The organism is Cryobacterium soli (assembly GCF_003611035.1).
GTDB lineage: Bacteria > Actinomycetota > Actinomycetes > Actinomycetales > Microbacteriaceae > Cryobacterium > Cryobacterium soli.
In genome coordinates, this window is the sequence record NZ_CP030033.1 from 798,699 (window position 1) to 1,260,071 (window position 461,373).

At 67.3% G+C, this 461,373-nt stretch carries 395 protein-coding genes, 1 tRNA gene, 4 rRNA genes, 1 pseudogene and 1 riboswitch (2 of these 402 running past the window's edge); of the genes and pseudogenes, 151 read left to right on the forward strand and 250 right to left on the reverse strand.

Annotated features, from left to right (window positions below; all coding sequences use genetic code 11):
* From DOE79_RS03705 to DOE79_RS03715, 3 genes are all read left to right on the forward strand, one after another.
* Nucleotides 1–88, forward strand: partial view of a DNA alkylation repair protein gene (locus DOE79_RS03705; RefSeq protein ID WP_120337338.1) — the 3' end only. 608 nt of this gene lie to the left of the window's left edge; only the last 88 of its 696 coding nucleotides appear in the window; its start codon lies beyond the left edge, outside the window; the stop codon is at nucleotides 86–88.
* Nucleotides 89–162: 74 nt separating this feature from the next.
* Entirely contained in the window at nucleotides 163–540 is a 378-nt protein-coding gene (locus DOE79_RS03710; protein WP_120337339.1) for a hypothetical protein, read from the forward strand.
* Between the two features lie 12 nt (nucleotides 541–552).
* Entirely contained in the window at nucleotides 553–936 is a 384-nt protein-coding gene (locus DOE79_RS03715) for a DUF4342 domain-containing protein (protein WP_120337340.1), read from the forward strand.
* Nucleotides 937–975: 39 nt separating this feature from the next.
* Here DOE79_RS03715 and DOE79_RS03720 read toward each other — a convergent pair whose 3' ends face one another.
* Both DOE79_RS03720 and DOE79_RS03725 read right to left on the reverse strand, forming a co-directional pair.
* On the reverse strand, nucleotides 976–2,688 hold the full coding sequence (locus DOE79_RS03720; protein WP_120337341.1) for an ABC1 kinase family protein: 1,713 nt from the start codon (nucleotides 2,686–2,688) through the stop codon (nucleotides 976–978).
* Nucleotides 2,689–2,691: 3 nt separating this feature from the next.
* Nucleotides 2,692–3,237, reverse strand: coding sequence for a PadR family transcriptional regulator (locus DOE79_RS03725; protein WP_120337342.1), 546 nt, complete (start codon nucleotides 3,235–3,237; stop codon nucleotides 2,692–2,694).
* Nucleotides 3,238–3,368: 131 nt separating this feature from the next.
* Between DOE79_RS03725 and DOE79_RS03730 the strand changes: the two genes are divergently transcribed.
* Nucleotides 3,369–3,992: a LysE family transporter gene (locus DOE79_RS03730; RefSeq protein ID WP_120337343.1), complete on the forward strand. Its 624-nt coding sequence runs from the start codon at nucleotides 3,369–3,371 to the stop codon at nucleotides 3,990–3,992.
* Between the two features lie 192 nt (nucleotides 3,993–4,184).
* On the opposite strand, the gene DOE79_RS03735 is transcribed toward DOE79_RS03730, so the two are convergent.
* From DOE79_RS03735 to DOE79_RS03760, 6 genes are all read right to left on the reverse strand, one after another.
* Nucleotides 4,185–7,223, reverse strand: coding sequence for an alpha-mannosidase (locus DOE79_RS03735; protein WP_120337344.1), 3,039 nt, complete (start codon nucleotides 7,221–7,223; stop codon nucleotides 4,185–4,187).
* A 24-nt stretch (nucleotides 7,224–7,247) separates the two neighbouring features.
* Entirely contained in the window at nucleotides 7,248–8,084 is an 837-nt protein-coding gene (locus DOE79_RS03740) for a carbohydrate ABC transporter permease (protein WP_120337345.1), read from the reverse strand.
* Nucleotide 8,085: 1 nt separating this feature from the next.
* A complete protein-coding gene (locus tag DOE79_RS03745; RefSeq protein ID WP_120340137.1) occupies nucleotides 8,086–9,018 on the reverse strand; it encodes a carbohydrate ABC transporter permease in 933 nt (310 codons plus the stop codon).
* A gap of 17 nt (nucleotides 9,019–9,035) precedes the next feature.
* Nucleotides 9,036–10,391 (reverse strand): extracellular solute-binding protein, encoded by a 1,356-nt coding sequence (locus DOE79_RS03750; RefSeq protein ID WP_120337346.1) that lies wholly within the window; start codon nucleotides 10,389–10,391, stop codon nucleotides 9,036–9,038.
* 151 nt (nucleotides 10,392–10,542) lie between these two features.
* Nucleotides 10,543–11,772, reverse strand: coding sequence for an ROK family transcriptional regulator (locus DOE79_RS03755; RefSeq protein WP_120337347.1), 1,230 nt, complete (start codon nucleotides 11,770–11,772; stop codon nucleotides 10,543–10,545).
* 151 nt (nucleotides 11,773–11,923) lie between these two features.
* Nucleotides 11,924–12,274, reverse strand: coding sequence for a VOC family protein (locus tag DOE79_RS03760; protein ID WP_120337348.1), 351 nt, complete (start codon nucleotides 12,272–12,274; stop codon nucleotides 11,924–11,926).
* A gap of 141 nt (nucleotides 12,275–12,415) precedes the next feature.
* Here DOE79_RS03760 and DOE79_RS03765 point away from each other — a divergent pair, with 141 nt between their 5' ends.
* Together DOE79_RS03765 and DOE79_RS03770 are read left to right on the forward strand one after the other, a co-directional pair.
* On the forward strand, nucleotides 12,416–13,309 hold the full coding sequence (locus DOE79_RS03765) for a DUF808 domain-containing protein (RefSeq protein WP_120337349.1): 894 nt from the start codon (nucleotides 12,416–12,418) through the stop codon (nucleotides 13,307–13,309).
* A gap of 305 nt (nucleotides 13,310–13,614) precedes the next feature.
* Complete coding sequence (locus tag DOE79_RS03770; RefSeq protein WP_120337350.1) at nucleotides 13,615–14,664, forward strand: LacI family DNA-binding transcriptional regulator; 1,050 nt, start codon at nucleotides 13,615–13,617, stop codon at nucleotides 14,662–14,664.
* Nucleotides 14,665–14,666: 2 nt separating this feature from the next.
* On the opposite strand, the gene DOE79_RS03775 is transcribed toward DOE79_RS03770, so the two are convergent.
* The 10 genes from DOE79_RS03775 to DOE79_RS03820 all read right to left on the reverse strand — a co-directional run bounded on the left by DOE79_RS03775 (nucleotide 14,667) and on the right by DOE79_RS03820 (nucleotide 28,851).
* Nucleotides 14,667–16,346 (reverse strand): glycoside hydrolase family 32 protein, encoded by a 1,680-nt coding sequence (locus tag DOE79_RS03775; RefSeq protein ID WP_245977100.1) that lies wholly within the window; start codon nucleotides 16,344–16,346, stop codon nucleotides 14,667–14,669.
* A gap of 118 nt (nucleotides 16,347–16,464) precedes the next feature.
* Nucleotides 16,465–18,057 carry a glycoside hydrolase family 68 protein gene (locus DOE79_RS03780; RefSeq protein ID WP_120337351.1) on the reverse strand — a complete coding sequence of 531 codons (1,593 nt, stop codon included), beginning with the start codon at nucleotides 18,055–18,057 and terminating at the stop codon, nucleotides 16,465–16,467.
* Nucleotides 18,058–18,216: 159 nt separating this feature from the next.
* The gene (locus DOE79_RS03785; RefSeq protein ID WP_120337352.1) at nucleotides 18,217–19,140 is read right to left on the reverse strand and encodes a patatin-like phospholipase family protein; all 924 of its coding nucleotides are present in this window, start codon (nucleotides 19,138–19,140) and stop codon (nucleotides 18,217–18,219) included.
* Between the two features lie 18 nt (nucleotides 19,141–19,158).
* Nucleotides 19,159–19,800: a dihydrofolate reductase family protein gene (locus DOE79_RS03790; protein ID WP_120337353.1), complete on the reverse strand. Its 642-nt coding sequence runs from the start codon at nucleotides 19,798–19,800 to the stop codon at nucleotides 19,159–19,161.
* Nucleotides 19,801–19,980: 180 nt separating this feature from the next.
* Nucleotides 19,981–22,818 (reverse strand): discoidin domain-containing protein, encoded by a 2,838-nt coding sequence (locus tag DOE79_RS03795; protein WP_220094275.1) that lies wholly within the window; start codon nucleotides 22,816–22,818, stop codon nucleotides 19,981–19,983.
* A 160-nt stretch (nucleotides 22,819–22,978) separates the two neighbouring features.
* Nucleotides 22,979–24,160, reverse strand: a complete 1,182-nt coding sequence (locus tag DOE79_RS03800) for an ROK family transcriptional regulator (protein WP_245977101.1) — start codon at nucleotides 24,158–24,160, stop codon at nucleotides 22,979–22,981.
* 65 nt (nucleotides 24,161–24,225) lie between these two features.
* The gene (locus DOE79_RS03805; protein ID WP_120337355.1) at nucleotides 24,226–25,779 is read right to left on the reverse strand and encodes a glycoside hydrolase family 5 protein; all 1,554 of its coding nucleotides are present in this window, start codon (nucleotides 25,777–25,779) and stop codon (nucleotides 24,226–24,228) included.
* Between the two features lie 3 nt (nucleotides 25,780–25,782).
* Nucleotides 25,783–26,658 carry a carbohydrate ABC transporter permease gene (locus DOE79_RS03810; protein ID WP_120337356.1) on the reverse strand — a complete coding sequence of 292 codons (876 nt, stop codon included), beginning with the start codon at nucleotides 26,656–26,658 and terminating at the stop codon, nucleotides 25,783–25,785.
* Nucleotides 26,648–27,526 carry a carbohydrate ABC transporter permease gene (locus DOE79_RS03815; RefSeq protein WP_120337357.1) on the reverse strand — a complete coding sequence of 293 codons (879 nt, stop codon included), beginning with the start codon at nucleotides 27,524–27,526 and terminating at the stop codon, nucleotides 26,648–26,650. Before DOE79_RS03815 ends, DOE79_RS03810 begins: the two co-directional genes overlap by 11 nt.
* Nucleotides 27,527–27,603: 77 nt before the next feature.
* The gene (locus DOE79_RS03820) at nucleotides 27,604–28,851 is read right to left on the reverse strand and encodes an extracellular solute-binding protein (RefSeq protein WP_120337358.1); all 1,248 of its coding nucleotides are present in this window, start codon (nucleotides 28,849–28,851) and stop codon (nucleotides 27,604–27,606) included.
* 266 nt (nucleotides 28,852–29,117) lie between these two features.
* On the opposite strand from DOE79_RS03820, the gene DOE79_RS03825 reads away from it, so the two are divergent.
* From DOE79_RS03825 to DOE79_RS03845, 5 genes are all read left to right on the forward strand, one after another.
* On the forward strand, nucleotides 29,118–30,533 hold the full coding sequence (locus DOE79_RS03825) for an MFS transporter (RefSeq protein ID WP_120337359.1): 1,416 nt from the start codon (nucleotides 29,118–29,120) through the stop codon (nucleotides 30,531–30,533).
* A gap of 251 nt (nucleotides 30,534–30,784) precedes the next feature.
* A complete protein-coding gene (locus DOE79_RS03830) occupies nucleotides 30,785–33,874 on the forward strand; it encodes an FtsX-like permease family protein (protein WP_120337360.1) in 3,090 nt (1,029 codons plus the stop codon).
* The gene (locus tag DOE79_RS03835) at nucleotides 33,871–36,597 is read left to right on the forward strand and encodes an FtsX-like permease family protein (RefSeq protein WP_120337361.1); all 2,727 of its coding nucleotides are present in this window, start codon (nucleotides 33,871–33,873) and stop codon (nucleotides 36,595–36,597) included. The genes DOE79_RS03830 and DOE79_RS03835 overlap by 4 nt, the downstream gene beginning before the upstream one ends.
* Complete coding sequence (locus tag DOE79_RS03840) at nucleotides 36,594–37,535, forward strand: ABC transporter ATP-binding protein (protein WP_120337362.1); 942 nt, start codon at nucleotides 36,594–36,596, stop codon at nucleotides 37,533–37,535. Before DOE79_RS03835 ends, DOE79_RS03840 begins: the two co-directional genes overlap by 4 nt.
* Nucleotides 37,532–38,224, forward strand: coding sequence for an ABC transporter ATP-binding protein (locus DOE79_RS03845; RefSeq protein ID WP_220094276.1), 693 nt, complete (start codon nucleotides 37,532–37,534; stop codon nucleotides 38,222–38,224). The genes DOE79_RS03840 and DOE79_RS03845 overlap by 4 nt, the downstream gene beginning before the upstream one ends.
* Before the next feature lie 35 nt (nucleotides 38,225–38,259).
* Here DOE79_RS03845 and DOE79_RS03850 read toward each other — a convergent pair whose 3' ends face one another.
* The 10 genes from DOE79_RS03850 to DOE79_RS03895 all read right to left on the reverse strand — a co-directional run bounded on the left by DOE79_RS03850 (nucleotide 38,260) and on the right by DOE79_RS03895 (nucleotide 48,054).
* Nucleotides 38,260–38,865: a helix-turn-helix domain-containing protein gene (locus tag DOE79_RS03850; RefSeq protein WP_120337364.1), complete on the reverse strand. Its 606-nt coding sequence runs from the start codon at nucleotides 38,863–38,865 to the stop codon at nucleotides 38,260–38,262.
* Between the two features lie 91 nt (nucleotides 38,866–38,956).
* On the reverse strand, nucleotides 38,957–39,295 hold the full coding sequence (fdxA, locus tag DOE79_RS03855) for a ferredoxin (protein WP_120337365.1): 339 nt from the start codon (nucleotides 39,293–39,295) through the stop codon (nucleotides 38,957–38,959).
* Nucleotides 39,296–39,304: 9 nt separating this feature from the next.
* Nucleotides 39,305–40,738: an aldehyde dehydrogenase family protein gene (locus DOE79_RS03860; protein ID WP_120337366.1), complete on the reverse strand. Its 1,434-nt coding sequence runs from the start codon at nucleotides 40,736–40,738 to the stop codon at nucleotides 39,305–39,307.
* A gap of 24 nt (nucleotides 40,739–40,762) precedes the next feature.
* On the reverse strand, nucleotides 40,763–41,536 hold the full coding sequence (locus DOE79_RS03865; protein ID WP_120337367.1) for an SDR family oxidoreductase: 774 nt from the start codon (nucleotides 41,534–41,536) through the stop codon (nucleotides 40,763–40,765).
* Nucleotides 41,536–42,462 carry a dihydrodipicolinate synthase family protein gene (locus DOE79_RS03870; RefSeq protein WP_245977102.1) on the reverse strand — a complete coding sequence of 309 codons (927 nt, stop codon included), beginning with the start codon at nucleotides 42,460–42,462 and terminating at the stop codon, nucleotides 41,536–41,538. Before DOE79_RS03870 ends, DOE79_RS03865 begins: the two co-directional genes overlap by 1 nt.
* On the reverse strand, nucleotides 42,459–43,256 hold the full coding sequence (locus DOE79_RS03875; RefSeq protein WP_120337368.1) for an enoyl-CoA hydratase-related protein: 798 nt from the start codon (nucleotides 43,254–43,256) through the stop codon (nucleotides 42,459–42,461). The genes DOE79_RS03870 and DOE79_RS03875 overlap by 4 nt, the downstream gene beginning before the upstream one ends.
* Nucleotides 43,253–44,446: a CaiB/BaiF CoA transferase family protein gene (locus DOE79_RS03880; RefSeq protein ID WP_120337369.1), complete on the reverse strand. Its 1,194-nt coding sequence runs from the start codon at nucleotides 44,444–44,446 to the stop codon at nucleotides 43,253–43,255. The genes DOE79_RS03875 and DOE79_RS03880 overlap by 4 nt, the downstream gene beginning before the upstream one ends.
* Entirely contained in the window at nucleotides 44,443–45,807 is a 1,365-nt protein-coding gene (locus DOE79_RS03885) for an FAD-dependent oxidoreductase (protein WP_120337370.1), read from the reverse strand. Before DOE79_RS03885 ends, DOE79_RS03880 begins: the two co-directional genes overlap by 4 nt.
* Before the next feature lie 10 nt (nucleotides 45,808–45,817).
* Nucleotides 45,818–47,116 carry an MFS transporter gene (locus tag DOE79_RS03890; protein ID WP_120337371.1) on the reverse strand — a complete coding sequence of 433 codons (1,299 nt, stop codon included), beginning with the start codon at nucleotides 47,114–47,116 and terminating at the stop codon, nucleotides 45,818–45,820.
* 383 nt (nucleotides 47,117–47,499) lie between these two features.
* Nucleotides 47,500–48,054: a TetR/AcrR family transcriptional regulator gene (locus tag DOE79_RS03895; RefSeq protein ID WP_120337372.1), complete on the reverse strand. Its 555-nt coding sequence runs from the start codon at nucleotides 48,052–48,054 to the stop codon at nucleotides 47,500–47,502.
* A gap of 97 nt (nucleotides 48,055–48,151) precedes the next feature.
* On the opposite strand from DOE79_RS03895, the gene DOE79_RS03900 reads away from it, so the two are divergent.
* The gene (locus DOE79_RS03900) at nucleotides 48,152–49,111 is read left to right on the forward strand and encodes a quinone oxidoreductase family protein (protein WP_120337373.1); all 960 of its coding nucleotides are present in this window, start codon (nucleotides 48,152–48,154) and stop codon (nucleotides 49,109–49,111) included.
* 25 nt (nucleotides 49,112–49,136) lie between these two features.
* Here the strand turns inward: DOE79_RS03900 and DOE79_RS03905 are convergent, their stop codons facing one another.
* On the reverse strand, nucleotides 49,137–50,117 hold the full coding sequence (locus DOE79_RS03905) for an SRPBCC family protein (RefSeq protein WP_120337374.1): 981 nt from the start codon (nucleotides 50,115–50,117) through the stop codon (nucleotides 49,137–49,139).
* A gap of 22 nt (nucleotides 50,118–50,139) precedes the next feature.
* A complete protein-coding gene (locus tag DOE79_RS03910; protein WP_120337375.1) occupies nucleotides 50,140–50,496 on the reverse strand; it encodes an ArsR/SmtB family transcription factor in 357 nt (118 codons plus the stop codon).
* Between the two features lie 82 nt (nucleotides 50,497–50,578).
* Here DOE79_RS03910 and pdxY point away from each other — a divergent pair, with 82 nt between their 5' ends.
* The gene (gene pdxY / locus DOE79_RS03915; RefSeq protein ID WP_120337376.1) at nucleotides 50,579–51,430 is read left to right on the forward strand and encodes a pyridoxal kinase PdxY; all 852 of its coding nucleotides are present in this window, start codon (nucleotides 50,579–50,581) and stop codon (nucleotides 51,428–51,430) included.
* Between the two features lie 47 nt (nucleotides 51,431–51,477).
* Here pdxY and DOE79_RS20845 read toward each other — a convergent pair whose 3' ends face one another.
* Entirely contained in the window at nucleotides 51,478–52,518 is a 1,041-nt protein-coding gene (locus DOE79_RS20845) for an alpha/beta fold hydrolase (RefSeq protein WP_120337377.1), read from the reverse strand.
* Nucleotides 52,519–52,684: 166 nt separating this feature from the next.
* Between DOE79_RS20845 and DOE79_RS03925 the strand changes: the two genes are divergently transcribed.
* Nucleotides 52,685–53,479, forward strand: coding sequence for a hypothetical protein (locus tag DOE79_RS03925; RefSeq protein WP_120337378.1), 795 nt, complete (start codon nucleotides 52,685–52,687; stop codon nucleotides 53,477–53,479).
* Between the two features lie 155 nt (nucleotides 53,480–53,634).
* Here DOE79_RS03925 and DOE79_RS03930 read toward each other — a convergent pair whose 3' ends face one another.
* Together DOE79_RS03930 and DOE79_RS03935 are read right to left on the reverse strand one after the other, a co-directional pair.
* The gene (locus DOE79_RS03930; RefSeq protein ID WP_120337379.1) at nucleotides 53,635–54,291 is read right to left on the reverse strand and encodes a response regulator; all 657 of its coding nucleotides are present in this window, start codon (nucleotides 54,289–54,291) and stop codon (nucleotides 53,635–53,637) included.
* Nucleotides 54,288–55,961 carry a sensor histidine kinase gene (locus DOE79_RS03935; protein ID WP_181445855.1) on the reverse strand — a complete coding sequence of 558 codons (1,674 nt, stop codon included), beginning with the start codon at nucleotides 55,959–55,961 and terminating at the stop codon, nucleotides 54,288–54,290. Before DOE79_RS03935 ends, DOE79_RS03930 begins: the two co-directional genes overlap by 4 nt.
* A gap of 233 nt (nucleotides 55,962–56,194) precedes the next feature.
* Here DOE79_RS03935 and DOE79_RS03940 point away from each other — a divergent pair, with 233 nt between their 5' ends.
* From DOE79_RS03940 to DOE79_RS03975, 8 genes are all read left to right on the forward strand, one after another.
* Nucleotides 56,195–57,673, forward strand: coding sequence for a CitMHS family transporter (locus tag DOE79_RS03940; protein ID WP_245977284.1), 1,479 nt, complete (start codon nucleotides 56,195–56,197; stop codon nucleotides 57,671–57,673).
* A gap of 179 nt (nucleotides 57,674–57,852) precedes the next feature.
* Entirely contained in the window at nucleotides 57,853–58,542 is a 690-nt protein-coding gene (locus DOE79_RS03945) for a GntR family transcriptional regulator (RefSeq protein ID WP_220094277.1), read from the forward strand.
* 166 nt (nucleotides 58,543–58,708) lie between these two features.
* A complete protein-coding gene (locus tag DOE79_RS03950) occupies nucleotides 58,709–59,689 on the forward strand; it encodes a phosphoglycerate dehydrogenase (RefSeq protein WP_120337381.1) in 981 nt (326 codons plus the stop codon).
* 107 nt (nucleotides 59,690–59,796) lie between these two features.
* A complete protein-coding gene (locus DOE79_RS03955; protein ID WP_120337382.1) occupies nucleotides 59,797–61,098 on the forward strand; it encodes an ABC transporter substrate-binding protein in 1,302 nt (433 codons plus the stop codon).
* Nucleotides 61,099–61,198: 100 nt separating this feature from the next.
* A complete protein-coding gene (locus tag DOE79_RS03960; RefSeq protein ID WP_120337383.1) occupies nucleotides 61,199–62,140 on the forward strand; it encodes a carbohydrate ABC transporter permease in 942 nt (313 codons plus the stop codon).
* Entirely contained in the window at nucleotides 62,137–63,042 is a 906-nt protein-coding gene (locus DOE79_RS03965) for a carbohydrate ABC transporter permease (RefSeq protein ID WP_120337384.1), read from the forward strand. The genes DOE79_RS03960 and DOE79_RS03965 overlap by 4 nt, the downstream gene beginning before the upstream one ends.
* 2 nt (nucleotides 63,043–63,044) lie before the next feature.
* A complete protein-coding gene (locus tag DOE79_RS03970; RefSeq protein ID WP_245977103.1) occupies nucleotides 63,045–63,854 on the forward strand; it encodes an SDR family oxidoreductase in 810 nt (269 codons plus the stop codon).
* Nucleotides 63,855–63,858: 4 nt separating this feature from the next.
* A complete protein-coding gene (locus DOE79_RS03975) occupies nucleotides 63,859–64,728 on the forward strand; it encodes a dihydrodipicolinate synthase family protein (protein ID WP_120337386.1) in 870 nt (289 codons plus the stop codon).
* Between the two features lie 37 nt (nucleotides 64,729–64,765).
* On the opposite strand, the gene DOE79_RS03980 is transcribed toward DOE79_RS03975, so the two are convergent.
* The 3 genes from DOE79_RS03980 to DOE79_RS03990 all read right to left on the reverse strand — a co-directional run bounded on the left by DOE79_RS03980 (nucleotide 64,766) and on the right by DOE79_RS03990 (nucleotide 67,816).
* Nucleotides 64,766–65,821, reverse strand: a complete 1,056-nt coding sequence (locus DOE79_RS03980; RefSeq protein ID WP_120337387.1) for a DNA polymerase IV — start codon at nucleotides 65,819–65,821, stop codon at nucleotides 64,766–64,768.
* A 129-nt stretch (nucleotides 65,822–65,950) separates the two neighbouring features.
* Entirely contained in the window at nucleotides 65,951–67,027 is a 1,077-nt protein-coding gene (locus DOE79_RS03985) for an SGNH/GDSL hydrolase family protein (RefSeq protein ID WP_245977104.1), read from the reverse strand.
* Between the two features lie 135 nt (nucleotides 67,028–67,162).
* Entirely contained in the window at nucleotides 67,163–67,816 is a 654-nt protein-coding gene (locus DOE79_RS03990; RefSeq protein ID WP_120337389.1) for an isochorismatase family protein, read from the reverse strand.
* Between the two features lie 128 nt (nucleotides 67,817–67,944).
* Here DOE79_RS03990 and DOE79_RS03995 point away from each other — a divergent pair, with 128 nt between their 5' ends.
* Complete coding sequence (locus tag DOE79_RS03995) at nucleotides 67,945–68,892, forward strand: GlxA family transcriptional regulator (protein WP_181445856.1); 948 nt, start codon at nucleotides 67,945–67,947, stop codon at nucleotides 68,890–68,892.
* An 18-nt stretch (nucleotides 68,893–68,910) separates the two neighbouring features.
* Here the strand turns inward: DOE79_RS03995 and DOE79_RS04000 are convergent, their stop codons facing one another.
* A complete protein-coding gene (locus tag DOE79_RS04000) occupies nucleotides 68,911–69,573 on the reverse strand; it encodes a response regulator (protein ID WP_120337391.1) in 663 nt (220 codons plus the stop codon).
* Nucleotides 69,564–70,889: a sensor histidine kinase gene (locus DOE79_RS04005; protein WP_245977105.1), complete on the reverse strand. Its 1,326-nt coding sequence runs from the start codon at nucleotides 70,887–70,889 to the stop codon at nucleotides 69,564–69,566. Before DOE79_RS04005 ends, DOE79_RS04000 begins: the two co-directional genes overlap by 10 nt.
* Nucleotides 70,890–71,018: 129 nt before the next feature.
* Here DOE79_RS04005 and DOE79_RS04010 point away from each other — a divergent pair, with 129 nt between their 5' ends.
* Both DOE79_RS04010 and DOE79_RS04015 read left to right on the forward strand, forming a co-directional pair.
* Complete coding sequence (locus tag DOE79_RS04010) at nucleotides 71,019–71,915, forward strand: ABC transporter ATP-binding protein (protein WP_181445857.1); 897 nt, start codon at nucleotides 71,019–71,021, stop codon at nucleotides 71,913–71,915.
* Nucleotides 71,912–72,736, forward strand: coding sequence for an ABC transporter permease (locus DOE79_RS04015; RefSeq protein ID WP_120337393.1), 825 nt, complete (start codon nucleotides 71,912–71,914; stop codon nucleotides 72,734–72,736). The genes DOE79_RS04010 and DOE79_RS04015 overlap by 4 nt, the downstream gene beginning before the upstream one ends.
* Nucleotides 72,737–72,824: 88 nt before the next feature.
* On the opposite strand, the gene DOE79_RS04020 is transcribed toward DOE79_RS04015, so the two are convergent.
* Nucleotides 72,825–73,733, reverse strand: a complete 909-nt coding sequence (locus DOE79_RS04020; protein ID WP_120337394.1) for a hypothetical protein — start codon at nucleotides 73,731–73,733, stop codon at nucleotides 72,825–72,827.
* Between the two features lie 207 nt (nucleotides 73,734–73,940).
* Between DOE79_RS04020 and DOE79_RS04025 the strand changes: the two genes are divergently transcribed.
* Nucleotides 73,941–74,741: a GNAT family N-acetyltransferase gene (locus tag DOE79_RS04025; protein WP_120337395.1), complete on the forward strand. Its 801-nt coding sequence runs from the start codon at nucleotides 73,941–73,943 to the stop codon at nucleotides 74,739–74,741.
* A 257-nt stretch (nucleotides 74,742–74,998) separates the two neighbouring features.
* On the forward strand, nucleotides 74,999–75,589 hold the full coding sequence (locus DOE79_RS04030) for a hypothetical protein (protein WP_120337396.1): 591 nt from the start codon (nucleotides 74,999–75,001) through the stop codon (nucleotides 75,587–75,589).
* A gap of 63 nt (nucleotides 75,590–75,652) precedes the next feature.
* On the opposite strand, the gene DOE79_RS04035 is transcribed toward DOE79_RS04030, so the two are convergent.
* Nucleotides 75,653–76,309: a histidine phosphatase family protein gene (locus tag DOE79_RS04035; protein ID WP_120337397.1), complete on the reverse strand. Its 657-nt coding sequence runs from the start codon at nucleotides 76,307–76,309 to the stop codon at nucleotides 75,653–75,655.
* Nucleotides 76,310–76,403: 94 nt separating this feature from the next.
* A complete protein-coding gene (locus DOE79_RS04040; RefSeq protein ID WP_120337398.1) occupies nucleotides 76,404–77,351 on the reverse strand; it encodes a hypothetical protein in 948 nt (315 codons plus the stop codon).
* A 169-nt stretch (nucleotides 77,352–77,520) separates the two neighbouring features.
* On the opposite strand from DOE79_RS04040, the gene DOE79_RS04045 reads away from it, so the two are divergent.
* Nucleotides 77,521–79,185 (forward strand): serine hydrolase, encoded by a 1,665-nt coding sequence (locus DOE79_RS04045; RefSeq protein WP_245977106.1) that lies wholly within the window; start codon nucleotides 77,521–77,523, stop codon nucleotides 79,183–79,185.
* Nucleotides 79,186–79,217: 32 nt separating this feature from the next.
* On the opposite strand, the gene DOE79_RS04050 is transcribed toward DOE79_RS04045, so the two are convergent.
* Nucleotides 79,218–79,775, reverse strand: coding sequence for a TetR family transcriptional regulator (locus DOE79_RS04050; protein ID WP_162942592.1), 558 nt, complete (start codon nucleotides 79,773–79,775; stop codon nucleotides 79,218–79,220).
* A gap of 280 nt (nucleotides 79,776–80,055) precedes the next feature.
* Between DOE79_RS04050 and DOE79_RS04055 the strand changes: the two genes are divergently transcribed.
* The 7 genes from DOE79_RS04055 to DOE79_RS04085 all read left to right on the forward strand — a co-directional run bounded on the left by DOE79_RS04055 (nucleotide 80,056) and on the right by DOE79_RS04085 (nucleotide 83,878).
* A complete protein-coding gene (locus DOE79_RS04055; protein ID WP_245977107.1) occupies nucleotides 80,056–80,997 on the forward strand; it encodes a zinc-binding alcohol dehydrogenase family protein in 942 nt (313 codons plus the stop codon).
* On the forward strand, nucleotides 80,994–81,641 hold the full coding sequence (locus DOE79_RS04060) for an NAD(P)-dependent oxidoreductase (RefSeq protein ID WP_120337402.1): 648 nt from the start codon (nucleotides 80,994–80,996) through the stop codon (nucleotides 81,639–81,641). The genes DOE79_RS04055 and DOE79_RS04060 overlap by 4 nt, the downstream gene beginning before the upstream one ends.
* A 94-nt stretch (nucleotides 81,642–81,735) precedes the next feature.
* Nucleotides 81,736–82,026, forward strand: a complete 291-nt coding sequence (locus DOE79_RS04065) for an HAD family hydrolase (RefSeq protein ID WP_120337403.1) — start codon at nucleotides 81,736–81,738, stop codon at nucleotides 82,024–82,026.
* A gap of 12 nt (nucleotides 82,027–82,038) precedes the next feature.
* Entirely contained in the window at nucleotides 82,039–82,332 is a 294-nt protein-coding gene (locus tag DOE79_RS04070) for a hypothetical protein (protein ID WP_120337404.1), read from the forward strand.
* Entirely contained in the window at nucleotides 82,332–82,547 is a 216-nt protein-coding gene (locus tag DOE79_RS04075; protein WP_120337405.1) for a hypothetical protein, read from the forward strand. The genes DOE79_RS04070 and DOE79_RS04075 overlap by 1 nt, the downstream gene beginning before the upstream one ends.
* Entirely contained in the window at nucleotides 82,528–83,328 is an 801-nt protein-coding gene (locus tag DOE79_RS04080; RefSeq protein WP_120337406.1) for a hypothetical protein, read from the forward strand. The genes DOE79_RS04075 and DOE79_RS04080 overlap by 20 nt, the downstream gene beginning before the upstream one ends.
* A 196-nt stretch (nucleotides 83,329–83,524) precedes the next feature.
* Nucleotides 83,525–83,878, forward strand: coding sequence for an ArsR/SmtB family transcription factor (locus DOE79_RS04085; RefSeq protein WP_120337407.1), 354 nt, complete (start codon nucleotides 83,525–83,527; stop codon nucleotides 83,876–83,878).
* Nucleotides 83,879–83,975: 97 nt separating this feature from the next.
* On the opposite strand, the gene DOE79_RS04090 is transcribed toward DOE79_RS04085, so the two are convergent.
* The 4 genes from DOE79_RS04090 to DOE79_RS04105 are packed head-to-tail and all read right to left on the reverse strand — an operon-like array spanning nucleotide 83,976 to nucleotide 89,067.
* Nucleotides 83,976–85,934: a glycoside hydrolase family 127 protein gene (locus DOE79_RS04090; protein ID WP_425455679.1), complete on the reverse strand. Its 1,959-nt coding sequence runs from the start codon at nucleotides 85,932–85,934 to the stop codon at nucleotides 83,976–83,978.
* Nucleotides 85,931–86,812 (reverse strand): carbohydrate ABC transporter permease, encoded by an 882-nt coding sequence (locus tag DOE79_RS04095; protein ID WP_120337409.1) that lies wholly within the window; start codon nucleotides 86,810–86,812, stop codon nucleotides 85,931–85,933. The genes DOE79_RS04090 and DOE79_RS04095 overlap by 4 nt, the downstream gene beginning before the upstream one ends.
* Nucleotides 86,809–87,759: a carbohydrate ABC transporter permease gene (locus tag DOE79_RS04100; RefSeq protein WP_120337410.1), complete on the reverse strand. Its 951-nt coding sequence runs from the start codon at nucleotides 87,757–87,759 to the stop codon at nucleotides 86,809–86,811. The genes DOE79_RS04095 and DOE79_RS04100 overlap by 4 nt, the downstream gene beginning before the upstream one ends.
* 33 nt (nucleotides 87,760–87,792) lie before the next feature.
* Complete coding sequence (locus DOE79_RS04105) at nucleotides 87,793–89,067, reverse strand: sugar ABC transporter substrate-binding protein (RefSeq protein ID WP_120337411.1); 1,275 nt, start codon at nucleotides 89,065–89,067, stop codon at nucleotides 87,793–87,795.
* A 230-nt stretch (nucleotides 89,068–89,297) separates the two neighbouring features.
* Here DOE79_RS04105 and DOE79_RS04110 point away from each other — a divergent pair, with 230 nt between their 5' ends.
* The gene (locus tag DOE79_RS04110) at nucleotides 89,298–90,308 is read left to right on the forward strand and encodes a LacI family DNA-binding transcriptional regulator (protein ID WP_120337412.1); all 1,011 of its coding nucleotides are present in this window, start codon (nucleotides 89,298–89,300) and stop codon (nucleotides 90,306–90,308) included.
* Between the two features lie 230 nt (nucleotides 90,309–90,538).
* Here DOE79_RS04110 and DOE79_RS04115 read toward each other — a convergent pair whose 3' ends face one another.
* Both DOE79_RS04115 and DOE79_RS04120 read right to left on the reverse strand, forming a co-directional pair.
* A complete protein-coding gene (locus DOE79_RS04115; RefSeq protein ID WP_120337413.1) occupies nucleotides 90,539–92,110 on the reverse strand; it encodes a glucoamylase family protein in 1,572 nt (523 codons plus the stop codon).
* A 239-nt stretch (nucleotides 92,111–92,349) separates the two neighbouring features.
* Nucleotides 92,350–94,305 carry a leucine-rich repeat protein gene (locus DOE79_RS04120; RefSeq protein WP_162942593.1) on the reverse strand — a complete coding sequence of 652 codons (1,956 nt, stop codon included), beginning with the start codon at nucleotides 94,303–94,305 and terminating at the stop codon, nucleotides 92,350–92,352.
* Nucleotides 94,306–94,478: 173 nt separating this feature from the next.
* On the opposite strand from DOE79_RS04120, the gene DOE79_RS04125 reads away from it, so the two are divergent.
* Nucleotides 94,479–96,278, forward strand: coding sequence for a hypothetical protein (locus DOE79_RS04125; protein ID WP_120337415.1), 1,800 nt, complete (start codon nucleotides 94,479–94,481; stop codon nucleotides 96,276–96,278).
* A 338-nt stretch (nucleotides 96,279–96,616) separates the two neighbouring features.
* Here DOE79_RS04125 and DOE79_RS04130 read toward each other — a convergent pair whose 3' ends face one another.
* A complete protein-coding gene (locus DOE79_RS04130) occupies nucleotides 96,617–98,482 on the reverse strand; it encodes a glycoside hydrolase family 2 protein (RefSeq protein WP_120337416.1) in 1,866 nt (621 codons plus the stop codon).
* Between the two features lie 52 nt (nucleotides 98,483–98,534).
* On the opposite strand from DOE79_RS04130, the gene DOE79_RS04135 reads away from it, so the two are divergent.
* Nucleotides 98,535–99,590, forward strand: coding sequence for a LacI family DNA-binding transcriptional regulator (locus tag DOE79_RS04135; protein WP_120337417.1), 1,056 nt, complete (start codon nucleotides 98,535–98,537; stop codon nucleotides 99,588–99,590).
* Here DOE79_RS04135 and DOE79_RS04140 read toward each other — a convergent pair.
* From DOE79_RS04140 to DOE79_RS04155, 4 genes are all read right to left on the reverse strand, one after another.
* Nucleotides 99,540–101,393 (reverse strand): glycoside hydrolase family 31 protein, encoded by a 1,854-nt coding sequence (locus tag DOE79_RS04140; RefSeq protein WP_425455712.1) that lies wholly within the window; start codon nucleotides 101,391–101,393, stop codon nucleotides 99,540–99,542. The two genes, DOE79_RS04135 and DOE79_RS04140, sit on opposite strands and share 51 nt — an antisense overlap.
* A 663-nt stretch (nucleotides 101,394–102,056) precedes the next feature.
* Nucleotides 102,057–102,917, reverse strand: a complete 861-nt coding sequence (locus DOE79_RS04145) for a carbohydrate ABC transporter permease (protein WP_162942874.1) — start codon at nucleotides 102,915–102,917, stop codon at nucleotides 102,057–102,059.
* Between the two features lie 56 nt (nucleotides 102,918–102,973).
* Nucleotides 102,974–103,912 carry a carbohydrate ABC transporter permease gene (locus DOE79_RS04150; protein WP_120337419.1) on the reverse strand — a complete coding sequence of 313 codons (939 nt, stop codon included), beginning with the start codon at nucleotides 103,910–103,912 and terminating at the stop codon, nucleotides 102,974–102,976.
* Nucleotides 103,913–103,949: 37 nt separating this feature from the next.
* On the reverse strand, nucleotides 103,950–105,242 hold the full coding sequence (locus DOE79_RS04155) for an ABC transporter substrate-binding protein (RefSeq protein ID WP_245977108.1): 1,293 nt from the start codon (nucleotides 105,240–105,242) through the stop codon (nucleotides 103,950–103,952).
* Between the two features lie 234 nt (nucleotides 105,243–105,476).
* Between DOE79_RS04155 and DOE79_RS04160 the strand changes: the two genes are divergently transcribed.
* The 3 genes from DOE79_RS04160 (at nucleotide 105,477) to DOE79_RS04170 (ending at nucleotide 108,345) form a co-directional block, all read left to right on the forward strand.
* A complete protein-coding gene (locus DOE79_RS04160; RefSeq protein WP_120337420.1) occupies nucleotides 105,477–107,378 on the forward strand; it encodes an ABC transporter ATP-binding protein in 1,902 nt (633 codons plus the stop codon).
* A 141-nt stretch (nucleotides 107,379–107,519) separates the two neighbouring features.
* Nucleotides 107,520–107,960 (forward strand): helix-turn-helix transcriptional regulator, encoded by a 441-nt coding sequence (locus DOE79_RS21110; RefSeq protein WP_425455680.1) that lies wholly within the window; start codon nucleotides 107,520–107,522, stop codon nucleotides 107,958–107,960.
* A 4-nt stretch (nucleotides 107,961–107,964) separates the two neighbouring features.
* The gene (locus DOE79_RS04170; protein ID WP_120337421.1) at nucleotides 107,965–108,345 is read left to right on the forward strand and encodes a hypothetical protein; all 381 of its coding nucleotides are present in this window, start codon (nucleotides 107,965–107,967) and stop codon (nucleotides 108,343–108,345) included.
* Between the two features lie 182 nt (nucleotides 108,346–108,527).
* On the opposite strand, the gene DOE79_RS04175 is transcribed toward DOE79_RS04170, so the two are convergent.
* A complete protein-coding gene (locus DOE79_RS04175) occupies nucleotides 108,528–109,250 on the reverse strand; it encodes a GntR family transcriptional regulator (protein ID WP_120337422.1) in 723 nt (240 codons plus the stop codon).
* Between the two features lie 123 nt (nucleotides 109,251–109,373).
* On the opposite strand from DOE79_RS04175, the gene DOE79_RS04180 reads away from it, so the two are divergent.
* Nucleotides 109,374–110,939, forward strand: a complete 1,566-nt coding sequence (locus tag DOE79_RS04180; protein ID WP_220094278.1) for an MFS transporter — start codon at nucleotides 109,374–109,376, stop codon at nucleotides 110,937–110,939.
* Nucleotides 110,940–111,225: 286 nt separating this feature from the next.
* The gene (locus DOE79_RS04185) at nucleotides 111,226–111,489 is read left to right on the forward strand and encodes a hypothetical protein (protein ID WP_120337423.1); all 264 of its coding nucleotides are present in this window, start codon (nucleotides 111,226–111,228) and stop codon (nucleotides 111,487–111,489) included.
* Nucleotides 111,490–111,563: 74 nt separating this feature from the next.
* Here the strand turns inward: DOE79_RS04185 and uxuA are convergent, their stop codons facing one another.
* Together uxuA and DOE79_RS04195 are read right to left on the reverse strand one after the other, a co-directional pair.
* Complete coding sequence (uxuA, locus tag DOE79_RS04190) at nucleotides 111,564–112,646, reverse strand: mannonate dehydratase (RefSeq protein WP_120337424.1); 1,083 nt, start codon at nucleotides 112,644–112,646, stop codon at nucleotides 111,564–111,566.
* Complete coding sequence (locus tag DOE79_RS04195; protein ID WP_181445858.1) at nucleotides 112,637–114,268, reverse strand: mannitol dehydrogenase family protein; 1,632 nt, start codon at nucleotides 114,266–114,268, stop codon at nucleotides 112,637–112,639. Before DOE79_RS04195 ends, uxuA begins: the two co-directional genes overlap by 10 nt.
* Before the next feature lie 263 nt (nucleotides 114,269–114,531).
* Between DOE79_RS04195 and DOE79_RS04200 the strand changes: the two genes are divergently transcribed.
* The 3 genes and pseudogenes from DOE79_RS04200 to DOE79_RS20850 form a co-directional block, all read left to right on the forward strand.
* On the forward strand, nucleotides 114,532–115,173 hold the full coding sequence (locus tag DOE79_RS04200; RefSeq protein WP_120337425.1) for an NADPH-dependent F420 reductase: 642 nt from the start codon (nucleotides 114,532–114,534) through the stop codon (nucleotides 115,171–115,173).
* A 408-nt stretch (nucleotides 115,174–115,581) separates the two neighbouring features.
* Nucleotides 115,582–116,025: a hypothetical protein gene (locus DOE79_RS04205; protein ID WP_120337426.1), complete on the forward strand. Its 444-nt coding sequence runs from the start codon at nucleotides 115,582–115,584 to the stop codon at nucleotides 116,023–116,025.
* Between the two features lie 1,011 nt (nucleotides 116,026–117,036).
* Nucleotides 117,037–117,249 (forward strand): annotated as a pseudogene (locus DOE79_RS20850) (helix-turn-helix domain-containing protein); the annotation flags it as partial.
* 164 nt (nucleotides 117,250–117,413) lie between these two features.
* Here the strand turns inward: DOE79_RS20850 and DOE79_RS04215 are convergent.
* The 11 genes from DOE79_RS04215 to DOE79_RS04265 form a co-directional block, all read right to left on the reverse strand.
* Entirely contained in the window at nucleotides 117,414–119,072 is a 1,659-nt protein-coding gene (locus DOE79_RS04215) for an FAD-dependent oxidoreductase (RefSeq protein WP_120337427.1), read from the reverse strand.
* Entirely contained in the window at nucleotides 119,050–119,328 is a 279-nt protein-coding gene (locus DOE79_RS04220; protein WP_084020781.1) for a UBP-type zinc finger domain-containing protein, read from the reverse strand. Before DOE79_RS04220 ends, DOE79_RS04215 begins: the two co-directional genes overlap by 23 nt.
* Nucleotides 119,325–119,825: a thioredoxin gene (gene trxA, locus DOE79_RS04225; RefSeq protein ID WP_245977109.1), complete on the reverse strand. Its 501-nt coding sequence runs from the start codon at nucleotides 119,823–119,825 to the stop codon at nucleotides 119,325–119,327. Before trxA ends, DOE79_RS04220 begins: the two co-directional genes overlap by 4 nt.
* Nucleotides 119,822–122,458 carry an ATP-dependent chaperone ClpB gene (gene clpB / locus DOE79_RS04230; protein ID WP_120337428.1) on the reverse strand — a complete coding sequence of 879 codons (2,637 nt, stop codon included), beginning with the start codon at nucleotides 122,456–122,458 and terminating at the stop codon, nucleotides 119,822–119,824. Before clpB ends, trxA begins: the two co-directional genes overlap by 4 nt.
* A 9-nt stretch (nucleotides 122,459–122,467) precedes the next feature.
* Nucleotides 122,468–122,782 carry a chaperone modulator CbpM gene (locus DOE79_RS04235; RefSeq protein ID WP_120337429.1) on the reverse strand — a complete coding sequence of 105 codons (315 nt, stop codon included), beginning with the start codon at nucleotides 122,780–122,782 and terminating at the stop codon, nucleotides 122,468–122,470.
* A complete protein-coding gene (locus tag DOE79_RS04240) occupies nucleotides 122,779–123,744 on the reverse strand; it encodes a DnaJ C-terminal domain-containing protein (RefSeq protein WP_120337430.1) in 966 nt (321 codons plus the stop codon). Before DOE79_RS04240 ends, DOE79_RS04235 begins: the two co-directional genes overlap by 4 nt.
* The gene (locus DOE79_RS04245) at nucleotides 123,744–124,247 is read right to left on the reverse strand and encodes a nucleotide exchange factor GrpE (RefSeq protein ID WP_084020779.1); all 504 of its coding nucleotides are present in this window, start codon (nucleotides 124,245–124,247) and stop codon (nucleotides 123,744–123,746) included. Before DOE79_RS04245 ends, DOE79_RS04240 begins: the two co-directional genes overlap by 1 nt.
* Before the next feature lie 11 nt (nucleotides 124,248–124,258).
* Nucleotides 124,259–126,163 (reverse strand): molecular chaperone DnaK, encoded by a 1,905-nt coding sequence (gene dnaK / locus DOE79_RS04250; RefSeq protein ID WP_120337431.1) that lies wholly within the window; start codon nucleotides 126,161–126,163, stop codon nucleotides 124,259–124,261.
* 129 nt (nucleotides 126,164–126,292) lie between these two features.
* A complete protein-coding gene (locus DOE79_RS20775; protein ID WP_220094279.1) occupies nucleotides 126,293–127,150 on the reverse strand; it encodes an MEDS domain-containing protein in 858 nt (285 codons plus the stop codon).
* A 132-nt stretch (nucleotides 127,151–127,282) separates the two neighbouring features.
* Entirely contained in the window at nucleotides 127,283–128,281 is a 999-nt protein-coding gene (locus tag DOE79_RS04260; RefSeq protein WP_120337432.1) for a hypothetical protein, read from the reverse strand.
* A gap of 282 nt (nucleotides 128,282–128,563) precedes the next feature.
* Nucleotides 128,564–129,787: an ROK family transcriptional regulator gene (locus tag DOE79_RS04265; RefSeq protein WP_162942594.1), complete on the reverse strand. Its 1,224-nt coding sequence runs from the start codon at nucleotides 129,785–129,787 to the stop codon at nucleotides 128,564–128,566.
* Between the two features lie 277 nt (nucleotides 129,788–130,064).
* On the opposite strand from DOE79_RS04265, the gene DOE79_RS04270 reads away from it, so the two are divergent.
* The 7 genes from DOE79_RS04270 to DOE79_RS04300 all read left to right on the forward strand — a co-directional run bounded on the left by DOE79_RS04270 (nucleotide 130,065) and on the right by DOE79_RS04300 (nucleotide 137,426).
* A complete protein-coding gene (locus tag DOE79_RS04270; protein WP_120337434.1) occupies nucleotides 130,065–131,183 on the forward strand; it encodes a substrate-binding domain-containing protein in 1,119 nt (372 codons plus the stop codon).
* Nucleotides 131,184–131,350: 167 nt separating this feature from the next.
* Entirely contained in the window at nucleotides 131,351–132,274 is a 924-nt protein-coding gene (locus DOE79_RS04275; RefSeq protein WP_162942595.1) for an ROK family protein, read from the forward strand.
* Entirely contained in the window at nucleotides 132,271–133,248 is a 978-nt protein-coding gene (locus DOE79_RS04280; RefSeq protein WP_120337436.1) for an ABC transporter permease, read from the forward strand. Before DOE79_RS04275 ends, DOE79_RS04280 begins: the two co-directional genes overlap by 4 nt.
* Before the next feature lie 13 nt (nucleotides 133,249–133,261).
* Nucleotides 133,262–134,485 (forward strand): alanine racemase, encoded by a 1,224-nt coding sequence (locus DOE79_RS04285; protein ID WP_120337437.1) that lies wholly within the window; start codon nucleotides 133,262–133,264, stop codon nucleotides 134,483–134,485.
* Between the two features lie 95 nt (nucleotides 134,486–134,580).
* Entirely contained in the window at nucleotides 134,581–135,294 is a 714-nt protein-coding gene (locus DOE79_RS04290; protein WP_220094280.1) for an ATP-binding cassette domain-containing protein, read from the forward strand.
* Nucleotides 135,291–136,391 (forward strand): SIS domain-containing protein, encoded by a 1,101-nt coding sequence (locus tag DOE79_RS04295; protein ID WP_120337439.1) that lies wholly within the window; start codon nucleotides 135,291–135,293, stop codon nucleotides 136,389–136,391. The genes DOE79_RS04290 and DOE79_RS04295 overlap by 4 nt, the downstream gene beginning before the upstream one ends.
* Complete coding sequence (locus tag DOE79_RS04300; RefSeq protein ID WP_120337440.1) at nucleotides 136,392–137,426, forward strand: phosphotriesterase family protein; 1,035 nt, start codon at nucleotides 136,392–136,394, stop codon at nucleotides 137,424–137,426.
* A gap of 65 nt (nucleotides 137,427–137,491) precedes the next feature.
* On the opposite strand, the gene DOE79_RS04305 is transcribed toward DOE79_RS04300, so the two are convergent.
* Nucleotides 137,492–138,730, reverse strand: a complete 1,239-nt coding sequence (locus DOE79_RS04305) for a substrate-binding domain-containing protein (protein ID WP_120337441.1) — start codon at nucleotides 138,728–138,730, stop codon at nucleotides 137,492–137,494.
* Nucleotides 138,731–138,863: 133 nt separating this feature from the next.
* Nucleotides 138,864–139,916, reverse strand: a complete 1,053-nt coding sequence (locus DOE79_RS04310; protein WP_120340151.1) for an aldo/keto reductase — start codon at nucleotides 139,914–139,916, stop codon at nucleotides 138,864–138,866.
* A 193-nt stretch (nucleotides 139,917–140,109) separates the two neighbouring features.
* On the opposite strand from DOE79_RS04310, the gene DOE79_RS04315 reads away from it, so the two are divergent.
* From DOE79_RS04315 to DOE79_RS04325, 3 genes are all read left to right on the forward strand, one after another.
* Nucleotides 140,110–140,682: a TetR/AcrR family transcriptional regulator gene (locus DOE79_RS04315; RefSeq protein ID WP_245977110.1), complete on the forward strand. Its 573-nt coding sequence runs from the start codon at nucleotides 140,110–140,112 to the stop codon at nucleotides 140,680–140,682.
* 85 nt (nucleotides 140,683–140,767) lie between these two features.
* Nucleotides 140,768–141,778 carry a saccharopine dehydrogenase family protein gene (locus tag DOE79_RS04320; RefSeq protein WP_120337443.1) on the forward strand — a complete coding sequence of 337 codons (1,011 nt, stop codon included), beginning with the start codon at nucleotides 140,768–140,770 and terminating at the stop codon, nucleotides 141,776–141,778.
* Nucleotides 141,779–141,917: 139 nt separating this feature from the next.
* Nucleotides 141,918–142,313 carry a nuclear transport factor 2 family protein gene (locus DOE79_RS04325; RefSeq protein ID WP_120337444.1) on the forward strand — a complete coding sequence of 132 codons (396 nt, stop codon included), beginning with the start codon at nucleotides 141,918–141,920 and terminating at the stop codon, nucleotides 142,311–142,313.
* Between the two features lie 15 nt (nucleotides 142,314–142,328).
* On the opposite strand, the gene DOE79_RS04330 is transcribed toward DOE79_RS04325, so the two are convergent.
* Nucleotides 142,329–143,189, reverse strand: a complete 861-nt coding sequence (locus DOE79_RS04330; protein WP_120337445.1) for a helix-turn-helix transcriptional regulator — start codon at nucleotides 143,187–143,189, stop codon at nucleotides 142,329–142,331.
* 127 nt (nucleotides 143,190–143,316) lie between these two features.
* On the opposite strand from DOE79_RS04330, the gene DOE79_RS04335 reads away from it, so the two are divergent.
* The 6 genes from DOE79_RS04335 (at nucleotide 143,317) to DOE79_RS04360 (ending at nucleotide 147,924) form a co-directional block, all read left to right on the forward strand.
* Nucleotides 143,317–144,456: a DNA alkylation repair protein gene (locus tag DOE79_RS04335; protein WP_120337446.1), complete on the forward strand. Its 1,140-nt coding sequence runs from the start codon at nucleotides 143,317–143,319 to the stop codon at nucleotides 144,454–144,456.
* Nucleotides 144,457–144,538: 82 nt separating this feature from the next.
* Nucleotides 144,539–144,847, forward strand: a complete 309-nt coding sequence (locus DOE79_RS04340) for a hypothetical protein (protein WP_120337447.1) — start codon at nucleotides 144,539–144,541, stop codon at nucleotides 144,845–144,847.
* Entirely contained in the window at nucleotides 144,847–145,899 is a 1,053-nt protein-coding gene (locus DOE79_RS04345) for a low temperature requirement protein A (protein ID WP_120337448.1), read from the forward strand. The genes DOE79_RS04340 and DOE79_RS04345 overlap by 1 nt, the downstream gene beginning before the upstream one ends.
* Nucleotides 145,900–146,107: 208 nt before the next feature.
* Nucleotides 146,108–146,452 (forward strand): nucleoside triphosphate pyrophosphohydrolase family protein, encoded by a 345-nt coding sequence (locus DOE79_RS04350; RefSeq protein WP_245977111.1) that lies wholly within the window; start codon nucleotides 146,108–146,110, stop codon nucleotides 146,450–146,452.
* Nucleotides 146,453–146,749: 297 nt separating this feature from the next.
* The gene (locus tag DOE79_RS04355) at nucleotides 146,750–147,049 is read left to right on the forward strand and encodes a putative quinol monooxygenase (protein WP_066594469.1); all 300 of its coding nucleotides are present in this window, start codon (nucleotides 146,750–146,752) and stop codon (nucleotides 147,047–147,049) included.
* 26 nt (nucleotides 147,050–147,075) lie between these two features.
* A complete protein-coding gene (locus tag DOE79_RS04360) occupies nucleotides 147,076–147,924 on the forward strand; it encodes an aldo/keto reductase (RefSeq protein ID WP_120337450.1) in 849 nt (282 codons plus the stop codon).
* 450 nt (nucleotides 147,925–148,374) lie between these two features.
* On the opposite strand, the gene DOE79_RS04365 is transcribed toward DOE79_RS04360, so the two are convergent.
* The 5 genes from DOE79_RS04365 to DOE79_RS04385 form a co-directional block, all read right to left on the reverse strand.
* The gene (locus DOE79_RS04365; protein ID WP_120337451.1) at nucleotides 148,375–149,538 is read right to left on the reverse strand and encodes a low temperature requirement protein A; all 1,164 of its coding nucleotides are present in this window, start codon (nucleotides 149,536–149,538) and stop codon (nucleotides 148,375–148,377) included.
* A 78-nt stretch (nucleotides 149,539–149,616) separates the two neighbouring features.
* The gene (locus tag DOE79_RS04370) at nucleotides 149,617–149,853 is read right to left on the reverse strand and encodes a hypothetical protein (protein WP_120337452.1); all 237 of its coding nucleotides are present in this window, start codon (nucleotides 149,851–149,853) and stop codon (nucleotides 149,617–149,619) included.
* Between the two features lie 108 nt (nucleotides 149,854–149,961).
* Nucleotides 149,962–150,504 (reverse strand): tyrosine-type recombinase/integrase, encoded by a 543-nt coding sequence (locus tag DOE79_RS04375; protein WP_120337453.1) that lies wholly within the window; start codon nucleotides 150,502–150,504, stop codon nucleotides 149,962–149,964.
* Between the two features lie 6 nt (nucleotides 150,505–150,510).
* Nucleotides 150,511–150,765: a helix-turn-helix transcriptional regulator gene (locus DOE79_RS04380; RefSeq protein ID WP_245977112.1), complete on the reverse strand. Its 255-nt coding sequence runs from the start codon at nucleotides 150,763–150,765 to the stop codon at nucleotides 150,511–150,513.
* A 479-nt stretch (nucleotides 150,766–151,244) separates the two neighbouring features.
* Nucleotides 151,245–152,459, reverse strand: a complete 1,215-nt coding sequence (locus tag DOE79_RS04385) for an ROK family transcriptional regulator (protein ID WP_120337454.1) — start codon at nucleotides 152,457–152,459, stop codon at nucleotides 151,245–151,247.
* Nucleotides 152,460–152,656: 197 nt separating this feature from the next.
* On the opposite strand from DOE79_RS04385, the gene DOE79_RS04390 reads away from it, so the two are divergent.
* From DOE79_RS04390 to DOE79_RS04420, 7 genes are all read left to right on the forward strand, one after another.
* Nucleotides 152,657–153,478 carry a sugar phosphate isomerase/epimerase family protein gene (locus tag DOE79_RS04390; protein WP_120337455.1) on the forward strand — a complete coding sequence of 274 codons (822 nt, stop codon included), beginning with the start codon at nucleotides 152,657–152,659 and terminating at the stop codon, nucleotides 153,476–153,478.
* Nucleotides 153,479–153,530: 52 nt separating this feature from the next.
* Nucleotides 153,531–154,688 carry a substrate-binding domain-containing protein gene (locus DOE79_RS04395; RefSeq protein WP_120337456.1) on the forward strand — a complete coding sequence of 386 codons (1,158 nt, stop codon included), beginning with the start codon at nucleotides 153,531–153,533 and terminating at the stop codon, nucleotides 154,686–154,688.
* Between the two features lie 134 nt (nucleotides 154,689–154,822).
* On the forward strand, nucleotides 154,823–156,013 hold the full coding sequence (locus tag DOE79_RS04400) for a levoglucosan dehydrogenase (protein ID WP_120337457.1): 1,191 nt from the start codon (nucleotides 154,823–154,825) through the stop codon (nucleotides 156,011–156,013).
* Between the two features lie 5 nt (nucleotides 156,014–156,018).
* Entirely contained in the window at nucleotides 156,019–157,527 is a 1,509-nt protein-coding gene (locus DOE79_RS04405) for a sugar ABC transporter ATP-binding protein (protein WP_220094281.1), read from the forward strand.
* Nucleotides 157,528–158,502 carry an ABC transporter permease gene (locus tag DOE79_RS04410; RefSeq protein ID WP_120337458.1) on the forward strand — a complete coding sequence of 325 codons (975 nt, stop codon included), beginning with the start codon at nucleotides 157,528–157,530 and terminating at the stop codon, nucleotides 158,500–158,502.
* Nucleotides 158,502–159,641, forward strand: coding sequence for a Gfo/Idh/MocA family protein (locus tag DOE79_RS04415; RefSeq protein WP_120337459.1), 1,140 nt, complete (start codon nucleotides 158,502–158,504; stop codon nucleotides 159,639–159,641). Before DOE79_RS04410 ends, DOE79_RS04415 begins: the two co-directional genes overlap by 1 nt.
* 28 nt (nucleotides 159,642–159,669) lie before the next feature.
* On the forward strand, nucleotides 159,670–160,677 hold the full coding sequence (locus DOE79_RS04420) for a sugar phosphate isomerase/epimerase family protein (protein WP_120337460.1): 1,008 nt from the start codon (nucleotides 159,670–159,672) through the stop codon (nucleotides 160,675–160,677).
* Nucleotides 160,678–161,477: 800 nt separating this feature from the next.
* Here DOE79_RS04420 and DOE79_RS04425 read toward each other — a convergent pair.
* Nucleotides 161,478–162,983: an AAA-type ATPase lid domain-containing protein gene (locus tag DOE79_RS04425; protein ID WP_120337461.1), complete on the reverse strand. Its 1,506-nt coding sequence runs from the start codon at nucleotides 162,981–162,983 to the stop codon at nucleotides 161,478–161,480.
* Between the two features lie 162 nt (nucleotides 162,984–163,145).
* Here DOE79_RS04425 and DOE79_RS04430 point away from each other — a divergent pair, with 162 nt between their 5' ends.
* From DOE79_RS04430 to DOE79_RS20720, 6 genes are all read left to right on the forward strand, one after another.
* Nucleotides 163,146–164,192, forward strand: coding sequence for an amidohydrolase family protein (locus DOE79_RS04430; RefSeq protein WP_120337462.1), 1,047 nt, complete (start codon nucleotides 163,146–163,148; stop codon nucleotides 164,190–164,192).
* On the forward strand, nucleotides 164,189–165,007 hold the full coding sequence (locus DOE79_RS04435) for a metal-sulfur cluster assembly factor (protein WP_120337463.1): 819 nt from the start codon (nucleotides 164,189–164,191) through the stop codon (nucleotides 165,005–165,007). The genes DOE79_RS04430 and DOE79_RS04435 overlap by 4 nt, the downstream gene beginning before the upstream one ends.
* Nucleotides 165,004–166,038, forward strand: coding sequence for an NAD(P)-dependent alcohol dehydrogenase (locus DOE79_RS04440; RefSeq protein WP_220094282.1), 1,035 nt, complete (start codon nucleotides 165,004–165,006; stop codon nucleotides 166,036–166,038). Before DOE79_RS04435 ends, DOE79_RS04440 begins: the two co-directional genes overlap by 4 nt.
* Nucleotides 166,039–166,647: 609 nt before the next feature.
* Nucleotides 166,648–167,217, forward strand: coding sequence for a dihydrofolate reductase family protein (locus DOE79_RS04445; protein ID WP_120337464.1), 570 nt, complete (start codon nucleotides 166,648–166,650; stop codon nucleotides 167,215–167,217).
* 819 nt (nucleotides 167,218–168,036) lie between these two features.
* Nucleotides 168,037–169,329 carry a hypothetical protein gene (locus tag DOE79_RS04450; RefSeq protein ID WP_162942596.1) on the forward strand — a complete coding sequence of 431 codons (1,293 nt, stop codon included), beginning with the start codon at nucleotides 168,037–168,039 and terminating at the stop codon, nucleotides 169,327–169,329.
* 610 nt (nucleotides 169,330–169,939) lie between these two features.
* The gene (locus tag DOE79_RS20720) at nucleotides 169,940–170,677 is read left to right on the forward strand and encodes a hypothetical protein (protein WP_181445859.1); all 738 of its coding nucleotides are present in this window, start codon (nucleotides 169,940–169,942) and stop codon (nucleotides 170,675–170,677) included.
* Between the two features lie 120 nt (nucleotides 170,678–170,797).
* Here DOE79_RS20720 and DOE79_RS04465 read toward each other — a convergent pair whose 3' ends face one another.
* Nucleotides 170,798–172,018, reverse strand: coding sequence for a helix-turn-helix domain-containing protein (locus tag DOE79_RS04465; protein WP_120337466.1), 1,221 nt, complete (start codon nucleotides 172,016–172,018; stop codon nucleotides 170,798–170,800).
* A 695-nt stretch (nucleotides 172,019–172,713) separates the two neighbouring features.
* The gene (locus tag DOE79_RS21115) at nucleotides 172,714–173,085 is read right to left on the reverse strand and encodes a restriction endonuclease subunit S (RefSeq protein WP_162942597.1); all 372 of its coding nucleotides are present in this window, start codon (nucleotides 173,083–173,085) and stop codon (nucleotides 172,714–172,716) included.
* A gap of 31 nt (nucleotides 173,086–173,116) precedes the next feature.
* Between DOE79_RS21115 and DOE79_RS20855 the strand changes: the two genes are divergently transcribed.
* From DOE79_RS20855 to DOE79_RS04490, 4 genes are all read left to right on the forward strand, one after another.
* A complete protein-coding gene (locus DOE79_RS20855) occupies nucleotides 173,117–173,560 on the forward strand; it encodes a DNA-processing protein DprA (protein ID WP_425455713.1) in 444 nt (147 codons plus the stop codon).
* Between the two features lie 28 nt (nucleotides 173,561–173,588).
* On the forward strand, nucleotides 173,589–175,397 hold the full coding sequence (locus tag DOE79_RS04480) for a type IV secretory system conjugative DNA transfer family protein (protein WP_120337469.1): 1,809 nt from the start codon (nucleotides 173,589–173,591) through the stop codon (nucleotides 175,395–175,397).
* Nucleotides 175,398–175,542: 145 nt separating this feature from the next.
* Nucleotides 175,543–175,998 carry a single-stranded DNA-binding protein gene (locus tag DOE79_RS04485; protein WP_120337470.1) on the forward strand — a complete coding sequence of 152 codons (456 nt, stop codon included), beginning with the start codon at nucleotides 175,543–175,545 and terminating at the stop codon, nucleotides 175,996–175,998.
* An 8-nt stretch (nucleotides 175,999–176,006) separates the two neighbouring features.
* Nucleotides 176,007–176,594: a hypothetical protein gene (locus DOE79_RS04490; protein WP_120337471.1), complete on the forward strand. Its 588-nt coding sequence runs from the start codon at nucleotides 176,007–176,009 to the stop codon at nucleotides 176,592–176,594.
* A 535-nt stretch (nucleotides 176,595–177,129) separates the two neighbouring features.
* Here the strand turns inward: DOE79_RS04490 and DOE79_RS04495 are convergent.
* From DOE79_RS04495 to DOE79_RS04525, 7 genes are all read right to left on the reverse strand, one after another.
* Nucleotides 177,130–179,070 (reverse strand): UvrD-helicase domain-containing protein, encoded by a 1,941-nt coding sequence (locus DOE79_RS04495; RefSeq protein ID WP_120337472.1) that lies wholly within the window; start codon nucleotides 179,068–179,070, stop codon nucleotides 177,130–177,132.
* On the reverse strand, nucleotides 179,070–181,376 hold the full coding sequence (locus DOE79_RS04500) for an ATP-dependent nuclease (protein ID WP_245977113.1): 2,307 nt from the start codon (nucleotides 181,374–181,376) through the stop codon (nucleotides 179,070–179,072). Before DOE79_RS04500 ends, DOE79_RS04495 begins: the two co-directional genes overlap by 1 nt.
* A gap of 356 nt (nucleotides 181,377–181,732) precedes the next feature.
* Nucleotides 181,733–185,302, reverse strand: coding sequence for a tetratricopeptide repeat protein (locus DOE79_RS20420; protein ID WP_162942599.1), 3,570 nt, complete (start codon nucleotides 185,300–185,302; stop codon nucleotides 181,733–181,735).
* A gap of 47 nt (nucleotides 185,303–185,349) precedes the next feature.
* Nucleotides 185,350–185,595, reverse strand: a complete 246-nt coding sequence (locus tag DOE79_RS20425; protein ID WP_162942600.1) for a hypothetical protein — start codon at nucleotides 185,593–185,595, stop codon at nucleotides 185,350–185,352.
* A 53-nt stretch (nucleotides 185,596–185,648) separates the two neighbouring features.
* Nucleotides 185,649–186,782, reverse strand: coding sequence for a tyrosine-type recombinase/integrase (locus DOE79_RS04515; protein WP_120337476.1), 1,134 nt, complete (start codon nucleotides 186,780–186,782; stop codon nucleotides 185,649–185,651).
* 61 nt (nucleotides 186,783–186,843) lie between these two features.
* Nucleotides 186,844–187,101: a helix-turn-helix domain-containing protein gene (locus tag DOE79_RS04520; RefSeq protein ID WP_245977114.1), complete on the reverse strand. Its 258-nt coding sequence runs from the start codon at nucleotides 187,099–187,101 to the stop codon at nucleotides 186,844–186,846.
* Nucleotides 187,102–187,279: 178 nt separating this feature from the next.
* A tRNA-Pro gene (locus DOE79_RS04525) sits at nucleotides 187,280–187,356 on the reverse strand.
* A 395-nt stretch (nucleotides 187,357–187,751) separates the two neighbouring features.
* Here DOE79_RS04525 and DOE79_RS04530 point away from each other — a divergent pair.
* Nucleotides 187,752–188,288 (forward strand): hypothetical protein, encoded by a 537-nt coding sequence (locus DOE79_RS04530; RefSeq protein ID WP_120337477.1) that lies wholly within the window; start codon nucleotides 187,752–187,754, stop codon nucleotides 188,286–188,288.
* A gap of 114 nt (nucleotides 188,289–188,402) precedes the next feature.
* Here the strand turns inward: DOE79_RS04530 and DOE79_RS04535 are convergent, their stop codons facing one another.
* The 24 genes from DOE79_RS04535 to tyrS all read right to left on the reverse strand — a co-directional run bounded on the left by DOE79_RS04535 (nucleotide 188,403) and on the right by tyrS (nucleotide 219,579).
* A complete protein-coding gene (locus DOE79_RS04535) occupies nucleotides 188,403–190,016 on the reverse strand; it encodes a chitinase (protein WP_220094283.1) in 1,614 nt (537 codons plus the stop codon).
* Entirely contained in the window at nucleotides 190,013–192,343 is a 2,331-nt protein-coding gene (locus tag DOE79_RS04540) for a glycosyltransferase family 2 protein (protein ID WP_120337478.1), read from the reverse strand. The genes DOE79_RS04535 and DOE79_RS04540 overlap by 4 nt, the downstream gene beginning before the upstream one ends.
* 756 nt (nucleotides 192,344–193,099) lie before the next feature.
* Nucleotides 193,100–194,620, reverse strand: a complete 1,521-nt coding sequence (gene der, locus DOE79_RS04545) for a ribosome biogenesis GTPase Der (RefSeq protein WP_120337479.1) — start codon at nucleotides 194,618–194,620, stop codon at nucleotides 193,100–193,102.
* On the reverse strand, nucleotides 194,617–195,300 hold the full coding sequence (gene cmk, locus DOE79_RS04550; protein ID WP_120337480.1) for a (d)CMP kinase: 684 nt from the start codon (nucleotides 195,298–195,300) through the stop codon (nucleotides 194,617–194,619). Before cmk ends, der begins: the two co-directional genes overlap by 4 nt.
* Nucleotides 195,301–195,304: 4 nt before the next feature.
* Nucleotides 195,305–196,387: a prephenate dehydrogenase gene (locus tag DOE79_RS04555; RefSeq protein WP_245977115.1), complete on the reverse strand. Its 1,083-nt coding sequence runs from the start codon at nucleotides 196,385–196,387 to the stop codon at nucleotides 195,305–195,307.
* Between the two features lie 66 nt (nucleotides 196,388–196,453).
* The gene (locus tag DOE79_RS04560) at nucleotides 196,454–197,272 is read right to left on the reverse strand and encodes a pseudouridine synthase (protein WP_120337481.1); all 819 of its coding nucleotides are present in this window, start codon (nucleotides 197,270–197,272) and stop codon (nucleotides 196,454–196,456) included.
* Nucleotides 197,269–197,997, reverse strand: a complete 729-nt coding sequence (gene scpB, locus DOE79_RS04565) for an SMC-Scp complex subunit ScpB (protein ID WP_120337482.1) — start codon at nucleotides 197,995–197,997, stop codon at nucleotides 197,269–197,271. Before scpB ends, DOE79_RS04560 begins: the two co-directional genes overlap by 4 nt.
* Entirely contained in the window at nucleotides 197,987–198,775 is a 789-nt protein-coding gene (locus tag DOE79_RS04570) for a segregation and condensation protein A (RefSeq protein WP_120340158.1), read from the reverse strand. Before DOE79_RS04570 ends, scpB begins: the two co-directional genes overlap by 11 nt.
* 88 nt (nucleotides 198,776–198,863) lie before the next feature.
* Nucleotides 198,864–199,751, reverse strand: coding sequence for a ParA family protein (locus tag DOE79_RS04575; RefSeq protein ID WP_120337483.1), 888 nt, complete (start codon nucleotides 199,749–199,751; stop codon nucleotides 198,864–198,866).
* 263 nt (nucleotides 199,752–200,014) lie between these two features.
* Nucleotides 200,015–201,256, reverse strand: a complete 1,242-nt coding sequence (locus tag DOE79_RS04580; RefSeq protein WP_220094284.1) for a low temperature requirement protein A — start codon at nucleotides 201,254–201,256, stop codon at nucleotides 200,015–200,017.
* 56 nt (nucleotides 201,257–201,312) lie between these two features.
* Nucleotides 201,313–202,230 (reverse strand): site-specific tyrosine recombinase XerD, encoded by a 918-nt coding sequence (gene xerD, locus DOE79_RS04585; protein WP_245977117.1) that lies wholly within the window; start codon nucleotides 202,228–202,230, stop codon nucleotides 201,313–201,315.
* Complete coding sequence (locus DOE79_RS04590; RefSeq protein WP_120340161.1) at nucleotides 202,227–202,802, reverse strand: NUDIX domain-containing protein; 576 nt, start codon at nucleotides 202,800–202,802, stop codon at nucleotides 202,227–202,229. Before DOE79_RS04590 ends, xerD begins: the two co-directional genes overlap by 4 nt.
* Before the next feature lie 121 nt (nucleotides 202,803–202,923).
* Entirely contained in the window at nucleotides 202,924–204,615 is a 1,692-nt protein-coding gene (locus DOE79_RS04595) for a CTP synthase (protein ID WP_425455681.1), read from the reverse strand.
* A 14-nt stretch (nucleotides 204,616–204,629) separates the two neighbouring features.
* Nucleotides 204,630–206,351, reverse strand: coding sequence for a DNA repair protein RecN (gene recN / locus DOE79_RS04600; RefSeq protein WP_120337484.1), 1,722 nt, complete (start codon nucleotides 206,349–206,351; stop codon nucleotides 204,630–204,632).
* A 9-nt stretch (nucleotides 206,352–206,360) separates the two neighbouring features.
* Nucleotides 206,361–207,281, reverse strand: a complete 921-nt coding sequence (locus DOE79_RS04605) for an NAD kinase (RefSeq protein WP_120340163.1) — start codon at nucleotides 207,279–207,281, stop codon at nucleotides 206,361–206,363.
* 5 nt (nucleotides 207,282–207,286) lie between these two features.
* A complete protein-coding gene (locus tag DOE79_RS04610; protein ID WP_120337485.1) occupies nucleotides 207,287–208,228 on the reverse strand; it encodes a TlyA family RNA methyltransferase in 942 nt (313 codons plus the stop codon).
* Nucleotides 208,225–208,488, reverse strand: coding sequence for a hypothetical protein (locus DOE79_RS04615; RefSeq protein WP_120337486.1), 264 nt, complete (start codon nucleotides 208,486–208,488; stop codon nucleotides 208,225–208,227). The genes DOE79_RS04610 and DOE79_RS04615 overlap by 4 nt, the downstream gene beginning before the upstream one ends.
* Nucleotides 208,489–208,498: 10 nt before the next feature.
* Nucleotides 208,499–209,524, reverse strand: coding sequence for an HAD-IIA family hydrolase (locus tag DOE79_RS04620; protein ID WP_245977119.1), 1,026 nt, complete (start codon nucleotides 209,522–209,524; stop codon nucleotides 208,499–208,501).
* Entirely contained in the window at nucleotides 209,517–211,832 is a 2,316-nt protein-coding gene (locus tag DOE79_RS20725) for a primosomal protein (protein WP_181445860.1), read from the reverse strand. The genes DOE79_RS04620 and DOE79_RS20725 overlap by 8 nt, the downstream gene beginning before the upstream one ends.
* 101 nt (nucleotides 211,833–211,933) lie before the next feature.
* Nucleotides 211,934–212,050 (reverse strand): 5S ribosomal RNA (gene rrf, locus DOE79_RS04630).
* Nucleotides 212,051–212,369: 319 nt separating this feature from the next.
* A 5S ribosomal RNA gene (gene rrf, locus DOE79_RS04635) occupies nucleotides 212,370–212,486 on the reverse strand.
* Nucleotides 212,487–212,607: 121 nt separating this feature from the next.
* Nucleotides 212,608–215,736, reverse strand: a 23S ribosomal RNA gene (locus DOE79_RS04640).
* 460 nt (nucleotides 215,737–216,196) lie between these two features.
* Nucleotides 216,197–217,717, reverse strand: a 16S ribosomal RNA gene (locus DOE79_RS04645).
* The 16S, 23S and 5S rRNA genes sit together here, the layout of an rRNA operon.
* 560 nt (nucleotides 217,718–218,277) lie before the next feature.
* Nucleotides 218,278–219,579, reverse strand: a complete 1,302-nt coding sequence (gene tyrS, locus DOE79_RS04650; protein ID WP_120337488.1) for a tyrosine--tRNA ligase — start codon at nucleotides 219,577–219,579, stop codon at nucleotides 218,278–218,280.
* Nucleotides 219,580–219,720: 141 nt separating this feature from the next.
* Here tyrS and DOE79_RS04655 point away from each other — a divergent pair, with 141 nt between their 5' ends.
* Nucleotides 219,721–220,386 carry a DNA-binding protein gene (locus tag DOE79_RS04655; protein WP_120337489.1) on the forward strand — a complete coding sequence of 222 codons (666 nt, stop codon included), beginning with the start codon at nucleotides 219,721–219,723 and terminating at the stop codon, nucleotides 220,384–220,386.
* Between the two features lie 11 nt (nucleotides 220,387–220,397).
* Nucleotides 220,398–221,027 carry a hypothetical protein gene (locus tag DOE79_RS04660; protein ID WP_120337490.1) on the forward strand — a complete coding sequence of 210 codons (630 nt, stop codon included), beginning with the start codon at nucleotides 220,398–220,400 and terminating at the stop codon, nucleotides 221,025–221,027.
* Nucleotides 221,028–221,117: 90 nt separating this feature from the next.
* Here DOE79_RS04660 and DOE79_RS04665 read toward each other — a convergent pair whose 3' ends face one another.
* The 21 genes from DOE79_RS04665 to infC form a co-directional block, all read right to left on the reverse strand.
* Nucleotides 221,118–221,561 carry an OsmC family peroxiredoxin gene (locus DOE79_RS04665; RefSeq protein ID WP_066594425.1) on the reverse strand — a complete coding sequence of 148 codons (444 nt, stop codon included), beginning with the start codon at nucleotides 221,559–221,561 and terminating at the stop codon, nucleotides 221,118–221,120.
* Nucleotides 221,562–221,620: 59 nt separating this feature from the next.
* A complete protein-coding gene (locus DOE79_RS04670) occupies nucleotides 221,621–222,061 on the reverse strand; it encodes a MarR family winged helix-turn-helix transcriptional regulator (RefSeq protein WP_120337491.1) in 441 nt (146 codons plus the stop codon).
* A 44-nt stretch (nucleotides 222,062–222,105) separates the two neighbouring features.
* Complete coding sequence (locus tag DOE79_RS04675) at nucleotides 222,106–222,726, reverse strand: DNA-3-methyladenine glycosylase (protein WP_120337492.1); 621 nt, start codon at nucleotides 222,724–222,726, stop codon at nucleotides 222,106–222,108.
* Between the two features lie 28 nt (nucleotides 222,727–222,754).
* Nucleotides 222,755–224,191, reverse strand: a complete 1,437-nt coding sequence (argH, locus tag DOE79_RS04680) for an argininosuccinate lyase (protein ID WP_120337493.1) — start codon at nucleotides 224,189–224,191, stop codon at nucleotides 222,755–222,757.
* An 8-nt stretch (nucleotides 224,192–224,199) separates the two neighbouring features.
* On the reverse strand, nucleotides 224,200–225,399 hold the full coding sequence (locus tag DOE79_RS04685) for an argininosuccinate synthase (RefSeq protein WP_066594420.1): 1,200 nt from the start codon (nucleotides 225,397–225,399) through the stop codon (nucleotides 224,200–224,202).
* A 62-nt stretch (nucleotides 225,400–225,461) separates the two neighbouring features.
* Complete coding sequence (gene argF, locus DOE79_RS04690; protein WP_120337494.1) at nucleotides 225,462–226,391, reverse strand: ornithine carbamoyltransferase; 930 nt, start codon at nucleotides 226,389–226,391, stop codon at nucleotides 225,462–225,464.
* Between the two features lie 48 nt (nucleotides 226,392–226,439).
* Nucleotides 226,440–227,645, reverse strand: coding sequence for an acetylornithine transaminase (locus DOE79_RS04695; RefSeq protein WP_120337495.1), 1,206 nt, complete (start codon nucleotides 227,643–227,645; stop codon nucleotides 226,440–226,442).
* Complete coding sequence (gene argB, locus DOE79_RS04700; protein ID WP_120337496.1) at nucleotides 227,642–228,592, reverse strand: acetylglutamate kinase; 951 nt, start codon at nucleotides 228,590–228,592, stop codon at nucleotides 227,642–227,644. Before argB ends, DOE79_RS04695 begins: the two co-directional genes overlap by 4 nt.
* A complete protein-coding gene (gene argJ, locus DOE79_RS04705; RefSeq protein ID WP_120337497.1) occupies nucleotides 228,592–229,776 on the reverse strand; it encodes a bifunctional glutamate N-acetyltransferase/amino-acid acetyltransferase ArgJ in 1,185 nt (394 codons plus the stop codon). The genes argB and argJ overlap by 1 nt, the downstream gene beginning before the upstream one ends.
* Entirely contained in the window at nucleotides 229,773–230,816 is a 1,044-nt protein-coding gene (argC, locus tag DOE79_RS04710) for an N-acetyl-gamma-glutamyl-phosphate reductase (protein ID WP_120337498.1), read from the reverse strand. The genes argJ and argC overlap by 4 nt, the downstream gene beginning before the upstream one ends.
* A gap of 120 nt (nucleotides 230,817–230,936) precedes the next feature.
* Complete coding sequence (gene pheT / locus DOE79_RS04715; protein ID WP_120337499.1) at nucleotides 230,937–233,471, reverse strand: phenylalanine--tRNA ligase subunit beta; 2,535 nt, start codon at nucleotides 233,469–233,471, stop codon at nucleotides 230,937–230,939.
* Nucleotides 233,471–234,511 carry a phenylalanine--tRNA ligase subunit alpha gene (pheS, locus tag DOE79_RS04720; protein WP_120340164.1) on the reverse strand — a complete coding sequence of 347 codons (1,041 nt, stop codon included), beginning with the start codon at nucleotides 234,509–234,511 and terminating at the stop codon, nucleotides 233,471–233,473. The genes pheT and pheS overlap by 1 nt, the downstream gene beginning before the upstream one ends.
* A 101-nt stretch (nucleotides 234,512–234,612) precedes the next feature.
* Nucleotides 234,613–234,996 (reverse strand): hypothetical protein, encoded by a 384-nt coding sequence (locus DOE79_RS20430; RefSeq protein ID WP_162942601.1) that lies wholly within the window; start codon nucleotides 234,994–234,996, stop codon nucleotides 234,613–234,615.
* 830 nt (nucleotides 234,997–235,826) lie between these two features.
* Nucleotides 235,827–236,765 carry an amino acid ABC transporter permease gene (locus tag DOE79_RS04730; protein WP_120337501.1) on the reverse strand — a complete coding sequence of 313 codons (939 nt, stop codon included), beginning with the start codon at nucleotides 236,763–236,765 and terminating at the stop codon, nucleotides 235,827–235,829.
* Complete coding sequence (locus tag DOE79_RS04735; protein WP_120337502.1) at nucleotides 236,762–237,409, reverse strand: amino acid ABC transporter permease; 648 nt, start codon at nucleotides 237,407–237,409, stop codon at nucleotides 236,762–236,764. Before DOE79_RS04735 ends, DOE79_RS04730 begins: the two co-directional genes overlap by 4 nt.
* A 118-nt stretch (nucleotides 237,410–237,527) precedes the next feature.
* Nucleotides 237,528–238,397, reverse strand: coding sequence for a glutamate ABC transporter substrate-binding protein (locus tag DOE79_RS04740; protein WP_120337503.1), 870 nt, complete (start codon nucleotides 238,395–238,397; stop codon nucleotides 237,528–237,530).
* 36 nt (nucleotides 238,398–238,433) lie between these two features.
* Complete coding sequence (locus DOE79_RS04745) at nucleotides 238,434–239,222, reverse strand: amino acid ABC transporter ATP-binding protein (RefSeq protein WP_120337504.1); 789 nt, start codon at nucleotides 239,220–239,222, stop codon at nucleotides 238,434–238,436.
* A gap of 89 nt (nucleotides 239,223–239,311) precedes the next feature.
* Nucleotides 239,312–240,112, reverse strand: a complete 801-nt coding sequence (locus tag DOE79_RS04750) for a TrmH family RNA methyltransferase (RefSeq protein ID WP_120337505.1) — start codon at nucleotides 240,110–240,112, stop codon at nucleotides 239,312–239,314.
* A 108-nt stretch (nucleotides 240,113–240,220) separates the two neighbouring features.
* Nucleotides 240,221–240,607, reverse strand: coding sequence for a 50S ribosomal protein L20 (gene rplT, locus DOE79_RS04755; RefSeq protein ID WP_066594394.1), 387 nt, complete (start codon nucleotides 240,605–240,607; stop codon nucleotides 240,221–240,223).
* A 27-nt stretch (nucleotides 240,608–240,634) separates the two neighbouring features.
* Nucleotides 240,635–240,829 (reverse strand): 50S ribosomal protein L35, encoded by a 195-nt coding sequence (gene rpmI, locus DOE79_RS04760; RefSeq protein ID WP_066594389.1) that lies wholly within the window; start codon nucleotides 240,827–240,829, stop codon nucleotides 240,635–240,637.
* Nucleotides 240,822–241,406, reverse strand: a complete 585-nt coding sequence (infC, locus tag DOE79_RS04765) for a translation initiation factor IF-3 (protein WP_084020755.1) — start codon at nucleotides 241,404–241,406, stop codon at nucleotides 240,822–240,824. The genes rpmI and infC overlap by 8 nt, the downstream gene beginning before the upstream one ends.
* 294 nt (nucleotides 241,407–241,700) lie before the next feature.
* Between infC and DOE79_RS04770 the strand changes: the two genes are divergently transcribed.
* Nucleotides 241,701–242,051, forward strand: a complete 351-nt coding sequence (locus DOE79_RS04770) for a DUF1844 domain-containing protein (RefSeq protein WP_120337506.1) — start codon at nucleotides 241,701–241,703, stop codon at nucleotides 242,049–242,051.
* Nucleotides 242,052–242,144: 93 nt separating this feature from the next.
* Here DOE79_RS04770 and DOE79_RS04775 read toward each other — a convergent pair whose 3' ends face one another.
* The 8 genes from DOE79_RS04775 to DOE79_RS04810 form a co-directional block, all read right to left on the reverse strand.
* Nucleotides 242,145–243,026: a DNA-formamidopyrimidine glycosylase family protein gene (locus DOE79_RS04775; protein WP_120337507.1), complete on the reverse strand. Its 882-nt coding sequence runs from the start codon at nucleotides 243,024–243,026 to the stop codon at nucleotides 242,145–242,147.
* Nucleotides 243,019–248,088, reverse strand: coding sequence for an Lhr family ATP-dependent helicase (locus tag DOE79_RS04780; RefSeq protein WP_120337508.1), 5,070 nt, complete (start codon nucleotides 248,086–248,088; stop codon nucleotides 243,019–243,021). The genes DOE79_RS04775 and DOE79_RS04780 overlap by 8 nt, the downstream gene beginning before the upstream one ends.
* Nucleotides 248,089–248,262: 174 nt before the next feature.
* Nucleotides 248,263–249,072 (reverse strand): SseB family protein, encoded by an 810-nt coding sequence (locus DOE79_RS04785; protein WP_120337509.1) that lies wholly within the window; start codon nucleotides 249,070–249,072, stop codon nucleotides 248,263–248,265.
* Nucleotides 249,056–249,802 (reverse strand): bifunctional 1-(5-phosphoribosyl)-5-((5-phosphoribosylamino)methylideneamino)imidazole-4-carboxamide isomerase/phosphoribosylanthranilate isomerase PriA, encoded by a 747-nt coding sequence (priA, locus tag DOE79_RS04790; RefSeq protein WP_120337510.1) that lies wholly within the window; start codon nucleotides 249,800–249,802, stop codon nucleotides 249,056–249,058. Before priA ends, DOE79_RS04785 begins: the two co-directional genes overlap by 17 nt.
* A 57-nt stretch (nucleotides 249,803–249,859) precedes the next feature.
* A complete protein-coding gene (gene hisH / locus DOE79_RS04795; protein ID WP_120337511.1) occupies nucleotides 249,860–250,492 on the reverse strand; it encodes an imidazole glycerol phosphate synthase subunit HisH in 633 nt (210 codons plus the stop codon).
* On the reverse strand, nucleotides 250,489–251,106 hold the full coding sequence (gene hisB, locus DOE79_RS04800) for an imidazoleglycerol-phosphate dehydratase HisB (protein WP_120337512.1): 618 nt from the start codon (nucleotides 251,104–251,106) through the stop codon (nucleotides 250,489–250,491). The genes hisH and hisB overlap by 4 nt, the downstream gene beginning before the upstream one ends.
* Before the next feature lie 9 nt (nucleotides 251,107–251,115).
* Nucleotides 251,116–252,201 carry a histidinol-phosphate transaminase gene (locus DOE79_RS04805; RefSeq protein WP_120337513.1) on the reverse strand — a complete coding sequence of 362 codons (1,086 nt, stop codon included), beginning with the start codon at nucleotides 252,199–252,201 and terminating at the stop codon, nucleotides 251,116–251,118.
* Nucleotides 252,202–252,262: 61 nt separating this feature from the next.
* Entirely contained in the window at nucleotides 252,263–252,703 is a 441-nt protein-coding gene (locus DOE79_RS04810; protein WP_120337514.1) for a LysM peptidoglycan-binding domain-containing protein, read from the reverse strand.
* A 433-nt stretch (nucleotides 252,704–253,136) separates the two neighbouring features.
* Between DOE79_RS04810 and lexA the strand changes: the two genes are divergently transcribed.
* Entirely contained in the window at nucleotides 253,137–253,760 is a 624-nt protein-coding gene (gene lexA / locus DOE79_RS04815) for a transcriptional repressor LexA (RefSeq protein WP_236900901.1), read from the forward strand.
* Nucleotides 253,761–253,845: 85 nt separating this feature from the next.
* On the opposite strand, the gene metE is transcribed toward lexA, so the two are convergent.
* The 3 genes from metE to hflX all read right to left on the reverse strand — a co-directional run bounded on the left by metE (nucleotide 253,846) and on the right by hflX (nucleotide 259,061).
* Nucleotides 253,846–256,167 (reverse strand): 5-methyltetrahydropteroyltriglutamate--homocysteine S-methyltransferase, encoded by a 2,322-nt coding sequence (gene metE / locus DOE79_RS04820; protein WP_120337516.1) that lies wholly within the window; start codon nucleotides 256,165–256,167, stop codon nucleotides 253,846–253,848.
* Nucleotides 256,167–257,228 carry a methylenetetrahydrofolate reductase gene (locus DOE79_RS04825; protein WP_120337517.1) on the reverse strand — a complete coding sequence of 354 codons (1,062 nt, stop codon included), beginning with the start codon at nucleotides 257,226–257,228 and terminating at the stop codon, nucleotides 256,167–256,169. The genes metE and DOE79_RS04825 overlap by 1 nt, the downstream gene beginning before the upstream one ends.
* Nucleotides 257,229–257,519: 291 nt before the next feature.
* Nucleotides 257,520–259,061, reverse strand: coding sequence for a GTPase HflX (hflX, locus tag DOE79_RS04830; RefSeq protein ID WP_066594369.1), 1,542 nt, complete (start codon nucleotides 259,059–259,061; stop codon nucleotides 257,520–257,522).
* 41 nt (nucleotides 259,062–259,102) lie between these two features.
* Between hflX and DOE79_RS04835 the strand changes: the two genes are divergently transcribed.
* Complete coding sequence (locus DOE79_RS04835) at nucleotides 259,103–259,714, forward strand: class I SAM-dependent methyltransferase (RefSeq protein ID WP_120337518.1); 612 nt, start codon at nucleotides 259,103–259,105, stop codon at nucleotides 259,712–259,714.
* A 106-nt stretch (nucleotides 259,715–259,820) separates the two neighbouring features.
* Here DOE79_RS04835 and dapF read toward each other — a convergent pair whose 3' ends face one another.
* From dapF to dapA, 15 genes are all read right to left on the reverse strand, one after another.
* The gene (dapF, locus tag DOE79_RS04840) at nucleotides 259,821–260,702 is read right to left on the reverse strand and encodes a diaminopimelate epimerase (protein WP_120337519.1); all 882 of its coding nucleotides are present in this window, start codon (nucleotides 260,700–260,702) and stop codon (nucleotides 259,821–259,823) included.
* 34 nt (nucleotides 260,703–260,736) lie between these two features.
* A complete protein-coding gene (miaA, locus tag DOE79_RS04845; RefSeq protein WP_220094372.1) occupies nucleotides 260,737–261,660 on the reverse strand; it encodes a tRNA (adenosine(37)-N6)-dimethylallyltransferase MiaA in 924 nt (307 codons plus the stop codon).
* Nucleotides 261,657–263,330: a tRNA (N6-isopentenyl adenosine(37)-C2)-methylthiotransferase MiaB gene (gene miaB / locus DOE79_RS04850; protein ID WP_120337521.1), complete on the reverse strand. Its 1,674-nt coding sequence runs from the start codon at nucleotides 263,328–263,330 to the stop codon at nucleotides 261,657–261,659. The genes miaA and miaB overlap by 4 nt, the downstream gene beginning before the upstream one ends.
* Before the next feature lie 37 nt (nucleotides 263,331–263,367).
* The gene (locus tag DOE79_RS04855; RefSeq protein ID WP_120337522.1) at nucleotides 263,368–263,994 is read right to left on the reverse strand and encodes a regulatory protein RecX; all 627 of its coding nucleotides are present in this window, start codon (nucleotides 263,992–263,994) and stop codon (nucleotides 263,368–263,370) included.
* A gap of 5 nt (nucleotides 263,995–263,999) precedes the next feature.
* Nucleotides 264,000–265,142 (reverse strand): recombinase RecA, encoded by a 1,143-nt coding sequence (gene recA, locus DOE79_RS04860; protein WP_120337523.1) that lies wholly within the window; start codon nucleotides 265,140–265,142, stop codon nucleotides 264,000–264,002.
* A 399-nt stretch (nucleotides 265,143–265,541) separates the two neighbouring features.
* Entirely contained in the window at nucleotides 265,542–265,763 is a 222-nt protein-coding gene (locus DOE79_RS04865; RefSeq protein ID WP_120337524.1) for a DUF3046 domain-containing protein, read from the reverse strand.
* A gap of 59 nt (nucleotides 265,764–265,822) precedes the next feature.
* Nucleotides 265,823–266,131, reverse strand: a complete 309-nt coding sequence (locus tag DOE79_RS04870) for a helix-turn-helix domain-containing protein (protein WP_066594354.1) — start codon at nucleotides 266,129–266,131, stop codon at nucleotides 265,823–265,825.
* 166 nt (nucleotides 266,132–266,297) lie between these two features.
* Complete coding sequence (locus tag DOE79_RS04875) at nucleotides 266,298–266,807, reverse strand: CinA family protein (protein WP_120340165.1); 510 nt, start codon at nucleotides 266,805–266,807, stop codon at nucleotides 266,298–266,300.
* An 81-nt stretch (nucleotides 266,808–266,888) separates the two neighbouring features.
* Nucleotides 266,889–267,482 (reverse strand): CDP-diacylglycerol--glycerol-3-phosphate 3-phosphatidyltransferase, encoded by a 594-nt coding sequence (gene pgsA / locus DOE79_RS04880; RefSeq protein ID WP_120337525.1) that lies wholly within the window; start codon nucleotides 267,480–267,482, stop codon nucleotides 266,889–266,891.
* 2 nt (nucleotides 267,483–267,484) lie between these two features.
* Complete coding sequence (locus DOE79_RS04885) at nucleotides 267,485–270,388, reverse strand: FtsK/SpoIIIE family DNA translocase (protein ID WP_120337526.1); 2,904 nt, start codon at nucleotides 270,386–270,388, stop codon at nucleotides 267,485–267,487.
* 168 nt (nucleotides 270,389–270,556) lie between these two features.
* Complete coding sequence (locus DOE79_RS04890; RefSeq protein WP_120337527.1) at nucleotides 270,557–271,783, reverse strand: ABC transporter permease; 1,227 nt, start codon at nucleotides 271,781–271,783, stop codon at nucleotides 270,557–270,559.
* Entirely contained in the window at nucleotides 271,780–272,529 is a 750-nt protein-coding gene (locus tag DOE79_RS04895; RefSeq protein WP_120337528.1) for an ABC transporter ATP-binding protein, read from the reverse strand. Before DOE79_RS04895 ends, DOE79_RS04890 begins: the two co-directional genes overlap by 4 nt.
* The gene (locus tag DOE79_RS04900; RefSeq protein WP_181445861.1) at nucleotides 272,526–273,581 is read right to left on the reverse strand and encodes an efflux RND transporter periplasmic adaptor subunit; all 1,056 of its coding nucleotides are present in this window, start codon (nucleotides 273,579–273,581) and stop codon (nucleotides 272,526–272,528) included. Before DOE79_RS04900 ends, DOE79_RS04895 begins: the two co-directional genes overlap by 4 nt.
* Before the next feature lie 210 nt (nucleotides 273,582–273,791).
* Entirely contained in the window at nucleotides 273,792–275,468 is a 1,677-nt protein-coding gene (locus DOE79_RS04905; RefSeq protein WP_120337529.1) for a ribonuclease J, read from the reverse strand.
* Nucleotides 275,469–275,526: 58 nt separating this feature from the next.
* Nucleotides 275,527–276,504: a 4-hydroxy-tetrahydrodipicolinate synthase gene (gene dapA / locus DOE79_RS04910; RefSeq protein WP_120337530.1), complete on the reverse strand. Its 978-nt coding sequence runs from the start codon at nucleotides 276,502–276,504 to the stop codon at nucleotides 275,527–275,529.
* A gap of 180 nt (nucleotides 276,505–276,684) precedes the next feature.
* Between dapA and DOE79_RS04915 the strand changes: the two genes are divergently transcribed.
* The 5 genes from DOE79_RS04915 (at nucleotide 276,685) to DOE79_RS04935 (ending at nucleotide 280,550) form a co-directional block, all read left to right on the forward strand.
* A complete protein-coding gene (locus tag DOE79_RS04915; RefSeq protein ID WP_120337531.1) occupies nucleotides 276,685–277,170 on the forward strand; it encodes a TlpA family protein disulfide reductase in 486 nt (161 codons plus the stop codon).
* A 117-nt stretch (nucleotides 277,171–277,287) separates the two neighbouring features.
* Entirely contained in the window at nucleotides 277,288–277,773 is a 486-nt protein-coding gene (locus DOE79_RS04920; protein ID WP_120337532.1) for a DUF4395 domain-containing protein, read from the forward strand.
* Nucleotides 277,774–277,901: 128 nt separating this feature from the next.
* Nucleotides 277,902–278,327: an OsmC family peroxiredoxin gene (locus DOE79_RS04925; RefSeq protein ID WP_066594342.1), complete on the forward strand. Its 426-nt coding sequence runs from the start codon at nucleotides 277,902–277,904 to the stop codon at nucleotides 278,325–278,327.
* A 19-nt stretch (nucleotides 278,328–278,346) separates the two neighbouring features.
* Entirely contained in the window at nucleotides 278,347–279,231 is an 885-nt protein-coding gene (locus DOE79_RS04930) for a TIGR01777 family oxidoreductase (protein WP_120337533.1), read from the forward strand.
* Nucleotides 279,232–279,569: 338 nt separating this feature from the next.
* A complete protein-coding gene (locus tag DOE79_RS04935) occupies nucleotides 279,570–280,550 on the forward strand; it encodes a hypothetical protein (protein ID WP_120337534.1) in 981 nt (326 codons plus the stop codon).
* Nucleotides 280,551–280,763: 213 nt separating this feature from the next.
* Here DOE79_RS04935 and DOE79_RS04940 read toward each other — a convergent pair whose 3' ends face one another.
* Together DOE79_RS04940 and dapB are read right to left on the reverse strand one after the other, a co-directional pair.
* Nucleotides 280,764–281,207: a hypothetical protein gene (locus tag DOE79_RS04940; protein WP_120337535.1), complete on the reverse strand. Its 444-nt coding sequence runs from the start codon at nucleotides 281,205–281,207 to the stop codon at nucleotides 280,764–280,766.
* Nucleotides 281,204–282,019: a 4-hydroxy-tetrahydrodipicolinate reductase gene (dapB, locus tag DOE79_RS04945; protein WP_120337536.1), complete on the reverse strand. Its 816-nt coding sequence runs from the start codon at nucleotides 282,017–282,019 to the stop codon at nucleotides 281,204–281,206. The genes DOE79_RS04940 and dapB overlap by 4 nt, the downstream gene beginning before the upstream one ends.
* 59 nt (nucleotides 282,020–282,078) lie before the next feature.
* Between dapB and DOE79_RS04950 the strand changes: the two genes are divergently transcribed.
* Nucleotides 282,079–282,561 (forward strand): GNAT family N-acetyltransferase, encoded by a 483-nt coding sequence (locus DOE79_RS04950; protein WP_120337537.1) that lies wholly within the window; start codon nucleotides 282,079–282,081, stop codon nucleotides 282,559–282,561.
* A gap of 156 nt (nucleotides 282,562–282,717) precedes the next feature.
* Nucleotides 282,718–283,143, forward strand: coding sequence for a hypothetical protein (locus DOE79_RS04955; protein ID WP_120337538.1), 426 nt, complete (start codon nucleotides 282,718–282,720; stop codon nucleotides 283,141–283,143).
* Between the two features lie 33 nt (nucleotides 283,144–283,176).
* On the opposite strand, the gene DOE79_RS04960 is transcribed toward DOE79_RS04955, so the two are convergent.
* The 3 genes from DOE79_RS04960 to DOE79_RS04970 all read right to left on the reverse strand — a co-directional run bounded on the left by DOE79_RS04960 (nucleotide 283,177) and on the right by DOE79_RS04970 (nucleotide 286,389).
* A complete protein-coding gene (locus tag DOE79_RS04960) occupies nucleotides 283,177–283,779 on the reverse strand; it encodes a histidine phosphatase family protein (RefSeq protein ID WP_066599206.1) in 603 nt (200 codons plus the stop codon).
* A gap of 79 nt (nucleotides 283,780–283,858) precedes the next feature.
* Nucleotides 283,859–285,226 (reverse strand): M16 family metallopeptidase, encoded by a 1,368-nt coding sequence (locus DOE79_RS04965; RefSeq protein ID WP_120337539.1) that lies wholly within the window; start codon nucleotides 285,224–285,226, stop codon nucleotides 283,859–283,861.
* Between the two features lie 107 nt (nucleotides 285,227–285,333).
* Entirely contained in the window at nucleotides 285,334–286,389 is a 1,056-nt protein-coding gene (locus DOE79_RS04970; RefSeq protein ID WP_120337540.1) for an aldo/keto reductase, read from the reverse strand.
* Between the two features lie 223 nt (nucleotides 286,390–286,612).
* Here DOE79_RS04970 and DOE79_RS04975 point away from each other — a divergent pair, with 223 nt between their 5' ends.
* Complete coding sequence (locus DOE79_RS04975; RefSeq protein ID WP_120337541.1) at nucleotides 286,613–287,116, forward strand: glutathione peroxidase; 504 nt, start codon at nucleotides 286,613–286,615, stop codon at nucleotides 287,114–287,116.
* A 4-nt stretch (nucleotides 287,117–287,120) separates the two neighbouring features.
* Here the strand turns inward: DOE79_RS04975 and DOE79_RS04980 are convergent, their stop codons facing one another.
* The gene (locus DOE79_RS04980) at nucleotides 287,121–287,783 is read right to left on the reverse strand and encodes a VOC family protein (RefSeq protein WP_120337542.1); all 663 of its coding nucleotides are present in this window, start codon (nucleotides 287,781–287,783) and stop codon (nucleotides 287,121–287,123) included.
* A 155-nt stretch (nucleotides 287,784–287,938) separates the two neighbouring features.
* On the opposite strand from DOE79_RS04980, the gene DOE79_RS04985 reads away from it, so the two are divergent.
* The gene (locus tag DOE79_RS04985; RefSeq protein WP_120337543.1) at nucleotides 287,939–288,418 is read left to right on the forward strand and encodes an Lrp/AsnC family transcriptional regulator; all 480 of its coding nucleotides are present in this window, start codon (nucleotides 287,939–287,941) and stop codon (nucleotides 288,416–288,418) included.
* A 92-nt stretch (nucleotides 288,419–288,510) separates the two neighbouring features.
* Here the strand turns inward: DOE79_RS04985 and DOE79_RS04990 are convergent, their stop codons facing one another.
* From DOE79_RS04990 to DOE79_RS05015, 6 genes are all read right to left on the reverse strand, one after another.
* Complete coding sequence (locus DOE79_RS04990) at nucleotides 288,511–290,799, reverse strand: polyribonucleotide nucleotidyltransferase (RefSeq protein ID WP_120337544.1); 2,289 nt, start codon at nucleotides 290,797–290,799, stop codon at nucleotides 288,511–288,513.
* A gap of 277 nt (nucleotides 290,800–291,076) precedes the next feature.
* Entirely contained in the window at nucleotides 291,077–292,129 is a 1,053-nt protein-coding gene (locus DOE79_RS04995; protein ID WP_220094285.1) for an iron-sulfur cluster-binding protein, read from the reverse strand.
* On the reverse strand, nucleotides 292,126–293,109 hold the full coding sequence (locus DOE79_RS05000; protein ID WP_120337545.1) for a dihydroorotate dehydrogenase: 984 nt from the start codon (nucleotides 293,107–293,109) through the stop codon (nucleotides 292,126–292,128). The genes DOE79_RS04995 and DOE79_RS05000 overlap by 4 nt, the downstream gene beginning before the upstream one ends.
* Nucleotides 293,110–293,443: 334 nt before the next feature.
* The gene (locus DOE79_RS05005; protein WP_120337546.1) at nucleotides 293,444–294,088 is read right to left on the reverse strand and encodes an FMN reductase; all 645 of its coding nucleotides are present in this window, start codon (nucleotides 294,086–294,088) and stop codon (nucleotides 293,444–293,446) included.
* Nucleotides 294,089–294,090: 2 nt separating this feature from the next.
* Nucleotides 294,091–295,293, reverse strand: a complete 1,203-nt coding sequence (locus tag DOE79_RS05010) for an LLM class flavin-dependent oxidoreductase (protein WP_120337547.1) — start codon at nucleotides 295,291–295,293, stop codon at nucleotides 294,091–294,093.
* Nucleotides 295,294–295,354: 61 nt separating this feature from the next.
* A complete protein-coding gene (locus DOE79_RS05015) occupies nucleotides 295,355–296,563 on the reverse strand; it encodes an ROK family transcriptional regulator (RefSeq protein WP_120337548.1) in 1,209 nt (402 codons plus the stop codon).
* A gap of 293 nt (nucleotides 296,564–296,856) precedes the next feature.
* Between DOE79_RS05015 and DOE79_RS05020 the strand changes: the two genes are divergently transcribed.
* Nucleotides 296,857–298,572: a glycoside hydrolase family 13 protein gene (locus DOE79_RS05020; RefSeq protein WP_120337549.1), complete on the forward strand. Its 1,716-nt coding sequence runs from the start codon at nucleotides 296,857–296,859 to the stop codon at nucleotides 298,570–298,572.
* Nucleotides 298,573–298,656: 84 nt separating this feature from the next.
* Here the strand turns inward: DOE79_RS05020 and DOE79_RS05025 are convergent, their stop codons facing one another.
* On the reverse strand, nucleotides 298,657–300,195 hold the full coding sequence (locus tag DOE79_RS05025) for an amino acid permease (protein ID WP_120337550.1): 1,539 nt from the start codon (nucleotides 300,193–300,195) through the stop codon (nucleotides 298,657–298,659).
* Between the two features lie 263 nt (nucleotides 300,196–300,458).
* Between DOE79_RS05025 and DOE79_RS05030 the strand changes: the two genes are divergently transcribed.
* On the forward strand, nucleotides 300,459–301,013 hold the full coding sequence (locus DOE79_RS05030) for a type 1 glutamine amidotransferase domain-containing protein (RefSeq protein WP_120337551.1): 555 nt from the start codon (nucleotides 300,459–300,461) through the stop codon (nucleotides 301,011–301,013).
* A 25-nt stretch (nucleotides 301,014–301,038) separates the two neighbouring features.
* Here DOE79_RS05030 and DOE79_RS05035 read toward each other — a convergent pair whose 3' ends face one another.
* From DOE79_RS05035 to DOE79_RS05055, 5 genes are all read right to left on the reverse strand, one after another.
* Nucleotides 301,039–301,842 (reverse strand): fructosamine kinase family protein, encoded by an 804-nt coding sequence (locus tag DOE79_RS05035; protein ID WP_120337552.1) that lies wholly within the window; start codon nucleotides 301,840–301,842, stop codon nucleotides 301,039–301,041.
* 103 nt (nucleotides 301,843–301,945) lie between these two features.
* Nucleotides 301,946–302,227, reverse strand: coding sequence for a ferredoxin (locus DOE79_RS05040; protein WP_245977121.1), 282 nt, complete (start codon nucleotides 302,225–302,227; stop codon nucleotides 301,946–301,948).
* A complete protein-coding gene (locus DOE79_RS05045) occupies nucleotides 302,224–303,603 on the reverse strand; it encodes an NADH-ubiquinone oxidoreductase-F iron-sulfur binding region domain-containing protein (protein ID WP_120337553.1) in 1,380 nt (459 codons plus the stop codon). The genes DOE79_RS05040 and DOE79_RS05045 overlap by 4 nt, the downstream gene beginning before the upstream one ends.
* Entirely contained in the window at nucleotides 303,600–304,409 is an 810-nt protein-coding gene (locus tag DOE79_RS05050) for a ferric reductase-like transmembrane domain-containing protein (protein ID WP_120337554.1), read from the reverse strand. Before DOE79_RS05050 ends, DOE79_RS05045 begins: the two co-directional genes overlap by 4 nt.
* Entirely contained in the window at nucleotides 304,409–305,515 is a 1,107-nt protein-coding gene (locus DOE79_RS05055; RefSeq protein WP_120337555.1) for an FAD:protein FMN transferase, read from the reverse strand. The genes DOE79_RS05050 and DOE79_RS05055 overlap by 1 nt, the downstream gene beginning before the upstream one ends.
* Before the next feature lie 38 nt (nucleotides 305,516–305,553).
* Here DOE79_RS05055 and DOE79_RS05060 point away from each other — a divergent pair, with 38 nt between their 5' ends.
* The 3 genes from DOE79_RS05060 to DOE79_RS05070 all read left to right on the forward strand — a co-directional run bounded on the left by DOE79_RS05060 (nucleotide 305,554) and on the right by DOE79_RS05070 (nucleotide 307,022).
* Complete coding sequence (locus tag DOE79_RS05060) at nucleotides 305,554–306,000, forward strand: hypothetical protein (protein ID WP_162942602.1); 447 nt, start codon at nucleotides 305,554–305,556, stop codon at nucleotides 305,998–306,000.
* A 114-nt stretch (nucleotides 306,001–306,114) separates the two neighbouring features.
* Complete coding sequence (locus DOE79_RS05065; protein ID WP_120337557.1) at nucleotides 306,115–306,414, forward strand: hypothetical protein; 300 nt, start codon at nucleotides 306,115–306,117, stop codon at nucleotides 306,412–306,414.
* Complete coding sequence (locus DOE79_RS05070) at nucleotides 306,414–307,022, forward strand: hypothetical protein (protein WP_120337558.1); 609 nt, start codon at nucleotides 306,414–306,416, stop codon at nucleotides 307,020–307,022. The genes DOE79_RS05065 and DOE79_RS05070 overlap by 1 nt, the downstream gene beginning before the upstream one ends.
* Nucleotides 307,023–307,132: 110 nt before the next feature.
* Here DOE79_RS05070 and rpsO read toward each other — a convergent pair whose 3' ends face one another.
* Entirely contained in the window at nucleotides 307,133–307,402 is a 270-nt protein-coding gene (rpsO, locus tag DOE79_RS05075) for a 30S ribosomal protein S15 (RefSeq protein ID WP_066594293.1), read from the reverse strand.
* Between the two features lie 211 nt (nucleotides 307,403–307,613).
* On the opposite strand from rpsO, the gene DOE79_RS05080 reads away from it, so the two are divergent.
* Entirely contained in the window at nucleotides 307,614–313,139 is a 5,526-nt protein-coding gene (locus DOE79_RS05080; protein WP_120337559.1) for a DUF4011 domain-containing protein, read from the forward strand.
* A 169-nt stretch (nucleotides 313,140–313,308) separates the two neighbouring features.
* Here the strand turns inward: DOE79_RS05080 and DOE79_RS05085 are convergent, their stop codons facing one another.
* The 5 genes from DOE79_RS05085 to DOE79_RS05105 all read right to left on the reverse strand — a co-directional run bounded on the left by DOE79_RS05085 (nucleotide 313,309) and on the right by DOE79_RS05105 (nucleotide 317,557).
* Nucleotides 313,309–313,986, reverse strand: a complete 678-nt coding sequence (locus tag DOE79_RS05085; protein ID WP_120337560.1) for a maleylpyruvate isomerase N-terminal domain-containing protein — start codon at nucleotides 313,984–313,986, stop codon at nucleotides 313,309–313,311.
* A 33-nt stretch (nucleotides 313,987–314,019) separates the two neighbouring features.
* On the reverse strand, nucleotides 314,020–315,015 hold the full coding sequence (gene dhaK, locus DOE79_RS05090) for a dihydroxyacetone kinase subunit DhaK (protein ID WP_120337561.1): 996 nt from the start codon (nucleotides 315,013–315,015) through the stop codon (nucleotides 314,020–314,022).
* Nucleotides 315,016–315,169: 154 nt separating this feature from the next.
* Nucleotides 315,170–315,886 (reverse strand): dihydroxyacetone kinase subunit DhaL, encoded by a 717-nt coding sequence (gene dhaL / locus DOE79_RS05095; protein WP_120337562.1) that lies wholly within the window; start codon nucleotides 315,884–315,886, stop codon nucleotides 315,170–315,172.
* Entirely contained in the window at nucleotides 315,883–316,698 is an 816-nt protein-coding gene (locus tag DOE79_RS05100) for an HAD-IA family hydrolase (protein ID WP_120337563.1), read from the reverse strand. Before DOE79_RS05100 ends, dhaL begins: the two co-directional genes overlap by 4 nt.
* Before the next feature lies 1 nt (nucleotide 316,699).
* On the reverse strand, nucleotides 316,700–317,557 hold the full coding sequence (locus tag DOE79_RS05105; RefSeq protein ID WP_120337564.1) for a class II fructose-bisphosphate aldolase: 858 nt from the start codon (nucleotides 317,555–317,557) through the stop codon (nucleotides 316,700–316,702).
* Between the two features lie 125 nt (nucleotides 317,558–317,682).
* Between DOE79_RS05105 and DOE79_RS05110 the strand changes: the two genes are divergently transcribed.
* On the forward strand, nucleotides 317,683–319,263 hold the full coding sequence (locus DOE79_RS05110) for a Na+/H+ antiporter (RefSeq protein ID WP_245977122.1): 1,581 nt from the start codon (nucleotides 317,683–317,685) through the stop codon (nucleotides 319,261–319,263).
* 212 nt (nucleotides 319,264–319,475) lie between these two features.
* Here the strand turns inward: DOE79_RS05110 and DOE79_RS05115 are convergent, their stop codons facing one another.
* Nucleotides 319,476–320,600, reverse strand: coding sequence for an AI-2E family transporter (locus DOE79_RS05115; RefSeq protein WP_120337565.1), 1,125 nt, complete (start codon nucleotides 320,598–320,600; stop codon nucleotides 319,476–319,478).
* A 277-nt stretch (nucleotides 320,601–320,877) separates the two neighbouring features.
* Here DOE79_RS05115 and fdhA point away from each other — a divergent pair, with 277 nt between their 5' ends.
* The 3 genes from fdhA (at nucleotide 320,878) to DOE79_RS05130 (ending at nucleotide 324,407) form a co-directional block, all read left to right on the forward strand.
* Entirely contained in the window at nucleotides 320,878–322,095 is a 1,218-nt protein-coding gene (fdhA, locus tag DOE79_RS05120) for a formaldehyde dehydrogenase, glutathione-independent (protein WP_066594272.1), read from the forward strand.
* Between the two features lie 279 nt (nucleotides 322,096–322,374).
* Nucleotides 322,375–323,064: a molybdenum cofactor guanylyltransferase gene (gene mobA, locus DOE79_RS05125; RefSeq protein WP_120337566.1), complete on the forward strand. Its 690-nt coding sequence runs from the start codon at nucleotides 322,375–322,377 to the stop codon at nucleotides 323,062–323,064.
* A gap of 152 nt (nucleotides 323,065–323,216) precedes the next feature.
* Nucleotides 323,217–324,407 (forward strand): molybdopterin molybdotransferase MoeA, encoded by a 1,191-nt coding sequence (locus tag DOE79_RS05130; protein WP_120337567.1) that lies wholly within the window; start codon nucleotides 323,217–323,219, stop codon nucleotides 324,405–324,407.
* Between the two features lie 71 nt (nucleotides 324,408–324,478).
* Here DOE79_RS05130 and DOE79_RS05135 read toward each other — a convergent pair whose 3' ends face one another.
* Entirely contained in the window at nucleotides 324,479–325,027 is a 549-nt protein-coding gene (locus DOE79_RS05135) for a 2'-5' RNA ligase family protein (protein WP_120337568.1), read from the reverse strand.
* A 213-nt stretch (nucleotides 325,028–325,240) separates the two neighbouring features.
* Here DOE79_RS05135 and DOE79_RS05140 point away from each other — a divergent pair, with 213 nt between their 5' ends.
* A complete protein-coding gene (locus DOE79_RS05140) occupies nucleotides 325,241–325,555 on the forward strand; it encodes a DUF6457 domain-containing protein (RefSeq protein WP_120337569.1) in 315 nt (104 codons plus the stop codon).
* 60 nt (nucleotides 325,556–325,615) lie between these two features.
* Here DOE79_RS05140 and DOE79_RS05145 read toward each other — a convergent pair whose 3' ends face one another.
* From DOE79_RS05145 to DOE79_RS05195, 11 genes are all read right to left on the reverse strand, one after another.
* Entirely contained in the window at nucleotides 325,616–327,979 is a 2,364-nt protein-coding gene (locus DOE79_RS05145) for an FdhF/YdeP family oxidoreductase (protein WP_120337570.1), read from the reverse strand.
* A 279-nt stretch (nucleotides 327,980–328,258) separates the two neighbouring features.
* Entirely contained in the window at nucleotides 328,259–329,998 is a 1,740-nt protein-coding gene (locus DOE79_RS05150; RefSeq protein ID WP_120337571.1) for an FAD-dependent oxidoreductase, read from the reverse strand.
* Nucleotides 329,991–332,150, reverse strand: a complete 2,160-nt coding sequence (locus DOE79_RS05155) for a molybdopterin oxidoreductase family protein (protein WP_245977288.1) — start codon at nucleotides 332,148–332,150, stop codon at nucleotides 329,991–329,993. The genes DOE79_RS05150 and DOE79_RS05155 overlap by 8 nt, the downstream gene beginning before the upstream one ends.
* A 163-nt stretch (nucleotides 332,151–332,313) precedes the next feature.
* On the reverse strand, nucleotides 332,314–333,723 hold the full coding sequence (locus DOE79_RS05160) for an MFS transporter (protein ID WP_120337572.1): 1,410 nt from the start codon (nucleotides 333,721–333,723) through the stop codon (nucleotides 332,314–332,316).
* A 261-nt stretch (nucleotides 333,724–333,984) separates the two neighbouring features.
* The gene (locus tag DOE79_RS05165) at nucleotides 333,985–335,499 is read right to left on the reverse strand and encodes an aldehyde dehydrogenase (NADP(+)) (protein WP_120337573.1); all 1,515 of its coding nucleotides are present in this window, start codon (nucleotides 335,497–335,499) and stop codon (nucleotides 333,985–333,987) included.
* Between the two features lie 91 nt (nucleotides 335,500–335,590).
* Nucleotides 335,591–336,784, reverse strand: a complete 1,194-nt coding sequence (locus DOE79_RS05170) for a fumarylacetoacetate hydrolase family protein (RefSeq protein WP_120337574.1) — start codon at nucleotides 336,782–336,784, stop codon at nucleotides 335,591–335,593.
* A 60-nt stretch (nucleotides 336,785–336,844) separates the two neighbouring features.
* Nucleotides 336,845–337,627, reverse strand: coding sequence for an enoyl-CoA hydratase/isomerase family protein (locus tag DOE79_RS05175; protein WP_120337575.1), 783 nt, complete (start codon nucleotides 337,625–337,627; stop codon nucleotides 336,845–336,847).
* Nucleotides 337,624–338,955 (reverse strand): CaiB/BaiF CoA transferase family protein, encoded by a 1,332-nt coding sequence (locus DOE79_RS05180; protein WP_120337576.1) that lies wholly within the window; start codon nucleotides 338,953–338,955, stop codon nucleotides 337,624–337,626. Before DOE79_RS05180 ends, DOE79_RS05175 begins: the two co-directional genes overlap by 4 nt.
* A complete protein-coding gene (locus DOE79_RS05185) occupies nucleotides 338,952–340,076 on the reverse strand; it encodes a Gfo/Idh/MocA family protein (RefSeq protein WP_162942603.1) in 1,125 nt (374 codons plus the stop codon). The genes DOE79_RS05180 and DOE79_RS05185 overlap by 4 nt, the downstream gene beginning before the upstream one ends.
* A 113-nt stretch (nucleotides 340,077–340,189) precedes the next feature.
* Nucleotides 340,190–341,158: an MBL fold metallo-hydrolase gene (locus DOE79_RS05190; protein ID WP_162942604.1), complete on the reverse strand. Its 969-nt coding sequence runs from the start codon at nucleotides 341,156–341,158 to the stop codon at nucleotides 340,190–340,192.
* A gap of 7 nt (nucleotides 341,159–341,165) precedes the next feature.
* Entirely contained in the window at nucleotides 341,166–342,317 is a 1,152-nt protein-coding gene (locus tag DOE79_RS05195) for a mandelate racemase/muconate lactonizing enzyme family protein (protein ID WP_120337579.1), read from the reverse strand.
* A 109-nt stretch (nucleotides 342,318–342,426) separates the two neighbouring features.
* Here DOE79_RS05195 and DOE79_RS05200 point away from each other — a divergent pair, with 109 nt between their 5' ends.
* The gene (locus DOE79_RS05200) at nucleotides 342,427–343,200 is read left to right on the forward strand and encodes a FadR/GntR family transcriptional regulator (RefSeq protein WP_120337580.1); all 774 of its coding nucleotides are present in this window, start codon (nucleotides 342,427–342,429) and stop codon (nucleotides 343,198–343,200) included.
* Between the two features lie 15 nt (nucleotides 343,201–343,215).
* Here DOE79_RS05200 and DOE79_RS05205 read toward each other — a convergent pair whose 3' ends face one another.
* From DOE79_RS05205 to nirD, 6 genes are all read right to left on the reverse strand, one after another.
* Nucleotides 343,216–343,539 carry an L-rhamnose mutarotase gene (locus DOE79_RS05205; RefSeq protein ID WP_120337581.1) on the reverse strand — a complete coding sequence of 108 codons (324 nt, stop codon included), beginning with the start codon at nucleotides 343,537–343,539 and terminating at the stop codon, nucleotides 343,216–343,218.
* Nucleotides 343,540–343,544: 5 nt separating this feature from the next.
* Nucleotides 343,545–344,501 carry a carbohydrate ABC transporter permease gene (locus tag DOE79_RS05210; protein WP_245977125.1) on the reverse strand — a complete coding sequence of 319 codons (957 nt, stop codon included), beginning with the start codon at nucleotides 344,499–344,501 and terminating at the stop codon, nucleotides 343,545–343,547.
* Nucleotides 344,494–345,441, reverse strand: coding sequence for a carbohydrate ABC transporter permease (locus tag DOE79_RS05215; protein WP_245977127.1), 948 nt, complete (start codon nucleotides 345,439–345,441; stop codon nucleotides 344,494–344,496). Before DOE79_RS05215 ends, DOE79_RS05210 begins: the two co-directional genes overlap by 8 nt.
* Nucleotide 345,442: 1 nt before the next feature.
* Nucleotides 345,443–346,804, reverse strand: a complete 1,362-nt coding sequence (locus tag DOE79_RS05220; RefSeq protein ID WP_120337582.1) for an ABC transporter substrate-binding protein — start codon at nucleotides 346,802–346,804, stop codon at nucleotides 345,443–345,445.
* 217 nt (nucleotides 346,805–347,021) lie between these two features.
* Nucleotides 347,022–347,909: a sirohydrochlorin chelatase gene (locus tag DOE79_RS05225; protein WP_245977128.1), complete on the reverse strand. Its 888-nt coding sequence runs from the start codon at nucleotides 347,907–347,909 to the stop codon at nucleotides 347,022–347,024.
* The gene (gene nirD, locus DOE79_RS05230) at nucleotides 347,906–348,328 is read right to left on the reverse strand and encodes a nitrite reductase small subunit NirD (RefSeq protein WP_120337584.1); all 423 of its coding nucleotides are present in this window, start codon (nucleotides 348,326–348,328) and stop codon (nucleotides 347,906–347,908) included. The genes DOE79_RS05225 and nirD overlap by 4 nt, the downstream gene beginning before the upstream one ends.
* A gap of 245 nt (nucleotides 348,329–348,573) precedes the next feature.
* On the opposite strand from nirD, the gene nirB reads away from it, so the two are divergent.
* Genes nirB through DOE79_RS05245 form a run of 3 tightly spaced genes read left to right on the forward strand, consistent with a single transcriptional unit; the run spans nucleotide 348,574 to nucleotide 353,621 of the window.
* A complete protein-coding gene (gene nirB / locus DOE79_RS05235; protein ID WP_120337585.1) occupies nucleotides 348,574–351,354 on the forward strand; it encodes a nitrite reductase large subunit NirB in 2,781 nt (926 codons plus the stop codon).
* Nucleotides 351,355–351,370: 16 nt separating this feature from the next.
* Nucleotides 351,371–352,456: a uroporphyrinogen-III C-methyltransferase gene (gene cobA, locus DOE79_RS05240; RefSeq protein WP_120340172.1), complete on the forward strand. Its 1,086-nt coding sequence runs from the start codon at nucleotides 351,371–351,373 to the stop codon at nucleotides 352,454–352,456.
* On the forward strand, nucleotides 352,413–353,621 hold the full coding sequence (locus DOE79_RS05245) for a uroporphyrinogen-III synthase (RefSeq protein WP_425455684.1): 1,209 nt from the start codon (nucleotides 352,413–352,415) through the stop codon (nucleotides 353,619–353,621). Before cobA ends, DOE79_RS05245 begins: the two co-directional genes overlap by 44 nt.
* A gap of 165 nt (nucleotides 353,622–353,786) precedes the next feature.
* Here DOE79_RS05245 and DOE79_RS05250 read toward each other — a convergent pair whose 3' ends face one another.
* A complete protein-coding gene (locus DOE79_RS05250) occupies nucleotides 353,787–354,665 on the reverse strand; it encodes an LLM class flavin-dependent oxidoreductase (protein ID WP_120337586.1) in 879 nt (292 codons plus the stop codon).
* A gap of 163 nt (nucleotides 354,666–354,828) precedes the next feature.
* Here DOE79_RS05250 and DOE79_RS05255 point away from each other — a divergent pair, with 163 nt between their 5' ends.
* The 5 genes from DOE79_RS05255 to DOE79_RS05275 all read left to right on the forward strand — a co-directional run bounded on the left by DOE79_RS05255 (nucleotide 354,829) and on the right by DOE79_RS05275 (nucleotide 358,953).
* The gene (locus DOE79_RS05255; protein WP_120337587.1) at nucleotides 354,829–355,590 is read left to right on the forward strand and encodes an SDR family NAD(P)-dependent oxidoreductase; all 762 of its coding nucleotides are present in this window, start codon (nucleotides 354,829–354,831) and stop codon (nucleotides 355,588–355,590) included.
* 55 nt (nucleotides 355,591–355,645) lie between these two features.
* Entirely contained in the window at nucleotides 355,646–356,764 is a 1,119-nt protein-coding gene (locus DOE79_RS05260; protein WP_120337588.1) for a M4 family metallopeptidase, read from the forward strand.
* Between the two features lie 122 nt (nucleotides 356,765–356,886).
* The gene (locus tag DOE79_RS05265) at nucleotides 356,887–357,153 is read left to right on the forward strand and encodes a protealysin inhibitor emfourin (RefSeq protein ID WP_120337589.1); all 267 of its coding nucleotides are present in this window, start codon (nucleotides 356,887–356,889) and stop codon (nucleotides 357,151–357,153) included.
* A gap of 167 nt (nucleotides 357,154–357,320) precedes the next feature.
* Nucleotides 357,321–358,463, forward strand: a complete 1,143-nt coding sequence (locus DOE79_RS05270; protein ID WP_120337590.1) for a hypothetical protein — start codon at nucleotides 357,321–357,323, stop codon at nucleotides 358,461–358,463.
* Between the two features lie 64 nt (nucleotides 358,464–358,527).
* Nucleotides 358,528–358,953, forward strand: a complete 426-nt coding sequence (locus tag DOE79_RS05275) for a pyridoxamine 5'-phosphate oxidase family protein (protein ID WP_120337591.1) — start codon at nucleotides 358,528–358,530, stop codon at nucleotides 358,951–358,953.
* 11 nt (nucleotides 358,954–358,964) lie between these two features.
* Here the strand turns inward: DOE79_RS05275 and DOE79_RS05280 are convergent, their stop codons facing one another.
* Nucleotides 358,965–359,426, reverse strand: coding sequence for a hypothetical protein (locus DOE79_RS05280; RefSeq protein WP_120337592.1), 462 nt, complete (start codon nucleotides 359,424–359,426; stop codon nucleotides 358,965–358,967).
* Nucleotides 359,427–359,512: 86 nt separating this feature from the next.
* On the opposite strand from DOE79_RS05280, the gene DOE79_RS05285 reads away from it, so the two are divergent.
* Nucleotides 359,513–359,761 (forward strand): DUF167 domain-containing protein, encoded by a 249-nt coding sequence (locus DOE79_RS05285; RefSeq protein WP_120337593.1) that lies wholly within the window; start codon nucleotides 359,513–359,515, stop codon nucleotides 359,759–359,761.
* On the opposite strand, the gene DOE79_RS05290 is transcribed toward DOE79_RS05285, so the two are convergent.
* Both DOE79_RS05290 and DOE79_RS05295 read right to left on the reverse strand, forming a co-directional pair.
* The gene (locus DOE79_RS05290; RefSeq protein ID WP_066594231.1) at nucleotides 359,758–360,129 is read right to left on the reverse strand and encodes an FKBP-type peptidyl-prolyl cis-trans isomerase; all 372 of its coding nucleotides are present in this window, start codon (nucleotides 360,127–360,129) and stop codon (nucleotides 359,758–359,760) included. The two genes, DOE79_RS05285 and DOE79_RS05290, sit on opposite strands and share 4 nt — an antisense overlap.
* Nucleotides 360,130–360,302: 173 nt before the next feature.
* Nucleotides 360,303–361,565 carry a PrsW family intramembrane metalloprotease gene (locus tag DOE79_RS05295; protein ID WP_120337594.1) on the reverse strand — a complete coding sequence of 421 codons (1,263 nt, stop codon included), beginning with the start codon at nucleotides 361,563–361,565 and terminating at the stop codon, nucleotides 360,303–360,305.
* A gap of 199 nt (nucleotides 361,566–361,764) precedes the next feature.
* Here DOE79_RS05295 and DOE79_RS05300 point away from each other — a divergent pair, with 199 nt between their 5' ends.
* The 3 genes from DOE79_RS05300 to DOE79_RS05310 are packed head-to-tail and all read left to right on the forward strand — an operon-like array spanning nucleotide 361,765 to nucleotide 365,117.
* Nucleotides 361,765–363,447, forward strand: coding sequence for a DNA-3-methyladenine glycosylase 2 family protein (locus DOE79_RS05300; RefSeq protein ID WP_181445880.1), 1,683 nt, complete (start codon nucleotides 361,765–361,767; stop codon nucleotides 363,445–363,447).
* Between the two features lie 4 nt (nucleotides 363,448–363,451).
* Entirely contained in the window at nucleotides 363,452–364,327 is an 876-nt protein-coding gene (locus tag DOE79_RS05305) for a fumarylacetoacetate hydrolase family protein (protein ID WP_120337596.1), read from the forward strand.
* Nucleotides 364,317–365,117 (forward strand): glycosyltransferase family 2 protein, encoded by an 801-nt coding sequence (locus DOE79_RS05310; RefSeq protein WP_220094286.1) that lies wholly within the window; start codon nucleotides 364,317–364,319, stop codon nucleotides 365,115–365,117. Before DOE79_RS05305 ends, DOE79_RS05310 begins: the two co-directional genes overlap by 11 nt.
* Here DOE79_RS05310 and DOE79_RS05315 read toward each other — a convergent pair.
* From DOE79_RS05315 to DOE79_RS05330, 4 genes are all read right to left on the reverse strand, one after another.
* A complete protein-coding gene (locus DOE79_RS05315) occupies nucleotides 365,099–366,013 on the reverse strand; it encodes an alpha/beta fold hydrolase (protein ID WP_245977130.1) in 915 nt (304 codons plus the stop codon). The two genes, DOE79_RS05310 and DOE79_RS05315, sit on opposite strands and share 19 nt — an antisense overlap.
* Before the next feature lie 55 nt (nucleotides 366,014–366,068).
* On the reverse strand, nucleotides 366,069–367,736 hold the full coding sequence (locus DOE79_RS05320) for an aspartate ammonia-lyase (RefSeq protein WP_245977131.1): 1,668 nt from the start codon (nucleotides 367,734–367,736) through the stop codon (nucleotides 366,069–366,071).
* A gap of 126 nt (nucleotides 367,737–367,862) precedes the next feature.
* Nucleotides 367,863–369,290: an NCS2 family permease gene (locus tag DOE79_RS05325; protein ID WP_162942605.1), complete on the reverse strand. Its 1,428-nt coding sequence runs from the start codon at nucleotides 369,288–369,290 to the stop codon at nucleotides 367,863–367,865.
* Nucleotides 369,291–369,501: 211 nt separating this feature from the next.
* The gene (locus tag DOE79_RS05330) at nucleotides 369,502–371,136 is read right to left on the reverse strand and encodes a carboxylesterase/lipase family protein (protein WP_120337597.1); all 1,635 of its coding nucleotides are present in this window, start codon (nucleotides 371,134–371,136) and stop codon (nucleotides 369,502–369,504) included.
* 122 nt (nucleotides 371,137–371,258) lie between these two features.
* On the opposite strand from DOE79_RS05330, the gene DOE79_RS05335 reads away from it, so the two are divergent.
* A complete protein-coding gene (locus DOE79_RS05335; protein WP_120337598.1) occupies nucleotides 371,259–372,533 on the forward strand; it encodes a uracil-xanthine permease family protein in 1,275 nt (424 codons plus the stop codon).
* Nucleotides 372,534–372,625: 92 nt separating this feature from the next.
* Here the strand turns inward: DOE79_RS05335 and DOE79_RS05340 are convergent, their stop codons facing one another.
* From DOE79_RS05340 to DOE79_RS05350, 3 genes are all read right to left on the reverse strand, one after another.
* Nucleotides 372,626–372,958: a peptidase gene (locus DOE79_RS05340; protein WP_120337599.1), complete on the reverse strand. Its 333-nt coding sequence runs from the start codon at nucleotides 372,956–372,958 to the stop codon at nucleotides 372,626–372,628.
* Complete coding sequence (locus tag DOE79_RS05345) at nucleotides 372,955–374,145, reverse strand: inorganic phosphate transporter (protein ID WP_120337600.1); 1,191 nt, start codon at nucleotides 374,143–374,145, stop codon at nucleotides 372,955–372,957. The genes DOE79_RS05340 and DOE79_RS05345 overlap by 4 nt, the downstream gene beginning before the upstream one ends.
* 167 nt (nucleotides 374,146–374,312) lie before the next feature.
* The gene (locus DOE79_RS05350; RefSeq protein ID WP_120337601.1) at nucleotides 374,313–374,789 is read right to left on the reverse strand and encodes an 8-oxo-dGTP diphosphatase; all 477 of its coding nucleotides are present in this window, start codon (nucleotides 374,787–374,789) and stop codon (nucleotides 374,313–374,315) included.
* 75 nt (nucleotides 374,790–374,864) lie between these two features.
* On the opposite strand from DOE79_RS05350, the gene DOE79_RS05355 reads away from it, so the two are divergent.
* Nucleotides 374,865–375,128 carry a mycoredoxin gene (locus tag DOE79_RS05355; protein ID WP_066594211.1) on the forward strand — a complete coding sequence of 88 codons (264 nt, stop codon included), beginning with the start codon at nucleotides 374,865–374,867 and terminating at the stop codon, nucleotides 375,126–375,128.
* A 104-nt stretch (nucleotides 375,129–375,232) separates the two neighbouring features.
* Here the strand turns inward: DOE79_RS05355 and DOE79_RS05360 are convergent, their stop codons facing one another.
* The 7 genes from DOE79_RS05360 to DOE79_RS05390 all read right to left on the reverse strand — a co-directional run bounded on the left by DOE79_RS05360 (nucleotide 375,233) and on the right by DOE79_RS05390 (nucleotide 385,921).
* The gene (locus DOE79_RS05360) at nucleotides 375,233–376,261 is read right to left on the reverse strand and encodes a 6-phosphofructokinase (RefSeq protein ID WP_066594209.1); all 1,029 of its coding nucleotides are present in this window, start codon (nucleotides 376,259–376,261) and stop codon (nucleotides 375,233–375,235) included.
* A 130-nt stretch (nucleotides 376,262–376,391) separates the two neighbouring features.
* Nucleotides 376,392–378,566, reverse strand: coding sequence for a DEAD/DEAH box helicase (locus tag DOE79_RS05365; RefSeq protein ID WP_120337602.1), 2,175 nt, complete (start codon nucleotides 378,564–378,566; stop codon nucleotides 376,392–376,394).
* A gap of 209 nt (nucleotides 378,567–378,775) precedes the next feature.
* Complete coding sequence (locus DOE79_RS05370) at nucleotides 378,776–379,114, reverse strand: DUF6804 family protein (protein ID WP_066594205.1); 339 nt, start codon at nucleotides 379,112–379,114, stop codon at nucleotides 378,776–378,778.
* Nucleotides 379,114–381,051: a DUF2207 family protein gene (locus DOE79_RS05375; RefSeq protein WP_120337603.1), complete on the reverse strand. Its 1,938-nt coding sequence runs from the start codon at nucleotides 381,049–381,051 to the stop codon at nucleotides 379,114–379,116. The genes DOE79_RS05370 and DOE79_RS05375 overlap by 1 nt, the downstream gene beginning before the upstream one ends.
* A 63-nt stretch (nucleotides 381,052–381,114) precedes the next feature.
* Nucleotides 381,115–381,672, reverse strand: a complete 558-nt coding sequence (locus DOE79_RS05380) for a GDSL-type esterase/lipase family protein (RefSeq protein ID WP_162942606.1) — start codon at nucleotides 381,670–381,672, stop codon at nucleotides 381,115–381,117.
* Between the two features lie 228 nt (nucleotides 381,673–381,900).
* Nucleotides 381,901–384,024: an HNH endonuclease signature motif containing protein gene (locus DOE79_RS05385; RefSeq protein WP_162942607.1), complete on the reverse strand. Its 2,124-nt coding sequence runs from the start codon at nucleotides 384,022–384,024 to the stop codon at nucleotides 381,901–381,903.
* 307 nt (nucleotides 384,025–384,331) lie between these two features.
* Complete coding sequence (locus DOE79_RS05390) at nucleotides 384,332–385,921, reverse strand: SDR family oxidoreductase (RefSeq protein ID WP_120337606.1); 1,590 nt, start codon at nucleotides 385,919–385,921, stop codon at nucleotides 384,332–384,334.
* Nucleotides 385,922–386,083: 162 nt separating this feature from the next.
* On the opposite strand from DOE79_RS05390, the gene DOE79_RS05395 reads away from it, so the two are divergent.
* Nucleotides 386,084–387,118 (forward strand): TOMM precursor leader peptide-binding protein, encoded by a 1,035-nt coding sequence (locus DOE79_RS05395; RefSeq protein ID WP_162942608.1) that lies wholly within the window; start codon nucleotides 386,084–386,086, stop codon nucleotides 387,116–387,118.
* On the opposite strand, the gene DOE79_RS05400 is transcribed toward DOE79_RS05395, so the two are convergent.
* A complete protein-coding gene (locus DOE79_RS05400; protein WP_245977133.1) occupies nucleotides 387,009–388,730 on the reverse strand; it encodes an ATP-dependent helicase in 1,722 nt (573 codons plus the stop codon). The genes DOE79_RS05395 and DOE79_RS05400 overlap by 110 nt on opposite strands.
* Nucleotides 388,723–389,691 (reverse strand): NAD(+) diphosphatase, encoded by a 969-nt coding sequence (gene nudC, locus DOE79_RS05405; protein WP_120337609.1) that lies wholly within the window; start codon nucleotides 389,689–389,691, stop codon nucleotides 388,723–388,725. The genes DOE79_RS05400 and nudC overlap by 8 nt, the downstream gene beginning before the upstream one ends.
* 95 nt (nucleotides 389,692–389,786) lie before the next feature.
* Between nudC and DOE79_RS05410 the strand changes: the two genes are divergently transcribed.
* Nucleotides 389,787–391,004: a phosphotransferase gene (locus DOE79_RS05410; protein WP_120337610.1), complete on the forward strand. Its 1,218-nt coding sequence runs from the start codon at nucleotides 389,787–389,789 to the stop codon at nucleotides 391,002–391,004.
* On the opposite strand, the gene DOE79_RS05415 is transcribed toward DOE79_RS05410, so the two are convergent.
* On the reverse strand, nucleotides 390,914–394,348 hold the full coding sequence (locus tag DOE79_RS05415; RefSeq protein WP_245977135.1) for an ATP-dependent DNA helicase: 3,435 nt from the start codon (nucleotides 394,346–394,348) through the stop codon (nucleotides 390,914–390,916). The two genes, DOE79_RS05410 and DOE79_RS05415, sit on opposite strands and share 91 nt — an antisense overlap.
* Entirely contained in the window at nucleotides 394,345–397,791 is a 3,447-nt protein-coding gene (locus DOE79_RS05420) for an ATP-dependent helicase (RefSeq protein ID WP_245977136.1), read from the reverse strand. The genes DOE79_RS05415 and DOE79_RS05420 overlap by 4 nt, the downstream gene beginning before the upstream one ends.
* A gap of 39 nt (nucleotides 397,792–397,830) precedes the next feature.
* Between DOE79_RS05420 and DOE79_RS05425 the strand changes: the two genes are divergently transcribed.
* Both DOE79_RS05425 and DOE79_RS05430 read left to right on the forward strand, forming a co-directional pair.
* Nucleotides 397,831–398,055: a DUF3107 domain-containing protein gene (locus tag DOE79_RS05425; protein ID WP_066594181.1), complete on the forward strand. Its 225-nt coding sequence runs from the start codon at nucleotides 397,831–397,833 to the stop codon at nucleotides 398,053–398,055.
* A gap of 6 nt (nucleotides 398,056–398,061) precedes the next feature.
* Entirely contained in the window at nucleotides 398,062–398,364 is a 303-nt protein-coding gene (locus tag DOE79_RS05430; protein WP_120337612.1) for a hypothetical protein, read from the forward strand.
* Between the two features lie 108 nt (nucleotides 398,365–398,472).
* On the opposite strand, the gene DOE79_RS05435 is transcribed toward DOE79_RS05430, so the two are convergent.
* Together DOE79_RS05435 and DOE79_RS05440 are read right to left on the reverse strand one after the other, a co-directional pair.
* Nucleotides 398,473–399,441, reverse strand: a complete 969-nt coding sequence (locus DOE79_RS05435; RefSeq protein ID WP_120337613.1) for a DUF2971 domain-containing protein — start codon at nucleotides 399,439–399,441, stop codon at nucleotides 398,473–398,475.
* A 309-nt stretch (nucleotides 399,442–399,750) separates the two neighbouring features.
* Nucleotides 399,751–400,452 carry a ferritin-like fold-containing protein gene (locus tag DOE79_RS05440; RefSeq protein ID WP_120337614.1) on the reverse strand — a complete coding sequence of 234 codons (702 nt, stop codon included), beginning with the start codon at nucleotides 400,450–400,452 and terminating at the stop codon, nucleotides 399,751–399,753.
* A gap of 274 nt (nucleotides 400,453–400,726) precedes the next feature.
* Between DOE79_RS05440 and DOE79_RS05445 the strand changes: the two genes are divergently transcribed.
* The 12 genes from DOE79_RS05445 (at nucleotide 400,727) to DOE79_RS05500 (ending at nucleotide 414,674) form a co-directional block, all read left to right on the forward strand.
* On the forward strand, nucleotides 400,727–401,875 hold the full coding sequence (locus DOE79_RS05445) for a sugar ABC transporter substrate-binding protein (protein WP_120337615.1): 1,149 nt from the start codon (nucleotides 400,727–400,729) through the stop codon (nucleotides 401,873–401,875).
* 117 nt (nucleotides 401,876–401,992) lie between these two features.
* Nucleotides 401,993–403,021, forward strand: coding sequence for an ABC transporter permease (locus DOE79_RS05450; protein WP_120337616.1), 1,029 nt, complete (start codon nucleotides 401,993–401,995; stop codon nucleotides 403,019–403,021).
* The gene (locus tag DOE79_RS05455) at nucleotides 403,018–404,577 is read left to right on the forward strand and encodes a sugar ABC transporter ATP-binding protein (RefSeq protein WP_120337617.1); all 1,560 of its coding nucleotides are present in this window, start codon (nucleotides 403,018–403,020) and stop codon (nucleotides 404,575–404,577) included. The genes DOE79_RS05450 and DOE79_RS05455 overlap by 4 nt, the downstream gene beginning before the upstream one ends.
* 54 nt (nucleotides 404,578–404,631) lie before the next feature.
* Nucleotides 404,632–405,942 (forward strand): NtaA/DmoA family FMN-dependent monooxygenase, encoded by a 1,311-nt coding sequence (locus DOE79_RS05460; RefSeq protein ID WP_120337618.1) that lies wholly within the window; start codon nucleotides 404,632–404,634, stop codon nucleotides 405,940–405,942.
* Nucleotides 405,942–406,817, forward strand: coding sequence for an alpha/beta fold hydrolase (locus DOE79_RS05465; RefSeq protein ID WP_120337619.1), 876 nt, complete (start codon nucleotides 405,942–405,944; stop codon nucleotides 406,815–406,817). Before DOE79_RS05460 ends, DOE79_RS05465 begins: the two co-directional genes overlap by 1 nt.
* A complete protein-coding gene (locus DOE79_RS05470; RefSeq protein WP_120337620.1) occupies nucleotides 406,804–407,787 on the forward strand; it encodes an LLM class flavin-dependent oxidoreductase in 984 nt (327 codons plus the stop codon). The genes DOE79_RS05465 and DOE79_RS05470 overlap by 14 nt, the downstream gene beginning before the upstream one ends.
* Nucleotides 407,784–409,076 carry an LLM class flavin-dependent oxidoreductase gene (locus DOE79_RS05475; RefSeq protein ID WP_220094287.1) on the forward strand — a complete coding sequence of 431 codons (1,293 nt, stop codon included), beginning with the start codon at nucleotides 407,784–407,786 and terminating at the stop codon, nucleotides 409,074–409,076. The genes DOE79_RS05470 and DOE79_RS05475 overlap by 4 nt, the downstream gene beginning before the upstream one ends.
* A gap of 50 nt (nucleotides 409,077–409,126) precedes the next feature.
* Nucleotides 409,127–410,461 (forward strand): NtaA/DmoA family FMN-dependent monooxygenase, encoded by a 1,335-nt coding sequence (locus tag DOE79_RS05480; protein ID WP_120337621.1) that lies wholly within the window; start codon nucleotides 409,127–409,129, stop codon nucleotides 410,459–410,461.
* A gap of 1 nt (nucleotide 410,462) precedes the next feature.
* The gene (locus DOE79_RS05485; RefSeq protein WP_120337622.1) at nucleotides 410,463–411,569 is read left to right on the forward strand and encodes an LLM class flavin-dependent oxidoreductase; all 1,107 of its coding nucleotides are present in this window, start codon (nucleotides 410,463–410,465) and stop codon (nucleotides 411,567–411,569) included.
* A gap of 119 nt (nucleotides 411,570–411,688) precedes the next feature.
* Nucleotides 411,689–412,447: a GntR family transcriptional regulator gene (locus DOE79_RS05490; protein ID WP_120337623.1), complete on the forward strand. Its 759-nt coding sequence runs from the start codon at nucleotides 411,689–411,691 to the stop codon at nucleotides 412,445–412,447.
* 150 nt (nucleotides 412,448–412,597) lie between these two features.
* Nucleotides 412,598–414,088, forward strand: coding sequence for a DEAD/DEAH box helicase (locus DOE79_RS05495; protein ID WP_120337624.1), 1,491 nt, complete (start codon nucleotides 412,598–412,600; stop codon nucleotides 414,086–414,088).
* 196 nt (nucleotides 414,089–414,284) lie between these two features.
* Nucleotides 414,285–414,674, forward strand: a complete 390-nt coding sequence (locus DOE79_RS05500; RefSeq protein ID WP_120337625.1) for a hypothetical protein — start codon at nucleotides 414,285–414,287, stop codon at nucleotides 414,672–414,674.
* A 118-nt stretch (nucleotides 414,675–414,792) separates the two neighbouring features.
* Here the strand turns inward: DOE79_RS05500 and DOE79_RS05505 are convergent, their stop codons facing one another.
* Nucleotides 414,793–415,665 carry a PHP domain-containing protein gene (locus DOE79_RS05505; RefSeq protein WP_120337626.1) on the reverse strand — a complete coding sequence of 291 codons (873 nt, stop codon included), beginning with the start codon at nucleotides 415,663–415,665 and terminating at the stop codon, nucleotides 414,793–414,795.
* A gap of 55 nt (nucleotides 415,666–415,720) precedes the next feature.
* Between DOE79_RS05505 and DOE79_RS05510 the strand changes: the two genes are divergently transcribed.
* Nucleotides 415,721–416,812: an endonuclease/exonuclease/phosphatase family protein gene (locus DOE79_RS05510; protein ID WP_120337627.1), complete on the forward strand. Its 1,092-nt coding sequence runs from the start codon at nucleotides 415,721–415,723 to the stop codon at nucleotides 416,810–416,812.
* Nucleotides 416,813–416,878: 66 nt separating this feature from the next.
* Nucleotides 416,879–418,420: an aminopeptidase P family protein gene (locus tag DOE79_RS05515; protein WP_120337628.1), complete on the forward strand. Its 1,542-nt coding sequence runs from the start codon at nucleotides 416,879–416,881 to the stop codon at nucleotides 418,418–418,420.
* Nucleotides 418,421–418,596: 176 nt separating this feature from the next.
* On the opposite strand, the gene DOE79_RS05520 is transcribed toward DOE79_RS05515, so the two are convergent.
* Nucleotides 418,597–419,334: a YflT domain-containing protein gene (locus tag DOE79_RS05520; RefSeq protein ID WP_245977138.1), complete on the reverse strand. Its 738-nt coding sequence runs from the start codon at nucleotides 419,332–419,334 to the stop codon at nucleotides 418,597–418,599.
* A 169-nt stretch (nucleotides 419,335–419,503) separates the two neighbouring features.
* Between DOE79_RS05520 and DOE79_RS05525 the strand changes: the two genes are divergently transcribed.
* The 4 genes from DOE79_RS05525 to DOE79_RS05540 all read left to right on the forward strand — a co-directional run bounded on the left by DOE79_RS05525 (nucleotide 419,504) and on the right by DOE79_RS05540 (nucleotide 424,219).
* Nucleotides 419,504–420,835 carry a magnesium transporter MgtE N-terminal domain-containing protein gene (locus tag DOE79_RS05525; RefSeq protein WP_066594140.1) on the forward strand — a complete coding sequence of 444 codons (1,332 nt, stop codon included), beginning with the start codon at nucleotides 419,504–419,506 and terminating at the stop codon, nucleotides 420,833–420,835.
* Entirely contained in the window at nucleotides 420,822–421,457 is a 636-nt protein-coding gene (locus DOE79_RS05530; protein ID WP_084020718.1) for a DUF1003 domain-containing protein, read from the forward strand. Before DOE79_RS05525 ends, DOE79_RS05530 begins: the two co-directional genes overlap by 14 nt.
* Nucleotides 421,450–422,604 carry a P-loop NTPase gene (locus DOE79_RS05535; RefSeq protein ID WP_245977139.1) on the forward strand — a complete coding sequence of 385 codons (1,155 nt, stop codon included), beginning with the start codon at nucleotides 421,450–421,452 and terminating at the stop codon, nucleotides 422,602–422,604. Before DOE79_RS05530 ends, DOE79_RS05535 begins: the two co-directional genes overlap by 8 nt.
* A gap of 64 nt (nucleotides 422,605–422,668) precedes the next feature.
* Nucleotides 422,669–424,219, forward strand: a complete 1,551-nt coding sequence (locus DOE79_RS05540) for a succinic semialdehyde dehydrogenase (protein WP_120337629.1) — start codon at nucleotides 422,669–422,671, stop codon at nucleotides 424,217–424,219.
* 186 nt (nucleotides 424,220–424,405) lie between these two features.
* Here DOE79_RS05540 and DOE79_RS05545 read toward each other — a convergent pair whose 3' ends face one another.
* Entirely contained in the window at nucleotides 424,406–425,023 is a 618-nt protein-coding gene (locus DOE79_RS05545; RefSeq protein ID WP_162942609.1) for a hypothetical protein, read from the reverse strand.
* 143 nt (nucleotides 425,024–425,166) lie between these two features.
* Entirely contained in the window at nucleotides 425,167–425,550 is a 384-nt protein-coding gene (locus tag DOE79_RS05550; RefSeq protein ID WP_120337631.1) for a twin-arginine translocase TatA/TatE family subunit, read from the reverse strand.
* A gap of 88 nt (nucleotides 425,551–425,638) precedes the next feature.
* Here DOE79_RS05550 and DOE79_RS05555 point away from each other — a divergent pair, with 88 nt between their 5' ends.
* Nucleotides 425,639–426,271 carry an O-methyltransferase gene (locus DOE79_RS05555; protein WP_120337632.1) on the forward strand — a complete coding sequence of 211 codons (633 nt, stop codon included), beginning with the start codon at nucleotides 425,639–425,641 and terminating at the stop codon, nucleotides 426,269–426,271.
* 110 nt (nucleotides 426,272–426,381) lie between these two features.
* Here the strand turns inward: DOE79_RS05555 and DOE79_RS05560 are convergent, their stop codons facing one another.
* From DOE79_RS05560 to dapE, 3 genes are all read right to left on the reverse strand, one after another.
* Nucleotides 426,382–426,558, reverse strand: a complete 177-nt coding sequence (locus DOE79_RS05560; protein ID WP_084021373.1) for a DUF3117 domain-containing protein — start codon at nucleotides 426,556–426,558, stop codon at nucleotides 426,382–426,384.
* Nucleotides 426,559–426,619: 61 nt separating this feature from the next.
* On the reverse strand, nucleotides 426,620–427,861 hold the full coding sequence (locus DOE79_RS05565) for a hypothetical protein (protein ID WP_120337633.1): 1,242 nt from the start codon (nucleotides 427,859–427,861) through the stop codon (nucleotides 426,620–426,622).
* 2 nt (nucleotides 427,862–427,863) lie between these two features.
* On the reverse strand, nucleotides 427,864–428,979 hold the full coding sequence (gene dapE, locus DOE79_RS05570) for a succinyl-diaminopimelate desuccinylase (protein WP_120337634.1): 1,116 nt from the start codon (nucleotides 428,977–428,979) through the stop codon (nucleotides 427,864–427,866).
* Nucleotides 428,980–428,996: 17 nt separating this feature from the next.
* Between dapE and dapD the strand changes: the two genes are divergently transcribed.
* A complete protein-coding gene (dapD, locus tag DOE79_RS05575) occupies nucleotides 428,997–429,995 on the forward strand; it encodes a 2,3,4,5-tetrahydropyridine-2,6-dicarboxylate N-succinyltransferase (RefSeq protein ID WP_120337635.1) in 999 nt (332 codons plus the stop codon).
* Nucleotides 429,996–430,066: 71 nt separating this feature from the next.
* Here the strand turns inward: dapD and DOE79_RS05580 are convergent, their stop codons facing one another.
* The 5 genes from DOE79_RS05580 to DOE79_RS05600 all read right to left on the reverse strand — a co-directional run bounded on the left by DOE79_RS05580 (nucleotide 430,067) and on the right by DOE79_RS05600 (nucleotide 434,593).
* Nucleotides 430,067–431,362 (reverse strand): citrate synthase, encoded by a 1,296-nt coding sequence (locus DOE79_RS05580; protein WP_120340181.1) that lies wholly within the window; start codon nucleotides 431,360–431,362, stop codon nucleotides 430,067–430,069.
* A gap of 302 nt (nucleotides 431,363–431,664) precedes the next feature.
* A complete protein-coding gene (locus DOE79_RS05585) occupies nucleotides 431,665–432,039 on the reverse strand; it encodes a hypothetical protein (protein WP_120337636.1) in 375 nt (124 codons plus the stop codon).
* Nucleotides 432,040–432,155: 116 nt separating this feature from the next.
* Nucleotides 432,156–433,229, reverse strand: a complete 1,074-nt coding sequence (gene dapC, locus DOE79_RS05590) for a succinyldiaminopimelate transaminase (RefSeq protein ID WP_120340182.1) — start codon at nucleotides 433,227–433,229, stop codon at nucleotides 432,156–432,158.
* Nucleotides 433,230–433,267: 38 nt separating this feature from the next.
* Nucleotides 433,268–433,591 carry a ferredoxin gene (gene fdxA, locus DOE79_RS05595; protein ID WP_066594116.1) on the reverse strand — a complete coding sequence of 108 codons (324 nt, stop codon included), beginning with the start codon at nucleotides 433,589–433,591 and terminating at the stop codon, nucleotides 433,268–433,270.
* Between the two features lie 36 nt (nucleotides 433,592–433,627).
* Nucleotides 433,628–434,593: a DUF6113 family protein gene (locus DOE79_RS05600; protein WP_120337637.1), complete on the reverse strand. Its 966-nt coding sequence runs from the start codon at nucleotides 434,591–434,593 to the stop codon at nucleotides 433,628–433,630.
* Between the two features lie 190 nt (nucleotides 434,594–434,783).
* Between DOE79_RS05600 and efeU the strand changes: the two genes are divergently transcribed.
* The 3 genes from efeU to efeB are packed head-to-tail and all read left to right on the forward strand — an operon-like array spanning nucleotide 434,784 to nucleotide 438,173.
* Nucleotides 434,784–435,641: an iron uptake transporter permease EfeU gene (gene efeU / locus DOE79_RS05605; protein ID WP_120337638.1), complete on the forward strand. Its 858-nt coding sequence runs from the start codon at nucleotides 434,784–434,786 to the stop codon at nucleotides 435,639–435,641.
* A gap of 32 nt (nucleotides 435,642–435,673) precedes the next feature.
* Nucleotides 435,674–436,843, forward strand: coding sequence for an iron uptake system protein EfeO (gene efeO, locus DOE79_RS05610; RefSeq protein ID WP_120337639.1), 1,170 nt, complete (start codon nucleotides 435,674–435,676; stop codon nucleotides 436,841–436,843).
* A gap of 13 nt (nucleotides 436,844–436,856) precedes the next feature.
* Complete coding sequence (gene efeB, locus DOE79_RS05615; RefSeq protein ID WP_120337640.1) at nucleotides 436,857–438,173, forward strand: iron uptake transporter deferrochelatase/peroxidase subunit; 1,317 nt, start codon at nucleotides 436,857–436,859, stop codon at nucleotides 438,171–438,173.
* Between the two features lie 7 nt (nucleotides 438,174–438,180).
* On the opposite strand, the gene DOE79_RS05620 is transcribed toward efeB, so the two are convergent.
* From DOE79_RS05620 to DOE79_RS05670, 11 genes are all read right to left on the reverse strand, one after another.
* Complete coding sequence (locus DOE79_RS05620) at nucleotides 438,181–438,522, reverse strand: hypothetical protein (RefSeq protein ID WP_120337641.1); 342 nt, start codon at nucleotides 438,520–438,522, stop codon at nucleotides 438,181–438,183.
* 233 nt (nucleotides 438,523–438,755) lie between these two features.
* Complete coding sequence (gene typA, locus DOE79_RS05625; RefSeq protein ID WP_120337642.1) at nucleotides 438,756–440,666, reverse strand: translational GTPase TypA; 1,911 nt, start codon at nucleotides 440,664–440,666, stop codon at nucleotides 438,756–438,758.
* A gap of 296 nt (nucleotides 440,667–440,962) precedes the next feature.
* On the reverse strand, nucleotides 440,963–442,657 hold the full coding sequence (locus DOE79_RS05630; protein ID WP_120337643.1) for an ABC transporter family substrate-binding protein: 1,695 nt from the start codon (nucleotides 442,655–442,657) through the stop codon (nucleotides 440,963–440,965).
* Nucleotides 442,658–442,731: 74 nt separating this feature from the next.
* Nucleotides 442,732–444,879: an ABC transporter ATP-binding protein gene (locus tag DOE79_RS05635; RefSeq protein ID WP_425455714.1), complete on the reverse strand. Its 2,148-nt coding sequence runs from the start codon at nucleotides 444,877–444,879 to the stop codon at nucleotides 442,732–442,734.
* Nucleotides 444,880–444,958: 79 nt separating this feature from the next.
* Nucleotides 444,959–445,894: an ABC transporter permease gene (locus DOE79_RS05640; protein ID WP_120337644.1), complete on the reverse strand. Its 936-nt coding sequence runs from the start codon at nucleotides 445,892–445,894 to the stop codon at nucleotides 444,959–444,961.
* Between the two features lies 1 nt (nucleotide 445,895).
* Nucleotides 445,896–446,879, reverse strand: coding sequence for an ABC transporter permease (locus tag DOE79_RS05645; protein ID WP_120337645.1), 984 nt, complete (start codon nucleotides 446,877–446,879; stop codon nucleotides 445,896–445,898).
* Nucleotides 446,880–447,194: 315 nt separating this feature from the next.
* Nucleotides 447,195–447,803: a PH domain-containing protein gene (locus tag DOE79_RS05650; RefSeq protein ID WP_120337646.1), complete on the reverse strand. Its 609-nt coding sequence runs from the start codon at nucleotides 447,801–447,803 to the stop codon at nucleotides 447,195–447,197.
* Nucleotides 447,804–447,871: 68 nt separating this feature from the next.
* Complete coding sequence (locus DOE79_RS05655) at nucleotides 447,872–449,620, reverse strand: ABC transporter ATP-binding protein (protein WP_120337647.1); 1,749 nt, start codon at nucleotides 449,618–449,620, stop codon at nucleotides 447,872–447,874.
* Entirely contained in the window at nucleotides 449,617–450,558 is a 942-nt protein-coding gene (locus DOE79_RS05660) for an ABC transporter permease (protein ID WP_120337648.1), read from the reverse strand. Before DOE79_RS05660 ends, DOE79_RS05655 begins: the two co-directional genes overlap by 4 nt.
* Nucleotides 450,548–451,477, reverse strand: coding sequence for an ABC transporter permease (locus DOE79_RS05665; protein WP_120337649.1), 930 nt, complete (start codon nucleotides 451,475–451,477; stop codon nucleotides 450,548–450,550). The genes DOE79_RS05660 and DOE79_RS05665 overlap by 11 nt, the downstream gene beginning before the upstream one ends.
* Before the next feature lie 115 nt (nucleotides 451,478–451,592).
* Nucleotides 451,593–453,212 carry a peptide ABC transporter substrate-binding protein gene (locus tag DOE79_RS05670; protein WP_120337650.1) on the reverse strand — a complete coding sequence of 540 codons (1,620 nt, stop codon included), beginning with the start codon at nucleotides 453,210–453,212 and terminating at the stop codon, nucleotides 451,593–451,595.
* Between the two features lie 332 nt (nucleotides 453,213–453,544).
* On the opposite strand from DOE79_RS05670, the gene DOE79_RS05675 reads away from it, so the two are divergent.
* Together DOE79_RS05675 and DOE79_RS05680 are read left to right on the forward strand one after the other, a co-directional pair.
* Complete coding sequence (locus DOE79_RS05675) at nucleotides 453,545–453,937, forward strand: thiol-disulfide oxidoreductase DCC family protein (RefSeq protein ID WP_120337651.1); 393 nt, start codon at nucleotides 453,545–453,547, stop codon at nucleotides 453,935–453,937.
* Nucleotides 453,913–454,737, forward strand: a complete 825-nt coding sequence (locus DOE79_RS05680) for a CPBP family intramembrane glutamic endopeptidase (RefSeq protein ID WP_425455686.1) — start codon at nucleotides 453,913–453,915, stop codon at nucleotides 454,735–454,737. Before DOE79_RS05675 ends, DOE79_RS05680 begins: the two co-directional genes overlap by 25 nt.
* A gap of 20 nt (nucleotides 454,738–454,757) precedes the next feature.
* Here DOE79_RS05680 and gcvP read toward each other — a convergent pair whose 3' ends face one another.
* The 3 genes from gcvP to gcvT form a co-directional block, all read right to left on the reverse strand.
* Nucleotides 454,758–457,655 carry an aminomethyl-transferring glycine dehydrogenase gene (gcvP, locus tag DOE79_RS05685; protein WP_120337653.1) on the reverse strand — a complete coding sequence of 966 codons (2,898 nt, stop codon included), beginning with the start codon at nucleotides 457,653–457,655 and terminating at the stop codon, nucleotides 454,758–454,760.
* A 77-nt stretch (nucleotides 457,656–457,732) separates the two neighbouring features.
* Complete coding sequence (gene gcvH / locus DOE79_RS05690; protein ID WP_120337654.1) at nucleotides 457,733–458,104, reverse strand: glycine cleavage system protein GcvH; 372 nt, start codon at nucleotides 458,102–458,104, stop codon at nucleotides 457,733–457,735.
* A 116-nt stretch (nucleotides 458,105–458,220) separates the two neighbouring features.
* The gene (gene gcvT / locus DOE79_RS05695) at nucleotides 458,221–459,453 is read right to left on the reverse strand and encodes a glycine cleavage system aminomethyltransferase GcvT (protein WP_120337655.1); all 1,233 of its coding nucleotides are present in this window, start codon (nucleotides 459,451–459,453) and stop codon (nucleotides 458,221–458,223) included.
* A 215-nt stretch (nucleotides 459,454–459,668) separates the two neighbouring features.
* Nucleotides 459,669–459,766: riboswitch (glycine riboswitch) on the reverse strand.
* Nucleotides 459,767–460,262: 496 nt separating this feature from the next.
* On the opposite strand from gcvT, the gene DOE79_RS05700 reads away from it, so the two are divergent.
* Nucleotides 460,263–460,490 carry a hypothetical protein gene (locus DOE79_RS05700; protein ID WP_162942610.1) on the forward strand — a complete coding sequence of 76 codons (228 nt, stop codon included), beginning with the start codon at nucleotides 460,263–460,265 and terminating at the stop codon, nucleotides 460,488–460,490.
* Between the two features lie 60 nt (nucleotides 460,491–460,550).
* On the opposite strand, the gene DOE79_RS05705 is transcribed toward DOE79_RS05700, so the two are convergent.
* A complete protein-coding gene (locus DOE79_RS05705; protein ID WP_120337657.1) occupies nucleotides 460,551–461,033 on the reverse strand; it encodes a GNAT family N-acetyltransferase in 483 nt (160 codons plus the stop codon).
* Between the two features lie 114 nt (nucleotides 461,034–461,147).
* On the opposite strand from DOE79_RS05705, the gene DOE79_RS05710 reads away from it, so the two are divergent.
* Nucleotides 461,148–461,373 carry the 5' portion of a GNAT family acetyltransferase gene (locus tag DOE79_RS05710; protein WP_120337658.1) on the forward strand. The gene runs 230 nt beyond the window's last position, so 226 of the gene's 456 nt are visible here — the first part of the coding sequence; its start codon is at nucleotides 461,148–461,150; its stop codon lies off the right edge, out of view.

The following is a 461,373-nucleotide window of genomic DNA, read 5'->3' on the forward strand; positions in this document are numbered from 1 at the left end:
CAAGGACTACCCGACTCCCCCGGGCTGCACCTCGCCGTACGCGCCCGCCTGGATCACCGAAATGGTCAGCCGGCAGCAGCCCCGGTAGCCTCGTCGCCCGGCGGGGAGCGGATGCCGAATGGCCCGTAGCCAGCCGCGGCGAACGGGCGTACCGTTCGGGCCATGGCGAACCTCATCGAGAAAATGGCGGAATCGGTGCCCTCCTGGGGCGCGAAGCTGGCGTACGGCGAGAAGACCACGGTGGGCGGGCACGATCTGGTGCCCGTCGCGCTGGTCGGTTTCGGTTTTGGCGCCGGCGAGGGCTCCAGCGAAATGCCTGAGGGCGGCATTGGCCCGGCGGGGATGAGCGTCGGCGAGGGCCGGGGCGGCGGAGGCGGCGGCTACGCGGTGCCGATCGGTGCGTATGTCAGCGGACGGAACGGGCTGATGTTCCGGCCCAACCTGATCGCCCTGCTGGTGGTGGCCGTGCCCGTGGTGTCCGCGGGCGGGCTGGCGCTGGCCCAGATCATCCGCGCGTTGCGCGGCGTCACCCCGAGCTGAGACGAGGCCACCATGACCGACAACAAGACGCGCTACGAAGAGTTCAAGATCTCCGGGGACGACCTCCTCACCAAGGTGCGTGAGCTCATCCACGAAGGAAACGTGCGCCGGGTGTTCCTCAAGAACGACAACGGTGAGACCATCCTGGAGATCCCCCTCACCGCCGGCCTGGCCGTCACCGTGATCACGGCCGCGTTCTCGCCCGTTCTGGTCGCCGTCGGCGCTATCGCCGCCCTGCTCGCCCAGGTGACCGTCGGCGTCGAACGTCCCGCGACCGCCACCGACCAGACCGACGCCGAGCCACCGGCCGGCGACGAACCTGCACACGGAGACCCCGCCGTCGGAGACCGTGCCGGCGGAGACGACGGCCGATCGGACATCCCGAACGTCCCGTGACCTCGCTTGGCCGCCACCGGATGCCCGCGCGCCCGCGGGTCAGCGGCCGATGCGCCCCGAGAAGATCGCGTGCACGAGCGGCACGACCGATCCGATCATCAGCACCGCCCCGAGCACCGCGTCGTCGGCGCGGAGCACCGCCCCGGCGATGAGCAGCGCACCGAACAGCAGCGCGGACACCGCGCGGGTGACCGTGCGTTCCAGCCGGGCGACCCGCCGCTCCAGGCCGGGACTTGAGACCGCCACGGTGCCGTCTTCGAACCGGGTGACCAGGCCGTCCAGCCGCTTGGGCAGTCGCCAGGCGATCCCGGCGTTCGCCAGGGCCTGCTTGCCGAAGTCCTGCACCACGTTGCCGCCCTCGTCGCGAATCAGCTGCGACGCGTAGGGTTCCACCGAGTCCCAGAGGTTGAACGCGGGGTTGAGTGAGCTGCAGACCCCGGAGGTGAGGGACATGGCACGGATGATGAGCAGGAAGTTCTCCGGCAGCTGGAACGGTAGCGCCCGTACGACGTCGCCGAACTGAATCGCGAAGTCACGGAACTCCCGCGGGTCCACTTCACGCAGCTCCGCGAAGCCCATGCCACCGAAGCGGGCGAAGAGCTGCTTCATCGCTTTTTCCAGTTCGGTCGTCTCCGCCGAGGGCAATAACACGCCCAGGTCGCGGGCAGCGTTGACCATGCCGCTGCCGTCGCGCGACGCAGCGGCGATGAGCATCTTCCGCAGGCCCGCCCTGGTGGTCGGCGGAACCTCCCCCATCATGCCGAAGTCGATGAACGTGAGTTTCCAGCCGCGCCCGCTCGGGTCATCCGGCACCGGGGTGACGAAGATGTTGCCCGGGTGCGGGTCGGCGTGGAAGAAGCCGCTGCTGAACAGCTGGTCGAACATCACCGCAGCGAAGACCGGTGCCACGTCGTTGGGGTCGATCCCGGCGAGCGCGAGCGCGTCGGTGTCGGTGATCTTGATCGCCGTCACGTCCTCCAGCGTCAGCACCCGACGGGTCGAGCGCTCCCACACCACGGCGGGCACACTCACCCGGTCGTCACCGTCGAATTCCTCTGCGAAACGCACCGAGCTGGCGGCCTCGTGCAGGTAGTCGATCTCCTCGAGGCTGGTCTGGGCGAATTCCTCCACCAGGGCGGGCGCATCCACCCGGTCGGACACGAGCCGCACGTGGCTGAGCCAGCCGCCCACCTTGCGCAACGCCGCCAGGTCCACGTCGACGATGGTGTCGATGCCGGGCCGCTGCACCTTGATCACCACGTCGTGCAGGCCGGTGTCGTCGCTGTCTTGGCGGGCGAGCCGGGCACGGTGGGCCTGACCGAGGGATGCCGCGGCCACGGGGGTTTCGTCCACCCAGGAGAACGCCCGCTCCAGCGGCATGCCGAGTTCGGTCTCGGCGAGAACCCGGATCGCCGCGAACGGTACCGGCGGCACCTCGTCCTGCAGTCCCTCGAGCTCGGAGGTGATCTCCGGCGGCAGGACGTCCAGGCGCGACGACAGGAACTGGCCGACCTTGATCATCAGGCCGCCCAGGTCCACCGCGAGCACGTGGAAGCGCTGGGCGAAGCGGGTCATCCGTTTCGCCCGGGTGCGCTCGGCAACCTTCGCCAGCCCGATCCGCGGCAGAAGAAGTTCGTAGAACCAGGTGACGGCCAGATTCCACCCGGCGAAACGCAGGATGCGGCGATACCGGGCCCGGGTGTCCCCCGCGCCGGGGTTCACGCTCGGTGAATCCCGGCGAACCGATGGCACCCGTCAGTCCTGGGCCAGGATCGAGTAAATCCGCCGACGTGCTTCGTCGATAGCGGCCACGGCCTGCTTGATCTGCTCCGGCGAACCGGTGCGGCCCACCTGCGCGGCCGCCTGGGCCAGCTCGATCCCGGCCTTGGGCAGTGCGGTGAACTTGGCGTCTTCGGTCGCGCTCTCCGGCGCCCACGGCGTCGATCCGGCCGAACCGGCGACCTCCTCCCGGCCCGCGTCGGTGAGGGAGTAGGTCTTGCGACCGTTCGACTCTTCGGCGCTGATGAGCCCTTCGTCGGCCAGCAGCTGCAACGTCGGGTAGACGGAGCCGGCGCTGGGCTTCCAGGTGCCGCCGCTGCGCTCCTCAATCTCGTGGATGATCTGGTAACCGTGCATCGGCTGCTCGGCGAGCAGGCTGAGTACCGCTTCGCGCACGTCGCCGCGTCCCATGCGGGTGCCCACGCGCTTCTCGAACTTGGAGCGCAGCTGCTCCATCGCCTGCCACATGCCATCGGCATTCATGCCGGCGCCGAACCCACTGCTGGGAAAGGAAGTGCCCATGATGATCTCCTTCGTGAATCGCTAACGATACTCAACGATATAGTCTGGCGGGGCCGATCGACAGGGCAAAAGAGGCCCAGGGCCGGACTCTCAGCGAACTCCCGCTATCGCCTGGAAACTAGGATGAGCGGATGCAGTTTTCCCTCTGGGTGGCCCTGGTAGGCGCGGGCACCCTGATCAGTTTCACGCCGGGTGCCGGGGCCATCAACACCATGAGCAACGCCCTCAACGCGGGCTTCCGCCGGTCTATCTGGGGCATCCTCGGCCAGCAGGCCGCATTGCTCATCCACATCGTGATCGTGGCGCTGGGTGTCGGACTGCTCGTGGCCGGTTCGCCGATCGCGTTCAACGTCATCCGCTACGCGGGGGCCGCCTACCTCGTCTATCTGGGTATCCGGCAGTTCCTGGCCACACCCGACCTCGACGCCGAGCAGGTGCGCTCCCTCAGCCATGAGCCGCGCTGGTCGATGTTCCGCCGCGGGCTCTGGGTCAACATGCTCAATCCCAAGGCCATCGTGTTCTTCCTCGCGTTCTTGCCCCAGTTCATCCGGGCCGACCGGCCCCTTCCGGCCCAGTACCTGATCGTGGCCGCCACGGTCGTCGTGATCGACATTCTGGTGATGTGGTTCTTCTTCGCCGGCACGGCGCGCTCCTTCCAGCGCTTCACCCGCGACGCCCGGGGGCAGCAGGTGCTGAACCGGGTCTTCGGAGTGCTCTTCGTGGCCGTCGGCGTGCTGCTCGCGGTCATCCACTAAGCCCCCGGACGTTTCGCACCGCCGCTGGGGTGAGCAGATGGGGTGGGGACCCGTCTTCGTGGCGTCGGCGCTGGCGCTCGCGCACTCCCCACCGAGCCGCGCAGGAATAAGAGGTCGCTCCTGAGAATCTCAGGAGCGACCTCCTTTCGGCCTGACCAGCGCAAGCGGTATTCGCCGCGCCTCCCGGGCCCTCTAGCCCTCGACGCGGCGGGATACCCGCAGGGTGACGATCTGGAACGCCCGGAGGCTCAACTGCACCGCGTCGTCCGCTGACTCCGTGACCGCGACGAATTCGACGGCGCGCTCGAGGAGGTCGGTCTCCACGATGCGCTCCACGGGGAATCCGAACCGCACGGAGCCTGTGGCCCGGGAGCCGCGCGCCTCGTAGAGGCGCACGATCACGTCACCCGACCGGTCCTCGGCCAGCTTCACGGCCTCGATCACGATCGACGCCGCCGTGCTCGTCACCACGGGTGCCACGGCCGCTCCCGAAATCTCCCGGAGAGGCAGATTGACGCGATAGCCCTGCTCGGCAGCACCGATGACATCGGGCGTGATACCGATCGAGGTGCGCAGCACGTGCACCCCCTGGTCGGCGGTGGGGTCGGGGAACGTCGGCGCCCGCAGTAGCGACTCACGCACCGTGGTCGTGGTTCCACCACCGGCACGGGTGCGCCGGCCGATGTCGTGGCCGTAGGTCGAGTCGTTGGCCACGGCTACTCCGAAGCCCGGCTCGCCCACGAACACCCATCGGTGGGCGCAGGTCTCGAAGCGGGCGGCATCCCACGAAGTGTTCACGTGAGTGGGCCGGTAGATGTGGCCGAACTGAATCTCGGATGCTGCCCGGTCGGCATGCACATCCAGGGGGAAGGCCAGCTTGAGCAGCTTCTGCCGCTCGTGCCAATCGACCGTCGTGACGATGTCCAGCGTCGCCTGATCGCCCAGCAGGGTGAGGTCCTGAGAGACCGTCGAGGACCCGAAGCTGCGGGTCACCCGCACAGTCGCACGTCCGTGTTCCTGCGAAGCCAGGACCACCGAGTCGGCCTCGAGCAGTTCCGCGCCGGTGCGCTGGTAGTGCTCGTCGAGGTCCCAGGCGTCCCACTGGGTCGGGGTATCCCGGAACAGCTGCAGAACGTTGCCCGGTTCGCCGGCCGGGACGGCCTCGCGCCCCGTGCTGAGATCCACCAGCGACGTGAGCAGCCCCCGGGCGTCGATGACGACCCGCACGGTCTCGTTTTCGAGCACGAATCCGCCGTCCCGCGCCTCAGCGCGTAGCGGCGCTGGTTCGCTGCGGGGCGCCGCGGAGAGCGCGGGCACCCCCGACACGGCAAACGGCGAGGCGTTGAACACAACTCTTTCCGGTGCACCCGGCCCCGCCAGCGTGGCGAGTGCCTGGGAAATCACGTCTTCGAGCTCCACGCGGACCGCTTCAAAGGACGCCTCGGCGACCTGGTGCACCCAGGCGATGGAGCTGCCCGGCAGGATGTCGTGGAACTGGTTCAGCAGCACGGTCTGCCAGGCTGCCTCGATGCGCTCATAGGGGTAGACCGCGCCGGCGCGAAGAGTCGCTGCGGTCGCCCACAGTTCGGCTTCGCGCAGCAGGTGCTCACTGCGCCGGTTGCCCGACTTGGTTTTTGCCTGCGACGTGTACGTGCCCCGGTGGAACTCGAGGTAGAGCTCACCCGACCAGACCGGCGGCTGGGGGTAAGACGCTTCGGCCTCCTCGAAGAACGCTCGTGGGGAGGCGATACGCACGCTCGGTGAGCCCTCCAACGATTCGGTGCGCTTCGCGGCGGCGAGCATCTCACGTGTTGGTCCTCCCCCGCCATCGCCATACCCGAAGGGCACCAGCGACACGTTCGACGCGCCCTTTTCGGAGTACTGGCGCTGGGCGCGGGCCAATTCCTCGCCCGAAAGCAGGGAGTTGTAGGTATCCACCGGCGGGAAGTGGGTGAACACCCGGGTGCCGTCGATGCCTTCCCAGTTGAAGGTGTGGTGCGGCATGGTGTTGGTTTCGTTCCAACTGATCTTCTGGGTGAGGAAGTACTTGGACCCTGCGGCGGTCACGATCTGAGGGAAGGCGGCCGTGTAGCCGAACGAGTCGGGCAGCCACACCTCGAGGGGTTCCACCCCGAACTCCCGCATGAAGAAGGATTTTCCGGCCACCAGCTGCCGGGCCAGAGCTTCACCGCCGGGCATATTGGTGTCTGATTCCACCCACATCCCACCGACCGGCACGAACCGGCCCTCGATCGCGCGTTCGCGGATGCGCTCGAACAACTGCGGGTAGTGCTCCTTCATCCAGGCGTACTGCTGGGCGGACGAGCAGGCGAAGATGAAGTTCGGGTCTTCGTCCATGAGGTGCAGAACGTTCGAGAACGTTCGGGCGCATTTACGCACGGTTTCCCGCACCGGCCACAGCCAGGCCGAGTCGATGTGCGCGTGGCCCACGGCCACCACACGGTGGGCACTGGCATACGCCGGCAGGGCCAGAATCGGTGCAAGGATGGCGCGGCCCAGGTGCGCGGTTCCGCTCACGTCATCGGGGTCCATCGCATCGGTCACTGCTTCGAGCGCTCGCATGATCTCCGCGGTGCGGGGCAGGTCGGCGCTCAGCTCTTCCATCAGGCCGACAAGAGTCCAGATGTCCCGATCCAGCTGCCAGACCTGACTGTCCAGCAGGGCCACATCCATTCGGCGGAGCCGGTATATCGGATCGGTTCCCGCGGTGGCCTTGTCCCCCACGGCGGTGGGCTGGAAAGTCCAGTCGCTGCCGACGTCGGGGTTGGAGGCGGCCTCGACGTAGACGTCGACGACGCCGCCGGGCCCGACCTGGAGGGGCACGTAGTTGTTGAAGGGCTCCACGGCCTTCACAATGCGCCCCTCAGGGTCGTAGACGAGACCTTCAGCCTGGAATCCGGCCTGGCCAGAGAGGAAACCCAGGTCGACGAGGAGCTCGGTACGGGTGTCCAGGTGGGCGAACCGTGACCAGTCGTCGGGTACGACCCCGGTCACATGGAACCAGGTGGTTCCCCACGGCTTGCCCCACGGTGAACCGATGGCGAACGGGGTGAACTCGTGCTCGACGGCATCGGCGAAAGGCACGGGTTCGTCGGGAACTTCCCAGGCCGTGATCGTGAGCGGGGTGGAGGTGCAGTAGAGCGCGGGGGTGACCCGTTCGCTGACGAATCGACGGATGCGGGCCCGGACGAGAGTGGTGGTGTCGTGCATGGTGGTGCTCCTTGCTTGGCGGGGTCAGCCCTTGATGGCACCGGCCATGGCCGATGAACCACCGAGAACACGCGATACGAAGACGTACAGCGTGATGACCGGAAGGGAATAGAGAAGGGAAAACGCGGCCAGCTGTCCGTAGGCGACCGTGCCGTACTGCCCGAAGAACGAGAAAATGCTCACGGCCGCCGGAAGCTTGTCGGGTGAAAGCAGCAGCACGAAGGGCACGAAGAAATTGCCCCAGGCGCCGATGAACACGAAAATGAACACCACGGCCAGGCCAGGCCGCATGAGCGGAATCACGATCCGGGTCAGGGTGGTCAACATCGACGCACCGTCCATCCAGGCGGCCTCCTCGAGGCTCACCGGCACGCTGTCCATGAAGTTCTTGGTCATGTAGATCGCGATCGGCAGGCTCGTCGCCGCGAGGAACAAGGTCGTTCCGGGCAGCGAGTCGATGAGGTTGAACGCCACGAACAGCGCATAAACGGGAACCATCATGGCCGTGATCGGCAGGCAGGTGCCGAACAGCACGCCATAGAGGAAAGGCTTGTTCACCCGCATCTTGTAACGCGACAGCGGGTACGCAGCCAGCACGGCAACCGTCACCGTGATCACAGCGCAGCCACCGGCGAGGAACAGGCTGTTCAGCAACGGGATGAACGCCGTCTCCGGTGTCATCACATCGGTGAAATTCTGCAACGAGAACGTCTCCGGCAGCTTGATCGACAGGGTCGCCCGGGTATCCACGGAGGCGAGGACCAGCCAGATCAGCGGCAGCGCGAAAGCGAGGGTGACGAGCAACAGAACCCCGTTGGAGGCGGTCCTCATGACACGCCTGCTCGGTGAGGTCATCCCCATATCAATCGACCTCCGGCTTGAGCGCCCGAATGTACGCGACCGAGAAGGCCGCGCCGACAAGCAGCATGATGGTGGCGATCGCCGTTCCGAAACCGAGCTGCCCGAATTGGAAGGCCTCTTGGTAGGCCAGCACCGGCAACGTCGAACTGTTGGTGCCGGGCCCACCGCCGGTCATCACGAAGATCAAAGTGAAGACCGACAGGGTCTGCAGGGTCGTCAGCATGAGGTTGGTGGAGATACTGCGCCGGATCATCGGGATGGTGATGAACACCAGCCGCTGCCAACCGCGCGCACCGTCGACCTCCGCCGATTCGGTGATCTCAGGCGGCACATCCTGCAGCGCCGCCGAGTAGACGAGCATCGAGAAGGCTGTGCCGCGCCAGATGTTGGCGAGGATCACCGACAGCATCGGCAGCGCGTACAGCCAGTTCGGCCCGTCGATGCCGACGGCGGCGAGCAGGTTGTTCAGCGTTCCGGTGTCGTTGAAGAAGGCGTAGGCGGCGAACGAGGCGACGATCTCCGGCAGCACCCAGGCCGTCACCACGAAGGTACCCACGAGGGAGCGGACCAGGCGGTTGGAGGATCGCATCAGAAGGGCCAGCCCCAGGCCGAGAACGTTCTGTCCCACGATCGCCGAGGCGACCAGGAACACCAGGGTGAGCAGCACCGACTTGGGAAAGTCCGGGTCGGCCAAGAGAGCCGCATAGTTGTCGAAGCCCACGAAGGTCGAATCCTGAGCGGATGCCCCTGACAGTGACGCGTTCGTGAAAGAACCGTAGAAGGAGCTGATCACCGGCCCGAGAAGGAAGACCGCGAGGAGCACCACCGCAGGTAACAGCGGGATGCTCCGAACCAGGGAACGGTGGGTCGCGGCCCGCGCCCGGCCCGGCCGAGGGGATGTCCCTCGACCCGGCCGTTCATCAGGTCGCGCCAGAGTCGGCGCGGACACGGCTACTCGGCGCTCTCGGTGTTCTCTTCACCGACGATGCCGACCACCGCTTGGTCGTAGGCCGCCGCCGCGTCTTTGGGGCTCTGCTGCCCCGTCATCACGGCTTCCATGGCCACGGTGATCGCGCTGGAGATCTGGGCGTAGTCGCTGGTGGCTGGGCGGAAGTGCGTGTTCGCCACGATTTCTGAGAAGAATCCGAAGGTGGGGTTCGCGGCCTGGTAGTCCGGGTCCTGGGAGACGTCGTCACGCACGGCGATCTGGCTGGCTGCGATGTCGTAGGCCTGGGAGTTGTCCTTGTTCAGCGCCAGGGAGATGAAGTCCCAGGCGGCATCCTTGTTGGTGGACTTGGACCCCATGGCCAGCGTCCAGCCGCCGGACATGCTCGTGGCTCCAGGTTCAGCGCCGTCCTGGGTGGGCATGGCGGCCTGACCCATCACCGAGTCCCATTCGGCCCAGGGCGCGGTGCCCTCTTCAAGCCAGGTACCGCTCAACCAGGACCCGTCGATGCCCATGGCCAGCTTGCCCTGGGGCAGCCATTCGCCGGAGACGAGGTTGCCCACGTTCTTGTCGAGGGCCTGCTCGGGGGTGGGCCCCAGGTCGCCCTGGTAGACGTCTTCGATGAAGCCGAGCGAGTCGACGAAGCCCTGGGAGCCGGTGACCCATTTCTGGTCGTCAGTGTTGTACAACGTGTCTTCGGTGCCGTAGAGAAGCATCTCGAAGCCCTGCATCGAAGCGGCTTCGCCCTGCGCCTTACCCGAGTAGACGTTCAGCGGAATCACGTCTGGCAGTTCGGCCTTCACCGTCGCGGCGGCGTCGAGCACGTCTTCCCAGGTCTTCGGTTCGAAGGGTACGGGTAGCCCGGCCTCGGCGAAAAGGTCCTTGTTGTACCAAATGGCCCGGGTGTCGGTGCCCATCGGGATGCCGTAGGTCTTGCCGTCGCTGCCGAGACCGGCGTTCTTGGCATTGCCGTAGAAGCTGTCCCAGTCCTCCCACTCCGACGAGTATTCGTCGAGCGGGGCCAGGTAGCCCGCGTCGCTGTCGGACTGCACCCGGAAGGTGTCTTCGTACATGACATCCGGCGCGGTGGCAGCCGACTTGTTCATGAGAGCGAGCTTGGTGGCGTAATCGTTCTCCTGCGCCTCGATAGGCACGAGCTCCACGGTGAGTCCCTTGTTCGCGGCCTCGAAGGCTTCCTTCACGGCCTTCATGTGGTTATCCACCTGCACGAAGGCGCCGAACTTCTGGTACGCCACCTTGATCGTCTGGGATTCAGTGTCGGAGCCTCCCGCCGAACACCCGGACAACGCCAGCGCCGCCACCGCCCCCAACGACACAACCGACAAGAGTGATTTCTTCATTGAATTCTCCTTTGAACCCCTGAGGCGGTTCCCTCCGACACCGTTGCCGACGACACCCCGCCCCATAACTAAAACAAATGGAGTAATTCGTGTCAAGCATTTCGGGTCAGGCATATCGGGGAAGATTCCGACGCCCCCGCCGGCTCGGCAGCTAGTTCGAGATGAACAGAGTCGCCGACCGCGGCGACAGGGTGGCATCGAGGACCAGACAGGCGGCACCCACCGCGGCCACGTCAGCGCCGATCTTCGAGCCTGTCACCGTCACAGGCCGCAATGTCACCAGGGCGGTCGAGGCGTTGATCACTGCGGGCACCCGCTCCAGCAGAAGATCGGCGACCCGCTCCCAGTAGGGGCCGCCGAACACCACCCGATTCAGGTCGAGCAGGTTGACGATGGTCACGATCGCCTCCGCCATATAACGGGCCACCTCGTCGAGCAACTCGATCGCCACCGGGTTTCCGGCGTGGGCCAGCGTCGCCACCTGACTGAAGCCGGCATCGATGGCCGAGGTGTCCGGGGTCTCCCCCGGCAGCTGAATAAGGCCACGCTCAACGGCCGCGTTCACTATGGTGACGGGGCTGATTGCATCGCCAAGGCATCCGCGGCGCCCGCAGCGGCACATCGGCCCGGTGGGATCGACCACAATGTGGCCGGCATCGCCCGCGTTCTTCGTCGGGCCTCGCACCACCTCGCGGCTCAGCACCAGTCCCACGCCAACCCCGGTGCCGTAGTAGAAGAACAGAAAATCGTCGTGGTCGGCGCCGGTGCTCTTCCAGAGCTCGCCGACCGCGGCGGCCGTCACATCCTTCTCGAGGAGAACGAAGAAGCCGGTGGCTCTCTCCAGCTCGTCGCGCAGGGCCACCCCGTGCCAGTTGCTGAGAAGCGGAGGGTCGAGGACCACGCCCAGGTTCATGTCGATGGGGCCGGGTGAGGCGATGCCCACCCCAAGCACCCGTTGACGGTCGATGCCCGCCGAGGCGATGATCGCCTCTACCGAGTCCCGCATCTCGGTGATCACCATGCCGGGATCGGCGGCGGACGGCGTGCGCGTGGTGGTGTGGGCCAGAACGTGGCCCTCGATGTTCAGGAGCACATAGGTGATCACGGCAGGGTCTATGTGCACGCCGATGGCGTAGTGCCCCGACGGGTCCAGTTGCAGGATGGTGCGGGGCTTGCCCACACCGAGGCTGCGGATGCCGGCCTCGCGGATGACCCCGGCGTCGAGCAGCCGCCGGGACACATTCGACACCGTCTGAGCGCTGAGCCCGGTCTGCTCGGCGATTTCGACGCGGCTGAGCCCCGCCGGCGTCCGACGGATGGTGTCGAGCACCACCGTCTGATTGAACCCGCCCAGTGCGTGAAGGTTCGAGCCGCGTCGCATGTTCTCCTTGCAGGGTCGGGCACCAATGACCTCGTTACCAGCAAGTATGCCCGCGAGGATGCTCGGTACCCAACTCATGATCCCGATCGTGCCGCGGTGTTCAGAGGCGACCGCGCCGCGCAGCCAGGCGCGGAAACCGCCGTGGTGCGCCCTACGGCCGGGCCGCGAGAACGCAGAACTCGTTACCCTCGGGGTCGGCGAGCACCACCCACGAAACGTCGGCCTGGCCGATGTCGACCCGGCTGGCGCCTAGGCCGATCAAACGGTCGACCTCGGCGGCCTGGTCGTCGGGCACGAAGTCGAGGTGCAGGCGATTCTTCCCACTCTTCTCCTCGGGCACCGCGCCGAACAACACCGTCGGATGCGCGCCCTGCGACGGCGCGATCTCCAGCTCATCCGCGCTCTCGCCGACCACGACCCAGCCCAGGGCGTCCCGCCACCACAGCCCGAGCGTGCGAGGATCCCGGCTGTCGACCACCACTTCTTCCCACATCAATGCCATGCCGCCACACTACCCAGGCCCGCGCACGATCGGCCGGCGCAACGAGCCGCGAGTGCAGCCATCCGGCCGGTGGGCGCACGTTACTCTGGAACATTGCCGTCGCCGTGTACGAGGACGACGCCCCGAACCGAGGAGAACCCGATGTCGGTCGGTTTGCTTGCCGTTGTTGATGACATTTTGACCGCCGCCCTCAAGGCCAGCGCGAAGACGGCCGGTGTCGTCATCGATGACGCAGCCGTCACCCCGCAGTACGTGCAGGGCCTCACGCCGGCGCGTGAGCTGCACGTCGTGGGGCGCATCGCCCTGGGCAGCCTGTTCAACAAGTTCATCATCATCATCCCGCTCGCCCTGCTGCTCTCCGCGTTCGCCCCAGGGGTGCTGCCGTTCCTGTTGATCCTCGGCGGCGGCTATCTCTGCTTCGAGGGCGCTGAGAAGGTCACCGAGTGGTTCGGTGTGCACCACGCCGCGGCCGAGACCGAGGCACGGGACGAGAAGAAGCTGGTCTTCGGCGCCATCCGCACCGACCTCATCCTGAGCACCGAAATCATGCTCATCGCGCTGGCGAGCCTCGATCCCGACTTCGGTATCTGGATGACACTCGGCGCACTGCTGGTCATCGGCCTGGGTATGACGGTGCTCGTTTACGGCGCGGTCGCCCTGCTGGTGAAGATCGACGACATCGGGCTGTCGATGATGAAGAACTCCGCACGCCAGGTGCGCCGCACCGGCGCCCGCATCGTGGCCGGCATGCCCGCCGTCTTCCGGGTCATCGGCATCGTCGGCACCGTCGCGATGCTGTGGGTGGGCGGCCACCTGGTGATCACGAACCTGGCCGAGACGCTCTGGCACGGCCCCGCCGATGTGCTGCACGCCGTGACCCACGCGATCGACGCGGCCGGACCCGTCGTGATCTGGCTCGCCGACACGGCCATGTCGGCGGTGTTCGGGCTGGTGCTGGGCATGATCATCGTCGGGATCGTTCTCGGTGTCTCGCGGCTGCTCAAGCGCAACCAGCCGGAGAGCGTCACGCACTGAGCCTGAACGGGGGTGTCCATTCCGGCCAATGCCAAGTTCGACATGCAATTCATGCGCTACGAATTCGATCGAGCTGGATGGGACTTGCCGTCTGCCCTCGTTCTGCACCCTCAATGGCAGTCGCCACTACCTGCCGAACTTGGACCGTCGCCGCCTCGCTGACTGCTGCTGGGCCGCTAACGTCCAACTTCACAACGCCCACTCCGCACGTGGCGACGCGCGCGCCACTGCCGGATTGCTTCAGGCGGCTGGGGGCTCGTACTCTAGGCCGCGGTGGTGAGCACCACCGTCGTTAGGCTGGGTGGATGGACAGTGGACGAACGCTGGGCGCCCGACGCGCCCGCCTGAGCGACGTCGCCGCGGCCGCCGGTGTGTCCCCCACCACGGTGTCGCACGCGCTCAGCGGTGCCCGCACGGTGAACGTTGCGACCCGGGAGCGGATCCTGTCGGTCGCACACGACCTCGGCTACGTGCCCGATCGCGTGGCCAGCGGGCTGCGACGTCGACGCACGGGCGTCGTCGGCCTGGTCGGCGACAACATCGCGGCGACACCGTTCGCCGGGCGCATCATCGAGGGCGCCCGCCAGGCCGGCCTCGACCATGACGTTCTGCTCATGGTGGGTGAGAGCGGCGGTGACCCCCAGATCGAAGCCGACCTCATCGCGCTCTTCCTCGCTCAGCGCGTCGACGGGCTCCTCATCGCCCGCATGTACCACCAGCGTGTCCCCCGCCCCTCGGTGCCGGACGACCTGCCGGTCGTTCTTGTCGACGCCGCCCCGGAGCTGGGATGGCAGGTGGATGCTGTCGTACCCAACGAGGCACAGATCGCTGCCGTCGCGTGCGAGCGGCTCACCCGGGCCGGACACCGCGACATCGCTTACGTGGGCACCACGGACGAGAGTCGCGCGGCGCACGGCCGTCTGCTCGGCGTGCGCTCGGCGCTCGGTGATGCCGGCATTCCGCTGGGTGAGCACCGTGTCGCCTTCTGCTCGTCGGACGCCGCCGGTGGCCGACAGGCGGGCGGTCAGCTCCTCGACCAGGACGACCGTCCCACGGCGATCATCTGCTTCAACGATCAGATCGCGATGGGGGTGATGCAGGCCGCGGCACGGCGCGGCATCGCCGTTCCGGACGGGCTGTCGGTGATGGGTATCGATGACCTGCATCCGGTGGCCGACGCCCTCGACCCCGGCCTCACCACCGTGGCGCTGCCGCATACCGAGATGGGCGGGCTGGCCATGACACGCCTCATCGAACGCATCGAGGGTACCCGGCCCGGCGCCGATCACAGCGTGCAGCAACTGACCGGCTGGCTCGTCGAGCGCGGCTCAGTCGCAGCGCCGCCCACCTCGTAGATTCACTCCGCCGCCGATTCGCGCGCGACCGGCGCCACACGCAGCGGCGTCAGCGTCGCATCCGTGAGCTCGACGGTGCCGCGGGGCGCGTCCAGACGCAGTTGACGTGCTCCGGGCGCGCCATAGGTCGCCATGGTCAGGGACGCCTCGCCGTCTCCCGCGAAGACCTCGATCGAGGCCACGTCGACGACGATGTCCAGCCGCACCCGTCCGTCCTCTGAGGCGACGGGTGCCGACCGCACCGCCCGGTACTCCGCGGGCATCTCGGCGGCGATGGCGTCGGCATCCCGTGCGACGAAAGCCAGTTGGTTGTCGAAGTCGTACCCGACGGTAGCGAATCCGCCGTCGGCGTTGAGCACCTGCACGCGGACCTCGCCGGTGCCGTCCGCGGCTCCGACGTCGAGAGTCAGTCGGTACGCATCGGATGCGGGAGCCGGGAGGTCGGTCGTGCTCCCCGCATCCAGGCGCAGGGGCTCGATCTGCTCGGGCTCACCCTCCAGAGTTCGCAGCCCGTCCGCGGGAGACGAGTAGAGCTTGGCCGTGTCGCCGTCCGAACCCAGCCGGATGCTGCGCACGACCGAGTCGGAGCCGCCCTGCCAGTCACTGGTCGGGAAGCGATCCGCGTAGGCCCAGTTGTTCATCCACGCGATGCTGTACCGCGAGGTGAGCCGCTCCTGGGCGCTTTGCCGGGTGTCATCCCACGTGACGGCGGCGTAGTAGTCGGCGCCATGGTCGAGCCATTGGTGCCCGGTTCCATCGGCGGTGAACGTCGTGCCGTCCCAGTCGCCGACCCAGTATGTCGTGCCTGTCGTCATCCCCTCGGCGGTGCCGTTCGCCCCGGCGAGCAGCACCCAACGCACGTCAGTCGGATCGCCATTGACCGCCATCGGAAAGAGGTCGGGGCACTCCAGCACGCCGAGGCCCGTCGTGACGAAGTCGGACGCGTAGGTCCAGTCGCGCAAGTTGGGCGAGGTGTAGAAGCCGATGCGATCGTGCTCGGCGAGGGCCATCACCCAGTGCCCGGCGCTCTCATCCCAGAACACCCGCGGGTCTCGCCAGTCGGTGACGCCGGGATTGTCCAGAACGGGGTTGCCCTCGTAGGACTCGAACGAGTAGCCGCCATCCGTGGAGGCGAAGAGCGACTGACGCTGCACACCATTGACCTGCTGGGTGACGAGGGCGATGACCGCACCCGCCCCGAACCCCGCCGTGTCATCGGAGTCGACAACGGCGGTGCCCGTCCAGATGTCGCCGAGACCGTTGGTGTACTTGTCGATCGCGACGCCCTGGTCTTCCCAATGCACAAGGTCGGTTGAGGTCGAGTGGTACCACGCGGTGCCGTTCCCGTCGGGGTGATCGGCGTTGTAGAGGTAGTAGTAGTGCCACACGCCGTCGAGGAAGAACGGTTTCTGCGGGTCGTTCATCCAGTTTGTCTCGGGGGTCATGTGCACCGCCGGGCGGTTGGCCGACCAGTCGGCCGGGCGCTGGAACGGGCTCGACGGGGCGGGCGCGGACTCGGTGGGGCGCGGGGCTGGACCCGTGGCGTTCCCCCCGAGGACGGAGAGGGTCACTGCCGTGGCGGCGACCATCAGCGCGACCACGACAATGGCGGAGACCACGAGCGTGCGGCGGCGTGGCTTCCGCCGCGGGGCGGCGGGAGCGGAGGCATCCTGATCGGTCACAGAGAAGTCCTTCGGGTAGGTCGGCGCGTGTCCGCGGAAGCGGACGACGTGCCAGGCACGGTGGGTGGGTGCCCCGGACCGGGATCGGAACGGGGCACCCACGGCGGGGCAGGTGGGATCAGCGCAGCGGCTTCACGTGGCCACCCGGGTTGATGTTGATGTTTGCAGGCACGTCGGCCCAGCCACCGAGCCCGCTGTTTCCGTACGAGTAGTCGACGCTCGTGGTGTCGCCCTCGATGTCCATCTTCACTGTGGGGGCGAGCGTGCCGCCCCGCACGAAGTCATCGGGCGAGCCGATGGTGTCGATGAACGACTGCACGAGGCCACCGGGCATCACATAGTGCGAGTAGGCCTGGAACGCGCCCGGGTGCTGGTCGGCATTCGGCGCGAAGGGCTGACCCTGCTGGTAGTTCAGGTTGGTCGGGTTGCCCAGCGCCAGACCGGACCCGTTGAGCGGCTTGAAGTCCGAGCGGATGCCGTCGCCGACGAATCCGTAGACCCCCTCAGGTCCGTCGCTCCCGGCCGCGAACGTGCCACGGTGGGTGATCGTGAACAGGTAGGACTTGCCGTCCTTGAAAACGAACTGCGGGCGCTCGGTCTGATCAGTGACGCAGTTCGCCGACAGGATCGGCGGGAGGAACTCCCACTCGGTCAGGTCGTCGTTGGTCGCTTTAGCGAGACCGATGTTGGCGATCTGGTAGGTCGCGCCGGACGCGTTGACCTCGTCCGCTGTCTCGGCGAACGGGTCGCCGGCCTGGTAGCCCAGGTCCTCGTCGGTGCAATAGGCCTCATCACGGGGCATCGCGGTGTTGCCTTCGAAGACCATGTATGTTTCGCCGGGGTGGGCCGGGTCTTCGAACGTAAACGGGTCGCGGAAGTTGAAGGACGGGTTCTGCTGCCCGGTCTGGTAGTACTCACCGTCGGCCTGCAGCAGCTCCGTAACCTTGTTGAAGCCGGTCAACTTCACGTCCTTTCCGGTGGAGTGCACCTTGCCGACGCTGAGCGTGAGCCGCGGGTCGTAGGGCTTGACGTCCTGGCCCTGCGCGTCGCGGTAGAACGCGACGTCGGTGAAGAACAGCTTCACCTCGCCGCCCTTGAACACCCGCGCTGAACCGGACCACTGGGTTTGGTGGCTGAACGACTTGTCCTCGAAGATCTGATCCGTCACGCCTTCGTCGAAGACGAGTCCGCCGTAGGTCCAGCCGCCGTTCTCGGGCCGCTCGTCGGCAGGCACGCCCGTCTCGCGGTAGAAGTAGCCGATCTTGGCGTACTGGTGGCGCTCGTCGAAGCCGAGGCTGCGGTCGGCGACCAGCGAGAAGATGATCTCCTGGCCCTTCACCGAGTACTGATTGCCGTCTTCGTCGGTGAGGGGCCAGCTGTCCCACACCCACACCTGGTCGTTGGACATGTCGGGGAAGTCCTGCTGCACCTCGGGCATGGTCTGCGATGCCGGCATCGAATTCTCGCGTGGAGGCGTCGTGGGATCGGACACGCGCTGCAGCTGCCGCGCGTCAGCGCGGGTCCACTTGGCGGTGAAGTCGTCTTCAGGGGCGTGGGCCTCCTGGGTGTGTGGGGTCGGCTCGGGGCCGTCATGCAGGGCCGGCAGCGCCGTGGCTGCGGAGGGCAGCCCGAGTAGCGCGGCTGCGGTCAGGGCGACCGTGGTGCCCGCGGCGGCCACGAGGCGCCGGGGGCGCTTCTGGAGAGAATGCATGGCTGAGTACTCCTTGAAATGAAGAATGCAAATCGATTTGCATCAGCCATCCATGGTTGCACAGTCGCCCGGAGAACGCAGGTCGGGCGGCGCGTTCGACGATTCGGGCGGCGCGAGACCAGATCTCGACGCTCTCGCCGGCAGCGAAGGCTGAACCCGTCAGAGCCAGAATGCGGCGAGTCGCAGAGCGATCGCCGCGCCCTGCTCCTGCCCAGCCCGCGCGGCCGTCGGGCGCAGCGCCAGGTCCATCGCGTTGGCGCCGAACAGGTTCTCGGCGGACGTGGAGGGAACGATCGTCGCGACCCTGCTGCCGCCGGCGCGCAAGGTCTCAACCTGGGCGGCGAGGTGCAGGCCCCATGCAGCGGGTGTGCGAGATCGACCGCCCAAGGGTGACAGCACCAGCACCCGCGCGTACCCGGCGGCCACGTCGGCGTTATCGGCGTTGGACCGGTAACCCCCGTCGATGTAGGCGCGATCGCCGATGCCGTATGCGAAACCACTCGCGCAACTCGCAGCCACCGCATCTACCAGGTCCACCCCACTGTGCCGGCCGAACACGACCGATTCACCGGTCTGGGCGTCGACGGCAGTGAAAAGAACGCGCCGCTCGGGCCAGTCTGAGCGGGTAAGTCGGGACGCCACCGTCGCGCGCCACCGCGTCTGAGCAGACTCGCCTGCCATGCCAGCCAGATCGAGCGCGGCAGCGCCCAGTCGACGGCGCATGTCGGCCGCATCCGCGGAGGCGGCGATGATCCGGTTGGTACGCTCCAGGCGCTCGCCTACCGGCCGCATCGGCGCCCGGGCGGTGTCGGATGTTCCAGTTTCAGGTCGGTTCGGGGGCGGGGGCGGCGGCGCTGCCGAGAGGATGTCGTCGAGCAGGTGGGCGGGGCTCCGTCCGCCGATCTGGGCCGCGGCGGTTGCCCCGGCCGAGGTTCCGACGATCAGATCCGCCCGGGTCACATCCAGGCCGGCCTCGGCGAGGCCGGCGATCACGCCGAGCAACCAGGCGTTGCCTGTGGAACCGCCACCGCCCAGGACCAACGCGGTGCGGGTGAGCTGTTCTGGAGGCTGCTGACGGTGCATTGCGTGTCTTCGTCGGGCTCAGCGACGGAAGGTGACGTGCACGACACCGCTCTCCGCGACCTCGGAGGACACCTCGTAGCCGTCTTCGAGACCATGCAGGCCGTCCCAGAGGCGCGCGCCGACGCCGAGGACGATGGGCGTGATCCCGACATGCAGGCGGTCGACGAGGCCCGCGCGGAGGAAGTCCCGTACCACGCTCACTCCCCCGCCGATCCGGATGTCCCCGTCGCCGGCCAGGTCCCGCGCCTCCTCGAGCGCCTCCTGCGGGGTCACGCTGCGGAAGTCGAACCGGGTGCCGTTGGGGAACTCGATCGACGGACGGGGAGAGTGGGCGAGCACGATGACGGGACACGCGAACGGCGGTTCCTCGCCCCACCAACCGCGCCAGTCGGGGTTGTCCGGAAAGGTGTGCAGGCCGAACATCCCTGCACCCATGATCTCGGCGCTGATGCCCTCGAAGTAGGCCTGCGCATAGCGGTCGTCGACCCCGGTGGTTCCCTCGCCGGTGTCGTCGTGCAGCACCCGTTCCCGGAAGGTGCGGGTGGCCACATAGGGGGCGACCAGACGACCCCAGTCCTCGCCGAAGATGTTCTCCGGCGTCTGGTCGGCAGTCGCGCCGATGCCGTCGAGAGAGATGTTGAGGTCAGCGCGAACGACCATGAGTGCTCCTTGGTGGGCGGACGAGGGTAGTCCTATGATTCGCCGGGGTTCCGGCCACTGTCAACTGCCGTGCGGGGCGGCTGGCCGCTGCACGTCGACGGCTGGCCGACGCATCGAGGCCGTGACGCGCACGATCGGGCACACCCCGGTCCAGAACGGGCCGGGGTGTGCTCGGTCGAATCAGTAGGACGAATTCACAGTCACTTCGTCGATCGTCCACCATTGGGGTGCCACGCCGGTCTGGGTGATCCGGAGGTACCGCGCGGTGGTCGGGGTGATGGAGATGGGGCGCTTCCAGCCGTAGGCGATGCCGGTGGCAGCCGTCGTCCAGTTCGTTCCGTCGACGGAGGTTTGCAGATCGAACCCGCGCGGGTAGTCCCACGTCGATCCCGAGGGCGTCTGCACCGTGACCATCGCCACGGTCTTGTTCGAGCCCATGTCGATGCGATACCACTCACCGCCCGCCATCGCCTGCCCGCTGCTCCACGAGGAAGCGTTGACACCGTCGATGCCGCCTGCCGTGGATGTCCCGGTCGCCGTCGACGACGCCGTGGCGGTCCACCCGGAGTGGTTGATCGCCACGGGTGAATAGCTGGCGGATCCCGCCGCGTATTTCGACAGGGTCGCCACAAAACGTGTGTTCTGCGTGAAGTTGGCGGTGCTGAACTTACCCACCTTCGACACGAATGTGGCCGAGTCGTCACTGTTGATGATGGGCACCGGGTTGGGGTTGTTGTAGTACATCCCCCAGTACGCGAACCCGTCGTTGGCGGACCCCTTGACCTTGTAGGTCCACGCTGACCAGGAAACGGACTGCGCGTTCAGTCCGGCCATGAAGCGAGACCACACGTCGTCGTTGTAGTACAGGGAGTACTCCCCGTACAGGATAGGCACTCCCGGGTTCGAGAGCTTGGCCGGCAACCCGGCCAGTTCGTTGCTGACGAGTTGGTTCTGGGCCGTCCAGTCCTTCGAATTGGGCATGTCGTACGGGTGATACTCGTACACGACATTCGTCCAGCCGTACGTGGACGGGGACGCGATCGCGTTGAGCCCGAAGAACGCCCCCAGGAAGATCGTGTGATTCGAGTCGATGGCCCGAACGGCGTCGTACAACCGGTCGTAGTAGTCGCTCTTCTGCGCCACGTCGTCCGCGTCCTCGCCGTAGTCGATGAGGGGCTCGTTGATGAGGTCGTAGCCGGCCACTCCCGCATTGCCGTTGTAACGCGTGGCGATCGCCTTCCAGATGTCCTCGGTCCAGTTCTGGTAGGTAGCGCTGCCCCAGAACCCGTTCGGGTTCGGGCCGATGCGTCCACAACTGCCCCACGGGCATCCCCCGCCGGGCACCGTGTGGAGATCGATGAGCACGTACATGCCGCGAGCCGATGCCTGTTCGATGACCCAGTCGATTTTGGTCCACGGACTGGCCTTCCAGGTGCCATCGAGGTTGAGGAAGTTGTTCCACCCGATGGGCACGCGGATGAAGTTCATCCCGGTCGCGGCGATGTTGTCCAGGTCGCCAGGAGCCAGCCAAGCGTCCTGGTGCGCGTTTATGACAGTCTGCGCTCCGGCTGCGCCGAACCGCGACGTCAGCGAGTTGTTCAATGAGTAGTCGTCGTTGTACAGGCCGGCGGTCAGCTCGCCGATGGACCACCACTGCGCGGCTGTGCCGGTCTGCACGATGCGGAAGTACCGAGCGGCTTGCGCGACGAACGGGATGGTTGTGGCCTTACGCGTGCCTACGCCGGAGGCCACCGTCGACCACGTCGAACCGTTCTTGGACAGTTGCAGGTTGTACCCGCGCGGGTAGTCCTGCTCGTCGGACGAGTTCTTGTCCGTGTCCGTGGTGACGTTGTTCAGGGTGATGAGCGCGCCCATGTCGACACTCAGCGTCTGCCCGTTCGCCTGCGCCACGCCGGTCGTCCACCGAGTGCCGTTCGAGTTGTCGGCGACATTCCCCGGAGAGGCTCCGACAGACGATGTGATTGCCCAGCCGGCGCGGTCGAGATTGTTGCCGGAGGAGATGGCAACCTCGGCGATCGACCACCACTGAGCGGACGTGCCGTTCGAAGCGATCCGCAGGTATCGACCGCCCTTGGAACCTTGGAAGTCGGCCTGGATGACCCGGTTGGTGCCGTATCCGCTCGCCACGTGGGTGAATGCCACATTGTCGTAGGAGGTGTACACGTCCCAGATGCGGGGAAAATCGTTCGCGGTCGCGGCGCCGGAGTCGAACAGGACCTTGTCCATGTCGACGTTGCGGCCGAGATCGATCGTGTAGGTCTGGCCGGGGACTTGGGCAGCCCCGCTCTGCCAGACGGTGGCGACGTCCCCGTCGAGCGCGAGACCGGGGGTGGTGCCGGCCGCTGTGCCCGATGCCGTCGCGGTGTGCGTTGAATTGTTCAGCACCGGGTCGTTGAAGAGGTTGATCTCACCCACCGACCACAGGGCGCCGGCGGTCGCGGTCTGGGACACCCGAACGTACCGCGCCACCTGGGGGCTGAACTTCGCACTCGTCACGCCGTCGGCGCCGGGCTGGTTGCCGACGCTCTTCCACGCGGCGCCATCGCTGGATGTCTCGATGTTGATGTTGCGCGGGTACTGGCCCGCGTTGTTGGAGTTGTCCACGGACAGGCGGTTGAACAGCGTCGGGGCACCGAGGTCGACCCTGATCCACTCCGAGCCGGCCTGGTTGACGCTCGTGGTCCACCGGGTGGTCGACGAGCCGTCCAGGGCGGAGCCCGGGGTGCCCGCAGAGGCGGTGGCCGACCAGCCGGCGCGGTCCGCGGCGAATTCGCCCAGCGGCGACATCCAGTCTTCCTGGGTGAGCCACCCACCGACGTTCGTGCCGCGCAGATTGACCGTGGCGCCGGTACCCGAGCTCTTCTTGAGCACCGCGCCGCTCGCCTTCAAGAAATCGGAGGCACCGATCGCGGCCGCCTCCGCTTTCATCGGTGGGGTGGTGATCGTCGCCACCAACGCCGCTGCGACGAACGCCGCGACTATCATCCTCTTCTTCATGATCCTCCTTGATCACGGCCAACCGCTGTCGGGAGCCGGCTCACGCGGACGCTCGTCCACGGCGATAGCCTCCCAGAGGAAGAACACTTTGTCTACTGTTTAAAATAAGTAGTGCCAAAAGAATGCGGGCGCGCCGAAGAGCGCGACCCGCCAGCGACGACTATGCCGGGAGTTGGGTCGCGCGAGGCTGGTTCAACACCGCGTTCAGCGGCAGAATCGCGGCCCCGAGGGCCACAGTGTCGCCGCCGAATTTGCTCGCCGACAGGGTGAACTGGGAGCCGGGACGATCCAGTGCCTCGGCCCGGATCGCAGCCTCGATGCGCGGCGCGAGCGTCTCCATCAAGCGCAGACCCACCCATCCACCGATAATCACTCGATCGGGATTGGTGAGGTTGACCAGTCCGCCGAGCGAGGAACCGAGAATAGCGACGAGTTCGTCTACGACCGAAGCGGCAATCGGGTCGTCGGCATCCGCCGCAGCGAGCAGGTCTCCCACGGCCCGCCAGCCGCTTCCCTCGAACACTCCCCCGGCTTCGCGCCACGCCGCGAAGATCGAATCGGCACCCAGGTAGGCCTCAACGCACCCGTGTTTGCCACACCGGCAGAGACGTCCGCCGTGCGCAATCTTGACGTGCCCCCACTCCCCGGCACTGCTTCGGGACCCGTGGGCGAGCTGACCGTCGCTGACGATCCCCAGACCGACTCCCCGGCCCATCAGAACCACGAGCGCTTCGGCGACGCCGCGCGCCTCACCGTTCCACATCTCCGCCATGGCCTGGGTTTTTGCGCCGTTCTCGGCGAATATCGGGATATCGTGCGAGACCAGGTCGGTGACCGCGATCGCGGGCCAGCCCTGGCTCTGGGCATAAAGCATCTGCTCACCGGAAGGGCTGGTCTCCACGATCCCTGGCAGCCCGAGCCCCAGGCCGACCATCCTGTCCCAGGCGCCGGGATTGCGAGAGCGAAGCGCATCAAGCGCGTCGTCGAGATCCCGGCCGATGACCTGGATCGGCTCGCCGGAGCGTCCGCCGCGAAACTCCGTGTCGATGCGGTTCATCGACAGGTCGAAGAGCTCCATCGCCACACCGCGTTCACCGACATCCGCGCCCAGCAGGTACGCGCCTGCGGGATTCGGCTCGATGAGAGTCGTCGGCCGACCGCCGCTCGATGCCACCGTGCCTGCCTCCAGGACGAGGCCTTCCGCGATGAGCTCCGTGACCAGGTTCGTCACCGATGCGACAGACAGCCCGGACTCTCGGGCGAGCTCCGCCCGGGTCGTCGACCCGGCAAGGATGATGCTGCGCAGAGCCTGCGACCGGTTACGCTGTCGCACATCGCTCACCGTCGCGGGAGACGAACTCGTCGCGGGGGGTCGGCTGGTCATATGTCCTGAACCTATCAACTTGATCATTCCACTTCCAGTCGTGAGATCGTCGATGCGGCCGTCGCCACGACGCGGATTCCGCGTTCGGTCCGCTCCACGCGTGTGCCGCCTTCCGCTCCGAGCACCCGGACGGTTGCGGGGTCGACGTGGGTGAGTTCGAATTCGAGCCAATCACCCGGCTCCAAATTCACCACCAGTTGCTCCTCGAGCGCATAGGCCCGGCCGTCGGTCTGTTCGAACGGGTTGGCCGGATGCGGGCCCGACGACGCCCAGGCGAAGTTGACGGCGTCGCCCGCACGGATCCCGTCGATCGTGGCACTGGACGCGGACGAATAGGACTCGCCGGGACCCCGAACACCGAATCCCCACGCAGGAATGACGACAGGATGCTCACCGAGGAGGGCCGCGACGATGTCGGGATTCCACCGGGCCGTCTCCACCGACATATTGGCGAGCAACCCGTCGAAGATCAGCGCGGCATCGGCCACGACGAGCGACGGATCCGAGCCGGCCGCGACGACGCACGCCCACCCGTCCGGAGCGGTGATGGACACGGGCGAGGTGGCTGTTTCCAGCTTCTTCCACGGCCAGAAGTTCCAGCCGATGTTGTGCGATTCGTACATCCGGAAGGCCGTGTACAACCACTCGAGCGTGTTCTCACCCCCCTCCCCCATATAGATGGGCAGCCCGAGCCGGTCGCGCACCTCCAAGAACGGCGCAATGCTCGCGGTGTCGGGCGACGACCAGTACTTGTGGAACTGGAGGAGTGAATTCTGGTCCCAGACCTCGGTGAAAATGCTCCAGTTCGTCGCCCAGTGCACGCCCTCATAGACAATCAGGTGGCCGGGATCCTCTTCCCGGATGGCCGCGGTGATGTCTTTGTAGAGCTCCACGAGTTCCGCGGCGTACACGTCCTGCCATTCGTTGGGCAGCGGCTCGTTGAGCAGGTCATAGCCCAACACGACGGTCTCGTCGGCGTAGGTACGGGCAAGGTCTCGCCAGAGACGCACCGTGAGCGCGCGATAGGCCTCGTCCATGAACAACTCGGGTTTGTTATTCGGGGAGTCGTCGATGTTGGTGCCGGTTTGACCGCCCGGCGCGCCGTGCAGATCGAGCAATACCCACAGTTGGTGTTTCCGACACCATTCAATCAACCGGTCGATCATGGCATAGCCCTGTTCAAGCGGTGCACCGTCATCACCTTGGATGAGCCTCGAGTTGATCGGCAGACGCACGTGGTCGAACCCGCTCTCGGCGATCCTCTGAATGTCCGCCTCGGTGATGTACCCCGCATAGAACGAGTCCCAGAACCGACTTGCACCGTCCTCCCCCAACAGACGTTTGGTCAGCGCCTCGATCTCTCGGGGAGATTCGGCGCCTGGCCCGAACTTCCACATATATCCCTCGGGCAGCATCCAATTGCCGAGGCCGACGCCGCGCAGCAACAGCTCGTGACCCGAGCCGTCGTAGAGGCGGGCGTCTCTGGCGTGCACAAGGCCGTCGAACGATGCGGGGCGGCGGCAGAACTCGGTGGGATACGCGATGGGCGAAGCAGGGAACACGATGGGTGACTCCATGGGCTATTTCAATCCGGACAGGGCGAAACCCTGGATAACGAAGCGTTGGAAGATGACGAACACGATGAGTATCGGTACGACCATGACCGACGCGGCGGCCATCTGCAGCGACGGGTTGACCGCCAGCTGCTGGTTGAGGAGGGACAATCCCACCGACAGCGTGTACAGCTTCTGGTCACTCGCGATGATCAGCGGCCACAGGAAACTGTTCCAGCCGGCGATGAACGTGAGCACGATCTGAACGGCGAGGATCGGCTTCGACATGGGCAGCACGATCTGCCAGAACGTGCGCCACTCGGTCGCACCGTCGAGCCTCGCGGCCTCGAGCATCTCGGTGGGAATCGTCGACATGAATTGGCGGAAGAGAAAGATGCTGAATCCACCGACCAAGGTCGGAAGGGCTATGCCGATGAGGGTGTTGGTGAGTTTCATCTGGTTGAGGATCAGGTAGGTCGGGATCATCGTCACCTGGATCGGGACCATCATCGTCGCCAGCACGAGGAAGAACATCCAGCGTTTGCCACGGAACTCGAACTTCGCGAAAGCGTAACCTGCCATCGCCATCAGAAGCAGACCGATCATCCCGATCGCGACGACGGCGAGGGTGTTCACCAGATAGCGTCCGAAGTCCAGTTCCGTGAACAGCACCCGGTAGTACTCGAAGGTCGGCTCCTTCGGGAGCACCGACGGAGGGAAATCGGTGGACTCCCGCTGCGGCTTCACCGAGGCGGTCAGCATCCAGATGAACGGAAAGGCCGTGATGATGGCCCCGATGGCGAGCAGCACTCCGATGACAACGGTGAGCTGGCGTGACCTCCGTGCGGCGGCACGATCGGTCCGCCGCAGACGCAGACGGATTGCGCGGTTCCTAGTAGTCATCGTCGGCCTTTCGCGCGCGGAGCTGGAAAACTGTGATGATGGCGATGATGGCGAAGAGCACGATCGACCCGGCGCTGGCGTAACCGAACTGGTTCATCCGGAACCCCTCCTTATAGAGGAAGATCGACACGCTCGTCGTGGCGCCAAGCGGACCACCGTCGGTCAACACGAACGGCTCGTCGAAGAACTGCCCCCAAGAGATGATCGTGGTGACGGTCACGAAGAAGATGGCGAATCGCAGCAACGGCACGGTGATCGAGAAGGTCTTGCGCCATTCACCGGCCCCGTCGAGGGACGCGGCTTCCAGGTAATCCTTCGGCACGCCCTGGAGCGCCGCGAGGAAGATGATGATATTCAGGCCGGTGCCTCGCCACACTGCCACAAGAGCCACCGAGAACTTGGCGAGCACGGGATCGGACAGCCACTGCACCTGCTCGACGCCCGCGAGCGAGAGCAGGTAGTTCAGAAAGCCGAATTGAGTGTTGTAGAGGTAGCCCCAGATGAGCGAGATCGCGACGATCGCGGTGATAGCGGGAATGAAGTAGAACGAACGCAGCGCCCGGAAGAACGGGTGATCGCTTCGGTTGAGCAGTAGCGCAACGGTGAGAGACAGCACGACGACGGCGGGCACACCGACGAGGGCGAAGATGCCCGTGTTCGCGAGCGCTTGCCAGAAGTCGGCGTCGCCGAACAACGTGACGTAATTGGCGACGCCGACGAACTTGACGTTGCGGATGTTGGCGAACGCAGAGATATTCATGTTGGTGAAGCTGACGGCGAGAGCGACGAAAATCGGGAACACCCCGAACGTCACCAGCAAGAGCATCGCGGGCGAGACAAAAAGATACGGGGAGAGCCGGTTGCGCATGATCGCTCCTTTCACTGTGGGACTGGGCCTGGCGCGCGAGGGCCGCCCCGTCACCGAGACGGCCCTCTAGCGGCGCGTTAGTCGATCGTCAGGTCCGCAGTCTTGGCGAAGAAGCCGGCCAGCGTGTCGTCGCGGTCGGCGCCAGTGAGGGCGATCGCGTTGAGCGCGTTCAGCAGCTCGGTGCCGACGGCACTGTCCCAGTTCGACACGAGCGGCAGCACCTTCGACGACGCGAGTTGTTCGGTGTACACCGCCACGTTCGGGTCGCTGTTGAGGTCCGCGTCATCCAAGGCTGCGCTGACCGTGGGCAGTTCACCGCTGAGCGAGTACCACTCAAGCTGGGTCTCAGGCTGTGCCAGGTATTCCAGGAGCTCCAACGAAGCATCCTGCTGGTCGGTGTTCGCCCACACTCCGAGGTTCGAACCGGCGAACAGCGACGTCGACGAAGTCCCCGCCGGCAGCAGACTCGCCTGCCACTTCCCCGCGAGTTCCGGCGCGCCGTCCGTGATCGCCTTGCCCAGGTATGGGCCGCTCACGAGCATCGGCGCGACGCCGGAGATGAAACCCTGCGTCTGGTCGAAATCGCCGTTGGTCGGCACACTGCCGTCGGCATACAGCCCGGTGTAGATGTCGACCGCGTCTTGGAATTCGGGGGTATCGAAGTCGACATTGCCGTCGGAATCGATGACGTCGCCGCCGAGACTCCACGTCATCTCGACCGGCAGCGGGGCGTCCCACTGCGGGATGTAGTAGCCGTACTGACCGCTTCCCCGACTCGTCAGCGTCTTGGCGTCGGCGCGTAGTTCGTCCCAGGTCGCTGGAGGGGCGTCGATCCCATTCTCCGAGAGGATGTCGGTGCGGGTGAACAGAACGCGCGTGTCGCTGACCCACGGCACGCTGACGACCTGTCCGTTGACGGATGTCGCGTCTCCGCTCACTCCAGACGGAAAGTTCTCGGGAGCGAGCCCGGGATAGTCGGCGACAAGATCGTCCAGGGGCAGCAGGGCACCCGCGTCCGCGAAGCTCCGAAGCTTGGAGAGGCCGATCTGCAGCACATCCGGTCCGGCGCCCGAGGCAACCGAGGTCGTCAGCTTTTCGTCGATGCTGTCCCACGGGATGGCAACGACCTCGATCTCCTGCCCGCTCTCCTTGACGAAGGGGGCGACGAGGGATTCGAAGTTGGCGCCCGAGTCACCCATCACCCACACGGTCAGCGGTCCGTCCGCGGCGGTGGTGGGGCTGGGGTCGGAGGCGCAGCCGCCGAGGCTCAGCGCGAGTCCCGTGATGACCACGGGGGCAAGTGCCTTTGTCAGAATTCTCTTCATTGAGGTTTCCCTTTCTCGGTGCAAGTAGTGCGGTGATTGTGGAAGTGGCCGTCTGCGACGGTCGTCTTGATGCCAGCAGGTGGGCGGGACTTATTACAAGCTTTATAATAACGTGTGTGCAAACCGTGTCAAGCACATCGGGCAAGACAAGGCCGGGGGCGGCTCCGTACACTGATTCAACGGTCTCGGCTCGGCCGAGGCCGTGATTCGAACGGCGCCGTTCGAACTCGCGATGCCACGCGAGCGCACCCGGGGAGGACGACCATATGAGCCGCACGGACGACGCGCCCGCCGCATCCGAGTCTCAGACCGAGCCTCCACCCGGCGGGGCCCGTACCTTCGCGCAGGTACTGGTCAATACGGCTGTCGCCAACGTCACCACGAGTTTTCTCTGGTTCGCGCTCACCTTCTGGGTGTACCTGGAGACCCGCTCGGTGCTCGCCACGGGCATCATCGGCGGCGCGTACATGCTGCTCGTCGCCGTGTTCTCCATGGCGTTCGGCACCATCGTGGATCGGCACCGCAAACATCTCGTGATGGTGTTCGCCGGCGTAGTCACCCTGATCGCGTTCAGCATCGGCGGCGGGCTGTACCTGGTGTTCCCGGAGGCCACCCTGCTCGACCTCGGTGGTCCCTGGTTCTGGCTGTTCAGCGGCATCATCCTCTTCGGCGCGGTGATCGAGAACATGCGCAATATCGCCCTGTCCACGGTCGTCACCCTGCTGATCCCCACCGAACGCCATGCCAACGCGAACGGCCTCGTCGGCACGGTGCAGGGGCTCGCGTTCATGGTCACGAGCGTCTTCAGCGGGCTCGCGATCGGGCTGCTCGGCATGGGGTGGACGCTGCTCATCGCGATCAGCCTGTCGGCGGCGGCCCTGCTACACCTGCTGTTTCTCCGCATCCCCGAGGCTCAACCGCAGCAGGATGGCGAGCGACGTCCGCTCATCGACCTGCGCGGCAGCATCACGGCCGTGCGCGCGGCCACCGGGCTGTTCGCGCTCATCATCTTCTCCACTTTCAACAACTTCATCGGCGGCGTCTACATGGCGTTGATGGATCCGTACGGCCTCGAGCTCTTCCCCGTGGAGGTGTGGGGCATCGTGCTCGGGGTCACCTCGACCGGGTTCATTGTCGGTGGGCTGCTGATCGCGAAATTCGGGCTCGGCCGCAACCCGATCCGCACGATGCTGTTGCTCGTGATCGTGATGGGTGTGCTCGGCGCGCTGTTCACGATCCGGGACTGGTGGTGGCTCTACGCGGCCGGTATCTGGCTCTACATGACCCTCATCCCCGCCGTCGAGGCGGCCGAGCAGACGGTCATCCAGAAGGTGGTGCCGTTCCGGGAGCAGGGCCGCGTGTTCGGGTTCGCGGCTGCGTTCGAGTCGGCCGCGGCACCCGTCACCGCGTTTCTCATCGCGCCGATCGCGGAGTTCATCATCATCCCGTTCATGAACTCGGATGCCGGCCGCGCCGACTTCGGCGCTCTCCTGGGCGATGGCCAGGCGCGCGGTATCGCGCTGGTTTTCCTCATCTCCGGGCTCGTCATGGTGCTCGCGGCCATCGCCGCGTTCTTCACGAAGTCGTACCGCCGAATCTCGGCGCAGTACCTCGACCAGGCCGACTCGGTTCCGATTGAGGGCCCGCCGGATTCGACGGCGGAGGCGCAGCTGCGGCACTGACCGCGTTCCGTCGGCCGGGCAGCGGCGAAGGGAACTCTCGGCCCGGCCCTTCCGGCGCCTAAATACACCGATCAGCGACCTAACTGGAGCCGTAGGTGGCCCATGCTCACCGCTAGAGTCGTCTTGCAGCGCTGCCGCCTGCGTTTCACTGATGGAGGTGAAGGGCCATTTCCCGTTCCGGGTCGCTGCGAGCGTGGCTCATCGTCCTCCTCATTCGGCGGTGGAGAGCCCAGTCCAAACTCTTCGCCCTCGTGCTTGCCGTTTCCGTGATCGCCGGAACCGTCCTCACAGGCTCGCTCCTGCTGGTGCGGTCGGCAGAGGAAGCCGGCGTGCGCGCCAGCCTCGCGTCGATGACCGCGGATCGGGTTGCCGTCACCGTCCGCGTCCTCAACCCCGGAACCCCGGTCACCGGTACCCGGGCCGACATCGACCGGGCGACCGAGCAGGCCTACGGAGCAGGCGTGGATTGGTCGAGCAGTGGGTGGGTGACGAGCGAGTGGGTGACGACTGCCGAGGGCGTCTACGCCTCTCTCGCGGAGCTCGACGACCCGGCCGCCGCGGCCACCCTCGTCGCCGGCGATTGGCCTACCTCTCCGGAGGGCGTGGCCATGCCACAGACCGCGGCCAGCTCCCTCGGGCTCACCATCGGTGACACCTTCAGCGCCGCTGTGGGAGAGCGCCCCATCGCGTTTCGCGTCGACGGGCTCTACCAGGCAGATCCCGACTCAGGCGTGTTCTGGGAGAACGACCCGCTCGCCGCTTCGGGCAACGACCTCAATTTCCCGGAGCCGGACCGGTATATCTTCAACCCGGTTCACGGAATCGGACCGCTGCTGGTGGCCCGGGGCGGCGTGGATGCGTCCGGCATCCGCCCCGCTCAGCTGGAGGTCGTTGAGAACCCGACCTTCACCGCGATCGACGCGGCCGGGCTAGGGCTGCTGCAGGACCGGATCGACGACGCCGAGACGGGCATCGCACGGGGTATCTCCTTTCCCGACGGGACACTCATCATCGACACGGAGATCGCAACGGCACTGGCCGATGTGACCGCGGGACTCAGCGCGACCAGGGAGGTGGCCTTGATCATCGCGCTCATCCTGCTTGTCGTCGCCGCCGCGGCGGCCTCCGCGGTCACGCGCCTGCTCATCGTCTCCCGGGCGGGTGAACTCGAACTCCTCACTGCCCGCGGGGCGTCCAGGCGACAGATCGCGAGCGCTGTCGCACTCGACGCTGCCGTGGTCGCCGTGATCATCGCCGCGGTCAGCCCGTGGGGCGGGGTCCTGCTGCACGCGACCGTGGTGCGAGTCCCGCCGCTGGCCGCTGTGGGACTTGAGCCGTGGGTCGCCCCGGATGCGTGGAGCTGGCTCGTCGCCGCCGTGGTCGCCGTCACCGTGGCGGGTCTGCTGTGCCTTCCGGCGTCGATGCCTCATCGGCTGCGACGCAGCCTGCCGACCGGAACGGTGGCCGTCGCGGCCGGCTCCACCGTCATCGTCCTGTCCGGCCTACTGGTCTGGCGGGCAACAGCGGCAGCACCTCCGCCGGGCGATATTCTCCTCGCCGCGACCCCGGCCGTACTGCTCATCGCGACTGCCCTGATCGGAAGCCGCCTGGCCTCCACGGCGGCGCACCCGGTCGCCGCCCTGGCCGGGCGCAGCCGCGGCGCCGTGGCACCGTTGGTCGGGTGGTTCGCCTCCCGCGCACCAGGTCGTTCCGCAGGCATCACGCTCATCGCGCTCGCTGTTGGCGCGTCCGTCGTGGTCCTCGGCACGGCAGCGACCTGGCAGCAGGCGGTGCGTGACACCAGCGCCGTGGCGGTCGGTGCGCCCACCCGGATCGCTCCGGGCCCAGGCACCTCGACAGACAAGGGTGCGGCACCGGTCATCCGGCGGGACACCCTGCTCAGCAAGTTCTATGCCGATGCGCCGGGTGATTCGCCGGCAGTGGCGGTCCAGGTGCTCGGTCCCGACGCCCGGGCGCGTTCTCTGCTGGATCGCGGTCCGGTTGCTGCAGCCGGAGGGTCCGCGGTCGTTACCGAGCTGGGCCGCACCGACCCGGAGGACTCCGGGCCCGCACTAGAGCCCGGCACCGCCGGGGTGCGGGCCGAGGTCACGTTCTCCGCGCCGGAGAGCGTCGAGGCCGAGGTCTCGATGGTCCTGGCCGACCGGATCGGAGTGTTGACCGTGGTACCGCTCGGCACCGTGAGCGCCGGCATCACCACTGTCGCCTCCACCGACGGGTTCCCCCCGACCGGCGACGGCGCCACTCGCCTGGTGGCGATCACCATGCAGGTGCGCGACGCGGCGGAGCTCCCCGATCCGGTGTCTGTTGAGCTGTCGATGACCGGATGGACGGCCGTTCACCAGGACGGAACACTCGGGGAGCCGGTGCCGGTGACCGACGCCGGCCAGTGGCAGGGTTCGGCCGATGGCGAACTCACGGATCCACCGGTCGTGTCGGTGTCCGATTCCACGATTCGGCTCTCGGCCGCGGCACAGTTGGGCACCGCGCCCATCACCTTCGGGGCCGTCGGGTGGAACCCGCGGGCATCCGTCGCCGCCGTGATACCGGATGCGTTGGCCGACGACCTCGACGTGCTTGACGGCGCCAGGCTCACCGGCTTTTTCAGTGGCGCTACCGTGAATTTCACCGTTGTCGGCAGCGCGGCCACAATGCCCGGAGCAGCGACGGTCGGCGACCTCCGGGCGCTCGAAGCCGGACTGCCATCGCTCGCCCGGAGCACAACAACAATCGTCGTGGACGGCCGCGCCCTCGCCCACCACCTCGTGCAGGGTTCCGCGGCAGGCTCCTTGGTTGACGAGTTCTGGCTGGACGAGGCCGAAGCCGGCGTCTCGGCTCCGGTAGACGCGTCGGTCACCACCTCCGCGGGTGTCGCGCAGAGGATGCTCGAGGCACCCCTGCGTGCCGAGATCCTCGCCGCAACTCTCGTCACGGCGGCGACGAGTGTTCTGCTGGCTCTCGCGGGATTCGGTGCGCGAGCCGCGGCGGTCAGCCGGTCGAGGCGACTGGAGGCAGCCCAACTGCGAGCGGTCGGTCTCTCCCGTCGCGGGATGGTCGGAGTCTCCGCGATCGACAATCTCACAATCGCCGCGGCGGGCATTCTCGTCGGTCTCGCGGGAGGCCTGGCGACTCTGGCGCTCGTCGGCCCTCGTATCGCGTCCGGCGGTGGAGCGACGGCCGCCTCACTCGTCGTTCCCTGGCTCGCGGTGACGCTGCTGCCCCTCGGGCTGTTGGGTGCTTTGGCTGTCATCTCCCTCGGCATCGCCGTGGGGCAGCGGCGGCTGCCCCTCGCCGACCTGTTGCGCACCGGAGCCGACGGATGACCCGGCAACGCGTCCGCTCCGCCGCCGGAACCGGCGGCGACCGGGTCAGACGTGAGATCGGCGCGGTCGGGGCGTCGGCCCTGCTTGTTCTCCGGCGGGTCCGCACCGACCTGGTCGCTGTCGCGGGAATCGCCGGCCTTATCGCCATCACCGCTGTGTTGGCCATGGCGGTCCCGTCACACATCGACACGACACTCGATCGCGCCGCCCGGGAGGCGGTCGCGGCCGCTGGAGCAGACGCGGACCTGCGGCTGCTCGCCACGACCGGAAACGCGGCGGGAGACAATCCGACCACCGCGGAGCGATTGCTCGAATTCTCGACCGAGGTTCCCGACCTGTTGCCGACGACGCTCTCCGAGGTGGTGTCGCAGCTGAGCGTCGGCATCCTCGGTCCCGAAGTGGCCGGGCAGAGCATGGTCGGCACCGCGCGAGTGCGGATCGGTGTTCTCGATCCGGCCGCCACATCTCAGGTCCAGGTGGTCAGCGGCGAACTGCCGCCAGCGGGCACCGACCCCATCCAGACCGTGGATCGCTTGCCGGTCGTCATATCGTCGGCTGCGGCCGACGCGACGGCGTTCGCCGTCGGCGACAGCTTCACCGTCGGCGAGGCATCGTCAGACGAGGACATCCTGCTCACGGTCGTCGCGGTGGTCGATACGGCCGACCCCTCGGCCCAGGCGTGGACCGACCTGCCCGGGCTCTTCGACCCGCAGGCGTTGACCTCCCAGGGGGTGCACACAGGCGAGAGGTTCACCGTTCTCACCGATGCCGCAGGGTTCGACCGGGTCTCGGCGCGTTTCCCCGAAACCGCGGTCGGCACCTTGCGGACGTCGTTCGATGCCTCCCGATTCGATCTTCAACGTTTCGAACGCGTACGAGAGAGCATCGACGCTCTTGAGACGTCGTCGGCGAGCCTCACCGAAGGCTCCCCGGTCAGCGTTGCGGTGTCTAGTGACTATGAGCGGGCGTTGGAGTCGTTCCCGGCAGCCGCCGCGGCCGCGCGGGCCCAACTATCGACGCTCGCGGCGGGCCTGCTCGGTGTGGCGGTTCTGGTCACGGTTCTCGCCAGCACCGCTGTGACGCGCCGCCGGCAGTTCGAGATTGCACTCCTGCGCTCGCGCGGAGCGTCGCTCTCGCTCATCGTGAGTCACGCGGCGGCCGAGTCCATCGCGGTGACGCTGCTCGGCACGGGCCTCGGTGTCGCGGTGGCTGCCATGCTCGGCTTTCACGCCGGCTCCCCGCTGCTGCTGGCTGTCGCCGCCGGCATCTTCGCAGTCACCCCGGTGGCGGGCGCTTGGAGCGACGCTCTCGGCGCACCGTCGGCCCGACGCGCCGGCGCTCTTCGTGTAGCCGGCGTATCGGCGCTGCTCGCCACCGCGGTCACCGCAGTGGTGGCGCTGCGCTCGGGCGCCGGCGGGCTCGGCGGCGACATCGACCCGCTGTCCCTTGCCGCTCCGGTGCTCTGCGCCGGGGTCGTGGCGCTGGCCCTGGCGCCGCTGCCCACGCTGGTGCTGCGGTTCACCTCGGCCCTCACCGCTCGCACGCGCGGACCCGCCACGCTCCTCGCCGGCGCGAGCGCACGGGATGGTCGCGCACTCGTGACGCTCGTCGCCCTGACGCTCGCCGTGAGCGTCGCGGTGACATCGCTCGTGCTCCTGCACACCGTGGCCTCCGGTCAGGAGTCAGCGTCGTGGCGGTCGGTCGGCGCAGACGTTCGCGTCGAGGGGGCGCCGGATCCGGCCGCGCTCGTACGTGAGTTCACCGACGCCGGCGCAACGGCAGCGGCCGTCACCTACCGCCAAGGTGTGCAGTTGAAGGGCCGCACGGCAACAACCAGCGCGACCCTGCTCGCCGTCGACGACGACTATGCCGCCCTGCTCTCCGCGCTGCCCGGTACCCAGCCGAGCACGGACGCCCTGTCGGTGCGGCAGCTGCTGGGCGCGGCCGGCGGCGGGATCCAGGACCCGCTGCCCGTTCTCGCCGACCGGCGTCTGGCCGCTCTGGCCGGCGATGACGGTGCGACTTTCGACATCAACGGCGTTCTCGTGCCGGTGACCGTGATCGGCGCGTTCACCGCGACCGAGCCGACGGCAGTGGTCGACCGAACACGTCTCGACGCGTACCTCGCCGCGAATGTCGACCCCTCGGCGCCCGCCGGGACTTCCACCCAGCCGGTGCCACCGGAAACTGTGCTGGCAATCGGCAGCGGTGCCAGGCCGGCGGCGGGATCGGTCGATGAGGCGGATGAGGTCGTTCTGCGCAGCGACGTGGTCGCCCAGCTCCGCGGCGGCGTGCTCGTCGCCGGCGTCGCCTCGGCCACCACCCTGTCACTCCTCGGCACCGTGCTGCTGGCGCTGCTCGCCCTCCTCACCACCACGGTCATCGGCGTGCGGCGCCGAGGCCGGGTCCTCGCCCTGCTCGGCGCGCTCGGCGTGCCCAAACGCGCGGGCATCGCTCTCGCCATCGGCGAGCTCGCACCGCTCGTGGTGAGCGGTGTGGTGGGCGGATGCCTCGCGTCCGCCGTGGTGCTGACCCTGGCGGGCGGCGCCTTCGGCTCTGACCTCCTGGCCGGCGGTGACGCTCCCCTGACGGTTGCAGCATGGCTGCCGCTCGCGGTGGCGGGGGCCGCGACGGTAGCCCTCGGACTGGCCGTGGCCATCGATACACCACTCTCGCGCCGGGTCAGAACGGCCGACATCCTGCGAACAGGGGAAGACACATGACGCTCACCAGCGCACTCTCTCACGGCAAAGCAGTCGAGTACGGGGCGGGAGCACTCATCGCCTGCGACTCCGTGGTGCGGGTCTTCCGTGGCGGCGGCGTCGAAGTGCAGGCTCTGCAAGGCCTGGACCTTCTCGTGCAGGAGGGTGACATGCTCGCCATCGTCGGCGCGTCAGGGTCGGGCAAATCCACGCTGCTCGGCATCCTGTCCGGGCTCGACGTGCCGACGGCCGGGAGCGCTCGCGTAGCGGGACACGATCTCACCACAATGCGAGGTGAGGAGCTCGTGCGATACCGCCGCTCGACAGTGGGATTCGTGCGGCAGCAGTCGTCACGCAACCTGCTGCCCAACCTCACCGCCAGGGAGAACGTCGCTCTTCCCCTGGCGCTGGCCGGCGCGGGGAAGCGCGAACGCGCGGGGAAAGCCGCCGAACTGCTGGGCGCCATGGGCCTGGCGGACCGAGCCGAACGACGACCGGCGCAGCTGTCCGGGGGCGAGCAGCAGCGCGTGTCGATCGCCGTCGCGCTGGCCGGCTCTCCTCAGGTGCTGCTCGCGGACGAGCCCACCGGCCAGCTCGACGCCCGCACCGGCGACGAGGTCTTCGCTGCCCTCCGCGCCGTCAACGAGGCTTTCGGCTGCACGGTGGTGATCGTCACCCACGACGCCACCGTGGCCGGCCAGGTGAGGCGGGCCGTGGCCATCCGCGACGGCCGGATCTCCTCCGAAACACTGCGGCGAGACGAGCTGGATGCGGAGGGAGTCGCGACCTCGTCGGAGGAAGAGTTCGCGGTGCTCGATCGTGTCGGCCGGTTGCAGATACCGAACGAGTTCCGGCATGCCCTGAGCCTCAACGACCGGGTGCGGCTCACGCTCGAGAGCGACCATGTCGGGGTGTGGCCCCAACACAGTGCCGCCACGGATGCGGAGGAGGGCCGGTGAACGACGTGCTCGTGGTCGAGAACCTCACCCGCACTTTCCGCACGTCGGCCGGGGACGTGACCGCCCTCCGGGACGTGTCCTTCCGCGTCCCACGTGGACAGATTGTCGCGCTGTCGGGTCGGTCCGGATCGGGGAAGACGACCCTGCTGAACTGTGTCAGCGGTCTCGATGTGCCCACTTCCGGCTCCGTGCTTCTCGACGGGCAACCGGTGACCGGGCTCGGCGAGGCGGCCCGCACAGCGATGCGCCGTGACTCGATGGCGTTCGTCTTCCAGACCTTCGGCCTACTCCCCCACCTGTCGATCGCGGAGAACGTGGGGCTGCCGCTGCGGCTGCGGCGCGAGGACCCCGATCGTCGGGAAGAGCGGGTGGCTCATCTGCTCGATCTGGTGGGGCTGGGCGGCCGGGGCCGGTCCAGGCCCGATCAGCTCTCCGGCGGACAGCAACAGCGTGTGGCCATCGCCCGGGCACTGGCCAATTCGCCGCGGCTGCTGATCGCCGATGAACCCACCGGTCAACTCGATGCGCAGACCGGAGTCGCGATCATGGATCTCATTCGGGCCGTGGTGCACGCCGAGTCGGCCACGGCGCTCATCGCCACCCACGACCAGGCCGTGCAGGGCGCGGCTGACCGCATCCTGCACATCACGGACGGCGCGCTCAGCCGCGTCGGCCGCCACACGGCGTAGCCCACTCCGTAGCGAGGCACGTCGTTCACGGAGCCTCAGCGGTCGGGAGGGGTGCTCACCCAGACAGCCACACACGATTCGTCATAGGGGTTGACGTACCAGTGCGGAACTGTGGAGGCGTAGGTGATCGAATCACCGGCCTCCAAGACATGGCGTTCTCCGTCAAGGTAGATGTCGATCATTCCGGAGATGACGAGGCCGAACTCTTCCCCGCCGTGCTGGAACGGCGCGGAACTCGTGTTGTGCCCGGGAGGGCTCACGATCCATTGGGCCTCGAGGAGGCCGCTCCGGTCCGGGGTGAGCAGCTCGTGAATGGCCTCACCGACGGACTCACGGGTGACGCCTTTCAGGTTGCGCCGTGCGGCAGCACGTACAACCGGCGATGACGGTTCGTCATGGCCCATGAAGAAGCGGCCAACCGGGATCTCAAGGCCGTGAGCCAGTTGCGCGAGCGTTGTGAACGACGGGTTCGCCTTGCCCCGTTCGATCTGGCTGACGATGGCGGGACTCAGGCCGGCGGTCTCGGCCAGCTGCGCCAGAGTCAGGCCTTTCTCTTTGCGCAAGGAATGCACCAGGACACCGACAGTCGCCAGGAGTCCGTTCAGAGAAGCTGGTGTCACCCCCGCTTTGACTTCGGACATCGGCCCTCCCGTGTCGGATGAAGAGTGCCAAGGTGTCACTGTCTGCCCGGCCACCCAGATTTTTACCTTCGTGAATTATTTTAGTGCATCGTCACCGTGCGGCTTTTGCTTCGTTCAGCCTGGGAGCCACAGCTGCGATGAGGTGGTGATCCAGGCCGGTGTTGCCCAGCGGGGCGGCGCCCTGCGGAGAGCCCAGTTCGCTGAAGAACTCGACGTTGGCCACCGTATATCCGGCCCATTCATCCGGCACGTCGTCAACGTAGAAGATGGCCTCGACGGGGCAGACCGGATCGCACGCCCCACAATCAACGCATTCCCCCGGGTGGATGTACAGGGACCGCTCCCCCTCGTAGATGCAATCGACCGGACAGGCCTCAATGCAGGCTTTGTCCTTGACGTCCACACAGGGCTGAGCGATCACGAAGGTCATGACGGCGAATCACACTCCGGTGTAGACGGTCTTGCCCCAGGTGAAGAAGTCCAGCGCCGTGCGGCCCTGTTCCCTGAACGTGTTCGTCGAGGAGTCTTTGACTCCGCCGAACGGCACGTTGAGGTCCAGGCCGGCGGTCGGACGGTTGATCTTGATGACGCCGGCCTGCGCACGCTGGGCGAAGTCGGTGGAGCGGGCGAGGCTGTCGGTGCAGATCCCGGCAGTGAGACCGTAACGCGAGTCGTTGATGGCGGCGAGGCCGGATTCGTAGTCCGGAACCTCCAGGGCGGCGATGACCGGGCCGAAGATTTCGTCGCGCACGGCGGGATCATCGTGGGCGATATCCGTGAGCACGGTCGGGGTGAAGTGCAGCCCGTTGTTGGCGGGGGCGCCGTGCAGGGCGGTCGCTCCGCGCCCCAGCGCATCCCGCACGGCACTCTCGTTCTGGTCCAGCTGGCTGTCACTGACCACGACACCCATCGTGGTTGCGGTGTCGAGGCCGTCGCCGGGCGAGTAACCCCCGGCTTGGGCCACGAGCTCTTCCAGGAACGCGGAGCGGATGCCCGGGGTGACGTACACCCGCGACGTGGCCGTGCAGGCCTGCCCCGTGAGCGCGAAGCCGCCGGCGGCGACAACCTGGGCGGCCTTGCGCGGGTCGGCGTCATCCAGAACGAGCACGCCGTTCTTGCCGCCCATTTCGAGCTGCACGCGGGCGCGGCGCTCGCTCATGACCTGGTGCAGGCCAAGGCCGACGGCCGTGGATCCGGTGAAGGACAACCCGGCGACACGCCTGTCGCGGGCCAGCGCCGCACCGATCGTGCGTCCCTTACCGTGCACGATGTTGAGCACGCCGGCGGGCAGGCCAGCGTCTGCCAACGCCCTGGCGAGGTGAGTGGCCGACATCGGCGTCAATTCGGCCGGCTTGAGCACGACGGTGTTGCCGCTGATCAGGGCGGGGGCGGTCTTCCAGGCGGGAATGGCGATCGGGAAGTTCCACGGCGTGATCAGCCCGATCACGCCGAGGGCCTCACGGCGGGTGTAGATCGAGGTGTTCGGCAGCCCGCTGGGCAAGACGTCCCCCGTCGGCGCCCAGCCGAGCGATCCGAAGAAGCGAAGCACGTCGATGGCGCGGGTCACCTCGCCCATGGCCTCGGCGATGGTCTTGCCCTCCTCCCGCACGAGATCCTCGGCAACGGCGCGTTTGCGCTCCTGCAACAGAGTGCCGGCGGTGATCAGGATGGCGCCGCGGGCGGGCAGCGGCATGGCGGCCCAAGCGGTCTGCGCCGATTCGGCGGCGGCGATGGCGTCGTCAAGGTCCTGCAGGGTTCCGCTCGGCGAGACGACCGCGACCTGACCGGGTCGTGCGGGGTTCATTCGGTGAATGTCGCTTCCGCCGAGCCATTCGCCGTTGATCAGGTTCTGGGCAATTGCTGTGCTGTTCATGGTGCTTCCTTCTGGTGTCGATGACTAGAGGCTGCGAATCAGGCCGCCGTCGCAGCGCAGGGCCACGCCGGTGATGTACGAGGCCGGTCCGCTGCAGAGAAACGCTGCCGCGGCGCCGAACTCGGCCGGGTCGCCGTAGCGACGCGCGGGGATGCTGCTGCGTGATTCCTGTTGGATCGCGTCGATGGTGGTGCCGCGCCGTTTGGCCGCGGCGAGATCGAGTTCACCGACACGGTCGGTTTGTATCCGGCCGGGCAGGAGCATGTTCACGGTCACCTCGTCCAGGGCCACTTCGGCCGCGAGAGTCTTGAGGTAGCCGGCGAGCGCCGCCCGGCCGATGTTGGAGACAGCCAGGTTGGGCAGCGGGGCGACGACGCCGCTCGATCCGAGTGCGAGGATGCGCCCCCACCGCCGGGAGCGCATGCCGGGCAGCGCCCGGCTCACCAGGGCGTGTTGCGGCTTGACCAGCAGGTCGAAGGCCGACCCGATATCGTCGCTGCTCAACGCCGCCGCCGCCCCCGGTTTAGGTCCTGGCCCGTTCAGCACCAGGATGTCGATCGGGCCGAAGGCGTTCACCGCCCCGTTGAATGCCGCGTCGATACCTGCCTCTGTGCCGAGGTCGGCTGCGATGCCCACGGCGTGCGGCAGGGTCCCCGCGATGTCCCTGGCGCGGTCCGCACGTCGGCCGGTGATCACGACGTTCGCACCCTCGGCCGCCAGCGCGGTTGCCACGGCGAGGCCGAGGCCGCCGGTGGAGGCGGCGATGAGGGCGGTCTTTCCCGTTAGCTTGAGATCCATCAGTTCCTCCCGGGATATGCGGTGGCGGCTTCGCGCAGGTGAATGAGCATCGACTCGCGCAGGCTCTCCGGATACTCGGCGGCAGGGGGCCGCACACCGGATTCCTTGATCAGCCCGCGCTGGCGAAAGCACTCCTTGCGCAGGGCCAGGGCGATCGTGGGCTGCTGCTCGAAGTTGATCAGCGGCAGGGCCGGCAGCAGAGCGTCGCGCGCCGCCTCGTACCCCGAGTCCGTCCACGCGGTCACACAGGCGATGAGGGCCTCCGGGTAGGAGAATCCCGTCATCGCCCCGGCGGCGCCGGACAGCAGCTCGTCGAGTAGCCCCTGACCGCCCAAACCGCCGAAGACTGGAATGTCCAGAGCCGCGGTGAGGGTGGCGATGGCCACCGGGGTCGGGGGCGCCTCGGCTTTGAGGGCAATCACGAACGGGCAGGACGTGGCCACCGAGATCAGCGCCGGTGTCGGGATGGCCACCCCGCTGGCACGGGGATAGTCCTGCAGGACGATGAAGGCGCCGGTGGCCTCATGGATGGCCTGCAGGTGCCGGGCGACGACTCGAGGGTTCGGGGAATTGACCTGCACCATCACCGCGACGATTCGGTCGCCGGCCGCTGACTGCGCGGCCGCCACCTCCTCGATCGCCGGCTGGGTGGCCAAGGCGGAGATGCCGACGACAAGAGGGAGGGTCGTGGATTCCGTCACGATCTCGAGCACGAGCTCTCGCTCCGCCGCGGCGAGCGCGGCAGCTTCGCCGAAGACTCCGAGCACGGTCAGCCCGGTCGCGCCGATGGCTTCATAGTGCTCGGCCAGCAGAGCGAGACTGTCCACGTCCACGTCGAAGGTGCTGCCCTGCAATGGCGTCGCGAGCACGCCCCAGACGCCGGAGGCGAGGGTGCGGGGCACCGGCGCGACCTGCTGCCCGGTCACTTGCCGGGCCAAACGGGTCGCCGCTTCTCTTGGAACGCCAGAACACCTTCGGCCGAGTCGCTGCTGTCGAGGGCCTCCATCAGGGCGGGCAGCCGAACCCGGCGGGCGTCCTGAGCGGAGAGGTGCATGGTCTGGGTCACCATCTGCTTCACAGCCCGCACAGACGTGGGGGCGCAGGCGAGGATCTGCTGGACCCAACGGTCGACTGCCGCGTCCAGTTCGGCGGCGGGTATCACCTCGTTGACCAGACCCAGCGCCGCCATTTCGGTGGCCGGGGCCCTGCGCCCGGTGAGGAGCAGCCCCATGGCCTGCGTGTAGGGGATTTTGCGCACGAGTTGGCTGATTCCGCCGTCGAGGGCCAGGCGTCCCACCCGCGGTTCGGTCAGGCCGAACTGGGCGGATTCGGCCGCGACGACGATGTCGGCGCCGAGCACCATCTCCATGCCGCCGCCGAGCGCATAACCGTTGACGCGAACGATGACGGGGACATCCAGGGTGGTGCGCAGGCTGAGACCGCCGAAGCCGTTCGGGTCGAGGTCGGCCCAGTACTGCAGGCCGGTCTTGTCCACCGCTGCGGCCGACATGTCGGCACCGACGCAGAAGGCGCGGTCCCCGGCGCCGGTCAACACGACGACGCGGATGTCGCGGTCGTTCTCGATCTGGTCCCAGATCTCGTTCAGCCGGTGCGTGGTGGCCTCGTCGACGGCGTTCATCACCTGCGGGCGGTTGATGGTCACGGTGGCGACGTGGTCAACGATGCTCAGAACCACCTCGTCTTCCAGCACCACGCTCATCGCAGCACGCCCAGCTCCTGCAGGCGGGCGATGGCCGCGGCGTCGTAGCCGTTTTCCAGCAGCACTTCAACGTTGTGCTCGCCGAGGCGCGGGGCGCTGCGGCGGATGGTCGGCGGGGTCGCCGACAGGCGAATGGGGGCGTTGAGCATACGCACGGTTCCCACGGATGGATGCTCCACTTCCACGATCATGTTGTTCGCCGTGGTCTGCTCGTCGTCCAGGGCCTGCTCCAGGGTGTGCACGGGAGCGTTGAGCAGCCCCTCGCTTTCGAGTCGCTCGCTCCAGTACGCCGTGCTGTTGGTGGCGATCTTGTCGCGGAAGATCCCCTGCAGGACCGGCTTGTGTTCGAACTGCTGCTCGAGCGTGGCGAATTCGGACCGCAGGCTCAGGTCCTCGTCGAGTTCGAGGGCCAGCGAAATGTGCCTGAGCGGATCCGGGGTGAAGCCGCCGACCATGGCGATGGCGCCATCCGTGGTCGCGTAGACCCCGCTGAGCGGCATCGCACCCCAGTTGACCTCGTAGCCGCGGTTGAGCTGCATGCACGCCTCCTGCATCTGCATGTGCAGCATGGAGTCGTACATGGTGACCTCGACCTTCTGGCCGACACCGGATTCGTCGCGGGTGCGCAGGGCCAGCAGGATGCCCTGCATCAGGTGCATCCCGGTCGTGTAGTCGCACAGTGTGGTCGGGTACACCGAGAGCGGTGAGTCCGCGGATTCACGCCGCCACATCACACCCGAGTAGGCCTGGGCGATCACGTCCTGGCCGCCCTTGTGTGAGTACGGGCCTTCGGTGCCGAATCCGGTACCGGATGCCCAGATGAGGCCGGGGTTGCTCTCCTTCAGTTCGTCGTAGCCGAAGCCCATCCGCTCCATCACTCCGGCCCGGAAGTTGCTCACGACGACGTCAGCGTCGACCAGGAGTTGGCGCAGGACCTCGCGCCCCTCCTCCTTCCGGGTGTCGATGGAGAGGCTGCGCTTGTTGCGGTTGATCGCCAAGAAGATCGGGTTGTCCTGGCCGTCCTTGTCGGGGAAGGAGTTGCGGGAGATATCGCCCAGGACCGGTCGTTCGACCTTGATGATGTCGGCGCCGTAGTCACCGAGCAGTTGGGTACAGCTCGGCCCCATGTATACCTGGGTGAAGTCGACGATGGTGATGCCGTGCAGCGGCATCGTGGCGGCGGCACTCATACTTGGGCCAGCGCATCCGCGTCGATGCTGGCGTTCGCGGAGGGGATGTCGCCCGGGTCGGCACCGTGCTTGTGCATTTCGCGTTGGATATCGGCGGCCGGCACGTCGCGCACCAGGACGCCCTGGTCCAGGGCGAGTGCCGCGGCGGCACCGACGGCCTGTCCCATGGCCATGCAGGGCGGGATCTCGCGGGACATCTTCTGCGCCTCCGGAGTGGCGGAATAGTGCCGGCCGGCGACGAGCAGCTGGTCGACCTCCTTGGGCAGCAGGGACCGGTAGGGATAGTAGTAGTCGCGACCGCGGGCGACGGAGTCGGCGAAGTGGCGACGCGACGTGACGTCTTCCTTGGTCATGACGTATTCGCCCTGCAGGAGCCGGGTCTGCCGCACGCCCATCTGCTGGGCGACGTCCACGATGTAGGTGTTCTCGAAGCCGGGCAGGTTGGCCCTGACGAAATCGACCGCTTCGGTGATGCGGTCGCGGGCTGCGAATTCGGCCTTCGTCATGTCCTCGGGGTCGACGCCGTCGAACCCGGTCATGTGCGGGGCGTTGCACCACACCACGCCGGGAATGGGCGTCTTCAGCCACCACAGTTCCCACGCGCCGCCAAGCAGGCGTTTCACCTGACGGTTGATTGCGCGCGCTTCTTTGGGGTGTTCCTGTTCGTACAGTTCTGCGGCGACGGTGTCGACGCCGCCGAGCCGGAAGACGAGCGTGGTGAGATAGCTGTCGTGGGCGTAGCTGGCCCCGGCGCGGGAGGCGACGTCGATGTCGCCGGTGGTGTCGATGACGATGTCGGCCATGAACGCCTGCGGGCCGGACTTGGTTTCGCAGATGACGCCCTTCATGACGCCGTTGTCGACGATGGGCCGGGAGAACCAGGAGTGCAAGCGCAGATTCACGCCCGCCTCGCGGACAAGGTCGTTGGAGACCCGTTTCCAGCCGTCAGGGTCGAACGCAGCCGCGTAGCAGATCGGCTTCGGGTTGCTGTGCGAGTGGAAGTCGAAGAGCCCGAATCGGCCCCACTTGTTCCATGTGTCGGTTGAGGCGTGGCGGTCCTCTTCCGGCGGCACCACGGCCAATCCGATGCTCTCCAGACGGTCGACGTACTCGCTGACGATTCCGGTGACGGTGATCTCCGGGCCGTTGATCATGTCGTCCAGTACCAGGACCATTCCGCCGGAGGCGAGACCGCCCAGAGCGGAGTAGCGCTCCAGCAGAGTGACGCTGGCGCCGCTTCGCGCTGCGGTGACGGCCGCGGCAACGCCGGCGGGGCCACCGCCGACCACGAGGATGTCGGAACGGGAGATGACCGGTGCCGTGAGGTCGGCCGTGGTGGTGCGCAGGTCGAGAGTAGTCATGAGATGGTCCTTACTTTCCAACGAACAGGCCGTTGGAGCGGCGAGCGAGCAGGTAGAAAATGATGCTGAGGATCGAGAGCACCGCGACGTAGACCGGGAAGACCCAGTTCAGGTCGACGGACTGCAGCCAGACGAGCAGGTACGAGGCGGTGCCGCCGAACAGGGCGACGCCGATGCCGTAACCGAGCGCAACGCCTGTCCCGCGGCAACTCTTGGGCATGAGGGAAGAAGAGACGACGTTGTAGAGCGTCATGTTGAGGACCAGCACGATCGATCCGCCGAGGAGCACCGCGGCGAAGCCGACGATGCCCGGCTGCACGTACAGCAGCATCAGGAACACAGAGGGGATCGCCAGGATGCGGGTGACCAGGAACCATTTGGACATGGCCTTGCCGTCAACGAGCTTGCCGATGATCCAGCTGCCGATGACCAGGACGACACCGAGCACCGTGGTGAGGGCGAAGACGATGGTGGGGTCTTCCTTGAAATTACCGCGGGCTGTGCTGGGCAGGCCCACGTTCCAGGCGTAGTTGTACGCCTGTGCTGCGCCCACGACGAAGATGATGGCGAGCACGCTGAGCCAGTGCTTGCGCACGTCGGTCCAGACCTTCTTCGGCGTGTTGGACGCGAGTTCATCGGTCGACATCGTCTCGGGGAGGGAGCGGCGCAGATAGACCACGACGAGGCCGAATACCGCGCCGATGACGAACGGCACTCGCCAGCCCCAGTCGGCCATCACTTCGCCGCCGAGCAGCAGGCTGGTGAGGAAGCTGGTGAGTGATGCGAGCAGGATGCCGAGGTTGACGTAGAACGACATCAGCCCGGCGACCAGGCCCTCGCGTCCGACCGGGGCCAGTTCCACCGCGTGAGCCGTGGACAGCGGCGCCTCGATACCGGTGGAGACGCCCTGCACCACGCGGCAGAGCAGCAGGATGATGCCCGCCCAGGAGCCGATCTGATCGTAGGTCGGGGCGACGGCGATGATTGCCGTGGTGGTCGCCATCATGGTGATGGACATGAGCATGACCCGGCGCCGGCCGATCCGGTCCGCGAGCGTGCCGAGAAGGATCCCGCCCAGCGGACGGAACGCGAACCCGACCGCGAAGACGGCGAGGGCGTTCAGGGTGGCCGTCAGCGGATCCTCGGAGGGGAAGAATTTCGGACCGATGAATGCGGAGAGGAGACCGAAGATCATCCAGTCGTACCACTCCAGCGTGTTTCCGAGGCCGAGGCCGAGAAGCCCCCGACGAACGTCCGGAGTGAGCCGCCGGGGCAGGTGCACAGTGTCTGTAACGGTGGTGCTGAGCATGTTGATTCCTTCTTTGACGCCGCCATTGGCGCCTGAGGGTGCTGGCTTGCATCGCCGTGACTGGGCACGGTGACAGAGGCCTATCGGTTGCGGGAACGGCCGCTGGGGCAGGCGTCACCAAGGGAGGGGGTATGAGCCCGACGTGCTACGCATGGCTCTTCGTAGCGGAATTGTTCCAGTGCGGGAGGAAGCGTTCGAGGAAACCACGCCTCCAACTGCGGCACTGCGGATCAGGACGAGTACAGCTTTATTCACTGAGATTGCGAAGTCAAGGCTTTTATTCATTATCGTGAAGAATTTGCCACGAGTATCAACCCAGCGCATGACTCTTTCGCTCAAGATCTATCGCAGACAGTTCGCCTCGCGGCGCTGGGCCGCTACGCTCAGCGCGCAGCAAATGAGCGAAGGAAGTGGCCCACGAGCCGGCGCGCGCCAGCCTCGGGGTCACTCGAGGTCAGACTGGCTGCGCCTGCGTTCGCTTCGATCAGCAGCACCACGTCGTCCCACCTCACGTCCGACGACGCGGCACCCTCCCGCTGCGCCCGTTCGATGATCCGCTCCACCGCCGTTCGAGCGGAATTTCTCTCCGCTTCGAATGTGTTCCCCTGCAGGAACGCGCGCACGACCAACTCGGCGCACGCCCTGTCGTGGGCCTGTTGAACGCAGGATTCTTCGAGGAGGGTGGACAGCGCCTGCCAACCATCCTCTGCCTGCTCGGCCGCCTGGATCGCGCTCAACCACCAGCCCAGCTGGCGCGCGAAGACAGCGTCGACGAGCGCATCCTTTGTCGGAAAACGGCGAGACAGCGTGGCCGCCCCCACCCCCGCGCTCCTCGCGACGTCCGACATCGGGACGGCGATCCCCCGGGTTGCGAACAAAGCTTCGGCAGCGTCGATGATTCGCTCCCGGTTGTCGCGCGCATCCACTCGGAGTTCCATTCCTCCATTCTAACTAAGTGGAACACTTCTTTCATTTAATGCTAGCCTCCGCAAGTGGAAGATATCTTCCATTTCCAGCTCACACCATGGAGGCATCGTGCGCACTGCACAAATCACGCGTTTCGGCGATTGGCGCGCAGTCCAAGTCGCCGAGACGACCGTCCCTGCGGCCGCCGCCGGAGAGGTACTCGTCCGCGTGAGCGCGTCGAGCCTGAACGCCGTCGATGCGGCCCACCGCGCGGGACAGCTCGCTGTTCTGACGGGACGCCGGTTGCCCCAGGGCCTCGGTATTGACGTCGTAGGAACCGTCGACGGCGTCGGCGCGGATGTGAGGGGACTCGAGGTGGGCGATCGCGTGTGGGGCATCCGCGCCGGCGCCTTCAGTATGAAAAACGCGCGCGGGATGACCGCAGAATACGCCGCGGTCGACGCCCGGCATGTGGCCAGAGCTCCCGAGTCTCTCGACGATGTTCAGGCCGCTGCGCTCGTCGTCGGCGGATACACGTCGCTGCGGGCGCTTCGCGATGTTGCGCGCGTACAGCCGGGCGAGCGTGTCCTGGTGCGCGGCGGCACCGGCGGAGTCGGAAGCGCCGCCGTGCAGATCGCCGCCGCTCTCGGCGGCCGGGTGGCCGTATTGGCATCGGCACGAGGCGAAGAACTCGCCCGCAGCCTCGGTGCGCACGAGTTCTTCGATTACGCGACGACCGCGCCGGCCTCAGTGGGTTTCGCCGACGTGATTCTCGACACGGTCGGGACCGACCTGCTGGCGTGGCGCCGCGTGCTCTCCCCCGGCGGACGCATGGTCGGCGTCGCATTCGACTCGCTCGCAGGCCTGGCCACCATCGCGGCCTCGTCAGTCTTCGGGCGAGGTCGCATCCGCACATTTGCCGGCGAGCCACCGGCGGGTTACCTCAACGGCCTGACCAGCTTCGTCGACACTCACTCCATCCGGGCGCTCGTTCACGAGACGTTCCCCCTCGAGCGCGTCCAGGATGCCCACCGGGCTTTCACGGCACCGGGGCTTCGCGGAAAGATCGTAGTCACGACAGCACCGTGAAGCCGCCCGGGGGGGGCATCCAGACCTACGCCCGAGCCGGCTGCAGCAGCCCCTCGAGACGCTGGTAGCTCGTCTCCATGCCGTCGGTCATTCCCGTGGCCAGCACCGCGTCGCGCTGCTCGGCGTTCGCGTAGGTGATGACGAGGGAGAGCAGGGTGCCCCCCTCGACTTCCGTGAGGGTCATCTCGTTGAGTGTGGCCGGGAAGTCCATTCCGATCATCGCCTCGGTCGTGACAGCACGGTGCGGTGCCGCCGACTCCAGCAACTCCCCCGTGAATCCGAAGCGCTCGTCGCCGCCGTCCCGCTGCCATTCGTAGCGATACGTGTCGCCGACCTCGGTGGCGATCTCGCAGACCGGCATCGACCATCCGTCCGGTCCGAGCAGCCACCGCTTCATGAGGTCGGCGTCGTTGTGCGCCCGCCAGACCTGGTCGACGGTGCCGCGGATGACCCGGGCCACGCGCACCTGGGTGTCGGTGAGGATCTCCGCCTGGGCCGCGTGGTCGGTGGCGAAAGCCGCCAGATCGGCCAGGACCTGGTCGATCTGGGCCATCGCCTCGCGGGTGCCCTCGAGCATGCCCATCTCGAGCAGTTGCTGCATCTGCTCGACCGAGTCGAAATACGAGGTGGTCGTGAGACGGCTCCCACCGCTCGTCCCTTCGAAGGCGAAGTTCACCCGGGTGGCCGGGAGGTCGGTGTTCGGCACGCCCGTCTCATCGGCGAACTGGTCGATGACTGCGAAGGAATGGGGGGCGTCTGCTGCGGTCCAGTCCCAGCAGCCATAGTGCACGTCGCCCTCGGGGCCGGTCATCGAATAGACACTCCGGCCGCCGGCGTGGGCGTCATGCCGGAAGAACTTGGCGGGGTAGGTCGGCGGGCCCCAGAATCGCTCGATCTGGCGCGGGTCGGTGTAGGCATCCCAGAGCCGACGGAGGGGCGCCGAGAAGTCGGCGACGATCGTGAGCGTGAGCTGGTCGAGGTCTTTCTCGACAGAGGTGACAGGCATGATTTTCCTTTCGGTGAGTCGGTTAGACGTCGGGTGGAGCGGGTTCGTCGTCTTCGGCAAGTAGAGCGTCCAGCCGGTCGATGCGCGAGCGCCAGAGTTCTTCGAAGCTGTCGAGCAGGCGCTGCGCCTCACGGATGCGATCGGGGTTGCCCCGCACCATCCGCTCACGCCCGCGTGGCTCCTTGGTCACGAGCCTCGCCTCCTCCAACACTGCGATGTGCTTCTGAACTGCCGCGAACGACATCTCGTAGGACTCCGCCAATTGGGACACCGTGACACCCGTGATAAGCGTGCGGCGCACGATATCGCGCCGCGTCGCATCCGCGAGGGCACGGAAGAGGCGGTTGACGTCCTGATCTGAAAGCTCTAATACAACCATTTGATTGTATGTTAGCGACCGGAAACGAGCCGCGCAAGCCTCCCGACGTTTGCGGGCCGAGCGAAGGAGGAAGATTGGTCTCGTGAAGATTCTCTCGATTCAGTCCGCCGTCGCCTACGGCCACGTTGGAAACTCAGCCGCCGTGTTCCCCCTCCAGCGCCTCGGTATCGAAGTGCTGCCGGTCAACACGGTGAACTTCTCCAATCACACCGGCTATGGCGCCTGGCGTGGCTCTCTCATCGCACCCGACGATGTGCACGACGTGGTCCTCGGCATCGAGGAGCGCGGCGTGCTCAGCGAGATCGACGTGGTGCTTTCGGGCTACCAGGGCGGCACCGGCATCGGCGATGTCATTGTCGATGCGGTACAGCGGGTCAAGGCGGCGAACCCCTCGGCGATCTACGCCTGCGATCCGGTGATGGGCAACGCGAAATCGGGGTGCTTCGTGGCCCCGGAGATCCCCGTCCTGCTGCGGGACCGGGTGGTGCCCGTGGCCGACGTCATCACGCCCAACCAGTTCGAGCTGGGCTTCCTGACCGGAACGGACCCATCGACCCTGGAATCGACGCTCGACTCGGTGGATCTCGCCCGCGCGATGGGACCGTCGACCGTGCTCGTGACGAGTGTGGAACGCCCCGATCGCGCGGCCGGCACGATCGAGATGCTTGCCGTTGATGAGGCCGGTGCCTGGATCGTGCAGACGCCCCATCTGCCCTTCAAGGCGAACGGATCGGGCGACGTCACCGCGGCATTGTTCTCGGCGCACTACCGCGCGACCGGCGACGCTGCAGTGGCGCTGGAGCGAACGGCCTCGAGCGTGTTCGACCTGATCGAGCTGACGTACCGGTCGGGTGAGCGCGAGCTCCAGCTCATCGAGGCCCAGGAGTTCTACGCTCACCCCCGGCTGCAGTTCACGGCCGAGCGCGTTCGCTAGACCAGAGCGCACCATCCCGCACCCGGCGACCACGGCCGCCAGGGAGATCAGCGCGGATGGGTCAGCACCCAGGCCGCGGCGGCGGCCCGGGAGGGTACGCCGAGCTTGGTACGCGCGTTGGCGACGTGCCGATGCACCGTGTGGGAGCTGAGGTACAACCGGTCGGCGATTTGAGCGTCAGTCAAGCCTTGGGCCACGAGCGTCAGCACCTCGCGTTCCCGCACCGTGAGCGCAGCCGCGTGGTGCGGCGCTGCCTGCGGGCGCGGCGGCAGGCCGTCGAGGAAGCGTTCGGTCGCATCGACCACGGCGAGGCTGTCGCCCAACCACGGGAAGTGATCGTCGCCGTCCAGTGCGACGAATGTCGCACCGGGAACGGTGTCAGCCACCTCGCGGCCGAGGGCGAACGGGATGGCTCGGTCGTCTCGCCGATGCAGCACCAGGGTCGGCACGCGCAGGCGTGCCAGATAGGCGGCCGAGTCGATCTCGTACACAGCGCGCAGGGCCTTCGAGGCTGTCTCCCGTGAGGCGGATCGTCGCTGGAACCGCGCAAATTCTGCCCGTTCTCCGCCCGTCGCGTTCGGGAGGAACACGTCGGCCAGGACACGCGCGCCGAGGCCCCACTGATGTTCGACGATCGACACCAGCTGCTCCCGCGCAGCCCGCGGGGCGATGTCCGCGCCGCGTGGATAACTGCCGTACAGCACCAGCCTGTCCACACGCTCCGGGTGCTGGGCGGCGTAGGCCGCCGCCACCGCGGATCCCGACGAGGCGCCCATCAGCGACGCTCGCGGAAAGTCGTCGATCGCCCCCAGGAGGCCAGCCAGAGTCGCCACCTCATCGTCGAGGCTCACGGGAGGAGGTCCGTCCCGATCCGACAGACCGGTGCCGGGGCGGTCGTAGCGGATGACGGTGTGCCGCCGGGAGAGCGCCCGCACGAACCTCTTGAACGCCGGATCGTCCCAGTTCACCGCCAGGTGACTGGCCCACCACCCTCCGATCACAAGCGGCGAGCCCGAACCGACGGCGCACCATGCCACGCTGCGGTCTCCGACCCGCGCGTGCCGCACGATCTGCTCATCCGCCGTCATATTCCGGAGTCTAAAAAGCGCACGCAGGTTGTCAAGCATCGGCGCCGCGCCACACGCCTGCCCCGATCCGGGGCTTGTCGCGTCAGTGGCATGGCCCGATCCGGCCAGGCCGAGTTGGCCCGATCCGGCGATGAGGATGGCAGGCCTCCCGATGTTTCCTGGTGGCATGGAAACAACAACAAGAACATTTCAGATCGACGCTCGCCTGAACGGCCCACCCCGCAGCGCCAACGGCGGATTCGCCTGCGGCACGATCGCCCAGGCCCTGGGCGGCACAGCGAGCGTGCGGCTCATCCGGCCGGTACCCCTCGAGACGGCACTGGAAGTCGACGCGGATGCCGGCGGGCTCGGCACCCAGGTGGTCGACCCGCGCCACCGACTCGTCGCCGAGGCTCGACAGGTCGACCATTTCACAATGATCCCTCCGGTCGCGCCCAAGTTCGACGACGCGGAGGCGGCGCGTGCGGCAAGCCCGCTCCACGGCGCCCGCCACCTGTTGTCGAACTGCGTGGTGTGCGGGCCCGAGCGTCGGGACGGCCTACAGGTTACGCCTGGGCCGCTCGCCGCCCGCAGCGACATACTCGCTGCCCCGTTCGTGCCACGTGACCTGGACGCCACCGACGGCGTCGTGCATCCGGCCGCCATCTGGGGTGCTCTGGATTGCCCCAGCTACCCGGCGATGTCCCTGCTCGACGGCCGGATCGGGCTCCTCGGCACCCTTGCCGTCCACCGCAACCGGGAGGTGCTGATCGGTGAACGGCTCGTTGTGGTCGGGTGGACAGTCCAGGCTCACGGCCGATCGACCCAGACCGCCAGCGCACTCCTCGACGAACGCGGCGACGTGGTCGCATCCGCCCGCGCCGTGTGGATCGAGCTCAGGCACCAGGGCTTGGTGCGGTTGGCCGGCAGAGTCCAGCGGTCCTTCACCCGCTCCACCCGCCCGGAGGAAGTCACCCGGTGAGGTCCGTACGGGCCGCTCCCCTCTCGTCGGTCGAGCTTGTCGAGACCCGGTGAGCTGCTTGTGGGCCGCGCCCATCCCATCGGTTTCTCGGTCGCTTGCGGGGCGAGTCCACAGGCCGGCTCGCGGGGTTTCGACAAGCTCGACCAGCGTCAGCGTCAGCGGCGCACGCTGTACCGATGCTCGGGGCGCCCGGTGGAGCCGTAGCGCAGGGTCACGTCCACGTCACCGCGGGTGGCAAGGGCGGCGAGGTGCCGCTGCGCCGTCGCGCGGGACAGACCGGCGCGGTCGGCGATCAGGCTTGCCGACGTCTCGCCGTCCTGGAGCAGCTCGATGAGCAACTTCTCGGTCGTGGACCGCGAGCCGGAAGCCGCTGGGCCATCCCGGCCGTGCAGCACCCGCTGCGCCTTCTCGATCGCATCTTGGTCGAGCTGACGGTCCTCAGCGGCGAGGGTGCGGAATCGGCGATAGGCCTCAAGCCGGTCGCTGAGCCGGACCGGTTCGAACGGCTTGATGAGGTAGTCCAGTGCGCCGGCACGGAGTGCCCGTCGCACCGTGGCGCCGTCCGAGGCCGCACTGATCATGAACGCGTCGACGTCGATCTCGGCGACGAACGCGATGCCGTCGCCGTCGGGCAGGTAGACATCGCAGATGACCAGGTCGGGCCGCAGGTCGCGCACCGCTGCGCGTGCGGCGCGCACTCCCCGAACCGGCTCGAGGGCGGTGTACCCGGGGCACGCGTCGACGATGTCGCGATGCAGACCGCCGACGCGGAAGTCATCGTCGACGACGAGCACGGAAATGGTGTCGGTCATCGTTCTTCTCCTTGTGCTGGATGGTTCGGTGCCCGCATAACCCCGGGCAGACGTGCGCAGAACACGGCTCCACTTCCGCCGGGGCCGCCGGCATCGGCCAGCCACACCTCGCCGCCCAGACGCGCCGCAATGTCGCGCACCAGCGGCAGGCCGATCCCCCGCCCGTGCACCGCATCCGGGTCCACGTCCGGGCGCGGCACGTCGCTGAACACCTGTGTGTCATCGAACACGCCCTGACCGGAGTCGGACACGGTGATGACGAGGGTGTCGCCGTCGTCGAGCAGCTCCACGTCCACCCACCGGGGCTCGGCGCCATAGACGGCCGCGGTCACGGCGTTGTCGACAAGGTTGGCCAGCACAGTAGCCACATCCGCCGGCGCCGACACGACCCCGCGCACCAGCGAGTCGGGCCCCACCGTCAGGGCCACGCCGCGTTCACCGGCCTGCGCGGCCTTGGCCTCCACCAGCGACAGCAGGAACGGCTCGGTCAGATGTTCACCGGCGAACGGGCCGCCGGGGGCGCGGGATGTGTCCAGCACATCGTCAAGGTAGTCCCGGGCGTCGGGCACCCGGCCGGCATCCATCAAACCCGCCGTCACGTGCAACCGATTGGCGAACTCGTGCCGCTGCACCCGTAGCGCCTCGGTCATCGAGGCCACGGTTTCGAGGCGGTCCGTGAGGGTGACGACGTCGGTGCGGTCGCGGATCACCGCGATCACGCCCAGGTTCCGGTTCGCGCGCGACACCGGGTGGGTGTCGATGTAGACGACGTGATCGGCGAGCACGACGGGATCGGCGGTATCCGCTGCCCGCCGCCCCGCCAACGCAGCGCTCGGCTCACCGGCCAGGGCCGCGATCACCGGGCCGGGCAGGACGAGGTCGTGGATGCGGCGGCCGACCAGGTCGGTAATGCCGAGCAGCCGGGCGGCCGTGGTGTTGGCGACGGTCACGACATCGTCCGGGCCGTAGGCGAGCACCCCGTCGCCCACGCCGTCGAGCACCGCCGCCTGGTTCTGCACCAACGTCGAGAGCTCCTCGGGCTGCAGGCCGAGGGTGAGGCGTTCGAGGCGGCGGCGGATGACGAAAGACACGACGGCGCCCAGGGCGAGGGCCACGCCGGCGGCCAGAGCGACGCCGCTCAGCAGGAGGGGAAGCTCCTGGAACACGCTGCTCGGGGCGAACCCGACGCTCACTTCCCCCACCGGCACCGAGGTGTCGGGGTCACGCACGGGTACCTTGGCGCGTGCCGACGCGCCCAGAGTGCCCGATTCCCACGACACCGTCTCGCGCCCGGCCAGGGCCTCGGCGAACTCAGTGCTCACCACAGCGCCGAGCATCGCGGGGTCGGGGTGCGCGAGCCGTACGCCATGGTCGTCGGTGATCACGATGAACAGCGCGCCGGTATTAGCCTCGGCCGCGGCCGCGAGAACGGAGAGCGGCCCGCCCCGCAGGCTCGCGTTCGTCGGCGTGCCGGCGTCGGCCGACGCCTGGGCCACCCCGGCGCGCACATCGGAGTCGGCGGCGACCGTGCGCGCGATCGACAGCGCAGAGGTCTCGGCCTCGGCACGCAGCTGCTGCACGCCGATTCCCACGAACACGCCGGTGCAGATCGCGACGACGGCGGTCACGCAGGCGAGCTGGAGCAGCAGCATCTGCGTTGAGAATCGCATCGTCCGCCTCCTTGCGGCGCATCGAGCAGAATGCGCACAAGTAACGATATGCGCAATACGTGCAGCAAAGCGAGATACCGGCTGCGGCGTGGGCGGCCTGTCTAGGCTTCACACTCATCCGCTTCGGCGGAGACCGCCGAGCGGGATCGCCCGGCTTGGCCGCAGCATCCAGACACACGCACCATCCAGACATAGACAAAGGAGTCGATGTGCTCGTCATACTCGGATTCACCATGATCCTCACCTTCATGGTGCTCATCATGACCAGGCGGCTCACGCCGATGGTCGCCCTCATCCTCGTTCCCACGATCTTCGGCCTCTTCGCCGGCGCCGGCCTGGGTCTCGGCGACATGATCATCGAGTCGATCGGGGACCTCGCCCCAACGGCGGCGCTGCTCATGTTCGCGATCATGTTCTTCGGCATCATGATCGATGTCGGGCTGTTCGATCCGCTCATCCGGCTCATCACCCGCTTCCTCGGCAACGACCCGGCCAAGGTCGTTCTGGGCACGGCGATCCTGGCCGGCGCGGTCTCGCTCGACGGCGACGGGTCCACGACCTTCATCATCACGACCTCCGCGATGCTGCCGATCTACCTGCGCCTGGGCATGAGCCCGGTGGTGCTCACCTGCGTGGCGGGGCTCATGAACGGCACGCTCAACATCGTGCCGTGGGGCGGCCCCACCGTACGTGCCGCGTCGGCGCTCGGCGTCTCACCGACGGACATCTTCGTGCCGATGCTGCCCTCCCTGGCGACGGGCCTCGTCATCGCGCTGACGTTCGCCTGGTTCCTCGGGCTGAGCGAGCGCAAGCGCATCGGCTCGCTCGAGTACTCCCCCGCCGCCCAGGCGGATGCCTCAGAGTCGGCGTCGCAGAGCTTCGGACGCAAGCTATTCGGCGGCAACCGCCTGGTGCGCGGCACGGATGTGCGACCCGGCGCAGCCGCCACCCTCTCCACCACGGGTATCCTCACTGTGCGCCCGGGCCAGCGGACGCCGGCCGGGCAGACCACCCTGGCCGAGCAGCTGGTGCTGGAAGACGAGCGGGACACCGCGATGGCCGACACCATGCTCAGCGCCGACCGGCCGACACTGCGGCCCAAGCTGATCTGGGTGAACCTCGCGTTGACCGTCGCCGTCATGGTGCTGTTGGTGCTGGACATCATGCCGCTGGCCTACATCTTCATGGTCGGCACCGCGCTGGCGCTCGTGATCAACTTCCCGAAGCTCCGCAGCCAGGCCGACGAGATCGTCGCGCACGCGCCCAGCATCGTCGGCGTCGTCTCGATGGTGCTCGCCGCCGGCGTGCTGGTGGGCGTGCTGAACGGCACCGGCATGGTCACGGCCATGGCCGACTGGGTCGTGCAGGTCGTACCGGCCTCGATGGGCGAGTACCTGGCGGTCATCACCGGAGTGCTCTCCATCCCGATGACCTTCTTCATGTCCAATGACGCGTTCTACTTCGGCATCCTCCCCGTGCTGGCCGAGAGCGCGGCGACCTACGGCATCGACCCGGTGGAGATGGCCCGCGCCTCGATCATCGGTCAGCCCATGCACCTGCAGAGCCCGCTGGTACCGGCCATCCTCCTGCTCGTCTCACTCGCCGGCGTCAACCTCGGCGACCACCACAAGAAGGTGCTCTGGCGCGCCTGCGTGGTCTCGCTGGTGATGCTGCTGGTCGGCGTGCTGGTCGGCTCCGTCCCGTTCGGCTAGTACTCCCTGGCTGGATACCCACCTCAAAGGAATCGCTTCTGGGCTAGCTCAGGGGCGATTTCTTGTGTACTCGAGACCCCCGTCCTCACGCGAGAAGCGGTCACGCCGACCGGGCGGGTCTCGACCGCCACCGCCGGGTGAACGGTACAGTGTTGTCAACTGTTTACGAAAGGTGCATCATGTCCGCCGCCTCCCACCCCTCGCGGCCCCTCGGCATGGGCGAGCAGATCTCCCACCGCCTGCGTGTCGACATCATCTCCGGCGCAATCGGCAATGGCACACATCTCGCCGAGGACAGCCTCGCGGCCCGGTTCGACGTCAGCCGCGGCCCGGTGCGCGACGCCCTGCGTCAGCTCGAGAGCGAGGGTCTCGTCGAGAACCGTCGGAAGCGGCTCTACGTGAGCTTCCGGGGACTGCCGGACATCGAAGAGCTGTACTCGCTGCGGGAGAACCTCGAGTCGATGGCGTTGCGTCTGGCCGTCGAGCGGGCCGGCGGAAGCGGGCTGGACGACGTGCAACGATTCGTCGACACCATGGCCACCGCCGCCCGGGAGGGCGACACGGATGCCTTCGATCAGGCCGACATGGAATTTCACACCAGCTTCTACCGTCTGTCCGGGCACCGGCGACTCGCCGAAGCGTGGCGGCCGTACCAACGCACCTTCGAGGTGCTCCTCGAAATGAGCAACACCCCGGACATGCCCGCGGCGGTTGTGGATCATCAGGAGTTCCTCGACATCGTGCGCGGCGGAGACGCCGACGCCGCGGTGCAGCGACTGCACGACCACCTTGTGCGGGCCAAGCAGCACATCCGCGACGTTATCGAGCTGCAACAGGCACCGGCCGCAGCGCAGCCGAAGGCCTCCTAGAGCCCGGCAGCAATAACGCGAACATCCGTCAGAGAAAGTTCTTGACGAAGCTTTGAGTCGCAAGTTAGGTTAACTGTTAACAACTAACAATTACTCAATCAATGACGATGAGCGGCATTCCGGACTCACGGTACGTTGCGGGGCGTCTCAGAAAGCGACCTCAGCAATGACGCACTCCTCCCCCGTCGGACATGGTCACTCGGTCATCGTTGGCCCGGTGCGGTACGCGGAACTCTGCCCCGCCGGCCGTGCCCTCCTGGTCGAGAACGGGTTCACGCTCATCGAGAACGACCAGTCGACGCCGTGGACCGCGGCCGACCTGGCCCCGCTGCTTCCCACGGCATCCGCCTCGGTCTGCGGCGTTGAGGTCTTCGACCGGGACACCCTGGCGGCGGCGCCAGCCCTGAAGATCATCTCCCGGCTCGGCGTGGGCCTCGACAACATCGATCTCACCGAAGCGCGCTCCCGCGGCGTGGATGTTGTCAACGCCCCCGGCGGCAACGCCATCGCTGTCGCCGAACTGGCCCTGGGGCTCCTCCTGTCGGTGTGCCGGCAGATCCCTTCGATGAACCACAACATCCGCGCGGGCACCTGGGACCGGTACGTCGGGTCGGAGGTCGGCGGCAAGTCGATCGGCCTGATCGGCTTTGGCGCTACGTCTCAGGTCTTCGCCCGTCGCCTCCGCGGCTTCGACATGGACATCGTCGCCTACGACCCCTTCGGCGATGCCGCCGTCGCGGACGAGCTCGGAGTGCGACTCGTCACCCTGACCGACGCGGTCTCCGAAGTCGACATCGTCAGCGTCCACGCTCCCCACATCCCCGCGACCCACCATCTCGTGAACGCCGACCTGCTGGCCTCGATGCGCCCCGGAACCGTGCTGATCAACACAAGCCGCGGCGGCCTCATCGACGAGTCAGCGCTGGTCGCCGCGTTGCACAGCGGACACATCGCCGGCGCCGGCCTGGATGTCTTCGAGGTCGAACCGGTCAGCGTGCACAACCCGCTGCTGGCCTTCCCCAACGTCGTGGCCACAACCCACGCCGCGGCCGACAGTCTCGAGGCCTACCACCGCATCGGACTGTCCACCGCCCAGGCAATCGTCGACACCTTCTCCGGCCGCCGGCCTCAGGCCTTGGCGAACTAACCACCCGTCGCTGCCGCACGACCCCTACCACCAACCCCAAAACCCGCACCCGACCCACCCAACCCCCACCTCCCAATCCCGCATGGATGGGAACTTAGGAAGGATCAATGATGATCACTCGCACACGACGAACCCGCTTCGCCCTCGCGGCGCCGCTGGTTCTCGCCCTCGCCGCAAGCATGACAGCGTGCTCCAGCGGCGGCGGCGACTCGGAGGAGGTCACCGACCTCACCCTGATCGCGGCGAACAGCCCCTGGACCGAGGGTCTCAAGACCCTCGCCGCCGAGTACGAGGACGAGACCGATATCAAGGTCAACCTCGAGTTCTACGGCAACGAGCAGTTGAACGACACCCTCAAGGTCAAGCTCAACGCCCAGTCGAGCGACTTCGACATGTACGGCTACCAGGTCCAAGACGTGATGCGCGAGTTCAGCCGCAACGGATGGCTCGCCGACATGACCGAATACGTCGAGAGCGATGCGGAGTGGAACTGGGAGGACTTCCAGCAGTCCGCCCGTGACGCCGTCACCCTCGACGACACCGTCTACGGGGTACCCGTGATGACCGAGCGCCACGTCATGTACTACCGGGCAGACCTGCTCGAGGCCGCCGGAATCGCCGTGCCGACGACGCTCAAGGAACTCGACGCGGCCGCGGCGAAGCTGAACGACCCCGACAACGGTTTCTACGGCATCGCCATGCGCGGCGCCAAGGTGCCGCTGGTCACCCAGTTCTCCTCCTTCCTTTACAGCTACGGCGGTGACTTCCAGGACAAGGACGGCAACGCCACGGTCGACACCCCCGAGGCCAAGGAGGCGTACGCCGCCTACGGCAGCCTGCTGAAGAACTACGGCCCTCCCGGAGCCACCAACATGGGCTGGCCCGAAGCCTCCGCGATCTTCGCGCAGGGAAACGCCGCGTTCTACCTCGACGCCGACAGCCAGGCCTACACCTTCCTCGACCCGGCCAGCAGTGCTGTCGTCGACACCGTCGCGTACGGAGCCTTCCCGGCCGGCCCGGCCGGCTCGCACCCGTACAGCATCGTGCCGCAGACCGTGGGCATCAACGAGTTCTCCACGAAGAAGGATGCCGCCTGGGACTTCATCAAGTGGGTGACCAGCGAGGAGAACAGCAAGGTCCTGCTCTCCGAGGAGACGGTGCCCAGCGCCCGCGACTCGGCGTGGGCCGATGACGCCGCGACCGCCGGGTTCCCGGCCGGACTCGTCGAGATCGTGCGCAACAGCGAGGGCACGGTCGGCCACGACCGCCCGCAACTGGAAAAGGTCGCCCTGGCCCGCGAAATCGTCGGCGGACCGGCGATCACCGCGATCGAAGGCGGCGACGTCGATGCGGTCGCCGATAAGGCGAACACCGACTTCCAAACGCTGCTCGACGGCGAACAGAAGTAGCCCATCCGACCGGCCCCGCCGGTCTCCCACGCCGGGCGGGCTGCGACAGCACCCGCCCGGCGCATCTCCTCGCTTCACCCTGCGACATCGAAAGCAGATCATGACAACCACGAGTCAGACCAGCTACCTGGCGCCCAAGCCCCGCCGGGGCACCGGCCTCACCACCTGGATCGACCGGCACCTCAAGCTGGTGTTCACGGCGCCGGCGATAGCCTTCGTCGCGATCCTGATCGTATTTCCGATCGCCTACACCGTGTTCCTCTCCTTCACCGACTCCGCGAGTTCGGTGACCCGGCCCTTCCGCTTCGTGGGTCTCGACAACTACGCCCGCTGGCTCACCGACTTCGAGCGCTTCTGGCCGGCCACCGGCCGCACGGCCTACTTCACCGTGACCGCCCTCGTGGTCGAACTCGTGCTGGGCCTGGCGATCGCGCTGCTGTTGCGCAAGACGTTCCGCGGCCAGGGCCTCGTGCGCGTGTTCATTCTGCTGCCGCTCGTGGCCACTCCGGTCGCCGTGGGCATGATGTGGCTGCTCATCTTCGAGCCGTCCATCGGCTTCGCGAACGTGTTTATGAAGTCGCTCGGCCTCGGACCCCAGCTCTGGCTCTCGGGCACCGACACCGCGCTCAACACGCTCATCTTCATCGACGTGTGGCAGTGGACGCCCATGGTGGTGCTGATCCTGCTGGCCGGGCTCTCCACCCTGCCGGAAGAACCCGATGAGGCCGCCCGCGTCGACGGGGCGAACGCCTGGCAACGGTTCGTGCACATCACCCTGCCCCTGCTCATGCCGACCATCGCGGCGGCCGCGATCCTGCGCTCCATCGACGCCATGAAGACGTTCGACATCATCTACGCCACCAAGGGACGCACCGGCGGATCCAACAACGAGGCCGAGACGCTCAACATGCTCGCCTACAACGAGAGCTTCGGAAATTCCCAGTACGGCAGCGCCGCCGCCCTGTTGATGCTGTTCCTGCTCTTCATCGTGATCATCCTCACGGCCCTCACCATTCTGCGCACGAAGGGAAACCGGGCATGAATGCCACCACCGAGACCGTCGCACAGCGCACCGCGCCGCCCACGACTCCCTCCTCACCGTCCCACCGGGTCCCGGCGTCGCGCCGGCGCCGCAAGCGTCTTCTCCTGCCGACCCTGCGCACCGTCGCGATCGTCGGCGTGGTTCTCCTCTTCGTGTTGCCGCTGGGCTGGATGCTCATGGCCGCGTTCAAGACGAACCTCGACATCGTCTCACCGGCCCGCACCTTCGACTTCACGCCAACCCTGAACAACTTCAACACCGTGTTCGGCGCGCAGAATTTCGCCCCGTTCATCCTGAACAGCGTCATCGTCGGCATCGGGGCCACGGTGATCGCACTGGTGCTCGGCGTTCCGGCCGCGTACGGCATCGCCCGGTACCGCATCCGCAATGCGACCGCTTTCGTGCTGCTGGCCCGGGTGATCCCTGGGGTGAGCCTCCTCATCCCCTGGTACTTCCTGTTCAGCCAGGTTCAACTCGTCGGAACCTACACCGCGCTCATCCTCACCCACATCTTCGTCACCATGCCATTGGTCGTGGCGATCATGGTCGGCTTCTTCGAAGGCCTGCCTGAAGAGCTCGAGGAAGCCGCCCAGATCGACGGTTCGAGCCGCGTCGGCGCCTTCCTGCGGGTGGTTCTCCCGCTGGCGCTGCCCGGGGTCGCGACCAGCGCCATCCTGGCGTTCATCTTCAGCTGGAACAACTTTCTGTTCGCGCTCGTGCTCTCCAACCAGGACACCCGCACCCTGCCGGTCGCGATCTCGAACTTCACCAGCTACGCCTCGGTGGACTGGGGCGGACTGATGGCGGCCTCCGTCGTCATCACCATCCCGGTCATGCTCGTGGCGCTGTTCGCCCAGAAGTACGTCGTCGCGGGCCTGACCGCCGGCGCGACGAAGGGATGACCGTGGCCACCGGCTCGCGCGTCGCCTGGGTGGTGGGCGGCGGCAGCGGGATCGGCGCCGGCGCGGCTCTCGCGCTGGCGGCATCCGGTCACACCGTGATCGTCTCCGGCCGTCGCGACGCCGAACTGCGTGACGTGGCCGCCGCGGGCGATCGCTCAGCGGGCGGCCGGATCATCGCCCTGCCCGTCGATGTCGCAGCCGCCGACGGGCCGGGCGCCCTCGCCGCCGCCCACGAGCAGATCGCCGCCGAGCACGGACCGGTGACCGCGCTCGTCTACTCGGCCGGCACCAACACGCCCCAGCGCTACTGGGCCGACACCAGCCCGGCGGACTTCGCCCGGGTTCTCGACGTCAACCTCACCGGGGCGATGCGCGCCATCCACACCGTGCTGCCCGGGATGCGCGCCGGCGGGAACGGCCTGGTGATCCTCGTCTCATCGTGGGCCGCGTGGCGTTTCGCGCCCACGGCGGGCGCCGCCTACTCCACCAGCAAGACCGGTCTGGGCGTGCTCACCGAAACGCTCAACGTTCAGGAACGCGACCACGGCATCCGCGCCACCCACCTGTGTCCGGGCGAGGTGCGCACGGAGATCCTCAAGACCAGGCCGGTCGTGCCCACGGATGCCGAACAGGCGCTGATGCTCTCCCCTGACGACATCGGTGATGTCGTGCGTTACCTGGCGGCGTTGCCCGCCCGGGTCTGCGTCAACGAACTCGTTATCACGCCGACCAGCAACACCTCGTACTCGGCCGCCCATGCGGCCGCGCAGCCCGCCACTGAGCCGGCCCCCAGCCCCGCCAACAGAAAGTGAACCCATGACACGCCGCGATATCCTCACCGCAGTGCCCGTTGCCTTCCACGAGGACGGCCGCCTCGACCTGGAAGGCTCCCGGGACATCCTCCGCTACGTCGCCGCCTCCGGCAACGAGGGCGCCTTCGTGCTCGGCACCACCGGCGAGTTCCCCTCCCTCAGCTTCGAGGAACGCGGGCAACTCACCGCCCTCAGCCTGGAGGAGCTGTCGCCGGTGATGCGCGTTGTGGTGCACGTGGGTGCGCCGAGCCTGTACGAGGTGCTGCGGCTCATCGGCCAGGCCCGCGACCTCGGCGCCACCGAGATCGCGGTTCTCACCCCGTATTACTTGCCCTCGACCGACGACGCCCTCCGGGAGTTCTTCACCGCCGTGGACGCGGCATCCGCCGGGCTGGCGGTCTACATCTACGTCTACCAGAAGCGCAGCGGCAACTTCGTGAGCGTTGATCTGATGGCCGAACTCGCCCAGCTGCCCAACATCGTGGGCGCCAAGGTGAGTGAGGAACCCCTCGCACTGATCGCGCAATACCGTGCGGTCGTGCCCGAGGGCTTCCTGCTCTACACCGGCGCCGACGCCGAACTCGCCGCGGCAGCAGACGCCGGCGCGCAGGGGGTCATCTCAGGAATCTCCTCGGTGCTCCCGAAACCGTTCCGCGCGCTGGCCGCGGCCGCCGATTCCGGCGACCCCGCCCGGCTCGCGGCGGCACAGGCGGATGTCGACACCGTGGTCTCAGCCATCGCCGGTGACATGGGCCGAATGAAGGCGGCCTACCGTCTGCTCGGGATCAATGGCGGCACCACCCGCATGGCCATCGCCCCGCCCAGCGCCGACGCGCTCGCGGAGATCGCCCGCGTCACTCCCCTCTTCAAGTAGGGCCGCCGAATCAACGCCGTCCGGAACCGGGGCGCCCTCACCATCCTCCGCGCGTCGGTGTGTGCCCCTGCCGGGCGTCGTCGGGCATCGCCATCTCGGCGCGCAACCCGAGGAGCCGGATGGGACGGCCCGGTTCGATCTCGGCGGCGAGGTCCACGGCCCGGGCGAGGATCTCGGCTCCGTCGGAGGTGGCGGGAATCCTCCGCGCCCGGGTCGTGGTGGCGAACGGCGCGTACCGGATCTTGAGGGTCAACCCGATGACGGGCCGCCCCTCGGCCACGACGTCCTCCAGCACCCGCTTGGTCAGTTCCCGCACGGCGTCGTCGACCTGGGCGGGCTCGGTCAGGTCCTGCTGGAAGGTGATCTCCCGGCTGTGCCCCCGGGCCACCCACGGGGTGTCGTCGACCACGCTAGCGCCGTCCCCGCGGCCGAGTTCGGCGTACCACGGCCCCATCTTGGGCCCGAACTCCGGCACCAGATCCGCCGGGTCGCACGCGGCAAGCTCGGCGACGGTGTGGATGCCCAGTTTGGCCAGCCGGCCCGACACCTTGGCTCCCACGCCCCACAGCTCGCGGGTCGGCCGATCGCCCATGACGTCGAGCCAGTTGTCCGCCGTGAGCCGGAACACTCCGGCCGGTTTGCCGAACCCGGTGGCGACCTTGGCGCGCACCAGGGTGTCGCCGATGCCCACACTGCAGTGCAACCGGGTTCGCTCCAAGACCGCGGCCTGCAGCTGCCGGGCATAGCCTTCCGGATCATCCGTGGTGATGCCGATGAAGGCTTCGTCCCAGCCCAACACCTGCACGGTGGCGCCCGGTTGCCCGCGCAGAGTTCCCATCACGGTCTCCGACGCCGCGAGGTACTCCTCCGCATCGACGGGCAGGATCACCGCGTCGGGCACCTTCCGGGCCGCGATGCGCAGCGGCATGCCGGACCCCACGCCGAACGCCCGGGCCTCGTACGACGCGGTCGACACGACCGCGCGTTCGGTGGGGTCACCCCGCCCGCCGACAATGATCGGCAAGCCGGCCAGCTCCGGGCGCCGCAGAACCTCGACCGCAGCGATGAACTGGTCGAGATCCACGTGCAGCACCCAAGGGATTCCGCTGACGCCACCAGTGTGCCCCGAACCCGACCGGGACGTCTCCGTCGACGCCGGCGGTGGGCGGGCTCAGCGAGCGCGGCCGTGCCGACGTCGAATCCGGCCCGAGGTCGAGCGACCTCACGCGAACGGTCCTGCAGGCGAGAAGGCGAACGCGGCGAAGCGCTCTCCAATGAGCTGGTGGGCCTCGGGCCCCGGGTGCAGGCCGTCGGGAAGCGGGAGGACGGCCGCATCCGTCGCGCCGAACAGCTCGGTGCCGTCGAGATAGTACAGGTTGGGGTCGGCGGAGCGTCGCTCGAGCAGGGTCTGCAGTGCATCCCTGATAACGGTGAGCGTCAGCCGCCCCTGCGACGTGTCATCCGGCGTTCCGGTGGCGACGAATCGGACCTTCCCTTCGGCCAACGCCGCCGGATCGAACGCCCCCGGTCCGGCCGCGTGCTCGTGGATACCGCAGAAGATCGGCGAGATGAGCACGAGTGGGGTCTCCGGATGCCCGTCCCGAATGGTGTCGAGGAAGCCGTGCACGGCGGGCACGAAGGCCCGGAGCCGCATTGCGTCCACATTCACGACGTTGATGCCGAGCTTCACGCTGATCACATCGGCCGGGGTGTCGCGCATGACGCGGGCGAGGAACGGGTCGACCATCGCGCTTCCGCCGAACCCGAGGTTGAGCAGTTCGACGCCACCGGCCCGCGCGGCGACCGCCGGCCAGATCTGGCTGGGCGCGGTCGCGTTCGAGCCGTGGCTGATGGAACTGCCGTGATGCATCCACACCGCGCCCGCCGGTGAGACGGGGAGAAGGGCCACATCGGAGTGGACGTGGATCAGCTCGACCGATTCGTTGTGCGGCAGCCAGACCTCGAACCGTTTTGTGCCCGAAGGCACGCCGCTCAGAGTGGTGGTGTGCGAGGGCCCGGCATGCAGGGCGGTCGCGCCGGTCTGGAGGTCGACCTCGAGGACGTCTCCCCCGGTCAACTCGTCGCTCACTGCTATTTCGCCGTCGATGAAGACATCGATGCGACCCCGCGGCCGGGACACTCCCCGGTATTGCGATCGGGTGGGGTGCACCACGACCTCCATGCGTTCGGCAGCCGAGTCGAAGACGAGGCGCACCCCGGAGGGCTGGCTCTCGACGGACAGCAACTGCGGGTCGGGAAACTGCTCCCGCACCCAGACCGGAAGCCGGTGTGGACGCATGCCCCTCTGTGTCGGTTCCAGTTCAGCGACGCCGTGGACCAACGGCAATGAGATCGGGGTGACGATCATGGCGATACCTCCAGATGAGTTGAGGGTTCGACCTGCAACGCCCGACCGAACACATCAAACTACACCCTATAGGTTTTTCCCAATGGTCTGTAGGCTTGACGCCGCGCCGAGGACGGCAGAGCTTCCGAGGTCTCCCTTCGGCAGCGCGGAGGTGGCAGCGACGGCCTCGGTCCAGGCCTCCGTGGTAGCGACCGCGGCGAAGTTCGAGTGCAACAGCGCCATGAGGGTCATGTGCACGGTCTTCGCATCGGCGAAGCCCGCTTCGTTGGCGATATTGATGGCTCCGGTCGCATCCGCGAGCACCTCGGCGGCGAGCCCGTGGGTCTCCGACTCGGCGGCCGACGCGAGAATGCAGTTATTCGTCATGTAGCCCACGAGGGTGATCGTGTCGATCTCGCGCTCTCGCAGCCAGTCGAGAAGATCTGTGCCGGCGAACACCGTGCCGAATTGCTTCGTCATAGACTTCCACTCGGGGCGCCGGCGGTTCTCGACGTCGGGATGCAACGCGAAGCCGTCCGTCGTCGGGTTGAAGACCGGTGCCGCGTCGCCAGAGCAATGCTGAATGACGGCGATCGGGATCCCCGCAGAGGTAGCCGTGTCGATGGCGGCGGTGATCCGTGGCAACGAGGCGGTGTGGGGCGGGTACTGGATCTCCAGCGGACCGCTGAAGTAGTCCTGCTGCACATCGACAAGAATCAGTGCACGACGGGGGCTGTTCATGGGTGAGTGACTCCTCAGGTTGGGGCTCTAACGGTTGTGCTTCCTCCATCGTCGCGAGCCCGACGAGCGCCCGCCATTGGCGTAAAAGACGCAATACGATGGATTCAGGCCAAACGGGTGGAGTTTTTGTGAAGATCGCCATTTACGCATTCGACGGCGTAACGATGTTCCACCTCTCGACGCCGCAGCTCGTGTTCGATGAAGTCACCCAGCTGGGTATCGCCCAGTGGACCACGGTCCTGTTCTCCGACCGCGCCGGCTCCATCCGCACCGCCGAGGGCTATCGGCTGAGCGGCATCAGCGGCGCGGCGGATGCGACGGACGCCGACGTCGTCGTCGTCCCGTCGTGGGCGGAAGACGGACGCACGCTGGGTCCGGCTCTTCGCACGGTGCTGCACGCCGCGCACGCCAGAGGAGCGGTGATTATCGGGCTCTGCCTGGGAGCGATCGCCGTGGCCGATGCCGGACTCCTCACCGGCCGTTCCGCAGCGACTCACTGGCACGCGGTGGAACGCCTCGCCGCGCGCCACCCCGACCTCACCGTCAACGCCTCGGCACTGTACGTCGACCTCGGTGATGTGCTCACCTCGGCCGGCACCGCCTCCGGCCTGGACGCCTGCCTCCACTTCATTCGCTCACGCCTCGGGGCCGATGCGGCCAACCGGGTGGCGCGCTCGTTGGTCGTTGCGCCTCACCGCGAAGGTGGGCAAGCCCAGTACATCGAACATCCCGTGTCAAACAATGGCACCAGCGATCCGATCGCACGGGCGACCGGGTGGGCGCTGACGCATCTCAACGGCGACCTCGGCGTCGACCGGCTCGCCGCTGCGGCCCACATGAGCCGGCGCACTTTTACTCGGTCATTCCGCGCACAAACCGGAGCCACGCCGGCCGCCTGGGTGCGCTCGCGCCGTTTGGACGAGGCGCGTCGACTGCTCGAAACGACCAGCCTGTCCATCGACCAGGTCTCGGACTCGTGCGGCTTTGGCAACCCGGTCACCCTCCGGCAGAGTTTCCTCGCGGCGTTCGGGTGCACGCCGTCCAACTACCGGCACCGATTCGACGCCCGCCGCTGATGCGCCCTTGACGGCCGCCTACTCCCCCGTCAGCCCCGCGTCGTGGACGGTACGGGCCACCTGCACGCGGTTCGTCACCTCGAGCTTGGCGAACACGTGGCCGACGTGAGTCTTGACCGTCGCCACGCCCATGAACAGTTGCGCGGCGATCTCCGCGTTCGACAGCCCGTGCCCGACCGAGACGGCCACCTCGCGTTCCCGCTCGGTCAGCCGCTCCAGCAGCAGACTCGCGCGCTGCCGCCGCCCGTCGCTGCCGCTGGTCACGGTGGCGATCAGCTGCGCCGTCACGCTCGGCGACAGCGTCGACTCCCCGGCAGCGACCCGGCGCACCGCGTCGACGATGTCGGCCGGCGGGGTGTCTTTCAGCAGGAACCCGACGGCGCCGTGCCGCAGGGCGGTGAGCACCAGCTCGTCGGTGTCGAAGGTCGTCAGCACGATCACCCGAGCGCGGTCGCCGCGCGCCGTCAGTGATCGGGTGGTCTCGAGTCCGTCCAGGCGGGGCATCCGGATGTCCATCAGCACGACGTGCGGGCCGACCCGGGCGATGAGGTCGAGGGCCTCCCGCCCATCGGCGGCTTCGCCGACGATCTCAATCGACGGGTCTCCGCCGAGGATCATGCGCAGGCCCGCCCGCACGAGGGCGTCGTCGTCGACGATCGCGACGCGGATGTTCACTGCCATGGCAGCCTCGCTGTCACGACGAAGCCGCCGTCGCTGTCGGTGCCGTGCGCGAGGCTGCCGCCGGCGAGCTGGGCCCGCTCGCGCAGACCGGTCAACCCCATGCCGCTACTCAGGCCCGGCCCAACCGTGCTGCCGCCGAGCGGGTTCCGCACCACGACGAGCAGCTCGCCGCCGTGCCGGTCGATCTCCAACGTGACGGGGGCGCCGGCCGCATGCTTGCGCGCGTTCGTGAGGGCCTCCTGGATGATGCGATACGCGGCGCGGGAGACCGACTCGGACAGCCCGTCGAACTCAGGCCGGCCACCCGTCGACGGGGAGGCGGCACGCTCACCGCCGCCGACCGGCGCCGCTCCGTCACCGAGACCGCTCGCATCCAGGGACACGCGCATGCCGCCCTCCCGGGAATCGGCCAGCAGAGCGGGCAGTTCGGCCAGAGTGGGCTGCGGAGGCTCGGCGAGGCCGGAACCGGCGGCGCCCTCCTCGTCGTCGCGGCTGCGCAGCACGCCGAGAATCTGCCGCAGTTCGGTCAGCGCCAGCTGGGCGTTGTTCTGGATGATCGTGGCCGCATCGACCGTTTCCTGCCGGGTCAGATCGGTGCGGTAGGTGAGCACGCCGGCGTGCAGGGACAGCAGTGAGATGTGGTGGGCCAGCACGTCGTGCATTTCCCGGGCGATGCGGGTGCGCTCGGACTCCCGCGCCGACTCCTCACGCAACGCCTGCTCGCGTTCGGCGTTCTCGGCCCGGTCGCGCAGCGAGGCGACAAGGTCGCGACGCGCTCCGATGTAGAACCCGGTGCTCGCGCAGATCGCGTAGATCGCGATGGCGAGCCCGCCGGATGCCCAACTGAGAGCGGAATCGACCGTCACACCCGGAATGCTCGATCGAAGCACCAACTCGTAGAACGCCGTGGCGGCGACCCAGACGAAGCCGACCGCCACCACCGGCTTCCAGCGCCGGCGGGTGCTCATCGACACGATGGCCAGGGCTGCCGCTCCTACCGCGAAGACCGACACGGCCGACAGGCTGGCGGTAAGCACCGCGGTCAGCACGGGCCGACGGCGGCGCAGCGACAGCAGGCAGATAGCGATCACGCCGAGCAGCAGGTCGAGGAGCACAAAGCCGCCGATGAGGGCGCTCGCCTCATCCGAGAGGGCGGTGGGATCCTGCCCGAGGAACTCCGCCAGGTTGACGAAGAGCACCAGCACGCCCACCGCTACCACGACGAGGTAGCGCCAGAGGCGCGACCAGAGCCGCAACCGGGGTGCCGGCATCGGCACGGCACGGTCGAGTGGGGTGGTGCTCAGTCGGGCGGTCACGTGTCCAGCGTAAACGGCGCGCTCTCAGCATCCATTCACCCTGTGGCCCTTCCGCCTCCGACTAAAGGTGGAGACGAATGAGACGGGAGCGCGATCCGCGCGGCACGGCCCGCCGCAACCATGGACCACATGATCACCGCAGAACACCTCACCAAGCGTTACCGCTCGCGGGTCGCCGTCGACGACGTGTCGTTCACCGCCTCGCCCGGACGCGTCACCGGGTTCCTCGGCCCCAACGGTGCCGGCAAATCCACCACTATGCGCATGCTGTGCGGCTTGGCCTCCCCCACCGCTGGCAGCAGCACCGTGCTCGGCGTGCCGTTCCGGGCCCTGGAAAATCCCGGCCGGCACGTGGGCGTGCTGCTCGACGCCGCCGCCCAGCACAACGGGCGCACGGGTCGGGAATCGCTCTCGATCTCCGCACAGCTGATGAACCTGCCCGCTCGCCGGGTGGAGGAGGTGCTCGAGCTCGTCGGCCTCACCCCGAGCGAGGGCGGCACCCGCATCCGCGGTTACTCCCTGGGCATGCGGCAACGGCTGGGACTGGCCGCCGCGCTGCTCGGCGACCCGCAGGTGCTCATCCTCGACGAACCCGCCAACGGCCTCGACCCGGCCGGTATCCGCTGGATGCGCGGCCTGCTCACCTCCTTTGCCGCCGCGGGCGGCACCGTGCTGCTGTCCTCCCACCTGCTGCTCGAGGTGGAGGCGGTGGCCGACGACCTTGTCATCATCGGCCAGGGTCACGTGCTCGCCCAGGGCAGCGCCGCCGAGCTGCTCGCGGTGCCGGGCACCCAGGTGCAGAGCCGCGACGACGCCCGCCTCGGCGCGGCCTTGATCGCCGCCGGGTTCGACGTGGCCACCACGGGCGCCGGCATCACCACCTCCGCGACGGTCGACGACGTCGGGCGAATCGCCCTCGGCTCGGCCATCGTCGTGACCGACCTCCGTCCGGCCGCGAACGCCGGGCTTGAGGAACTGTTCTTCACCATGACCGCCCAGCACGGGCGAGAGGATGTCTCCGCATGACCGCGTATCGCAGCACCCACCAAGCCGTAGGTTCCGTCATTGACGCGCCACCCTCGGGGCAGACGGCCGGACTCCGCCCCGCCTCCGGCGGCATCCCGTTTCTGCGGCTGTGCCGGGTGGAGCTGCGCAAACAGCTCGACACCCGGGCGGGTGTGTGGCTCCTCGTGGCGATCGCCCTGGTGAATTGCGGGTTCATCGTACTCACCCTGTTCACCGCGGATGCGGCGGCCCTCACCTGGACGATGCTCAGCCAGTCCGCCTCGCTCGGGCAGTTGCTGCTGCTGCCGCTGATCGGCGTGATGGCCGCCACGAGCGAGTGGTCGGCGCGCACCGCGCTGACGACGTTCACCCTCGAACCCCGGCGCACCCGGGTGAATCTGGCGAAGCTCGCCTCGGCGGGCGCATTGGGCCTCATCGTGATGGCGGTGACCTTCGCGGTCAGTGCCGTGCTCAACCTGGTGGGCATCGTTTGGCAGGGCGGCGACGGGTCGTGGGCGCTCGACTGGGGCGTCGTCGCCGGCAGCGGGCTCGCGCTCGTGTTGCTCGTCTGGCAGGGCGTCGCGTTCGGGCTCGCGTTCCTGAGCACGCCCGTGGCGATCGTGGCCTACCTCGCCCTGCCGACCGTGTGGACGGTGCTGACTCTCACGATCGAATCGCTGCGCGGTCCGGCGGAGTGGCTCGACGTGAATCAGACCCTGAGCGTGCTGATGATGGGCGCGATGACCGCGGATGATTGGCCCCGCCTGGCCGTATCCCTCTTGGTCTGGCTCGCGGTGCCGCTCGCATTCGGGCTATGGCGCACTGCCCGGCGGGAGCCATAGCCCGCGCGCTGCAGACTAGGTCGCTGAGACCGGCCGCGCTCTGGTTCTCAGTCGACCGAGAGGACGGCGCCGATACCGGGTTTTTGCTTCAAGAAACCAGAGGACGGATACTCTGATCACAGTCAAGGCCGGACGCTTCACGTAGGCGCCTCAGGCGGGCTTCATCTTCAACCGTCTTGCGACGGGTCCGGAGCTCGTATCCAAGATCCGAAACGATGCGGCGTGCCTCCGATGATGGATTGCCAGCGAGTTGGATCGCCGCGGTTGCAGCAAGAGCAGCAAGCATGTCTGAATCCGCGGCAGATTCGCTGCCACCCTTCTTAATGACGGAAACAACTTCCGCGTTCAGCTCGACGGCAGGCTCATACGGCAGGTTCGTACGGAAGCTGATCACTAGCTGACTTGCGAGTAGCAGAGGCGCGAGGATTGGCGCCAGGAACAGGAACCCAATCCGAGAGACGAAGTCGGCCACGATCCTCTGCGGAAAGTAATACTGGTACGAGTCGCTCGTACTCCCATTGCGCCTCTGCTTCGTCAGGCCAATTGAGAGGGCAATGCCAGCTGGCAGCGCGGATAGAAGCAGGACCCAGGCCACGGGCTGAACGCTCCCTTCGATCTCGGCCGCAACTGCGACCGACACCAGCGCGAGCGTGCGTAGTCCCGATAGGCGGTGACTCCGGACGGCCGTCACACTCGCAACAACCGCGATCACGATCAGGGGCATCGTCAGCCAGTTCCGGGTGGGGTCCGTGAGCCACCCCACCGTATCCAGGTACCAGCTCGGGGGTGCCACATCGAGTGTTTCCAAAAACTCGTTGATCCCGGTGAGTGGCCCTCTCAACGGTGTCGAAACCCATGACTCGGTCATTGTTGTCCAGAACCAGATGCTCAGCCACGAGATGACACTCCACTCAACCAGGGTGTCCCACCGCACACCGAATAACGCGTTGATCTCATCACGAAGCGAGCTCGCGTCGAGGGAGTGTTGGTTTGACATGTCCGCCCCATATCCGGGCACCCAAGCGGTGCCGCATCACCAAGCTAGGGGGCACCTCTGACAACGAGTCCGCCCACCCCGGTTCTGGGGCCGAGTTGATACCGTCATCATTCCGGTGATCAGCCAAGCTCGGACTATGGAGCTCCCTAGACACGGTGACCTCAAGCCAGGTCGTCCAGGTGGGATGCGACCGGAAGTAGGCACCAGATGTTCCACACCCACTCGCTAGGTTTCCGCACCGATCTCATGCTCTTGGCGCTGCAAGGCAGCACGATCACCCGGCAGGCAGACCATTTGGTCGTCCGCACGCCCGCGAACCCCGACTTTCACTGGGGAAACTTCCTGCTGTTCGACCGCCCGCCCGCTCCCGGTGTGGCCGCTGCCTGGCCTGCACAGTTCGGCCGCATGTTTCAGGGCTCATCGCATCTTTCGATCGGCGTCGACGGCACGGATGGCGCGGCGGGCGACACCGCGGACCTGGCCGCGGCGCACCTCGAGGTCACGAGGTCCGTCGTCCTGACGCTGTCCGAGGAAGCGCCGCTTAGACCGTGCAGGGCCACTCCAGATGCCATTTTCCGCCGGCTCGATGCGAACGACGACGGCGACTGGGCCCAGGCCGGGGCGCTCAGGCAATCCAACGCCGCCGACATCGCCGGGTACGCCGAGTTCACCGAGCAGAGACTCGGCTCGATGCGCGCACTGCAGCGGGCACATCACGGGTCCTGGTTCGGTGCCTTCCTCGATGGAGAAATGGTGTCGGGACTCGGGATCTTCAGCGACGGAAGCGGAACGGCACGCTATCAATCGGTCGATACCCACCCACGTTTCCGTCAGCGGGGATTTGCCGGCACGTTGGTCCACCTCGCCGGCCACTATGCCGTCGACCACCTGGCGGCGACGACCCTCGTCATCGTGGCCGACCCCGACGAGCCGGCCATCCGGCTCTATCGGGCCTTAGGCTTCGCGGACACCGAAATCCAAACCCAGTTGGAGCACGTCGCTCCCTGATAACGCCGACCGGCTGCACGGTGCTCCCGGCTCCGACCGACTGCGCCGCTACTACTCGGTTGGTCACCCCTGTTCTCGAGCCGCTGCCCGTCGCACTGACAGAACTAGGGCGCCTCGCCACCGTGAATCGGGCCCGACAGACACACCTAGCGGCACCGCCTCGGTCTGATGTACGTTCGGGCCATGAACGGGCAGACACGCAAACCGTCTGCATCGGTGTCGTCGTACTACAGACTCCTGGGCGGCGGTGTGCGCTGATGGCCCTCGACCTGCTGCCGGGCGAAGTCCTCCTGGGGACAAGCAAAGCCAACGCAGTGATCGTGCCGACGGACTACGGCCTCTCTGAGTTCGCTACCGGACAGCTCTTGGGGCTGATCGGGATGGCGAACAGGGAAGCCATCGGCGGGCATTTGCACATCACCACGGCTCGGATAGCCTTCCAACCACACTCGTTGAACCGGTTGAAGGGGATCCTGTCGATACCGATTCCCGCCATTGTGTCAGCGACAAAGTACCGCTCTGGCCTTGCTGTGGGAATTCAGGTGGAGACGGCGCGCGCGCGGTTGCAGTTCGTGAACTGGTCGGGCGATAAGGCACTGGCGGCGATCGCGATCGCTCAGCGCGACTACGGACCCTTGGAACGGTCCACATTCTCCGCCGTGTCCAGCGCCCTTGAGGACATGAGCATTCGCCCCAGCGCTGAGGTTGCGAACCTGCTCGTCACACTGGGGATCGTCTTGACGGACGCGGTGCCGACTTGGCTTGAAGCCCTCAGCCTTATCGAGTGGCGTACCGCCGCTGACGTTCCCATTCGACCGGCTAACCCCGACACGAGCGACAGAGCCTAACCGGCCCCATAGGTGACGCGTCGCCGACCACCCTTGCGCCTGGTCACCGGCGTAGGCTGCCCCTCAGGACTCGGACGGCTCCATGGGCAGTTCGGCCCCGTAGTTCCACGACAGGATGGCCGGCTGCTCGCGGTAGTAGCTGAGCACGGAGACCGATCCGGCATCCAGGGTGATTTGAGCGCCGAAGCGCGGGGCCAGCCTCAGGTACACGGCCGTCAGGATACGCAGGAAGTGGCCGTGCGCGATCAGGGCGACATCTCCCTTCTCCATCGCCGGCAGCACCCGGGTGAGCACACGGGATGCGCGGGCGGCGACCTCTTCCACGGTCTCGCCTGGGGTCTCGCCGCGAATCACGCCGTGGGTGAATGCGCTCCAGTTGTAGCCGAGTTCCTTGCGGATCTCACGGGTTGTACGCCCCTCGTACCCGCCGTAGTCCCACTCGACGAGAAACGGATCGACCTCGGCGTCCAGGCCGGCGAGTTCAGCAGTCTGACGCGCGCGCTGCAGCGGCGAGGTCAGCACAAGCGTGAAATCGTAATCGGCCACCAACTTGCCCGCTCCGCGAGCGAGGTCTTCTCCCCTGGCAGTGAGTGGAACATCGGTGAGCCCCGTGTGCTTGCCGCTCTTCGACCACTCCGTCTCCCCGTGACGCAGAAGAATCAGCTTCCCGGAGGGGTTATCCGGGGCGGGGCGGTTGGGCAGCGGATCGTTTGTGAGCATACGGCAACAGTAGTATCGCGCCCCCAATTCGAGGGAGCGTCCAGCGTGGCGAAAATGGCAACGGGCCGTGACCTCGTCGAGTGGACAGCACCGGTCAGCGTGCGGTGGGCTTCCCGTCTGCGGCCCACGCCACGCCCAAGGCGAACAAGGTCGACACACCGTATTGCTCCATCGCCGCCGCGATGCGGCGCCGACCCGTACGCGGATTGATCCCGAGCCTGCGGGATGCCGCGTCGAGGGTGACGCCCTGCTTCATCAGCACCAGAAGCGGTGCCCATGGCTGTTCGACACCGATGATCGGCTCGCCGCGACGCCAGAGCTCGCGGAACAGGCTTCGCCCCAGCTCGGCGAGGGCGGCGCTCCGAACACCGACGACACTGGTCGGCCATCCCTCGCCCCATTCGATCGGTAAGGCCAGCACCTCACCGTCGATCCAGAACCAACTGGGAAGGTCGTCGAGCAGGCGGAACTCCACCCCGACGGCCGCGTAACGCGCGGCTATCGCCACGAGCCGGTCGTCCTCCGCCAACGAACGCGGCACCAGGGCTCGCACCGATCGCATGCCGGCGAATACCTCGGCGAATCGGCCGGCGCGCGCGGGGTCGCTCTGCAAGTAGCGTGCGAGATCGGGAAGCACCGCCCAGGCTGTGTCGCTCTCGTCCCGCGCGATGTCGTACCAGAGGTCTTCTGCCGCCTGCGGCCCGTGGCGCACGAAAATGGGGACGAGATCACCAGATGCCTCGCCCACAGCCCAGTGCCGCAACAGAGGCGGCAGGTCGGCAACGAGCATCTCGATTCTCGAGGCGGCTTCGCTCGCCGTCTGCCGCAGCGCACGCACTTCGCGCTGCACCACGTCGGCCGTCCACAGTGCCGGCGTCGCATACGCGATCGTGCCATCGTGCACCGAGATCGCACCGTCCCGCGCGAGACGCGCAACGGCCTCGGCGACCTCGCCCGCATCCGTGTGCGCCGTGATGGCCAGCGCCGCCACGGTCTCCGGGCGGCTGCGGTAGATCAATTCGAGAAGTGCCCTATCGTCCATGTTCGCCTCCGAGCGCGCGTCAGCACCATGATGGCGCAGGTGACCGCATCCGGACGCCCTCTAGCGGCCATGCCCGCAAGCGGAGGTTGGTTGTCCGCTTGTGTCCATGCACACTGCTCCTTATCGAGACCGAAGTTCACAAACGACGGGAGCCAACAACATGAATGGCATGAGCAGCAGCAAGGGCCGTGTACGCGTTGTCGCCGTGTCAATGGCGGCAGCACTCACGCTGGGAATCACGGCGTGCACCGCGGCTGCGACCGCTGACCCGTCGTCCTCCACCGGTCTCGCTGTCGCGCTCGGCGAGGCGCCCAACCAGGACGTCGTCGATCTCTACACGGATCGCGATACGGCCGTGTCCGCCGCCGTCGATGCGCTCCCCCAGTTCGTCGAGAAGGCGCTCGACCAAACCGGGGTGCCCGGCGCGCAAGTCGCGGTCGTCTCGAACGGACAGGTCGTGTTCGACGAGGGATACGGCGTGCGGGACGTGACGACGCAGGAGCCCGTCGACGTCGACACAGTGTTTCAGATCGCCTCGTTGTCCAAGCCACTCTCGTCGAGCATTGTGGCCAAAGCGATCACCGACGACCCCGATCTGTCCTGGGACGATCCGGTCGTCGCCTACCTCCCCGACTTCACGCTGCGCGACCCGTACGTGACCGAGCACGGCAAGATCGCCGACTTCTTCTCGCACCGCACCGGCATCCCCACCGGTGCCGGCGATGACCTCGAGGACATCGGCTTCGATGCCGACTACATCCTGGCTCACCTCGACCAGGTACCTCTGGCGTCGTTCCGCGACACCTACCAGTACTCCAACTTCGGGCTGACGGTGGGCGGCGAGGCCGTCGCGGCGTCGCGCGGGCAAACGTGGGCGCAGACCGCCCAGGAGCTGCTGTTCGAACCGCTCGGCATGACGTCGACAACCACCCTCCATGAGGACTACCTCGCCGCCGACGATCGCGCGGCCATGCACGCGCGCACCGGCGACGGCCGGTACGAGCAGTTGTTCGACCGTGACGCGGATGCCGAGGCTCCGGCCGGTGGCGTCGCCTCGACCGCCGGCGACATTGCGAAGTGGATGACCATGGTGCTGGCAGACGGCGAGGTCGACGGCGCCCAATTCATCGATCCGCTCGTGCTCGCACAGACCTATTCCGCCCATTCGATCACCGGCGGCGACGCCAAGAACCTGACCTCACGCACCTCGCACTACGGGTTCGGCACGAACGTCGGCGCCACCGTGACCGGCCGCGTCAACATCAACCACTCGGGCGCATTCGGATGGGGTGCCGCCACCAACGCCACGATGATCCCCGACCTGAACCTGGGGATCGTCGTGCTCACCAACGGAGCACCCTCCGGAGTGCCAGAAGCAATCGTCGCGGAGTTCGTCGACCTCGTCCAGTTCGGTGCGGAGACGCGCCCCTGGTTGGACCTGTGGCCGGCCAGGTTCGCAGAATTCTCCGATCCGGCGGGCGACCTCGTCGGCGAGGAGCCACCGACGGATGCCGCGCCGACAGGCCCGGCCGGGGACTACGTCGGCACGTACACGAGCCCTTATTTCGGCGACTTCACCGTGAGCGAGCAGAACGGTATCCTGACCGGCGCCCTCGGCCCCGACGGCGGCTACACGTTCGAGCTCGATCCGTGGGACGGCGACACACTGTCCTTCGTGCCGACCGGTGAGAATGCGCTCCCCGGCTCGCTCTCCTCAGCGGTCTTCGTCCGCGAGGGCGAGCAGATCACCGGCGTCACCCTGACCTACTTCAACACGTTTCCCGCGCCCGACCAGGAGCCGAACGGGCTCGGCGTCTTCACCCGCGTCGGCTGACCTTCAGGCAAGAACCCAGTCGCCGGGGTGGGTCAGGGAGACACCCCGGCGACCATGGTCATGACGTCATCGATGACGCCCGTCATCGATCGGGCTTCGTCGTTGACGGCCCATTGGTCGAGAGCCACCTGGAAGACGAGGATGCCCAGCTCCGCAACGACGGTGGCCCTGAGGGGTGCCTCGCCGCGTGCGATGAAGGCGGCGCGAGCGGCACGGACGAGGTCGTCGCGTTTACGGGCATCACGGTCGCGGAGCGAGTCGTTCGAGTGGATGATTGCGCGCACCATCGCGGTCTGCTTCCGATGCTCCTCGAACTGTTCGGTTGCGACCCGATGCAACACGAGTCGGATGACGTCCATGGGCTCCAGGCCCTCGGGCGCCTCAGCGATCAGCCGGGCGGCGCGGCGCGGGATCTCGTCGCCGCCGAAGATCACTTCTCGTTTGTCGGCGAAATAGCGAAAGAACGTCCTCGTCGTCAGTCCCGCCCGGGCGGTGATCTGGGGAACCGTCGTCGCCGAATAGCCCTGCTCGGAGAACAGCTCAAGCGCCGCTCCTTGGAGACGGCCGCGTGCGTCTGGTGCCCATCGCATAAAACGAGTGTACGTGATGACATGACGTGTAATGACCCATATGATGACACGAGATGTCATTAATCACGAGGAGCCACCCATGTCACCGGTAGACAGTCACCCTACAGATTCCGCGGCAGCCGCCGGCCCTGCGCCCGTGAGTAGAACCAACGCGAGATCAGCGAACGAAGCGCTTTGGCTTCTCGACACGGGAGGACGTTTTGAGGTTCGACCGTCCACCCTCCCCACGCCGGGGCCAGGTGAGGTCGTCGTGCGAGTTCGGGCGGTAGCGGTGAACCCCGTGGACGCGATCACCGGGCCATTCCGTCGCCTCGTTACGCCCTGGGTGCGGCATCCCACCGTCCTGGGCAGCGATGTGGCCGGTGAGATCGCCGCGGTTGGCGGCGGCAGCACACGATTCCGGGTGGGAGAGAGGGTCGTCGGCTACGCGGCCGGGCAAGAGCGGCTGCGCAATAATTCCGAAGAGGGTGGCTTCCAGCGCTACGTCACGGTTCTCGAGCGCGTCTGCGCCGAACTGCCCGACACCGTGACGTTCGAGCAGGCGGCAGTTCTGCCGCTCGGGGTGTCGACCGCGTCCGCAGGCCTGTACGAGAAGGACCAGCTAGCTCTGCCGCTTCCGACCTCCGCGCCGTCGGCTCGTGGAGACGTCGTCCTGGTGTGGGGTGCCTCGACGAGTGTCGGCAGCAACGCCGTGCAGCTCGCGCGAGCCAGCGGCTACACGGTGATCGCCACAGCCGGGCGACGAAACCACGACTTCGTGCGGTCTTTGGGAGCGGAAGCGGTCTTCGACTACCGTGATCCCGAGGTCGACCGGCTGATCGTGGACGCGATCGGGCATCGCCACCTGGCCGGCACGATGGCGATCGGAGGAGGCGCGCTCACCCACGCTTTGCGCATCGCGGGCCGCACCACCGGCACCAAGAACATAGCGTCCGCCTATCCCGACCCGCTCACCCGCTTGCGGTCACTCCTCGCACGTGTGCGCGGCATCCGGGTGACGAGCATCTGGGGAGGCACTCCCGTGCAGTCCCCTGTCGGTCCCGCCATCTTCCGGGACTTCCTTCCGGTCGCACTCCGCAGCGGAGCGTTCCGGCCGGCACCCGCTCCGAAAATCGTCGGGGTCGGCCTCGAGCAGGTGCCGCGAGCGCTGGCGGCTCTCCGCAAGGGCATCTCGGCGACCAAGCTCGTTGTCACCATCCCCGCAGAGGACATCACCCCGTGAGCATCCGACAGACGTTCCTCGTGTTCGGCGCAACCGGACAGACCGGCAAGCACTTCCTGTCGCTGGCCCTGAACGACGGACACCGAGTCCGGGTTCTCGCCCGAAACCCCGCCAAGCTCGACGGCGCCATCCCCAACCTCGAGATCTACCAGGGGTCGATCACCGACTCCCCCGATCTCGACCGGCTCGTCGAGGGCGCCGATGTTGTGGTGTCGCTGCTGGGTGATGCCCAGGCGCAGAGGACCCAGAAGATCAACACAACCTTCGTGCGCGACCTGGTGCCCGCCATGCGCCGCCACGGCGTCAGCCGCTTTCTCTACCAGGCGGGCGGACTCAGCGCACCTCCGAACCGGAAGCTGTCGCCGGCGTTGTGGCTGATCAGAAACACGATCGCGCGCGGGTACAGCGGTCAGCACAAAGACAATGAAGCGGTCATGCGCTATCTGACCGACGAAGCCATGGACATCGAATGGATGGTCCACCGGGCCGGAATCGGCTCGGACGGACCGTCACGAGGCGATCTCGAGCGATCCCGTCGCAGGGTGAGTATCGCGACCTTCCGAGACTGCGCAGCCCACAACTACCGACTCCTGTCGGATCCGACCGCCATTCACACCTGCGACCTCAGCAGCTACCGGAAATAGTCCGGACCCGCGCGGCGCCGGAGATCCTTCCTCGATCGAAATATGAGGTCCATACTGTCGGTATCTCAGCCGCGCGAGAACCGAGGAGGATCCGATGGAGAAGCCAACCGCCCCACTCTCATACGGCGAACTACGCCACTTGGACGGTTTGATCGGTTTGCTGCAGGAACAAGGCCTCACGCTGGGAGACAGCGTCAAAGCCCAGAGCGACGTCTGTTGCTGCGGGGCGATCACCTGCGAGGCAAAGGGGAAGCTGGTGTTCAACGAGCACGACCGCGAGATCATTCGTGAGATCGTCCGTCTGGAGCACGAGCTCGATGCTTCGCCGACACTCGGTGAGCTGATCGAGATCAGAGGGCAGCTTCTACACGAGCGCACTCAATAAAGGTCGAGTCCCGTGTGGGAGAGCATCGTCGCCGCTGTCTTCGTGGCGATTCTGACTGGCAGCGCCCTCAACCAGCTTGACTGGCCGCGCTGGGAGAAGACCGTAGCAAAGTACGACCCCCTGATGTTCCTGCCGTACTGGGGCTTCTTCGCGCCAGACCCGGGCTTTGCGGGCAACCACGTGGTCTACCGGGACCGCGTTGCCGATGACTGGGGAGCCTGGGTGGAGGTTCCCATCCCCCGAGGACACGGCTGGAGTGCATCTGGAACCCCGGTCGCTTCGAGCGAAAGGCCCTGCTCGACCTGATGAACGGATTCGCGAAGACGAAGGATTCGTATCAGGAGGTGGGAGCCGTCCAACTGTCGTTGGCCTACCTGGCGATGCTCACCTGGGTCATGGCGCAGCCACGCGCCGATACGACGGCGACCGCCCGCCAGTTCACGGTTGTCATGACAGAGGGTCACGGCTCGGCACGCGAGCTCACGGTAGCGGTGCTCTCGAATGAGCATCCCCTCGATTAGCGCCGCATTCGCCCTCGATTTCGCGATTCGGATAGCGGCCATCGGTTTCTGCATCTCTGCGGCGGAGCAACTCGCTATCAGGCGCGTCGCATTCGGCGCAGCCGGGCCCTTCTCTGAAGCCCTGGCACGCGTGTACAAGCGAGGCATCGAAAGGCACGTCCTCCTTCGGCGGGCATTTCCCATCGCGTTGTGGACGAACCTGGCCAGCGGGGCGCTCCTCGTACTATTTGGTGCCTACGCCCCCGTCGCGGTTCCAGCACTCCTGGTCGGGCTATCGGGGCAGGCTGTGGTGCGGCAGCGCCGCGTGCTCGCCAGCGACGGGGCTGAACAGATGACCACGTTGGTCCTGTTCGCCGCCCTCGTGGGACTTGTCGCTCCGGACCACGACGTGACCGTGGTGTTCGCGGTCTGGTTCATCGCCGCCCAATCAACCCTCGCCTACACGGCGGCAGGCCTGACCAAGGTTTTCTCACCGGCCTGGCGAAGTGGTCAGGCGATGCCGATCATCATGGGTTCCGAGGCGCACGGTCGCGCCTTCGCATCCCATGTGCTGAATAGGAGTGTCTGGATCGGAAGAGCGGCATCGTGGAGCGTCGTCGCGTTCGAGTGCACCTTCTGGGTCGCCCTTGTCGCCGCGCCCCCAGTCACAATCGCGTATCTGGCGCTGGGGCTGGCCTTCCATGTCGCGTGTGCGTGTGTGATGGGGCTGAACACCTTTGTCTGGGCGTTTCCGGCGGCGTACCTGTGCGTGCTCTACGCCGCTCAGCAGCTGGCGGCGTGAGAGCGCGCCATCACGAACGCCTGGACAGCAACGCCACCGCATCCACTCTCGAGTCGGGTGAGACCACCGTCTTCCGTTTCACCCTCGAATCGGTGGGGGCCGGCACCCAGCTCACGGTCGTCGAATCGTTTCGACGCCCTCCGCGACCCGTCTGCGGGCATGGAGAGCAACCGCGGTGGCTGGGACTTCGAGCTTGATGAACTGGTTGCCTACCTCGAAGGATCAGAGTGACCACACTCTTGTTCCCGTCTTCGCCGCCCTCGGCGATGGCATGCGCTGGAGCATCCTGGCAGCACTCGGCGGGGCGGATGCGTCGGCGTCCGCCCTCGCCGAGATCCTCCCCGTCTCACGCCAGGCGATCGCCAAGCACCTGGCCGTGCTGCAGGACGTCGGACTGGTGGAGCCCGTGCGAGTGGGCCGCGAAGTCCAGTACCGTGTGCTGGGCAGCCAGCTCACGGAGATCGCTCGGCAGCTCGACCTGATCGGGGCGCAGTGGGACCGCCGGCTGGCCACGATCAAGCAGATCGCGGAGGAGCTGCAGGCGCAGTGACGCACTCGCTCACCGGATGCGAAACCGGGCCGCCATCGACGATGACCCACTCTCCCTGTTTCGCCCCGGCTGTCATCAACCCGACGGCTCAGTCCGGCTAGGAGGCCAAGGCGTCCACCTCGACCGGCAACCAGATGCGCATCGACGACGGCCCCCGGTTCGCCCACGAGTGGTACGGAACAAGTGGTACCCGTGCGATCTCCGCCGACAGTTCGGGCGCGTCCACGCCGTAAGGCCAGGCGAGGTCCCGGGCTGCCATGGAACGCAGGCTGACGGTCACCACCCCGTCCACATCGCTGAGTTCCTCCGTGACACGGAGGTCATCCACGCTGCCGTCGAACGGCACATCCGTCGATTCGAGACACAGAACCACCGGGCCGCGCTCGACGGCACGCTGTCCGCGCAGCGCGTCGATCCGTGGGTCCGGCGAGGTCCACCGGGCCACCATCGGCAGGCTGAGCACGATCTCTTCCCCGACGGTGAAGGCCCGGCGCACGGTGGTTGTGCCTGCAGGGACCTCGCTGACCTCTCCGCCTACCCGAAGTTGCGCCCCAGTTTCTGCCCACGCGGGCACGCGCAGGGACAGATCCCATTCGCCGTCCAGGGTCTCGGTCACGACCAGGCGGACTTCACCGTCGGCCGGATAGTTCGTTTCGACGTGCACCGCGACCGTGCCCCCGTCGAGCACCGCAGACACGTCGCCGGTCGAATACTGGTGCACCTGCAGACCGGATGCGGATGAGGTGGCGAAATAGGCCCCCAGGGTGGCCAGGGTGCGGGCGACGTTTGTCGGGCAGCAGGAGACGTCGAACCACGGTGCGCGCAGGCTGGAGGAGGCCCGTGGGCTGGGTTCATCCGGTGACGGAACGGAACCGGGCACCCGCTGGTGGAGGGTGTTCGTGTAGTAGAAAGCCTTACCGTCGGCCGCGGGCGATGTCGCCACCACGTTGTACAGAGTGCGCTCGATCATGTCGGCGTAGGTAACATCGCCGGTTGCCAGCAGCAGCCTGTAGTTCAGCATGATCGAGCCGATCCCCGCGCACGTCTCGGAGTAGGCGCGGTCGCTGGGCAGTTCGTAGTCGGCACCGAACGATTCGCCCTCGTGGTGGGCGCCCATTCCTCCGGTGAGATAGGTGCGCCGGGCGACGGTGCGCGCCAGCTGTCCCGAGACCGCCTGGATGAGCTCGGCGTCGTCGTCCTCCACTCCGAGGTCAACGGCGCCCGCGGCGAGGTACACCGCGCGCACGGCGTGACCGCGCATCACCTCAGCGTCGCGGACGGGCGTCTCGTCCTGGAAGTAGCTCTGGCCCAGCTCGATATCGCCGAGCACACCGTGCCCGCGACGGTCGATGAACAGCCGGGCCTGGTCGATATAGCGGCTCTCCCCCGTGTACCGGCCGAACTCGACCAGGGCCATTTCCACTTCGGGGTGCCCGCAGACCGATTCGATGCCACCGACCCCGAACACCTCGCAGAGATGGTCGGCGGCTCGACGGGCGATGGTGACGAGCTCATCGTCACCTGCAGTGCGACCTCGGGCCACAGCGGCTTGCAGGAGGTGGCCGTAGCAGTACAGTTCATGGCCCCACTGCAGGTCGGAGTAGCGCGGGTCCTGGCCGGTCCGGCCGAACCGGGTATTGAGGTACCCATCCGCTTCTTGGGCGGCGCCGATGCGGCGAACCAGCGCTCGCAGTCGGGTGTCGAGCCGTTCGTTTGGGGCACGGCCGATTTCCCAGGCCATCGCCTCGAGAAGCTTGTACACATCGGAATCGGAAAACTCGCGTCCGCGACGATCAGCCGGCAGACGCCCCTCAACGGCGGCGTCGAAGTTGCCGATCCAGCCCACCTTTTCCATCCAGGTTTCGCAATGGTCGATGATCGCCGATGCGTTGAGTTCCTGCATCTGGGCCCAGAAGCCGCCGTCGATGCGCACCTCCGTCAGCGCGAGCGGGCGGAGCGTTCCGGTCGATGGGTCGACGGGAAACGCTGTGGCTGATGTGTGAGTGTGGGCGAGCATGGTGGTCTCCAGATAGGGGGTCGTCGACAAGGGAGTCATTTGACTGCACCGAGCGTGAGTCCTTCACGCAGCAGGCGGTAGGTGAAAACGAAGAGGATGAGGATGGGCACTGAGGTGATGACGGCCAGCGCCATCAGCCCCGGCCAGTTGATGCCGAAGGCCGACACTTGTTGGGCCAGCAGCGCGCTCAACGGGTAATTGCCGGGCGACAGGAAGAAGTTGACCGCGTAGAGAAACTCGCCCCAGGACATCAAGAAGACGAGCGTGCCGGTGGTGGCAACACCGTTGCGGGCGATCGGGAGCATGACCGACCAGAAGGTACGCATCGTGCTTGCCCCGTCGATGGATGCGGCCTCTTCGAGCGCTTCGGGGACCGAGCGGAAGAACGGCCGCAGGAGCAACACGGCGAAGGGCACCAGCAGGGCGGTGTCGGCAATGATCACGCCGATGTTCTGGTCGAGCAGGCCCCAGGCGCCGAAGATCTGATACAGCGGGATGACGTTGGCCGTCTGGGGAACCATCTGCAGCACGATCAGCAGGCCGAGGCCGATGGTCGTGATGCGCGAGTCGACTCGTGACAGTCCGTAGCCGGCGGGGATGGCCACCAGCAGGGTGAGCGCCGTTGTTCCCGCGGCGATCACCAGCGACTGCTGCATAGCCACGAACAGCCCCTGGTTGGACAGCACGGCCGTGTATGCATCGAGGGTGGGCGTGAACAGGAACGACGACTGCGAGGAGATGACGTCGCGCGCGTCCTTCAAAGAGGTCAGCACGATGAACAGGATCGGGATGGCGTAGACGAGCAGAAGCACCACCCGCAACGGTCCGGCGACGGGTTGGAACCGCCGGCTGCGGCGGCGCGGGCGTCGGGCGGCCGGTGTGGTGGTTGCGCTCCGGGTGGGGATCAGGATGCTCATGAGTTGGCCTCCTCGGCTCGAACGCTGCGGGCATAGATGACGGCGAGCACGATCACGAGCAGCACCGAGATGACTGCGGTCGCGGCGCCCATTCCAAAGTCGAACCGCACGAACGCCTGCAGATAGCTCAGGAATGGCAGCGTGTTGGTGGCAACCCCCGGTCCGCCGTAGGTCATGACGAAGATGAAGTCGAAGGATCGGAAGGCGTACACGATGGTGAGCACAGCGAGCACGAGGGTCGTCGGCCGGACGGCCGGAATGATCATGTGCCAGATCTCTTGCCAGCGGCTGGCACCATCGATGCGGGCGGCCTCGAAGGTCTCAGCGGGGATGCCGAGAATGCCGGCCCGGAAGACGAGAGCGTTGAACGGCACCACCGCCCAGGAGTTCACGATCGCCACGGATAGGAGTGCGAACCTGTCGTCGTAGAGGAATGGAACGGCATCCTGGGAGAGCCCCACTCCGGTGATGACGGAGTTGATCAGGCCGGCATCACCGAGGAGGAACTTCCAGACACTGCCGTTCACCACGGGCGGGAGCGCCCAGATGAACACCATGAGTCCGAGCACGAAGGCAGAAAGCAGATTGCTCGTGCTCAGCAGGATGGCGGCGGCCAGGCCGCCGACCAGTCCGATGACCGTGACGATGAGAACGAACACGACGGTGTTGCCCAGTGCAGGAAAGAGTGATCCCTGAGCTGCGCTGCCCACGAAGTTGTCCGTACCGACAAATTCCCACGGTTGGTTGAGTGTGCGCGACGTCACGTCGCTGACGCTCATGCGCCCCAATTGGGCCAATGGAAAGAAGGAGAAGACGAGGAGGAAGATCCCTGCCGGCACCGCAAAGGCGAGTTTCTTGCGTTTGGTCGCGCTTCGGCGCAGCCCGGACAGGCCGGACGACGCCGGGGTGCGCCGCCCCAGCCCTGAGGTCGTGAGGTCTATTGACATGGAACTTCCTGCCTCGTCTTATCGGGTGTCGGTCTACTGCGCGAGCAGCGGCTCGAGATCGGCGACCAGCTTCGCCGCAGCATCCGCCGGCGTCATCTGGCCACCGATCACGGCGCTCCAGATCTGTCCGACCACAAGCTGCTGGTCGGCGACGGACGCCGCCGGCACGGCCGGTGCCGGGTAGTTCGCACCGTTCTTCTCAAGTGTCTGGGCGAACGCGGCGAGGATCGGGTCCTCGGTCACCTCGGGGGCAGCTGCGGCATCCAGACGGCTCGGGATGCTGCCGACACGGTTCAATGCGATGGCCTGCCCTTCCTCGCTGAAGTAGGTCTGCTCCAGGTAGTCCCAGGCCAGCTCGGGGTTGGTGCTGAACGCTCCGATGCTCTGGCCTTCGCCGCCGAGGTAGACCTGACCGTTGTCGCCGACCGGGAGCGGCACAACGCCGAAGTTGAAGTCAGCGTCGCTGCGGGCGGTGCCGAGCTGCCAGTTGCCGTTCTGGGCGAACGCCACGTTTCCGGCCGCCCAGGTTTGGAACGGAACCGTCTGGTCCCAGGTCACGGCCTCGCGGGTGAGGGCACCGGACTCGGTCCAGGACTGAATCGTCGAGAAGGCCTGTTCGAGCGGCGCGGCCTCGGGCGCGTCGTAGTTGAATCCGAAGCTGGTCAGCCAGGGGTACGCCTGCCACTCCCCCTGCGACTGGGGCAGGCCCGAGAGCGTGATGCCGCCCTTGCCCGCGGCGGTCACAGCGGCCAAGGCCGCGTCGAGCTCGTCCATGGTGGTGGGCGGCTTGATGCCGACCTCATCGAGGATGTCCTGGTTGTACCAGAGCGCGAGCAGGTTGACGTAGCCCTGCACGCCGTAGACATCGCCGTCGAGCGAGTGCACGACTCCCTCGGGGAACTGATCCTTGTCGTCGAACGCGTTCCACTGTTCGCTCATGGGAGCGAGCGCACCGCCCAGAGCGAGCGTCGAGGCATCGGCGCCGTTGTAGACGACCACGTCGGGGCCGGTCTTCGAGCCAACGGCCGTGATCAGCTTCGAGTTCATCTGGTCGTACGGCACGAAGACGTTCTCGACGGTGACCCCTTCGTTGTTCTTCTCGAAGAGTTCTTTGTAGTCGGTCATGACCTTGACCTGGTTCGTGTCGCTGAAGTAGTGCCACACGGTGATTGTGTCGCTGTCGCCGGAGGCCCCTCCTGATGACGACGGCGTACAGCCGGTGAGGGCGAGAGCCGCTGAAACGGCGATTGCGCCGCCGGCGAGAGTGAGTGAGCGGATGCGGCGGGTGCGCGCTGGTTTCGCTGCCATGAGACTTCCTTGTCTGGAATCATCGTTGATTGAGGTGGTGCAGTGCTAACGACCTTCACGAAACTTGCCGAAAAGGTTTTCGGCGAATGTAGCAGCGAACTACAGGTGACGTCAACCATGTATTGTCGACTCAACCGAAATATTCGGTTTTTGCCTTTTCGTGGCACGACGCCGAGATCGGGGGCGGGCCACCGGGGCATCCACTGCACAAAAAGCTAGGGGGCGTCGCCATGGCGACCACAGATACTCCGCAACCGCGCTCCACTCTGCGCGATGTCGCCAGGCTCGCCGGTGTGTCTGTCGCCACAGCCTCGAAAGCGCTGAACGGACGCGACCAGGTGCATCCGGATACTCGCGCCCGTGTCCTCAGTGCGGCCGAGCGGATCTCCTTCACGCCCAACGCGCTCGCCCGCGGGTTACTTGCCGGTCAGACCGGCACCGTCGGCCTGATTACCGGCGACCTCGACGGCCGGTTCTCGCTGCCCATCCTGATGGGTGCCGAGGATGCGTTCGGTAAGGGCAAGATGTCGGTTCTGCTTTGCGATGCACGCGGCGACGCCATCCGGGAGAGGTACCATCTGGACGCTCTGCTGAGTCGCCGCGTCGACGGCCTGATCGTCGTGGGCCCACGCACCGATCCGCGGCCCTCACTCGGGCGCACCCTGCCGGTGCCTGTGGTGTACGCCTACTCCCCCTCGACCGATGAAGACGATCTCTCCCTCGTACCCGACAACGTGCAGGGCGGTGCGGATTCCGTGGACTTCTTGGTGGCGCGCGGCCGGCGACATATCGCCCACATCACCGGCGAAATCGGATACGCGGCGTCGCAGGACCGCGTGAAAGGTATCGAGACCGCCATGCTTCGGCACGGACTGTCGCTCGTCGGCGGGGCTCAGTTCGGGTCGTGGACAGAGCAGTGGGGGCGCAACGCCGCCGCCCAGCTGATCGAACAGCATCCCGAAGTCGACGGCATTCTGTGCGGGAACGACCAGATCGCCCGCGGCGTGCTTGAGGTGGCGAGGGAGGCCGGTTGGGCCGTTCCCGGTCGGGTGTCGGTGATGGGCTACGACAATTGGGAGGTCTTCACGACCGGGTCCCGGCCCCCGCTCACGAGTGTCGACATGAACCTCGAGGCGCTGGGGGCGCTGGCCGCGCGTCGGCTGTTCGACGCGATCAACGGAGACACCCGCTCCGGGGTTGAGTCGCTCCCCTGCCGCATCGTTCCCCGGGAGACCACCTAACCGGGCGGGTGGATCTGTGGGGAGGCTTGTTCCTTCGCGGAAGGCCGCGATGGCCAGGCTTCATGCTTTCACGCAGGGCATCGTGGCGTCGCAACGGATGCGTTCGCAGAGTGCCGACCGCCCCACCGGCCCCACAACCCGCCGCCGCGGTCACACGTTTTGGCTCGCTGGAAATGGTCCCGCCCCGCCTCACCCCACCCGGCGGGGCGGGGCGGGGCGGGGCGGCCCGGTCACTCCAGCTTGGAACCGAAGATCTGCGCTTCGACGAGCGGACGCACGGCCGCCTCAAGATCGTCGTCGACGAAGTAGTCCTTGAGTCGATCGTCGAGCAGGTCGTTGGCGATCGCGGCCATGATCATCGACTGGTCGAGGGAGAGATACCGCTTCGCGATGGTGCCGCTCTGCGTCGCGACGGCGTCGTAGAAGCCGCCGGGGCCGTAGGCGCCCAGGTCGTTCTTGATCCCCGCGAGGTTGCTCAGCACGGCCGGCTTGTCATAGGGAAGGGCGAGGAATGATGCGTGCGGCGTCACGACGCCATCGCCGAACTCGGGGTTCGGGTTGCCGGCCTCGCGGCATCCGTCGTAGCCGGCATCGACATTGGTGCGCTCCCGGTCGGAGGCGTAGCCGTCGGCGCTCATACCCACTCCCTCGACTCCGTACTCGGCATACTCGCCGAAGGGGTCGCTCGCCGGGGAGAAGCCCCAGTAGCCGTAGCCGGCCTCGTCGAGACCGTGCTCGATCTGGGCGCGCACGCTCGCCGGGTGGTTCACGGCCCAGGACTGCGGTCCCCAGTCGGCTTCGGGCACGAGCAGGTCGGGCATGAGCGCCTCGAACATGCTGCCGCCCCAGGCCGGAACGAGCTTCATGCCCCGGTACTCATAGACGCCCTCGTAGACGGGCACCCCGAGGTACTCCCTCGTCTCGCCGGTGGGCTTCTGTTCCTGCCAGGCGAAGTCGCAGCCCTGAGCGGGCATGGTGCGCAGGGTTCCGTAGTAGGCCTCAGCAGGAATCTGTCCGTTGGCGATGCCGAGGTAGTTCACGATGCGCGCTTCGCTCACACTCGTGTCGTAGTGGTGGCAGGTGTAGTAGAGCTCCGAGCCATCGTCGCCGTAGTTGCCGGGAACGCTGCAGCCGGGAGGCGGTGTCACCCAGAAACCGCCGCGATTGAGCCCGGCGCCGTTGACGGCGTTCGCTCCGCCCTCGAGATCGTGGAAGTAGCCGAAGTCCATGCTGGCGTAGAGGGCATCGGCCGATCGGGCGAGGCGGGGTTCCGCCTCGGCGACGATACGGAAGGACGCGGCGAGCCAGCCGTTGTCGACCGAGCTCAGGAACGGGTCGACGGGGTCGTCACTTCCCGGCCAGGTCGTGAGTTTGTGACCGTCCTTCGGCGAGTACCAGTTGTAGAACATGCCACTGGGCTCGTGCCGCTCGATGCGCTCAAGAGTCTTGAGGGTGGATTTCATCCGCTTGAAGGCATCCTGCGTGCTGATGATTCCGAGGTCCCGCGCCGAGACGACCGACCACAGGTAGCCGCCGATATTGGTCGGGCTGGTGTTGTCGCTCGGTTCGGACAGGTCGCCCTGCAGCTTGTCGGCGGGCAGCCCGGTCTTCTTGTCGGTCATGGCGGCGAGGGAGGCCCAGGTGTCGACGGCATAGCCCCTGAGGACCGCGCTGGCTCCGCGCGGATCGCCCGACGTGGGCCCCGTCGAGGTGCCGGGGGCGGCGGTGGCGCTCGGCGCGATGATGAGCGTTCCCGCCACCAGCGCGGCGCACAGCACGGCAATCTTTGGTGTTCGTTTCACAGCGTGTTCCTTCGTGTCGTCATTGACCGCGTCGGCGCCGGGTGACCGATCACCGGATGACCGGGCCCAATCAGGCGCGCTAAGCACGTTCCGAAGAGTGTATGCGCATACATCCCCATGCGCAAGGAATCCTCAGAGACCCCATGCGGCCCTAAGAACCTGCCTGCTGGCACAGATCCGCAGCAGGCGGCCGGCGCCCACGATGACGGAGGCCCAAACAGGCCGACAAACGGATGCCGCTACGAAACACTCCGACGCCGGATCAGCACGAGCGCGCCGCCGGCGAGCAGCGCCAGCAGTGCGGCGAAGCCGAGCGGTGCTCCGTCGAATCCGGTGCGGGCCAGAACCTGCACTTGACCGGCCGGCGGCGAAGCAGGCTCTGCCGCTGGCGGCACAGTCTCCGGCGGCGAGATCGGGTCCACCGGCGTGATCGGGTCTGGTGGCGTGATAGCCCCCGCTGCCAAATAGGAGAGGTACGTCACCGTGCCGTTCGTGTTGACGGTGAGGTAGGCGATCCGCGACAGCGCGGTGCCATCGGCGGCCACGCCCGAGAGCGTCACGGTGTGCGCTCCGGCCGAGAGCCCCGCCGGGAAGACAGCGGTGGCGCTGAACGATCCCGATGCAGCAATGGTCTCCCGCACAAGCTCCACCGGTGTCGGCCGCAGAATCACGGTGACCTCGGATCCCTCACGCAGGCCCGCGCCCGACCCGGTCAGCGTGGCACCGGCGACAGCCTGCCCCACGGCCAAATCCAGGTCGAGCGCGAGGCTCGCAGCAACCGGCTCCTCGGGAATCACGGGCTCGGCCGTCCACTTCGCGTAGGCGGTCACGTCGGCGCTGACGGCGGCGGAGAACACGAACGGTTCGAGTAGGGTCTCGTCGCTGAACCACCCGTCGAAGACCCACCCCGCCGCCACCGGGACGCTGGGAACCGCGGGCGCGGTCGCACTCTCAATGCGCTGCGCTGCCACCGCTTCACCGTGACCGTTCAGTTCGAACGACACGATCACGTCCGCCGCGCTCGCGTAGCCGCGCCAGCTGGGAGAGCTGAATCCTCCGTCGCCGGCGAAACGAGACAGGTAGTGCACGGTCAGGCCGGTGGCTCGGCCAAGCGACGGCACGGACGCGCCATCATCGGCGTAGACCATGTAGGTCATCTGGGCGTCGCCGGCGAATTCCACTCGGGTCAGGCCCGGATTTCCGTCGAAGGCACCCTCGCCGATGACCTCAACCGACGTCGGTATCGACACCGAGGTCAGGTTGTTGTTCTTGAACGCAAAGCCGCTGATGAAGCTCAGCCCCTCGTTCAGGGTGAGCGCGCTGAGCGCATTGTCCGCGAAGGCGTCGTCGCCGAGCGTGACAACCGACCCGGGGATGTCGACGCTGGTCAGCTTGTTCGCTCCGAACGCGTGGCCGGCGATTTCGGTCACAGTGTCGGGGATCGTCACGGATACGAGCTGATTGCCCTCGAAGATGCTCTCGGGAATGGTCGTCATCCAGCTCGGGATCACCACCTGCGTCAGGTCATTGCCGCTGAAAGCGCTGTAGCCCACGTCAATGGCTGAGTCCGAAAGACTGAGGTTCGAGATGTTGTTGGCATCGAAAGCCCAGGATCCGATCGTGCGCACCGATTCCGGTAGCACCAGGGTTTCGAGGCTGTTCTCCGCGAACGCGACGTCGCCGATGGTGGTCACGTTCGCACCGATCGTGACCGACTCGATGCCCGCGCCCAGAAAAACGTAGGCGTCAATGGCCGTGACGTCGTAGCTCGTCGCGCCATTCACCACGATCTCGTCGGGGATGACGACATCGGGGTTGACCCGGTCGTACCCCGTGACCAGCGCGGTGTGCGTTCCCGCGTCGAGGACAAAGGTCAATCCGGCCTCTTTGTATCCGGGTACACCAGCGTGGGCAGCCCCTCCAGTCAGCATGACCGAACCGGCAACAAGTGCCCCCGCGGCAGTTGCCGCCGTCACCCGCGCCAGACGCGTCATCGACAACACAGCAGACACTGATACCCCCGAGCAACTCGCTGCGTCGGCATCGTTGGCACCCGGCTGGGCGGGAAAATGCAGATACATACCGGCGAACGCCAGCGGAAGGAGCTTATAACAGGGGGCACGCATATGGGTCACATGTTCTGGGATGTGCTCGACTTCCAGCCAATTGTCCAGTCGCCCGAAACGCTCTATCAAGACCGCCGGCCACCGCTTGACTCCGCAGGCGTGCGGGAGGATCTGACGTCAAGCTGGCCTGTACCCCAAATAGGCGACCCGCTCCCCCGCACGAACCCACATGGCACCGACGGAAGACATGCACCACCAAGGCAACAATATGAGCAGCCCGAGTTCTCTGGAAGTATCAAGCCATGACGATAGTGACGGCGAGAGCCCTCTGGGAAGAATTAGTTGATGCCGGACTCATTCAGCCAAGGACCTATGACAAGGAACTGGTTGCCGGTCTGGCAGAATCCTTAGGGCTCGACCCGATGCAGGAATTCATCGACGAGTTAACCAAGTCCGCGCTCACTCCCAGAGACCTAGTCAGGGAACTACTGCAAGCTCTTACGCCCATCTCAGAGATGCTCGAAGACCTCTTGCAGCTGTATTCGGAGATCGAGGCCAAACAGGCCGACGATGAAAGTTTGCTCATTCAGTACGAATTTGACGAGGGTCATCCTGTCGACGTCCTCCTTTCGAACTTCAGAAGAGACGTGACTGAGCTCACCGGGGTGGTCCGACAGGTGACCCGGCTTGACGTCAGCCAGGAATCTCTTTGGGAGTTCCCTTACCGGACCGACAGCTGGAAGGTGTCTGACGAGCCGCAGCTTGAGAGGTGGCGCCGAAGCTACGTTGACGATTCTGTCTACGGCGACTTTCCTCGCCAGAGTCCAACCGGGAATCTGGCGCTGGATAACGCGATTCGCAAGGCAGAGTCCATTATTTCCGCCGTATTGAAGGCCACCCGTCGCTACGGCGAGACTCGCGAGGAATTCGGGCGGGGCCATCCTGGTGAGTTCGGTGTGAATGGCTCGGAACGAGGCATTCTCTCCGTACTGCACTCCGACAAATGGGTATCGTCATCTGTTCTCGGGATGGACTCCGTCATCAAGGAACGGTCGTTGTCAGAACAGGAAATTGCCGACGCACTCGCCGATTGGGCAGATCAGTTCCCGCTCGCCGCTGCGACCGAAACGGTGTTGATGTCCGCCGTAGAGTCGCTCCTCTCGCTCCCGATGTGGGGCAAACGTCATGCCCTCTATTCCGCGTGGCTCTTGACTCAGATCGACTTGGCGGTCGACGGAAAGCTGACGTACGTCGTTGTCAACGGCAAGCTCAGCTTTCCTTTCGGCGGCTCACAACTTGCCACGTTGGACACCGTCGACGGGCCGTTAGAGCTGTGGACTGAAATGCGATCCTCCCTGGTCAAACCGAAAGGAACAGGCCGCACGAACGCCATTCAACCCGACTATCGCTTCGTAGCCGATGTCAACGACCGCGTCAATACCACGCACCTTGCAATCGAAGCCAAACAGTATGCGAAGTCAACGAAGGCGGTTCACGCTCATGCACTCGATGACTACACCCGAGGCCTGCCGAACGCGATGGTGATCCTTGCGGCCTACGGACCGGTCAGCCGGAACGTGCTGGATTCGATCCCGCAGGGGCAGTCCGACCGAGCTATCGTCATCCGCCATCTCAGGCCCGCAGCCGTCGATGCAAGAGAGGAATTCGCGCGCCAGGTAAACAAGGCCCTACCAGACCTGAAAGCTCGGCGGCTGACATATCCGCTTGACGTGACCCTAACTTGGGCGAGTCACGTACACGACGTTGATCTTCACGCATTCGCGCCCAAGACCGGTGTGCACGTCTGGTGGGAAAACCAAGCGCACGTGGATGTCAGGCTGAATGGTCACACTTACGATGGAAATCCTCAAGTCCTCGAGGTAACTAGCGTTCCAGAGCACACTCTCGCGATATGGGTGAGCGTGTACGACAGCGACCCAATCAGTGAAGCTCGGCCGGTCATCACAATCAACACCAGCGAGGGCCCCCTGGAAATTCGCCCAACCGCGCCTCCGAGCGGTGTTAGGACTTGGCATGCGCTCAACCTCCTCCCGAACGGAGAGTTGGAGATCATCGACGCACACCCCCCGTTCCCGAGATAACCACCTCGATCCTGGCGTGCATCGTCTCTGTGGTCCACTGAAAGTGAAGCCGTTGCCATATGGCGAGTATGAGACCGACAGATTCACCCTCATGTCGTCCCGCCTCGTCTGGTGTGCGATCACTGCTTGCCACCACGAACGGGGAGTGGTGCGAAGGATACAGTGACGCGAACAACGTGGGCTTCTCCGTCGAGCGATCTCTCATCACGCAGGGCTCAGCGACTCGTCCGGTCGTATCGGTGACGGTGACGTAGAGCCCTTCTCGAGGCTAGTGTGTGGTCGAAAACCAATCGTTTCAAGAGCGGACCGCTTGAGTGTCGAAGACTTCGCACCGGCGGTCAGTCGCGACCGGTGACCGCGCGACGGATGAGCTCCACGGGCACCTTCGGCTCACGATCGGCGGTCAGCAGGCCGTTGGTCTCCTGCATGGTGTCGGTGAACTGCGTGTAGCACGATCCGGCCAGTAGCGTGCTCGCGCGGATGGCGTCGTACAGCGCGCCGATCCTGTCGATCCAATCGTCGCCGTCGCTTGCGGTCGTGTAGCCCCAACCGTCTTCCCGGCGAACGCCGGGCTGAAAGTTCACGCCTCCGAACTCGGTGAGCATGACGGGCTGGCCGACATCAGCGGCACCGTCGACGAGGATGCGCCGGCCGGCCGGTCCCATGCCCGACAGGAGCGCCTGGCGGGACGCAGCGTCGGCGAAGGTACGAGCGAGGACTTCGCCGTCACCTTCATAATCGTGCACGCCGATGATGTCGGAGGAAACGTGCTCCCACCCGTCGTTGGAGATGACCGGGCGTGACGGGTCGAGCGCGCGGGTGACGTCGGCGAGCGATCGGGCATAGGCCTGCTGGGCCGGATCTGAGCTGATGTGCTGCACTCCCCAGCTCTCGTTCACGGGCACCCAGGTGACGATCGACGGATGCGACACATCGCGCTCGACGGCATCCATCCATTCGCGCATGAGGCGCTGCACGGCGGTCGGGGTGAACGCGTAGGCGCCGGGGGCCTCGCCCCACACGAGCAGACCGAGCCGGTCTGCCCAGTAGAGGAACCGAGGATCCTCGATCTTCTGGTGCAGGCGGACGGCCGTGAAGCCGAGCGATTTGATGAGCTCGACTTCTCTACGATGCGCCGCCGCTGACGGCGCCGCGATGTGGGAGTCGGGCCAGTACCCCTGGTTCAGCACGGAACGAACGTCGTAGGGGCGATCGTTCAAGAGGAACGAACCGCGGTCGACCCCGACGGTGCGCAAGCCCAGGTAGGACGCGACGACGTCAAGCTCCGCTCCGCTCGTGTCGATCAACGTGACGGTGGCGTCGATCAGCCGGGGCTTCTCCGGCGTCCACTGCAGCTCGTCTTCGGCCTGGCCGTTGCTCTGCCGCGGCACGGTCAGGACGAGGTCGAGGTGGTCGGTCGCGGTCGGCACGACCATCTCCGTCGTTCCGAGGTCTTCGCCGGCCTCGTCCCAGTGAAGAGCCACCCGCACGCGGCTGCCCGCAGCGGCCTTGTTTCTAAACGAAGCCCGGAACGACACGCGTTCGTGGTCGAGCGGAATCCACCGAAGGGATCGGATCGACGTGTCCGGCACCGCTTCGAGCCACACCGTCTGCCAGATACCGGTCGTGCGCCGGTACCAGATCGCGTGCGCGTCTTCGTGCCAGTCCTGCTTGCCGCGCGGTTGAGTCAGATCGAGCGGGTCGTCTTCGGCACGCACCACGATTGTGTGCTCGTCTGCTCCGGTGAGCGAGGCGGAGACGTCGAACGTGAACGGGGTGTGCCCCCCTTCGTGATCGCCGATGAAGGCGCCGTCGATCCATACCGACGCGCGGTAGTCGACGGCACCGAAGTGCAGCAGAACTCGGGGCGAGCTCTCGGAGCGGCCGGCGCGTTCGAGGTCGTCGCTCGTGACCGTGCGGGAGTACCACACCACCGGGTGAAAACCCGGCTCCCCGATGCCCGACGCCGGTGACTCCGGCGGGAACGGTACGACGATATCCCTCGGCTCCGGGAAGCCGTCGCTCCACCCCGCCGTCACACCGCGATCGGTGTCATCGTGGCGGAACGACCAGATCCCGTCCAGGCTGGCCCAACGCTCACGCAACACCTGCGGGCGAGGATAGCTGCCGTCCTGCCTGCTGGCGCGCGTCGGGCTCGATGGCGTGGTGCTGTGGTCAAGGGCGTGTGAAGTCGGAACAGACATGCGACTAGTTTATAGCGCTATAAATTCTTGTCACCAGCGGTAGCCTGATGACATGAAAAGGGCCACACTGCAGGACGTAGCCGAGCGCGCCGGCGTCTCCGCGGGGACGGTGGCCAACGTCGTGCGCGGGTACCGCCATGTGAGTCCGAAGATGCGCGCCCACGTTCAGGCCGTCATCGATGAACTCGGTTATCGGCCCAACCGCTCCGGACGCACGCTCGCGACCGGGCGCTCCAGCATGATCGGCCTCGCGTTCCCTGACCTCCGTTGGCCCTATTTCGCCGAACTGGCCCATGTGTTCGCCCGAACGGCCGAAGAACGGGGCTACCGCCTCCTTCTGATGGAGACCGGCGGCACGGCGGATGGCGAGCGATCCGTGCTGCAGGATCGCGAGGCCGGCACGGTGGATGGGCTCGTCATGCACCCGCAGACACTGACCGCCGTCGAGCTGAACGAGTTGCGCGGCGGTGTGCCCGTGGTGTTCCTCGGCGAGGGCTCCCAGCCGGTCGGTGCCGACCAGACGGCCATCGACAACGTTCAGGCCGCGCGCGACGCCGTCGCACATCTGATCACCGTGGGGAGGCGGCGCATCGGCTTCCTCGGCCACGAGAGCGGTGCGCTGTCGAACACGTCGGCGCTCCGTCTCGATGGGTACCGACAGGCTCTCGCCGCTGCCGGGCTTCCGTACAATGCAGATCTGCTCGTGCCCCGAGACCAGGGTGATGCACACGGCGCCGAACTCGCGGTGAACGACGCGCTCGACCGCGGGCTGGTCGTGGATGCCCTGCTCTGCCGTGACGACCCGGCGGCGATCGGGGCACTTCGGGCGCTCCAGCGACGGGGTGTCGACGTTCCCGGGCAGGTCGCCGTCGTGGGGTGGGACGCCACCATCATCGGCGAGAGCACGTTGCCGAGCTTGACGTCGGTCGCCCCCGACACGCGTGCTCTCGCCGAACGCTCTCTTGACCTCTTACTCGAGCGGCTCGAGGGGTACGCGGGACCCGGCCGCCACGTGACTGTCGGGCATCGAATCGTCTACCGCGAGAGCGCTCCAGGGTCAGACAGCGTCGTCGAGGCTGACCGCGCCGAGCAGCTCAGCGAGGGCTGAACGGACCGGCTCCGGCAGATCGGCGGCGCCGAGTTCGGTGAGCTGCTCGAGGGGGCTGCGCCCGGTGCTGAGGATCTCCCACGCCGCGAGCTTTTCCGGGTTCCCCATCTGAGCGGTCTCCAGGAGCACGCGCGCCTTCTCGATCGGGTCGCCTCCGACCCGCAGCGGTGCGGTGCCGAAGCGCACGACCGCACCGGCATCCGAGCGCACCTGCACGGTGATGCTCCACCGCCCGGCTTCGCCGGTGACGGCAAGCGGCTCAGGCGCGATGGCGGTCGACGTGACGGCATCCGTCGGTTCGGCCTCGACGGTGACCGCTCCATACGGAAGTGCGGCGAGCATCGTGATCGTCCAGGTGCGCTGTTGCGGCACGACGTCGGTGGCACCGGCAACCGCCCCGATGCGAAACTCGCTGCACTCACGGTCCCACGACAGCGGCGTTCGAGCGACGTCTCCGAGCGCCGTTGCCGGCGGCTGGTCGTCGGTTCGGTCTTCCACGAGCACGAAGTGTCCTGACGCCGCTGGGGCGACGAGCACGTCCAGCTCGGCGGGATTAATCGTGGCGTCGAGCTCGCCGCTCGCATCAAGGGGAAGGATGCCGCCGGCCCGCAGGAGCGCGGGGATCGACGCGATAGTTCGGTGCAACTCGACGGCACGGTTGCCCCGATAGACGGTTCCGGTGAAGATATCGGTCCAGAGCCCAGCCGGAAGCCACGCCCGGACTCTCCCCCGGAGCGACACGGTGCTGGCCGGCTCCGTGATCGGCGCGAGGATGAGCTCACTCCCGAACTCGTACTCGTTGGGCACCGTGTAGGCCTCACGCCGGCGCGGTTCCGCATGGTAGATCGGTCGCACGAGAGGGATGCCTTGTTCAGCGGCGCGGTGGTTCATCGTGTGCAGGTAGGGCACCATCCGATGCCGCAACCGTAACGCGTCGTCCATCGCCGCGCGATGCGCGGGAGGGAACGCCCAGGGCTCTTTGCGGATGAACGGGTTGTTGGCCGAATGGAGCCGCATGATCGGGGAGAACACGCCGAATTGCACCCACCGGGTCGCCAACTCGTCGTCGCGGATTCCCGTAGTGTGCCCGCCGATGTCGTGGCTCCACCAGCAGTAACCGATGTTGGCGGCGGTCGCGGTGAACTCGGGTTGGAACGCGAGCGACGCCCACGAGATGACCGCGTCGCCGGAGAAGCCGACGGCGTAGCGATGGCTCCCGGGCCCCGCGTAACGCGAGAACGTCATGCCGCTACCGCCGTCGCGCGCCGCATCGAGGTGGTGGAAGTGGTTGAGCACCCAGAGCGGATCGACTCCGGCCTGGTTCGAGGTGCGACCCTGCTGCCAATCGATCCACCAGAAGTCGACTCCCTGCCGCTCGAGCGGGTGGTGGAGTTCGCGGAAGTAGGCCTCCAGAAACACCCGGTCGGACGCGTTGAACGGCACGGCCTCACCCGTCGACGAGTCGACGCCGACGGCGCGCGCCATCTCGGGGTAGCGATCCTCGAACGCGCGAACACCGGTGGCGGGATGCAGGTTGAGTGTGGTGCGCATCCCCCGCCGGTGCAACTCGGCGAGGAACGCGGCGGGGTCGGGGAAGAGAGTCGGCTCCCACGAGTAGCCGGTCCAGCCGTTGCCGTGTTCCGGTGGCACGGAGTCCACGCGGTGCCAGTCCATGTCTATCACCGCGACGGAAAATGGCAGACGCTCCGCGCGGAATCGATCCATGAGTGCGAGATAGGACTCGCTGCTGTAACGGTGGTAGCGGCTCCACCAGTTGCCCAGCGCCCAGCGCGGCAAGAGCATGGGATCTCCCGACACGGCGTAGAACGCCTGGATCGTCTCCTGGTAGTCGCGGCCGTAGCCGAAGATGTACAGATCCTCGCGGTCGGCGGCGCGGATGCCGATCCATCCGTCGTCTTCGAAGAGGAACGACGCCGAGTCGTCGACGATCGCGATGCCGTCTGGCGCGACGACCCCGGGCTCCAGCTCGATTCGTCCGTCGACCTCGTCGAGCGTTCTCGCGGTGCCGCCGAGGTCTCTCGTCGGCTCGCCGTAACGCCACGTCTGCGCGTCGGCGCCGAGCGTCTCGACGATGAGTCCGTTGGCCGTGAACGCCGCGCCGTCATAGCGCAGACGAACCCTCGTAGTGGTGATCTCGACGGCATTCCCGGTGCGCAGGGCGGTGAACGGCGCCGCGGGAAGGTCTCGCCGGACCGCGAACGTCGACGCGCGGTCTTCGAAGCCTCCGTGAGTGGATCGTTCGATGCGCAGCAGGCCGTCGGCCAACACGGTGACGCGCCAGCCGTCACCGATCACCTGTTGCCCGGCCCCGGCGTGAGGCGCGTTGCCGGGCAGCGGACGGATGGCCGAACGCTTGAGTGTGCTGGTCGGGGGGTGTGGCATCTGGTTCCTTCGGGAGTGGTGATCGCGCTGTTGCGATCAATGTCGATTCGTCGTGTGTCGCGGTCAGGCCTTCACGGCACCTTGAGTGATCCCGCTGATCACCCAGCGCTGCGCGAAGAGGTACACCACGATCGTCGGTGCCATCGCCATGAGGTAGGACGCGAACGCGACGTTGTAGTTGGTGCCGAACTGGCTCTGGAAGATGTTCTGCACCACCGGCAGTGTTTGCAGGGCCGGGTCTGACGTGATGAGTGACGAGAGCATGAAGTCGTTCCACGACGCCAGGAAGGCGAAGATGCCGACGGTCGCGTTCATCGGCGCCAGGAGCGGCAGTGTGATTCTCCAGAAGATCTGCCAGGTGGTTGCTCCGTCGATGCGGGCGCTCTCTTCGAGCTCGATCGGGATCGACCGGAGATAGGCGGAGTACAACAGCACGCTGAACGACAACTGGAACATGGCGTGCAGGATGCCGACTCCGACCGGGCCGTCCAGGCCCGTCAGCGCCGTCAATTGGATCTGCGGCAACGCGATGACGGGGAACGGCAAGAAGAGCGCGGCGAGGAGGTAGAACAACGACCAGCGGAAGAAGCGACGTTCCCAATTGCGCACGATGGCGTAGGCCGCGAGTGAGCTCAGGAAGAGTGTCAGCGCGACCGCGATCGCGGCGACCAGGATCGAGACGCCGACCGACACCGGGAAGTTGGTGAGCTCCCAGGCCTCCGCGAAGCTGTTCGGGTTGAACGGGAACGGCAGCGAGAACGCGTTGCCGTCAACCGACTGTTCGCTCGTCTTGAAGGCCATCGACACGGTGACATACAAGGGCGCCAGCACGGTCAGAGTGGCCAGGCCGAGCAGGATCGTCAACGGTATGTTGGCGCGGCCCAACCGACGGCGCCGACGTGCGGGCTGCGGGTGAGGCGTCAGCTGGCGCTGCGGACTGGTCGCAGTTTCGTCGTGGACGTCGTGGGTCACATTGATGGTCACAGGCTGACCGGCCTTCCTCGTGTCACACCGAGTTGGATGATGGAGATGATCACGGTGACGATGAAGAAGATGGTCGCGTTCGCCATCTGATACGCATAATCTCCGCCCGTGAACCCGCTGAAGATCGTCATGGCGACGCTGCGGGTTGCGGTACCGGGACCGCCACCCGTGAGACCGACGATGACGTCGTAGGCGCCCAGGTAGCCCTTCACGCCCAGCACTGTATTGATGAGAATGAAGCCGGAAATCAGCGGAAGCGTGATCGAACGGAACTGCTTCCAGCTCGATGCGCCGTCGATGGAGCTGGCCTCATACAGGTCGCCGGGGATCGAGGTCAGACCGGCCGTGTAGACCAGCAGAGCCCCGGGGATCGTTTGCCAGGCCGAGACGATGACGATCGACAGCCAGGCGAGATCTGGATTGCCCAGGATGCTCTGCTCGAGTGGGCCGAATCCGAGCGTCGTGGCGAGCGCCGGCAGCGAATTCGAGAAGAGGAAGTTGAAGACGTATGCCACCACGATGCCCGAGACGACCATGGGAATGACAAAAATGGTTCGGAGGGGCCCGGCGAACCGGATCGTGCGCGATAACCCGACGGCGAAGGCCAGAGCGATGACCTGCGCAACGATGACCGTCACCACGGCGAACCCCAGGGTGAACCCGTACGAACCGATGATGCTCGGATCGGTGAAGAGGGTCGCGTAGTTCTGCAGGCCGAGGAAATGCCATTGGCCGTAGCCGACATAGTCGGTGAAGCTGTAGAAGATGCCGATCACCGCCGGTATGACGATGACGACTGTGAACAGCAGCAGCGCCGGCACGAGGAAGACGTAGAAGATCGGTTCGACGCGCCGCCGGCCGCGGAGGACCGAACGCTGCTGCTGCCGGGACTCGAGGTGCGGTGTCGCTGCGGGAGGAAGCGTGTGTATCGTCATCGTGGCTCCGCTTCAGGGCTGGTCAGGGTCGAGGAAGTCATACGGTGGCGTTCCTTCCGGCGACGCGTCGCCAATCCGCATCCAGCTGGCGCAGCATCCCGTCGAAATTGCCGCTCCTCGTCGCAGACTGCAGGTAGTTGCCCAGCGGGATGGATGTGGGGACGAACGTTCCCGCCCCCTGATAGAACGCAGCATCGTCGATGTACGGCTGGAGTCCGGCCAGGCGCTCGTCGCTCTGCGGCGGAGCGTCCTTCGTGGTGGAGTACGCCAGATTGTCGGCGTTGTAGGCGTCGATGTTCTCGGGCCTCATGAGGAACTCCACGAGTTCTCGGGCCTCGTCCGGATGTCGACTCGATTCGGGGATGTACAGACCGAGGTCGACGTTGACCCTGGCCTGCCGCTCGTCTGGATTCTCCGACACCGGGAGCGCGAAGGTTCCGATCCGGAGGTTCTCGTCGATCAGCGCGATCTGGCTGAGCGCCCACGGGCCCTGCAGGTACATGGCCGCCTGGCCGCGGCCGAAGGCGAGGTTGCCGTCAGCATAGGAGCGCACGGCATGGTCAGGGTTGAAGAACGACGAGATCGTCTTGGCCCGTTCCATGGGAACGGCGAAGGTCTTCTCGAAGGAGACATCCGAATCCGGCCCGACGTCGCTGCCGAGTTCGGTCATGCGGGCGAAGAACGATCCGGTGTCGACCAGGCTACCCACCGAGTAGTCGAAGAGGCCCTGCCACAGCGTCCAGGTGTCCCGATCTGTCGCGTAGATGGGAGTGATGCCGGCCGCGTCGAGCGCTGTGCAGACATCGACGAACTGCGACCACGTTTCAGGCACGGGTAGTCCCTGATCCTCGAAGATCTGGACGTTGTAGATCACGCCGGCGGCCGCCAGGGAGTAGGGAAGCACGCTCGTGCGTCCTGGGTAGACCGCGTACTGCTCGGAGAGACTGCCAATGTCTGGCCGGATGCGACCGGCTGACGGCAGGTCCGAGAGATCGCTCAGCACGCCACGCTTGATGTACCGGGCGAGCTCGAGGTTCGTGTTGAAGCATCCGACGTCGGCCGGGTTGCCCCGCACGAACTGCGGCGCGATGGCGACGGTGGAATCGTGCACGACCGAGACTCCGGGACGACCCTGTTCGAAGCTCCGCAGCAGGTTGTCGAAGTACGCGATCACTTCCTGCTTCTGCTCGTAGAAGCGAAGGCTCGTGGTCGCTCCGGTCGACCCCTGGCCGGTTGCGCACGCGGCGAGTCCGAGCACTGCGAGCGCGCCGGATCCCACGAGGAACGAACGGCGATTGATGAATCCGAGACCTGTGGAACCTTGGCTCATGCGGCATCTCCCTTGATTGCAGCGGCTACGCCAATTTATAGCGCTACAAATTGGGAGTCAAATTAACCATGAGAAGACCAACGTGGGTCGCACCGTGCCGATTGCACATTGACCGTGGCCGGTGCCGGCCGGGCCGTTCCCTCGAACGCCCCCGGCTCGCCAGCGCCGGAGAGGGCGCCGAGGTCGGTCACCTCGCCATCTAAGCTTGACCGTCTGCCCACGGAAGGAACCTCAATGAGCATGGAAGGCGCGGCCTGGAGCTCGCTGTACAAGATCTCGAGCGCCAGGGACGGCAAGCACGGCTTCTCCCGTGAGTCCGTGCGGCGGATCCTGACGTTCGCGGTGCCGTACCGGTCCCAGTTGCTGATCTTCATCACCCTCTCCACCGTGGGGGCTTTTCTCGCGGTCGCGACGCCGGTACTCGCCGGCCAGGTGGTCGACGTGATCGTCGCGCAGGGGGCGGTCAGCACCATCGTGTGGCTCGCCGTCGTCATCGCCCTCGTGGCCGTGGCCGACGCCGGCGTGTCACTCGTGACGCGCTGGTACTCGGCGCGGATCGGCGAAGGCGTTATTCTGGACCTCCGCACCGCCGTCTTCAACCACGTGCAGAAGATGCCGATCGCGTTCTTCACCCGCACGCGCACAGGCGCCCTCGTGAGCCGCCTCAACAACGATGTGATCGGCGCTCAGCAGGCCTTCAGCGGCACGCTCTCCGGCGTGGTCACGAACCTCGTCGCGCTGATCCTCACCCTCATCGTCATGCTCAGCACGTCCTGGCTCGTGACGGTTCTCGCCGTGATCATGCTCCCCATCTTCCTGGTCCCCGCGCGCCGCATGGGCAGCCGCCTCGCCGCGCTGCGCCGCGAGGCCGCCGATCACAATTCCGCCATGAGCACGCAGATGACCGAGCGCTTCTCGGCGCCCGGCGCCACCCTCGTCAAGCTGTTCGGCCGGCCCGACGAGGAGGCCGAGGAGTTCCGCGTCCGCGCCGCCCGTGTGCGCGACATCGGGGTGCGGACCGCAATGCTGCAGTTCGTCTTCTTCACCGCACTGATGCTCGTCTCCGCTCTCGCCCTGGCACTCGTGTACGGGCTCGGCGGCTCCCTCGCCCTCGCCGGCCAGCTGAATACCGGTGATGTGGTGACCCTGGCGCTCCTCCTCACCCGCCTCTACGCGCCGCTGACCAGCCTCGCCAACGCACGAGTGGAGATCATGAGCGCGGTGGTCAGCTTCGAGCGCGTCTTCGAGGTACTCGACCTCGACCCGCTCATCAAGGAGAAGCCCGACGCCGTCGCCGTCCCCGAGGGCCAGGTGTCCGTCGAGTTCGACAATGTCCGCTTCGCCTACCCGTCCGCGGACAAAGTCTCCCTTGCCTCTCTCGAGGAGGTGGCCACGCTGGACACCCGCGGCGGCGAGGAGGTGCTGCACGGCGTGTCCTTCCGGATCGAGCCGGGGCAGACCGTTGCCCTCGTTGGATCGTCCGGTGCGGGCAAGTCCACCATTGCGCAGCTGCTCTCGCGCCTGTACGACGTCGACAGCGGCGCCGTGCGCCTAGCGGGCACGGATGTCCGCGACGTCACGTTCGCCTCCATGCGGCACACCCTGGGCATGGTGACGCAAGACGGCCACCTGTTCCACGAGACCATCCTCTCCAATCTGCGCCTCGCGCGGCCGGAGGCAACCGACGACGAGGTGTGGGACGCCGTGCGCCGTGCGCGGCTCGAGCCGCTCATCCGCTCCCTGCCCGATCAGCTGGACACCATGGTCGGCGAGCGTGGCTACCGGCTCTCCGGCGGTGAGCGCCAGCGGATGACCATCGCGAGGCTCCTGCTCGCCCAGCCGCGCGTCGTCATCCTCGACGAGGCGACGGCGGCCCTGGACTCGACGTCTGAGGCCGCCGTGCAGGCGGCGCTCAGCGAGGCGCTCGAGGGACGCACGGCAATGGTGATCGCCCACCGCCTCTCCACCATCCGCAGCGCGGACCTGATCCTCGTGGTCGAGGACGGCTCGATCGTCGAGCGCGGCACGCACGAGGAACTGCTGGCTGTGGGCGGGCGGTACGAGGAACTGCACCGGACCCAGTTCGCCGTGCAGAAGAATGCTGCGGCCGATAACGAAGCGCTGAGCCGGACCTAGTCGCTGAGCTCGCTGCCTCGCCGGAGATGGAACCCCGAGCGAGACGAGCAACCTGCTGCCGGCGAACGGTGAGCGATGTGGACCGGCTTCCGGGCACGTGGGAGCGGTATCGCTAGCATCGGCCGATGATCGTATGGCTGAATGGCACGCATGGCGTCGGGAATTCGTTTCAGCCACCTCTCCCCCCACGCCGAGGCCTTCCAGTCCTGGTTGAGCAAAGAAGCGCACGTCATCGACACCGCGGAGCTCACACCCGCTCACGCCGCCTCGGAAGACGCCGATACGGTCAACATCTCGTCGCTGAGAAGTGCGCGGCGCGTCATGCACCTCCGTGATGTGACAAGCCTGCTTGACACAACCGAAATAGACAAGCATGCTTGTCATATGGAGTCTGAGGTAAGAGTGAGGCGTCAAGCCGCCGGCCTCTCCCAGGCCGCACTTGGTGAGGCCTTAGGCGTTTCTCGCCAGACCATCAACGCCATCGAGACCGGACGCTACGATCCGTCGCTAATTCTCGCCGTTCGTCTAGCTCGATTCTTCGAGTCCACCGTTGAGGAAGTGTTCTATTTTGAAGACAACTAAGCGCTTGCCCGTCTCGATCGTCAATATCGTCTTGGTCGGCACGCTCCTCGCCGGAGCGATCGCGACCGCTCTCATGCATAACTGGTTCAGCGCGTTTATCCTCGTCGCCGCCGGCGCTGCGGGGCTCGGTGCTGCGCTCTACGCGCGCCGCCCGGACTCTCGCGACATCACCCGCCTCAACGCCATCGAGTACCGAGACGAACGAGACCGCGTCCTGGCCACGGAAGGCTTCGCAGCTGTCGGCGCCGCTGCTTTGATCCTCTCGATCATCGAGGTTGTGCTGGCCACAGTCTTCGATCAGCTGGTCCTACTGGCCTGCGCACAAGTGGTCGTGCTGTGCATCGTGTGGGGCATCGCGAACTCGATTGCCGCGCGCCGGGGTTAGCCCACGCGCGCTGGTCCCGTCGGCACGCAGTGGGTCCTTGGGCCCTCTCACCACGGCGAATTCTCGTGAGAAAGTGCAGTTGCAGCTCTTCACCGTCTGACACGCGCATCTGCGAGAGAAAATCCGTGGCCGTCCCTACCCCCAAGGCATGCTGCTGCCGATGATGACGCGCTGAGCCGGACCTAGTCGCTAAGCTCGCTGCCCTCCGGCGTTTCCCCAAAGAGCTGCGGACTTTCCGCTCTGATAGTTGCGATGTCGTCGTAGATTTTGCGCAAATGCGTGCGTAACGCAGTTTCCGCCGCTTCGCTCTCGCCTTGAGCCAACGAGTCCACGATTTGTTGGTGCTGACTGATGAGAAGACTGACGCTGTGATTGAACGACAGGGATAGCTGTCGCGCGCGGTCAAGGTGCGCCTTGGCCTGCGACACAGATCGCCAGGCCGACCCATGTCCGCTGATTCCCATCAATGCGGAGTGGAATTCTTCGTCGAGCGCGAAGAAATTCGGCAAGGAACCGCGGCTCTCAGCGATACGTTGCGCGTCAATTATTGTGTTCAATTCCGCAATGTCTTTAGGCGTCACGCGGGTGAAGGACTCCTTGAGGGCGGCGAGTTCCAAGGCTTCTCGAACGAACTGGGCTGTCTCCACCTCGGACAACAGGATTGGAGCAACAACAGTTCCAACTTGGGGAACGACAAAAACGAGTCGCTCTTCGGCCAGAAGAATGAGGCTTTCCCGGATAGGCGTACGCGACAGTCCAAGTTGCCCCGCGAGCACATTCTCCGACAGCTGCGCCCCGGGAGCGAGTTCCAAGGTGATTATCTTCTGCCGAATCGTGTCCAACGCAAGAGATCGCGCGTTGCGTCGTGTCGGCACAGGGAAGGATCCGTATATCGCTGTGCTCATGATTCGATTATAAGCACTTGTGTAGTTGTATGGTAGTGTGCAGACGTCTCGGGAACGGACCTGGGACCCTGACACAGAAGGCACAACGACGTGAGTCCCTCAACTGATAAATCCACCCGGCGCGTGTATACGGCCCGACCCATCACGCTCGCCCGGAGCGTGGGCTTCGGTGTCCTGGACCTCATGGGCGGTGGCTGGAACACCATCATCAGCGGCCTGATGCTGTACTTCTTCACGACCTACGGGGACGTCAGCGCCGTCCAAGCCGGCATGATCCTCTTCATCGCCCGCATCGTCGACGCGGTTGCCAGCCTCATCATCGGCCCGCTGACCGACAACTTCTATCGGACCCGCCTAGGCAAAAAGTTCGGCCGCCGCCACTTCTTCCTGCTCATCGGCGCACCCCTGCTCCTCGTGATCTTCCCCCTGCTGTGGATCTCGCACCAGGGCTTCTGGTACTACCTGCTCGTCTACCTGGCCGTCGAGATGATCATGGCGATGATTCTCATCCCGTGGGAGACCCTGCCCACTGAGATGACGGACGACTACACGCTGCGGACCAAGCTCAGCTCGACCCGTATGTTCCTGTCGGCCACGGGCACCTTCCTCGTCTTCTTCATCCCGGCCCAGATCAAGGAGACGAACAACCCGCACGCCTACCTCATCACCGGTCTCATCTTCTCCGTGCTGTTCGCCGGCGCCGTCATCACGACGTACTTCACCACCTGGGAGCGCAAGCTCACCCCGGAGTTCCTCGCGGAGCTCGACGCCCAGCCCAAGGTGCCCGTCGGCAAGCTTGTTACCGACAACCTCAAGGACTTCGGCTCGACGTTCAAGAACTCGAGCTTCCGCAAGCACCTGGCGATCTATCTCTTCTCCTTTACGGGCAAGGACATCTTCGCCACCGCGCTGACGTTCTTCGTCGTGTACGCCGTGAACGGCAGCGAGTCTTTCGGCCTCACCCTCCAGGCGCTGTCCATCATCGGGCTGCCGACCACGGTGCTCGCCGCATTCCTCATGATCCGGAAGGGCCCGCGCTACTTGTTTGCCATGTCCTACTCCGTGATCATCGCCTGCCTGCTCGCCCTCGGCGCGATCTACCTCATCCAGCCGTCCTCGACGATGGTGCTCCTCGTCATCGTCGGCCTCGCGTATCAGGCCGGACGATCCATCCTCGAGTTCACGCCGTGGAACGTCTTCCCGTTCATCCCCGACGTCGACCGGATTATGACCCGCCAGGACCGCGCCGGAATCTACGCCGCGGTGATGACCTTCGGCCGCAAGTCGACAGGCGCGGTCGCGACCCTCATCGTGTCGTGGTTCCTGGACCTGGGTGGCTTCCTCAAGCCCGGCAGCGAGGGCGGCGTGCAGCTTGACACCTCGTGCATCGACTCCTGCCCCCTCGTGCAGAGCGCCGGCACCCAGGACACCATCGCACTTGTCGTCATCGTCGGGCCGCTCCTCCTCATCGCTATCGCGTTCGCCATCTCACGGTTCATGTACCTCGACCCGCAGAGCCACGCAGTCCTGCGCGCCGAGATCGACCGCCTCGAGGCCGGCGGCTCAAAGGACGACGTCACCTCCGAGACCCGTGCGGTCGTCGAGAAGCTGACCGGCCACCCGTACGAGTCGGCCTGGCCCGGAGACGCGATCTCCCCCACCGCCGCGCCCGTCTCCACCGGGGGCTGACCGGCACACGGGCTCGATGCCCCACACCCGTCGAACACCGCACGCACCAGTAGCGCTGAACCGTGACCAACACGGCGAGCACCACTGGTGCGTGCGTGCGTGTGAGCGCCTAGGAACCTGCCGTTTCAGCACCGGTCCGTATCGCCCCTGGCGACTCGGACCGGTGCTGGTTGTGTGCACCTGCCGCACCCGTTGATTCAGCGCGAGAGCGCCCGATCGACCGGAAGATCTACGAGTCTGTCGCGCACCTGCCGATCGTCTGCATGCACCGGCACGTCCCCGTCGAATGGTTCGAGACGACGCGCCGTTCGTCGAGCCGGCCCAGCTCCTCGTCGTCCCCGACCACTACCTCCCGCGCAAGCTGGTCTCCCCGGGTGAGACCCTCCCGCGCCGGATCGACGCCGGATGCCGCACGCGACTCGTGGTCGAGCACCGGCTCGACTTAGACGAGGCCGTCGACACCGCGGCCGACCTCGCCAACCGCGGTGGCGGTGGTCCGGCGAGTTACACACCGCCGGCCTGGACTGGCGCCACCATCAAGCGCTACTAGCCCAAGAGCACGAGTTGCAAAAGCGAGGCGGCCACCGGTGTTTCCACTGGTGGCCGCCTCGCGCTTTGCAATTGTTATGCGGCTTGCTTCGCGTTCTTCACGATCGCTTCCCACAGACCGTTGAGGTAGGTGATGCCGAGTGCTCGGTCGTAGAGACCGTAGCCAGGCCGGCCCTGCTCTCCCCAGATCATTCGCCCGTGGTCGGGGCGCATGTAGCCGTCGAATCCAACGTCGTGGAATGCTTTCAGGATCTCGTAGAGATCGAGCGAGCCCATCTTGGAAAGGTGCGCCGATTCTTCAAAATTGCCGTTGCCGAGCAGTTTGATGTTCCTGACGTGGGCGAAGGGAATGCGATCGCGGCTGCCGAAATACCGGATGAGGGCCGGCACATCGTTTTCAGGATTTTCTCCCAGGCTCCCGGTGCACAACGTGAGCGAGTTGTACGGCGTGTCAACCATCTCAATCACGTTCTTCAGATCCGCGAAGTTCTTGACGATCCTCGGCAGACCGAAAATGCTGCGGGGCGGGTCATCCGGGTGAAGAGCCATCTTGACGTCGTACTTTTCGCACGTGGGCATGATCTGCTCGAGGAAGTACTTGAGGTTCGCCGAGAGTTTTTCCTCGTCGACGTCTTCGTATTTTGCGAAGAGTTCCCGGATACCTTTCATCCGTTCCGGCTCCCAGCCGGGCATGATGAACCCGTTCGAGTCTCCTTCGACGGATTCGATCATGCTCTGCGGATCCAGCTTCTCTGCGGTCAGCTGGTCATAGGCCATGGTCGTTGAGCCATCGGGCAGCTCCCTGGCCAGCTCAGTCCTGAGCCAGTCGAAAACGGGCATGAAGTTGTAGCAGATGACCTTGATTCCCACCGAGGCGAGATTCTTGATCGTTTCCTTGTAGTTCTCAATGAACTGATCGCGCGACGGCAACCCGATCTTGATGTCGTCGTGGATGTTGACGCTCTCGATAACCTGCAGCGACATTCCGGCGCTCTCCACCTGTGCCTTCAACCGTGTGATCTTCTCCATCGGCCAGACCTCTCCGACCGGCACGTCGTAGAGCGCCCCTACTATCCCTTCGACGTTGGGGATCTGCCGAATTTGTTTCAGCGTGATGTTGTCGTCCTCTTCGCCGAACCATCGGAATGTCATTTGCATGATGTGTCTTCTCCACTCAATTTCAGGTATTTCTGCAGGGTGCGTCGCACCGCGTTTGGTCCGGCGACCATCTCTTCGACGAAACCCTCGATCTTCTGGCCCAGGTTCGCTTCATAGAGGTCAACTCCGAAAATGTCGGTGTTGGAAAGTATCGGGCGGAGGTGGCCGGCGACAGTTGTCGGGTCGCCAAAGACGATTTCCGCGACGTATTCGTGGAGAAACTCGTCCATGGGATCCGGACTGAGTTCGAACTCTTCGCCCTGATCATCGACTCCCAGCAGGTAGCGGCACCATCCCGCGATTGCCAGCGGGATGAACTGCAGGTCGCCGGCTTGTCCGCTTTCCTGATAGAGCTTGATGGTTTCGCCAAACCTGATGCCCACTTTTTGCGAGGTGTCAGACGCGATTCTCTGCGGCGTGTCAGGGATTCGCGGGTTGGGAAGGCGCTTGTTCATCACCTCGTCGAGGAATGATTTCGGGTCGATGATCCCCGGATCAGTCACGACCGGGAGGCCTTCGATGTAACCAATTTGCCGAATAAGTCCGGAAATCTCAGGGTCTTGGGTTTCCTCGGCGATCGATTCATACCCCAGCAAACACCCGAAGACGGCCATCGCTGTGTGCAGCGGGTTGAGACAGGTGCACACTTTCATGCGCTCGACTTTATTGACGGTGTCTCGGTCGGTGAAGTACACCCCGGCGTCTTCAAGGGCCGGCCGGCCATTGGGGAAGTCGTCTTCAATGACCAGGTAGTGAACCTCCTCCGTGTTGACGAAGGGCGCCGTGATGGAGTGCTTCTGGGACTTGAGAATGTCGATGTCGCCAAATCCGCTGACCCGCAATTTTTCCGCTACATCAACCGACGGTCCAGGTGTGATGCGATCAATCATGCTCCACGGGAACGAGACCGACTGTGGATCTGAGAGGTAGTCGATGAATCCTTGGTCGACGAAGTTGTTGGTCTTCCATTGCGTTGCGACTTCGCGGATCGCGTCACCGAGTTTTGTGCCGTTCCGGGAGAAGTTATCTGTGCTCACCATGGCGATCGGGTGCGCACCATTTTCGTAGCGTTCGAATAACAGAGCGGCCATCACCGACATGGCGTGCTGCGCCTGGGCGGGACCCTGCTCGATGTCGTGGCGGACGACGGCGGAAAGCGTCCCATCCGGGTTCTTCAGGTTGTATCCCTTTTCGGTGATGGTCACTGTAGCCATTTGCAGTGACGGGTTCGCGAATATCTCGCGCACTCTCACCGTGCTCGCCGGGTCAGGATAGAAGTGGCTCTCGGTGACGCTGGCGATCAGTTCCTTTTCGATCTCGCCATTTGCCTTCATCACGACAGCGAGAGTCAGATTGTTCGTCGAACGGAAGACAGTTTCAATCACCTCGTCGTCATATGTCTCGACGACAACGATGCCCTCGTCGGCCGCGTTCGCGTTGAGCAACTTCTGCTGGAGTGCGGCGTGGAAACACCGAAACAGGTTGCCGGCACCGAAGTGGATCCATACAGGATGTCGGTATGTCTGCTCCGCAACTTTTTCACGATCAAACGCAGGGATGGCAATACCCGCCTCTAAGAGGCTTCCTGGTTCATTAAGGGTGTCGTCATTCAAATAAAGCACTCGGCAGCAACTCCTAGGTCGTCTTTGTCCTTGTGGACTACCATACTATTGTACCAGATGCGGCTTCCAGGCGAGAGTTCCGGCGTTTACGCCGATGACCACGTGCCGCGCGAGGAGCTGCTCCGTCGCCAGCAGTGGCGGGAGCGTTTTCCTCTATCTGGGCCAAACGGGCGATGAGGAGTACTGGAGGGTCCTGAACGCCTTTCCCACGCCGGCCTCCTGGCGTCTGGAACATTTTCGATGCCGGGCCCGTTGTCGTGAGCATGACAACTATCGGAATCATCGGTGCAGGAAACATTGGCAGCCAGGTCGCCCGCAAGGCGATCGAAAGCGGCTACGACGTCGTGATCAGCAATTCCCGCGGCCCCGAGACACTCGCGGCGCTCGTCGCCGAACTCGGCCCGAAGGCTACCGCCGGAACCGCAGCGCAGGCGGCACAGGCTGCCGACATCGCGGTCGTGACCGTGCCGCTCAAGGCCTATGCGGACGTGCCGGTGCAGCCGCTCGCCGGAAAGATCGTCATCGATACCAACAACTACTACTTCGAACGCGACGGCCACATCGAGGCCCTCGACAACGGCGAGGCGACCGTTAGCGGCATGCTGCAGGAGCACCTGCCGACCTCGCGCGTAGCGAAGGGCTTCAACCACATCACGGCCGCCGACATCACTGCTGACTCGTTCCCGACCGGTGACCCGGCACGGCGTGCGCTCGCTACATCGTCCGACTTTACGGATGCCTCCGACTTCGTCACGAAGCTGTACGACGAATTCGGTTTCGACACCGTGAACATCGGCCCACTCGCCGAGAGCTGGCGCGTCGAGCGCGACCGCCCTGCCTATGGCTCGCGACAGAACGTCGCTGAGCTCGAGGCCAACCTGGCGAAGGCACCGCGCACGATCTGATCCAGACCTGCGGCGCGGATCCGAGGACATCCTCGGTTCCGCGCCGTTTCCGTGCCTGGGCCAGTTGTTCGAGGCCGGAGGGGTGAACTCGGGGCCCTGCCCGCGGGCTCAACCGGAATGGATTCGGTCCAGCGGCTACAGCTATTCGATTGCGGGCGAACGGGAGTCCTGACCAGCAGGTGACGGCGACGGCAATTCGTCCACCCTGCAGAGGGCTTGACGCCACCTGGACAGCGGCCGATACTGACGCCGACGGCATAACCGCCCCGACCCCCTGGGCCGGGCTCAGCAAGGGGTGTTCGTATGCACAGAGGGGTCTGGGTAGGAGCGTTCCCGCTTTCCGTTATCCTTGCAGTCCTACTTTCCGGGTGCGCCGGGGGCGCCGGGGGCAAGATCGTTAGCACCGGCGTGGACGATGCTGCCCGAGCTACGGCGAATTTGATTCGCGGCGGCGCGGACGATGGGGAGCGGGCCGCCGCAGACTTCCTACTCGGCGCCACCAAGGACTCAGAAGCATACCGACAGGCGGCGACCACGGCAGCGGAGAGCGCAGTTCAGAATCCGAGATGGACTCTGTTCAAGTCGCAGGTCGCCGCCAAGGTGAGGGTGACGCGCGAAAGCCCGCTCTGTGCGCCGACCATCGATCTGGTCTTCGCGGAGGACTCCGAGGATGTTATCGACGCGCTAAATGGCCTCGCCGAGGAGGCGGATGCCCGAAGCGATGCCCAGGAGCTCTATGACGACACGCTCGCCCTGATCGAGATCTGGGAGGATTACGACCCGGCAGACCCTGACAAGTCGTACTTGGCGGCCGGCACTGCGGTTTTTCAGGATTTCTACTGCGTTGAGTGAGAGCCTCGACCACGGCTCATTCATTTCGGACGGTGTATCACCGGCTCGGCCCCGCGCCCCGCGGGAAACCGCAGTCGTGGTGGCCTGGATGTTGGACCGCGGCGACCCAATCCCGTCAAAACCTGGGGATGGCTATTCGCAATGGGCGAGCTGTTTCACTTGCCAGTTGTTCACACGAGGCAACCAAGCCATCGGGTCGGATGGGCCCACCCGCGGGTCGCCCCATTTGCCGACACGGTCCGGCTGCGCAACCTGAATTGAATCGAGGGGCTTCGCATATAGGGCGCGAAATGCGCTGGGCAGGAGTTTCAAACCTTCTTGCCGCCGTCATCTGGCGTTCGACGATGTCGTCCACGGACTCGAGCTCCACTCCCCTCGTTGAGCACGGCCTGATACGCGCGTGAATTGGTTCCGCAGAAGCTAGCCGCCCTCAGCGCACCGCAGGTGGGTGCGCCTGGACTCGCTGATCGGCTCCGCTTGCTGCGCGATCCAGGCCCGCAGGTCGGGGACAGCGAGCTTGAGGTGCTTGCCAACCGGACACGGCGCGGGGCCTTTGCCGTGCCTTCGGTGTGGACCGCGAAGATCTCGATGAATGTGATGCATCCGCAAAGCCAAGAGAGTCCCAGAAACCCTCAAGTCTCCGGGACATTTGGTCATGCTGACAGGATTTGAACCGGCGACCCCCTGTAAGGTTCTAGCCTTAACTCGAGTTATGCCGAAAATCTCCGAAAACTCGCGGATTCCCTTGTGTTTACAGGGAGCCGGGCGGTTCACTGCCTTCAATCCTACTCGGTCGATTCGGGTCAGATGAAGTTGAATGTGATGACTAAATGATGACCATTTGAACCGCTTTTGGCGGCACTCCGAGGCCTCCAAGAGATTCCCCGTATGCTCTCCGCAGGTAGTCGAGCCTGGCTGCGCCGGCGCTCGATCTGCGGTCTGGTTTGCATCACGCTTGCAAGACCCGCGCCTGCCGCGGGCGTGCTGCCGGTCTCGCACGCGGTCGAACTCATGCGCAACAACCCTGCGCATCCGTGGACCGTGACGGAACTGGCCCCGGAGGTTTCGCTCAGCGTGCGCAGCTTGCAAGAGGGCTTCCGCCGATCCCTGGACACCACTCCGATGGCATACCTGCGACACCTCAGACTCGAGAAGGCGAACGAGGAGCTAACTCTGGCAGCGCCGGGCACCATTAGCGTGACCGAGGTGGCGGCGCGGCGGGGCTTCGTCCATCTCGGGAGGTTTGCGGCGGCCTACCGCAGAGAGTTTTCGAAGCATCCGTCTGGAGAGAAGTGTCATCACGATGCGGGGTGGCCGATCTCGGGAGGCGCTCATGTGGCGAGCCGTGACGCTTTCGGTGACCCTCCACGGACGCGACAGGGAAGCGATTACCGTCGGCCCGTCCTGACGAGGTGCTCGTACACGAGGCGAACGGCGACCGCGCCCTCGCCGACGGCGGACGCCACACGTTTCACCGAGCCACTGCGCACGTCCCCGACCGCAAAAATACCCGGACTCGTGGTCTCGAACATCATCGTGTTTCCATCGCCGGTCACCACGAACCCTCGATCGTCGAGCGTGATCGCGCCCGAGAGCCACCGAGTGTGTGGCTCGGACCCGATCAACACGAAGAGAGCCGTCGCACTGAGCGGTCGGCGCTCATCGGTCCTCAGATCGTGAACCATGACCTCCTCAAGACGAAGGTCGCCTCGTAGCTCGCAGACCTCGCAGTTGCGCCAGACCTGCACTCGGGGGGCCGCAACGATCCGTTCTGCGAGGTAGCGGGACATGTCCCGGTTCAGGTCGTCGTGGCGGATCACGAGGTTCACGGCAGTTGCATTGCGCGCCAGGAACAGGGCCGCCTGCCCGGCGGAGTTCCCGCCACCTACGACCGTGACCGGGTCGCCGCGGCAGAGCCGCGCCTCGAACTCGGTGGCGGCGTAGTAGACGCTGGGCCCCTCGAGCCGGTCCATGCCGGGGATGTCGAGGCGGCGGTAGCGAACACCGGTCGCGAGCACCACGGTATGCGCCTCCACCTGGTCCCCGTCGGTCAGACCCACGACGAAGTGTCCGTCGACGCGCGCAAGTGACTCTGCCTCGCCGGGGATCGTGAAGGTGGCGCCGAACTTGCGGGCCTGGACCACCGCTCGGTCGGCCAGCTCGGCGCCTGAGATGCCCGCCGGGAACCCGAGATAGTTCTCGATCTGGGACGACGTCCCCGCCTGCCCTCCCGTCGCGATCCCGTCGAGCACGATCGTCGAGAGCCCCTCGGAGGCCGCGGTCACCGCAGCAGCAAGACCGGCAGGTCCCGCGCCCACCACCAGAATGTCGTATGCGTAGCGGGGCGGCGTTTCCTCCCGCAGGCCGAGGACCTCGGCAAGCTCGGTGTTGCTGGGGTTGCGCAGGACCGTCCGACCCTTCCAGATCACGACAGGGGTCTGGTCTGGTGGGATGCCGAACGCCCGCAGGGTGAGCTCTGCCTCGGGATCCTCCTCCAGGTCTTCCCAGCGGTACGGAATGCGATTGCGGCTCGCGAAGTCCCTCAGCAGGCGGGTCTCGGCTGAATAGCGGGAACCGATGATCCGGAGGCCGACGCCGAGACCGGCGTGGATGTTGCGGCGAAGGATGAAGGCCCGCAGGATCAGATCCCCCACCGCCTGATTTTGGGCGACCGCCTCTTTGAGCCGGTCGTAGGGAACCTCCAAGACCTCGACGTCGGTCTGGGCGACGGCGGTGACGTAGACGGCCTGGCCAGTCAGCATCGACAGGTCACCCACGAAGCGACCCCGCCCGTGGACGGCGATCACGCGCGGCTCTCCGTCCGGATCTTCCTGGACAACGCGGACCCGGCCGTCAAGCACGACGAACAGACCGCAGTCGCGGTCTCCCTCGCGGAACAGCGTGGAGCCTTCAGCCAGCCGCTTCCTCTCGCCGTATTGAGAGAGCAGCATGACCTGCTCGTCGGTGAGGCGCGGATAGGCGCCGGTGGTGTCGGGGGTCTCTGGCAGATCCGAGGGTTGGAGGTCAGACGAACTGCTCGTCGGCATAACACCACCTCCAGCTCTCCCCCGGCTCGATCGAACGCACGATGACGTGGCCCGTCGTTGCGGCGTGAGCGCGCGCGTGGCGCATCGGGGAGGAGTCGCAGCAACAGATCTGACCGCAGGTGAGGCACTGCCGCAGGTGCACCCAGGGTGTGCCCAGACGCAGGCATTCCTCACAACCGGGCGCTCTGGGCGGCCCTACGGGTCGCACCAGCGGCAGGTGCGCGTCTGGGACCACCCGGCCGAAGACCGTGTTCATTGCCGGTCTTCCCCTCTTGAAGAGTGGCTGTCCCTGGCGGGCGCTACCTCCTCGTTGGGCAAGTGCTCCGTGAGCCACGACCGCAGGGCGCCTGCCGGCGCGGCGCCGATCTGTTTGTCAATCACCTGGCCGTGGTGCATGACGACCAGCGTCGGGATGGCCTGCACTCCGAAGCGACGGCTCACCTCCGGCGCCTCATCCGCGTTCACCTTGACAAGCTTCAGCTTGCCCGCGAGTTCTGTCGCCAGTTGCTCCAGCACCGGGCTGACCATCCGGCAGGGACCACACCAGGGGGCCCAGACGTCCACGAGCACCGGTATGGTCGATTCGTCCGCCACGGTGCTGAAGTCCGCATCGGACGTGTCGACTATCCAGGGAAGCGGGTCGTGGCAATTCCCACAGCGGGGCGCTCCGTCGGCGGCGGCACGCACTCGATTCTTCGTGCCGCAATTCGGACACACCACAACCTTGGCCGGGTGTTTCGCGATCGTGTTCACGCTGCCGCCTTCCTCTCATTGGATGGCTGCATCGGAACAACGGTGAGCTCCTCATCAACGAGATCGACCACGATCGTGGAGCCCTCAGGGAGGTCACCACGCAGGAGCGCGCGCGCCACCCGGGTCTCTACCTCGCGGGAGATGTAACGCCGCAGCGGACGAGCGCCGTATGCCGGGTCGAATCCCTGCTCCGCCATGAACCGTCGGGCGCGTTCTGTGGCCTCGAGCGCAATCCGTTGCTCCCCCAGCCGCTCCCGCAACTCGTCGAGCTGGAGATCGACAATGCGCTCGATCTCGACGAACGTCAACGGCTTGAACAGCACGATCTCGTCGATCCGGTTCAGAAACTCGGGCCGGAAGTGAGATCGCAGCGAACCCATCACCAGGGCGCGCGCCTCTGATTTCACCTCGCCGTCAGGGGTGACTCCCTCGAGCAGGTATTCCGACCCGATGTTGGAGGTCATGATGATGACGGTGTTGCGAAAGTCGACGGTGCGACCATGGGAGTCGGTGAGACGCCCGTCGTCGAGCACCTGAAGCAAAATGTTGAATACGTCGACGTGGGCCTTTTCAATCTCGTCGAGCAGGATCACCGAATAGTGCTTCCGCCGGACCGCCTCGGTCAGCTGCCCACCCTCCTCGAATCCGACGTACCCAGGAGGCGCCCCCACGAGCCGACTCACGGTATGCCGCTCCTGGTACTCGCTCATGTCGATGCGGATGATGTTCTCCTCGCTGTCGAAGAGGGCTTGCGCGAGCGCTTTGGCGAGCTCGGTTTTACCCACGCCCGTCGGGCCGAGGAAGACGAAGGAGCCGATCGGGCGGGTCGGGTTCTTGATGCCGGAGCGGGCCCGGACAACCGCGTCGGTCACCAATTGCACTGCCTCGTCCTGGCCGATCACCCGTTCATGGAGAACCTCATCGAGGCGGAGGATCTTCTCCCGCTCACCCTCCTGGAGGCGGCTCACCGGGATGCCCGTCCACCGGGCCACAATTGAGGCGATCTCGTCGGCCGTGACGATCTCACGGAGCAGACGCCTCCCGCCCTGTTTGGACTGGAGTCGCTCCTCGCCCGCCGCGAGCCGCCGTTCCAATTCGGGCAGCTTTCCGTGGCGCAGGCTCGCCGCCCTGTTCAAGTCGTACTCCCGCTCGGCCCGTTCGCTCTCCAGGCGCACCTGCTCGATCTCCTGCCGCAGCGCCTGGACCTCGCGGAGCGCCTGGCGTTCCGCTTCCCACTGGGCACGCATGGCGTCCGCCTCCGCCTTCAGGTCGGCCAGTTCCTTGCGCAGCTCCTCGAGGCGACGCTGGCTGGCCGGATCCGTCTCGAGGGCCACTGCCGCCTCTTCGATCTCCAGCCGGGTGACCCGGCGGGTGAGTTCGTCGAGTTCCGCCGGCATCGAGTCGATTTCAGTGCGCAGCATCGCACAGGCCTCGTCGACCAGGTCTATGGCCTTATCTGGCAGGAACCGGTCGGAGATATAGCGATGACTCAGGCTGACCGCTGCCACCAACGCGCCGTCGTAGATCTTGACGCCGTGGAAGACCTCGAATCGTTCGCGCAGTCCCCGAAGAATCGACAGGGCGTCCTCGACGGTTGGTTCATCGACCACAACCGGCTGGAATCGACGCTCGAGGGCTGCGTCCTTCTCGATGTGGGTGCGATACTCATCGAGCGTCGTGGCCCCGATCATGTGCAGTTCGCCGCGGGCCAGCATCGGCTTCAGCATCTGGCCGGCGTCCATCGCTCCTTCAGACGCGCCGGCCCCGACGACGGTGTGCAGCTCGTCGACGAACAGCAGGATCTTTCCTTCTGCAGCCAGTACCTCGTTGAGGACGGCCTTCAGCCGTTCCTCGAACTCGCCGCGGTACTTCGCACCAGCAACGAGGGACCCCATGTCCAAAGCGAAAACGATCTTGTCGCGCAGTCCCTCTGGCACGTCGCCATTGTTGATCCGCTGCGCCAGACCCTCGACGATGGCGGTCTTCCCGACCCCGGGCTCACCGATCAGCACCGGGTTGTTCTTGCTCTTTCGGGACAGGATCTGGACGGTGCGACGGATTTCCGAGTCCCGGCCGATGACCGGCTCCAGTCGTCCGGCGGCTGCTTCCGCGACGAGGTCCCGACCATACTTGGCGAGCGCTTCGTAGGTGCCTTCGGGGGTAGCGGATGTGACCCGCTGGGATCCCCTCACCGCGGTCAACATCTGCAGAAACGAGTCGCGCGTCACGCCGTGCTGGGCGAGGATCCGACCTGCTGCCGAGCTGGATCCCTCGTCGAGGAGCGCTACCACCAGGTGCTCGACGGAGACGTAATCGTCCTTGAGCCTGCGGGCTTCCGTGTCGGCCGCCTCGAGGAGACGGTTCAGCCGCTGGGTGACGTACACCTTCCCAGGCTCGGCGCCGGACCCCGTGACGCGAGGGCGTTTCTCGAGCTCGTTCGTCAGGTCTTCTCGCAGCTGGTCCACATCCGCACCCGATCGGGCGAGCAGTGGCAACACCAATCCTTCGCTCTGTTCAAGCAGGGCCAGCAACAGGTGCTCGCCGTCTACCTCCTGGTGGCCGAACCGGAGTGCCTTGGTCTGGGCGTCGTGCAGTGCTTCCTGCGACTTCTGAGTGAGTCTGTTCAGGTCCATGGGAATCCCTTATCTATCTGAGCGCGAGCGGCGTTGTGATCTCTCGAGGGCGGCAATCCGGTCGAGCAGGTCCATCACCAGGCCGAGCGACGCATAAGTCAGGTTCAGCCGCAGGTGCAGCCGCTGGATCCTCGCCATCTCCCGAACCTGGGACGGGGCGAACCAGAGGTTGCCCTCGGCGTCCCGGGTGATCTCGAGCAACCCGAGCGTGACCAGCCGGCGAACCATGTCAGGGTGCACACCGGTGATCCGGGCGTAGCTGTCAAGACTCAGGCGATAGGGGCGCGCCAGAGGCCAGTTCGTCCCGGCGGTCGGTTCGGTCATGGTGAGCTCCTCGGGTCGAATTCGGACACCTTGGCGAGCTTCTCGAACAGTTTGCGTTCCTCAGAGGAGAGCGACTTGGGCACCTTGATCTGGACTTCGGCGAACAGATCCCCCGGGTTTCCTCGTTTGTTCGGCAGCCCGCGGCCCTTCAGCCGCAGCCGCCGGTGACTGGAGGTACCGGCAGGTACCTTGACGGTGGCCGGGCCGCCGGGAGTCTCGACGGGAAGCGACGAACCGAGCGCCGCTTCCCAGGGGGCGAGTGACAGCGTCACGTGCAGGTCACGGCCCTCCAGCCGGTAGCGAGGATGCGCTGCGATCCGGACGATGAGGTAGAGGTCGCCCGCTTCGCCACCACCAGACCCCTGCCCGCCCTGGGCGCGCAGCCTGATCCGCTGACCGTCCACAACCCCCTCGGGAATGACGACGTCGATGGTGCGCGGACCGTCTTCGTCACGGAGCGACAGAGTTCGCCTGGTCCCGGTGTAGGCCTCCTCGACGGTCACCTCCACCTCGGTCTCGTGGTCGGAGCCGGAGACCGGTCCCCATCCGCCGCGACCTCGCCCGCGTGAGCCGAAAATGCCGCCGAGCAGATCCTCCAGATCGACATTGTCGCCGGAACCGGAGTACTGAAAACCACCAGAGGGACCGGCCCCGCCCCAGCCGGCCGACCGCCCGCCGCCGGCACCGGCTCCTGCATAGGCGCGCGCCCGGCGGTAGGCCTCCGGGTCCACGTCGGCACCGACGCGCCGGAAATCTTCTCCGAACGCGTCGTATCGCTTGCGCTGGTCGGGGTCGGAGAGCACGTCATACGCCTCGCTGAGCTCCTTGAACTTGTCTTCGGCGCCGGGATCCTTGTTGACGTCGGGGTGAAGTTTGCGCGCAAGCTTGCGGTAGGCCCGCTGGATCTCCGACTGGTCGGCATCGCGGGGGACGCCAAGGACCTCGTAGGAGTCGCGAGCCATTACTCGCTCCTGGTCGCTACGACCACAGAAGCCGGACGCAGAATCTCGTTGTCAGGCCCGTAGCCGGGCCGGATAACGTGCGCGACGGTACCGGGGACAAGTTCCTCATCGACGAGGGTGCTGACGGCTTCGTGGCGAGCGGGGTCGAAGGCTTTGCCGGTTTCATCGTCGCGCCGGGGGTAGCCCAGGTCGGCGAGGACCGAGAGTGCTTGCTGGTGCACGGCACGCACTCCATCGACGATCTGGTCGGGGTGGGAGGAGGCATGTTCGAGGGCGCGCTCGAGGTTGTCGAGGACGGGCAACCAGCGGGAGGCCACCGACGCTCGTTCCTGCTGACGAGCGCGGACGACATCCTGCGCGCATCGTTTGCGGAGGTTTTCCAGCTCGGCGGCGGTACGGCGCCATGAGTCCTCGAGGTCAGCAATCTGCTTCGCGGTCTCGGCTGAGCTGTCACCAACGCCCTCGTCGGCGACCTGGGGGTCGGGATTCTCTTGTCCGGACATGACGTCGACGCTCAGTGTGCCGTGAACTCGGCGTCGATCACATCGTCGCCGTCGTCCGCTCCAGCCTCGCCGGAGCCGGCCGACGGGCCAGCGGAGCCAGCGGAGCCAGCGCTGCCTTGGCTCCTGACAGCGGAACTCAGGGCCTGCGCCATCTGGTGCAGTTCACCCGTGAGCGACCGCAGACGGTCGATCGGCGCCTGCTCGTCGAGTGCGGTACGCGCGTCATTCGTCAAGATCTCCGCCCGGGCGCGGTCATGCTCAGGGACGGCATCCCCGGCCTCGGTGAGTTCGCGCTGGACCTGGTAGGCCACGGAGTCGAGTTCGTTCCGCGCGTCGACGAGTTCTCGGAGCTGGGCGTCCTCGCTGCGGTGCGTCTCGGCATCCGAGACCATCCGCTCGACCTCGTCCTTGGTCAGCGTCGAGGTCTCACTGATGGTGACCTGTTGCTCGGCGCCGGTGTCCTTGTCCTTCGCGGAGACGTGCAGGATGCCGTTGGCATCGATGTCGAAGGTCAACTCGATCTGTGGTTCACCTCGAGGCGCTGGTCTGATGTTCTCGAGCCGGAATCGGGCGAGTGCGCGGTTGTCGCTGGCGAGTTCCCGTTCGCCCTGGAGGACCACGACGTCCACCGCTTGCTGGTTGTCCTCGGCGGTACTGAAGACCTCGGTGCGACGCGCCGGGATAGTCGTGTTGCGCTCGATGACCTTGGTCATCACGCCGCCCTGCGTTTCCAACCCCAGCGAGAGCGGCGTGACGTCCAGGAGGAGGACGTCCTTCACATCCCCCTTGATGATCGCCGCCTGGACGGCCGCACCGAGCGCGACGACCTCGTCCGGGTTGACGGTCATGTTCGGATCCTTGCCACCGGTCATCCGACGGACCAGGTTCTGTACCGCGGGGATGCGCGTAGAACCGCCGACGAGGATGATCTCGTCGATGTCGTCCGGGGTTGCCTTCCCATCCTCGAGGGCCTGCTTCACCGGACCCATGCAGCGTTCAACGAGATCCGCGGTCAGCTGGTCGAACGTCGAGCGCATGAGGTTGACGTTGAGATGTTTCGGGCCCGAAGCGTCCGCGGTCACAAAGGGAAGGTTCACCGCCGTTTGGGTAACGGACGACAACTCGACTTTGGCCTTCTCGGCCGCCTCGAACAGGCGCTGCAGTGCCTGAGGGTCCTGGCGGAGGTCGATACCGACCTCTTTCTTGAACTCGTCCGCGAGGTAGTCAACGATGCGCCGGTCGAAGTCGTCCCCACCAAGATGGGTGTCGCCCGCCGTGGATCGGACCTCGACAACGCCCTCACCGACGGTGAGGAGGCTGACATCGAAGGTTCCACCGCCGAGGTCGAAGACGAGAATGGTCTCGTTCTCGAGTTTCTCCATCCCGTATGCCAGGGCTGCGGCGGTGGGTTCGTTGATGATCCGGAGAACTTCGAGTCCCGCAATCTTGCCGGCGTCTTTGGTGGCTTGCCGCTGCGCGTCATTGAAGTGCGCCGGCACGGTGATCACAGCTTCTGTGACCCGCTCCCCGAGCGCCTTGCTTGCATCCTCGGCCAGCTTGCGCAGAATCTGCGCCGAGATTTCCTCCGGCGCGTAGAGCTTGCCGTGGACCGAGAACCGGACTGCGCCGTCCGGTCCGGACACGACGTCGTACGAGACGGCGTTGAGCTCGCTCTCCACCTCGTCGTAGTTCCGACCGACGAAACGCTTGGCCGAGTAGATCGTGCCCTTGGGGTTGAGGATCGCCTGTCGCCGGGCCATCTGCCCCACGAGCCGTTCACCGTTTTCGAGGAACGCGACGACGGATGGAGTGGTCCTGTTTCCCTCGGTATTGGCGATGACCTGGGGTTGGCCCCCCTCCATCGCGGCAATCACCGAATTGGTTGTTCCCAGATCGATACCAACAGCCCTACCCATGACGTTTCTCCTTCGCTCGATACCCTCCCTAGTCATGATTTCGCGGCACACGACCGGCGGCATCCCGTAAACAGGTGACATCCGTTCCTGGGCCTGTCTCGGCGGCGAGCGGCACACGGTGCGTCAGGGTCAGGCAGACGGCGACGCGTGGTGGAACGAGAGCACGGCGAGTTCGACTCGCGAGTGAATGCCGAGCTTTTGGTAGATGTGCTTGAGGTGGGCGTCCACGGTGTGGGGCGACACGCTCAGCTGTTGTGCCGTCGCGCGGTTCGACAATCCTGTGCCCACGAGCTGTGCGACCCGGACCTCGGCGCCGCTGAGGGACAGCCAGTCGTCCACCCACGCCTCGTGACCTGGGCCCTTTCGGGCCAAGGGATATCGAACGGCGGCGTCCGCCGCGGGTTCCGGGGTGTCCGGCGGCGCCACGCTGTGCGGGTTGTGGAGCACGGTGCCGTCGAGTAGCACCATGGAGTGGATTTTCAGTACGCTCGCGAGAATGCCCGCCCCGAAGCGCTGCACGTCGTACATACAGAGGAAGACGGTGGGCAACTCGTCGAGGATGTGGATGACGGCAGTCTCGTAAATGGAGACTTCCCTCGCGCCGGACTCATGCGACCCCCGAGACATCTGTCCGGCGGCGCGCAAGAGTGGGAACGCGTCGGTGGGCGAGCCGGAGTTGGCGACGAGGGGTGAAAACGACTGCTGGGGGGAGAACTCGCGGGTCCGAAGGTACGCGTCGGGCGCTGAGTAGACATCAAGGTGTTGACGCCTGTCGCTGAGTCCTGCCGGTGGGTACACCCTCTGTCGGATGCTCGCCGACTCGAGTTCGTCGATGAGGCAGACGCATGAATCGCCGTGACGAAGGCCCTCCTGCATGAACGACACCAGCAGCCGGTCTCTCTCGACGGGTCCCGAGAACAGAGCGCAGACGTGCATCCCCGGATGAATCTCGCCGACCCCAGGGACTCCCATGAGCAGGTCGTTCACCGGGGAACCGCCTTCTCGTGGCCCCATTTTGCTAACCAAACGTCGTCCTTTGCCAACGATACGTCGTCGTTGAGGTCGCGGTCAACGCGGTGGAGGGCCAAGTCGACTACTCGCACGGCATGTTGCGCCTTCTCAGGTCCGCTCTTTCGCGAGCCGGGCGCGGCGCTCTTCCTCACGCTTTGAGTACGCGGCCGCGCGGATCGCGTCGTCTGATTCCAGGCCGGTTCCGAGTGCACCGCCGATGGTCGCCGCAGAGGCGACGAACCAGACAAGCACGAACAGATCGCCGTAATCGAGCGACGTGCCGAGTGAATCGCCCATTACAGCAGGGTCGAGGACAAACAGCGCCCATGCCAGGTTCACGACGTAGAGCGCCACATAACAGATGAGCACCCCGATCGTCAGAGTCAACAGTGTCGAGGTGTTGTAGAGACGGGATCTGTCCCGCGCTTCAGCTGAGTCGTCGGCGGGGTGGTCCCAGAGTTCTCCGTCGATCACAATCCAGCCCACGACGATCGCGATCGAGGCGATGGTCGCGACGCCGAGCCGCCACCCCGACAGGGAGCCGGCAATCAGCCAAACCGTAGAATCGACGGTGGCCACCGCGCCGGTTGCGAGGGCGGCTACGAGCGCGGATTTGAGTCCGGTCGCGAGGAGCCACGGACGGTTAGCGAGGACCATGCCGAACAGCACCCGCCCCCGACCGCTGAGACCGGGGAGGGACACACGCTGCTCATCAGGCGAGGTGGGTTCTGCCATTCCACTGACGAGGCCGCGCACAGCGTGCCGCGCGCGCGCGTTGACACGCAGCCCGCCGAGCGCGGGTAGCGACAGCACGGCGGTGCGTCGCTGCGGGTCGATTGCGGCCAGCAAGTACCGACCGTTGTCGTCGCGAAGGGGAAGCTCGGTTACCCCGATGACGAGGTCCCACTCGCGCTGTTGGGCACGTGCCCGCAGCCGGGACAGTGCGGTCTCGACATCCTCATACCCGAGGGTGAACGGTTCACTCACCACCTCGATTTCCCAGCCATCGGGATCATCGCCATCCAGCGGGCCGAGGTCACTCATCGCGCGCGCCACCTTGGTTGGCGAGGCCGGGTCAGCCACGAGACCCACGCGGATCGGCTTCATCTCCGAAGCCTACACATAGAGCCGAGAACTAGCCCGGTACTCTTTCGATACGCGCGTGGCGGGGGAACCCCTTGCCTTCCCTCGCGACCTGGTCCCAGGGCACTTCAAATTCTCAGTGAACGGGACTTTGCGCCCGACACAGCAGCGATGAGTGCTCTCACGACGATTCGTGCTGTACACGCGCTAGCGGCGAGATCCGGCCGCAATGGGCCACGCTGACCGAGGACAGTCCCGTCCGCAAGGGTGGTCGACTCTGGCGTCTGTCTCGGTGACGCGAGACGGTCAGACCGCGACCCTACCGATGTCGCGGATACTCTCCGGCGACAGAGCGTTCGACTTGGGAAGCGCCGAAAGGGACGACGGCTGAACACCGAGGTCGAGGTACACCGCATGCAGGGCCGAGACCACGCCGCCCGCTGCACCCGAAAAATCGCCGAGCTCGACGCTGGTCAGGGTAGGGGCGATGCGAATGTTCTGTTCCAGAAGCAGCTGGTAGCTCCCCAGGTGGTCGGTAAGCGATTTCGCGATTCCGCCACCCAGCACGATTGTCTCCGGCTCGCTCGAGACCGCAATGGCGGTAAGTACCGCAACCAGGGCATGGTCGAACTTTGCTCGGAGTTGTGCCCTCACTCCGTCTGGTGTGCCGCTCCCGGCACCGGGATTACTCTCGCCACCTCCATCCGCGAAGAGTTCCGCTGGCGACGCCAGCACCATTCCGGCGGCGGCCGCATGGCGGAGCAGACCAGGCCCGGTTGTGAAGCTCTCGAGACGCTCGCCATGAGGACCAATAGGGATCTGGCCGAACTCCCCCACGAGTCCATGTCGGCCTCGAAGGACAACCCCGTCGATGGCGATTCCGACACCGAGACCGGCGCCAAGGCTGAGCAACGCGGCGTAGGGGGTGTGCCTCGCTGCTCCGAAACGCAGTTCGCCGAGCAGGGCGAGGTTGGCATCGTTGTCGACGTGCAAGGGCAGGCCGATCGCGAGTTCGCAAACCTTAAGGAACGTCGGATCTTCCACTTGCCTGAGGTTCGGGGCATTGGACACCGATCGGTCGACCTGACTGACGGCTCCCGGCAGTCCAAGACTGATCGCGGCCACGGCACCCCAGCGCTCTCCCACCGCGAACTTTGCCGTATCGGCGACCCACAGCGCCAATTCTGTGGGACCTAGCTCGGTCGGGGTGGCTATCTCGATCGCCATTATCGGGTTCGCGAGCAGGTCGGTCGCAATCATCCGGGTGTTCGATGCACCGAGGTCGATCCCGAGAACCAGGGAGGCGTCTGCGACGAGGTCGAGCAGGATCGCACGGCGACCGCGGTTCTCGACGACGACTTCGGAGACCTCGCACACGACTCCGTCGAGAATCAACTGATCCACGGCCCGGGTTACGGTAGCTGCGGAGATCCCGGTCGACTCCGCAATCTGTTTGCGCGTGGCCGGACGCTGATTGAGCAGTTCGGTGAGCACTGCGTTTCGGTTCAGTTCTCGAATGTCCTGGCCCACACGCCCTCCTCGGTCGTTGCTCCGGTCGGCCCGAAGCGAAGCCAGCGCTCGCCCCCAGCTGGACGAGATCACTTTTTTTCAATGCACCGTGAATTCTAATGCGCTTGTCTCGGCAAGTCCCACAACAAAAGCACGTGTTTCCGAAATGAAACCGTAACAAACTGGTGCTTGACTTTGTTTGCTACATGAAATCAAAATGTGTTTACTAGGTCAATGGCAACGGTGCCCCACGGGCTCCTCCAGATCTGACTGACGCTCACGTGGATAGGAACCCTCAATGCAATCGACATCTCTGCCCCGCACTCGACTGCTCGCGGTCGGCATCGCCACTGCTCTGGCCCTGACCGGCTGCTCAGGTGCATCCAACTCAGCCGGGTCGGACGCCTCGTCGGCTCCCGCCGCGGACCCCAGCCTCGAGTTCGCCGGACCCAATGGCGAGACCCCCGGCGCGCTCTCCGAACTTTCACTCACCGATGAGGAGACCACCACCGTCAAGGACAGGAAGTTCACTGCCGCGTTCGTGTGGCACAGCTCGTCCGAGTTCGTGTCCGCCGTGGAAGACGGCGCGACGGCAGAGTTCGACAAGCTGGGAATCGACGTGGTGGCGAGCACTCAGGCCGGCTTCGACTCGGCAACCCAGGCAAACAACCTCCAGACCGTTCTTGCGTTGAATCCCGACATCATCGTGACAACGGCAGTTGATGCGGTGTCGGCATCCGCGACCTTCCAGCCCGCCGTCGACGCGGGCGTCAAGCTCGTGATCATGACGACCCCTCCCGCCGGCTACACCGCAGGTGACCAGTTCGTCTCGATCGTCACCGAGGACCTCACTGAGGCTGGCAAGGCCAACGCGGAACTCCTCGGCGATGCTCTCGGTGGGACCGGCAAAATCGCGTACATGTACCACGACGCGGATTTCTGGTTCACGAACCAGCGCGATGAGTCCTTCAAAGCCTGGATGTCGTTCCTCTACCCCGACATCGATATCACGGTGGAGGAGGGCTTCACCGACGAAGCGAAGACCCAGGAGATCGCCGCTGCCCTGATCGCACGCAACCCTGACATCACGGGAATCTATGTGCCGTGGGCTACCGCCGCGCAGGGCGTACTCTCTGCGCTCCGTGACGCAGGCCGCACCGACGTCAAGGTGGTCACCAACGACCTCGATGCCACGCTGGCCGCAGACATGGCCGCTGGCGGACCGGTTGTCGGAATGGTCGGAAACGGTGCCATCGGCATCGGGACCGGTCTGGCCATCGCTGGCGCCTACGGCCTGCTCGACAAGGAGGCCCCCGCGCTCGTTGCGTCCACTCCTATTGCGGTCACCAAGGCAAACCTCGATGAGGGGTGGATGAAGGACTACGGCACGAAAGCCCCAGCCAGCGCGACCAAGTAGCGCACCGCCAACGAATATCGCGACGGCACTGAACATGTGCTCTGGCGTCGACACGCGACGTCGAACATTCCGCCCCGAACGCAACAGAACGGCAACCGACAGGTATGACATCCATGGAATCACGGACTGAACAGCGTGGGCGCGATCCCCACGGGAACAGTTTCGACGTGCCCGACCACGTGATCGGGATCGATCTCGGCGGAACGAAGATCCGGGCGGGCATCGCCACCCTCTTCGGGGAACTCCTGGCCGAAAAACGCACGGACACCAGCAACGACGGGTCCGACGTGATCGAACAGATCCGTTCGCTTGCGCTCGACCTGTGCGACACCATCGGGATCCCCCTCGACCGCGTCGTGGCCACCGCGGTCGGCGGGGCAGGCGTTCCTGACAAGACGGGGACGACCTTCGACCTCGCGCCCAACCTCTCTGCCCTCGGTGACATCCCATTCACCGAACAGCTCAGCGCAGTCCTGGGCCACCTGGTGGTGATCGAGAACGACGTCAACGTCTCGGCCGTCGGCGAGCTTGTCGCCGGCCTTGGTCGGGGGCACTCCGATTTCGTCTTCATCTCGGTTGGCACGGGAATTGGAATGGGGATCGTCGCCAATGGTTCGCTGCTCCGCGGGGCCAAAGGTGCGGCGGGCGAGATCGGCTTCCTGCCGTTCGGTGGCGATCCACTCGACCCCGCGAACCACGTTCGGGGACCGCTCGAGGAGGTGACCGCCGGTGACGCCGTCTCTGGACGTTTTCTGTCCAGTTCGGGATCGGCGTTGTCTCCTGAGGAGATCTTCGCTCTCGCGGCCAGCGGCGACCAGCAAGCGGTCAAGGCCGTCGACGAGGAAGCTCGTTGGTTGGCCGCCGGCATCGTGGCCGTCAACGCCGTGCTCGCCCCGGAATTCGTCGTTCTCGGCGGCGGCATCGGCACCAGAGCCGACCTGCTCCCCCGCATCACCTCCTGGCTGAACTATTTAGGCCAGCCAGACCTCACCATCCGTGTCAGCGAACTCGGTCATTTGGCACCCGTGATCGGTGCCCTGACCATCGCCATCGAAGCCGCTGCCGCGGCGCAGAAAGGGATTTCCCGATGAGCACTGCAACCCAAACCGCCCCGAGTGTCGCCGAGCGGGTGAGAACGGTGAAATGGAGCAACTACGTCGTCTACATCGGTTTCGTGGTGGTCTTCGTCTTCTTCGCCGTGACGCAGACCCAGTACTTCCTCAACGCCACCAACCTCATGAACATCGTGATCCAGGCCGCACCGATCACGATCATGGCCATCGGAATGGTCTTCGTGCTGAGCACCGGCGAGATCGACTTGTCGATCGGTTCGACCGTCGCCCTTTCGGCGCTCACCGCCGCCGTCGCGCTGCAGGCCACTGATCAGTGGTGGATCGCCGCCGTGGCCGGCCTCGCGGTCGGCGCGCTCGTCGGACTCGTGAACGGCATCTTCATCACGTGGGTCCGACTCCCCTCCTTCCTCGTGACACTTGCCACGATGGGACTCGTCGCGGGCCTCGCCCGCCAGCTCACCGACCTGCAGTCCGTGCCTGTCACCGACACGACCTTCGCGTGGCTCTTCGGCGGAGGTAACTTCCTCGGACTGCCGATCATGATCTGGTGGACGATCGCAGCGGTCCTCGTCGGATGGCACCTGCTGCGTCAGCGCCGCTACGGCGCCCACGTGCTTGCCGTGGGAAACAGTGCATCGGCGTCACGGGTCAGCGGCATCAAAGTCAACCGGGTGCGCCTGATGGTCTTCGTGGGCAGCGCAATGACAGCCGCCCTCGCCGGGCTGCTCTACGCAGGTCGCCTGCAAGGTGCCAGGTACACGTTGGGTGAAACGGACCTCATGACGGTGATCGCAGCCGCCATCGTCGGTGGCACCAGCCTCTTCGGCGGCAAGGGAACCGTCATCGGAGCACTCATCGGTAGCCTCCTGATGAGCATGATCAACAATGGCCTCATCCTGTCCGGGCTGAACGTCTCACAGCAGATGATCGTGCGCGGCGCCATAATCCTGATCGCGGTGTCGTTCTCCCTCCGCGGCAAGAAGAACAGCTAGAAGGGCAGAACCGATGTTCCTGAATCTCCTTCGCCGACGCAACCCCGAATTCCTCGAAGCCATCGCGACACTTCATCGTGCCGGTTCCCTGCCCGCGAACACCTACCCGATCGACCTCGACGCGGTCGGCCGCAACGCCACCGAGTACGCCGTCGCGACCAAACGGCTCGGGCTGCAGGCATTCGCCATGACCAAACAGATCGGCCGCAACCCCGACGTGTCGAGGGTGCTGGTGGAATCCGGCATCACCCACGCCGTCGGAGTCGACCTGCAGTGCGCTATCGCTGCAGCATCCGGTGGTCTGAAAGTAGGCCACCTCGGTCACCTGGTCCAGATCCCGCGGCACGAAGCCGACACGGCGGCAGCGCTCGAGCCGTTGTACTGGACCGTGTTCAACGAGACAAAAGCCCGAGAGGCTGGCGCAGCCGCACTGCGCCAGGGTCGTGTGCAGGACGTGCTGCTGCGGGTGGTGCAGGACGGCGACCGTTTCTACACCGGACACGAAGGGGGATTCCCACTCGACGGCATCGTGGCGGCCGCGGACACGATCGACGGCATCCCTGGTGTTCGGTTCGCGGGCATCACGACGTTTCCCGCCACCCTCTTCGACGCGGAGCACGGAGCGGTCAGGGCAACGCCGAACCGGTCGACGCTGGCTGCGGCCGTCGAGTTGTTGACAGCCGCCGGGCGCACGGATATTCAGGTGAACGCCCCCGGCACCACGTCGGTCTCGGTGCTGGAGGCCCTCGCTGAAGCCGGTGCCACCCAAGTGGAGCCTGGTCACGGCCTCACGGGAACCACTCCAGCCCACGCGTTCACCGATCTCGTGGAGGAACCGGCGATCGCCTACGTGAGCGAGGTGTCTCACCTCTGGAACGACCGCGCCTACGTCTTCGGCGGCGGCCTCTACGTGGATCCCGTGCTGGGTGGTGTGGAGACCTCAGCCATCGTCGTGGCCACCGGAGGCTCTGGTCATGCACCCGCACGCATCGCAGATCTCGAGCCACTCGCGGTTGAAATGCCGGCACCAGAGGCGATCGACTACTACGCGACCATCCCGCTGAACGGCCGGACCGACGTCAACGTCGGCGACACGGTAATTTTCGGTTTTCGCCCACAGGTGTTCGTGACACGAGCATCGACCGCAGCCATCTCCGGCATCGGCACGGACACCCACAAAGTGGAGGGGATCTGGGCCGCAGACGGCTCCGCTCCACTCACCTTCCCGAACTCCTGATCGACTCCCCCAGATTGGAAAAGACTATGCCGAGCGAAACAGTGCTCCCCGACCGGACGGACTCCGGGACCCCCGCAGAGACACCACTGCGCCTTGTGGGCATCCACAAGAGCTTCGGTGGCGTCGTTGCCATCAAGAATTTCGACCTGGAAGTGAAAGCCGGCGAGATCGTCGCTCTCGTCGGGGACAACGGTGCGGGCAAGTCGACTCTCATCAAGATAATCTCAGGCCTCTATCAGCCCACCGAAGGCGAGATCTGGCTCGATGGGCATGAGGCGAATATCCGCGACGCCTCGGACGCACGCGCCAAGGGCGTCGAGGTGGTCTACCAGGACCTTGCCCTCGTTGTGGACCAGCCCGTGTACATGAACATGTTCCTGGGCAGGGAGCTCACGACCGGGCCGCTCAAAATCCTCGACCGCAAGCGTATGGCGACCGAGACGCAACAACTCGTGGACGCCCTCGACGTTCGAATCCCGTCGGCCAAAGCCACTCTCAGCGATCTCTCCGGGGGACAGCGCCAGGGCGTCGCGATCTGCCGCGCGACCCATTGGGCGTCGAGCCTCGTTTTGCTCGACGAGCCGACGGCCGCTCTCGGTGTGGCCGAGACCGCAAAGGTTGAGGAACTCATTCTCAAGCTCAAGGCCCGCGGAGCAGCGATCCTGATCGTCAGCCACAACATGGACCAGGTATTCCGGATCGCTGACCGGGTCTCCGTGCTGCGTCGCGGGACCCAGGTGGGCACACGCGCCCTCGCCGATACCACCCACAACGAACTTGTCAAAATGATCACAGGACTCGCCTCATGACCAGCCCCACCACGTCCGTACCCCCGACGATGCCCGGATCACACTTGCGCTCCGAAATCGCGGAGCAACCGGCCCGTTGGCGCGACCTGATCACCCTCCAGCGTGAGACGCTCGATGCGGCGGCCGACCTCATCCGCGACGCGGCGCCAGAGCTGATCGTGTTTGCGGCGCGCGGTTCGAGCGATCACGCGGCCCAGTACGGCCAATACCTCACTCACAACCTGCTGCGGATCCCGGCGATGCTGGCCACACCGGCAACTGCGAGCACGTTCGGAGTGACGTTGAGCTATCCCCGATCGGTGATGCTCGCCGTATCCCAGTCCGGTGAGTCGCCCGACCTGCTGGAGACAGTGAGATCAGCGCAGGACGCAGGTGTCAAGGTCATCGCGTTCACCAACAACGACGCGAGCACCCTCGCGAGCCTGAGCCAGGTGCACGTCCCCCTCACGGCGGGTCCCGAGCTCTCCGTTGCTGCGACCAAGACATACACCGCCGAGCTCCTCGCGCTGTACCTGGTGATCTCCCGCGCCGCAGGCACGGAGTGGGCCGAGCTCGACAGCGACGTGGACGCCGTGGCGGCTGCGGGCGAGAGCACAATCCTGGCGTCGACAACCGCCACCTCCGGACTGGCGAAAACGCTGCGAGACCAACAGCGCATCCTGGTCGTGGGGCGCGGGTACTCGATGTCCTCCGCCAAGGAGGGTGCCCTGAAGCTCATGGAGACCAACGCCATCGCGGCATCGGGTTGGAGTGTGGCGGACGCCACCCATGGCCCCCTCGGTCAGGTCATTGCCGGAACACCCGTGATCGTGCTCGCCGCCAGCCCAGGCGGACTCGAATCAGTCGCCACGTTCAGCGGGGCGGCCGCCGATCTGGGGGCGTACCTCATCGTGATCGGTCAACATCAGCTCGGCGCCCTGTCGACGGCCCCCTCGCGGATTCCGCTTCCCGAACTGGATGCGCTGAACGTTCCGTCCGAACTCGTCCCGCTGATCGAGATCCTGCCCATGCAGCTCCTCGCTCTTGCACTCGCTCTCGAACGAGGACTGAACCCGGATCAGCCTGCGGGGCTTAACAAGGTCACGAGGACACGCTAGATGACTGACGTGTCGAAAAAGAGTGCGGCCGGGTTCGTTCAAACCGTACTCGGCCCCGTACCCGCCGAATCTCTCAAACGAGTGATGGTCCACGAGCACCTTCTGTCGCTCGTACCTGGGCCATGGCTCAGCGGCGGCGCGTCAGATGATCGCATCGAGCTAGCGGTGAACGCGCTGTCATCACTCGCCACTGTCGGTGTCGGCACGGTCGTCGACATCAGTCCCTACGGTGTGGTCGGTCGCAACGACGACGGTTCGAATGCCGCGTTGCTCAAGGAAATCGCCGAGAGAACCGGCTTGAATATCGTGTCCGGGACGGCCGTCTATCTCGAGGCGTACTCGCCGCGCTGGGCATTGGACGCCAGCCTGCCGGAGCTCGCGGCCCGCTTCATCGCCGACGCCACCATCGGTATCGGCGAAACCGGAGTGCTGGCCGGCGTTCTCGGGGAGCAGGCGACGAGCCTCGGAGAAATCACCCCCCACGAAGAGAAATGTCTCAGGGCGAGCGCGCGAGCCGCACGCGAAACCGGCCTCGGGATCATGACCCACACCACACACGGCACAATGGCGCACGAGCAGATCGACATATTGCTCTCGGAGGGAGTCGACCTCAGCACGGTGGTGATCGGGCACATGGACACACAGCTGAGCCTCGACTACGTCCGCTCGGTGAGCGACAGGGGGGCCAACGTGGCTATCGACACCATCGGCAAACAGACCTGGGAGTTCTTCGTGGGGCCGCCAGAGCAGGACCCGGCGGACGGCGAGTTCGTGAAGAACAGCTTCCACCGGGCGGACTCGAAGCGGGCGGATCTGGTCGCCGCCTTGGTGGCCGATGGCCGCAGCGAGACGATCTTCCTTGCCAGCGATCTCACGGGAGCGGAGGTATGGATGAATCCAACCACCCATGGCCAGCAGGGGTACAACTACCTGGTCGGGAATTTCCTGCCCATGCTTCGTGAGCGCGGAGTCACCGAGGAGCAATGCGACCGGATGCTCGTCTCAAACCCTGCGCGCCTGCTGGCTCGTCCCTGAGTCCCGTTCGCTACGTGCATGAATTCTCCGATTTCGGCAGGCGCCGCACCTCACTGCACCCTTCTTCAGTCGTGTTTCGGGGCCTGGTCACCTGTCTGCGAATCACCGGCCCTTTTCGCGAGCGGGGTCCGGGCACTGGTGGAGTCACGCACCATCAATCGGGTGGCGAGTTGGATGTGTCGCGACTCAGGTGTCGCTCCCGAACTCGAGTCCAGGATCAGCCTGACGGCCATGAGCCCCATGTCAGCCAATGGCTGGCGCACCGAAGTCAGTTTCGGTGTGGCCCACTCGGCCTGAGGTGTGTCGTCAAACCCCACAACGGATACGTCGAACGGGACGTCCAAGCCGAGAGATTTTGCGCCCTGGATCGCGCCAATAGCGATCTCATCGTTTGCCGCGACGAAGGCAGTGGGCGGGTCGGCGAGCATCAAAAGCTCCATCGCCGTGCGTCGGCCGTACTCCAAGGTGAACTGACCTTCAGTCTCCACCGTGGCGTCCAGGGGGATCCCTGCTGACTGCAGGGCCGCGCGGTAGCCGTGCAGTCGTTCAATCGACGGACCCGATTCACCGGGGCCCCCGATCCATCCGATCCTGCTATGTCCGAGTTTAAGAAGGTGATCAGTTGCCGCTCGCGCACCCATCCAGTTCGTCGACCCAATGGTCATCCAGCTGTCTTCCTGTGGTTCTGAGGGATCAATGACGACGATGGGAAGGCTGGTGCGGGAGTTGAACAGTCTCAACCCACGCATGCCGAATGTCACCGCGACGAAGCCGATGCAGCCCGCCGGTAGACCGGAATTCTGCGGAGTGCTGGTGCCCGCGCCTTCTGCAAGGTCCCTCAGGTCGAAACGCACGACAACATCTACACCGTGAGCTGCAGCCCCATTGACGATGCCATGAAGGACGGTCGCCGAATACATGGTGTCGATTCCGGCAAGCAGCGCTACGATCACCGGCGCCGGGCTCGGCGACTCGCGGTCGACGGGGCTGCGATACGCCGTTTGCTGGATGGCAGCCAGGACGCGGGACCTGGTTGGTTTCTGTCTTGCCAGCGAGCCTCGTCGCGGTCGTCGGGTGAGTATCCCCGACGCTTGCAAGGTCGAGCCGCCGGCGCGCGCCGAAAAAAACAGCCTTCTATCGGGGCTATCGCGATGAGCTGACAAGATTTGACCCAGCGACCGGCTGAAGGTTCTAGCCTTAACTCGGGTTCTGCCGAAAATCTCCGAAAACTCGCGGATTCCCTTGTGTTTACAGGGAACCGGGCGGTTCACTGCTTCCAATCGTACTCGGTCGATTCGGGTCATCTGAAATTGATTCTGATGACTGAATGATGACCATTTGAACCGCTTTTTGGGCCCAGATGGCGTTCCTCGGCTGGTTGTTGCGGGTCCCGGGGCGGCGTGATTGGTGCCGCCCCGAGCATCGGGTACTGCTGGGTTACGCCACCGGCGTGGTGGGCAGGATGAACTTCGTCGGGTCGCCGTCGAGCATGGCGTTGCGCGTCATCGATTGGATCTCCGGCGAGACGCCGAGGTCTGGGAGGCTGACCTCATCGAGTCGGGCGTACTGGTCTGCGGTCAGCGTGACGTCGAGCGCTCCGAGGTAGTCCTCGAGCTGGGCCATGGTTCGGGGGCCGATGATGGGGACGACGGCGGTGGACGACCGATTGCCCCGCTCGCGGAGCCAGGCCATGGAGACTTGGGCGGCGCTCACGCCCGTCTCTGCGCCGATGTCGAGCACAGCATCGATGGTCGCGGTTCTCTGCGCGGACTCGGGTGACACGAAGCGGCTGGCGTCCGTCTTGCGGCCTTCGCCGCCCTTCCGGTACTTGCCCGTCAGTAGCCCGCCCGCCAGCGGTGACCAAAGGTTCACCGCAAGACCCAAGGCTTCCGCCATGGGCAGGATCTCGTTTTCTGCGCTTCGCTCAGCGAGGCTGTACTCCGTCTGGATGCCCACGATCGGGGACCAGCCGCGGAGGTCGGCTTCCTTGGCGGCAAGCGCGACTCGCCAGGCGGGGAAGTTCGACAGAGCGCCGTGGTGGATTTTGCCGGCTCGGACGAGATCGTCCAGGCCGCGCAGGATCTCGTCGATCGGGGTGAACGCGTCGGGGAAGTGCACCCAGAACACGTCGATGTAGTCCGTCCCGAGTCGCCGAAGACTCGCGTCCACGGAAGCCACCATCGCCTTGCGGGAAGCGCCGTTGTTGGTGCGGTCGCTCTTTTCCGGGTTGCCGAGCCCGTACTTGGACGAGATGACGAATTCGTCCCGCGTAGTGGTCAGCATGTCGCCAAGCATCGACTCGGCCTGCCCGCCCTGGTACATCGCCGCTGTATCGAGGTAGGTCCCTCCCGCGTCAACGAAGCGGTCGAAGAGCGCACGGGCGTCTGTCGTGTCGACACCGCTCTTCCACGCCGTTCCGAAGTTGCCGGTGCCGAGGGCGTACTCGGAAACTCGCAGGCCGGTGCGGCGGCCGAAGCTGGTATAGCGCATGCTGGTCATCATTGCTCTCTTTCTGTAGTAATCACTACGGAAAGCACGAGCCGGCCGACTTTTATTCCCGTACGAACGGATGCACGGAGTCGACGGTCATATCCACCGCGCTCCGCATTCTGCGCCTAGGCTCTCAAGGGTGACGGAAACAACTGCGGCAGGTGTGACGCGGGGGCGCCCACGAGGATTTGACGTGGATGTCGCACTCGACCGCGCCATCGGCGTTTTCTGGCGCGAAGGTTACGACGGGGCAAGTCTGGCGGAGCTCACGGCAGCGATGGAGATCACCGCCACGAGCCTGTACGCGGCCTTCGGCAGCAAACGCCAGCTGTTCGAGCGCGCGTTCACACGCTATCTTGCCGTCGATATGGCCTACGCCGCCCGCGCCCTCGACCAGCCGCGACTGGAGGACGTCTTCCACTCCTACCTCCTCGACGCGGTCGACTCCATGACGCGAGACGATCGGCCGCACGGCTGCATGTCGGTTCAGGTCGGCGGCTCGCGCACCGGCCTGACGCCCACGGGGAATGAAGTGCGCGACTTCGTCGCCACCGCGCGCACTGCGGGCCTGCAGCGCCTCTCCTCCAGGATTGAAGAAGGCCGCGACGTCGAAGGATTCGACCTCAAGGGGGCCACGCCGGCCAATATCGCCGAGTATCTCGCCAGCGTCAGCAACGGCATCGCCGTGCGAGCAGCAGACGGCGTGGGCCGGGCCGAACTGCGGGTCGTCGCGGAGATCGCGCTCCGCGCGCTCCTCTCCCGCTGAATTCCTCTGCCACCATCTCTCGTCAGCCGGGAATAAAAACACCGCCTCGCAGTTTTCTGTAGTGATTACTACAGAAAGAGTGAAGATGTCAAAATTCCTGATCTACGGAGCAACTGGCTACACCGGGCAGCTCATTTCGCGCGAAGCCGTGCGGCGCGGACTCAGCCCCGTGGTGGCAGGCCGCAGTGCCGCCAAGGTGGCGCACCTCGCGGCTGAACTCGGCACCGAAGGCCGTGCCTTCGACCTCGCCGACGCCGAAGCCACCCGCGCAGGGCTTGACGGGGTTTCCGTGGTCTTGAACGTGGCGGGCCCGTTCGCGGTCACCTCAGCGCCCCTGCTCGATGCCGCATTGGCACTGGGCGTGCACTACCTCGACACGACAGCGGAGCTCGGCTCGTTCCTGCAGTCGGAAGCTGCCGACACCGCCGCGAAGACGGCCGGCACGATGGTGATGAGCGGAACGGGATGGGACGTTGTTCCCAGTGACACCCTCGCTGCCTGCACCGCAGCCCGTGTCACAGATCCCGTGTCGCTCGTGCTCGCCCTGAAGATCTTCGTCGGAACGCCGGGTGAGCGGATACCGCTGCTGTTTTCCCAAGGCTCGCTCACCAGCGCCGCCGGGTTTGCAGAATATGCCGGCTCCGTCCGGGTGGACGGCGTCATCACTCAACGCAAGGACACGCCCACTCCGACGATCGATTTCGGGTTCGGGCCCGAGGAGGTATCGCCAGCGCCCATGGGGGACCTCGTCACCGGATGGAAGTCGACGGGCATCCCGAACATCGAGGTTTTCGTGGCAGGCGGGATTCCCGCTCCGTCCGCTACTGACGGCAAGACACTTCCCGCCGGCCCGGATGAGGCCGATCGTGGCATCGGTCGGGCGCGCGTGTACGCCAAGGTGGTCGGCCGTGACGGGTCAATCGCAGAGGGCGTCGTCGACACCCCCACCGGTTATGGCTTTACTCAGATCGCGGCGGTGGAAATCGCCGCCCGCATCCTCGCCGGCGACTTCGCCGTGGGATTCCAAACGCCGGCATCGGCATACGGCCCGGAACTGTTGACGAGCATCGGCGACAGCGCCTTCATCGATCTCTAACCGGCGGAGACCTCTCCGGACGTGCGCGCCCAGTTCGTCCCGCGCACGTCCGGTGCGCCCCACATCGTGCGACCAGTCCTGAGCGCCTAGGAGTACCGCGCCCTGTTTGTCCCGGCGGGCATCACGGATGGTTGTTCTTATGACTTTCCACGCCTCTACCCCGTCCGCTTCAGCATCCGTCACCACCGAGGCCATTACCCACTGGGTAGAGGGCTACCTTCGAGCCTGGGAAAGCAACGTTCCCTCGGACATCGCCGCGCTGTTCACGGACCACGCCGAATACCACGAGTCGCCATTCGAAACCCACTGGGTGGGACGTGACCAGATCATCGCGGGGTGGCGCAGTCGGTGGGATTGGCAGCAGGGCGGGTGGACTTTCGACTGGTCCATCACGGCCGTCGAGGGGATGACCGTTGTCATCACCGGGGTCGGTCAGTACACCGAGCTCGGTGACTTCGACAACGTCTGGATCGTCACATTCGACGAGTCCGGCCTGTGCAGCCGCTTCGAGATGCGCAACACCGAACGCACTTGACGGCGAGCGGGCGGCTCAGACGGAACTCTCCTGAGATTGGGTCGCGCGGAGGCTTCCGAGCAGGGCAAGAGCATCCGCGCTGGCGCTGCCGGGGGCGGCGGTGCCCACGAGCAGTGCCTGCCCCGGGGCATCCTTGACGTCGAACGTCTGATAGGTGAGCTCGATGCGTCCCACCGCGGGGTGCATGAAGATTTTGTACGCCCGGGCCATGCCGCCCACCTTCTGGTCCTCCCACAGAACACGGAAGGCCTCGATCCTGCTGAACTCATCGACAGCCGCCAGGATCGCTGGATTGCCAGGATCGAAGCCGGCGTTCAGGCGAAGAGCATGCACCGTCGCTCGCGTCAACAGGTCCCACTCCAGGAAAACGGACTTTGCCTGCCGGTGCAGGAACAGTACCCGCAGCATATTCAACGGCGCCTCATCCCCGGTCGTCGCAAACGGCGACAGCAGAGCAGCGGCGATCGGGTTGGTTGCCAGGACATCGAATGTCGGCCCGAGCACGTAGGCCGCCGCCGAAGGGAACGAGTCCAGCAGGGAGAGCAAGGCGGGGGCGACGAGGTCACGCGAACTGCCTGCACGGAGGTTCGGGTTCATCCCGGCCAGGCGGTAGAGGTGTCCGCGGGAGTCAGAATCCAGGTGCAGCGCGCGTCCAATCGCATCAAGCACCTGTGCCGACGGACTGCGCTCGCGGCCCTGCTCGAGCCGCGCGTAGTAGTCGGCGCTCACTCCGGCCAGCACAGCAACCTCCTCACGGCGGAGCCCGGCAACCCGGCGTGTGCCGCGGCCACCCACGAGGCCCGCATCATCGGGGTCCAGGCCGGCCCGACTCGCTCGCAGAAAATCGCCCAGGGCGTTGCCAGTGGATAGTTGCATCCATCCAACCTAGTCGCGGCGGCGCGGTGCACCCTAGGTGCGCTGCACCTAGGGAGCACCGCGTCCTTCCAGGAAGTGCGTCGGCAGTCGGACGCTGGATAAACATTCTTCAGAGAAAGAGCCGCCCATGCCCTTCGCCGAAGAACTCATCGGACCACACACCGCAAGCACCCTGATTCGAGCCATCCACGCCGCAGCACCGGAGCGCGCCCTGACCCGGCTCCAGTCCGCCGCGATGAACCTGACCGCGCTTTCGCTGCGAGAGCGCAGCGACCTGCTGCGCGACGCGCTCCTGAACGATCTGCCCGGCAGCTACCACTCGTTCACCACGGTCATCCGCAGCGCCCAGAACGGACCGATGCTCTTCAACGGCTGGCTGATCTGGCCGGTCACCGGAGCCGTCGCCCGGAAGGCCATCGAGGAGAAGACCGACGGGGCCTTCGACGACGCGCTAGCGCTGCTGGCCGAGCTCACCTCGCGTTTGACCTCGGAATTCGCCATCCGCAGCCTTCTGGACCACGACCTCGACCGAGCTCTCGCCGTTATCCAGACCTGGACGGCCTCGCCGGATGTTGACATTCGACGTCTCGCGTCGGAGGGCACCCGTGCGTTCCTGCCGTGGTCAACGCGAGTGAAGGGCCTGCTCGCCCGTCCGCGGGCGACGCTCCCCATCATCACGGCGTTGTACCGAGACCCAAGCGAATACGTCAGGCGCTCCGTCGCAAACCACCTCAACGATCTGAGCCGCCAGGATCCGGAGGTTGTGATCGAGACCGCCCGCGCCTGGCTGGACGAGCCTGACGAGAACAGCGTGCGACTCATCACCCACGGGCTCCGCACGCTCGTCAAACACGGGAACGCGCAGGCGCTCGCGCTGCTCGGTTTCACCCCGGCCGACGACCTCACCGTGGACGGGCCTGCGCTCGACTCTGCTTCCGTGTCCTTCGGCGGGGTTGCGCGCTTCCGCATCGCCGTCACCAACACCGGTAGCACGCCCGCCAGGCTGGCCATCGACTACATCGTTCACCACAGCAAGGCCAACGGCACCCAGACCAGCAAGACGTTTAGGCTGACCACCGCCACACTCGCCCCGGGAGAGCGACTCGAACGCACCCGGGAACACTCGTTCCGCGCCATCACGACGCGGCGCTACTACCCCGGACCCCACGCCATCGAAGTGCAGATCAATGGAGTCGTCAGAGGGAGAGCCGACTTCGAACTGATGCCGGAGATCCCCCTCCGACAGGGTGCCCCGCACCTAGGTTGACTCGTCCTTCTTCGATTCCGCGCCCGCAGGAAGACTCGAGAAGCGGGGAAAACCCTTCCCTCCGACAAGAAAGCTGCACCTGATGACCCAGACACTCGAAGTGACCACCCTCCGTCCTGCTGCCGGCCTGACCACCGCTGACTTCGTCACCGCGAATGCCGACATCGACGAGTACTTGAAGCGCCAGCCCGGATTTGAGTGGCGCCGCATCCTCGAGACCGGCGCCGGCACCATCATCGACATCGTCGCCTACGACAGCATGGAGCACGCCCGGGCAGGCGCTGCCGGCATCAGCGGTGAGATGGCCCACTCCCCCGTGCACGCCACCATCGATCACTCCACCGTCGACTGGAAGCTCACGACAGTGGTGCACGGCGTCGAGGAGAACTGATGTCCACAGCACCACCCACCGTTGTCAGTCACGCCGATTCGACCAGGGCAACACCGCTTGAGCTCTTCTTCGACCTCGTCTACGTGTTCGCATTCACCCAGGTAACGCACCTCATGGCCGAGGGCGAAAACGTGCGGAGCATACTGGGTGGGCTTGCGGTGCTTGGCGTTCTGTGGTGGTCGTGGGCATCCCACGCCTGGCTCGCGAACCAGCAGGCCACAGACCGGGGAGCGGTAAGAGTCGGCATTCTCGTTGCTATCGCTATCGTTCTCGTACTCTCTATCGCGATTCCGGAGGTGTACCCGGACGAGGGCGGAACCGTTTTTGGGACGCTGCTGTTTTCAATCAGCTTCGTCGTGCTTTCCCTCGTTTACACCGCCGCAAATTTGGTGGCCGCCCGGCACGATCCCGCTCTGCGTGGCCAGGTACTTCGCACCATGATCATCACGATCGTTCCCGTCGCCGCGGCGCTGATCGGAGGAGCTCTTCTCGGCGGAACCGCGCAGCTGGCTCTCTGGCTCGCCGCGGTCGCCATCGAGGGGGTGACGGTGTTCGTGACCTCGCAGGGCGGACACTGGCAGTTGCCGTCCGCTGCGCACTACGCGGAGCGCCATGGCCTCGTCGTGATTCTCGCCCTCGGCGAATCGATAATCTCTATCGGCTTGGCAGCCTCTCACGCGCCTCTGTCCGTGGGCGCCGTCCTGGCATCGTTGATGGCCGCCAGCATCGCCCTGGGCATGTGGTGGATCTACTTCGGACGCCTCTCCGAAACCGCTGAACACCACATCGACGCCCTGACGGGGCATCGCCGGATCAGGACCGCGACCATCGGAACGTACCTGCACTTCGGGATTGTTACCGGCATCCTCCTCGCCTCGCTGGGAATGGGCGGCGCCATCGAGCACATCGGCGTCGGGCACCCCCTCAACTCGTTCACATGGGTGGCTTTGGGCACAGGGCTCGCCGTGTTCCTCGCCTCGGCCGCCGCCTACTCCTGCGTCACTCGATCACCACAGCAGAACCTTTCGACCCAACTCAAGGAGCGCTCATGAGCACGACCTCACCAAACACCAGCGGAGTGGTTCTCATCACCGGAGCCAGCAGGCATCCCTCGGGTGTCGACATCAACGAGATCATGTTTCGCCCCGCGCTGCAAAGCTAGAGCGATCGCTCGACGCAGATTCCCACAACCACCTCAACGAGCGCTGCCTGTCCGCCCTCGAAAGAAAGCACTCACTCATGTCTCCTGAACGATCCTCCGTGCACGTCGGTGTAGAAACCGCCGCGAACCGGGCCCGTGAAATCCGAGATCTCTACGAGATTCTCGAACGGCGGATTAATGGCAAGGTCTGGTCACTGCACGAGTTGATGCTCGGGTTTACTAACGACGTTGGCACGGTGGGCCGGCTCATCCTGGCGAATGATGGCACCTGGGATATCGACGGCGATGTGACCGCTCAGCTCGAACACAAGCTCGCCGAATCGATGTGGTGGGTGATGACGATCGCAGATCGGCTCGGCATCGACATCGCGGACGCGTATGCAACCACCATGGATGACATCGCGGACGGTCTCGGCGGGGCGGTTGATTCTTCGGCCAACTAAGCCGAGCCGCCTCCGTAGCTCTGTTCGGCGGCTGGCATGTCGGGCCATGTACCGAGCGGCAGCTAATAACGTTCGAGTGATTGCGTGTCAGGCTGGGACGCCAGAGTCCGGCGACAACACGACTGGGGAGTGGCTTGTGCCACGAGGCACGGGGATCACGATGAGTTCCGATCGGGAGCAGTCGCCAGAAGATACCGGCGCTCAGCACCTCCCTGTTCACGGCTCACTCACGGGAGTACGTTCAGGTGGTGGCTGGTCCTTCCGCGGCCGCACTGATCGCAGTGAAGGAGTCCGTCCATGTTGACCAAAGCCCTCTTGGTGCGTCTCGAGGCCCTGCCGGGCAAGGAGTTAGAACTGTCCGACTTCCTCAAGAATGCACGTGCGATCGTGATGGATGAGCCGGGCACCGTCGCCTGGTTCGCCATCCAGTTCGGCCCGTCGACCTTCGGCGTGTACGACGTCTTCCCCGATGACGAAGCGCGCGATGCCCACCTCGCCGGGGGTGTCGGCCAAGCACTCGGGCCGAACACTGGAGTCCTGTTCTCCGAACCGCAGATCGAGAAGATCGACATTCTCGCTGAGAAGGTCCCGGGCTAGCCGCCCTACCCCGGAGGCACCGGCGCATGAGTACACCAACCATCCGTGCCGTGTCTCTGCCCGACGCAGGCACCGTCCCGGCCCTGGGTCTGGGCACCTGGTACATGGGCGAGCGACCCGACCGGCGCCCGACGGAGTTAGCCGCCCTGCGCACAGGCATCGAGAACGGCTTGACGCTGATCGACACTGCCGAGATGTACGGCGACGGCGCCGCGGAGGAGCTCGTCAGCGAGGCTATCGCGGGACAGCGAGACAGTATCTACCTCGTCAGCAAGGTCGTGCCCAGCCACGCCACACGACGAGGGACGGTGGAAGCCTGCCAGGCCAGTCTGCGGCGGTTGGGCACCGACTACCTCGACATGTACCTGCTGCACTGGCGCGGACGAGTGCCGCTGGCCGAAACGGTGGCGGGGTTCGAAGAACTAGTGCAGGCGGGGCTGATACGCAGCTGGGGCGTCAGCAATTTCGACACCGATGACCTCGACCAACTGGCCTCGGTGCCGGGCGGAGCGCGGGCGCAGACCGATCAGGTGCTCTACAACCTCGCCCGCCGCGGACCTGAGTACGACCTTCTTCCGAGATGCCGCCAGGCTGGGATTCCGTTGATGGCCTACTCCCCGGTCGACCACGGCCGATTGCTCGAACACCCCACGGTCCGCGAAATGGCCGGCGCAAAGGAAGTAACCCCAGCTCAGTTGGCGCTGGCCTGGGTGCTTAGGCTTCCCGAAGTCTTTGCCATCGTGAAAGCCTCCACTCCGGCACGGGTGGCGGAGAATCGCGCTGCGATAGAGATCAGCTTCAGTACCAACGAGCTGAAACAGCTCGACCAGATCTTCCCACCGCCGTCTAGCAAGGAGCCGCTGGAAATGCTCTGACCTCTCTCAAACGCGGGCGCAGGGCAAGGAGAGACGACTCTGCACAGAAGAGCATCCTCGTCAACAGCGACTAGCGACAGCCTGCGTTGGTCCGCGAGAGTGTGCCGTACGCCGATCGTCTAACGACTACTCCCCTTGGGCCCCTAACTCATGGGGCCCATCATCAGGGAGCTCTAACGAAAACCGTGACATCGCTGTTAGTTGAGACGGCCGGTTTATGTGCGGCAGGCCATTGCCTCCACGGACAGCTGTCGGTCAGCCGGCGCGGTCTCGGTCCCCGGGTCGGTTTGGCACGTGTAGGTTTGGCACCTGTACCAGCCGCGGGCTGAAGCTAAAGAGGACGGTCTGGCGCGTCGCCGCGCGTCCCGCGTGTCAGGGGAGGGCCTGGCAGAAGCCTCCTTAGGCTCCCAAAGCAGGCCCAGGGTACCTTCCCTGGCATCCAATAGGCCGTCAGGGGGCTCCCTGTCGCGTTCGGCGGCGGCGGTTCACGGTGTCGGAGACTGCTACGCCTATGAGGGGAAGAACGGCCCCAATAGCGGCAACGAAGGCCGGGAGGAGAAAGCTCAAATTTGCCAGCAGCACCAAGGCTCCGATGCCGGCGAGATCAGATGGTTGGCGTTGGCCCAGTACCTGTCGAATAAAAAAGCCCCGGCCGGCAAGGAAGAGAGCCGGCCCACCAAAAAGAAACAGAACGGTGGCCAGATCGGGGCGGACGGCCGGATCGCTGATCACGAGCTGATCACCAACCGCCACCAGGATCAGGCCTGCCAGTAAAATGACCAAGGTGTTGCCCGCCAAAATGCCGGGCCGGAACTGATCATCGACAGAATCAAGCTTTTCCAGAATTTCCTGTTCGAGGCCATGGAAGTAGCACCACCAGATCGCGACGCTTCCGGCCAAACCTACGGTCCCGGTCAGAAATATCAAGGGGTCCTCCAGATTGCCTGCAATCGCCAGACCGGTTGAAAGGATCGTCTCGCCGAGCGCGATCAGGTAGAACAACCCGAACCGCTCAAAGATCCTCTCTCCCGTGAGCGGGACCCGGCTTCCTTCGGTTTTACGGCCCGGCAACCGGTGGGCCAGCATATGGCCGCTCAGATCGATCGCGGCAGCGACACTCCAGAAGATCAAACGCGGCCCCGGAGCGAAGAAGACGCCGGCAATCCAAAACGGGGCGCTCAAACACCCCCAGATCAGTGTGCGCACGAAATGGTCGTGGGTGGTCCGGTCAAGTCCGACAGTGAGCATCCACGCACCCCGGCCCAGCTGGGCCAGGAGATAGCTCGCAGCAAAGAGCCAGCCGAAGTCACCAAACGCTGAGCCGATTGAGGCGTTCATGAACAGTGTGACAAGCATGACGATCAGCAGCATCCACTGCACCTCAAGCCGCGAAGTGTCCAGCAATGTAGCCGACCAGGTCGTGTACACCCACACCTTATAGACCGCAAGAAGAAGCACAAATGTTTCACCGGCCCCCACCCATGAGGGATACTCCAGCAAATGGTGGGACAGCTGCGATAGCGCGAAGACAAAGACCAGATCGAAGAATAGCTCAAGGCGCGTGACCCGGTCTTCGGAGGTTGCGGAACGCATCAGCGACGTGGCACCGAACATCAGTAGCCTCCAATGGGCTAGGAGCAGACGGATGCCCCCTCCTGTTGTCGGAAAGACTGACGACGGTCAGCAGAGAAGTCAAGGGGAAACTCGCCGGGAGTCCTCGACAATCACCAGTTCCAGCTCGTCGTTCGTATCCTTGAGCCGCTCCTTGACCCCCGGCCGCACGTCGGATGGCGTGTCGGAGCAGACCACATTGGCCTCGATGAACGTGCCCATCCCGGCGCTGCGGTTCTCCCGGTGCGTCACCAAGTCCGAGGCCAGCGCGGCGATCCGCTGACGCGAGGGCTTGAGCTGGTCGAAGACCGGGCCCAATCCCTCGTAGCGCGGGGTTTAGCTAGCCAGTCCAACTTCCGGGGACCAGTTGAATGCACTCTGTCGAAACCCCAGCTTTACGCCGCTGCCACGGTGGCAGCATCGTGCCTAGTGTTTATCCTTAGCGAATGCCCGGTCGAGAAGCGCGGCGGTGGCCGGGTTCACCAGTTCGCTGCGCTGGATGTAGTGCATGATCGTGACTCTCGTGTCGGTGTGGGCGAGCAGTTCTGCGGCGAGTTCGATGCTCGCCAGCTGCTTGATGAACTTGTCGCAGCGGGCCACCCCGATCTCTCGCAGCGCGAGATGGTCGAAGGCGGGTGAGACGAGGGTGCGCATGGTGCGCTCGTAGAGGTTGCGGGTGGTGCGGGAGATCCGGTCCTCTAGGTCGATGTCCTCCAACCAGTAGGTCACCAGGTCGCGGAACAGGCTGTCCGGCGACAAGCTCGTGTCGCCGGGTTGGAACAGGTCCCGGTCGGCGATCTTGGCTTTCAGTGCCCGTTCGGCGGCCTTGGCGGTGGCGCCGCTGGCCTGCACCAGACGCGCGTGGCCGTCCCAGTCGCGGTAGCGGGTGCGTGCTGCGTACCGGCCGGACGGTAGCTTTCGGGTGGTGATGTCGCCGAAGGTGCCGATGGTCAACCGTTGCCGGGGCATCTCGGCTCACCGCCGATCGGGGCGCCTAGGCTCGCTGGTGGGTTCGCGCTGCTGGGCGATCCAGGCCCGCACATCGGAGATGGCGAACTTGAGGTGCTTGCCGAACCGGTACGCGGCGGGGCCTTTGCCGTGCACCCGCCAGTCGTAGACGGTGGAGATTGGGATGCCGAGGTAGGCGGCCAGCTCGTGGACGTCCATCAGGGGCTCCAGACCCCAGTCGTCGGTGGGAAAAGAGGTTGGGTTCTCGTTGTGGATGCTCATACCCAGAAGGTGTGCCGGGCGATCCCGGACGATCGGCAGGAACCGAAACCGACCTCAGCCCCTCGCACGGCAGAGCCGGTACAGCGGTCGAAATGGGCTGAAAGTGATGACGTAGTGATGACACAATCAAATCTCTTAACCAAAAAAGTCCCGGAAACCCTTGAGTTTCCGGGACATTTGGTGGGCTGTTTACGAAACACAGCAGGGCGCGGATCGCACAAGATCGCTGTAGGCGTTTTCCGCCACGATTTCTGGATTTTCCTCCAGTTAACGAAACCTATCTAAGCCGTCGTGGCGCGACGGGGTGTCTTGAGGTGAAGGAGCTCGGTCGTATTCCCGACGGGGCGGTTGGCGGGCCCAGCCAGCGAGGTTAGTTCAGCGGCTGATGGGCGGCGACCGCGAGAGATGCTTCACCGTCCGCTGCTCTCTTCAGAGCGGCAGTGACCACCCCTGGAGAGAACTGCCTGCCGAAATGCCCACTATTTGTTTGCAGACTCCAGCGCGGCAGCCATCGCATCAATGCTCGCGGACGAGAGGGCGTAATCGATTGCCATGACACTGGCGCCGATAATGCCGGCGTCGGCACCGGCCCGAGATTGTGCCACGGTGAGATGTTCCGTGGCCAGCGGCATCGAGCGCGAGTAGACAACTTCGCGAACGCCGGTAAGAAGATGTTCCCCGGCGAATGCGAGGGAACCCCCGATCGAGATGACAGAGGGATTCAGTACGCTGACGCAGGTAGTGAGGACTTCACCGATGTCGCGGCCGGCCTGTCGAACTGCTTGAATAGCGGCCAATTCGCCAGCCTTCGTGGCGGCCACCACGTCGCTGAGGACAGCGATGGATTTGCCGTTGTACTCGACCCCTGCGAGCGCTAGTCGCTGAGCCAATGCTGGTCCAGCGGCCATAGCCTCCAAACAACCGCTATTGCCGCACCGACAGGGCACATTCTGGCCGCGGGCGATTTGCACGTGACCGATATCTCCTGCGATACCTTCGGCGCCCCGTTGAAGGACGCCGCTACTGATAATTCCGGAGCCGATCCCCGTGGACGCCTTCAGGAAGATGAGGTTCTCTATGTCGGGCCAGGCGAACTTCTGCTCGCCGAGCGCCATGATGTTCACGTCGTTATCGACAAGGACGGTGGCTTTGAGATGGTGATTAACGAAGCCAGGTACATCAAAGTCATCCCACCCTGGCATGATCGGTGGGTTCGAAGGGCGGCCGGTAGAGTGCTCGACGGGGCCGGGGAGACCGATCCCGATGGCGATCAGATCTGCTTCTTTGAGGCGGAGAGCTGCCAGTTCTGAGCGAATTGTCCTAACCATCCAGCCGAGGCATGTTTCAGGACCATCCGCAATGATGATTTTTGACGATGTTCGGCCAAGGATCTCGCCTGCAAGATCTGTCAGAGCCAGGCTCGCCTGCGTTGCCCCGAAGGCCACGGCCGCAACCACACGGGCTTTGGGGTTGAGGGCCACTTGGACCGAGGGCCGACCACCGGTAGAGACAGCATCATTGACAGGCGCAATGAGGCCCAGCTCGAGCAAAGTGTCGATGCGGAGCTGGATGGTCGATCGAGCCAAGCCCGTCATTGTCACCAATTCGGCCTTTGTTCGTGGCTGCCCATCTCGTAAGAGCTGAAAAAGGGCTGCGGCACTGAAGCCATTGAATTTGATTTGAATCTCGGCCATACCCAATTTTACTGGTGGGAGATCCGACGATCTCCCACTGATCCGCTTGTTATCGACAGTAGGTGATAACAGATAGGTAACGTAATGTTGATTTTCGACGAAAGACTAGTGTTTACTGTCATTATCGATCTACTCACAGAATCGTCGTGAGATCAATGCCACAGGGCAGTGGAGCTTCACTTATGAAAGGCACATCAATGAAGATTGGCTACTCGGCCATTACATGGGGCGGGGTCGTAGGGCATCCCTCCGGCGTCACGGCTGTGAAAGACCTCTTCTATCGTGCGAATGGCGATACCCTGGAGGCGATCTCTGACATCGCATCCGCTGGTTATCAGGGGACGGAGGTCTTCGATGGAGATCTCGCCGAATATGCGGATCGGCCAGACGTACTGATCGATGCTTTGAAGAAGGCCAAGCTTGAGCTTGTTGCCGTCTACACCGGCGCCAACTTCATTTATGACGACATCCTCGAAGATGAGCTTCACAAAATCTCCCAGTCGGCCAAGCTCGCCTCGGAATTCGGTGCCACCAGGTTGGTCGTGGGTGGGGGCGCCAAGCGCGCACGAGGCGAACAGCCAGACGACATGGCCAAGCTGGGTCGTGCCCTTGACCAGGTTGTGGAGATTGCCGCCTCCTTTGGGCTGGACTGCACCTACCATCCTCACCTCGGAACCATCGTTGAGGGGCCCGACGCCCTCGAACGGCTGATGGGTCTGTCCACAATCAAATTCTGCCCCGATACCGCCCACCTGACTGCCGGCGGTGGAAATCCGGTGGAACTGATCGAGAAATACGGTGAGCGTCTGGCCCACGTGCACCTCAAGGACTACAAATACGCCACCGGTGATTTTCTTCCGCTCGGACAGGGAGACATCGATTTTCCTGGCGTGATTGCAGCAGTTCGATCAGCCGGCTACGACAGCTGGCTCATGGTCGAACTGGATTCATATGACGGCGACCCCACCGATGCCGCCGTCATCAGCAAGCGGTACCTCGATGACCTTCTTGCCCACTAGCAACACGCTTCGAGATTAATCCCCTCTCCCCCACAAGAAGAAAGTTGTTTCAATGAAGAAATCAATTGCAGCGCTTGCCCTCGGCACAGCGTTGGTGCTCAGTCTTGGAGCATGCTCAACAGCAACCACCGGAACCGCGAGCACGGAAAATGCTGATGTGTCGGCACAGGTAGACGCGGCACTGGCTGGAATGTCGGGACAGGTGCTGAGCGTTGGTCCGAACGGCGAAGCGCCCGCGGATTTCGATGCAACGACGCTGACCGATGACGAAGTTGCCAAGGTCAAGGCCGGGAACTTCAAGGTCGCGATTGTTATGCACTACGCCGGAAACGACTGGTCCACCGCACAGGTGCAAGGGCTCGAGTCAGAATTCACTCGCTTGGGCATGGAAGTCGTTGCGGTGACAGACGCCAACTTCAAGCCTGAGCAGCAAGTCTCTGACCTGGAGACCGTGCTCGCGCTGAAACCCGACCTGATCGTGTCTATTCCCACCGACCCGGTGGCAACCGCTTCCGCCTACGCTCAGGCTCGCGACGCCGGCGTGAAGCTCGTCTTCATGGACAATGTTCCTGATGGTTTTGTTGGCGGCAAAGACTACGTTTCCATTGTCTCCGCTGACAACAAAGGCAACGGTGTCGTATCAGCTCACCTTCTGGCCAAAGCTCTCGGCGGCCAGGGTGAGATCGGTCTCGTCTTCCACGACGCGGAGTTCTTCGTGACAGCCCAGCGCTACGAGGGTTTCAAAGAAACGATTGCCCTCTACCCCGACATCACCATTGTTGAAGAAAAGGGTATCGGCGGCCCCGACTTCGCCGGCGACGCGCAGGCAGCTACCACCGCCTTGCTGACCAAGTACCCGAACCTCGCCGGAATCTGGGGAGTTTGGGACGTTCCTGCCGAAGGCATCATGGCTGCTGCCCGTGAATCCGGTCGCCCGGATCTGAAGATTGCAACCGAAGACCTCGGGACCAACGTTGCTATTGCTCTGGCCAAGGACGAACTCATCGTCGGCCTGGGCGCTCAGCGCCCCTACGACCAGGGCGTCGCAGAGGCTCGTCTGGGCGCAGCTTCACTCATCGGCAAGGCGGACATTCCGAACTTCGTCGCCCTCGGCGCCCTCCCGGTGACGCACGAAAACGTCCTCGAATCGTGGAAGACGGTCTACCAGGTCGAAGCACCTGATTCGATCTCGAGCGTCTACAAGAAGTAAAACGCACTTCCGATTGTGGGGCCGGCAGCAGACGTTCCACTTGTTGCTGCCGGCCCCACGCACCTTACGCTTTGCCCACACAGCCCGGTTGCAGCCTTTCCCAGGCTTTCGCCTCAAACGACAAGGAATTCACAATGAAGAAAATCAATGTTGGCCTCATCGGCGGCGGATTCATGGGTAAGGCCCACTCGCTGGCTTACTCTGCTGTCCCCATGTTTTACTGGCCCACCGACATCATGCCGGTCAAGCACAGCATCGCGGAGGCCACCGATGATCTGGCTTCGGACGCTGCGGCGCGCTTCGGTTTTCAGAAGTCCACAAGTGACTGGCGCTCCATCATCGATGATCCCGAGATTGACCTCGTTGACATCGCAACCCCCAATAATCTTCATGCGGAGATCGCCATCGCCGCTCTCGAAGCCGGTAAGCACGTCATCTGCGAGAAGCCTCTGGCCCGCACCGTAGAAGAATCAGCGAGAATGTACGAGGCCTCGCGCGGAAGCGATCGCGTGCACATGGTGGCCTTCAACTACCGCCGAACCCCCGCTGTCGCGCTGGCGAAACGTTATATTGACGAAGGCGCTATTGGGCGCATCCTGAATGTTCGTGCGACGTATCTGCAGGATTGGTCGGCCGACCCCGAGTCGCCCCTGTCGTGGCGTTTCAAGAAGTCAATTGCCGGTTCGGGTGCTGTGGGCGACATCCTGACCCACGTTCTCGACATGGCTCGTTACCTCGCCGGTGAGATCACCGAAGTAAGCAGTCTGACGGCCAACATCATCACGGAACGCCCCTTGCAGCAGGCTGGTGCCGACTCGCTCGGAAATTCCAAAGCTGATGGCGGACCGATGGGACCCGTTGATGTAGAAGACGAGGTCTTGTCGCTGGTGAAGTTCGCCAGCGGAGCCATCGGTTCCGTCGAAGCAACTCGCAATGCCTGGGGTCGCAACAACTTCATCACTCTCGAGATCCATGGTTCAGAGGGGTCCATCGTCTTCAACTATGAGAACCGGGACGAACTTCAGGTCTGTTTCAAGAGCGATGTAAACGACCGCCGCGGATTCCGCACTGTGTACACCGGCCCCAACCACCCCAATGGCGCCAACCTGTGGCCCATCCCGGCGTTGGGTATCGGTTACGGCGAAACGAAGATCATCGAAGCCCACGACCTTTTCACCGCTATTGCCGGTGGTGAACCTGTTCGCCCTGACTTCGGCGATGGCTACCAGGTTGCTTTGGTGGATCACGCCATTCTCACCTCGGCAGCGACCGGACAGTGGGTCAAGGTCCCTCAGCTCAACCGCGAGACCGGGAAGGTCGAATAAACCAGATGTCCACGACTCCTGTGCTCGCAGTTGAGATGTCCGGCATCACCAAATCCTTCAGCGGAGTACCTGTTCTTCGCGAGGTCGATTTTGAACTGGCCGTTGGCGAAGTGCATGCTCTTGCCGGTGAAAATGGTGCGGGCAAGTCCACTCTCATGAAGATCCTGCAGGGCGTTTATCAGCGTGACAGCGGCGAGGTGAAGGTTGCGGGTGAGACAGCCTCTTTGACCGACACTTTCGCTGCGCGGGCAGCAGGCATCGGTATGGTTTTCCAGGAGTTCAGCCTGATCCCCACCCTCACCGTCTGGGAGAACATCTTCCTAACGGCTGAACCCATGGGCAAATTCGGTCTCATCAATGATGCCCTCGCCCGTGAGAAAGCGCGCGCCATTTTCGTGGACATGGGTGTCAGCGTCGACGTCACGAGTCTGCTCGAAAACATGCCCACAGCGCTCTGGCAGCTCACCGAAATCGCCAAAGCCTTGGCCCAGAACGCCCGTGTGCTCATCATGGATGAACCCACGGCATCGCTGGCCAAGCACGAGACGAATGCGCTCTTCGAACTCATCGAGCGACTCCAGGCCCGTGGAATCTCCATCATCTACATTTCACACCGAATGGATGAGGTGTACCGAGTTGCCGATCGCATTACCGTGCTTCGCGACGGCAAGAATGCTTTGACCGCAAAACTCTCCGATGTCTCTCCGGCGCAGATTGTCGCAGCCATTGTTGGACGAGAAATGTCCGGGATCATGGCCTACGAAGACCGCAGCGCAAGAATCAGCACGGATGCCGTGATGACGGTGACCGGTCTGGCTTCCGGCAAACGTCTGTCAGATGTCACTTTCAACCTGCACCGCGGAGAAATTCTCGGTCTGGCGGGTCTCATGGGCAGTGGCCGCACGGAACTGGTGAACACGCTATTCGGAATCGATCGGGCGTCCGCCGGAACGATCACGATCAATGGCCAGACCGTTTCCATTCGCAATCCAGGGCACGCGATCTCCCTCGGGCTCGCACTGATCCCCGAAGATCGCCGAGCTCAGGGCTTGGTGCTGGAGCACTCCGTGCAGGAGAACATCACCCTTCCCCTCCTCGACGAACTCAAGAGCGGGCCACTCCTGCGTTCTTCCACGATAGCCACCCGGGCACAAGAGATCATTGGCAAGTTTTCCATCAAGGTCGCCGACCAAACAATGGATGTCTCAAGGCTCTCGGGTGGAAACCAGCAGAAGGTCGTGATCGGAAAATGGCTCGGCACTGATCCAGACATCCTCATGATGGATGAGCCCACTGCTGGCGTAGACATCGGTACCAAGAAAGAGATCTTGGCCATGGTTCGCCAGATCGCCGACGACGGAAAGGCCGTCATCATCATTTCGTCCGAACTCCCGGAGCTGTTATCGGTGAGCGACCGCATCCTGGTTCTCCGAGATGGCGAAGTGGCTCGCGATCTTTCGCGGGCGGACATCCCATCTGAAGAATTCCTCCAACTCGCTGTACAAGGAGCATAAATGTCCACGCTGACTACGAAAATGAACCGCAGTCTTCACTTTGTTCACCGCTTTGACTGGCGCCAGAACATTATTTACGTCGGTTTTGTGGTGGTGTTTATCCTCTTCGCCGTTCTCTTGGGCGACAACGGTTTCACGAGTACCAACAACCTCCTGAACATTGCACGCCAGACGGCCACCATTTCAATCATGGCCGTGGCCATGACATTCGTGATCGCCACTGCTGAGATCGACCTCAGTATCGGGTCTGTCGCCGGCCTATCCTCCGTGGTTTCTGCCCTGGCAATGTCTTCCTACGGGCTGGTACCGGGCATTCTCGCCGGCCTGCTGGTCGGGCTCGTTGTCGGTGCTGTCAACGGCGGACTTGTCGCATGGCTCAAAGTGCCCTCCTTTCTCGTGACCTTGGGAATGCTCGGCCTCATTGTGGGCGTGGCCCGCTGGATCACGGCTTCTGCACCAGTGCCGATCGCCGATGCCACGTTCATCCAGATCTTCGGTGGCGGCAATGTCGGCCCAATTCCCTCCCTTCTGATTTGGGCCGTGGTCGTTGTGGCCATTGGCGCGGTCGTCATGAACAAGACGAAATTCGGCCGCCAGGTTCGGGCTACGGGTGGGAACACTCAGGCAGCCATGTTTACCGGAGTCAACACCGCCCGGATCAAGTTCTACGTTTTGCTCCTCTCCGGGCTCGTGGCCGCCATCGCAGGCATGCTCTACGCGGGTCGCCTTCAGTCCGGACGCTTCCAATGGGGAACCGGTGATGAACTCTCAGTCATCGCTGCGGTGATTCTGGGCGGAACGTCTCTCTTCGGCGGCCGTGGCGCAATCATCGGATCGCTCTTCGGTGCGCTTTTCATCGGCCTGGTCAACAACGGTTTGATTCTCGCCGGTCTTGAAGTGAGTCAGCAGCAGGTCGTTCGTGGCGCCATCATCATTGTCGCCGTTGCCTTGTCGAGTAAAAAGGCCTCAAGCTGATGCAGCCCCGACTCCGCGCCGGCATCCTCGGCGGTGGTTTCATGGCAGAGGTCCATGCGCGAGCAATCAGGGCAGCCGGCTCCGAGGTTGTGCTGATCGCGAGCTCGTCGCCTGATAGCTCCGCTCGCGCTGCGGCCCGGTTGGGTATCCACGGTATCGCTCAAAGCGCCCGCGCATTGATCGAGTCGGATGCGGTGGACGTCATCCATGTCTGCACGCCGAATGCGTTTCATTCTGAGCAGGCAGGCCTGGCTCTTCTGGCCGGAAAACCTGTCGTGTGCGAGAAGCCGTTGGCGACGCTGGTGTCAGACGCGGAAGAGCTGGTGAGCCGCGCCAGGATGTCCGGAACACCGACTGCGGTTCCGTTCATCTACCGTTATTACCCCGCTGTTCGTGAGATACGATCGCGGATCTCAGACGGTTCGGCCGGGGAGATGCATCTGCTTCACGGCTCGTATCTCCAGGATTGGCTCGCACTGCCCACAGCCACAAACTGGCGGGTCGATGAAACGGTCGGCGGCTCGTCGCGCGCCTTCGCTGACATCGGCGTTCATTGGTGCGACCTGATGGAGTTCGTGACAGGGCACCGCATTACGCGACTCGTCTCAGCGCTCTCGCGATCGCATCCTGAACGCGGGGCGACCGAAGATGCCGCGTCCATCTTGTTTGAGACAGATCGAGGCGCATCGGGCACGCTCATCGCAAGTCAGATCACCCATGGGCGCAAGAACCGGCTCCACTTTTCCTTTGATGGGGAGCTGGAATCTTACCGATGGAACCAGGAGCGCCCGGGAAAGTTCACGGCCTCCAACCAGAGTAGTGAGAGCACAATCTACTCGGGCTCCGCAGAGCTGGCCTCCCTGTCGTCCCAGAGTCTGGCGCATCTTCCTGCCGGGCACCCGAGGGGATATCAAGATGCTTTCAACGCTTTTACAGCGGATGCCTATGCCTCATTTCAGGGCCAAAACGTCGACGGCCTTCCCACCTTTGTGGACGGTTTACGGGCCGCGATCATCACGGATGCAGTGTTGACGTCCGCACAATCCGGCCGGTGGGTCGACGTGGCGAGTCCCACTGCGGTGACTACTGCTGTGACGCACAACAGCCTCACCGTTCTCGATGCAGCCCTAACTCAGTAGATTCATACTGACCACCAAGGAGTAACACATGTCTCGACCCGTCACCCTTTTCACCGGTCAGTGGGCTGACCTGCCGCTTGAGCAGGTCGCGAAGTATGCCAGCGAGTGGGGCTACGACGGCCTGGAAATCGCCTGTTCAGGCGAACACCTCGACGTATGGCGCGCCGCAGAAGATGATGCCTACCTTCAGGACCGCCTCGATATTCTCAAGCGCCACAACCTGAAACTCTTTGCGATTTCGAACCACCTCAAGGGTCAGGCCGTCTGCGATGATCCCATCGATTTTCGCCATCAGGCCATCGTTGGTTCGCGAGTCTGGGGAGACGGGGAAGCCGAGGGTGTTCGCCAGCGCGCCGCCCAGGAGCTCAAACTCACCGGCATCGCTGCTCGCCGGCTGGGCGTCGACACCGTGGTGGGTTTCACGGGCTCAAAAATATGGCCCTATGTTGCAATGTTCCCGCCGGTACCGGAGCATGTCATCGAGGCGGGTTATGAAGATTTCGCTGACCGTTGGAACCCCATTATGGATGTCTTTGATGACAATGGTGTGCGGTTTGCCCTTGAAGTTCACCCCAGCGAAATTGCCTATGACTGGTACACGACGGAGAAGACGCTCGAAGCCATCGGACACCGTCCGGCGTTTGGCCTGAACTGGGACCCTTCACATTTGATGTGGCAGGACATCGACCCTGCGGCGTTCATCCACAACTTCGCCGATCGGATTTATCACGTGGATTGCAAGGACACCATTTTGCTGCCGAAGGACGGCCGTCGGGGGCGGCTTTCCTCGCATTTACCGTGGGGTGACCCAAAACGCTCATGGGACTTCGTCTCGGCGGGTCACGGTAGCGTGGATTGGGAAGCTAGTTTCCGCGCTCTGAACACGATCGGCTATTCCGGTCCCATTTCCGTCGAATGGGAAGATTCCGGCATGGACCGACTTCGCGGTGCCCCGGAAGCGCTTGCTTTCATTCGGACATTGCTCTGGACGCCAGCGTCGACTTCGTTTGACGCGGTGTTCAGCAGCCAGGGCTGATGGGGCAGCCCCACACACAGTCGCTGGTCACTATGACCGTAATCACAGGCCGGGTTGAACCGTCCCCAGTTTCCTGCCAACGCGTTGCTGGCGTAAACAGCTGTCCACTGACTTGTTCATCCGGGGACTCAGCCCCGGCACGTGGGGTGCCCGATGGCCCCACCCTCGCGGGGTGAGCTCGCGAACCCGGCGCACCGACGCGTACGCCCGCGTCATCACATCGTTCCACGCGGCCTCATCACACTCCGCTTCGAGCACTATGAGCAGCCGACGGAGTTCGGGAATCCAGGACAGTAAGTCCACCGCCGCCTGACGCCGGAGAACACCTTGTCTTCGTAGTGTCGGCGCCTGGCGTCCGAGAAGGCGGCAACGAATCCCCTGCTGGCACTCCCGCCGAGTCCCGCTGCCACGTCCGTCATGATCGCCCCGTTTCTGCTTGAGCTCATCTAATCAGATGGGGCAGACATCGGCCGGTACGGTCTGCGCGGCACGTTTCGAACGGAGTGCTTCCGCTCCAGCTCTCCTGCGCTCCTCGGGTCTACTGCCATTCCGGCACGCCGGACTGCATCAGAGTCAATTCGGCGCGCACGAAAACGCCAACCATCCTTTGAAATGTCAGAGAAAGCACCGAATCCCGAAGCAACACCGGGAAGACTGACGCCCACAAACAGAACCTGCGACCCCTTGGGTTATGGGCGGTCAACTAAGTTGCGGTTGCTCACAACGAAGCGTTTCAACGCTTCGGGGTCGACATCCCCTGGGTCAAGGTTCGGAGTTACGAGGAGCGGCGTCGTGGTCTCCTATTTGGGCAGTGTTATTCCGAGCCGTGCCATGCGGCGGTAGATGGTCGCGCGGCCCATCCCCAGCTCTGCTGCTGCGGCAGCAACGGTGATGCCGGGGCGGGACAGGCACCGGACGATCTCATCGCGTTCGACGGACTCGATACGGCTAAGGTGGGGGCCTGGTCGTCCGACCAGGGTGGAGGGCAGGTGCCGCACGTCGATGGTTTCCGCGAGGAGTGCCGCGGCCTGTACAGCGATGAAAAGCTGGTCGATGTTGCCCGGCCAATCATGACTCGTCAGCATGTGTTCAGCGGCGCCGGTGAAGTCGACTTCACGCAGGCGTGTCTGGCGGGCGGCGTACCGGGCCAGTGGCAGAACGTCGGCGGCACGTTCGCGCAATGCGGGGACGGGCACCACGGTGTCCACCAGGGCGGCCAGCGGCGGAGGGACCGCATCGAGCCTTTCTGCGGTGACCGCCCACGTGAGGGTCGGAGGACCTCCTGTGGGGGGCGACGGCAGTGATCGCAGCGCACCGGATACACGGGCGCGTAATTCCTCAGCCGCCCATGCGGGCAGGGAATGGACATTCTCGATGATGACCGCGGTTCCCGGTTTGGACAACTCGGGCGTCCACAAGGACAGCCAGTAGTCGACTTCTTCGGGTGCGGGAACGGACGCGCAGAGGATCCGGCTCCCGGGACAGGCCTGACGCATGGCCTGCCCCAACAAGGTCGTGCGTCCGGACCCTTGCTCCCCGACGGCGGCGACCACCCGGCCGGCGGTCAGCGCCTGCGCCGCCCGATCGAGCGCTTCTGTCCACGCAGGTGACATGGCTCGCAACGTGCCGGACCCCGGTTCCAGCCGTCCACGCTGGACATGGAACACCCCACCTTTCGGCTCGGGTCTGCTCCGGTGTCCCTGCGATCGGGCGAGCATGAGCGCTGATGTGTTGCCCGCGGCGGATTGTGCCAGCGCCAGCAGGAGATCAGGCGAGGACCGGGCCCAGGTGGTGATGTTGACGCTGCCTTCGAGACGGCCTGTTTGAGGATCGAGGACAGGGACGGCGGCACACGTGTACGTGCGCAGGCTGGCACTGTAGTGTTCCTCGGCCCGCACGAGGCTGGGCGTCCGGTCCGCCAGCGCCAGCCCAAGCGCGTTCGTTCCGGCTTCGCGCTCCGAGAACGCGAAGCCGGGCGCCAGATACACCTTGTCAAGCGCCCGCAGCAGCGAGGTGTCCCCGCTGAACCGGTTGAGGACCAGCCCGTCGGCGTCGGTGAGCATCAGGCTCACCGGTTCGTTTGCGAGAGTTCCATGGAGGCCGGCGAGTACCTCTTGTCCACAGTGGAAGAACAGCGAGTCGCTTGCGGCCGGGCCGGCCCACGCCGGGTCGACGATCTCGGCCGAGACACCGTACTCTTCGCTTCGCTGCCACGACGCGAGAAGGCGTCTGGCAGCAGGGGCGATCTGGCCTGCATGCGGCTCGCGGGCCAGCTTGGCGAGCCCTTCGTCCTGGTTCGGCACCATCGCCGTTCTCCTTGCCATCGGTACTTCGAGAGTAACGCCCCAGGCTGTGAGCGACCATTCAAACTGTCTCAAAATGAGACACGCACCACATGTTGGCGCTCTCCCCGGGGACCTAGCCTCGATGGTGTCGGGACTATGGCAGTCCCGAGGAGGAGACCAGACATGTACAGCAAAGATGGCGAAAACTATTTCATCGTTGACGCCCACATCGCACTGTGGGACGCCCGGCCGGAGAACCAGAGCAACATTCACGGCAAGCAGTTCATCGATTGCTTCTACGACTACCACCGCAACCTCGGCCCGGACGAGGAACACTGGTCCTACGAAGAATTCCTTTACCAGGGCGGCGAACGCCTCATGAAGGATCTATTCGAGGACGGCTACGTCGACCACGCGATCTTTCAGCCGGCCTATCTCGGCGAGTTCTACAAGAACGGATTCGCACAGGTAGAGGAGGCGTACGACCTGGCCGCGGCGAATCCGGGCAAGCTCACGTACAACCACTGTTATGACCCCCGCGACGGCGAGGCAGGCCTTGACCGGCTGCGTGCCGATCATGAAAAGATGGGCTTCACAGGAGTGAAGCTTTACACCGGCGAGTGGCACGGCGATTCCCGTGGGTACAAGCTCTCCGACCCCTGGTCCTACCGGTATTTCGAGGAGTGCCGCAAACTCGGCATCAAGAACATCCACGTCCACAAGGGTCCTACTATCCGCCCGCTGGACCGCGACGCTTTCGACGTCGCCGACGTCGATCACGCGGCGTCGGACTTCACTGATCTCAACTTTGTGGTCGAACACGTGGGCCTGCCCCGGCTGGAGGACTTTTGCTGGATCGCCACCCAGGAGCCGAATGTGCATGGCGGCCTGGCCGTCGCAATGCCCTTCATGCACACGCGGCCGCGGTACTTCGCCCAGATCATCGGCGAGCTCATCTATTGGATCGGGGAGGACCGGATCCAGTTCTCCAGTGACTACGCCATCTGGTCACCCCGCTGGCTGATTGAGCGGTTCGTCGACTTCCAGATCCCGGAAGACATGACCGAGTACGGCCCGCTCACCACTGCCCAGAAGAAGAAGATCCTGGGACTCAACGCCGCGAAGATGTATGACATTCCGGTGCCTGCAGAGCTCCGGCTCTCGGATGCCGACGAGACAACAACCGGCCCACGTCAGCCGGAGCGGGCCGATCTGGCGGCCAGCCGATGATCGCCACCCAGATCGAGCGTCCGAGCCGGGCCGACGCCGCGGTTAGCGAAGAGGACATTCGCCGGGCACTCGGCGCAGTTCTCGATCCGGAACTCGACGAGCCGATCACCGATCTTGGATTTGTTCGTTCGGTGGCCGTTTCCGCTGGTCCGGACGGGACGCGGGCAGTTGTTCACCTGCGGCTGCCCACATCGTTTTGTTCGCCAAATTTTGCCTACTTGATGGCGTCCGACTCCAAGGACGTCATTTCAGCGCTGGAAGGAGTGGAGAAGGTGCTCGTCGAGCTGGACGACCACCACGATTCCGACCTCATCAATGCCGGTTTGGCCGCTGATGCCGGCTACCGCGGGACCTTTCGGCACGAGGCCGAAGACAGCCTGGATCAACTGCGGCAGACGTTCCGCCGGAAGGCGCACACGGCCGCTATGGAGCGTTGCCTCACGGACCTCCTGCGAGAGAATCCGGGTCTTTCGGAAACCGACCTGGGAACGGTGCACCTCCAGGACCTTCCGGCGGGGAGGAACACAGATGCTCTGCTGCGCCGACGGGCGGGCCTCGGACTTCCCGGGGACGCGGACTCAATAGTCTTCGTCAACCACGAGGGCCGTCCCTACCCGCCCGGAGACGTCCCCATGGCGTTGCGCCGCGCCCGCGCGACGCGCATATCCATCGACGGAAATGCCCACTTCTGCCGCGGTCTGCTGCGCACACGCTACGAGGGCTCCGGCGACGAACAGGTGGACCGGCCCGAGGGCGCCGAAGCCGCCGACCACCACAACCTGCTTCCGTTTACAGTCAAGGAGATTCACTCATGAACACCATGCGAGCCGTTCAGGTCGTTGGTTACCACCAAGAGCTCACGATGGCCGAAGTGCCCGTTCCCGAGGTGACCGGCCCCTGGGACGTCGTCGTCAGAATTGGCGGAGCCGGAGTATGCAGGACCGACCTGCACATTCTCGAGGGCCAGTGGGCCGAGAAATCCCACGTCCACCTGCCCTACACAATCGGGCACGAAAACGCCGGCTGGGTGCACGCCGTCGGGAGCGCCGTCAGCAACGTGAAGGAAGGAGACAAGGTCATCCTTCACCCACTGATCACCTGTGGCCTGTGCCGTGCCTGCCGCTCCGGCGATGACGTCCACTGCGACGTAAGCAAATTCCCCGGAATCGACACCAACGGCGGGTACGCCGAATACCTCCTGACCTCGGCCCGGTCCGTCGTCAAGATCGACGACTCGCTGGAACCGTCCGATGTCGCTGCTCTGGCCGACGCCGGCCTGACCGCCTATCACGCGGCGGCCAAAGCGGTCACGCGGCTGACAGCCAGGGACACCTGTGTGGTCCTGGGCGCAGGAGGCTTGGGGCACATCGGAATTCAAGTTCTCAAGGCGCTCACCCCGGCCCGCATCGTTGTCGTCGACCGCAGCTCCGCCGCCCTCGACCTCGCGAAAGAGATCGGAGCGGACGCGGGCGTGCTCGCCGACGGGTCCCAGGTCGAGCAGGTACTCCAGCTCACTGGCGGCAAAGGCGCCGAGGCTCTCATCGACTTTGTCGGAGAAGGAGGGGCGACCGCCCAGGGCATCGCAATGCTGCGTCGAGCGGGTAACTACTACGTGGTGGGCTACGGCGAGAACATCAACGTTCCCACCATCGACATTGTCTCTGCCGAAATCAACATCATCGGCAACCTGGTTGGCTCATACAACGATCTGCAGGACCTGATGGCCCTTGCTGCGCGCGGGGCCGTCACCCTTCATACCCAAAAATACGCGCTTGACGACTTCCAAAAAGCGATCAGCGACCTGAATGCAGGCAAGGTCCGCGGCCGGGCCATCCTCGTGCCCTGACGGACAGCTGCAGCAGAGGATCCCATGCCGGATCCGCAGTCAGGCCCGGTGATATGGCCGTCTCGCCTGCGCGGGGCGGGGCGGCCAAACCCGGGTAGCCGGTCAAGACCCAGGAGTGTGAGCAGGGCGTGCGGGTTCACATTTCGGCAAGGCAAAAGGCCCGGAATCTCAACGATTCCGGGCCTTCTTTGTTGCGGGGGCAGTGTCGGGCTGACAGGATTTGAACCTGCGACCCCCTGAAGGTTCTGGCCTTAATTTAGTCGTTACCGAATGTCTCCGAAAACCCTCGGATTCCCTTGTGTTTACAGGGAACCAGGCGATTCGCTGCCTCCGAGTGTAGCCCATCGTTTTGGGTCAAATAGAGATGAATTAGATGGGTAAATGATGGATTTGGGAGGCCGCTTTCAGCGGTCCTATGGCCCTCTCAATCTCTCCCCCATGTGCCGCCGAGCGTGACCGAACACCGCCGGTGATGGCGATCGACCGTGCGCTTGGTCCGCGGTCTGGTTCGTATCACGACGGCGCTATACGCTGAGCGCTAGTGCGTCGATCTGACCGATTGAGAACAGCCAGTCCAACGCGGGGCGCGGATCAAAGGAGAGCAACGAGATGCGACCACTCCGATACTCAATCAACGTCACGCTCGACGGCTGCTGCCATCACGAGGCAGGACTCCCCCCGGACGAGGAGTCGATGCGCTACTGGACCGCTCAAATGGAGCAGGCCGATGCCCTACTCTTCGGCCGGGTGACTTACGAAATGATGGCGTCAGCATGGCAGAAGCCGACAACGGGCGCATGGCCCGACTGGATGGAGGAATGGCAGAAACCGTTCGCCGAGACCATCGACCAGGTGAAGAAGTACGTAATATCGAGCACACTGACCGCGGTCGATTGGAATGCCGAACTGGTGCAGGGCAATCTGGCGCACGCGATTCAGCAGCTCAAGCAGGAGCCAGGCAAGGGCTTGTGGGTGGGTGGCGTGACGCTCCCCCTTGCTCTGGCAAATCTGGGACTGATCGACGAGTACGAGTTCCTTGTACAGCCGGTCCTCGCCGGACACGGCCCAACGTTGCTTGCCGGTCTGCGTGAGCGCATGCAGCTAGATCTCGTGGACCGCCGTGAGCTCCGGTCGGGGGCCGTCGCCGTTCGATACCGGCCCACGCGAGTTGCGACTTGACACGCCCTGTCCCGGCACGTTGGCCGCTCCCGCGGCTCCGGGGTCGGGTTACGGCGCGGGCGGCACCCCGCTGACCGCACGGTCATGGTTCAGGATCGGCTTCGTAGTATTCACCCCAAAGTCTTCAAGCCCGCGCGGACAGCTTGGTCTGCCCATGGTGTTGCAGGGGGGGCCAGTCCCGGGTCGCCCCGGCGTGAACACCGGAGCCGAGTCAATGGTGCCACTCGATCAGCGGTTGCGAGACGGATTAGTCACACCCTAGCGACTAACGAATAGAACGGTCAGAGCTGGCAGGGCGACCACGAGCACAAGAAGGATGGCAAGCCGCGCTGTTCGCGCCCAAGACTCTAGGGCGAACTGAATTGTCCGCCACCCATGCTTGCTGATTTTGTTCATCATGTCTCCTCCAAGTGGGTTGTCAACACCATGGTCACACCACGGTGGCGGAACCATCCCTGAAAGGTTGCGAATCATCATTGGAAAGAACATTCCGTTCGATTCGCAAATGAGACCTATCCTTACGCTATGACTCGGCGCGGTTCAGATGAAGGAAATCGGCTTGCTGCTTCCAGACGGTGGTCCCGGACGCATTCGGAGATCCTTTCTCAATTGGAAGTCCTGGTACTTGAGCGCGAGGCCTCCGGGGCGTCCTCTCTCGGTCTGACTCTGTCGGACCTTTCTTCTCCCAAGGCAGGAGAGTTCCGCGTCGCCGCTCGAAGCACGTTGGGTTTGCACTTTCCAGGCGGGATCACTCAGGCCCTGTCCGAAGTGGCAACTGTGTTGCGAACGCGAGGAGATGAGATTCCGAGAAGTCTGTCCGTGGCTGAGTCGATGCAGCGGGAGTACGATCGAGGACGTTCGCTAGAATCCGCGAACATATTCGAACGCATACGAGTTCTGGACCATGAAAGGGGCGGCAATCCAATTGCCGTCCTCAACGATGCCATTTATCTCAAAGTGGATCCGAAGTACATCTTCAAGATTGTTGAGAAAGCAATTACGCGGCCGACCCGATGGGATTGGTACGACGCAAAACGGGACGATTCCAATAGAATCGCCGACAGCGCTTGCGCCGCGCTGGAGGCGACCCTGCGAGACATGAAACGTCCCCGAACCCTCCTCCAGTCGGACGAGCGTTACGCCGACGTCCTGCCGATTCTGACGGCTCTCTGGGATTCAAGTGGTCGCAAAAAGGAGAAATATCGGCAGGCCAGCGCTGAGAGCCTCCTTGCAACGCTAGGGCGGGTGCACCGCGCTATCGAGCAGTCACTACTTCCATTGCCTGCGGAACTTTGGACAGCAATTCAGTGGACCCGATTGAGGAACCAGTTTCGTGCGGATTATCTCGCATCTCTCGATCAGGATGCTGGTGAACAAGAGGTGTCACGCCTACTCGAGTTGCTTGATAATTACACCCGAGCTGCGTTTGAATCCCTCAGCCCCTCCACCCAGCTCGACAACGAGACAAACCTGGCGCGCGCTCAGCTGGCCCACGAATTGCTTCGCTCCTTAGCAATCAGCGCACTCGCTTATCCCGAAATTCGCCCCGTATCGCGGCGAGAAATGGCTAGGCGTGTCACGGCTTCGGCCATGTTGTGGATTGACTACGACTCGTCGGTGTCAAGCCGGCTTGCTTGGGCGTACGCAGAGTTGCTCGACGGCGACGATCGACCCATCGAAGATCTGAGCGAAATACTCCTCGACGACTTCGGCGAGGGGGTTCTGGCCATGATCGCGTTGCGGTCGAATGCGGACCTTCAAATTGCCGAGCACCTTGCCGACATCGCCCTGAAAGAGAAGTTTTGGTCAAAGATGCCCGGTGCGTTCAGCGCGATTGCAGTTCGGCTCGCGGCCGCATCAACAGACGACGCCTTGAGACCCAGCATCAATCGCGATTCGGATGCCCTTAGATCACTAGTCCGAGCTCACATTCGTAGCGTCGTGTCAGACATGCTTGTCGGCAACCGTCCCGACCTGGTGCAGAATCTCGCGGGAGACGAGTATGAGTCTCGGGTGCTGATGTTCTACGGAGCCGAGCTTCGGGCTGAGATCTCGATCGCGGGGGAACGAGAGGTCGTGCGTAAGCGTCTCAAGGAGGGACCGAGGCCATAGACACCCGCGCCGGCGAAGCCGGGGTGGAACTCGTGCGGCCCGGGACTGGCTTTTCGCTTCGGCGGTCACCCTAGCCCGACTGCATGGAGGACTGGCAGAAGCCTTTCGACGAAACCATCGACCAGGCGAGGAAGCAGGTCGTGTCGAGCACCCTCAGTGGGGTCGATTGGAACACCGAGCTGGTGCATGGCGATTTCGGCGCAATCGATTCAGCCGCTCAAGCAGGAGCCAGGCGAGGGCCTGTGGGTCGGTGGGGTGACGCTCCCCCTGGCGTTGGCAGATCTTGGACTGATCGACGAGTATGAGTTCCTGGTGCAGCCCATCCTCACCGGACACGACCGACATTGCTTACCGGTCTGCGCGAGGATATCCAACTCGAACTCGTGGGACGCCAAGAGTTCCCGTCGGAGCAGTCGCCGTGCGGTATCGGCCCACTCAAGATCCGGCTAGACGTAATTTGTCCTAGCACGCTTGCCGCTCCGTCGCGACGGACCGACGTTCGAGGGTCAGGTCGCCGCACCATGGCCCTGCCCCCCGAAAGCGCGGACATGCGCTCTGAGCGGCAAAGAAGCTGGCGGTGAGTCGCATCGTTTGCCGCCAGAATGATCATGTGACCACCAACCGTGACGATGCGTACATGAACCGTGACGATGCGTACATAGCCGTCGATGATCTTGCAGCTTGGTCTGACTGGGCACCCTTCGCAACTGCGGCACCCATTGCACCGCTGACACCGGGCGTGTATCAGATGCGAACGCGCGACGGGGTCATCGTATACGTCGGCATGGCCGGCGAACGCAAGGGCAAGGGCATTAGGGGCAGGCTTTCGATCTACCGACGCGGAAAAGGCGCGGTGAGCGGGTTTGGCGAGGCGGCCCTCGATCGGGCGCTTGCGGACGCTACGTTCGTCGAGGAACACCTCGATGCCGTGCGCGCCGGGCATCCAACACGGGTTTCAGATTGGGCACAGGACGCAATTCGATGGCTCGATGTCGAGATTCGGTGGGCGGAATGCGCGACCCAAGCCAGCGCACTCGCGCTCGAAAGTGATGCGATCGAAAGACTTAAGGCATATTCGATCTGGAACCGCATCGCGTCCGGTGCGCTGCGCCCACACCGCCCCACTCGAACATTGAACCCCGACGGGCAGGTCGGTGCGTCAGAGGCAAACACAGCGACGGTCTCCCACCTCGCTCAAGAGTTCGGCCTCGACGATAGGGGGGTACGACGTGTACTCCGCGCAGGATTTCCCGACCACGCGAAGGGCAAATCATGGGATCCGCTCACAGCCACTCAGATCGCTCACGTCCGCACGCTGCTCACGGTAGCGACCATCACCTCAACATAGAGGGCTTCCTATCCCCATTGGCCCAGTCGGCAGTCAGCGCTGCCCTCGGGCCCAATGCGCGTCGTCTGTGACGATTATCGGGACACTCTCGAGTGCATTGCATTGGGCCAATTGCTGGTTCTAGACAAGCGCGCGCACTGTGGACTCGGCGTGGTCAAGCGTCGCACCAATTGCATTTGCAAGGCGCTCCAACCCGTCGGATTCGGTCGTCATGAACTGTGGAGCGTCGATTCCGTCTACGGCGAGCTCACAGGCAGCAATGTCGATAAAGCCCCTGTATGACTGCTGCTGGTCGACGGTCAGCGACGTCCAAGTTGTGGGTCGCACTCCAAGACCTCGCTCCCATTTTTCGAGAGCATGGGCTGCGTGGACACCGACGTACTCAAGAATCGCTGTCGCTCTGCCCAGAGTGTCCGCAAGGAGGTCGAACCCATGTTGTGTGGCGTCAAGCGAGGCCTCCGCAACGTCAAGTTGGGCGTTGAGCTTCACTTCTTGCGTCTTGGTCCGCCGATGAGCAAGAAATAGGCCTCCGGCGGCAAGAATAGCGATCGGAGCGGCCACGATGCCGGTGAGAAGGAGCGACCCTGCGGCAATTCCACCGCCTGCCGCGGCAAGCGTCCCACCTCCGAGCACCGCCAGCGTGGCATTGGTCGCGGCGATCCCATAAAGCCCTGATATCGCAGCGCCAGTGGACGCAGTGCCGAACATTGCTGCCCCGGTGAACGCCGCGTACGCGGCGGCGCCTCCAACGGCAGCACCAGTCGCGGCGCCGCCGGCACCACCCACGAGGGCACTGGTGATCTTCTGAGACAAGAAACTCATACCGGCGGCGGTCGCTCGCGCTTCGTTAGCGTCGTCATCGGAGCCCGCCAATTCGTCCTGGGGCGGCATCTTCGGCAGGGGCGCATTCTCGATGCCCTTGGCAATATCCACGAACCGCAGGAAGTAGGCATCGCGAGCTCGATCATGGGCATCGTTGAATGACGCACCCAGCTCCTCAACGCAGTCGGTGCGGAGCTTGGTGCGCTCCTGAATAGTCTTCAAACGGTCTTTGACAGCTTGCGGTCGAACGCGCGCATCGGCCTTCTGACCCGCGTCCTCGCCAACAAGAGCACGAAGCTTCGCCAAGTCCTCGAGCTGCTCCGGTGTGACCTTCAGCGCCAAAGCGATTCCTGCAAGCCGCACCTTGGTGGGTCGGGTTGTCCCAGATTCAATTCTCGAGATCGACACCCCAGCCCCCTTCCCGTAACCCGCTTGCGCACCCAAATCTTCTTGATTCATCTGGCTTAGCTCGCGCAAACGCTTGATCTCGAGGCCTAACGCAATAGCTGTTGTCTCCATGTGACCAACCTAGCCGATTAGTGACACTAAGTGTTGTGTCTATTCACTATTAGCCCTATGGTTCTCAATAGCTCATCGAACCCAAACAGAGGAACTGACCATGGCAAGAATCAACACCGCTGAACTACTCTCCCTGGTGACCGAGTCTGCTTATCGAGCAGACCAAGTCCGCCAGGATCCTGCGGTGGTCATCGCAGCTAAGCGACTGGCGCAGGACGCTCGATCGACGGTGTCATCGGCTGCCCTGCTGGCCACCAGCATCGCAAACTCATGGTCGAGCGTTAGCGAGGGGCGCCCGCCCCTCGCTCCTCGTCCAGCTTAGAAATGCGCACTTCGTTTGAAGGACCGCGGCATGTGCCCCTCGTAGGGAAGCACGTGAACAGCGTCGGGACCCTTCCGGGGCGTCTCAATCGCATGATGGCCGAGTGATGTCTCGTTCTGATGGGCTGTCCGATTCGACGATCGCCCATTGGACCTGATCACCGATCCAAGCCTCGAATACAGAACACCCCTACAGATCGGTCCATGGCACGTCCCTTCAGCAATTCAAGCATCCCAGCCCCACCCTCGAATGGTCGCTAGTTGAGACTATTGAAAGGGAGTCACGAAGGCAGATCGCACCACTTTCGCAAATCGGCCGCAACCAACGGTTCAGCTTGACCAGTGACGTCAAACCGCATCGTGGTGATTCTCAGTCAGACGACAACCAGGTTGTTTTCGTTTACGCCGTTCAACGCCCCGTCTAGTAGCGCAATCAGCAGCCTGGATCGCTCAGTCCGCTTCCGCGCGAGAGTAACCTCCAACTCGTCACAAACGGCCATTAAGTCGTTAACCTTGCTAACGATGCGACGCTGTTCGGCAAGAGGGGGGAGGGCGAAGGTTACAGATCGTACTTGGGACAGGTTGAGGCCGGGCTTTCCTCCATAAATGGAGCTACGCAACTGCCTTCGTCCAGCTGAGGGCGCCATCAAGACGAGTCGCAGCCAAGGCGACACTTCGGGGGAATGCGGCTTGACCAGCGCGACATGTTGACTGACGAACGCCTCGCCAAGGTCGCGGTCCCACATCGCGACGTGTCCCGGGTCCACGGTCGCCGTACTGGCCGGCGGGCTCGACCGGCTCTACCCAGCGGGCCACGAGCAACTCTTTGAGCGCATCGAACAGAGCGGCGGACTGCTCCTGAGCGAGCTTCCGCCCGGCTCCGCCCCGACTCGGTGGCGCTTCCTCCAACGGAATCGGATCCTCGCAGCGCTCTCGGGCGCGACTGTCGTCGTTGAGGCTGGGCACCGATCTGGTTCGTTGAACGTGGCTGCGCAAGCCCATTCCCTGGGTCGACCGGTCGGCGCCGTCCCTGGACCTGTCACCAGCCCGGCGAGCGCAGGGTGCCACCGGCTTATTCAGGAGGGAGTCGCAAGTCTCGTGGTCGACGCACAAGACGTGACGGACCTGCTGGACGCCTCAGCCGGCTTCTCAGGAGACCGAACGTTCACCTACTCCCCCACACGACGATTCAGTCGAACCGATACTGGTCTGCGCCTCTAGACCTTCTCTAGATGAAGGGAGAGCGCCGGTGAGCACACCACGAACTCAGGGCTCGCTCGGCGACGAGCTCGCAAACTTCGGCATCGGACTCCTGATGTGCTCAGCAGTACTTGCGCTCCTCCTCCGGCTGTCGGGAACCATCGCAGCCTGGGCGACAGGTATCGCGCAACCGGCTGGCGGGCCCGAGACCGGACTCTCTGTCCTCCTCGACCCCGGCAACCCAGCAGCCGCCATGCAGGCTCCCGCGCTGCACCCGCTTGCCTACTGGCTGACGGCCAGCATCATGGTCGTTGTCGTTTGCGCGGCCGGGACCTGGCTGTGGCGGAAGCTTCACGATCCGCAACGGGCAGCACGGATCGATCCGTACCGCATCCCCGGAATCGCGACACGGAACGATGTCCTGCGAGCGGCATCCAGCAAAGCGCTCATGCATCGCGCTGCGCATCTCCGCCCAGCCTTATCGAACGCGAAGGCTACGGACGTTGGCTACCGCATCGGACGATCACGAGGTAACGATGTTTGGGCCAGCGTCGAGGACTCCATCCTCGTCATCGGACCACCGCGCTCCGGGAAGGGCGCACACATCGTCATCAACGCCATCCTCGACTCCCCCGGGCCGGTTGTGACCACGTCCACCCGCCCTGACAACCTCACGGCCACACTCCGAGCACGCCAACGGACCGGCCCGGTCGCTGTGTTCGATCCTCAACAACTCGCCCTCGGAGTGCCCGCGGGCCTACGCTGGTCGCCGATCCGCGGCTGCGAAGATCCGCTCACAGCGATGATCCGCGCAACGGGATTGGCAGCCGGCACTGGCCTGGCTGCCGGCGGCGTCGATGGCGGCGGGTTCTGGGAGGCAAAAACACGAACTGCCCTGCAAGCGCTGCTACACGCCGCCGCCCTCGACCACCGCACGCCCGCCGAACTCTTCCGGTGGACCCTTGACCCGGCTGCAGCTCACGACGCGGTCGCCATCCTCCTCAGCACTCCCGCAGCCGCCACAGGATGGGGCGACTCCCTGCAAGCAATGCTGGAAGCCGACCCACGGACACGCGACTCAATCTGGCAGGGCGTTTCCCTCTCGCTCGGCGCCCTCGCCGACCCACGAGTACTGGATGCCGTCTCACCGGGAGAAGGTGAGAGCTTCGACCCCGAGGGTTTTCTGCGCAGCAACAGCACTCTGTACTTGCTCGCAACAGGTGCAGGCTCAAACAACTCCGCCGCGCTTGTCTCAGCCTTCGTCGAGGACCTCGTGGAGACCGCCCGCCGCCTGGCCGCTCGGAGCGCGGGCGCTCGACTCGACCCGCCTCTGCTACTAGCACTCGACGAAATCGGGAATTTGGCACCCCTCCCCTCGCTTCCCAACCTGATGGCGGAAGGCGGCGGCACGGGCATAACAACCATGCCCGTTCTCCAGTCCCTCGCGCAGGCACGAACCAAGTGGAGCGAGAACGCAGCAGGCACGATATGGGATTCGTCGATCGTCAAGGTCGTACTTGGCGGAGCATCCAACTCTCGAGACCTGCACGATCTCTCGACCCTGATCGGCGAGCGCGACGAGTCCACCGACTCAACCACCGTCGGTGACCGGGGTTCACGCTCAGCGCAGCGCTCCGTCCGCCGGGTCCCGGTCATGCCGCCCGACACCATCCGCACCCTCCCTTTCGGGACGGGCCTGATCATGCTCCGCGCGGCCCCGCCCGTCATCGCGAGCTTGCAGATGTGGACCGGGCGTCCTGATGCGAAGACTCTGCTCGTCAACCGGGCGGATATCGAAGCATTGATGCGTAGGCCTCCTGCGGAGTCTGCCGCGCAGCCGTCGGCCAGCCAATCGTAGTGACAGCGTCGCCCCATATCGCGTCGCAACGGCGGGTACTGCGGTTGAGGTGGTTTGCCCGCTCGCCTCCGTCGTGAAGGCGGCGGCACACCTAGTAGTGAGCGCGGATCAACCCGGTCCGCCCAGTAACAGGAGGTTGAGTCCCATGACACTTCACACGCAGCAGTCGCTGTCAGGTTTCATCGCGTCGGAGCCACAACACTCAGTCACGGAGAATGGCGACACTCGCTTCTACGTGCGCGTCGGCCAGCCCCATTTCCGTCGCGAGGAAGGAGGCTTCACCCCACTCGAACCAAGCTTCCACGACCTCGTCGCGTACCGGGCTACCGCCGACCGGGCACTCACACGGTTTGCCAAGGGCGACAGTTTTGTCGCCGAAGGTTACGTACGCACATTCCAAGTAGAGCGCGACGGTGAAGTCATCGACCGGGAGGAGTTCGTCGCGAAGAAGATCGGCCACGACCTCGCTCGCACGAACTATGAGGTGGACCGAGCCCGCCGATCAGCACCCTCCGAGAAGCTGAACGCATCCGCTGTACAGAACGTCATGCGACGAGCACCCCAGCTCGCCCAGGCCCGCTCTGCCGCACTCGGGACGTGAGGGCCACCATGTCATCTCCACTGGACGAGTGGGTCCCGGATGATCGAAATGGCAAGTTCGTCGATGACTCATTCGAAGATCTTGACGGCCCGCTCACTGCAGAGCCTCCACATCCCATCAACTGGAATCTACTCACCGCCGAAGAGGCCGAGGTCGAATGGATCGAGCTCAACCGGTGGGTGAATTGGCTACGTCGGACGTATGGACTCCCAGCCTCCGTCGTGCCGCCTCTCTGGCACCGCCACCCAGAACTTGTCTGGGAGCTCTCTGCGCTGCACTTACATTGGCTCTGCGCCTACGACCCCGATCAACACGGCTCGGCACCATTCGGCTGGCACCGCGACTTCGCCGACGCCCGCCAGCGTCTTCACGACTGGGTGGGGGCATCCGGGACCCGCCTCGAGCGCGACCGTCCTACGCGCCAAATCGCGTGGCCCGGTGAAACCCCTACCAGGGCAGCCGACGACATCATGATCGACGACCGTGACAAAGACTTTGCGTCTTTCGTCATCAAAGATGTCGAAAGACGTCGTGAGGCGGGAGCGGCCTTCTATGCTCGCGACGGTGCTAACCCACCCACAAGAATTGAGACTTAACCCATCGGCTGATCATGAATCACGCCGAGTAACAAGAAGAACCGCTCATAGTTGACGGGACTCACAAATCGCTAACAAGGACCTCTCCCCTTCACCAGTTTCAGGAAGGTGCAATTCCCATGCCGCCCTGTTGTCAAAGTAGATGCGTCGCGCCTCGTTTGAGAGCTTGCAAGTTCGCCGGCCACCCTTGACTGCCTCACGAACAATGAGGTTTTGCTCGCCGAGGCGTTTGGCCCGCCACCCGACAAGTTGCTGTGAGGCATTCAATTCACCAGCTATCTCCCCGGCGTAAATGGGCCGAGCTTCCGAAACCATGCTTCTAAGGATCCCCAGCTCAGTTTCGGGAAGTAGCCGTTCGTTAGCCGCCTGTGCTACGAGGTCCGAATACATCTAACTCAGTTCGAGATTCTCCGCGAGGTCAGTCGAGGCGCCGTTTCCAAGTGAAGCTCATGTCGACGCTCTGGCTTCTGGCTCGTCGAGATCGCGACCGGTCAACGGAAACTCGAGGTGGGCCTGTCCTCCCGTCCTGGTGCCATCAACGAATTTCTAGGTCCTCTAGCGCCAGGACGTCGTCACGCTCGAACATGCCTGAGTTCTTGAGTTCGGCCACAGCGGATGCCGGATCGGCTGTGTAGAGAACTACGGCAAGGTCGCGACGAGCTCGTGAACAGCAGACATACAAGAGCCTTGACGTACGTCCGATGACCGACTCTTTGCCGTCCGCGACATTGCGCAAATCAGTATCCGATAGAGCAGTCAGGCCGAGTAGTTTGTCGTACGAAAACTGATTGTGCGTACCTTCTTCATCATCCAGAACCACAACAACGCGTTCGAACTCCGCGCCCTTGACGCCTTGGTGAGTTGCGTAAGGTGAACGGCGAGCCGTGTATTCGCCATAACCCACTACTTCTATAGCCGCGCAGGAAAAGTAGCGCTCGACGATGCCAGCGACTAATTCCGCGTCCTCAGGATCCGCACCATTTCCTTCTGGGACCTCAGCTTGTCCGGTCGCAGGTATGGATAACGAAACGAGGATCCGTGAATCGAGTGACGTGAGTTTGTTGTCGGCAATCACCTTGAACAGGTCTCGCACAGACGATCCGGACGAGGGCGACAGCATATTGCTAAGTTCCTTGACCGCATGGGCGAGCTGCGCAAAAAGAGCCGCGATGTCGGACCGATTCTCGAGGTTAGCCTGACTGAGTAACTCGCAGTGCGCACGGAGTATTCGCATGACCTCCGACTTGTCCCCCGAATCGCTAGCACCAACTAGAGGGAGAACAAACCTAGTGATCGGGCCCAAAAGCCAACCGTCTCCCTCCTGAAAAGACGTGCCGTACTTGTCCGGAACCTTGTCGTTGAATGCGCTGTACAGAGCAGGGAAACCAAGACGATTTGCGGCCATCCGGTGAACGATTACAAGGATGCGCAACTCCCGGTTTTCGTCGGCACTCTGCCACAGCGGATCCGAGTGTTCAGCCGCAAGCCACTGGCGCACCCGCGCCAGATTCATTTGCCTCTTCCCGTCGGTCGGGAGAACAAATAGTCGCGCCGATCCTTGAACGAGAACGGGTGGAGTGACTGATTTGTCTATGCGTCCACCTGTCTGCACTAAGTCATCCGACCGTGATCGAATGTTGTTGATAACGGCAAGAATGGCCTGCGAGCTGCGGAAGTTTTCAGGTTTGTCGAATTGGACCCACCCCTCCGGAAGATCGATATCGCCAACACCAGTTGCATAGATCTGCTGCATCGGATCGCCGAAGAAACCTAGACAGAAGCGGTCAGAGTGTTCCGCTGCGACCTTACTAAGCGCTTCTACGACGGCGGGCATGGTGTCTTGGCTCTCGTCTACAAAGAAGAACGGATACCTCTGAGCCACGAGCTGCGCCAATAGAGGTTTCGTAGTCAGCAGCTGTGACCCGAGCTTCAAAATGTCGTCGTGACCAAGAGTGCCATTTTGGTAGTTACTCGATATGCCGTAGGTGTACGACACGTTGGCATCGAGCTCCTGAAGTTGGCGCTCGGCTCGGTCGATATCCTCTTGGTTGCGCTGTATGGTCGCCGGTCGGGTTCGCGGCTTGCTCGCGAAACCCGCGCGCAAGTCTTTCAGCTTGTCAATTTTCGTCTGCATCGACAGACTCACCCATACGCCTATATCGGATTTAAACGGTCGACATAGCTCCCAGAGAAAACTGTGGATGGTCGAGACGTGCACGAGCGGGTGCTCCCCGACATCTCGAGAGATTTCCTCTCGCGCGATATCGGTGTACGTAATGCAAACGATCTTCTGCTGGTTTCGCGCAAGAGCTACTCCCTGGCTTTGGATCAGATGCGCGAGGGCCTTAATCAACGAGGTTGTCTTTCCCGAACCGGCTCCGGCTCGGACGATGAATCCGCTGGGGCTCACGCTATCCAGGTGAGCGTGGAGTGCCAGATCGACAGGAGTATTGGGGCTTCCTATACGACTGGTCATCAGGCAACTTTGCCGAGGTCATCCGCTGCCAAAGCGTCCGCGTTCAGTACAGGGACCAGAATCTCATTCGGGGTCAGCTGAGATTCAAGCCATTTCAGTCCCTCATCGATGTAGGTCGGAACAACCCACGCTTCAGGATCAGCTTCGAACACCGCGAGCGCAAATTCAGTTTTCTTGAAACTCTTCGAAGCGACGCGGTGGTGAATTCGTGCCAATACGTTGCTGATGTCAGGAGTCTCTTCGCTGCGCTTTACGACGCTGAGATGCAGATCCTTCTGTCCCGCATCTTGGGTCCATTGCAGATTTTGGTACGCGAACGCCTCTTCCAATGTGCGTCCGGCAAGTTTCACCGTCGTGCCGTTCCAAGTGACATCTGTCACGCCCTGATAGGCCACTCGCACCGAACAAGGGCTCGCCTGTATCTTCAGATCTTCCGAAGCGCTCAGTAGGTCTGGGATTGAGGATCGCCCCGGCAGCCACTGCTTCAACGTTTCGTTCGAGGTTTGCGCACCGGGTACGTTGGTCATCGACACCGACAAAGATTTTGAAGTCTGGCCTGTACTCGGCATTTCGTTCATGGCCGATTCCTCCGCGTAGGACTCTGGCTCACCTGGGGTTGACACTGCAGCCCCTTTGAGAGCCACGCTGTCCAAGTCGGTAATCACCAAAGTGGTAATGCCAAGGAAGTTGACAAGATCACGGAAGCGATGCGCGAACGCCCCACCTACTTCGAGGATGCTCAAATACTGCGCTTTCAATTCCGGAGCAGTTCGTTCGATCATGAGCGGCAACAAGAGCCTCTCGACGTTTCCTTCTACAAGCACCGCCGCATCGGCGAAAAATAGATCACAATGAGTGAGTTTCATGTACCGAATCAGAAAGTCGCGCGTCACTACCTCGTCGATCGCTGCAGCGGCTGGGACGTCAGGTTCGCGCTCAGACGTTACAGCTTCTCCGCTTCCCTCGTCGGATGCAGCGGTGGCCGTTGGCCCGGAGACGACTGACTGCGGCGCCGTAGGTCGCTTGAACGTTGCCAAGTCCAAAACATCTGTGGTCGCCTGGTTGGGGACTCCCGCGGATCGTTTGAAGTAGCGAATCGGCGAGAACCCTGCCTCATAGATGATGTGCGACGAATGTGTTGTGATCACGAGCTGCGTCAAGAAAGAGGCCTCTTCGTCTAGGACCTTACGGATTTGACGGATGAACACCTGTTGCAGCTGCGCGTGCAGGTGGGCCTCAGGCTCTTCTATCATGACCAAGTGGAGAAGCGGACGGACCGGCATGCTCGCCCATCGTTCCTGGAAATCCAACAACTCGATGACCATATAGATCAGGTTCTTGAACCCCAGACCGTTATATCGACCGGGTAGCATCACCGGCGCGACGCCAGGATCGAGCGTGTCAGGATCGTCCAATGAGTAGTGGACGCTGGTGTTCTTGCTAGAGAATATGGACTCTGGATCAACGACGGATCTGATCAACAGATACGGATTTGAAAACCCGGGATACCCAAGCTTGTTAAGGCTGTCCAGGGTCGGTTTGAACACTTGAAGAAGATGGTCGTTCAACCGCCGCTCTGAATCAGCAAGCGCTCGCGTTGCTCCGTGGTTGTCGTCATAGCGTTCAAGGTTGTTCTTGTAAAAGCGGCCAAGACGCCCCGAGAGGTGCTCCCCCTTGCCACTCGCTTCAGAGTCCGAGAGGAAGCGCTGAGCATCCATGAAGTCGACCTTGATTATCGAGTCGAGAATTGTGCGCGCCTGTGTAGAGGTGTCGGCCAAGGCCCGCGGAGGTCGGCTGAGATCCTCATTCCACTCCTCGTCAAAGGACGACCGGTCAAGTGTTGCGATGCTGACTGAATATTCCTCCTGCAACGTGCGTGAAAGGTAGTCACTGAGCGACGTCGGCCATGGGTGGAAGTCAGACGCGTCGTCCGTTGCCTCCTGGGCTTGACTTCGCGCGTGGCGATACCGAGCGAGAAGCTCGTCTGAGTTGTCGGGCTGAAGCGACAACCGTACGCCCAGCGGGCCTGACTCCCAGTCGAGGTTAGGGATCAGCGGGATTGCGCGGTACAGATCCTGCGCATCGATGTCAAACCACAAGTCCAGCGTGATCGACGGAAGCGGGGACTTATCTGACAGGTCATTTCCTGCACTATCCATTTGCGCCCAGCACGCCGAGCTGAAGTCGTGGATGGAAAAGTCCCTGCTACCACGATTGGAAAGGAATAGACGGAACGCGTAAGTCGCAGACGTCTTCCCGCTGTTGTTCGCACCGACGAAAATTGTTGTTTCCGGATCTACCGACACTCGTACGTTTTGCAAGCGGCGAAAGTTCTCCACTCGAAAAGAGCTCAGCCTCATCAATAAACCCATCGATTTGATATCGTCGCGGACCCTCGAAGCCGTTCGAAGTCACCGCATTCTTGGCTTCGTTTCATCAGTTTTCTAACACTCATAGCGGCAATCTCATTTCTGGGGCTGATTACGAAGAAGTCGGTACGAATCGTCAACAGGCGACACTGGTTGGGCAGGGCAAGTGGATTCAGATAGCTTCATTCGGCGCATGCCCGTCTTGATATCGCAGGTCAGGGGGCGCCGCGCGGGCTTCCAGCGGCCACATCCCCCAGAGCGGATCCGCTGTCCGAAAGCGGAAGCTGTGAGTCTCATGGGCGGCTGGACAATATCGATTCAGTGAAGCGCACGCGGTCCTCTTCTTTCAAACTACTCACCAACTGAAAGTAGTATTCAGCGGCTTGGTCGAACTGAGTTGCTCGTGCCAGATATTCAAACCCCAATCGGAGAGCGTCGAAGAGAGCCTGCGACTCAACGCCTCGATGCTCCACTCCTGCACGAAACCCCTCAACGACGAAAGGTAGCGTGTCAGCGGTTAACCAAGGCTCGTTGAGAATCAATTTGCTTAGGTGTCCGAGATTGCTTTCTTGTGCATCTGGGGTGCTGGTCACATTCACCATCCAAGCACTGAGGCAAAATGCCCAGTCTCGGATCGCATCCGGGTTGCCGGACGCAGTAGACATCGCCGCAAGCGCAAAAGTCACCCGCGCGCTTGCTTCGTCCCCTGTCGCGTGCAAGTAGGACGCGGCAACAGAGTGCGCTTTCTGCCCCTGGAGTGTCAGTGATAGCTCGAGCATTGACTTGGAAAAGGGAACAGAAACATAGAAGTTGGCGACTAGGGTCGCGTCGGCGACGTCAACCATCGCTTCGGCGAGCACGTGGTCCTCGCGCAAATACTTAAGCAATTCAAGGGTCCCGAACGATTGGACCCCCATAGAATCCGCAAGCTTTCGCAATGCTGTGTCGTCCGCCCAGAGAATCAAACCGTCCGCCGCCGCGATGTCAACCGCAGATAGCCACACCCCCATGGCGTCGTGGTCCTCAGTCCGAGGGAAAGTCACAAGCTCGGTGTGAGGTAGCCTCACGACAGCCTTGAAGGCATCAACAGTTCGTTGCGCTAGTCGAAGCTGACTAGCTGCGGCGTCGTCGTCGATCAGCTCGAACCGCGGCGCTCTCCCCGCCTGAGCGGGCACGAAAGCGAGTCCGGAAACCCGTTGCAAACTTCTATGGCCTTGTTGGCTGTCCAAATACTGTTCGTTTGTTGCGACCAGGCTGGGGATACTGCCGAATATCATGGCGCCCAAGTCGTCGGGCAGAAGGCTCCGCGTGAAAGCCGCGGTTGTGTCAATGACCACGCGCTGGCCGCCCATTGCGGCTACTAGAGCGCGGCGCTCTGTCGTTGCGTTCCACGCGCTCGCGTAACGGGCTCCAGAAGCGCGCAGAACGATCGTCTCCGCATACGTGCGACCATGAATCTCAGTCGATGCTCCGATCGGGAACTCTCCAGACGCAATCCTGGCATCGAACTCGGAAGTGTCGGGCCGCTCCCCAATTGCCTGGACTATCGAATCGATAGGATTCTCGAGATCGACTTCGATAGGTATGAAGTATCCGGCGTCCGGGAAGTCCTTAAGGTATTCAGCGAGGAAGTTGGACTCAGCCGGCTGGTCAATTTCCTCGTCCTGATCGGTTGGTGCTTGGAAGAGAAGGGCGGTCACGATTCGTCGACGAATTGTTTCTTCAAGAGCCCACTCTGATGCCAGCACCACCAGGTCAGCCTCCGTTCCTACCTGGGCTCCGAATTCGTCAAGGAGGTCGATCCAGACCATCACCTGCCACTCGTCCGTGGGGTGCGGTCGACCGTGCGTATTCCAAGTTTCCAAGGCCTCGGACCTGTCACCAACATGAAACTGGCATATGACAAGTGCCCATATCGCGGACGGATTTCGCGGTTCACGCTCGACAAGGCTCGAAGCTGATCTCGCTGCTGCCTCCCAGTCTTTCAGCGTCGAGTAGCACTCGACCAAGAGCCGATTCGCGCTCTTGTGGCCGCCCCATCCGGAGGTAGCAGCCAACAGCGCCGAGTTAATAGCGTCGATCGCCGATGCCGTCTCACCGGCTTTTTTTGTGTGCCAGGCAAGCTGCATCCAAAGGTCCGCGTCATTCCATCGCTGAGCGCCTTCACGAAGCAATTGGGCCGCGTTCGAGTTGTCGCCATTTTTCTCGAAGTATTGGACCAGGATCATAAGCATGCGGCTTGATGATGCTGCCGAGGACCGAGCTTGCTGAACTGACCCCTGCTCCTTTGAATACAGTGCTGCGATGGTCCTTAGCTCCGATGCCACCTTCTGGTTCTCAACAGCGAGCTCGGCAATGTATGGATCGGAGATGCCTAGGAACGCCAACTGCAAGCAAGCGTCCGCTTTCTCGTTTCCGTTGTCGGTTGAGGCGAGTGCCTTTCTCCAAAGATCGGCAGCCAGATCACTGTCCCCATCCTGCTCCGCGAGCAGGGCGTCAATTCGCGTGCGCTCGTAAGCCGTCGCTGTTGTGTCCTTAAGTAGTGCTTTCGCTTCGTCGACGTCACCTCGATCTGCGGCCATCATGGCAAGTTGGACCCGCACCTCCGGCGCGACTGCCTCAGCCTCCGTCGCTTCTCCGTTTGGCGGAAGTTTTGCCAAACTGGACGCTCCTTCTGGGTCGGAAAGCAGGCGTCTTACATGCATAGCCTTGGCTACTGCCGCGCCGCTGGAGAACCCCCATCGGCGCCGATTGTCTCGAACCGTGAGCAATGTGGCCAACGCCTGAGAGAGATCGTTCGAGCGGAGAGCCGATGCCGAATTCCCGTCACGGAAGACCATAGCTTCTGCTGCGATCATTCCGCCCGAACTCGAGCCGAATGTTTCGAGAGCCTCTCGTCCGAACTGAATCGCGGCATCAAAATCCATGTCTTGGCAGGCCATGCGGGCTTGGATTGTTAACTTGGCAGAAGTCTCCGCGCTCGTTAATGGTCGCCATTCGGCGACAATCCTGACGACTCTGTCTCGATCCTTGTCCAAGTCCGCCAAGGCAGCATCCACCAGCGGATGTGGTGATGCGCCTTCAAGAATTGCTCTCGCGGCTTTCTCATCGTGTGGCTTGATCCACATCTTTCGGACCGTCCAGTAGCCGGCTGACGACACCCCATCGTCTATTGCGTCTTTGTAAAACGTGTCGGCCGCCTCGTCAACGCGCAGGTCTTGTGAGTACTGGCCGAGCCAAGCGTTTACTTCAGGTGGAGCAGATTCCAGGAATCGGGGGGTGGATGTTGCCCAACCGCGGAGAAGCTCGGGGATGCCACCGGATCTGTCCATCCGGCCTATCACCTCTGCCATGCCCGGCCAACTTGCTTGCAGGGACGCCGCCTCCTGCGCTCTGAGTGGATGCAAGTTCTCGAGCCGATGCTCGAACAGGGCGACGTCTGTAGAGCGTTCGTCTAACTGAGCTCCGAGAGCCGCGGTGCTCTGATCGACCGTAGAGATTACTTGGGCATTGGACAATACCAGCGCCGACCCGACAGGCAGTCGGCGAAGATACGACTTCTGAACGAGTCGGAAGACCTGTTCTCCGCGCGCGTCACCCGGTGTGCCCGATGTCACCATTTCGCCGAATGCTCGAAAGGCCTCCGCCTTGGTCGCCGAGGAGTCCGTCTCAATCGCCGAGCGGAATTTGCCACTAACTAGCACCACGCGAAGCTGCTTCTGACTTATGTCGAAATCAAGCGCTTTGAGTGCGCGCTTGACATCTCTGACGACAAAAATCTCTATCGTCAACGTTCGCCACAGCCATCCAAGGGGGCCTTTTAGACCAGCGAGGCCTTTCGCCAACGCAAAGACGTCGATCACCCGTAATCCCCAATCGATCCGCTCTGGTCGAGCTCGCTGCGCTAAGGCTAGTGCTCTCCGTGCTCTCGCTTCAGCGAACGGCAGGCACTGACGCAACTTGGTTGCATGCACGCCGACCCATATCCCTCATCGAGGTCGTCCACGGACTCAAGAGTCGCGCCCTGCACGCGACGATGCTCGCCACTCAGCTTGCGCTTCTCGAAATGGCCCAGCGCTACCTGCGTCTTTTCAGCGTCGAGATAAACTGCGATATCGTTTTCCCGGTCGAGGAGCGCGCTTACGGTCGGGCTCACTGGAGTGAAGTGTGTTCACACTAGACGGTGCCACCACCGCGGCGGCACCGCGTTCAGTCTTCATGTTTCGCGAACGCGCGGTCGAGGAGCGCGGCGGTGGCCGGGTTCACGAGTTCGCTGCGTTGGACGTAGTGCATGACCGTGACCCTCGTGTCCGTATGGCCGAGCAGTTCGGCGGCGAGTTCGATGCTGGCGTTGTTGTTAACGGCGGTGGCGACGGTGCGGCGGAACATGTGCGGGGTTACCCCGTTGATGCCGGCTCCCTCGAGCACCTGGCGCAACTGTCTGCGCACGTTCCCCGTGGTCAGCGGCGTGCCGTCTCGGGATTGGAAGAGCAGGTCATCCAGGCCCATGCTGCCGACTTTGGCGAGCCGCCGGCGGACCGCGTCGGCGGTGAACGTGGGAATAGCGACAACGCGAGTGGACTTGGCGGTTTTGGGGTGGTCCTGCCGGAAGGTCTGCTCGCCCTTGCGGCTGACGATGGTGCCGGCCAGGCGGATGGACGGCACGGGGCTGGTGATGTCGACGTCCCGGCGGCGGATGGCGAGGACTTCGCCGATCCGGGCTGAGGTGCCGAGCATGACCTCGATGATGGCGCCGAGCTGGCCGTCGGGCTTGGGGCCGGAGGTGTGGTTGACGGCGCTTTCCCACTGGGCGATCGCCGCGCGGATCACATTGACCTCGGGGGCCATGAGCGCGGCCGGGACGTGCGGCTCGCGGTGCAGCCGAGCGACGTGGTCCATGGGGTTCCGCGGCAGGACCTCGTGCCGCACCGCCAACTCCAGCGCCAGCCGCAGCACCACCCGGGCCTGTTTGGCGCGGTTGTAGGAGATCTTCGCGAGCTGCTTGATGAACTTGTCGCACCGGGCCACACCGATCTCCCGCAGCGCCAGGTGATCGAAGGCCGGTGAGACGAGAGTGCGCATGTTGCGCTCGTACAGGTTGCGGGTGGTCCGGGAGATTCGATCCTCCAGGTCGATGTCCTCCAACCAGTAGACCACCAGGTCGCGGAACAAGCTGTCCGGCGACAAGCTCGTGTCAGCAGGCTGGAACAGGTCCCGGTCGGCGAGCTTGGCCTTCAGTGCCCGTTCGGCGGCTTTGGCCGTGCCGCCGGTGCCTTGCACCAGGCGTGCGTGGCCGTCCCAGTCCCGGTAGCGAGTTCGTGCCTCGTAGCGTCCGTTCGGCATCTGGCGGGTGCTGATGTCGCCGAAGGTGCCGATGGGTCAATCGCTGCCGGGGCATCTCAGCTCACCGCCGATCGGTGCGCCTCGCCGCGCTGGAGGAGGGGTCCCGCTGTTGGGCAATCCAGGCCCGCACGTCGGAGATGGCGAACTTGAGGTGCTTGCCGAACCGGTAGGCGGTGGGGCCTTTGCCGTGCACCCGCCAGTCGTAGACGGTGGAGATCGGGATGCCCAGGTAGGCGGCCAGCTCGGCAACGTCCATCAGGGGCTCCAAGCCCCAGTCGTCGGTGGGAACAGAGGTTGGGTTCTCGTTGTGAATGCTCATACCCAGAAGGTGCGCACGAGAATCCCGGACGATCGGGAAGGACCGAAACCGACCTCAGCGCCCCGCACGGCAGGGCCGAAAAAGCGGCGGAAAGGGGCTGAAAGTGATGGGGTAGTGATGGGAACATCAAATCTCTTAACCAAAAAAGTCCCGGAAACCCTTGAGTTTCCGGGACATTTGGTCGGGCTGACAGGATTTGAACCTGCGACCCCCTGACCCCCAGTCAGGTGCGCTACCAAGCTGCGCTACAGCCCGCCGTGTTCCGGTGGATTCCCGAGGGGATCTACCGGAGACAACTGGACTAGCTTACCGCGTCGGGAGAGGGGTTGCGTTCACTTTTGGGGGTTGGGGGGAGGTTGACATTGGTGGAGAGGGTTTTAGTGTCTACCGGAGACGGGGTTCCGGATCTCGACAAGCTGGATCAGCGGGTGGCGGCGTTGGGTGTCGAAGGGTGGCGGGGTCTCGACTGGCTCGACCGACGTGTGGGGGCGTTGGGTTCGAAAGGTTGCGGGGTCTCGACAAGCTCGGCCAACGAAGCGGGGACACAGGCCGGGGTGGGGGGATTCCCTGGTGGTACATAGGTTGTCCATAGGAACGGTGCGTAGCGTGACGCGAGGTCGTCACCGGCCGCTCATCAATCGAAGGAAGATATGTCCCAGAACAGCTCACGTCCCCTGTCCAAGTTCAACCTCGTCCTGGCGGTGCTGTGGCTGGTCGACCTGGTTGTGACCGTGGCGGGGTATCTGATCCTCACTTCCTCCAACGCCACCCAGGCCGAGTTCTACACCTCGCAGTCCTCCGACTACGTGGCGTACTTCACCGCTCAGTCGGGCAGCAACCTGGGCGCCAACCTGCTCGCCGCCGGCGTGATCGGCTTCATCATCACCCTCGCTGCCCTCGTGGTGAGCCGGGCGATCACCAAGAGCGCCGCCACCGCTGCACCGGTTGATGCCGCGCACGACGAGCCCGACTTCGACTTCGACGACGACACCGACTTCGACGCCGAGGAGACCGCCCCGGTCAAGGCCCGCGCCGCCGAGACCGGCACCGTCACGGCCAGCGCCACTGACGCTCCCGCCGACCTCACGCCGGCACCGTCCGTGCCCGCCGATGAGGTGGCCGCCGCTCCGGCCGGTGACGCCCCGACCGACGCCCCGTCGGGCGAAGAGCCCAACGCCACGCGCTAGACGCTAAGCTCACCCTCACCACGCGCTTCGGTGCGGATGGGGAATGCCCGGGATGGTGCCCTAACCACCACCCCGGGCATATCTATGTTTGGGCCTCGCCGCCCAAAAACCTGTCTACTTTGGAAGGGCGTCGAGGAGGGTCTTGACCTCGGCGTCGGAGAGCGGCGCCCACGGCGAGCCGTCGGGGTTCGCGGCGGCGGCATCCGGGCTCTCGCCCTGGTTCCACCACTTGCTCTCGTAGGGCACGCCGTCGAAGAGGATCATGTCGTTCTTCTCGTACACGGCGGTGCCTTGCCATTCGGGGTAGGTGCCCGCGGGCAGGGTGGGCTTGGGGATGGGGGTCTCCCCCGGCAGCACCGGGCCGATCAGCACCCACGGCGTCTCCCATTCGTTGAGCACGGGGTTGTCGGGCAGGTCACCGCGGGTCCACCACTTGGTCTGGTAGACGTTCTTGTGCCAGACCACCTTGGTGCCCTCGAGGTAGGAGGCCTCCGCCGCCCAGATCGCGTACGGGCTGGTGGCCGGGTCGTCTTCAATCGAGTCGATCTCGTCGGCCTCGTCGGTGGTGACCGCCGCGGCAGCGGCAACCGGGCGGCCGGTGAAGCCGTCGCCCAGCAGCGCCACGAACTTCTCGTCGCCCTGGTCGATGCCGCTGCAGGAGTCCGAGACCCGTTTGACGTCGGCGTAGTTGGACCCGCAGGTGGTGTCCCGGTTGAGCGACCAGAGGGACATCCGGCCCACCTTCTGCTCCTGGGCGAAGGTGTTGAGCGCCTTCGCGTCGTCGAGGCCGAAGATCTCCCCCGCCACGTCGTTCTGGCCCACCATCGGCGTGATGCCGATCTTCTGCCACACCGTGGCATCCGTCAGCTCGGTGCCAGCCCGGCTGTACAGGGTGCCGATCTGCCGGTGCGCGGCGGTGACCCCGCGGATGGCGGCCTCCGCCATGGTCTCGTCGGCGTCCTTGCTGCTGCCGAAGTCCATGGTCATCAGGTTCACCCCGGCCAGGTCCACCTGGGCGTCGAGCATCGCCGAGACGGCGTTGGTGCCGTCTTCGGTGAGCCCGCCGGTGGCCACGGGCAGGGTCAGCCACACGGCGAGGTCCTCCCCCGCCGCACGCCGGTCTGCCTGCAGTTCGGCGATCGCGGTGGCCCGGCGGGTCGCCGCGGCCGAATCGGTGAGGTTGGCGCCCTCGAGGTCGAGGTCGATGGTGGTCACGTCGTACCGGTCCAGCACGGCGGCGTACGCGGCGATGAGCGCCTTCTTGTCGGTGCAGCCGGTGCCCAGCTCGGTGTTGAGCAGCCCGCCGAACGAGACGACGATCTGGCCGCCGAGCTGCTTCACCCGGGCCAGGCGGCGGTCGAGGTCGAGCTCGTCCGACGCCTCGTCGAGGCTGAAGTGGGTGCCCCAGCTGGGCGCGCAGGCGTCGTCGGTGGCGGCGACGATGAAGGAGAGCACCACGTCGTTGCCGGCCAGGTCGGCCGTGGCCTCGAAGTCGTAGGTGGGGGTGGCCGTCACGTCGACATACCCGGCGAACCAGGGGTCGTAGGCCTCGGCGGCCTGCGCCGACCCCCACCACTGCCAGCCGAGGTAGCCGCCGGTGGAGAGCGCCACGACGAGCACGATGCCCAGGAACACCCGCACCACGGAGAGGCGACGGCGGGGCCGGTCGGACTTGCCGGGCGCGCCGGTCGTCACGGGCGCCATCGCGCCCGGGTTCACGGCGGTCACCGGAGCACGCCCTGCTTGGCGGCGCGCTTGGAGACGACGGGCTTGACGAACGGTCCGGTGACCAGTTCCACGTCGCTGGGCAGTTCGCCCACGACGTGACCGTGGTAGATCACGGCCCGCCAGTCCAGGGTGGGCTCAGCCGGTTGCGGCAGGGCCACCTGGGCGCCCTTGCGGCGCGGGGCCCGTTCGATGAACATCCACTGGGTCAGGCCCAGCCAGACGTCCACGATCGAGTTCCAGATGCCGATGTAGGTGAGGATCGCGGTGCTGGCGAGCAGGGCGTTGAACCCGGCGAACGCGGCGTTGCCCCAGTTCTCGTTGGAGACATCCCGCCACAGGGTGAGGGCGGAGAAGGCGACGATGAGGAACGGCACCACCACGAACAGGAGCGGGGCGGCCGTGCGGTTGCGCACCTTGGGGGTGCGGGCGAACGGGATCTTCTTGCTGGTCACGGCCTGCTGCAGCGACTTGAGCACCCCGGCGAGGTTCACCGGCAGCAGGATGAGGTTGAACCCGTAGATGCGGAAGATGTCGCTGAACTTGTACCCGCAGTAGCGCAGGTCGCTGCCCATGGCCAGGAAGTACGGCAGGGCGGCGAGCACCACGACCGGGCTGAGCAGCCGGCTGTCGTACGGGTAGGCGAGCAGGAAGATCAGGCCGAAGCTGGCCCAGGCGATGCTGGTCATGTAGTTCACCCGCAGCGCCAGTTCGATCAGGCTGATCGGGTGGCCCTGACGGCGGCGTTCGCGCATCTGGCGCCACAGCTTGGGCAGGATGAGCAGACCACCGTTGGCCCAGCGGCGGCGTTGCACGATGAGCGAACCGAAGTCGGGCGGGGTGGCGCTGTAGGAGAGGCGTTCGGGGTAGTTCACCAGCGACCAGCCGTGCGTGCCCAGGTCGATGCTGGACTCGGTGTCCTCGATCACGGTGCGGTCCTGCACGTAGCGGCGCACCTCGAAGCCGCCCACGGTCTCGACCTCGACGATGTCTTCGAGGGCCACCTTGCGGATCACCGCGTTGGCGCCCACCCAGAAGGTGGCGCCGTAGTACGACATGCCCTGGTGCAGAATGTGCTGGATGTCGGTGGTGGCGCCGGCGAGGCGTTCGATGCGGGTGGGGGCGCCGCGGAACGAGGAGTACGGCGTCTGGGTGACGGCAACGCGGGCGTTGTCGGGCTGCTCGAGGAAGTAGACCAGGCGCAGGCAGTAGTCGCGCAGCAGCAGCGAGTCGGCGTCGAGGGTGAGCAGGTACTCGGAGTCGCGCACCACGTAGTCGGCGGGGGCGTCGTCCTCGACCGGGCGGAGGATGGTGCCGTCGGGTCCGTCTTCGCGCTGGAACCGGCGACCCATCAGGCCGATGTAGGCGTTGAGGTTCATGGCCTTGTTGGCCTCGTGCGAGAGCGACGAGAACAGTTTGCGTTCGAAGGTGTCCAGCTCGGCGGAGAACGTCCAGAGCAGCCGGCGGTGCAGCTCGAGCATCCGGGCGGCGGCGGGGGCGGTGCCCTCCTTCGCGGCGGCGGCCAGCGCGGCTCCGGTGAGGGAGAGTTCGGCGGCGAGACCGCCGAGCACCTGCTCGACGAAGAAGGTGTCGACGTGGTCGTCGATGGTCTCGGAGGAGGCCATCGCCTGCAGCCAACGGGCGGCCCACTGGTAGTTGTCGGCCAGGCGCTGCACGGCCCGTTCGGTGGGCTGGTCGTTGCCGGCCAGTTCCAGCTCGCAGATGAGCAGCTCTTCGGTGAACCGGGCCTTGGGTTCGGCCAGGGCCCGTTCGATGTCGCGGGCGATGCTGCGGGAGACCTGCAGCTGCGCGGCCACGGCCGGGTCGGTGGGGTGGGGCGGGTCATCCAGCAGCAGCACGATGCGCAGGTCGGGGTACTCCTGCAACGCCGCCGACCACAGGGTGCCGCGCACCACGCCGGGCTCCTCGCTGTAGGAGGGCACCAGCACCGTGAGCGAGCCGTGGTGGGTGGCGAAGTGGCTGTCCAGCTCGGCGCGGGGCACCCGCACGTGGTCGCGGAAGCGTTGCAGCGCGCCCTGCCGGGCGATGAGGTACATCAGCGCGGAGAAGGTGAGGAAGCTCACCACGACCCAGTACGAGACGGCTTCGGTGGTGAACCGGAAGCTCTCGGTACCGTTGTTGAGGAACTGGCGGAGGATCGTGTAGATGACGTAACCGAACCAGGCCACGACGGTGGCGATGATGGCCAGCCGGCCCCAGGTGATCTTGGAATCGCTGGGGATCTCGTGCACGGTGGGGAGCGGCTGAGTGCTGCGTTCGGCACCGAGCTGGCGTTTGCGGGCAGGCGAAGCTAGGGACTTCGTAGGCACAGTAATTACATCCTTGGGGTAGGGCCAGGGATCTCGTTGGATCGACGGTCGAGAGTTTCGGGTTCTCGGAGAGACCAGGTAGCAACGAAATGCGGGGGACGCGGAAATGTCGGAAGGCTTCGTGGTGCACCCAGTGCCGCTCTAGGAAGCGGGGGGCTGGGGAACTGCGGGAGGGAGAAGCGCACCCTTCGGGTGGTGCGACGGCAATCTGACGCGCGGGCTTCGGGGCCCGGTGGGTGACCGGGCTTCGGGGCCCGGCCGGTGATGCGGATGCTGGGTGCTGCGGGTTGAACCGGGCCGGAGCCCGAAAGGAGTGGAGCACGTCGGGTGGTGCACTTCGGTGTGGATCACGGGCCGGGTTGGGCCCGTTGGCGTGCGGTGGTCGGTGGAGCCGGGTGGACTCTGCCGACATTCAAAACCTAGAACAATCTCGGCGGCGACAGAAGACCCCTCCCCCGGGGGCTCCCCGGATGGGGTCTGGGCCGGGTGCCCGCCCACTTCCGCGCCAGCACTGGCATCCGCGCGCGGAACCCGGGCGCTCTTGCGTCCGGCTTGCGGGGGTCTTGCGGCAATCTTGCGCAAACCTTGCGCTGAAACCACCTGTTTTGGCGCGCCGCTGGCGAGCCGTCCACTAGGGCTGTGCGCCTTAAACGGGGGGTCAGGAGGGTGCCGGGCGGCGCATCCGGCACACAAAAAAAGAACCGCACGCCGTCACCCGAAGGTGGCGGCGTGCGGTTCTTCAGCAGCGCTCTGCGCTTAGCGCTTGCGCTTCTCGCGCACGCGCATGCTGATGTTGATCGGGCTGCCGGCGAAGCCGTAGACCTCGCGCAGGCGACGCTGGATGAACCGGCGGTAGCCCGGGTCGAGGAACCCGGTGGTGAAGATCACGAAGGTCGGCGGGCGGCTGGAAGCCTGGGTGCCGAACAGGATGCGCGGCTGCTTGCCGCTGCGCACGGGGTGCGGGTGCTCCGCGGCCAGCTCGGCGAGGAACGCGTTGAACTTGCCGGTGGCGACGCGGGTGTCCCACGACTCGAGCGCGAGCTCGAGGGCCGGAACCAGCTTCTCCATGTGACGGCCGGTCTTGGCGGAGATGTTCACGCGCGGGGCCCAGGCCACGTGGGCCAGGTCCTGCTCGATCTCCCGCTCGAGGTAGCGGCGGCGGTCGTCGTCGATCTGGTCCCACTTGTTGAAGGCGAGAACCAGGGCACGGCCGGATTCGAGCACCAGGTCGATGACGCGCACGTCCTGCTCGCTGATGACCTCGGTGACGTCGATGAGCACGACGGCCACTTCGGCCTTCTCCAGCGCGGCGCTTGTGCGCAGCGATGCGTAGAAGTCGGCGCCCTGGGACAGGTGCACGCGACGGCGGATGCCGGCGGTGTCGACGAAGCGCCAGACCTTGCCGCCGAGCTCGACCTGCTCGTCGACAGGGTCGCGGGTGGTGCCGGCCAGCGAGTTGACGACAACGCGCTCTTCGCCGACGACCTTGTTCAGCAGGCTGGACTTGCCCACGTTCGGGCGGCCCAGGATCGCGACGCGACGCGGTCCGCCGACTTCCTGCTTGGCGACGTTGGAGATCTCGGGGAGCTCTTCGAGGATCGCGTCGAGCAGGTCGGCCACACCGCGGCCGTGCAGCGCGGAGACCGGCCAGGGCTGGCCGAGGCCGAGCGCCCAGAGGCTGGCCGCTTCGGGCTCCTGGCGGATGTCGTCGACCTTGTTGGCGATGAGGAAGACGGGCTTGCCGCTGCGGCGGAGCAGCTTGACGACGGCCTCGTCGGTGGAGGTGGGGCCCACGTTGGAGTCGACGACGAACATGACGACGTCGCACAGCTCGATGGCCAGTTCGGCCTGCATGGCGACGGACGCGTCGATGCCCTTGGCGTCGGGCTCCCAGCCGCCGGTGTCGACGAGGCTGAAGCGGCGTTCGTGCCATTCGCCCTTGTAGGTGACCCGGTCACGGGTCACGCCGGGGGTGTCCTCCACGACGGCCTCGCGGCGGCCGAGGATGCGGTTCACGAGCGCGGACTTGCCCACGTTGGGGCGGCCGACGATCGCGATGACCGGCAGGGCCGGCAGGTACGTGATGGCGTCGGGGTCGTCGGAGACGTGGTCGAGAACGTCGAAGTCCTCGTCGTCGAGGTCGTACTCGTTCAGACCGGTGCGCAGCGCGGTGGCGCGCTGCGAGATGAGTGCGTCGTCCTCGTCGAGGTCGGTCAGGCGCGATGCGATTTCCGGGTCGAGCTCGGGGATCGTCGTGTCGTCGAATTGATTAGTCATTGCGAGTTCCTCGCGGTATTGATGACCTCTACAACCGCGTCAATGGTCTGGTCGAAGTCGAGATGGGTGGAGTCGACGGTGGTCACACCGTCTGCGGCGCTCATGAATTCCACTACCTGGGAGTCGGCGCGATCCCTCGATCGCAACTGTTCCGCCACGGTGTGGGCCGATTGGGTTGATATTTCCGCAGAGCGCCTAGCCATTCTAGCCTCTTCGGTCGCTGTGAGTAGAATGCGCACCTCAGCTTCCGGTGCCACGACGGTGGTGATGTCGCGGCCTTCGACCACCACACCGGGCTGCGGAACGGCCCGGGCGATCGTGCGGAACAGCTCGGTGAGGTGCGTGCGCACCGCGGGGACCCGGGCGATGGCGCTGACCACGGCCGAGATCTGCGGCTCCCGGATGGCGTCGGTGACGTCGGTCTGACCCACCCGCACGAAGTAGGCATCCGGTTCGGTGCCGATCGTGTAGTCGAAGGTGTCGAGGGCGCCGGCGACGGCATCCGCGTCTTGCGCGTCGATGTTCTGCGCCAGCACGTGCCAGGCGAGGGCCCGGTAGGCCGCACCGGTGTCGAGGTAACCGTAGCCGAGCTTGCGGGCCACGGCACGGCTCACGCTGGACTTGCCGCTGCCGGCGGGCCCGTCAATCGCGACGAACAGGGGGTAGGAGTGCTTGCTCAAACGTCTAACCGACAATCCGCCAGCCGCGGGCGGCCAGCTCAGTGGTGAGGCGGCTGACCGCCTCGGGGAGGATGCTGATCTCGGCGAGCCCGATCTGGGCTCCCGGGGAGTGCTCGAGGCGCAGGTCCTCGAGGTTGACGCCCACCTCGCCGATCTCGTTGAAGAGACGGGCGAGCTGGCCGGGGGTGTCGTCGACCATCACGGTGATGACGGAGTAGCGGCGGTCCTGACCGTGTTTGCCGGGCAGCCGGGCCACGCCGGCGTTGCCGCCGGCGATCTCCTCGGCCACCTGCCGGCGGGCGCCGGGGGCGGCGGGGTCGGCGAGGGCGTCGATGAACCGGTCCAGGTCGTCACGGAGGGCCAGCAGGATCTGCCGCACCGGGGCGGGGTTGGCGCCGAGGATCTGTACCCACAGTTCGGGGTCGCTCGCGGCGACCCGGGTGACGTCGCGCACTCCCCCGCCGGCGAGGTTGAGCGCGGAGCCGGGCGCGTCGGTGAGCCGGCGCGCCATCAGGGTGGACACCACCTGGGGCACGTGAGAGACCAGGGCGACGGCGTTGTCGTGGTCCTCCGGGCTCATCTCCACCAGGGTGGCGCCGAGGTCGAGGATCAGGTCGTCGATGGCGGTGGCGCGCTGGTAGCTGATCGCGTCGTGCGCGGCGACCACCCAGGGGCGGCCGATGAACAGGTCGGCGCGGCCGGCGAGGGGTCCGCCGCGTTCGCGGCCGGCCAGCGGGTGCGAGCCGATGTACCGGGAGACGTCGGCGCCGCGTTCGCGCAGCTCGGTGAGCGGGGCCAGCTTGACGCTGGCCACATCCGTCACGATCGCGTCGGGGAACGCTTCGAGTTCGCGGGCGACGATGTCGGCCGTCACGTCCGGCGGCACGCACACGACGATGAGCTGCGGGGCGTCGCCGGCAGCGGCGGCGCGGCCGGCGCCGTAGTCGATGGCCAGCGACAGGTTGGTCGGCGACGCGTCGGCGAGGATCACGTCGAGGCCGCGGGCGGTGAGGCCCAGGCCGATGCTGGTTCCCAGGAGCCCGGCGCCGACGACTCGCACCGGCCCGATCAGGCGAGACTCGACCACGTTCGGCTCCAAACTTGCGCGGTTGACAGGGGGTGAAACGGATGCTGCGGGGGCTACTTCTGCGCCCTACTTCTGCACTTCGGCGCGGGACACCGTGAGCAGCTGACCGAGTTCCACCTTAGTGAGGTCTCGCACGGCGCCGGCCCGGAGGGTGCCCAGCTGCAGCGGGCCGAACTGACGGCGCACCAGGTCCACGACGGGGTGGCCGACGGCGTCCATCATCCGTCGCACGATGCGGTTGCGGCCGGAGTGCAGGGTGAGCTCGACGAGGGTGAAGCCGTCGCCGGGAGGGCTGGTGAGGATGCGGGCCTTGTCGGCGGCGATGGGGCCGTCCTCGAGCTCGATGCCGCTCTGCAGCTTGCCGATGGTCTGCGCGGAGACGCGGCCTTCGACCTTGGCGATGTAGGTCTTGGCGACGCCGAAGGAGGGGTGCGCGAGCACGTGGGCGAGGTCACCGTCGTTGGTGAGGATGAGCAGGCCGCTGGTGGCGGCGTCGAGGCGGCCCACGTTGAACAGGCGTTCCTCGTAGCCCTCGGTGAACTGGCGGAGGTCCGGGCGGCCGCTCTCGTCCTGCATGGAGGAGACCACGCCGACGGGCTTGTTGAGCATCACGTAGCGGCGGCTGGTGTCCAGCTGCACGGCCACGTTGTCCACGGCGATTTTGTCGGTCTCGGGGTGCACGCGGCGGCCGAGCTCGGTGACGACCTTGCCGTTGACCCGCACGCGGCCGGAGCTGATCATCTCTTCGCTGACCCGGCGGGAGGCGACGCCGGCGGCGGAGAGCACCTTCTGCAGGCGGATGCCGTCGGCGGCGGCCTCGGGGTTCGTCGCGAAGTCCGGGTTGGTGCTGCTGGTGTCGGTGTAGCCGTCGTTGTGGTCGGTCATGGTAGATCCTCGAATCCGTTCGCACCGTCGGCGAGCAACGGCGAAATTAGTGGCAACTCGTCGAGCGAGTTGATTCCCAGCTGCACGAGCAGCAGGTCGGTGGTGGCGTAATTGATCGCGCCGGTCTCGCTATCGGTGAAGGCTTCGGTGATCAATCCGCGCCCCAGGAGGGTGCGCACCACCGAGTCGACGTTAACGGCCCTGATCGAGGCTACCGCGCCGCGGCTGATCGGTTGCTTGTAGGCGATCACGGCGAGGGTCTCCAGGGCGGCCTGGGAGAGCCGGCTGGGGTTCTGGGTGAGCACGAAGTCGGCTACGACGGGGTCGTGTTCGGCGCGCACGTAGATGCGCCAGCCGCCGGCCACCTCGCGCAGTTCGAAGCCGCGGCGCACGGTGCCGTCGACGCCGTCGAAGTCGGCGACGAGCCGCAGGATGGCCTCGCGCACCTCGACGAGCGGACGCCCGACCGCGCTGGCCAGGTGCACCAGGCTCTGCGGCTCATCCGCCACCATCAGAATCGCCTCGAGCCGCCGCTCGATCGGCTGCGCCTCGCCCGCTCCCCCGTCGCCGGTCGCGCCCGTCTCACCCGCCGAGCCTCCTGCGCTGGTCGATCCTGTCGAGACCCCGCGAGCCGACCCCTCGGACACGCCCCCGTCGCTGGTCGAGCTTGTCGGGACCCCGTGAGCCGATGTCTCGACCGCGGCAGTGCTGGCATCAGGCGTCATAGTCGGCTCCGAGATTCGCGAGGTTGTCGTCCGACCAGCCGTCGGCATCCCAGTGCAGACTGAGCTCCCCGAGCGGTTCCAGCTGGTCGTAGGTGAGGGCGCCGTGCCGGTACAGCTCGAGCACGGCGAGAAACCGGGCGATGACCTGCCCCTTCTGCGCGCAGTCCACGATCAGCTCCCGGAACGTGAGGGTCTGATTCGCGCGCAGCATCGCCACGACGATCGCCGCCTGCTCCCGGATGCTCACCAGCGGCGCGTGCAGATGCTCCAGCCCCACAGTGGGCAGCTCGCGCGGCGTGAGGGCCAGCGCGGCCAGCGCGCCGAAATCGGCGAGCGAGAGCGTCCAGACCAGCTCCGGAGTCGTCGTGCGGTACTTCTCTTCGAGCCGCACCGAGCGCACGTGCCGGGTGGCCTCGTGTTCGAGGTTCTCGAGGAACCACGCCGACGCCGTCTTGAACGCGCGGTACTGCAGCAGCCGGGCGAAGAGCAGGTCGCGGGCCTCGAGCAGCGCCACGTCCTCGGCATCCACCAGCTCACCCTGGGGCAGCAGGCCCACCAGCTTGAGGTCGAGCAGGGTGGCCGCCACCACGAGGAACTCGGTGGCCTGGTCGAGCTCCTCGGCCGCGTCGAGGCCGCGCAGGTAGGCGATGAACTCGTCGGTGACCCGGCTCAGCGAAATCTCGGTGATGTCGAGTTCGTGCTTGCCGATCAGCGAGAGCAGCAGGTCGAACGGGCCCTCGAAGTTCTGCAGCGCCACGGAGAAGCCGGGCGTGGGCATCCCGTTGCCGCCGTCGACCAGCGTGCCGGCCGTGCCGGAGGCGGCCGAGGCTGTCGCCGCGGCGGTGGCCGGAACGGCCGAGAGCCGCTTAGGCGACCGCGCCACGCTGGATCAGTTCCCGCGCCGCCTGCTTGTAGGCCTTGGCGGCGGCGTGCTCCGGAGCGAACTCTGTGATCGGCACCCCCGCGACACTGGCATCCGGGAATTTGACGGTGCGCCCGATGACGGTGTCGAGCACCCGGTCGCCGAACGCGTCGACGACCCGCTCCAGCACCTCACGCGAGTGCAGCGTGCGGGCGTCGTACATGGTGGCCAGGATGCCGTCGAGTTCGATGGCCGGGTTGAGCCGGTCGCGCACCTTGTCGATGGTCTCGATGAGCAGGGCAACGCCGCGCAGGGCGAAGAACTCGCACTCGAGCGGGATGAGCACCCCGTGGCTGGCGGTGAGCGCGTTGACCGTGAGGATGCCCAGCGACGGCTGGCAGTCGATGAGGATCACGTCGTAGTCGTTGGAGACCTTGCGAAGCACCCGGGCGAGGATCTGCTCGCGGGCGACCTCGTTGACCAGGTGCACCTCCGCGGCGGAAAGGTCGATGTTGGCCGGGATGATGTCCAGGCCCTCGACAGCGGTGTGCTGGATGGCCTCGTGCGGGTCCTTGGAGCCGCTCAGGAGCAGGTCGTAGATGGTGGTGACGTCGTGGGTGGGCACGCCGAGACCGGCCGACAGGGCGCCCTGCGGGTCGAAGTCGATGGCGAGCACCCGGCGGCCGTAGCCGGCCAGCGCCGCGCCCAGGTTGATGGTGGTCGTCGTCTTGCCGACGCCGCCCTTCTGGTTGCACAGCGACACGATGCGCGCCGGCCCGTGGCTCTTCAGCGGGGCAGGTTCTTCGAACACCTGCACCGGTCGCCCGGTTGCGCCGGTGGGGAGTTCCTCGAGTCCGGGAAGCTGCGTCCGGCTATCCGTCTTACGCGCCACTGGGCTGTCCTCGATCCGTCATGCAATTCACTTGGTCGATTCTACCGAGCCGCCACGCCCGCCCCCGCCAAGATACCCGGTGTGCCGCTACTCGCTGCCGTTCGCGCGACGGTCGAGCCCGCCGAGACCAGGTGAGCCGGTCTGCGGAACGCAACCGTTGCGCTGGTCGAGCTTGCCGAGACCCCGTGCGCCGGTCTCGAGGCACGTCACGAGGTCTCGACGGGCTCGACCAGCGATGGGGCCCGACACACGCGCAGGTCCGGTCAGCCGGCCTTCTTGTCGTCGGTGCCGGCGCGTACCCGCACCACGGTCTCCCAGCCGGCCACGATCACGAGCACCGCGGTGGTCACCGCGCCCAGCTGCAGCGGGTTGAGCGCAAACACAAACGCGGCCGCGAACGCCACCAGCAACGCCCCGATCCCCACCAGGTACGACACGAGCAGCTCGCGCGCCACGACCAGCCGGAACAGCAGCATCCCCGCCACATAGAGCAGCGGACCGCCCACCAGCACCACGGCGGTCGACAGGGTCATGCCGGCGTGCGGGTGCGAGAGCACCTCCTTGTCGGCGACCGAGGTGAGCACGATGCCGGCGATGATCACCGCGTGCACGTAGGTGTAGGCCAGCCGGGCGATGCGGCCCGGCTCGGCCGCGGCGGCGATGGCCTTGGCGCCGGCGCGTTCGCTGTGGTCGAAGTACAGCCACCACATGGCCACACTGGCGCCGAACGCGAGCAGCATGCCCAGGATGCTCTCCGCCGACGATTCCTTGTCGACGAACGCGAACCCGGTGACGAGCAGTGATTCGCCCAGGGCGATGATCACGAACAGGGCACTGCGCTCGGCGATGTGCCCGCCGGAGAGGTCCCACTGGTCGACACCGGAGGCGCCGAGTCCGGGCACCCGGAAGCCCAGCCCGGCGGAGAGGTACTCGATGGCCAGCGCGATCAGCCAGAGCGGCAACCTATATTGCAGCGGCAGCAGCGCGCCGACGATCCAGAACACGCTGGACAGGGCCAGCCAGGCGAGGATCCGCACGAAGGTGCGGCGCAGCTCCGGGTCATGCCGGGCCACGGCGAACAGCATGAAGGCGGTGCGGCCCAGTTGCAGCACCGTGTACGCGAGCGCGAAGACGATGCCGCGGTCACCGAACGACTCGTAGATCGAGACGCTCACCACAAAACCCACGAGCGACAGGCCCAGCACCACGCCGCGCACGGGCAGCTTGGCCGGGTCGAGCCAGTTGGTCACCCAGGTCGTGTACACCCAGAGCCACCACAGGGCGAGCACGAGCATCGCCGACTCGAGAGCACCCTCCCAGGACTGGTTCTCGTAGAGGTAGCGGGAGAGCTGGGTGAGCGCGAAGACGAAGATCAGGTCGAAGAACAGCTCCACGTAGGTGACGCGGTCGGCGGCCTCCGAGTCGTCGGGGCGCAGCAGGTTGCGACGGATGCCGAAGCGGCCGGCCGGCGTCGCTGCCGGCGGGGGCGGGGAGGTGCGGGTCACTCCCCCATTGTCAGGGATGCGGCCTGCGGAACGCACCCATTCCGCTGAACAGGCCGTCAGCGGGCTCGGGGGTGGGCGGTGGTGTACATGTCGCGGAGGGTGTCGATGGTGACGAGCGTGTAGATCTGGGTGGTGGCCACCGACGAGTGGCCGAGCAGTTCCTGCACCACGCGCACGTCGGCGCCGCCGGAGAGCAGGTGGGTGGCGAAGGAGTGCCGCAGCGTGTGCGGCGACACCTCGATGCCCAGCTCGGCCCGTTCGGCGGCGGCGCGGATGATGAGCCACGCGTTCTGCCGGCTCACCCGGTGCCCGCGCACCCCGAGGAACAGCGCCGGGGTGGCTTTGCCGCGAGCGGACAGCACCGGCCGGGCCCGCACCAGGTATGCGTCGATCGCGGTGCGGGCGAAGCTGCCCACCGGCACGATGCGCTGCTTGTTGCCCTTGCCGGTGAGGCGCACCACGTCTTCCTCGAGCACGTCGTCGACGTTGAGGTTGACCACCTCCGACACCCGCGCCCCGGTGGCGTAGAGCAGCTCCAGCAGCGCCTTGTCGCGCAACTGCGGCAGCTCGTCTCCGTCGGTGGCGGCCAGCAGCTGGTTGACTTGCTCGATCGAGATGGCCTTGGGCAGTCTGAGGCCCAGTTTGGGCGGTTTCGTCTCGTGCGCGACGTCCGCGTCCACGAGGGATTCCTCGAGCAGGAACCTGTGGAACCCGCGCACGGTGGAGAGGATCCGCGCCACCGACGACGCCGTCAGCGGCGACTCGGCCCGCCCGCCCAGGAACTGCACGAACGCGCTCACCTGCACGGCGGTGACGGCGCCGAGGTCGGTGACACCGGCATCCGTCAGCCAGCCGGCGTAGATGACCAGGTCGCGGCGATACGCGGCGACCGTGTTGGCCGAGAGCCCGCGTTCAATCGAGACATGCCGCAGATACGAGTGCACGGCCTCCTCGACGAACACGGGGCCGGTCACACCGTGTGGTCCCAGTTCGACGGATGCCGCGGCCACGGCAGGTCCGCCGGGCCCAGGCTCGCCCAGCCGCGCGCGCGGGAGGCCGCAGCGGCCAGCACCCCGACGACCAGCGACGGGTTCTGCACCTTGCGGGCGAGGATCGCGTCGATGCAGTCGTCCAGTGACACCCAGCGGGTGATCATGTCGGCTTCTTCCTCGGTGCGTTCGAACACCTCGGTGGCCGGCGACAGGCCGCGGGCCAGGTAGATGCGGATGACCTCGTTGCTGCCGCCCGGGGACGTGTAGAACTCGGTCAGCACGTTCCACTCGGATGCGACGACGTCGGTTTCCTCGGCCAGTTCACGCTGCGCGCCGATGTAGGCGTGTTCGCCGTCCACGTCGAGCAGCCCGGCGGGCAGTTCCCACTCGCGCATCCGGATCGGGTGCCGGTACTGCTGGATCAGCAGGACCCGGTCCTGGTCGTCGAGAGCGAGCACGGCCACGGCGCCGGGGTGATCGATGTAGTCGCGCACGATCTCGGTGCCGTTGTAGTCGAAGGCGTCCTGGCGCACGTTCCAGACGTAGCCCTCCATGCGCAGTGCGCTGGAGTTCAGCGGCGTCGGCGCCGGCTCGTCCTCGATCGGCGGCAGCAGGCTGTCCGCGTCGGCGCGAGCACCGAGCGGGTTCACTGCTGCCGCGTCAGCGAGAGCGGGATCAGGCATCTTCCTTCACCTCGAACAGGCGGCTGGCCTGCTGGCGGTCCAGCGCCGCACCGATCAGGCCGCGGAACAGCGGGTGGGCGTCGCTCGGGCGTGAGCGCAGCTCGGGGTGAGCCTGGGTGCCCACGTAGAACGGGTGCTCGGCGCGGGGCAGCTCCACGTACTCGACGAGGTGGCCGTCGGGCGAGGTGCCGGAGAACCACAGGCCGGCCTCGGCGATCTGAGCGCGGTAGTTGTTGTTCACCTCGTAGCGGTGGCGGTGACGTTCGGATGCCTCGGAGGCGCCGTACAGTTCGGCGACGAGCGAACCGTCGGCCAGGGTGGCCGGGTACAGGCCCAGGCGCATGGTGCCGCCCAGGTCGCCGCCGGCGATGATCTCGACCTGCTCTTCCATGGTCGCGATCACCGGGAACTCGGTCTCCGGGTCGAACTCGCTGGAGGAGGCGCCCTCGAGGCCGGCCTTGTTGCGGGCGTACTCGATGACCATGCACTGCAGGCCGAGGCAGAGGCCGAGCACGGGGATGGCGTTCTCACGGGCGAACTTGAGGGCGCCGAGCTTACCCTCGATGCCGCGCACACCGAAGCCGCCGGGGACGCAGATGCCGTCGAGCTCGCTGAGCATCGCGGCGGCGCCCTCGGGGGTCTCGCAGGTGTCGGAGGCGATCCACTCGATCTTCACCTTGGTCTGCTGGGCGAAGCCACCGGCGCGCAGCGCCTCGGTCACCGAGAGGTAGGCGTCGGGCAGGTCGATGTACTTGCCGACCAGGCCGATGGTGACCTCGTGCTTGGGCTCGCGCACGGCGTCGAGCACCCGCTGCCAGGCGGTCCAGTCCACGTCCTTGACCGGCAGGCCGAGCGCGTCGGTGATGTACTTGTCCAGACCCTGCTCGTGCAGCACGGCGGGGATCTCGTAGATGCTGGGCACGTCTTTGCAGTTCACGACGGCGTCTTCGTCCACGTCGCACATGAGCGCGATCTTGCGCTTGTTCGACTCGGAGACGGGCCGGTCGCTGCGGAGCACCAGCGCATCCGGCTGGATGCCGAGGGAGCGGAGCGCGGCGACGGAGTGCTGGGTGGGCTTGGTCTTCTGCTCACCGGAGGCGGCCATGAACGGCACCAGGGAGACGTGCACGAAGAAGACGTTCTTACGGCCGAGCTCGTGGCGCACCTGACGTGCGGCCTCGATGAACGGCTGCGACTCGATGTCGCCGACGGTGCCGCCGACCTCCGTGATGATCACGTCGGGGCGGGGCTCGTCGCTGGCCTGCAGCCGCATCCGTCGCTTGATCTCGTCGGTGATGTGCGGGATGACCTGCACGGTGTCGCCGAGGTACTCGCCGCGGCGTTCGCGGGCGATGACCTGCGAGTACACCTGACCGGTGGTCACGTTGGCCGCCTGGGTGAGGTTGATGTCGAGGAAGCGCTCGTAGTGGCCGATGTCGAGGTCGGTTTCGGAGCCGTCGTCGGTGACGAAGACTTCGCCGTGCTGGAACGGGTTCATCGTTCCAGGATCGACGTTGAGGTAGGGGTCGAGCTTCTGCATCACAACGCGTAGTCCGCGAGCAGTGAGCAGGTTGCCGAGGCTTGCCGCCGTCAGGCCTTTACCCAATGAAGAAACGACACCACCGGTCACAAAAATGTGCTTTGTAATGTCGTCTGATTTGTCCGCGTTTATATTGTTCACCACGGGCTTCGATCCTATCACCTAGTGTGGGCCTCTCCGTTGGAGCTGGTTGTATGGGCAAGTTCGATGAGCTCGCGGGCGTGCTCGAGGCCGCTGGCGGAGTCGGGCAGTCCGGAGAGCAGACGCGCCATCTCGGCGGCCCGGTCGTCGCCGGTGAGCTGGCGCACGCTGCTGGCGGTGACGGAGCCGTTGCTGTCTTTCACGACGCTGAGGTGGTTGCCGGCGAACGCGGCGACCTGGGCGAGGTGGGTGACCACGATCACCTGCGCGGTTTCGGCGAGCCGGGCCAGTCGCCGGCCGATCTCGATGGCGGCCGCACCGCCCACTCCGGCGTCGACCTCGTCGAAGACGAAGGTGGGCACCGGGTCGGTGGCGTTGATGACCACTTCGATCGCCAGCATCACACGTGAGAGTTCGCCACCGGATGCGCCGCGCGCCAACGCCCGCGGCTCGGCCCCTGCGTGCGGCTGCAGCATGATCCGCACGAGGTCCAGGCCGGTCACCGAGACCTCGTCGAGCGGTTCGATCTCCACCACCAGGCGGGCGTCGGGCATGGCCAGGGCGGCCAGTTCGCGGGTCACGGCGGCGCCGAGCGCGGCGGCCGCGGTGGTGCGGATGCCCGTGAGCGTCTCGGCGAGGCGCTGCACGAGGTCGCGGTCGGCGGTGGTGTCCGCCTGGAGGGTCTCGATGCGGTCGGAGTCGCTGTCGAGTTCGAGCAGGCGGCTGCTGCCGGTGTCGAGGAAGTCGATGGCCTCGTCGAGGCCGCCGGCGAACTTGCGCGACAGGGCGCTCAGCTCGGCGCGGCGCTCCTGCACCACCTCGAGCTCCCGGGCACCGTCGGCGTCGAGGCCGGCGAGGTAGCTGGAGAGCTGCCCGGCGATGTCGGCGACGGCGAACCCGGCGTTGGCGAGGGCCTCGGCCAGTGGCGGCAGGGTGGGGTCGTGCTCGGCGGCGCGTTCGAGCTGTCGGCGGGCGGAGTCGAGCAGGGCCACCACGTCGGGGGTGTCGTCGCTGGAGTCCTCGGCGGAGAGCAGCTCGCGTGACGAGGCGGCGGCGAGGCGCAGTTCCTCGAGGTTGCCGAGCCGTTCGGCCCGGGCGCTGAGTTCGTCGTCCTCGCCGCGTTGCGGGGCGGCGAGTTCGATCTCGGCGATGGCCAGCCGCAGGTCCTCGGCTTCGCGGGCGCGGCGGTCCTGTTCGGCGATGAGCAGGTCGAGTTCGGCCTGGTTGGCGTGCCAGCGGTGGTAGGCGTGCTGGAAGGCGGTGAGGGCATCCGCGAGTTCGGCGCCGGCGAACCTGTCGAGGGCGCCGCGCTGGGCGGAGGTGGAGCGCAGGCGCACCTGGTCGGACTGACCGTGCACCACGACGAGGTCGCTGCCGAGGTCGCCGAGCACGCCGGCCGGGGCGCTGCGGCCGCCCACGACGGCGCGGCTGCGTCCTTCCGCAGACACCGAGCGGCTGAGCAGCAGTTCGGGGCCGTCGAGGTCTCCCCCGGCGTCGTGCACCCGCTGGGCCACGGGGCCGGCCGGGTCGACCAGCCAGCGGCCTTCCACCCAGCTCTGCGACTGGCCGGCGCGCACGGTGCCCGGGTCGGCGCGTTCGCCGAGCAGCAGGCCGAGCGCGGTCACGACCATGGTCTTACCCGCGCCAGTCTCCCCCGTGATGGCCGTGAAGCCGGGTCCGAGCGGCAGGGTGGCCTCTTTGATCACGCCGAGGTCGCGGATGACGAGTTCTTCGATCATGGCCAGGCCTCACTCACGTCCGACCGGGCCGCGCCAGCCCGTGATCGGCAGATCGAACTTGTTCACGAGCCGGTCGGTGAACGGACCGCTGTGCAGCCGGGCCAGGCGCACCGGCACCGGGGAGCGACGCACGATCACGCGGGCGCCCGGCGGCAGGTCGGAGACCCTCCGGCCGTCGGCGCAGAGCACGGCCGAGCTGTCGCCGCGCGCCAGCACCTCCACCGCCAGCGAGGAATCGGGCCCCACGACCAGCGGGCGGGCGAACAGGGCGTGTGCGCTGAGCGGCACGAGCAGCAGGGCGTCCAGGCTCGGCCACACGATGGGGCCGCCGGCGGAGAACGAGTAGGCGGTGGACCCCGTGGGGGTGGACAGCACCACTCCGTCGCAGCCGAAGGCGGAGAGCGGACGGCCGTCGACCTCGATGATGACCTCGATCATCCGTTGCCGGCTGGCCTTCTCCACGGTGGCCTCGTTGAGCGCCCAGGTTTCGTAGACCACCTCGTGGTCCACCTTCACCCGCACCGACAGGGTCATCCGCTCTTCGACGAGGTAGTCGCGCAGCAGGGCGCGGCGAACGGCTTCGCCGAGGTCGTCACGTTCGCTTTCGGCGAGGAAGCCCACGTGGCCCAGGTTGATGCCGAGCAGCGGGGCGGAGCAGCCGCGCACGATCTCGGCGGCGCGCAGGATGGTGCCGTCGCCGCCGAGCACAATGACGAGCTCCAGGTCGGTGGCCTGCACGGTCTCGCCGAGCACGGCGGTGCTGCCGTTGAGTTGCGGGCAGGAGGCCAGCAGGTCGTTGCGCTCCTCGGCGGCCAGCACGGGCACGGCGCCGGCGGCGATGAGTTGCTCGCACACCGTCGCGGCGGCTTCCAACGAATCCTGCCGGCCGGTGTGGGCCACGACGAGGATGTGCCTGGGCGTTGCGGTCATGCTCGTCACGCTCCCACCAGGACGGTTATCCGATCGATCCATTCTGTCGGATTGCTGCCGGTTCCGGTTCGCATCCACACGAGATACTCGTGGTTGCCCGCAGCTCCCGCGATCGGCGACGCGATGAGGCCGTTGATGCCCAGGCCGAGATCCCAGCCGGCCCAGAGCACGCCGGAGACGGCGTCGGCGCGCAGGCCCGGGTTGTGCACGACACCCTCACGGATACCGCCGCGCCCGACCTCGAATTGCGGCTTGATCAGCAGCACAAAATCGGCGCCCTCGGCGGCGGTGGCCACAAGGGCGGGCAGCACCGTGGTGAGCGAGATGAACGAGAGGTCGCCCACGACGAGGTCGGGCCGGTCGGTGATGCCGGACGCGCCCGCGATGGTCTCCGCGGTGGCGTAGCGCAGGTTGAAGCCCTCCACGAGGGTGACCCGGGGGTCGGCCTTGATGGTGGGCGACAGCTGGCCGTGGCCCACGTCGACGGCGATGATCCGGCCGACGCCGCGTTCGAGGAGCACCTGGCTGAAGCCGCCGGTGGAGGCGCCGGCATCCATTGCGGTGCGGCCGGCGACGGGCAGTTCGAAGGCGTCAAGAGCGGCGACGAGTTTGTGCGCGCCGCGGCTGACGTAGTGGTCGGTGGGGGCGACGGCGATCACCTGGCTGTCGCGCACCTTGGCGGACGCCTTGACGACGGGGCTGCCGTCCACGGTCACAAGTCCCTCGGCGATGAGCCGGGCGGCCACGGTGCGCGATCGCACCAGGCCGCGGTCGAACAGGGCCGAATCCAGGCGCTGCTCCCCCGTGGGCGCCACCGGTTCACTGACGGGGGCCGGAGTGTGGATGGGCACGCTGGTGGGTTGGGGGGCCGGCCGCTGCGGTGCCGGAGTCTGCTCGGAGTCGGTCCCCAGGTCGGGGTCTGGCGCGGTCGGGTTGTGCGTAGTCATTCGGCCTTCGATCGGGGCACGTCTCCACCTTCGAGGTGGTCGCGCAGACTGTCGTGCAGCTCGGAATATGCCGCGGCCCGCTCCGCGAGCGGCAACGCCTCGACGGCCGCGAGGCGGGCGTCGAGGTCACCGTCCAGAACGGGCGGGGCCGGTACGTCGGCGGGTCCGGTGGCTGGGGCAGCCGAAGTGGGGCGCGGCCCCGGGCGGCCCGGGGTCGGTCCGGCCGGCGGTCGTGCCTGGTCTACTCCGTCTGCACTCACGCCTCCTAGGCTACCGTCCGAGATAGAGACTCTCCGGAACGTTGAGCCCGTAGATCGGTCGGCCGGACGCCCAGATCACGGCGCACGCCGCGCGCAGCAGGTTGATTCCGTCGTCACCGACGGCCATGATCTCCACGTCGGCACCGTGGATGCGCACGGATGCGCCGTCGACGGTGGCCTGGGACTTGTCCTTGGAGAACACGGTCACCGGGTAGGGCTCGTGCAGCTGGCGCAGGTCCTCGAGGATGAACGTGGGGCGTTCCTCCGGGCCGGCGGCCAGGGCCTGCTTGGCCTTGTCGATGCCCGTGAGCACCAGCACGGCCGGGATTCCGGCCCGGTTGGCGCCGAGGATGTCGGTGTCGAGCCGGTCGCCGATGAACAGCGGCGCGGTCGCCTCGAAGCGTTTGATGGCCTCGAAGAAGATCGGCGTCTCGGGCTTGCCGGCCACGAGGGGCAGGCGTCCGACGGCGGTGTGCACCGCGGACACCAGGGTGCCGTTGCCCGGAGCGATGCCCCGTGCCTGCGGGATGGTCCAGTCGGTGTTCGTGGCGATCCACGGGATGCCTGAGTAGTCACCGTCGGGGGTGACGCCGGCGTTCAACGCGAAGCAGGCTTCGGCCAGCTGGGTCCAGCCCACGTCGGGCGCGAACCCCTGCACCACGGCGGCCGGGGAATCCTCGGCGGACCGGGTCACCTCGAAACCGTGCTTCTGCAGTTCGTCGACGAGCCCGTCGCCGCCCACGACCAGGATGCGGGAGCCGGCCGGTACCTGCTCCACGAGCAGCCGCATGGCCGCCTGGGGCGAGGTGACGACGTCGGACGGGGCCACCTGGAGACCGAGGTCGGTGAGGTGGCCGGCGACGGAGGCATCCGTGCGCGAGGCGTTGTTGGTGATGTAGCCCACCCGGATGCTCTCGGCGGCCTGGTTGAGGCTGTCGACCGCGAACGGGATGGCGTTGGGTCCGGCGTAGACCACGCCGTCCAGGTCTGCCAGCACCACGTCGATGCCGGCCAGGGGCGTGGCCGGCTCAGTCAACGGGCGTCGTCTCAGGATCTTCGTCCACGCCCTCGGCGTGGTCGGTCGCTGACTCGGACTCGTCGGTTGATTCGTCATCGGGTGCGGCAATGTCCTCGGTGTCGGTGATGGTCAGATCGGCGGTTTCGAGTTCGTCGGGAGTGTCGGCGTTGTCGGCCTCGTCTTCGTCGGGAGTGTCGGCGTTGTCGGCCTCGTCCTCGTCGGACTCCTCGTCGCTGTCGTCCGCGTCCTCGTCCTCGTCGAATTCTTCGTCGTCGAGTTCGACGATCTCGATGGTCTCGTCGACGTCACCGTTCAGGGCGGCGTCGGCGCGCGAGGCGCGTTCGTTCCAGAGGTCGGCTTCGTCGGTGCGGCCGAGTTCTTCGAGCACCTCGGCGTAGGCGGCGAACAGCTCGGAGCTGTAGGAGAACGCCGTCTTGGGGTCGAGCTGGGCGATCTCGAGCTCGCTCAGCGCGGCCTCGGTCTCTCCCAGGTCGAGGCGGGCGCCCGACATCGCGATGGCCAGGGCCACCTGCACGCCGGCCGGCAGGGTGCTGCGGTCGACGGACCGGCCGAGCTCGAGGGCCCGGTCGGGGCGGCCGACGCCGCGTTCGCTGTCCACCATCAGGGGCAGCTGGGCGTTGGAGCCGGAGATGCGACGGTAGGTGCGCAGTTCCCGCAGTGCCAGAGCGAAGTCGCCGGTGGCATAGGCGGTGATGGCGAGGCTCTCGCGCACGACGGCGATGCGGCCGGCCCGACGGGCGGCGCTCATCACGTGGCGGTGGGCCAGCTCGGGGTCTTCGTCGATCACGCGAGCGGCCATGGCCAGGTGGCGACCCACGGCCTCGGCGTTGTCCTTGGTGAGGGTCTTCAGCTCGTTGCGCGCGATGCGGTCGAGGTCGTCGGCCGTGATGTCGTCGGGCAGGTCCGGGTCGTCGTGACGGGGACGCACCGAACGCAGCTCGCGCTGCATGCGCTGCTCTTCGGTCATCTCCTCTTCCACGACGCGGGCGTCGCGGTCGTTACGGGCCGGAGCGCCGTCGCGGGTCCACAGCTTCTTACCGGCGTCGCGGGGCGCACCGGCGCGGGTCGGCGAGCCGCCGCGGGCGCTGTCCTTCAGCCACGGCTTGTTCTCGGTGTCGCGCTGCGGGCGGTCGGAGTTGCCTTTGTATGCCGGGCGGTCGCTGTTGCCCTTGTACGCGGGACGGTCGCCGTCGCGCTGGGGACGGTCACTGTTGCCCTTGTATGCCGGGCGGTCGCTGTTGCCCTTGTACGCGGGACGGTCACCGTCGCGCTGCGGACGGTCGCTGTTGCCCTTGTAGGCAGGGCGATCGGAGTTGTACGCGGGACGGTCGCCATCGCGCTGCGGGCGATCGGAGTTGCCCTTGTAGGCAGGGCGGTCCGTGTTGCCGCGGTAGGGAGGACGCTCGCCGTCGCGCTGCGGACGGTCGGAGTTGCCCTTGTAAGCAGGGCGGTCCGAGTTGTACGCCGGGCGGTCGGAGTTGCCGCGGTACGGAGGACGATCGCCATCGCGCTGCGGGCGATCGGAGTTGCCCTTGTAAGCAGGGCGGTCCGAGTTGTACGCCGGGCGGTCGGAGTTGCCCCGGTACGGTGCACGCTCCCCGCCCTGCGGACGGTCGGAGTTGCCACGGTACGGAGGACGATCCCCATCGCGCTGCGGGCGGTCAGAGTTACCGCGGTACGGAGGACGGTCGCCATCGCGCTGCGGGCGGTCGCTGTTGTACGCCGGACGATCGGAGTTGCCCCGGTACGGCGCACGCTCGCCGCCCTGCGGCCGGTCGGAGTTGCCGCGGTGCGGAGGACGATCGCCATCGCGCTGCGGGCGGTCAGAGTTGCCCTTGTAGGCCGGACGGTCAGAGTTGCCGCGGTACGGCGGACGATCGCCATCGCGCGCCGGACGGTCGCTGTTGTACGCCGGGCGGTCCGAGTTGCCGCGGTACGGCGCACGCTCCCCGCCCTGGGGACGGTCGGAGTTGCCGCGGTACGGCGCACGGTCGCCACCCTGCGGACGATCTGAGTTGCCGCGGTACGGCGCACGGTCGCCACCCTGCGGACGATCTGAGTTGCCGCGGTACGGAGGACGCTCTCCATCGCGCTGCGGGCGGTCGGAGTTGCCGCGGTACGGAGGACGTTCCCCGTCACGCTGCGGACGGTCGTTGCCGGCGCCGGCGTTGCCCTTGTATGGCGGTCGGGCGCCGTCCTGGCGGGGCCGGTCGGATCCTCCGCGACCTCCCTGGTAGCCGCCGGTTCGACGATCGCCGCTTCCGTTATCGCGTGCGTCGTTGCCGTTGCGTTCCGTGGGGGTCACTGTTTATCTCCTGTAGGTGTGGCTTACGTACCGGACTGCATCTCCAGCGTACGTTAACGCAAAATGGCCACCCGAATGGGTGGCCATTTTGACTAAGTTAAGTCCGGCGGTGTCCTACTCTCCCACAGGGTCCCCCCTGCAGTACCATCGGCGCAAAGAGTCTTAGCTTCCGGGTTCGGAATGTGACCGGGCGTTTCCCTCTTGCTATGGCCGCCGAAACAATGTGCGATGCCCCGGCACCAGGTGCCGGTCATCAAGTCGTTTCGAACCATCAAGCTTCGATCCCTCGAGTCTACAGGAGAACGGCCGCCCGCGCCTCCCCCGCGACCTGCGAGAAAAGCCCCACAACCACGCCGATTCCGTTGCTCACCTCGCAGGTCGCGGATGCCGCCGGCCCCGCCCGCGCGCAGAATGTCGCGAACGCGTACACGCCGCGTCCGATCGGTGGTCGAGCGTGTCGAGGCTTCGGGCGGGGTGGGGTTAAACGCAAAATGGCCACCCCGTGTGGGGTGGCCATTTCGTGTGTTTCTAAGTTAAGTCCGGCGGTGTCCTACTCTCCCACAGGGTCCCCCCTGCAGTACCATCGGCGCAAAGAGTCTTAGCTTCCGGGTTCGGAATGTGACCGGGCGTTTCCCTCTTGCTATAGCCGCCGAAACATCTTCCGATGAATCGAATCTATATTTTTAGTTATAGAGCCCCCGCGTGGAGGGCGTTTGTTCTCGACCGTACATCGAGAACCACATAGTGGACGCATAGCAGCTTATTCAAACTGAGTGTTATCAAATTATCGGCTTATTAGTACCGGTCAGCTCCAAGAGTCTTTAGTCCTCTCTTCCACATCCGGCCTATCAACGCAGTAGTCTAGCTGCGAGCCTCTCCCCCTAAGGGATGGAAATCTCATCTCGAAGCCGGCTTCCCGCTTAGATGCTTTCAGCGGTTATCCGTTCCGAACGTAGCTAATCAGCGGTGCTCCTGGCGGAACAACTGACACACCAGAGGTTCGTCCATCCCGGTCCTCTCGTACTAGGGATAGATCTTCTCAAATTTCCTGCGCGCGCAGCGGATAGGGACCGAACTGTCTCACGACGTTCTAAACCCAGCTCGCGTACCGCTTTAATGGGCGAACAGCCCAACCCTTGGGACCTACTCCAGCCCCAGGATGCGACGAGCCGACATCGAGGTGCCAAACCATGCCGTCGATATGGACTCTTGGGCAAGATCAGCCTGTTATCCCCGAGGTACCTTTTATCCGTTGAGCGACAGCGCTTCCACAAGCCACTGCCGGATCACTAGTCCCGACTTTCGTCCCTGCTCGACTTGTCAGTCTTACAGTCAAGCTCCCTTGTGCACTTACACTCGACACCTGATTGCCAACCAGGTTGAGGGAACCTTTGGGCGCCTCCGTTACTTTTTAGGAGGCAACCGCCCCAGTTAAACTACCCACCAGGCACTGTCCCTGAACCGGATCACGGTTCGAAGTTAGGTATCCAATATGACCAGAGTGGTATTTCAACGATGACTCCACCTGAACTAGCGTCCAAGCTTCACAGTCTCCCACCTATCCTACACAAGCCACACCGAACACCAATACCAAGCTGTAGTAAAGGTCACGGGGTCTTTCCGTCCTGCTGCGCGTAACGAGCATCTTTACTCGTAATGCAATTTCGCCGAGTTCGCGGTTGAGACAGCTGGGAAGTCGTTACGCCATTCGTGCAGGTCGGAACTTACCCGACAAGGAATTTCGCTACCTTAGGATGGTTATAGTTACCACCGCCGTTTACTGGGGCTTAAATTCTCAGCTTCGCCTTACGGCTAACCGTTCCTCTTAACCTTCCAGCACCGGGCAGGCGTCAGTCCGTATACATCGTCTTGCGACTTGGCACGGACCTGTGTTTTTAGTAAACAGTCGCTTCCCACTGGTCTCTGCGGCCTTCGAACGCTCCAGGAGTAAATCCCTTCACGCCTCAGGCCCCCCTTCTCCCGAAGTTACGGGGGCATTTTGCCGAGTTCCTTAACCACGATTCTCTCGATCTCCTTAGTATTCTCTACCTGATCACCTGAGTCGGTTTGGGGTACGGGTGACTAAAACCTCGCGTCGATGCTTTTCTTGGCAGCATAGGATCACTGATTTCACCCTTACGGGCTACCCATCGGGTCTCAGCCTTATATGAGAGACGGATTTGCCTATCTCTCGGCCTACATCCTTAGACCGGGACAACCATCGCCCGGCTCAGCTACCTTCCTGCGTCACACCTGTTAATACGCTAACCGCACCAGCATAGGGTCGCACGCTAGGCCTCACGCTTCACCCCGAAGGGATCCATCTAGAGGATTCAGATGCTTAGCATTACTGGATTAGCTTGGACGGTTTTTCATCAGTACGGGAATATAAACCCGTTGTCCATCGACTACGCCTGTCGGCCTCGCCTTAGGTCCCGACTTACCCAGGGCGGATTAGCCTGGCCCTGGAAACCTTGATCTTTCGGAGGACGGGTTTCTCACCCGTCTTTCGCTACTCATGCCTGCATTCTCACTCGTGTAGCCTCCACGGCTGGTTTACACCGCCGCTTCGCTGGCCACACGACGCTCTCCTACCCATCAACACGGCTGAACCAACACCACAAGGGTGCGGCTTACCAAAAATATCAATGCCACAACTTCGGTGGCGTGCTTGAGCCCCGTTACATTGTCGGCGCGGAATCACTTGACCAGTGAGCTATTACGCACTCTTTCAAGGGTGGCTGCTTCTAAGCCAACCTCCTGGTTGTCTATGCAACTCCACATCCTTTCCCACTTAGCACGCGCTTTGGGACCTTAGATGGTGGTCTGGGTTGTTTCCCTCTCGACGATGAAGCTTATCCCCCACCGTCTCACTGCTGCGCTCTCACTTACCGGCATTCGGAGTTTGGCTAACGTCAGTAACCTTTTAGGGCCCATCGGCTATCCAGTAGCTCTACCTCCGGCAAGAAACACGCAACGCTGCACCTAAATGCATTTCGGAGAGAACCAGCTATCACGAAGTTTGATTGGCCTTTCACCCCTATCCACAGCTCATCCCCTCCATTTTCAACTGAAGTGGGTTCGGTCCTCCACGACGTCTTACCGTCGCTTCAACCTGGCCATGGATAGATCACTTCGCTTCGGGTCTAGGACATGCGACTGAATCGCCCTATTCAGACTCGCTTTCGCTACGCATTCCCCTCTCGGGTTAAGCTCGCCACATATCACTAACTCGCAGGCTCATTCTTCAAAAGGCACGCTGTCACACCAACAAAGGGTGCTCCAACGGTTTGTAAGCAAACGGTTTCAGGTACTATTTCACTCCCCTCCCGGGGTACTTTTCACCTTTCCCTCACGGTACTTGTTCACTATCGGTCATGTAGGAGTATTTAGGCTTATCAGGTGGTCCTGACAGATTCACACGGGATTTCTCGGGCCCCGTGCTACTTGGGATACTCTTCGGGCGATTGCTGCATTTCGACTACGGGGTTCGCACCCTCTATGACCAGGCTTTCAATCCTGTTCGTCTATACAACGTTCTAACCCTCACTGTTCGGCAGAAGCAGCAGAAAAGTCCCGCAACCCCGACCATGCAACGCCTGCCGGCTATCACACATGATCGGTTTAGCCTCTTCCGGGTTCGCTCGCCACTACTAACGGAATCACTATTGTTTTCTCTTCCTGTGGGTACTGAGATGTTTCACTTCCCCACGTTCCCTCTACCCGCCCTATATATTCAGGCGGGAGTCACCAGGTCACCTTGCGGGCCTGGCGGGGTTTCCCCATTCGGACATCCTCGGATCACAGTTCGTTTATCAACTCCCCGAGGCTTATCGCAGATTACTACGTCCTTCTTCGGCTCTACATGCCAAGGCATTCACCGTTTGCTCTTAGAAATTTGAAATCACATGAGTTTGAATCGATTAAGTGTCACGAACAAAGTCCGTGACCGAAATTGACCAATGATCACACACTTCGAAAAGTGTGTTGATCTTTGTAATTTGACCCCGAAGGGTTCAAATTTAAGATGCTCGCGTCCACTGTGTAGTTCTCAAAGTACGGGCGGTACCCCTCCAAGCCAGCGACCCCGAAGAGTACGACTGCTGACAAGAAAAGGTCCAGAGGAAAAGTCCAACCAGGTTGCCCCGATCGTTCCGGTCCCTCAGGACCCAACAGCGTGCATATGCGTTTCATGCCGGCGCAAACTTTTCCAACCCCCGAAGGAGCGTACTTGGTTCAGACCATTACTCTGCGCATCAATGTCAATGTTCCACCCATGAGCGCCATCGAAGAACATTCGTCTTCGTATGACTTGGCACCTGTTGATCTCCCTGTATACAGAGGAGAGGTGCTGTGCTCCTTAGAAAGGAGGTGATCCAGCCGCACCTTCCGGTACGGCTACCTTGTTACGACTTAGTCCTAATCACCGATCCCACCTTCGACAGCTCCATCCCTTGCGGGTTTGGCCACTGGCTTCGGGTGTTACCGACTTTCATGACTTGACGGGCGGTGTGTACAAGGCCCGGGAACGTATTCACCGCAGCGTTGCTGATCTGCGATTACTAGCGACTCCGACTTCATGAGGTCGAGTTGCAGACCTCAATCCGAACTGAGACCGGCTTTTTGGGATTCGCTCCACCTTGCGGTATTGCAGCCCTTTGTACCGGCCATTGTAGCATGCGTGAAGCCCAAGACATAAGGGGCATGATGATTTGACGTCATCCCCACCTTCCTCCGAGTTGACCCCGGCAGTATCCCATGAGTTCCCACCATTACGTGCTGGCAACATAGGACGAGGGTTGCGCTCGTTGCGGGACTTAACCCAACATCTCACGACACGAGCTGACGACAACCATGCACCACCTGTATAGAGACCTTGCGGGGCGACTGTTTCCAGCCGTTTCCTCTATATGTCAAGCCTTGGTAAGGTTCTTCGCGTTGCATCGAATTAATCCGCATGCTCCGCCGCTTGTGCGGGCCCCCGTCAATTCCTTTGAGTTTTAGCCTTGCGGCCGTACTCCCCAGGCGGGGAACTTAATGCGTTAGCTGCGACACGGAGACCGTGGAATGGTCCCCACATCTAGTTCCCAACGTTTACGGCATGGACTACCAGGGTATCTAATCCTGTTCGCTCCCCATGCTTTCGCTCCTCAGCGTCAGTTACGGCCCAGAGATCTGCCTTCGCCATTGGTGTTCCTCCTGATATCTGCGCATTCCACCGCTACACCAGGAATTCCAATCTCCCCTACCGCACTCTAGTCTGCCCGTACCCACTGCAGGCCCGAGGTTGAGCCTCGGGTTTTCACAGCAGACGCGACAAACCGCCTACGAGCTCTTTACGCCCAATAATTCCGGACAACGCTTGCACCCTACGTATTACCGCGGCTGCTGGCACGTAGTTAGCCGGTGCTTTTTCTGCAGGTACCGTCACTTTCGCTTCTTCCCTACTAAAAGAGGTTTACAACCCGAAGGCCGTCGTCCCTCACGCGGCGTTGCTGCATCAGGCTTGCGCCCATTGTGCAATATTCCCCACTGCTGCCTCCCGTAGGAGTCTGGGCCGTGTCTCAGTCCCAGTGTGGCCGGTCACCCTCTCAGGCCGGCTACCCGTCGTCGCCTTGGTGAGCCATTACCTCACCAACTAGCTGATAGGCCGCGAGTCCATCCCAAACCGAAATTCTTTCCAACTCCTAGCCATGCGGCTGAAGCTCGTATCCGGTATTAGACACCGTTTCCAGTGCTTATCCCAGAGTTTGGGGCAGGTTACTCACGTGTTACTCACCCGTTCGCCACTGATCCAAGGAGCAAGCTCCTCTTCACCGTTCGACTTGCATGTGTTAAGCACGCCGCCAGCGTTCGTCCTGAGCCAGGATCAAACTCTCCGTAAATGTTTAGCTGACTAACCAGCAAGCTGGCGTCACATCTAGTGCACCGAGCCGCCGGAATAGGCGACAACGATGCAAGTTTGAAACTGACAGAACAAATCATTACTGACTTGCTTTGTTGTTTAAATGTTTTCCAAAGGAATCTCTTCCGCGGTACCCCCTAGAAAGGAGCCCTACGACCGAGGTTTTTGGCATTTGACATTGTGCACGCTGTTGAGTTCTCAAGGATCGGACGCACCCAGCCGCCGGCCATATTGACCTTTGCACTGAGGCACTTCGATGTAATTCTGTTTTCGTGTCGTTACGATCTGCTCCAGAATAGGAGTGAATCAAACGCCATCAAGCACGTTAGTTCGAATGAATTCGCTACCGTTACTTGGAAGTGGTCCCGCTTGAGGCCGGGAAGCTCTTCGGCTTTCCGCACCTGTGGGGTGACAAGAGATGACATTACGCGGGTTCCCAGGACCCCGCAATCCCGGGAGCATCCCGGGCGTGTCGCAAATCGACATCCACCCGCAACGCCCGCGTAACTTCCCGGTCACATAGCGGCCGGGCCCGGGCGGCTACTCGACGAAGACGCCGGCGAGGGTCTTCTTGCCGCGTCGGAGCACGGCCACTCCCCCGGCGAGAACGGATCCCTCAACGGTGGCCGACTCATCCGTCACCTTGACGTTGTTGAGGTAGACGCCGCCCTGGCCGATCGCCCGGCGGGCTTCGCCCAGACTCTTGGTGAGACCGGTGTCCACAAGCACCTGCATCACCTGCGCCTGCGGGAAGGTTGTGGTGTTGGGCAACGCCCGCAGCGCCGCTTCGAGCGTTGCCGGGTCGAGATCGGCGAGCTCCCCCTGGCCGAAGAGAGCCTGGGTGGCCTGGATCGCGGCATCCGTTGCCGTCACACCGTGCACGAGACTCGTGACCTCGAAGGCCAGGGTGCGCTGGGCCTCGCGCTTGAACGGCTCGGTGGCCACCGCCTCCGCGAGCGCCTCGATCTGGGCGCGGCTGAGGAACGTGAAGACCTTGAGCCGGTCGATCACGTCGGCGTCGTCGGTGTTGAGCCAGAACTGGTACATGGCGTACGGACTCGTGAGAGCGGGGTCGAGCCACACGGCGTTGCCCTCGCTCTTGCCGAACTTGGTGCCGTCGGTGTTCGTGATCAGCGGGGTGCCGATGGCGTGCACGCTCGTGCCCTCTGCCCGGTGGATGAGGTCGGTGCCGCTGGTGAGGTTGCCCCACTGGTCACTCCCCCCGGTTTGCAGCACACAGCCGTAGCTGCGGTAGAGCTCGAGGAAGTCCATTCCCTGCAGCACCTGGTAGCTGAACTCGGTGTAGCTGATGCCGGCGTCCGAGTTGAGGCGGGCGCTCACGGCATCCTTCTTGAGCATGGTGCCCACCCGGTAGTACTTGCCGATGTCGCGCAGGAAGTCGATGGCGGACAGCGGCGCCGTCCAGTCCAGGTTGTTCACCAGGGTCACGGCGTTGTCGCCTTCGGCACTCAAGAACCGGGTGACCTGCGCCTGCAGGTAGCCGACCCACTCGTTGACGACCTCCGGGGTGTTCAGCGTGCGCTCGGCGGTGGGCCGCGGGTCTCCGATGAGACCGGTGGATCCGCCGACGAGTCCGAGCGGCCGGTGACCGGCGAGCTGCAGCCGGCGCATGAGCAGCAGCTGCACCAGGTTGCCCAGGTGCAGACTCGCCGCGGTGGGGTCGAAGCCGCAGTAATAGGTGATCGGTGCCCCGGTGAGCAGAGTGCGCAGGGCCTCCTGGTCGGTGGAGACCTGCACGAGGCCGCGCCAGGTGATTTCCTCCCAGACGTCGTCGAAGGTGGGATCGTTGGCTTGCTGGGCAAGGATGCTGGGGTCTGACACGAAGCCAGATTACCAGCGCGGCCGAGCTCACCCGCGTGGCGACGCCCCGGATTTCTCTCCAAAATCAAGCCGTGAGGCTGAATCAGACTGGATTAATGCTTGAACCTTGATTAGGCTGCATTTAGGACGGAGACTTAACCCATGTTTGTGATTACCGCCGATCAAATCGACAGCCGCCACGACCGAGACCGTGCCACCGAGATGATCGCCGAGCTCGTGGGCCGGCACGCCGCGGCCTTCGCACTGCCGCCCGACCAGACCTCCGGCGACGAGATCCAGCTGCTCGTTCCCGTCGCCGCGGACGCCTTCAGCGTGCTGCTCGACCTGCATCGCACCGGGTTCTGGAGCATCGGCGTGGGCATCGGCCGGATCCGCACCCCCCTCCCGGCCAGCACCCGGCAAGCGACGGGCGACGCCTTCATCGCGGCGCGGGCCGCGGTGACCCGGGCCAAACGGTCCGAGGCACGGTTCGCGCTGGAGACCCCGACGGCCACGACGGTCGAGGCCACTCCCCCCGGCCCGGCCGCAAAGGCCGACGGGGACTCCCCCGACAGCTCGACCGCCGCGGAAGTGGAGGCGCTCGTATCGATGCTGCTTCTCCTGCGCCAACGCCGCACCGCTGAGGGATGGGAGGCCGTGGACCTACTCGAGCGCGGTCTGGCACAGACCGCCATCGCCCGTGAACTCGGCATCTCCACCGCGGCGGTCAGCCAGCGGGTGAAGAGCGCGCAATGGAAGGTCGAGCGCGCCGCGCATCCGGCACTCGTTAGGCTGCTACAGAACCTCGACCGCGGCACCAGCGAATAGGAATCGACCGAATGAACATCCTGGACTCCTTCTCCGTCGTGCTCTACCTCTACTGGGTACTCCTGCTCCTGGTGACCATGGCGTCACTGATCCTGGCGGTCCTCGCCTTCCGGCTCGGCAAGCAGCCCTTCGCCATCGCCTCCGCCGGCGCCCTGGCGGCCGCGCTTCTGCTGGCCGCCGTACCCGTTGGTGCAGCCCCGGTGGCGTTCGGCGTGGTCATCGGCCTCGCCGGCCTGATCCTCGCCGTCATCGGCGGCGGGCCGGCCGCCGTGCTCGCCCTGCAGCTGGCCACGAAGAACTCGGTGGCCCCGGGCAGCCACGGCGGCATCCTGGTGGGCACGGATGCGCCGGCCCCGACCGCCGTCGACACCGACGCCTCCGCCGCGGCGGCTCCCCCGGCCCCGGTGCACGAGGTGCTGCGCGGCGGCCTCACGATCGGCGTGCTCGAGAGGCTCGCCGTCGCCGGCGCCATTCTCGCCGGCTTCCCCGAGGCCCTCGCCGTGGTCGTGGCCATCAAGGGTGTCGGCCGGTTCACCGAGCTCGCCTCGTCCGAGGCCCGGGAGCGGTTCATCATCGGCACGTTCGCGAGCCTCATCTGGGCGTGCGCCTGCGCCATTCTGGTCAGCCTCGCCCAGTCCTGACCCACCGCCGGTCCGACACCGGCGCCCACACACGACACAGCCCGGCCGGCAGGATGATCCTGCCGGCCGGGCTGTGTGTTGTGCGGATGCCTACGCTTCGAGCGCCGCATCCAGCGTGATGTCGACGCCGGTGAGCGCCTTGCTGACCGGGCAGTTCAGCTTGGCGGCGTTTGCGGCGGCGAGGAAGGTCTCGCTGTCCATGCCGGTGACCTCACCGCGAACGGTGAGGTGGATGCCGGTGAGGCGGAAGCCGCCCGCCGGGTCGGCGCCCAGGGTCACGTCGGCTGCCACGTCGAGGGCCTCGATGGTGATGTCGCCGGCTGCCGCCAGCTCTGCGGAGAGCTGCATGGAGTAGCAGGCGGAGTGCGCGGCGGCGAGCAGCTCTTCGGGGCTCGTGAAGCCGTTCGCGCTGTCGGCGCTGCGCTTGGGGAAGGAGACGTCGTAGGTGCCGAGGCCTGAGCTGGTCAGCTCGACCTGGCCCTCTCCGGCTTCGAGGGTTCCGGTCCAGCCGGTGCGCGCGGTGCGAGTGGGCATAGGTAATTCCGTTCTGTTGTGGTGGGACTGGCCAGACGGGCTGGCCGGGACGGGAAGGTTCAGGTGAGCGCGCGGACGCGCTGGGCGAGGGCCGCGATCTGGCCCTGCAACTCCATGAGTTCGGCCGGAGGGAGCCCGGTGGCCGCACAGATCTGCTCGGTGATGTGCGGCGCCTGGCTGCGCATCGCATCGCCGGCGGGGGTGAGGGCCACCTCGACGACCCGCTCGTCGCGCCCGGAACGCCCGCGCACGACCAGGCCGAGGGTCTCGAGCCGCTTCAGCAGCGGGGACAGGGTGCCGGAGTCCAGTTCCAGGCGCTCCCCCAGCCGGCTGACCGTGCTGGTGCCGGATTCCCAGAGCACCAGCATGACGAGGTATTGCGGATAGGTGATGCCCAGCGGCGCGAGCAGGGCGCGGTAGCGCCCGGTGAGCGACCGCGACGCCGAGTACAGCGCGAAGCAGATCTGCTGCTCGGGGGGAAGGATCTGCGGGGTGGCCATATCCCCACCGTAGCAGAGTTTTGCACGATTGTGTTGTGCGCAATCTAAATAGCGGGGTCGTGGGCTATGGGGCCCGGGCGCAGGCCGGGGTGCCGTCGGTAGGCCGAGACGGTCGGCTCGTCCGGGATCCAGAACCGCCAGGAGTAGTCCGTTCCTCCGCCGGCACCGGCCACGCCCGTGCGCGGCCCCGTGAGCGCCACGAGCGGTTCCTCGGGCAGGGTGAGCTCGAACGGCTCGGCGAAGAGGTCGGCGCCGTCCTGGTCGAGACGGATGCCGAGGGCCCGGGTCAGCCGCGCCGGCCCGCGGGCCAGGTCCCGGTCGGTCACCGTCGGGCCCCGACGGGTGCGGGCGTCGGCCAGTCCCGCCACGATCTCGCCGGCACGCAGCAGAACGGCGGATGCCTGGCCCTCCGGTGAGCAGACGATGTTTGCGCAGACGTGCATGCCGTAGCTGAAATACGCGTACAGGTGCCCGGACGGGCCGAACATGGTGGCGTTGCGTGCCGTGCGGCGGCGGAAGGCGTGCGAGCCCGGGTCGCTGTCGGCGAGGTACGCCTCGACCTCGGTGATCCGCAGCACCGTGCTGCCGTGGCGGAGCAGCCCCCCGAGCAGCAGCGGGGCGACGCCGACCGCGTCCTGGGCGAACAGGTCACGGTCGACGGTCATCCGCAGGCTTCGGGTGAGGGCGCGGTTCTCAGCGCTCGAGGGCGGTGGCCAGCGAGTGCACGCGGGCCACGAGGGCGGCGCGTTGTTCGGCCACCCGCACCGGGGCGGTTCCGGCCTGGCCGTCGCGCCGGGTGACGGACCCCTGGATGGTGAGCACCTCGCGTACCTCTGGAACCAGGTGCGGGGAGATCTCCGCGAGACCGGCGTCGTCGATCTCGTGCAGGTCGAGACCCTGGGCCTCGGCCACCTTCACCAGGGTTCCGGTGATCTCGTGCGCGTCACGGAAGCTGACGTGCCGTTTGACCAGCCACTCCGCGACATCCGTGGCGAGCGAGAAGCCCTGCGGCGCCAGTTCGGCCATGCGGTCGGTGTGGAAGGTGATGGTGGCGATCATGCCCGTGAACGCCGGCAGCAGGATCTCGAGGGTCTCGATCGAGTCGAAGACCGGTTCCTTGTCCTCCTGCAGGTCGCGGTTGTACGCCAGTGGAAGCCCCTTGAGGGTGGTGAGCAGCCCGGTGAGGTTGCCGATCAGGCGCCCGGACTTGCCGCGCGCGAGCTCGGCGATATCGGGGTTCTTCTTCTGCGGCATGATCGACGAACCCGTGGAGTAGGAGTCGTCGAGGGTGACGAACCCGAACTCGCGGGTGTTCCAGAGGATGATCTCCTCGGCCAGGCGGGACAGGTCGATGCCGATCTGCGCGGTGATGTAGGCGAATTCGGCCACGAGGTCGCGGCTCGCGGTGCCGTCGATGGAGTTCTCTACGACGGCGCCGAAGCCCAGCTCGGTGGCGATCATGCCGGCGTCCAGGCCCAGCGTGTTGCCGGCGAGGGCGCCGGAACCGTACGGGGAGAAGTCGGAGCGCTTGTTCCAGTCGGCGAAGCGCTCCAGGTCGCGCACGAGCGGCCAGCAGTGCGCGAAGAGGTGGTGCGCCAGCAGCACCGGCTGAGCGTGCTGCAGGTGCGTGCGGCCGGGCATGATGGCGGTCTCGTTGGCCTCGGCCTGCGCCGCGAGGGCGTCGATGAGGTCCACCAGCAGCCGGGCGATGACGGCGGCGTGGTCGCGCAGCAGCATCCGCACCAGCGTGGCCACCTGGTCGTTGCGGCTGCGGCCGGCGCGCAGCTTGCCGCCCAGCTCGGTGCCGACGATGTCGATGAGTCCGCGTTCGAGCGCCGAGTGCACGTCTTCGTCGGTCGCGGCCGGCTGGAACAGCCCGTCGGTGACGGCTTCATCGAGGGTGTCGAGGCCCGCGAGCATGCCGGCCAGTTCGTCCTCGGTGAGGTAACCGGCAGCGGCCAGCGCACGCGCGTGGGCGCGCGACCCGCGGATGTCGTACCCGGCCAGCTGCCAGTCGAAATGGGTGGATTTGCTCAGGCGCGCCAGTTCCGGCGACGGTCCGCCGGCGAAGCGGCCGCCCCACAGGGCGCCCGCCTCACCCGCACGGTTCACACTCTTGTCGCCGGTCATACCGTGACCTACTTCGCGGCCTGGTCGCGGCGGGCCGCGATCTTGCTGGGCAGGCTCCACAGTTCGATGAAGCCCTTGGCCATGGACTGGTCGAAAGAGTCGCCGGTGTCGTAGGTGGCCAGGTCGAAGTCGTACAGGCTCTGCTTGCTCTGCCGCCCGGTGACGACGGCGGTGCCGGCGTGCAGCTTGAGGCGGATGTCGCCGGAGACGTACTTCTGGGTGTCCTCGATGAAGGCGTCCAACGACTTCTTCAGGCCGGAGAACCAGAGGCCGTCGTAAACCAGTTCGCTCCACTTGGCTTCGACGCCGCGCTTGTAGCGGGCGACGTCGCGCTCGACGGTGACGTTCTCGAGTTCTTCGTGTGCGGTGATCAGGGCGATACCGGCCGGGGACTCGTAGACCTCACGGCTCTTGATGCCCACGAGGCGGTCCTCGACGATGTCGATGCGGCCGACACCCTGGTCGCCGGCGAGCTTGTTCAGCAGCACAACGGCCTCGAGCGGGGTGACCGGCTTGCCGTCCACGGCCACGGGCACGCCCTGGTCGAAGGTGATGATGATCTCGGTGGCTTCGCGCGGGATCGACGGGTCCTGCGTGTAGGTGTACAGGTCCTCGATCGGAGCGTTCCACGGGTCTTCGAGGAAACCGGTCTCGACGGCGCGACCCCAGACGTTCTGGTCGATGGAGTACGGGCTCTTCTTCGACTGCGCGATCGGCAGATTGTGCACCGCGGCGTATTCGATGGCTTTGTCGCGGGTGAGGGCGAAGTCGCGCACCGGGGCGAGCGAGGTGAGCTCGGGCGCCAGCGCCGTGACGGCGGCTTCGAAGCGCACCTGGTCGTTGCCCTTGCCGGTGCAACCGTGCGCGACGCTGTCCGCGCCGAGGGCGCGGGCTGTGGCGGCGAGGTGCTTGGCGATCAGCGGGCGGCTGATCGCGGAGACCAGCGGGTAGCGCTTCTGGTAGAGCGCGTTGGCCTTGAGCGCCGGAACGATGTAGTCGTTGGCGAACTCGTCCTTGGCGTCGATGACGATGGATTCCACCGCGCCGCAGTCAAGCGCACGCTGACGGATCACATCCATGTCCTCGCCCTCTTGTCCGACGTCGACGGCCAGGGCCACGACCTCCTTGCCGGTGGCGTCCTTCAGCCAGCCGATGCCTACCGAGGTGTCGAGGCCACCCGAATATGCCAGTACAACCCGCTCAGCCATGGTTCTCCTTTATAAAGTGTTCGTGGTTCAAGTTTATTGGTGGTGCGTGTGGGTGGCTGCGGTTATCGCGCGTTGCGCGCGAGCAGCCAGACCAGCAGCGCCTTCTGGGCGTGCAGGCGGTTTTCCGCCTCGTCCCAGATGATGCTCTGCGGGCCGTCGATGACGTCCGCGGTCACTTCGTAACCGCGGTCGGCGGGCAGGCAGTGCATGAAGTGGGCGTCGGCCTTGGCCAGGCCCATCAGGTCGGCGTCGACGCGGTAACCGCCGAGCGAGCCGAGCCGGGTGGCCTTCTCTTCTTCCTTGCCCATCGACACCCAGGTGTCGGTGATGACCACGTCGACGCCGGTCACGGCCTCGGCCGGGTCGGTGAACAGGGCCACAGAGCCGCCGGTGCGGGCGGCGATGGCCTCGGCGTCGGCGACGACCTGCGCGGAGGGCGTGTACCCGGCCGGCGAGGCGATGCGTACGTGCATACCCGCGGTCGCGCCGGCGAGCAGGTACGACTGCGCCATGTTGCAGGCGCCGTCGCCGAGGAAGGTGAGGGTCTGTCCGGCGAGGTCGCCGCGGTGCTCACGGATGGTGAGCAGGTCGGCGAGCAGCTGGCAGGGGTGGAAGTCGTCGGAGAGCGCGTTGACGACGGGAACCGTGGTGCCCAACGCCATTTCCTCGAGTCCGGCCTGGCCGTAGGTGCGCCAGACGATCGCGGCGACCTGGCGTTCAAGCACCCGGGCCGTGTCCGCGGCGGTTTCCTTGCCGCCCAGCTGGCTGCTCGCGGTGCTGATGATCAGCGGGCTGCCGCCGAGGTCGGCGATGCCGACCGCGAACGAGACGCGCGTGCGGGTGGAGGACTTGTCGAAGATCACGGCGACGGTTTTCGGTCCGGCCAGGGGCTGGACCGCGAATCGGTCTCGCTTCAGTTCCAGGGCCAGATCGAGGATCTCGGCCTGTTCGGCCGGTGAGATGTCGTCGTCGCGCAGGAAATGGCGGGTCACGGGGTCACTTTCGCTGGATTCTTCGGTGTCGTGCGGGATTCCTCCACCTTATCTGCTGGTGGAGACGAGCCCTGAACTGGTCACGACCGCCAGGGCGGCCCGGAACCGCTCGTCGAAATCGGCCAGCTCGGCGTCGCCCACGATCAGTGGGGGCGCCATCCGGATGCTGGATTCGTTCGCGGCGTTCACGATGAGGCCTTCGGCGAGGGCCGCGGCGGCCAGCTTGAGCGCCACCGGTTCGGCCAGGCCGATGCCCAGCAGCAGTCCGCGGCCGCGCACTTCGGTGATGAGGGGCGAGTCGATGCGGGCGATGATCTCCCGGATCTGCTCGCCGCGGCGACGGGCGTTGCCGACGAGGTCGTCGCGCTCGATGACACCCAGCACGGCGTTGGCCGTGGCGGTCACGAACGGGTTGCCGCCGAAGGTGGAGCCGTGCTGCCCGCGCAGGAACAGGTCGCTGGTGTCGCCGAAGGTGACCAGCGCCCCGATGGGCACTCCCCCGCCGATGCCCTTGGCGAGCGTCACGGCATCCGGCAGCACATTGGCGTGCTCGTAGGCGAACCATGTGCCCGTGCGGCCGGCCCCGGTCTGCACCTCGTCGATGATCAGGAGCACGCCGTGCTGGGTGCACAGTTCGCGGGCCCGGGCCAGGTAGCCGTCGGGCAGGTCGATGACGCCGGCCTCACCCTTGACGGGTTCGAGGAACAGGGCGGCCACGGTGTCGTCGAGTTCACGTTCGAGCGCCTCGATGGTGCTGTCGATGTGCTCCACACCGCCGGGCACGGGCTGGAACGGGGCGCGCATCAGTGGCTTACCGGTGAGCGCGAGGGCGCCCATGGTGCGGCCGTGGAACGAGTCGTGCAGCGCGAGGATGCGGCTGCGGCGGCCGCCGGCGGTGTTGAGCCGGGCGAGTTTGAATGCCGCCTCGTTGGCCTCGGCGCCGGAGTTGCAGAAGTACACCCTGCCCGCGTCGCCCGCACCGGTGAGGCGCTTGAGGCGCTCGGCCAGTTCGATCTGCGACGGGGACGCGAAGTAGTTGGAGATGTGCGCGAGCGTGCCGATCTGGCTCTGCGCGGCGGCGACCATCTCGGGATGCGCGTGGCCGAGGGAGTTGACCGCGATGCCGGCCAGGAAGTCGAGGTATTTCGTGCCGTGCTCGTCCCAGACGTAGCAGCCCTCACCGCGCACCAGCACGGCCAGCGGGGGCGCCAGGGTCTTCATCATCGCCGAGTCGTAACGTTCGTGCCAGGTCATGCGGGAACCACCTCTGTACCGATACCGCTGCCGGTGAAGATCTCGACGAGGATCGAGTGCGGCACTCGCCCGTCGATGATCGCCGCTTTCGCGACGCCACCCTCGACGGCGTCCAGGCAGGCCGTCATCTTGGGGATCATGCCCGATTCGAGATCGGGAAGCAGGGCGCGGAGGGCATCGACGTCGATGACCGACACAAGGGAGTCACGGTTGGGCCAGTCGCTGTAGAGCCCGGCCACATCGGTGAGGATCACGAGCTTGGCCGCGTTCAGCGACACAGCGAGGGCGGCGGCCGCGGCATCCGCATTGACGTTGAGGGACTGGCCCGGCTGGTCGGTGTCGGGCGCGATGGATGACACGACCGGGATGCGCCCGGCGTTCAACTGCGCGTGCACGGCCTCGGGGTCCACGCCGATGACGTCGCCGACCAGGCCGAGGTCGACCTCTTCACCGTCGATGACCACACCGCGGCGACGTCCGCGGAACAGGCCGGCGTCTTCGCCGCTGAGGCCGGCGGCCAACGGGCCGTGCGCGTTGATGTGGCTGACCAGGTCGCGGTTGATCTGGCCGGTGAGCACCATGCGCACCACGTCCATGGCCTCGGGGGTGGTCACCCGGTAGCCGCCGCGGAACTCGCTCTCGATGCCGAGCCGGGCGAGCATCGCCGAGATCTGCGGGCCGCCGCCGTGCACGACGACGGGGCGGATGCCCGCGTAGCGCAGGTAGACCATGTCCTCGGCGAACGCGCGCTGCAGTTCCTCGCTGACCATGGCGTTGCCGCCGAACTTGACCACGATGATCTCGTCGTGGAACTTCTTGAGCCAGGGCAGCGCCTCGATCAACGTGGCGGCCTTGACCTTGGCCTCGGCCGGCGTGTTGTCGACATCGTCGAGGGTGGGCACCGGCGGGACCGGAGCGGCGGAGGGGGTGGGCAGGTCGGTGCTCATCAGCTCGAGTATGCGCTGTTCTCTTCGACGTAGTCGTGGGTGAGGTCGTTGGTCCAGATTGTGGCGCCGGCGGTGCCCGCGTGCAGGTCGATGACCACGGACACGGCCCGGGGGGTGAGGTCCACGAGTTCGCGTGGCTGGTCGGGCTCGCCGGCCGTGCACACCTGGATGCCGTTGATGGCCACGTCGATGCCGTAGGGGTCGAACGCCGCATCCGCTTCGGGGATGGTGCCCACCGCGGCGAGCACCCGGCCCCAGTTGGGGTCGTTGCCGTAGATCGCGGCCTTGAACAGGTTGCTGCGGGAGACCGCGCGGGCCACCGTGACGGCCTCGGTCTCGGACGCGGAGTTGCGCACCGTGATCGCCACGTCGTGCGAGGCGCCCTCGGCGTCGCCCTGCAGCTGCAGGGTGAGGTCGCGGCAGAGCTCGGTGAGCGCGGCGGCGAACTCGGCCGGGTCGGCGTCGACGCCGCTGGCGCCGGAGGCGAGCAGGCTCACCGTGTCGTTGGTGGACATGCAGCCGTCGGAGTCGAGCCGGTCGAAGGTGACCCGGGTGGCTTCGCGGAGCGCCGCATCCAGCTGCGTCGAGGTGAGGACGGCATCGGTGGTGATCACGACGAGCATGGTGGCCAGGCCGGGCGCGAGCATGCCTGCGCCCTTGGCCATGCCGCCGATGGTCCAGCCGGCCGGGGAGAGGCGGGTGGCCTGCTTGGGCCGGGTGTCGGTGGTCATGATCGCCTGGGCGGCGGCGAGCCCGGCGTCGGCGGAGGACGAGGCGGCGGTGTCGCGGAGCGCGAGGCCGGCGTCGAGTACCCCGGCGGTGAGCTTGCCCAGATCGAGCTGTTCGCCGATCAGCCCGGTGGAGCAGACGAGCACGTCACCGGCGGAGACCTGCAGCTGGTCGGCCACGGCCTCGGCGGTGGCGTGCGTGGTCTGGAAACCGATGGTGCCGGTGTAGCAGTTGGCGCCGCCGGAATTCAGCACGATCGCGCTGACCCGGCCGTCACGCATGACCTGCTGGCTCCAGATGATCGGGTTGGCCTTGCAGCGGTTGCTGGTGAACACCGTGGCGGCGTTGGCGAGCGGGCCGAGGTTCGACACGATGGCCAGGTCGAGGCCACCGGACTTCTTGAGGCCGGCGGTGACGCCGGCGGCGGCGAATCCGGCGGGGGCTGTGACGCTCACGGGGCAACTCCATTCGTGCTGAGGCCGCGGGTTTCCGGCAGCCCCAGGGCAATGTTGGCGGATTGGATGGCGGCGCCGGCGGTGCCCTTGACCAGGTTGTCGACGGCGGTGACCGTGATCACCCGGCCGGCGGCCTCGTCGATCGCGAGGCCGATCAGGGCGGTGTTGGCACCGAGCACGTCTGCGGTGCGCGGGAACTGGCCGCTGGGCAGCAGGTGCACGAATGGCTCGTCGGCGTAGGCCGACTCCCAGGCCGCACGCACGGCGGCAGCGCTGGTTCCCGGCACGAGCCGGGCGGTCGAGGTGGCCAGGATGCCGCGCGACATCGGCACGATCACCGGTGTGAACGACACCGTGGGGGCGATGGCGCCGGCCCAGCGCAGGCTCTGCTGGATCTCGGGGATGTGCCGGTGGGTGCCGCCGACGGCGTAGGGGTTGGCGGAGCCGAGGATCTCGGCGGCCAGGTTGGGCACCTTGAGGCTCTTGCCGGCGCCGGAGGGACCCACGGCGAGCACGGCCACGATGTCGGCGGCCTCGATCACGCCGGCCAGGATGCCCGGCGCCAGGGCGAGGGCCACGGTGCTGGCGTTGCAGCCGGGTGCCGCGATCCGCCGGGCGCCCACCAGGCGGTCGCGCTGGCGGCCGCCGTCCACGGGAAGCTCTGGCACCCCGTAGGCCCAGGCGCCGAAGTAGTCGCCGCCGTAGAACGCGGCCCAGTCGGCCTCGCTCTCCAGCCGGTGGTCCGCGCCGCAGTCCACCACGAGGGTGTCGGCGGGCAGCTCGGCGGTCAAGGCGCCGGAGGCTCCGTGCGGCAGGGCGAGGAAGACGACGTCGTGACCGGACAGGGTCGTGGCATCGGTGTCGCCCAGCACGAGGTGGGAGAGGGATCGCAGGTGCGGTTGCACGTCGACCAGGCGCTGGCCGGAGTTGCTGTGCGCGGTGACCGTGCGCACCTCGAAATCGGGGTGAGCGGCCAGCAGACGCAGCAGCTCACCGCCCGCATACCCGCTTGCGCCGGCTACCGCTACCGAAAAGACCATGGATCAAACTTACCCGGCTGCTCGCGCCCGCCAGAATCGCGAGAACGGCCCCGCAGCCGGCGAGCCGGCCCGCCAGGCGGGACGACGGGCCGGAACGGGGCCGTTCGAGGGCTGCTGCCGCTACTCGCGCAGGTGCGCTCCGTGGCGGGCGGCGGCGAGCTGCACGCCGGCCAGCTTGGCGTCGCTGGCCTCGGCCGCGGTGAGAGTGCGGTCGGGTGCGCGGAAGCGCAGGGCGAAGGTGAGCGACTTCTGGCCCGGCTCGATGCCGGTACCGCGGTAGTCGTCGACCAGTTCGATGCTCTCCAACAGCTCTCCGCTGCCCTCGCGCACGGCGTCCAGCACGGCGCCGGCGGCGACGTGGGCGTCGACGACGAGCGAAAGGTCCTGGGTGGCGGCGGGCTTGGTGCCGATCACGGTGGCCTGCAGCTCACCGGTCACCTGGGCGAACACGGCGGACAGGTCGAGTTCGACGACCGCGACCACTGCGGGCAGGTCGGCGTCTTTGGCCACCGCGGGCAGCAGTTCGCCCGCGTAGCCGACCGAGAGCTCCCCCGCATCCGTGCTCACGAAGAGCTCGGCGGTGCGGCCGGGGTGCATGGCCTTGTGGGTGCCCTGACGAACCTGGATCGGCAGGCCGACGGCCAGGCTGATCTGGTTCACGGCCGTGAGGGCGTCCTGCCAGGACGCGGTGATGGGCGCTTGGCCGGGCTGGTGGCGCACGGTGTTGCCGAGCAGCACGATGCCGGCGGTGAACGGCTGCGGCGGGATGCCGGCGTTCAGCTGGGCCTCGACCTCAATGCTGGGGCGCACGGCGGCCGGCGGCACCACGGCGCTGCCGTAGCCGACGCCCGCGACGGGGCGGAAGACCGAGCCGAGCTCGAAGATGGCCAGGTCGGTGAGGCCGCGCGACAGGTTGCGGTGGGCGATCTGCAGCAGGCCGGGCAGCATCGAGGTGCGCATGAAGGGCGCCTCACCGTCGAGCGGGTTGGCCACCTTGATCTGCGGCACCGTCGTGCTTACCGGGTCACCGAAGAGGTTGTTGGCCTTCTCGGCGACGAACGGGTAGGCCAGTACCTCGGTGTGGCCGGTGGCGGCGAGCACCGTCGCGACCGAGCGCTTGAGCTGCTGGGTGCGGGTGAGGCCACGGCCGGGCGGGGCGACGGGCAGCACCGAGGGGATGCGGTCGTAGCCGACGATACGGGCGACTTCCTCGGCGAGGGTCCACTTGTCGGTCAGGTCCGGGCGCCAGCTCGGCGCGGTCACGGCCAGGCCGTCGGTTGTTTCCGTCATCGAGGCGCCGATCTCGGCCAGCGAGGTGCGCACCTCCTCACGCGTGTACTCCAGGCCGATGAGGCCGGAGACGAAACCGGTGGGCAGGTCGATGGCGGCGCGCTCGGGGGTCGCGTCGTGCAGCGAGCCGAGTCCGTCGGCCACTCCCCCGGCGAGCTCCACGAGCAGCTGCACCACACGGGCGGCCGCGACGGCGGCGACCTCGGGGTCGACGCCGCGTTCGAAACGACGCGAGGCCTCGCTGGGCAGCTTGTGCCGACGGGCGGTGCGCGCGATCGACACCGGGTCGAAGTTCGCGGCCTCGATCAGCACGTTGGTCGTTCCGGTGCCGATCTCTGTGGTCGCTCCGCCCATCACGCCGGCCAGGCCGATGGGGCCGGACCCGTCGGTGATCAGCAGGTCTTCAGGGTTGAGGGTGCGGGTGACGTCGTCGAGGGTGACGAGCTTCTCGCCCGGCTGTGCACGGCGCACAAGGAGTCCGCCGGTGAGCTTGTCGAGGTCGTAGCCGTGGATCGGCTGGCCGAGTTCGATCATCACGTAGTTGGTGATGTCCACGATCAGCGAGATCGAACGGATGCCGGCCAGCTTGAGCCGGGCGATCAGCCAGGCCGGAGTCGGCCGGCTGGGGTCGACGCCGCGCACCACGCGGGTCACGAAGACGCTCGCGCCGATACGGCCGCGGATGGGAGCCGCATCGTCGATCGAGACCGGGAAGACCTCGGTGGAGGCTGTCGCGGTGACTGCGAGGGCCGGGTCGCGGAAGGTCGCACCGGTGGCGTGCGAGTATTCGCGGGCCACGCCGCGGATGGAGAACGCGTAGCCGCGATCGGGGGTGACGTTGATCTCGACGGCGGAGTCGTCCAGGCCCAGCAGGCTGATCGCATCCGTGCCGATTTCAGGGTCGAGACCGAGGTCGCCGAGCACCAGGATGCCGGCGTGCTCGTCGCCGAGGCCGAGCTCCCGGGCCGACGCGATCATGCCGTCGGACACGTGGCCGTAGGTCTTGCGGGGCGCGATCGGGAACGGGCCGGGCAGCACAGCGCCGGGCAGGGTCACGACGACCTTGTCGCCGACGACGAAGTTGTGCGCACCGCAGACAATGCCGTGGATGGCGGGGCCGCCGTCGGCGGCGAGTTCGCCATCCGCTGCCACGCGCACCTGGCACCAGTTGATGGTCTTGCCGTTGGTCTGCTCTTCACCGACGAACTCGAGAACCTGGCCGACCACGATGGGTCCGGTCAACTCGAAGCGGTGGATCTCTTCTTCCTCCAGGCCCACGCTCACGAGCGCCGCGTGGACGTCTTCGGGTGTGGTGCCGGGGGTGAGGTCGACGAATTCGCCGAGCCAGCTCAGAGGAACGCGCATCAGACGGTCATCCCGTACTGCTGGCTGAACCGAACGTCGCCTTCGACCATGTCGTGCATATCCTTCACATCGTTGCGGAACATCAGTGCTCGTTCGACACCCACGCCGAACGCGAATCCGGAGTAGACCTCGGGGTCGATCCCGGCCGAGCGCAGCACATTGGCGTTGACCATGCCGCAGCCACCCCACTCGATCCAGCGGGCACCGTCCTTGAAGGTGGGGTGCCAGAGGTCGAGCTCTGCGCTCGGCTCGGTGAACGGGAAGTAGTTGGGGCGCAGGCGCACCTTGGCCTCCTCGCCGAACAGGGCCTTGACGAAGTGGTCGAGCGTGCCGCGCAGGTGGGCCATGGTGAGGCCCTTGTCCACGGCGATGCCCTCGATCTGGTGGAAGACCGGGGTATGCGTGGCATCGAGCTCGTCGGTGCGATAGACGCGGCCTGGAGAGATGCGGTAGACGGGCGGTTCATTGCCCAGCAGCGCGCGCATCTGCACGGGCGAAGTGTGAGTGCGCAGCACCAGGTGCGCCTCGGGCGGGTCGATGAAGAAGGTGTCCTGCATGGCGCGGGCCGGGTGGTCCTCGTCGAAGTTGAGCGCGTCGAAGTTGAACCATTCGCTCTCGAGCTCTGGGCCTTCGGCGACCTCCCAGCCCATGCCCACGAACACGTCCGAGACGCGTTCCTGCAGCAGGGTGAGCGGGTGCCGGGCGCCGGCCCGCCAGGTGGAGGCGGCGGCGGTGACGTCCACGGTCTCGGCGGCGAGCTGGGCGGTGGCCTCGGCCTCGACGATCTGGGCTTCACGGGCGTTCAGCGCCTGGGTGACCCGGGCGCGGGCCTGGCCGACGAGCTTGCCGGCGGCGGCCTTCTGGTCGCCGGGCACGCTGCGCATGAGGGCGTTCAGGACGGCCAGCGGGGAAGCCTCGCCGACGTGCGCCGAGCGCACGGCCTTGAGGGCGGCGGAGTCAGTCGCGGACTCGATCGCCGCGAGGGCGGCATCGACGGCCGCGGTGACGACGGGTTCGGTGATTTCAGTGGGGGCAGACACGAGACCCAAGTTTAGTGCCAGGCCCCCGTCGGGCCTGAGCTTCGTGTCGGTGGCTGCAGTGCGCGTGGTGGCGAGCGACCTGCGCCCACGCGCGTGATCTTCTACCGAGTCACGCAATTCTTCGACGTCACGTTAGAACTCCCGATGGCTAAAGCCGTCCACACAACATCGGTCGTGATGCAGTACTCCCCTGGGCCGGCATAGGGGATCGACAACCCGGTACCCGCATAGGATCCTGCTGGACTTTCCGTGTAGAGGACGCTCTCAGTCCCTGTCGACGGGCTGAAGGCATATATCGCGAGGGTGAGTGTGGCACCATCGCACACAGCTACAGGGTGGAAATTCAGGTTTCCATTCGCATCGATGTCGTAATTGACCTTGACGGTGCAGGATGCTGCCGCTGCCTGAGCTGGGGCTGCGCCGATCAAGGTGCTCGCGAAGGCGGTCGCGATCGCGACCATAGCTACCAGTGAACGCTTCATCATGGTTGGTCTCCTTTTCCTAGAACGGGCAGTACGTGCCAGTGGACGTCGAGGTGTACTCGTCCGCGCCCATGGTCCTCGCGCCGACCAACGTTCGTGCGCAGTAGCGATCGTCCGAGCTGTTCCAGCTGACTGGCGTACCGGAGCAGGTGCTCAGTGCGCTGCCAACGCATTCGGTGTAGCTGGAACCAACGTTCTCGCCGTCTATGTAGAGGACGACGGTCACGTGGTACCGGTTCCCCTCTTCGATCGCGCAGGTTGCGGCACCGTGCGCGGTGATGACCCCGCCGGACGAGGAAGCACTTGCACTGGGCGTGCACGCAGCTGCCTGCGCCGCTGTCGCCCCGAGACCACCTGCAGCGAGCACGACCCCCAGTGCCACTGCAGAGGGCCAGAGAATTAACTTTCGCATCAGAATCCCCACTTTCATGTTTTGAGTTGGTGGGAACCCTCCTCCCAAGCACAGCGAATGTCAACGCATCCACTACATCCCAGATATGGCATTTACCAGCAAAAACGATCTCTAAAGCCGGAACGCCGGCGACTCTCTCGCCCGCGAAAATGACGCCGGTATGCGATGCCGGGAATACTCCCTGAGAGTGGATCCGGTGACGATCGCCGGCCGACCGGATGCGCTCACGTCCCTGTCGTGCAGGGTCGAACAGGCCTGACGGTCGTCAGCGTGCCCGCTGGTGAACGGGCTGTGCGCTGCCCCGTCGTGAGGTGCTCATGCAACCAGGCGAACCGCCCAGAGGCTCATGCATAGGAGCCATCGCGAGCATCCGAACTGCGGGCCCAAAAAAAGTTCTGGCCGCGCGATGTGCTGCCTGGGATCAGCGGCTGGCGGCGGAGCCGGCGGGACCGCCAGCAGTAGCACTGCCGCCGGCAGTCGTTCCCCCGGCCACCGAGGTGTCCGGAATGGGCTCGGGAGCCAACGGGTCGATCAGTTGTCCGGCTTTGGGCCCGGATCGCCGTGCGATGATTCGCGCGAGCCAGGACAGTGACAGGTTCATCGCCAGGTAGATGGCGAGCACCACGAGGAAGAAGGAGAACTGGTAACGCTGACCGAAGAAGTTGGGCAGGTTATAGACGCCGATACGGAGGAGTTCCTCATAGCCGACGATGAAGGCCAGTGAGGTGTCTTTCAGCAACACGACGAGTTGCGCGATGATGATCGGCAGCATCTGCCGGAAGGCCTGGGGAAACTCGATCCGGAAGCGGGTCGAGATCGGGCTCAGGCCGATGGCGAGCCCGGCTTCGCGCTGCCCGCGCGGCAGGGAGTTGATGCCGGCACGCAGCGCCTCTCCGATGATCGCACCGTTGTACACGGACAGTGCGGCCACACCGGCCCAGAACGACCCGGTGGAGAACACCAGGAGGACGAAGAGCATCATGAGCAGGACGGGCATGCCCCGAACGAATTCGAGAATGATGGTGGACGGTACGCGGAGCAGCTTGTGCTCGGCCGAGCGGGCGAACGAGAACACGACGCCGAGAACCAGCGCGAAGACTGCGGCGACTCCAGCCATCTTCAGGGTGGCCAGCACGCCCAAGCCGATGCGACGCCAGACCTGGACGTCGGTGAAGACATCCCATCGGGTGATGTCCCACATGCCGGGCTGAACGGCACCGTTGGCGCTGGCCTTGGGCGCACCGAGGGCGAGAACGAGCCAGGTCAGCAATCCCAGGATGAGGACGCTGCCGATTATCGACATCAGTCGAGACCGGGCCCGGGCCTTGGGTCCGGGGGCGTCGTACAGAACAGAACTCATCGCAGCACCGCCAGTTTCTTTTCCACTCGCGCAGCTATCTGCCCGAGCGTGATGGTGATGATCAGGTAGAAGAACGCCACGGCGAGAAGAATCGCGATGACGGCGTCACCACGATCGTTGACGACCCGGCGACCGGCCCCGAAGAGTTCGAACACGAAGAAGGCTCCGGCGACCGAGGTGTTCTTGGTGAGGGCGATGAAGACGTTGATCAGGGGCGGGATCACCATGCGCACGGCCTGCGGCATGATGATGTAGCTCAGCGACTGGCCGAAGGTGAGACCGACGCTGCGAGCCGCTTCGGCCTGTCCGACGGGAACACCGTTGATCCCCGAACGCAGAGCTTCAGCGACGAACGGCGATGTGTAGACGGTCAGCCCGATCGCGGCCAAGGTGAAGAAGCCCGGGTTGTACTGCAGGTAGGGCAGGGTGTTCGCGCAGAAGAACAGAACGAGGGTGAGGGGGGTGTTGCGCACCAGCTCGGTGTACCCGGTCGCGAAGGCGCGAAAGGACCCCACGGGCGAGATGCGCAGGGCCGCCACCAGGACGCCCAGTACGAGCGCTCCGCTGCCAGAAATCAACAGCAACCCGAGCGTGTTCTTGAAGCCTTCCAGAAACACCGGCAGGTTTTCGATGACTGCGTCCAAGACTCACCTCCTCTTCTGCGGGTACAAGACCCGGTTAGTGCACGACCGTAATGATTCAGGGTGAAACTGCCGATCGGGGCGGCTGGTGCGGCCGCCCCGATCGGATAGTGCTGTCTTGCTAGTAGCGGTCAACCGCCGGCGGCTTCGGCGTCTCGAGCACGGAGCCCGCGGTGGCCTCCCAGGCTGCAGCCCAGGAACCGTCCTCGTAGGACTCTTCCAGCACGTCGTTGATGAACATGCGGAACTCGGTGTCGTCCTTGGCCAGGCCGATGCCGTAGGGCTCCTTGGTGAACGGGTTGCCCACAACTTCGAACTCACCGGCGTTCTGGTCGGCGAGGCCGGCCAGAATCACGTTGTCGGTCGTGACAGCGTCGACTTCGCCGCTGCGCAGCGGGCCGAGGCAGTTGGAATACTGGTCGGTGGCGATGATGTTGGACGTGTACGCGGCGACGTTCTTCTCCGAGGTGGAGCCGCTGACGGTGCAGACCTTCTTGTCGGCGAGGTCCTCAGGGCCGGTGATCTTCGCGGGGTTGCCCGCGAGCACGAGCAGGTCCTGACCGGCTTCGTAGTACGGGCCGGCGAACGAGACAACTTCCTTGCGGGCGTCGTTGATGGTGTACGTCGCGATAACGAGGTCGACGTCACCGTTCTCGATGAACGGCTCGCGGTTCGCGGAGACGGTCTCGGTCCACTTGATGTTCGACGCCTCGATACCGAGCTTCGCCGCGATGAGCTTGCCGATTTCCACATCGAAGCCGACCGGGTTGTCATCCGGGCCCTTGAGGCCGAACAGGGGCTGGTCGAACTTGGTGCCGATGGTGATGGTGCCGGCCTCGTTCAGGGCGGCCATGGTGGTGCCCTCATCGAAGGTCACCTCTTCCACGGGTGCCGCGGACGGGGCGCCGGCGCCGGAATCGGTGCATCCGCTCAGCGCGAACGCTCCGGCGAGGGCGATGGCTGAGATCATTAGACCCTTGTTGCGTCTCATGGTTTCCTCCTGTGTGCTGTGTGTCTCGCCGACCGGTTAGTGGGCAAGTATTTTGGAGAGGAAATCCTTCGCTCTCGTGCTTTGGGGGTTCGTGAAGAACTTCTCCGGCGTGGTTTCCTCCACGATGTCGCCCTCGGCCATGAAGATGACCCGGTCGGCGGCGCGGCGGGCGAAGCCCATCTCGTGGGTGACCACGATCATGGTCATGCCCTCGTTGGCGAGGTCCACCATGACCTCGAGCACCTCGTTGATCATTTCGGGGTCGAGCGCGCTGGTGGGCTCGTCGAGCAGGATCAGCTTGGGATCCATGGCGAGGGCGCGAGCGATGGCCACACGCTGCTGCTGGCCGCCGGAGAGCTGGGACGGCATCTTCTTGGCCTGATTGGCCACACCGACGCGCTCGAGCAGGGCCATGGCCTTCGTCTCGGCGTCGGCCTTGCTCATGCCGCGTACCTTGATCGGCCCGAGGGTGACATTCTCCAGGACGGTCTTGTGCGCGAACAGGTTGAACGCCTGGAAGACCATGCCGACATCGGCACGCAACTGCGCGAGGGCCTTGCCCTCGGCGGGCAGTTCCTTGCCGTCGATCGTGATCGAGCCGTCGTCGATGGTCTCGAGCCGGTTGATGGCCCGGCACAGGGTGGACTTGCCCGAACCGCTGGGGCCGATGACCACAACCACCTCGCCACGGTTGACCGTGGCGTTGATGTTCTTCAGAACGTGCAGTTCCCCGTAGTGCTTATTAACGTCCGTGATGACGACCAGGGGTTCCCCCCGGCGGACTGTGATGTTGGACGTCGCCGGTGATGTTTCTGTTGGCTCCATACCCCCCAACTTAGGCTAGGGCTGAGGCTGGAGCCACCATTAAGCCGGTCGGTAACCCAAACGTAATAGACGCCCGACCGGCAAAGATGCTAGGCGCGGTGCGAGAAAGCGCTCTCGTAGAGGCACACGGATGCGGCTGTCGCGAGGTTCATCGATTCGGCGTTTCCGTAGATGGGAACGCTAATCGCGCGGTCCGCCATCGCCAGGTCTTCCTCGGTCAGACCGCGGGCCTCGTTGCCGAACAGCCAGGCGGTGGGACCCGCGAGCAGGCCGCTGTTGCGGGCCTCGAGCAGGTCGTCGCCCTTGATGTCGGCGGCGAGGATCTGCATGCCGGCGAACTTCGCCCGCTCGCGCACATCGGCCAGGGTGACGCCCACGGCGACGGGCAGGTGGAAGATCGACCCGGTGGACGAGCGCACCACCTTTGGGTTGTACAGGTCGACGCTGCGGCCGGTGAAGATGACGGCGTCGGCGCCCGCGGCATCCGCGGCCCGGATGATGGTGCCGGCGTTTCCCGGGTCGCGCACCTCTTCGAGGATCGCGATGAGCTTGGGCTCGTTGGCGAAGATCTTCTTGATCGAGGTGGGGAACTGGTGACAGACGGCGATGAAGCCCTGTGGGGTGACCGTGTCGGCCATCGTCTCGAGCACCTGTTCGGTGACGAACTCCACGTCCACGCCGGCGGCGACGGCGGCATCGCCGATCTCGGTGTAGCGCTCGAGCGCCGTCGGGGTGGCGTAGAGCTCCACGACGAGTTCGGGGCGGAAGGTGAGGGCTTCGGAGACGGCCTGCGGGCCTTCGAGCAGGAACAGTCCCGTCTCGGAGCGGGCTGCTCGGTTCGCAAGTTTCGCGACGGCACGCACGCGAGGAGATCGGGGGTTATCTAGCATGCTCCCAGTTTAGGTGCCGCACCCGCCGGCCACAGAATGCCCCGCCGGGCATACAAAACGGGAGCGACCGCCGTTGGCGATCGCTCCCGTTGAGGAAAAGCTGTGTGACTACTTCGCAACCTTGGGTGCGGAGGTGTCAGCGGGCAGTGCTGCCTTGGCGCTGGCAACGATGGCCGCGAAGGTGGCGGGCTCGGTGACGGCGAGGTCGGCGAGGATGCGACGGTCGACCTGGATGCCGGCCAGGGCGAGGCCCTGGATGAGGCGGTTGTAGGTCAGGCCGTTCGCGCGGGACGCGGCGTTGATGCGCTGGATCCACAGGCGACGGAAGTCACCCTTGCGTGCACGACGGTCACGGTAGCTGTAGACGAGGGAGTGAGTGACCTGCTCCTTGGCCTTGCGGTACAGACGTGAACGCTGACCGCGGTAACCCTCGGCGCGCTCAAGAATTACGCGACGCTTCTTGTGGGCGTTGACGGCCCTCTTTACTCTTGCCATTTTCTAATTCCTTTAGGGGTACGGGGCCTAGTGGCCGAGAAGCTTCTTGATGGCCTTGACGTCGGCCTTGGCGAGAACCTGGTCCTGGTTCAGGCGGGACTTGCGCTGCGTGCTCTTGACCTCGAGGTTGTGGCGAAGTCCGGCCTGCTGCTTCATGATCTTGCCGGAGCCAGTGACCTTGAAACGCTTCTTTGTCCCAGAGTGGGTCTTCTGCTTAGGCATTCTTTTCCTCCTGTTTGGCTGCTTTGTCAGCAGCTCTATGTGCATTGGCCTCTGCCTTGGCCTCTGATTTGTTCTTCAGCGGGCCAATCACCATGACCATGTTTCGACCGTCGATGGTCGGGCTCGATTCCACAGAACCGAACTCCGCGACATCCTCGGCAAATCTCTGAAGCAGACGTACACCCTGGTCGGGACGGGACTGTTCACGGCCACGGAACAGAATCATGGCCTTGACCTTGTCGCCGGCCTTCAGGAAGCCTTCGGCGCGCTTGCGCTTGGTCTCGTAGTCGTGCTTATCAATCTTGAGGCGGAAGCGAACCTCTTTGAGGATCGTGTTCGCCTGGTTGCGCCGGGCTTCTTTCGCCTTCTGCGCAGCTTCGTACTTGAACTTGCCGTAATCCATGATCTTCGCGACCGGCGGCTTGGACGTGGGGGCTACTTCGACCAGATCGAGGTCAGCCTCCTGTGCCAGGCGCAGGGCGACATCAATCGCCACGACCCCAACCTGTTCGCCGTTGGGACCAACGAGACGGACTTCGGGGACGCGGATACGGTCATTTGTACGGGGATCGCTGATGCGTCTCTCCTCTACTCAAGCATCGTGGCTACAGCCTGACAACGGATGTCGTCCGGAGACGAAGAGGAGACAATCGCGCGCGCAATTCCTAAGTTCCAGAACATTTCCTTGTTCTGTCACTCATCAACCACGTACGGCACCCTATCTACCGTGCAAGCTGGAAACCAGCGAGCGACGGCGGAGTGCAAACAACCCGGTAACCTTTATGAAGCGGTCAAGCGCGGGTGGGAGATTATCCACTTTCGTACCGAGACTTTCATCTCGGAGCCCGGGTAAGCATAGCAGAGGAAAACAGTGAGCGACAATATCGACCAGGATTCATCCGGCCAGGCCACGCGTGACATCGCGGATGTGGCGGCGGTGGAGATCATCACGACCGCCGCGGTGCACCTGATGAGCGCCTCGGCGGTCAAGGTGGGGCTCGCCGACGACCCCGAGACCCAGATCGACCTCGATGAGGCGCGCAAGCTGATCACCGCCCTGGCCGGCCTGATCACGGCATCCGCCCCGGACATCTCGGACATGCACGCACGGAGCCTGCGCGACGGTCTGCGCTCGTTGCAGCTGGCGTTCCGCGAGGCATCTGCCATCCCCGACCCGATCGGCCAGGGCCCCGGCGAGAAGTTCACCGGCCCGGTCAACTAGCTCCGCAAGACACCCAACTGTTGCCGAATCGGACTTTTGCGCCCGCTACGCCGGGCGCAAAAGTCCGGACGGGCAACAGTTGGGCGGGGCCGGTCAGGTTTGGCAGCGCGGGCACCAGTAGGTGACCCGCTTTTCGAGTTCGCTGCGGCCCAGCTCGCCGCTCTGGATGCGCGTGCCACAACGCCGGCAGGGCTGCCGTTCCCGCCCGTAGACGAACGTGCGCATCCCCCGGCGCAGATTGCCAGTGGTGGTGCGCTCCGAGCGGTCCCGGTTGGCCGTGATCAGCCGGTGCGCCAGCGCGACGAGGCCGTCCAGGTCGGCGACCTCGCTGATCGGCCGGGTCGGCAGCACCCCGCGCAGGAAACAGAGTTCGTTCACGTAGACGTTGCCGAGACCGGCGAGGTTGCGCTGGTCGCCCAGGGCCACGGCCACAGGCTTCTCCCCCACGCTGACGATGGGCGCACCGGCCCCGCCCGCGTTGGTCCCTGCCGCGCTGGCCCCCGCCGCGCTGGGCTCTGCCGGGCTGGCCCCCGCCGCACTGTCGCCGGCCGCACGTAGCCGGCGCACTGCGTCCTCCGCGTCCCAGTCGGGGCCGAGCAGGTCGGGGCCCAGGTAGCCGAGGTGCTGCTCGTCCTCCGCGGTGGGAAAGAGCTCTAGGGTGCCCAGCTCGAACCCCACTGCCACCCAGTCCGCGGTCTCCAGCACGATGCGGGCCTGGAAGGCCGGCCGCTGCCATTTCGTGCCGTGCCGGTAGAGGTGCCAGGTGCCCTCCATCTTCAGGTGCGAGTGGATGCTGGTCTCCCCCACGTGCGCCACCAGGTGTTTGCCACGGCTGATCACCTCGTGCACCGTCTGACCGGACAGGTCGACGGTGGCGAACGCCGGCACCCGGATGTCGCACCGTGTGAGTGTGGCACCGTGCAGGGCCTCGTCGAGGCTGCGGGCACTGCGGTACACGGTGTCGCCCTCAGGCACTGAGCCTCAGCCCCCGCGGTGTCTCGGTGAAACCGGCAGCGCGCAGTGCATCCCCCACCGTGGTGCCGAGCACGAAGTCGGCGTTGACGGTCTCCACCGCGAGCTTGGGCACCCGGCCGGTGGTGACCGTCGCGGCCAGGGACCGTGTGGCCGCCAGCACGGTCTCCGATGGTGCCGCCCGCTGAGCGCCCGTGTGGCCGGATGCCCCAGGCGCCGGCGCCGAGCGTGCCGACGGTGTCCGGGATCCACCGGTGAAATCCGCGCCGGCGTCGTCGGCACCCGTGTCCGGGCCGGAACCGGTGGTGGTGTCGGAGGCGTGCGCAGTGGCGGCGGGATCGAACACGAGCATCGACTTGCCGCCACGCTCCACGTAGAGCACCAAGTGCCCGTCGACGAGTACGACCAGACCGCCGGCCTTGCGGCCCGGCCGGTGTCCGGTGCCCTCGGGCAGCGCGGGCCACGGCAGCACGGCGCCATACGGGTTGGCCGGGTCGGTGGCGGCGAGGGTCACCGCGGTGGGCGCCGAACGGTCCCCGCGCTCGGCGCGCTCACGCTGGTCGACGTAGCCGCGCATCCGGTCGATGGTGCCCGCGGTGGCGAACTGGGAGGCGCCGAGCCCCTCGACGAAGTAGCCCCGGCGGCACCGGCCCATCTCCTCGAAGCCGCTGAGAGTCTTGTACACCAGCGCGAAGCCGCCCAGCACGTTCTCGCCCATCACGGCGCCGCGGGTGACGACGCCGTAGCGTTCGAGCATGGTCTCGCCCAGGGCGTGCGCACGACGGGTGGCGGAGGTGTCGGCGACGGGCACGATCGACCAACGACCGGAGACCGTGGGCGGCCCCTGTCGGCTGGGCATGGTGGCCCGGGGCAGCGCACGACCGCGGTGCAGGCGGGCGCGCGGCGCGGCCCGGCGGGTGGAGTGCGCCGACTTGCCGCCGGAGACCAGCGAGCGCACCGGCGCGAAGGTGTCATTGCTCACCAGGCCGGACCAGACCAGGTCCCAGAGCGCCTCGACGAGCTCGCCGTCGTCCTGGCTGCCGACCGAGTCGGCCAGCTGCCGGAAGAAGTAGCCCCCGCCGCCGCCCAGGGTGGCGAGGATCTCCCGCTGCAGCGGGGTGGTCTCCAGGTCGGTGGGAACGGGCAGGGTGAGCGGCGCGGTGTCGGTCAGGTGCAGGCTCACCCAGCCGTCGTTGCCGGCCAGCGTGCCGGCGCCGGCCCAGAGCACCTCGCCGGCGTTCGTGAGCTCGTCGAGCATGCCCGGGTGGTAGTCGCTCACCCGGGCGGGCAGGATCAGGGTCTCCCAGGCGGAGGCCGGGATGCGGGCGCCCTCGAGCTGTTCGATCACGGAGACCACGCCGTCGACCCCGCGCAGCTTGCCGCCGACGTGCTGCCAGGCCGGAAGGAACCGGCCGAGGGTGGCCTGGTCGACGGGCTCGATCTCGTGCCGCAGCGCCGCGAGCGAGCGCCGGCGCAGCCGCCGCAGCACCTCGGCGTCGCACCACTCGCTGCCGCTGCCGTGCGGACGGAATTCCCCCTCGACGATGCGCCGGGCATCAGCCAGCCGGCGCAGGGCGCCCAGGGCGATGGCGCTGCCGAACCCGAATCGGGTGGCCACGTCGGCCGTGGTGAACGGGCCGTGGGTGCGGGCGTAGCGACTGACGAGGTCGCCGAGCGGGTCCTTCACGCTCTCGGTGAAGGCCTCGGGGATGCCCGGGGCCAGCGGAACGCCGAGGGCGTCGCGCAGCCGGCCGGCGTCCTCGATCACCGCCCAGCGTTCCTCGCCGGCGATACCGACCTTGAGGGCGCGGCGGGCGGCGGTGAGCGCATCGAGGTGGCCACGGGCCTCTGCCTCGGTGGCAGCGGGCGGCTCGGCCGGTGCGGATGCGTCGGGGCCGTCGGTCGCGTCGGCGTCGCCTGGAGCGTCGGGGCCGACTGTGTTGTCGGGCTCCGGCTCCCCCGCATCCGGTGCGACGGCCTCGGGCACACCGGCCGCCTGCAGCCGGGCGGCGACCTCGGCGACGGTGAGCGGGCCGAGGCCGCGGAGCAGGTCGGCGACGCCCTCCAGCCCTCGGGCGCGGCGGTCGGGGGCGAGACGCTGCAGTTCGGCGTCGGTGCGTTCCATCACGACGGGGTCGAGCAGCTCGCGCAGCTCCACCCGGCCGAGCAGTTCGGCCAGCAGGCCGGAGTCGATCGACAGCGCGGTGGCGCGGCGTTCGGCCAGCGGCGAATCGCCCTCGTACATGAACGCGGCGACGTAGCCGAACAGCAGCGCGTTGGCGAACGGGCTGGCCGAGTCGGTGCTGGTCTCCACCAGCCGGATGGCGCGGCTGGCCACCTGCCTGGTCAGCGCCACGAGCGCTGGCAGGTCGTAGACATCCTGCAGGCACTCGCGGATGGTCTCGAGGATGATCGGGAACGACGGGTATTCGCGGGCCACGTCGAGCAGCTGCGACGCCTTCTGGCGTTGCTGCCAGAGCGGAGAGCGGCTGCCCGGCCGGTACCGGGGCAAGAGCAGCGCCCGGGCGGCGCACTCGCGGAACCTGGAGGCGAACAGGGCGGAGCCGCCGACCTCGTCGGTCACCAACTGCTCGAGTTCGTCGGGGTCGAAAACGAAGAGGTCGGCGCCGGGCGGTTCGGACTCGGTGTCGGGAATGCGCACGACGATGCCGTCGTCGCTGGCGACGCAGGCGCCGTCGATGCCGAAACGTTCGCGCACCCGGGCTCCCACGGCAAGGGCCCACGGCGCGTGCACGGTGAGGCCGAACGGCGAGTGCAGGATGACCCGCCAGTCACCGAGTTCGTCGCGAAACCGCTCGACCACGAGGGTCTGGTCGGTGGGCAGGTAGCGGGTGGCGGCGCGCTGTTCGTCGAGGAAGGCCAGCAGGTTGGTGACCGCCCGCTCGTCCAGGCCCACGGCCAGGCAGCGCGCCCTGGCCTTCGCCGGCGTGAGCGCGGACACCTCGCGGAGGAACGCGCCGATGGCGGCGCCGAGTTCGGCGGGCCGGCCCAGGCCGTCGCCCTTCCAGAACGGCAGCCGGCCGGGTTCGCCGAACGCGGGCAGCACGAGCACCCGATCGTGGGTGATCTCCTGGATGCGCCAGCTCGTCGCTCCGAGCGCGAAGACGTCACCGACGCGGGACTCGTAGACCATCTCTTCGTCGAGCTCGCCCACCCGGCGGCCGGTGGCCGAGTCACCGCCGACCATGAACACCCCGAACAGGCCGCGGTCGGGGATGGTGCCGCCGCTCGTGACGGCCAGGCGCTGGGCGCCGGGCCGACCGGTGAGGAGGCCCGAGTCGCGGTCCCAGATGATGCGAGGCCGCAGTTCGGCGAACTGGTCGGACGGGTACCGGCCGGCGAGCAGGTCGAGGGTGGCCTCGTAGGCCGAACGCGGCAGGGTCGCGAACGGGGCGCTGCGCCGCACGGCGTCGAACCATTCTTCGGCGTCGATCGGTTCGAGGGCGACCGCGGCGATGGTCTGCTGGGCGAGGATGTCGAGCGGGTTCGCTGGCACCTGCAGCGACTCGATCATGCCCGACACCATCCGCTCGGCCGCGACGGTGGCGTGGATGAGGTCGGCCCGGTGCTTGGGAAAGATGATGCCGCGGGACACCTCGCCGACCTGGTGGCCGGCCCGGCCGACGCGCTGCAGGCCGCTGGCCACCGACGGCGGCGACTCCACCTGCACCACCAGGTCGACCTCGCCCATGTCGATGCCGAGTTCGAGGCTCGAGGTGGCCACCACGCAGCGGAGCCGCCCGGACTTGAGGTCGTCCTCGATCATGGCCCGCTGTTCCTTGCTGACCGACCCGTGGTGTGCGCGGGCGAGCAGCGGCTCGGCGCCCTCGCTCTGACCGCTGCCGCCCATCAGCTCGGCGGGCGGCCGGGCCGGTGGTGCGAGTACGGCGCGGGCGCCGGCGCCGGCCGCGCCATCGGCATCCCTGGCCCCGGCGAGCACCAGTTCGGCCTCGTCGGCCGCGGCGAGCCGTTCGCTGTAGATCTCGTTGAACCGGGCGGTGAGCCGTTCGGCCAGGCGCCGGGAGTTGGCGAACACGATCGAGGACGAGTGCGCGAGCACGGCGTCCACGATCGCCTCCTCCACATGCGGCCAGATCGACCCGGTCTGCGGGGCCGCGGCGGAGGTGGCGCCCTCCTGAGCGGGCACCGCGCCGAGCTGGGTCATGTCGTCGACGGGCACGACCACCCGCAGGTCGAACCGTTTCTCGTTCTTCGGCGCCACGATCTCCACCGGCGCGAGGCCGCCCAGGAACCGGGCCACCTCCGAGGCCGGCCGCACGGTGGCGGACAGGCCGATGCGCTGGGCCGGCTTGGCCAGCAGGGCGTCGAGGCGTTCGAGGGAGACGGCGAGGTGCGCGCCGCGTTTGCTCGCCGCGACGGCGTGGATCTCGTCGATGATCACGGTGTCGACGCCGCGCAGCGACTCGCGGGCGGCGGAGGTGAGCATCAGGAAAAGCGACTCGGGGGTGGTGATGAGGATCTCGGGCGGCGATTTCACGAGCGCGCGCCGGTCCGCCGCCGGGGTGTCGCCGCTTCGCACGCCCACGGTCACCCGCACAGGTGCCAGGCCTAGCCGTTCGGCGGCCTGGCCGATGCCCACGAGCGGAGCGCGCAGGTTGCGTTCCACGTCCACGCCGAGGGCCTTGAGCGGCGAGATGTAGAGCACCCGGGTGCCGGTGGGCGCTGCGGATGCCGCGGATGTGGCTGACGCTGAGCGTGCAGCGGACCCCGACGGCGCGGATGCGTCTCCGGCGGATTCGGCCGGCCCCGAACCTGCCGGGGTGCCGGTATCAGTGGAGGCAGGTGCGACGCCGGTTGCGGCGTCCACCACGGCGGCCTCACCGGTGGAGGCCGAGTACAACCGGTCGAGCGCCCAGAGGAATGCGGCCAGGGTCTTGCCCGACCCGGTGGGGGCGACGACGAGGGTGTGCGAACCGCGGGAGATGGCATCCCAAGCGCCGAGCTGCGCCTCGGTGGGAGCGTCGAACGCGCCGGAGAACCACGTGCGGGTGGCCGGTGAGAGGCGCTGGAGAATCTCCGTCATCCCCCTATCCTCCCCGATACCCCTGACATCGCTCCGGAAGCCGCCCCCAACACCGGCCGATGCCGCCTCAACTGTTCCCCGTGCGGACTTCTGCGCCCGGCACGCCGGGTGCAATTGTCCGCTTCGGCAACAGTTACCTGGCCGGCGGGACGGATGCGGGGCGCGGCGGGCGGGTCAGGCGGAGGCGACCAACTGCACGCGCAGGGAGTCGACGCCCGTGGCGATCACGTCGTCGGCGGCCCAGCGGGCGGCCAGGCGGGCCAGGGTGGCGTCGAGGTCGGCGCGGCTGAGACCGTCGACGAGTTCCAGTCGCACGATCAGCTCCGGCCCGGTCAGCCGGGCGTGCGGGTCCCCGGCGGTGAGGCTCACCGAGAGCGCGGCCAGTTCGGTCGTGATCGATTCCTCGAACGCGGCGGCAACCTGGCGGCTGGCGTAGCTGGGGGTCCACGGGAGGGACTGCGCGATCGCCCACAGCGCGGGCCGGCGCACGACGAACTCGGTCTCCGCGGTGGGGTCGAGCACCACAAGGTCGGTGTCCTCCTGCGCGGCGGCGAGGGCCACCCGGGCGGCATCGGCGGGAACCGGCCTGGCCTCGGCGTTCCAGCGGCGCATCGCGGCGGCCGAGGAGAACACCGGCAGCACGGCACGGCCGTCCGGTCCGGCCACCGTGATGATGGAGAGCTCCTGGGTCTTGTCGACCCGCAGCCCGTGCTCCCCGACAGCGTCGGCCTGCCCGTCGTCGGCGCCGAGCGCGGTGACCAGCGGGATGAGCAGGCGCGCCGATCTGAGGGCGTCGATCACGCCCTCCTCCCCCAGTTCCCTGGCCCGGAACCGGGCGAGCGCATCGAGCAGCACGGCCGGCGCGAGACCGTCGTCGTCGCCGAAGTCGGCGTGGTCGAGCGACCGGCCGGCCCAGGGCTGACCGGCGGAGTCCGCCCCGCCGTCCGGCCGGCCGGTGGAGCCGAGGTTATGCGCCGGAGACATCCAGCGCCTCGGCGAGGGTGAAGGCGCCGGCGTAGAGCGCCTTGCCCACGATCGCGCCCTCCAGGCCGAGCGGAACGAGTTCGCGGAGCGCCGCAATGTCGTCGAGGCTGGCGATGCCGCCCGATGCGATCACGGGGCGGTGGGTGCGCTCCATGACCTCACGCAACAGTTCGATGTTCGGTCCCTTGAGGGTGCCGTCCTTGGTGACATCGGTGACCACATAGCGGGTGCAGCCGGCTTCTTCGAGCCGCTCGAGCACCTGCCACAGGTCGCCGCCGTCCTTCGTCCAGCCGCGGGCGGCGAGAGTCGTGCCGCGCACGTCGAGGCCGACGGCGATGGCGTCGCCGTACTGCGCGATCACGCTGGCGGCCCACTCCGGGTTCTCCAGGGCGGCGGTGCCGAGGTTGATGCGCTTGACGCCGGTGTTCAGGGCCGCCTCGAGCGACTCGTCGTCGCGGATGCCGCCGGAGAGTTCCACATTCACACCGCGGAGCTGCTTGATGACCTTCTTGAGCACGCTCGTGTTGTTGCCCCGCCCGAACGCGGCGTCGAGGTCGACGAGGTGGATCCACTCGGCGCCCTGGTTGGCCCAGTCGAGCGCGGCATCCATCGGGTCGCCGTAGTTGGTCTCGGTGCCGGCCTCACCCTGGGTGAGCCGCACGGCCTTGCCGTCGGCGACGTCGACGGCCGGCAGGAGGACCAGCTTCGGGGTTTTGTTGAACTCGCTCATGGTGGTGCCTTTTCATGATTGTGCGGCCGCATGGTCGGCGGCCGGCGGGTGGGAAGACTAGTCGCGCAGCGTGCCGAGCCAGTTCGACAGCAGGCGGATGCCGGCGTCGCCGCTCTTCTCGGGGTGGAACTGGGTGGCCGTCAGCGGCCCGTTCTCGACCGCGGCCAGGAAGGGTGCGCCGTGGTTGGCCCAGGTGAGCCGGGGAACGGGGAAGGGCGGCATCACGTCGAGCGTCCACTCCTGTGCGGCGTAGGAGTGCACGAAGTAGAAGCGCTCCTCCTCCAGGCCGCGGAAGAGCACCGAGTCGGGGTCGGGCGTGACGGTGTTCCAGCCCATGTGCGGCAGCACCGGCGCCGGCAGCGCCGTGACGGTTCCCGGCCATTCGCCGAGGCCCTCCGACTCGACGCCCCGTTCGACGCCGTGTTCGAACATGACCTGCATGCCCACGCAGATGCCCATCACCGGGCGGCCGCCGGAGAGCCGTTTGTCGATGATGTCGCCGCCGTGCGCATCGTTGAGCGCCGTCATGACCGCGCTGAACGCCCCGACCCCGGGCACCAGCAGGCCGTCGGCCTCGAGCGCGAGCTTGCGGTCACCGGTCAGGGTGACGTCGGCGCCGGCCAGCTCGAGCGCCTTGACGGCCGAGTGCACATTGCCGGTGCCGTAGTCGAGCACGACGACGCTTGTCATAGGGCGCCCTTGGTGGACGGGATGCCGGAGACCAGCGCGTCGTACGCCTTGGCCTGGCGGAAGGCGCGGGCGAAGGCCTTGAACTCCGCCTCGGCGATGTGGTGCGGGTCGCGGCCGCCGACCACGGTGACGTGCACGGTGAGCGCGGCGTTGAAGGCGATGGCCTCGAACACGTGCCGCACCATCGATCCGGTGAAGTGGCCACCGATGAGGTGGAATTCGAACCCGGCCGGCTCGCCCGTGTGCACGAGGTAGGGGCGGCCGGAGATGTCGACGACGGCCTGCACGAGCGCTTCGTCCAGCGGCACGAGGGCGTCGCCGTACCGGGAGATGCCGGACTTGTCGCCGAGGGCCTGCTTGATGGCCTGGCCGAGCACGATGCCGATGTCCTCGACGGTGTGGTGCACATCGATCTCGATGTCGCCCTTGGCATGCACGGTGAGGTCGGTCAGCGAGTGCTTCGCGAAGGCCGTGAGCAGGTGGTCGTAGAACGGCACGCTGGTGTGGATGTCGCTCACCCCGGTGCCGTCCAGATCGATCGACAGGTCGATGCTCGATTCGCTCGTTTCGCGCTGGAGGTGGGCACGGCGAGGCGAGGGCGTGACGTTGGTCATGCGCCTAGTTTATTCGGCTGCCGGGCGCAGCCGCGCGATGGCCGTCAGGAAGGCGCTGGTCTCGGCTTCGGTGCCGGCCGATACGCGCAGGTGACCGGGGATGCCGACGTCGCGGATGAGGATTCCCTCGGCGAGCAGAGCTTCGAAGGTGGCGTGCGGGTCGGTGACCCCGCCGAAGAGCACGAAGTTGCTGCCGCTGCGCAGCGGGCTGAAACCGAGGGCGCGCAGTTCGGTCACCAGGCGGTCCCGCTGCACCCGGATGTCATCGACCATCGCGAGCATCTCACCGGTGTGGGCGAGCGCGGCCACGGCCGCCGCCTGGGTGAGCGCGGACAGGTGGTACGGCAGGCGCACCAGGCGGAGCGCATCCGTGACGGCCGGGTCGGCGGCGAGGTAGCCCAGGCGCACCCCCGCGAAGGCGAAGGCCTTGCTCATGGTGCGGGAGACCAGCAGGCGTTCACGCCCGCGCAAGAGGCTGAGCGCACTCTCCGTGCCGGCGGGGGCGAATTCGGCGTAGGCCTCGTCGACCACCACGATGCCGTCGGTGGCGTCGTAGACCGCCTCGATCGTAGCCAGCGACAGGGGCGTGCCGGTGGGGTTGTTCGGAGAGCAGAGGAACACGATGTCGGGCGAGGTCTCGCGCACCCAGCGGGCGGCGGTCTCCGGCGACAGCTCGTAGTCGGCGTCCCGCCCGCCGGCGATCCAGCGGGTATCGGTGCCGGAGGCGAGGATCGAGTACATCGAATAGGTCGGCGCGAAGCCGAGCAGGGAACGGCCCGGTCCGCCGAAGGCCTGCAGCACCTGCTGCAGCACCTCGTTGGAGCCATTGGCGGCCCAGATGTTGTCGCGGGTGAGGCCGTGGCCGAGGTAGCCGGCGAGATCGTCGCGCAGCTGGGTGAACTCCCGGTCGGGGTAGCGATTCACGGTCAGGATCGCGGCGGCGAGGGCCTCGGCGATGTCCGCGGCGACCTTCGGCGGAATCGGGTGGGTGTTCTCGTTCACGTTCAGCGCCACCGGCACGTGCAGCTGCGGTGCACCGTAAGGGATTTGTCCGCGGAGGTTGGCGCGCAGGGGCAGGTCGTCGAGGCTGGTCACCCGAACAAGCTTAGTTGCGTGCGCTGGGGACCTCTCCCGGCGGCTGCCGGGAGGTGTCGGCTCAGTAGCCGGCGGGGAGGGCCAGGCGCTGGCCGGGCTGCACGGCGTCGGACGCGAGCTGGTTGAGGTTGACGATGTCGGCTATGACGTCGCGCGGGTCCTGGGTGGGGGCGATGGACTCGGCCAGCTGCCAGAGCGACTGTCCGGATTCGATGGTGACGTAGTCGAACGCCGCCGCTCCGACTCCGGTCGTGCCCTCTGCGGCAGCGACGCCGCCGTTCACGGCGACGACGATGGAACCGAGCACCAGCGGCAGTGCCGCGAGGGTCGTGAAGACGATCCGGCCACGGCGGGTGAGCCGCAGGTGGGTGCGCGGGGCGGATGCGACCTGGGTGGCGTTCTCGCGGCTGTCGCCGACGATGCTCAGCCGTGGGGCGTTCGGGCGAGAAGTGTTCGAACCTCCGGTACCCGAACCGGGCTTTAGTGCGTATGCTGCGCTCATGTCAGACCTCCTGGTAACGCATCCGGCCCTCGGCCGGGAGGGCCGGATGCGAATCTATGTTCCGAATATAACTTCGAATGTTCGAACAATCAACCCTGTTTGCGGATAATATATAGACGGATTCGGCAACACACTCGAATGCATGTCTAGAAACCGTCGCTGTTTGGCTACAGTTTCGATTGGGTAGCTGTACTCAAACAGAGACCTCCGACATTGGCTCCAGCAGGCCTCATCAGCAGCAGATCGCCGGCCGGAATCACCAGCCGGAGAGACCCACCGGCCAGCCATGAACACCGGCCGGCCGGGCTCACCAGCCAGACCTACTCACCGCCAGACCAAGCAGAGGAGCGACAACGTGGCCCAGCAGAGCACACCTCGGGACAAAGGCACCACGCGGCGCCGTAAGACCCTGAGTGACAAACAGCGTGCCGTCATGGACGTCATCCAGCGCTCGGTGCGCGACCGCGGGTATCCGCCGAGCATGCGGGAGATCGGCGACGCCGTGGGCCTCTCTTCTCTGTCGAGCGTGACGCACCAGCTCCACCAGCTGCAGCTGAGCGGGTACCTGCGCCGCGACCCCAACCGGCCGCGCGCGCTCGAGGTGCTCATCGAGGTGCCGCAGTCAGGCGACGACGTCGTGCCCGGCGCACCCGATGACTATCAGGCCGGCATCCAGGTGGGTGACGCGGCGATGGTGCCGCTCGTCGGCCGCATCGCCGCCGGTATCCCGATCATGGCCGACCAGCAGATCGACGAGATCTTCCCGCTCCCCCGCCAGCTGGTGGGCAAGGGCGAACTGTTCATGCTCAAGGTGGTCGGTGAGTCGATGATCGACGCCGCGATCTGCGATGGCGACTGGGTGGTCATCCGCCAGCAGAAGACGGCCGAGAACGGCGAGATCGTCGCCGCGATGCTCGACGGTGAGGCCACCGTCAAGGTGTTCCGCCAGCGCGACGGCCACACCTGGCTGCTGCCCCGCAACACCAACTTCGAGCCCATCCTGGGCGACTACGCCGAGGTTCTCGGCAAGGTCGTCGCCGTGCTCCGGTCGGTCTAAGCAGCTTCCCTGCCCGAAACAGGCCCGGCTCCCCCACGGGGAGCCGGGCCTGTTCGCGTTCGGTGCGCTGGGTGCGCTGCCGGGATCAGACCAGCGTCGCCCGCACGGCGCGGGTGGCGTCCACGATGTTGCGGAGCGACTCGACGGTCTCCGCGTACCCGCGGGTCTTCAACCCGCAGTCCGGGTTCACCCAGACCTGGCGGGCGGGGATCGATTCGAGGGCCCGCTCGAGCAGCTCGGTGATCTCGGCCACGCCGGGCACCCGCGGCGAGTGGATGTCGTAGACGCCCGGGCCGATGCCGTGGTCGAAGCCGCTGGTCTGGATGTCCGCCACGACCTCCATCTTCGACCGCGCCGCCTCGATGCTGGTCACGTCGGCATCCAGGTTGCGGATGGCGTCGATGACGACGCCGAATTCTGAGTAGCAGAGGTGGGTGTGGATCTGCGTCGCGTCGGCCACCCCGGCCGTGGCCAGCCGGAACGAGCCCACCGACCAGTCCAGGTAGTCGGCGTGGTCCTTCTTCTTCAGCGGCAGCAGTTCCCGCAGGGCGGGCTCGTCGACCTGCACCACCTGGATGCCCGCGGCCTCCAGGTCGCCGATCTCGTCGCGCAACGCCAGCGCCACCTGGCGGGCGGTCTCCCCCAGCGGCTGGTCGTCACGCACGAACGACCAGGCCAGGATGGTGACCGGTCCGGTGAGCATGCCCTTCACGGGCTTCTCGGTGAGGCTCTGGGTGTAGCTGGACCACTCAACCGTGATCGGCGCCGGGCGGGACACGTCGCCCCAGAGGATCGACGGGCGCGTGCACCGGCTGCCGTAGGACTGCACCCAGCCGTTTTCGGTGACGGCGAAGCCGTCGAGGTTCTCGGCGAAGTACTGCACCATGTCGTTCCGTTCGGGTTCGCCGTGCACAAGCACGTCCAAGCCGAGGTCCTCCTGGAGCTGCACGACCCGGCCGATCTCGGCGCGCATGAGTTCCTGGTAGTCGGCGGGGGCGAGCTCGCCGGAGACCAGGCGGGCGCGGGCGCGGCGGATCTCGCCGGTCTGCGGGAACGACCCGATCGTCGTAGTCGGCAGCGGCGGCAGAGCGAGCACAGCCTCCTGCGCGGCCAGACGGGTCTCGTAGTCGCCGCGACTGAAGTCGGCCGGAGTGAGCGAATCGAGCCTGGCGCGCACAGCGCCGTCGCGTACCCCCGGTGACACCCGGCGGGCGGCGAGAGAGGCCGTGGCGGCGTCGAGGTCGGCCTGGATGGCCGCTTGGCCCTTGGTGAGGCCACGGGCCAGGGTGGCGATCTGGCCGATCTTCTGGTCGGCGAAGGCGAGCCATCCGACAAGGTCCGCGCCGAGCGTGCTCTCGTCGGTCACGTCGTGCGGCAGGTGCAGCAGGGAGGTCGAGCTGGACACGGCGATCTTGTCGCTCAGCGCGCTGAGCCGGCCGACGGTCTCGAAGGCCGCCGCGAGGTCGCCGCGCCAGATGTTGTGGCCGTCGATCACGCCGGCGACCAGGACGGTGTCGCCCAGCCCGGCCGGGCTGGTGGGCACCGTGCCGCGCACGAGATCGAGTCCGATCGCCTCGACCGCGGATGCGGCCAGCACGGGCAGCGCGTCATCCAGGCTGCCGTAGGGTGCTGCCACGAACAGCGCGGGCCTGTTCGGGACGGCGCCGAGCACAGCGTAGGCCCGCGCGAGGGCCGCCAGGGCGGTGTCCCGCGGGATGTCGATGCTCTCACTGACCAGTCCGGGCTCGTCCAGCTGCACCCACTCGGCGCCCGCAGCGGCAAGGCGTTCGATCAGCGTCGCGTACACGGGCAGCAGGTCGTCCAGGCGGTCGAGCGGGTGGAACCCGGCCGGGGTGTCGCTCGACGGCTTGGCGAGGAGTAGGAACGTGACCGGGCCGACGATGACCGGGCGGGTGAGGAATCCGGCGGCCACTGCCTCCTCGAATTCGCGCACGATGCGGTCGCTGGCGAGCGAGAAGGTGGTCTCCGGGCCGATCTCCGGCACCAGGTAGTGGTAGTTGGAGTCGAACCACTTGGTCATCTCCAACGGCAGGTTCTCTCCCGCGCCGCGCGCCAGGGTGAAGTATCCGGCCAGGTCGAGGTGACCGTCGGCGTCGACGAGGTCGGCGAACCGGGCGGGGATGGCGCCGACGGTGACCGCCGCATCCAGCACCTGATCGTAGAAGGAGAAACTCTCCGGGATCGACGAGTCGGTGCGCCCCAGGCCCAGCCCGACGAGCCGTTCCCTGGTGGTGTTCCGGAGCGCCGCGGCGGTGGCCTCGAGCTCATCGGCGTCGATCCGGCCGGCCCAGAACGATTCGACAGCCTTCTTGAGTTCGCGGCGGCGCCCGATTCTCGGGTAGCCGAGGATCGTTCCGGTGGGGAATGCGGAAACGGTGGTGGTCATCAGTAGTCCTTCGTGGAGTGAGTACCGGCAGTGGCGCTGGCAGCGGGGCTGGTGGAGGCAAAGGTCGAGGGCGGGCACTGGGATGCGGCAACCGGTGCGGCCGGCGCGAGCGCCCCCGCCCGGTCGAGAACGGCGAGCACGGTCTCGTGCTGGTTGAAGGCATAGAGGTGCAGGCCGGGAGCGCCGCCCGCGATGAGTTTCTCGGCCAGCGCGGCGGCATGGCTGATGCCGATCTCCCGCTGGCCTTCGACGGTGGGTTCCACTTCGAGCTGGATGGACAGCTCGGCGGGCAGCTCCTCGCCGGAGAGCTCGAGGATGCGCCGGAGCCGGCCCGGGCTGGTCACCGGCATGATGCCGGGCAGGATCGGGAATTCGACGCCGGCCTCCCTGGCCCGCTGGATGAAGCTCAGGTAGTGGTCGGCGTGGAAGAACAGCTGGGTGATGGCCAGGTTCGCGCCGGCGGCCTGCTTGGCCAACAGGGTGTCGATGTCCTGGGCCGTGGAGCGCGAGCGCGGGTGCCCGTTCGGGAAGGCGGCGACGGCGATGCGCACGTGCTCGCGTTCGGTCTTGACCGCGCGAGCCTGCGGCAGTCCGGGGATCGGTGTCTCCTGGTAGGGCACCCGTTCGGCCTGCACCCGGTGGATGAGCTGAACGAGCTCGCCGGCGCTGTGCAGGTCGCCGAGGAACGCGTCATCCTCGGTCGATCCCGCCGGCGGGTCCCCGCGCAGGGCGAGGAAGCTGCGCACGCCGGCGTCGAGGAACTCGCGGATCAGGCTGCTGGCCTGGGCATGTGAGGACCCCACGCAGGTCAGGTGCGCCATCGGGTCCACCCGGGTGGCCGTGCGGATGTAGCGCAGCACGTCGAGGGACGAGGTGCGGGAGGAACCGCTGGCCCCGTAGGTCACCGAGATGAATTCGGGGCCGGCCGCGGCCAGGGAGTCGATGGTGGCGTGCAGGGCCGTCGCGGCGGCATCCGTCTTGGGCGGGTACAACTCGAACGAGAACGGGGTGCTCGGCGGACAGGCAGGGTCTGCAGATGTGGACGCAACGGCTGCGCTCATGGTTCCTCATTCGGCATGGTCGGTACAACTCGAAGGGCCGGGCGGCCGCGGACCGCCGGCGTGAAAAACCAGGCGGTCGATCGCGGGCGGGTGCCGGGCTCGGCTGTCGCTCCATGCCGGGCGGATGGTGCTCCCGGCAACGAATGAGATGACTCTAACAACGGGCCTCAGCGGCGCGCATCCGCATAGCCGAATGTTACGTTCGCGGCCATAATGGGGCCATTAAACGCCGCCAGGCGGCACTCGCGTCTCCGGGGAGATGCGGGTGCCGCCTGGCGGGCGGAACGGGTACTAGGCGGTGACGGCAGGTGCCACCACGAACGGCGTGAACTGGGCCTCGATACCGGGCGACACGAGCGCCGTCACGAGGGTACCGGTTTCGGCGTAGTCCAGCGCGAGGACCTTTCCCTGGCCGTGCAGGATCGGGATGAGGTCACCACGGTCATACGGAATGAGCAGGTCGAGCCGGATTTCCGGGCGAGGAAGCATGGTCTCGACGGCCGTGAGCACGGCATCGATTCCCTCGCCGGAGCGCGCCGAGACGAAGATCGCCTGCGGCGAGAGTCCGCGCAGCACGAGTCGGTCGTCGTCGCTGACCAGGTCGCTCTTGTTGAACACGACCAGCTCGGGGATGGCGCTGGCGCCGACCTCGCCGATGACTTCCCGCACGGTGGCCAGCTGGCTGGCCGGGTCGGGGTGTGACGCGTCGACGACGTGGATGATGACGTCGGAGTCCGCGACCTCCTCGAGGGTGGAGCGGAACGCCTCCACCAACTGGTGCGGCAGGTTTCGCACGAAACCGACGGTGTCGGTGAAGGTGTACAGCCGTCCGTCCGCGGTGCTGGACTTGCGCACGGTGGCGTCCAGGGTGGCGAACAGGGAGTTCTCGACGAGCACCCCGGCCTTGGTGATGCGGTTGAGCAGGCTGGACTTGCCGGCGTTGGTGTATCCGACGATGGCCACGGAGGGCACCGCGTTGCGCTTGCGGTTGGCGCGCTTGGCCTCGCGGGCGGGTTTCATCTCGATCATCTGCTTGCGCAGCCGGGACATCCTCGTATGGATGCGGCGACGGTCCAGTTCGATCTTCGTCTCACCGGGTCCGCGCGAGCCCATGCCCGCTCCGGTGCCACCGACCTGGCCACCGGCCTGGCGGGACATCGAGTCGCCCCAACCGCGGAGGCGTGGGAGCAGGTAGGCCAGCTGGGCCAGTTCGACCTGCGCCTTGCCCTCCCGGCTCTTGGCGTGCTGGCTGAAGATGTCGAGGATCACGGCGGTGCGGTCGATGACCTTCACCTTGACTACGTCTTCGAGGGCACGCCGCTGGCTGGGTGCCAGTTCGGAGTCGGCGATCACGGTGTCGGCACCGAGCGCGGCCACGATGGAGGCCAGTTCGAGGGCCTTGCCCTTGCCGAGGTAGGTGCTGGGGTCGGGGGTGGCGCGGCGCTGCAACAGGCCGTCGAGCACGGTGGCGCCGGCGGTTTCGGCCAGGGCGGCGAGTTCGCGCATGGAGTTCTCGGCGTCGAGCAGGCTGCGGGCGGAGTAGACGCCGATCAGCACCACGTTCTCGAGACGCAGCTGGCGGTATTCGACTTCGGTGACGTCTTGGAGTTCGGTGGAGAGCCCGCCCACGCGGCGCAGGGCGTTGCGGTCTTCACGCTCGGTCTGTTCGCCGTCGTGGTCGCCGCCGTCGAAGCCGCCGTCGGCCGGGCGGGCCTGCAGGGCCTGCGCCGATCCGCTGGCGAAGAGGGAGTAGCCGGACGAACGGCTCTCGGCGCTGGCCAGCACGCGCGCAACTACATCGTCATCGTCGTGTGGAGCGGTTGATTCAGTCATTGCTTTAACTCTAGTTCCTCTTCTTTCGATAAGTTCGTTGTATGGCTTCCGAACACTATTTCTCGTCGGCTCCGGGCAGCGACCTGAAATTGCGGCAAATCACCGTGAAGATCGCCGGTGCGATCCGCGAGGTCACGACCGCGAACGCGATCTTCTCACCCGAACACATCGACACCGGCACCAAGGTGCTGATGCGCGAGGCTCCCGAACCCTCCGGTGGCGGCGACATCCTGGACCTCGGCTGCGGCTGGGGTCCGATCAGCCTGCACCTGGCCCTCGCCGATCCGTCGGCCACGGTCTGGGCCGTGGACGTCAATGAGCGAGCCCTCGAACTGGTGCGGTTGAACGCCACCAACTTGGGGCTCACCAATGTCAACGCCGTGCTGCCCGAGGATGTTCCCGAGTCGGTGTCGTTCGCCGGCATCTGGTCGAATCCGCCCATCCGGGTGGGCAAGGCCGAACTGCACGCCATGCTCAGCCACTGGCTGCCCCGGCTGACCCCGGGCACGGATGCCTGGCTCGTCGTGCAGCGCAACCTCGGTTCTGACTCCCTGCAGCGCTGGCTCGCCGACGAGTTCTCCGACACCCTCGAGGTCTCCCGCTACGCGATGGACAAGGGCTTCCGCATCCTGCGTACCCACCGCCTCCCCTAACCCAGCGGTCCCTCCCCGCGATCTACTTCCGCGAGCTGTGACTGAAGCACCCCAAAACGCGCGTTTTTAGGGCTTAACTCACAGTTCGCGGGAGGAGACGCGCGGGTCAGCCGAGGTGGAGGGTGCCGTCGAAGACCAGCTCGGCGGGGCCGGAGAGCGACACGTGCTCGCCGTCCTCGGTGGGGAACATACGCACACCCAGCACACCGCCGGGCACCTCGACGCGCCACTGGTTGGGAGCGCCGGCGCCGGCCCAATGCCGGGTGGCCAGAGCGGCCGCGACGGCGCCGGTTCCGCAGGACAGGGTTTCGCCGCTCCCGCGTTCGTGCACGCGCATCCGGATGCGACCCACACCGTCGACCACGAGCGGGTCGTGCGGCAGGACGAACTCCACATTGGCGCCGTCGGCGGGCTCCGGGTCGAGCTGGGGAATGAAGGTGAGGTCAGCGCTCTCGAGCTCGTCGGCATCGGCGAGAGCCACGACGATGTGCGGGTTGCCCACGTTGATGCCCAGGCCCGGCCGGGCCACGGCGAGGTTCTTGGCCCGCACGAGGGTTTCCCCCGGCTCCAGACGCCAGCGGCCCAGGTCCACCTGGTAGCCGGTGGCGTTGCGCTGCAGGTCGCGCACGCCGCTGCGGGTGCCAATGGGCAGGGTCTCACCGGGTGCGAGCTCGGCGAGGCCCTGCTCGAGCAGGAAGCGTGTGTAGACGCGGATGCCGTTGCCGCACATCTCCGACACGGTGCCGTCGGCGTTCCAGTAGTCCATGAACCACTCGGCCGTGTCGTCCTCGGCCAGCGCCGCGGCCCCGGCCTCGAGGTTGGCCGAGCGGACGGCGCGGATGATGCCGTCGGCGCCCACACCGAAGCGGCGGTCGCAGATGCCCTGGATCTGCTCCGGGGTGAGGTCGAGGGCGCCGTCCGGATCCGCGATGAGTACGAAGTCGTTGCCGGTGCCGTGGCCCTTGGTGAAGTGGAGATCGATGCTCATCTGATCAGTTTAGGGACTCGGCCGGTCCGGTCCGTCAGAGCGCGGGCAGGTGGCGGGCGGCCTGGTCGACCCGGTCGGCGTCGTCGGCGTCGATCCAGTGCGTGTGCGGGTCGCGCTTGAACCAGCTCACCTGACGCCGGGCGTAACGCCGGGTCAGCTGCTGGGTGGCTTCGACGGCCTCAGGCTGGCTGAGGGTGCCGCCCAGCTGACCGAGGGCCTGGGCGTAGCCGATGGCGCGGCTGGCCGTGATGCCGGTCTCCAGCCCGGCCGGCAGCAGGCCGCGCACCTCGTCGACGAGTCCGGCGGCCCACATCCGGTCGACCCGGGCGTCCAGCCGGGGTGTGAGCACCTCGCGGGGTAGGCGGAGGCCGAGGGTGACGGCCGGCATCCAGTAGGCCGGGTCGCCGGGCAGCACAGCCGCCTGCGGCGCACCGGTGAGTTCGACGACCTCGAGGGCGCGCACCAGCCGGCGGCCGTTGCTGGCGCCGATGCGGGCGGCCGAGCCGGGGTCCACAGCCTTCAACCGTTCGTACATCAGCCCGGGGCCCTGGGCGGTGAGTTCCCCCTCCAGGCGGGCACGCAGCGCGGCGTCGGTGCCGGGGAACTGGAAGTCGTAGACCACCGAGGACACGTAGAGGCCGGATCCTCCGACGAGGATGGGCACGGCCCCGCGTTCGACAATGCCGGTGATGGCCGCCCGGGCCTCGACCTGATAGCGGGCCACCGTGGCCTCGTCCGATACCTCGAGCACGTCGAGCAGGTGGTGCGGGATCCCGCGCCGTTCGGTGACGGGGAGCTTCGCGGTGCCGATGTCCATGCCCCGGTAGAGCTGCATGGCGTCAGCGTTGACGATCTCGGCCGGCCGCCCGGCCTCCCGCAGCCGTTCGGCGAGGTCGAGGGACAGGTCGGACTTGCCGGTACCCGTTGGGCCGACGATGACGACGAGCACGCGGCTCAGCGTTCCGCGTCGTCGACCGGGTAGATCGGGATGGTCGTGGCGCCGCCGTGCTGGTTGAGGTTGCTGAGGTTCAGGCCGGCGCCGGCCGGGCCGCCGACCCGCAGGGTGGGCAGGCCGAGGGACACGGCGCCGCCCGTGGAGCCGGCCGGGGTGGGCACGCCGCAGGACTCGGCCTCTTGCCGGTCCCAGGCGTCGCCGGCGATGGTGCGGCGGATGCGCAGGGGCGCGCCGTCGAGGGAGTCCGCGATGAGGTGGAACGGCGCGGCCTGAGTGACCGTGACGGTGACCATGTCGCCGGGGCGGGGCAGCTCGGAGCCGGCGGGCACATCGAAGTGCACGAGGCGGCTGTCGGGTGCGCGCCCGCTCAGCCGGTGAGTGTCGGAGTCCTTGCGGCCCTCACCGTTGGCGACGAGCAGTTCGACCTCACGGCCGACCACCTTGCTGTTCTCCTCCCAGGAGATGCGCTCCTGCAGGGCGATGAGCCGCTCGTAGCGGTCCTGCACCACGGCCTTGGGCACCTGGTCGGCCATGGTGGCCGCCGGGGTACCCGGGCGGATCGAGTACTGGAAGGTGAAGGCGGTGGCGAACCTGGATTCCTCGACAACCCGCATGGTCTCGAGGAAGTCTTCCTCGGTTTCGCCGGGGAAGCCGACGATGATGTCGGTGCTGATCGCGGCATCGGGCATCTGGGCGCGCACCCGCTCGAGGATGCCGAGGAACTTGGTGGACCGGTAGGAGCGGCGCATGGCCTTGAGCACCCGGTCGGAGCCGGACTGCAGCGGCATGTGCAGCTGCGGCATCACGGCGGGGGTGTCGGCCATGGCGTCGATGACGTCGTCGGTGAACGCGGCGGGGTGCGGGCTGGTGAAACGGATGCGCTCCAGCCCCTGGATCTGCCCGGCCGCGCGCAGCAGCTTGCCGAATGCCAGCCGGTCGCCGAACTCGACGCCGTACGAGTTCACGTTCTGCCCGAGCAGGGTCACCTCGATGGCGCCGTCGTCGACCAGCGCCTGGATCTCGGCGAGGATCTCGCCGGGGCGGCGGTCCTTCTCCTTGCCGCGGAGGGCCGGGACGATGCAGAAGGTGCAGGTGTTGTTGCAGCCGACCGAGATGGACACCCAGCCGCTGTAGCTGGAGTCGCGTTTGGTGGGCAGGGTGGACGGGAAGGTCTCCAGGGACTCGAGGATCTCGAGCTGCGCCTCACCGTTGTGCCGGGCCCGTTCGAGCAGGCTGGGCAGCGACCCCATGTTGTGGGTTCCGAACACCACGTCCACCCAGGGGGCCTTGGCCAGGATGGTGGCCTTGTCCTTCTGAGCCAGGCAGCCGCCCACGGCGATCTGCATGCCCGCGTGCTTGCGCTTGACCGAGGCGAGATAGCCGAGGTTGCCGTAGAGCTTGTTGTCGGCGTTCTCCCGCACGGCGCAGGTGTTGATCACCACGATGTCGGCCTCGGCGCCGGCCGCGGACACGTAGCCGGCCGCCTCGAGCGAGCCGCTCAGCCGTTCGGAGTCGTGCACGTTCATCTGGCAGCCGAAGGTGCGCACCTCATAGGTGCGCGCCCGGCCGGCGTCGTCCCTCGCCGCCGCCGACGGAGCGATGACTGTCGTCGTGTGCGGCGACGGGTCGAGGGACGACGGGGTGGCCAGGGATGGTGCGGTGACGCTGCTCATAGTTCCCTCAGCTTACGCTTGCGCGCGGCCGGCCGAATCAGCGGAAGCGCACCGTGGAGGCCCGGCCGGAACCACGCCGGGAGGCCAGGGCGGCCTTGACGGCGTCGCGCACGACGGACGAGGCGTAGCCCTTACGCATCAGGAAGCCGGTGAGCCTGCGGTCGATGGTCGCGTCGTCGAAGCGGTCCAGCTGCGTCACGCGCTTGAGCGCGAGCTCCGTGGCACGTTCCGCCTCGTCATCGGGCATCTCCTCGAGCTTCTCGGCGATCAGCTCGGCACCCAGCCCACGCTGGCGCATTTCGGCCGAGACGCCGCTGCGGCCCAGCCCCTTGCGCTCGTGGTGGCTGTGCATGATCTGGTCGGCGAGCTTCTCGTCATCGAGGTAGTGCAGTTCGGTGAACCGCTCCAGCATCTCCTGCACGGCCTCTTCGTCGATGTCGGTGGAGCGCAGCAGCTTCTCCGCCTCGACGACCGACAAGGACCGTCCGCGCAGCCGCTGCAGGAGCAGCTTCTCGGCGTGATCGCGCTCGTCGGCCGCGTCGTCCGCGGCGGCATCCGCCTGATCGGTGGGGCTGGCGCCCGGCAGATAGGTCACCGGGGCCAGACCGTCACGATCGGGACCGCGGTCCGCGGAGCGCTCAGGTGAGGCTTCGAAGTGCACCATGGTGGCTAGGCGCCCTTCCGCGCGCCAGCCTTGGGCGCGATGGAGGCGACCTTGGCGCCGTCGGTTCCCGTGGCCAGACCATTGGCCGCGGCCTCGGCGGCGGCCGCTGCGGTGGCAGCGTCGTCGGTGGCCTTCTTGGCAGCCTTGCCCTCGGCGCCCACACCCAACTTGTTGAGGATCTTGGTCTCGATCTCGTTGGCCATGTCGGGGTTGCGCAGCAGGAAGTTGCGCGAGTTCTCCTTGCCCTGGCCGAGCTGGTCGCCGTCGTAGGTGTACCAGGCGCCGGACTTCTTGACGATGCCCTGGTCGACACCGAAGTCGATCAGGCTGCCCTCGCGTGAGATGCCGACGCCGTAGATGATGTCGAATTCGGCCTGCTTGAAGGGCGGTGCCATCTTGTTCTTGACGACCTTGACCCTCGTGCGGTTACCGACGGCCTCTGTGCCGTCCTTGAGGGTCTCGATGCGACGGATGTCCAGACGCACGGAGGCGTAGAACTTCAGCGCCTTTCCACCCGCGGTGGTCTCCGGGCTGCCGAACATCACGCCGATCTTCTCGCGCAGCTGGTTGATGAAGATCATGGTGGTGTTGGTCTGGCTGAGGCCACCGGTGAGCTTGCGGAGGGCCTGCGACATCAGTCGTGCCTGGAGACCCACGTGGGAGTCACCCATCTCGCCCTCGATCTCGGCGCGGGGAACCAGGGCGGCCACGGAGTCGATCACGATGAGGTCGATCGAGCCGCTTCGCACGAGCATGTCGGCGATTTCGAGCGCCTGCTCACCGGTGTCGGGCTGGGAGACGAGGAGGGCGTCGATGTCGACGCCGAGCTTCTTGGCGTATTCGGGGTCGAGGGCGTGCTCGGCGTCGATGAACGCGGCGATACCGCCGTTCTTCTGCGCGTTGGCGATGGCGTGCAGGGTGAGGGTGGTCTTACCCGAGGACTCCGGGCCGTAGATCTCCACGATGCGGCCACGGGGCAGCCCGCCTATGCCGAGAGCGACGTCCAGTGCGATCGACCCTGTAGAGATGGTCTCGACGGGTGCGCGCTCGTCGCTGCCGAGGCGCATGACCGAGCCCTTGCCGAACTGGCGGTCAATCTGGGCGAGGGCGGTGTCGAGTGCCTTCTCGCGGTCTGCTGCTGATGCCATGGTGTGCTCCTTTGGGTCGTGCGCGTGGCGCCTATAGGCTGTCGTTTCGCTCACCGGGAGAAACCCGGCGACCGTCCTCGACAAGGCAGGTGCGCAGGTCGTTGACGAGCCCGACTGTACGCGGCGCCTCCGACATTGGCCGGGCTACACCGCGACGGTGGATAACCCGTCCTCGACTTCTACTGTGGAGGAGCCTACCAACAACCGAACAGGTATTCGACGCTCGTGGGGCGTGTCGGATACCCGGTGTTCGAATCCCTGGTGTTCCAATCCCTAGTGTCCGCGCCCGGCCGCCCGACGAAACGACGAACGGCCCGGGTGGAGGTCCGGGCCGTTCGAGGTTCATAATGTCGCTGCCGTGGGTGGGTGCCGCTGCCGGAGGGCAGTGCGTCGCGCAGCTCAGTTACGGGCCGGCGGCAGACCGGCACCGTGGCGCCGGGCGGGCGGCACATCCGTCTCGTCGCAGAGTGCCAACCAGACGTCCCGGGCGGGGACACCGCCCGCGAGGGCCTGGTCAGCCGTGCGGCCGAGCGGACCGAGCACCAAGTCCTTGGTGAGGACCCGGCCATAGCTCTCGCCGAACTCGTCTTTCAGGGCTTGGCGGAATTCGCTCAATCGCATGGCGCGCTCTGCTGTTCTGGGTTAATACGCTCTGGATGGGTCAACCGATGGTGGCCGATTCAGCGCACCATCATGCTGGCGTCGAACTTGGCGACCAGCTCGTCGGGCACGGTGTCGGGGAACCTATCGATTCCCTCGATCACGGCCAAACGGTCGCCGACTTCGCGCATGATGACTGAGATCGGGGTCTCCAACGCCTCTGCAACGGAGGCCAGAATCTCAGATGAGGCTTCTTTCTGACCGCGCTCCACTTCGGACAGGTAGCCCAGGGCCACACTGGCCTTGCTCGCAACCTGACGCAGCGTGCGCCCCTTCTGCAGGCGGAAGTCCCTGAGCACATCGCCGATTTCCTGACGAACAAGAATCATCGGAACCTCCTTCTTCGTGCTGTCTGAACTGCTGGGGCCCACTCAACCGGTCAGTTTCGTGTGGCGGATGGCCAACAGTACTCTATCCATCCGACACCTCGAGATTACCGAGGATGACTGGACTTTTCTTGTGAATATGTGTTCTGTAACCCACCGGTAACACTAACTATTCCGTGAATTCCAGCTTTCCAGATTCCATCAGCTGACACACAGCTTCAAGTGCGCGATACACGGTCTGCGCGCGGATCTGACCCCGGTCCCCCGTGAGGTGGAGCGGTATGGCCCGCACCTTATCCCCGATCGCGACTCCCAGATAGACCGTGCCGACGGGTCGGCCATCCTGCTCGTCGGGGCCGGCGACCCCCGTGGTGGCCAGACCGATGTCGGCCGCACGGCCGTCGACCGCCAGGGCGTCCCTCACACCGGTGGCCATCTGCCGGGCGACTTCGGGGTGCACAGCGCCCTCGCCGGCCAGCAGCTCGTCGTCGACGCCCAGCAGGGTGTGCTTGAGGGCGGTCTGGTAGGCGACCACTCCCCCGAGCACGACGGCGGATGCGCCCGGGATACGCACAAGCTCGGCCACGAGCAGGCCACCGGTGAGGGACTCCGCGACAGCGATGGTGAGGTGGCGGGAGGTCAGGAGGGCAACCAGTGCGGCCGCGGCGTCGGTCTGCACGGACTCAGCGGACTCAGCGACGTCGGCGTCACCGGTGGGCTCGGTGCGCGCGGACGACTCTGGCGTGGGCGACACGGGCGATCAGGCCTGGGTCGAGGACTTGGGCTGCCGGTTCTCCCGGCGGGCGGCGACCAGATACTCGACGCCCGTGTAGACGGTGAGGACCACAGCGATGGTCATGGCGATGCCGTTGACCCAGTGGATCCAGTCGCCGAAGACCAGCCAGAGCGGCAGCAGGGCCAGTGAGATGGCCACGGATTGCATGATGGTCTTGAGCTTGCCGCCCCGGGAGGCGGGGATGACCCGGTCGCTGAGCATGACGAAGCGGAACACCGTGATGCCGATTTCCCGCACGAGGATGATGACGGTGACCCACCAGGGCAGCTCGGCGAGGATCGACAGGCCGATCAGGGCCGCGCCGGTGAGGATCTTGTCGGCGATGGGGTCGAGCAGCTTGCCCAGGTCGGTGACCAGGTTGTACCGGCGGGCGATGGCGCCGTCCACTCCGTCGGTGGCGATCGCCACGATGAAGAGCACGGCGGCCCACCAGCGGAGGGCCTCGTCGGCGCCGTTGTCGGCCAGCAGCATCCAGAAGAATACGGGCGCCAGCAGGATGCGCACGATGGTGATGAGATTGGGCAGGTTCCAGTTGCTTCCACCGGTGGTGTTCGCCATGATCAGTCCCTGTCGGTGAGTTGCCAGGCGTCCTCGTCCGAGTCGCCTTCTTCCTCAGCGTACCCTTCACTCATCTTCGCCACCGGGTCGTCGGCGTAGCGAGGGTCGGGCTCGGGCTGCTCGTGCGCCTGCGCCCGCTGAGACTCCTCGAACTGGGTGCGTGCGGTGGCGGCGTGATGCTCCGCATCCGAGCCGCGCAGCTTGGCCAGCACGGCCGGCAGCTGTTCTGCCGTGACGAGCACGTCGCGGGCTTTGGAGCCCTCGGACGGGCCGACGATCTCCCGCGACTCGAGCAGGTCCATCAGGCGGCCGGCCTTGGCGAAGCCCACGCGGAGCTTCCTCTGCAGCATGGAGGTGGAGCCGAACTGGGTGGACACCACGAGTTCAGCGGCGGCGAGCAGCACCTCGAGGTCGTCGCCGATGTCGGAATCGATCTCCTTACGCGGCGCCTCGGCGGAGACGTCAGGCCGATAGTCGGGCCGGGCCTGCTGGGTGACGTGCTTGACGACCTTCTCGATCTCGGCTTCGTTGACCCAGGCGCCCTGCACCCGTAGGGCTTTGGAGGCGCCCATGGGCAGGAACAGGGCGTCGCCCTGGCCGATCAGCTTGTCGGCGCCGGGCTGGTCGAGGATGACCCTGGAGTCGGTGACGCTCGTGACGGCGAAGGCCAAGCGGGACGGCACGTTCGCCTTGATCAGACCGGTGACGACGTCCACGCTGGGGCGCTGGGTGGCCAGCACCAGGTGGATGCCGGACGCACGGGCGAGCTGGGTGATGCGCACGATCGAGTCTTCGACGTCGCGCGGGGCCACCATCATGAGGTCGGCGAGCTCGTCGACCACCACGAGCAGGTAGGGGTAGGGCTTGAGCTTGCGGGCGCTGCCGGCCGGCAGCACGATCTCGTTGTTCACCACGGCCTTGTTGAAGTCGTCGATGTGCCGGAACCCGAAGCTGGCCAGGTCGTCGTAACGCATGTCCATCTCCTTCACGACCCACTGCAGCGCTTCGGCGGCCTTCTTGGGGTTCGTGATGATGGGCGTGATCAGGTGCGGGACGCCGGCGTAGGCGGCCAGCTCGACGCGCTTGGGGTCGATGAGCACCATGCGCACGTCGCTGGGCTTGGCCCGCATGAGCAGGCTCGTGATCATCGAGTTGACGAAGCTGGACTTGCCCGAGCCTGTGGAGCCGGCCACGAGGAGGTGGGGCATCTTGGCGAGGTTGGCGATGACGAACCCGCCGCCGACGTCCTTGCCCACGCCGATGGTCATCGGGTGGGTGCTGTTGGTGGCGGTCGTGGAGCGCAGCACGTCACCGAGCGTGACGATCTCGCGGTCGGTGTTGGGGATCTCGATGCCGATGGCGCTCTTGCCCGGGATGGGCGAGAGGATGCGCACCTCGTTGGAGGCGACGGCGTAGGAGAGGTTCTTGCTCAACGCGGTGACGCGTTCGACCTTGACACCCGGGCCGAGTTCGATCTCGTACTGGGTGACCGTGGGCCCACGGGAGAAACCGGTGACGCGGGCATCCACCGAGAACTGGCTGAGCACCTCTGTGATCGACTTGACGATCTCGTCGTTGGCGGCCGAGCGGGCCTTGGCCGGCGGGCCGGCGGTGAGTGTTGTGGCGGACGGCAGCACATAGGGCAGCGCCGGCTGCTCGCCGAATTCGTAGTCGTCGACGCTGCGGTCCACGGCGGTGGCGGCCTGGTCGAGCTCGTCCAGGGCCGGGATCACCTCGGTGAGCCCCTCGGGGTCGTCGGAGGCCAGGCCGGTGGCACGTGGGAGCGCGTCGACCTCGCCGGTGTAGCGCTTGATCGCTTCCTCGGCCTTGAGCAGGTCCTCGAGCACCTCGGTGCCGTAGTGGTCCTGGTGAACCGGTTCTTTCGGGGACTCCAGGGCCGAGTCGAAGCCGCCCTTGGCCGCATCAGCCCCGTGATTGAGCAGGGTGCTGAGCGGATCGGCGGCCGGCGGGGCGGGCTCGTCGGACTCACTCGACATGGCGCTGGAGAAGTCGGGGTCTTCCTCGCGCTTGCTGGTGTTACGCCGCCACCAGGGCAGCGCGGCCTCGTCGGTCTCGTCGTCGTTCTCGGCCTCAAGGCCGTCGAGTTCGATCTGCTTGGTCTTGAGGGCCTGGATGCGGTCGTGGCGCGCCTCCTTGGCGGCCGCTCGTTCCTCGGGAGCCGGCAGCGGGGCGCCGAAGAGCCAGGCGTAGAGTTCCCGGCTGCGTTCGCCGATCTTGTTCGGCGGGGTCTTGGTGATGATGAAGAGGCTGAGGATCAGCAGCAGGATGACGACGATGGCCGCGCCCACGGTGGTGATCAGGAAGATCAGCGGGGCCGCGATCATCCAGCCGATGACGCCGCCGGAGAGGGCGAGCACCTCCACGCCCTGACTCGGTGTCGGCTGCCCGCCGAAGATGTGGCAGAGGCCCGACACCGTGACCAGCAGCAAAGACAGGCCGATGCCGATGCGACCGTTGTCGTGCACCGAACTCGGATTGCGGAACAGCCAGATCGCGAAGAGCATCAGGATCACCGGGAGAGCGAACGCGACCCGCCCGAAGAGTCCGCCGAAGGTCCACGCGTCGAGGGTCTGGGCCACAGGGTCGTTGATCAGGAACCACTCGATCACTGCGCCGGCGACGGCCAGCAGCACGAGGAAGAAGGGCAGGCCGTCGCGGCGCTCCTCCTTGGAGAGCTGCTCCGGGCCGAGGGCGCGCGCGGCGCCGCCGGCGACGTGCGCCAGGCCCATCCACATGCGCGCGGCGATCGGCGGTTTGGTCTCCGTCGGGGCGAACTTGACGGTCTTCTGGGTCGCTGTGCTGCCGGCCTTACCGCGCGGGGTCGTTCCGGTGCCGCGCGCAGGGGTGCTGCGGGCACGCCCGGTCGACTTAGTGCTCGTAGCCATGTGTTCCACGGTACCGCCGAGCGCCGACATCGGCGTGAGCCCACGCCCACTTAGCTGAGCGTGAGCGCTCCCCGTCCCCCGCGCCTGACCGCGCCCCGATCCCGCGAAAGCGGCCATGCGGCTGCTTCGCGGGGGCCGAGGCGACCATGCGGCCGCTATCGTGAGCGATCAATAGCGGATCGCGTCGATCACCTTGACACGCACCGCCACGAGCGCGGGCAGCAGACCGGCGAGGGCACCGACCACGGTGGCGCAGGCGAGCCCCAGCAGGGCCGCCTCCACCGGGAAGGGCGGGAAGTCGGTGACCGAACCCTGGGCGATGAAGCCCTGGATGGCCGGGTTGGTGACGATGAGCACGGCACCGATCACCCCCGCCACCCCGGCCACCAGGGTTGCCACAATACTTTCCATCATCACGGCGAAAAACACGCGGCCCGCCGTGGCGCCGAAGCTGCGGCGCACGCCGATCTCCCGGATGCGTTGCTTGAGCGTGACCAGGGCGATGTTCACCAGGCCCAGCGCACCGAGCAGCAGCACCAGGGCGGCCACCCCGCCGACAAGGAGCTTGATCGACGCGAACGGGTCCTCGTTGTACGCCGCGTAGTCCTGCCGGTTCACCGACACCTGGGTGCCGGCGCCGAGCGCGCCTTCCATGTCCCGTTGCACGGCGGCCATGATGTCGTCGCTGGCTTCCGGCGGCACCCACAGTTCGTAGTTGGGCATGATCGCGCCCTGCGCGATCTGGTCCGGCGGCGTCAGGGCGATCAGGGTGTCCATCAGCACGTACATGGCCGGCTCGGTCTCCCAGGTGCTCACCGGGTAGACGCCGGTGATCACGGCGGTGGTCGGCTGGGCGCCGAGCAGAGTCGTGGTCGGATGCGTGCTCAGGTCGGGCCGTCCGATGCGGTCGTAGAAGACCTCGTTCACCAACACCGCCGGGGCGAGCCGTTCGGCGTCGTCCGGGGTGAACCAGACGCCGTCGCTCAGCTTCACGCGGTGCATGGTGCCGTAGGGCTGGTCGACCCCGATGGCCTGCACGGGCGCCGCGCCATCCGTGAACTGCACGGTCTGGGTGCCGTACATGACCCGGCTCGCGTAGTCGATGCCGTACCGTTCGATTTCCTTGGCCCAGAGCTCCTGCATGACGTCGGCGTCGACCGGGGTTCCGTCGTTGGACGAGACGTACAGCGACAGGGTGGCCGAGCGTCCGCCGTTGCGTTCGTTCTGTTCCACGATGGACTGCTGCGCGACGGCGCCCAGGCCGACGACCGTGGTGATGGCGCAGACGGCGACGGCGACGCCGATCAGTGAGAGCATCACCCGGGTCTTGTGGATACGCAGTTCCTGCCAGGCCTCGACGAACGAGCCGACAACGTTGCTGATGAGCCGGTTCATGCCGGCACCGCCTCGCGCTCGTCGTCGTGCGGGGCGGGCGGCGCGTCCAGCGCCGCCTGGCCTGTGCTCGCGACGGTGAGCACGCCGTGGTCCAGGCGCAGGTGCCGGGTCGCCAGCGCGGCGATGGCGGGATCGTGGGTGATGGTGATGAGGGCGGCGCCGGAGCCGGTGGCGACCTCATCGAGCAGCGCCATCACGTCGGCGCCGGTCTCGAGGTCGAGGGCGCCGGTGGGTTCGTCTGCCAGGATCAGGCGCGGGCCGCGCACGAGCGAGCGGGCGATGGCCACCCGCTGCTGTTCGCCGCCGGAGAGCTTGTCGGGCATGGCGCCCAGGCGGTGCCCGAGGCCCACCCGGTCGAGCATCTCGGTGGCGATCCGGGCGCGCTGCCAGAACTGCTTGCCCTGCGCGTACAGCAGCGGGGTCATCACATTCTCCAGCGCGGTGCGGCCCTGCAGCAGGTTGAACTGCTGGAAGATGAACCCCACGTCGCGGCCCCGCACCCGGTCGCGTTCCGCGGAGGAGAACGACCGCACCGGCCGGCCGTCGAACTCGAGGTCGCCGGAGGTGGGGTTGTCGAGCAGGCCGAGGAGGTTGAGCAGGGTGGATTTCCCGGAGCCGCTGCGGCCGACGATGGAGACCCGGTCCCCCACCGCCACGTCGAGGTCCACGCCGGACAGGATCGTCAGGGGCGGAGCGTCGATGAGCTGGATGGTGCGGGTGACCCCGGCCAGGTGTAGGAGGGTCACCGAGCTATCATTCCGGTGTCGACGCAGACCTCGCTGCCGTCGGGGGCGATCGAGCAGCCATCGGAGGACGGGGCGACGGCGCCGGGCACGAACTGGTTGATCAGGTCGCCTTCCGCGAGACCGGTGAGGACCTCCACCGAGGTGCCGTCGTTCATGCCCAGGGTCACCGGGCGTTCCTCGGTGCTGCCGTCCGGCAGCACGAACCAGACGACACCGGTTTCGGCGGAGCCCTTCACGGCGGTCGTGGGCACGACCAGCACGTTCTCGGCCTTGCCGCCGGCGATGGTGATCTGGGCAGCCAGCCCCGGGAACACCGTGACCTCGGCCGGGATGGCGCAGCTCACTGTGGTGCCGGAGCCGCCCGTGCCGCCGGTGCCGCTGTCGCCGGGGGTTCCCCCGGTACCGCCGGCATCCGCCCCGGCAAGCGGGGTGGTGATCCGAAGGCCTGTGCAGGTGAACGGTGCGGGCCCGTTGGTGATGGCGATGGATGCCTCGGTCGGCTGGGTGACCAGGCGGTACTGCTGCTCGGGGCTGAGCGAACCGCTGACCGAGTAGGTCGGTGGTGCCACCTGCCCCGTGATGTCGCCGATGGCCACGGTCTGGCCGTGGATGACGGTCAGCGCGCTGAGCACTCCGTCCGCCGGCGCGAAGACCTTCTCGTAGGTCACGGTGGGCTTGGGTTGGTTCACCGTGACAAGCCCTGTGGCGGCATCCGTCGTCTCGACCGGGTCATTGACCGTCTCGACCTTGATGTCGTAGATCTTGTCGCCCGCGGCGACGCTCTGACCGGCGGTGAAGAAGATCTCGTCGACGGTGCCGATGGCGACGGCCTTCACCGGCACGGCGGCATCCGCGGCCACGGTGCCGGGCAGCGTCACGTCGTTGGTGATGGTGCCTAGGGCCACCGGCACCTGGGGCTCAACGACCTGGCCGGTCGGCTGGGCCGGGTCGAGGGCCTCCGCGTTGTCGGCGAAGAACGCCAGCTTCACGAGGGCGACGGCTATGGCCGCGATTACCAGGATCCGGAGGATCGGAAAGACCCATTTACGCATGACGTTCAACTGATTTCCCCCAGGCTCGGTCGCACCTCAACGGTGTCGGCTGGCTAGAGCCTAGGGGAAATCCTCGCCCCGCCGGGCGGCGAACAGCCAATATCCTCCTGGAGGATGACACCCGGTTCTGGGGGTGTCCCTCGTGTGCGAACGCCGCAACCCCCGGCGCCGAGGCGGCCGGGGGTTGCGGGTGGTGCGGTGTGCCGAGGGCTACGCCTCGATGATCATCGGGACGATCATCGGGCGACGGCGGAACGACGCCTGCACCCAGCGTCCGACGGTACGGCGCACGACCTGCGTGAGCGCGTATGTGTCGTGGCTGCCGCTCTGGGCGGCCTCGGCCAGTGCGGCCTCGATCTTGGGCCGCACGGAGTCGAACACCGAATCGTCTTCGGCGAAGCCCTTGGCGTGGATCTCCGGTCCGGTGATGATCTTGCCGGTGGACTTGTCGACCACGACGATGATCGAGATGAAGCCCTCTTCGGCCAGGGTGCGGCGGTCGGTGAGGTCGGCTTCGGTGATCTCGCCCACGGTGGAGCCGTCGACGTAGACGTAACCGAGGTCGAGCTGGCCGACCTTGGTGACCTTGCCGTTGCGGAGGTCGAGCACGGTGCCGTCTTCGGCGAGGATCGCGTTCTCGACGGGCACCCCGCTCTGCACGGCGAGCTTGGCGTTGGCCACCAGGTGGCGGTATTCGCCGTGCACGGGCAGCACGTTCTTGGGTCGCAGAACGTTGTAGACGTAGAGCAGCTCGCCGGCAGCGGCGTGTCCGGAGACGTGCACCTTGGCGTTGCCCTTGTGCACCACGTTGGCGCCGAGCTTCGTGAGGCCGTCGATGATGCGGTAGACCGCGTTCTCGTTGCCGGGGATCAGGCTGGAGGCCAGGATGACGGTGTCGCCGGGGCCGACCTCGATCTGGTGCTCGTTGTTCACGATGCGGCTGAGCACGGCCATCGGCTCGCCCTGCGAACCCGTGGACATGTAGACGATCTTGTTGTCCGGGATGTTCCCGGCCTTCTTGAAGTCGATGAGCACACCGTCGGGCACCTTGAGGTAGCCGAGGTCGGCGGCGATGGTCATGTTGCGCACCATCGAGCGGCCGAGCAGCGCCACGCGGCGTCCGTTGGCGTGGGCGGCGTCGAGCACCTGCTGTACACGGTGCACGTGGCTGGAGAAGCTGGCGATGACCACGCGGCGCGGGGCGCGGGCGATGACGTCTTCGAGCACCGGGCCGATGGCGCGCTCGCTCGGGGTGAACCCGGGAACGTCGGCGTTGGTGGAGTCGACCAGGAACAGGTCGATGCCTTCGACGCCCAGACGGGCGAAGTCGCGGAGGTCGGTGATGCGGTTGTCCAGCGGCAGCTGGTCCATCTTGAAGTCACCGGTGTGCAGCACGCTGCCACCCTCGGTCTTGATGGCCACGGCGAGGGCGTCGGGGATCGAGTGGTTCACCGCGACGAACTCGAGGTTGAACGGGCCGAGGCGCTCCTTCTGGCCCTCCTTCACCTGCAGGGTGTAGGGGGTGATGCGGTGTTCCTTGAGCTTGGCCTCGATGAACGCCAACGTCAGGCCGGAGCCGATCAGCGGGATGTCCTGGCGCAGCTTGAGCAGGTACGGCACGGCGCCGATGTGGTCTTCGTGGCCGTGGGTGAGCACGACGCCGACGATGTCCTTGAGGCGGTCCTTGATCGGGGTGAAGTCCGGCAGGATCAGGTCGACGCCGGGCTGGTGTTCCTCGGGGAACAGCACGCCGCAGTCGACGATCAGGATCTTGCCGTTGATTTCGAAGGTGGTCATGTTCCGGCCGATTTCGCCGAGTCCGCCGATGGGCGTGACGCGGAGAGTCCCCTTGGGGAGCGCGGGCGGTGCGTATACGTCGTTGGGCATAAGCCCTCCTATATGTGGAGTTGGTGGTGCTGGAGTTTGTGGGGCGTTGGTGTTTCTTTTAGCGTGTGGTTCCGGCGACCTTGGGCAGCGCACCACCGGCGGCGGCGTTGCGGTCGGGGCGGAAGTTGGTGAAGTCGACGCCCGGGATGTTGCGGACCAGGTCGATCTCGTCTTCGATCATGGCGGCCTCGGATTCCTCCGGGCCGACGAGGGGCAGGCGCACGCGGGGGCTGCCGATGCGGCCCAACCCGTGCAGGATGTACTTGGCCGCGACGGTGCCGGGCACGTGGGTCATCACGGCGCGCACGAGCGGTTCGAGCTGCTGGTGCGCCAGGGTGGCGGCCTTGAGGTCGCCGGCGTTGACCGCATCCACCATCTGGCGGTATGGGGTGGCGGCGATGTTCGCGGTGACGCCGATCAGGCCGGTGGCACCGATCGACAGGTGCGGCAGCACGTTGGGGTCGTCGCCGGAGAAGTACAGCAGGTCGGTCTGATTGAGCACCCGGCTGACCTGGGCGAGGTCGCCCTTGGCGTCCTTCACGGCGAGGATGTTGGGGTGCTTTGCGGCGCGCAGGATCGTCTCATAGGTGATCGGGATGCCCGTACGGCCGGGAATGTCGTACAGGATCACCGGAAGGTCGGTGGCATCCGCGATCATGCGGAAGTGCGTGAGCACACCGGCCTGGGTGGGCTTGTTGTAGTACGGGGTGACGATCATGTTGCCGTCGGCGCCGGCCTTCTCGCTCTGCTTGGCGAGCTGCATGGCGTGCGCGGTCTCGTTCGAACCGCCGCCGGTGATGATCTTGGCGCGGCCGGAGGCGACATCCTTGCCCACCTCGACCAGCCGGATCTTCTCCGGGTCGGTGAGGGTGGAGGTCTCCCCGGTGGTGCCGGTGACCACGATGCCGTCAGCTCCGGCGGTGATGACGTCGTCGATGTGCTTCTCGACGCCGGCCCAGTCGACCTCTCCGTCTGCGGTGAACGGAGTCACCAGGGCGACAAGGACCTGCCCGAAAGGGTTGAAAGGAGTAGACACGTTTTACAGGTTATCGTCTAGCGCGCCGTCCTGCGCCTCCGCGTGTCCTCTCGCGCGCGTCGACGGGGCGGCAGAGGCCATCCGTCGGCGCGCCGGTGTCGGGGAGGGCACCCAGGGTGACGGCCGTAATCTGCCGTCACACGAGCACCGATCCGCCGGTCGCGGCGTAATCTCGCCTGCATGACCCCGGCCGCCGCACTGCTCGTCCTGGTGGTGCTGGTCGCGCTGTCGACCGGGTTGGGGCTGCTCTGGCGCCGTCGGCAAGGCACGGTGACGGTGCTCGGCACCGGCGCCGAACGTGCCGCCGATGCCCCCGGGCGCACGGGAGCGGTCACCGTCACGGCCGCTGAACTGGGTCTGACGGGGGCGGATGCCCCGCCCGAGTTCGGCCGGGAGGCGACGCTGCTGCAGTTTTCCACCGAATTCTGTTCCCGCTGCCCGGGCACGAGGGTCCTGTTGCGTCAGCTGGCCGCAGACCGCCCCGGCGTGACCCATGTCGATGTGGATCTGACGCACCGGGCGGACCTGGCCCGGCGGTTCAATATCCTGCAGACGCCCACCACCCTGGTGCTCGACTCTGGCGGTGCCGTCCGGGCCCGCGTGGGCGGGATTCCGGACCGGGCCGCCCTGCACTCCCGTCTGGACGATCTCGCCCGCACCGGCTGAAGACCTGCGCCGGGTCCGCCCGGGGCGCAGGCTGTCGCCGGAGCAGACCACCCCGCCCTCCCCGCGCACCTCAGGGCACCCTGAACAGCCCGCTCCCCTCATACCCTTGGAGTCCAGATGTCCCCCTCCGATCCCTCCACCGCCCCGCGGCCCGGCATCGACCCGCGCGGCCCCCGGTTCGGCGCGGGGATCACTGCCGTTGTGTTGTTGGTGGTGATCTTCCTGGCGCTGGTCGGCGCATCCGGCCCGGCCCTCGCCCTGCTCGCCCTACAGACGGCCGTCTTCGCCTGGGGCGCCTTCGCCGGCGTGGCCCGGCACCCCTATGGGCTCGTGTACAAGGCGCTGCTGCGCTCCCGGCTCGGCCCGCCGGCCGCCCTCGAGGACCCGGCGCCGCCCACATTCGCTCAGGGGGTGGGCCTGCTGGTGTCGGTCGTCGGCGTGGTCCTTGGGTTGGCCGGCATTCCGGCGGCAGTACCGATCGCCGCGGCAGCCGCGTTCGTCGCGGCCTTCCTGAACGCGGTGTTCGACTACTGCCTGGGCTGCCAGCTGTACCTTCTCCTGGTGCGCGCCCGCATCATCGGGCGGGGCGCGGCGACCTCCTGAGACGGACGGCCGGCCACGTTCCCTGCTGGAGGCAGCCTGGGCGTTCTCTGGAGTTTTCCTTCCCGATTCCCTGGGAACGGTCCAGGCGCCGTGGGTAGGCTGGTGATCCACTTCCAGGAGGTAACACCATGGCCCTGACCAGCGAAGCAACCACCGTATGGACCGGCGACCTGATGACCGGATCAGGCACCGTCACGCTCGACTCCTCCCACGCCGGATCATTCCCGGTGAACTGGAAGGCGCGCGCGGAAGGCACGGCGAACACGACCAACCCCGAGGAACTGCTCGGCGCCGCCCACGCGGCTTGCTTCTCGATGGCGCTATCGAACATCCTCGCCACGGCCGGCCACCCCCCGACCAACATTCAGACCACCGCTGCGGTGACTTTTGTTCCCGGCACCGGGGTGACGGGCAGTCACCTGCTCGTGAGTGCGAACGTGCCCGGGGTCACCGAGGCCGAATTCGAGGCCTTCGCGCAGGACGCCAAAGTGAACTGCCCGATTTCGCAGGCGCTCGCGGGAATCGCGATCACCATCGAAGCCGAGCTGGCCTGATCGGGCCGGGGTAGACCTCATGCGCGTACTCATCTCCGGGGCCTCAGGGCTCATCGGCACCGAATTGTCCCGGCAGCTGGAGGCGGCCGGCCACACCGTGCTGCGCCTCGTGCGCCGCCCCACGCGCAGCAGTTCGGAATTCCGCTGGGATCCGGCGACGCTGAGCCTGGACCCGACGGTGCTCGACGGCGTCGACGCCGTGGTCAACCTGTCCGGCGCCTCGATCGGGCGCCTGCCCTGGACGCCCTCGTACAAGCGCGAGATCGTCGAATCGCGCGTGCAGGCCACCCGCACCCTCACCGACGCGATGCGGCGCAGCAGCACGCCGCCCGCGGTGCTCGTGAACGCATCCGCTGTGGGCATCTACGGTAACCGGCCCGGCGAGGAGCTCACCGAGGACTCCAAGCCCGGAACCGATTTTCTTGCCGCCGTGGTATCAACGTGGGAGGACGAGGCCAACCTCGCTCCGGCGGTCACGCGCGTGGTGCTCGCCCGCACCGGCCTGGTGCTGGCGAAGGGCGGCGCCCTCAAGCCGCTCATGCCGATCGTGCGCCTGGGCCTTGGCGGGCCGTTGGGCCGCGGTACCCAGAACTGGCCCTGGGTGAGCCTGCACGACGAAGCCGCCGCCATCGTGCACCTGTTGGGCTCCGAGCTCAGCGGACCGGTCAACATCGCCGGACCCACCCCGGCCACCGCGAACGACATCATCCGGGCCGTGGCAACGGCGCTGCGCCGGCCGTTCTTCCTCCCCGTGCCCGAGAAAGTACTCACCCTGGCGCTGCAGGATGCCGCCCGCCAGCTCCTGCTCGCCGACCAGCGGGTGAGTTCGGCCACGCTGCAGGCCGACGGATTCCGCTTCACCCACCAGACCGCGGCCGAGGCCGTGACCTGGATGCTGCGCTGACCCGGGCCGCGGCCGGGCCTCGCCGGGCCCCGGCTCGAGCGGTCTGAGCAGGAGGGGCGCGCGGCCACGGCCGCCGCCCCTTCTGGCTCGACCTCGTGCGACTCGCGCGGGTCACGCGCCACTTCGCGGTTCCTCCCCGTCATACTCGGGCCACGCGCGGGCCCCGCGCCACTTCGCCCCCGGCACGCCACCCGCGCAGCGGCGCCTGCCCCGCGCTAGTTCGCCCCCGGCACCCGGGGCTCCAACGGGCGCTCCTCCACAGGTTCCGCGAGATCGAAAATGTCACCCAGTGCAGGCGACAGCAGGGACCGCGGGTCGGTCGGATGCATCCTCGCCCTATGACGGAACCTCACGACGAACCGGCCTTCCCGCCCGAAATCCTGCTCGCCGCCGACTTCCGGCGAGCCTTCGGCGCCGACCTCCGACTTCGTCGGAGCGCCGAACGTGGTCAACTGCACCGCATCGGCTGGGGCCGATACTGCCGCGCAGCAACATGGGCCGCCCTGAACCGCGACCAGCGCTACGCGCTCGTGGTGCGGGCGGCGGCCCTCGCCCGAGCAGAACAACTGCCGCTGTCGCATCACTCGGCCGCCGTGCTCTGGCAACTCCCGTTGTTGGTGCCTTGGCCGACCGACGTGCACTTCCTGCAGGCCAGGGCCAGTGGAGGTCGATCGGATCCCGGCGTCCGAAAACACGCCGTGGGCTTCGATGAGGCCGATGTGGTTGTGCGGGATGGAGTGCTCGTCACGTCGGTGGCGCGAACCGTGATCGACCTCGCCACGGTGGTTGACCTCAGGTCGGCGGTAGCCGCAACCGACCGGGCCCTGGCATGGGACCGCTCTGGTCGTGTCCCGCCCCTGACCGACCGCCAGACCCTCCTGGACACGTGGCACCGAATGTTGCCGTTTCGCGGATCTGTCCGAGCACGCACCGTGATCGACTTCGCTACGCCACTGTCTGGTTCACCGGGCGAGTCGGGAAGCCGGGTGAGTATTGCGTTGGCCGGCTTTCCGGAACCCGAGCTCCAGCATCCGTTCGTGATCAACGGCCGCACGGTCTTCAGCGACTTCTTCTTTCCGCGCGAGCAGGGCATTGGCGAGAGCGACGGACGGGTCAAGTATTTCGACCCCGTGATGCGTGATGGTCGCACGGCGGAACAGGTGGTGTACGACGAGAAGGTGCGCGAGGACATGATCCGGCTGCAAGTGCGTGGCTTCGTTCGATGGGATCATGCCACGGGGATGAGCGTGCCCCGGCTGACCGATCGACTGGCGAACCTGGGGGTGATCCCCGGGCATCCCCGTCTGTTCGACCGATGAGTCAGGGGCCCCCTCCGAACGGTTCGCGGGTCAGGCGCCGGTCCGCGGCGGGCGCGCCACCGGCGAAACGGCGCGTTGCCCGCGGAACTCGGCACCTAACGCGGAGACAAGCCCGAGCGCGGGTCAGGCGCCCCTCCGCGGAGAACTCGCCCGGGCGGGACCGCACGCGAGGCGCGGAGCGGGAAGGGGAATGCGTGCCACCGGAGCAACCGGTTAGGCGGCGGACTTCTCCAGGGACATCGCGGTGCGGAGGGCGGCGCGGGCGCGGCGCCGGTCGCCGGAGGCGTCGTAGGCCAGACCGAGCCGGAACCAGGCACGCCAATCCTGGGGCGCGGCATCCACGGCCTCACGGTACTGCGGGAACTGGGCGTCGGCGGCCTCGCGGTAGGGGCGGCCGCTCGGCCGGCTGGGCAGGTCGTTGACCGGGAGCTCTCCCTCGGCCTCGAGCTGCTTGACCAGGCGTTCGCAGCGGGCGCCGAAGACGATCTCACGCACCAGGGCCCAGGCGCCGATGATCGGCAGCACGATCAGGGCCACGCCGATGAGGATGCCGACGGGGTCGCCGCTCTGGATGAACAGCACCGCGCGCCAGCCGACCAGCACCAGGTAGAAGACCAGCAGCGCGGCCATCACGACAACGGCGATGCGTCCCTTCATTCGCCGGGCTCCATCTCGGCCTCTTCCGGACCAGCCGGCGGGATGGCGGCAGTCGCCGGCTCGTCGGCCGCCGGGCCGGACAGGCCCAGGTCGATGAGCTGGTCGAGTCCCACGGTCACGCCCACGCACTCGCGTGTGGCAGCCAGGGCCACGAGGATGCCGCGTTCGTAGGCTTCGGCGGAGAGCGTGTTGTGCGTGATGGTGAGGGACTCGCCCGAGCCGCCGAAGATGACGTCCTGGCGGGCCAGAACCCCGGCCATGCGCAGACTGTGCACGGGCACCGTGGCGATCTGCTGCCCCCGGGCGCGCTGGTCGATGTGCGGCGCGGCGACGGGCACCAGCCCCGCGCGGGCGGCCGCCATCAGCTCGGCCGTGCGAACGGCGGTTCCGGACGGGGAATCCACCTTGCTGGACTGGTGCGCCTCGACGATCTCGATGGAGTCGAAGAACCGGGCGGCGAGGGCCGACAGGGCCGTGCCGAGCACGGAGCCGAGGGAGAAGTTGGGGATGATGACGACACCCACGGTGTCGCGGCCCTGGATGCGGTGGCGCAGCGAGTCGATCCGGGCCTGGGACCAGCCCGAGGTGCCCACGAGCACCCGGATGCCGTTGTCCAGCGCATAGTCGACGATGCCCTGGCTGACCGCCGGTACGGTGAGGTCGATCGCCACATCGGCGCCGAGCATCTCGGAGAGGGCGCTGGAGGAATCGAGCCTGGCAACCAGCTCGTAGTCGGAATCGTTGTCGACCAGGTCGCAGACCAGGCGCCCCATCTTGCCCGTTGCGCCGATGACGGCCACCCGTGTTGTCATGCTGCCAATCTACCAAGCGCGGGCGTTGCCACCGGCGCGACGGCACGTAGCCTAGGGGCATGCCTGAATTCACCGAGGTGTCCGTCACGGATGCGGGATCCATCGCTCTACTCACCCAGTACTTCAGTGACCGGGCGTCCACCTTTCCCCGCGCGGGCGGCTATCGCACCACCTTCCCCACCCCTGAGCAGTTCGTGCCGCCCCGCGGGCAGTTCCTGCTCGTGAGCGAGCAACCCGAGTCGCGCATCTTCGTGGGCTGCGGCGGCATTCGTCGCATCGAGGACGGTGCGGATGGTGCGGTGCGCTTCGAGGCGAAGCACCTGTGGCTGCAGCCGCAGGTGCGCGGCCGCGGCTGGGGCGGCCTGCTGCTGGCGGAGCTCGAGAAGCGGGCCAGGGACTTCGGCGCGGCAGAGCTGGTGCTCGACACCAATGCCAGCCTGGAGGCGGCCGGCCGGCTCTACCAGCGCGCCGGGTACGCTGACGTGCCGCCGTACAACGACAACCCCAACGCCACGAACTGGTACCGCAAGGTCCTCCTCTGACTCTCTCCGGTCGAACCCGCCGCCGATCCCGGCCGTGCTGGCCGGGTGGATGAATCCGGCCCGGCTGCCCCGTTCCTCCCGGTGAACTGCTAGATTTCGGCCACAGACAACGGACGTGAAGCGGGGGCTCTCATGACAGGTCGACGAACGCCGGGCATGGCATGGACCGCAGCGGCAGTGGTGGTGGTGTGCTGCCTCGGGCTGACGGGCTGTGCGGCGGACTCCACCTCCCTGGTGCGAGACTTCCTGGCCGGCGACCGCCAGCCCGACGACACACTTCCTTCGAGCACCGGGACGCCCGGCATGGACGACCAGTCGACCCGTCTGGCGGGTTCACTGGACGGCACCAGCTACTACCTGGCCGAGTATGTCCAGCCCGAGACCGGAACTCCCGGCATCTGTCTCATCCTGGTCGCCACGGGCACCGAGTTCGCGAACTCGGCGTGCGGACCCGCCGAGCAGCTCCGGACCGTGGGCAGCGAGACCGGAGGGGCCACGATTGTGGAACGGGAAGATCCGGTCCCCGATGGTTGGACTCGACTGAGCGATTTCCTCATCGTCAACCCCGACGCCCGGCCCTGACGGGTCGGGTCGGGTCGGGTCGGGTCGGGTCGGCTAGAACAGCAGCGGGTCGGGCAGGCCGGTGCGGAGCTCGACCGGCAGGTGGCCGAGGTCGTTGTGGGTCACAAGGGACCAGGGTCGGCCGGGCTTCTGCTGCAGCACGGTGAGGCCGCAGTTGGCCTGGTTGATGCTGATCCACCGCCAGTCCGGGGCACCGAGCACCTCCCGGACGAACCAGGCGATCACGAAGTTGTGCGTGATGAGCAGGTCGTGCCGGGGGCCGCGGTGCGGGTGCAGGAACTCCGCGACGGCGTCCTCCATCTGTGCCCGACCGGCCTCGATCTCCTCGTCGGAGATCGCGTTGAAGAACGGCGCGTAGGAGCTGGGCATCTCGGGCGCGCGGCCCGACGGGACGCAGTCGAACAGCAGCGGTGACGCCTCCGGGGTGAGCGAAGGCAGCCGGTCGGCGATGATGGCGGCGGTTTCCGCGGCCCGCTGCAACGGTGAATGCCAGGCTCCCGTGAACGGCACCCCACCCAGTCGTTCGGCGATCAGGTGGGCCTGCCGTTTGCCCCGCGGAGACAGCGGGCCGTCCGGCAGGCCGTATTCGGCGTCCTGTTGCTCGCCGTGTCGCACGAGGTAGAGATATTGGGGCATCGTCGCCCTTTCGGTTGAGCTGGTGCAGGCGTCCGGCCGGGTCTGGGGCCGAACGTGGAACGGTGGGTCCTTCGAGCAGTCAGTTCACGGGCAGCGACACGGAGTCGCGGGGGAAGATCCCATCGAAGGCGTCGTCGGCGAGGGCACCGACAGCGGAGATGGAGAACGGCCGGGAGACCATCTCGGCGGCAAGCTGCTGCACGTCGTCGGCTGTCACCAGGGCCAGACGGCGCAGCGCCTCGTCGAGGTCGACGAACTCGCCCAGGGTGATCTCGGACCGGCCGAGCCGGGACATCCGTGTGTCGGAGTCTTCGAGGGCCAGGGCGGATGCGCCGGAGAGCTGCCCAGAGGCTCGCGTCATCTCGTCGGCGGTGACGCCGTGGTCGGCGAGCCGGTGCAGCTCGGCCATCATGATCTCGGCGACCTGCCCCGCCTTCGCCGGCGTGCAGCCCGCGTACATGCCGAAGAGACCGGCATCCGAGTAGCCGGGCGCGAAGGAGTATACGGAGTAGGCCAGGCCGCGCTTCTCGCGCACCTCCTGGAACAGCCGGGACGACATGCCGCCGCCGAAGATCGAGGTGAGCACGTTCATCGCCACCCGGCGGTCGTCGTTGGCGACGAGGCCCGGCGCGCCGAGCAGCAGGTTCGCCTGTTCGAGCGGGCGGTGCACGACCGTGACCGGCCGGCCCTGCTCGATCACAGCGGCCGTGCCGGAGCGCCGGCCGACGGGCGCGGCGGGCACGCTGAGGTCCCAGCCGGCCTGCAGCAGCGCGCGGGTGACGGCGGCCACAAGAACGTCATGGTCGACGGCTCCGGCCACGGTGACCACGAGGTCCTGCGGGCGGTAGTTGGCCAGGTAGTGCTCCCAGACGGCGTCACGGGTGGCGGCACGAATGGTGTCCGGGCTGCCGCCGATCGGGCGGCCCAACGGGTGCCGGCCCATCACGGCTTCGAAGAACCGCTCGTTGGCGACGTCGGCCGGGTCGTCGTCGGCCATCGCGAGCTCTTCGAGGATCACGCCGCGTTCGGTCTCGAACTCGGCCGGGTCGAGCACCGAGGAGGTGATCATGTCGGTGAGCACATCGACGGCCATGGCCAGGTCGCGGTCCTGCACCTTGGCGTAGTAGCAGGTGTATTCCTTGGCCGTCATGGCGTTGTGCTCGCCGCCCACGGCGTCGAACGCGATGGCGATGTCCAGTGCCGTGCGCTGCTTGGTGCCCTTGAAGAGCAGGTGTTCGAGGAAATGCGTCGACCCGAAGTGGCCGGGCTGCTCGTCGCGGGATCCCACCGCCACCCAGTAGCCGATCGTGAGGCTGCGGCTGCCCGGCACCTGTTCGGAGACGATGCGCACACCGCTGGGTAGCACGGTCCGTCGCACCAGGGAATCACCGGCGGCCCGAAACGAGAGTTCGGTTAGGTCAAGGGGAAATTCAACGGCGCCGTTCATATCGCTTCAACCTTACGACACCCCTGCGCGCGGGCCGGCCTGGCAGCCGGGTCCGTCACCGACCGCACACCGGATTCGCAGCGAACCGCCCACCGTCACGCGCTGGTTCAGGCGGAGACCCGGTCGAGGTCGACCATGTCGGCGCGTCCCAGCCGCACCGAGCCGGCCGCCACGAGGGCATCAACCTGGTCTGGGCGGCTCGCGCTGGCCACCGGGGCTGCCACGCCGTCCCGGGCCAGCAGCCAAGCCAGCGCGATCGAGGACGGTGCGACCCCGTGGTCTTCAGCGATGCGCTCGACGGTGCCCAGGACCTTGAGCCCGGTGCGGTTGAGGTACGCGGATGCGCGCCCAGCCCGGATGGTGTCGGTGAGGTCGGCCTTGGAATGGTACTTGCCCGTGAGAAAACCGTGGGCGAGGGCGAAGTACGGCATGACCGCCAGACCCTGCGCTCGGGTGACCAGCGCCAGCGACGATTCGAAGGAGACCCGGTTCATCAGGTTGTACGGCGTCTCGATGGCGGCGAACCGGGGCAGTCCGTTGGCGGCGAGCACCCGGGCCTCCATGAGCCGTTCGGCGGTGAAGTTGGACGCGGCGATGTACCGCACGGTGCCTGCCCTGATCAGGGTCTCCATGGCGCCGAGGCTCTCCTCGAGGGGAACGTCGAGGTCGTCGTAGTGGAAGTGCAGCAGGTCGATCCGGTCGGTGCCCAGACGCTCGAGCGACGCGTGCACGGCGCCGACGATGCTGCGCGGGGAGAGCCCGGGGTTGTCCCGGTTGCGGCCGATCTTGGTGGAGATGACGATGTCGTCTCGCACGCCGCGGGTGCGCATCCACGACCCGATGAGCACCTCGCTGCGGCCGGCGGCGTAGCTGTCCGCGGTGTCGAGCAGGTTGCCGCCGAGTTCGAAGTGCCGGTCCAGGATCGCCATGGCGGTGTCGCCGTCGGTGGTCCAGCCGAACACGCTGCAGCCCAGCGCCAGGGGGTGCACCCGCAGATCGGTGTCGCCGAGGGTGCGCCGCACCGCCGTCGCCGTGCCGGTCGAACCAGCGGGGAGGCGTACGGGGCCGGTGTGCTGCACCTGCACCGGACGGGTCTGCAGGATCAGGGCCTCCAGTGCCGCGCTCGTCGTCTCGGAGCGGGATTCACCGGTGCCGCGAGCCATCCGGACGCTGCCTGTCCCCGCGCTGCCACTCATACCGTCACCACCCTCGAACGGGTGGCGCTCTTTCGGCGCCGACCCCTGTACAGCCGAGAATAACCCGATCCTGGATTTCCGCTGGGGGCGCGCGGCAAGCGTTACCGAAACGTTCGGGATTACCCCCCGATCGGCCGGAAATGCCGCCGGGTCCGGCCTGTTCCGAGGTGCCGGGAGTAATCTGTTGCCCATGTCCGCCTCCCCGCTCTACGACATCCCGCTCACCCTCATCGACGGCACACCCACCACCTTCGGCCGCTTCGCCGGCAAGACCGTGCTCGTGGTCAACGTGGCCTCCAAATGCGGTTTCACACCCCAGTACGCAGGGCTGGAGGCGCTCTACAAGCGTTACGCCGACAGCGGCCTGGTAGTGCTCGGCCTACCGTGCAACCAGTTCATGGGCGAGGAACCCGGCACCGAAGAGGACATCCAGCAGTTCTGCGAGCTCAACTTCGGCGTCACCTTCCCGCTCACCGCCAAGGTGGACGTGCGCGGCAAGCATCAGCATCCGCTCTACGCCGAGTTGACGAAATTCAAGAAGGGCGTGCTGCCCGGCCTGATCAAGTGGAACTTCGAGAAGTTCCTGGTGAACTCCGACGGCGTGATCGTCGACAGGTTCGCGTCAACGGTGGAGCCGGAGTCCGCCCAGCTCGTCGCGGCGATCGAGCAGTCCCTGGCCCGCACCGCGGCCTGAGAGCTCAGGCATCCCAACTGCACACGCAGAGTTCGTTGCCCTCCGGGTCGGCCAGCACCCACCAGTCCGGGGCGTGCTCGTCGGTGAGCAGCACTCCCCCGACATCGATGACGTCCTGCACGCGCTCCTCGCAATCGGCGACGGGCACGTAGACATCCAGGTGGATGCGGTTGCGTTCCACCCTGGGCAGGTCCATGTGCTGGAACCAGACCCTGGGGCCCACGCCGCGCGGGTCAGTCAGTTCGGTCTCACCGGGCTCGCCCGACTCCGCGTAGCCCAGCCCCACCCGCCAGAACGGGCGCACGGCATCCGCGTCTGCGCAGTCGATGGCGACGTCGATTCTGGTCGGCAGCAGGTGGGTGGCCCGGGCCTCCTGCTTCGCGGCGAGTTCCTGGATGCGCAGGGCGAGTCGCAGGTCACGCTGGGTGACCCCGGCCACATCGTGGGAGCTGAGCCGGAACTCCACCGCTCCCCACGCCAGGGCGACATCGGGGTGGTGGTTCAGCGCCTCGGCGTCGGCGGCCACCGCGTCGACCAGCCGCACGGCTGTCGCGAAGTCGTCGGTGCGGTAGCTGGCGTAGAGGGTGCCCTCCAGGTGGATGAAGTCGCCCCCGGCCAGCACAGTGTGGGTCTGGGCAGGGGTCAGGGTGTCGCGCGTGTCAGCCATGCGCCTACTCTTCCGCGCCCAGCCGACCCGGTCAACCCGAGCGAGGCGAGCCAAAGACGCTGCGGCGCCGGCCGTGCGGTTCGCACGGCTCGATTCGGGCACGGTGGGCAGTGTGCCCTGTTCAGGGGGTAACCCGCGTGCTACGGTCAGGCACTATGCACCACCTGGACCGAGTCGACCTCGAGCTGCTCCGAGCCCTCTGCGCCAAGCCCGACAGCACCTACGTGGGTCTGGCGCAGACCCTCGGGCTCTCCCGCAACACCGTGCAGGCACGGATGACCCGGCTCGAGGAGTCGAAGGTGTTCCTCGATTTCGACCGGCGGATCAACCCCGTCGTGCTCGGCTACCCCCTGACGGCGTTCATCGAGGTGTACATCGCACAGAAGAAGGCCGCGGAGATCATCGCCGAACTGGTCTTGATCCCCGAGATCGTGCAGGCACACGGCATGAGTGGCGCAGCCGATCTCCTCGTGCGAGTGGCCTGCGCCGACGCAGAGGACCTCTTCCGGATCGACCGCACCATCTTGGCCTGCGACGGTGTGGAACGCACCGAGACGTCCCTGGCGATGGGCGAGCTCATCCCGTACCGGGTGACTCCGCTGCTCGACCGGGGCATCCAGCCCAAGACCGTCTGACGGCGCACGCGAAAAGGCCCGCCCTGCCGAAGCAGGACGGGCCTTCCGTCTGACCGGCACACCTGGCGAGAGGTGGCCGGCAGAACTAGTGACTAACCTTCGGCCGGAGCTTCGGGTCCCTCGGATGCGGCGTCGCGACCTTGCGTGTCGGCCTCATCGGCGAGGACCGGGGCGAGCGAAAGCTTGCCACGGTCGTCAATCTTGGTGATCTCAACGAGGACCTTCTGGCCCACGCCGAGGACGTCTTCGACGTTCTCCACGCGCTTGCCGCCGGCGAGCTTGCGCACCTCAGAGATGTGCAGCAGGCCGTCCTTGCCCGGGAGGAGCGAGACGAAGGCGCCGAAAGCGGCGATCTTCACGACAGTTCCGAGGAACTGCTCGCCAACCTCGGGGTTGGTGGGGTTTGCGACGGAGTTGACCATGATGCGCGCGGCCTCGGCCGAGGGACCATCGACGGCGCCGATGTACACGGTGCCGTCTTCCTCGATCGAGATGTCGGCGCCGGTCTCGTCCTGGATCGAGTTGATCATCTTGCCCTTCGGGCCGATGAGCTCGCCGATCTTGTCGACGGGGATCTGCACGCTGATCACGCGGGGCGCGGTCGGTGCCATCTCGTCGGGCTTGTCGATCGCGGCGTTCAGCACGGCGAGGATCGTCGTGCGAGCATCCTTCGCCTGCGTCAGCGCGCCGGCCAGGACCGACGCGGGAATGCCGTCGAGCTTGGTGTCGAGCTGGATCGCGGTGACGAACTCGCTCGTGCCGGCAACCTTGAAGTCCATGTCGCCGAGGGCGTCTTCGGCACCGAGGATGTCGGTCAGGGCCGCGTAGCGGGTCTGGCCGTCGACGGTGTCGGAGATGAGGCCCATGGCGATGCCGGCGACCGGGGCGCGCAGCGGCACTCCGGCGTTCAGCAGCGACAGGGTGGAGGCGCAGACGGAACCCATCGAGGTGGATCCGTTGGAGCTGAGCGCCTCGGAGACCTGACGGATGGCGTACGGGAATTCCTCACGCGTGGGCAGCACGGGAACCAGGGCACGCTCAGCGAGCGCTCCGTGGCCGATCTCGCGACGCTTCGGCGTGCCCACCCGACCGGTTTCACCGGTGGAGTAGGGCGGGAAGTTGTAGTTGTGCATGTAACGCTTCTTGGTGACCGGGCTCAGGGAGTCGATCGTCTGCTCGAGCTTGAGCATGTTCAGCGTGGTGACACCCAGGATCTGGGTCTCGCCGCGCTGGAAGATAGCGGAACCGTGCACGCGCGGGATGACCGCGACCTCGGCGTCGAGCGGGCGGATGTCGGCCAGGCCGCGTCCGTCCATACGAACACCCTCGTTGAGCACGCGCGAGCGCACGACGAGTTTGGTGACGGACTTGTACGCCGCGCCGACCTGGTTGTTGGCCGTCGCGGGCAGTTCGCCGGCTTCGACCTTGGCCGCGATGGCGGTCTTGACGGATGCCTTGAGCACGTCGTCGGCATCCTGACGCGCGATCTTGTCGGCGATGACGTAGACGTCCTTGAGGCCGTCGTACGCCAGGGCTGCGACAGCGTCGTAGACCTCGGTGGTGTACGGCGGGAACAGCGGGTAGTTGCCGGTGGGCTTGGATGCCGCGGAGGCAACCTGCTGCTGGGCGACGATGAGCTGCTTGATGAACGGCTTGGACGCCTCGATACCCTCGGCGATGACCTCTTCGTTCGGCTTGATGGCGCCGCCCTGGATCAAGGTCCAGGCGTTGTCGGTCGCTTCGGCCTCGATCATCATGATCGCGACGTCTTCGCTGCCATCGGCATCCGTCACAACGCGGCCGGCGACGACCATGCTGAACACGGCCTCTTCAACCTGCGAGTGCTTCGGGAAGGCGACCCACTGGCCGGAGCCGTTGTCGTCGGGGATGAGGGCGACGCGGACGCCACCGATCGGGCCGGAGAACGGCAGGCCGGCGATCTGGGTCGACATGGACGCGGCGTTGATGGCCAGGACGTCGTAGTACTCGTCGGGCGCGATGGCCAGAACGGTCACGACAACCTGGATCTCGTTGCGGAGTCCGTCGACGAACGACGGGCGCAGCGGCCGGTCGATCAGACGGCAGGTGAGGATCGCCTCGGTCGACGGGCGACCTTCGCGGCGGAAGAAGCTGCCCGGGATGCGGCCGGCGGCGTACATGCGCTCTTCGACATCGATGGTCAGCGGGAAGAAGTCGAAGTTGTCCTTCGGCTGCTTGCTGGCGCTCGTGGCGGAGAGAAGCATGGTCTCTTCGTCAATGTAGGCGGCGGCTGAGCCCTGCGCCTGCTGGGCGAGACGCCCGGTTTCGAAACGGATGGTGCGCTTGCCGTACTTGCCGTTGTCGATAACGGTCTCGGCGAACGTGATTTCTGGACCCTCCATATGGGGGTTCTCTCCTTTGTTTAGACTCGTTTGCCCGTGTGGCGCGCGAGTGGGACATCGGAGCAGGATCAGGCAGAACATGGCTGCCGAACATGTGTTGGGCGCCGACGTTGCTGGCCACCAGTAGAAATTCACCAACGTCGCGTGCCTGGCATTCGTGTTTTGTGAACACTGTCGCGTTGGGAAACCACCACCGAGGACCAGCGTCCTGCCGGTCTGCTCCGGGTAAAGCGGGTAGATCCGAAGAACTACCTGCCCAAGCCTAGCAGAACAGGGGTTAATCGATAGGGATCCGGGCGTCGAAGACCGGCCCGTCGGCGCAGACCAACGGACCTTCCACACTCGGGTCGGTGCGAACCGGGGCGGCGCAGCCGTGGCAGTAGCCCAGGCCGCACGCCATGTGCGCCTCGAGCGAGGCCTGCACGGGCACGCCCCAGTGCGCGCCGAGCTCTGCGGCGAGCCGGGCGAGCACGCCGGCCCCGCAGACCAGGACAACGTCGGGTGGGGTGGCCTCGGGCGTGGAGCCGTCGAACTCGGCGCGCAGCCGGGCACCGAGGGTGTCCAGCCCGCTCGAGCCGTCGTCATCCGTGGCCTCGATCACCCGCACGCCGAGTTCGGCGCAGTCGGTTCGGCCGAGCAACTGCTCGGGGCGTTGGCCGCTGAGCACCATGGTGGTGCGGATGCCCGCTGCCGCGGCATCCTCCGCGGCGCCCATCACGCCGCAGATGCCGACGCCGCGGCCGATCAGCAGGGCGGTGCGGGTGCCACGCGGGAACTCGAACCCGCGGCCGAGCGGACCGGTGACCTGCAGGCTCCCGCCGACCGGAACGGCAGCCAGGGCGCGGGTGCCGCGGCCGACGACGCCGTAGATGAGCTCGACAGTGCCGGCGATTGCCACGGTCGCAAGCTGGTCCGCGGTGGCGGGGCGTGCCGGAGCGGCCAGGCGGCGTCGGTGGATCGCCATCGGCCGGGGCAGCAGGACGGTGTCGCCGCCGTTGGGCGGCACCGTGATCATGAGGAACTGGCCGGCCTGGGCCGCAGCGGCGATGGCGTCGCTGGCCAGGACCAGGCGGCGGTAGCGCTCCCCCGCCGGCTCGTGCACGAGCACCTCGGCGTCGTCCCAGACCGGTTGCGGGCGCGGCACCAACGAGCGCGGGCGCACCGAGATGAGCCCGTCGAGCGCCGCCGCATCCGCCTCGGCAAACGCGCGCTGGCGTGCGGCGGCCGCGCGCCGGGCGGCGTCAACCTCTCTCCGCTGGTCGAGCCCCTTCCGCCCGTCGAGCTCGTCGACTAACGACGGGTTGCGTTCCGAGAACGGGTTCGGGTTCACAGTGCGGACTCCAGTTCGAGTAGCTCGCGGATGCTGCCGACCCCGGCGTCGCGGCACCGGTGCCCCAACCCCCGGGCGATCTCCACGGCAGCGAACGGCCGACCGAAGCTCGCTGTGCCCACCTGCACCGCACTGGCTCCGACCGAGAAGTAGTCCAACGCATCGTCGACAGTGCCGACTCCGCCGCAGGCGATCACGGGGATCTGCACGGCGCGGGAGGCGAGCCAGACCAGCCGCAGCACGATCGGTTTGATCGACGGCCCGGACAGGCCGCCGATGACGTTGCCGAGAATCGGCCGGCGGGTGGCGGCATCCAGCGGCATCGCGGGGATCGAATTGGCCACGCAGACGGCGTCGGCGCCGGCTTCCTCGGCGGCCCGTGCGCAGTCCGCGATGGAGGTGACCAGCACCGGCAGCTTCACGATGATGGGTTTGTCGGTGACCCGCCGCACGGCGCCGACCACGGCGCGGATGGCCGCCGGGTCGGAGCCGATGTCGGTGCCGTCCCGGTCGAGGTTGGGGCAGGACACATTGAGTTCGAACGCGCTGCCGTGCTCGCAGAGCGCCTCGACGACGGGGGCGTACTCGCCCGGCCGGTGCCCGCCGACGCTGATGATCGTGGGCACACCCAGGGCGGCGTAGCGCGGGTGCAGCTCGGCGAGATAGCCGGCCGGGCCCCGGCTCGGGATGCCCACGCTGTTCACCATGCCCGCGGGGATCTCGGTGAGCCGGTGCACCGGGTTGCCGCCGCGGGCGGAGCCGAAGACTGTCTTGGTGACGGTGGCGCCGAGTTCAGCTACCGGGATGAGCGCACCGAGCTCGGGGCCGAAGCAGCCGGATGCGGGCATCACCGGGGTGCGCAGGGTGAGGGTGCCGATGCGCATTGAGAGGTCAACCGCCAGGTCGAGCGGTTCGGGGCCGGCGGCGAAGAACGCGGCGCGGGCATCCGGAAATACGGGTCCCTCGCGAAGGGCGACCATGAAAGACCTGTCTGTCTACGCGGTTGTCACGGCTTCCGTCTCTGCGGAAGCACTCTCTCCAGCGCACTGCGTTTCAGTCTGCCGCCCGGCGCGCGGGCCGGGCAGAGCCGAAGGTCCCGGCGCACACGCGGGCTTCGGCGCGGTACGCGACAGTCCCGTTGGTCGAGCTTGTCGAGCGAGAGTCGCTCTCCAGCGCGACCCACGATGGGCGCGACACACACGCACGTCACGAGGTCTCGACCAGCGGACGCGGCACCGGGTGGGCACGCGAAAGCGGCCGTGTGGTCACCTCAGCGAACTGAGCTGACCACACGACCGCTTCCGTGGAACAGAACTAGCGCGGCGGGAACATGCCGGCGGGGTTGAAGCCGGCGGGGAGCTCGAACGGGTCGCGCACCCGGGTGGACCGGTCGGAGCGGGCGACCAGGGCCGCCAGCTCCCCCGCGGCGCGCTCGATGCGTGCCGGCAGGGTGGCCACGCGGCTGTCGATCCGGCCGCCGCTGTCGCCGGTACCCCAGTCCTCCGACGCGGCGAACACCGACGTGGGCACCACCACGGCGTGCAGGTAGGTGAACATCGGTCGCAGCGCGTAGTCCAGCGCGAGCGAGTGCCGGGCCGTGCCCGCGGTCGCGCCGATCAGCACCGGCTGGTCGGTGAGGCTGCGGTTGTCGATCACGTCGAAGAACGTCTTGAACAGGCCGCTGTAGCTGGTGGTGAAGATCGGGGTGACGGCGATCAGGCCGTCGGCCGAGGTGACGGCTTCGATCATCTCTTCCAGCCGTGGGTTGGCGAACCCGGTGAGCATGTTGTTCATGATGTCCTGCGCATAGTCGCGCAGTTCGTAGGTCACGACCGTCGTGGCGACCCCCTCGTCGGCCAAGCGCGCCACGGTGGCTGTGGCGAGCTTGTCGGCGAGCAGCCGGGTGGAGGAGGGCTGGCTGAGCCCGGCGGAGACGACCGCCAGAGTGCGCTCGGTCATCTCTACGCTCCGGTCTTGCCTGCGCCGGCCAGGCCGAACGCGGCTCCCGACGCCCTGCGGTGCGGCGCGATCGCTGCGGCCGTGTCCAGGTCGTCACGGTGAGCGGATGCGACCACGGTCGGAGCCTGCGCGGCCTCGGCCGCGATCACCAGGGACTCGTGGGTGGGCCCGTCCGGCACGTCGGCCGGGCGGTTCTTCGCGAATTCCTTGCGGAGCACGGGCACGACCTCCTCGCCGAGGATATCGAGCTGCTCGAGCACTGTCTTCAGCGGCAGACCGGCGTGGTCCATCAGCCAGAGCTGGCGCTGGTAGTCGCCCACGTAGTCACGGAAACCGAGCGTGCGGTCGATGACCTCCTGCGGGCTGCCGACGGTGAGCGGCGTCTGCGAGGTGAAGTCCTCCATGCTCGGTCCGTTGCCGTAGACCGGCGCGTTGTCGAAGTACGGCCGGAACTCACTCTTGGCGTCCTGCGAGTTCTTGCGCATGAACACCTGGCCGCCGAGGCCGACGATCGCCTGCGCGGCGCTGCCGTGGCCATAGTGCTCGAAGCGGTTGCGGTAGTACTTGACCATCTTGGCGGTGTGCGACGCGGGCCAGAAGATGTGGTTGGAGAAGAAGCCGTCGCCGTAGTACGCGGCCTGCTCCGCGATCTCGGGGCTGCGGATGCTGCCGTGCCAGACGAACGGAGGTACGCCGTCGAGCGGGCGCGGAGTGGACTGGAAGCCCTGCAGCGGGGTGCGGAACTGGCCTTCCCAGTCGACGAAGTCCTCGCGCCACAGCCGGCGCAGCAGCGCGTAGTTCTCCAGGGCGAGCGGGATGCCCTGGCGGATGTCCTGGCCGAACCAGGGGTAGACCGGGCCGGTGTTGCCACGGCCCAGCGTGAGGTCCACCCGGCCGTCGGCGATGTGCTGCAGCATCGCGAAGTCCTCGGCGATCTTCACCGGGTCGCTCGTGGTGATCAGCGTGGTGGCGGTGGAGAGGATGATCCGCTCCGTCTTGGCCGCGATGTAGCCGAGCATGGTGGTCGGCGACGACGGCACGAAGGGCGGGTTGTGGTGCTCGCCCGCGGCGAAGACGTCGAGGCCGACCTCTTCCGCCTTCTGAGCGATGGTGAGCATGGCCTTGATGCGCTCGTGCTCGGTGGGGGTCTGCCCCGTGGTGGGATCGGTGGTGAGATCGCCGACAGTGAAGATTCCGAACTGCATTTTCAGCCTCCAAGACTCAATGCGTTTGCATGTACCGGTGTCAACGGCAGAAAAGCCGATCCTATTCCCGACCCATTATGGGTGTGGCAACCCGGGTTTCGCTGGATGGTTCCGGAACGGTCAGCCCGGCCAGAGTGTGCTGGATCGCGACGGCGGCCGCTCCCCGGGCCCAGGAGGAGACGCCGGTGTCGTCGATGCTGATCTGCAGGGGGGTCGCTTCCGGGTCCCGGCCGCTGCGGGCCGCACCGATGACCTCGTCGGAGACGACCGCCCAGAGCCCGATTCCCTCACCGGCCAGCACCACGGTGTCGAGCATGGCGAGGTTGGCGATGAGCGCGACCAGACGCCCCAGTGCCCGCCCAGACGCCCGCAGCACCTCGAGGGCGGCAGGGTCGCCGGCCGTGCCGAGCGCGAGCACCTCGTCGTAGGTGACCTCCCGGCCGAGCAGCCGGCCGACCGCCGACCGGATCGAGGGCTCGGTGAGCATGGCGTCGGAGCATCCGCGGTGCCCGGAGTCGCAGAGCGGTCCGTTCTCGTCGAGCGGAACGTGGCCGCCGAGGCCCAGCCCGCTGTCGCTCGTGGTGATGACCTGATCGTTCACGACAAGGCCGTAGCCCACTCCGGCGCCGATGGTGAGCACGGCGAACGTCGATGTGCCGCGGCCGGCACCGAACCACTGCTCGGCTGCGGCCAGCCCCGCCACATCGTTCTCCACGAAGACCGGCACACCGAGAGCCTTTTCCAGCGCCGTCGCCAGGTGCACGTCGCGCCAGCCGAGGAACGGCGCGCGGGTGACGACCCGGGAACGGGCGACCTTGCCGCCGACCGAAACGCCGACGGCGGCCAGGGATCCGGATTCCGCCCCGTCATCGGCAAGTTCGCGAATGAGGTCTGCGAGGTGTGCCACGACGGTGTCCTCATCGCGGCCGCTCAGCGAGCGCTGGCCGGCGGCGAGCTCCTTGGCACGCAAGTCGGTCAGGACGCCGAAGGCGTCGTCGGCGGTGAGCTTCACGCCGACGAACCGTCGGCCGTCCACCCGCACATCGAGCGGTCGGGTCGGACGGCCGACCCCTCCGCTCTGATCATCGCTGAGTTCGATGAACAAGCCGCGGTCGAAGAATGGCTTGCTCAACCGGGTGAGGCTCGCCGGGGACAGGCCGAGACGACGGCCCAGCTCGCCGCGGGAGATCGGGCCATGCATGAGCACGGCACGCGCCAGGCTGACCGCTGACTCACCGAGCGGTGGCAGGGCCTCGTAGCTCCCGTGCATGGCGTGCGCCTTCCTGTCCCCCATAAACGGGTTGGCACTCATCTTGACATAGACGCCGACGCCCTCGTGTCCCCGGCGTTGCGTGCCAGGCACTGCCTGCCTGAGCGGGGCCTGGCGCCCGCGCCGCGCGAGGCCCGCCGCGGCGGCCGGAGGCGGGGGACGTCCCCCGGAGTGGTGCCACTCACGCGGCGGACGCTACATTGGACGGACGATTTATTTCTATCGGTAAACCAATTCGTTCAGCACCGGATTCCCAGCGCCTGTGCGCTGGTTCTCCGGCCAGGGAGGACCCCGTGACCGCAGTCGAGCCCCGAACCCCCGCGGCACCCGCCGCCACCACCGGGCACGCGCCCGCCGCAGCCCCCTGGTGGACCACGGCCGTGGTGTACCAGGTCTATCCGCGCAGCTTCGCCGATTCCGACGGCGACGGCATCGGTGACCTCGGCGGGGTGCGCGCCAAACTCGACCACCTCGCCGAACTGGGCGTCGACGCCATCTGGCTGTCGCCGGTCTACCCGTCCCCGCAGCACGACAATGGCTACGACATCCGCGATTACCAGGACATCGACCCGGTGTTCGGCAGCCTCGAGGAGTTCGACGCCCTGCTCGCGGAGGCCCACGAGCGCGGCATCAAGATCGTGATGGACCTGGTGGTGAACCACACGAGCGACGAGCATCCGTGGTTCGTCGAGTCACGGTCGTCAACCGACAACCCCAAGCGCGACTGGTACTGGTGGCGTCAGCCCGGCGCGGCCGGCGCCGAACCGAACGGCTGGGGCAGCGCGTTCAGCGGCCCGGCCTGGACCCTGGACGAGACGACAGGCGAGTACTACCTGCACCTGTTCGCCAAGCAGCAGCCCGACCTCAACTGGGAGAACCCCGAGGTGCGCCAGGCCGTCTACTCGATGATGAACTGGTGGCTGGACCGCGGCGTCGACGGGTTCCGGATGGACGTGATCAACTTCATCGCCAAGCAGCTCGACCTGGTCAGCGGGCCGGCCGCTGCCTCCGACGGCGGCTCCCCGATGGGGGCGCAGATCCACGACTACCTGCAGGAGATGCATCGCGAGGTCTTCGCCGGTCGCCCCGGCGAGCACCTCACCGTGGGCGAGATGCCGGGGGTGAGCATCGACGACGCCGTGCTCTTCACGGATGCCGCGCGCGCGGAGGTCGACATGATCTTCCAGTTCGAGCACGTCTCGCTCGACCAGGGCGTGCACAAGTTCGATCCGCTGCCGCGCGACCTGGTCGCACTCAAGCGCAGCCTGGCGCGCTGGCAGGACGGCCTGGCCGAGACGGGCTGGAACAGCCTGTACCTGAACAACCACGACCAGCCGCGCCTGGTGTCCCGGTTCGGCAACGACACCTCGTGGCGCTACGAGTCGGCCACGCTCTGGGCCCTGGTGCTGCACCTGCACCGCGGCACGCCCTACATCTACCAGGGCGAAGAGATCGGCATGACGAACGTTCGGTTCGAGGGCATCGAGGACTACCGCGACATCGAGTCGCTCAACCACTACCGCGAGGCCGTGGAGCAGTTCGACCAGTCCCCCGCGAGCGTGCTGGCCGGGGTGCATGCAATGGGCCGCGACAACGCGCGCACTCCCATGCAGTGGGATGCGTCCGCCCACGCCGGTTTCACCACCGGCAGCCCCTGGATCGCCGCGAACCCGAACCACACCGAGATCAACGTGGCGGCCGACCGTGCGGCCGAGCGGAGCGTCTTCCGGTTCTACCAGCGGCTGATCGCGCTGCGGCACGACGACCCGGTGGTGGCGCTGGGCGCCTTCGAGCTGCTCGAACCCGAGCACGAACAGCTGTACGCGTTCACCCGCACCCTCGACGGCCAGGTGCTCCTGGTGCTCGCGAACGCGTCGGACACCCCGCTGACCCTGCAGGGCGAGTGGCTGCCCGACGACATCTCCGGCGCGGAGCTGCTGCTGGGCAACTACCCCGGCGACGGCGCCGCGGCGCTCCGCCCCTGGGAGGCCAGGCTCTACCGGCTCTGACCCACGCCACTTCTGTTCCCCAAGCGGACTTCTGCGGCCGGTACGCCGGACGCAGAAGTCCGTTCGGGGAACAGTTGTGCGGACCTACTCGCCGCGGACGGCGCGTTCTTCGCGTTCGATCTCCTCGCGCCGGGTGGCGTCGACGAGCAGCTTGGCGTTGATGCCCACGAGCGAGTGGCGACGTCCGTAGGCGAAGTACACGATGAAACCGAGCACCAGCCAGACCAGGAACCGCACCCAGGTGAGCGTGGTGAGGTTGAGCATCAGCCAGAGGCAGAGCGCGGCCGAGAGGATCGGCAGGTACGGCGACAGCGGCACCTTGAACGAGCGCTTGAGGTCGGGGCGCTTCTTGCGCAGCACCACCACCGCGATGCTCACGAGCACGAACGCCGAAAGGGTTCCGATGTTGATCATCTCTTCGAGCACACCCACATCGGTGAGGCCCGCGATGAGCGCGACCGCGGCGCCGGTGATGATCTGGATGCGCACCGGCGTGCGGCGCTTCTCCGAGGTGACGCTGAGCCAGCGCGGTAACAGGCCGTCCCGGCTCATGGCGAAGAGCACCCGGGAGAGCCCGAGCAGCAGCACCATGATCACGGTGGTGAGGCCGGCCAGGATGCCGATGGAGATCACCTGGGCGGCCCAGCCGGCGCCGACGGCGATGAACGCCGTGGCCAGCGAGGCATCCTTCGCGTCCGCGAGCACGGTGTACGGCACCATGCCGGTGAGCACCAGGCTGACACCCACGTAGAGCACCGTGACGATGGCCAGGCCCGCGAAGATGCCGCGCGGCAGGGTCTTCTGCGGGTTCTTGACCTCTTCGGCGCTCGTGGCCACCACATCGAAGCCGATGAACGCGAAGAACACCAGCGAGGCACCGGCGAGCAGGCCGAAGATGCCGTACTGGGCGGGGGCGGCACCGGTCATGAAGGAGAACAGCGACTGGGTCCACACGTCGCTACCGACACCATCCGTGGTGGGCACGGACTCGGGGATGAACGGCGAGTAGTTGGCCGGGTTGATGAAGAACGCGCCCACGACGATGACGAAGAGCACGATCGCCACCTTGACGATGGTGAACACGCTGGCGACCCGGGCGGAGAGCTGGGTGCCGAGCACCAGCAGGGTGGTGAAGATCGCGACGATCACGAACGCGCCCCAGCTCACGTTGAGGCCGAGCACGTTGATGGTGTCCGGGATGTTCCAGTTCCAGAGTTCGAAGACGTCGCTGAGGTAGATGCCCCAGTACTTGGCGATCACGGCGGCGGCGGTGAGCATCTCGAGGATCAGGTCCCAGCCGATGATCCAGGCGAGCAGCTCGCCGAGCGTGGCGTAGGTGAACGTGTACGCGGAGCCGGCGACGGGCACCGCGGAGGCGAACTCGGCGTAACACATGATCGCCAGGGCGCACGTGACGGCCGCGAGCACGAAGGCGAGGGTGACCGACGGTCCGGCGTAGCTGCCGGCGGCCTTGGCGCCTACTGAGAAGATGCCGGCGCCCACGGCGACGGCCACGCCCATGACCATCAGGTCCCACGTGCCGAGGGTGCGTTTGAGGCTGTGCCCCTTCTCGAGGGAATCAGCCATCGACGATTCGATGCTCTTGGTACGCCAAAGACTCATGGGTGTATCCGATCGTGTAAAGCTCAAGTTTATGGCGGACGGGCGTCCAGCGGCAGACCGAAGGTCCCGGCGGCGCCCAACCACCCCCGCTCGACCGATGCTGGAGGAGGCTGTCCAGCGGGCGCCGGCTGAATGAATCCTCAATGTTCGGTGGGGAGGGGCGCACGCGCGCCGACCCGTGACTAGCGTGGAATGTGGCGACGCCGGCCGTGTCCGGCCCGCCCGAAGCCATCCGCTTCACTCGACCGACGACAAGGAGAACCATGACGACCACCGAACTTTCCGGCAAGCGCATCGCCTTCCTGCTCACCGACGGATACGAGGACAGCGAGCTGTCGAGCCCCTGGCAGGCCGTGACCGAGGCCGGCGCCACCGCCGTGCTGGTCTCCCCCGCCACCGAGAGCATCACCGGCAAGAAGGGCCACTCGCAGTATGTCGACCTGGCCGTCGCCGACGCCCGCGCGGACGACTTCGACGCGCTGGTGCTGCCCGGCGGTGTCGTGAACGCCGACCACCTGCGGATGGACCAGAACGCCATCGCCTTCACCCGCGACTTCTTCAGCGCGCACAAGCCTGTGTCGGCCATCTGCCACGCCGCCTGGATCCTCATCGAGGCGGGCGTGATCGAGGGCCGCACCCTCACCTCCTACCCCAGCCTGAAGACCGACCTGCAGAACGCCGGGGCCACCTGGGTCGACGAAGAGGTCGTGGTGGACAACGGCCTTGTGTCCAGCCGCACCCCCGACGACCTGCCGGCGTTCAACGCCAAGGTCATCGAAGAGGTCGCCGAGGGCGCCCACGCCGGACAGACCAGCTGACCTGTCGCGGTCACCGGGCCATCGGTCACCGGGCGTTGGGCAGTTCGAGCACGGCCTCGGCGGCCTGCTCGAGCGCCCGGCCGTAGGCGGCTCCGTGGCCGGCCGCGTGCACGGCGAGCGGATGCAGCTGGTGCAGCGGCGTCCGCGCCCGCCAGCCTGCCCGCAGGGGCGCCGCCGACTCGTAGCCGGCGGTGATCTCCTCGAGGTAGGGGCAGCCGAACAGGGCCAGCATCGCCAGGTCGGTTTCGCGGTGGCCGCCGTGCGCGGCCGGGTCGATGAGCACCACCCCGTCCGCCGACCAGAGCACATTACCGGTCCAGAGGTCGCCGTGCAGCCGGGCGGCCGGCGCCCCGTCATCGAAGTCGCCGGCCTCGATACGGGCGCACGCCGCATGAACGACCTCGGACTGGCGGGCCGTGACACCGCCCACGTCGAGGGCGATGTCGAGGTACGGCAGCACCCGGTACCGGGCATAGAAGGCGCCCCACGTGTCCTCGTACGCGGCGGGCAGGCTGCGGTTGCCGATGAACAGCGGGCCGCTCCAGTTGTCCGGCGGTGCGCCGAAGGCCGCGGCACCGGCCGAGTGGGTCACCGAGAGCTGGGCGCCGAACGCCCGGGCCGCGGCGGCGGCGGGCGGCACCTCGTCGATGGTCTCGAGCACGATGTGGCCGGGCTCCAGATCGATGACCTGCGCCGTGCGCACTCCCCCGGGCACGGCGAGCCAGACCAGCCCGGCCGCCTCGGCCTCGAAGAACCCGGACGGTGCGCCGTGCCGCCTCTTGTCGAACCCACGAGGGTCGCCGCCGGGTGAATTGACGAAGTCGCTCATCCCTCCACTCTGACCGTTTGCACGGCTGGGCGCTACGGGACGCGCGGCAACCTCCGCGACCTGTGAGAGAAGCACGCGTCCGGGCCCGAGAGTGGGGCTTGACTCATGGCTCGCGGAAGAGGGCGAGGGCTTGGCGGGGGCAGAGGGACACCGCGTCGGTGGCCGCGGTGAGCAGCTGAGCGGGCACCGGCACGTCCGAGCCGTAGCCGAGCGCCAGCGGGTAGCCCCAGTCGTCGCGCTGCAGCCGCTCCGGCAGTAATTCGGTGCACAGTCCCCGGCCGTCGCAGGACGTCCAATCGATGTGCAGCACCGCGCGGGCACCGGAGCCCGCGGCGGCGGCGCCGGCTGCGCGGCGGCCGGTGGAGGCGAGCATCCGGGCGCTCATGCGTGTACCTTCGCGCAGGTGCCGTGCAGGTGGGCGTCGACGTCGGCCGCGAACACCGTCAGGGTGCTCAGCACGAACCGGGCGGTGCCGTCGGGATGGTGGCAGGAGCCGCGCCCGGTCACCAGGGCGGCCAGACGTGCCACCTCACCGGGCAGCCCCGGGTGGCGCTCCCCCGCGGCGAGGCGGCTGAGCACCGCTGCCATCGCCGGGAGGCCGTTCACGCACGGCCCGCACTGGCGGGCGCTCTGGCCGGCCAGATAGTCGGCGATCGACGCGGCCAGCGTGAGCGGGCAGCGGCCGGTCTCCAGGGCCAGCAGGATGCCCGCGCCCGGGCCGACGCCGAAGGGCGCCAGGCTCACCCGGTCCAGGCCGGTGTGCAGGGCCGAGGCCGGCAGCCAGGCGCCGTGGTACCCGCCGACGAGCACGGCCTGCACCGCGGCCGGGTCGATCCCGCCGAAGCGCAGGAGTTCGTCGATACGGCTGCCGCCGATGACCTCGAGCACGGTCGCGGTGGCCCCGGCGGGCGCAGCACCTGGCGCGCCGGCAGGCACGCTGCCGGTGGCGCCGGCGGAGACCCCGGCTGAGACGCCGCCGGCCCAGAGGCCCCGGCTCACCGTCACGAGGCGGGTGCCCGGATCGGTCTCGGTGCCGAGCGCGCGGAACCAGTCCGCGCCGAACCGCACGATGAGGGCGATGTGCGCCAGGGTTTCGATGTTGTGCAGCAGAGTGGGCCGCTTGCCCAGCCCCGAGGTGGTGAGGCGGATGCTGCGGTCGGCGGGCAGCGCCGGACGCCCGGCGAGGGCGTTGACCACAGCGGATGCCTCACCGGAGATGAAGCTCTCCGCGCAGGCTCGTACGGCCACACCGTCGGCATCCGTGCGCTCGGCCAGGGCGTACGCCACGATCGGCAGCAGCGCGGCCGGCGCGTAGAGGTAGACCTCGGCCGCGTTGACGGCAGCGGCCACCGTGAGGAGTCCGTCGATGACCAGGTGCGGAGCCGTGCCCAGCAGGGTCGCGTCCTTCACCGACAGCGGTTCGCCCTCCGCGGCGTTGCCGATCACGACAGGCCGGCGACTGCCGAACCGGCCGTTTGCGGAGCCCGTCGAGACCGCAGCGAGCTTGCGCCAGGCGGGGAAGCCGGCCCCGCCGCGGCCCTCGAGGCCGGCGGCGCGCACGGTCTCCAACAGCGTGCCCGACACGGGAGCGGACGGAAGGACCCCGAATTCGGTCAGGTGCCGCGCGAGGTCGGGTCCGGGCGCCCGGGTGAGCCGGGCAGTGCCGAGCGGGGCCGGAACGTGTTCCGCCGCGCGGGAACGCCGGGCAGAGAAGGCCGGGGCGCTGATCGCCTGGGCGGCCGCGCTGCTGGCGGTGGTCATGGTCGTCTCCCAACCGGTGAGCTCAGGTGGTGCGGGGATCGGTGTGCGTCGAGCGGGATGGTCGGCCGCGCTGAACCCTGCCCGGCCGCGGTGCCCGGGTCGGCGGCGGCGGTGAACCGACGGTCGACCTCGGTGACGGACCCCGCGGCAGTGAACCTCACGGTGGAGTCGGTGGAACTGGCCGGTCGGGTTGACGGCGGCGAACCGATGGACTGGCCGCTGTGGGCGGCGAGGGCGGACAACTCGCCGACGAACCGCTCGGCGCGGCGCTCACCGCGGTATTCGACGAACCCGGCGGTGATGCGCCAGACCACCGCGGCGAGCACCGCAGCGGTGCAGGCCACCGCGAGAGCGAGGAACCAGCCCTCGCCCGCATCCGTGCCGGTGCCCAGGGAGTGCGCGAGGGCGATCGGCCACATCAGGTAGGTCGACCAGTGGACCACGCGGAAGACCCGTTGCCCGACGTACCGGCGCAGCAGGCTGGTGACCACGACCGCGAGGAGGAGGTCGACCGCAAGCGTGCCCAGGCCCAGCCAGAACGGCCGGTAGGCGCCGAGGAACGGGAACACGAGGTCTACCAGGGTGAGCTGGGCGTAGGAGTCGGCCAGCAGCGAGAGCATGTGGATGACGATGAACGCCGTCGCGAGCAACGACACGTTGCGGTGGATGAGCGTGATGGAGAAACGCGGCAACGTGAACAGCGGCCGGCCGCTGCGGGTGAGGATGCCCAGCAGCACCGACAGGGTGAACAGCACGAGGGCCACAACGCCGGTGCCGCGGCCGAGGGCCCAAAATGCCTCGTCCATCAGGCCACGACCCGTCTGCGCTCGTGCCCGATGGGGGTGCCGTCCTGGTAGCGGGCCGGTCGGTCGCTGGGCCGGCGCACCTCGAGGGTGTGGGCGGATGCCCGTTCGCCCCGGGTCGGCTCCGGCTCCGGTTCGGCCGGCCAGCCGCCGAGCACCGTGACGGAGCCGGTGACGTCGACGAGCCTGGCGGCCGTCCCGAGTTGGCAGAGCCACGGCAGCGCGGCCGTGCCCCGCACGATCGCGGCCGTGCTCAGGGTGTTTGCCCGGTGGCAGCTCGAGGCGGCCACGGTGACGCTGCGCCAGACCGGTTCGGCGGGGCGTCCCGTGCGGGGGTTCAGGATGTGGTGTTGTGTCTGACCGGCCATGGTCCACCGCCGGTGTTGGGTGCTCGAGGTGGCCAGGGCCATGCCCGGCACGAGGGTGACTGTCGCGGCGGGGTCGGCCGGCGCATCCTGCACCCGCACCTGCCAGCCACCCTCGGGCGCGGGGCCGGCGGTGGCGATGTCGCCGCCGAGGCTGAGGAGCACGCCGCAGCCGAGTGCGGCACTGATCACCGTGGCCGTCCAATCGGCCGCGACGGCCTTGGCGGTGGCGCCGAGGTCGAGGGCCAGATGTGCCGGCACGCGCAGCCGGTTGCCGACCAGCGACACGCTCTTCCAGCCCGGGCGGCGGGATACGACGGCCCGCACGGGCACGCCGTGGTCTTCGACGAGGCGGATGTCGCGGTCGTAGCCGACGGCGTCGAGCGCGTACCCGAGGGTGGGGTCGACGTCACCGTCGGTGAGTGCCGCCGAGGCGAGGGCCTGGCGCACGAGGTCGGCCAGGGTGTTGCTCACCTCGACGCCGGCGTGCAGCCGGCCCGCGACCAGCTGGAGTTCGGAATCGGTCCGGAACCGGCTCGCGGCACGGTCGACGTCGGCCAGTAGGGCGTCGGCCAGGGTGGCGGCCAGCCCGATCTGGTCGGGGTCGGTCACGACAAGACGGGCGCTGGTGCTCCAGAGCGTCCAGTCGCGGGATGCCGTGCGGGCCGGGACGGTCGGCAGCGGGCCAGGGGTGAGGTCGGACACCGGGGTCAGTGGGGTGCCGCGGGTCGGTGTGTGCGTCATGTCAGGATCCGCTCGAGGTCGCGTCGGAGGTGGTGCCGGTGGCGGGGCTGACCGCCGAGCTGGAGCCGGTGCTCGACGAATCCGTGCTCGACGAACCGGTGCCCGTCGAACCCGTGCCGGACGACTCAGTACTACCCGAGTCGGTGCTGCTCGTGGCGGTGTCCGAGGAATCTGTGCTGGACGAGCCCGTGCCGGAGGAAGCCGACGAGTCGGTGCTCTCGGCATCCGTTGTCGTGGTGGTCGAGGTCGTCCCCGACACGCTGGTGGCTTCGGTGTCCGCCCACTCGTGCAGGCCGAGCGCCGACGCGGCGATCACGGCTGCCAGGCCCACCGTGCTTGTGACGATGGTGGCCAGTCTCGTGCCTCGCTCGTGCAGGTTCATCTTCCGTGCCGCCTTCCGCAGGTCAGGGTGGGCGACGATCCGGGTGCCGGCCGCCGCTCTCGATGACTCCACTCTGCGACCGGCAACTATGCGCTCGCTATGAGCAAGCTGTGCGGGCACCTCAGGTATCGGGTGTGCACCCTGTGGACGACAGTGGCGACATCGACGTCGTCAAGATTTTCTTGACATTCTTCCACCGTCAAGACATCCTTGACACATGAACACGACAACGCGCAGCACCACCGACCCGACCCGCCCCCGTTGGTACGCTCCCGCCATCGGGGCCGCCGTCCTGTGCATCGCCGCCCTGTCCGTGGGCGCCCTCGTCGTCGACGACGATGCCGCGGACTCCGTCCTGGGCTTCTTCACCGGAGCCTTAGCCACGCTCCTGATCGCCCTGGTGGCCTGGACCGAGGTCGTCCGACACATCGTGGCGAGAAGGCGCGATGCGGCGGCGCTCGACGATCTCGAACCGTTGCGGGCCGCCACCGAATCCGACCGCGGCGACGAACGATGATGGCCGGCGCCAGTGGTCGCCTGCGGGATGCCCTCACCCCTGCGGAAGCGAACGCCGTGCGGGATGCGGTCGCCGAGGCCGTGCTCGGCACCCCGGACGGTCTGCGGGCGGACCTGGAGACCGACCCGGATGCCTACCTCCGGCTGGTCAGCGCCAGCCGCACCGCCGCCGAGGAGACCAGCCGGCTGCTGCGCGATTCCATCAACGGGGCCCGTGCCGCCGGGCACAGCTGGGACACCCTCGGCCGGCTCCTCGGCGTGAGCCGGCAGGCCGCCCAACAGCGCTTCTCAGCGCCGGCGCAGGTGCCGGGCGCAGGCGCCGAGCCCGGGCATCCGCCCCGCAAGGTGATCAGCCCGGTCACGGCTTTCGACGAAATGGCCATTCTCGCCGACGAGGGCCGCCGGGGCTGGCACGTCGTGGACTACGGCACGCTGTCCCATGTGCTGGAAGCCTCCGAGCGGCAGTGGGAACACCGGCGGATGCCGTGGACACCGGGGAACGCGGCCAGGCGCCACCTCGAGGCCGATGGCTGGCGGTTGGTGCGGGAGACCACCTTCCCCTGGGGGTATTACACCCGGGAGCTCGATATCCCGGCCGACCCCGCCTGATACCGGCCGCGGCACCACCGGCATCCGGGTACACAAAACGGGCCGCCACCCGAAGGGTGACGGCCCGTTTCGAAGAAGATCGCGTTATCAGCGAACCTTTCGGCTACTACCTAGCGGCGCAGGCCGAGACGCTCGATGAGCGAGCGGTAACGGTTGATGTCCACGTCGGACAGGTAGCCGAGCAGACGGCGACGCTGACCAACCAGGAGGAGCAGGCCACGACGCGAGTGGTGGTCGTGCTTGTGCTCTTTGAGGTGCTCCGTGAGGTCGAGAATGCGCTGCGTGAGCATTGCAATCTGGACTTCGGGGGAACCCGTGTCGCCCGGGTGGGTAGCGTACTTTTCGATGATCGCCTTCTTAGCATTAGCTTCGAGTGCCATAGATGGGATCCCCTTTCTCTCACTGCGCGGTGCTCGGGGCAGAATGCCTGAGCTCTCTTTATCCGCGGCCGTTGAACGGCAACCTCAAGAGACTAGCAGAGTTCGCTCCCCTCTGGCGGGTCGAGAGGGTTCCTCTCGTCACCGATGATTGACTGGGTGCCCCTCTTCGAGGGTCACGCACAGCGGAATCCGGCACGACGAGGAGAATCACGTGGAATCGACCGAACACGACTCGAGCACCCCCCAGCCCGTCGTCCCCACTGACCACAACCTCACCATCGCCCTCACCGTGACGCCCGTGCTCAGCTACGCCCTGGCCCACAACCGCATCAACGTCGTGGGCCGGGTCGAGGTCGACAATCGCGGCGCGGCCGTGCGCGAAGCCGTGCTGCGGCTCGAGGTGGTCAGCGCCGGCGACACCCTCGGCAGCGCGCGCGACCTGCTCGTCGACCTCGCCGCCGCCCGCACCGCGACCTTCACGGATGTCTCTCTCACCGTCGATCCCGCAGCGATGCTGCTCGTCGAGGAACAGCGGCCCGCCACGATCCGGGCCAGCCTGCTGATCGACGGCGCCGTCGCCGCGCAGGCCGACGAGCCGATCCAGCTGCTGGCCGCCCAGCAGTGGGTCGCCCGGCCGGTGGACCTGGCCCTGGAGATGCTCTCGGCGCACGTGCTCCCCAACCATCCCGCCGTCGCCACCCTGCTCGGTGAAGCCGCCGTGCTGCTGGCGGCCCGCACCGGATCCGCCTCGATGCCCGGCTACCAGGCCGGACCGGAGCGGGTCGACCAGGTGGTGGAAGCGGTCTTCGAGGCCATGCGCGCCCGCGGCATCCGCTACGCCACACCGCCGGCCAGCTGGGCCGACGACGGCCAGAAGGTGCGCACCCCCGGCGAGGTGCTCGGCTCCGGCGGGGTCGACGCCGCGGGCGCCGCCGGCGCGGCCGGCGCGATCAGTGCGAAGGGCGGGGTGGGCACCTGCCTCGACACCGTCGTGGTGATGGCCGCGGCCCTCGAGCAGGCCGGCCTGCACCCGCTGCTCTGGATCGTCACCGGGCACGCGTTCCTGGGCTACTGGCGTGAGGAGGAGACCCTGGGGGCTCCGGCCCTCACCGATGTGGCCGAGGTGATCAACCTCATCGACCTCGACCTGATCCGGCTCGTGGAAACCACCCAGGTCACCGACCAGGGCGCCGGCCGGCCGGCCGACTTCGCCGAGGCCCAGCGCTCCCCCTACCTGGAACGCCTCGCCGACCTGAGCAGTGTGATCGGCGTCGTCGACGTCGTGCAGGCGCGGCGCACGCACATCCTGCCGCTGCCCGCCCGCACCGTCACCGGCGACGGCACGGTACTCGTCACCGAGTACCGGCCGGGTTCGCCGGGGTCCGGCGTGCCTGCTGCGATCGTGACGGATGCGCCGTCCGACGCGGCGGCCGCGGACTCGGGCGTCGTGGACTCGGGCGCACCCACCCGCCTCGCCCCGCCCCGGATCACGCAGTGGAAGAACGCCCTGCTCGACCTCAGCCTGCGCAACCGGCTGATCAACTTCACCGAGCGAGGCGCCCTGGCCCTCACCGTGCCCGACCGGCACCTCGCCGACCTGGAGGACCTCGTCACCGGCGGAACCGGGCTGACCCTGCTGCCGGCGGACCGGATGTCCTCGACCGACAAGGAGCGCGGCATCCGTTTCGGCCGCGACCTGCCGACCGACCAGCTGGCCGCCCTGCTGGCCGGCAAGAAGGCCGTCTACGCCGACGTCACCGACGCCGCCTATGCCACGAAGCTGCGCGCGCTGGTGTACAAGGCGCGCACCGTGGTGCAGGAGACCGGCGCCAACAACCTCTACCTGGCCTTCGGGTCGCTGGTCTGGACCGCGAATGACCGGGAACTGCGCAGCCCCCTGGTGCTCGTTCCCGTGGTGCTCGAACCGGCCGGCCGGGGCGGCGACTACAGGGTGCGGCTCGACGAGGCCGGCGCCTCCACGCCCAACTACTGCCTGCTCGAGAAGCTGCGCCAGCTGCACGGGCTCAGCATCCCCGGGCTGGAGAACCCGCAGGACGCGTCCCGCACCGACACCTCCGGCATCGACCTGGCCGGCGCCTTCCGTGCCACCCGCGAGGCCCTGTTGGCCGCCGGGCTGCCGTTCCGGGTGGAGGAGACCCTCGACCTGTCGATCCTGCAGTTCGCGAAGTTCCGGCTGTGGAAGGACCTCGACGAGAACTGGGAGACCCTGGCGCAGAACTCGCTCGTGAACCACCTCGTACACACGCCCACCCAGCCGTTCGTCGACCCGGTGCCGCTGCCGGAGCCGGCCGACCTGGACGCTCTCGGCGCCGAATGCCCCGTTCCGGGCGACTCGTCGCAGCTCGCCGCCGTGGCCGAGGCCATCGCCGAGCGCACCTTCGTGCTCGAGGGTCCTCCCGGAACCGGCAAGTCGCAGACCATCACCAATCTGCTCACCCGCGCCGTGTACGAGGGCAAGAAGGTGCTCTTCGTGGCCGAGAAACGCGCGGCCCTGCAGGTGGTGCAGGCCCGGCTGAACGAGGTGGGCATGGGGCCGTTCGCGCTCGACCTGCACGCGTTGGCCACCAAGCCGGCCGCCGTGCGCGCGCAGATCCGGCAGGCCCTCGAGCACGAGGTGACCGTGGACGGGCAGGGCCTCAAGAACGACCTCGACGTGCTCGGCACCGCCCGGCGCAGCCTGGCCCGGTACACCGACAGGCTGCACGAGCAGAACAGCGCAGGGCTGTCGTTCTACTCCGCCCGCACCGCGCAGCTCACCGCCGACGACGACGTTCGGGCCCTGCCGGTGCCAGCCGATCTGCCCGCGCGGATCACCGCCGACGAGCTGGACCAGCTGCGCCGGATGCTGCGGGACCTGCCCGACGTGACCGATCCGGTGCGGCCGCGGCCGCAGCATCCGTGGGCGTTCGTGACCGCGCCGCCGGCCGCGCCGCTGGACCTGCCGGCCGTGGCCAGGGCCGCCGCCGCGCTCGACGAGGCGCTGGCGGCGCTGCCCGTCGCCGGGTCCAGCCTGGCGTCCACGGACGCTGCCGCCGACCCCGCGGCGGCCGGTCACCGAGCCGCCGCCGCCGTGTCCAGTGCGGCCAGCCCCACCGAGTTCGTCACCCTGAGCAGCCTCGCCGCCGCCGAGCGGGTGCCGCTGACCACCCTCGACGGCACCCGCTCCCCCGCCTGGGCGGCCGCCGCCGCCGACGCCGAAACGGCCACCGCCCGGTTCACGCAGGCGCCGCATCCGGCGCTGGCCGTGCTCAAGCCGGAGGCCTTGCGGCTCGATGCCGCCGCCCTGCACCGTGACGCGCAAGCAGCGGATGCCGCGGGCTTCTTCGGCCGCCGCGGCCGGCGGAAGGCCGTGCTCGCGCGCCTGGCCGCGGAGCTCATTCCCGGCAACACCGTGCCCCTCAAGACTCTCTCGACCGTCACCGGCCAGCTGGCCGACAGCCAGGCGCAGCTGCAGGCCCTGCGCGCGCGGGTGCGCCTCGTGGACGGTGTCACCCTCGCCGACGACTGGAATCCGCTGGTCGGCTCCGCCGGGCACACCGGCCGTGACGAGTTCAGCGCCCGCCTGGCCTGGCTGCGCTGGGCCGGCGGTGCCGTCGCCCCGGGCCACAGGGAGCTCGGCGCCGACTTCGTGGCCGCCCTGCGCGACTACCTCGAAAGCACCCCGGCACCGGATGCCGACCTGGCCGCGGCACTGAACCGGGCCCTCCTGGCCCTGCAGTCCGTGATGACCGCAACGGGCGCCGGTCCGGCCGCCGTCGCCGCCTGGGCCGCGGGCGGGGGCCTCGTGGCCGTCTGGTCCCGCGGCACCGAGGAGCGGGACGCGCAGGCCCCCGGGCTGCCCTCCCTCACCCGGTGGGTCGCCCTGCTCGAGCACCTCGAGCCGCTCCGCTCTCTCGGCCTCACGGCGGCGCACACGGCGGTGCTCCGCGGCGAGGTCGACGCCGACGACGCCGGGCTGGCGTTCGAAAAGGGGCTTGCCACCGCCTCCGTCGCCGAACGCGGCCAGGCCACCACCCTGGCCCAGTTCGACGCCGCCGCCCAGAACCGCTCGATCACCCGGTTCACCACCGCGTCCGGCGCCGTGCGCCGGCACCTGCCCACGTTCATTCCGTACAGCGTGCTTCGGCGGCGCAGCATCGGCGGGGCGGGCGCGCCCACCGAGGCCGCCAGTGCCGCCGGGTCAGGGTCTTCGTCCGAGTCGGCCGAGTCCGCCGCGAGGCTGGGCCTGCTCAAGCGTCAGCTCGACCGCCAGCGCGGCGGCATGGGAGTGCGCGAGCTCATGCACGAGTTCGGCGACCTGATCACCGACATCCTGCCGTGCATGTTGATGAGCCCGGAGTCGGTGGCCCGGTTCTTCCCCGCTCAGGCAGGGCTCTTCGACATCGTCGTCTTCGACGAGGCTTCGCAGGTGCGGGTGTCCGACGCCGTCGGCGCCATGGGACGGGCCCGCTCGGTGGTGGTCGTGGGCGACAGCAAACAGATGCCGCCCACCTCGTTCGCCGAGTCCGCGATCGGCTCCGGCGAGGAGGACGGCGAGACCCTGGAGTTCGTGCGCGACGAGGAGTCGATCCTCTCGGAGTGCGTCCAGGCCCAGGTGCCCGGCAAATGGTTGTCCTGGCACTACCGCAGCCAGGACGAATCGCTCATCGCCTTCAGCAACCGGGCGTACTACCGCGACCGGCTGTCATCGTTCCCGGCGCCGCACCACGGCGCGGGCCCGGTGGCTGCCGCATCCGGCACGCTCGCCGACGCCGACACAGCAACCGAGCCGGTCCCCGGCGTGGCCGGCTACGGCGTGAGCCTCCGCCGGGTCGACGGGACCTTCCTCCGCAGCGGGAAGGGCAAGGACCTCCGCACCAACCCGGTGGAGGCGCAGGCGATCGTGGCCGAGATCCTGGCCCGGTTCGCCGCCGAGCCCGACAGCATCCCGTCGATCGGCGTGATCACGTTCAACGTGCAGCAGCGTGCGCTCATCGAGGGAAGCCTGCGTGACAGCGGCGACGATCGCATCGTGCGCGCGCTCGAGAGCGAGACCGACGGTCTGTTCGTGAAGAACCTCGAGAATGTGCAGGGCGACGAACGCGACACCATCCTGTTCTCCACGGCGTTCAGCGCGGATGCGTCCGGCCGGCTGCCGCTGAACTTCGGCCCCCTGAACCTGCCGGGCGGCGAGCGCCGGCTGAACGTGGCGATCACCCGGGCCCGCCGCCAGGTGATCGTGTTCAGCAGCTTCGACCCGCAGGACCTGCGCGCCGAGGAGACCATCTCGGCCGGGGTGAAGGACCTGCGCGCCTACCTCGACCTGGCCGCCGGCGGATCCGACGGGCTCGCGAGCCCGCTGCGCCAGTCCGGCGCGCTCGACCGGCACCGGGAGCAGATCGCCGAGGCGCTGCGCGAGCGCGGCTTCGCCGTGCAGACGGATGTGGGCCTGTCCGACTTCCGGGTGGACCTCAGCGTGGCCACGGCCGGTTCGCCCGGGCATCCGGTGATGGCCGTGCTGCTCGACGGCCCCACGTGGGCGGCCCGCCGCACGGTCTCCGACCGCGACGGCCTGCCCGTCGAGGTGCTCTCCCGGCTGATGGGCTGGCCCGCGGTGGAACGCGTGTGGATGCCCGAGTGGCTCGGCGAGCAGGGCGCGGTGCTCGACCGCCTGGACGAGAAGCTGACCGCCCTCGATGCCGCCCGACAGGCGCACGAGGCTGCCGCCCTGGCCTGAATGGCACGGCTGCCCCCACCAAGACTGGCCCACTTTCGCTAGTCGGCACACCCCGCGCACTAGCGAATTCGGGCCAGTCACCCCAGGCACCACCAAGACTGGCCCACTTTCGCTAGTCGGCACGGCCCGCGCACTAGCGAATTCGGGCCAGTCTGAGCTTGGCGGTGTCTCAGAGCACGGTGAAGCCGGCGGGGAGCGGCGCCCGGCCGGTGGCTGCGCGCAGCAGCGGGGCGGAGACGCCCTTCTGGGCGGCGAGGTCGGCTAGCACGTGCAGGGTCGCGGCGGCGGCGGGCTCCGGCACGGTCTGCTCGGCGGCCGGCACCCCTTGGCTCTGGAGCAGGTCGCTAGTGTGCACCGTGAGCTCCAGCGTGCGCGACGGCAGGTACTCGGCAATACGGATGCGCCCGGCTGGGGTGTCGGCCGGCTCGGCGCCGGTGAGGGTACCGACCCGTGCCAGCACCCGGGCGGCGAGCGCCGCCACCGCCTCGGCCGGCCGGGCGCCGAGGGTGGCGGCGGTCTCGCGTCCGCGCTGGGCGATCACCTCCGGGGTGCCGGCCGCGAGGGCGCGCTCGTAGTAGGCGGCCGGGGACGTGACCGTGATGCTGGCGGCCACGCCCGCGGCATCCTCTTCTGCGGCGATGTCGAGGTAGGTCTCGATGGTGGACAGTGCCCGGCTGGTGTGCCCGACGAGGTCGCGCACACTCCACTCGCCCAGGCCCACCTCCGTCCAGACCCCCTCCTCGCCGTCCGCGCGTTCGGCGATGCCGGCGGTCACCGCCACAAACCACCTCGTGGCGGCGTCGAAGGCGAAAAGCGTCTCTGACCAGTCCGTGCGAGTCTCACTCATGGCCACAGAGTAACGTCATGCCGGAGCCGGTGGTCAGAAAATGCGGGCCGCTATCTCGGCGGGCGCCTCCAGCAGGGCCTCGATCTCGTCGTCGAGCCGCACCAGGGTGAGCGACGCACCGGCCATGTCCAGCGAGGTGCAGTACTCCCCCACGTAGCTGCGCCCCACCGTGATGCCCAGCTCGGTGAGCCGTTCGTGCGCGTGCCCGTACAGGATGTACAGCTCGCTGATGGGAGTGCCGCCCAGCCCGTTGATCATCAGGGCCACCCGGTCGCCCGCCACATACGGCAGGTCGTTGACCACCGCATCCAGAAGCTCGTCGGTCATCTCGTTGGCCGTGGTGAGCTTGGCGCGCCGCCGGCCGGGTTCGCCGTGGATGCCCACGCCCACCTCGATCTCGTCGTCGCCGATCTCGAACAGCGGCGAACCCTTGGCGGGCGGGGTGCAGGAGGTGAGGGCGATGCCCATGGTGCGGGTGACGCTGTCGACCTTCTCGCCGATGCGCACGAGTTCGTCGAGGTCGGCGCCCTGCTCGGCGGCGGCACCGACGGCCTTCATCACGAAGAAGTTGCCGGCCACCCCGCGCCGGCCCACGGTGTAGGTGGAGTCCTGCACGGCGACGTCGTCGTCGATGAACAGGGTCTTCACGTTCACACCGTCGGCGGCACTGAGTTCCTGGGCCATCTCGAACGCCATCCGGTCGCCGGTGTAGTTGTTCACCAGCAGCAGCACGCCCTTGGGCGAGGCCAGCAGCTTGGTGGTCTCGTAGACGTAGTCCATCGGCGGGGCCGAGAACACGTCGCCCGGACACGCGGCGTCGAGCATGCCGCGGCCCACCGTCATCACGTGGGCCGGCTCGTGCCCTGAGCCTGAGCCCTGGATGATCGAGACCCGGTCTGGGCTGGGGCTGTCTGAGCGCATGATCAGGTTGTACGCGGGCACATACTTCAACGTGTCCGGGTTGGCCAGCGCGATGCCCTTGAGCATCTCCGGAACGTACTGCTTCGGGTCGTTGACGAATTTCTTCATGGCTCCCTCTCGTGACAGGCGGTGCTCGGTCGGATGCGGTGCTCGGTCGAAGGCGGTGCTCGGTCTCTGGCGGTGCTCGGTCTATGGCGGTGCTCGGTCTCTGGCGGTACGAAGTCGGTCGGACAGCGAAACGGATGTGCTCGGTCGGTATGGCTCAGTCGGTGTGGCTGGATGGCCGGTCGGTGCCGGCTGGGGTGCTGCTGGATGCGCCTGTCGACGTTCCTGTTCCCGACTCCTCCCTGGCATCCCATTCGGTGCTGAGCCGCTCCAGGATCACGGCGATGGCCACGGCCCCCGGGTCGGGCGAACCGATGCTGCGCTCCCCCGTGTAGCTGGCCCGGCCGCGGCGGGCCTGCATCATCGACGTGGCGTCGGAGCTCTGCCGGGCGACCTCGGCCAGACGGTGCAGCGTGACGGGCGCCAGGCTGCCGGCCCGCACCTCCGCCTCGAGCGCATCCGTCACCGGGACCAGCGCGTCGAGCAGGGTCTTGTCGCCCACATCCGAGTTGCCACGCGCCTTGATGCCGTCGATCGCCGAACGCAGCATCGTGACGACGTCGCCGCCGCTCACCTCGTCCCTGCCCTTGACGGCCATCGACGCCCGCAGGAACGCCGTGCCCCAGAGCGGTCCAGAGGTGCCGCCGATGCGCCCGGAGATGACCATGCCGATTTTCTGCAGGAAGGCGCTCGCGCTGGAGCGGTCGAAACTGTCCCAGTCCGCCAGCACGATCTCGAAACCGCGGGCAAGTGAGTAACCGAAGTCCCCGTCGCCGACGACGGCATCGAGGTCGCCGAACTCCTTCTCGTTGTCGACCGCGGTCTGCGCGATGCTGCGCACCACGAATTCGGTGTCGGCCAGGCTGCTGGTCATGGCGTCTCGCTTTCTGTCTCGGCGGCGGCGGATGCGCCCGATGCGGTCTGCAGGATCGCGGCCAGGTGCTCGAGCCGCACGTACGGTTGGGGCCGGATGCCCGCCGGGTCGCTCAGCACCTCTGTGGCCGGGCCGCCCGGGTCGCCGAGCGAGGAGACCACGAGCGCGGCCCCGGCGAAGTCCTCGTCGACCGTGTAACTGCTCACGGTGACCACCGTGGTCAGGCCGGCGGCGAGCGCGGCCTGCAGCCCGTTCGCACTGTCTTCGATCACGAGGGCCTCGGCCGGGTTGACGCCCAACTCCCGGAGGGCGTGCAGGTAGATGTCGGGCGCGGGTTTCTTGGCCGGCACGATGTCCCCCGCGAAGACCGCGAACCGCCCGGCCAGCTCCTCCCCCACGGCGTGCTGGAGAACCGCCCGCACCGACGCCTCAGCCGAGGTGGACGCCACAGCGAGGGTCCAGCGGGCGGCCACGGCTTCCTCGGTGATCCGGCGCACCCCCGGCCGGGCCGGCAGCACGCCGGCGGCCACCCGGTCGGTGTAGATGGCGGTCTTCCGCCGGTGCCAGGACTGCACGGTCTCCGCCCAGGCGGCGGGGTCGTCTGGCAGGCCGAGCCGGCGGGTGAGGTCGGGGGTGAGGATGCTCCGCATGCGTTCCTTGCCCCCGCCGATCTTCACCTTCTCGGCGTAGTCGGCGTCGCTCCAGTGCACGGGCACACCGAACTCCTCGAAGGTCTGGTTGAACGCCGGCAGGTGGCCGTCCCGTTCGGTGTCGGCGAGTACCCCGTCGCAGTCGAAGATCAACGCCGGCATCTCAGGCCTTCCCCGCGCTGCCGAACTGTTCGGCCAGCCCGCGGGTGAGGTCCACGACGTCGGTGCGCACCTTGGCGAACAGCGACGGCGGGTCCCATTTGTCGCGGGCCTGCGCATCCGTGAGGTACGACAGGCTCGACTTCATGAAGGTGATCTTGAGCGCCGTGGAGATGTTCACCTTGGCGCAGCCCCTGGCGATGAGGTCGGTGAACTGCGCATCCGTCATGCCGCTGCCGCCGTGCAGCGCGATGGGGATGGGGTGGGCGGCGACGAGGTCGCTGACCCGTTGGAAATCGAGCACCGGCTCGCGCTTGTAGACCCCGTGGGCATTGCCGATCGCGGGCGCGAACACGTCCACGCCGGTCTCCTCGAGGAACTTCAGTGACACGGCGAGACTCTGCCTGGCCGCCTCTGTGTCGCTGCCCACCCCGTCTTCGACGCCGGTGATCGATTCGATCTCGCCCTCCACATGAGCGCCGAAGGTGCGGGCCTCGGCAACCACCTCGATGGTCTGCCGCTGGTTCTCTTCCACCGGCAGGGTGGATGCGTCGAACAGTACCGAGTTCCAGCCGCGGCGCAGGCACTCCGTGATCACCGCCCGGTCGGGGCAGTGGTCAAGGTGCAGGGCTACCGGCACCTCGATGCCGGCGGTCATGGCCGACCACATGGCGAACAACACCTCGGAGCCGATCGACTTGACCGTCTTCACCGAGGTCTGCACGATCACGGGCGAGCGGGCCTCCACGGCCCCGGCCAGGACCGCCTCCATCGTGAGATCGTTCACGATGTTGATCGCCGGAACACCGTACCGTTCGGCGAAGGCGCGATCGACGATCTCCTTGAGAGTGCTCACGGCCATGTGATGCGCCTCGCTTCCTTGCGTGTTGCTGGGGCGTGTTGCTGGGGATGGTAGGCGCGAACGACGTAACCGGCAATGGCGGCCTGCCAGGCGGCCGCCCGCCCGCCATGCGCATAATTGTCGCTATGGACCCCGTGAGCACCATTGAGTGGATTGTCGCCTTCGTCGTGGTCACGGTCACCGTGACCGGGTTCTCCCGGCGGATCGGCTGGTCTGCGCCGTTCGTGCTCGTCGTCGTCGGCGCACTGGCCTCGTTCCTGCCGTCGGTGCCGCGCATCCAGATCGACCCCGAGCTCGTGCTCTACGGGCTGCTGCCCCCGTTGTTGTTCGCGGCGGCCATCCGCACGTCGATCGTCGATGTGCGGGCCCGGCGTGACGGCATCCTGCTGCTCTCGGTGGGGCTGGTCGCCTTCACCGTGGTCGTCGTGGGGCTCACGGCCTGGCTGGTGGTGCCCGCGATCACGCTGGCGGCGGCCTTCGCGTTCGGCGCGGTCGTGGCGCCGACGGATGCGGTGGCCATCACCGCGATCTCCGGCCGGCTGGGCCTGCCTCGGCGGGTCGTCACCGTGCTCGAGGGCGAGAGCCTGCTGAACGACGCCACCGCCCTTGTGGCCCTCAACGCGGCGATCGCGGCGATTCTGAGCACCGTGAACCCGTGGTCGGTGACGGGCGACTTCGTCGTCGCCGTCGTCGGCGGCGTGGGCGTGGGGTTGGCCGTCGGGTGGCTGCTGTCGGTCATCCGCAAGCAACTGCACGCGCCAGTGCTGGACACCAGCCTGTCGCTCATCACCCCGTACCTGGCGTTCATCCTGGGTGAGCTCGTGCACGGGTCCGGGGTGCTGGCCGTGGTCGTCGCCGGACTGTTCCTGGGTTACCGGGCCCCGGTGATCCAGTCGGCGGAGGCCAGGATCGCCGAGTCGATCAACTGGCGCACCATCCAGTTCCTGCTCGAGAACGCCGTGTTCCTCTTCATCGGGCTCAACCTGGAGGCGATCCTCGAGGGCGCCATCACGAACGGGCCCGGGTTCTGGGCCGCCGTGGGAATCTCCCTGGCGATCCTGGCGTCGCTGCTGGTCTCCCGCTTCGCCTGGATGGCGGTCACCACGTGGATCTATCGGCACGGTCCGCGCCGGTTGCGGGAGCGCGGCTGGAGTTGGCGCACCGGGATCGCGGTCTCGTTCGCGGGGATGCGCGGGGTGGTCACCCTCGCGGCCGTGTTCCTGCTGCCGCCGGAGACCCCGCAACGGGAGTTCCTGCAGCTCTTGGCGTTCATCGTGGTGGTCGGCACGCTGCTGGAGGGTTTGGCGCTGCCGTGGATCATCCGCCGGTTGCGGCTACCGCCGCCGGACCGGTCGCAGGAGCGGATCGAGGCGCAGATGCTGCTGGCCGAGGCGCAGACCGCCGGCCTGGCCCGGCTCGATGCGGAAGTGACCGACGCCGACGAGGAGCGGGTGATCGGCCGGTTGCGCACCAATGCCCGGTTCCTGGCCGATGCGCTCGACAACCCGGCGCCCGACGACGCCGAGCCGCTCCCCTCCGCCTACACGCGCCTGCGCCGGGCGATGATCGAGGCAGAGCGCGAGGCCGTACTGGCCGCCCGCATGGAGGGACGCTACCAGGAGCCGGCCATCCGTTCGGCGCTGGCGTTCATCGATGTGGAGGAGACCGCGCTCAAGGCCGGCTCCCCCAAGCGCCTCGAGAGCTGAGCCGCCCCGCCTAGTGCTCGCGACGTGCTCAGGCGGACGCGGGACGCATCCGTAATCGAGGTGCACCTTCGATGTCGCGGCGCAGGTTTGACCTCGCGGCGCAGGTTAGCGGACCCGTTAACCTGCGCCGCGAGGTTCTTCCTGCGCCGCGACCGCGATGAGCGGATGCACGTGGGCGCGGCACCCACGGGACCGGTGCCGCGCCGAGGGGGCTAGGCGAGCTGCGGCCGGTCCTTGAGCGCGGGCGGCGCGTTCCAGGTCTTGACGATGGCCCAGCCTACGGCGGCGATCGGCACGGCGAGCACGGCGCCGATGATGCCGGCCACGATGGTGCCCGCGGTCAGGGCGACCAGGATGACCAGGGGGTGCAGCTTGAGCGACTGCGCCATCACCACGGGCTGCAGGAAGTTGCCCTCGAGCTGGTTGACCAGCACGACGATGCCCACCACGATCAACGCAACGACCCAGCCGTTGGCGACGAGCGCGACGAGGGCGGCGAGGATGCCGGCGATCGTGGCGCCGATCAGCGGGATGAACGCGGTGAGGAAGATGATCACGGCCAGGGGCAGCGCGAGCGGCACGCCCAGGATGGTGAGGCCGATGCCGATCGCGGCGGCGTCGACGAAGGCGACGATGGCGGTTCCGCGCACGTAGCCGCCGAGGACCCGCACCGTGGTGGTGCCGATGCGGCGGCCGCGCTGCAGGCGCTCGCCCTTGAACGGGCGCAGGAAGAACTTCCAGATGACGTCGCCGTCCTTGAGGAAGAAGAACAGGATCACGACGACGAGCACGGCGCCCGTGATGATCTCGGTGGCCACGGAGACCCCGGCGAGCGCGCCGGAGCCGAACTGGCTGCTGGTGAGGAAGTCCACCCCGGCGTTGCGGGCCGCCTCGATCTGCGCCGCGTCGATCCCCAGCGGGCCCTCGGTGAGGTAGGTGGAGAGTTCGTCGATGCCGTCCGACGCGCTGGTCGCCAGGTCGTTCCACTGGTTCTCGACCGCCAGGACGATGAGGGTGATGATGCCGCCGAAGACCACGATGGCGGTGAGGAGGGTGACCCAGGTGGACAGCATGGCCGACAGGCCGCGGCGGCGCAGCCATCCGATCACGGGGCTGAGCGCGGAGGCCAGGATCAGTGCGATCAGCACCGGGATCACGACCAGCTTCACCTGCACGAGGACAAACACGATGACGGCCACGAGACCGAGTGCCAGCAGGATCTGTGCGCTGCGCAGGCCGAGCCAGCCCAGCTTGTCGGTGAGCAGGGTGCGCAACGTGGTGGGACCGTCGGGCTGGGCACCGGACAGGCGGGCACCGGAGTTGTCTGGGGTTCGCATGGATCAACCCTAGACAACCCGACGCGACAGAGCTCGAAAACCCGCCGCCCGGCGGTCAAACGGGTGCCGGGATGAGTACGGTCGGCGCACATACGATACACACCTTTTGGATTCCATACACCCTTGAAATTCCCAGTCTCGTGTAGTGCCATGGAGGGTGTCCCAGCCGTGTGTCGGCTGCGGCCGAACCACCGAGAAACACCACTGAGGATGCCGAGCGCCACAAGCGCGAACCGACCGGTTCAGGTGTCACAACAGGTATCAAGGAGGATACAAAATGGCAGGAAACAGAGCAGTTGCCTACGAAGGTCCGGGCAAGGTCGAGGTCATCGACATCGACTACCCCACCTTCGAGCTGAAGGACGGACCTGGCGTCAACCCGGCCAACATCGGCCGCCAGGTACAGCACGGCGTCATCCTGAGAACCATCACGACCAACATCTGTGGCTCGGATCAGCACATGGTGCGCGGACGCACGACAGCGCCGGAGGGCCTGGTGCTCGGTCACGAGATCACCGGCGAGGTCGTCGAGGTGGGCCGGGACGTCGAGTTCATCAAGGTCGGCGACATCGTGTCGGTTCCGTTCAACATCTCCTGCGGTCGCTGTCGCAACTGTAAGGAGCGCAAGACCGGTGTGTGCCTGAACGTCAACCCGGACCGTCCGGGCAGCGCCTACGGCTACGTCGACATGGGCGGCTGGGTCGGCGGGCAGTCCCAGTACGTGCTGGTGCCCTACGCGGACTGGAACCTGCTGAAGTTCCCGGACCGGGAGCAGGCTCTGGAGAAGATCCTCGATCTCACCATGCTGTCGGACATCTTCCCCACTGGGTTCCACGGTGCGTTCACGGCCGGGATCGGCGTGGGCTCGACGGCCTACATCGCCGGCGCCGGACCCGTGGGCCTGGCCGCGGCCGTGTCCGCCCAGCTGCTGGGCGCGGCCGTCGTGATCGTCGGTGACCTCAACCCCGAACGGCTGGCGCAGGCCCGCAGCTTCGGCTGCGAGACCGTCGACCTCACCAAGGGCGAACCACAGGATCAGATCGAACAGATCCTCGGCGTGCCCGAAGTGGATGCGGCGGTGGACGCCGTCGGGTTCGAGGCGCACGGGCACGGCAAGGACGCCGGAACTGAGAAGCCGGCGACCGTGCTGAACTCCCTGATGAAGATCACCGCGGCCGGCGGAGCGCTCGGCATCCCGGGGCTCTACGTCACGGGTGACCCCGGGGCGTCCACCGAGGAAGCCAAGGTGGGTTCGCTCTCGATCAGCCTGGGTACCGGTTGGGCCAAGTCGCTGTCGTTCACCACGGGCCAGTGCCCGGTGATGAAGTACAACCGGCAGCTGATGATGGCGATCCTGCACGACAAGGTGCAGATCGCCAAGGCCGTGCACGCCCAGCCGATCAGCCTCGAGGATGCCCCGCGCGGGTACGCCGAGTTCGACGCGGGTGCGGCGACGAAGTACGTGCTCAACCCGAACGGCTACCTCAAGGACTGAGCCGGTCGGGTCGAGCGGTCTCAATAGGGACCGCTCGACGGCACACCACATCCGGGATCGAGTCGCTGTGAGCGGCTCGGTCCCGGACCTCGTGAGGCCTCCCCCGTGCCGGATTCCAATTAGGCGCCGGGCGATATCGCTTCGCCGACTTGCGGCGAATGTGCCCTTCGCGCCGCATGGGATGGCACTGTGCGGCAATTCGGGGCGGCACCATCCGCGGATAACCTGAGGTCACCCACGCATTGCCTTCCGCCTCCCAGTCGACCACCCGAGGACTCCATGGATCTCTCTGACGAACCCGACCCGGACCTGCCCTGGGACGCCCTCGTCGTGGCCGGTGGTCGGGCCAGGCGCCTGGGTGGTATCGACAAGACGGCGTTGATCTGGGGCGGGCGCAGCCTGCTCGACGGCGTGTTATCGGCAACCAGGGGCGCCCGGCGGGTCTGCGTGGTCGGATCCGATGCCCGTCTGCCGGCATCGGTGCTGCGAACCGTGGAACGGCCACGCTGGGCAGGACCGGCCGCCGCCATCGTGGCCGGACTCGACATGCTCACTGTCGACAGCGACGATGCGGGAGAGTGTGCGAGCGACTGGATAGTGGTGCTCGCAGCCGACCTCGTTCGAGCGGACGCCGCCGTGGCCGTCCTTCTCACACAGCTCGAACACCTCTGCACCGATCGGGCCGCTCGGGACGGCCTGATCGCTGTCGACCGTGACGGTAGGCGGCAGCCGCTGCTGGCCGTGTACCGGCGTGAGGCCCTGCACGCGGCCGTGGCCGCCTTCGGTCCGGCCGACAATCTCTCGGTGATCGGCCTGATCGGCCCGCTCGATCTGGTGGAGACGAGCCTGCCCGACGAGATTGGCGCCGACGTCGACACCCCGGCCGATGCCGCCAGGCTCGGCATCGAGGTTCCGCACGACACAGCGGACGCTGACCTCGGCCCAGCGCACGACAGCGCCAGGCCCTAGCGGCCCGACGACGACGCCCTCCCGCTCGACTGGCTAGCCTTGACCCAGACGGCATCCCCGTCGACGATTACCGAGGAGCCCGCCATGTCCAGCAGCCACACCGGCCGTTTGTTGCCGGGCGGCGCAGCCCGCCTCGCCGTCGGGTGCCGCTGATGGAGTGGCTGCAGGCCCGGTCGACGGCGCACGAGCTCGGCGCCCGGATGCCCCGCGCCACCGAAACCCTGCCCCTCGCCGATGCCGTGGGCCGCACTCTCGCCGCCGCGGTGCACTCACTCACCGCACTGCCGAGCTTCGCGTCCTCGGCCATGGACGGCTGGGCCGTGAACGGCGACGAGCCGTGGGCGCTCGGCACCCCGATCCTGGCGGGAGACCCGCCGGCCGATACTCCTCTGGCCCCTGGAACCGCCCGCCCCATCGCCACCGGCGGCTGCGTGCCGGCCGGCACCCACGGCATCCTGCGCTCGGAGCACGGCCTCGTCGGCCCGTCGCACGTCGGCGGGCCCGCCACCCTGACCCGCTCGCCGCGGGCCGGCGCCGGCGAGCCGGCAGCCGGGGAGCACGTGCGCGCCCGCGGCGAAGAGTGCGGACTCGACGAACGGATGCTCGAGCCCGGCTGCCTGCTCACGGCACCGCGCGTGGCGCTGGCGGCCGTGACCGGCCACGACACCCTCACCGTGACGGCGTCGCCCGCCGTGGAGCTGCTGCTGCTCGGCACCGAGGTGATCGAATCCGGCATCCCCGGCCCCGGGCAGGTGCGCGACGCCTACTCCCCCGAGTTCCCGGCCCTGCTCACCGGACTGGGCCTGAGGGTGAGCGCCGTGCGGCGACTGCCCGACGACCTCGGCCGGACCGTCGAGGCCATCCGGAACAGCACGGCGGCACTGGTGATCAGCACGGGTGGCAGCGCCCGCGGGCCGGCCGACCACGTGCGCGGCGCCCTCGCCGCCCTCGGGGCGACGGTGCTCATCGACGGCGTGCGGATGCGCCCCGGTCACCCCGTCATGCTCGCCAGGCTCGTCGACGGCCGCCTCATGCTCTGCCTGCCCGGCAACCCGCTAGCCGCGATGCTCGTGCTGGTCAGCCTGGGCATGCCGCTGATCGAGGGGATGCTCGGTCGCCCGCTGGCCGGCCTCGGCCGGGTCACTCTGGCGCACGACATCGCCAACCTGAGCGGATCGACCCGGTTGGTGGCGTACCGGGACACGGAAGAGGGGGCCGTGCCGACCGCACGCCAGGGCTCCGGCATGTTGCGGGGGCTCGCTGAGGCCGACGGCGTGGCCGTGGTTCCGCCTGGTGGCGCATGTGCGCCGGAGCAGGTCGCCACGCTTCCGCTGCCCTGGTAGCCGGCCGATGGGTTCGGGCCGGGCTCAGCCCGGCCTTCCGCATCGGCCTCAGGCACGTGCGCTCGTCAGCCTCACAGCAGTGGCGTCAGCGTCTTGGTCTCGCCGTTCCAGAATCGTGCCGCGACACACCTTCCGGACGGCGGCAGGTCCGTGAGGATCTCGAGTGCCCGGGCGACCTGATCGGCGCTGATGCGTCGGGCCAGCGTGACGTGCGGCGTCCAGTGGTCGGGCTGGGTCAGCTCCGCGGCGCCGGGCGCGTGCTCGAGTACCCGCCGATGCAGCTCCAGCAGCGCCCCCGTCATCACCACGGGCCGGGCGAGGACGAACCGGCCTGCCCCGGCCCTGAAGAGCACCAGCCCGGAGACTCTGAGCTCGACGGGCAGCGAGGTGGACCGCTCGGCCGGCTGCGCAGGCGGCTGCGAGTCTGCACGAGTCTGGAAGACCGCACGCAGGCCGTCGGTCAGCTCGAGGCCCGGACCAGCAGCGAGGGTGAGGTGCGGGCGGTTGCTCGAGTCCGGATGCCGACCCAGATTGGGCAACCCCGCCTCCTGCAGGGCCGCCCACTCCGCCCGGAAGGCGGACTCGGCGGCGGGATCGAAGGTCAACTCGATGCTGCGCATGCTCTCATCATGCCCCGGCAGCGCCGGCACCTCGCCGAGGCCGGGCGCTGCCACGGGTGAGGAAGGCCGCAGCTGCTGTCGCCCCACCCCGAACGGGCAGGCCCGCTGGTGGCAGATTCGCGATCGTGGGACCCGCGACCAATTGCCGGGCTGCCGTTCAGGTGATATTCCTGAACCACGAGTTCATCGACGCACCCGTTCGCAAGGAGACCCATGAGCAGCCCGGACAACGACCACCGCTCCCTCGACGACATCACCCGGCGCCTGACCCAGGCGCTCCAGATCCTGGATCTGGAGGTCGACTATCCCCTGCTGCTCGGCCTGGCGGCCGACACGTCGCGGGCGGTGGGACCCGATGCAGGACCGATCAGCACCTTCCTGGTGGGTTATGCGGCCGGCATGACGTCGACCTCGGGCACGCAGGCGGCGACGGATGCCGTCGAGCGCGCCGTCGGGGTGGCCAGGCAGGCGACCGAGAAGACCGGTGACGGCGGGGTCGAGGACGGCTGGGCGCACACCGCCCAGTAGGCGTGTCCAGTCGGCCGCCCTCGCGTTCCTGACGGGGCTGGTCTCGCCGGCCGGGTGCACCTAGCCGAGCAGCACCTCCTCGACGGTGCGGGCCGGTTCCAGCCGCACGATGACGGCCTTCGACACCGGGGTGTTGCTGCCCTCGGCGAGGTGGTCCAGCGGCACGAGAACGTTGGCCTCCGGATAGTACGCCGCCGCGCAGCCGCGCGCTGTGGGGTAGGACACCGCCCGGAACCCGCGCAGCACCCGCTCGACGTTGTCGGGGTAGACGCCATGGACATCCACCAGCTGTTCGTCGGCCAGGCCCAGCTCCACGAGGTCGTTGGGATTGACGAACACCACGTGCCGGCCCTTCTTTATGCCGCGGTACCGGTCGTCGTGCCCGTAGATCGTGGTGTTGAACTGGTCGTGCGAACGCAGGCTCTGCAGGATGAGCGTGCCGTCGGGCCGGTCGAGGTACTCGAGGTCGTTGACGGTGAGCATGGCCTTCCCGGTGGGCGTGGGGAACGTGCGAGAGTCGCGCGGGCCGTTCGGCAACAGGAAGCCGCCGTCCTGGCGGATCTTGGTGTTGTAGTCCTCGCAGCCGGCGACGACGTGCGAGATGTGCTCCCGGATCAGGTCGTAGTCCCGCTCGAAGCCCACCCAGTCCACATCCACCGTGGTGCCGAGCACCGCCCGGGCCAGCCGGCTCACAATCGCCACCTCCGACAACAGGTCGGGTGACACCGGCGCCACCTGACCCCACGACGGATGCACCGCGCAGACCGTGTCCTCCACCGACACGAACTGCACGCCCGTGGCCTGCCGGTCGATCTCGGTACGGCCCATGGTCGGCAGGATCAGGGCTTCCTCGCCCACCACGGCGTGCGACCGGTTGAGCTTGGTGGACACCTGCACGGTCATCTCCGCGCCGTGCATCGCCGCCTCGGCGGCCTGGGTGTCGCTGATCGCGGCCACGAGGTTGCCGCCGAGCGCCATGAACACCTTGATGCGGCCGTCGCGCAGCCCGTTGATCGTGTCGACCGAGTCGGTGCCGTGGGCGCGGGGCGGGGCGAAGCCGAACTCCCGCTCCAGGCTGTCGAGGAACGCCGGCGGCATCTGCTCCCAGATGCCCATGGTGCGGTCGCCCTGCACGTTGCTGTGCCCGCGAATCGGCGAGGCACCCGCGCCGGGCTTGCCGATGTTGCCGCGGAGCAGCAGCAGGTTGATGATCTCCTTGATCGTGGCGACACCCTTCTTGTGCTGGGTGAGTCCCATCGCCCAGGTGATGATCACCTTCTCGGCCCGGAGATAGCGTGCGGCGAGCTCGTCGATCTCGGCGGCGCGGAGGCCCGTGGCCTCGAGCACGGCCTTCTCGTCGACCTGGTTGAGGTGTTCGGTCAGTTCCTCGAGGCCCTGGCAGTGCTCGCGCAGGAACTCGTGGTCGAGCACCGTGCCCGGGTTCGCGGCTTCTGCCGCGAGCACCCGCTTCGACACGGCCTGCAGCAACGCCATGTCGCCGCCGAGACGCACCTGCACGAACTGATCGGCCATGTCGGTGCCGTGGCCGATGATGCCCTTGACCCGCTGCGGGTTCTTGTAGCGCTTGAGTCCGGCCTCCGGCATGGGGTTGACCGCGACGATCTCGGCGCCGTTCTCCTTCGCCTCTTCCAGGGCGGTCAGCATCCGGGGGTGGTTGGTGCCCGGGTTCTGGCCCATCACGATGATGAGGTCGGCCTGGCCGAAGTCGTCGTAGGTGATGGTGGCCTTGCCGATGCCGATGGTCTGGCCCATCGCCCAGCCGGACGATTCGTGGCACATGTTGGAACAGTCCGGCAGGTTGTTGGTGCCGAAGGCGCGCACGAACAGCTGGTAGGCGAAGGCGGCCTCGTTGGACGTGCGGCCGCTGGTGTAGAAGGCCGCCTGGTCGGGCGAGTCGAGGCCGTTGAGCTTGTCGGCGATGACCCGGAACGCCTCGCTCCAGCTCACCGGCCGGTAGTGGTCGTCGCCGGCGGCCTTGTAGACGGGTTCGATCAGCCGGCCCTGCAGGCCGAGCCAGTACTCGGTGCGGCCCTGCAGGTCGCTCACTGGATGCTCCGCCCAGAATTCCGAGCCGATGGTGACGGGCGTGGCCTCCCAGGTGACGGCCTTCGCACCGTTCTCGCAGAACTCGAACGTCTTGCGGTGAGTGGGGTCGGGCCAGGCGCAGCTCATGCAGTCGAAGCCGTCTTTCTGGTTCATCGCCAGCAGCGTCTTGCGGCTGCGGGTGATGCCCATGTGCTCCAGCGCCGGGATGGTGGAGTGCAGCACCCCGGGGACGCCGGCCGCCCAGGACTTGGGCGAGCCGACCTCGAGGGTGGATTCGCCGGCCTCGTCGGTGTCGTCCAGCTCGACCGGGCTGGCGCCGTTGGCCTCGGGGTTGGGGGTGATTCTCTTGGGGCTCATCGTGGGCATCCCTTCGCCGGTCGGGACCAGACGACCGTCGTGCGTCGGTGCCCGGACATCACTGGAGTTACCCCTTCAGGGCTATCAGCATCACCGACCGAAGGCAAGAGTTCCCGGCGGCTCAGGGCACACTCAGGGTAGGACGCCGGCTCTGACGCGCCGGCGGCGACTCCCGAGTTGCGCCGAACTCCCCTCCCGGATGCCCGGAGCGGGCACTTTGCGGCAACTCGCGGAGGCGGGAACCCGAGGGGCGGGGAGGCCTTTCTTGCCGGCCGGAACTCAGGCGAGGCTCTGGGCGGTGAAGCGCTCGAGCACCTCGCCGATGCGGCCCTTGCAGCCGCCGCAGCCGGTTCCCGCGCGCGTGTCCGATCCGATGCAGGCCACCGTGTCGTTGCCGGCCTCTGCGGAGGTGGTGATCGCCTCGACGGTCACCCCGTTGCACCAGCACACCGTCGATTCCGGGGCGAAGGCGTCGCCAGCGGTGGCCGGGTCGTAGTCGGGGCCGTCGAACCGGAGCAGCACCGACCGGTCGGCGGGCAGTTCGCTGCCGCGCTCGAAGAGCAGAGTGAGTTCTGCTCCGGTGCGGGGCATGCCCACGCAGACGAACCCGGTGAGGATGCCGCCGCGGGTGACCATCTTCACGTAGCGACCATGCTCGGGGTCGGCCCACTGGGCCACGGCCAGCGGTGCGGGGTCACCGGAGGCGCAGCCGTGGGCGTGCGCGTCGGCATCGGCCAGCGCCGCGTCGAACGGGTCCGCCGTGGTGTCGCCCGCGGCGACCACATCGATTCCCTCGGCCTTGAGCATCACGACGGATGCGCCGGGTTCGGCCACGACCACCGGCTCCGCCGTGGCGGTGGCCGAGCCATCGGAGGGAATGCCCGCCCTGATCTGGGCGGTGAACCGGGCCGCGAGGCGGTCGGCCTGGCGCCAGCCCGGGCCGATCAGGCCGGACGGTCCGCCGGCCGGGGCCATCCGGGCGCCATTCCACGCGGCGCCGAGGTCGGCGTCGGCGGGGCGGGCGGCCACGTGGGCGCAGTCGCCGATGGCGTGGATGGATGCATCCGCCCAGCTCTGCAGCGACTCGTCGACGAGCACGCCCGTCGACACGGGCAGCCCGGCCAGGTGGGCGAGTTCGGTGCGGGCGCCGACGCCGCAGGAGAGCAGCAGCAGGTCGCCGCCGATCTGCTTGCCGTCGGCGCAGATGAGGGCCTCGAAACGTTCGGCGCCGTCGTCGTCATGGTGGAACAGCACGCTCTCGGCGCGGGCGTGGTTGACCATGGCTACACCGGCCTGCCGGGCGGCGCGGGTGAGCACCGAGCCTCCGCCGCGGTCGAGGTTGCGGTTCATCGGGATCTCGCCGTGGTAGACCACGCACACCTGCGCCCCGGCCGCGGCCGCAGCGACCGCGATCTCCATGCCGAGCACCCCGGCGCCGAGCACCACGATGCGCTGCCCGGCCCGTACCGCGGCGAGCACGGTCGCGGCATCGGCGAGGTCGCGGAGCGCGCTCACCCCGCGAGGCAGCGGTGCGTCCTGGGTATCGAGGCCGGCGGCATCCGGGCCGGGCTTCATAAGGCTGCGTCGCACCCGTTTCACGCCGTCGAGGGTGGGCACGTTGGCGCGGGCGCCGGTGGCGAGCACGAGCCTGTCGTATGGCAAGGTGCTGCCGTCGCCGAGCGACACCGTGCGGATGCTGCGGTTCACGGAGGTGACGCTGGTGCCGGTGAGGATCGTGGCGCCGGCGGCGCGGGCGCGGCTGCCGTCGGTGAGGTCGAGGGTGTCGCGGTCGGTGCGGCCCACGGCGAAGTCGGCGAGCAGCACCCGGTTGTAGGCGTGCTCCCGTTCGGCGCCGACGACGGTGAGCTTGGCCAGGCCGGACTCGACCAGCGGGAGGATCTCGTCGACGAAACGCGCGCCGACCGGGCCGTAGCCGACGACGACGATGCGCTCGGGGCCGCCGCGCCCGCCGGGGAGGCCTGCGGAACCGGGCAGGCCGGCAGAAGTGTGGTCAGGCATCCGCCATCACCCTCTCGGTGTCGGTGACCGGCAGGTCGGGCGGCTCGATGGCCCGCACCCGCACCGCCGTGCGTTTGAACTCGGGCATGCCCGAAATGGGGTCGGTGGCTGCGGCCGTGAGCAGGTTGGCGCGTTGGTCGGCGGGAAAGTGGAAGGGCAGGAACACGGTGTCGGGCCGGATGTCGGCGCTCAGCTGGGCGCGGCAGCGCACGATGCCGCGTTCGTTGGCCAGCTCCACCCAGGCGCCGTCGACGACGCCAAGGCCCGCGGCCGTGGCCGGGTGCACCTGCATCCGCGCCTCCGGCTGGGCGTCGGCGAGCTCGGGCACCCGCCGCGTCTGGGCGCCGGACTGGTAGTGCTCGAGCAGCCGGCCGGTGATGAGCGTGAGTGCCCCCTGCGTCTGAGCGGGCGCGGCCACGGCTCGGGCTGTGACGGCGACGATGCGCGCGCGGCCGTCGTCGTGAGCGAACCGGTCGAGGAAGAGCCGCGGCGTTCCCGTGGAGCCGACCGGGTAGGGCCAGTGGGCCGGCTCTCCCGCATCCAGCAGGGCGTAGTCGAGCCCGGAGTAGTCGGCGATTCCGCCTGCCGAGGCCCGGCAGAGCTCGTCGAAGACCTTGCCCGGGTCGGCGCTGTAGACGCCGGGAGCGCCCAGGCGCCGGGCCAGCTCCTGGAAGATCCACAGTTCGCTGCGCACGCCGGCCGGCGGGTCGATCGCGCGACGGCGCCGCAGCACCCGGCCCTCGAGCGAGGTCATGGTGCCCTCCTCCTCCGCCCACTGGGTGACCGGCAGCACCACATCGGCCAGCGCGGCCGTCTCAGAGAAGAAGAAGTCGCAGACCACGAGAAAATCGAGGCCCTGCAGCCCCTGCCGCACGCTGTCGGCGTCGGGCGCCGAGACCACGACGTTGGCACCGTGCACGAGCAGGGTGCGGATGCCGCCCGGCCGGCCGAGCGCGCCCAGCAGTTCGACGGCGGGGATGCCCGCACCGGGGATCTGCGCAGGCTCGACTCCCCACACCCGGGCCACATGTGCGCGGGCGGCGGGGTCGGTGATCTTACGGTAGCCGGGCAGCTGGTCGCACTTCTGGCCGTGCTCACGGCCACCCTGCCCGTTGCCCTGGCCGGTGAGGGTGCCGTAGCCGGAATGGGTCGTGCCGACGAGGCCGAGTACGAGCGCGAGGTTGATGGCCGCAGTGGCGGTGTCGGTTCCGTCGACGTGCTGCTCCACCCCGCGCCCGGTGAGGATGTAGGTGCCCCGGCCGGCGGCCAGCCGACGGGCCAGGTCGCGCAGCTGCCCGACCGGTACCCCGGTGTGCTCCTGCACCCGCTGGGGATACCAGCCGGCCACGCTGTAGCGCAGCTGATCGAACCCGGTGGTGCGCCGGGCGAGGTAGTCGGTGTCGGCGAGGCGTTCGGCCAGAACCAGGTGGGTGAGACCGAGCAGCAGCACCAGGTCGGTGCCCGCAGCCGGCTGCACGTGCATGCCGGCGCCGTCTTCGGTCAGGCGGGCGGTGGCGGTGCGCCGCGGGTCGACCACGATGAGCCCGCCGGCCTGCCGGGCACCGTCGAGGTGGCCGATGAACGGCGGCATGGTCTGGGCCACATTGGAGCCGAGCATCAGGATGGTGTCGGCCACGTCGAGGTCTTCGACCCGGAACGGCAGGCCGCGGTCGAGCCCGAAGGCCCGGTTGCCGGCGGCCGCGGCGCTGGACATGCAGAACCGGCCGTTGTAGTCGATGCGGGAGGAGCCGAGCGCCAGCCGGGTGAACTTGCCGAGCTGGTAGGCCTTCTCGTTGGTGAGCCCGCCACCGCCGAAGACGCCCACGGAGTCGGCGCCGTGCTCGGCCCGGCCGGTGCGGAGCCTGTCGGCGATGAGGTCGAGCGCCGCGGTCCAGGAGATCGGGGCGAAGCTGCCGTCGCCCTGGCGGCGCATGGGTTCCCGGATGCGCTCGGCCGGGTCGAGCAGTTCGGCCGCCGTCCAACCCTTCTTGCAGAGGCCACCCCGGTTGGTGGGGAAGGCCCGGCCGGCGATGGTGACCGGGAGGCTGATCGCATCCGCGGGCCGGGCGGGCGTCGCGGCAGCGGCGGGGATGCCGGCGGCGAGGGTGGGCGTACCAGTGGGCGTGGGCGCGGGCGCGGGCGTGAGCGTCATCGCGCACTGCAGGGCGCAGTACGGGCAGTGCGTGTCGACGGGATTCACGGGGATGGTGCCTTTCGTGGGGGTGCAAGTTCGCGAGAGCGGCCATGTGGTTGCTTCAGCTGGCTGAGGCGACCACACGACCGCTTTCGCGGGATGCGCGATGCGCGAGGTGGAGCTAGATGCGGTGGCCGGCCACCGAGGAGCCGCGGCGGAGGTAGACGAACGCGGTGACGGCCATCATCACCACGTAGGCGCCGGCGAACGCGTAGATCGCGCTGGAGTAGTCACCCGTGGAGGTCTTCGAGAAGCCGAGCACCTGCGGGATGATGAACCCGCCGTAGGCGCCGATCGCGGAGATGAGGCCGAGGGCCGCGGCGGTCTTCCGCTGGGTGTTGACGTCACCCGAATTCTTGTGCGCATCCTTCACACCGCTCCGGGCGGCGAAGACGCTGGGGATCATGCGGTAGGTGGAGCCGTTGCCGACGCCGGTGGCCACGAAGATCAGCAGGAACGTGACCAGGAAGAGCCAGAAGTTGCCCAGCGGCAGCACCACGTTGACGAGCACGGCGCCGATGGACATCACTGCGAACGCACCGACCGTGACGAGGGCGCCACCGAAGCGGTCGGCCAGGCGGCCACCGAACGGGCGGGCCAGCGAGCCGGTGAGAGCACCGAGGAAGGCCAGCGACAGCGACGCCGACACCACGTGGAAGGTGGAGAACTCGGGGAACTGGTCGGCGATGAGCTTGGGGAACACGCTGGCGAAGCCGATGAAGGAGCCGAAGGTGCCGATGTAGAGGAAGGCGAGGATCCAGAGGTGCGGTTCCTTGACGGCGGCGATGGAACCGGCGAAGTCGGCCTTGGCGCTGGAGAGGTTGTCCATGTACTTCCAGGCGCCGAACATGGCGAGGAGGATGAACGGCACCCAGAAGAACCCGGCTAGCGGCAGGTTGAGCGTGCCGAGGGCACCGAGTGTGATCACGATCGGAACCACCAGCTGGGCCACTGCGGCGCCGAGGTTGCCGCCGGCGGCGTTGAGGCCGAGCGCCCAGCCCTTCTGGCTCTGCGGGTAGAAGTAGGTGATGTTCGACATCGAACTGGCGAAGTTGCCGCCGCCGAGTCCGGCGAGCGCGGCGATGAGCAGCATCACCGGGAACGGCGTCTCGGGGTTGCCCACCGCGAAGCCCAGCGCGATGGACGGGATGAGCAGCAGGCCCGCGGAGATGATGGTCCAGTTGCGGCCGCCGAACTTGGGCACCAGGAAGGTGTACGGGAAGCGCAGGGTGGCGCCGACCAGGCTGGGGATCGAGATGAGCCAGAAGATCTGGCCGGTGTCGAACGTGAAGCCGGCGTTCGGCAGCTGCACCACCACGATGCTCCAGAGCTGCCAGATCACGAAGCCGAGGAACTCGGCGAAGATCGACCATCTGAGGTTGCGCGACGCGATGGCCTTGCCGCCGCCCGCCCACTGCTGCGGGTCCTCGGCGTTCCAGTTGTCGATCCAGCGGCCAGGGCGGTGCACCAGGTCGGCGGAGGGGACGAGCGCGACCGGTGAGGCCGCTTCAGTGAGGGTCGTCGGGGTCATCAGGTTCTCCTTGAGAGAAAGTCGTGCGCGGTGAGTGCGTACGACAGACGCTACGCAGACCGTGTTTCCGACAGCCGATGCCCCAGTTACCGTTCGATCACCGTGTACTCACACCCGCACGCCCTCACTGATAGGCCCGTGTTACATGACGGACACATGGCGTGCCCGCCCCGCCCCGGCCGGGGCGCATAACTCCTACAGAATCCCGGCCCGGCCCGGTCAGCCGGCAGTTCTGCATCCGTTTCTGGGGACTTGCAGGAGTCATGCCACCGCCGGGGGGAGGTGCAGGCGACCGTCGATACGGCGCGGGATGCCGGTGAAGTCGTCGTGCAGTTCGGCCGGGAGCACCGCGGCGGGAGCGTCCTGGAACGCGAGCGGCCGCAGGAACCGGCGGATGGCGGACACCCCCACCGAGGTGTGCTGGGTGTTGGTGGCCGGCCAGTTGCCGCCGTGGTGCTGGGCCCAGGACACGCGCACGCCGGTCGGGTAGCCGTTGAAGACCAGCCGGCCGGCCCGTGGGGCGAGCTGGCGCACGATCTCGGCGAGATCGTCGTCGTCGGTGTGCTGGATGGTGGCGGTCAGGGAGTCCGGCACGGCATCCAGCGCCCGGTACACCTCGGTCAGCGTGTCGTAGCGCACGATCACGAGCAGCGGGCCGAAGGCCTCCTCCGTCAGGGCCGGGGTGAGCTCGACGGCCGTGGACAGCAGCACCGTGGGAGCGGCGCCGAACCCCGCCTCCGCGGCACTCCCCCGCGCGACCACGGTTCCGTGGCCGTCGGCGACCAGCCGGGCGCTGATCTGCTCGAAGGAGTTCGCGATGCGCTCGTTGAGCAGCACGGCCCCCTCGGCCGAATCCGCCCGCGCCACGATGCCCGCGACCAGACGGTCGCCCGCCGCACCGGTGGGCACGAAGACCAGGCCCGGCTTAGTGCAGAACTGGCCGGCGCCCAGGGTGAACGAGCCGAACAGCCCGGCCGCGATCTCGTCGGCGCGTGCGGTGGCCGCGGCCGGGGTGACCAGGAGCGGGTTGAGGCTGCTCAGTTCGCCGAAGAACGGGATCGGTTGCTCCCGGGTGCCGATGATGCCGATCAGGGCCTCCGCCGCTCCGAGCGAACCGGTGAATCCCACGGCCGTGATACCCGGCTCGGCCACGAGCGTGCGGCCGGCCTCCAGCCCGTAGACGATGCCGAGCAGGCCGGCCGGCGCGCCGAGCGCGGCGGCGGCGTCCGCGAGTACCTCGAACGACCGCTGCGAGGTGAGCGGATGCGATCCGTGCGCCTTGAGCACGACGGGATTGCCGGCGGCGACGGCGGAGGCGGTGTCGCCGCCGGCCACCGAGAAGGCGAAGGGAAAGTTGCTCGACCCGAACACGGCGACGGGGCCGATCGGCACGAGCATCCGGCGCAGGTCCGGGCCGTGCCCGAGCGGGGTATCGCCCGCGCTGTCGAGGGTGGCCTCGAGATAGCTGCCCTCCCGGAGCGCCTCGGCGAACAGGCGGAACTGGAACGCCGACCGGCCCACCTCCCCTGTGAGCCGGGTTGTCCCCAGGCCGGTCTCGGCGTCAGCCAGATCGACGAGTTCAGGGCGATTGGCCTCGAGGGCATCGGCGAAGCCATCCAGCAGCGCGGCCCGGGTCACGCGGCTCGACCAACGGAAGTTCTGGAACGCCCCGACGGCGGCATCCACGAGGGCGTGGACCTCAGCGGCTGTCGTGGCCTCGATGGCGGTGGCACGGGAAACCCCGGTGCGGGGGTCGGTGGTCGTGAGCAGGGTCATCGTGGTGTCTTTCGTCGGTGGTCGAACACGGAACAAGGAATGGAACGGGTGGGTGCGAAGAATCCAGGCAGGAGGAGGCGTCACCCCGCCGTCAGCCCTCGAGCAGGCCCCGGGCGGCCAGGTTGCGGTAGAGGGCGTCGATGCCGAACTCCCACGGCGCCACCTGCTCGCTGTGCTGCACCCGGTTGACCAGGGCGCCGAGCCGGGGTTCCGCGATCCGCACGACGTCGTCGAGCGCGTGGGTGAAGCCGCGGCCGGCCTCGCCGCGGTCGTCGACGGGCGCGAAGAGGGTGCCCAGGTAGAGCACGAAGCCGTCCGGGTACTGGTGCTGCGGGCCGATGGCCTGGCGCACGAGATCGAGGGGGTCCCGGCTGATCTGGTCGAGCGGGCTGGTCGCGGTCAGGTGGAACCCGTCCGGTCCGAGGATCTCCAGCGTGACCGTGGCCGTGCGCAGGTCGTCGAGACCGTACCCGTCGTCGAAGAAACGGATGAATGGGCCCACCGCCGCCGACGCGTTGTTGTCTTTGGCCTTGCCGAGCAGCAGGGCCGACCGGCCCTCCACGTCGCGCAGGTTCACATCGTTGCCGAGGCTTGCCCCCACAATGGTGCCGGCCGAGGTGACCACCAGCACAACCTCCGGTTCGGGGTTGTTCCAGAGCGACGACGAGAGCACCCCCACGTCTACGCAGCCGCCCACGGTGGCGAGCACGGGCGCCTTGGTGAAGATCTCGGCGTCCGGCCCGATGCCCACCTCGAGGTACTGGCTCCACCAGCCCCGGGCGATGAGCAGCTCCTTCAGTTGCCTGGCCTCCTCCGAGCCCGGTTTGAGGGTGGCCAGGGTGCCGCCCACAGCATCCGTGATCTCGGCACGGATGCCCGCCGCGGCGGCCTGGTCGCCCCGGGCGCGTTCCTCGATGATGCGCTCGATCATGGACACCGGGAAGGTGACCCCGGCGGCCTTGACCACCTGCAGGTCGATGGGCGAGAGCAGCCAGGGCCGGCTGTCGTCGCGGAGCTCAGCGGGGGTGTTGGCGACGAGGTCCTGCAGGGTGCAGAGCACCGGACCGGTGGCCTCTCTGAGGGCCGACGCCGGGTCATCCGTTTCGCACAGCTCCCGCATGGTGGCGAAATGGGCGCTGAGGTCCACCACACCCTCCGTCCGCACGGCCACGACGCTGGGGCCGCCGACAGCGGGGTTCCAAACGCGCCCGGCGAGCGCGCCGGCCACGCCGTCTGCGGGCAGGATGTCGCCCGGCCCGACCGGCCAGTTCTCACTCGTTGCCATGGTGCTGCTCCTTGCTGGTTGAGGGTTCACGCTCGGGAATGTCACGCCGGCCACGCCGGCTCAGCGACGGTGGAAGGTGCCGGGCCGTTTTTCGGCGAAGGCCGCTCGGCCCTCCCGGGCGTCGTCGGTGGCGAAGCTGATGGTCTGCAGGTCGCGTTCGTACCGGATCGCCGCATCCTGGGGCAGGTTGTAGGCGGCCCGGAGGTTCACCTTGGCGGTCTCGGCGGCGATGGGCGGCCGGGTGGCGATCACGGCGGCGAGCTGTTGGGCCCGCCCGAGCAGTCCGGCCGGCTCGACGAGTTCGCTCACCAGGCCCCAGGCCAGCGCCTGCTCGGCCGGCACGGGGTCTCCGGTGAGCAGCATCACAGCGGCATTGCCCGGCCCGATCGCGTGGGCCAGGAAGGTGGACATGCCGCCGCCGCCGATCCAGCCCAGCTTGATCTCCGGTGCGGCGAAACTGCTCGTGGTCGACGCGAGGCGGATATCGCAGCTGAGCGCCGTCTCCAGCCCGCCACCGAAGGCGTAGCCGTTCACGGCCGCGATCACGGGCTTCCGCGACGCACGGATCGCGTCGCAGTAATCGGCACGGTTGCCGAAGTCCCAGGGGGTCGCATAGGCATCCAGGCTGCGGATGTCGCTGCCCACGCTGAAGGATCGCTCCCCCGCCCCGGTGAGGATGAGCACCCGCACCTCGTCGTCGTCGTTGAGCGCGTCGATCAGTTCCACCAGGGCGGCGGACATGTCCGGGGTCACCGCGTTCAGCTTCTCGGCCCGGTCGAGGGTGATCGTGGCGACCCGGTTGGTGATGCTCAGGCGGATCTGTTCGCTGGGTGTCTCGATCATGCGGAGGCCGCCTCAGGGACGGAAGCCGCGGTGGCGGCCCGGCCGGAATCGGGGGCGCCGCTCGACGTCGGCACGGCGGGAGAGGGCGGCGGTTCCGCGGCCGCCCCGGAGGCCAGCAGGCGGGTGATGCGTTCCTCGTCGAATCCCGCGGCGGCGAGCACCTCCCGGGTGTGCTCGCCCACGCGGGGCGCCCCGCGGTACAGGCGGGCGGGGGTCTTGGCGAACTGGTAGGGGAACCCGGGCGTCTTGACCCGACCCTCGGTGTGGTGCTCGTATTCGATGAAGGTGCCGTTGTGGGCGATCTGCGGGTCGTCGACGAGGTCCTGGTAGCCGTAGACGGGGCCCACCCACATCCCGGCCGCGCCGAGCACCTCCAGCCAGTGCGCCGCGGGCCGGCCGCGCAGCTTCGCCTCGGTCCAGGCGTAGATCTCGTCCCGGCGGCTCCAGCCCTCTACCTCGCTCTTCCAGCCGGCGAAGCGGGGCTCGTCGATCAGGCGGCCGAGCTCGCCGAGGTCGGCGAAGGCCAACGCGATGAACCCGTCACTCGTGCGGAACACCCCGTACGGAGCGCGGATGTACACGTGCGCGTGCGGTTCGGCCGAGCGTTGCTGCGGCTTCTTGCCCACAGTGAACACCGATAGTTCCTGCATCTGCAGGGTGGTGAGCGCGTCGAGCATGTTCACCGTCACGAGCTGCCCCTCGCCGGTGCGTTCGCGATGTAGCAGCGCGGCGAGAACGCCCTCGAACGCCGTCGAGGCCGTGATGGCATCGGCCAGGTACTGCCCGGCCGGGGCCGGGTCGTCCCCGTCGCGGCCGGCCGAGAGCATCGCGCCCGACATGGCCTGCACGAGCAGGTCCTGCCCGGGCCGGTCGCGGTACGGCCCGTCTTCGCCGTACCCCGAGATGGAGACGTAGACCAGGCCCGGGTTGATGGCCCGCAGGGATTCGTAGTCCACGCCCAGCCGGCCCGCGACGCCGGGCCGGTAGTTCTGCAGGAAGACATCGGCGGTGCGCACCAGCTCGATCAGGGCTGCCTTGCCGTCGGGGTTCTTGAGGTCGACGGCCACGGACCGCTTGTTGCGGTTCAGCGACAGGAACGACACGTTGATCTCGGTGCCGTTCGCCCCGCCGGCGGCGGCGTGGCGCTGCCACTCTCCCGTGGTGGGCTCGATCTTGATCACGTCGGCACCCAGGTCGCCCAGGCGCTGTGCGGCGAAAGGGCCGGCCATGGCGATCGAACAGTCGATGACCGTGTACCCGGTGAGGATGCCGGCCGGCCCGGTGTCAGGCGCGGCATCCGTCAGGGTGTCGGGCGGGGCGGCTGTCATGGGGTCTCCTTGTCGTCGTGCACGAGCACCTCGCGGCCGCCGTCGGCGGCAGAGCGCAGCATCGCGTCGATCAGTTCCACCGTGCGGGCGGCGACGCCCGCGTCGGAATTGTTCTCGGTACTCGCGCCCGTGATGAGCTCGATGAACCTGTTGGGCGGGGTGAGGCATTCGTAGGCACCCGCGCCGGGCTCGATGTCGAGGTCCCACCGTCTGCCGTCGTAACGGTGCAGCGAGACGCGTTCCCGCTCGGTGTCGAGCAGCAGCACCCCCTCGCTGCCGAACAGGCGGATGTCGACCTGGTACGGGTTCTCGTCGGGCAGGGTCGCGGCGCCCGACAGCGAGCCGAGGCCGCCGTTGTCGAACGTGAGCACCGCGGCGTTGAACAGGTCGACCCGCGCCCCGGCGGTGGCGACCCTGGCCTGCACGGTGCGCGCCCGAAGCCCGCTCAGCCAGAACAGCAGCGCGCTGAGGTGGGTGATCTGGCCGTGTGCGTACCCGCCGCCGCGCTCGGGCGACTGCCAGGTGCTGGCCTGCGGGCCGGCGGTCTCCGAATCCCACAGCGCACGGATGTCGTCGGGGTCCCCGGCGAACAGTCCTCGGGTGGGCGAGGCCATCTGGCAGACCACGTGCTGGATCTGCCCCAGCTGGCCCTCGTCGACCAGCTTCTTGGCGGCCTCGGTGAACGGCTTGTAGTTCCAGCCGTACGGCACCAGGAAATGCACGCCGGCGGCTTCCGCCCGCGTGTGCAGGTCCCAGGCCCGTTCTGCCGACAGCGTCACCGGCTTCTCCACCTGCACGTGCAGGCCGCGTTCGATGGCCCGCACCGCCTGCTCGTAGTGCAGGTCGTGCGGTGTGGTGATCACCACAGCGTCGAGGTCCAGGGCGAGCAGCTCCTCGTAGTCCGCCGTGGCGTGCTGGAAACCGAACTGCCGCTGCACGGTGAGCAGGTCGGGGCCCGGATCGCACACGCCCACGAGTTCGACGTCGTCGCGCGCGGCGAAGATCGGGAAGTGGTTGCTCGTGGCCCACCAGCCGGCGCCGACGGCGCCCAGACGCACCCTGCGGACGGGCGGCGTCGCCGGTTGCTCCGGCACAGCAGGTGGTATCGCGGTCGGCGTCATTGCCGTCTCCATTTCGTGCGGGTCGGGAATCGAGGGGTGAGATCGGAAGGCTGTAGGCCGGGAGTCGAGCTCAGGAGGTCGAGATCACGCGGTCGAAATCACGAGGGTGGAGATCACTGCGTCCCGAGCCAGCGCCAGCGACGCCGTCCGTCCTGCCGGTCCTGGCTCACCAGCCCGGCCCGTTCCATCCGCTCGAGGTTGCCCGTGACGGGGAACACGGCGTAGTCGGTGGCCGCGGAACTCCACGCGCCCAGCGCGCTGCCGGCCGCGCGCACCAGTTCGAGGGTGGTCGCCGGCGTGGTGCGGCCGGCCAGTTCGGCCGAGATCACCCGGTCGATGTGAGCCGTGTAGTCCTCACTCTCGGTGAGGAACCGGGCCACGGCCGCGCCCCGGTAGACCGGATAGTGCGCCGTCAGCAGCAGGTCCACATCGAGGTCCCTGAACGCCCGGAGGCTCGCGAGGTACGGGTCGACGTCACGGTAGGTCGGCGGGAACGCCGGTTCCCCCCTGGCAGTCAGCACACCGGAACCCAGGGTGGCGTCCCCGATCAGCAGCGCACGATTGGACTCGTCGTACACCGCCAGGTGCCCGGGGCTGTGGCCGGGCACGTGCAGCAGCCGCACGACCCGGTCGCCGAGGTCGAACACCTCGGTGCCCGCCACGACATTGTCGACCGGCACCAGGTCGGAGACCGACCTGAGGTAGGCCGTGGTCTCCGGCGGGTCGTCGAAACCGTCACTGTCGCGGAACTCGCCGTAGCGCTCGTCGATCAGGAGTTGCAGGTCTTCGGTCAGCGCCGTATCCAGCCGGTGGGCCACGATCTGAACGTCGGGCACCGCGGCCCGGAGCGCGCCGTTCCCGCCCGTGTGGTCGAAGTCACAGTGCGTGTTCACAGCCCAACGGATGCTGTGCCTGTCGATGCCGGTCCGTTTCAGGTAGGGCAGCAACACGTCGGTCACGCTCTCGCGGATCCCCGTGTCGACCAGCAACGCGGCCTCCCTGCCGACCAGCAGGTAGAGGGCGACGAACCGCTCGCCCAGCGGGGCCTCGATGCGGTGGAGGCCGGGCCTGAGCTCAGTCATCCGGAGCCTAACGCTCGACGCCGTCGAGGAGCACCCGCAGCCCGGCGCGGGCCGGGCGCATGTGCGGGCCGGCCGGGTTCGCCCAGCCGTCCCCGCCGAGGGCCGCCGCAATGAGGGCCTCATCCACGGCGATGCCGTTGCCGGGCCGGTCGCCCAACACGATCCCGCCGTCCTGGATCTCCTGGTCGACGTCGAGGCCGTCGGCGAAGCGCACATCCTGCACCTCGGTGGTGAGGTGGTTGGGCACGGCGGTCATCACGGCGGCGACGGCGGGGTTGGCGTTGTAGCCCACCGGGCTGACCGGCAGGTCGTGGGCGGCGGCGGCGAGCGCGAGCCGGTGCAGGTGGGTCACGCCCCAGATGGCGCCGGCCTGCACGATGTCCATGGCGCCCAGGTCGAAGAAGGGCCGGAACTGGTCGATTCCGGTGAGGTTCTCACCCGTCGCCACGGCGGCGCGGATGGCCGTGCTCAGCCTTTTGTGCCCGACCGCGTCCCAGCGTCGCAGCGGCTCCTCGACCCAGAGCAGGTCGAAATGCGCCTCGAGGGCGCCCACGTATCGCACGGCCTGCTTGAGGTTCCAGGACTCGTTCGAGTCGAACATCAGGCCGGGGTTGTTGCTGCGGGCTCCCAGCACCTCGGAGATGATACCGAGGCGCCGCAGGTCGGCGTCGAGGTCGAGGCCGCCCTTGAGCTTGGCCGAGACGAAGCCGCGGTCGGCGTACCCCTGGTAGAACGCGGCCAGCTCTTCGTCGCTCAGGGCGATGTCGAGGCCGGAGGCGTAGCCGGGAACGAAGCGGTCCCGGCCGCCGAGGAGGCGCCAGAGCGGCTGCCCGGCGGCCTTGGCCTTGAGGTCCCAGATCGCCGAGTCGAGCGTGGCGATGCCGCCGTAGGTGGCGCCGCCGTGCCCGGACTTGAACACCTGGGCGAGCATCCGGTCGAACAGCGACGAGACGGCCCGCGGGTCCTCCCCCTCGATGGCCGGGAAGAGCCGGGCGATGTCGCAGTGCGATCCGATGCCGACGCCCTCGAGGCCCTCGTCGGTCTCGAGGATCACGATGGGCACCTCGGTCACCGCCTGCGGGATGCGGCCGTTGGCATCGCCGATCGAGCGATTCCACTGGTGAAAGGTACTGAGGGTGCGATACCCGGTGATTTTCATATCATCCTCGATGTGTCACGCGGCCTGTATTCAACATACATCATACAACTACCACGGCGCGCCGCGTCTAGACCGTCGGGAAAGATGGCGCCGTCTATACACTTTGAGGATGAGCCCATTGAGCAACGTCGCGGCCGGCCCCGGCACCACAGCGGGTGCGTCCTATCTGGGCGGAACCGGCAAGCGCGCTCCGGCCACCCGGCTGGGCACCCTGGTCGTGCACGACCTGGTCGCCGCGATCGTCACCGGTGAGGTGAAGCCCGGCGAACTGCTGCCGCCGGAGACCGTGCTGAGCGAGCATTTCGGGGTGAGCCGCACCGTGGTGCGCGAATCGGTCAAGCGCCTGGAGGAGAAGGGCATGGTGACGGTGGCCCAGGGCCGCGGCACCGCGATCACACCGAGTGCCGAGTGGAACATCCTCGACCGGGTCGTCATTTCCACCCTGATCGAGAACGACGCGAGCCTCGGCATCCTCGACGAACTTGCCGTCGTGCGCAGCGCCCTTGAAGCTGTCATGGCCGGCGCGGTCGCCGGCACGCACACGGACGCCGACGTGGAGTCGCTGCGGGCCGCACTGACCCGCATGCACGAGGTCGTCGAGGACAACGACGAGTTCGCCGCGGCCGACATCGACTTCCACGCCCGCATCATGGAAATCTCCGGCCAGCGCCTGGCGCAGGGCATCTCCCGCACGCTCGTGCAGCGGGCCAGGGACAACGCCAGGTTCTACGGTGCTCCGGGGCCGGAAGCACCCCGGCTCACGCTCGAGGAGCACGCCAGGGTGTTGGACGCCATCGCCGCCGGCGACGCCGATGCGGCGTCCCAGGCGATGCGGGAACACATCACGCTGGCTTGGGAGCGCCGCCGCATCACCGAGGCTTGAGCGGCGCCCGGCCGGTCAGTCCAGGTGCCAGGCCGGGGTCATTTCCCGCCAGAGCTCACCGGGGGCTGGCGTGCCGAACGGGGTCTGGCACGGGCCGGTGAGCTCCCACCACTGTTGACTCGTCGCATCCAGCTGGATCTTCGCCATGTCGGCCTCGTAGTCGTCTCCGGCGTACTCGTAGTAGCCGAAGAGGGTGTCGTCGAGGATGAAGATCGTGTAATTGCGGATCCCCTGCTCGCTCATCGCCTCTTCCACCCGGGTCCACACGGCCCGGTGCAGCGCCAGGTATTCCTCGCGCTTCTCCGGCCGCACGTTGACCACGAACCCGTGCCGGGTCACCGCGCTCACTCCTTCGTCCCGCCGGCGGTCATGCCCTCGACCAGGAATCGCTGGGAGAACAGGAAGATCAGCAGGACCGGCGCTACCGACAGCAGCGTGGCCAGGGCCAGGGTGGGCAGCTCGATCACGACACTGCCGGAGGTGGTGGGGTTGAACTGCGGAACAACCGAGAGCATATTGGCCAGCCCCACCTGCACGGGCACCTTGTCGCCGCCGACCATGAGGAACGGCAGGAAGTAGTTGTTCCAGTTGCCGACGAAGTTGAAGAAGCCGACCAGCGCGATCACCGGCGTCGCCAGCGGCATCGCGATCTGGGCGAAGACCCGCAGCTCGCCGGCGCCGTCGATCCGGGCCGCGTTGAGCAGGTCCTTGGACACCGCGGTCGAGAAGTAGATGTAGGTGAGGTAGACGCCGAACGGGAAGAACGAGAACGGCAGAATCACCGCCAGCGGGGTGCCGAGCAGCCGCAGGGCGCTCAGCTCGAGGAAGATCGGCAGCACCAGGGCGGTGTTGGGTACGAGCATCACGATCAGGGTCGTGAGCAGCAGCACCCGTCGGCCGCGGAATTCGACGAGGGCCAGCGCGTACCCGGCCGGGATGCTCACGATGAGAGTGATCACCAGCGCACCGAACGAGTACAGCGTGGAGTTACCGAGCCAGGTGAGGAAGATACCGTCCTGGAACGCCATCAGCGAGTTCCAGTTGGCCGCCAGCTGGTCCAGGGAGCCGATGCTGAACGGCGCGCTCAGCAGCAGTTCCCTGGCGGTCTTGGTGGGCGAGAGGATCAGCCAGATGATCGGCAGGATGAAGAACGCAGCGAAGCCGATCAGCACGGCAGCCACGAACGCCCGCGCTATCCATTGCCGGGGAGTGGTCTCGGTGCCGCGGCGGGACCGGGGGCCGGTGGCGGGCGGCGGCGGTGCCGACAGCTGCCGGCGGGAGGTGGTCTGGGTGTCACTCACGTTCGAACAGCTTCCCCTTGAGAATGAAAATGGTCGACAGCCCGAGCGCCACGATCAACAGGATGAGCGAGATCGCGGCGGAGCCGGAGAAGTCGTTCTGCTTGAAGGCGTAGAGATAAGCGAGCTGATTGAGCGAGTAGTTCTCCGGCACCACGCCCCGGGAGGCCTGCGACAGGATGCGCGGCTCGACGAATAACTGGGTGCCGGCGGCGAGCGACATGATGCCCATGTAGGAGATCCACTTGGTGAGCATGGGCAGCTGCACGTGCCAGGCCGTGTTGACCGGTCCGGCGCCGTCCATCCTCGCGGCCTCCATGACGTCGCGGGGGACGTTGTTCAGCGCGCCGTACATGATCACGATCCACCCGCCCGCGCCGGTCCAGAAGGCGATGACTGTGAAGATGATGGGCAGGTTGTCCAGGGCCAGCACCTGCACGAAGCTGTCCAGCCCGAACAGTTTGAGCAGCCAGGAGACCGGGCTCACCGTGGGGTCGAGGATGAACAGCCAGAGCATGACGCTGGACGCCCCGGCGATCGCGCCCGGGATGTAGTACAGGAACCGGATCGACCCGCTCAGCCAGCGGGCCGAGATGCCGTGCACGATGAGGGCGAGCACCACGACGAGAACGATGAGGCTGACCAGCCAGAACAGGATGTAGATCGACACATGGGCGACCGCGGGCAGGAACCTGTAGTCGGCGAACACCTTGACGAAGTTGTCGAGACCGGCGAACTGGCCGTTGCGGGTGAAGGCGAGGTAGATCGCGTACAGCATCGGGATGAACCCGAAGCCGAGCAGCAGCAGCGTGTAGCCGCTGACGAACACGTAGCCGAATCGGGTCTGCCGGCCGCCGGCGGAGGCGCCGGACAGCCGGGCCGGCCGGCGCCGACCACGACGGTCGACACCGGCCTTTGTGACGATGGATCTGGTGTCTGTCACGCTATTTCACCGTGTAGCCATTGACGGTCGCGTCGTTGGTGATCGCTTCCTGCCAGGCCGGGAGCATCTCCTCGATGGAGGTGCCGGCCGCAAGGCCGGGAACGATGACCGTGGCCCAGCCGGTCTCCGGGCTGAACCGGGCGTAGCCCCAGCCGTCCCAGACCGACGCACCGGCGGAGATCATCTCTTCGTCGAAGCCGTCCAGGAAGTAGTTGGCGTCGGCCTGCTTGGCCAGCCAGCCCTCTGCCGCCGACGAGTACGCCGGGTAACCGGAGGAGAGCTCCACCTGGAACTCGTCGGAACTCGTCACGAATTCCAGGAACGTCTCGACCGCATCCAGGTTCTCGCTGTGGCTGGAGGCGTACCAGATGCCGCCGCCGACGTTTCCGGTCGCGACCTCTTCACCCTCCCAGTGCAGCGGAGCGCCCACACCGATCTCGCCGGCAGGCACCTGCAGCGCGGTCTGGAAGATGGCGCCGGTGTACCAGACCGGTCCGGGCAGGGCCACGACCTTGTCGGCGTAGGTCTCGGCGAAAGTGGAGCTGAAGTAGCTGTCCTGCACGAGGGTGCCGTTGTCGATCAGGGTGTCGAGGATGCGGGAGATCTCCACCGACTCATCCGAGGCCGTGTCGCTGGAGAAGGTGTCACCGTCGGTCTGGAAGATCGGCGCCTGGGCACCCCAGTAGTACACGTAGGGCATCCAGCTGTCGCCGACGCTGCCGAGGATGTAGCCCGGGTGCTCGGCGGCCAGCTTGACGCCGAGCGCCTCGTAGTCCTCCCAGGTCTCCGGAACGTCATAGCCGAATTCGGTGAGCAGCTTCTGGTTGTAGTAGGTGACGACCTGGGCGAGGTCGTTGCGCAGGCCGTAGACCGTGCCGTCGACCGTGACCGGGTCGAGGGCGCCGGGTGCGAAGCCGTCGAGGAAGTCCTGGTCGAGGTAGCCCTCGTTGAGCGGAGCGGCGAAGGCCTGCACGCCGTTGTTCTCCCTGGCCGCCCAGGTTGCGTCGTTCTGCTGGGTGGAGAAGACCACGTCGGGCCAGCCCTCGCCCGACTGGTCGAGCAGCGCGATCTTGGTCTGGAAGGAACCGGAGCCGCCGGCGTTGCCGTCGTAGGTCTCGTATTCGATGGGGATGTCGGGGTGCGCCGCCTTGAAGGCGGTGACGGCCGGTTCGCGGGAGGCGTCGACCCAGACGGTGATCGGGTCGCCCTCCACCTGTTCAGCCGTTGCGAAGCCGTATTCGTCGTTGACCGCTGCGGACGTTCCGCCGGTGCACCCGCTGACCAGCAGCAGGCCGGCGGCCGCTGCGGTGAGGGAGAACAGGCGTGTGCCGCGGCGGAATGAAGACGATGAGTGCTCTGACATGGAACGTCCTTTACTGGTCGGCGTCGTTGACGACTTGTCGCCCGGGTGGGCAAGAACGATTACATCATACGTGTGATGTTAATCGCAAGACCCCGCGCGAGCGACTGGTTCCAGCATTCCCTATCGAAGGGCAATCGATTGATCACAGGCGCCGAGTGGATGGCGTGTCGACACCGGATCGGCGGCTTTCGCCGAGTGTCACCGCCAGGCGTTTCCGTCAGCGCGCTGGTCCGCCTGTCGTGGACCGGACCGCGCTGAACGACCAGGGCAGCCCGGCGAGGGCCTGGTCGAGGCGGGCGGTGGAGGTGTAGAGGTCGACGATCACGTCGACAAGGCCCTGCGGCGGTGCCTCGCCGTCGACCAGCAGTGGGCGACTCACCGCATCGGCCCCGCAGCCGTCGGCGAGACCGGCGAAGTAACCGGGCGCGAGCAGGTAGCTTGCCACGACCACCCGGCCGGGCGCCCCGGCACGGGCGGCGCGAACCGCGTCGGCCAGCCGGGGTTCTGCGGCGGAGATGAACCCGACCGTGACGGGTCGACCCAGCACCGTGGCCAGCTGGCCGGCCGTGCTGTGGCAGTCGGCGACGGCGTTGGCGTCGGTGGAACCGGCCGCGGCGAGCACGACGGTGTCGTCCGGGAATAGTCCGATCTCCTGCAGGCGGTCGGCGAGGATGCGGGCGAGCCGGGCGTCGGGGCCGAGCGCGCCGGTGACCCGCACCGGCTGGCTCGCCTCGGCGGCGGCCTCGGCCAGGTCCACGCGCACGTGGTAGCCGGCCGACAGCAGCAACGGCACGATCACGACCGGCCGGCCGGCAGTCTCAGCGGCGATGCCGGTGAGGCAGGTCGGCACATCCGGGCTCTGCACATCGACGTACCCGCCCAGCACGGTGAGTTGCGGTGCCGCGGCGGCCACCGCGGCGACGAGGGCCAGCACCGCGCGCTGCCCGGCGGGATCGCTGGTGCCGTGCGAGGTCGCCAGCAGCGCCGGCGCCGCGCTCGAGGAGACGGCGTCGACCGGGGCCGTGCCGATCGGAGCCGTGCCGATCGGAGCCGTGCCGATCGGAGCGGTGCGGACGGGAGTCGTGGGCACCGGGATGCCCATCATGCGGCCGCGAACCGGGCGTCGATGCTCTCGGCCTGCTGCCGCGACCCGACCTGCTCGCGCACCAGGATCTGCACGGTGCCGTGGTCGATGCGCACCGGGAAGGTGCGCAGGGCGTATTCGGCCGCGGTGAAGCATTCGCCGGTCTCGAGGTCGTAGACCTGCTTGTGCAGCGGTGAGGCCAGGGTGGGGCGGGCGCCGCGGGAGCCCACGATGCCGCGGCTCATCACGAACGAGCCTGTCGCCGGGTCCTGGTTGGACACCGCGAAGAGGCTGCCGTCGGGCAGCAGCACCAGCGCCACCTGCACGCCGTCGATGAGTGCGGCCTCGGCCCACAGCGGCTCGAGCCGCTCGAGGGCGCAGACGCTGGTCCACTCCGGTGTGCGGCCGGCGGAGTCGTGCGAGTCGGTGGGTGTGTGCACGGGATCCTCCAGTGGTCGAGCGCGAGCGGGGTGTCGGGAACGGGGTGGAATCGGTTCCTGGTGTCAACGGTAGGCAGCCCGCGTGTCGGTCATCGTGCGAGGCCGTGACGATCGCGTAACGAAGACCTCTCAGGCCTCTCACACCGACGTGAGGCGCCCGTCACACTCCGTTACGTCGGGGACACGGCAGAGAAATCGCCGACTTTTAGGCTGGCGGAACAGCTCACGACTCGGAAAGGCCCTCCATGGACAACGTCACTCCCGCCCCGGATTCATCCGGCACGCCCCGACGCGTCGTGGTGATCGGCGGGGGCCCCGCCGCCCACCGGTTCACCGAGGCCATGGCCGCCCGCGCCACATCCCGAGGCGAGTCCGCCGGCAGCGTCGGCCACACCGTCACGGTGTTCGGCGAGGAACCGTACCTCCCCTATGACCGGGTGGCCCTGTCCCGCCGACTGGTCGATTCCGAAGACCTCACCCTGGGTGACACCGCCCTGTGGAACTCCGGCACGATCAGCTACCGCGGCGGCAGCGCTGTCGCCGGAGTCGATACCCGTGAGAAGGCCATCACGCTGGCCGACGGCGAACGGGTGCCGTACGACGACCTGGTCTTCGCCACCGGGTCCGCCGCCACCGTGCCGGGCATCCCCGGGGCCGAGGCCGGACACGTCTACCGCACCCTCGACGACGTCGACTTCCTGGTGGCAGAGATCACCCGGTTGCGGGAACGCCTGGGCCGCCCCGCCAACGTCGTCGTGGTCGGCGGCGGGCTGCTCGGACTCGAGGCCGCCGGCGGCCTGGCCCGGCTCGGCGCCGCATCCACTCTCGTGCACTCCGGAGCCTGGCTGATGAGCGCCCAGCTCGACGAGGGCGCCGGCCAGGCCCTCGGCCGGCTGATCGGCGCGCAGGGCATCACCCTGGCGCTGGGCACCCGGCCCACCGAGATCCTGCGCTCCCCCACCGGCCGGGTGCTCGGCGTGGCACTCACCAACGGCACGCAGCTGCACGCCGACCTCGTGGTCTTCTCCATCGGCATCACCCCGCGCGACGAACTCGCTCGCGCCGCCGGCCTCGAGCTGGGCCCGCGCGGCGGCATCGCCATCGGCGACGACTGCCGCACCTCGGCCGCCGATGTGTGGGCGATCGGCGAGGTCGCCAGCATCGACGGTGTCTGCGTGGGCCTGGTCGCCCCGGCCAACGCCATGGCCGAGGTCGCCGCCGACCGGCTGCACGGCGGCGAGGCGCTCTTCCCCGGCATCGACGACGCCACCAAGCTCAAGCTCTCCGGCGTGGAAGTCGCCAGCTTCGGCGACGCCCTCGGCCGCACCGAACACGCCCTCGAGGTGGTCTACGCCGATCCCGCGCGCGGTCTATACCAGAAGATCGTGGTCACGGGGGATGCCAAGACCCTGCTCGGCGGCATCTTCGTCGGTGACGCGTCGCCGTACACCTCGCTCCGTCCGTTGCTCGGCCGCGAGCTTCCGGCAGAGCCCGGCGCCTACCTCTCCGCCGCCGGCGCCGAACCGCCGGCGAACAGCGACCTGCCCGACGACGTGCAGCTCTGCTCGTGCAACAACGTGTCGGTCGGCGCAGTGCGTGCGGCCATCCGCGGCGATCACGGCGAGGCCTGCACCGAGCTCGGCCCGCTCAAGGCCTGCACCCGCGCCGGCACCCAGTGCGGCTCCTGCGTTCCGCTGGTCAAGAAGATCCTGGAGACCGAGCTCAAGAAGGCCGGCATCGAGGTCTCCAAGGCCCTCTGCGAGCACATCGCGTTCAGCCGCAGCGAACTGTTCGAGAGCGTGCGCATCCTGCAGCTCACCTCGTTCGACGACATCATGGAGCGATTCGGCAGCGGCCTCGGTTGCGACATCTGCAAGCCGGTCATCGCGTCGATCCTGGCGTCGCAGACCAACGGCTACGTGCTGGATGCCGGCCGCGGCGGCCTGCAGGACACCAACGACCGCGCCCTGGCCAACATGCAGAAGGACGGCACCTACTCGGTCGTGCCGCGCATCCCGGGCGGGGAGATCACCCCGGCCAAGCTCAAGGTGATCGCCAAGGTGGCCGAGCAGTACAACCTGTATACGAAGATCACCGGCGGCCAGCGCATCGACATGTTCGGCGCCCGGCTCGAGCAGCTGCCCGAGATCTGGACGATCCTCGTGGACGCGGGTTTCGAGTCCGGGCAGGCCTACGGCAAGAGCTTGCGCACCGTGAAGAGCTGCGTCGGCAGCACCTGGTGCCGCTTCGGCGTGCAGGACGCCGTCTCCATGGCCATCCAGCTCGAACTGCGCTACCGGGGTCTGCGGTCGCCGCACAAGTTCAAGCTCGGTGTCTCCGGCTGCGCCCGCGAGTGTGCAGAGGCCCGGGGCAAGGACGTGGGCATCATCGCCACCGATCAGGGCTGGAACCTGTATGTGGGCGGCAACGGCGGCTTCCAGCCGGCACACGCACAGCTGCTCGCCCAGGACCTGGACGACGACACCCTGATCGCCTACATCGACCGCTACCTGATGTACTACATCCGCACCGGCGACCGGCTGCAGCGCACCGCGCGCTGGCAGGAGGAACTGCCCGGCGGCCTCGACCACGTGCGCGATGTCGTCGTGAACGACAGCCTGGGCCTGGCCGCCGAACTCGAACTGGCCATGTCCGCCCACGTGGGCAGCTACGAGGACGAGTGGGCGGCCACACTCAAGGATCCGGAGCGGCTGCGCCGGTTCCGCTCCTTCGTGAACGCGCCGACCACCCCCGACCCGGCCATCGTGCAGGTTCTCGAACGCGGCCAGCCGCGGCCGGCCTGGCCGGCGGAACGCGACGCGGCCGCGGCCCCGGTTGACGGTTCAGGTTCGCCCCGGAGCGCCCGCCCGGCCGAGTACATCGGCGTCAGCGTCAACGAACCGTCGGACGAGGACGACCCCGCCACCGGGCCTGTGATGCTGTCCGGCCCGCGGATCCCGCTCCGCCCACCGGGTGACGCCCCGCGTCACGCACATTCCGGCTCGGCGACAGAACAAGGAGAATAGGCCCATGCCGCAGTCCCTGGACATCAGCCTCGACGTGACGGGCCGCCGCGTGCTCGTCATCGGCGGCAGCCGGCCCGCACGCCGGGTGATCGCCCGCTACCGGGCCGCCGGCGCGGTCGTGTACCTCGCCGCCGACACCTACGAGGTGCCCAACCCGCTCGTGCGCGCGGTGGCCTGGCCGCAGTCGGCCGCCAACTGGCGCGACCTGGTGGCGGCCGTCGACCTCGTTGTCGCCGTCGATGTGCCGGCCCCGGCCGAACCGCTCCTCGCCGCCGCCTGCGCTGAGCGCACGGTGTGGCTCACCCGGGAGGTTGCCGCGCCGGTGGCCCGCACCGGCCACGTCACCCTCGTCGGCGGCGGCCCCGGCGACGACGAGCTGCTCACCGTCGCCGCCCGCCGGGCGCTTGCCGGCGCCGATATCGTCTACTACGACCGGCTCGGCCCGCACGAACTGCTCGATGACTGGGCGCCCGGCGCCGAACTGGTGAACGTGGGCAAGCACCCCGGCCACCACGCGGTGCCGCAGGCCGAGATCGAACGGATGCTCGTGGCCAGCGCCCGCTCGGGCCTCACCGTCGTTCGGCTCAAGGGCGGCGACCCGTTCGTGTTCGGCCGCGGCGGCGAGGAGATGGCCGCCTGCCGCGCCGCCGGCGTGCCCGTCACCGTGATTTCCGGGGTCACGAGCGCCATTGCCGTGCCGGCGCTCGCGGGCATCCCGGTCACGCACCGGGAGGTGTCCCGGCTGTTCACCGTACTCAGCGGCCATGTGCCGCTCAGCGACGAGGAACTGGCCCATCTGGTGGGCCTCGGCGGCACCATCGTGGTGCTCATGGGCGTGGGAACCCTGCCACACCTGGCCAGCGGACTGGCCCGCCACGGCATGGCAGCCGACATGCCCGTCGCCATCATCGAGCGCGGTTTCTCGGACCGGCAGCGCACCACGGTCGCCGACATCGACACCGTGGTGCGGGTCGCCGGGGAAGTCGGCGCCCGCTCCCCCGCCGTCCTCGTGATCGGCGAGGTCGTGCGGCTGGCCGGCTGCGACGACGCCGCGGCCGTTGCGGTGCTCGCAAACGCCGCTACACTCTCAGGCCAGAGGTAACGAAAAGCCCCCAGAACCATCGGAGACACCAGTTAACGACATCGGATCAGAAGCGGGCCTGCCCGGCTTCCGCCCGGACCAACTCGACGGGTTCCGCATCGGCGTCACCTCCGACCGCCGCAGCGAAGACCTGATCGCCGCGTTCGAGAGGCGCGGCGCCGACGTGCTGCACGCCCCTGCCATCCGCATCGCCGCCGCCGCGGACGACTCCCGGATCACCGCGGACACCGCGGCGATCATCGCCGGCCGCCCCGACATCCTGCTCGCGACCACGTCGTACGGCGTACGCCGCTGGTTCGAGGCGGCAGATGCGGCGGGTCTCGGCCACGAACTCACCGAGACCCTCGAGCACACCCGCATCTTCGTACGCGGGCCCAAGGCGCGCGGGGCGATCCGGGCCGCCAACCTGGACGACTCGGGCATGAGCGCCGAAGAGACAACCCGGTCCCTGGTGGACAAGGTCCTGGCCGAAGGCGCCGCCGGACTCACCGTGGCGGTGCAGCTGCACGGGTTCACCGACGAGTCGCAGATCGAGAGGCTCCGCGAGGCCGGCGCCACGGTTCTCACGGTCGCCCCCTACCGGTGGCTACTGCCGGAGGATTCGAGCAGGGTGCAGAAGCTCATCGACGCGGTCTGCACGGGCTCGCTGGATGCCGTGACCTTCACCAGCGCCCCCGCCGTCGAGGCGCTGTTCGGTGCCGCGGATGGCGTGAGCCGCCTCGAGGCGCTGCAGGAAGCCCTGCGCGGGCCGGTGGTGGCCGCCGCGGTCGGGCACGTCACGGCGGCTCCCCTGGTGGCGGCCGGCATCACGCCGATCGTGCCGGAGCGGTTTCGGATGGGAGCGCTGATCAAGCTCGTCTGCGACTACCTGGAGGATGAACGCGTGATGCGTCTGCAGAGCCGGCACGGCCTGGTCGAGCTCCGTGGGCGGCGCGTGTCGGTGGCCGGCGCATCCGCCCTGTTGGCGCCGACCTCGCTCACCCTGCTGCGCGCCCTGCTCGCCGCCGGCGGGTCGGTGCTCTCCCGGGCCGATCTCACGGCCGCTCTGCCGGAGATCCAGGACGATCACGCCGTCGACGTGGCCATCAGCCGCCTGCGCCAGGCCCTGCCGGTGCCCACCCTGGTCGCCACCGTGATCAAGCGTGGCTACCGCATCGACGTCTAGCTCCCTCTGGAGGCCGGCCAGACCAGCGCGACGTGCCGAAGAAGTCCCTGTCCCGGGCGGCGAGGTGGCACTTAGCGGCAAGTCGGCGAGCCGCTCCCTGCGCGAGATGCCGAGAAAGCACCTTTCGCGAAGGCTGAGAGGGCATTTTGAGGCAAATCGGCGGGGCTAGGCGAGGCGGGCGGCGACCTCGTCGAGAACCGACTCCGAGCCGGCGTAGATGCCATCTGACCGGGGCCAGTGGCTGATCACGTCGGTGAAACCGAGCTCGGCGGCGCGACCGACGGCATCGTCGAACGCGCCGACGCTCTGCAGCGAATACGAGCCGCCGCTGTCCAGCGAGAGGTACCGGTCCACCGTGGCCGCGTCGCGCCCAGCCGAGGCGAGAGTGTCATCGAGCCGGTGCACCAGAGCGCCGACCGCGCTCCACCATTCCTCGCCGGTCGCACCGTCGGCTCCCGTGGTCACCCAACCGGCGCCGTGCTCGGCCACGAGCCTGAGTCCTTTCGGCCCGTTCGCCGCGATCACGAACGGCAACCGCGGGGTCTGTGCCGGGCGGCCCACCATGCGGGCATCGACCGCCGTGAACCACTCTCCGGCGAAGCTGATGCCGCCCGCCCCCGGCTCCTCGTGGCGCAGCAGCACGTCCAGATCGGTCACGAACTCGGCGAAGCGCTCGTGCCGCTGCCGTGGCGTGTACGCCTCCTGGCCGAGGACGAGGGCATCAAAACCGGTGCCGCCCGACCCCACGCCCAGGGTCAGTCGTCCGCCGGAGATCGCGTCGACGGTGGCGAGTTCCTTGGCGAAGGGCACCGGGTGCCGAAAATTGGGCGACGCCACGAAGGTGCCGAGGCGGATGCGCTCGGTCACGGCGGCCGCGGCCGTGAGGGTGGGGATGGTGGCGTGCCACGGCTGGTCGGCCAGGCTACGCCAGGACAGGTGGTCATAGGTCCAGGCGTGCTGGAACCCGTAGTCTTCGGCGCCCTGCCACCGGCGGCGGGCCTCCGACCAGTCGTACTGGGGCAGGATGACGATTCCGTAGCGCATACCCGCAGTCTACAAAGGGGCCCGGACAGCGGCGCCGCCCGCATCCGCCCACCCCGCGCCGTGCCGGGCGGACGGTGCTATGAATGGTGCGTTCGCGGCACGGCTGCGAGCGCACCATCTCGGCCGCCAGTCGGCCGTTTCCCGGATTGCGAAGGAGCACCCGATGGTTTCCACACTGACCCCGGACCGGTTCGCCGGCCAGACCGCCATCGTCACCGGAGCGGGCTCCGGGATCGGCAAGGCCACGGCCGTGCGACTCGCGGAGGAGGGCGCCCGGGTGATCGCCGGCGACGTGGTCCCTGCACGGCTCCAGGAGCTCGTCGAGCAGTACGCCGACCTCGACATCGTCACCGTGGACGGCGACATCAGCCACGAGGACACGGCCACCCGACTGGTCGCGGCGGCGAACGGGCGCATCGACGTCGTGGCGAACGTCGCGGGCATCATGGACGGCTTCCTGCCCGTCGGAGAAGTCGACGACGCCACCTGGGAGCGCGTGTTCGGCATCAACGTCACGGGGATCATGCGGCTGATCCGGGCGGCCCTGCCGGTCATGGTCGCCGGCGGCGGCGGGTCGATCGTGAACGTCTCGTCGGAGGCGGGCCTGCGGGGAGGCGCTGCCGGCGCGGCCTACACGGCGTCCAAGCACGCCGTGATCGGCCTCACCCGCAACACCTCGGTGATGTACTCGGCACAGGGCGTCCGGTGCAACGCCGTGGCGCCGGGCGGGGTGCAGACCAATATCGAGGCCCCGATGCTCTCGGCCCTGGCCGGCTCGGTGCTCGGCCCGGTCTTCCAGCACGTGCTGCCGCCGGTGGCCACGGCTGATCAGCTCGCGGCGGCCATCACCTGGCTGGCTAGCTCCGATTCGGCCAACGTGACCGGCATCGTGTTGACCTCGGACGGCGGCTGGGCGGCGATGTGACCTCCCCTTCGCACCGATTGATGCGAATGTCGGTCCGTGCTGGCAGACTCTCCGCATGACAGGCACAGACCACACTCAGAGCCCCGTCCCGTTCATTCCCCCGGTGCGCTGCGGCATCGTTCCGCCGTACATTCTCGCCCGGCTGGCCGAGGCCGACGACCCGCGCTTCTCGACCGCTTCCCAAGCCGCGAAGCGGTCGCTCGGGCTGGACGCCCCGCTCCGCGGCCTGCGCCTGAGCGAGCGCCGCACCAGCGCCCTGCCCACGCCTCCGGCTCCGGCCGTTCCCGGTGTCCCCCACCGCACCATCAGCGATGCGCTGCACCTGCAGACGCTTCCCGGCCGGGTGGTGCGCACCGAGGGCCAGCCGCCCGTCGCGGATGTGGCGGTCAACGAGGCCTACGCCGGCCTCGGTGACACCCACGACTTATTCTGGCGCCGGTACGAGCGCGATTCCATCGATGGCCGGGGCCTGCCGCTCGACGCCACCGTGCACTACGGACGCGAGTACGACAACGCGTTCTGGGATGGCGAGCGCATGGTGTTCGGTGACGGCGACGGTGAGGTGTTCAACCGGTTCACCATCTCCCTGAGCGTGATCGCACACGAGCTCACCCACGGTGTCACCCAGTTCAGCGCGAACCTGGCCTACCAGGGCCAGTCCGGCGCCCTCAACGAGTCGGTCTCCGACGTGTTCGGCGCCCTGGTCGAGCAGTTCGCCGCCGGTCAGGATGCCGCAACGGCAAGTTGGCTGATCGGGGCGGGCCTGTTCACGGAGCAGGTGCAGGGCCAGGCGCTCCGCTCGATGAAGGCGCCGGGAACGGCGTACGACGACGACGTTCTGGGCACCGACCCGCAGCCGTCGTCGATGTCGGGCTATGTGGAGACCGACGAGGACTACGGCGGGGTGCACCTGAACTCGGGCATCCCCAACCGGGCCTTCTACCTGGTGGCCGAGGCGCTCGGCGGCAACGCCTGGGAGGCCCCTGGCCAGATCTGGTACGACACCCTGACCGGTTCCGCCCTGACCTCCACGATCGACTTCGCCGGGTTCGCCCGCGCCACGGCCACGGCGGCCTCCGCCCGCTACGGCGAGGGATCGGTCGAACACGACGCCGTGCTGGCCGGCTGGGACGGCGTGGGCGTCACGCTCGGTCCGTTGCGAGCCGCCTCCTGAACCGGGCACCGTCCGGCCGCAGTCCGGCCGCAGTCCGGCCGCAGTCCGCAGCGCCGCTGGGAAGCCCCTTCCGATCGGCCCGAAATCCCCTGCCGCGGCGCTCCCGGACGTACCATAGGGCCATGAAGGTCGTCGTCTCACGCAGTGGGGGCATCGCCGGGCTCCGGGTCACCTGGGACGTGCAGGTCGACGAACAACCGGATGCGGCGGCCTGGGTGCAGTTCCTCGACGCCCTGCCCTGGGACGAAGCCGAGGGCATCGCCCCGGAGCCCGACCGCTATGTCTACCGCATCCGCTGCGCACCGCACGAGGTCGTGCTCGCCGAACCCCAGGTCCAGGGCGCGTGGAAGGACCTCGTCGACCGGGTCCGCGCCGCCAGCGAACGCTGAGAGTCACCGCGCAATCGAGGACCCGACGACGTGGTGGCGCTCCCGCCGACCCGATTGAGGCCCTGCCCGCCAGAACGTCAGAGTTCCGTAATATGTTGCTGCTCGACGCACTGGTACAGTCACCATAACGGGGGGATCTCATTCCCCCTGGTCCTAGGGGGGCCATTATGGCTGCGTCATCATCATCCCGTTCACTCATATCCGAGATCGACGTCAGCGTCTCCTCGGCGCCGGCCCACCAGGACCCCGGCCGACGCCGCAGCATCTTTCGCCTGAGCATCACCGTCGCCGCCGGCCTGCTGCTCGCCGCGACCGCGGTCCTCGGCACCACCCAGGCACCTGCCTCTGCGGCCCCGATCCCCGGCTCGGTCACCCAGTGCAACGGCATCCAGAACGTCGGCGGCCAGGGCATCGAGTGCGATGTCACCGTGACCAACACCCTGGATGTGTCAACCGGCGTCTCCAGCTCGACCATCGTCGTGCGCACCTGCACCGGCGCCGCGAACGACGCCGTGCTCTGCACCGTGCTCCCCACGAATTTCCCCACCGCCACGACCGTGATCGACCAGTGCAACGGCTCCGGCAACGGCGGCGGCGGCACCGTCGTCTGCCGGGTCACCGTGGTCAACAACATCATCGGCGACACGACGCTCTCGGCCGCCACCGTCAACCAGTGCGGTGACAACGCCGGCGACGGCGGAGGTGAGCTCCCCCTCAACTGCACTCCCGTGCAACAGACCACCGGCGCCACCATCACCCAGTGCAACTCCTCCGGCCGCGGCGGCGGAGCACCTGGCCGCGTGACCTGCACAGTGACCCCGTCCACCGCGAGCACGGCCCTGCCGGTCTCGATCAACCAGTGCATCGGTTCGGCCAACGGCGACGGCGCGTACATCACCTGCTCCGCTTCGCTCACGCACAACCTGTACCCCGCGGGCACGGTGCTGCCTCCGACCGACGTCCCGACCGACACTCCGACTGACACCCCGACCGACACCCCCACCTCGACGCCGTCACCGGGGCCGAGCACGCCGGCCACCCCGCCGGCCACAACCCCGCCCACCTCCGGCACACCCACGCCCACCCCGACCAGCCCCGTGAGCCCGCTGCTGCCGGTTCCCCCGGGCGGCGGCACGGGCAACGGCAGCGAACTGGCGGCCACCGGCACGGATGCCCTGCCGGTCTTCCTGGTGGCCGGTGGAGCGTTGCTGATCGGCGGCATCCTCCTCGGGATCATGCTGCTGCGCCGCCGTTCAGACTGGTCCGGCAGCCACGCCGCCGTCGCTCAGCGTCCCACGCCCCTCGGCTAGGGCGACACGCCGCGGTCCACTCGGCGGCACTCGCCGAGTGGACCGCAAAGTGGGACTATGAAGCATGGACAACAACGACCTTGACCCGGTTCAGGTTCTCAGCAACGACGAGTGCTGGGAGCTGCTGATCTCCTCGAGCTTCGGCCGGCTCGCGGCGGCGGTCGCCGACGACATCGAGATCTTTCCGCTCAACTTCGTCGCGGCGGACCAGCGTCTGTTGTTCCGCACGGCGGAGGGCACCAAGCTGCTCGCCCTCACCGTGAACAACAAGGTCGTCCTGGAAACCGACGCCATCGGCCGCACGGACGCCTGGAGCGTCGTGGTGAAGGGCATCGCCCGGGTGCTCGACACGCAGGCCGAGATCGACGCCGCGAACGCGTTGCCGCTGCGCCCCCTGGTGCCCACCTTCAAATACATCTGGGTGGAGGTCACTCCCACCGAGGTGTCCGGGCGCCGCTTTGCGCTGGAGCCCGAGCCCGAGCGCTACTGACCGGCCGTCGCTCAGTCGCCCGAGTCTCCACCGGGCTCGCCGGCCGCGGCCGGGGCGGCCGTCCCCGCCCCCGACAGCCCGATGAGCATGAGCACCGCGTTGCCGTAGGCATCCGCCGCCGTTGCCGCCTCGAACACCTCGTCGGCACCGCGCACGTGCACGCTGACCCGGTATCGGTCGTCGTCGAGGCGGTTCAGGGAACGGAAGGTTCCGCGCAGCAGAGACCGGAGCTGGTCCTCGCGGGGCAGCCAGAGGGCGTCCTCGAGTGCGAGGGAATCGAGCGCCCACTCCGTTGTGCCGTTGAAGCCCAGAATGGTTCCGGTGTCGAACTCGTGGGCCTCGATGGTCATCTCGCTGACCGTGAAGACCTCGGAATCGAAGCCGGGCCGCTCGATGCGGAAGGAGTCGCCGGATGCCGGGTGCCAGCGCAACCCTGCCTGCTGCAGAGCCCGGGCACAGTCGATTGTGATCATGCCCCATTATCGGCGCGCGGTACCGTGGAACGCGAGCGTCAGCCGGTACTCACACCGGTCGGCCAGCTCCAGCAGAATGGCAGGTCATGACGGTATCGGCAGAGATCGTGCACGTGCACGTGAAGCCGGGCAGCAGGAAGGGCCCGCTGGTGGAAGCCGACCCCGCCGGCACCGGAGTGTTCACGGTCTACCTGCAGCAGCGGGCGGTGGAGGGCGCCGCCAACGACGCCCTGGTGCGCCTGCTCGCCAAGCATTTCGGGGTGCCCCGGAGCGCCGTCGGCATTCTCCGGGGCCACCACTCACGAATCAAGCAGGTGCGGGTGGAGAGGTCCTAGCTCACGCCGAGCAGGTCGATCACGAAGATCAGGGTCTTGCCGGAGAGGCGGTGACCGGAGCCGGCGGGGCCGTAGGCCAGGTGCGCGGGAACGGTGAGCTTGCGACGTCCGCCGACCTTCATGCCGGGGATCCCCTGCTGCCAGCCGGCGATGAGGGAGCCGAGCGGGAAGTTGATCGACTGGCCCCGGTTCCAGGAGGAGTCGAATTCTTCGCCGGTGTCGTACTCGACACCGAGGTAGTGCACGTCGACGGTCGCGCCGGGAGCGGCCTCGGCGCCGTCACCGACGACGATGTCGACGATGTCGAGCTGTTCGGGCGCGGGGCCCTCCGGGAAGTCGAGTTCGGGCTTGGAGTTCAGATCAGTCATAAGTCCATCCAATCGGATTCCGGGCCCGGACGCACACCGAGAAATTCCCCCTTGCGCGAACGCGACGCCGGGGCGCATGCTTATCCCATAGAAACTCGTCGCACCGGGAGAGTTGTCGGCAGTGCCACACCACCGGGCGGCGAGTTTTCTCGTTCCCGCCGTCGGCGGCTACGTCAGCCGATCACCTCGGCGCGGTCCCGCATCAGCAGGCCGAGCAGCCGGGCCTCCTCGGCGGTGTCGGCGCCGGGCCCCTGGCGGATCGCCCGTGCGGTCGCCCGCCGGTGCGCCAGCGTTTCGGCGCTCACCAGACGCTGGCGCACCGAGGCCAGCCGGGCCGCATCCACGATGAAGCGGTTCATCGCGAGCCGGCGGGCCTGCGGCTGTGCGGCTGCCCAGGCGCGCGCCTGCCGACGGCCCCGCGGGGTGGCCAGCATCTCCACCTCGGCCGCGGTGAACCAGCCGACCGCGGCGTAATCCCCGAGGCGCCGCAGCGTGAGCCGCTCCTCCTGGCGGCGCAGCATGGCCACCACCAGGATCGCGCCGATGAACAGCGGAACCTGCACGAGGAAGTAGTAGCCCACCAGGGAGGCATCGTCGGTGAGGAAGTAGAACGCGCCGTTCCAGATCGCGTGCAGCAGCACGGCCGCCGCGAAGCCGAGGAAGACCAGGGCCAGATAACGCGACCCGCTCGCCCGGCGGGCGGCGAACCCGATGGCCAGGCCCGTGCACGCGGTGAACAGGACATGCGCGAACGGGGAGATCACCCCGCGCAGCAGGAACGTGACGCCCAGGTCGCTCAGGCCGCCGTCGAGCATCGCCACACCGAAGTACTGGATGTTCTCGGAGAAGGCGAACCCGGCGGCGATCATGGCCGCGTAGACAACCCCGTCGATGGGCCCGTTGAACTGCCCGCGGATCACCCAGAACAGCAGCAGGATACCGAAACCCTTCGCGGCTTCCTCCACGAGCGGGGCTTGGATGACGGCCGCCGCGAAGTCGCCTTCCGGACGGGCCACGCCGCTGGTGGCGACCACGATCTGCACGCCGAGGTCGAACACCAGCGCCGTCACGATCGACACACCGGCGCCCCAGAGGAACGCGAACCACAGCGCCGGGCGCGGCTCCGGCTCCCAGCGGTCGATCCAGCGCACCGCCAGGATCACCAGGGTGAGCGGGACCAGAGCAAGCACCAGGCAGACCAGCAGCGCGCCGGGGCCGAGGAACGTGGAGAGGTAGACCAGCACCAGCATCAGGGCCAGCGCGGCAAGGACGATGCCGATGGTCGCCCACACGATCGTGCTGACGTTGGTGCGGCGCACCGGAGTGCTCCAGACCGCGCTCTGGATGGGCGCGCCCTGGGCGGGGATGGGGCTCTGGGCGGGTACGGGGCTCTGAGCGGGCACCGGGAAGGGCTGCCCGGCCGGGTCGAGGGTCATGCCGCCAGCTTACGATGACCCGTGCACTCCTGACGGGGATCCGGCCGGGCTTCCGGCCGAGGCGCCGGACCGTCACGGCGGTGTCCGATTCCCGCTACCGTCTGCGCCGCGATACTGCCAGTCTGGAGGGGTGACCGAACCCACCTTCACCCCCGCACAGCACGGCGACGACCCCGTCTTCGCCGAACGGTACCGCGCCATGTCGTCGCGGGATGCCCGCTTCGACGGCCAGTTCATCACCGGGGTGCACTCCACGGGCATCTACTGCCGGCCGAGCTGTCCGGCCATGACGCCCAAGCCGGGCAACGTCTCGTTCTACCTCACCGCGGCCGCCGCCCATGAGGCGGGACTGCGCGCGTGCAAGCGCTGCCTGCCCGACGCCGTTCCCGGTTCCCCGGAGTGGAACATCCGCGATGACCTTGCCGCCCGGGCCATGCGGCTGATCGGCGACGGCACTGTGGAACGGGAGGGCGTGCCCGGGCTGGCCGGCCGGCTCGGCTACACCCCGCGCCACCTCACCCGGGTGCTCGTGGCCGAGGTGGGCGCGGGCCCGCTCGCCCTGGCCCGCGCCCACAGGGCCCAGACCGCCCGGGTGCTGCTCACGAGCACGCAACTGCCCATCACGGATGTGGCGTTCGCGGCGGGCTTCGGCAGTATCCGCCAGTTCAACGAGACCATCGCCGCCGTCTACGAACGCACCCCGTCGGCCCTGCGCGCCGGTGCGCGGTCGCCCGGCGCGCGGGCCGGCTCGGGCTCCGGTTCCAGCACAGCCGGGGTCGGAGCCCGGGTTGACGCCACGGCCACCGCCAGAGTCCACGAGCGGGTCGGCGAGAGAGCCGGCACGACGACCGGTGAGGCGGATGCCGCCGGCTCACGGATCAGCTTGCTGCTGCCCGCCCGCGCGCCCTTCGACGGGCAGGGCCTGCTGGACTTCTTGGGCGTGCGCGCCGTGGCCGGCGTCGAGCGCCGCACGGCGGACGGGTACGAGCGCACCCTGCGCCTCCCGCACGGCTGGGCAACCCTGCAGCTGGCACTGGCCGGCACCGCCGGCTCCCCCGCCATCTCCTGCACGGCCCGGTTGAGCAGCCTCGCCGACCTGGCTCCGCTGGTGAGCCGGGTGCGCCGGCTCTTCGACCTCGACGCGGATGCCCAGGCCATCGACCGCGCCCTGGTCATCGATCCGGCCCTGGCCGAGTGGGTGCGGCGCACGCCGGGCATCCGGGTGCCGGGCAGCCTCGATCCCGACGAGACACTGTTCCGCGCCCTGCTCGGCCAGCAGGTCTCGGTCGCGTCGGCCCGCACAGCGCTCGGCCGGCTCAGCGCGGCGCTCGGCGACCCGCTGCCGGGCGGCGCCGAGCCGGCAGATCCCGCATCCGAGGGCCCCGGACCCGACGGCACGGCACCCGGGCGCCCGGCGCCGGTCGATCCCGCGCGCGCACCGGCTCTGCTGTTCCCCACCGCCGCCCGCATCGCCGAGCACGGCCGCGAGGTGCTGCGCGGACCCGCCGCGCGAATCGATACGATCGTGCGGGTCGCCGAGGCACTGGCGTCCGGCGAGCTCAGGCTCGACGTCGGAGAGAGCCGCGATGACCTCCAGGCCCGGCTCACCGCCCTGCCCGGCATCGGACCCTGGACGGCCGGATACGTGGCCATGCGGGTGCTCGGCAGCCCCGACATCCTGCTCACGAGCGATCTCGCGCTGCGGCAGGGCGCCGAGCGGCTCGGCCTGCCCGCCCGGGCCTCCGACCTGGCCGGCCACGGCGGTCGCTGGGCGCCGTGGCGCAGCTACGCGGGCATGCACCTGTGGCGTGCGGCCGGGTCGGCTCCGCGACCGGCCGGTTCCCCGGGTCCCAGCGAGATGGGCGCGGCCCCGTTACGCTGAGAAAGTGAAGTTTGCGCACCTCAGAGTTGAAGGCCAGTCCACCCCCCGTCTCGCCATCGTGGTGGAAGACGAGGCGCTCTTCCTCGACGAGGTGATCGACGACGCCCCGCGCGATCTCCAGGACCTGATCGAAAAGGGCGCACCCGAGTTCGACCGGGTGCGCGCCCTCACCACCCACGCGCTGCAGCACGGGGCCAGCCTGACCCCGGTCGACGACCTCCGGCATTCCTCCGCCGTGCTGCGCCCGCCGCAGATCATCGCGATCGGCGCCAACTACGCCGCGCACTCGTCCGAGCTCAAGCTGCGCAGCGAGACCGCGGCCACCGTGTTCTCGCTCTGGCCGAACTCCCTCACCGGCCACGAGGCCGTCATCTCCTGGCCGGCCGACCTCACCAGCCAGGTCGACTACGAGGCCGAGCTGGGTGTCATCATCGGCCGCCCGGCCCGCAACGTCTCGGTGCGTGACGCGCTGGACTATGTCTTCGGGTACACGGTCGTCAATGACATCACGGCCCGCGACCTGCAGTTCTCCGAGGCTCAGTGGTCAAGGTGCAAGTCGTTCGACGGGTTCACCCCCACCGGCCCGCTCGTCGTCACGGCCGATGAGATCGCCGACCCGCAGAACCTCTGGCTGACCACCCACGTCGACGGGCGCATCCTGCAGGATGCGTCGAGCGGCGATATGGTGCGCACCGTGGCCGAGATCATCGCGTACCTGTCCCTCACGTCCACGCTGCTGCCCGGCACGCTCATCTCCACCGGCAGCCCCGGCGGCGCCGGTTACAGCCGCAAACCGCAGGTGTTCCTCAAGGACGGATCGACGGTCACCGTCTCCATCGACCGCATCGGCTTGTTGACGACCCATTGCCGTGAAATCTGACCCCGCGCCGCCCCGCACGCCGATCACCGTCTCGGTGGTCATTCCCGTCTACAACGACGCCGCCTTCCTGCGCACCTGCCTGCGCGCGCTGGCCGAGCAACGCCGGCCTGCCGACGAGATCATCGTCGTCGACAACGCCTGCACGGACGCCTCGGCCGCCATTGCGCGCGCCGCCGGAGTGCGAGTGGTCACCGAGCCGCACCGGGGTATCTGGCCCGCTGCGGCAACGGGCTACGACGCGGCCACCGGCGCCGTGATCGCCCGGCTCGACGCCGATTCCGTGCCGCCCGTCGACTGGGTCGAGCGCATCGCGGAGCGCTTCCAGGCCGAGCCCGGCCTCTTCGTGTACACCGGCCCGGGCGACTTCTACGGCTGCGGCCCGATCACTGCCCTGCTCGGTCGTCGGCTGTACATCGGCGGCTACTTCCTCTGGATGGGGCTGTGGCTGGGCCATCCGCCGCTGTTCGGCTCCAACTTCGCCATGCGCGGGGAGGTCTGGGCGGCGACCAGGGACCGGGTGCGCCGGGACAGCGACACCGTGCACGACGACCTCGACTTCAGCATGCACCTCGGCGCGGATCACCCGGTCACGCTCGACCGCAGTCTGCGCGTGGGCATCTCCGCCCGGCCGTTCGGAACCCCGCGGGGGCTGGGCCGCCGGGTGGCCTGGGCCGGTCGCACCCTGTTCGCCGGCTGGCCGGAGTACGCGCCGTGGCGCATCCGCCGCAATGCGGGCAGTCGCCGACCCCGATCCGGTAGCGCCGGACGGGTTCAGCGCCCCCGGGCGTAGAGGGCGAGCATGTCCTGGGCCAGCTGGTTCGGTGTGGTCTCGCAGGGGCTGTGCCCCGCCGGATAGACGCGCAACTCTGCGCCGATGCGCCGCGCGAAGCGGCGGTGCAGGCGCAGTCTCCACAGATCGCGGTTGCCGACGGCGATGAGCGTGGGCACCGCACTGCCGGCCAGTTCCCGGCGCACGTCCGGGGTGTGCTTCATCAGGCGGATGATCTCGTCAAGGCTCGCGCGGCTGGTGTAGCCGAACCGCATCCGGGCGAGGGCGAGACGTCCAGGACGGGTGTGGTTGCGGTTGGTCACGATCCCCCAGACCATGAGGGAGGCGATGGTATGCGGCGGCACCATGCGGCTCACCGGACCGAGCCATCGCACCCCGCGGAAGGTCTGACCGGGGTCCGGCGGGGTGGTGAGCAGCACCAGCGAGGCGAACAGGTCGGGCCGGCGGGCCAGGGTGAGCTCGGCGACGAGCCCGGCGAAGGAATAGCCGAGCACGTGCACTGGTGTGCGGCCCGACTCCAGGACGGCGATGAGGTCGTCGACGAACAGCCCGTAGTCGTAGGCCGCGCCGGGCACCGGGCCCGCAGCGGCCGACTCGTACTGGCCGGCCAGGTCGAAGCTCTCCACCCGGTACCCGGCGCCGGCCAGGAGCGGGGCAAGCAGCGCGAAGTCTTCCTTCGACCCTGTGGCACCGGGCACGAGGACCACCCGCGGGTCGCCCGGCCGGCCCAGCGCCGTCGCGGCCAAACGGCCGCTGGGGGCGGAGAAACTGTACCGTTGGGTGCCAGGGGGCAGGACCGTCCAGTCCAGGTCCGGCAGGGCGGCGTCCAGCGCCGCGAGCCGATCGAGGTGGATCGGCTCGTGCCGGCGACCGCTCGGCCTCACACGCAGGGACACGGCACCAGAGTAACCCGGTGTGGCGCCCTGCGCCCCTGCGTGTCGGGACTGCCGCCTACTCGATGATGGGGATCGACGACGTGCCGGTGTCCGGCTCCATGCCGGAGAGCCGGGCCGGTTCGAGCTCGCGCATCACGTCTTCCCGGGTCATCAGGTTGGCTTCCACGACGAGGTCGGCGACGTTCCGCCCGGTCAGCAACGCGGTCTGCGCGAGCGCCGCGGCCGCGGCATAGCCGATGTGCGGGATGAGCGCGGTGATCACGCCCACGCTGGAGCCGACCATCGCCGCCAGACGGTCCTCGTTGGCGGTGATGCCGTCGATGCAGTTCACCCGCAGGGTCCACATCGCCTGGGTCATCCAGGTGAGGCTCTGGAACAGGTAGTGCGCGATGACGGGTTCGAAGGCGTTCAGTTGCAGCTGCCCGCCCTCCGCGGCCATCGTCACCGTCACATCCGCCCCGGCGACGGCGAAGGCCACCTGGTTGACGACCTCGGGGATGACCGGGTTGACCTTGCCGGGCATGATGCTGGACCCGGCCTGCCGGGGCGGCAGGTTGATCTCGCCTAAACCGGCCTGCGGTCCGGAGGAGAGCAGGCGCAGGTCGTTGCAGATCTTGGACAGCTTGATCGCGCTGCGCTTGAGGTTGCCGCTGAACGACATGAAGCTGCCCGCGTCGCTGGTGGACTCGATCAGGTCGGGCGCGGTCTCCAGGTTGAGCCCGGTGATGATGTTCAGGTGCCGGATGGCCGCGGCCGCGTAGCCGGGATCGGCGGTGATGCCCGTGCCGATCGCGGTGGCGCCCAGGTTGACCTCGGCGAGCAGCCAGATTGTCTCGGTGAGCCTGTCGTAGTCCTCGCCGAGGGTGGTGGCGAAGCCGTGGAACTCCTGGCCGAGGGTCATCGGCACCGCGTCCTGCATCTGGGTGCGACCCACCTTGAGGATCTGGCCGAACTCCTCGGCCTTGACCGAGAAGGAGCCCTGCAGGGCCTTGAGCTCACGCAGCAGGTGCTTGAGGAAGAAGGCCAGCGCGATCTTGATCGCGGTGGGATAGGTGTCGTTCGTCGACTGGCTGCGGTTGACGTGGTCGATGGGGCTGAGGATGTCGTAACGCCCGCGGCCGTAGCCGGCGTTCTCCAGGGCCAGGTTGCAGATGACCTCGTTGGCGTTCATGTTGGTGGAGGTGCCGGCTCCACCCTGCATGACACCCACGACGAACTGGTCGTGGTGCTTGCCCTCGATGATCTCCTGGCAGGCGGCGTCGATCCAGTCGGCCCGTTCCTGACTGAGCGCGCCGACCTCAGCGTTGGCGCGGGCGCAGGCCTGTTTCACCGAGGCGAGGGCCACCACGAAGTCCGGGTACACCGAGATCGGACGCTTGGCGATGGGGAAGTTGTCCAGGGCACGCTTGGTGTGCACTCCCCAGTAGGCCTCGGCCGGCACCTCGACGCGGCCGAGCGAGTCGCGTTCGATACGGAAGCCGGGGGTGGCTTCGGCGCTGTCGGTCACGGCGGCGTTTTTCAGAGTGCTTGCGGGGCTGTTCGAGTCGATGAGGGGGGTGCCTTCCGGTGCTGCGATCTGCTCGGGGGCCGGCGGCGCTGCCGGCGAGGAGCGAGTGGGGTGGGTGGGTGTCGGGCTGAGTGTCGCATCGGTGATCGTGGACAGGTTGCTGGGGGTGGTGTGCACGCTGGCTCCATTGCCGTCGGGGACGAGCTTGTGGCTCATAACCGATTCACTCTATCGCGGCACAATGCCCCCACACGGGAGCCGCACATTTCGCCCGCCAGGCGCAGCGAAGCGCCGCCCCGACGCGGTTCGTTGCAAGAAAACGCAGCACAGCCAGAGGTACGGCTAGACGCCGAAGAGCACCTCGATGGGACCGCGCACGAAGAAGACCAGGAAGCCGACCGCGACGATCCAGAGCAGCGGACTGATCTCGCGGGCCTTGCCCGAGAGTGAACGCACGATGACCCAGCTGATGAAACCGGCACCGATGCCGTTGGCGATCGAGTAGCTCAGCGGCATCACGATGATGGTGAGGAACACCGGCAGCACGATCGAGAACTCGGAGAAGTCGATGAACCGGATCTGGGAGACCATCATGGCGCCCACGATGACGAGGGCGGCGGCGGCCACCTCGAGCGGCACGATCTGGGTGAGCGGGGTGAAGAACATCGCCGCGAGGAACAAGAGCCCCGTGACGACGTTGGCGAATCCCGTGCGGGCGCCCTCGCCGATGCCGGCACCGGATTCGATGAAGACGGTGTTGGACGAGGACGAGGTGGCCCCTCCGACGACCGCACCGACGCCCTCGACGATCAGGGCGGACTTGAGGCGGGGGAAGTTGCCGTTCTTGTCGGCCAGCCCGGCCTCGTTGGAGAGCCCGGTCATGGTGCCCATGGCGTCGAAGAAGTTGGTGAACACGAGCGTGAAGACGAGCATCACGGCGGCGAGCACGCCGATGCGCTCGAAGGCGCCGAAGCTCACCTGGCCCACGAGGGAGAGATCGGGCAGCGCGACGATGCTCGTCGGGAGGACGGGGGCGTTGAGGTTCCAGCCGGCCGGGTTGGTACCGAGGGAGGGGCCGACCTTGAAGATGGCCTCGAGGATGACGGCGAGCACGGTGGTGCCGACGATGCCGATCAGCAGGGCGCCCTTGACTTTACGGGCCACGAGCACGCCGATCAGCAGCAGCCCGATCACGAACACCGCGGTGGGCAGGCTGGCGACCGAGCCGGCCTCACCGAGCTGAACGGGCGGGGATGCGACGCCGCTTGCACGCACGAAACCGGAGTCGACCAGGCCGATGAACGCGATGAACAGGCCGATGCCCACGGTGATGGCGATCTTGAGCTGGCGCGGTACGGCCGTGAAGATCATCTCGCGCAAGCCCGTGGAAGCCAGCAGCACGATGATGAGGCCATTGATGACGACCAGGCCCATGGCCTCGGGCCAGGTGACCTGGCCCACGACGCTGACGGCGAGGAACGAGTTGATGCCCAGGCCCGCGGCGAACCCGAACGGCAGGCGCGCGATGATCCCGAACAGGATCGTCATGACGCCGGCGGTCAGGGCGGTGACGGCGGCGACCTGGCCGTTGGGCAGCCAGTTGCCGGCCACGTCCACCGCGGCCTGATCGGCGCTGAAACCACCGAGGATGAGCGGGTTGAGGATGACGATGTACGCCATGGTGACGAAGGTCACCAGGCCGCCGCGCACCTCACGAGCCCAGGAGGAGCCGCGTCGGGTGATCTCGAAGTATCGGTTGATCGCCGACATCGGCCCGGTGCCCGTGGGCTCGGTGCCTGTCGGGCCGGCGCCCGAGGTCGCCGGGCCGGTGGGCTCAGCGCCGGGGGTGGCGGATGCGGAGACTGTGGGCTGGTGCTCTGATGCGGAAATGATGCTCTCCAGATAGACGGTCGGCGGCGCGCCAAACGACTCAGTCTACGACCAGGGTCGCCGCCTGTGGAAATCAGCCCAACCGCCCTGGTCAAACGTGCGGGACGAAGGCTCCCCAGGCGACCCGCCGTTCGGCGTGCGGATCCGACACCACCCGGTCCCGGGTGTCGATGATGAGGGTCAACCGGTCGGCTTCGGTGTACGCCGGCCAGGCGGCATCCGGTGTACCCGTTCGGGCGAAACCGAGCCACCAGACCTGCATGCGCGCGCCGATGGCCTTGAAAGCCCGGCGTCCGCCGAGAACGGTCATGCCCCGGCCGAACCAGCCGTCGAGCCTGTCGAACAACGGGAAGAGCTCCAGGCCGTGGGTGGCGTCAAGTCCCATCCGGCGCAGCAGCCTGGGTGCGGCGTCGAACCTGTAGAAGTGCACGGGCGCGTACCGGGAGTGCCGCTCGGCCACCTTGACGCTGGGGTACCAGAACGAGTAGTCGCCGCCGAAGTCGAGCGCGGCGCGCGGCGCGGGGATGCCCGGGTACTGCGCCTTGAGCGCCTTCCTCGCCTTCTTCTTGGTGTTGGCGAAGACCGCCCGCATGCGCGGCGGCGTCGACGCCAGAATGTCGATGCGGCCGCTGAACAGCGAGCCCTCCCGCTCGTTCGTGCCGATGATGAGCGGGATACGGTGGGCCCGGCCGTCCTTGAACGCGTCGAGCGGCCGCTCCGGCAGGAAGTCGCCGTCGATGACCGGGCAGAGCGGGATCGTGCCCGGGTACAGATCGGGCGAGCGCACCGTGAGGGTGGTCGTGGCCCCGGCGAGGCGGGCGGGCTCGGCCTCGAGTAGCAGCCGCACGGCCTCGGCATCGGTGAGGCCGGAGACGATGGGCGGTTCGCCCCGCGGCTCGTCGGCGATGCGCTGCTCGTCAGGCTCCACGGTGGCGGCAGGTGTCGGCGCCCCCGAGGTCTGGTCGGCCAGGATCCGCACGAAGCTCGCCGCCCACTCGGCGGTGAGCTCCGGCGGGTACACCGCGTTCGGCGGGGCGCTCTGGGCGATGGCCCGCTGGAACAGCCCGGCGGCTGCCGGAACGGTCATCAAGGTGGTCACGGCGTTGCCGCCGGCAGATTCGCCGAACAGGGTCACGGCATCCGGGTCGCCGCCGAATGCACGGATGTTGGCCCGCACCCAGGCGAGCGCCGCGACCTGGTCGCGCAGCCCCAGGTTGCTCTCGAACGGACGCTCCGGCGTGGAGTAGCGACTGAAGTCGAGGTAGCCCAACGCCCCCAGCCGGTAGTTGATGCCCACGTAGACGATGCCGCCGCGGCGCACCAGTCCCTCGCCCTGCCGGGGATTCTCCCGCGAGGACCCCACGCTGTACGCGCCGCCGTGCACGAACACCATCACGGGCCGCAACGCCGCCTCGTCGGCGGGTTCGTCGGGGGCGATCACGTTGAGGTTGAGGCAGTCCTCGCTCTGCGGGATGCGCGGGTGCGCTCCGATGAACTGGCCCTTGTGGCTCTGGGTGGCGACAGGGCCGAACTCGGCGGCGTCACGCACCCCCGGCCAGGCCTCAACCGGCTCTGGCGCCCGGAACCGCAACGCGCCGACCGGAGCAGCCGCATAGGGGATGCCGCGCCAGGCCCGGATGCCGCGTTCGCGCACGCCCCGCACCGTGCCGCCGGACACCGTGACCTCGAGGGGATCGTGGGCGCGGGTGCCGGCATGCGAGGTCATGGGGTGATCCTAATCCGGTCCGCTGACCCCCGGGCAAACTCGGTGACGGCTGCGGTGGAGCACTACGCTCAGCTAGGGCCGCCCGGATGCGGCCGACCGGCTTGAACAGAAACGAGACTCGAATGGCACTGCCCTGGACCCTGCACGGCGACGGTAAGACTTTCGGCGCGACCGACGTCGTGGCCCCGGGCGAACGTCTCAACTGGCCCATCACGATCGGCATCGGCGCCCAGCACGTCGTGGCGATGTTCGGCGCCACCTTCCTGGTGCCTCTGATCACGGGCTTCCCGCCGAGCACCACCATCTTGTTCTCCGGCATCGGCACGCTCCTCTTCCTGCTGATCACCCGCAACAAGCTGCCGTCCTACCTGGGGTCCTCGTTCGCGTTCATCGCCCCGATCACGGCCGCCGTCGCCACGGCCGGCATGGGCAGCGCCCTGTTCGGCATCCTCGCGGTCGGTGTGCTGCTGGCGGTCGTCGGCGGCATCGTGCAGGTCGCCGGGGCCGGCTGGATCGACGCGCTGATGCCGCCCGTGGTCTCCGGCGCCATCGTCGCGTTGATCGGCTTCAACCTCGCGCCTGTCGCCAGGGACAACTTCAGCGACGCACCGCTGACCGCCGTGATCACCCTCGCCGCCGTCATCCTCAGCACGGTCCTGTTCCGGGGCATCCTCGGCCGCCTGTCGATCTTCCTCGGCGTCATCGTGGGCTACGTGGCCGCGCTCATCCAGGGCGAGGTGGACTTCAGCAAGGTCGGCGACGCCGCCTGGGTAGGCCTGCCGCCACTGACCCTGCCGACCAACCCGTTCGAGAACCCCGCCGTCTGGGCGATCCTGCCGGCCTTCCTGCCCGTGGTGCTGGTGCTCATCGCCGAGAACGTCGGCCACATCCGCGGCGTCGCGCAGATGACCGACAGTTCGGTCAACAAGCTCACCGGCCGGGCGCTGCTCGCCGACGGCCTGGCCACCGTGTTGGCCGGCTTCGGCGGCGGCTCAGGTACCACCACCTACGGTGAGAACATCGGCGTCATGGCCGCCACCCGCATCTACTCGACGGCCGCGTACTGGGTCGCCGGCATCACCGCGGTGCTGCTGGGCCTCTCCCCCAAGGTGGGCGCCGTCATCAGCACCATCCCGGCCGGCGTGCTCGGCGGCGTTACGACGGCCCTCTACGGCCTCATTGGGGTCATCGGCGTGAAGATCTGGCTCGACAACAAGGTGGACTTCAGCAAGCCGGTCAACCAGTTCACGGCCGCGACCGCGTTGATCATCGGCATTGCCGACTACACCTTCAGCGCCGGCACCCTCACGTTCAACGGCATCGCGCTGGGCACCCTGGCCGCCATCGTGATCTACCACCTGATGACCTGGATCACCCGCCTCCGCCGCACGGCCTAAGCCCCCTCGCCCCTCCCGCGAACTGCGCGCCGAGCACGTCCGGGAGGCGCCTTGGGGGGCTCAACTCACGGTTCGCGGAACTGGGGCGCGGGTTACTTGTGCAGGGCCGGCACGATCAGGTACACGCCGTAGAGCACGATCAGGCCGCATACGCCGAAGCAGAGGTAACCGGTGTACTGGGCGAGGCGCTTCTGGCCGTCCGTGAGCGGGTTGGCCTTGCGGGCCTTTTTGGCGCGCTTGGCGTCCTTGGCGGCGCGGGCCGGACTCAGCACGGTGATGGCGCCGGTGAATTCGGCGGGCTCGACGGTGGGGATGCGGCCCGCAGTGGTGAGCATCCGCAGGCCCAGGGAGTAGAGCGAGACGACGACGGCCGAGGAGACCAGCGAGGCAGCGGCGACAACGAGGAAAGCGGCCCAGTCGATCACAGTGCAACCTTCTCTCGGTCCTTGCGGGACGGCTTGCGGGGGGTCTTCTTGATCTTCACCACGTGGCCGGCATCATCGATGTCGTGCAGGTTGTCGTGTGACACCCGGTCGCGCTTGGACCAGCGGAACAGCACGTAGACCACGATCGTGCCGATCACGACGTCGAGCAGAATGCCGATCGGGCCGAGCAACGCCAGCCCCGCCGCGAACGCGCCCATGATGGCGGAGGCCGGCAGGGTGAGCAGCCAGCCGAGGGCGATCTGCCCGGCCATGCCCCAACGCACCGTGGAGCCGCGCCGGCCGAGGCCGGACCCGATGACCGACCCGGAGGCCACCTGAGTGGTCGAGAGGGCGAAGCCGAGGTGGCTGGAGGCGAGGATGGTGGCGGCGGTGCTGGTCTCGGCCGCGAAGCCCTGGGCGGGCTTGATCTCGGTGAGTCCGCGGCCCATGGTGAGGATGATGCGCCAGCCACCGGTGTAGGTGCCGATCGCGATGGCCAGGGCGCAGCAGGCGATGACCCAGAACTGCGGGCCGGAGCCCACGGCCTGGTAACCCCCGGCGATGAGGGTGAGGGTGATCACTCCCATGGTCTTCTGTGCGTCGTTGGTGCCGTGTGAGAGGGCCACCAGCGAGGACGAGAAGATCTGCGCGTAGCGAAAGCCGCCGCGGCCGTCGGGCTTGCCCACGTCGCGGCGGGTGATGGCGTAGGCAAGCCGGGTGGCGATGAATGCGACGATGCCCACGGTGATCGGCGCGATGAGCGCGGGCAGGATGACCTTCGCCAGCACCACGTCGTAGGCCACGGCCTGCGCGCCGACGCCGATGATGGTGGCCCCGATCAGCCCGCCGAAGAGGGCGTGGCTGGAGCTGGACGGGAGTCCGCGCAGCCAGGTGATCAGGTTCCAGACGATGGCGCCGATCAGGCCCGCGAAGATCATCTCTGGGGTGATCTGGATGCCGCCGTCGCCCTCCTTGATGATGCCGCCGGAGACGGTCTTGGCCACCTCGGTGGAGAGGAAGGCGCCGACGAGGTTGAGCACTGCTGCGACGCCGACGGCGACCTTGGGCTTCATGGCCCCGGTGGCGATCGGCGTGGCCATGGCGTTGGCCGTGTCATGGAACCCGTTGGTGAAGTCGAAGATGAGTGCCAGTGCGATGACCAGCGCGACGATAAGGGTGAGATCCACCGGCGTCTTTCCTTGTGATTCGTCCCGGACCGCGACTGGACCAAGGCCCGGGCACGCCAGGAGAACTGGCTGGCTCGAAACCGGGCCTCGTTGATCCTGACAGCCCGAGGCAGGCAGGTCAATTCAGGAGCTGTTCAGAAGCTGTTCAGAAGCCGTACTTCTGGCGTTCAGCCGCGAGTGACGACGGTCGCGAGATCCTCGCCGAAGGTGAAGGTGGCCTCGACGGGCACACCGGCCAGCACCCCGGGCAACCAATGCCTGGCGTCGTCCCACATCTCGTCGACGGGCAGGTCGGCGATGGTGAACCACACCGGGTTCAGCTCGTCCGACTCGCGCGGGGTGCCGGTGAACCGGTCGGTGACGAAGACGTTCGACCGCTGGCTCCAGGCGGGTTTGTGCGGAAACAGGTAGGTGAGCACGCCCATCGCGGTGAGCGCATCCGCCGACACGATGAGCCCGGATTCCTCCTGGACCTCGCGTACGGCGGCCTCAAGGGCGGACTCCCCCGGCTCGAGCTTGCCGCCGAGACCCACGATGTTGCCCAGGCCCAGACCCTTCTTCTTGCGGCCCAGCAGCACCTGCGGGGCGCCGGACTCGGACAGTCGGGTGAGGTAACACACGCACACCTCGGGCAGGTCGGTCATGGCCTCAATCGTAGCGAGCGCCCCGGCACCGACCGTGCCCCGCGGATTCCCGGAAACCTCGGTTACGCTGTACGCATGGATTTTGTGCCTCAGACCGGAACTATCACGATGTTCACCACCACCTGGTGCGGCTACTGCTCGCGGCTGAAGACCCAGCTCGACAAGGTCGGCATCGGCTACACCGAGGTGAACGTCGAAGAGGTCGACGGCACCTCCGAGCTCGTCATGAGCCTCAACGGGGGCAACCGCACGGTTCCCACGGTGCTGTTCCCGGATGGCTCGGCAGCGACGAACCCGTCGCTCGCGCAGGTGCAGGCCAAGCTCGCACCCGCGGCCTGACACCCCTCTCTCACGCGCCTTCACGAACCGGGCGCGCGCGACCCGGACACACGACTGCCCGGACGGCCTGAGCCGTCCGGGCAGTTCTCTGTGCCGGCTCGGGTTTAGCCGAAGAGCACGGCTGCTTCGTCGTAGCGCGCCTGGGTGACCCGGTTGAGGTCCATGGTGGCGTCGGCGATGCTGACGGTGTTGATGTCGGTTCCCTTGAGGGAGACCATCGAACCCCACTTGCCCTCGACGACGGCGTCAACGGCCGCCATACCGAGACGGGTGGCGAGCACCCGGTCGTAGGCCGACGGGGCGCCACCGCGCTGGGTGTGGCCGAGGACCGTTGCGCGAGCCTCGATACCGGTGCGCTCTTCGACCATGGGGGCGATGAGCTCGCTGATGCCGCCGAGGCGGGGACGGTTGAACGCGTCCAGGCCCTTGTGCGAGTGGGCCTCGCCCATTTCGGCGAGAAGGAAGCCCTCGGACACGACGAGCACGGGTGCCCGGCCGCGGTCGCGGACGCTCTCGACCCAGGCGCAGATCTGCTCGATGGTCTGCGGCTGCTCGGGGATGAGGATGGCGTGTGCGCCGCCGGCCATGCCGGAGTGCAGGGCGATCCAACCCACGTGGCGGCCCATGACCTCGACGATCATGCAGCGGCCGTGCGAGTCGGCGGTGGTGCGCAGACGGTCGATGGCCTCGGTGGCGATCTCCACGGCGGTGTTGAAGCCGAAGGAGTAGTCGGTGGCCGCGAGGTCGTTGTCGATGGTCTTCGGCACGCCGACGATCTTGATGCCGGCGTCGGTGAGACGGCGGGCGGCGGTGAGGGTGCCCTCGCCGCCGATGGCGATGATGGCGTCGATACCCTCGGCGTCCATGGTCTTCTGGATGTTCTCCGGGCCCGCGTTCTCGCCCTCGAACGGGTTGGTGCGGGAGCTGCCGAGGATGGTGCCACCCTGGCGGGAGAGGCCACGGACGCTGTGACGGTCGAGCTTCATGAACTCGCCCTGCACCAGCCCGCGCCAGCCGTTGCGGATGCCCACGAACTCGGAGTCGTACGCGCGGCCTCCCTTGAGAACAGCACCCCGAATCACTGCGTTGAGGCCTGGGCAGTCTCCACCGCTGGTGAGGATACCGATCTTCATATCTGGCTACTCCTTAGTGCATGCATATTGTTGCGGCAGATTGCCCGTCCACCATCATGGTGGCGCGCTCTGGCCTGGATCAAGTCAACACCGGCGGCGCTGCTCGGGGGTAGGGACTTCCGGCCCGGTGTTACAGCTCTCCGTCGAGCGCCTGGGTGAGTACGTAGACCAGCGCGCTGGCCTGCACCGAATCCTCGGGCGACAGCTCCTCGTCGGCTCCATCGAGCGCGCGGGCCGCCAGGCCCTGCTTGCTGCCGATGAGTTCGGCGATGCGCGCGTCGATGGTGTGCGCGGCGATGATCCGCCACGCTGTCACCGGTTCGGCCTGGCCGATCCGGTGCACCCGGTCGATGGCCTGGGTCTGCTCTGCCGCGGTCCAGCTGAGTTCGGCCAGCACCACGTTGGAAGCGGCCTGCAGGTTCACGCCCACGCCGGCGGCGGTGAGCGAACACACCACAACGGCGACCTCGGGGTCGGAGTTGAACGAGTCGATCGCGGCCTGGCGGGCCAGGGCGCTCTGGTCGCCGCGCAGCGACACCGTACGCAGGCCGCGCTTGGCGAAGATCTCCTCCGCGGCATCCATCACGTCGATGTGCTTGGCGAAGAACACGACCTTGCCCACCGAGTGCGCGAGCTGGGCCGCGTAGTCGGCGGCGAGCCCGGCCTTGGCCTGGCCGATCTTGCGCACCATGGTGAACACGTTCTCGCCGGTCGTGGTGCCCTTGGACTCCTCGAGATCGGCGTGCGCGACGGCGCGGATGTACGCGGCCCGCTCGTCCTCGGTGAGCACGGGTGCCTTGACGCCGGGGTGACGCGCGGCGACGAGGGCCTTGAAGCGCTTGACCAGGCGGGCGCCCAGTTCGCGTTCGGCCTTCTGGATCGACCGGCCGAGCTCGCTGTCGAGCTCCACCGGGAGGTCGGCGATGCGCTTGGCGGGCAGGTCGGCGGCCACGTCGACCTTGCGGCGACGCACGATGCCCATGTCGATCACGGCGGCCCGGGCGGCGGTGTAGAAGCCGGCGTCGGCCGGCGTGAGGCCGGTCTCTTCCAGCCGCTGCATGAGCTTGGCGGTGGGCTTGTCGCCGTCGATCCAGCCGAGGAACTGCCAGATGGCACGGAAATCGTCGACGTCGTTGATCAGCGGGGTACCGGTGAGCGCCATCAGCAGCGGGTTGTTGCCCGGGGTGCGGCGGCGGATCTGCTCAGCGAGGCTGAGCACGTGCTTGGAACGCTGCGACTGCAGGTTCTTGATGAAGTGCGCCTCGTCGACCACCATGCCCTTGAAACCGAGGGTGCCGAGCCAGGCGAGGTGTCGGTCGAGCACGTCGTAGTTGACCACGACGACGTCGGCGAAGGCGTCGAGGGTGTCACCGTCGCCGTGGATGACGGTGGCACGGCGGTGCGGCGTCCACAGTTCGACCTCGCGCACCCAGTTCATCTTCACGACGTTGGGCACGATCGCCAGCAGCGGGTAGGCGCCGGCGACGGATGCGGCGAGCAGGCTCTGCGCCGTCTTGCCGAGGCCCGGCTCGTCGGCGAGGAGGTAGCTGCGGTGGCCTAGGCGGGCGCTTTCGATGAAGCGGGCCTGGTGCCGCATGAGCTCCATGCCGCGCGGGGAGAACCTGTCGACGTTCGGGGCTTCGGGCAGGTCCATGCTGGCGGCCTGGCCGCCTGAACCGTATTCGAACGCCTTGAACAGCGGGCCGAGCAGTTCCCAGTTGGCCAGGCGGCGGGCCGAGGAGACCGGCGCGGCCTGCACGGCGCTGAAGTCGGGGGCGAGGAAGGGGTTTGCCAGCTGGCGGGCACGCACCGACTGCGGGATGACCTGGTTCTGCAGCACCTCGGGCTTGGCCTCGGGTTCGCGGGTGATGATGAGCTCGTCCGGGCTGAGCTCGGCGCCGGATTCCAGCAGCCAGTCGCGGCGGAAGCGTTGCGCGACGGTGGAGACACCCGCATCCGGTTCGAGCAGGGTGATCAGGCTGGTGTCGCGGGCGGCGGTCTTCGCGAGGATCTGGGCGATGCCGTCGAGGCGCTTGAGCAGTTCAGCGCGGTTCGCGTCTGTGAGCTCGCCGTCGGCCTTGACCCGGGCGCGTTCTTCGCGCATGAGCAGGGCGATGACCTGGTACTTGGTGCGGTTGGTGGGGCCGAGCTTGGTGCCGCTCTGCGCCTTCGCCTCGACCTCGCGCACCTTGCGGGCGAGGATCGGGATGATGGGGGCGTCGTCGTCACGCGAGCGTGGGCGCTGCCGGGTTCGACCGCTGCTGGCACCAGCACGGCCCGCTCCCTGAGGGCGGGTGTAAGCCATTTTTCTCCACTTCACACCAGCGCGGCACACAGTGCGCGCTCGTCGTGTTGAGCATCCGTGGATGCCTGTGCGATCGATACGCCGAACCCCAGAAACAAGCAACGTGACCGGCATCGGGCAGCCTCGAAGGTGCTGATCGACGCAGGACAACGGTCGTGACACTAACCAGGTTCTCCAGACGCGTACTCAGTCTATGCCCGGACCTGTTCTCAGCGGTGCACCGCAGTCGGGACCTTAGTACGAATGCCGACGATTATGAAGACCAGGGCGGCGATGAACTGGGCGGACACCCAACCCTGACCGTGCAGCTCGATGATCACGATCGGGTTCCACAGCACAGCAATGGGCACCAGGCCGATGAGCCACCACCAGGACTTCGCCTGGATCACGAAGACGCAGATGATGAGGGCCAGGATGCTGACGACGTAGCGGATGATGACAAAACTGTCGACATCGAGCAGAGCGAGCCCGGCCAGGAGGGCGATGGCGCCGAGTAGCCCGGGCGCCAGGGCCGAGCGGGTATAGGTAGGTTCAGCCGGAGTGCCCATCAGACGCCCCCTCCCCCGCCGCCGCCGCCGCCGCCGCCGACGGAACCGCCCCCGCCGGAACCGGAGCTGGACGAACTCGAGGCGCTGCCCGACCAGGCCGACGACGTGGACGTGGCGAACGCGGCGACACCCGTCGCGAAGTAGGCGGCGTTGAACGGAGCCGTGCCGACGTACCAGTCCGGCTGTGCGCGCGTCCCGTCGTAGTAGTCGCCGAGAACCTTCGACCACTGCTTTTCCTCGCCCGTGAGGACCGCGTAGGGCAGCAGCCGTTCGTGGAGCTTGAGCACCTGCACGGGCTCGGTCGAGACGGTGCCGGCACCATCCGGTCGGTATGGCGTGCGCAGCGCGCCCAGGGGGCTTTGCAGCACCCGGAGCCGGTCTGCTTCAGCCAGCGAGATATACACTGTGACGCCCTTCAGGTAGTCGCGGAGTTCCGCGCCGCTCGCGGTGAGCGGTCGCACGTCGCCGACTACGGCAAGCGTAACAATCGCGGCGGCCAGCCCACCGACCAGGAAAAAGAGCGGCCACGCGCCGGCGACCTCGGTGGCGAAGGTGATGATGCTCACCACGACGGCCACGACACCGGCGACGATCGCCAGGGCGATGAGCCAGCGGCGGACGGCCCCGCCCTTCTTCTCCCGGAGGCCGTCGGTAAGCATCCGTTTGCGTGCCGTTCGGCGCACCTTCTGCAGGGCGGTGCCGAGCGTGGTGCTTTTCTTCTTCAGGTCGCGCACCGAACCGATGGGCCGGTTCGAGGGGAACAGGGCGTTGAGCACGGTGCTCTCGGTGGCGTCGAGACCCTCACGGCTGCGAAGCTCGAGCAAGTAGTGGTTCTTACCGTCACCCTCGAGCACCCGCAGGTTGCCGCGCACGGCGAACTGCAGGAACTGGGCGGTCATGGCCTTGCCTGAGGCGCGGGCACCGAGGACGTCCCCGGACTGCAGCAGGTTCACCCCGGCCGGTGGCAGGTACTCGGCGATGATGGTGGGTCGCCCCGGCTGGTTGCGCCACCGGGTGGTGCGCAGCACAACCGCGATCGCGGCGGCGATGAGCGCGGCAATGCTGGCGAGGAGGGCGATGGTGGGAAAGGGGTTGGCCGTGAAGGAGTCGTCGCGGGGCACGAAGGTGCCGTCATCGAACCCGACTGCCACGGCGAGTCCCTCGTGCGGGCCCAGGTTGCGCGCCTCGGCGTCGACGACCCAGCCGTCGCCCACGGCGACGCTGTCGAGGGCATCGCACTCGGTGCCGGATGCCGATCCGCCCTGGTAGCACGCCGTCTGGCCGGTGAGCTGAGGCACCAGGTCTGGCGCCACATGCACGGTGGCCGAGACCGCGCCGAACGGTTGGGCCCAGCCGGTGCCGTTGACCTCCCAGTAGAACTCCTGGTCGGCGGTGTCATCGGGAGAAAACGTGACGTAGGTCTGGTGGTAGTTGATCACGTAGGTCTGGTCGCCGTGCACGTAGTCGTCGGCCGCGATGGTGACGCTGACATATTCGGCCCCGGTGTCGTCGGAGATGGTCTCCGTGGCGGTGTCGCGCTGCTGGCCGGTCTCGTCGGTGATGCTGTCGATGGTCAGCCCGGTGGGCTGGCCTTGGTAGTGCGTGGGGATCTCCCGCCGGATGCCGCGATTCTGGTCGGTGTCGGGGAACCGGGCAACGAACGTCTCGGTGGTGGCCAGGGTGGAGTGGCCTTCGGAGTCACGGCCGAGCTGATAGTCGGCGTGCAGGGACACGAAGCTGAAGTCATCGACGCCCGTCGGCTGGATCTGCGCGACGGGGAGCACCGAGACGGAGCCAGGGTCGAGCTGAGCGGCGGCAACAGAGGCCGAGTCGGCGGCGGCGGCGTTGACACCGGTGAGTCCGGTCAGCCCCACGGCTCCAGCAAGAGCGGTAGCGGCGAGAAAAGTGCTGAGAAGGCGACGTGCAGGTCTGCGCATGCTTTCATGCTAGCCACCGACCAGGGTGACTCGCTCCGCCGACGTGTGGAGGAGAAGTGCAGATCAGGCGGGCTGTGTGCTGATGGGCAGGGTAGCCGGGTGCTCGAGCATGTCGATGAGCACCGGCCGGAGCTCAGCGAGCCACACGACGTATCCGGCTTCGGTGAGGTGCAGGCTGTCGGTGGACCATTCGGCACTCAGTGCGCCCTCGGCATCCGCCAGCGCCGGCCAGAGGTCGAGGTAGCGGGCCTTGACCGTGGGAGCGAACTGGCGCAGGTGGCGGTTGATGGATCGGATCACGTGAACGGCGTCGTGCTCGCGCGGTGGCACGGATTGGATGAGCAGCCTGGTGCCCGGAAGCTTCTTGCGCAGAGTGCACAGGATGGTCTCGATGTTGCGCACGATGTACTCGTCGGAGCGATGCCAGCCGACGTCGTTCGTCCCCACCTGTAGCACGACGGCATCGGGGTCGATCTCGACGACGGCGTCGAGCCGGGCGATCACTTCATCCGTCGTGTCGCCGCACACTCCGAGATTATGGACCTCGAACTCGCCGAAGCGTTCTTCCCAGCGGGCGCCGGCGCTGAGACCATCGCCAACGAATACCACCACTCCGGACATGTCGCCTCCCCAACGCTTGCCTACCATGATGCGCCCCCGGCTGGCCTCTGGCTAGGGTCCAACCTGACAAGCTCCCGTCAGCCTCGCGGTCGCCCCACCCCTCCGTCTGCGTCCTCCGCTCGCCCCCACCGGTCGAGCACGTCGAGACCTGGCGAGACCCGGTGCCCCGGTCTGCGGAAGCCGCCCATCTTGTTGGTCGGGCCGTCGAGACTGGTGCGGGTTGTGGGGTCAGTGTTGGTGGGGTGTTTTGCTGGGCATGTCGATGAGGGTTTGTCCGGGGTCGATGGTGGCGGGTGGGCGGAGCCAGTAGCGGCCTTGGTTTTCGAAGATTTGCCAGCCTTGGTTGTGCAGGAGTCTGTGGTGGGGGTTGCAGAGCAGGATGCCGTGGCGGATGTCGGTGCTGCCGTGGTCGCGGAGCCAGTGGTCGATGTGGTGGGTTTCGGTGAAGGCGGGTGGTTTGTCGCAGTCGCCCCAGCGACAGCCGCCGTCGCGGGCGGCGAGGGCGATGCGTTGGGCGGGGGTGAAGAGGCGCACGTCTCGGCCGAGGTCGAGGGGTTGGTTGTCGGTGCTGAAGGTGATGGGCAGGCTGCCGCTGTCGCAGATGAGCCGGTCGAGGGTGGGTTGGGACAGGGGCGCGGGGTTGCCCTCGAGGTAACCGTGCGCGGTGAGGTCGGGCAGGGGTGCGAGGATCTCATCCGGTCGCCGCAGCAGCAGGAGTCCCGACCCCGGCGGGATCACCGGGTCAGGCCGGGCCGGGCCGTCGACGTGGGACGTCGAGCCCGGCGGGATGAGCGGGTCGGGCCGAGCTTGGCCGTTGACGTGGGACGTCGGGCCCGGCGGGATGAGCGGGTCGGGCCGCGCTTGGCCGTTCAGGTGGGGTGCCGGGATCGGTGTTGCTGCGGTGGAGAAGGTCCACGTGGGTGTTGAAGTGCCGGTGGGGGTATCCGTCCCGGTGAAGGCTGAACTCCCCGCGGGGGCAGTGGTTCCGGTGTCGGAAGGGGTGCCGGTGCGGCCGGGGTTCTCGGTGGCGGCAGGATTCGCGGTGCTGGCGGGGTTCCCGGTGGCGGGAGGAGCATCCGCGCCGGTCGCGGTCGTGGGGCGCGTGGGCGCCTCTCCGGGGGTGGTCTGGTGGGTGATGATGCGGACGGAGGGCTGCCGGCCGCCGAGGATGCGGTTGGGGTTGATCTCGGTGCCGGCTTTGAGGAGGGCGAGGAAACCGTCCGCGGCGATCTGCTCCGTGCTGCGCGGGTCATCGCGCACGCTTTGGGCCCACTTCGCGCGGGCCGGGTCGACAAAGCGCACCCCGCCACGGCGGGGACTGGTGAGGCTGTCGTAGGCGGAGAGGACGAACGCGCCCTGCTCGGGCGGGAACACCCCGTGCAGGTGCACCTGGCCGGACGGGTTCGTCCACACGCGCAGGGAGCGGTCGTCCCACGCTTTTTGTTCTCGCACGATGATCCCGGCCGCGTCGAGGGAGTCCCGGGTGCGGCGGGCCCTTTTGAGCAACTGATCCACGTTCAGGGTTCGGGCATCCCGGAGCAACTCCTCGACGGCGGTCGCGAGGACCGGCCCCGTCACGACGGTATCGATGTCACCGAGCCCGGTGCGGATCGCGTGGGCGGCCGCCACAGACAACGCCCCGCAGGTCACGGCCTCGGAGATCTTGTGGTGCCACGGCAGCACCGCCGGATCAATCGCCGGAATGCCCACCCCGTCCAGCCCGTTCCGGCCGTCGAGTTCGTCCTGGCCGTCGAGGCCGTCAAGCCGCGTCGACTCCGGGTCCCCGCCGGAGCCATCAGCATCGCCAGTACCGCCAGCACCGTCCGTCCCGCCAGCACCGTCGAGCTCGTCGAGGAGTCTGCGGGCGGCTTCATCCTCAGCAGCTGCGGCCGCAGCTCGCGCAGCGGCGGCCTCGTTGTCGGCGAGCATCCGGCCCACGTCCACGAGCCGGCGCGCGTCGGCCTTGGTCGACCCGGTGAGCTTTTGGATCAACCCGTCCGGGTTCAGATACCCCTGCTGCGCTGCCAACCCGGACTGGCCCAACTCCGGCCGGGACCGGTGCGCGATGGTCTTCGCCACCCACACCTGCCGGGTACCGACCGTCTCCGAGAGCCGGGCGATGTCGCGTTGGCACGCGAGAGCATCCGCATCCGACAGGGCGTCATAATCTGCGCTGCACGACCCCCAGCGGGCCACCGCGGCGACCACATCGGCCAGCGATCCCGCCGGGCCCGAAGGCCGCACCTCGGCCAGAACCGGCACCGCAGCCAGCGCCGGCGGCACCGTCTCGGAGACCGGACGGGCGGGCTCCGGAACGGTGTCGGGGGCGAAGATTGCTGCGAGGCTGGACATGCAGTGAGAGTATCCCGATCTCGTAGCTTTGTGTGCCCAAAACCAAGGCTGTGGATAACTCTTTTTGAGCCCGAGCCTGCCCATTTAGCCCGAGATCGGAATCACGTGTTTCCGTGCGCGCGTGCTGCGAGATTGTGCACCGGGACACTGCTCACAATGCCAGGAACAGAGGGGCATGGCCCCCAACGCAGGGCGGGTCACCGGGTTCGACAAACCCGAGCGGAGAGATTGTGCACCGACAGCGGCCGAACCTGCTGACGCCTGGAACGCCCCCTCCGCCGGACGGCTCACCCGATCTGATCGGCTGCTACGTCAGGGCGGCGGCCTCGGCGGTCTCCGGGCTTTCCGGCGGCGCACCGGTGGCGGAAAGGGCACCAGCGGAGTCAGCCTCGGCGGTCTCCGCGTGCACGGTTGCGGCCTCGGACTCGGCTGCGGCCGTGATGCGGTTTGCCATGCCGCTGAAGATCACGCCGTGGAAGGGCAGGATCGAGAACCAGTACAGCCGGCCGCCCAAGCCGCGCGGGAAGAACACGGCGCGCTGCCGGTAGATCGAGCCGCCGTCAGCCGTGGGTTCTGCCCGCATCTCGAGCCAGGCACGTCCGGGAACGAGCATCTCCGCCCGCAGGCGCAGGAAGCTGCCCCGGTCGATGCGTTCCACGCGCCAGAAGTCGAGCACGTCACCGGTCTGCAGACGATCGGGGTGACGCCGGCCGCGTCGCAGCCCTACTCCCCCGACCAGCTTGTCCATCCAGCCGCGCACGGCCCAGGCCAGCGGGAAGGAATACCATCCGTTCTCGCCCCCGATGCTCTCGATGACACGCCACAGGTCGGCCGGCTTGGCCGACGTCTTCTTCTCCTTGAGGTCGGTGTAGACGAGGTGGCCGGCCCAATCGGGGTCGCTGGGCAGGGGGTTGCTCGACGCGCCCTCGGTGGCCGCGTTCTGCCAGCTGGTCTCCACGTCGCCGTCACGCATGCGGCCGAGCGCCAGGCGAACGGCCCGGCGATACGTGGTGAGGCCGCCGGCGGGCGGCGGGATCACCGCATCGATGTCGTGCTCGTGCATCACGCAGTCGTACTGAAGCGAGGCGATGATGGGGATGGCCAGGCTCCTGGGGATGGGGGTGACCAGGTTGACCCACTGCGAGGCCAGCCACGGCGTGAGCACCGGGAGCGCGGCGATGGGACGCTGGTGCAGGCCCGCCTCGAGGGCGTAGCCGTTCATCATCTGGCCGTAGCGCAGCACGTCCGGCCCACCGATGTCGAAGGTGCGGTTCACCTCGGCGGGCACGTCGGCCGCCGCGAGCAGGTAGTACAGCACATCGCGCACGGCGATCGGCTGGATGAAGTTGCGCACCCACTTGGGCGCGGGCATGTACGGGAGCACATCGGTGAGGTGTCGGATCATCTCGAACGAGGTGGAGCCGGACCCGATCACCACGCCCGCCTGGAACGCCACGGTGGGCACGCCGGACGCCAGCAGGATACGGCCGACCTCGGCGCGGGATCGCAAGTGCGGCGACAAGGTGTCGGTGTCCGGGTGCAGTCCACCGAGGTACACGATGCGGGAGACCCCGGCTGCGGCAGCGGCCGTGGCGACGTTCCGGGCGGCCTCGCGCTCGGTCTGCTCGAAGTCGCCCTTGGCTCCCATCGAGTGCACGAGGTAGTAGAACACGTCGATGTCCGTGCTCGCCGCGGCCAGCGATTCTGCGTTGCCCAGGTCTCCCTCGACGATGTCGACGTCCTTGGCCCATGGCACATCGGTGAGCTTTTGCGGGGAACGCACGAGAACTCGCACGTCGTGCCCTGCCTCGAGGAGCCGGGGAACCAGCCGGCCACCGATGTATCCGGTGGCACCGGTAACGAGGACTCGCCGCGGAGAAGTTGTTCGCTCTGTCATTGCGTCAGCCTAGGCGCAGAGTCTGGACTGCGCCTGCGGAAAAGGCCGTCATCGGGGCGATTTCGGTTTTGCGTGCGCCGCGCCGGCCGGGTGTGCGGAACTGCCTCCTGCGCCTGTGGATGGATCCCGCGCGCTGTGCCGCCCGCGGGGGACAATCGCCGGATGATTCTTCGACTCGACCCGCGGTATCCGCTCGTCTGGCGCACTCCGGACACCATCCAGCTGGGCGTCGACCGGCCGCTGGCGATCGTTCCGGGGGTGACGGCACCGCTGGAGGGCGTCATCGCGGCACTCCGGGGCGGCGTACCCCTGTCGGGCGCGCTGATGCTCGGGCGGCAGGCCGGCGCAACCGATGAGGCGACCTCCGCCCTGCTGAGCGCCCTGGGTCCCGCCCTGGTGCGAGGTTCGGCCGTTCACGTGTCCGGAACGGGCGACACGGCGGCGGACGCCGGCGCCGCGGCAGACGGTTCGCCGGGGATAGGTGATGCCGCGGATGGCTCCCTGCCGGGCTCCGCCGAGCCCGGGCCCGACGGCAGCACCCGGCCCGGTACCGCTTCCGGCGGCATGACGGCCGGCCGGGCCCTGGCTGGCCACCGCCCGGTCGTGTGCGTCGACGGCGCCGGCGCCACGGCCGACCGCATCCGCAGCCTGCTGAGTGAGCTGAGCATCACCGTGGTGACGACCGAGGTCCTCGCCGCAACCGGTGCTGTCCCTCCCCCGCGACTGCCCGACCTGGCGGTGATCGTCGACCACTTCGTGTTGGCTCCCGAGCGGCACGGCCGCTGGCTGCGCCGGGACATTCCTCATCTGCCGGTGTTGTTCAGCGACGCCGAGGTGCGCGTCGGGCCGCTCGTGGAGCCAGGCGCCGGCCCCTGCCTGACCTGCCTGGAGCTGGACCGGGTCGACGAGGATCCGGCCTGGCCCGCCATCGCCTGCCAGCTGCTCCACCGGACGGCACCCACCGAGACGCCGCGGCTCGGTATCGAGGCCGCCGCCACGGTGGCCGGCATCGTGCACGAGCGACTGTTCGCGGCCTCGAACGAGTTCGCCGCCGCGTCGCTGGCGATCGACGCGATCAGCCTGTCGGTCAGGCGCCGCGCGCACCGGCCGCACGCGCGGTGCGGATGCCGATTTCTGCCAGAAAACGTGATCGTTCTCGCGGGGAACGCTGCTGGCTTCCGGCCACGGACCAACTGAGCGACAGCCGTTTACGCGCCCGGGTGACGCCCACGTACAGCAGGCGACGTTCCTCATCGACCTGCTCGAAGGTGCCCGCGTAGCTGATCGGTACGAGCCCCTCGCTCAGCCCGACGACGAAGACCGCGTCCCACTCCAGGCCCTTGGCCGAGTGCAGGGTGGCCAGCGTCACGGCCGCGACGGTGGGCTCGTGCTGCCCGGCCTGGCGTTCCATGAGTTCGTCGGTGAACTGGCGGAACGTGGTACCAGGGGCCGCCTGGTCGACGAGTCCCATGATCGCGTTGAGCGCCTCCCACCGGTCCCGCACCGCGCCGCGGGTCTCCGGCGCCGTCTGGCTCCAGCCCAACCCGCGCAGCACGTCGCTGACCGATTTGAACAGTGGTTCGCCCATGATCGACACGGATGCCGCGCGCAGCGACATCACCGCCTGCTTCACCTCGGGCAGGTCGAAGAACCGCTTGGACCCGCGGATCTGGTAGCTCACACCCACATCCCCCAGCGCCGTCTCGAGCAACGCGGCCTGCACGTTGACCCGGTACAGCACCGCGATGTTCTCGGGGGCTGTGCCGGCGGCGACCAGTTCGGCGATGCTCTGCGCCACTCCCCTGGCCTCGGCCATGTCATTGGGATACTCCCGCACCGCCGGCTCCACGCCGGTCTCGGCGACGGCGGCGTGCAGCGAGAGAGCGCCGGGCCGGCCGCGCATGAGCTGGTTGGCGGTGGCGACGATGGCCGCGGTCGAGCGGTAGTTCTGCTCGAGGCGCACCACGGTGGCATCCTCGTAGTGCTTGGGGAAATCAAGCAGGTAGTCGCTGCGCGCGCCGGCGAACGAGTAGATGGTCTGGCTGGCATCGCCGACGACACAGAGGTCGCGCCGGTCGCCCAACCAGAGCTTGAGCAGGTCGTACTGCAGCGGCGACACGTCCTGGAACTCGTCGACGACGAAGAACCGGTACTGCTCCCGCACCTGCAACGCCACCGACGGTTCGGCCTCGATCATGCCGGCCATGGCCAGCAGCACGTCCTCGAAGTCGATCTGCTTGCGGTCGTCCTTGAGCCGTTCGTAGCCCGCCTGCATGTCCAGGGCCTGGTCGATGTCCAGCCGGCCCGGTAGCGCCCGGCCGGCCGTGGCGTACTGCTCCAGGCTGAGCCCGGAGGTCTTGCGCCACTCGATCTCGCCCGCCAGATCACGCAGCGTGGCGGTGTCCAGCTTGAGCTTGAGCACCTCGGCCACATGGCCGAGCAGCCGACCCTTGCCCTCGAGGATGCGCGGCGCCTGCCCGCCCACGACGTGCGGCCAGAAGTAGTTGAGTTGCGAGAGGGCGGCCGCGTGGAAAGTGCGCGCGGCGACACCACCGGCGCCGAGCTGTCGCAGCCGGCCGCGCAACTCCGCGGCGGCGCGGGCGGTGAAGGTGAGCGCCATCACCCGGGTGGGCGAATAGGCGCCGCTCATCACGCCGTAGGCGATGCGGTGCGTGATGGCGCGGGTCTTGCCGGTGCCGGCGCCGGCGAGCATGCAGACCGGGCCGATCAGGGCCTCCGCCGCGACGCGCTGCTGTTCGTCGAGCCCGGTGAGCAGGGACTCGGCGGTGGGGGTCAACGGTTCAGACACCCGGGGACACCGTGGCCGGCCGGGCCAGCCAGTCGTCGATCAGGGCGCGGGCGATGGACGACGCACCGGGCAGCATGATCCCGTTCTCGCTGTCGGAGAGCTCTGCCCGGCTGAACCAGCGCAGGTCGAGGATCTCGGTGCCGTCCGGCACGAGCCCAGAGGAGTGCTGGCCGTCGGCCAGCCGGGCCGTGAAGCCCACCATGATCGAGGCCGGGAAGGGCCACGGCTGTGAGCCGTGGTAGACCGGGTCCGCGACGCGCAGGCCCGATTCCTCGAAGACCTCGCGCACCACGGCGGACTCGAAGGACTCGCCGGGTTCGACGAAGCCGGCCAGCAACGAGTACCGGTTGGCCTCCCACATGGCGTTGGAGCCGAGCAGCACGCGGTCCTGATCGTCGGTGATGAGCACGATGACGGCCGCGTCGGTGCGCGGGAACACCTGGCTGCCGTCGACCGGGCAGTGCCGCACCCAGCCGCCCGTGGTGACGTCTGTCGCGGCGCCGCAGCGCGGGCAGTGCGGGTGCGACTCGTGCCAGTGCAGAATGCCGAGGGACTCGGTGAAGATGCCGGTGTCCCGGTCGGACAGCAGGGTGGCGTAGTCGCGCAGGCCGACCCAGAGGGTTTCATCGGGCTCGAGCGCCTCGGCCTGCTCGTCGTCGAGCGGCACGGCGATGATCGGGGTGCCCACCGGCTCGGTGGCGTCGGGGTCGAGCGACCGGCCCAGGTAGACCTGCAGGCCGGATGCGCCGGGCCCATCCGCCAGCTCTGCCGGCGCAAGCAGCAGCAAACGCGGTTCGGTGAGCGGCTCGGCGAGCAGCGCTTTGCCGTGCCAGAGGGGCAGCAGCCGGGTGCCGGCATCCGCCCACAAGGTCTCGAACAGGTCGGTGCGGGCGCGGGCATCGTTGTCGCGATCGACGGCGTGCCGGGAAAGCGGCAGCCTTGCCGTAAACCTGAACGACATTCAAGGCCCCTCAAAGCTCGGGCAACTCGTGCCGAAGTGGACTGCAGGCGTGGCGAATGGCCCCACCGGGAGGAACTCGACCTAACCTAGAAGGCATGGCCAGATCCCATCTCACTCTAGCCGCGTTGGCCACCAATGCAGTTCCGGAGCTCGACGTCGCCCACGCCCGAAACCACAGTCTCGGCGCGAACGGATTGTTCGACTCCGCGCTGCTGATCACCCGCGACGGCACAGAGCTGATCATCCGGGTTCCCACGTCTCAGGCGGCGGAAACCGAGCAGTCGGCGGACCTCGTGGCGCTGCGCGCGCTCACGATGGGCAACCGCAGCCGGCTGCCCTTCGACGTGCCGGTTTTCGTGGGTCAGGCGCCCTTCGAGGGCACCAGGGCCGTGGTGTACGAACGCCTGCCCGGCGCGTCCTACGACGCCGACGCGCTCACCGGGCACGAAGGGGTCGCCGGTTCGATCGGTCGCGCCATCGCGGCCATCCACGGTCTGCCCACGGCCTTCATCGGTGACGCCGGACTCGTGCAGCAGAGCGCGCTGGATTGCCGCACCGCCACCATCGACCTGATCGACCGCGCGTCGAACACCGGAAAGCTGCCGGCGGCTCTGCTGCGCCGCTGGGAACTCGCCACCGACGACGACTCGCTCTGGCAGTTCGCACCCACAGTGATCCACGGTTCGCTCACCGCCGAGTCCTTCCTGATCAGCGACGACGCCGTGTGCGGCGTGCTCGGCTGGTCGGCGCTCTGCGTCGGCGACCCGGCCCGCGACCTCAACTGGCTGCTCGCCGCCCGAGGCGACGCCGCCGAGACGGCCATCGCCACCTACACCGCCACCCGGCAGGGCAACGACCCTCTGATCGCCCAGCGGGCCATGCTCTACGCCGAGCTCGAACTGGCCCGGTGGTTGCTGCACGGGGTCGACATCCACAACGAGGCCATCATCGACGACGCCGTGTCGATGCTCGACGGTCTGGTCGACAACGTGCACAGCCACACCATGCAGTCGCTGTCGCCGGAGACCGGGCCGATCCTCAGCGTGTCCGATGTGGAGTCGATGCTCGAGGACACCCCGCGCACGCCCACGAACGGGTCCGCCGGACGCAACAGCGACGACAGCTCCGAGTACGGCACCAGCGACTTCGCCGAGACGGGGTCGTTCTCCCGGGTCACGAGTTTCGACGGCACGGGCTTCGGCACCACCGGTTCAGACACCGACTACACCGACGACGCCACCGGCCCGATCTCCACGACGGCGGATGCGCCGGCCACCGACGACCAGGCCCGCACCAGGTCTTCCTCCGAGTAGAGCCGCTCCGGGGCGACGATAGTGTCGTCGGCGACGAAGTAGAACACCGCGTCGACGATGGCCGGGTCAATGCCCTTCCAGGTGGCGTAGGCCAGCCGGTACAACGCCAGCTGGGTCTGCTTGAGCTCGAGGTCGGCGGCATCCTTGGGCGCCTTGCCGGTCTTCCAGTCCACCACCTGATAGCCGGTCTCGGTCTTGTACACGGCGTCGAGCTTGCAGATGAAGACCTGCTCCCCCAGCACGTGGTGGATCTCGATCTCCACCTCCTCCGGCGCCAGGTTCGCCCAGGGCGAGCGTTCGAAGGTGGCCTTGAACCGCTCCAGCTGGTCCAGCTCGACGGGCATGCCCGGTCCTGAGCCGACGGACTCATCGTCGCCCTCGAGATCCAGGTCGAGTTCATCCAGGCTCGCATCGAGGAGATCCCCCGAGGACCCGCCGGCAGAGCGCTGCTCTACCCAGGAGTGGAACAGCGTACCCAGCCGCGTGGCCCGGTAGGGCCGCTCGGGCATCGGACGCCGGAGCCGGGCCAGAACGGCCGCCGGGTCGTCGACGTAATCCTTGAACCGCGACGCCGGGATGCGCGTGGGCACGTCGAGCGCGGCGGGTCCCGCGAGGCGCAGGGCGCGTTCCTCCAGCAGCAGGGTCACTTCCCGCGACCAGGGCGTGTCCGGCTCGTCCGCGGCCGAGCCGTCCTCGCCGGCGCCTCCGGCGTCGCCGCCCTGGGCGCGCACGAGCGCGGCGGCCGCCTCCACGACCGGGCGCCGGGTGCCGAGCGGGTCGAACGGCCAGACCTCGCTGGTGTCCTCGTCGGTCAGGGGCTTCTCGTCGTGTTCGCTGCCCTCCGGCAACTCGGGGATGAGCCCGGCCTCGGCCAGTTCGAGCAGGTACCTGCTGGGCTTCCGCACGGTGGTGCCGCCGCCCCAGAACGCCCCGGTCAGCAGCAACTGCTGCTGGGACCGGGTGGTGGCCACGTAGATCAGCCGCCGCTCCTCGGCGTCGTGCCGGTCGGCGAGCTCCTGCTTGTACAGCTCGAAGTCGATGTCGAACGACAGCTGGGTCTCGTGGCCCAGCCGGCGCAGCTCCGGCAGCTCGGCCCGGTCTCCCCGGCAGGGATAGGGCAACTCGCCGAACCGCAACCAGCCCGACACCTCCCGGCTCGGCGCCGGCAGGTTCTTCTCGGTCATCCCCGGGATGGCCACGAAGTCCCATTCGAGGCCCTTGGACCCGTGGATGGTGAGCAGCTGCACGGTGCCGGGTTCGGCTGCCTCACCGCGCGGGCCGAGGTCGTCCTGCCGTTCGGCCCGGGCCAGCCAGCGGAGGAAGCTGGCCAGGGTGCCCTGCTCGTCGCTGTCGAGGAACGCCGACACGGCGTCGTGGAAGGCGTAGAGGTTGGCCAAGGCGCGGCCGTGGCTCTCGTTGGCGACCAGTTCGAGGTCGAGCAGGGTCTCCTGCTCGATCAGGCGCACGAAGTCGAGCAGGCCAAGGCCCGCGCGGCTCCGCAGCCAGGCCAGTTGCCGGCCGGCCTGGCGGAGGCGCTGGCGTCCCTCGTCGCTGAACGCGGCAAGTTGGCCGTGGGTCTCCGGCACGCTGGCGACGAAGTCGAGGGCGTCAACGAGCGAGCGGCTCTCCTCGGTGGCGACGGATGCGCGCAGCTTGGCCTTGAGCTCGTCCGACACGGCCTTCTGCGCCCAGTCGTGCGTGGCGAGCCAGCCGGCCACGCCGGACAGGGCTTGCAGGTCGCGCACCCCGATGCGCCACCGGCCACCCGTGAGCAGCCGGATCAGGTCGCTGCCGGCGGACGGGTCGTGCACAACGCGCAGCACGGCGAGCACATCGGCCACCTCCGGCGTCGAGAGCAGGCCGCCGAGGCCCAGCACATGCGCGGGCACGCCGTTTTCCCGCAGCACCTCGGCGTAGAACTCCATGTCGCGGCGGGCACGGAAGAGCATCGCCCCCGAGCGGGGCTCGGCGTCGGGGTCGGCGGGCGACGTCTCACTGCCCAGTCGTGCCGCGAACCACCGGGCGATGGCGGCGGCCTCGTCGGCGATGGTCTCGTACATCGCGGCCTCCACCCGACCCGCGGCCTTGCCGGCTGGGACCTTGAGGGTCTCGACCTGGATGCCGTTGGGCCGGGCGCGCAACTGGGCGCTCAGCGGTGCGACAAGAGCGTTCGCGGCGTCGAGCACGGTCACCGGGTTGCGCCAGGTGTACGAGAGGGACATCGAGGGCGCCTCGGTGTTGGCCAGCTCGGCGAAATCGGTGGAGAAGCCGAGCAGGTTGGCCGAACTGGCGCCGCGCCATCCGTAGATGGACTGGTGCGGGTCGCCGACGGCCATCACCGGGTGGTGTGCGAAGAGGGTGCGCAGAAGCTCGGTCTGCAGCACCGAGGTGTCCTGGTACTCGTCGAGCAGCACGATGCGGTACTGCTCGCGGTAGCGGGCCACCACTGCGGGCACCTTGCGGCAGACCTGCAACGCCAGCGCCACCTGGTCGGAGAATTCGATCAGGCCCTGGCGGCGTTTCTCAGCCCCATAGGCATCCGCGAGCTCGGCCAGCACGGGCAGCGGAGCCACGGCGGCGATGGCCTCGAGCACCGAGTCGTACGGCTTCTTCTTGCGCGGGTTGCCGTAGGGCAGGTCGGCCAGGTAACCGAAGCTGTTCGCCAAGCGGGCCAGATCATGCGGTTCGGGGTCCTCGCCGGGCACGAACGGCGGCGGGTTCTCTGCCAGCGCCCGGCTGAGCGAGAGCACGGCATCCGTCACGGCGTCAACGCCCTTGCCGTATCTCACGAGCCGGCCGTCGCCGTGGGCCACGACCACCCGGCGGGCGAGCAGCCAGGCGCTGGTCTCGCTGAGCAGCACCGACTCGGGTTCGCGGCCGAGCAGCAGCGCGTTGTCGGTGAAGAGCCGGCTGGCGAAAGAGTTGTAGGTGGACACGGCCGGCGCGTTGAACAGGTCGGCGGAGTCTGGCCCGACGGCCAGGCCGGTGACGGGGTCTGCCGTGCCGTCGCCGGTGGGCATCAACCCGGCCTCACCGAGCTGCCGGATGCGCCCGTTGATGCGTTCGGCGAGCTCGCCGGCGGCCTTGCGGGTGAAGGTGAGGCCGAGGATCTGGTCGGGCCGGGCGTGGCCGTTGGCCAGCAGCCAGAGCACCCGGTTCGCCATGGTCTCGGTCTTGCCGCTTCCGGCGCCGGCCACCACGAGGGTGGGGCTGAGCGGCGCCTCGATCACGGCCTGCTGTTCGCTGGTGGGCAGGAACATGCCCAACGCCTCGGCGATGTCCAGCGCCGAGACGGATCTGGTCTGGAGGGCTTCGGTATTCATGTCTGTGACGTGGGGGCTCATGAGCTGACCTGCTTGATGACGTGGATACGGCACGAGCCGTAGGAGCGGGGGTCGAGGCAATGGTCGGCGATCTCGGCGACGAAGGTGGCGCCGCCCATTCCGGCGGCGTCCGCGGTGACGCGCGCGCTGAAGGCCGCGAGCTCGTCGGGCGTGAAGGCCGGCTGGGTGGGGTTGCGGTAGTTCTGCTTCTGGGTGCCGGACGACACGATCACCAGGCGCGCACCGGCGAGTTCCATGCCCGGTTCGAGGCCGGTGATGACGTTCGCGGCGAAGGCCAGCTGGTAGGCGCCGAGCTGGGGGTGTTCCGCCACGCCGCTGTCGCTGGTGGGGTCGCCCTTGCCGGTCTTGAGGTCGACGATGACGGCGCGTCCGTCGGGGAGCCGTTCCACCCTGTCGATGGTGCCGGAGAGCACGGCGCCGTCGAGTTCCAGTTCGAAGCGGCCCTCGGCGCTGAGCAGCCGGGTGCCGTCGCGGGCGCCGTCGCCGAGGTAGGCGGCGAGGCGGTCGGTGAGTTCGCGGGCCTGGGTCTTCTGCACCCTGGACTGCCAGTCGGCGTCGAAGACGAGCTCACCCCAGCGGGCCTCCACGCCGGCCCAGAGGGCATCCGCGGTGATCAGGGCCGGATCCGGCGTGACGTTCGGGTCGGTGGCGTCTTCCATGACCTTGTGGATGATGGTGCCGAGGTTGGCCGCGGTGCTCGAATCGCCGCCGCCGATCTGGCCGATCAGCCAGTGCAACGGGCAGGTCTCGAACGCCGACATGCGCGACGGTGAGACCCGCACCGGGCCGTCGCCGGCCTCCGGATCGTTGAGCGGGCGCACGGTGCTGGCCTGGCGCAGTCCGTACCATTCCTCGGGTGAGGCGCCGGGCACCCTCTCGCGGGCGAGGCGGGCGAGCGTGGCCGCGGCATCGGTGGCCCGGGCCGGCAGCACGGCAGGCAGCGCGCCGACCGGGTCGGCCGCCGGAGCGAGCCGGGGTCGGAGGGTCTGGGTGAGGTCGCGGCGCAGGCGACCGACCAGGCCGCGCAGCGACAGCGGGTAGCGGGTGAGCGGTGCGGGGTCCGGTTCGGGCAGCAGCCTGAGGAACGCCGATGGCTGGTTCTCGTCGTTGTCGACGGCCGTCACGAGCAGTTCGGTGGTGCTGCGGGAGGCGGCTTGGGCGAACATGCGCAGCTCGTCGTGCAGCACGCCGGTGCGGGCACCGGCCGGGTCGGGCTGCTCCCCCGCGGCGAGCAGGGCGAGGTCGCCGGCGCCGAGAAGCGAGCCGCGGATGCGCAGGTCTGGCCAGACGTTCTCCTGCACCCCGGCGAGCACCACGACGTCGTAGTCCCGGCCGATGGTGCCGCTGGGGGTGGAGACGAGCACCGACTCCGCCGTCGCCCGCGGCGCGAGGGTGTCTTCGGGCACGTCGGTGTCGACGAGGTGCTCAACGAAGAGCACGGGCGGGGCGGCGGGGGTGCGCTCGACGAAGCGCTGGGCGGCGGAGAAAAGGGCCACGACCGCGTCGAGGTTGTGATTGGCCTCGTCGGCGTCGATGCCGGTACCGGTGGACTGCTCCGCCCAGGCGGGGGCGAGTCCGCTGCGCTGCCAGAGCCCCCAGAGGAGCTCTTCGATGGTGGCGCCGGCCGCGAACGCCGTGCGGGTCTGCCGCAGGTTCTTGGCGCAGGAGGCGGCCCGCCGGGCGGTGCGGTTGTCGATGCTCTCCAGCAGCGCCGGGTTGGTGAAGACCTCCACCAGGAGCTCGTCGGCGGTGCGCGCGGGATCGGGCGTGCGGCCCGTGACGGGGGTTCCGTCGGGGTCGGCAGGTTCCGGCTCGCTCAGCTCCTGCTGGCGCAGCGCCGCACGCAGCCGCCGCAGGGTGATCGGGTCGAGGCCCCCGAGCGGGCCGCGCAGCAGCTCGACGGCGGCATCCGCGTCGAGCGGGCGGCGCCCCAGAGTCACATCGAGGGCCAGGATGAACGCGCGCACGGCCGGTTCGTCGCGGAGCGCCGCCTGGGAGGCGGCCACCTGGGTGGGCACCTCGAGCGCGGCCAGACCCTTGGACAGGGCGGGCACGAGTGCGCCGGTGCGAACGATCACGGCCATCCGCCCCCACGGCACCCCGTCGAGTACGTGCCGTTCGCGCAGCCGGCGGGCGATCACGGCGAGCTGGTCGGCCGGGCTCGCGGTGACGACGGTCTGCACCATCCCGCTGGCGGCGTCGGTCCCGGCTGCGGTGGTGTCCGGCCCGGTGGCCTCGTCCGTCCCTGTGGCTGCGGCACCGACGACGGTGCCGGCGGCCCGCTGGGTTCCGGCGGCGGCGGCGCCGATCCGGCCGGTGAACTCCCGGATCACGGCGCGCAGCTCGGGGCCGTGCCGGTGCACGGTGTCGAGGGTGAGCGTGGCCACCTCGGGCAGGCCCAGGTAGTGGGCGAGGCGGCCGAGGGCGTCCGGGTGGGCGCCGCGGAACGACCCTGTGCTGAGGTCGGGGTCGCCGAAGGCGACGACAGTGACGCCGCGGGCGGCGAACTGGGCCAGCAGCGCCAGCGTGGACTGGGTGGCCTCCTGGGCGTCGTCGAGCACGATCAGCCTGAGGTCGCCGAGCGGACCGAGCGGGTTGCCGGCACTCACAGCGGTGGCCGAGGCGGATCGCACGGCTCCGTTCCGCGGGATGGTCCGCGGGGCGGCCTGCACGATCGCCGCGGCGAACTGCACGAGCTCGGTGGAGTCGAACTGGCCTGGGCGGCTCTGGTCCTTGACCTCCTGGTACCCCGTGATGAACTGGGCCGCGGCGGCCCACTCCGGTCGTTCGGTGTCGGCGGCCAGCCGACTCAGCCGTTCGGGCGTGACACCGTATTCCACGGCGCGCATCATCAGGTCGCGAAGCTCGGTGCGGAAACCGCGCAGGCCCCGCACCTCGGCGTCGAGCGGGCTCGGCCAGGCCGGCCCGGTGCCCTCCAGGATGTCGCCCTGCAGGATCTCGGCGATGATCTGGTCCTGCTCGCCACCGGTGAGCAGCGTCGGGCTGGTGCGTCCGGCCGCCACCTCGGCGTCCCGCACGATCTGGAAGGCCACCGAGTTCGCGGTGCGGGCCAACGGACCGTTCGTGGGCACCCGGAGGCGCAGCGCCAGCCGGTCCCGCAACGCTGTGGCGCCGGTGCGGGTGGGCACGAGAACCAGCACCTCGCTGGGGCTGATGCCCAGGCGGAGCACGCGGTCTGCGACGAATTCGACGAGGGTACGGGTCTTGCCGGAGCCTGGCGCGCCGATCACGGCGGCCGAGCGGCCCACGCGCAGCTCGAGCACGGCCCGCTGGGAGGGATCCAGGTCTACCGGCGGCCGGTCGGCGGCGTTGTCGCCCGCCCGCACCGGGGCGGCTGGCTCTACTTCGGTCACCGGGTTCATCACGGTCCAACGGTAACGGGTTGCGCCGACAGTGAACGTGGCGGGCCGACCGGCGGGCATGTCGTAATCTGAGCGGGTAGGCAACCGAAAGGCGCATCCGTGGACATCCGCATTGGTATCTTCAACTCCCCCCGGGAGATCAGTTTCGAGACGACTCAGCCGGCCAACGAGGTCGAAGAGACCGTCGCAGCCGCCCTCGCCGGGCAGACCGGCTACCTCAAGCTCAGCGATAAGAAGGGCCGCGTGTACATCGTCCCCACCATCGGACTGGCCTATGTCGAGCTGGGCTCCGAGGAGTCCCGCCGCGTCGGCTTCGTGGCCTAACCCTCCATGGAACTCCTCTTCGTCGCCCTCGGCGGCGCGATCCTCGGCCTGGCAGCCCGGTATGCGCTTCCCCGCCGCCACACGCACGGCTCAGTGCTCGTGCCGGCCGTGGGCACGGGCGTCGCCAGCCTGGTCTGGGTCGCACTGACCTGGCTCGGCTGGGCCTGGGACGGCGGCTGGATCTGGTGGGTGTCGTTCGCGGCCGCCGCCGTGGCATCCGTCGTGGTCGATGTGATCGTCGGCCGTCGCCGCGAGGCCGCCGACCTGGAGGTTCTGCACAGGATCAGCAAGACCGGACTGCCGGCCTAGTGCACCTAGTCGCACATCATTTCTCGAAAACACCCCGTCGCTCCCGACGGGGTGTTTTCGCGCGCGGCTACGGATGTTCTAACTCGCGCAAATTGGACCTTGCTTGGTCTAGGCAATCAGAGGAATCATCGACACAGCAACCTCGATCTCGAACCGATGGCGATGGAGGAGCGCTCTGGCGACCCGCTCTCGCCGCTTTCGTCCGGACTCTTCTCCAGGACCGCAAATAAGTTCTCGAATAGGCAGTTGCTCCAGGCCAGACCTCTCGCAGGCCATTGCGAATCCGCGCCCACCTGTACCCGGGGTGGCTCGGGGCCTTCCAACTTCGATGTAAGGCGCAATCCCAGCTCGGCCAGCGTGAAACTCGGGACGAGCAAACCGAACCCTGTCCATTAGCAGCCGAACCTCTTCTTCGACGGCAAACGCCGGATGTTTCAGGGTGGCCGCTAGATTCCCGACCTGCATCAACAAGGAGTCCGTCGGATCCTCCCCATTGGTGGCAGCAGAGCCAAGGAGAGAGCCCGCGTCGCCCACAAGGTCCTGGAGCACCCGCAACACGGCTGCTTGCTGCTCATCCCGTCCGTAGATAACGTCCACCCATATCGGGACGCTCTGTGGGTCTCGCTTGGCTGCCTGCGGAAAATGGTGACGCGGGTCAATGACCTGAGCGTATACGCCGATATCCAGTCCTATGGCGTAACCGTTTCCATTCGCGTAGTTGCGCCACTGGTTGAGAGAATCTCGATCGCGGGAAGCACACACGATGAAGTAGTCACGCTCCAGCAGATGATCGTCAATATTCTCAATGAAGTTGTTCAACAAAGCTATTGCGGCAGGATCTCCCTCGAGCGCCGCGGTGCTGAACACTTCCCTGATCACGCCAACACCATAGGCGATTTCCGACGAGTCATTCAACGAATGAAACGACGACGCCCTGAGGGTTCCGCTGTCGAGAATGCCGAGCAAACCGGCTGCATCGGTGTAGTGGTAGACGAGCTTGGCTCGGGTACCGCGCCCAATCTTTCTCCTTCTACCGCTACTTGGGCTTGGCGAGATTGGCGCTGAGGGGTTGCCCATGCTGAAGGCTACCGCGGATGCAACATGCTCTATCCAGGAGGACTCAGGCCCTAACGAGCTTCTCGCAGCACCGAGGCGGGATATCCTCCCTGCCCGTAGCGTCGTCAAGAAGAGCAGCTCTCATAGCCGTCGCTGAGCGTGAGTCAGCGAAGGAAATGCCCTCAGCGGAACAACCCATGCCGACTGTCACCGCCTGCGATTTTCAACGTTCGAGTCACAGAGAGTGGGCCTTGTTAGCTCCCCGTAAAGCCCGTGCTGCGGGGAAAGATCAGCCACGCCACTTCGAAGATCGGCGGTCGCCGACTGGACTTAGGCGGTCAGGCCGAGGCCGTCCATGCGACGGGTGTGCGCGGCGATCAGCTCGGTGAAGACCGGTTCGATGCGGGAATCCTGGCTGACGGCCATGGCGGACCTGGCCACGAGCAGTGTGTCCCCCACCAGCCGCCGCCCCCACATGGCCAGTCGGGACTCCAGCGCGGGCTGCGCGGCGATGGCCGCGGACAGCTCGTGCACGAGAACGTCGGCGCCGCCGTGCTCACCGAGCAGGTGGGCGATCCGCGGCCCCACATCGCCGGGCAGAGCGTCGGAGAGCCGGATGAAGAAGTCGTCGAGCAGACCGCCGGTGAGGTAGCAGCTGAGCAGCAGCTCCGGCCAGTCCTCGCCGCCGGTGGCCGTGCGGAAACTGTCGAGCGCGGGAACGAACGGGCCCATGACGGTCGCCGGTTCGCCGTCCCGGCGGCGGATCTCGTCGATCAGGCCGTGGTGCTTCGACAGTGCGCGCCCGGCCGCCAGGCTGAGGCCTTCCTTCGCCGCGAGGCTGGGCGCGGTGATCACGGCCGTGGACAGGCTCTCGAACATGCCCAGCTCGAAATACGCGGCCTGGCCGAGATAGGTGAGCAGGTCGGGCACCAGTTCGGTGATGTCGACCTTCGTCGTGGCGCGACGCTCAGCCCTGACCGACAGCCGGGGCGTCTCTGCCCGTTTGGGACGTTCACCTAACCACGAGATCACGCGCTCAGCTTACTCGGCGACCCGGCCGAGGGCGCTGGAGGCCGTCGCCGGGTGTGGCCCAACGGCGGCGTTATTCCGTCCCGCCGGGTCACCGACACGCATACCGCGCCGCCGACATCGTCCTGATCAGCATTTTCTTCTGCTATGCGCGTGACGAAACAAATCGGTCGATGCGCAATAGAGCGTTAACTCTTCCGATATCGGGTGGAAACCGCTGGTGCGTCGAATTGACGTACCCCTCCAGCACCTCTCCCCCCGATCCTTGGAGCTCCGCATGAAGATCACCCAGACTGCCGCAGGCATAGCCCTCGCGTTGGGCGCCTCACTCACCCTCGTCGGCTGCACATCGGCCACCGACGCCGCCAAGACGGCGGATGTCGCCAGCACAGCAGACCTCACCTCCGCCCAGCAGGATTGCGTCGCTGCCGTTCAGGCCGATGTCGACGCCGCCACCGCCGCCACGGCCCTGGTCGCCCCCAGCGAACCGCTCGACCTCGCCGCCCTGTCCGGCGGCACGGTCTGGTTCATCACCGTCTCGATGAACCAGTTCTCCACCGACATGGCCACGGGCGTCCAGGCCGCGGCGGATGCCGCGGGCGTCAAGCTCGTGACCTACGACGGCCAGGGCCTGGCCAACCGCTTCAACGAGGGCATCTCGCAGGCCGTCGCCCAGGACGCGGCCGGCATCATCCTCGTCGGCATCGACCCCACCGTCGTCACCGGCTCTCTGTCCGAGGCCGCCGCTGCGGGCATCCCGGTGCAGAACACCCTCAACGGCGACCCGACCGACGAGGTGCCTGAAGGCATGTACACCAACCTCACCAGCGACTTCACCGGTGACGGCGAGACCGCGGCCAAGTGGGCGCTGATCGACTCCGGCTGCCAGGCCGACATGGTCTCGCTCTACTCCAGCTCGGTCGGGGTGTGGCAGAAGATGGCCGACGGCGCCGCATCCGTCTTCGACGAGTACTGCCCGGAGGACTGCAGCTTCAAGGCCCTCAACGTGGACATCGCCAACGTCAGCACCGACATCGGCAGCCAGTTGCAGACCGCGCTGCAGCAGGACCAGGGCGTGAACTACGTCTACCCGGTCTGGGACAGCGCCGTGCCGTTCGTGTCACCGGTGATGAGCGCCGCAAACTCCACGGCCAAGGTGATCTCCCGCGACGGCCTCGAAGCCAACCTCGCCATGATCGCCGACAACAACGGCCAGGCCATGACGATCGCCATGCCCACCACGAGCTGGATCGGCTGGATCGCCTTCGACAGCGTCGCCCGCGCCGCCACGGGCGCCGAGGTGCCCGACTACGTGATCCCGACCCGCATCATCGACTCCACCACCATCGGTGACGGCTCGGCCGCCGCGCTCTTCCCCGAGTACGTCGACTACGAGACCGCCTTCACCGACGCCTGGACCGGCTGACCCGCAGCCTCAAATACCCGGGCGGGCCGCTGCACACGGCCCGCCCGGCACCGGCCCCTCCAGCTTTCCGCTCGAACCCGCACGACCGCGCACGACCCAGGACTGACAGGTGACTCCATGACAACGGCAACCCCCACCCGCACCTCCGAACCGGACCTCGGGAAGCATGACTTCACCGCTCTGGCCCGCCAACCCTTCAACTGGGGCGGTTTCACCGAACGGTGGGCGCTCGTGGGCGGCCTGCTGGTTCTCGTGCTCATCTGCATGGCGATCTTCCCCCAATTCCGCACTGCCTCCCTGTTCACCACCATGGTGAACGCGCAGTCGCTGGTGCTGCTGCTCGGCCTCACCGCCACCGTGGTGCTGCGGCTGGGCGACTTCGACCTGTCGGTCGCCCAGACCATGGTCGCCACCGGCGCCCTCGTCGCCCAGCTCACCAAGATGGGCGTGCCCTCCGGCCTGGCTGTGCTGGTCGGCCTCGGTCTCGGCGTGGCCGTCGGGCTCATCAACGCGCTCCTCGTGGTGCGGGTGGGCGTGGACTCGTTCGTCGCCACCCTCGGCTCGTTCACCGCACTGTCGGGGTTCGCCTACCTGATCACCAACAGCCGCATCATCTCGGGCATCCCCGACGAGTTCGTCAATTTCTCCCGCTCCCAGCTGCTGGGCATCCCGCTGATCAGCTGGTACGCCTGGGCCCTGGTGATCGTGCTCTGGTACGTCTACCAGCGCACCCCGCTGGGCCGGTACACCCTCTTCATCGGCGGCAACCGCAACGCCGCCCGGCTGTCCGGCGTACCGGTCAACCGCATCCGCACCGGCGCCTACGTCGTGTCGGGCCTCCTCGCCTCCTTCATCGGCGTCTGCTTCATCGGCTACTTCGGCGCCGTGGACCCGAGCGTGGGCTCGCAGTACATGCTGCAGCCGTTCGCCGCCGCATTCCTGGGCGCCACCGCCATCGCGGTCGGCCGGTTCAACGCCTTCGGCACCGTCGCCGCCCTCTACCTGCTCACGGTGGGCATCACCGCCCTGCAGCTGCTCGGCGCGCAGACCTGGGTCTCCAACGTCTTCTACGGCGTCGCCCTGATGGTGGCCGTCACGGCGGCCAAACTCGCCGGCAGCCGCCGCGGCGGCGGGCACACCCGATGAGCGCCCGCACCGCCGGCCCGACCGGCACGGATGCCCGCATCGCCCTGTCCGTGCAGAACCTCAGCAAGCACTACGGCGGCGCCATCGCGCTGGCGGACGTGTCGCTCACGGTGCGCGCCGGCGAGGTACACGCCCTGCTCGGCCAGAACGGCTGCGGCAAGAGCACCCTGATCAAGAGCCTCACCGGGGTCGTCATCCCCGACGCCGGCGAGGTCGAGGTCTTCGGTTCCCCGCTGCACATGCCCACCACCGACCCGCACACCCGCGGAATCGCCGTGATCCACCAGGACATCGGCCTGGTCGACTCGATGACCGTGCTGGAGAACCTCGGCATCAACGCCCGTTACGGCGCCCGCCTGCTCAGCCCGGTCAACGTGAAGAAGGAACGTGCCATCTACACCGATCTGATGCACCGCCTGGGCGTCGAATTCGACCTCGACGCCGAGGTCTCCACCCTCAGCCCGGCCGAACGGGCGCTGCTCGCGGTGGCCCGCGCCATGCGCCTGATGGACGGCGACAGCACCGAGCAGCTCTTCATCCTCGACGAGCCCACCGCCGCGCTGTCCAAGCCCGAGGCCGCGCGTCTGCTCGACCTGATGCGCCGGGTCGCCGACCTCGGCGCCGGGGTGGTCTTCGTCAGCCACCGGCTCTCCGAGGTGATGGAGGTCTGCGACCGTGCCACGGTCATGCGCGCCGGCCGTGACATCGTCGAGGTGTTGGTGAGCGAGACCAGCCGCGCCGAGCTCGTCGCGCACATGCTCGGCCGCCGGATGGACGACTTCTTCCCCACCCCGCCCACTTTCACCGGCGGCGCCGCCCGCCTCGTGGTCGACGGCCTCAGCGGCGAGAGGGTGTCGCAGGTGAGCTTCAGCGCACACGCCGGCGAGGTCGTCGGCGTCACCGGGCTGGCCGGGATGGGCCAGGAGGAGCTGCCGTTCCTGCTCTTCGGCGAAGACTCCCCCACCGCTGGGCGCATCGAGGTCGACGGAGTGCCGGCCCGGTTCGCCTCGCCGACCGCGGCCATCCGTGCGGGTGTCGCCCTGGTGCCCGGCAACCGGCTGCGCGACGGCGTCTGGATCGCCGGCACAGCTGAGGAGAACGTCACCCTGCCCGTGATCGACCGGTTCTTCGGCCTGTTCGGCATCCGCACCACGGCCGTGCAGCAACGCGCGTTCGAGCTGATGGGCCAGGTCGACGTGTCACCCAACCGGCCCGACTACGCCATGGCCGGGTTCAGCGGCGGCAACCAACAGAAGGTGGTCTTCGCCAAGTGGTTGCAGCTGGAGCCCGGGGTGCTGCTGCTCGACGAACCCACCCAGGGTGTCGACCCCGGCGCCGCCAAGGCCCTGCTGAACGATGCGATGGATGCCGCAGCAGCCGGCAGCGCCGTCGTCGTGTTCTCGGGTGAGCACGAACTGCTCGCGGCCATCTGCCACCGGGTGATCGTGCTGCACCACGGCCAGGTGATCGCCGAGCTGGGCCGTGACAGCCTCACCGAGCACGCCCTGCTGGAGGCCTGCGAGGCCGCCCCGAGCGAGATCTCCATCGCCGCCTGACCGGTCGGCACATACCTTCCCCCACTACCCGCACCATACGCAAGGAGAACACCCATGTCCGCAGACCCCTTCCGCCTCGGCTGGTTCGGCAACCTCACCGCCCCAGAATGGAAGACGCCGTACCGCGGTAACGACCCGCTCACCTGGTTCAACGGCGACTTCCACGTCGACATGGTGCAGAACCTCGAGCGCGCCGGCTTCGACTTCATCATGCTCGAGGACTCGCTCATGGTGCCCGACATCTACCAGGGCACCGCGGAGATCGAACTCAAACACGCCCGGTACGCCCCCAAGATGGACCCGGTGGTCGCCGCCGCCATGCTCGCCCGCGCCACGAAGCACATCGGCATCATCGCCACCGCGTCGAGCACGTTCTCGCACCCGTACCAGCTGGCCCGCCAGTTCGCCACGATCAACAACCTCTCGGGCGGCCGAGTCGGCTGGAACGTCGTCACCTCCAGCGAAGACCGGGCCGCCCAGAACTTCGGCCTCGACAAGCTGCCGGAGCACGACCTGCGCTACGACATGGCCGAGGAGTTCATGGCCGCCGTGAAGGCCCTCTGGGGTTCCTGGGGCGAGGGCGCCATCCTCGCCGACGCCGAGAGCGGTTACTACGCCGACTACGAGAAGGTGCAGCCCGTTCACTACGAGGGCGAGTACTACAAGACTCGCGGGCCGCTCAACATCCCGGCCGGGCCGAACGGCCGTCCGGTGATCTGCCAGGCCGGCGGCTCCCCGCGCGGCCGGGACTTCGCGGCCCGGCACGCCGACGTCATCCTCGCCATACCCAACGGCGCCGCCGGTGCCAAGGAATACCGCGACGACATCCGTCGCCGCGCCGCGCTGATCGGCCGCGACCCCGACGAGATCAAGGTCTTCTCCGTGGTGTACCCGATCGTGGGAGAGACCGCCCGCGAAGCCGAGGAGAAGAACGCCGCCTGGTATGCGCGCAAGCAGCACAACTTCGAGGTGCAGATGACCCACTTCGCGGCCACCATGGAGATCGACTTCTCGCCGTACGACCCCGACCAGCCGATCCCCGACGACGTGTCCACGAACGGCCACCAGAGCACCCTGGAGATCTGGCGCAAGCAGCTGGCCGGCAAGACCATCCGTGAGGGCTTCAGCGGCATGCGCGTGCAGACCACCGAGATGGTCGGCACGCCAGACGGCATCGCGAGCCAGATGGACGAGTTCATGCAGGAGGTCGGCGGCGACGGGTTCCTCATCTACGGCCAGCCGATCAGCCGGCAGTACGTGGCCGAGATGACGGATGGCGTGGCCCCGGCCCTGCAGCGGCGCGGCTTGCTGCGCACGGGTTACGCGCACGACACCCTGCTCGGCAACCTCAACTCGTTCAGCTGATGCGCCGCGGCTACCTCGACCTCGCCGGCGGGCAGGTTCACCTGCGCGAGTGCGGCGCGGGCGAGACCCTGGTGCTCCTGCTGCACCAGACCGCCGCGTCCTCGGTCATGTTCGAGAAGTTCGCCGGCGAGCTCGCCGCCGGCCCGTTGGGCGCCACGCACCGGTTCGTGGCGCTCGACACCCCCGGCTTCGGCATGTCGTACCGGCCCACGGCCCCCTACGACCTGGCCGACTGGGCCCAGGTCGTGCTCGAAGCGGCGGATGCGCTGGGCACGGACTCGTTCCACCTGCTCGGGCACCACACCGGCGCGGCCATCGCCATCGCGGTGGCCGCGGCGGCGCCGGAGCGCGTGTCGAGCCTGGCGATGATCGGCCCGCTGGTGCTCTCGCCCGCGGAACGCGCCGAGTGGGAGGCATCCGTCGCCGGCCTGGTCGTCGACGAGGCCGGCAGCCACCTGGCCACGGTCTGGCGGCAGGTCGCCACGATCGACGGCGACCCGCTGGCCTACCCGCCCGACCTGGCGCTGCGCCAGCGGGAGACGGTCGACAAGCTGGCCGCCGGCGAGCGCTGGCACGAGGCCTACCTCACGGTGTTCCGCACCGATCTCGGCGCCCAGCTGGCGTCGACAGTCTGCCCGACCGTGCTGTTCAGCGGCGTGGCCGACGTGCTGCACCCTTACGCCGCCGCGACCCTGGCCACGCGGAGCGACATCGAGTTCCATGAACTCGCCGCGGGAGCGTACCTGCTCGATCAACAGCCCGCTCTCGTCTCCGGTCCCTACGCTCGGTTCCTCCAGCGCGTCGCGTCGGTGCCGCGCGAGGTGGCCCCGGCCGAGTCCCCTGCCCCCTCCGGAGGTTCCCATGCCGTCAGCTGAACCCACCACCGCCTCGCCCCTGGTGTTCTGGAGCGTCGCGGGCGGCGACCTGCGCCGCCGCCTCGACACGATCGCCCAGCTGGACGCCGCCGGCGTCGACGCCGTGCTGCTCGCCCAGGATTCGCTGGCCGCCGCCGACCCGATCCTGCTTGCCGGCGCCGCCAGCCGGCGTGCGCCGCGGATCGGCCTGATCGTCGCCCTGTCGCCGTGGCTGCAGCCGCCGTTCCACACGGCCCGGGCGCTGGGCACCCTCGACGCCCTCACCCGCGGCCGGGCGGGCTGGCTGGTCGACGCCGGGCCGGCCCCCTTCTCGTCCACGGACGACACCGCCCGCTGGAACGCCTCGGGCGTCACCGACCCTGCCGAGCTCGACCGTGCCGCGGCCGACTACCTCACCGCCACCGCCGCCCTCTGGAATTCCTGGGAGCCCGGCGCCCTCATCGCCGACGTGGATGCCGGCCAGTACGTCGACCCGGCCCGGGTGCACGTGCCGCACCACCGCGGCGAGTTCTTCGCCGTGCGCGGGCCGCTCAACATGCCCCGCTCGCCGCAGGGCCGCCCGGTCATCGTGGCCCGCTGGCCGCAGGGCGCCACGGAACCGGACGCGGCGAGCGCCGCCGCCGACCTGCTGGTGGTGCGCGGTGAAGCGGATGTCGCCGCGGCCAGGCTCCACGCCGCCACGGTGTTGCTCGAACTGACCGGTACCGCGGCGACCGCGCCGCCGCAGACCACGGCCGACGGGTACCTGTTCTCCGGCATCGCCGACCCCGCGCTCTACGGCCAGGTCGTGCACACGGTGTTGCCGGGGCTGCTGCCGCACCGCGGCCGCGGCGGGCTGCTGCGCGAGCGCCTGAGCCTGCCCGCTCCGGACTTCGACTGGGCCGACCCCACCCCCACCCCGGCCACCACGGCCCTCGCACGCACAGCCCCTGCACGTACAGCTTCGGCCACGACGGAGGACCCCGCATGAACGCCGAGCCCACTCCCCCGACCACCAGCCCCGACGAGCGTCGCCGGATGCTCCTGGGCTGGTTCGTGAACTACATGCCCACAGCCTGGAACCGGCCGTGGGCCGGCAGCACGCCCACCGGCTGGACCGACGGCGAGTTCTACCTCGATATGGCCCGTGCCCTGGAGCGCGCCTCGATCGACCTGGTCATGCTGGAAGACTCCAGCGTGGTTCCGGAGAACTTCGGCAGCAGCATGGCGGCTGAATTCAAAGCCACGACCAAGGCGCCCAAGCACGACCCGCTGCCCCTGGCCGCGGCCATCTCCCAGGCCACCGAGCGGCTCGGCATCGTCACCACCATGAGCACCAGCCTGTACCCGCCGCACCGCCTCGCCCAGCTGCAGGCCACCCTCGACCAGCTCAGCGACGGCCGGGCGGGCTGGAACATCGTGACCTCGTTCGAGAACCTGGCCGCGCAGAACGTTGGCCTCGACACCCTCTGGGAACACGACGAGCGGTACGCCCGCGCAGAGGAGTACGTGAGCCTGGTCGACGAGTTCTGGACCGGCGCCGACGGGGTCGCCTTCGACGGCGACTACTACGCGGCTGCGGCCCCGTCCGCCCTGCCGCCGGTGCAACGCCGCCCCGTGCTCTGCCAGGCCGGAGGCTCCTCCGCCGGGATGGACTTCGCGGCCCGCTGGGCCGACCTGATCGTGTCGGTGCCCACCGGCCTGCCGGCCATGAAGGCGTACCGGGACGGCATCCGCCAGCGGCTCGAGCGCGCCGGCACCGACCCCGACTCCTGCCGGGTGCTCTACATGGTCACGCCGATCCTGGGCGAGACCGTCGCCGAGGCGGAGGCCACGGAAGCCCGGATGTACTCGGCCGACGGTGACAACTTCCTGCGCCGCCTGGTGCAGCTCTCCAACGTCTCGGAGATCGACTTCGCCCAGTACGACCTCGACCGGCCGATCCCCGAGGATGCCACCACCAACGGGGCGCAGAGCATCCTCGACGCCATGAAGGCCGCCACCCGCGGGTCGAGCCTGCGGCAGGCCATGGCCGGCAAGGGCGAGTCCACCTCGCTCCGCCTCGTCGGCACCCCGCAGACCGTGGCCGACCAGATGGAGGAGGCCATGGAGGTCGTCGGCGGCGACGGCTTCCTGCTCTTCCACGGCGGCGGCGGGCTGATCAGCCGGCACTACCTCGACGAGGTGCTCGACGGCCTCGTCCCCGAACTGCAGCGCCGCGGCCTCGCCCAGACCGGGTACGGCCCCGGCACCTTCGGCGAGCGCCTCGCCGCCCGCTGACCTGGTGCACCCACCACTGCCCCAACGACATCCTTCAGAAAGAGGCACCCATGTTCCACCTCGGCTGGTTTCTCGGCAACGGTTTCGGCATTCAGCCCTGGAATGCGAAGGGCGGTGACGGCCCCTGGGTGGGCTCGAACGTCACTGACTGGATGAAGCCCGACATCTACGTCGACCTGGCCACCTCGATGGAACGCGCCGGCTTCGATTACATCCTCATCGAGGACACGGCCATGGTGGAAGACAGCTACAAGGGCACCGCGGAGACCAGCCTGCGGCGTGGGTTCATGGCCCCGAAGAACGATCCGATGCCACTCGTGCCGCTGATGACCCAGCGCACCAAGCACATCGGCATCATCCCCACGGCCTCCGTCATCCAGTACCCGCCGTACCTCGCCGCCCGGCTGTTCACCACCCTCGACCACCTCACCGAGGGCCGGGTGGGCATGAACGTGGTCACCAGCGTCACCGACCGGGTGGCGCAGAACTACGGTTTCGCGCAGCACTTCGACCACGACGAGCGTTACCTGATGGCGCAGGAATGGGTGGACGTGGTGCAGCAGCTGCAGGGCTCCTGGCAGCCCGGCGCGGTTCTCGCCGACCTCGAGAGCGGCATCTACGCCGACCACACCAAGGTCGAACCGATCGACTTCGTGGGCAAATACTTCTCTTCCCGCGGACCGTTGAACACCATCCCCGGGCCACAGGGCCGCCCGCCGGTGGCGTCGGCCGGCGGCTCGGAGGCCGGCCGGGACATGGCCGCACGCTACGACGACACCATGATGTCGATGTGCAAGACCGTCGAGGAGATGAAGGAATACCGCGCCGACATGCGCCGCCGGGTCGCCTCCTATGGCCGGGATCCCGACAAGGTCAAGTTCCTGTTCCTGGTCACCCCGGTCATCGCCGCCACCGACCAGGAGGCCAGGGACCTGGCCGCGGCCTCTCTCGCGGGCCGCGCGAGTGACGCCGCGATCGAGTACAACCTCTGGAACATGTCGTACACCAGCGGCGGCCGAATCGACTTCGGTGCCATCGACCCCGACACCCTGGTGTCCGACATCGACTTCAGCCGGCAGAACGGCGAACACAGTTCCGTCGCGGCCATCTTCCAGGACAGCGCGGGCAAGACCCTGCGCGACGTCGTGGCCAGCTCCTTCCAGATCACCGACCTCGGCCTCGTCGGCAGCCCCGACACCGTCGCAGCGAAGATGGGCGAGATCATGGAGGAGGTCGGCGGTGACGGCTTCCTGCTCTACCTGCCCACCACCCGCCGCAACATGGCTGAGGTCGCCGATGGCTTGGCGCCGGCTCTGCGGCGCCGCGGCCTGATCCGCGACGGCTACTCCGGCACGACGCTCCGCGATCACCTCTTGGAGTTCTGAGATGAAGTGCGGAGTGTTCCTGCCCACGGCCAACAACGGCTACATCTACTCGACCAACGCTCCGCAATACCAGCCGACCTACGCGCTGAACAAGCAGATCACGGTGGATGCCGAGAAGCACGGCTACGATTTCGCCCTCTCCATGGTGAAGTACCGCGGCTTCGGCGGGGAGACCGACTACTGGAACCACGCGGTGGAGTCGACGGTGCTCATGGCCGCGCTGGTCGAAGCGACCAGCACCATCAAACTCTGGGCATCCGTCGGGGTGCCCTCGGTGAACCCGGCCATGGTCGCCCGCCTCAGCGCGACCCTCGACGACGCCTCAGCGGGCCGGTTCGGCGTGAACATCGTCGCCGGCTGGAACCGCTACGAATATGAGCAGATGGGCCTGTGGCCGTCCGAGGACTACTACACCGACCGGTACGCCTACAGTGCCGAGTTCATCAGCATCCTGCGCGGGCTCTGGAAGCACGGCAGGCTCACCCACCGGAGCGATTTCTTCGCCCTCGACGACTGCCTCGTGCAGCCCACGCCCGAACACGGCGTCACCGTGATCGTGCCGGGCCAGTCACCCGCGAGCCTGGATGTGGCGGCGGCCCACGCCGACGTCAACTTCATCCTCGGGCCCATCGACGAACTCGCGCAGGCCGCTGCCGGTCTCGCCGAACGCTGCGAACGGCTCGGCCGGCACTGTGAGAGTGCCGTGCTGCTGGGCATCATCATGGCGGAAACCGACGAGGAAGCCGTGGCCGAGGCGCAGCACTACATGGCCGGCGTCGACCTGGGCGCCCAGGCCGGAATTGCCGCTGCGGCCCGCAACGACCGCACCGGAACCGCCGTGAACGTGGGTCTGAAACGGCAGGAGGGTGGCGTACCGCCGGTCGTCTTCGACCACCCGGACCGGGCCGCGTTCCTGCAGGGTTCCTGCTGGTACTCCCCGCACATCGTCGGCTCCTACCGGCGTATCGCCGCCTATCTCGACGCCCTGGAACTCGAGGCCGGCGTGGCCAGCGCCGTCCTCACCTTCGCCGACTACACGGGCGACGTCGTGCGGTTCGCGGAGAACGTCATGCCGCTGATGCAGACCTACCACGCCCCGGTCCGGTGAACTCACGGGCAGCCGTCGCGGCATTGTCGACGATTGGTCACACGGATGAAACGGCGGATTGTTACGTTGGCGAGAGGTCCGGAATCCCCCGGGCCGCATCCGCCGAACAGGAACCTGCCATGCCAGACGACCAGCCTGCAACGGCCACCGGCACGTCGACGAACCAGACCCGCCGCGCCTACGACCTGCTGCGGGTGATGATCAGGTCCGGCGATGTGGTCGTCGACCAGAAGCTCGTGGAAGACACCCTGATCCGTTCCCTGGGCATCACCCGCACGGCCATCAGGGAAGCACTGCAGCAGCTGAGCGAGGAGGGCATGGTCAGCCGGCAGCGGCGCAGCGGGACCCGGCTCAACCGGGCGGTGCTGCAACTGCCCATCGACGACATCCTGCCGTGGAAGGCATCCACCCGCTTTTCGGTGATCCGTACCGACTACCGAACCGTGCAGACCACGCCCACCGTGGCCGCCAAGCTGCAGACCACCGACGACTACGTGGGCCTGGTGGAACACTGCTTCTTCGACGACGCCGTGGCCGTCGGCGTGCGGATCGCGTACTTCCGCCGCAGCTACTCCCAACCGCCGGTGTGGCAGAGCTGCCCGAGCCTCGCGGATGCCTTCGAGGCCGTCTACGGATCGCCGCTGGCCGAGATCCGGTCGGTGGTGGATGCCGGCGCCTGCGACCCGGCCACCGCACGGATGCTGGGCATCCCCACCGGCTCGCCCGTACTGGTACGTGAACAGGTGCTCGTCGACAGGCGCGACATCGCCCAGGAGTACACCTTCTCCTATTACCCGGCCGGAACGGTGTCCTTCCCCATGACGACCGTCAAGGTGGCCGAGGAGACCCTGGCGCCGCTGCCCGCACTCCGGGCGTGACCGGAAACCGCACCGGTTCGAGGGTGTCAGCGGCCGTTGCCCAGGCCGCACCTATAGTCTGGTGTCATTCACCGGCGTCGGATCGGTGGACTTGCGCCTGAAGCAGAAGACGGGCGCATCCCGCTTCGAGCAAGACAGGCAAACAAAAAAGTGACCTTTACCGAACTCAATATCGACCAGGACATCGTCGACGCCCTGGCCGCCAAGGGCATCCTCGAGCCCTTCCCGATCCAGACCCAGACGATCCCCCTCGCCCTCAGCGGCCAGGACATCATCGGCCAGGCCAAGACGGGAACCGGTAAGACCCTCGGCTTCGGGCTGCCGCTGATCCAGCGCCTCGGCCTGAACCCCGAGCCCGGCGTGCAGGCCCTCGTGGTCGTTCCCACCCGCGAACTGTGCGTGCAGGTCAGCGAAGACCTCGAGCTCGCAGCGGGCAACCGCGGCACCACCATCGTCTCCATCTACGGCGGCAAGGCCTACGAGGGTCAGATCGAGCAGCTCAAGGCCGGCGCGCAGATCGTCGTCGGCACCCCCGGGCGCCTCCTCGACCTGGCCAGCCAGCGTCTGCTGAGCCTCGCCAATGTGCGCGAGATGGTGCTCGACGAGGCCGACAAGATGCTCGACCTCGGCTTTCTCGCCGACATCGAGAAGCTCTTCTCGCAGACACCGTCCACCCGTCACACCATGCTCTTCTCGGCCACCATGCCCGGCCCGATCGTGGCCCTCGCCCGCCGGTTCATGACCAAGCCCATCCACATCCGCGCGAGCGACCCCGATGAGGGCCTCATGCAGGCCAACATCGAGCACCTGGTCTACCGGGCGCACAACATGGACAAGGACGAGGTCATCGGCCGCATCCTGATGGCCGAGGGCCGCGGCAAGACCGTCATCTTCACCCGCACCAAGCGCGCCGCCGCCAAGCTCGTCGAGGAACTCGGCGACCGCGGTTTCAACGCCACCGCCGTGCACGGCGACCTCAACCAGGAGCAGCGCGAGCGCGCCATGGCCGCGTTCAAGGCCGGCAAGAAGGACATCCTGATCGCCACGGATGTCGCCGCGCGCGGCATCGACGTCGACGACGTCACCCACGTGATCAACCACACCATCCCCGAGGACGAGAAGGCCTACCTGCACCGCGTGGGCCGCACCGGCCGCGCCGGCAAGACCGGTATCGCGGTCACCTTCGTGGACTGGGACGACATGCCCAAGTGGACCCTGATCAACAAGGCCCTCGACTTCGGCACCCCGGAGCCGCAGGAGACCTACTCCTCGTCGCCGCACCTCTACACGGACCTGAACATCCCGGCCGGCTCGAAGGGTCGCCTGCGTGCGACGCCGATCAAGGAGACCGTGCCGGGCGCCGCCTCCGGTCGTGACGGAGGCCGCGGCGGTCGCAGCGACAGCCGCTCCGGTGGGCGCAGCGACGGCCGTTCGGACGGTCGCTCCGGTGCCGGCCGCTCCGGCGAGCAGTCCAGCCGTCCGCGCACCCGCGTGGGCACGACCACCAACCCGGATGCCCCCGCCGCCACCCCGGCAGCGGGCACCCACGATGGCGGCGGTGCCGAGCACCACGACGGCAACAGCGCTCCGCGCCGTCGCAGCCGCACCCGTCGCCGCTCCCCGCAGGCGCCCACGGCGTAACGCACCCCGAATTGCCGCAAACGGCCCTTTCACCTCGCGTGAAGGGGCCGTTTGTCGCATCTCAGCGTGCCCGCCCGCGCTGACTTGCCGCAAAACGCCCCCTCAGCGCCAGGAACAGGTCATTAAGCGGCACCTCGCGACTGGTCGGCACTACGCTCACACCATGGACATCGATGTCACGGCTGAAAGCTGACTGATGCGCACCTGGGCGCTCGTCCCGGTTCTCGGCGCCATCGTCCTTCTCGCCGGGTGCAGCGTCTCACCGTTCAACGTGCTGAGCGACGAGCAACGCATCGATCTGCGCGACGGCGCGAGTGCCTACCAGCAGGAGGTTCTGGCGGACCTCGTCGTCGACGAAGCCGAGTACCGGCAAGCCATGAGCGACTGGCATGGCTGCGTCGCTGCCGCGGGCGCCGAAGCGTCCGAGATCACCCAGAATGGCCAACAGCTGGGTTTCGAGTACTCCGTCGAGGCCGCCAACGAAGACGCCCTCGCCCTGATCCAGGCCCCGGCGGACGCTTGTCTGCCGGAGTACTTCGACGTCATCTCCCGGGTATGGGTCTCGCAGGAGACCAAGCTCAGTTGAACAGACGGCTCCGGGCCACCGCCGAGTTGCCAGTTCCGGCCGCTTGAACGTTGCCGAAGGGGCGCCAACTGGCAACTCACCGGGCGGCCCGGTAGGGCGACCCAGTTGGACAGCCGGGTTAGGCGGGGGTGACCGGCGCCGAGCCGCGGCCCTCGGCCACGATGCGCTCCAGAACCTCGGGCGTTGTGGTGTTCTCGCCGAGCCGGTTCGGTTTGCCCTCCCCGTGGTAGTCGCTGGACCCGGTGATGGCCAGACCGTACTTCTCGGCGAGCATGGTGAGCCGCGCGGTGGCCTCCGGCTTGTTCTCCCGGTGCCGCAGCTCCAACCCGAACAGGCCGGCGCCCACAAGCGCCGCCAGCCGGCTCTCGGCCATCACGTCGGCGACGCCCCGGGTGGCCGGATGCGCGATCACGGGAACTCCCCCGGCCGCACGGACGAGCGTCACGGCTCGTAGCGGGTCCGGCGCGTAGTGCGGCTGGTAGTAGCCCGCCTCCCAGTGCAGGATGCCCGCGAACGCCTCGCTGCGGGTGAGCGCGAGGCCGTTGGCCACGAGGGCGTCCGCGATGTGCGGCCGTCCCACGGTTCCGCCGGTGGTGGTCTGGGCGAGCACGTCGTCCCAGGTGATCTCGTAGTCGGCGCCGATCCGGGCCACCATCTGCTCCGCCCGCGTGAGCCTGGCCTTGCGGATGTGCGCGGTCTCCGCGACGATCCCGGCATCCGACGGATCGAAGAGGTAGGCGAGCAGGTGGATGCTCGCGTGCCCGACGCGGGTGCTGAACTCCATGCCAGGGATCAGGGTGATCCCCGCGGTCCGGGCCGCCACCGAGGCCTCCGACCAGCCGGCCGTGGAGTCATGGTCGGTGAGTGCCACAGTGCCCAGTCCCGCTGCCGCGGCGGCGCGCACGAGCTGCGACGGGGTCTCGGTGCCGTCGGAGACGCTGGAGTGGGTGTGCAGGTCGATCGGACCCGTGGAACGCCGTTCGACTGCCATTCCCCCATGCTAGTTGGCCGCGGAATCCAGCCTGGTCGCTTACAGTGACTCATCTATGTTCTCTTTCCTCTTCCGCACCCTGATCGTCGTCGCGGCACTGATGTGCCTCACCGTCCTGGCGTGGCCGCAGCTCTTCGGCCTGCAGAACACCTGGGTGGTGGCGCACGCGGTTTCTCTGCGCGGCCTCGCCGTGGTGGTGGCCGCCGCACTGCTGGCACTGCTGGCGATTGTGTTCCTTCTCGGGCGGTCCTTCCGCGGTACGACGGCAGTTCTCATGGTGTTCCTTGCGCTGTTCGGCGCGGTCAACGTGGGCGTCCTGCTGCACCGGGGTGCGGCATCCGCCCTGCCCGCCCCGGCGCGGGCCGCGGATGCGCCGGCCGACGCTCCGGCCGACACCGGCACCGAGGCGACGGCGTCGATCACCGTGCTGAGCTGGAACACCCTCGGGGACGCGCCGGGCGCCGACGCCATCGCCGCGCTCGCCCTGGCGGAACAGGCCGACGTGGTCACCCTGCCCGAGACCACGGAGGAGACCGGGGTGCTGATCGCGGAGGCCATGCGCGCCGCCGGCCGGCCCATGTGGGTGCACACGGTGTCGTTCGACCTCATCTCCAAGGCCAGGTCGACGACCCTACTGATCAGCCCGGACCTCGGCGACTACGCGGTCACGTCCGCGGAGGGATCCGGACCGCCCGGCAACACCAATGTGCTGCCCACTGTGGTGGCGGAGCCCGTCGACGGCAGCGGCCCCACGATCGTGGCCGTGCACGCCGTCGCGCCGATCCAGTGGGAGATGACCAACTGGCGCTCCGACCTGGACTGGCTGGCCGAACAGTGCGACGGCGCCGGCTCCGGCGCGAACGGCGTGATCATGGCCGGCGACTTCAACGCCACCCTCGACCACTTCGCCGGCCGGGCCGATGCCGAGGGCGCCGCTCTCGGATCCTGCCGGGATGCTGCGCTGACCGCCGGCTCCGCCGGCGTGGGCACCTGGCCCGCCTGGGCGCCCACCCTGCTCGGCTCCCCCATCGATCATGTGCTGGCCACGGCCAACTGGCAGGTCGATGCCATGAGCGTGATCCAGACCGAAGACGCCGCCGGCAGCGACCACCGGCCGGTCGTCGCGACGCTCTCCCCCGCGGGCTGACCCTGGCCGACCTGCCCCGACCCGGCCCTCGCGCATCCGGTGCGGTACGGGTGGGAGAATGGGGGCATGGCTGATTCCACCGACACCGCACCTGCCCCCGCCGCCCGCTCGAACGAGAACCGGTCGACCACGCCCGGCTCGGAAGGGTTCAAGGAGTTCATCTCCAGCGGCTGGGCCGAGCGCACCGATGAGCTGCCGCCGGCCCGCGAGCAGGCGCCGTTCGCCGCCGCCCGGCGCGAGCGGGTCTCCAAGCTCTACCCGGGTCAGCGCCTGATCGTTCCGGCCGGCCGGCTCAAGCAGCGCGCCAACGACACCGACTACGCGTTCCGCGCGCACTCCGCCTTCGCCCACCTCACCGGGTGGGGCAGCGACTCCGAGCCCGGTGCCGTGCTCGTCTTCGAGCCCACCGCCACAGGCCACGAGGCCACGGTGTACTTCCGGGAGCGTGCCGGCCGCGACTCCGACGAGTTCTACGCCAACTCCGAGATCGGCGAGTTCTGGATCGGCCCGCGGCCCTCCATCGCCCAGGTCGCCAGCGACCTCGCCGTCACGGTGCGCGGTATCGACGACTTCGCCGCGGTTCTCGGCCGGGTCGACAGCGAGACCCTGCTCGTGCGCGAGGCCGACCCGTTCCTCACCGGCCAGGTCGACGACGCCCGCCTCCGCAACTCCGCCGAGCGGATGCTCACGGCCAACGCGTCCGACGCCCCGTTCAGCATCGAGATCAACAGCGAACACGACGCCGATGCCATCCTCGCCCGCGACCTGTCCGAACTACGCCTGGTCAAGGACGCTTACGAGATCGGCCAGATGCGCCTCGCCGTGGCGGCCACCGCCCGCGGCTTCGAGGACGTCATCCGCGACCTGCCCCGCTCCAGCGCCCACGAGCGCGGCGAGCGCCTGGTGGAGGGCGTCTTCAACACCCGCGCCCGTGTGGACGGCAACACCGTCGGCTACGACACCATCGCCGCTTCCGGCCCGCACGCCTGCATTCTGCACTGGACCCGCAACGACGGCCCCGTCGTGCCGGGCGATGTGATGCTGCTCGACGCGGGCGTCGAGGTGGACAGCTACTACACCGCCGACATCACCCGCACCCTGCCGGTCACCGGCACCTTCACGGATGTGCAGCGCCGCGTCTACGATGCCGTGCGCGAGGCCGCCGACGCGGCCTTCCTGGTCGCCAAGCCGGGCGCCGTCTTCCGGGAGGTGCACGCGGCCGCGATGGCCGTGATCGCCCGGCACACCGCCGACTGGGGCATGCTGCCGGTCACCGCCGAGGAGGCGCTGCAGCCGGAGAACGGCCAGCACCGCCGCTACATGGTGCACGGCACCAGCCACCACCTCGGCCTCGACGTGCACGACTGCGCCCAGGCCCGCCGCGACATGTACATCGACGGCGTGATCGAGCCCGGCATGGTCTTCACCATCGAGCCCGGCCTGTACTTCCAGCTCGACGACCTCACTGTGCCCGCCGAGTACCGCGGCATCGGTGTGCGTATCGAAGACGACATCCTGGTCACCGAGACCGGCGCCGAGAACCTCTCGGCCGGCATCCCGCGGGACTCCGCAGCGGTCGAGGCCTGGATGGCCGCCCTGCAGGCCTAACCACCCGCAACTGTTCCCCGTCCGGACTTCTGCGCCCGGTACGCCGGGCGCAGATGTCCGCTTCGGGCACACTCGGGCTGAGCACACACGCGACGCAACGCCGAGCGGCTGTGGCAGCGCGGAATGTGGGGTCGGCTCGGCTCTCTGCAGCTGGCGCTCGGCTACAGCGCGGCTGCTTAGCGGGCGGGGTCGACCGGGCCGGAAACCGGGGGCTCGGCCACGGGCGGCGGTCCGGCGGCCGGCGGGGCCGACACGGGAGGCGCCGGCTGACCGTACGCGGGCGGCGCGGTGGGCTGCTCGGTCGGCCCGGTCTCGCCGTATGCGGGCGGCTGGTTCGACGGCGGAGTCGGTCCGCCGGCAGCGGGCGGCTCCGGGGCCGAGCGCGGCGGGTCGGACGGGTGCGGAGCCGCGGCAGCGGCGGGCTCGGCCTGGCCGGCCAGCAGGTTGCGGGCCTTGTTGAGCAGTTCGACGTTCACGATCACCTGGTAGTTGCCGGCGATCACCTGCATGGTCGAGGTGAAGTCCTTGCGGCGGCGGTTGAGCGCGTAGCTCACCAGCCCGAACAGCATGCCGAACCCGGCGCCCATGAGCACGGCCGCGAACACGAACGGCAGGCCGGCGCCATCCGGCGAGAAGATGAAGAACAGCAGCCCGAAGAACACCCCGAGCCAGGCTCCGGATGCCGCCCCGGCCAGTGCGACCCGGCTCCAGGTGAGCTTGCCGGTCACCCGTTCAACGGTCTTGAGGTCGTTGCCCACGATGGAGAGCTGCTTCACGGGGAAGTCGGCCTTGGCGAGAACGTCCACGGCCAGCTGGGCCTCGTTGTAGGTCTCGTACGTCGCCACGACCTCGCCCTTGGGCAGGACCGGATACAGTGCGGCGGCGCGGCCGCCGAAGGGGCTCTGAGAGGACATGCCCCCATTCTTCCACGATCCGCCCGGATACCAGCAGGGGCCGCTGTGCATCCAGTGGGAGAATGCCCCGATGAGGGCTCCAACACCGGCCACACGCCGGCCGTCGACTGCAGTTGACGCAGCGCGGTGCCACGGGTGCCGTGCGGCGCGCACAAGCTAAGTTAGAGGTGTGGCAAACACCAGAGTCTTCGTCGCCCGACTGGCCGGGTGCAACGTCTTCGACCCCGCGGGCGACCGCGTGGGCAAGGTCCGCGACGTGCTGGTGGTCTACCGAAAAGACGACCCGCCCCGCGTGGTCGGCCTGATCGTCGAAATCCCCGGCAAACGCCGGGTGTTCGTCTCGATCGGCCGGGTCACCAGCATCGGCAGCGGCCAGATCATCACCACAGGCCTGATCAACGTGCGCCGCTTCGAGCAGCGCGGCGGTGAGGTGCGAGTGATCGCCGAGATGCTCGGCCGCCGGGTCGCGTTCAACGACGGCTCGGGCGAGGCCACCATCGAAGACGTCGCGATCGAGGAGTCCGCCCAGGGCGACTGGGCGATCAGCCAATTGTTCGTGCGCCGCCCCAAGGCCAGCTCGTCACTGTTCGCCAAGGGCGCTACGGCCTTCGCCAACTGGGACGAGGTCTACGAGAAGGTCACCGCGGGCGAGTCCCAGTCGGCCGAGCAGCTCATCGCCACCTACTCGGACATGAAGCCCGCCGACCTCGCGAACACCCTGCTCGACCTACCCAGGCAGCGCATGTTCGAGGTGGCCGAGGAGCTGCCCGACGGCCGGCTGGCCGACGTGCTCGAGGAGATGCCCGAGAGCGAGCAGGTGGGCATCCTCACCCGCCTCGGCGACTCGCGCGCCGCCGAGGTGCTCGACCACATGCAGCCCGACGACGCCGCCGACCTCATCGCCCAACTGCCGGAGGAGCGCGGCGAGCAGCTGCTCGACCTGATGGAGCCAGAGGAAGCCGACGACGTGCGGTTCCTGCTCTCCTACGCCCCGGACACCGCCGGCGGTCTGATGACCACCGAACCGATCATCGTCTCGGCCGACGCCACCGTGGCCGAGGGCCTCGCACTCATCCGCCGGCACGACCTGGCGCCCGCGCTGGGCGCCGCGATCTGCGTCACCTTGCCGCCCTACGAGCCGCCCACCGGCCGGTTCCTGGGCATGGTGCACTTCCAACGGATGCTGCGCTACCCGCCGCACGAACGCCTCGGCACGCTGCTCGACCTGGGTCTGGAGCCCGTCACCGCGGACACCTCGGCCGCCGAGGTCACCCGCATCCTGGCCAGCTACGACCTGGTCTCCGTTCCGGTCGTCGACGACAACCACCGACTCGTCGGGGTGGTGACGATTGATGACGTGCTCGACTACCTGCTGCCGGACGACTGGCGAAGTCACGACGGCAACGACGAGGTGCGTAAACGTGCCACGGCCAGAACCCAGCTGATGACAGGCAGTATCCCGCTACCCGGTGGACGGAGGCACGACAATGGCACGAGCTAACAAGTCGGAGCTCCGCCTCGACACGCCCAAGGGCCTGCGCACCACCAACCTGGTCGGGCGCAAGCGCAACGGACGCAGCAACGACAGGTTCGGCCGGCTCACTGAGGCGATCGCCCGCGGCATGGGCACCCCCTGGTTCCTGCTGGGCCTGACCCTCTTCACGGTCTTCTGGATCAGCTGGAACACGCTCTCCCCGATCAGCCTGCGCTTCGACTCGATCGAGCTCGGCTTCATCGCGCTCACCCTGGTGCTCTCACTGCAGGCGTCGTACGCCGCTCCGCTGATCCTGCTCGCGCAGAACCGGCAGGACGACCGCGACCGGGTGCAGTTCGAGCAGGACCGGCAGCGCGCCGAACGCAACCTGGCCGACACCGAGTACCTCGCCCGTGAGGTCGTGGCCCTCCGCCTGGGCATGAAGGACCTCGCCTCCAAGGACTTCCTCCGCGCGGAACTGCGCGCCATGCTCGACAACCTCGACCAGCGTGACGAGCAGGCGCGCCGCGAAAGCGAGGCCGCCCGCGACCGCGAGAGCCGCGAGTTGGAGAGCCGGGAACGCGAGGGCAGCATCAGCCGTGCCGCCGCCGATCGCCGCAGCGCCCAGGAGGCGCACCCGATTGACTGAGAATCGGGTTCTGGCCGCCCTCGCCCGCGTCATCGACCCGGAGATCCGCAAACCCATCACCGAGCTCGACATGGTGTCGGGTGTCACGATCGACGCCGACGGCGGCGCCACCGTGGACATCCGGCTCACCATCGCCGGCTGCCCGGCGGCCACCCGCATCGAGACGGATGTGCGCGAGGCGACCGAATCCGTCGTCGGGGAGGGCCTGGCCCGCGTGGTCGTCTCGGTGATGACCCCCGAGCAGCGCCGCGCCATGACCGAGAAGCTCCGCGGCGGCCAGGGCGCCCGCAGCCTGCAGTTCTCCCCCGACTCGCTCACCCGCATCTACGCGATCACCAGCGGCAAGGGCGGCGTGGGCAAGTCCACCGTCACCGCCAACCTGGCCGTCGCCCTGGCCGCGCGGGGCCTCCGCGTGGGCATCGTCGACGCCGATGTCTACGGCTTCTCGATCCCGGGCCTCCTCGGCCTGGTCACCCCGCCGGCCACGCCCGGCGGCCAGTCCGGTATGGTCAAGCCCACCCAGGTGGGCGACATGATCCTGCCGCCGATCGGCTACGACGTGAAGGTCATCTCGATCGGCATGTTCGTCGACGACACCTCGGTGGCCGTCGCCTGGCGCGGCCCGATGCTGCACCGCACCATCACCCAGTTCCTCACCGAGGTCTACTTCGGCGACCTCGACATCCTGCTGCTCGACCTGCCGCCGGGCACCGGCGACATCGCCATCTCGGTGGGTCAGCTGCTGCCGCACGCCGAGGTCATCGTGGTCACCACCCCGCAGCCGGCCGCCTCCGACATCTCCGAGCGCAGCGGCGCCGTGGCCCGGCACACCGGCCAGTCGATCTACGGCGTCATCGAGAACATGTCCGGGCTGATGCAGCCCGACGGCACCATGCTGGAGATCTTCGGCTCCGGAGGCGGCGCCGAGGTCGCCGCCCGGCTCTCCGCCGGTCAGGACACCCCGGTGCCGCTGCTCGGCCAGGTACCGCTCTCCGTCGCCCTGCGCAGCGGCGGCGACACGGGCATCCCGGTGGTGCTCGGCGACCCGGCCGACCCAGCGGCGGCGGCCATCCAGGCCATCGCCGACCGGCTGGCCACCCGCGGACGCGGCCTGGCCGGGCTGAGCCTGGGCATCTCCCCGCGCTGACCCGGCCCCGCGAGCCGCCTCCCCCTCGCGCGTGCGCTGCGGCACACGTGTCTAGACTGCCCCCATGACTTCCGCCACGTTGGAACTCCCGTTCATCGCCGAACTCGCCCGCGACATCCGCTCCACCTCCGGTGACACGGTCACGGTCATCGCCCCCTTCACCGGGCAACCGCTGCACGCGCTGCCGCTGAGCAGTCCGCAGGACGTCACGGATGCCTACGCCCGCGCCCGCCTCGCCCAGATCGGCTGGGCCCGAGCCGGATTCGCCCACCGCCGAGCGGTGCTGCTGAAGGCCCACGACCTGCTGCTGAGCCGGCGCGAGAGCCTGCTCGACACCCTGCAGACCGAGACCGGCAAGACCCGCGGGCAGGCGTTCGAGGAGGTCTTCCAGGCCGCCGGGGTCACCCGGTACAACGCCCTCGCCGCCCGGCGGGTGCTCGGCGGTGAGCGGCGCAGGTCCGGCCTGCCGGTGCTCGTGACCACCCGGGTGCGCTACCGGCCCAAGGGCGTCGCCGGGGTCATCACCCCGTGGAACTTCCCGCTCAGCCTGGCCGCGATGGACGTCGTCCCCGCGCTGGCCGCCGGCTGCGGAGTGGTGCAGAAGGCCGACAACCAGGGGACGCTGAGCATCCTGATGCTGCGCCGGGCGTTCATCGACGCCGGGGTGCCGGCCGACCTCTGGGCCGTCGTGACCGGGCCGGGCTCCGAGATCGGCAGCGCGGTCACGGCCGGCGCCGACTACGTGTGCTTCACCGGCTCGACACCCACGGGCATCCAGGTGGGCGAACAGGCGGCGAGCACCCTCATCGGGGCGTCGCTCGAGCTGGGCGGCAAGAACCCGATGATCGTGCTCGACGACGTCGACCCCCACCGCGCCGCAGCCCAGGCCGCGTACGCCTGCTTCTCGTCGCTCGGGCAGCTCTGCGTGTCGATCGAGCGCATCTACGTGCAGCGGGCGGTCGCGGAGCGCTTCCTGCAGGAGTTCAGCACTCTCACCCGGGCCCTGCTGCTCGGCTCCGGCCTGGACTACCGGGCGGACGTCGGTTCGCTCACCTCGCAGGACCAACTGGACCGGGTCACCAGGCACGTGCAGGATGCGGTGTCCCACGGCGCCACTGTGCACGCGGGCGGCCGGGGCCGGCCCGACCTCGGCCCGTACTTCTTCGAGCCCACGATCCTCACCGGCGTCACCCCGGCCATGCTCTGCTTCGCCGACGAGACGTTCGGACCGGTGGTGTCGGTGTCGGTGGTCGACACCGAGCAGGAGGCGATCCTCGCCGCCAACGACAGCGCCTACGGGCTGAACGCGGCGGTGCTCAGCGGCTCCGCCCGGCGAGGCCTGCGCGTGGCCGGCGCGCTGGAGGCCGGGAGCGTCAACGTGAACGAGGGCTACCGCGGCTCGTTCTCCGCCGTCGACGCGCCCATGGGCGGCGTCAAGAGCTCAGGCCTGGGCCGTCGCAACGGACCAGAGGGCCTCAAGCGGTTCGTGGACCCGGTCACCATCTCCCTGGCCACCGGTGTGCTTCGACTGCCCGGAACCGGCACGGAGTTCGCGCGACTGGTGGGGCCCATGGTGCTGCTCGCCCGCACTCTGAAGGCGGCTCGTCGGCGTTAGCCCTCCCATCCCAGCCCGGGCCGTCTCACCGGGTTTCGACACGCTCAACCAGTGGTCGGGGCCGCGTCGTTAACGGTGGTCGAGCCTGTCGATACCCCGCGCCCACTCGGTGGTCAAGATCGTCGAGACCCCACGACCATCTCCGCGTTTCGCAGCCGACCCCGTCACCGCAAGAGGCTCGGCCAGTTAGTTGTTCCCGTCGTTACCGGTGACGTGCACCGCGTTGCCCCAGCAACCGGCATCCGCCCAGTGGTAGTAGTCGCCGGTGCCCGTGTCGCCATCCAGGGCGAGAGTGAAGCCTGCCTGGCGGTCCGGTTCGACATCACCGACCTGGGTCATGTCCCCTCTGTAGAAGGTGCCCTCGGAGCTCAGCCAGTTTCCCTGCCAGTCGTATCCCGCCGCGCTCATGCACTCGGTGATCAAACCGTAGAAGTACGCGTACTCCGCGGGGGTGTTGGGCACGGCGTCAGGGTTGGGGGTGCGCACCTCGACGACGTTGCCGTCGGCGGGCTGGACGTCGGAGGCGCTGTCGTTGGTGTCGGCGGATGAGTCGTCGTCAGCCGCGGCCTCGTCGAATGCGGCCACCACAGGCGTCGGGGCGGGGGTGGCGACCGATGTCGGCGCCGGAGTTGCTACGGGGGTCCGTGTGGGCTGCGCGAGGGGCTGCGCCGTGGACTGCGCTGCGGGCGCCGCTGTCGCTAACGACTGCCCGACCCCGGCAGCATAGGCCGCCACACCGAGGGACACCGTGGCCACTCCCGCGACGAAACCCAGCGCTATCAGACGACGTGTGCTTCCGCTCATGGTTCGACCTCTCCCCTGCCGGTGCGCGCCAGAGGTGCGCACTCACCCTTGACGATACTCAGGTCACCGTTCCGGCGGGTCCCCCAGTCCGAGGACTCCCGCCCTGCGGGATCGTCGGCCGCGATCATGCCGAAGGCCGAGTGTCAGGTGGCCTCGGAATCGAACGGGGCGGGACCGGTCAGGGCACCCTCGCGGGCGCGCTTGCGTTGCAGGTAGGCGCTGTCCGGGTTGACCCCGGCGCGGGAGATCATGGCAGATTGCGGCTTGACCGGTTCGTCCTCGGTGAGGGCTTCCCGGATGATCCGGCGCGGGTCATACTGGCGCGGGTCGAGCTTCTTCCAGTCGACATCGTCGAACTCCGGCCCCATCTCGTCTTTCATCCGGTCCTTGGCGCCGTTGGCCATGTCCCGTAGCTGGCGCACCAGGCGGCCGAGCTGGGCGGCGTAGTGCGGCAGCTTCTCCGGACCGAGCAGGAAGACGGCGATGATCCCGACAAGCAGGAGTTTCTCGAACGTCAGACCAAACATGCCCTCAGAATATCCCCCCGGCGAGGCATCCCCGCACCAGGGGCAGCGCGGCCCTAGGCTTATCCCATACATCTACTGGAGTTGCGGAATGTCTGACAAAGATCTGAATTGGAAATTCGCCGACGACTCGGTGGTGGAGAGCGACGCCCTGGCCCGTGCCCGCCAGCAGTCCCTCGAACTCGGCATCGACGCGATCGCCCCTTCGGTGGGCGCGCAGTCGGCCGTCGTCGCCGCCGCGACCGGTGCCCGCAGCATCCTCGAGGTGGGCACCGGGGCCGGCGTCTCCGGCATCTGGCTGCTCACGGGCGCCCCCGCGGCAACGCTGACCTCCATCGACATCGAGGTCGACCACCAGCAGCACGCCAAGGCCAACTTCCACGAGGCCGGTATCCCGGGTAACCGGGTGCGGCTCATCACGGGCCGCGCCGCCGAGGTGCTTCCCCGCATGAACGAGAACTCCTACGACATCGTGTTCGTGGATGCCGACCCGCAGTCGGTCATCGAATACGTCGAGCACGGCCTGCGCCTGGCCCGGCCGGGCGGCACCGTGCTCGTGGCGCACGCTCTGTGGCGCGGCCGGGTGGCCGACCCCGCTCAGCGCGACGAGGTCGCCACCGGCTTCCGTACCCTGCTCAACGAGATCGCCGGATCCAAGGCCGTCATCAGCGCCCTCTCCCCCGTGGGCGACGGCCTGCTGCAGATCACCAAGCTGCGCGCCTGACCGTTTCGGCGCCGGGGGCGATCACGGCGGGAGCATCCGCTGCCGTGTGCCGGCGATGGATACAGCAATCGGCTGTGCGGAGAACCGCACAGCCGATCGGTTGAAACTTGTTATACGGCCGGGGTGACTACACCGGCGAGCGCATCGTGAAGCTCCTTGGCTTCGGCGTCGTTCACAGAGACGACGAGTCGACCTCCACCTTCGAGCGGTACACGCACGATGATAAGGCGCCCCTCCTTTACAGCCTCCATTGGCCCGTCTCCGGTCCGTGGCTTCATGGCCGCCATGAACTCCCCTTCCATTCGTAGTCGTAGTCCTATTATCGACCATTCGGCCGTCAGACAGTAATTAGGGCGGGGTCCAATCGGCCCCGTCGACGCCCCAGCAGAGCAGAAGCCAGCCCCATTGGCCGCAAACGAGCAGCAGTGTGACCACAACGCGGTACACGATGCTGCGCGGCCGGGCGAGCGCGCCGAGCAGCGGGAACATCGGCATCAGCAGCCTGAAGACGCTGGACTGCGGAAAGAACACGGCCAGTAGGTAGAGCGCGTAGGACACCACCCACAGCCGCAGGTCCACTCCGAGGCTTCGCACCGCGGGGGTGAACATCAGCACCGCGAAGCCGAGGATCAGGGCGACCACCACGAGGATGCCCAGCGGCTGGCCGAGCCACCAGACGCCGCTCTGGAACCAGGCGGCGAAGGGCACCAGCTCCTGGTAGCCGATGTACGCGGAGCGCCAGGCCAGTTCGGTGTCGGTGTAGGCGGTGGCCGACCCCGTCACGGCCCAGGCGATGGCGGGCCAGGCCAACCCCATCAGACCGCTGAACACCGCAACGGATGATGCTGTGACCGCTTCGCGGGCGGGGAACGGGTCTCTGGCCCGGCTGTACCAGCGGTACCCCACGTGCAGGGCGAGGAACAAAGCGAAGGCCAGGCCGCTCGGCCGGGTGAGTGCCATGAGCGCGATCACGGGCACGAGGACCAGGTAGCGGCGTTGCAGCACCAGGAGCAGGGCCAGGGTGAGCAGCAGCAACTGCATGGACTCCGCGTAGCCGAACTGCAGCAGCGGCGACAGCGGCGCCACGCAGAACAGCAGCACGGCGAACAGGGCCGTCGACTGCGGCTGCACCCGGCGCATCAGGCGGTAGAACAGCAGCGCGGTGCCCAGGCTGCACGCGACGGACACCACGACCGCCATGGTCGCCCAGGGTGCTCCTGTGACAAGCATGAGAATCCGCACCACGGCCGGGTAGCCGGGCATGAACGCCCAGGCATTCTCGCCCACGTGGCCGTCCACCGTGACCGGCAGCACCGACGGGTAGCCGCCGACGGCGACGATGTTGTACCAGAGCGCATCCCACATGTTTGCGAACGCCGTGTAGCCGGGCTTCGCCGTCGTCCAGGGGTTCTGCCCCTGCACGCTTGCCAGCGCCAGCACGAGGGTCGTGGTCACCAGCCGGGAGAGCAGCCAGATCACGATGACCTTCTGCCACCACGGCACCATCCGGTAGCGGGCCAGCCAGCGCGCCGGCAGCGCCCGGTCGGCCGGGGCGCGCACCGGGGCCGGGGAGGCGCTGGTGGGCGTCACGGTCAGCCGATCGGCGCGGTCAGCCAGGCCCGCAGGGAGTCTTCGCAGTCGGTGATCTGGGAGAGCGCCACCCGTTCGTCGTCGGCGTGTGCCTTGAGCGGGTCGCCGGGGCCGTAGTTCACGGCCGGGATGCCCAGCGCCGAAAAGCGGGCCACATCGGTCCAGCCGTACTTGGGGCGGGGTTCGGCGCCGACGGCGTCGAGGAACTTGATCGCCAGCGGCGCGTCCAGGCCGGGCCTGGCGCCTTCTGCCAGGTCGACCACGGTGATGTCGAAGCCGGCGAACAGCTCTTCGAGGTGGGCCACGGCCTCTGCGGCCGTGCGGCTGGGCGCGAACCTGTAGTTCACGTGCACCATGCATTCGTCGGGGATGACGTTTCCGGCGATGCCGCCGGAGATTCCGACGGCGTTGAGGCCCTCGCGGTAGACCAGGCCCTCCACCTCCACCTCGCGTGGGGTGTAGGCCGCGAGGATGTCGAGGATCGGGGCGGCCTTGTGGATCGCGTTCTCGCCTACCCAGGCCCGGGCGGAGTGTGCCCGCGTGCCGAAGGTGCGCACCTCGATGCGCACGTTGCCGTTGCAGCCGCCCTCGACCTGGCTGTTGCTCGGTTCGCCCAGGATGGCGAAGTCGCCTTCGAACAGGTCGGGGCGGTTCGCCGCGAGCCGGCCCAGGCCGTTGAGGTCGGCGTTGACCTCTTCGTGGTCGTACCACATCCAGGTCACGTCGACGCTGGGGTCGGTCAGTTCGGCGGCGAGCTTGAGCTGCACGGCCACGCCGGCCTTCATGTCCACGGTGCCGCGGCCCCAGAGGTAGTCGACACCGTCGACGGTCTCGTAGCGGGTGGGCAGGTTGTCGTTCAGCGGCACGGTGTCGATGTGCCCGGCGATCACCACGCGCTGGGCGCGGCCCAGGGTGGTGCGGGCCACGATGGTGTCACCGTCGCGGATCACCTCGAGGTGCGCGGAGCCGGCCAGCGCGGTGGCAATGGCGTCGGCCAGCGGCGTCTCGTTGCCCGACACCGACTCCACATCGCAGATGGCGCGGGTCAGCTCGATCGACGACGAGGTGAGGTCGAGGGTGAGGGCGGTCTCGGCGGAATCGGTGAGGTCGTTGGGCACCCTACTAATCTAGAGCCATGGTCACCGCCCTTCCCCCCGAACACCTGTCAGATCCCTCCGCACAGACGGCGACGCACGCCTGGGGGTACGGCCTGGCCACGATCGCCGGTGACGGCACCGTGCTCGACACCTGGTTCCCGGCGCCGGCGCTGGGCGAGCTGCCTCGGGACCGGGACCGCTGGATCGTGCCCACCGAGCTGGAGGAGGCCGCAGGCCCCGACGCCCGCCGCAACGTGCGCCTCGAGGCCGTCACGGTCGAGATCGACCTGCAGGCGCCTCCCGCGGGCACCTCGGATGCCTACCTGCGGCTGCACCTGCTCTCGCACCTGCTCGTCCGGCCCAACTCGATCAACCTCGACGGCATCTTCTCTCACCTGCCCAACGTGGTCTGGACCAACGCCGGCCCGGTGTTGCCCGCCGACTTCGACAGGCTCCGGCCGTCGCTGCAGCGGCACGGTATCAGCGCCTCTGGCCTGGACAAGTTCCCGCCGCTGCTCAACTACGTCTCCCCCGACCGGGTGCGCATCGCGGACGCGTCCCGGGTGCGCCTGGGCGCCTACCTGTCCCCCGGCACCACCGTCATGCACGAGGGCTTCGTCAATTTCAATGCCGGCACCCTGGGGGTCTCGATGGTCGAGGGCCGCGTCTCGCAGGGCGTCGTGGTCGGTGACGGCGCCGACGTCGGCGGCGGCGCATCCATCATGGGCACGCTCTCGGGCGGCGGCACCCAGCGGGTCACGATCGGGCAGCGCGCGCTGCTCGGCGCCAACTCGGGCATCGGCATCTCGATCGGCGACGACTCCGTCGTGGAGGCGGGCCTGTACGTGACCGCCGGCACCAAGGTCGTGCTGCTGGACGGCACCCGCACCGCCGACGGCGCACCGCGCACGGCCAAGGCCAAGGACCTCTCCGGCGTGCCGAACCTGCTGTTCCGCCGCAACTCGCTCACCGGCGCCGTCGAGGTGCTGCCCCGTGCCGGCAGCGGCATCACCCTGAACGCGGCCCTGCACGCCTGATCCCTTCCGCGAACTGCGAGAAAAGCCCCAAGAATCCGAGATTCTTGGGGCTTTTCTGGCAGGTCGCGAGGCTAGGCGCGGGGGTAGTCGCGCGCGACCGCTCCCGTGTAGAGCTGCTGGGGGCGACCGATCTTGGTGGTCGGGTCCAGGTTCATCTCGCGCCAGTGCGCGATCCACCCGGGCAGCCGGCCGATGGCGAACAGCACCGTGAACATCCGCGGCGGGAAGCCCATGGCCTTGTAGATCACGCCGGTGTAGAAGTCCACATTGGGGTAGAGCTTGCGTTCCTTGAAATAGTCGTCATTGAGCGCGATGAACTCGAGCTCCTTGGCGATGTCGAGCAGGTCGTCCTTCACGCCCAGGGCCTCGAGCACGGCGTCGGCGCTCTCCTTGACGAGTTTGGCGCGCGGGTCGTAGTTCTTGTAGACCCGGTGGCCGAAGCCCATCAGGCGCACGCCGGCTTCCTTGTTCTTGACGCGTTCGACGTACTTCTGCACGCCTTCGCCGGAGGCCTTGATGTCGCTGAGCATGGTGAGAACGGCCTCGTTGGCGCCGCCGTGCAGCGGGCCGGAGAGGGCGTTGATGCCGCCGGAGACCGAGGCGAACAGGTTGGCCTCGGTGGAGCCGACCAGGCGCACGGCCGAGGTGGAGGCGTTCTGCTCGTGGTCCTCATGCAGCATCAGCAGGCGTTCGAGCGCCTTGCTCACGACGGGGTTCACCACATACGGCTCGGCGAGGGTACCGAAGTTGAGCTTGATGAAGTTGTCCACGAAGCTCAGCGAGTTGTCCGGGTAGAGGAATGCGTGCCCGATGCTCTTCTTGTGCGCGTACGCCGCCATCACCGGCAGCTTGGCGAGCAGGCGGATCATCGACAACTCGACCTGTTCGGGGTCCTTGGGGTCCAGCGAGTCCTGGTAGTAGGTCGACAGGGCCGAGACGCCGGCGGAGAGCACCGACATCGGGTGCGCGTTGTGCGGCAGGGCGTCGTAGAAGCGGCGCAGGTCTTCGTGCAGCAGGGTGTGCCGACGGATGCGGGTGTCGAACCCGCTGAGTTCGCTCTCGGTGGGCAGCTCGCCGTAGATCAGCAGCCAGGCGGTTTCGAGGAAGCTCGAGTTCTGGGCGATCTGCTCGATCGGGTAGCCGCGGTAGCGGAGGATCCCGTGCTCGCCGTCGATGTACGTGATGGCTGACTTCGTTGCCGCCGTGTTCACGAATCCGGAGTCGAACGTGGTGAAACCGGTCTGCTTGGTCAGCGTCGCGATATCGATGCTGGACGGGCCGTCAGTGCTGCCCAGGATGGGGAACTGTGCCGATCCACCCGGATAGGTCAGAGTGGCCGTCTGCGGGCCCTGTACGGCCCGGTCGATGAACTGCGGCTCATTGGATGGTGTTCGCTGCGCGACGTCGCTCACGGCGCCTCCCTGGATTTCAAAGCCTTTCGGCTGTTGGTCTGTGGCGGTCCGCCGCAGCACGCTCGTGGTGCTTGGCAACGATAACCCGCCTACAGCCTATTCCGCCGAGGGGCATACTGTTGCATCCGCCAACATCGCACCGCTCCTGTTGGCACTCCGCTACAGCCCGGACCGCCCCGCGGACACTACGCGCGCGGGCGCGTTGCCGCATCGAAAATCGCTAGGGCCGAAAGGCCCCAACCACGGTCGTCGGCGTCTCAGGCCTGGGCGAGAGCGAGCGCGTAGCCGTAGGCCTCTTCGAGCATCTCACTCCATCGGCCCACCCCGGCCTCGGCCGGAAACCGCGCCCACTCGCGCATCGTGCGGGCCCCCATCACGACGGGTCGTCCCGCGTGTTGGTCGACCAGATGGCGCACTCGCGGTTCGGGAAGCTTGACGACGAGGTCGCCGTTGCGGCCGATGAAGGCGAACATCCGGCCGCGCACCCGCAGGCCGTCGCCGTTGAACATCCGCCCCTGGGTCACGGGAGGCCGCGCAGGCAGCTCGGAGACGAGGTCGTACAGGGCCGCGACGCCTGCGGCGTACGCGTCGACGGGTACGCCGCCACCGTCCAGCTCGATGCTGTCAGCCATGCCCCCAGCCTAAGCAGCCCGGCGGTGAGCACAACTCCAGCAGAATCCCACCGGGGTGGGTCATCGCAAGCGGAATTACGGTATCCGCCGGGTGCCCGCCCAGGGAATTGCGGGAGTTACGCAGCCCAGGCGCGGAGACGGGCGGCGGCAGCGTTGATGCGTTCGTCGGTGGCGGTGAGGGAGAACCGCACGTGCTCGGGGAAGAAGTCGCCGTAGAACGGGCCGGGGCCGGCCAGGATGCCCAGCTCGGCGAGCTGCCGGATCGAGTCCCAGGCGTCGACGCCGGCTGTCGCCCAGAGGTACAGGCCTGCCTCGCTGTTCTCGATCGTGAAGCCCGCGGCCGTGAGCGCGGGTAGCAGCACCTCACGGCGGGCCCGGTACAGCCGGCGCTGCCTGGCGACATGCTCGTCGTCACCGAGGGCCGCCACCATGGCGGCCTGCAGCGGGGCGGGCAGCATGAGGCCGGCGTGCTTCCGCACGGTGAGCAGACGGCCGAGCACGGCGTCGCAGCCGGCGGCGAACGCGCCGCGGTAGCCGGCCATGTTGGACTGCTTGCTCAACGAGTAGATGGCCACGACGTCGCGGTTGTCGCCGTCGGTCACGCGAGGGTCCAGGATGCTGGGGATCGCCTCGGCGTCCCACGGCGCGTCCCAGCCGAGTTCGGCGTAGCACTCGTCGTTGACGATCACGGCGCCCAGCTCCCGGGCGCGCGCCACCGCGGCACGGAGGTACGCGACGTTCAGCACCCGTCCGTCGGGGTTGCCGGGGCTGTTCAACCAGACGAGTTTCGTCGTCGCCGGCCACTCGGCGGGGTCATCGGACGCCAACGCATCCGCCCCGGCCATCGCCGCGCCGATCGCGTAGGTGGGGTAGGCGGCCCTGGGGTGCACGATGGTGTCGCCCTCCCCCAGTCCCAGCATGAACGGCAGCAGCGCCACGAGCTCCTTGGAGCCGATGGTGGGCAGCACGTTCTGCTCGGTCAGCCCGGCCACACCGCGGCGGCGGGCATACCAGTCGATGATGGCGTGCTGCAGGGCCGGGGTGCCGGTGGTCTGCGGGTAGGCGTGCGCATCCGTCGCGTGGGCCAAGGCGGCCTGCACGACGGGCGGGGTCGCGTCGACGGGCGAGCCGATCGACAGGTCGACGATTCCGTCGGCGTGGGACCTGGCCTGCTGCGCGAACGGCAGCATCTGGTCCCACGGGTAGTCGGGAAGCGGCTTCAGCACGTCTAGTGCTGGACCTGGGGCGGCAGCACCGAGATCACCGGGTGATCCTTGGCGATCACACCCACCTTGGCGGCGCCGCCGGGCGAGCCGATGTCGTCGAAGAACTCGACGTTGGCCTTGTAGTAGTCGGCCCACTGCTCGGGCAGGTCGTCTTCGTAGTAGATGGCCTCGACGGGGCAGACGGGCTCGCAGGCCCCACAGTCCACGCACTCGTCGGGGTGGATGTAGAGGGAGCGTTCACCCTCGTAGATGCAGTCGACGGGACATTCGTCGACGCAGGCACGGTCTTTAACGTCCACGCAGGGCAGGGCGATCACATACGTCACAGTGGCGGAATTCCCTTCACGAACTAAGTGGCCAGTCTACGCCGTCGGTGCTCTGGCGGGAATTCGGGGCCACGCGAGAACGAGCGCGGCGACCAGTGCGGGAACTATCGTCCACACCGAGCCGAGCACCCCGGCAGGCACGAGTACCGAGCCGCCCGTGCTGCGCAGCGACAGCAGGAAGACCGTGAGCAGCAGGCCGACAGCCGCCGCGCCCACCACCAGGCGGTCACCGACCACCAGGCGCAGGCCGAGCAGCAGCGAACCCGCGGCCAGCAACGCCAGGACCAGCCCGATCGGCACCGTGACCGACGCGAGCGAGAACGTGGTCTGGTGGGCCACTGTGCCCAGCACCCCGAAGAGCACACCGGCGGCCAGCCCCATCAGGGTGGCGAGCACCCGCGTGGCCCTGGTGGGTGGCTCCGGGTCGGACGGATGCGGCACCGCAGGTCCCCGCAGGAAGGTCTCGGTGCCCGTGACGAGCACTTCGCTGCCATCGCCGGGGCACACAACGCGACCGTCGACGGCCCAGCGGTTCGGGTAGGCGGCCAGCGCGTGCAGCTTGCGGTCCACCTGGTCGCTCACGTCGACCGCGGTGAGGCGGTGCCCCGTCGACTGGGAGACCCGGCTGCTGAGGAACACCGGCACCCCGTGGTCCCCCGCGGCATCGATGGCTGCCTGGCGGAGGTCGCGGTCGGCGGCGCCGACGACGACGGCTGTGGCCTGCGCCTCTGTCAGGGCCGCGCCAAGCACGTCCCTGGTGTCCACCTCCGGCCGGGCGGTCAGCACCCGCCACCGCGCAGGGTCGGTCTCGCCGAGCGCGGTGCGGGCGGCCGTGACGGCGGCGGCATCCGGCACGCGCTCCGCCAGCACCGCCCCGAACAGAACCGTCACCTCGGCATCGTCGTCGAGGAGCCTTGCGATCGTGCCGCCCGTGAGCAGGGCCTCGTCGCCGGGGGCATCCACCACGAAGACCACCCGTTCGCCGCTTCCGGACATGACCATGGGTGACTCCTGTGCACAAAACGGGCGCGGAACGCCGGCGGACGGGGACAACGTACGGTGCAGAACGCCGGCCGTGATTCTGTGAAAATCCTAGCTGGACACGCCCGTGCATCTTCCGTAGAGTGAGTGGGTAAGGTAAGCCTTACCATCGTTCGACATTCCAACTCATCCTCGACGACCGGGAAGCACCGTGCTCGCAAACTACCTGATCGGCCTGCGTGAAGGCCTCGAAGCCGCGCTGATCGTGACGATCCTGATCGCCTATGTGGTCAAGATCGGCCGCCGCGACGTGCTGCCCCGTCTCTGGACCGGTGTCGGCCTGGCCGTCCTGCTGGCGCTCCTGCTGGGCGCCATCCTCACCTTCGGCACCTACGGGCTGAGCTTCGCCGCCCAGGAGACCATCGGCGGACTGCTCTCCATCATCGCCACCGGCCTGGTCACCTGGATGGTGTTCTGGATGCTGCGCACCGCCCGCGACCTCAAGGGCCACCTGCACGGCAGCATCGACAAGCACCTGGTCGGCACCGGCATGGGCCTGGTGCTCGTCGCCTTCCTCGCCGTCGGCCGCGAGGGCATCGAGACCGCCCTGTTCATCTGGGCGGCCGTGCAGGCCACCGGCGAGACGACCCTGCCGCTGATCGGCGCGAGCCTGGGCATCCTCACGGCCGTCGGCCTGGGCTGGCTCATCTACGCGGGCATGCTCAAGATCAACCTGAGCCGGTTCTTCACCTGGACCGGCGCCATTCTCATCGTGGTCGCCGCCGGGGTGCTCTCCTACGGCGTGCACGACCTGCAGGAAGCCGGCATCCTGCCCGGACTGAACGCCCTCGCGTTCAACGTCTCGGCCGTGATCCCGCCGGACAGCTGGTACGGCACCCTGCTCAAGGGCACCCTCAATTTCTCGCCGGCCACCACCTGGCTCGAACTGGCCGCGTGGCTCGCCTACCTGGTGCCCACGCTCACGCTCTTCATCGTGAAGAGCCGCACCACGACCCCGGCCCGCGCCGCGGCCCCCCGGCAGACCGCCTCCGCGGTCGCCGCCCACTGACCCCTCCCCTGCCCTCCCTCCTAAGGACACCCATGCGCGCCCGCTTCCTCCCCCTCGTCGCCGCCTCCGCCGGCGCCCTGCTCGCCCTCACCGGCTGCGTGGCCAACGCCGGTTCCACCGGTGGCTCCGGCCAGGCCCTCACCGTCGACAGCAGCGCGGATGCCTGCACGGTGTCGGCCGCCGAAGCGCCCGCGGGCAACGTCAGCTTCAAGGTCACCAACTCGGGCGACCAGGTCACCGAGTTCTACCTGCTCGCCGAAGACGGCCTGCGCATCGTGGGAGAGGCCGAGAACATCGGCCCGGGCCTCAGCCGCGACCTCGTGGTGCAGCTCGCCGCCGGCAGCTACATCACCAGCTGCAAGCCCGGCATGACCGGCGACGGCATCGACAAGACCACGTTCACCGTCACCGATTCCGGCGACGATGTGGTGGTGGACGCCGACCTGGACGCCCAGGTCGAGGTCGCCAACACCAACTACGCGGCCTACGTGCGCGACCAGGTCGCCCAGCTCCTCACCGGCACCCAGGCTTTCGCCGACGCCTACGTCGCCAACGACGACGACACGGCGCGTGCCCTGTACGCGGCCACCCGGGCGCACTGGGAGCGCGTGGAGACCGTGGCCGAATCGTTCGGCGACCTGGACCCGCAGCTCGACCTCCGCGAAGCGGACCTCGAAGAGGGCCAGGACTGGACCGGCTGGCACGCCATCGAGAAGGACCTCTGGCCTGCCGAGGCCGAGGCCGGCTTCGCCGCCTACACGCCCGAACAGCGCCGGAATCTGGCCGACCTGCTCGTGGCCGACACCACCACACTGAACGAGAAGGTGCAGGACCTCAGCTTCACGCTGTCGCAGCAGACCAACGGCGCCATCGGGCTGCTCGACGAGGTCGCAACCGGCAAGGTCACCGGGGAGGAGGAGTTCTGGTCGCACACCGACCTCTGGGACTTCCAGGCCAACATCGACGGCGCCAAGGTGCTCTACGACGGCGTGCGGGACATCCTGGTCGAGGAAGACCCCGACCTGGCCACCAAGCTGGACACCGAGTTCGCTTCACTGCAGAAGCTCCTCGACGCCCAGCGCGTCGGCGACGGCTTCACTCTGTACACCGACCTGAGCCCTGCCGAGATCAAGGCTTTCGCCGACCAGGTGAACGCCCTGGGCGAGCCGCTCAACCAGCTCACCGCTACGCTCGTCCTCTAACGAAGACCAGCAGATGACCGACTCCCCTCAGCTGACACCGGATGCGCAGACACCGGATGCGCCGGCACCCCGCGGGCTGTCCCGGCGCGGCCTGCTCGGCCTCGCGGGGGCTGGCGTCGCCGGACTCGGCCTGGGCTTCGCCGGCGACCGGGCGGTGACCGCGGCCATGGCCTCCGCCGCCGAGACGGCGGCGACGGCCGTGTACCCGTTCTACGGGAAGCACCAGGCCGGCATCCTCACCCCGGCGCAGGACCGGCTGCACTTCGCCGCGTTCGACGTGACCGACGGCACCAGCCGGGCGGACCTGGTCGAACTGCTGCAGGACTGGAGCGTCGCGGCGGCGGCGATGACCGCCGGCCTGGACATCGGCGACTACGGCGCGGTCAGCGGCCCGTACGACGCCCCGCCAGAGGACACCGGCGAGGCCGTCGGTCTCCCCGCGGCGGGCCTCACGATCACCTTCGGGTTCGGCCCCAGCCTGTTCCGCACCGCGGCCGGCGTCGACCGGTTCGGGCTGGCCGCCCGGCAGCCTGCCGACCTGGTGGATCTCCCGCACTTCCCGGGCGACATGCTCGACGACGCCCGGAGCGGCGGCGACCTGTGCATCCAGGCCTGCGCCAACGATCCGCAGATCGCGGTGCACGCCATCCGCAACCTCTCCCGCATCGCCTTCGGCCGGGCCGCGCTGCGGTGGTCCCAGCTCGGTTTCGGGCGCACCTCGTCCACAAGCACCAGCCAGGCCACCCCGCGCAACCTCTTCGGCTTCAAGGACGGCACCGCCAACATCAAGGCCGAAGAACCCGCCGCGGCCACGGAGCACCTCTGGGTGGGCTCGACGGACGGACCCGCCTGGCTGGCCGGCGGCTCCTACCTGGTGGCGCGGCGCATCCGCATGACCATCGAAACGTGGGACCGCAGCAGCCTGCGCGAGCAGGAGAAGGTGATCGGCCGCACCAAAGGCGAAGGCGCCCCGCTGTCGGGAGGGACCGAGTTCACCGAGCCCGACTTCGAGATCGCGGGCCGGGGAGACCTGCCGCTGATCGACGAGGCCTCACATGTGCGGCTGGCGCACCCCACCCAGAACGACGGGATCCGGATCCTCCGCCGCGGGTACAACTTCGTCGACGGCAACGACTCGCTCGGCCGGTTGGACGCGGGCCTGTTCTTCATCAGCTTCCAGCGCACGCCACAGAGCTTCTCGACCGTGCAGCTCAACCTGGCCAGGCACGACGCCATGAACGAGTACCTCAAGCACGTCGGCTCGGCGCTCTTCGCAGTGCCGCCCGGCGCCGCCACGGGCAGCTACGTGGGAGCGCCCCTCTTCGCCTGACCGGGAGTCAGGCGGGCGCCACCGTGTAGAGCACGCCGTCGGGGGTGCCGGCGATGGTCACCCGGAACGAGGCGTTCTTCAGCGACTCCACACCGACGTCGCCCACGTTCGCCGAGGTGCTGGTGTCAGCCTCGAACCCGGCGTCCACGAGCATCTGCTTCGCGTCGGCCAGCGGGTCGCTCGCGCTGGAGGCGATGGTGACGACCCAGCCCTGGTCGCCGTTGGTGGTGTTCCCCGCACCGAACTTGATCTCGCCATCGATCACGGGGATCTCCTCCGGCCAGCCGTCCGGCAGCGCACCGCCCAGGCTCACGTCACCGTCGGTGGCACCCTGCACGGCCCCGTTCACGGCATCCTGCACCTACGCGTCGGAGCAGCCCGCCAGCGCCGGGCCGACGGCCAGCAGCGCAGCCAAGGCCAGCGCCATCCGCAGCGGCCTGGTCATGGTCGTGGTTCCAGTGCTCATTCGTGTCCTCGTGTTCGTCGGTGCCCCTGATGGGCCGGTACGGCTCATGAAAAAACCGCAGGCACCCCGCGCCGGATAGCCGGAACAGGATGCCTGCGGTCAGATGATGCTGTGGACTAGTTCGCGTCCTGCTTCTTCAGGCGCGACACGTTGCGCTGACGAGCGGATGCGGCGAGCTCGACCTTGCGGATACGAACGACGGCGGGGGTGACCTCGACGCACTCGTCTTCGCGGGCGAATTCCAGGCACTGCTCAAGGGTGAGCTGCTTGGACGGCGTCATCGACTCGAACGTGTCGGAGGTGGACTGACGCATGTTGGTCAGCTTCTTCTCCTTGGTGATGTTCACGTCCATGTCGTCGCCGCGCGAGTTCTCGCCGATGACCATGCCCTCGTAGACCTCTTCGGTCGGGTTCACGAAGAACTGCATGCGCTCCTGCAGGGCGATGATCGCGAACGGCGTGACAACACCGGCGCGGTCGGCCACGATGGAGCCGTTGGTGCGGGTGTTGATGGTGCCGGCCCAGGCTTCGTAGCCGTGGAAGATCGCGTTGGCGATACCGGTACCGCGGGTGTCCGTGAGGAACTCGGTGCGGAAGCCGATCAGGCCGCGCGACGGAACGATGAATTCCATGCGGACCCAGCCGGTGCCGTGGTTCGCCATGTTCTCCATGCGACCCTTGCGGGCGGCGAGGAGCTGCGTGATCGCACCGAGGTACTCTTCGGGCGAGTCGATGGTGAGGTGCTCGTACGGCTCGTGGATCTTGCCGTCGACACGCTTGACAACCACCTGCGGCTTGCCGACGGTGAGCTCGAAGCCCTCACGACGCATCTGCTCGACCAGGATGGCGAGAGCGAGCTCGCCACGGCCCTGGACTTCCCAGGCGTCCGGACGGCCGATGTCGAGGACGCGGAGCGAGACGTTACCGACGAGCTCCTTGTCGAGACGGTCCTTGACCATGCGGGCGGTGAGCTTGTGGCCCTTGACCTTGCCGATGAGCGGCGAGGTGTTGGTGCCGATGGTCATCGAGATGGCCGGGTCGTCGACCGTGATGGTCGGCAGCGGGCGCACGTCGTCGGGGTCGGCGAGGGTCTCACCGATGGTGATGTCGGGGAATCCGGCGACGGCGACGATGTCACCGGGGCCGGCGCTCTCGGCCGGGTAGCGGTCGAGGGCCTTGGTGATCATGAGCTCGGTCACGCGCACGTTGGAGACGGTGCCGTCGTGCTTGACCCAGGCCACGGTCTGGCCCTTCTTGATGGTGCCCTGGAAGATGCGCAGCAGTGCGAGGCGGCCGAGGAACGGCGAGGAGTCGAGGTTGGTGACCCAGGCCTGCAGCGGGTGCTCGTCGTCGTAGACGGGAGCGGGGATGTGCTGGAGGATCGCTTCGAACAGCGGCTCGAGGTCGTCGTTGTCGGGCAGCGCGCCGTTGTCGGGCTTGTTCAGGCTGGCAGCGCCGGCGCGGCCGGAGGCGTAGACGACCGGCACGTTCAGGACCAGGTCGAGGTCGAGGTCGGGCACGTCGTCGGCCATGTCGGAGGCGAGGCCGAGGAGCAGGTCCTGGCTCTCTTCGACGACCTCATCGATACGCGCGTCGGGGCGGTCGGTCTTGTTGACCAGGAGGATCACCGGCAGGTGCGCCTCGAGCGCCTTGCGCAGCACGAAGCGGGTCTGCGGCAGCGGGCCCTCGGACGCGTCGACGAGGAGCACGACACCGTCGACCATGGACAGGCCGCGCTCGACCTCGCCACCGAAGTCGGCGTGGCCGGGGGTGTCGATCACGTTGATGGTGATGGGGCCGTCGGTGGCGTGGATGCCCTTGTACGAGATCGCCGTGTTCTTGGCGAGGATCGTGATGCCCTTTTCACGCTCGAGCTCGTTGGAGTCCATCGCGCGCTCTTCGGTGTGCGAGTGCTCGGCGAAGGAGTTCGTCTGCTGCAACATCGCGTCGACCAGGGTCGTCTTGCCGTGGTCAACGTGGGCAACGATTGCAACATTCCGGAGGTTATTGCGGGTAGCAATCGCCATAAAAATAGATCCTTACGAAGAATGGATGCCGCGGAAAATCGCATGCGGCGCAGAGTGGATGAGTGGGGTCACTATGGACCCAAGGGTCTATGCTACCGTACTCGGCCCTGTTCCCGTCGGGCGGGGGCCGATCACTCCTCTATACAGTGCGTGCCGGGCTGTTGAACCGCCGGCGAATTGACGCAGACCGGGCCGCCGGGTCTCGACAGACTCGGCCAATGACGGATGGGGCGCGGCCTCGGCCACGCCCCATCCTCAGGCACATGCCGGCTGGCGCCGGCTGCCGCTCCTGTTGCTTACTCGGCCCAGCCCACCACGGTCCAGTCGACCGACTGGAACTGCTTGGCACCGTAGTTGACCAGTCCGGCCTTGACGGCGTAGACGTTCGGCAGCGGTGCGAGCGGCACGATCGGCACGTAGGCGGCGAGCACCTTGTCGATCTTGTCGGCGATCTTCAGCCGGGCATCGGGGTCGAGTTCGGCGTTGGCCTGGTCGAACAGGTCGGCCAGCGAGTCGTCGGTGATGCCGGTGAAGTTCGACTCGGAGTCGACCGGGGAGAACAGCGCTTCGGTCGACGAGATCGGGAACGCGGTGCCCTGCCAGGAGAAGCTCGTCATCTCGTAGTCCCCCGGGATGATGTAGTCCGAGAAGTACTTGGCGGCGGGAACCTCGTCGAGTTCGACGGTCACGCCCACATCCTTGAGGTCGGCCTGCACCTGCACGGCGCGCTGCTTGTTCGTCGGGGTCTCGGCGGGAACGGTGATCGACAGGGTCAGTGCCTTGCCGTCCTTCTCGCGCAGGCCCTTGTCGTTGAGCTTGTAGCCGGCCTCGTCGAAGAGCTTGCCGGCGGCGTCCACGTCGAAGCCGATGGCGGCACCCACGTTGTCCTCGTAACCCTTCTGGCCGGGCATGAAGATGTAGCTGCCCTGCGTGGTGGCGGGAACGCCCACTGGGGTGTTAGCCGATTCGGAGATCAGTTCCCGATTCACCGCGTGCCCGATGGCCTGGCGCACCTTGACGTCGGCGAGCGGGCCCTTGGAGCCGTTCATGGTGACGTGCGTCCAGGTGAGACCGCCGGATGCCTGGATCTCGGCATCCGTGCGCTTCTTGGCGGTCTGGTAGGCATCGGCGTTGGACGAGATGTAGAGAACATCGGTCTCAGAGTTGCCGAAGGCCGTGGCCTGAGTGCCGCCGTCGATGACCTTCACGATGATGGTGTCGAGCTTGGGCGTCTCGCCCCACCAGACGGGGTTGCGCACCAGCGTGACGACCTGGCCTGAGGTGTCGATGTTGGAGATCATGAACGGGCCGGACGACGGCAGCGGCGCACTGGTGTAGCCCTCATTGAACGCTGCCGGGGTTGCGGCCACGGCTGCGGGGAGCACGCCGGGCTCACCGACGAAGATGGACTGCCAGTCGGCGGTGATCTTGTCGAAGGTCACCGTGAAGTCGAAGTCGGTGTCGGTGCGTTCGATGGCTGTGATGTCCTCGAAGACAGCCGTGGACGCCGGGAGATATTCCTCGTTGCTCCCGTTCATCGCCTGCCAGGTGGCGACCCAGTCCTTGTAGGTGATGGGGGTGCCGTCCTCCCACACTGCGTCGGGATTCAGCTTGATCTCCACGACCTGGGGGTCGTCGCTGATGACCTCTGCCGAGACCGCGTAGTCGGGGTTGAGCTCGGGAGTACCGTCCTCGGCGATTCGGAACGGCCCACCGGTGGTCGGCAGGATGGTGTTCAGACTGTCGACCTCATTGCCGTCGACTTCGTAGGTATTCCAGTTCACCGGCATGGCGTTGATGGCCAGGTTGAGGGTGCCGCCGTCGGACACGTCCGCGGCGTCGGCAACGGTCCAGGCCGTGCTGGGCAGTTCCTCGGCGGGGCCGGAACTGGAGGTGTCCGTGGCGGTGTTGCCTGGTGCGCAGGCGGTGAGCAGTAGGGCAGACGCACTCAGAACGGCGACTGCCGCCAATGCGGTGTTTCTACGACGCATAGCGATTCTCCTTCTTATCTTGGTGACGGGCTGTGCTTGCTGTGTGTTCGTGCGGGTGGGACGGTCGGAAAAGTTCAGGGGGCGACGGCCAAGGCCGAGTCGACGATCGTGTTGCGGTCGACGTGGTGGCAGGCCGTCTCGACGCCATGGTGGGCGACCAGCGGCGGGTCATCGGTGGCGCAGCGCAACTGAGCGGCCGGATCGAGCACCCGGTAGAGCGGGCACCGGGTGCGGAAGTTGCAGCCGGTGATCTCCTCCGTGGGGCTGGGCAGGTCGCCCTCGAGGAGCACCCGGGTGCGGCTGCGTTCGATCTCCGGGTCGGGGATCGGCGCCGCCGAGATGAGCGCCTGGGTATACGGATGCCGCGGGTGCGCGAACACCTCGGCGACGGGACCGTACTCCACGATGCGGCCGAGGTACATCACGGCCACGGTGTCGGCGATCTGCCGCACGATGGCCAGGTCGTGCGCCACGAACAGGTAGGAGAGGCCCAACCGTTCCTTGAGGTCTTCGAGGAGGTTGATCACGCCGGCCTGGATCGACACGTCCAGGGCCGACACCGGTTCGTCGAGCACCACGAGCCGCGGGTTGGTGGCCAGGGCGCGGGCTATGCCGATGCGCTGCCGCTGGCCGCCGGAGAACTCGTGCGGGTAGCGGTCGGCCATCTGCGGATCCAGCCCGACGAGGTCGAGGAGTTCCTGCACCCGGGCGCGGCGGTCGGCCCGGCCGACCCCGTGCACGGTGAGCGGTTCAGCGATCACCTCGCCGATCGGCAGCCGGGGGTCGATCGCGGCCATCGGGTCCTGGAAGACGATCTGCACGTCCTTGCGCAGTCGCAGGCGATCGGCCCGGCTCGCCGTGCCGATGTCGGTGCCGTCGATCAGGATGCGCCCGGCCTGCGGCTTGGCCATCTCGAGGATCTCGAGGATGGTGGTGGACTTGCCGCACCCCGACTCGCCGACCAGGCCGAGGGTCTGGCCGGGCTGGATCGAGAACGAGACGCCGTCGACGGCCCGCACCGTGCCGATGCGCCGGGAGAACAGACCGCCGTTGGTGAGCGGGAAGTGCCGTTTGAGGCCGGTGACCTCGAGCACAGGAGCCTGCGCGTCCGGCCGCACGGCGTGCTGAACGTCCAGTGGTTCGGGGCGGGGGAAGACGTCGGCGCGGGTGAGCCGCCCTGAGGCGATCTCGTCAGCACGGTGACAGGCGGCCACGTGAGCGCCGCCGTTCGGCAGCACTCCTTCCGGGTCCGTGCCGGGCGGCACCGCCACGGGCACTGTGGTGCCGCTGACGAACGCGCCGTGCGCGGCGAGCAACGGTTCCACCTCGCGGCAGACGTCGAGTGCGATGGGGCAGCGGGCGGCGAACGGGCATCCGGGCGGCAGCGCGGTGAGCGACGGCGGTCGCCCCTCGAGGGGGACGAGCCGCTGAGTGCCGGCGGTCTGCATATTGGGAACGGAGCGCAGCAGTCCGATCGAGTAGGGCATGTGCGGCTCAGAGAACACATCGGCCGTGCTGCCGTTCTCCACCAGCTTGCCGGCATACATCACGGCGATACGGTCGGCATGGCCGGCGACGACGCCCAGGTCGTGGGTGATCAGCACCACGGCGGCCCCGGTGAGCTCCTTGGCCTTCTCGAGCACCTCGAGGATCTGGGCCTGGATGGTCACGTCAAGGGCGGTGGTCGGCTCGTCGGCCACGATGAGCTTGGGGTCGTTCGCGATCGACATGGCGATCATGGCGCGCTGGCGCATCCCGCCGGAGAATTCGTGCGGGAACGCCTTGGCCCGGCGCTCAGGCGCGGGAATGCCGACCACGGTGAGCAGCTCGACGGCGCGGGCCCTGGCAGCCTGCTTGCTCAGCGCCGAGTCGTGGAGCAGCAGGGCCTCGGCGATCTGGTCCCCCACCGTGTAGACGGGGGTGAGCGCCGAGAGCGGGTCCTGGAAGATCATCGAGATGTCGCGACCGCGGAGCCCGGAGAGCTGGCGGTCGTTCATCTCCAGCAGCCGGTGGCCGTCGAAGTCGATGGTTCCGGAAATCACCGCCGAACTGGGCAGCAGTCCCATCAGCGCCAGGGACGATACCGACTTGCCCGAACCGGACTCCCCCACGATGCCGAGGAATTCGCCCGCGTGCACGTCGTAGCTGATCCCGCGCACGGCATTCACCGGCGGGCCGCTCCGCTGCGGGAAGGTGACCGAGAGGTTCCGGACCTGCAGCAGCGGACTGCCGCGCCGGGCGGGCCCGGCGCGGTCGGCGGCGGGCACGGGAGCAGTGGCCGACACGGACGGGGTCACGGGTTCAGTCACGGTTCACTCCCGAGGTGGGGTCGACGGCGTCGCGCAGCGCGTCGCCGATCAGGCTGACGGCGAAGAGGGTGACGATGAGCACCCCGGCAGGGAAGACGAACAGCCACGGCCGGGTGACGGCCGCACCGGTGCCCTCCGACAGGAGCGTGCCCAGTGACACATCGGGGGCGCGGATGCCGAAGCCGAAGTAGCTCAGGCTGGTCTCGGCCATGATCATCGCCACCACGCCCAGGGTCGCGTCGATGATCAGCAGCGACGCCACGTTCGGGATGATGTGGCGGGCCAGGATGGTGCGCATCGGCACGCCCATGAACCGGGCCGCCTTCACGAAGTCGCGGCCACGCAGCGACCGGGTCTGGGACCGCACCACCTGGGCCATGATCATCCAGCTGAATCCGGCGAGGAACACCGTGAGGAACACCCAGGAGAGGTCCTTGAACAGGGGGCTCAGGATGACCAGCAGGATGAACGACGGCAGCACGAGGAGCAGGTTGATCAGCCAGACCAGTACGCCGTCGACGATGCCGCCCACGTAGCCGGCCACCGATCCGACCACGGCGGCGATGAGAGTGCCGAGCGGCCCGGCGATGAGGCCGATGACCAAGGATTTCTGGAGGCCGATGAGGGTCTGGGCGTAGATGTCCTGGCCGATGTTGTTGGTGCCGAACCAGTGCAGCTGGGTGGGTCCCATGCCCATGTTGAGCGGGTCACGGCTGAACGCGTCGACCGGGTAGAGCAACGGCCCGAGCACAGCCCAGAGCACGATGGCCGTCATCGCGATCGCGCCGATCCAGAATCGGGGCGTGTGCGCCAGACGGTTCCAGATCAGCCGGCCCCGCGAGAGCGGCTTGGGGGCCAGGGACACGGTGGTCGGTTCGGGTTCGGGTCCGGCGGCGAGGGTGGCGCTGGCGCCTTCGGCAATCGACATTTCAGTTCCTCACCCGGGGGTCGAGTGCTGCGTAGAGAATTTCGGACAGGGTCGAGGAGAACAGCACGAGCACCGCCAGGAACAGGGTGGATCCGGCGACGGCGTTGATGTCGCTCTGGGTGATGGCCTGGAGAGTGAACTCGCCCATGCCGTGGAAGGAGAAGACGATCTCGAGCATGATCGAGCCCGAGACCAGGGTGCCGAAGCTGTAGGCGAAGAACGTCGACATGGGGATGAGCGCCACGCGCACCCCGTGGCGCACCAGCGCCGAGTTGCGCGAGCGGCCCTTCGACCGCGCGGTGCGGATGTAGTCGGACGCCAGCACATCCAGCATCACGCTGCGCTGGTACCGGGAGTAGCTGGCGGCACCGGTGAGCACTAGGGCGATGGTCGGCAGCAGCAGGTGCACACCCCTGTCCACGAGCAGGTCCCACCAGGACCCGGTGAGCCCCGCCGAGTACGAACCGGTGAACGTGATGAGCTGTTGGCCCACGGCGCCGTTGAGCATCGTCGCCCCGATCATGAGCAACACGCCGATCACGAAGGTCGGGGTGGCGAACACCAGGTAGGACCCGTAGGTCACGGCCTGGTCGCTCAGGGAGTACTGCTTGACCGCACCCCACACGCCGAGCACCACACCGAGGATCGCGCCGAGGATGGACCCGAGCAGGAGCAGCTGCAGGCTGACCCCGGAGCGCGTGACGATCTCGGCGACGACGGACCGGCCGCCGACGGTCTCCCCCAGGGACCCCTGGGTGACCAGCGTGACGATCCAGTGCCACAGCCGCTCCAGAACGGGCACATCGGGGTTCACGCCCAGGCCGTTCAGGATGTTCTCGACGACCTGCGCGCTCGGCTGCGGGTTACGGCCGTAGTACTTGGCCGCGGGGTCGAGCGCGAGGCTGGCGATCACGTACGCGAGGCAGGTCGCGATGGCGGAGAGGATGAAGTAATTGACGAAACGACGCAGGGTGTAGAAGACCATGTCAGGCCGTACCTGCCGCTACAGCCGGGCCGACCGCCGGAGTGCGCACAGAGAATGCGATGTGAGCGTTGCAGCGACGGATGCGCCGGACACGGAAAAAAGGCTGGTGCGAATCACAATGTTCCCCTCAGCTCCCCCCAGGAGAAGCACAGTGCAGACCAGAGCGCCGATGCTCCGCAGGTGTTGAGGAGAGCCTAGGCGTGCGTTCAGGGCGAATTCGCAGCAAACGTTCTTTTCGCACGAAATTGCCGCGTTTCGGTGGATTGAGCATGAAATCTTCGTGAACACGGACGGTATCCGCCGTTTGCCCGTGGACTAACCAGTGAAGAGAAGCTGGCTGAGCGCGGCGACGGCCATCGCCGCGGCGAGACCCAGCGTCATCCAGTGCGGTTTCCGGTCGAGCCGGGCCGTGACCGACGAATCCGCCGGCCGGCGCGCCGCGTCGGCATACTGCGCCCTGTGCGCCTCGATCACGCGGTGGGCCACCGTGACTCCGGGTGGCCGGCTCCCGCGCCGCGCCGCGGGCCGGCCGCTCCGATCGACCGCCGCTGGGCCCCGCGGCTCTGCGGCGGTGGGCGCGCCCCAGCACCGGATGCGCCGCCCGTCCGCGGTCTCCACGGCCACCAGGAATCGCGCCGTCACGTCGGCGACCAGCTCCCAGGGCACCTCGTACGTGACAAGCGGGTTGACCACCGTGATGCCGCCGGCGTGCAGCCGGATGCCCGGCCGGAGGAAGACCTCCACGGCCAGGCAGGTGACGAGCACCAGGGCGGGCAGCGCCAGGACGGCCACGTCCCAGCGGCCGCGCAGGAGCGCATCCGCCAGCAGCACCGCGACAAGGGCAAGAAGGGCCAGGCCCACCCCGACGGACGTCCGGGCGCGGAGGACGACCCCCTGGCGGGGCGTCGGCACTCTCCGGCTCACGGTCGGTCCTCTCCTTCACGACGACTGCCCCCCGGCCGGAGCCGAGGGGCAGTGCTGACCAACCGGGCCTAGCGGCCGAACTGGAAGTTACCGCCGGGGATGGCGGCGAGCAGTTCCTGCGTATAGGCCTGCTGCGGGCTGTCGAAGACGGCGTCGGTCGACGCGGCCTCCACGATGCGGCCCTTCTGCATGACGCACACGTTGTCGGCCACCAGACGCACCACCGCGAGGTCGTGCGTGATGAACAGGTAGGTCAGGCCGAGTTCGGTCTGCAGTTCGGTGAGCAGGTTCAGAACCTGGCCCTGCACGAGCACGTCGAGAGCCGACACGGCCTCGTCGAGCACGAGCACATCGGGCTTGAGCGCGAGTGCCCGAGCGATGGCGATGCGCTGGCGCTGTCCACCGGACAGCTCACTCGGGTAGCGGTACCTGGATGCCCACGGCAGGGAGACCTGCTCGAGCAGCTCCTTGACCCGCTCCTGGCGTTCCTTGCTCGTGCCCACGCCGTGCGCCAGCAGCGGTTCGGCGATGGTGTTGCCCACGTTGTACTGCGGGTCGAGGGAGCCGTACGGGTCCTGGAACACAGGCTGCACACGGCGGCGGAACTTGAGCAGTTCCTTGCCCTTGAGGCCGGCGACATCCTGGCCGTCGAACTCGATCGCGCCGCTGGTGATGCTTTCCAGCTGCAGGATGAGCTTCGCCACGGTGGACTTGCCCGAACCGGACTCGCCCACGAGAGCCGTGGTGGTGCCCTTCTGGATGCCGAAGGACACGCCGTCGACGGCGCGGAGCTCGTCGGTGCGCAGGCCCTTCTTGCGGATCCGGTACACCTTGGAGATGTCCTTGACCGAGATCAGGTCCTTGACCGGGGCAGCGTTCTCACGTTCGGCCGCCCGGGCGACGAGGGTGTCGTCGAGCGAGCCGCCGCCGAAGATCTCGGCGTCGTCGGCACCGGCGTGCTTGGCCGACTGGATGCGGCGGGACGCCAGGCTCGGCGCCGCGGACACCAGGCGCTGCGTGTACGGGTGCTGCGGGTTGGCGAGGATCTCCTGGGACGGGCCGGATTCGACGACCTTGCCCTTGTACATCACGACGAGCTGTTCGGCCCGCTCCGCGGCGAGGCCGAGGTCGTGCGTGATGAACAGCACGCTGGTGCCGTAGTCGCGGGTGAGGGTGCCGAGGTGGTCGAGGATCTGACGCTGCACGGTCACGTCGAGCGCCGAGGTGGGCTCGTCGGCGATGAGCAGCTTGGGGCGGGCCGAGAGCCCGATACCGATCAGCACCCGCTGGCGCATGCCGCCGGAGAACTGGTGCGGGTACTGCTTGAGACGATCCGCGGCGTCGCTGAGGCCGGCTTCCTGCAGCACCTGGATGGTGCGGGCGCGCGCTTCCTTGCCCTGGGCGAGGCCATTGGCCTTGATGGCCTCCTCCACCTGGAAGCCGATGTTCCACACCGGGTTGAGGTTGGACATCGGGTCCTGGGGCACGTAGCCGATCAGGTTTCCGCGAACGGCCTGGATCTCCTTGGCGCTCAGTTTGGTGAGGTCGCGGCCCTCGAACAGGACCTGGCCGCCGGTGACCTTGCCGGCTCCGGGGAGCAGGTCGATGATCGCCTGTGCGGTTGTGGTCTTGCCCGAACCGGACTCCCCCACGATGGCCAGCGTCTGGCCGGCGTACAGGGTGAGGTCCACGCCGCGCACGGCAGGAACCAGGCCGCGCTGGGTCTGGAAGGCGACCTCGAGGTCGCGGATCTGCAGCAGCGGCTGCTCGTCCTTGCCGACGTTCTCGGGGGTGGTGTCAAGAAGTGTCTGGCTCATCGAGTCGCCCTCGCCGTCGGGTCAAGCGCATCGCGCAGAATGTCGCCGAGCATCAGGAACGCGAGCACCGTGATGGACAGGGCGGCCGCCGGGTACAGGAGCACCTGCGGGCTGGTCACAATGGAGGTCTGCGCCGTGCCGATGTCGTTACCCCACGACATGACGCTCGGCGGCAGTCCGATACCCAGGAACGACAGCGTCGCCTCGGCGACGATGAACGTACCGAGCGACACCGTGGCGATGACGATGACCGGGGCGATCGCGTTCGGCACGACGTGGCGCAGCAGGATGCGGAACTTCGACACACCGAGAGCCGTGGAGGCCATCACGTAGTCGGAGTTCGACGCCGACAGCACCGCACCGCGCATGATGCGGGCGATCTGGGGCCAGGCGAAGACCGACAGCACGAAGGCCACAGTTGTGGGCGTCGCGGTCGGCAGAACCGACATCAGCACGATGGCGCCGAGCACGGTGGGGATGGCGAAGAAGATGTCGCCGATCCGCGAGACGACGGCGTCGAGCCAGCCACCGTAGTAGCCCGCGAGGGCTCCCACGATGATGCCGAAGAGGGTCACGATGCTGGCTGCGAGCAGTCCCACCGTGACCGAGGCCTGGGTTCCCCAGATAGTGCGCGAGTACACGTCGCAGCCCTGGCGGTTGAACCCGAACGGGTGACCGGCAGCCGGGTCGCCGTTGCTGTTGCTCAGGTCGCAGGCACGTGGGTCGACCTGGGTGAAGATCGTGGGGAACAGCGCGACGACCACGATGAGGAGGATCAGCACGGCCGATACCCAGAAGGTGGGACGGCGGCGCATCGACTCCCAGGCATCCGCCCAGGTGCTGCGTGCCTTCTCGTTCTCGTCGAGACGGTCGACTGCGGCTACCGGGGTGTCTTCCAGTGCCGCGACGAAGTGGGCCTGGCCAGGCTTATTTTGCATAACGAATCCTTGGGTCCAGAGCTGCGTACAGCAGGTCGACGAGCAGGTTGGCCACCACGAAGATGACAACCATGACCGCGATGAATGACACCACGGTCGTGCTCTCACCGAGCTTGATGGCCTTGAAGACCGTGCCGCCGACTCCGTTGATGTTGAAGATTCCCTCGGTCACGATCGCACCGACCATGAGCGAACCGAGGTCCACGCCCAGGAAGGTCACAACGGGAACGAGGGAGTTGCGCAGCACGTGCACGGTGACGACCCGGCGGCGGGACAGGCCCTTGGCCGTTGCGGTGCGAACAAAATCGGCATTGAGATTGTCGGCGACGCTGGCCCGGGTGAGGCGCACGATGTAGGCGAACGAGACGGATGCGAGCACGATGGCCGGCAGCACGAGCTCGCCCCAGGGGGCTTCTCCGCTGACCGTGGTGCGGAACCAGCCGAGCTGCACGCCGAACACCAGCCGCAGCACGAAGCCGACCACGAAGGTCGGAACGCTGATCAGGAGCAGGCTGACGACGAGGGCACTGGCGTCGAACAGCTTGCCCTTGCGCAGGCCCGCGATGAGGCCGACGAGGATGCCGAAGAAGGCCTCGAACGCGAGCGCCAGCATGGCCAGGCGGAAAGTGATGGGGAAGGCGTGTGCCATGACGTCGGACACTGCTCGACCGGAATAGGTCGTGCCCAGGTCACCCTGGAAGAAGTTCCCGATGTACAGCAGGTACTGCACGATGAACGGCTTGTCGAGGTTGTACTGCGCTCGAAGCTGCTCGAGGACCGCCGCCGATGGCTGGCGATCACCGAATAGTGCGGCAATGGGATCGCCCGGGAGCGAGAACACCATGAAGTAAATAAGAAAAGTGGCCCCGAAGAACACGGGGATCATTTGGAGGATGCGCCTGCCTGTGTACCACAGCATCAGGTGAGCTCCGTAAATCTTCTATACATGAGGGTCGCAATCACTGAATGAGTCTAGTCAGTGCAATGTCCGGGGCTTGACGCCCCGGACATTGCACTGCGGTGTGAACTAGGAATTAACCCTTGGTGATCTGGTAGTACAGCGGAACCGAGTCCCAGCCGAACGTGACGTCGTTGACGCCGTCAGCCCAGACTCCGACCACGTTGGAGTACCACAGCGGGACGGTCGGAAGGTCCTTGAGCAGAACCTCCTGAGCTTCCTGGTACTTCTTGGTGGCGTCGGCGACGTTGTCAGCAGCGGCACCCTCCTTGAGCAGGGTGTCGAACTCAGTGCTGCTGTAGCCCTCGTAGTTGTTTCCGGCACCGGTCTGGTACAGCGGCGCGAGGAAGTTGTACATCGACGGGTAGTCGGCCTGCCATCCGGCGCGGGTGGCACCGGTCAGCTTGTCGGTCTTGCGGTCGTCCAACGCGGCGGCGAAGGTCGGGTACGGCTTGCCGACGGCGTTGATGCCGAGGGTGTTCTTGATGCTGTTGGTCACAGCGTCGACCCAGGCCTGGTGGCCACCGTCGGAGTTGTAGGCGATGTCGAACGTGGTGTCTCCGTAGGGAGCGATCGCGTCGGCTTCCTTCCACAGCTTCACGGCTTCATCGGGGTTGTACTCGAGGACGTCGGCACCCTTGAGGGCGTCGGAGTAGCCGTCGATGACCGGGGAGGTGAAGTCGGTGGCCGGCGTGCGGGTGCCCTGGAAGATGACGTCCGTGATCTGAGCGCGGTCGATCGACATCGAGATGGCTGCACGACGCAGCTTGCCCTCGTCGCCGCTCCAGTGCTCGAGGTAGTACGGCATGTTGAACGCCTGGAAGATGGCGGCCGGCTGGTTGACCGAGCGGTCACCGAACTCGTCAGCGTAGGTCTCGAAGGCGGAGTCCGGAACGGCGTCCAGCACGTCGAGGTTGCCGCCCTGCACGTCCGCGTACGCGGCGTCCTGGGTGGCGTAGAAGATGATGTCCAGGCCACCGTTGACGGGCGTGCGAACACCCTTGTAGTCGGGGTTGGTGATCAGGTTGATGCCCTCGTCGTGGACCCAGGCGCCCTCTTCGGCCAGCATGTACGGGCCGTTGCCGATCGGGTTCTCACCGAAGGCGGCCATGTCGTCGTACGCGGCGCTCGGCAGCGGCATGAAGGCCGTGTAGCCCAGGCGCAGCGGCCAGTCGGCTTCGGGGGAAGCCAGCTCGACGGTGAAGGTGGTGTCGTCGACGACCTTGAGGCCGGTCAGTTCGCTGTCCGCCTCGGCGTTGAAGCCGGCGATGTCGTCGAAGAAGTATGCTGCGGCCTGGCCGTTGCTGAAGAGCGCGCCGTAGTTCCAGGCGTCCACGAAGGAGGAGGACGTGACAGCTTCACCGTTGGTGAAGGTCCAGCCGTCGTTGAGCGTGACGGTCCAGTTGGTGGCGTCATCGGACTCGATCGACTTGGCGACCTCGTTCTCGGTGGAACCGTCGGACTTGTAGGAGACCAGACCGGCGAACATCGAGGTGAGGATCTTGCCACCACCGGTTTCCGTGGTGTTGGTCGGGATCAGCGGGAACTGCGGCTCGCTGCCGTTCGTGCTGATGATCGCGGACGAGTCGCCGGTCGAGGCGGCCGGTTCGTCGTTCGAGGTCGCGCAACCGGTGAGCGCGAGCGCGCTCACCGAAATCAGCGCGAGGGCGCTCAGGCCCATACGGGATCTCTTCAAAATTCCTCCTGTGCAAAGGGTTGGCATCGCGCACGGTTTGTGGCCATAGCGGTGCGTAGTTACCAAAACCCTAGGTTTGTCTGAGTCCAGGTGCAAAACGTGGCGGTAAACGTTACACAGGAGTAACTTACGGCGCACGATTCTTGCGCAACGATGCGTTTATCCACACTTATCTGCGACCCATGCGAAGATCTCTCACGATACTTGGGACTAAGGTCCCGAGAGGCTGTGCAAGCGGTTTCAGCCGGCGCACGATGCCGGTGCGACCGGCCGGTCGGGCGGCCATCGGCCAGCCGGAAGGACGCTCGCCCGCGGGGGCGCAAAATAGAGGCATGCCGACCATCGCGCGCACCTCCCCCGCCACTTTGATCTTCGACGGCGACTGCGGCTTCTGTACCACCGCTGTCCTCTGGATGCAGCGCACCCTGCCGAGGGTCCCGGCCACCGCTCCGTTCCAATGGACCGACTTGGCCCGCTACGGCCTCACCGAGGAGCAGGCTCGCGCGCGAGTGTGGTTCGTCTCGGGCGAACGGCAGTACGGCGGCGCCGCGGCCGTGGCAGCGATCCTGCGCGGACAACCGAATCGTGCGTTGCGAGTACTCGGCACACTGGCCACCGTACCGCCGTGGTCATGGGCCGCCTCGGCCGGATACCGGCTCGTGGCCCGCTACCGATACCGGCTGCCGGGCGGCACCCCGGCGTGCCGGATGCCGAGCGCCTCGTGAGCAGCCGGGTCGTGGGCGGCACTGCCCCGAGCGCCCCCGACGTCTCGCGTGTTCGGCTGCGCTGGGAGATCGTCATCGTGCTCGGGCTGTCGCTGGGCGCATCCGCCGTGTACTCGATCGTCTCGATCATCGCCAGGCTCACCGAAGAGGTGGCGCTGGGCGATCAGTCCGCCACGATCAACGGCTCGCAGTCCACCCGGGAATGGCTCGACTTCACTTATCAGTTCCTGGGCATCGTCTTCGCCCTGTTCCCCGTGGCGCTGGTGCTCTACCTGCTGTGGCAACCCGGTCGGAGCGCCTTCCGGCGGCTCGGGGTGGACTTCACCGAACCGCGCCGTGACCTCCTGCGCGGCGGCGGGCTGCTCCTGCTCATCGGCATCCCTGGGCTCGGCCTGTACCTGGCCGGCCGCGCGCTGGGTTTCACCGTGGCGGTGGTGCCGTCGCCGCTGGACACGTTCTGGTGGACCATCCCGATCCTGGTGTTCTCGGCGCTCCGTAGCGCCCTGAGCGAGGAACTCATCGTGGTGGGGTATCTGTTCACCCGGTTGAAGGAATTGGGCTGGAACACCTGGACCATCATCGTCTCGGCGGCGCTGCTGCGCGGCAGCTACCACCTTTATCAGGGCATCGGGCCGTTCGTGGGCAATGCCCTGATGGGAGTGGTGTTCGGCTGGTGCTACGTGCGCTGGGGCCGGGTGATGCCCCTGGTGATCGCGCACTGGGTGCTCGACATCCTCTCGTTCGTCGGTTACCCCCTCGCGGTGCTCTGGTGGCCCGCTCTGCTCACCCCCACCTCCTAGTTCCAGTTCGCGAGGGGTTTTTACTCGAAGGCCTCGGGCGGCGGGCAGGCGCAGACCAGGTTGCGGTCGCCGTAGGCGTTGTCGATGCGGCGCACCGGCGCCCAGTACTTGTTGCGGATGAGCGTGCGCACCGGGTACACAGCCGTTTCGCGGTCGTACGGGTGCGTCCACTCCCCCTCGATCACGCTCTGGGCGGTGTGCGGCGCGTTGTGCAGCGGGTTGTCGTCGGCCGGCCAGGTGCCGGCGGCCACGGCATCCGCCTCAGCCTTGATGCCGATCATGGCCTCGATGAACCGGTCGATCTCGCCGAGGTCTTCGCTCTCGGTGGGTTCGACCATGAGGGTGCCCGCCACCGGGAAGCTCATGGTGGGCGCGTGGAAACCGTAGTCGACCAGGCGCTTGGCCACGTCGTCGACGGTGACCCCGGTCGCCGCGGTGAGCGGGCGCAGGTCGAGGATGCACTCGTGCGCGACCAGGCCGTTGTCGCCGGCGTAGAGCACCGGGTAGTGGTCGCTGAGCTGCTTGGCCACGTAGTTCGCCGCGAGAACGGCCGCGCCGGTCGCCTGCTTGAGGCCGTCGGCGCCCATCATGCGCACGTACGCCCAGGAGATGGGCAGGATGCTCGGGCTGCCGTACGGCGCCGCAGAAACCGGGCCGCCGCCGTGCACGACGGTCTCGGTGCCGGTGGCGCCGAGCAGGTAGTGCTCGTCGCTCTGCGCGAGCGGGTGACCGGGCAGGAACGGCGCGAGGTGCGCCTTGGCCGCGACGGGGCCCACGCCGGGGCCGCCGCCGCCGTGCGGGATGCAGAAGGTCTTGTGCAGGTTGAGGTGCGACACGTCGCCGCCGAAGTCGCCGAACCGGGCGAAGCCGAGCAGGGCGTTGAGGTTTGCGCCGTCGACGTAGACCTGGCCGCCGGCCTCGTGCACCGCGGCGCAGATCGCTCCGACCTCGTGCTCGTACACCCCGTGGGTGGACGGGTAGGTGATCATCAGCGCGGCCAGCGCGTCGGCGTGCTCGGCGATCTTGGCGCGGAGGTCGTCGAGGTCGACGTTGCCGAGCTCGTCGCAGGCGACGACCACGACGCGCATGCCGGCCAGCACGGCGGAGGCCGCGTTGGTGCCGTGCGCGCTGGACGGGATGAGGCAGACCGTGCGGTCCACGTCGCCGTTTGCGAGGTGGAACCCGCGGATGGCCAGGAGCCCGGCGAGTTCGCCCTGGCTGCCGGCGTTGGGCTGCAGCGACACGGAGTCGTAGCCGGTGACATCCGTCAGCCAGGTCTCGAGCTGGCGGATGAGTTCGAGGTAGCCCTCGACGTCGGCCTTGGGCGCGAACGGGTGCAGTCCGCCGAACTCGGGCCAGGTGACGGCCTCCATCTCGGTGGCGGCGTTGAGCTTCATGGTGCAGGAGCCCAGCGGGATCATGCCGCGGTCCAGCGCATAGTCGTAGTCGGCCAGGCGCTTGAGGTAGCGCATCATGCTCGTCTCGGAGCGGTGCGTGTTGAAGACGGCGTGGGTGAGGTACTCGCTGGTGCGGGCCATCGCCTCGGGCAGGCGGTTGTTGTCGTTCGCCACGAAGGCGAAGTTGCGCGATGCCGGGCCGCCGAAGGCCTGGGCGACCCTGTGGATGTCGGTGTGCGTGGTGGTCTCGTCGACGGAGACGTTGACGGTGTCCGCATCGACCAGCCACAGGTTGACCCCGAGCTCACGAGCGGCGTCGACCACGGCCTGGGCGCGACCGGGCACGCGGGCCTGGAGGGTGTCGAAGAAGTCGGCGTGCACAAGCTCGACGCCGGCCTCCTCGAGGTACCCGGCGAGGCGGTCGGCGTGCCAGGCGACCGACGAGGCGATCTTCTTCAGGCCGTCGGGCCCGTGGTACACCGCGTACATGCCGGCCATGACGGCCAGCAGCACCTGGGCGGTGCAGATGTTGGAGGTCGCCTTGTCGCGGCGGATGTGCTGCTCGCGCACCTGCAGCGCCAACCGGTAGGCGGGGTTGCCGGCGGCGTCGACGCTCACACCCACGAGGCGGCCGGGCATCTGGCGCTCGAGGCCCTTGCGTACGGCGAGGTAGCCGGCGTGCGGTCCGCCGAAGCCCATCGGCACGCCGAAGCGCTGGCTGGTGCCCACGGCCACGTCGGCGCCGAGGTCGCCGGGCGAGGTGATCAGGGTGAGGGCGAGCAGGTCGGCGGCCACCACGGCCAGGGCCTTGTTCTCGTGCGCGAGCGCGATCACGGCGGTGGGGTTCCAGACCCGGCCGGAGGCGCCGGGGTACTGCACGAAGATGCCGAAGTAGTCGCCGAGGTCATCTGCGGTGGTGTTCTCGTCCAGGGGCAGCACGGCCAGTTCGAGGCCGAGTGCGTGGGCGCGGTTGCCGAGCAGCGCGTGGGTCTGCGGCAGCGCATCCGCGTCGACGATGAACCGGTTCGACGGCGACTTGGATGCCCGGCGGGCCAGCAGCATGCCCTCCACGACGGAGGTGGACTCGTCGAGCATCGATCCGTTGGCGGTGGCCATGCCGGTGAGGTCGGCCACCATGGTCTGGAAGTTGATGATCGCCTCGAGGCGGCCCTGGCTGATTTCCGGCTGGTACGGCGTGTACGCGGTGTACCAGCTCGGGTTCTCCAGCACGTTGCGCTTGATCACGGCGGGGGTGATCGTGTCGTAGTAGCCGAGCCCGATCATGGAGCGCTTCACGTCGTTCTTGTCCGCCAGGAGACGGAGTTCAGCGATGGCCTCCCGCTCCGTGGCGGCCGGTGGCAGGGTGCTGTCTCCCCTGGTGCGGAACTGCTCGACCTGGATCGACGCCGGGACGGCCGCGTTGACGAGCGCCTCGACGCTGTCGTGGCCGAGGACGGCCAGCATGTGGGACTGGGCGTCGGCATCCGTGCCGATGTGACGCTGGGTGAAGGGCTGCGACATATGGGGGAAGGCTCTTTCCGGGGTCTGATTCGGTCGTGCGAGGTGAGGCGTGCGGCGAGGGGCGGTGGGCCGGGCTGTTACTCGCCGATGATGGCGGAGTACTCGGCGTAGCTCAGCAGCGCCGGGAGGGTCTCGAAGGTGACCTTGATGAGCCAGCCCTCGCCCAGCGGGTCGCTGTTGACGAGTTCGGGGCTGGCGACCACGGCGTCGTTGACCTCGGCGACGGTGCCGTCGATGGGGGCGAAGAGCTCGCCGACCGACTTGGTCGACTCGATCTCGCCGACGACGGTGCCGGAGGCGACGGAGCTGCCGACCTCGGGCAGCTCCACGAAGACCACGTCACCGAGCTTGTCGGCGGCGTAGGCGGTGATGCCGACGGTGGCGGTGTCGCCGTCGACGAGCACCCATTCGTGCTCTGCGGTGTACTGGAGTTCGGTCTTGTCGGCCATGGGGGTTCCTCTCAAAGGGTAGATCACGGGGTGGATCGGTGGAGCTGATCGGTTGTGGGGCGAAGCGTGAGACGCCGCGCGAACGGATGCCCGGGCCGGGCCGGGCGTTTCTTGAGTTACTTGGCGCGCTTGTAGAAGGGCAGTGCTATGACGGTGGCCGGGGCGCGGGTGCCGCGCACGTCGATGAACACCTCGGTGTCGAGGCGGGCCAGCGGCGGCGCGACGTACGCCATGGCGATCGGGTAACCGAGGGTGGGCGAGAGTGCTCCGCTGGTGATGATGCCTTCGGGTTCGGTGGCGTCGATGCTGCGGAAGATCTCGTAGCCGGCGCGGCCGGCGCGCTTACCGGCCGAGACCAGGCCGACGAGCACGTGAGCCTCGCCGGACGGACCCTCCTCGCTGGCGGTGCGGCCGACGAAGTCGGTGGGCTTGGCCAGGTTGACCACGCGGCCGAGCCCGGCCTGGGCGGGGTAGGTGGAGGTGGTCAGCTCGTGGCCGTAGAGCGGCATCCCGGCTTCGAGCCGCAGGGTGTCGCGGCTGGCGAGCCCGGCCGGAACCAGCCCGTGTGGGGCGCCGGCGACAACGAGGGCGTCCCAGAGGGCGAGGGCATCCGCATTGGGCAGGTAGAGCTCGAAACCGTCTTCACCCGTGTAGCCAGTGCGGGCCACGAGCACCGGAGCGCCATTGAAGCCGGCGGTGAGCGCGCGGTAGTAGCGGAGCCCGGTGAGGTCCCCGTCGACGCGGAGCCCAGCGGTTGCCTGCACGATCGCGAGCGCGTTGGGACCCTGCACGGCGATGAGCGCGGTGTCGCCGCTCTCGTCGGTGACGGTCACGTCGAACCGGGCGGACCGGGTGGTGAGGGCCTCGAGGGCCTGGTCGTGGTTGCCGGCGTTGGCCACGACGAGGAACTCGGTCTCCCCGGTGCGGTAGACAACGAGGTCGTCGATGATGCCGCCGCGGGAGTTCAGCAGCAGGCTGTACTTGGCCTGCATGAGATCGATGACCGACAGCTGCCCGGCCAGCGCGTGGTCGAGGAACTCGCCGGCCTGCGGGCCGCTGACCCGGATCTCAGCCATGTGCGAGAGGTCGAAGAGGCCTGCCGCCTTGCGCACGGCGTGGTGTTCGGCGAGATCGCTGGAGTAGCGCACAGGCATCTGCCAGCCGGCGAAGTCGGTGAAGCTGGCGCCGGCGGCCACGTGGGCGGCGTGCAGCGGCGAGAACCGTTCGGTCGCGGCGGCGTCCGTGCCGGGCTGCTCCGGGCCGGTCGGGCCTGTGCTGGTCGAGTCGGTGCTGGTGAAGTCGGTGCTGGTGAAGTCGGTGCTGGTCTGGTCTGGGCTGGCCGAGGTCATGAGTTCTCCGGTTCATCGCCGGGCGCGTGCCCGGTGAGGTGCTCCGGGGCTCGTTCGAACCCCGGTGGGAACTCCCCCTCTGTCGTCAGGCCTGAGAGCTTCGCCGGGCGCGTGTGCGCTCCCGGCTTTCACCATGGGCGGGATGTGGCCCGTGCCGTGCGGATCCCGCGAAGCGAGACCCGGACGCGCTGTGCACATCCGCTTTTCAGAGTGGCCCGTTCGATGCGGTACGAGTACCTGAGAGATTGTCGGGGAGGATTGCTCCTTCGGTGTTCGCTCGTCTTCTGACGTCGAACTCTCCCGCATCGATCGTGTGGCCCAGTATTCAGTTGGTTCCTACTGCTGTGTAGTCTAACCGACCACCCTCCCTACAGACCTATGGGTTCCCCCGCCCCGCCCCAGAGTTAACGCCCCCGTAACTTGCCCCGCCCGCCGCGCCCTCCCTCTCCCGCGACCTCTGACAGAGGAAGACACAACCCCGGCGTTGCTCCCACCGCCTGACTTGACCCCCGATTTCCGGGGCTTTCTCACGGGTCTCTGGTCGCGGCCGAGGACCGTGCCATCGCTCCCCACGGGCGAAGCCCCTGGAGCGGCCAGCTCAGATGCGGCGCTCGGCGGAGGTGCAGCGGAAGGTGTGAGCGGAGCCAGCTCGGCCGGGACCGGTGCAGCATTCGGTCTCGGCACGCAGCCCGCCACAGATCAAGGCTCCGCCCAGCGCACCCTGGAGCAGTTACGGGCCGACGTCACCGCGGCCCTGCTGCTCGACGGAGTCACCCCGTCCGGGATGGGGCGCCGGTATCCGCGGGACCGTGATGGTCACCGTTCCGGTGTTCACCCTGATGGGACTCTCCGACGAACCCGCCACCCTCGAAGGCTACGGCCCCATCTCCCCCGACGCCGCCCGCCAGATCGCCGGCACCGCACCCGGCTTCACCCGGCTGCTCATCCACCCCGAGACCGGGGCGCTGCTCTCCTTCGGGGCAGACCACTACAAGGTCACCAAGAAGGCGCGGAAGGTCGTGCACCCACCGTTCTAAACCCCCAGTCCGCGACACGACTCACGGGGTCTCGACCGACTCCACCAGCGAGGGGCCGGGTCAGATGTGGAGCTTGAAACCCAGGTGGGACGGAGCGAAGCCGAGACGTTCGTAGAAGCGGTGGGCGTCGACGCGGGAGGCATCCGAGGTCAGCTGAACGAGCCGGCATCCGTGGGCGCGGCCGTACTCGACGGCCCATTCGATCATCGCGCTGCCCAGGCCGTTGCCGCGCAGGCCGGAGCTCACCCGGACCGCCTCGATCTGCAGCCGGGTGGAGCCCGCCCGGGCGAGGCCGGGCAGCAGGGACAACTGCTCGGTGGCCACGACCCGGCCTGCCGGGTCGACCACGACCACGAGGTGGTGATCCGGCGAGGCGTCGATGGCCGTGAACGCCGCCAGGTAGGGCGCCAGGTCCTCCGTGGACTCCTCGGCGGCTCGGAGCTGGTCGTCGGCCAGCAGGCCGACGATGGCGGCAATGTCCCCGGCGAGCGCCGGTCGCAAGGTGAACGGGCCGCCGGGAAGGTCGAAAAGAGCGTCAGTCATCCATCCAGCATGCCAGCGCGCGACGGCGTCTCGTCGGCGGCCCGCTGGCGCGCGATCACCCGCCGGTCGACCGACCGGATGCCCGCCGGCGCGTGAGCCGGGCACAATGGATCGATGCAGATCGCCGCCATCACCACAGCCGACTTCGAGTCCGTCATCGCGCTCTGGGAGACCACCGGGCTCACCCGCCCGTGGAATCCGCCGGCCGCCGACCTGGAGCGGGCGCTCGGCACCGAATCCGCCACGGTTTTGGGGGTGTTCGCAGATGCCGAGAACGCAGGCACCGAGATCACGGCAACCGAGCGCCAGGGCAACGCACTCCTCGGCACCGTGATGGTGG

Bases quoted from the DNA above. Each gene is read 5' to 3' on its own strand.
- DOE79_RS03710 (WP_120337339.1), top strand. From the start codon at position 163: ATGGCGAACCTCATCGAGAAAATGGCGGAATCGGTGCCCTCCTGGGGC.
- DOE79_RS03715 (WP_120337340.1), top strand. From the start codon at position 553: ATGACCGACAACAAGACGCGCTACGAAGAGTTCAAGATCTCCGGGGAC.
- DOE79_RS03725 (WP_120337342.1), bottom strand. From the start codon at position 3,237: ATGGGCACTTCCTTTCCCAGCAGTGGGTTCGGCGCCGGCATGAATGCC.
- DOE79_RS03730 (WP_120337343.1), top strand. From the start codon at position 3,369: ATGCAGTTTTCCCTCTGGGTGGCCCTGGTAGGCGCGGGCACCCTGATC.
- DOE79_RS03735 (WP_120337344.1), bottom strand. From the start codon at position 7,223: ATGCACGACACCACCACTCTCGTCCGGGCCCGCATCCGTCGATTCGTC.
- DOE79_RS03740 (WP_120337345.1), bottom strand. From the start codon at position 8,084: ATGGGGATGACCTCACCGAGCAGGCGTGTCATGAGGACCGCCTCCAAC.
- DOE79_RS03750 (WP_120337346.1), bottom strand. From the start codon at position 10,391: ATGAAGAAATCACTCTTGTCGGTTGTGTCGTTGGGGGCGGTGGCGGCG.
- DOE79_RS03755 (WP_120337347.1), bottom strand. From the start codon at position 11,772: ATGCGACGCGGCTCGAACCTTCACGCACTGGGCGGGTTCAATCAGACG.
- DOE79_RS03760 (WP_120337348.1), bottom strand. From the start codon at position 12,274: ATGGCATTGATGTGGGAAGAAGTGGTGGTCGACAGCCGGGATCCTCGC.
- DOE79_RS03765 (WP_120337349.1), top strand. From the start codon at position 12,416: ATGTCGGTCGGTTTGCTTGCCGTTGTTGATGACATTTTGACCGCCGCC.
- DOE79_RS03770 (WP_120337350.1), top strand. From the start codon at position 13,615: ATGGACAGTGGACGAACGCTGGGCGCCCGACGCGCCCGCCTGAGCGAC.
- DOE79_RS03780 (WP_120337351.1), bottom strand. From the start codon at position 18,057: ATGCATTCTCTCCAGAAGCGCCCCCGGCGCCTCGTGGCCGCCGCGGGC.
- DOE79_RS03785 (WP_120337352.1), bottom strand. From the start codon at position 19,140: ATGCACCGTCAGCAGCCTCCAGAACAGCTCACCCGCACCGCGTTGGTC.
- DOE79_RS03790 (WP_120337353.1), bottom strand. From the start codon at position 19,800: ATGGTCGTTCGCGCTGACCTCAACATCTCTCTCGACGGCATCGGCGCG.
- DOE79_RS03795 (WP_220094275.1), bottom strand. From the start codon at position 22,818: ATGAAGAAGAGGATGATAGTCGCGGCGTTCGTCGCAGCGGCGTTGGTG.
- DOE79_RS03805 (WP_120337355.1), bottom strand. From the start codon at position 25,779: ATGGAGTCACCCATCGTGTTCCCTGCTTCGCCCATCGCGTATCCCACC.
- DOE79_RS03810 (WP_120337356.1), bottom strand. From the start codon at position 26,658: ATGACTACTAGGAACCGCGCAATCCGTCTGCGTCTGCGGCGGACCGAT.
- DOE79_RS03815 (WP_120337357.1), bottom strand. From the start codon at position 27,526: ATGCGCAACCGGCTCTCCCCGTATCTTTTTGTCTCGCCCGCGATGCTC.
- DOE79_RS03820 (WP_120337358.1), bottom strand. From the start codon at position 28,851: ATGAAGAGAATTCTGACAAAGGCACTTGCCCCCGTGGTCATCACGGGA.
- DOE79_RS03825 (WP_120337359.1), top strand. From the start codon at position 29,118: ATGAGCCGCACGGACGACGCGCCCGCCGCATCCGAGTCTCAGACCGAG.
- DOE79_RS03835 (WP_120337361.1), top strand. From the start codon at position 33,871: ATGACCCGGCAACGCGTCCGCTCCGCCGCCGGAACCGGCGGCGACCGG.
- DOE79_RS03840 (WP_120337362.1), top strand. From the start codon at position 36,594: ATGACGCTCACCAGCGCACTCTCTCACGGCAAAGCAGTCGAGTACGGG.
- DOE79_RS03850 (WP_120337364.1), bottom strand. From the start codon at position 38,865: ATGTCCGAAGTCAAAGCGGGGGTGACACCAGCTTCTCTGAACGGACTC.
- fdxA (WP_120337365.1), bottom strand. From the start codon at position 39,295: ATGACCTTCGTGATCGCTCAGCCCTGTGTGGACGTCAAGGACAAAGCC.
- DOE79_RS03860 (WP_120337366.1), bottom strand. From the start codon at position 40,738: ATGAACAGCACAGCAATTGCCCAGAACCTGATCAACGGCGAATGGCTC.
- DOE79_RS03865 (WP_120337367.1), bottom strand. From the start codon at position 41,536: ATGGATCTCAAGCTAACGGGAAAGACCGCCCTCATCGCCGCCTCCACC.
- DOE79_RS03875 (WP_120337368.1), bottom strand. From the start codon at position 43,256: ATGAGCGTGGTGCTGGAAGACGAGGTGGTTCTGAGCATCGTTGACCAC.
- DOE79_RS03880 (WP_120337369.1), bottom strand. From the start codon at position 44,446: ATGAGTGCCGCCGCCACGATGCCGCTGCACGGCATCACCATCGTCGAC.
- DOE79_RS03885 (WP_120337370.1), bottom strand. From the start codon at position 45,807: ATGACTACTCTCGACCTGCGCACCACCACGGCCGACCTCACGGCACCG.
- DOE79_RS03890 (WP_120337371.1), bottom strand. From the start codon at position 47,116: ATGCTCAGCACCACCGTTACAGACACTGTGCACCTGCCCCGGCGGCTC.
- DOE79_RS03895 (WP_120337372.1), bottom strand. From the start codon at position 48,054: ATGGAACTCCGAGTGGATGCGCGCGACAACCGGGAGCGAATCATCGAC.
- DOE79_RS03905 (WP_120337374.1), bottom strand. From the start codon at position 50,117: ATGCCTGTCACCTCTGTCGAGAAAGACCTCGACCAGCTCACGCTCACG.
- DOE79_RS03910 (WP_120337375.1), bottom strand. From the start codon at position 50,496: ATGGTTGTATTAGAGCTTTCAGATCAGGACGTCAACCGCCTCTTCCGT.
- DOE79_RS20845 (WP_120337377.1), bottom strand. From the start codon at position 52,518: ATGACGGCGGATGAGCAGATCGTGCGGCACGCGCGGGTCGGAGACCGC.
- DOE79_RS03925 (WP_120337378.1), top strand. From the start codon at position 52,685: ATGGAAACAACAACAAGAACATTTCAGATCGACGCTCGCCTGAACGGC.
- DOE79_RS03930 (WP_120337379.1), bottom strand. From the start codon at position 54,291: ATGACCGACACCATTTCCGTGCTCGTCGTCGACGATGACTTCCGCGTC.
- DOE79_RS03935 (WP_181445855.1), bottom strand. From the start codon at position 55,961: ATGCGATTCTCAACGCAGATGCTGCTGCTCCAGCTCGCCTGCGTGACC.
- DOE79_RS03940 (WP_245977284.1), top strand. From the start codon at position 56,195: ATGATCCTCACCTTCATGGTGCTCATCATGACCAGGCGGCTCACGCCG.
- DOE79_RS03945 (WP_220094277.1), top strand. From the start codon at position 57,853: ATGTCCGCCGCCTCCCACCCCTCGCGGCCCCTCGGCATGGGCGAGCAG.
- DOE79_RS03950 (WP_120337381.1), top strand. From the start codon at position 58,709: ATGACGCACTCCTCCCCCGTCGGACATGGTCACTCGGTCATCGTTGGC.
- DOE79_RS03955 (WP_120337382.1), top strand. From the start codon at position 59,797: ATGATGATCACTCGCACACGACGAACCCGCTTCGCCCTCGCGGCGCCG.
- DOE79_RS03960 (WP_120337383.1), top strand. From the start codon at position 61,199: ATGACAACCACGAGTCAGACCAGCTACCTGGCGCCCAAGCCCCGCCGG.
- DOE79_RS03965 (WP_120337384.1), top strand. From the start codon at position 62,137: ATGAATGCCACCACCGAGACCGTCGCACAGCGCACCGCGCCGCCCACG.
- DOE79_RS03975 (WP_120337386.1), top strand. From the start codon at position 63,859: ATGACACGCCGCGATATCCTCACCGCAGTGCCCGTTGCCTTCCACGAG.
- DOE79_RS03985 (WP_245977104.1), bottom strand. From the start codon at position 67,027: ATGCGTCCACACCGGCTTCCGGTCTGGGTGCGGGAGCAGTTTCCCGAC.
- DOE79_RS03990 (WP_120337389.1), bottom strand. From the start codon at position 67,816: ATGAACAGCCCCCGTCGTGCACTGATTCTTGTCGATGTGCAGCAGGAC.
- DOE79_RS04000 (WP_120337391.1), bottom strand. From the start codon at position 69,573: ATGGCAGTGAACATCCGCGTCGCGATCGTCGACGACGACGCCCTCGTG.
- DOE79_RS04010 (WP_181445857.1), top strand. From the start codon at position 71,019: ATGATCACCGCAGAACACCTCACCAAGCGTTACCGCTCGCGGGTCGCC.
- DOE79_RS04015 (WP_120337393.1), top strand. From the start codon at position 71,912: ATGACCGCGTATCGCAGCACCCACCAAGCCGTAGGTTCCGTCATTGAC.
- DOE79_RS04020 (WP_120337394.1), bottom strand. From the start codon at position 73,733: ATGTCAAACCAACACTCCCTCGACGCGAGCTCGCTTCGTGATGAGATC.
- DOE79_RS04025 (WP_120337395.1), top strand. From the start codon at position 73,941: ATGTTCCACACCCACTCGCTAGGTTTCCGCACCGATCTCATGCTCTTG.
- DOE79_RS04030 (WP_120337396.1), top strand. From the start codon at position 74,999: ATGGCCCTCGACCTGCTGCCGGGCGAAGTCCTCCTGGGGACAAGCAAA.
- DOE79_RS04035 (WP_120337397.1), bottom strand. From the start codon at position 76,309: ATGCTCACAAACGATCCGCTGCCCAACCGCCCCGCCCCGGATAACCCC.
- DOE79_RS04040 (WP_120337398.1), bottom strand. From the start codon at position 77,351: ATGGACGATAGGGCACTTCTCGAATTGATCTACCGCAGCCGCCCGGAG.
- DOE79_RS04045 (WP_245977106.1), top strand. From the start codon at position 77,521: ATGAGCAGCAGCAAGGGCCGTGTACGCGTTGTCGCCGTGTCAATGGCG.
- DOE79_RS04050 (WP_162942592.1), bottom strand. From the start codon at position 79,775: ATGCGATGGGCACCAGACGCACGCGGCCGTCTCCAAGGAGCGGCGCTT.
- DOE79_RS04065 (WP_120337403.1), top strand. From the start codon at position 81,736: ATGGAGAAGCCAACCGCCCCACTCTCATACGGCGAACTACGCCACTTG.
- DOE79_RS04075 (WP_120337405.1), top strand. From the start codon at position 82,332: ATGAACGGATTCGCGAAGACGAAGGATTCGTATCAGGAGGTGGGAGCC.
- DOE79_RS04080 (WP_120337406.1), top strand. From the start codon at position 82,528: ATGAGCATCCCCTCGATTAGCGCCGCATTCGCCCTCGATTTCGCGATT.
- DOE79_RS04085 (WP_120337407.1), top strand. From the start codon at position 83,525: ATGAACTGGTTGCCTACCTCGAAGGATCAGAGTGACCACACTCTTGTT.
- DOE79_RS04090 (WP_425455679.1), bottom strand. From the start codon at position 85,934: ATGACTCCCTTGTCGACGACCCCCTATCTGGAGACCACCATGCTCGCC.
- DOE79_RS04095 (WP_120337409.1), bottom strand. From the start codon at position 86,812: ATGAGCATCCTGATCCCCACCCGGAGCGCAACCACCACACCGGCCGCC.
- DOE79_RS04100 (WP_120337410.1), bottom strand. From the start codon at position 87,759: ATGTCAATAGACCTCACGACCTCAGGGCTGGGGCGGCGCACCCCGGCG.
- DOE79_RS04105 (WP_120337411.1), bottom strand. From the start codon at position 89,067: ATGGCAGCGAAACCAGCGCGCACCCGCCGCATCCGCTCACTCACTCTC.
- DOE79_RS04110 (WP_120337412.1), top strand. From the start codon at position 89,298: ATGGCGACCACAGATACTCCGCAACCGCGCTCCACTCTGCGCGATGTC.
- DOE79_RS04125 (WP_120337415.1), top strand. From the start codon at position 94,479: ATGACGATAGTGACGGCGAGAGCCCTCTGGGAAGAATTAGTTGATGCC.
- DOE79_RS04130 (WP_120337416.1), bottom strand. From the start codon at position 98,482: ATGTCTGTTCCGACTTCACACGCCCTTGACCACAGCACCACGCCATCG.
- DOE79_RS04135 (WP_120337417.1), top strand. From the start codon at position 98,535: ATGAAAAGGGCCACACTGCAGGACGTAGCCGAGCGCGCCGGCGTCTCC.
- DOE79_RS04140 (WP_425455712.1), bottom strand. From the start codon at position 101,393: ATGCTCTTGCCGCGCTGGGCGCTGGGCAACTGGTGGAGCCGCTACCAC.
- DOE79_RS04150 (WP_120337419.1), bottom strand. From the start codon at position 103,912: ATGACGATACACACGCTTCCTCCCGCAGCGACACCGCACCTCGAGTCC.
- DOE79_RS04155 (WP_245977108.1), bottom strand. From the start codon at position 105,242: ATGAGCCAAGGTTCCACAGGTCTCGGATTCATCAATCGCCGTTCGTTC.
- DOE79_RS04160 (WP_120337420.1), top strand. From the start codon at position 105,477: ATGAGCATGGAAGGCGCGGCCTGGAGCTCGCTGTACAAGATCTCGAGC.
- DOE79_RS21110 (WP_425455680.1), top strand. From the start codon at position 107,520: ATGGCACGCATGGCGTCGGGAATTCGTTTCAGCCACCTCTCCCCCCAC.
- DOE79_RS04175 (WP_120337422.1), bottom strand. From the start codon at position 109,250: ATGAGCACAGCGATATACGGATCCTTCCCTGTGCCGACACGACGCAAC.
- DOE79_RS04185 (WP_120337423.1), top strand. From the start codon at position 111,226: ATGGTTCGAGACGACGCGCCGTTCGTCGAGCCGGCCCAGCTCCTCGTC.
- uxuA (WP_120337424.1), bottom strand. From the start codon at position 112,646: ATGCAAATGACATTCCGATGGTTCGGCGAAGAGGACGACAACATCACG.
- DOE79_RS04200 (WP_120337425.1), top strand. From the start codon at position 114,532: ATGACAACTATCGGAATCATCGGTGCAGGAAACATTGGCAGCCAGGTC.
- DOE79_RS04215 (WP_120337427.1), bottom strand. From the start codon at position 119,072: ATGCCGACGAGCAGTTCGTCTGACCTCCAACCCTCGGATCTGCCAGAG.
- DOE79_RS04220 (WP_084020781.1), bottom strand. From the start codon at position 119,328: ATGAACACGGTCTTCGGCCGGGTGGTCCCAGACGCGCACCTGCCGCTG.
- clpB (WP_120337428.1), bottom strand. From the start codon at position 122,458: ATGGACCTGAACAGACTCACTCAGAAGTCGCAGGAAGCACTGCACGAC.
- DOE79_RS04235 (WP_120337429.1), bottom strand. From the start codon at position 122,782: ATGACCGAACCGACCGCCGGGACGAACTGGCCTCTGGCGCGCCCCTAT.
- DOE79_RS04240 (WP_120337430.1), bottom strand. From the start codon at position 123,744: ATGGCTCGCGACTCCTACGAGGTCCTTGGCGTCCCCCGCGATGCCGAC.
- DOE79_RS04245 (WP_084020779.1), bottom strand. From the start codon at position 124,247: ATGTCCGGACAAGAGAATCCCGACCCCCAGGTCGCCGACGAGGGCGTT.
- dnaK (WP_120337431.1), bottom strand. From the start codon at position 126,163: ATGGGTAGGGCTGTTGGTATCGATCTGGGAACAACCAATTCGGTGATT.
- DOE79_RS04260 (WP_120337432.1), bottom strand. From the start codon at position 128,281: ATGAAGCCGATCCGCGTGGGTCTCGTGGCTGACCCGGCCTCGCCAACC.
- DOE79_RS04270 (WP_120337434.1), top strand. From the start codon at position 130,065: ATGCAATCGACATCTCTGCCCCGCACTCGACTGCTCGCGGTCGGCATC.
- DOE79_RS04280 (WP_120337436.1), top strand. From the start codon at position 132,271: ATGAGCACTGCAACCCAAACCGCCCCGAGTGTCGCCGAGCGGGTGAGA.
- DOE79_RS04285 (WP_120337437.1), top strand. From the start codon at position 133,262: ATGTTCCTGAATCTCCTTCGCCGACGCAACCCCGAATTCCTCGAAGCC.
- DOE79_RS04295 (WP_120337439.1), top strand. From the start codon at position 135,291: ATGACCAGCCCCACCACGTCCGTACCCCCGACGATGCCCGGATCACAC.
- DOE79_RS04300 (WP_120337440.1), top strand. From the start codon at position 136,392: ATGACTGACGTGTCGAAAAAGAGTGCGGCCGGGTTCGTTCAAACCGTA.
- DOE79_RS04305 (WP_120337441.1), bottom strand. From the start codon at position 138,730: ATGACCCGAATCGACCGAGTACGATTGGAAGCAGTGAACCGCCCGGTT.
- DOE79_RS04310 (WP_120340151.1), bottom strand. From the start codon at position 139,916: ATGCGCTATACCAGCTTCGGCCGCCGCACCGGCCTGCGAGTTTCCGAG.
- DOE79_RS04320 (WP_120337443.1), top strand. From the start codon at position 140,768: ATGTCAAAATTCCTGATCTACGGAGCAACTGGCTACACCGGGCAGCTC.
- DOE79_RS04325 (WP_120337444.1), top strand. From the start codon at position 141,918: ATGACTTTCCACGCCTCTACCCCGTCCGCTTCAGCATCCGTCACCACC.
- DOE79_RS04330 (WP_120337445.1), bottom strand. From the start codon at position 143,189: ATGCAACTATCCACTGGCAACGCCCTGGGCGATTTTCTGCGAGCGAGT.
- DOE79_RS04335 (WP_120337446.1), top strand. From the start codon at position 143,317: ATGCCCTTCGCCGAAGAACTCATCGGACCACACACCGCAAGCACCCTG.
- DOE79_RS04340 (WP_120337447.1), top strand. From the start codon at position 144,539: ATGACCCAGACACTCGAAGTGACCACCCTCCGTCCTGCTGCCGGCCTG.
- DOE79_RS04345 (WP_120337448.1), top strand. From the start codon at position 144,847: ATGTCCACAGCACCACCCACCGTTGTCAGTCACGCCGATTCGACCAGG.
- DOE79_RS04355 (WP_066594469.1), top strand. From the start codon at position 146,750: ATGTTGACCAAAGCCCTCTTGGTGCGTCTCGAGGCCCTGCCGGGCAAG.
- DOE79_RS04360 (WP_120337450.1), top strand. From the start codon at position 147,076: ATGAGTACACCAACCATCCGTGCCGTGTCTCTGCCCGACGCAGGCACC.
- DOE79_RS04365 (WP_120337451.1), bottom strand. From the start codon at position 149,538: ATGTTCGGTGCCACGTCGCTGATGCGTTCCGCAACCTCCGAAGACCGG.
- DOE79_RS04375 (WP_120337453.1), bottom strand. From the start codon at position 150,504: ATGCCCCGGCAACGGTTGACCATCGGCACCTTCGGCGACATCACCACC.
- DOE79_RS04380 (WP_245977112.1), bottom strand. From the start codon at position 150,765: ATGAGCATCCACAACGAGAACCCAACCTCTTTTCCCACCGACGACTGG.
- DOE79_RS04385 (WP_120337454.1), bottom strand. From the start codon at position 152,459: ATGGCCGAGATTCAAATCAAATTCAATGGCTTCAGTGCCGCAGCCCTT.
- DOE79_RS04390 (WP_120337455.1), top strand. From the start codon at position 152,657: ATGAAGATTGGCTACTCGGCCATTACATGGGGCGGGGTCGTAGGGCAT.
- DOE79_RS04395 (WP_120337456.1), top strand. From the start codon at position 153,531: ATGAAGAAATCAATTGCAGCGCTTGCCCTCGGCACAGCGTTGGTGCTC.
- DOE79_RS04400 (WP_120337457.1), top strand. From the start codon at position 154,823: ATGAAGAAAATCAATGTTGGCCTCATCGGCGGCGGATTCATGGGTAAG.
- DOE79_RS04405 (WP_220094281.1), top strand. From the start codon at position 156,019: ATGTCCACGACTCCTGTGCTCGCAGTTGAGATGTCCGGCATCACCAAA.
- DOE79_RS04410 (WP_120337458.1), top strand. From the start codon at position 157,528: ATGTCCACGCTGACTACGAAAATGAACCGCAGTCTTCACTTTGTTCAC.
- DOE79_RS04415 (WP_120337459.1), top strand. From the start codon at position 158,502: ATGCAGCCCCGACTCCGCGCCGGCATCCTCGGCGGTGGTTTCATGGCA.
- DOE79_RS04420 (WP_120337460.1), top strand. From the start codon at position 159,670: ATGTCTCGACCCGTCACCCTTTTCACCGGTCAGTGGGCTGACCTGCCG.
- DOE79_RS04425 (WP_120337461.1), bottom strand. From the start codon at position 162,983: ATGGTGCCGAACCAGGACGAAGGGCTCGCCAAGCTGGCCCGCGAGCCG.
- DOE79_RS04430 (WP_120337462.1), top strand. From the start codon at position 163,146: ATGTACAGCAAAGATGGCGAAAACTATTTCATCGTTGACGCCCACATC.
- DOE79_RS04435 (WP_120337463.1), top strand. From the start codon at position 164,189: ATGATCGCCACCCAGATCGAGCGTCCGAGCCGGGCCGACGCCGCGGTT.
- DOE79_RS04440 (WP_220094282.1), top strand. From the start codon at position 165,004: ATGAACACCATGCGAGCCGTTCAGGTCGTTGGTTACCACCAAGAGCTC.
- DOE79_RS04445 (WP_120337464.1), top strand. From the start codon at position 166,648: ATGCGACCACTCCGATACTCAATCAACGTCACGCTCGACGGCTGCTGC.
- DOE79_RS04465 (WP_120337466.1), bottom strand. From the start codon at position 172,018: ATGGAGACAACAGCTATTGCGTTAGGCCTCGAGATCAAGCGTTTGCGC.
- DOE79_RS21115 (WP_162942597.1), bottom strand. From the start codon at position 173,085: ATGTGGGACCGCGACCTTGGCGAGGCGTTCGTCAGTCAACATGTCGCG.
- DOE79_RS04485 (WP_120337470.1), top strand. From the start codon at position 175,543: ATGACACTTCACACGCAGCAGTCGCTGTCAGGTTTCATCGCGTCGGAG.
- DOE79_RS04490 (WP_120337471.1), top strand. From the start codon at position 176,007: ATGTCATCTCCACTGGACGAGTGGGTCCCGGATGATCGAAATGGCAAG.
- DOE79_RS04495 (WP_120337472.1), bottom strand. From the start codon at position 179,070: ATGACCAGTCGTATAGGAAGCCCCAATACTCCTGTCGATCTGGCACTC.
- DOE79_RS04515 (WP_120337476.1), bottom strand. From the start codon at position 186,782: ATGCCGAACGGACGCTACGAGGCACGAACTCGCTACCGGGACTGGGAC.
- DOE79_RS04520 (WP_245977114.1), bottom strand. From the start codon at position 187,101: ATGAGCATTCACAACGAGAACCCAACCTCTGTTCCCACCGACGACTGG.
- DOE79_RS04530 (WP_120337477.1), top strand. From the start codon at position 187,752: ATGTCCCAGAACAGCTCACGTCCCCTGTCCAAGTTCAACCTCGTCCTG.
- der (WP_120337479.1), bottom strand. From the start codon at position 194,620: ATGACTAATCAATTCGACGACACGACGATCCCCGAGCTCGACCCGGAA.
- DOE79_RS04560 (WP_120337481.1), bottom strand. From the start codon at position 197,272: ATGACCGACCACAACGACGGCTACACCGACACCAGCAGCACCAACCCG.
- scpB (WP_120337482.1), bottom strand. From the start codon at position 197,997: ATGACGCCTGATGCCAGCACTGCCGCGGTCGAGACATCGGCTCACGGG.
- DOE79_RS04570 (WP_120340158.1), bottom strand. From the start codon at position 198,775: ATGCCCACGCCCGGCTTCTCCGTGGCGCTGCAGAACTTCGAGGGCCCG.
- DOE79_RS04590 (WP_120340161.1), bottom strand. From the start codon at position 202,802: ATGGAGGGCTACGTCTGGAACGTGCGCCAGGACGCCTTCGACTACAAC.
- recN (WP_120337484.1), bottom strand. From the start codon at position 206,351: ATGATCGAAGAACTCGTCATCCGCGACCTCGGCGTGATCAAAGAGGCC.
- DOE79_RS04605 (WP_120340163.1), bottom strand. From the start codon at position 207,281: ATGACCGCAACGCCCAGGCACATCCTCGTCGTGGCCCACACCGGCCGG.
- DOE79_RS04610 (WP_120337485.1), bottom strand. From the start codon at position 208,228: ATGACTACGCACAACCCGACCGCGCCAGACCCCGACCTGGGGACCGAC.
- DOE79_RS04655 (WP_120337489.1), top strand. From the start codon at position 219,721: ATGTTTGTGATTACCGCCGATCAAATCGACAGCCGCCACGACCGAGAC.
- DOE79_RS04660 (WP_120337490.1), top strand. From the start codon at position 220,398: ATGAACATCCTGGACTCCTTCTCCGTCGTGCTCTACCTCTACTGGGTA.
- DOE79_RS04665 (WP_066594425.1), bottom strand. From the start codon at position 221,561: ATGCCCACTCGCACCGCGCGCACCGGCTGGACCGGAACCCTCGAAGCC.
- DOE79_RS04670 (WP_120337491.1), bottom strand. From the start codon at position 222,061: ATGGCCACCCCGCAGATCCTTCCCCCCGAGCAGCAGATCTGCTTCGCG.
- DOE79_RS04675 (WP_120337492.1), bottom strand. From the start codon at position 222,726: ATGACCGTCGACCGTGACCTGTTCGCCCAGGACGCGGTCGGCGTCGCC.
- argH (WP_120337493.1), bottom strand. From the start codon at position 224,191: ATGACCGGCGACAAGAGTGTGAACCGTGCGGGTGAGGCGGGCGCCCTG.
- DOE79_RS04685 (WP_066594420.1), bottom strand. From the start codon at position 225,399: ATGGCTGAGCGGGTTGTACTGGCATATTCGGGTGGCCTCGACACCTCG.
- DOE79_RS04695 (WP_120337495.1), bottom strand. From the start codon at position 227,645: ATGACCTGGCACGAACGTTACGACTCGGCGATGATGAAGACCCTGGCG.
- argB (WP_120337496.1), bottom strand. From the start codon at position 228,592: ATGAGCACCGACCTGCCCACCCCCTCCGCCGCTCCGGTCCCGCCGGTG.
- argC (WP_120337498.1), bottom strand. From the start codon at position 230,816: ATGGTCTTTTCGGTAGCGGTAGCCGGCGCAAGCGGGTATGCGGGCGGT.
- pheT (WP_120337499.1), bottom strand. From the start codon at position 233,471: ATGCGCGTTCCTCTGAGCTGGCTCGGCGAATTCGTCGACCTCACCCCC.
- DOE79_RS20430 (WP_162942601.1), bottom strand. From the start codon at position 234,996: ATGATGAAGCGTTCACTGGTAGCTATGGTCGCGATCGCGACCGCCTTC.
- DOE79_RS04730 (WP_120337501.1), bottom strand. From the start codon at position 236,765: ATGAGTTCTGTTCTGTACGACGCCCCCGGACCCAAGGCCCGGGCCCGG.
- DOE79_RS04740 (WP_120337503.1), bottom strand. From the start codon at position 238,397: ATGAGACGCAACAAGGGTCTAATGATCTCAGCCATCGCCCTCGCCGGA.
- DOE79_RS04745 (WP_120337504.1), bottom strand. From the start codon at position 239,222: ATGGAGCCAACAGAAACATCACCGGCGACGTCCAACATCACAGTCCGC.
- DOE79_RS04750 (WP_120337505.1), bottom strand. From the start codon at position 240,112: ATGCTAGATAACCCCCGATCTCCTCGCGTGCGTGCCGTCGCGAAACTT.
- rplT (WP_066594394.1), bottom strand. From the start codon at position 240,607: ATGGCAAGAGTAAAGAGGGCCGTCAACGCCCACAAGAAGCGTCGCGTA.
- rpmI (WP_066594389.1), bottom strand. From the start codon at position 240,829: ATGCCTAAGCAGAAGACCCACTCTGGGACAAAGAAGCGTTTCAAGGTC.
- DOE79_RS04780 (WP_120337508.1), bottom strand. From the start codon at position 248,088: ATGACGGAGATTCTCCAGCGCCTCTCACCGGCCACCCGCACGTGGTTC.
- DOE79_RS04785 (WP_120337509.1), bottom strand. From the start codon at position 249,072: ATGTCTCCGGCGCATAACCTCGGCTCCACCGGCCGGCCGGACGGCGGG.
- priA (WP_120337510.1), bottom strand. From the start codon at position 249,802: ATGAGCGAGTTCAACAAAACCCCGAAGCTGGTCCTCCTGCCGGCCGTC.
- hisH (WP_120337511.1), bottom strand. From the start codon at position 250,492: ATGACAAGCGTCGTCGTGCTCGACTACGGCACCGGCAATGTGCACTCG.
- hisB (WP_120337512.1), bottom strand. From the start codon at position 251,106: ATGACCAACGTCACGCCCTCGCCTCGCCGTGCCCACCTCCAGCGCGAA.
- DOE79_RS04810 (WP_120337514.1), bottom strand. From the start codon at position 252,703: ATGAGCGCAGCATACGCACTAAAGCCCGGTTCGGGTACCGGAGGTTCG.
- lexA (WP_236900901.1), top strand. From the start codon at position 253,137: ATGGACGTCATCCAGCGCTCGGTGCGCGACCGCGGGTATCCGCCGAGC.
- metE (WP_120337516.1), bottom strand. From the start codon at position 256,167: ATGACCACCACCGTTTCCGCATTCCCCACCGGAACGATCCTCGGCTAC.
- DOE79_RS04825 (WP_120337517.1), bottom strand. From the start codon at position 257,228: ATGAGCGCAGCCGTTGCGTCCACATCTGCAGACCCTGCCTGTCCGCCG.
- hflX (WP_066594369.1), bottom strand. From the start codon at position 259,061: ATGACTGAATCAACCGCTCCACACGACGATGACGATGTAGTTGCGCGC.
- DOE79_RS04835 (WP_120337518.1), top strand. From the start codon at position 259,103: ATGGCTTCCGAACACTATTTCTCGTCGGCTCCGGGCAGCGACCTGAAA.
- dapF (WP_120337519.1), bottom strand. From the start codon at position 260,702: ATGAGCATCGATCTCCACTTCACCAAGGGCCACGGCACCGGCAACGAC.
- miaB (WP_120337521.1), bottom strand. From the start codon at position 263,330: ATGAGCAGCGTCACCGCACCATCCCTGGCCACCCCGTCGTCCCTCGAC.
- DOE79_RS04855 (WP_120337522.1), bottom strand. From the start codon at position 263,994: ATGGTGCACTTCGAAGCCTCACCTGAGCGCTCCGCGGACCGCGGTCCC.
- recA (WP_120337523.1), bottom strand. From the start codon at position 265,142: ATGGCATCAGCAGCAGACCGCGAGAAGGCACTCGACACCGCCCTCGCC.
- DOE79_RS04865 (WP_120337524.1), bottom strand. From the start codon at position 265,763: ATGCGATTGAGCGAATTCCGCCAAGCCCTGAAAGACGAGTTCGGCGAG.
- DOE79_RS04870 (WP_066594354.1), bottom strand. From the start codon at position 266,131: ATGATTCTTGTTCGTCAGGAAATCGGCGATGTGCTCAGGGACTTCCGC.
- pgsA (WP_120337525.1), bottom strand. From the start codon at position 267,482: ATGGCGAACACCACCGGTGGAAGCAACTGGAACCTGCCCAATCTCATC.
- DOE79_RS04885 (WP_120337526.1), bottom strand. From the start codon at position 270,388: ATGGCTACGAGCACTAAGTCGACCGGGCGTGCCCGCAGCACCCCTGCG.
- DOE79_RS04890 (WP_120337527.1), bottom strand. From the start codon at position 271,783: ATGAACCGGCTCATCAGCAACGTTGTCGGCTCGTTCGTCGAGGCCTGG.
- DOE79_RS04900 (WP_181445861.1), bottom strand. From the start codon at position 273,581: ATGCGTAAATGGGTCTTTCCGATCCTCCGGATCCTGGTAATCGCGGCC.
- DOE79_RS04905 (WP_120337529.1), bottom strand. From the start codon at position 275,468: ATGCCCAACGACGTATACGCACCGCCCGCGCTCCCCAAGGGGACTCTC.
- DOE79_RS04915 (WP_120337531.1), top strand. From the start codon at position 276,685: ATGACCCCGGCCGCCGCACTGCTCGTCCTGGTGGTGCTGGTCGCGCTG.
- DOE79_RS04920 (WP_120337532.1), top strand. From the start codon at position 277,288: ATGTCCCCCTCCGATCCCTCCACCGCCCCGCGGCCCGGCATCGACCCG.
- DOE79_RS04925 (WP_066594342.1), top strand. From the start codon at position 277,902: ATGGCCCTGACCAGCGAAGCAACCACCGTATGGACCGGCGACCTGATG.
- DOE79_RS04930 (WP_120337533.1), top strand. From the start codon at position 278,347: ATGCGCGTACTCATCTCCGGGGCCTCAGGGCTCATCGGCACCGAATTG.
- DOE79_RS04935 (WP_120337534.1), top strand. From the start codon at position 279,570: ATGACGGAACCTCACGACGAACCGGCCTTCCCGCCCGAAATCCTGCTC.
- DOE79_RS04940 (WP_120337535.1), bottom strand. From the start codon at position 281,207: ATGAAGGGACGCATCGCCGTTGTCGTGATGGCCGCGCTGCTGGTCTTC.
- dapB (WP_120337536.1), bottom strand. From the start codon at position 282,019: ATGACAACACGGGTGGCCGTCATCGGCGCAACGGGCAAGATGGGGCGC.
- DOE79_RS04950 (WP_120337537.1), top strand. From the start codon at position 282,079: ATGCCTGAATTCACCGAGGTGTCCGTCACGGATGCGGGATCCATCGCT.
- DOE79_RS04955 (WP_120337538.1), top strand. From the start codon at position 282,718: ATGGCATGGACCGCAGCGGCAGTGGTGGTGGTGTGCTGCCTCGGGCTG.
- DOE79_RS04960 (WP_066599206.1), bottom strand. From the start codon at position 283,779: ATGCCCCAATATCTCTACCTCGTGCGACACGGCGAGCAACAGGACGCC.
- DOE79_RS04965 (WP_120337539.1), bottom strand. From the start codon at position 285,226: ATGAACGGCGCCGTTGAATTTCCCCTTGACCTAACCGAACTCTCGTTT.
- DOE79_RS04970 (WP_120337540.1), bottom strand. From the start codon at position 286,389: ATGGCTCGCGGCACCGGTGAATCCCGCTCCGAGACGACGAGCGCGGCA.
- DOE79_RS04975 (WP_120337541.1), top strand. From the start codon at position 286,613: ATGTCCGCCTCCCCGCTCTACGACATCCCGCTCACCCTCATCGACGGC.
- DOE79_RS04980 (WP_120337542.1), bottom strand. From the start codon at position 287,783: ATGGCTGACACGCGCGACACCCTGACCCCTGCCCAGACCCACACTGTG.
- DOE79_RS04985 (WP_120337543.1), top strand. From the start codon at position 287,939: ATGCACCACCTGGACCGAGTCGACCTCGAGCTGCTCCGAGCCCTCTGC.
- DOE79_RS04990 (WP_120337544.1), bottom strand. From the start codon at position 290,799: ATGGAGGGTCCAGAAATCACGTTCGCCGAGACCGTTATCGACAACGGC.
- DOE79_RS05000 (WP_120337545.1), bottom strand. From the start codon at position 293,109: ATGGTCGCCCTTCGCGAGGGACCCGTATTTCCGGATGCCCGCGCCGCG.
- DOE79_RS05005 (WP_120337546.1), bottom strand. From the start codon at position 294,088: ATGACCGAGCGCACTCTGGCGGTCGTCTCCGCCGGGCTCAGCCAGCCC.
- DOE79_RS05010 (WP_120337547.1), bottom strand. From the start codon at position 295,293: ATGCAGTTCGGAATCTTCACTGTCGGCGATCTCACCACCGATCCCACC.
- DOE79_RS05015 (WP_120337548.1), bottom strand. From the start codon at position 296,563: ATGCACGGGAGCTACGAGGCCCTGCCACCGCTCGGTGAGTCAGCGGTC.
- DOE79_RS05025 (WP_120337550.1), bottom strand. From the start codon at position 300,195: ATGAGTCTTTGGCGTACCAAGAGCATCGAATCGTCGATGGCTGATTCC.
- DOE79_RS05030 (WP_120337551.1), top strand. From the start codon at position 300,459: ATGACGACCACCGAACTTTCCGGCAAGCGCATCGCCTTCCTGCTCACC.
- DOE79_RS05035 (WP_120337552.1), bottom strand. From the start codon at position 301,842: ATGAGCGACTTCGTCAATTCACCCGGCGGCGACCCTCGTGGGTTCGAC.
- DOE79_RS05040 (WP_245977121.1), bottom strand. From the start codon at position 302,227: ATGAGCGCCCGGATGCTCGCCTCCACCGGCCGCCGCGCAGCCGGCGCC.
- DOE79_RS05045 (WP_120337553.1), bottom strand. From the start codon at position 303,603: ATGACCACCGCCAGCAGCGCGGCCGCCCAGGCGATCAGCGCCCCGGCC.
- DOE79_RS05050 (WP_120337554.1), bottom strand. From the start codon at position 304,409: ATGGACGAGGCATTTTGGGCCCTCGGCCGCGGCACCGGCGTTGTGGCC.
- DOE79_RS05055 (WP_120337555.1), bottom strand. From the start codon at position 305,515: ATGACGCACACACCGACCCGCGGCACCCCACTGACCCCGGTGTCCGAC.
- DOE79_RS05065 (WP_120337557.1), top strand. From the start codon at position 306,115: ATGAACACGACAACGCGCAGCACCACCGACCCGACCCGCCCCCGTTGG.
- DOE79_RS05070 (WP_120337558.1), top strand. From the start codon at position 306,414: ATGGCCGGCGCCAGTGGTCGCCTGCGGGATGCCCTCACCCCTGCGGAA.
- rpsO (WP_066594293.1), bottom strand. From the start codon at position 307,402: ATGGCACTCGAAGCTAATGCTAAGAAGGCGATCATCGAAAAGTACGCT.
- DOE79_RS05085 (WP_120337560.1), bottom strand. From the start codon at position 313,986: ATGAGTGAGACTCGCACGGACTGGTCAGAGACGCTTTTCGCCTTCGAC.
- dhaK (WP_120337561.1), bottom strand. From the start codon at position 315,015: ATGAAGAAATTCGTCAACGACCCGAAGCAGTACGTTCCGGAGATGCTC.
- dhaL (WP_120337562.1), bottom strand. From the start codon at position 315,886: ATGACCAGCAGCCTGGCCGACACCGAATTCGTGGTGCGCAGCATCGCG.
- DOE79_RS05100 (WP_120337563.1), bottom strand. From the start codon at position 316,698: ATGCCGGCGTTGATCTTCGACTGCGACGGGGTACTCGCCGACACCGAA.
- DOE79_RS05105 (WP_120337564.1), bottom strand. From the start codon at position 317,557: ATGGCCGTGAGCACTCTCAAGGAGATCGTCGATCGCGCCTTCGCCGAA.
- DOE79_RS05110 (WP_245977122.1), top strand. From the start codon at position 317,683: ATGGACCCCGTGAGCACCATTGAGTGGATTGTCGCCTTCGTCGTGGTC.
- DOE79_RS05115 (WP_120337565.1), bottom strand. From the start codon at position 320,600: ATGCGAACCCCAGACAACTCCGGTGCCCGCCTGTCCGGTGCCCAGCCC.
- fdhA (WP_066594272.1), top strand. From the start codon at position 320,878: ATGGCAGGAAACAGAGCAGTTGCCTACGAAGGTCCGGGCAAGGTCGAG.
- mobA (WP_120337566.1), top strand. From the start codon at position 322,375: ATGGATCTCTCTGACGAACCCGACCCGGACCTGCCCTGGGACGCCCTC.
- DOE79_RS05130 (WP_120337567.1), top strand. From the start codon at position 323,217: ATGGAGTGGCTGCAGGCCCGGTCGACGGCGCACGAGCTCGGCGCCCGG.
- DOE79_RS05135 (WP_120337568.1), bottom strand. From the start codon at position 325,027: ATGCGCAGCATCGAGTTGACCTTCGATCCCGCCGCCGAGTCCGCCTTC.
- DOE79_RS05140 (WP_120337569.1), top strand. From the start codon at position 325,241: ATGAGCAGCCCGGACAACGACCACCGCTCCCTCGACGACATCACCCGG.
- DOE79_RS05145 (WP_120337570.1), bottom strand. From the start codon at position 327,979: ATGAGCCCCAAGAGAATCACCCCCAACCCCGAGGCCAACGGCGCCAGC.
- DOE79_RS05150 (WP_120337571.1), bottom strand. From the start codon at position 329,998: ATGCCTGACCACACTTCTGCCGGCCTGCCCGGTTCCGCAGGCCTCCCC.
- DOE79_RS05155 (WP_245977288.1), bottom strand. From the start codon at position 332,150: ATGACGCTCACGCCCGCGCCCGCGCCCACGCCCACTGGTACGCCCACC.
- DOE79_RS05160 (WP_120337572.1), bottom strand. From the start codon at position 333,723: ATGACCCCGACGACCCTCACTGAAGCGGCCTCACCGGTCGCGCTCGTC.
- DOE79_RS05165 (WP_120337573.1), bottom strand. From the start codon at position 335,499: ATGACCCTGCTCACGACCACCGACCCCCGCACCGGGGTTTCCCGTGCC.
- DOE79_RS05170 (WP_120337574.1), bottom strand. From the start codon at position 336,784: ATGGCAACGAGTGAGAACTGGCCGGTCGGGCCGGGCGACATCCTGCCC.
- DOE79_RS05175 (WP_120337575.1), bottom strand. From the start codon at position 337,627: ATGATCGAGACACCCAGCGAACAGATCCGCCTGAGCATCACCAACCGG.
- DOE79_RS05180 (WP_120337576.1), bottom strand. From the start codon at position 338,955: ATGACAGCCGCCCCGCCCGACACCCTGACGGATGCCGCGCCTGACACC.
- DOE79_RS05185 (WP_162942603.1), bottom strand. From the start codon at position 340,076: ATGACGCCGACCGCGATACCACCTGCTGTGCCGGAGCAACCGGCGACG.
- DOE79_RS05190 (WP_162942604.1), bottom strand. From the start codon at position 341,158: ATGACTGAGCTCAGGCCCGGCCTCCACCGCATCGAGGCCCCGCTGGGC.
- DOE79_RS05195 (WP_120337579.1), bottom strand. From the start codon at position 342,317: ATGAAAATCACCGGGTATCGCACCCTCAGTACCTTTCACCAGTGGAAT.
- DOE79_RS05200 (WP_120337580.1), top strand. From the start codon at position 342,427: ATGAGCCCATTGAGCAACGTCGCGGCCGGCCCCGGCACCACAGCGGGT.
- DOE79_RS05220 (WP_120337582.1), bottom strand. From the start codon at position 346,804: ATGTCAGAGCACTCATCGTCTTCATTCCGCCGCGGCACACGCCTGTTC.
- DOE79_RS05225 (WP_245977128.1), bottom strand. From the start codon at position 347,909: ATGATGGGCATCCCGGTGCCCACGACTCCCGTCCGCACCGCTCCGATC.
- nirB (WP_120337585.1), top strand. From the start codon at position 348,574: ATGGACAACGTCACTCCCGCCCCGGATTCATCCGGCACGCCCCGACGC.
- DOE79_RS05250 (WP_120337586.1), bottom strand. From the start codon at position 354,665: ATGCGCTACGGAATCGTCATCCTGCCCCAGTACGACTGGTCGGAGGCC.
- DOE79_RS05255 (WP_120337587.1), top strand. From the start codon at position 354,829: ATGGTTTCCACACTGACCCCGGACCGGTTCGCCGGCCAGACCGCCATC.
- DOE79_RS05260 (WP_120337588.1), top strand. From the start codon at position 355,646: ATGACAGGCACAGACCACACTCAGAGCCCCGTCCCGTTCATTCCCCCG.
- DOE79_RS05265 (WP_120337589.1), top strand. From the start codon at position 356,887: ATGAAGGTCGTCGTCTCACGCAGTGGGGGCATCGCCGGGCTCCGGGTC.
- DOE79_RS05270 (WP_120337590.1), top strand. From the start codon at position 357,321: ATGGCTGCGTCATCATCATCCCGTTCACTCATATCCGAGATCGACGTC.
- DOE79_RS05275 (WP_120337591.1), top strand. From the start codon at position 358,528: ATGGACAACAACGACCTTGACCCGGTTCAGGTTCTCAGCAACGACGAG.
- DOE79_RS05280 (WP_120337592.1), bottom strand. From the start codon at position 359,426: ATGATCACAATCGACTGTGCCCGGGCTCTGCAGCAGGCAGGGTTGCGC.
- DOE79_RS05285 (WP_120337593.1), top strand. From the start codon at position 359,513: ATGACGGTATCGGCAGAGATCGTGCACGTGCACGTGAAGCCGGGCAGC.
- DOE79_RS05290 (WP_066594231.1), bottom strand. From the start codon at position 360,129: ATGACTGATCTGAACTCCAAGCCCGAACTCGACTTCCCGGAGGGCCCC.
- DOE79_RS05295 (WP_120337594.1), bottom strand. From the start codon at position 361,565: ATGACCCTCGACCCGGCCGGGCAGCCCTTCCCGGTGCCCGCTCAGAGC.
- DOE79_RS05300 (WP_181445880.1), top strand. From the start codon at position 361,765: ATGTCGTCGCGGGATGCCCGCTTCGACGGCCAGTTCATCACCGGGGTG.
- DOE79_RS05320 (WP_245977131.1), bottom strand. From the start codon at position 367,736: ATGAGCCACAAGCTCGTCCCCGACGGCAATGGAGCCAGCGTGCACACC.
- DOE79_RS05325 (WP_162942605.1), bottom strand. From the start codon at position 369,290: ATGTCGGCGATCAACCGATACTTCGAGATCACCCGACGCGGCTCCTCC.
- DOE79_RS05330 (WP_120337597.1), bottom strand. From the start codon at position 371,136: ATGACCTCGCATGCCGGCACCCGCGCCCACGATCCCCTCGAGGTCACG.
- DOE79_RS05335 (WP_120337598.1), top strand. From the start codon at position 371,259: ATGGCACTGCCCTGGACCCTGCACGGCGACGGTAAGACTTTCGGCGCG.
- DOE79_RS05350 (WP_120337601.1), bottom strand. From the start codon at position 374,789: ATGACCGACCTGCCCGAGGTGTGCGTGTGTTACCTCACCCGACTGTCC.
- DOE79_RS05355 (WP_066594211.1), top strand. From the start codon at position 374,865: ATGGATTTTGTGCCTCAGACCGGAACTATCACGATGTTCACCACCACC.
- DOE79_RS05360 (WP_066594209.1), bottom strand. From the start codon at position 376,261: ATGAAGATCGGTATCCTCACCAGCGGTGGAGACTGCCCAGGCCTCAAC.
- DOE79_RS05365 (WP_120337602.1), bottom strand. From the start codon at position 378,566: ATGGCTTACACCCGCCCTCAGGGAGCGGGCCGTGCTGGTGCCAGCAGC.
- DOE79_RS05370 (WP_066594205.1), bottom strand. From the start codon at position 379,114: ATGGGCACTCCGGCTGAACCTACCTATACCCGCTCGGCCCTGGCGCCC.
- DOE79_RS05375 (WP_120337603.1), bottom strand. From the start codon at position 381,051: ATGCGCAGACCTGCACGTCGCCTTCTCAGCACTTTTCTCGCCGCTACC.
- DOE79_RS05380 (WP_162942606.1), bottom strand. From the start codon at position 381,672: ATGTCCGGAGTGGTGGTATTCGTTGGCGATGGTCTCAGCGCCGGCGCC.
- DOE79_RS05385 (WP_162942607.1), bottom strand. From the start codon at position 384,024: ATGTCCAGCCTCGCAGCAATCTTCGCCCCCGACACCGTTCCGGAGCCC.
- DOE79_RS05390 (WP_120337606.1), bottom strand. From the start codon at position 385,921: ATGACAGAGCGAACAACTTCTCCGCGGCGAGTCCTCGTTACCGGTGCC.
- DOE79_RS05395 (WP_162942608.1), top strand. From the start codon at position 386,084: ATGATTCTTCGACTCGACCCGCGGTATCCGCTCGTCTGGCGCACTCCG.
- nudC (WP_120337609.1), bottom strand. From the start codon at position 389,691: ATGTCGTTCAGGTTTACGGCAAGGCTGCCGCTTTCCCGGCACGCCGTC.
- DOE79_RS05410 (WP_120337610.1), top strand. From the start codon at position 389,787: ATGGCCAGATCCCATCTCACTCTAGCCGCGTTGGCCACCAATGCAGTT.
- DOE79_RS05415 (WP_245977135.1), bottom strand. From the start codon at position 394,348: ATGAGCCCCCACGTCACAGACATGAATACCGAAGCCCTCCAGACCAGA.
- DOE79_RS05420 (WP_245977136.1), bottom strand. From the start codon at position 397,791: ATGCCCGCCGGTCGGCCCGCCACGTTCACTGTCGGCGCAACCCGTTAC.
- DOE79_RS05430 (WP_120337612.1), top strand. From the start codon at position 398,062: ATGGAACTCCTCTTCGTCGCCCTCGGCGGCGCGATCCTCGGCCTGGCA.
- DOE79_RS05435 (WP_120337613.1), bottom strand. From the start codon at position 399,441: ATGGGCAACCCCTCAGCGCCAATCTCGCCAAGCCCAAGTAGCGGTAGA.
- DOE79_RS05445 (WP_120337615.1), top strand. From the start codon at position 400,727: ATGAAGATCACCCAGACTGCCGCAGGCATAGCCCTCGCGTTGGGCGCC.
- DOE79_RS05450 (WP_120337616.1), top strand. From the start codon at position 401,993: ATGACAACGGCAACCCCCACCCGCACCTCCGAACCGGACCTCGGGAAG.
- DOE79_RS05455 (WP_120337617.1), top strand. From the start codon at position 403,018: ATGAGCGCCCGCACCGCCGGCCCGACCGGCACGGATGCCCGCATCGCC.
- DOE79_RS05460 (WP_120337618.1), top strand. From the start codon at position 404,632: ATGTCCGCAGACCCCTTCCGCCTCGGCTGGTTCGGCAACCTCACCGCC.
- DOE79_RS05465 (WP_120337619.1), top strand. From the start codon at position 405,942: ATGCGCCGCGGCTACCTCGACCTCGCCGGCGGGCAGGTTCACCTGCGC.
- DOE79_RS05470 (WP_120337620.1), top strand. From the start codon at position 406,804: ATGCCGTCAGCTGAACCCACCACCGCCTCGCCCCTGGTGTTCTGGAGC.
- DOE79_RS05475 (WP_220094287.1), top strand. From the start codon at position 407,784: ATGAACGCCGAGCCCACTCCCCCGACCACCAGCCCCGACGAGCGTCGC.
- DOE79_RS05480 (WP_120337621.1), top strand. From the start codon at position 409,127: ATGTTCCACCTCGGCTGGTTTCTCGGCAACGGTTTCGGCATTCAGCCC.
- DOE79_RS05485 (WP_120337622.1), top strand. From the start codon at position 410,463: ATGAAGTGCGGAGTGTTCCTGCCCACGGCCAACAACGGCTACATCTAC.
- DOE79_RS05490 (WP_120337623.1), top strand. From the start codon at position 411,689: ATGCCAGACGACCAGCCTGCAACGGCCACCGGCACGTCGACGAACCAG.
- DOE79_RS05500 (WP_120337625.1), top strand. From the start codon at position 414,285: ATGCGCACCTGGGCGCTCGTCCCGGTTCTCGGCGCCATCGTCCTTCTC.
- DOE79_RS05505 (WP_120337626.1), bottom strand. From the start codon at position 415,665: ATGGCAGTCGAACGGCGTTCCACGGGTCCGATCGACCTGCACACCCAC.
- DOE79_RS05510 (WP_120337627.1), top strand. From the start codon at position 415,721: ATGTTCTCTTTCCTCTTCCGCACCCTGATCGTCGTCGCGGCACTGATG.
- DOE79_RS05515 (WP_120337628.1), top strand. From the start codon at position 416,879: ATGGCTGATTCCACCGACACCGCACCTGCCCCCGCCGCCCGCTCGAAC.
- DOE79_RS05520 (WP_245977138.1), bottom strand. From the start codon at position 419,334: ATGTCCTCTCAGAGCCCCTTCGGCGGCCGCGCCGCCGCACTGTATCCG.
- DOE79_RS05530 (WP_084020718.1), top strand. From the start codon at position 420,822: ATGGCACGAGCTAACAAGTCGGAGCTCCGCCTCGACACGCCCAAGGGC.
- DOE79_RS05540 (WP_120337629.1), top strand. From the start codon at position 422,669: ATGACTTCCGCCACGTTGGAACTCCCGTTCATCGCCGAACTCGCCCGC.
- DOE79_RS05545 (WP_162942609.1), bottom strand. From the start codon at position 425,023: ATGAGCGGAAGCACACGTCGTCTGATAGCGCTGGGTTTCGTCGCGGGA.
- DOE79_RS05550 (WP_120337631.1), bottom strand. From the start codon at position 425,550: ATGTTTGGTCTGACGTTCGAGAAACTCCTGCTTGTCGGGATCATCGCC.
- DOE79_RS05555 (WP_120337632.1), top strand. From the start codon at position 425,639: ATGTCTGACAAAGATCTGAATTGGAAATTCGCCGACGACTCGGTGGTG.
- DOE79_RS05560 (WP_084021373.1), bottom strand. From the start codon at position 426,558: ATGGCGGCCATGAAGCCACGGACCGGAGACGGGCCAATGGAGGCTGTA.
- dapD (WP_120337635.1), top strand. From the start codon at position 428,997: ATGGTCACCGCCCTTCCCCCCGAACACCTGTCAGATCCCTCCGCACAG.
- DOE79_RS05585 (WP_120337636.1), bottom strand. From the start codon at position 432,039: ATGGCTGACAGCATCGAGCTGGACGGTGGCGGCGTACCCGTCGACGCG.
- dapC (WP_120340182.1), bottom strand. From the start codon at position 433,229: ATGCTGCCGTTCGCGCAGCAGGCCAGGTCCCACGCCGACGGAATCGTC.
- DOE79_RS05600 (WP_120337637.1), bottom strand. From the start codon at position 434,593: ATGGTCATGTCCGGAAGCGGCGAACGGGTGGTCTTCGTGGTGGATGCC.
- efeO (WP_120337639.1), top strand. From the start codon at position 435,674: ATGCGCGCCCGCTTCCTCCCCCTCGTCGCCGCCTCCGCCGGCGCCCTG.
- efeB (WP_120337640.1), top strand. From the start codon at position 436,857: ATGACCGACTCCCCTCAGCTGACACCGGATGCGCAGACACCGGATGCG.
- typA (WP_120337642.1), bottom strand. From the start codon at position 440,666: ATGGCGATTGCTACCCGCAATAACCTCCGGAATGTTGCAATCGTTGCC.
- DOE79_RS05630 (WP_120337643.1), bottom strand. From the start codon at position 442,657: ATGCGTCGTAGAAACACCGCATTGGCGGCAGTCGCCGTTCTGAGTGCG.
- DOE79_RS05640 (WP_120337644.1), bottom strand. From the start codon at position 445,894: ATGTCGATTGCCGAAGGCGCCAGCGCCACCCTCGCCGCCGGACCCGAA.
- DOE79_RS05645 (WP_120337645.1), bottom strand. From the start codon at position 446,879: ATGGTCTTCTACACCCTGCGTCGTTTCGTCAATTACTTCATCCTCTCC.
- DOE79_RS05655 (WP_120337647.1), bottom strand. From the start codon at position 449,620: ATGAGCCAGACACTTCTTGACACCACCCCCGAGAACGTCGGCAAGGAC.
- DOE79_RS05660 (WP_120337648.1), bottom strand. From the start codon at position 450,558: ATGCAAAATAAGCCTGGCCAGGCCCACTTCGTCGCGGCACTGGAAGAC.
- DOE79_RS05665 (WP_120337649.1), bottom strand. From the start codon at position 451,477: ATGCTGTGGTACACAGGCAGGCGCATCCTCCAAATGATCCCCGTGTTC.
- DOE79_RS05675 (WP_120337651.1), top strand. From the start codon at position 453,545: ATGCCGACCATCGCGCGCACCTCCCCCGCCACTTTGATCTTCGACGGC.
- gcvP (WP_120337653.1), bottom strand. From the start codon at position 457,655: ATGTCGCAGCCCTTCACCCAGCGTCACATCGGCACGGATGCCGACGCC.
- gcvH (WP_120337654.1), bottom strand. From the start codon at position 458,104: ATGGCCGACAAGACCGAACTCCAGTACACCGCAGAGCACGAATGGGTG.
- gcvT (WP_120337655.1), bottom strand. From the start codon at position 459,453: ATGACCTCGGCCAGCCCAGACCAGACCAGCACCGACTTCACCAGCACC.
- DOE79_RS05705 (WP_120337657.1), bottom strand. From the start codon at position 461,033: ATGACTGACGCTCTTTTCGACCTTCCCGGCGGCCCGTTCACCTTGCGA.